The organism is Sporolactobacillus sp. Y61 (assembly GCF_040529185.1).
Taxonomy (GTDB): domain Bacteria; phylum Bacillota; class Bacilli; order Bacillales; family Sporolactobacillaceae; genus Sporolactobacillus.
Map to the genome: position 1 here is coordinate 1845485 of NZ_CP159510.1, position 461373 is coordinate 2306857.

395 protein-coding genes, 1 other RNA gene, 31 pseudogenes and 3 other annotated features (2 of these 430 only partly in view) are annotated in these 461373 nt (G+C 46.2%); of the genes and pseudogenes, 354 read left to right on the plus strand and 73 right to left on the minus strand.

Annotation, left to right across the window (positions count from 1 at the left end):
- Both ABNN70_RS08750 and mscL read right to left on the minus strand, forming a co-directional pair.
- Positions 1-160 carry the 5' portion of a hypothetical protein gene (locus ABNN70_RS08750; protein ID WP_353947571.1) on the minus strand. It extends 125 nt beyond the left edge of the window, so the window shows 160 of its 285 coding nt (coding positions 1-160); it begins with the start codon at positions 158-160; its stop codon lies off the left edge, out of view.
- A 136-nt stretch (positions 161-296) separates the two neighbouring features.
- A complete protein-coding gene (gene mscL, locus ABNN70_RS08755; protein ID WP_353949414.1) occupies positions 297-764 on the minus strand; it encodes a large conductance mechanosensitive channel protein MscL in 468 nt (155 codons plus the stop codon).
- Between the two features lie 130 nt (positions 765-894).
- Here mscL and ABNN70_RS08760 point away from each other — a divergent pair, with 130 nt between their 5' ends.
- Entirely contained in the window at positions 895-1449 is a 555-nt protein-coding gene (locus tag ABNN70_RS08760) for a superoxide dismutase family protein (protein ID WP_240697315.1), read from the plus strand.
- A gap of 77 nt (positions 1450-1526) precedes the next feature.
- Here the strand turns inward: ABNN70_RS08760 and fabL are convergent, their stop codons facing one another.
- Complete coding sequence (gene fabL / locus ABNN70_RS08765) at positions 1527-2282, minus strand: enoyl-[acyl-carrier-protein] reductase FabL (RefSeq protein ID WP_353947572.1); 756 nt, start codon at positions 2280-2282, stop codon at positions 1527-1529.
- 213 nt (positions 2283-2495) lie between these two features.
- Here fabL and menB point away from each other — a divergent pair, with 213 nt between their 5' ends.
- From menB to ABNN70_RS08780, 3 genes are all read left to right on the plus strand, one after another.
- Positions 2496-3317 (plus strand): 1,4-dihydroxy-2-naphthoyl-CoA synthase, encoded by an 822-nt coding sequence (gene menB / locus ABNN70_RS08770; protein WP_129929729.1) that lies wholly within the window; start codon positions 2496-2498, stop codon positions 3315-3317.
- Between the two features lie 17 nt (positions 3318-3334).
- The gene (locus tag ABNN70_RS08775; RefSeq protein ID WP_129929728.1) at positions 3335-4837 is read left to right on the plus strand and encodes an o-succinylbenzoate--CoA ligase; all 1503 of its coding nucleotides are present in this window, start codon (positions 3335-3337) and stop codon (positions 4835-4837) included.
- Between the two features lie 69 nt (positions 4838-4906).
- The gene (locus ABNN70_RS08780; RefSeq protein WP_353947573.1) at positions 4907-5224 is read left to right on the plus strand and encodes a hypothetical protein; all 318 of its coding nucleotides are present in this window, start codon (positions 4907-4909) and stop codon (positions 5222-5224) included.
- A 38-nt stretch (positions 5225-5262) separates the two neighbouring features.
- Here ABNN70_RS08780 and ABNN70_RS08785 read toward each other — a convergent pair whose 3' ends face one another.
- Positions 5263-5712, minus strand: a complete 450-nt coding sequence (locus ABNN70_RS08785; protein ID WP_129929726.1) for an OsmC family protein — start codon at positions 5710-5712, stop codon at positions 5263-5265.
- A gap of 135 nt (positions 5713-5847) precedes the next feature.
- Between ABNN70_RS08785 and ABNN70_RS08790 the strand changes: the two genes are divergently transcribed.
- The 10 genes and pseudogenes from ABNN70_RS08790 to abc-f all read left to right on the plus strand — a co-directional run bounded on the left by ABNN70_RS08790 (position 5848) and on the right by abc-f (position 25790).
- Entirely contained in the window at positions 5848-6489 is a 642-nt protein-coding gene (locus ABNN70_RS08790) for a phosphatase PAP2 family protein (RefSeq protein WP_353947574.1), read from the plus strand.
- 187 nt (positions 6490-6676) lie between these two features.
- Positions 6677-6796: pseudogene (locus ABNN70_RS08795) on the plus strand (peptidylprolyl isomerase); the annotation flags it as partial.
- A 43-nt stretch (positions 6797-6839) separates the two neighbouring features.
- On the plus strand, positions 6840-7133 hold the full coding sequence (locus tag ABNN70_RS08800; RefSeq protein WP_353947575.1) for a thiamine-binding protein: 294 nt from the start codon (positions 6840-6842) through the stop codon (positions 7131-7133).
- 245 nt (positions 7134-7378) lie between these two features.
- A complete protein-coding gene (gene addB, locus ABNN70_RS08805; RefSeq protein ID WP_353947576.1) occupies positions 7379-10882 on the plus strand; it encodes a helicase-exonuclease AddAB subunit AddB in 3504 nt (1167 codons plus the stop codon).
- Positions 10866-14609 carry a helicase-exonuclease AddAB subunit AddA gene (addA, locus tag ABNN70_RS08810; RefSeq protein WP_353947577.1) on the plus strand — a complete coding sequence of 1248 codons (3744 nt, stop codon included), beginning with the start codon at positions 10866-10868 and terminating at the stop codon, positions 14607-14609. The genes addB and addA overlap by 17 nt, the downstream gene beginning before the upstream one ends.
- Complete coding sequence (locus ABNN70_RS08815; protein WP_353947578.1) at positions 14606-15811, plus strand: exonuclease SbcCD subunit D; 1206 nt, start codon at positions 14606-14608, stop codon at positions 15809-15811. The genes addA and ABNN70_RS08815 overlap by 4 nt, the downstream gene beginning before the upstream one ends.
- Complete coding sequence (locus tag ABNN70_RS08820; protein ID WP_353947579.1) at positions 15798-19214, plus strand: SMC family ATPase; 3417 nt, start codon at positions 15798-15800, stop codon at positions 19212-19214. The genes ABNN70_RS08815 and ABNN70_RS08820 overlap by 14 nt, the downstream gene beginning before the upstream one ends.
- A 200-nt stretch (positions 19215-19414) precedes the next feature.
- Entirely contained in the window at positions 19415-22597 is a 3183-nt protein-coding gene (locus ABNN70_RS08825) for an efflux RND transporter permease subunit (RefSeq protein WP_129929719.1), read from the plus strand.
- Between the two features lie 356 nt (positions 22598-22953).
- Positions 22954-23805 (plus strand): YitT family protein, encoded by an 852-nt coding sequence (locus ABNN70_RS08830; RefSeq protein ID WP_353947580.1) that lies wholly within the window; start codon positions 22954-22956, stop codon positions 23803-23805.
- Between the two features lie 383 nt (positions 23806-24188).
- Positions 24189-25790, plus strand: a complete 1602-nt coding sequence (gene abc-f / locus ABNN70_RS08835; RefSeq protein ID WP_353947581.1) for a ribosomal protection-like ABC-F family protein — start codon at positions 24189-24191, stop codon at positions 25788-25790.
- A gap of 162 nt (positions 25791-25952) precedes the next feature.
- Here the strand turns inward: abc-f and ABNN70_RS08840 are convergent, their stop codons facing one another.
- The gene (locus tag ABNN70_RS08840) at positions 25953-26558 is read right to left on the minus strand and encodes a lysozyme family protein (protein ID WP_129929716.1); all 606 of its coding nucleotides are present in this window, start codon (positions 26556-26558) and stop codon (positions 25953-25955) included.
- Between the two features lie 409 nt (positions 26559-26967).
- Between ABNN70_RS08840 and asnB the strand changes: the two genes are divergently transcribed.
- From asnB to ABNN70_RS08885, 9 genes and pseudogenes are all read left to right on the plus strand, one after another.
- Positions 26968-28818, plus strand: a complete 1851-nt coding sequence (gene asnB, locus ABNN70_RS08845; protein WP_353947582.1) for an asparagine synthase (glutamine-hydrolyzing) — start codon at positions 26968-26970, stop codon at positions 28816-28818.
- A 134-nt stretch (positions 28819-28952) separates the two neighbouring features.
- Complete coding sequence (locus ABNN70_RS08850; RefSeq protein ID WP_353947583.1) at positions 28953-29909, plus strand: LacI family DNA-binding transcriptional regulator; 957 nt, start codon at positions 28953-28955, stop codon at positions 29907-29909.
- 406 nt (positions 29910-30315) lie between these two features.
- Positions 30316-31584 (plus strand): annotated as a pseudogene (locus ABNN70_RS08855) (glycoside hydrolase family 13 protein); the annotation flags it as partial.
- A pseudogene (locus ABNN70_RS08860) lies at positions 31575-32024 on the plus strand (ABC transporter permease subunit); the annotation flags it as partial. The pseudogenes ABNN70_RS08855 and ABNN70_RS08860, both read left to right, overlap by 10 nt.
- Positions 32025-32876 carry a sugar ABC transporter permease gene (locus tag ABNN70_RS08865; RefSeq protein WP_129929710.1) on the plus strand — a complete coding sequence of 284 codons (852 nt, stop codon included), beginning with the start codon at positions 32025-32027 and terminating at the stop codon, positions 32874-32876.
- Between the two features lie 6 nt (positions 32877-32882).
- Positions 32883-33755 (plus strand): DUF1189 family protein, encoded by an 873-nt coding sequence (locus ABNN70_RS08870; protein ID WP_353947584.1) that lies wholly within the window; start codon positions 32883-32885, stop codon positions 33753-33755.
- Positions 33756-33762: 7 nt separating this feature from the next.
- Positions 33763-36065: pseudogene (locus ABNN70_RS08875) on the plus strand (glycoside hydrolase family 65 protein).
- On the plus strand, positions 36062-36724 hold the full coding sequence (gene pgmB, locus ABNN70_RS08880) for a beta-phosphoglucomutase (protein WP_353947585.1): 663 nt from the start codon (positions 36062-36064) through the stop codon (positions 36722-36724). The pseudogene ABNN70_RS08875 and the gene pgmB overlap by 4 nt, the downstream one beginning before the upstream one ends.
- Positions 36725-36901: 177 nt before the next feature.
- Positions 36902-37765, plus strand: a complete 864-nt coding sequence (locus ABNN70_RS08885; protein ID WP_129929706.1) for a helix-turn-helix domain-containing protein — start codon at positions 36902-36904, stop codon at positions 37763-37765.
- Positions 37766-37901: 136 nt separating this feature from the next.
- On the opposite strand, the gene ugpC is transcribed toward ABNN70_RS08885, so the two are convergent.
- Positions 37902-39008, minus strand: a complete 1107-nt coding sequence (ugpC, locus tag ABNN70_RS08890) for a sn-glycerol-3-phosphate ABC transporter ATP-binding protein UgpC (protein WP_129929705.1) — start codon at positions 39006-39008, stop codon at positions 37902-37904.
- Positions 39009-39477: 469 nt separating this feature from the next.
- On the opposite strand from ugpC, the gene ABNN70_RS08895 reads away from it, so the two are divergent.
- Together ABNN70_RS08895 and ABNN70_RS08900 are read left to right on the plus strand one after the other, a co-directional pair.
- Positions 39478-39801 carry a metal-sulfur cluster assembly factor gene (locus ABNN70_RS08895; protein ID WP_129929704.1) on the plus strand — a complete coding sequence of 108 codons (324 nt, stop codon included), beginning with the start codon at positions 39478-39480 and terminating at the stop codon, positions 39799-39801.
- 100 nt (positions 39802-39901) lie between these two features.
- On the plus strand, positions 39902-40558 hold the full coding sequence (locus ABNN70_RS08900) for a hypothetical protein (RefSeq protein ID WP_129929703.1): 657 nt from the start codon (positions 39902-39904) through the stop codon (positions 40556-40558).
- 53 nt (positions 40559-40611) lie between these two features.
- Here ABNN70_RS08900 and ABNN70_RS08905 read toward each other — a convergent pair whose 3' ends face one another.
- Complete coding sequence (locus ABNN70_RS08905; protein ID WP_353947586.1) at positions 40612-40914, minus strand: YppG family protein; 303 nt, start codon at positions 40912-40914, stop codon at positions 40612-40614.
- Positions 40915-41104: 190 nt separating this feature from the next.
- On the opposite strand from ABNN70_RS08905, the gene ABNN70_RS08910 reads away from it, so the two are divergent.
- The 3 genes from ABNN70_RS08910 to ABNN70_RS08920 all read left to right on the plus strand — a co-directional run bounded on the left by ABNN70_RS08910 (position 41105) and on the right by ABNN70_RS08920 (position 44343).
- Positions 41105-42040 (plus strand): beta-ketoacyl-ACP synthase III, encoded by a 936-nt coding sequence (locus ABNN70_RS08910; RefSeq protein WP_353947587.1) that lies wholly within the window; start codon positions 41105-41107, stop codon positions 42038-42040.
- Positions 42041-42158: 118 nt separating this feature from the next.
- The gene (fabF, locus tag ABNN70_RS08915; protein WP_353947588.1) at positions 42159-43397 is read left to right on the plus strand and encodes a beta-ketoacyl-ACP synthase II; all 1239 of its coding nucleotides are present in this window, start codon (positions 42159-42161) and stop codon (positions 43395-43397) included.
- Between the two features lie 199 nt (positions 43398-43596).
- Positions 43597-44343 (plus strand): DUF3603 family protein, encoded by a 747-nt coding sequence (locus tag ABNN70_RS08920; protein ID WP_353947589.1) that lies wholly within the window; start codon positions 43597-43599, stop codon positions 44341-44343.
- Between the two features lie 286 nt (positions 44344-44629).
- Here the strand turns inward: ABNN70_RS08920 and trpS are convergent, their stop codons facing one another.
- Both trpS and ABNN70_RS08930 read right to left on the minus strand, forming a co-directional pair.
- Positions 44630-45622 carry a tryptophan--tRNA ligase gene (trpS, locus tag ABNN70_RS08925; RefSeq protein ID WP_129929698.1) on the minus strand — a complete coding sequence of 331 codons (993 nt, stop codon included), beginning with the start codon at positions 45620-45622 and terminating at the stop codon, positions 44630-44632.
- Positions 45623-45681: 59 nt separating this feature from the next.
- Positions 45682-45939: a binding site (T-box leader), on the minus strand.
- Between the two features lie 106 nt (positions 45940-46045).
- Positions 46046-46432 (minus strand): DUF3899 domain-containing protein, encoded by a 387-nt coding sequence (locus ABNN70_RS08930; protein ID WP_129929697.1) that lies wholly within the window; start codon positions 46430-46432, stop codon positions 46046-46048.
- 240 nt (positions 46433-46672) lie between these two features.
- On the opposite strand from ABNN70_RS08930, the gene ABNN70_RS08935 reads away from it, so the two are divergent.
- The 6 genes from ABNN70_RS08935 (at position 46673) to ABNN70_RS08960 (ending at position 54525) form a co-directional block, all read left to right on the plus strand.
- Positions 46673-48358, plus strand: coding sequence for a peptide ABC transporter substrate-binding protein (locus tag ABNN70_RS08935; protein ID WP_353947590.1), 1686 nt, complete (start codon positions 46673-46675; stop codon positions 48356-48358).
- A gap of 306 nt (positions 48359-48664) precedes the next feature.
- Positions 48665-50347: a peptide ABC transporter substrate-binding protein gene (locus tag ABNN70_RS08940; protein ID WP_353947591.1), complete on the plus strand. Its 1683-nt coding sequence runs from the start codon at positions 48665-48667 to the stop codon at positions 50345-50347.
- Positions 50348-50553: 206 nt separating this feature from the next.
- Positions 50554-51486 carry an ABC transporter permease gene (locus tag ABNN70_RS08945; protein WP_129929694.1) on the plus strand — a complete coding sequence of 311 codons (933 nt, stop codon included), beginning with the start codon at positions 50554-50556 and terminating at the stop codon, positions 51484-51486.
- Positions 51483-52490, plus strand: coding sequence for an oligopeptide ABC transporter permease (opp3C, locus tag ABNN70_RS08950; protein WP_353947592.1), 1008 nt, complete (start codon positions 51483-51485; stop codon positions 52488-52490). The genes ABNN70_RS08945 and opp3C overlap by 4 nt, the downstream gene beginning before the upstream one ends.
- Before the next feature lie 17 nt (positions 52491-52507).
- Positions 52508-53527 carry an ABC transporter ATP-binding protein gene (locus ABNN70_RS08955; RefSeq protein WP_129929692.1) on the plus strand — a complete coding sequence of 340 codons (1020 nt, stop codon included), beginning with the start codon at positions 52508-52510 and terminating at the stop codon, positions 53525-53527.
- Positions 53527-54525: an oligopeptide/dipeptide ABC transporter ATP-binding protein gene (locus tag ABNN70_RS08960; protein ID WP_129929691.1), complete on the plus strand. Its 999-nt coding sequence runs from the start codon at positions 53527-53529 to the stop codon at positions 54523-54525. The genes ABNN70_RS08955 and ABNN70_RS08960 overlap by 1 nt, the downstream gene beginning before the upstream one ends.
- Positions 54526-54575: 50 nt before the next feature.
- Here ABNN70_RS08960 and ABNN70_RS08965 read toward each other — a convergent pair whose 3' ends face one another.
- Entirely contained in the window at positions 54576-54752 is a 177-nt protein-coding gene (locus ABNN70_RS08965) for a hypothetical protein (RefSeq protein WP_353947593.1), read from the minus strand.
- Positions 54753-55093: 341 nt separating this feature from the next.
- On the opposite strand from ABNN70_RS08965, the gene ABNN70_RS08970 reads away from it, so the two are divergent.
- Positions 55094-55219, plus strand: a complete 126-nt coding sequence (locus tag ABNN70_RS08970) for a hypothetical protein (RefSeq protein WP_256359835.1) — start codon at positions 55094-55096, stop codon at positions 55217-55219.
- 268 nt (positions 55220-55487) lie between these two features.
- Entirely contained in the window at positions 55488-55883 is a 396-nt protein-coding gene (gene spxA, locus ABNN70_RS08975; protein ID WP_353947594.1) for a transcriptional regulator SpxA, read from the plus strand.
- Between the two features lie 455 nt (positions 55884-56338).
- Here spxA and ABNN70_RS08980 read toward each other — a convergent pair whose 3' ends face one another.
- Positions 56339-57019, minus strand: a complete 681-nt coding sequence (locus ABNN70_RS08980) for a TerC family protein (RefSeq protein ID WP_353947595.1) — start codon at positions 57017-57019, stop codon at positions 56339-56341.
- A gap of 286 nt (positions 57020-57305) precedes the next feature.
- Here ABNN70_RS08980 and mecA point away from each other — a divergent pair, with 286 nt between their 5' ends.
- The 3 genes from mecA to pepF all read left to right on the plus strand — a co-directional run bounded on the left by mecA (position 57306) and on the right by pepF (position 61512).
- A complete protein-coding gene (gene mecA, locus ABNN70_RS08985) occupies positions 57306-58010 on the plus strand; it encodes an adaptor protein MecA (protein ID WP_353947596.1) in 705 nt (234 codons plus the stop codon).
- Positions 58011-58366: 356 nt separating this feature from the next.
- Complete coding sequence (locus tag ABNN70_RS08990; protein WP_353947597.1) at positions 58367-59611, plus strand: competence protein CoiA family protein; 1245 nt, start codon at positions 58367-58369, stop codon at positions 59609-59611.
- An 86-nt stretch (positions 59612-59697) separates the two neighbouring features.
- Complete coding sequence (pepF, locus tag ABNN70_RS08995; RefSeq protein ID WP_353947598.1) at positions 59698-61512, plus strand: oligoendopeptidase F; 1815 nt, start codon at positions 59698-59700, stop codon at positions 61510-61512.
- A 51-nt stretch (positions 61513-61563) separates the two neighbouring features.
- Here the strand turns inward: pepF and ABNN70_RS09000 are convergent, their stop codons facing one another.
- Together ABNN70_RS09000 and ABNN70_RS09005 are read right to left on the minus strand one after the other, a co-directional pair.
- Complete coding sequence (locus tag ABNN70_RS09000; RefSeq protein WP_165364300.1) at positions 61564-61731, minus strand: hypothetical protein; 168 nt, start codon at positions 61729-61731, stop codon at positions 61564-61566.
- A 46-nt stretch (positions 61732-61777) separates the two neighbouring features.
- Positions 61778-62680: a DsbA family protein gene (locus tag ABNN70_RS09005; RefSeq protein WP_353947599.1), complete on the minus strand. Its 903-nt coding sequence runs from the start codon at positions 62678-62680 to the stop codon at positions 61778-61780.
- Between the two features lie 404 nt (positions 62681-63084).
- Between ABNN70_RS09005 and ABNN70_RS09010 the strand changes: the two genes are divergently transcribed.
- Positions 63085-64059 (plus strand): YitT family protein, encoded by a 975-nt coding sequence (locus tag ABNN70_RS09010; protein ID WP_353949415.1) that lies wholly within the window; start codon positions 63085-63087, stop codon positions 64057-64059.
- An 85-nt stretch (positions 64060-64144) separates the two neighbouring features.
- Here ABNN70_RS09010 and ABNN70_RS09015 read toward each other — a convergent pair whose 3' ends face one another.
- Positions 64145-65023 carry a LysR family transcriptional regulator gene (locus ABNN70_RS09015; RefSeq protein WP_353947600.1) on the minus strand — a complete coding sequence of 293 codons (879 nt, stop codon included), beginning with the start codon at positions 65021-65023 and terminating at the stop codon, positions 64145-64147.
- A 188-nt stretch (positions 65024-65211) separates the two neighbouring features.
- Here ABNN70_RS09015 and ABNN70_RS09020 point away from each other — a divergent pair, with 188 nt between their 5' ends.
- Together ABNN70_RS09020 and ABNN70_RS09025 are read left to right on the plus strand one after the other, a co-directional pair.
- Entirely contained in the window at positions 65212-66453 is a 1242-nt protein-coding gene (locus tag ABNN70_RS09020; RefSeq protein ID WP_353947601.1) for an MFS transporter, read from the plus strand.
- A 135-nt stretch (positions 66454-66588) separates the two neighbouring features.
- Positions 66589-68283 carry a M3 family oligoendopeptidase gene (locus ABNN70_RS09025; protein ID WP_353947602.1) on the plus strand — a complete coding sequence of 565 codons (1695 nt, stop codon included), beginning with the start codon at positions 66589-66591 and terminating at the stop codon, positions 68281-68283.
- A 104-nt stretch (positions 68284-68387) separates the two neighbouring features.
- Here ABNN70_RS09025 and ABNN70_RS09030 read toward each other — a convergent pair whose 3' ends face one another.
- Both ABNN70_RS09030 and ABNN70_RS09035 read right to left on the minus strand, forming a co-directional pair.
- Entirely contained in the window at positions 68388-69071 is a 684-nt protein-coding gene (locus ABNN70_RS09030) for a lytic transglycosylase domain-containing protein (RefSeq protein WP_353947603.1), read from the minus strand.
- Complete coding sequence (locus ABNN70_RS09035; protein ID WP_129929893.1) at positions 69068-69664, minus strand: CYTH domain-containing protein; 597 nt, start codon at positions 69662-69664, stop codon at positions 69068-69070. The genes ABNN70_RS09030 and ABNN70_RS09035 overlap by 4 nt, the downstream gene beginning before the upstream one ends.
- 166 nt (positions 69665-69830) lie before the next feature.
- On the opposite strand from ABNN70_RS09035, the gene ABNN70_RS09040 reads away from it, so the two are divergent.
- The 10 genes from ABNN70_RS09040 to ABNN70_RS09085 all read left to right on the plus strand — a co-directional run bounded on the left by ABNN70_RS09040 (position 69831) and on the right by ABNN70_RS09085 (position 84322).
- The gene (locus ABNN70_RS09040; protein WP_129929894.1) at positions 69831-70673 is read left to right on the plus strand and encodes an NAD kinase; all 843 of its coding nucleotides are present in this window, start codon (positions 69831-69833) and stop codon (positions 70671-70673) included.
- A gap of 26 nt (positions 70674-70699) precedes the next feature.
- Entirely contained in the window at positions 70700-71629 is a 930-nt protein-coding gene (locus ABNN70_RS09045) for an RluA family pseudouridine synthase (RefSeq protein ID WP_353947604.1), read from the plus strand.
- 930 nt (positions 71630-72559) lie between these two features.
- Positions 72560-74134: a long-chain-fatty-acid--CoA ligase gene (locus tag ABNN70_RS09050; RefSeq protein ID WP_353947605.1), complete on the plus strand. Its 1575-nt coding sequence runs from the start codon at positions 72560-72562 to the stop codon at positions 74132-74134.
- 146 nt (positions 74135-74280) lie between these two features.
- The gene (locus ABNN70_RS09055) at positions 74281-76749 is read left to right on the plus strand and encodes a 3-hydroxyacyl-CoA dehydrogenase NAD-binding domain-containing protein (protein WP_353947606.1); all 2469 of its coding nucleotides are present in this window, start codon (positions 74281-74283) and stop codon (positions 76747-76749) included.
- Positions 76750-76818: 69 nt separating this feature from the next.
- Positions 76819-78003: an acetyl-CoA C-acyltransferase gene (locus ABNN70_RS09060; RefSeq protein WP_353947607.1), complete on the plus strand. Its 1185-nt coding sequence runs from the start codon at positions 76819-76821 to the stop codon at positions 78001-78003.
- Positions 78004-78112: 109 nt separating this feature from the next.
- Positions 78113-79891, plus strand: a complete 1779-nt coding sequence (locus ABNN70_RS09065; RefSeq protein ID WP_353947608.1) for an acyl-CoA dehydrogenase family protein — start codon at positions 78113-78115, stop codon at positions 79889-79891.
- A gap of 1178 nt (positions 79892-81069) precedes the next feature.
- Entirely contained in the window at positions 81070-81453 is a 384-nt protein-coding gene (locus ABNN70_RS09070; RefSeq protein WP_353947609.1) for a hypothetical protein, read from the plus strand.
- Between the two features lie 64 nt (positions 81454-81517).
- Positions 81518-81988, plus strand: coding sequence for a GNAT family N-acetyltransferase (locus ABNN70_RS09075; protein WP_353947610.1), 471 nt, complete (start codon positions 81518-81520; stop codon positions 81986-81988).
- A gap of 393 nt (positions 81989-82381) precedes the next feature.
- Positions 82382-83563 (plus strand): RNA-guided endonuclease TnpB family protein, encoded by a 1182-nt coding sequence (locus ABNN70_RS09080; RefSeq protein ID WP_353947611.1) that lies wholly within the window; start codon positions 82382-82384, stop codon positions 83561-83563.
- Positions 83564-84004: 441 nt separating this feature from the next.
- Positions 84005-84322 carry a hypothetical protein gene (locus ABNN70_RS09085; protein WP_353947612.1) on the plus strand — a complete coding sequence of 106 codons (318 nt, stop codon included), beginning with the start codon at positions 84005-84007 and terminating at the stop codon, positions 84320-84322.
- Between the two features lie 194 nt (positions 84323-84516).
- Here the strand turns inward: ABNN70_RS09085 and ABNN70_RS09090 are convergent.
- Positions 84517-85011 (minus strand): annotated as a pseudogene (locus ABNN70_RS09090) (spore coat protein).
- Between the two features lie 146 nt (positions 85012-85157).
- Between ABNN70_RS09090 and ABNN70_RS09095 the strand changes: the two are divergent.
- Together ABNN70_RS09095 and ABNN70_RS09100 are read left to right on the plus strand one after the other, a co-directional pair.
- Complete coding sequence (locus tag ABNN70_RS09095) at positions 85158-85493, plus strand: hypothetical protein (RefSeq protein WP_353947613.1); 336 nt, start codon at positions 85158-85160, stop codon at positions 85491-85493.
- Positions 85487-86032 (plus strand): GNAT family protein, encoded by a 546-nt coding sequence (locus ABNN70_RS09100; protein ID WP_129929902.1) that lies wholly within the window; start codon positions 85487-85489, stop codon positions 86030-86032. Before ABNN70_RS09095 ends, ABNN70_RS09100 begins: the two co-directional genes overlap by 7 nt.
- Before the next feature lie 192 nt (positions 86033-86224).
- On the opposite strand, the gene ABNN70_RS09105 is transcribed toward ABNN70_RS09100, so the two are convergent.
- Entirely contained in the window at positions 86225-87052 is an 828-nt protein-coding gene (locus ABNN70_RS09105; RefSeq protein WP_129929903.1) for an alpha/beta hydrolase, read from the minus strand.
- A gap of 68 nt (positions 87053-87120) precedes the next feature.
- The gene (locus tag ABNN70_RS09110; protein ID WP_353947614.1) at positions 87121-88287 is read right to left on the minus strand and encodes an FtsW/RodA/SpoVE family cell cycle protein; all 1167 of its coding nucleotides are present in this window, start codon (positions 88285-88287) and stop codon (positions 87121-87123) included.
- Positions 88288-88646: 359 nt separating this feature from the next.
- Between ABNN70_RS09110 and fabI the strand changes: the two genes are divergently transcribed.
- Together fabI and ABNN70_RS09120 are read left to right on the plus strand one after the other, a co-directional pair.
- Positions 88647-89423 carry an enoyl-ACP reductase FabI gene (gene fabI, locus ABNN70_RS09115; protein WP_353947615.1) on the plus strand — a complete coding sequence of 259 codons (777 nt, stop codon included), beginning with the start codon at positions 88647-88649 and terminating at the stop codon, positions 89421-89423.
- A gap of 235 nt (positions 89424-89658) precedes the next feature.
- The gene (locus ABNN70_RS09120) at positions 89659-89901 is read left to right on the plus strand and encodes a hypothetical protein (RefSeq protein ID WP_129929906.1); all 243 of its coding nucleotides are present in this window, start codon (positions 89659-89661) and stop codon (positions 89899-89901) included.
- 518 nt (positions 89902-90419) lie between these two features.
- Here the strand turns inward: ABNN70_RS09120 and ABNN70_RS09125 are convergent.
- Both ABNN70_RS09125 and ABNN70_RS09130 read right to left on the minus strand, forming a co-directional pair.
- Positions 90420-91103 carry a DUF421 domain-containing protein gene (locus ABNN70_RS09125; RefSeq protein WP_240697330.1) on the minus strand — a complete coding sequence of 228 codons (684 nt, stop codon included), beginning with the start codon at positions 91101-91103 and terminating at the stop codon, positions 90420-90422.
- Between the two features lie 141 nt (positions 91104-91244).
- Positions 91245-91979, minus strand: a complete 735-nt coding sequence (locus ABNN70_RS09130; RefSeq protein WP_353947616.1) for an alpha/beta hydrolase-fold protein — start codon at positions 91977-91979, stop codon at positions 91245-91247.
- Between the two features lie 132 nt (positions 91980-92111).
- Here ABNN70_RS09130 and ABNN70_RS09135 point away from each other — a divergent pair, with 132 nt between their 5' ends.
- Together ABNN70_RS09135 and ABNN70_RS09140 are read left to right on the plus strand one after the other, a co-directional pair.
- Complete coding sequence (locus ABNN70_RS09135; protein WP_353947617.1) at positions 92112-92714, plus strand: phosphatidylglycerophosphatase A; 603 nt, start codon at positions 92112-92114, stop codon at positions 92712-92714.
- 102 nt (positions 92715-92816) lie between these two features.
- Positions 92817-93461: an alpha/beta fold hydrolase gene (locus tag ABNN70_RS09140; protein WP_353947618.1), complete on the plus strand. Its 645-nt coding sequence runs from the start codon at positions 92817-92819 to the stop codon at positions 93459-93461.
- A gap of 49 nt (positions 93462-93510) precedes the next feature.
- Here ABNN70_RS09140 and ABNN70_RS09145 read toward each other — a convergent pair whose 3' ends face one another.
- Entirely contained in the window at positions 93511-93669 is a 159-nt protein-coding gene (locus ABNN70_RS09145) for a Fur-regulated basic protein FbpA (RefSeq protein WP_353947619.1), read from the minus strand.
- Positions 93670-94008: 339 nt separating this feature from the next.
- Here ABNN70_RS09145 and ABNN70_RS09150 point away from each other — a divergent pair, with 339 nt between their 5' ends.
- The 5 genes and pseudogenes from ABNN70_RS09150 (at position 94009) to cydC (ending at position 100586) form a co-directional block, all read left to right on the plus strand.
- Positions 94009-94341 carry a MerR family transcriptional regulator gene (locus tag ABNN70_RS09150; protein WP_353947620.1) on the plus strand — a complete coding sequence of 111 codons (333 nt, stop codon included), beginning with the start codon at positions 94009-94011 and terminating at the stop codon, positions 94339-94341.
- Positions 94342-94609: 268 nt separating this feature from the next.
- Positions 94610-96012: pseudogene (locus ABNN70_RS09155) on the plus strand (cytochrome ubiquinol oxidase subunit I).
- Positions 95969-97012, plus strand: a complete 1044-nt coding sequence (gene cydB / locus ABNN70_RS09160; RefSeq protein ID WP_353947621.1) for a cytochrome d ubiquinol oxidase subunit II — start codon at positions 95969-95971, stop codon at positions 97010-97012. Before ABNN70_RS09155 ends, cydB begins: the two are co-directional and overlap by 44 nt.
- A 74-nt stretch (positions 97013-97086) precedes the next feature.
- Positions 97087-98820 (plus strand): thiol reductant ABC exporter subunit CydD, encoded by a 1734-nt coding sequence (gene cydD, locus ABNN70_RS09165; protein WP_353949416.1) that lies wholly within the window; start codon positions 97087-97089, stop codon positions 98818-98820.
- On the plus strand, positions 98817-100586 hold the full coding sequence (cydC, locus tag ABNN70_RS09170) for a thiol reductant ABC exporter subunit CydC (RefSeq protein WP_353947622.1): 1770 nt from the start codon (positions 98817-98819) through the stop codon (positions 100584-100586). Before cydD ends, cydC begins: the two co-directional genes overlap by 4 nt.
- A gap of 43 nt (positions 100587-100629) precedes the next feature.
- Here cydC and ABNN70_RS09175 read toward each other — a convergent pair whose 3' ends face one another.
- Positions 100630-100806 (minus strand): YjcZ family sporulation protein, encoded by a 177-nt coding sequence (locus tag ABNN70_RS09175; protein ID WP_129929915.1) that lies wholly within the window; start codon positions 100804-100806, stop codon positions 100630-100632.
- A gap of 383 nt (positions 100807-101189) precedes the next feature.
- Between ABNN70_RS09175 and ABNN70_RS09180 the strand changes: the two are divergent.
- The 4 genes and pseudogenes from ABNN70_RS09180 to ABNN70_RS09195 form a co-directional block, all read left to right on the plus strand.
- Positions 101190-101425 (plus strand): annotated as a pseudogene (locus tag ABNN70_RS09180) (YbaK/EbsC family protein); the annotation flags it as partial.
- 430 nt (positions 101426-101855) lie between these two features.
- Positions 101856-102482 carry a hypothetical protein gene (locus ABNN70_RS09185; protein ID WP_129929917.1) on the plus strand — a complete coding sequence of 209 codons (627 nt, stop codon included), beginning with the start codon at positions 101856-101858 and terminating at the stop codon, positions 102480-102482.
- 107 nt (positions 102483-102589) lie between these two features.
- On the plus strand, positions 102590-103597 hold the full coding sequence (locus tag ABNN70_RS09190; RefSeq protein WP_129929918.1) for a glycosyltransferase family 2 protein: 1008 nt from the start codon (positions 102590-102592) through the stop codon (positions 103595-103597).
- Positions 103590-104012, plus strand: coding sequence for a GtrA family protein (locus tag ABNN70_RS09195; RefSeq protein WP_353947623.1), 423 nt, complete (start codon positions 103590-103592; stop codon positions 104010-104012). Before ABNN70_RS09190 ends, ABNN70_RS09195 begins: the two co-directional genes overlap by 8 nt.
- A gap of 35 nt (positions 104013-104047) precedes the next feature.
- On the opposite strand, the gene ABNN70_RS09200 is transcribed toward ABNN70_RS09195, so the two are convergent.
- From ABNN70_RS09200 to ABNN70_RS09220, 5 genes are read right to left on the minus strand one after another with little or no spacing between them, the layout of a single operon-like run.
- Positions 104048-106087, minus strand: coding sequence for a DUF6270 domain-containing protein (locus ABNN70_RS09200; RefSeq protein WP_353947624.1), 2040 nt, complete (start codon positions 106085-106087; stop codon positions 104048-104050).
- 48 nt (positions 106088-106135) lie between these two features.
- The gene (locus ABNN70_RS09205) at positions 106136-106465 is read right to left on the minus strand and encodes an EamA family transporter (RefSeq protein ID WP_353947625.1); all 330 of its coding nucleotides are present in this window, start codon (positions 106463-106465) and stop codon (positions 106136-106138) included.
- Positions 106458-106811, minus strand: coding sequence for an EamA family transporter (locus ABNN70_RS09210; RefSeq protein WP_353947626.1), 354 nt, complete (start codon positions 106809-106811; stop codon positions 106458-106460). The genes ABNN70_RS09205 and ABNN70_RS09210 overlap by 8 nt, the downstream gene beginning before the upstream one ends.
- On the minus strand, positions 106804-108621 hold the full coding sequence (locus ABNN70_RS09215; RefSeq protein WP_353947627.1) for a DUF6020 family protein: 1818 nt from the start codon (positions 108619-108621) through the stop codon (positions 106804-106806). Before ABNN70_RS09215 ends, ABNN70_RS09210 begins: the two co-directional genes overlap by 8 nt.
- 5 nt (positions 108622-108626) lie before the next feature.
- Positions 108627-109577, minus strand: a complete 951-nt coding sequence (locus ABNN70_RS09220; protein WP_353947628.1) for a glycosyltransferase family 2 protein — start codon at positions 109575-109577, stop codon at positions 108627-108629.
- Between the two features lie 225 nt (positions 109578-109802).
- Between ABNN70_RS09220 and ABNN70_RS09225 the strand changes: the two genes are divergently transcribed.
- The 7 genes from ABNN70_RS09225 (at position 109803) to ABNN70_RS09255 (ending at position 120886) form a co-directional block, all read left to right on the plus strand.
- Positions 109803-113303, plus strand: a complete 3501-nt coding sequence (locus ABNN70_RS09225; protein ID WP_353947629.1) for a CDP-glycerol glycerophosphotransferase family protein — start codon at positions 109803-109805, stop codon at positions 113301-113303.
- Between the two features lie 132 nt (positions 113304-113435).
- On the plus strand, positions 113436-113831 hold the full coding sequence (gene tagD / locus ABNN70_RS09230) for a glycerol-3-phosphate cytidylyltransferase (RefSeq protein WP_353947630.1): 396 nt from the start codon (positions 113436-113438) through the stop codon (positions 113829-113831).
- A complete protein-coding gene (locus tag ABNN70_RS09235; protein ID WP_353947631.1) occupies positions 113828-115033 on the plus strand; it encodes a CDP-glycerol glycerophosphotransferase family protein in 1206 nt (401 codons plus the stop codon). The genes tagD and ABNN70_RS09235 overlap by 4 nt, the downstream gene beginning before the upstream one ends.
- A 38-nt stretch (positions 115034-115071) precedes the next feature.
- A complete protein-coding gene (locus ABNN70_RS09240; RefSeq protein WP_353947632.1) occupies positions 115072-116676 on the plus strand; it encodes a glycosyltransferase in 1605 nt (534 codons plus the stop codon).
- A complete protein-coding gene (locus ABNN70_RS09245) occupies positions 116669-117859 on the plus strand; it encodes a CDP-glycerol glycerophosphotransferase family protein (protein WP_353947633.1) in 1191 nt (396 codons plus the stop codon). Before ABNN70_RS09240 ends, ABNN70_RS09245 begins: the two co-directional genes overlap by 8 nt.
- Before the next feature lie 129 nt (positions 117860-117988).
- Positions 117989-118426, plus strand: coding sequence for a universal stress protein (locus ABNN70_RS09250; RefSeq protein WP_353947634.1), 438 nt, complete (start codon positions 117989-117991; stop codon positions 118424-118426).
- 267 nt (positions 118427-118693) lie between these two features.
- A complete protein-coding gene (locus ABNN70_RS09255) occupies positions 118694-120886 on the plus strand; it encodes an AAA family ATPase (RefSeq protein WP_353947635.1) in 2193 nt (730 codons plus the stop codon).
- A 61-nt stretch (positions 120887-120947) separates the two neighbouring features.
- On the opposite strand, the gene def is transcribed toward ABNN70_RS09255, so the two are convergent.
- On the minus strand, positions 120948-121505 hold the full coding sequence (def, locus tag ABNN70_RS09260) for a peptide deformylase (RefSeq protein WP_129929929.1): 558 nt from the start codon (positions 121503-121505) through the stop codon (positions 120948-120950).
- A gap of 154 nt (positions 121506-121659) precedes the next feature.
- Positions 121660-121877, plus strand: a binding site (T-box leader).
- A 66-nt stretch (positions 121878-121943) separates the two neighbouring features.
- Between def and tyrS the strand changes: the two genes are divergently transcribed.
- Positions 121944-123194, plus strand: a complete 1251-nt coding sequence (tyrS, locus tag ABNN70_RS09265; RefSeq protein WP_129929093.1) for a tyrosine--tRNA ligase — start codon at positions 121944-121946, stop codon at positions 123192-123194.
- A gap of 157 nt (positions 123195-123351) precedes the next feature.
- On the plus strand, positions 123352-123582 hold the full coding sequence (locus tag ABNN70_RS09270; protein WP_129929094.1) for a YtxH domain-containing protein: 231 nt from the start codon (positions 123352-123354) through the stop codon (positions 123580-123582).
- Positions 123583-123645: 63 nt separating this feature from the next.
- Here the strand turns inward: ABNN70_RS09270 and ABNN70_RS09275 are convergent, their stop codons facing one another.
- Complete coding sequence (locus tag ABNN70_RS09275; protein WP_353949417.1) at positions 123646-124338, minus strand: metallophosphoesterase family protein; 693 nt, start codon at positions 124336-124338, stop codon at positions 123646-123648.
- Between the two features lie 172 nt (positions 124339-124510).
- Between ABNN70_RS09275 and fumC the strand changes: the two genes are divergently transcribed.
- The gene (fumC, locus tag ABNN70_RS09280; protein WP_353947636.1) at positions 124511-125899 is read left to right on the plus strand and encodes a class II fumarate hydratase; all 1389 of its coding nucleotides are present in this window, start codon (positions 124511-124513) and stop codon (positions 125897-125899) included.
- A gap of 82 nt (positions 125900-125981) precedes the next feature.
- Here fumC and ABNN70_RS09285 read toward each other — a convergent pair whose 3' ends face one another.
- The gene (locus ABNN70_RS09285) at positions 125982-127967 is read right to left on the minus strand and encodes an LTA synthase family protein (protein ID WP_326407526.1); all 1986 of its coding nucleotides are present in this window, start codon (positions 127965-127967) and stop codon (positions 125982-125984) included.
- Positions 127968-128243: 276 nt separating this feature from the next.
- Positions 128244-128747, minus strand: coding sequence for a hypothetical protein (locus ABNN70_RS09290; protein ID WP_353947637.1), 504 nt, complete (start codon positions 128745-128747; stop codon positions 128244-128246).
- A 326-nt stretch (positions 128748-129073) separates the two neighbouring features.
- On the opposite strand from ABNN70_RS09290, the gene ABNN70_RS09295 reads away from it, so the two are divergent.
- The 8 genes and pseudogenes from ABNN70_RS09295 to ABNN70_RS09330 form a co-directional block, all read left to right on the plus strand.
- Positions 129074-130297, plus strand: a complete 1224-nt coding sequence (locus tag ABNN70_RS09295; RefSeq protein WP_353947638.1) for an NlpC/P60 family protein — start codon at positions 129074-129076, stop codon at positions 130295-130297.
- A 375-nt stretch (positions 130298-130672) separates the two neighbouring features.
- The gene (locus tag ABNN70_RS09300; RefSeq protein ID WP_353947639.1) at positions 130673-131419 is read left to right on the plus strand and encodes a hypothetical protein; all 747 of its coding nucleotides are present in this window, start codon (positions 130673-130675) and stop codon (positions 131417-131419) included.
- Between the two features lie 10 nt (positions 131420-131429).
- The gene (locus ABNN70_RS09305) at positions 131430-131693 is read left to right on the plus strand and encodes an ATP-binding cassette domain-containing protein (protein ID WP_353947640.1); all 264 of its coding nucleotides are present in this window, start codon (positions 131430-131432) and stop codon (positions 131691-131693) included.
- 62 nt (positions 131694-131755) lie between these two features.
- Positions 131756-132172: an AAA family ATPase gene (locus ABNN70_RS09310; protein WP_353947641.1), complete on the plus strand. Its 417-nt coding sequence runs from the start codon at positions 131756-131758 to the stop codon at positions 132170-132172.
- 125 nt (positions 132173-132297) lie between these two features.
- Positions 132298-133413 carry a sensor histidine kinase gene (locus tag ABNN70_RS09315; protein ID WP_353947642.1) on the plus strand — a complete coding sequence of 372 codons (1116 nt, stop codon included), beginning with the start codon at positions 132298-132300 and terminating at the stop codon, positions 133411-133413.
- A gap of 26 nt (positions 133414-133439) precedes the next feature.
- Positions 133440-134011 (plus strand): annotated as a pseudogene (locus ABNN70_RS09320) (response regulator transcription factor).
- 159 nt (positions 134012-134170) lie between these two features.
- Positions 134171-134428 (plus strand): hypothetical protein, encoded by a 258-nt coding sequence (locus ABNN70_RS09325; protein ID WP_240697283.1) that lies wholly within the window; start codon positions 134171-134173, stop codon positions 134426-134428.
- 87 nt (positions 134429-134515) lie between these two features.
- Positions 134516-134730: pseudogene (locus ABNN70_RS09330) on the plus strand (radical SAM/CxCxxxxC motif protein YfkAB); the annotation flags it as partial.
- A 214-nt stretch (positions 134731-134944) separates the two neighbouring features.
- Here the strand turns inward: ABNN70_RS09330 and ABNN70_RS09335 are convergent.
- The 4 genes from ABNN70_RS09335 to ABNN70_RS09350 all read right to left on the minus strand — a co-directional run bounded on the left by ABNN70_RS09335 (position 134945) and on the right by ABNN70_RS09350 (position 138552).
- Positions 134945-135547 (minus strand): TetR family transcriptional regulator, encoded by a 603-nt coding sequence (locus ABNN70_RS09335; protein WP_353947643.1) that lies wholly within the window; start codon positions 135545-135547, stop codon positions 134945-134947.
- A gap of 41 nt (positions 135548-135588) precedes the next feature.
- Complete coding sequence (locus tag ABNN70_RS09340) at positions 135589-135945, minus strand: hypothetical protein (RefSeq protein WP_353947644.1); 357 nt, start codon at positions 135943-135945, stop codon at positions 135589-135591.
- A gap of 201 nt (positions 135946-136146) precedes the next feature.
- The gene (locus ABNN70_RS09345) at positions 136147-137475 is read right to left on the minus strand and encodes an IS1380 family transposase (protein WP_129930918.1); all 1329 of its coding nucleotides are present in this window, start codon (positions 137473-137475) and stop codon (positions 136147-136149) included.
- A 138-nt stretch (positions 137476-137613) separates the two neighbouring features.
- Positions 137614-138552 (minus strand): MFS transporter, encoded by a 939-nt coding sequence (locus ABNN70_RS09350; RefSeq protein WP_353947645.1) that lies wholly within the window; start codon positions 138550-138552, stop codon positions 137614-137616.
- Between the two features lie 225 nt (positions 138553-138777).
- On the opposite strand from ABNN70_RS09350, the gene ABNN70_RS09355 reads away from it, so the two are divergent.
- Both ABNN70_RS09355 and ABNN70_RS09360 read left to right on the plus strand, forming a co-directional pair.
- Positions 138778-139398 carry a DUF47 family protein gene (locus ABNN70_RS09355; protein ID WP_353947646.1) on the plus strand — a complete coding sequence of 207 codons (621 nt, stop codon included), beginning with the start codon at positions 138778-138780 and terminating at the stop codon, positions 139396-139398.
- Positions 139399-139438: 40 nt separating this feature from the next.
- Complete coding sequence (locus ABNN70_RS09360; RefSeq protein ID WP_353947647.1) at positions 139439-140446, plus strand: inorganic phosphate transporter; 1008 nt, start codon at positions 139439-139441, stop codon at positions 140444-140446.
- Between the two features lie 101 nt (positions 140447-140547).
- Here the strand turns inward: ABNN70_RS09360 and ABNN70_RS09365 are convergent, their stop codons facing one another.
- A complete protein-coding gene (locus ABNN70_RS09365; protein WP_129929108.1) occupies positions 140548-140742 on the minus strand; it encodes an aspartyl-phosphate phosphatase Spo0E family protein in 195 nt (64 codons plus the stop codon).
- A gap of 191 nt (positions 140743-140933) precedes the next feature.
- Between ABNN70_RS09365 and ABNN70_RS09370 the strand changes: the two are divergent.
- The 7 genes and pseudogenes from ABNN70_RS09370 (at position 140934) to ABNN70_RS09400 (ending at position 149452) form a co-directional block, all read left to right on the plus strand.
- Positions 140934-141751 (plus strand): annotated as a pseudogene (locus tag ABNN70_RS09370) (LysR family transcriptional regulator).
- 42 nt (positions 141752-141793) lie between these two features.
- Positions 141794-142503, plus strand: a pseudogene (gene dapD, locus ABNN70_RS09375) (2,3,4,5-tetrahydropyridine-2,6-dicarboxylate N-acetyltransferase).
- A gap of 36 nt (positions 142504-142539) precedes the next feature.
- Complete coding sequence (locus ABNN70_RS09380) at positions 142540-143655, plus strand: N-acetyldiaminopimelate deacetylase (protein ID WP_129929111.1); 1116 nt, start codon at positions 142540-142542, stop codon at positions 143653-143655.
- A gap of 389 nt (positions 143656-144044) precedes the next feature.
- Positions 144045-144593, plus strand: coding sequence for a peroxiredoxin (locus ABNN70_RS09385; RefSeq protein WP_129929112.1), 549 nt, complete (start codon positions 144045-144047; stop codon positions 144591-144593).
- Positions 144594-144803: 210 nt separating this feature from the next.
- Complete coding sequence (locus ABNN70_RS09390) at positions 144804-146576, plus strand: ABC transporter ATP-binding protein (RefSeq protein WP_353947648.1); 1773 nt, start codon at positions 144804-144806, stop codon at positions 146574-146576.
- Entirely contained in the window at positions 146573-148387 is a 1815-nt protein-coding gene (locus ABNN70_RS09395; protein ID WP_353947649.1) for an ABC transporter ATP-binding protein, read from the plus strand. Before ABNN70_RS09390 ends, ABNN70_RS09395 begins: the two co-directional genes overlap by 4 nt.
- A 42-nt stretch (positions 148388-148429) precedes the next feature.
- Entirely contained in the window at positions 148430-149452 is a 1023-nt protein-coding gene (locus ABNN70_RS09400) for a cytochrome d ubiquinol oxidase subunit II (RefSeq protein WP_353947650.1), read from the plus strand.
- A gap of 384 nt (positions 149453-149836) precedes the next feature.
- Here the strand turns inward: ABNN70_RS09400 and ABNN70_RS09405 are convergent, their stop codons facing one another.
- From ABNN70_RS09405 to ABNN70_RS09415, 3 genes are all read right to left on the minus strand, one after another.
- A complete protein-coding gene (locus ABNN70_RS09405) occupies positions 149837-151165 on the minus strand; it encodes an IS1380 family transposase (RefSeq protein ID WP_129930918.1) in 1329 nt (442 codons plus the stop codon).
- A 161-nt stretch (positions 151166-151326) separates the two neighbouring features.
- Complete coding sequence (locus tag ABNN70_RS09410; RefSeq protein WP_353947651.1) at positions 151327-153036, minus strand: ribonuclease J; 1710 nt, start codon at positions 153034-153036, stop codon at positions 151327-151329.
- Positions 153037-153040: 4 nt separating this feature from the next.
- Positions 153041-153250: a DNA-directed RNA polymerase subunit epsilon gene (locus ABNN70_RS09415; protein WP_129929117.1), complete on the minus strand. Its 210-nt coding sequence runs from the start codon at positions 153248-153250 to the stop codon at positions 153041-153043.
- Between the two features lie 227 nt (positions 153251-153477).
- On the opposite strand from ABNN70_RS09415, the gene ABNN70_RS09420 reads away from it, so the two are divergent.
- The 7 genes from ABNN70_RS09420 (at position 153478) to ABNN70_RS09450 (ending at position 160827) form a co-directional block, all read left to right on the plus strand.
- Positions 153478-154266: a Cof-type HAD-IIB family hydrolase gene (locus ABNN70_RS09420; RefSeq protein WP_129929118.1), complete on the plus strand. Its 789-nt coding sequence runs from the start codon at positions 153478-153480 to the stop codon at positions 154264-154266.
- 346 nt (positions 154267-154612) lie between these two features.
- Positions 154613-155704: a pyruvate dehydrogenase (acetyl-transferring) E1 component subunit alpha gene (gene pdhA / locus ABNN70_RS09425; RefSeq protein ID WP_353947652.1), complete on the plus strand. Its 1092-nt coding sequence runs from the start codon at positions 154613-154615 to the stop codon at positions 155702-155704.
- Positions 155701-156678 carry an alpha-ketoacid dehydrogenase subunit beta gene (locus tag ABNN70_RS09430; RefSeq protein WP_353947653.1) on the plus strand — a complete coding sequence of 326 codons (978 nt, stop codon included), beginning with the start codon at positions 155701-155703 and terminating at the stop codon, positions 156676-156678. Before pdhA ends, ABNN70_RS09430 begins: the two co-directional genes overlap by 4 nt.
- 54 nt (positions 156679-156732) lie before the next feature.
- Entirely contained in the window at positions 156733-158001 is a 1269-nt protein-coding gene (locus tag ABNN70_RS09435) for a dihydrolipoamide acetyltransferase family protein (protein ID WP_353947654.1), read from the plus strand.
- Between the two features lie 2 nt (positions 158002-158003).
- Positions 158004-159413 (plus strand): dihydrolipoyl dehydrogenase, encoded by a 1410-nt coding sequence (gene lpdA / locus ABNN70_RS09440; protein ID WP_353947655.1) that lies wholly within the window; start codon positions 158004-158006, stop codon positions 159411-159413.
- A gap of 249 nt (positions 159414-159662) precedes the next feature.
- Positions 159663-159851 (plus strand): hypothetical protein, encoded by a 189-nt coding sequence (locus ABNN70_RS09445; RefSeq protein WP_129929123.1) that lies wholly within the window; start codon positions 159663-159665, stop codon positions 159849-159851.
- A gap of 148 nt (positions 159852-159999) precedes the next feature.
- Positions 160000-160827: an inositol monophosphatase family protein gene (locus ABNN70_RS09450; protein ID WP_353947656.1), complete on the plus strand. Its 828-nt coding sequence runs from the start codon at positions 160000-160002 to the stop codon at positions 160825-160827.
- Positions 160828-160844: 17 nt separating this feature from the next.
- Here ABNN70_RS09450 and ABNN70_RS09455 read toward each other — a convergent pair whose 3' ends face one another.
- Positions 160845-161027, minus strand: a complete 183-nt coding sequence (locus tag ABNN70_RS09455; RefSeq protein WP_129929125.1) for a DUF5325 family protein — start codon at positions 161025-161027, stop codon at positions 160845-160847.
- A 197-nt stretch (positions 161028-161224) separates the two neighbouring features.
- Between ABNN70_RS09455 and typA the strand changes: the two are divergent.
- Positions 161225-163076, plus strand: a pseudogene (gene typA / locus ABNN70_RS09460) (translational GTPase TypA).
- 99 nt (positions 163077-163175) lie between these two features.
- Here typA and ABNN70_RS09465 read toward each other — a convergent pair.
- Entirely contained in the window at positions 163176-163385 is a 210-nt protein-coding gene (locus tag ABNN70_RS09465; RefSeq protein ID WP_129929127.1) for a YlaI family protein, read from the minus strand.
- Between the two features lie 141 nt (positions 163386-163526).
- Between ABNN70_RS09465 and ABNN70_RS09470 the strand changes: the two genes are divergently transcribed.
- From ABNN70_RS09470 to ABNN70_RS09495, 6 genes and pseudogenes are all read left to right on the plus strand, one after another.
- Positions 163527-163814, plus strand: coding sequence for a YlaN family protein (locus ABNN70_RS09470; RefSeq protein ID WP_129929128.1), 288 nt, complete (start codon positions 163527-163529; stop codon positions 163812-163814).
- Between the two features lie 139 nt (positions 163815-163953).
- Positions 163954-165117, plus strand: coding sequence for an FtsW/RodA/SpoVE family cell cycle protein (locus ABNN70_RS09475; protein WP_353947657.1), 1164 nt, complete (start codon positions 163954-163956; stop codon positions 165115-165117).
- Positions 165098-168540 (plus strand): annotated as a pseudogene (gene pyc, locus ABNN70_RS09480) (pyruvate carboxylase). Before ABNN70_RS09475 ends, pyc begins: the two are co-directional and overlap by 20 nt.
- 328 nt (positions 168541-168868) lie before the next feature.
- On the plus strand, positions 168869-169636 hold the full coding sequence (locus ABNN70_RS09485; protein WP_353947658.1) for a transposase: 768 nt from the start codon (positions 168869-168871) through the stop codon (positions 169634-169636).
- Positions 169636-169965 (plus strand): IS200/IS605 family accessory protein TnpB-related protein, encoded by a 330-nt coding sequence (locus ABNN70_RS09490; protein ID WP_353947659.1) that lies wholly within the window; start codon positions 169636-169638, stop codon positions 169963-169965. Before ABNN70_RS09485 ends, ABNN70_RS09490 begins: the two co-directional genes overlap by 1 nt.
- Positions 169966-170347: 382 nt before the next feature.
- Positions 170348-170536 carry a zinc ribbon domain-containing protein gene (locus tag ABNN70_RS09495; protein ID WP_353947660.1) on the plus strand — a complete coding sequence of 63 codons (189 nt, stop codon included), beginning with the start codon at positions 170348-170350 and terminating at the stop codon, positions 170534-170536.
- Between the two features lie 122 nt (positions 170537-170658).
- Here the strand turns inward: ABNN70_RS09495 and ABNN70_RS09500 are convergent, their stop codons facing one another.
- The gene (locus ABNN70_RS09500) at positions 170659-171567 is read right to left on the minus strand and encodes a heme A synthase (protein WP_353947661.1); all 909 of its coding nucleotides are present in this window, start codon (positions 171565-171567) and stop codon (positions 170659-170661) included.
- Positions 171568-172002: 435 nt separating this feature from the next.
- Here ABNN70_RS09500 and cyoE point away from each other — a divergent pair, with 435 nt between their 5' ends.
- The 11 genes from cyoE to coaD all read left to right on the plus strand — a co-directional run bounded on the left by cyoE (position 172003) and on the right by coaD (position 178995).
- Entirely contained in the window at positions 172003-172941 is a 939-nt protein-coding gene (gene cyoE, locus ABNN70_RS09505; protein ID WP_353947662.1) for a heme o synthase, read from the plus strand.
- A 188-nt stretch (positions 172942-173129) separates the two neighbouring features.
- Positions 173130-173582, plus strand: coding sequence for a DUF6376 family protein (locus ABNN70_RS09510; protein WP_353947663.1), 453 nt, complete (start codon positions 173130-173132; stop codon positions 173580-173582).
- 86 nt (positions 173583-173668) lie between these two features.
- Complete coding sequence (locus ABNN70_RS09515) at positions 173669-174268, plus strand: GNAT family N-acetyltransferase (protein WP_129929134.1); 600 nt, start codon at positions 173669-173671, stop codon at positions 174266-174268.
- Positions 174265-174792 carry a hypothetical protein gene (locus ABNN70_RS09520; protein ID WP_129929135.1) on the plus strand — a complete coding sequence of 176 codons (528 nt, stop codon included), beginning with the start codon at positions 174265-174267 and terminating at the stop codon, positions 174790-174792. The genes ABNN70_RS09515 and ABNN70_RS09520 overlap by 4 nt, the downstream gene beginning before the upstream one ends.
- Positions 174793-174900: 108 nt before the next feature.
- A complete protein-coding gene (locus tag ABNN70_RS09525) occupies positions 174901-175962 on the plus strand; it encodes a CAP domain-containing protein (protein WP_353947664.1) in 1062 nt (353 codons plus the stop codon).
- Positions 175963-176089: 127 nt separating this feature from the next.
- Positions 176090-176527 (plus strand): spore coat protein YlbD, encoded by a 438-nt coding sequence (gene ylbD, locus ABNN70_RS09530; RefSeq protein ID WP_353947665.1) that lies wholly within the window; start codon positions 176090-176092, stop codon positions 176525-176527.
- A gap of 6 nt (positions 176528-176533) precedes the next feature.
- Complete coding sequence (locus tag ABNN70_RS09535) at positions 176534-176782, plus strand: YlbE-like family protein (protein ID WP_129929137.1); 249 nt, start codon at positions 176534-176536, stop codon at positions 176780-176782.
- Between the two features lie 78 nt (positions 176783-176860).
- Positions 176861-177310 carry a YlbF family regulator gene (locus tag ABNN70_RS09540; protein ID WP_240697273.1) on the plus strand — a complete coding sequence of 150 codons (450 nt, stop codon included), beginning with the start codon at positions 176861-176863 and terminating at the stop codon, positions 177308-177310.
- Between the two features lie 46 nt (positions 177311-177356).
- Positions 177357-177629, plus strand: coding sequence for a YlbG family protein (locus ABNN70_RS09545; protein ID WP_353947666.1), 273 nt, complete (start codon positions 177357-177359; stop codon positions 177627-177629).
- A gap of 302 nt (positions 177630-177931) precedes the next feature.
- Positions 177932-178510: a 16S rRNA (guanine(966)-N(2))-methyltransferase RsmD gene (gene rsmD, locus ABNN70_RS09550; RefSeq protein WP_326407536.1), complete on the plus strand. Its 579-nt coding sequence runs from the start codon at positions 177932-177934 to the stop codon at positions 178508-178510.
- A complete protein-coding gene (gene coaD / locus ABNN70_RS09555; RefSeq protein WP_129929141.1) occupies positions 178507-178995 on the plus strand; it encodes a pantetheine-phosphate adenylyltransferase in 489 nt (162 codons plus the stop codon). Before rsmD ends, coaD begins: the two co-directional genes overlap by 4 nt.
- Positions 178996-179001: 6 nt before the next feature.
- Here the strand turns inward: coaD and ylbJ are convergent, their stop codons facing one another.
- Entirely contained in the window at positions 179002-180195 is a 1194-nt protein-coding gene (ylbJ, locus tag ABNN70_RS09560; protein WP_353947667.1) for a sporulation integral membrane protein YlbJ, read from the minus strand.
- A 182-nt stretch (positions 180196-180377) separates the two neighbouring features.
- Here ylbJ and ABNN70_RS09565 point away from each other — a divergent pair, with 182 nt between their 5' ends.
- Positions 180378-181406 (plus strand): SepM family pheromone-processing serine protease, encoded by a 1029-nt coding sequence (locus ABNN70_RS09565; protein ID WP_240697274.1) that lies wholly within the window; start codon positions 180378-180380, stop codon positions 181404-181406.
- 9 nt (positions 181407-181415) lie between these two features.
- Here ABNN70_RS09565 and ABNN70_RS09570 read toward each other — a convergent pair whose 3' ends face one another.
- A complete protein-coding gene (locus ABNN70_RS09570; protein WP_353947668.1) occupies positions 181416-182672 on the minus strand; it encodes a nucleotidyltransferase in 1257 nt (418 codons plus the stop codon).
- Positions 182673-182933: 261 nt separating this feature from the next.
- Positions 182934-184244: an IS1380 family transposase gene (locus tag ABNN70_RS09575; RefSeq protein WP_353949386.1), complete on the minus strand. Its 1311-nt coding sequence runs from the start codon at positions 184242-184244 to the stop codon at positions 182934-182936.
- A 276-nt stretch (positions 184245-184520) separates the two neighbouring features.
- Here ABNN70_RS09575 and ABNN70_RS09580 point away from each other — a divergent pair, with 276 nt between their 5' ends.
- The 42 genes and pseudogenes from ABNN70_RS09580 (at position 184521) to ABNN70_RS09785 (ending at position 229385) form a co-directional block, all read left to right on the plus strand.
- Positions 184521-185036: a YceD family protein gene (locus tag ABNN70_RS09580; protein WP_353947669.1), complete on the plus strand. Its 516-nt coding sequence runs from the start codon at positions 184521-184523 to the stop codon at positions 185034-185036.
- 26 nt (positions 185037-185062) lie between these two features.
- The gene (rpmF, locus tag ABNN70_RS09585) at positions 185063-185239 is read left to right on the plus strand and encodes a 50S ribosomal protein L32 (protein ID WP_129929145.1); all 177 of its coding nucleotides are present in this window, start codon (positions 185063-185065) and stop codon (positions 185237-185239) included.
- Positions 185240-185466: 227 nt separating this feature from the next.
- Positions 185467-186030 carry an RsfA family transcriptional regulator gene (locus ABNN70_RS09590; protein WP_353947670.1) on the plus strand — a complete coding sequence of 188 codons (564 nt, stop codon included), beginning with the start codon at positions 185467-185469 and terminating at the stop codon, positions 186028-186030.
- 162 nt (positions 186031-186192) lie between these two features.
- Positions 186193-186624, plus strand: coding sequence for a division/cell wall cluster transcriptional repressor MraZ (mraZ, locus tag ABNN70_RS09595; protein WP_129929147.1), 432 nt, complete (start codon positions 186193-186195; stop codon positions 186622-186624).
- 64 nt (positions 186625-186688) lie between these two features.
- On the plus strand, positions 186689-187648 hold the full coding sequence (rsmH, locus tag ABNN70_RS09600) for a 16S rRNA (cytosine(1402)-N(4))-methyltransferase RsmH (protein ID WP_353947671.1): 960 nt from the start codon (positions 186689-186691) through the stop codon (positions 187646-187648).
- On the plus strand, positions 187645-188007 hold the full coding sequence (ftsL, locus tag ABNN70_RS09605) for a cell division protein FtsL (RefSeq protein WP_129929149.1): 363 nt from the start codon (positions 187645-187647) through the stop codon (positions 188005-188007). The genes rsmH and ftsL overlap by 4 nt, the downstream gene beginning before the upstream one ends.
- A 16-nt stretch (positions 188008-188023) precedes the next feature.
- Positions 188024-190252, plus strand: coding sequence for a penicillin-binding transpeptidase domain-containing protein (locus tag ABNN70_RS09610; protein WP_353947672.1), 2229 nt, complete (start codon positions 188024-188026; stop codon positions 190250-190252).
- 70 nt (positions 190253-190322) lie between these two features.
- Positions 190323-192269 (plus strand): stage V sporulation protein D, encoded by a 1947-nt coding sequence (locus tag ABNN70_RS09615; RefSeq protein WP_353947673.1) that lies wholly within the window; start codon positions 190323-190325, stop codon positions 192267-192269.
- Positions 192270-192397: 128 nt separating this feature from the next.
- Entirely contained in the window at positions 192398-193870 is a 1473-nt protein-coding gene (locus ABNN70_RS09620; protein WP_353947674.1) for a UDP-N-acetylmuramoyl-L-alanyl-D-glutamate--2,6-diaminopimelate ligase, read from the plus strand.
- 35 nt (positions 193871-193905) lie between these two features.
- Positions 193906-195279, plus strand: a complete 1374-nt coding sequence (gene murF, locus ABNN70_RS09625; RefSeq protein WP_353947675.1) for a UDP-N-acetylmuramoyl-tripeptide--D-alanyl-D-alanine ligase — start codon at positions 193906-193908, stop codon at positions 195277-195279.
- A 103-nt stretch (positions 195280-195382) separates the two neighbouring features.
- Positions 195383-196360 (plus strand): phospho-N-acetylmuramoyl-pentapeptide-transferase, encoded by a 978-nt coding sequence (gene mraY, locus ABNN70_RS09630; protein ID WP_129929154.1) that lies wholly within the window; start codon positions 195383-195385, stop codon positions 196358-196360.
- A 17-nt stretch (positions 196361-196377) separates the two neighbouring features.
- Positions 196378-197721 (plus strand): UDP-N-acetylmuramoyl-L-alanine--D-glutamate ligase, encoded by a 1344-nt coding sequence (gene murD / locus ABNN70_RS09635; protein WP_353949418.1) that lies wholly within the window; start codon positions 196378-196380, stop codon positions 197719-197721.
- Between the two features lie 58 nt (positions 197722-197779).
- Positions 197780-198880 (plus strand): stage V sporulation protein E, encoded by a 1101-nt coding sequence (spoVE, locus tag ABNN70_RS09640; RefSeq protein ID WP_353947676.1) that lies wholly within the window; start codon positions 197780-197782, stop codon positions 198878-198880.
- A gap of 118 nt (positions 198881-198998) precedes the next feature.
- The gene (locus ABNN70_RS09645; protein ID WP_129929157.1) at positions 198999-199787 is read left to right on the plus strand and encodes an FtsQ-type POTRA domain-containing protein; all 789 of its coding nucleotides are present in this window, start codon (positions 198999-199001) and stop codon (positions 199785-199787) included.
- A gap of 400 nt (positions 199788-200187) precedes the next feature.
- Positions 200188-201467 (plus strand): annotated as a pseudogene (gene ftsA, locus ABNN70_RS09650) (cell division protein FtsA).
- A 75-nt stretch (positions 201468-201542) separates the two neighbouring features.
- Positions 201543-202720 (plus strand): annotated as a pseudogene (gene ftsZ, locus ABNN70_RS09655) (cell division protein FtsZ).
- Between the two features lie 315 nt (positions 202721-203035).
- Positions 203036-203725 (plus strand): sigma-E processing peptidase SpoIIGA, encoded by a 690-nt coding sequence (locus tag ABNN70_RS09660; RefSeq protein WP_353947677.1) that lies wholly within the window; start codon positions 203036-203038, stop codon positions 203723-203725.
- Between the two features lie 13 nt (positions 203726-203738).
- On the plus strand, positions 203739-203957 hold the full coding sequence (locus ABNN70_RS09665) for a sigma-E processing peptidase SpoIIGA (RefSeq protein ID WP_353947678.1): 219 nt from the start codon (positions 203739-203741) through the stop codon (positions 203955-203957).
- A gap of 24 nt (positions 203958-203981) precedes the next feature.
- Complete coding sequence (sigE, locus tag ABNN70_RS09670) at positions 203982-204692, plus strand: RNA polymerase sporulation sigma factor SigE (protein ID WP_353947679.1); 711 nt, start codon at positions 203982-203984, stop codon at positions 204690-204692.
- Positions 204693-204860: 168 nt separating this feature from the next.
- Positions 204861-205640 carry an RNA polymerase sporulation sigma factor SigG gene (sigG, locus tag ABNN70_RS09675; protein WP_129929162.1) on the plus strand — a complete coding sequence of 260 codons (780 nt, stop codon included), beginning with the start codon at positions 204861-204863 and terminating at the stop codon, positions 205638-205640.
- Between the two features lie 284 nt (positions 205641-205924).
- Complete coding sequence (locus ABNN70_RS09680) at positions 205925-206191, plus strand: YlmC/YmxH family sporulation protein (RefSeq protein WP_129929163.1); 267 nt, start codon at positions 205925-205927, stop codon at positions 206189-206191.
- 85 nt (positions 206192-206276) lie between these two features.
- Positions 206277-207098 (plus strand): peptidoglycan editing factor PgeF, encoded by an 822-nt coding sequence (gene pgeF / locus ABNN70_RS09685; RefSeq protein ID WP_353947680.1) that lies wholly within the window; start codon positions 206277-206279, stop codon positions 207096-207098.
- Positions 207099-207105: 7 nt separating this feature from the next.
- Positions 207106-207798, plus strand: coding sequence for a YggS family pyridoxal phosphate-dependent enzyme (locus tag ABNN70_RS09690; protein WP_353947681.1), 693 nt, complete (start codon positions 207106-207108; stop codon positions 207796-207798).
- 5 nt (positions 207799-207803) lie between these two features.
- Positions 207804-208247, plus strand: coding sequence for a cell division protein SepF (gene sepF, locus ABNN70_RS09695; protein WP_129929166.1), 444 nt, complete (start codon positions 207804-207806; stop codon positions 208245-208247).
- 5 nt (positions 208248-208252) lie between these two features.
- Entirely contained in the window at positions 208253-208522 is a 270-nt protein-coding gene (locus ABNN70_RS09700) for a YggT family protein (protein WP_165364256.1), read from the plus strand.
- 8 nt (positions 208523-208530) lie between these two features.
- Positions 208531-209304 (plus strand): RNA-binding protein, encoded by a 774-nt coding sequence (locus tag ABNN70_RS09705; protein ID WP_129929167.1) that lies wholly within the window; start codon positions 208531-208533, stop codon positions 209302-209304.
- A gap of 41 nt (positions 209305-209345) precedes the next feature.
- Positions 209346-209873 carry a DivIVA domain-containing protein gene (locus ABNN70_RS09710; protein ID WP_129929168.1) on the plus strand — a complete coding sequence of 176 codons (528 nt, stop codon included), beginning with the start codon at positions 209346-209348 and terminating at the stop codon, positions 209871-209873.
- Positions 209874-209923: 50 nt separating this feature from the next.
- Positions 209924-210154: a binding site (T-box leader), on the plus strand.
- Between the two features lie 56 nt (positions 210155-210210).
- Positions 210211-212982 carry an isoleucine--tRNA ligase gene (ileS, locus tag ABNN70_RS09715; protein ID WP_353947682.1) on the plus strand — a complete coding sequence of 924 codons (2772 nt, stop codon included), beginning with the start codon at positions 210211-210213 and terminating at the stop codon, positions 212980-212982.
- A gap of 88 nt (positions 212983-213070) precedes the next feature.
- On the plus strand, positions 213071-213754 hold the full coding sequence (locus tag ABNN70_RS09720) for a hypothetical protein (RefSeq protein ID WP_353947683.1): 684 nt from the start codon (positions 213071-213073) through the stop codon (positions 213752-213754).
- Positions 213755-213866: 112 nt separating this feature from the next.
- A complete protein-coding gene (gene lspA, locus ABNN70_RS09725) occupies positions 213867-214319 on the plus strand; it encodes a signal peptidase II (RefSeq protein ID WP_129929171.1) in 453 nt (150 codons plus the stop codon).
- A 7-nt stretch (positions 214320-214326) separates the two neighbouring features.
- The gene (locus ABNN70_RS09730; RefSeq protein WP_353947684.1) at positions 214327-215247 is read left to right on the plus strand and encodes an RluA family pseudouridine synthase; all 921 of its coding nucleotides are present in this window, start codon (positions 214327-214329) and stop codon (positions 215245-215247) included.
- Positions 215248-215476: 229 nt separating this feature from the next.
- Positions 215477-216000: pseudogene (gene pyrR, locus ABNN70_RS09735) on the plus strand (bifunctional pyr operon transcriptional regulator/uracil phosphoribosyltransferase PyrR).
- A gap of 204 nt (positions 216001-216204) precedes the next feature.
- Positions 216205-217127: pseudogene (locus ABNN70_RS09740) on the plus strand (aspartate carbamoyltransferase catalytic subunit).
- Positions 217128-217161: 34 nt separating this feature from the next.
- Entirely contained in the window at positions 217162-218253 is a 1092-nt protein-coding gene (gene carA, locus ABNN70_RS09745) for a glutamine-hydrolyzing carbamoyl-phosphate synthase small subunit (RefSeq protein ID WP_129929175.1), read from the plus strand.
- Positions 218246-221486 (plus strand): annotated as a pseudogene (gene carB, locus ABNN70_RS09750) (carbamoyl-phosphate synthase large subunit). The gene carA and the pseudogene carB overlap by 8 nt, the downstream one beginning before the upstream one ends.
- On the plus strand, positions 221483-222259 hold the full coding sequence (locus ABNN70_RS09755) for a dihydroorotate dehydrogenase electron transfer subunit (RefSeq protein ID WP_353947685.1): 777 nt from the start codon (positions 221483-221485) through the stop codon (positions 222257-222259). The pseudogene carB and the gene ABNN70_RS09755 overlap by 4 nt, the downstream one beginning before the upstream one ends.
- A complete protein-coding gene (locus tag ABNN70_RS09760) occupies positions 222253-223161 on the plus strand; it encodes a dihydroorotate dehydrogenase (protein WP_129929178.1) in 909 nt (302 codons plus the stop codon). Before ABNN70_RS09755 ends, ABNN70_RS09760 begins: the two co-directional genes overlap by 7 nt.
- On the plus strand, positions 223158-223886 hold the full coding sequence (gene pyrF / locus ABNN70_RS09765) for an orotidine-5'-phosphate decarboxylase (RefSeq protein WP_353947686.1): 729 nt from the start codon (positions 223158-223160) through the stop codon (positions 223884-223886). The genes ABNN70_RS09760 and pyrF overlap by 4 nt, the downstream gene beginning before the upstream one ends.
- Positions 223868-224512, plus strand: coding sequence for an orotate phosphoribosyltransferase (gene pyrE / locus ABNN70_RS09770; protein ID WP_353947687.1), 645 nt, complete (start codon positions 223868-223870; stop codon positions 224510-224512). Before pyrF ends, pyrE begins: the two co-directional genes overlap by 19 nt.
- Positions 224513-224936: 424 nt before the next feature.
- The gene (locus tag ABNN70_RS09775) at positions 224937-227129 is read left to right on the plus strand and encodes a glycosyltransferase family 39 protein (RefSeq protein ID WP_353947688.1); all 2193 of its coding nucleotides are present in this window, start codon (positions 224937-224939) and stop codon (positions 227127-227129) included.
- 101 nt (positions 227130-227230) lie between these two features.
- Positions 227231-227926 (plus strand): response regulator transcription factor, encoded by a 696-nt coding sequence (locus ABNN70_RS09780; RefSeq protein ID WP_129929182.1) that lies wholly within the window; start codon positions 227231-227233, stop codon positions 227924-227926.
- On the plus strand, positions 227904-229385 hold the full coding sequence (locus ABNN70_RS09785; protein WP_353947689.1) for a HAMP domain-containing sensor histidine kinase: 1482 nt from the start codon (positions 227904-227906) through the stop codon (positions 229383-229385). The genes ABNN70_RS09780 and ABNN70_RS09785 overlap by 23 nt, the downstream gene beginning before the upstream one ends.
- Before the next feature lie 423 nt (positions 229386-229808).
- Here ABNN70_RS09785 and ABNN70_RS09790 read toward each other — a convergent pair whose 3' ends face one another.
- Positions 229809-230021: a TetR-like C-terminal domain-containing protein gene (locus ABNN70_RS09790; RefSeq protein WP_353947690.1), complete on the minus strand. Its 213-nt coding sequence runs from the start codon at positions 230019-230021 to the stop codon at positions 229809-229811.
- A gap of 26 nt (positions 230022-230047) precedes the next feature.
- Positions 230048-230419 carry a TetR/AcrR family transcriptional regulator gene (locus ABNN70_RS09795; protein WP_353947691.1) on the minus strand — a complete coding sequence of 124 codons (372 nt, stop codon included), beginning with the start codon at positions 230417-230419 and terminating at the stop codon, positions 230048-230050.
- A gap of 162 nt (positions 230420-230581) precedes the next feature.
- Here ABNN70_RS09795 and ABNN70_RS09800 point away from each other — a divergent pair, with 162 nt between their 5' ends.
- The 16 genes from ABNN70_RS09800 to spoVM all read left to right on the plus strand — a co-directional run bounded on the left by ABNN70_RS09800 (position 230582) and on the right by spoVM (position 247789).
- Entirely contained in the window at positions 230582-230779 is a 198-nt protein-coding gene (locus tag ABNN70_RS09800; protein WP_129929184.1) for a C4-dicarboxylate ABC transporter, read from the plus strand.
- 796 nt (positions 230780-231575) lie between these two features.
- Positions 231576-232136 carry a putative ABC transporter permease gene (locus tag ABNN70_RS09805; protein WP_129929185.1) on the plus strand — a complete coding sequence of 187 codons (561 nt, stop codon included), beginning with the start codon at positions 231576-231578 and terminating at the stop codon, positions 232134-232136.
- Positions 232137-232189: 53 nt separating this feature from the next.
- The gene (locus tag ABNN70_RS09810) at positions 232190-233188 is read left to right on the plus strand and encodes an LLM class flavin-dependent oxidoreductase (RefSeq protein ID WP_353947692.1); all 999 of its coding nucleotides are present in this window, start codon (positions 232190-232192) and stop codon (positions 233186-233188) included.
- Positions 233189-233305: 117 nt separating this feature from the next.
- Entirely contained in the window at positions 233306-235057 is a 1752-nt protein-coding gene (locus ABNN70_RS09815) for an NFACT RNA binding domain-containing protein (RefSeq protein ID WP_353947693.1), read from the plus strand.
- Between the two features lie 114 nt (positions 235058-235171).
- Positions 235172-236047: a YicC/YloC family endoribonuclease gene (locus tag ABNN70_RS09820; protein ID WP_353947694.1), complete on the plus strand. Its 876-nt coding sequence runs from the start codon at positions 235172-235174 to the stop codon at positions 236045-236047.
- 93 nt (positions 236048-236140) lie between these two features.
- Positions 236141-236764, plus strand: a complete 624-nt coding sequence (gene gmk / locus ABNN70_RS09825; protein ID WP_129929189.1) for a guanylate kinase — start codon at positions 236141-236143, stop codon at positions 236762-236764.
- Positions 236764-236958, plus strand: coding sequence for a DNA-directed RNA polymerase subunit omega (gene rpoZ / locus ABNN70_RS09830; protein ID WP_129929280.1), 195 nt, complete (start codon positions 236764-236766; stop codon positions 236956-236958). Before gmk ends, rpoZ begins: the two co-directional genes overlap by 1 nt.
- 323 nt (positions 236959-237281) lie before the next feature.
- Positions 237282-238496: a bifunctional phosphopantothenoylcysteine decarboxylase/phosphopantothenate--cysteine ligase CoaBC gene (gene coaBC, locus ABNN70_RS09835; RefSeq protein WP_353947695.1), complete on the plus strand. Its 1215-nt coding sequence runs from the start codon at positions 237282-237284 to the stop codon at positions 238494-238496.
- Positions 238432-240876 carry a primosomal protein N' gene (gene priA, locus ABNN70_RS09840; RefSeq protein WP_353947696.1) on the plus strand — a complete coding sequence of 815 codons (2445 nt, stop codon included), beginning with the start codon at positions 238432-238434 and terminating at the stop codon, positions 240874-240876. Before coaBC ends, priA begins: the two co-directional genes overlap by 65 nt.
- A gap of 60 nt (positions 240877-240936) precedes the next feature.
- Entirely contained in the window at positions 240937-241902 is a 966-nt protein-coding gene (gene fmt, locus ABNN70_RS09845) for a methionyl-tRNA formyltransferase (RefSeq protein ID WP_129929191.1), read from the plus strand.
- A complete protein-coding gene (gene rsmB / locus ABNN70_RS09850) occupies positions 241880-243226 on the plus strand; it encodes a 16S rRNA (cytosine(967)-C(5))-methyltransferase RsmB (protein ID WP_353947697.1) in 1347 nt (448 codons plus the stop codon). The genes fmt and rsmB overlap by 23 nt, the downstream gene beginning before the upstream one ends.
- Positions 243227-243260: 34 nt before the next feature.
- Positions 243261-244013 (plus strand): Stp1/IreP family PP2C-type Ser/Thr phosphatase, encoded by a 753-nt coding sequence (locus ABNN70_RS09855; protein ID WP_129929193.1) that lies wholly within the window; start codon positions 243261-243263, stop codon positions 244011-244013.
- A complete protein-coding gene (gene pknB, locus ABNN70_RS09860) occupies positions 244010-246001 on the plus strand; it encodes a Stk1 family PASTA domain-containing Ser/Thr kinase (protein WP_353947698.1) in 1992 nt (663 codons plus the stop codon). The genes ABNN70_RS09855 and pknB overlap by 4 nt, the downstream gene beginning before the upstream one ends.
- A gap of 60 nt (positions 246002-246061) precedes the next feature.
- The gene (gene rsgA, locus ABNN70_RS09865) at positions 246062-246946 is read left to right on the plus strand and encodes a ribosome small subunit-dependent GTPase A (protein ID WP_129929195.1); all 885 of its coding nucleotides are present in this window, start codon (positions 246062-246064) and stop codon (positions 246944-246946) included.
- A gap of 26 nt (positions 246947-246972) precedes the next feature.
- A complete protein-coding gene (locus ABNN70_RS09870) occupies positions 246973-247614 on the plus strand; it encodes a thiamine diphosphokinase (protein ID WP_129929196.1) in 642 nt (213 codons plus the stop codon).
- Between the two features lie 94 nt (positions 247615-247708).
- Positions 247709-247789, plus strand: coding sequence for a stage V sporulation protein SpoVM (gene spoVM / locus ABNN70_RS09875; RefSeq protein ID WP_129929282.1), 81 nt, complete (start codon positions 247709-247711; stop codon positions 247787-247789).
- Positions 247790-247933: 144 nt separating this feature from the next.
- Here spoVM and rpmB read toward each other — a convergent pair whose 3' ends face one another.
- Positions 247934-248122, minus strand: a complete 189-nt coding sequence (gene rpmB, locus ABNN70_RS09880; protein ID WP_129929197.1) for a 50S ribosomal protein L28 — start codon at positions 248120-248122, stop codon at positions 247934-247936.
- Between the two features lie 199 nt (positions 248123-248321).
- Between rpmB and ABNN70_RS09885 the strand changes: the two genes are divergently transcribed.
- The 106 genes and pseudogenes from ABNN70_RS09885 to cotE all read left to right on the plus strand — a co-directional run bounded on the left by ABNN70_RS09885 (position 248322) and on the right by cotE (position 354776).
- Positions 248322-248711 (plus strand): Asp23/Gls24 family envelope stress response protein, encoded by a 390-nt coding sequence (locus tag ABNN70_RS09885; protein ID WP_129929198.1) that lies wholly within the window; start codon positions 248322-248324, stop codon positions 248709-248711.
- A 23-nt stretch (positions 248712-248734) separates the two neighbouring features.
- Positions 248735-249397 carry an L-serine ammonia-lyase, iron-sulfur-dependent subunit beta gene (gene sdaAB / locus ABNN70_RS09890; RefSeq protein ID WP_129929199.1) on the plus strand — a complete coding sequence of 221 codons (663 nt, stop codon included), beginning with the start codon at positions 248735-248737 and terminating at the stop codon, positions 249395-249397.
- Positions 249398-249425: 28 nt separating this feature from the next.
- A complete protein-coding gene (sdaAA, locus tag ABNN70_RS09895) occupies positions 249426-250328 on the plus strand; it encodes an L-serine ammonia-lyase, iron-sulfur-dependent, subunit alpha (RefSeq protein WP_129929200.1) in 903 nt (300 codons plus the stop codon).
- The gene (recG, locus tag ABNN70_RS09900; RefSeq protein WP_353949419.1) at positions 250328-252373 is read left to right on the plus strand and encodes an ATP-dependent DNA helicase RecG; all 2046 of its coding nucleotides are present in this window, start codon (positions 250328-250330) and stop codon (positions 252371-252373) included. The genes sdaAA and recG overlap by 1 nt, the downstream gene beginning before the upstream one ends.
- A gap of 169 nt (positions 252374-252542) precedes the next feature.
- The gene (fapR, locus tag ABNN70_RS09905; protein WP_129929202.1) at positions 252543-253118 is read left to right on the plus strand and encodes a transcription factor FapR; all 576 of its coding nucleotides are present in this window, start codon (positions 252543-252545) and stop codon (positions 253116-253118) included.
- A gap of 50 nt (positions 253119-253168) precedes the next feature.
- Positions 253169-254113, plus strand: coding sequence for an ACP S-malonyltransferase (gene fabD, locus ABNN70_RS09910; RefSeq protein WP_353947699.1), 945 nt, complete (start codon positions 253169-253171; stop codon positions 254111-254113).
- Positions 254114-254115: 2 nt separating this feature from the next.
- On the plus strand, positions 254116-254862 hold the full coding sequence (fabG, locus tag ABNN70_RS09915; protein WP_129929204.1) for a 3-oxoacyl-[acyl-carrier-protein] reductase: 747 nt from the start codon (positions 254116-254118) through the stop codon (positions 254860-254862).
- Between the two features lie 114 nt (positions 254863-254976).
- Complete coding sequence (gene acpP / locus ABNN70_RS09920) at positions 254977-255219, plus strand: acyl carrier protein (protein WP_129929205.1); 243 nt, start codon at positions 254977-254979, stop codon at positions 255217-255219.
- 125 nt (positions 255220-255344) lie between these two features.
- Positions 255345-256049 (plus strand): ribonuclease III, encoded by a 705-nt coding sequence (gene rnc / locus ABNN70_RS09925; protein ID WP_240697288.1) that lies wholly within the window; start codon positions 255345-255347, stop codon positions 256047-256049.
- Positions 256050-256115: 66 nt separating this feature from the next.
- Positions 256116-259685 carry a chromosome segregation protein SMC gene (gene smc / locus ABNN70_RS09930; protein WP_353947700.1) on the plus strand — a complete coding sequence of 1190 codons (3570 nt, stop codon included), beginning with the start codon at positions 256116-256118 and terminating at the stop codon, positions 259683-259685.
- Positions 259686-259725: 40 nt separating this feature from the next.
- A complete protein-coding gene (gene ftsY, locus ABNN70_RS09935; RefSeq protein ID WP_129929208.1) occupies positions 259726-260721 on the plus strand; it encodes a signal recognition particle-docking protein FtsY in 996 nt (331 codons plus the stop codon).
- 89 nt (positions 260722-260810) lie between these two features.
- Positions 260811-261146: a putative DNA-binding protein gene (locus ABNN70_RS09940; protein WP_129929209.1), complete on the plus strand. Its 336-nt coding sequence runs from the start codon at positions 260811-260813 to the stop codon at positions 261144-261146.
- Between the two features lie 12 nt (positions 261147-261158).
- Entirely contained in the window at positions 261159-262508 is a 1350-nt protein-coding gene (gene ffh / locus ABNN70_RS09945; protein WP_353947701.1) for a signal recognition particle protein, read from the plus strand.
- A gap of 54 nt (positions 262509-262562) precedes the next feature.
- Entirely contained in the window at positions 262563-262835 is a 273-nt protein-coding gene (rpsP, locus tag ABNN70_RS09950; RefSeq protein ID WP_129929211.1) for a 30S ribosomal protein S16, read from the plus strand.
- A gap of 101 nt (positions 262836-262936) precedes the next feature.
- Positions 262937-263461, plus strand: coding sequence for a ribosome maturation factor RimM (gene rimM, locus ABNN70_RS09955; protein WP_353947702.1), 525 nt, complete (start codon positions 262937-262939; stop codon positions 263459-263461).
- Positions 263451-264181, plus strand: a pseudogene (gene trmD, locus ABNN70_RS09960) (tRNA (guanosine(37)-N1)-methyltransferase TrmD). The gene rimM and the pseudogene trmD overlap by 11 nt, the downstream one beginning before the upstream one ends.
- A gap of 136 nt (positions 264182-264317) precedes the next feature.
- Positions 264318-264659 (plus strand): 50S ribosomal protein L19, encoded by a 342-nt coding sequence (gene rplS, locus ABNN70_RS09965; RefSeq protein ID WP_129929214.1) that lies wholly within the window; start codon positions 264318-264320, stop codon positions 264657-264659.
- Positions 264660-264842: 183 nt separating this feature from the next.
- Positions 264843-265718 carry a ribosome biogenesis GTPase YlqF gene (gene ylqF / locus ABNN70_RS09970; protein WP_353947703.1) on the plus strand — a complete coding sequence of 292 codons (876 nt, stop codon included), beginning with the start codon at positions 264843-264845 and terminating at the stop codon, positions 265716-265718.
- Between the two features lie 101 nt (positions 265719-265819).
- A complete protein-coding gene (locus tag ABNN70_RS09975; RefSeq protein ID WP_353947704.1) occupies positions 265820-266581 on the plus strand; it encodes a ribonuclease HII in 762 nt (253 codons plus the stop codon).
- Positions 266582-266602: 21 nt separating this feature from the next.
- Positions 266603-267058 (plus strand): hypothetical protein, encoded by a 456-nt coding sequence (locus tag ABNN70_RS09980; RefSeq protein ID WP_353947705.1) that lies wholly within the window; start codon positions 266603-266605, stop codon positions 267056-267058.
- 17 nt (positions 267059-267075) lie between these two features.
- On the plus strand, positions 267076-268116 hold the full coding sequence (locus ABNN70_RS09985; protein WP_353947706.1) for a hypothetical protein: 1041 nt from the start codon (positions 267076-267078) through the stop codon (positions 268114-268116).
- A complete protein-coding gene (locus ABNN70_RS09990) occupies positions 268113-268403 on the plus strand; it encodes an EscU/YscU/HrcU family type III secretion system export apparatus switch protein (RefSeq protein WP_129929218.1) in 291 nt (96 codons plus the stop codon). The genes ABNN70_RS09985 and ABNN70_RS09990 overlap by 4 nt, the downstream gene beginning before the upstream one ends.
- 322 nt (positions 268404-268725) lie before the next feature.
- Positions 268726-269910, plus strand: coding sequence for an ADP-forming succinate--CoA ligase subunit beta (sucC, locus tag ABNN70_RS09995; RefSeq protein WP_129929219.1), 1185 nt, complete (start codon positions 268726-268728; stop codon positions 269908-269910).
- Complete coding sequence (gene sucD / locus ABNN70_RS10000; protein WP_129929220.1) at positions 269907-270815, plus strand: succinate--CoA ligase subunit alpha; 909 nt, start codon at positions 269907-269909, stop codon at positions 270813-270815. Before sucC ends, sucD begins: the two co-directional genes overlap by 4 nt.
- A gap of 158 nt (positions 270816-270973) precedes the next feature.
- Positions 270974-271870: a DNA-processing protein DprA gene (gene dprA, locus ABNN70_RS10005; RefSeq protein ID WP_353947707.1), complete on the plus strand. Its 897-nt coding sequence runs from the start codon at positions 270974-270976 to the stop codon at positions 271868-271870.
- Between the two features lie 148 nt (positions 271871-272018).
- Positions 272019-274106 carry a type I DNA topoisomerase gene (topA, locus tag ABNN70_RS10010; RefSeq protein ID WP_353947708.1) on the plus strand — a complete coding sequence of 696 codons (2088 nt, stop codon included), beginning with the start codon at positions 272019-272021 and terminating at the stop codon, positions 274104-274106.
- A gap of 56 nt (positions 274107-274162) precedes the next feature.
- The gene (gene trmFO / locus ABNN70_RS10015) at positions 274163-275470 is read left to right on the plus strand and encodes an FADH(2)-oxidizing methylenetetrahydrofolate--tRNA-(uracil(54)-C(5))-methyltransferase TrmFO (RefSeq protein WP_353947709.1); all 1308 of its coding nucleotides are present in this window, start codon (positions 274163-274165) and stop codon (positions 275468-275470) included.
- A gap of 218 nt (positions 275471-275688) precedes the next feature.
- Complete coding sequence (hslV, locus tag ABNN70_RS10020; RefSeq protein ID WP_129929224.1) at positions 275689-276231, plus strand: ATP-dependent protease subunit HslV; 543 nt, start codon at positions 275689-275691, stop codon at positions 276229-276231.
- Positions 276232-276264: 33 nt separating this feature from the next.
- Positions 276265-277670, plus strand: a pseudogene (gene hslU / locus ABNN70_RS10025) (ATP-dependent protease ATPase subunit HslU).
- A 34-nt stretch (positions 277671-277704) separates the two neighbouring features.
- Positions 277705-278481 carry a GTP-sensing pleiotropic transcriptional regulator CodY gene (codY, locus tag ABNN70_RS10030; protein ID WP_129929226.1) on the plus strand — a complete coding sequence of 259 codons (777 nt, stop codon included), beginning with the start codon at positions 277705-277707 and terminating at the stop codon, positions 278479-278481.
- A 348-nt stretch (positions 278482-278829) separates the two neighbouring features.
- Positions 278830-279213 (plus strand): flagellar basal body rod protein FlgB, encoded by a 384-nt coding sequence (gene flgB / locus ABNN70_RS10035; protein ID WP_240697277.1) that lies wholly within the window; start codon positions 278830-278832, stop codon positions 279211-279213.
- Positions 279213-279662, plus strand: a complete 450-nt coding sequence (gene flgC / locus ABNN70_RS10040; RefSeq protein WP_129929227.1) for a flagellar basal body rod protein FlgC — start codon at positions 279213-279215, stop codon at positions 279660-279662. The genes flgB and flgC overlap by 1 nt, the downstream gene beginning before the upstream one ends.
- A 2-nt stretch (positions 279663-279664) precedes the next feature.
- Positions 279665-279967, plus strand: coding sequence for a flagellar hook-basal body complex protein FliE (gene fliE / locus ABNN70_RS10045; RefSeq protein WP_353947710.1), 303 nt, complete (start codon positions 279665-279667; stop codon positions 279965-279967).
- A gap of 36 nt (positions 279968-280003) precedes the next feature.
- Complete coding sequence (fliF, locus tag ABNN70_RS10050) at positions 280004-281605, plus strand: flagellar basal-body MS-ring/collar protein FliF (protein WP_129929229.1); 1602 nt, start codon at positions 280004-280006, stop codon at positions 281603-281605.
- A gap of 15 nt (positions 281606-281620) precedes the next feature.
- Positions 281621-282637: a flagellar motor switch protein FliG gene (fliG, locus tag ABNN70_RS10055; RefSeq protein WP_129929230.1), complete on the plus strand. Its 1017-nt coding sequence runs from the start codon at positions 281621-281623 to the stop codon at positions 282635-282637.
- 1 nt (position 282638) lies between these two features.
- Entirely contained in the window at positions 282639-283391 is a 753-nt protein-coding gene (gene fliH / locus ABNN70_RS10060) for a flagellar assembly protein FliH (protein ID WP_240697289.1), read from the plus strand.
- Positions 283388-284701: a flagellar protein export ATPase FliI gene (fliI, locus tag ABNN70_RS10065; RefSeq protein ID WP_129929232.1), complete on the plus strand. Its 1314-nt coding sequence runs from the start codon at positions 283388-283390 to the stop codon at positions 284699-284701. The genes fliH and fliI overlap by 4 nt, the downstream gene beginning before the upstream one ends.
- 2 nt (positions 284702-284703) lie before the next feature.
- Positions 284704-285162 carry a flagellar export protein FliJ gene (fliJ, locus tag ABNN70_RS10070; protein WP_129929233.1) on the plus strand — a complete coding sequence of 153 codons (459 nt, stop codon included), beginning with the start codon at positions 284704-284706 and terminating at the stop codon, positions 285160-285162.
- Positions 285163-285174: 12 nt separating this feature from the next.
- Positions 285175-285762, plus strand: a complete 588-nt coding sequence (locus ABNN70_RS10075; protein ID WP_129929234.1) for a hypothetical protein — start codon at positions 285175-285177, stop codon at positions 285760-285762.
- Between the two features lie 33 nt (positions 285763-285795).
- Entirely contained in the window at positions 285796-287709 is a 1914-nt protein-coding gene (locus ABNN70_RS10080) for a flagellar hook-length control protein FliK (RefSeq protein WP_353947711.1), read from the plus strand.
- Positions 287710-288165 carry a flagellar hook capping FlgD N-terminal domain-containing protein gene (locus ABNN70_RS10085; RefSeq protein ID WP_353947712.1) on the plus strand — a complete coding sequence of 152 codons (456 nt, stop codon included), beginning with the start codon at positions 287710-287712 and terminating at the stop codon, positions 288163-288165.
- Positions 288162-288554 carry a TIGR02530 family flagellar biosynthesis protein gene (locus tag ABNN70_RS10090; protein WP_129929236.1) on the plus strand — a complete coding sequence of 131 codons (393 nt, stop codon included), beginning with the start codon at positions 288162-288164 and terminating at the stop codon, positions 288552-288554. Before ABNN70_RS10085 ends, ABNN70_RS10090 begins: the two co-directional genes overlap by 4 nt.
- A gap of 75 nt (positions 288555-288629) precedes the next feature.
- A complete protein-coding gene (locus ABNN70_RS10095; protein WP_353947713.1) occupies positions 288630-289451 on the plus strand; it encodes a flagellar hook-basal body complex protein in 822 nt (273 codons plus the stop codon).
- Between the two features lie 62 nt (positions 289452-289513).
- Complete coding sequence (locus ABNN70_RS10100; RefSeq protein ID WP_129929285.1) at positions 289514-289750, plus strand: flagellar FlbD family protein; 237 nt, start codon at positions 289514-289516, stop codon at positions 289748-289750.
- Positions 289729-290163, plus strand: coding sequence for a flagellar basal body-associated FliL family protein (locus ABNN70_RS10105; protein ID WP_129929238.1), 435 nt, complete (start codon positions 289729-289731; stop codon positions 290161-290163). Before ABNN70_RS10100 ends, ABNN70_RS10105 begins: the two co-directional genes overlap by 22 nt.
- 27 nt (positions 290164-290190) lie before the next feature.
- Complete coding sequence (gene fliM, locus ABNN70_RS10110) at positions 290191-291195, plus strand: flagellar motor switch protein FliM (RefSeq protein ID WP_206184297.1); 1005 nt, start codon at positions 290191-290193, stop codon at positions 291193-291195.
- A complete protein-coding gene (fliY, locus tag ABNN70_RS10115) occupies positions 291188-292390 on the plus strand; it encodes a flagellar motor switch phosphatase FliY (protein WP_353947714.1) in 1203 nt (400 codons plus the stop codon). Before fliM ends, fliY begins: the two co-directional genes overlap by 8 nt.
- A 67-nt stretch (positions 292391-292457) precedes the next feature.
- The gene (locus tag ABNN70_RS10120; protein WP_129929241.1) at positions 292458-292820 is read left to right on the plus strand and encodes a response regulator; all 363 of its coding nucleotides are present in this window, start codon (positions 292458-292460) and stop codon (positions 292818-292820) included.
- A 21-nt stretch (positions 292821-292841) separates the two neighbouring features.
- Complete coding sequence (fliO, locus tag ABNN70_RS10125; protein WP_353947715.1) at positions 292842-293519, plus strand: flagellar biosynthetic protein FliO; 678 nt, start codon at positions 292842-292844, stop codon at positions 293517-293519.
- Positions 293516-294190 carry a flagellar type III secretion system pore protein FliP gene (fliP, locus tag ABNN70_RS10130; protein ID WP_129929243.1) on the plus strand — a complete coding sequence of 225 codons (675 nt, stop codon included), beginning with the start codon at positions 293516-293518 and terminating at the stop codon, positions 294188-294190. Before fliO ends, fliP begins: the two co-directional genes overlap by 4 nt.
- A 45-nt stretch (positions 294191-294235) precedes the next feature.
- Positions 294236-294505, plus strand: a complete 270-nt coding sequence (gene fliQ, locus ABNN70_RS10135) for a flagellar biosynthesis protein FliQ (protein ID WP_129929244.1) — start codon at positions 294236-294238, stop codon at positions 294503-294505.
- 20 nt (positions 294506-294525) lie between these two features.
- Positions 294526-295302 carry a flagellar biosynthetic protein FliR gene (gene fliR / locus ABNN70_RS10140; protein WP_353947716.1) on the plus strand — a complete coding sequence of 259 codons (777 nt, stop codon included), beginning with the start codon at positions 294526-294528 and terminating at the stop codon, positions 295300-295302.
- Position 295303: 1 nt separating this feature from the next.
- Positions 295304-296391: pseudogene (gene flhB, locus ABNN70_RS10145) on the plus strand (flagellar biosynthesis protein FlhB).
- A gap of 22 nt (positions 296392-296413) precedes the next feature.
- Positions 296414-298450, plus strand: a complete 2037-nt coding sequence (gene flhA / locus ABNN70_RS10150) for a flagellar biosynthesis protein FlhA (protein WP_353947717.1) — start codon at positions 296414-296416, stop codon at positions 298448-298450.
- Positions 298447-299517: a flagellar biosynthesis regulator FlhF gene (locus ABNN70_RS10155; protein WP_353947718.1), complete on the plus strand. Its 1071-nt coding sequence runs from the start codon at positions 298447-298449 to the stop codon at positions 299515-299517. The genes flhA and ABNN70_RS10155 overlap by 4 nt, the downstream gene beginning before the upstream one ends.
- Positions 299517-300407 carry a MinD/ParA family protein gene (locus ABNN70_RS10160; RefSeq protein ID WP_353947719.1) on the plus strand — a complete coding sequence of 297 codons (891 nt, stop codon included), beginning with the start codon at positions 299517-299519 and terminating at the stop codon, positions 300405-300407. The genes ABNN70_RS10155 and ABNN70_RS10160 overlap by 1 nt, the downstream gene beginning before the upstream one ends.
- On the plus strand, positions 300404-301474 hold the full coding sequence (locus ABNN70_RS10165; protein ID WP_353947720.1) for a chemotaxis response regulator protein-glutamate methylesterase: 1071 nt from the start codon (positions 300404-300406) through the stop codon (positions 301472-301474). Before ABNN70_RS10160 ends, ABNN70_RS10165 begins: the two co-directional genes overlap by 4 nt.
- A 5-nt stretch (positions 301475-301479) precedes the next feature.
- Positions 301480-303552, plus strand: a complete 2073-nt coding sequence (locus ABNN70_RS10170; RefSeq protein WP_353947721.1) for a chemotaxis protein CheA — start codon at positions 301480-301482, stop codon at positions 303550-303552.
- Positions 303552-304022 carry a chemotaxis protein CheW gene (locus tag ABNN70_RS10175; protein WP_129929252.1) on the plus strand — a complete coding sequence of 157 codons (471 nt, stop codon included), beginning with the start codon at positions 303552-303554 and terminating at the stop codon, positions 304020-304022. Before ABNN70_RS10170 ends, ABNN70_RS10175 begins: the two co-directional genes overlap by 1 nt.
- Positions 304023-304028: 6 nt before the next feature.
- Positions 304029-304646, plus strand: coding sequence for a chemotaxis protein CheC (locus ABNN70_RS10180; protein ID WP_240697280.1), 618 nt, complete (start codon positions 304029-304031; stop codon positions 304644-304646).
- An 11-nt stretch (positions 304647-304657) separates the two neighbouring features.
- Entirely contained in the window at positions 304658-305125 is a 468-nt protein-coding gene (locus tag ABNN70_RS10185; RefSeq protein WP_206184299.1) for a chemotaxis protein CheD, read from the plus strand.
- Between the two features lie 23 nt (positions 305126-305148).
- On the plus strand, positions 305149-305919 hold the full coding sequence (locus tag ABNN70_RS10190) for a FliA/WhiG family RNA polymerase sigma factor (protein WP_129929254.1): 771 nt from the start codon (positions 305149-305151) through the stop codon (positions 305917-305919).
- Positions 305920-305933: 14 nt separating this feature from the next.
- Complete coding sequence (locus ABNN70_RS10195) at positions 305934-306512, plus strand: hypothetical protein (protein ID WP_129929255.1); 579 nt, start codon at positions 305934-305936, stop codon at positions 306510-306512.
- Between the two features lie 142 nt (positions 306513-306654).
- Positions 306655-307413: a 30S ribosomal protein S2 gene (gene rpsB, locus ABNN70_RS10200; protein WP_353947722.1), complete on the plus strand. Its 759-nt coding sequence runs from the start codon at positions 306655-306657 to the stop codon at positions 307411-307413.
- Positions 307414-307482: 69 nt separating this feature from the next.
- Positions 307483-308385 (plus strand): translation elongation factor Ts, encoded by a 903-nt coding sequence (gene tsf, locus ABNN70_RS10205; RefSeq protein ID WP_353947723.1) that lies wholly within the window; start codon positions 307483-307485, stop codon positions 308383-308385.
- 110 nt (positions 308386-308495) lie between these two features.
- Entirely contained in the window at positions 308496-309221 is a 726-nt protein-coding gene (gene pyrH, locus ABNN70_RS10210; protein ID WP_129929258.1) for a UMP kinase, read from the plus strand.
- A gap of 2 nt (positions 309222-309223) precedes the next feature.
- On the plus strand, positions 309224-309784 hold the full coding sequence (gene frr / locus ABNN70_RS10215) for a ribosome recycling factor (RefSeq protein ID WP_129929259.1): 561 nt from the start codon (positions 309224-309226) through the stop codon (positions 309782-309784).
- A 115-nt stretch (positions 309785-309899) separates the two neighbouring features.
- Positions 309900-310658 (plus strand): isoprenyl transferase, encoded by a 759-nt coding sequence (locus tag ABNN70_RS10220; protein ID WP_353949420.1) that lies wholly within the window; start codon positions 309900-309902, stop codon positions 310656-310658.
- Complete coding sequence (locus tag ABNN70_RS10225) at positions 310655-311446, plus strand: phosphatidate cytidylyltransferase (protein ID WP_353947724.1); 792 nt, start codon at positions 310655-310657, stop codon at positions 311444-311446. The genes ABNN70_RS10220 and ABNN70_RS10225 overlap by 4 nt, the downstream gene beginning before the upstream one ends.
- A gap of 20 nt (positions 311447-311466) precedes the next feature.
- Positions 311467-312615, plus strand: coding sequence for a 1-deoxy-D-xylulose-5-phosphate reductoisomerase (dxr, locus tag ABNN70_RS10230; RefSeq protein ID WP_129929262.1), 1149 nt, complete (start codon positions 311467-311469; stop codon positions 312613-312615).
- 18 nt (positions 312616-312633) lie between these two features.
- Complete coding sequence (gene rseP / locus ABNN70_RS10235; protein WP_129929287.1) at positions 312634-313893, plus strand: RIP metalloprotease RseP; 1260 nt, start codon at positions 312634-312636, stop codon at positions 313891-313893.
- A gap of 36 nt (positions 313894-313929) precedes the next feature.
- Positions 313930-315576, plus strand: a complete 1647-nt coding sequence (locus tag ABNN70_RS10240) for a proline--tRNA ligase (protein ID WP_129929263.1) — start codon at positions 313930-313932, stop codon at positions 315574-315576.
- Between the two features lie 297 nt (positions 315577-315873).
- Positions 315874-320175: a PolC-type DNA polymerase III gene (locus ABNN70_RS10245; protein WP_353947725.1), complete on the plus strand. Its 4302-nt coding sequence runs from the start codon at positions 315874-315876 to the stop codon at positions 320173-320175.
- A 118-nt stretch (positions 320176-320293) separates the two neighbouring features.
- Positions 320294-320763, plus strand: a pseudogene (rimP, locus tag ABNN70_RS10250) (ribosome maturation factor RimP).
- 127 nt (positions 320764-320890) lie between these two features.
- Positions 320891-322051: a transcription termination factor NusA gene (nusA, locus tag ABNN70_RS10255; RefSeq protein WP_129929266.1), complete on the plus strand. Its 1161-nt coding sequence runs from the start codon at positions 320891-320893 to the stop codon at positions 322049-322051.
- A 14-nt stretch (positions 322052-322065) separates the two neighbouring features.
- The gene (locus ABNN70_RS10260; RefSeq protein WP_129929267.1) at positions 322066-322356 is read left to right on the plus strand and encodes a YlxR family protein; all 291 of its coding nucleotides are present in this window, start codon (positions 322066-322068) and stop codon (positions 322354-322356) included.
- The gene (locus ABNN70_RS10265; RefSeq protein WP_206184300.1) at positions 322352-322663 is read left to right on the plus strand and encodes a YlxQ family RNA-binding protein; all 312 of its coding nucleotides are present in this window, start codon (positions 322352-322354) and stop codon (positions 322661-322663) included. Before ABNN70_RS10260 ends, ABNN70_RS10265 begins: the two co-directional genes overlap by 5 nt.
- 4 nt (positions 322664-322667) lie before the next feature.
- Positions 322668-324965, plus strand: a complete 2298-nt coding sequence (infB, locus tag ABNN70_RS10270; RefSeq protein ID WP_129929268.1) for a translation initiation factor IF-2 — start codon at positions 322668-322670, stop codon at positions 324963-324965.
- On the plus strand, positions 324962-325243 hold the full coding sequence (locus ABNN70_RS10275) for a DUF503 domain-containing protein (protein WP_129929269.1): 282 nt from the start codon (positions 324962-324964) through the stop codon (positions 325241-325243). The genes infB and ABNN70_RS10275 overlap by 4 nt, the downstream gene beginning before the upstream one ends.
- Positions 325244-325258: 15 nt before the next feature.
- Positions 325259-325609: a 30S ribosome-binding factor RbfA gene (gene rbfA, locus ABNN70_RS10280; protein WP_129929270.1), complete on the plus strand. Its 351-nt coding sequence runs from the start codon at positions 325259-325261 to the stop codon at positions 325607-325609.
- 3 nt (positions 325610-325612) lie between these two features.
- Positions 325613-326526, plus strand: a pseudogene (truB, locus tag ABNN70_RS10285) (tRNA pseudouridine(55) synthase TruB).
- Between the two features lie 46 nt (positions 326527-326572).
- Positions 326573-327525: pseudogene (locus ABNN70_RS10290) on the plus strand (bifunctional riboflavin kinase/FAD synthetase).
- Positions 327526-327690: 165 nt separating this feature from the next.
- A complete protein-coding gene (gene rpsO, locus ABNN70_RS10295; protein WP_129929273.1) occupies positions 327691-327960 on the plus strand; it encodes a 30S ribosomal protein S15 in 270 nt (89 codons plus the stop codon).
- Positions 327961-328037: 77 nt separating this feature from the next.
- Positions 328038-330170: a polyribonucleotide nucleotidyltransferase gene (gene pnp / locus ABNN70_RS10300; protein WP_353947726.1), complete on the plus strand. Its 2133-nt coding sequence runs from the start codon at positions 328038-328040 to the stop codon at positions 330168-330170.
- A 330-nt stretch (positions 330171-330500) separates the two neighbouring features.
- Positions 330501-331736, plus strand: coding sequence for a pitrilysin family protein (locus ABNN70_RS10305; protein WP_353947727.1), 1236 nt, complete (start codon positions 330501-330503; stop codon positions 331734-331736).
- 244 nt (positions 331737-331980) lie between these two features.
- Positions 331981-332879, plus strand: a pseudogene (gene dpaA, locus ABNN70_RS10310) (dipicolinic acid synthetase subunit A).
- The gene (locus tag ABNN70_RS10315; RefSeq protein ID WP_353947728.1) at positions 332876-333463 is read left to right on the plus strand and encodes a dipicolinate synthase subunit B; all 588 of its coding nucleotides are present in this window, start codon (positions 332876-332878) and stop codon (positions 333461-333463) included. Before dpaA ends, ABNN70_RS10315 begins: the two are co-directional and overlap by 4 nt.
- 258 nt (positions 333464-333721) lie before the next feature.
- Positions 333722-334969: an aspartate kinase gene (dapG, locus tag ABNN70_RS10320; protein WP_353947729.1), complete on the plus strand. Its 1248-nt coding sequence runs from the start codon at positions 333722-333724 to the stop codon at positions 334967-334969.
- A 5-nt stretch (positions 334970-334974) separates the two neighbouring features.
- Positions 334975-335879: pseudogene (gene dapA / locus ABNN70_RS10325) on the plus strand (4-hydroxy-tetrahydrodipicolinate synthase).
- A gap of 254 nt (positions 335880-336133) precedes the next feature.
- Positions 336134-337801 (plus strand): ribonuclease J, encoded by a 1668-nt coding sequence (locus ABNN70_RS10330; protein WP_353947730.1) that lies wholly within the window; start codon positions 336134-336136, stop codon positions 337799-337801.
- A gap of 165 nt (positions 337802-337966) precedes the next feature.
- Positions 337967-340279: a DNA translocase FtsK gene (locus ABNN70_RS10335; RefSeq protein WP_353947731.1), complete on the plus strand. Its 2313-nt coding sequence runs from the start codon at positions 337967-337969 to the stop codon at positions 340277-340279.
- 28 nt (positions 340280-340307) lie between these two features.
- Complete coding sequence (locus ABNN70_RS10340; protein WP_129929611.1) at positions 340308-341036, plus strand: SDR family oxidoreductase; 729 nt, start codon at positions 340308-340310, stop codon at positions 341034-341036.
- 74 nt (positions 341037-341110) lie between these two features.
- Positions 341111-341383 (plus strand): DUF3243 domain-containing protein, encoded by a 273-nt coding sequence (locus ABNN70_RS10345; RefSeq protein ID WP_353947732.1) that lies wholly within the window; start codon positions 341111-341113, stop codon positions 341381-341383.
- 193 nt (positions 341384-341576) lie between these two features.
- The gene (locus tag ABNN70_RS10350; protein WP_353947733.1) at positions 341577-342344 is read left to right on the plus strand and encodes a DUF3388 domain-containing protein; all 768 of its coding nucleotides are present in this window, start codon (positions 341577-341579) and stop codon (positions 342342-342344) included.
- A 34-nt stretch (positions 342345-342378) separates the two neighbouring features.
- The gene (locus ABNN70_RS10355) at positions 342379-343266 is read left to right on the plus strand and encodes a helix-turn-helix domain-containing protein (protein ID WP_353947734.1); all 888 of its coding nucleotides are present in this window, start codon (positions 342379-342381) and stop codon (positions 343264-343266) included.
- Between the two features lie 131 nt (positions 343267-343397).
- A complete protein-coding gene (gene pgsA / locus ABNN70_RS10360) occupies positions 343398-343976 on the plus strand; it encodes a CDP-diacylglycerol--glycerol-3-phosphate 3-phosphatidyltransferase (RefSeq protein ID WP_129929607.1) in 579 nt (192 codons plus the stop codon).
- Between the two features lie 89 nt (positions 343977-344065).
- Positions 344066-345315, plus strand: a pseudogene (locus ABNN70_RS10365) (competence/damage-inducible protein A).
- Positions 345316-345406: 91 nt separating this feature from the next.
- Entirely contained in the window at positions 345407-346477 is a 1071-nt protein-coding gene (gene recA, locus ABNN70_RS10370; protein ID WP_129929605.1) for a recombinase RecA, read from the plus strand.
- 358 nt (positions 346478-346835) lie between these two features.
- Positions 346836-348398: a ribonuclease Y gene (gene rny, locus ABNN70_RS10375; protein ID WP_129929604.1), complete on the plus strand. Its 1563-nt coding sequence runs from the start codon at positions 346836-346838 to the stop codon at positions 348396-348398.
- Between the two features lie 167 nt (positions 348399-348565).
- On the plus strand, positions 348566-349360 hold the full coding sequence (locus ABNN70_RS10380) for a TIGR00282 family metallophosphoesterase (protein WP_353947735.1): 795 nt from the start codon (positions 348566-348568) through the stop codon (positions 349358-349360).
- A 105-nt stretch (positions 349361-349465) separates the two neighbouring features.
- Complete coding sequence (locus tag ABNN70_RS10385; RefSeq protein ID WP_129929602.1) at positions 349466-349726, plus strand: stage V sporulation protein S; 261 nt, start codon at positions 349466-349468, stop codon at positions 349724-349726.
- A 256-nt stretch (positions 349727-349982) separates the two neighbouring features.
- On the plus strand, positions 349983-350447 hold the full coding sequence (locus ABNN70_RS10390; RefSeq protein ID WP_353947736.1) for a CBS domain-containing protein: 465 nt from the start codon (positions 349983-349985) through the stop codon (positions 350445-350447).
- A gap of 223 nt (positions 350448-350670) precedes the next feature.
- Positions 350671-351981 carry a transposase family protein gene (locus ABNN70_RS10395; protein WP_353947737.1) on the plus strand — a complete coding sequence of 437 codons (1311 nt, stop codon included), beginning with the start codon at positions 350671-350673 and terminating at the stop codon, positions 351979-351981.
- Positions 351982-352246: 265 nt separating this feature from the next.
- Positions 352247-353734 (plus strand): tRNA (N6-isopentenyl adenosine(37)-C2)-methylthiotransferase MiaB, encoded by a 1488-nt coding sequence (gene miaB, locus ABNN70_RS10400; RefSeq protein WP_353947738.1) that lies wholly within the window; start codon positions 352247-352249, stop codon positions 353732-353734.
- Positions 353731-354096, plus strand: a complete 366-nt coding sequence (locus ABNN70_RS10405) for a YlbF family regulator (RefSeq protein WP_353947739.1) — start codon at positions 353731-353733, stop codon at positions 354094-354096. Before miaB ends, ABNN70_RS10405 begins: the two co-directional genes overlap by 4 nt.
- Before the next feature lie 134 nt (positions 354097-354230).
- Positions 354231-354776 (plus strand): outer spore coat protein CotE, encoded by a 546-nt coding sequence (cotE, locus tag ABNN70_RS10410; RefSeq protein ID WP_353947740.1) that lies wholly within the window; start codon positions 354231-354233, stop codon positions 354774-354776.
- Positions 354777-354850: 74 nt separating this feature from the next.
- On the opposite strand, the gene ABNN70_RS10415 is transcribed toward cotE, so the two are convergent.
- From ABNN70_RS10415 to ABNN70_RS10430, 4 genes are all read right to left on the minus strand, one after another.
- Positions 354851-356074, minus strand: a complete 1224-nt coding sequence (locus ABNN70_RS10415) for an MFS transporter (protein ID WP_353947741.1) — start codon at positions 356072-356074, stop codon at positions 354851-354853.
- A 144-nt stretch (positions 356075-356218) separates the two neighbouring features.
- Positions 356219-357436 carry a hypothetical protein gene (locus ABNN70_RS10420; RefSeq protein WP_353947742.1) on the minus strand — a complete coding sequence of 406 codons (1218 nt, stop codon included), beginning with the start codon at positions 357434-357436 and terminating at the stop codon, positions 356219-356221.
- Positions 357429-358628, minus strand: a complete 1200-nt coding sequence (locus ABNN70_RS10425) for a DUF58 domain-containing protein (RefSeq protein ID WP_353947743.1) — start codon at positions 358626-358628, stop codon at positions 357429-357431. Before ABNN70_RS10425 ends, ABNN70_RS10420 begins: the two co-directional genes overlap by 8 nt.
- Complete coding sequence (locus ABNN70_RS10430; protein ID WP_353947744.1) at positions 358625-359569, minus strand: MoxR family ATPase; 945 nt, start codon at positions 359567-359569, stop codon at positions 358625-358627. Before ABNN70_RS10430 ends, ABNN70_RS10425 begins: the two co-directional genes overlap by 4 nt.
- 144 nt (positions 359570-359713) lie before the next feature.
- Here ABNN70_RS10430 and mutS point away from each other — a divergent pair, with 144 nt between their 5' ends.
- Both mutS and mutL read left to right on the plus strand, forming a co-directional pair.
- Positions 359714-362344: a DNA mismatch repair protein MutS gene (gene mutS / locus ABNN70_RS10435; RefSeq protein WP_129929593.1), complete on the plus strand. Its 2631-nt coding sequence runs from the start codon at positions 359714-359716 to the stop codon at positions 362342-362344.
- A 36-nt stretch (positions 362345-362380) separates the two neighbouring features.
- Positions 362381-364255 carry a DNA mismatch repair endonuclease MutL gene (gene mutL, locus ABNN70_RS10440; protein WP_353947745.1) on the plus strand — a complete coding sequence of 625 codons (1875 nt, stop codon included), beginning with the start codon at positions 362381-362383 and terminating at the stop codon, positions 364253-364255.
- Positions 364256-364583: 328 nt separating this feature from the next.
- On the opposite strand, the gene pflA is transcribed toward mutL, so the two are convergent.
- Together pflA and pflB are read right to left on the minus strand one after the other, a co-directional pair.
- Positions 364584-365360, minus strand: a complete 777-nt coding sequence (pflA, locus tag ABNN70_RS10445) for a pyruvate formate-lyase-activating protein (protein WP_353947746.1) — start codon at positions 365358-365360, stop codon at positions 364584-364586.
- A 68-nt stretch (positions 365361-365428) separates the two neighbouring features.
- The gene (pflB, locus tag ABNN70_RS10450; protein ID WP_353947747.1) at positions 365429-367696 is read right to left on the minus strand and encodes a formate C-acetyltransferase; all 2268 of its coding nucleotides are present in this window, start codon (positions 367694-367696) and stop codon (positions 365429-365431) included.
- A 256-nt stretch (positions 367697-367952) separates the two neighbouring features.
- Here pflB and ABNN70_RS10455 point away from each other — a divergent pair, with 256 nt between their 5' ends.
- The 10 genes from ABNN70_RS10455 to ABNN70_RS10500 all read left to right on the plus strand — a co-directional run bounded on the left by ABNN70_RS10455 (position 367953) and on the right by ABNN70_RS10500 (position 378668).
- Positions 367953-369347, plus strand: a complete 1395-nt coding sequence (locus tag ABNN70_RS10455) for an amino acid permease (RefSeq protein WP_353947748.1) — start codon at positions 367953-367955, stop codon at positions 369345-369347.
- A 292-nt stretch (positions 369348-369639) separates the two neighbouring features.
- Positions 369640-370578: a tRNA (adenosine(37)-N6)-dimethylallyltransferase MiaA gene (gene miaA / locus ABNN70_RS10460; RefSeq protein WP_353947749.1), complete on the plus strand. Its 939-nt coding sequence runs from the start codon at positions 369640-369642 to the stop codon at positions 370576-370578.
- Between the two features lie 175 nt (positions 370579-370753).
- Positions 370754-370987: an RNA chaperone Hfq gene (hfq, locus tag ABNN70_RS10465; protein ID WP_129929587.1), complete on the plus strand. Its 234-nt coding sequence runs from the start codon at positions 370754-370756 to the stop codon at positions 370985-370987.
- Between the two features lie 271 nt (positions 370988-371258).
- Positions 371259-372212: an AAA family ATPase gene (locus tag ABNN70_RS10470; RefSeq protein ID WP_353947750.1), complete on the plus strand. Its 954-nt coding sequence runs from the start codon at positions 371259-371261 to the stop codon at positions 372210-372212.
- Between the two features lie 60 nt (positions 372213-372272).
- Entirely contained in the window at positions 372273-373529 is a 1257-nt protein-coding gene (gene hflX / locus ABNN70_RS10475) for a GTPase HflX (protein WP_353947751.1), read from the plus strand.
- Positions 373529-374794 carry a methionine gamma-lyase family protein gene (locus tag ABNN70_RS10480; RefSeq protein ID WP_353947752.1) on the plus strand — a complete coding sequence of 422 codons (1266 nt, stop codon included), beginning with the start codon at positions 373529-373531 and terminating at the stop codon, positions 374792-374794. The genes hflX and ABNN70_RS10480 overlap by 1 nt, the downstream gene beginning before the upstream one ends.
- Positions 374795-374916: 122 nt before the next feature.
- Complete coding sequence (locus ABNN70_RS10485; protein ID WP_129929583.1) at positions 374917-375303, plus strand: MerR family transcriptional regulator; 387 nt, start codon at positions 374917-374919, stop codon at positions 375301-375303.
- Positions 375304-375359: 56 nt separating this feature from the next.
- Positions 375360-376694: a type I glutamate--ammonia ligase gene (gene glnA, locus ABNN70_RS10490; RefSeq protein ID WP_129929582.1), complete on the plus strand. Its 1335-nt coding sequence runs from the start codon at positions 375360-375362 to the stop codon at positions 376692-376694.
- 173 nt (positions 376695-376867) lie between these two features.
- Positions 376868-377773, plus strand: a complete 906-nt coding sequence (locus tag ABNN70_RS10495) for a hypothetical protein (RefSeq protein WP_129929581.1) — start codon at positions 376868-376870, stop codon at positions 377771-377773.
- A 301-nt stretch (positions 377774-378074) separates the two neighbouring features.
- A complete protein-coding gene (locus tag ABNN70_RS10500; RefSeq protein ID WP_129929580.1) occupies positions 378075-378668 on the plus strand; it encodes an ECF transporter S component in 594 nt (197 codons plus the stop codon).
- 45 nt (positions 378669-378713) lie between these two features.
- On the opposite strand, the gene ABNN70_RS10505 is transcribed toward ABNN70_RS10500, so the two are convergent.
- Positions 378714-379070: a hypothetical protein gene (locus ABNN70_RS10505; RefSeq protein WP_240697305.1), complete on the minus strand. Its 357-nt coding sequence runs from the start codon at positions 379068-379070 to the stop codon at positions 378714-378716.
- 209 nt (positions 379071-379279) lie between these two features.
- Between ABNN70_RS10505 and ABNN70_RS10510 the strand changes: the two genes are divergently transcribed.
- From ABNN70_RS10510 to gnd, 4 genes and pseudogenes are all read left to right on the plus strand, one after another.
- Positions 379280-380110: a methyltransferase domain-containing protein gene (locus tag ABNN70_RS10510; RefSeq protein ID WP_353949421.1), complete on the plus strand. Its 831-nt coding sequence runs from the start codon at positions 379280-379282 to the stop codon at positions 380108-380110.
- Positions 380111-380294: 184 nt separating this feature from the next.
- A complete protein-coding gene (locus ABNN70_RS10515; RefSeq protein ID WP_353947753.1) occupies positions 380295-381044 on the plus strand; it encodes a DeoR/GlpR family DNA-binding transcription regulator in 750 nt (249 codons plus the stop codon).
- Between the two features lie 153 nt (positions 381045-381197).
- Positions 381198-383081 (plus strand): fructose-specific PTS transporter subunit EIIC, encoded by a 1884-nt coding sequence (locus tag ABNN70_RS10520; RefSeq protein ID WP_353947754.1) that lies wholly within the window; start codon positions 381198-381200, stop codon positions 383079-383081.
- Positions 383082-383298: 217 nt separating this feature from the next.
- Positions 383299-384162: pseudogene (gene gnd, locus ABNN70_RS10525) on the plus strand (phosphogluconate dehydrogenase (NAD(+)-dependent, decarboxylating)); the annotation flags it as partial.
- A gap of 190 nt (positions 384163-384352) precedes the next feature.
- On the opposite strand, the gene ABNN70_RS10530 reads toward gnd, so the two are convergent.
- Positions 384353-386080 carry a pyruvate oxidase gene (locus ABNN70_RS10530; protein ID WP_129929575.1) on the minus strand — a complete coding sequence of 576 codons (1728 nt, stop codon included), beginning with the start codon at positions 386078-386080 and terminating at the stop codon, positions 384353-384355.
- Positions 386081-386308: 228 nt separating this feature from the next.
- Between ABNN70_RS10530 and ABNN70_RS10535 the strand changes: the two genes are divergently transcribed.
- Entirely contained in the window at positions 386309-386893 is a 585-nt protein-coding gene (locus ABNN70_RS10535) for a hypothetical protein (RefSeq protein ID WP_353947755.1), read from the plus strand.
- On the opposite strand, the gene ABNN70_RS10540 is transcribed toward ABNN70_RS10535, so the two are convergent.
- From ABNN70_RS10540 to lexA, 3 genes are all read right to left on the minus strand, one after another.
- The gene (locus tag ABNN70_RS10540) at positions 386894-388573 is read right to left on the minus strand and encodes an AarF/UbiB family protein (RefSeq protein ID WP_353947756.1); all 1680 of its coding nucleotides are present in this window, start codon (positions 388571-388573) and stop codon (positions 386894-386896) included.
- Between the two features lie 42 nt (positions 388574-388615).
- Complete coding sequence (locus ABNN70_RS10545) at positions 388616-388936, minus strand: hypothetical protein (protein ID WP_353947757.1); 321 nt, start codon at positions 388934-388936, stop codon at positions 388616-388618.
- 147 nt (positions 388937-389083) lie between these two features.
- Positions 389084-389698, minus strand: a complete 615-nt coding sequence (gene lexA, locus ABNN70_RS10550; protein WP_129929572.1) for a transcriptional repressor LexA — start codon at positions 389696-389698, stop codon at positions 389084-389086.
- Between the two features lie 168 nt (positions 389699-389866).
- On the opposite strand from lexA, the gene ABNN70_RS10555 reads away from it, so the two are divergent.
- From ABNN70_RS10555 to dat, 11 genes and pseudogenes are all read left to right on the plus strand, one after another.
- Complete coding sequence (locus ABNN70_RS10555) at positions 389867-390160, plus strand: LysM peptidoglycan-binding domain-containing protein (protein ID WP_129929571.1); 294 nt, start codon at positions 389867-389869, stop codon at positions 390158-390160.
- A gap of 606 nt (positions 390161-390766) precedes the next feature.
- A complete protein-coding gene (locus ABNN70_RS10560; protein WP_129929570.1) occupies positions 390767-390982 on the plus strand; it encodes a YneF family protein in 216 nt (71 codons plus the stop codon).
- Positions 390983-391043: 61 nt separating this feature from the next.
- The gene (locus tag ABNN70_RS10565; protein WP_353947758.1) at positions 391044-391955 is read left to right on the plus strand and encodes a Gfo/Idh/MocA family oxidoreductase; all 912 of its coding nucleotides are present in this window, start codon (positions 391044-391046) and stop codon (positions 391953-391955) included.
- A gap of 76 nt (positions 391956-392031) precedes the next feature.
- Complete coding sequence (nagA, locus tag ABNN70_RS10570; protein ID WP_129929568.1) at positions 392032-393207, plus strand: N-acetylglucosamine-6-phosphate deacetylase; 1176 nt, start codon at positions 392032-392034, stop codon at positions 393205-393207.
- Positions 393204-393953 (plus strand): glucosamine-6-phosphate deaminase, encoded by a 750-nt coding sequence (nagB, locus tag ABNN70_RS10575; protein WP_129929567.1) that lies wholly within the window; start codon positions 393204-393206, stop codon positions 393951-393953. The genes nagA and nagB overlap by 4 nt, the downstream gene beginning before the upstream one ends.
- Positions 393954-394685: a GntR family transcriptional regulator gene (locus ABNN70_RS10580; protein WP_129929566.1), complete on the plus strand. Its 732-nt coding sequence runs from the start codon at positions 393954-393956 to the stop codon at positions 394683-394685.
- 180 nt (positions 394686-394865) lie between these two features.
- A pseudogene (acnA, locus tag ABNN70_RS10585) lies at positions 394866-397606 on the plus strand (aconitate hydratase AcnA).
- 393 nt (positions 397607-397999) lie between these two features.
- Positions 398000-398119, plus strand: coding sequence for an FbpB family small basic protein (locus ABNN70_RS10590; RefSeq protein WP_129929564.1), 120 nt, complete (start codon positions 398000-398002; stop codon positions 398117-398119).
- Positions 398120-398252: 133 nt separating this feature from the next.
- Positions 398253-398774, plus strand: a complete 522-nt coding sequence (locus tag ABNN70_RS10595) for a GrpB family protein (RefSeq protein WP_353947759.1) — start codon at positions 398253-398255, stop codon at positions 398772-398774.
- 27 nt (positions 398775-398801) lie between these two features.
- Positions 398802-399554 (plus strand): SGNH/GDSL hydrolase family protein, encoded by a 753-nt coding sequence (locus ABNN70_RS10600; protein ID WP_240697303.1) that lies wholly within the window; start codon positions 398802-398804, stop codon positions 399552-399554.
- A gap of 127 nt (positions 399555-399681) precedes the next feature.
- Positions 399682-400536 (plus strand): D-amino-acid transaminase, encoded by an 855-nt coding sequence (dat, locus tag ABNN70_RS10605; RefSeq protein ID WP_353947760.1) that lies wholly within the window; start codon positions 399682-399684, stop codon positions 400534-400536.
- Between the two features lie 77 nt (positions 400537-400613).
- Here dat and zwf read toward each other — a convergent pair whose 3' ends face one another.
- Positions 400614-402080 (minus strand): glucose-6-phosphate dehydrogenase, encoded by a 1467-nt coding sequence (gene zwf, locus ABNN70_RS10610; RefSeq protein ID WP_353947761.1) that lies wholly within the window; start codon positions 402078-402080, stop codon positions 400614-400616.
- A 352-nt stretch (positions 402081-402432) separates the two neighbouring features.
- Here zwf and ABNN70_RS10615 point away from each other — a divergent pair, with 352 nt between their 5' ends.
- The gene (locus ABNN70_RS10615; protein ID WP_129929561.1) at positions 402433-403884 is read left to right on the plus strand and encodes a DEAD/DEAH box helicase; all 1452 of its coding nucleotides are present in this window, start codon (positions 402433-402435) and stop codon (positions 403882-403884) included.
- A gap of 270 nt (positions 403885-404154) precedes the next feature.
- Positions 404155-404382, plus strand: a complete 228-nt coding sequence (locus ABNN70_RS10620) for an IDEAL domain-containing protein (protein ID WP_129929560.1) — start codon at positions 404155-404157, stop codon at positions 404380-404382.
- 178 nt (positions 404383-404560) lie between these two features.
- Here the strand turns inward: ABNN70_RS10620 and ABNN70_RS10625 are convergent, their stop codons facing one another.
- A complete protein-coding gene (locus ABNN70_RS10625) occupies positions 404561-405469 on the minus strand; it encodes a DMT family transporter (RefSeq protein ID WP_129929559.1) in 909 nt (302 codons plus the stop codon).
- Positions 405466-405888 (minus strand): reverse transcriptase-like protein, encoded by a 423-nt coding sequence (locus tag ABNN70_RS10630; RefSeq protein ID WP_129929558.1) that lies wholly within the window; start codon positions 405886-405888, stop codon positions 405466-405468. The genes ABNN70_RS10625 and ABNN70_RS10630 overlap by 4 nt, the downstream gene beginning before the upstream one ends.
- Before the next feature lie 168 nt (positions 405889-406056).
- On the opposite strand from ABNN70_RS10630, the gene ABNN70_RS10635 reads away from it, so the two are divergent.
- The 3 genes from ABNN70_RS10635 to ABNN70_RS10645 all read left to right on the plus strand — a co-directional run bounded on the left by ABNN70_RS10635 (position 406057) and on the right by ABNN70_RS10645 (position 409698).
- Positions 406057-407748: a formate--tetrahydrofolate ligase gene (locus ABNN70_RS10635; RefSeq protein WP_129929557.1), complete on the plus strand. Its 1692-nt coding sequence runs from the start codon at positions 406057-406059 to the stop codon at positions 407746-407748.
- A gap of 586 nt (positions 407749-408334) precedes the next feature.
- Positions 408335-408568 (plus strand): DUF2164 family protein, encoded by a 234-nt coding sequence (locus tag ABNN70_RS10640; RefSeq protein WP_129929556.1) that lies wholly within the window; start codon positions 408335-408337, stop codon positions 408566-408568.
- A 266-nt stretch (positions 408569-408834) separates the two neighbouring features.
- Entirely contained in the window at positions 408835-409698 is an 864-nt protein-coding gene (locus ABNN70_RS10645; protein WP_129929555.1) for a VIT1/CCC1 transporter family protein, read from the plus strand.
- 21 nt (positions 409699-409719) lie between these two features.
- Here the strand turns inward: ABNN70_RS10645 and ABNN70_RS10650 are convergent, their stop codons facing one another.
- On the minus strand, positions 409720-410997 hold the full coding sequence (locus ABNN70_RS10650; RefSeq protein ID WP_353947762.1) for an NAD(P)/FAD-dependent oxidoreductase: 1278 nt from the start codon (positions 410995-410997) through the stop codon (positions 409720-409722).
- Positions 410998-411251: 254 nt separating this feature from the next.
- Between ABNN70_RS10650 and ABNN70_RS10655 the strand changes: the two genes are divergently transcribed.
- Complete coding sequence (locus ABNN70_RS10655) at positions 411252-412196, plus strand: rhodanese-related sulfurtransferase (protein WP_353947763.1); 945 nt, start codon at positions 411252-411254, stop codon at positions 412194-412196.
- Between the two features lie 58 nt (positions 412197-412254).
- Here the strand turns inward: ABNN70_RS10655 and ABNN70_RS10660 are convergent, their stop codons facing one another.
- Positions 412255-412602 (minus strand): hypothetical protein, encoded by a 348-nt coding sequence (locus ABNN70_RS10660; protein ID WP_129929553.1) that lies wholly within the window; start codon positions 412600-412602, stop codon positions 412255-412257.
- A gap of 160 nt (positions 412603-412762) precedes the next feature.
- Between ABNN70_RS10660 and ABNN70_RS10665 the strand changes: the two genes are divergently transcribed.
- Positions 412763-414247 (plus strand): MDR family MFS transporter, encoded by a 1485-nt coding sequence (locus ABNN70_RS10665; protein ID WP_353947764.1) that lies wholly within the window; start codon positions 412763-412765, stop codon positions 414245-414247.
- Here the strand turns inward: ABNN70_RS10665 and ABNN70_RS10670 are convergent.
- Together ABNN70_RS10670 and ABNN70_RS10675 are read right to left on the minus strand one after the other, a co-directional pair.
- Positions 414235-415035 (minus strand): protein-glutamine gamma-glutamyltransferase, encoded by an 801-nt coding sequence (locus tag ABNN70_RS10670; protein WP_129929551.1) that lies wholly within the window; start codon positions 415033-415035, stop codon positions 414235-414237. The two genes, ABNN70_RS10665 and ABNN70_RS10670, sit on opposite strands and share 13 nt — an antisense overlap.
- On the minus strand, positions 415032-416015 hold the full coding sequence (locus ABNN70_RS10675; RefSeq protein WP_129929550.1) for a hypothetical protein: 984 nt from the start codon (positions 416013-416015) through the stop codon (positions 415032-415034). The genes ABNN70_RS10670 and ABNN70_RS10675 overlap by 4 nt, the downstream gene beginning before the upstream one ends.
- Before the next feature lie 238 nt (positions 416016-416253).
- Here ABNN70_RS10675 and ABNN70_RS10680 point away from each other — a divergent pair, with 238 nt between their 5' ends.
- The 4 genes from ABNN70_RS10680 (at position 416254) to ABNN70_RS10695 (ending at position 419674) form a co-directional block, all read left to right on the plus strand.
- On the plus strand, positions 416254-417048 hold the full coding sequence (locus tag ABNN70_RS10680; protein ID WP_353947765.1) for a thymidylate synthase: 795 nt from the start codon (positions 416254-416256) through the stop codon (positions 417046-417048).
- Positions 417045-417530, plus strand: coding sequence for a dihydrofolate reductase (locus tag ABNN70_RS10685; protein WP_129929548.1), 486 nt, complete (start codon positions 417045-417047; stop codon positions 417528-417530). The genes ABNN70_RS10680 and ABNN70_RS10685 overlap by 4 nt, the downstream gene beginning before the upstream one ends.
- A 78-nt stretch (positions 417531-417608) precedes the next feature.
- On the plus strand, positions 417609-417830 hold the full coding sequence (locus tag ABNN70_RS10690) for a hypothetical protein (RefSeq protein ID WP_353947766.1): 222 nt from the start codon (positions 417609-417611) through the stop codon (positions 417828-417830).
- Between the two features lie 392 nt (positions 417831-418222).
- On the plus strand, positions 418223-419674 hold the full coding sequence (locus tag ABNN70_RS10695) for an NADP-dependent glyceraldehyde-3-phosphate dehydrogenase (protein WP_353947767.1): 1452 nt from the start codon (positions 418223-418225) through the stop codon (positions 419672-419674).
- Between the two features lie 109 nt (positions 419675-419783).
- Here ABNN70_RS10695 and ABNN70_RS10700 read toward each other — a convergent pair whose 3' ends face one another.
- The gene (locus ABNN70_RS10700; RefSeq protein ID WP_353947768.1) at positions 419784-420131 is read right to left on the minus strand and encodes a hypothetical protein; all 348 of its coding nucleotides are present in this window, start codon (positions 420129-420131) and stop codon (positions 419784-419786) included.
- A 158-nt stretch (positions 420132-420289) separates the two neighbouring features.
- Between ABNN70_RS10700 and ABNN70_RS10705 the strand changes: the two genes are divergently transcribed.
- The 4 genes from ABNN70_RS10705 to ABNN70_RS10720 all read left to right on the plus strand — a co-directional run bounded on the left by ABNN70_RS10705 (position 420290) and on the right by ABNN70_RS10720 (position 423585).
- A complete protein-coding gene (locus tag ABNN70_RS10705; protein ID WP_353947769.1) occupies positions 420290-420781 on the plus strand; it encodes a GNAT family N-acetyltransferase in 492 nt (163 codons plus the stop codon).
- Between the two features lie 280 nt (positions 420782-421061).
- The gene (locus ABNN70_RS10710) at positions 421062-422627 is read left to right on the plus strand and encodes an ABC-F family ATP-binding cassette domain-containing protein (protein WP_353947770.1); all 1566 of its coding nucleotides are present in this window, start codon (positions 421062-421064) and stop codon (positions 422625-422627) included.
- 94 nt (positions 422628-422721) lie between these two features.
- The gene (locus tag ABNN70_RS10715; RefSeq protein ID WP_353947771.1) at positions 422722-422967 is read left to right on the plus strand and encodes a hypothetical protein; all 246 of its coding nucleotides are present in this window, start codon (positions 422722-422724) and stop codon (positions 422965-422967) included.
- A 165-nt stretch (positions 422968-423132) separates the two neighbouring features.
- A complete protein-coding gene (locus ABNN70_RS10720) occupies positions 423133-423585 on the plus strand; it encodes a Fur family transcriptional regulator (protein ID WP_129929541.1) in 453 nt (150 codons plus the stop codon).
- Here ABNN70_RS10720 and ABNN70_RS10725 read toward each other — a convergent pair.
- Both ABNN70_RS10725 and ABNN70_RS10730 read right to left on the minus strand, forming a co-directional pair.
- Complete coding sequence (locus ABNN70_RS10725) at positions 423582-424019, minus strand: hypothetical protein (protein WP_353947772.1); 438 nt, start codon at positions 424017-424019, stop codon at positions 423582-423584. The two genes, ABNN70_RS10720 and ABNN70_RS10725, sit on opposite strands and share 4 nt — an antisense overlap.
- A complete protein-coding gene (locus ABNN70_RS10730) occupies positions 424016-424783 on the minus strand; it encodes a hypothetical protein (RefSeq protein WP_353947773.1) in 768 nt (255 codons plus the stop codon). The genes ABNN70_RS10725 and ABNN70_RS10730 overlap by 4 nt, the downstream gene beginning before the upstream one ends.
- 328 nt (positions 424784-425111) lie before the next feature.
- On the opposite strand from ABNN70_RS10730, the gene ABNN70_RS10735 reads away from it, so the two are divergent.
- The 5 genes from ABNN70_RS10735 (at position 425112) to ABNN70_RS10755 (ending at position 431033) form a co-directional block, all read left to right on the plus strand.
- Positions 425112-426029 carry an LD-carboxypeptidase gene (locus ABNN70_RS10735; RefSeq protein WP_353947774.1) on the plus strand — a complete coding sequence of 306 codons (918 nt, stop codon included), beginning with the start codon at positions 425112-425114 and terminating at the stop codon, positions 426027-426029.
- Between the two features lie 17 nt (positions 426030-426046).
- Positions 426047-427129, plus strand: coding sequence for a dipeptide epimerase (locus ABNN70_RS10740; protein WP_129929537.1), 1083 nt, complete (start codon positions 426047-426049; stop codon positions 427127-427129).
- 66 nt (positions 427130-427195) lie between these two features.
- Positions 427196-428095 carry a C40 family peptidase gene (locus tag ABNN70_RS10745; protein ID WP_129929536.1) on the plus strand — a complete coding sequence of 300 codons (900 nt, stop codon included), beginning with the start codon at positions 427196-427198 and terminating at the stop codon, positions 428093-428095.
- A 38-nt stretch (positions 428096-428133) separates the two neighbouring features.
- On the plus strand, positions 428134-428931 hold the full coding sequence (locus tag ABNN70_RS10750) for a serine hydrolase (RefSeq protein WP_353947775.1): 798 nt from the start codon (positions 428134-428136) through the stop codon (positions 428929-428931).
- 179 nt (positions 428932-429110) lie between these two features.
- Complete coding sequence (locus ABNN70_RS10755) at positions 429111-431033, plus strand: NAD(+) synthase (RefSeq protein ID WP_353947776.1); 1923 nt, start codon at positions 429111-429113, stop codon at positions 431031-431033.
- A 199-nt stretch (positions 431034-431232) separates the two neighbouring features.
- Here the strand turns inward: ABNN70_RS10755 and ald are convergent.
- Positions 431233-432380: pseudogene (gene ald / locus ABNN70_RS10760) on the minus strand (alanine dehydrogenase).
- Between the two features lie 232 nt (positions 432381-432612).
- Between ald and ABNN70_RS10765 the strand changes: the two are divergent.
- Complete coding sequence (locus ABNN70_RS10765; RefSeq protein WP_353947777.1) at positions 432613-434286, plus strand: PucR family transcriptional regulator ligand-binding domain-containing protein; 1674 nt, start codon at positions 432613-432615, stop codon at positions 434284-434286.
- Positions 434287-434336: 50 nt separating this feature from the next.
- Here the strand turns inward: ABNN70_RS10765 and hpaB are convergent, their stop codons facing one another.
- On the minus strand, positions 434337-435776 hold the full coding sequence (hpaB, locus tag ABNN70_RS10770) for a 4-hydroxyphenylacetate 3-monooxygenase, oxygenase component (RefSeq protein WP_353947778.1): 1440 nt from the start codon (positions 435774-435776) through the stop codon (positions 434337-434339).
- A 223-nt stretch (positions 435777-435999) separates the two neighbouring features.
- Between hpaB and ABNN70_RS10775 the strand changes: the two genes are divergently transcribed.
- From ABNN70_RS10775 to ABNN70_RS10835, 13 genes are all read left to right on the plus strand, one after another.
- The gene (locus ABNN70_RS10775; RefSeq protein WP_165364281.1) at positions 436000-436782 is read left to right on the plus strand and encodes an alpha/beta hydrolase; all 783 of its coding nucleotides are present in this window, start codon (positions 436000-436002) and stop codon (positions 436780-436782) included.
- Positions 436783-436885: 103 nt separating this feature from the next.
- Positions 436886-437440, plus strand: coding sequence for a helix-turn-helix domain-containing protein (locus ABNN70_RS10780; protein WP_129929529.1), 555 nt, complete (start codon positions 436886-436888; stop codon positions 437438-437440).
- A gap of 85 nt (positions 437441-437525) precedes the next feature.
- Positions 437526-438788 carry an MFS transporter gene (locus ABNN70_RS10785; protein WP_353947779.1) on the plus strand — a complete coding sequence of 421 codons (1263 nt, stop codon included), beginning with the start codon at positions 437526-437528 and terminating at the stop codon, positions 438786-438788.
- Positions 438789-438848: 60 nt separating this feature from the next.
- On the plus strand, positions 438849-439910 hold the full coding sequence (gene hisC / locus ABNN70_RS10790) for a histidinol-phosphate transaminase (protein WP_353947780.1): 1062 nt from the start codon (positions 438849-438851) through the stop codon (positions 439908-439910).
- 282 nt (positions 439911-440192) lie between these two features.
- Complete coding sequence (locus ABNN70_RS10795; RefSeq protein WP_353947781.1) at positions 440193-442166, plus strand: acyltransferase family protein; 1974 nt, start codon at positions 440193-440195, stop codon at positions 442164-442166.
- Positions 442167-442550: 384 nt separating this feature from the next.
- On the plus strand, positions 442551-443954 hold the full coding sequence (locus tag ABNN70_RS10800; RefSeq protein WP_353947782.1) for an isochorismate synthase: 1404 nt from the start codon (positions 442551-442553) through the stop codon (positions 443952-443954).
- The gene (gene menD / locus ABNN70_RS10805; protein WP_353947783.1) at positions 443941-445677 is read left to right on the plus strand and encodes a 2-succinyl-5-enolpyruvyl-6-hydroxy-3-cyclohexene-1-carboxylic-acid synthase; all 1737 of its coding nucleotides are present in this window, start codon (positions 443941-443943) and stop codon (positions 445675-445677) included. The genes ABNN70_RS10800 and menD overlap by 14 nt, the downstream gene beginning before the upstream one ends.
- 4 nt (positions 445678-445681) lie before the next feature.
- Positions 445682-446512 carry a 2-succinyl-6-hydroxy-2,4-cyclohexadiene-1-carboxylate synthase gene (gene menH, locus ABNN70_RS10810; RefSeq protein ID WP_353947784.1) on the plus strand — a complete coding sequence of 277 codons (831 nt, stop codon included), beginning with the start codon at positions 445682-445684 and terminating at the stop codon, positions 446510-446512.
- Entirely contained in the window at positions 446512-447627 is a 1116-nt protein-coding gene (menC, locus tag ABNN70_RS10815) for an o-succinylbenzoate synthase (protein WP_353947785.1), read from the plus strand. The genes menH and menC overlap by 1 nt, the downstream gene beginning before the upstream one ends.
- 112 nt (positions 447628-447739) lie before the next feature.
- Positions 447740-447952, plus strand: coding sequence for a hypothetical protein (locus ABNN70_RS10820; protein ID WP_240697269.1), 213 nt, complete (start codon positions 447740-447742; stop codon positions 447950-447952).
- Positions 447953-448468: 516 nt separating this feature from the next.
- The gene (locus tag ABNN70_RS10825) at positions 448469-448633 is read left to right on the plus strand and encodes a DUF255 domain-containing protein (RefSeq protein WP_206184287.1); all 165 of its coding nucleotides are present in this window, start codon (positions 448469-448471) and stop codon (positions 448631-448633) included.
- A gap of 35 nt (positions 448634-448668) precedes the next feature.
- On the plus strand, positions 448669-450528 hold the full coding sequence (locus tag ABNN70_RS10830; RefSeq protein ID WP_353947786.1) for a thioredoxin domain-containing protein: 1860 nt from the start codon (positions 448669-448671) through the stop codon (positions 450526-450528).
- Positions 450529-450588: 60 nt separating this feature from the next.
- On the plus strand, positions 450589-451248 hold the full coding sequence (locus ABNN70_RS10835) for an HAD family hydrolase (protein WP_353947787.1): 660 nt from the start codon (positions 450589-450591) through the stop codon (positions 451246-451248).
- Positions 451249-451258: 10 nt separating this feature from the next.
- Here ABNN70_RS10835 and ABNN70_RS10840 read toward each other — a convergent pair whose 3' ends face one another.
- Positions 451259-451990, minus strand: a complete 732-nt coding sequence (locus ABNN70_RS10840) for a Sir2 family NAD-dependent protein deacetylase (protein WP_353947788.1) — start codon at positions 451988-451990, stop codon at positions 451259-451261.
- A gap of 158 nt (positions 451991-452148) precedes the next feature.
- Here ABNN70_RS10840 and ABNN70_RS10845 point away from each other — a divergent pair.
- The 8 genes and pseudogenes from ABNN70_RS10845 to parE all read left to right on the plus strand — a co-directional run.
- Positions 452149-454406, plus strand: a pseudogene (locus tag ABNN70_RS10845) (DEAD/DEAH box helicase).
- 3 nt (positions 454407-454409) lie between these two features.
- Positions 454410-455702, plus strand: coding sequence for a ribonuclease H-like domain-containing protein (locus ABNN70_RS10850; RefSeq protein ID WP_353947789.1), 1293 nt, complete (start codon positions 454410-454412; stop codon positions 455700-455702).
- A 235-nt stretch (positions 455703-455937) separates the two neighbouring features.
- Entirely contained in the window at positions 455938-456492 is a 555-nt protein-coding gene (locus ABNN70_RS10855) for a DUF1273 domain-containing protein (protein ID WP_353947790.1), read from the plus strand.
- Between the two features lie 58 nt (positions 456493-456550).
- Positions 456551-456865 (plus strand): cell division regulator GpsB, encoded by a 315-nt coding sequence (gene gpsB, locus ABNN70_RS10860; protein ID WP_129929069.1) that lies wholly within the window; start codon positions 456551-456553, stop codon positions 456863-456865.
- A gap of 67 nt (positions 456866-456932) precedes the next feature.
- Positions 456933-457322, plus strand: an RNA gene (gene rnpB, locus ABNN70_RS10865) — RNase P RNA component class B.
- A 202-nt stretch (positions 457323-457524) separates the two neighbouring features.
- Positions 457525-458676, plus strand: a complete 1152-nt coding sequence (locus tag ABNN70_RS10870) for a class I SAM-dependent RNA methyltransferase (protein WP_129929068.1) — start codon at positions 457525-457527, stop codon at positions 458674-458676.
- A gap of 160 nt (positions 458677-458836) precedes the next feature.
- A complete protein-coding gene (locus tag ABNN70_RS10875; RefSeq protein WP_353947791.1) occupies positions 458837-460348 on the plus strand; it encodes a carboxypeptidase M32 in 1512 nt (503 codons plus the stop codon).
- A 77-nt stretch (positions 460349-460425) separates the two neighbouring features.
- Positions 460426-461373, plus strand: partial view of a DNA topoisomerase IV subunit B gene (gene parE, locus ABNN70_RS10880; protein WP_353947792.1) — the 5' portion only. The gene runs 1026 nt beyond the window's last position; 948 of the gene's 1974 nt are visible here — the first part of the coding sequence; it begins with the start codon at positions 460426-460428; its stop codon lies off the right edge, out of view.

Below are 461373 nucleotides of genomic sequence, written 5' to 3' on the forward strand. Positions count from 1 at the left end.
GTAAAATAATGCCGAGCGTAGCAAAAAATCTTGAGGGAAGCCGCAGGCGTCGCTTAAGAAGAGAAGGTAAGGTGCATTTTCTTTTTTTCAGAATCAGGACGATTCCGGCAATAATCAGGAGAATGCCGGTCATCATGATCAGATCATCCTGCAAAGACATGGCTCACTTGCCTCCCATACATATCGTGCATCACTCATTATACATAATTCTGGATTATTTTGTAGTGAATTTTTAAGAACCTGTTAAAGTGGCAGCAGCCCGTGATGACAGGACTGCTGCCTCAGATTTGCTATTTTTATTTTTGACCGGCTGCATGTTCAGACCGTTCAGACTGTTCAGGGAGCTGAGACGTACAGTGCGGGCATCTTGTGGCCTTGGCAGGTATGGAAGAAAGACAGTAAGGACACAGTTTTGTCTTCGGTGAGACCGGCTTTTTTAGGGGTGTGCGGTTAATGAGCCTGACCATAAAGAAAATGACTGCAGCGATAATCAGAAAATTGATGACATTGTTAATAAATAAACCATAGTTGATCGTCGGTGCTCCGGCCTTTTGAGCCGCATCCAGGCTGCTGTAGGTTTTCCCGGAGAGATTGATATACAGATTGCTGAAATCCACCTTGCCGAGCAGGAGTCCGATCGGCGGCATCACAATATCCTTTACCAGCGAGTTGACAATTTGCCCGAATGCCGCGCCAATAATGACCGCAACAGCTAAATCGATCACATTCCCCCGTGCGATAAAACTTTTAAATTCCCTGAATATTTTCATTCGGTTCCCCCCGTTTCTATTTCAAGTTCATCGAAAGGATAGCATCATTTTTCCCGGTTGAAAAGGGCTGTAATGAGTAAAATGACGTATTCTGAGCATGATATATCCGGGAGGTCGATCCAAATTGAACTTCGGAAGATTTTTTTATATCGTGTGTACGGTCGTGATTCTTGTCGCAGCAGCTTATGGAAACCAGTCAGGTGACCGCGTAAGTGCTAAAGAACAAAAAAATCAGAGACTGATTGTCCAGCTGACCGATTCCTCTGGAGAGCAGGTTGGGGAAGCCATCTTAACGGAAACAGCAAAAGGGGTCAGAATTGCCCTCCAGGCCGAAAAGCTGAAACCGGGGATACATGGCATCCATTTCCATGAAAACGGCATTTGCTCGCCTCCGGACTTTATGTCTGCCGGTGAACACTTTAATCCGGAACATAAAAAACATGGATTAAAAAATCCTCTTGGCCCGCATGCAGGCGATATGCCGAATATTTTTGCCGACAGTCAGGGCCGGGTAAAAACAGTTATTTTTAATCCCATGGTGACACTGGAAGAAGGAAAGGCGAACTCACTCAGGGATGCTGATGGTTCAGCCCTGATTATTCATGAATCAGGGGATGATCAGAAAACAGATCCTGCGGGAAACTCCGGAAAACGTGTTATCTGCGGCGTGATCCGTTAATGTTGGCAGATCGGGTTTGGATGATGACCGAAAAAAAGGAAGAGGACTTAAGCCTCTTCCTTTTTTCTGATGGTGTATTATTCGGCAAGGAGGGACAGACCACCATCGACCGTAATGGTCTGCCCGCGGATCATAAACGCGGCAGGGGTGCAGAGAAAATAAACGGCTTCCGCCAGATCCTCAGGCTGCACAATACGGCCGGCAGGATTGCGTTTTGCTGCCTGTTCCAGCAGTTCCGCCCTGTTAGGGAAGTGTTTCAGTGCGTCTGTATCCACAGCACCACCGGAAACCGTGTTTACCGTGATATTCATCGGTGCCAGAGCAACGGCCAGATAGCGTGTGATCGCTTCGACAGCCGCTTTTGAAACACCGACAACGGCATAATTGGGCAGGGCACGTACGGCGCCGAGACTGGAAAGGGCGACAATGTGTCCGCCCCCTGATTTTTGCATCAGCTTTGCGGCCTGCTGTGCGGCAAAAAGGTAGGCTTTGGCATTGATGTCCTGTGTCCAGTCCCAGTGTTTTTCCTGTATTTCCATAAGCGGGCGCTGGACACCTGAAGCGGCATTGTTGATAAAGACGTCCAGTCTCCCGAAAGCTTCTTCCGTCGATTTAAATAATTGCTGAATCTGACCCACTTCACCGACATTTGCTTTACATGTTTTCACTTCTGTTCCATATTTTTCTTCAATATCCTGTTTCGTTTTTTCAGCGTTAGAGGCCTTCCGTGCATAATTAAGTACAAGGGTGTACCCGTTCTGCGCAAATTTTTCAGCAATGGCTTTGCCGATACCTCTTGTCCCACCGGTGATCAAGGCTACTTTTTTCCCCAACTCAGATCCCCCTTTTTATCCCATACAGTATAGCAAAACGGATGAAAACCGGGCAAGACCGGTATGATCTTTTTTGATTTCAGACGCGAAAAGTACCGGTGGTGAGCCTTGATTCTGACTGATGATCTGTCGTGTGATAAAATAAACTGTGATGTGCGGGAAATCACGGAAACGCATACATACTTTTATTGTCAGAAAGGAAGTCTCTTTAACATGTCCTCTGTTGAATGGAAGGTCATCGAGCCTTATGATGAGATCATTTTTGAACGGTATGAAGGCATTGCCAAAATAACGATTAATCGTCCTCAGGTAAGAAACGCGTTTACACCAAAAACAGTCATGGAAATGATTGACGCCTTCTCACGCGCCAGAGATGATTCAAGTATCGGTGTAGTCATCCTGACTGGTGCGGGGACGTTAGCATTCTGTTCAGGCGGTGATCAGAAGGTCCGGGGAAATGGCGGATATGTCGGAAGTGATCATGTGCCGCGCCTGAACGTTCTTGATCTGCAGCACCTGATCCGGATTATCCCGAAGCCTGTGATTGCCATGGTTGCCGGGTATGCCATAGGTGGAGGAAATGTCCTTCAGGTGGTCTGTGATCTGACCATTGCTGCGGATAACGCCGTATTCGGCCAGACAGGACCGAAAGTCGGAAGTTTTGATGCCGGTTACGGTGCAGGGTTACTGGCGCGTATAGTCGGCCAGAAGAAGGCCCGTGAAATCTGGTTTCTGTGCCGTCAATATAATGCGCAGCAGGCGCTGGACATGGGACTCGTGAATGCAGTCGTTCCGCTCGAACATCTGGAGGATGAAACAATTAAGTGGGCAAAGGAAATGCTGTCAAAAAGCGCAACTGCGCTGCGGTTCCTCAAAGCTTCATTTAATGCCGACACAGATGGCCTGGCCGGACTGCAGCAGCTGGGCGGGGATGCCACGCTGCTTTATTACACAACCGATGAGGCAAAAGAAGGCCGTGACGCTTTTAAAGAAAAACGTGACCCGGATTTCAGCAGATTTCCAAAGTTTCCCTGATAAGGTGATGATCAGTCATGAATGAGTTGAAAATGCCGAACTGGCTGATTCAGCGCGCCCGTCTGACACCTGATCGGATTGCTTTCGAAACGGAAGACGGGGACATGACCTTTAAAACGCTGTGCAGCCAGGTTACCGGTATCGCACGGCGCCTTTTGGCTCTTGGAATCCAAAAAGGGGATCCTATTGCTCTCCTCGGTGAAAATACACTTGATCTCGTCCGTCTCTATCATGCCCTTGCGATGATCGGAGCCGTCGCTGTTCCACTTAATATCCGACTGAGTGTGGATGAACTGAGCTGGCAGGCTGAGGACAGTGAGGCAAAAAAAGTGATCAGTGATCAGGCTTGTGAAGCGGCGGGAATCGCCGTCGCCAGGAAAAATTCGATCCCATTTATAAATAAGTCAGACATCATGAACGCGCGTGAAGCAGCCGGAGAAGTGCCAGGTGAAATGGATATGAGCGCCCCATGCACGATCATTTATACCTCGGGGACTACCGGTCATCCGAAAGGCGTTGTTCTGACCTGTGGTAATCACTGGTGGAGTGCAGTCGGTTCAGCACTGAATCTCGGCCTGGAACGGTCCGATAAATGGCTCTCTTGTGTGCCGCTTTTCCACGTCAGCGGCCTATCGATTCTGATGAAAAATCTGATTTACGGGATGACGGTTGTTCTGCGCAAAAAGTTTGATCCGCAGGAAGCCAACCGGCAGATCTGCTTTAACGGGGTGACGATGATGTCTGTTGTCTCGAACATGCTCAGGCGCATGCTTGATGATCTGCAGGATAAAAATTATCCCGGACCGTTTCGCTGCATGCTGCTCGGAGGCGGACCGGCGCCGCTTCCCCTTCTGCGCCGGTGTGAGACAAAACACGTCCCCGTATATCAGACATACGGACTGACAGAAACGGCTTCGCAAATGGTTACTTTGTCCCCTGAATATATGTTTTCGAAAATCGGATCAGCAGGTAAACCCCTTTTTCCCGGTGAGGTACGCATTGACCGCCCGGCCCAGTCTGATTCCGGGTCGCCCGGTGAGATCCTTGTGCGGGGTCCGAATGTGACAAAAGGTTACTGGCGGCGCCCGGCGGCAACCGAACGTGCCTTTACGAACGGATGGCTGCATACAGGTGATATCGGGTATCTGGACAGCGATGGTTTTCTGTATGTCCTGGACCGGCGCTGTGATTTGATTATATCCGGTGGAGAGAACGTTTATCCGGCGGAAATCGAATCTGTCCTTATGAGTCATCCTGCTATTAAAGAAGCCGGTGTCATCGGTGTAAAGGATGAAAAATGGGGAGAAGTCCCCTGTGCCTTTGTCACCATAGCCAAAAACGAACAGCACATTACTGAAGAAGAGATACTCCGCTTCTGCGCAGGCAGGCTCGCCCGCTACAAGATCCCTGTCCGGGTTATTCGGGTTGACGCCATGCCGCGGAATGCCTCGAGAAAATTATTGAGAAGGAAACTGGCGCAGTTTTTACCGGAAAATTTACACACAAAATATGATCTATAACGCCGGTTAGGGTATGATAAGAGCAGAGGGTACACCATGGAGTGATCGATCCGAAAAGAGGCGTGCATGATGATTATTGTCTACTTAAGCCTGATACTGGTTGTCGCAGCGGTCATTGGCTTTTTTGTTTCAGCTTCAAGAACGGCCAGACAAATGAAGGGGTCATTGGCTAAAATTTCCAGAACGAGTGAACGCCTGCGTCGCCAGGCGGAAAAAATCGTCATTGAGAAAAATGAACTGACCGAGAAAATATCAAACATGCAGCTGGATTTTTTCAAAAAGAAAGAAAAAGTCCGGAAGCTTTCACGTCAGATTCAGCAGACGAATTATCTCGTACGTGACAACCTGTATAAATTCATGATGTTCATTAAAAAAGAAAAAGCATGAACAGAAGCGTGTGCTCTTGTCCATGCTTTTTGTCTGAATTAACCTGTTACTGTTTCAAAACGCGGAGCTACGTTGATCCGCACATTTCCGTGTACGGCTTTTGCGATCATGCAGTCTTTTTCAGCCTGTCTGATGCAGAAGGACAGCCTTTCACGCAGATGATCAGTGATTTGTCCGGAAAGACAGATGATCGGCCGGTGTGTCACACTTTCAAAATGAAGTCCCCCTTTTTTGGTTACTGAACCTTCCGACTGAATAGAAATATGGTCATAAACGATGTTTTCCTTATGCAGTCTAATGCCAAGCGTGATCATATAGCAGGAAGAAAGTGCACTGAGCAGCAGTTCATCAGGATTTGTTCCTGTACCGGCTCCCCCCATCGACGGATCGACGGAAATCACATTTTCCAGATTGCCGGCTTTGATCCGGCCGCTGCCGTCCCAGGAACCACGCCAGCATCCGCCGGCATGGAAGGTAAAATCAGTCAAAATATCGCCTTCTTTAATTCGCTTTCTTTCATTATAAAGGATTGTCCGTTGTCGCTGCAAAAACGGGGATTCGATGTCTGAACAGGCAAAACCTGACGTGCAGTTTTGTACAGACATCAGTGGAGGAGGTTCATGATGAATCAAAAAAATGTTGCCGTCCGCTGGCTGTGGCTGGTGCTTGTCAGTGCACTGCTGTTTCTGATCTTCGTTCTGCTTGTGCGGGTCCCGGAGGTCCGTTCTCTGGACAATCGCCTGATCCAGGCACTTGATCCGTTCAGGACAGACACCCCTATTTTTTTCTTCTCTAAAATAACGGATTTTGGGGCGAGCCGGCTGTTAATCATCATTATTATTCTGACTTCTCTTTTTCTTATTTATAAAAAGAGATTTGTGGCGCTGGTTCTGCTGCCGCTGGCTTTCTGGGCTGAACGGGGAATGAATTCACTTCTGAAACATTGGGTGATGCGGGATCGCCCTGATTTTCCCCACCTGGTCCATGAGACAGGTTACAGTTTTCCCAGCGGCCATGCCATGAACGCTGCCACAGTCTATGGACTCCTTATAATTCTGATTGCTCCGCTGATCCGTCACAGGTCCATGCGCAGACTCTGGATCGCGCTTTGTCTGGCGATGATCGTTCTGATCGGTTTCAGCCGGCCGTTCCTTCGTGTCCATTTTTTTACAGATATTCTTGCCGGTTACTGCATGGGCGGCGTATTTGTCGGAATAACTGCACTGATTGTCATTTTTATTGATTCCAGGCGCGGATGCCGTTAAGATGAAAATAAAGTGAAACTTCAATCAGCCGGGATTTTCGGGCGCACAGATCGTGCCCGTGCAGGCATTGCAACAGGACGTCCTCGTTTTTAGCCTAGGCCCATCCCCCAATGATTGTTTGTTGAACCCATCGGGCTCCTGCGGGCAGGTATCCCCCGCCTGGGCATGTTTACGGCCCGTCCTTCACTTCTTTATCGTCCATACGCCGCAGCCGCATCTCGACGGAGTTCATCCTGTCTTCGGACAGGTCACAGAGGGACTGGATACGGTTCGAGCAATGAAAAACGGTGATATCATGATCAATTGACAGTCCGGGATCAGGAAGACTAAAAAAGAAAGGGGCATGTACCATGCCGAAAAGTAATGTTGGTTTGCAGATTCTTCCTTTTTCAAAAGAAAAAGAGACATATGGCCTGGTCGACAAAGCGATTGAGGAAATTCAGAAATCAGGGGTGAAATATGAAGTTGACGCCCTGGAGACGGTCATGGAAGGGGAACTGGACGACCTGCTTGAAGTCGTAAAAAAAACAATTTATGCAACGGTTGAGGCAGGCGCCGATGAAGTTGCAGCTGAAGTAAAAATTCATTTCCGGCCGCAGGGCACATCGATTGAGGAAAAAGTTGGAAAGTACCGGAAATCCTGAGAAAAAGAAGGCTGTCGCAGGGCTGTCAGCAACAACTATATAGCTGTTTACAAAATGAATGAAGCAACTCAGGCGGTTCATATTGACCGCTTTTTTTTATGGTACTCAGGATGATAGGAAACCGGTTCAGGAAGGTTTTCAGAGTAAAATGTAGAATATAGGTGGGAACAAACGTTCTCTTTATGTTATAATAGAAAAAGTTCGATTGGTTGTGATCGGATAAAAGTTTTTGAGGGGGAATGCTGATGTCGGTACGATTTATACTGGGACGCCCCGGCACTGGGAAAACGACAGCCTGTATGCAGGAAGTCATCAGCCGGCTTCGGGAAAATCCATCCGGACCGCCGCTGATTTATCTTGTACCGGAACACATGACCTTCAGTATGGAATATCAGTTTGCCAGAGCTGTCGGCACAGGCGGCATGACGCGGCTGAATGTCTACAGTATTCCCCGGCTTGCACTGCGCGTCCTCCAGCAGTCTGGAGGGATCACACGGATCCATCTGAATGGAACAGGTGTCGCCATGCTGCTTCGCAGAATTGTTGAGCAAAGCCGGGGTGAGCTGCGTTTATTCCGTAAAGCATCGGAACAGAACGGCTTCTATGATGTACTTAAAGATACGGTGACAGAGCTCAAACGTTATTGTCTGACTCCGGAACGTCTTTCCACTCATGCAAAGGAAGTCGATGAGGAGCATGATGGAGACCGGCTGCTCGGGGACAAGCTTCACGATCTGTCACTGGTCTATCAGTCTTTTGAAGCAGAACTTGAAGGAAAGTACCTCGACAGCGATGATTATCTCCAGTTAACCGCAGGGAAAATGAAGAAAACAGATTTTCTGAAACAGGCGGAAGTATGGGTTGACGGATTCCAGACCATGACACCGGAAGAACAGCTTGTCACAGAGGAACTGATGGAGACTGCAAAACGGACAACCGTTATCATCGGGGCGGATAAAGCCTATGACAGGCCGCCCGACGAGTTCTCCCCGTTCAGACATCCTGCACTGCTCTATATTCAGCTGCATGCCTGGGCAGAGGAAATGCAGCTTCCATCTGAACCGCTGATCATTAAAAGCAGGGTCGTTCGTACGCAGAAAAGAGCCCTGAAGCATCTGAATCTGTCATTTGGACGGTATCCGCTTGCGACATGTGATCAGACTGATGGTATTGTTCTGACTGAAGCCGTTAATAAAAGGGAAGAAATTGAACAGGCGGCAAGGGATATTATTGCTTTGACACGCGATCACGCCATCAGATATCGGGAAATAACGGTTCTTGTGCGGGATCTGGATCAATATGCCGATCTGATAGAAACGATATTCGGAGATTACGGGATTCCGATTTTTATCGATCAAAAGAAATCGATGCGCCATCATCCGCTGATCGAACTGATCCGGTCCGCCCTGGAGGTAGTGCAGCAGAACTGGCGCTATGAGCCAGTATTTCGCTGTGCCAAAACGGACCTGATTCATCCCGCGGGTATCCCCCTTTCTGAAGCACGGGAGGCCATTGATGAACTTGAAAACTATGTGCTTGCCTATGGCATATATGGCCGGAAAAAGTGGACGGAAAAGAAGCCGTGGGATTACAGAGTGAATCGCGGGCTAAAAGAAGAGCCGGGGAAAATGTCGAAAGAAGAGCGGGAGGCACAGAAGCGGATTAACCACCTTCGTGCTCTGATTGCCGGGCCTCTGCAGGGTTTTGAGCAGGAACTGAAATCAGCCAAAAATATCCGGGATAAATGTAAGGCAATCTACGATTTTCTGATCGATCTCATGATACCGGATAAACTGGAATGGCTGGCAAGAGATGCGGAAAAAAAGGGGCAGCTTGAAGAAGCAAAAGAACACGGGCAGGTCTGGAAGGCCGTCATCGACATGCTGGACCAGTGTGTGGAAGGAGCAGGCGATGAACCGCTGTCGCTCGATCTTTTTACGAAAATCATTGATACCGGTCTCGATCAGCTTGAATTCGCCCTCGTACCTCCTGCACTGGATCAGGTACTGGCAGGCAGTCTGGACCGGATGCGCTCAACTGAACTCAAAGCCGTTTTTCTGCTTGGCGTCAATGAGGGCGTCCTTCCGGCAAAACCTTCCGAACGCGGCCTGTTTTCAGACGAGGACCGGACACTCCTGGAAGAACGCGGATTGCATGTTGCTGAGGGTGATAACGGACAGATGTCCGGTGAAAATGAACTGTGTTTCCGGGCTCTGTCACTCCCGACGGAAAGGCTGTTCCTGTCTTATCCATTAGCCTCGGAAGCAGGAGAATCCATGAAGGCTTCTCCCCTGATCGGCAGGATCAAACGTCGTTTCCCCGGACTTAAAGTGAGGTTGTCGCCATCGGAGCCGCGGGCGCTCTCCGAAGAGAACCAGATGCAGTTTATCAATGCACCAGGGAAAACGATAAGTTATCTTGCCGCACAAATCAGAGAATGGCAAAAGGGATACGGCATGTCCGATATCTGGTGGGATACATATAACTGGTATACGTCACGGGTAAAATGGAAAGATACCGCACGCAGGCGTCTCTCGGGTCTGTTTTCGCGAAATGAAGCCTCTCTCAGTCCGGCATCGGCCAGGGCACTCTACGGAGAGACGATTCAGGCAAGTGTATCGAGGATGGAACGCTTCAACGCCTGCCCGTTTTCCCAGTTTGCCTCCTACGGACTGGGCCTCAGGGAGCGTGAGGTTTTTCAGCTCGATGCTCCGGATATCGGGCAGCTGTTCCATCTGGCCGTAAGAAAAATGATCGAAGAAATTATGTCTCATCACATGACCTGGAATGACCTGTCAGAAGGAGACTGCGATAAACTGGCTTCTGAAACCGTGACGCGGATCGCCCCGAATCTGCAGCACCAGATTCTGACAAGCAGCAGCCGCTACGGTTACCTGCAGCACAAACTGGAGCAGGTCGTTGCCCGGGCAGCCCGGGTCATGCGCCGTCACGCGCAGTCAAGCGGGTTTGTTCCGGTCGGCCTCGAACTCCCGTTTGGACCGGGAAAGCCTCTTCCCGCACTGACATTTGACCTGCCCGGAGGCTGCCGGATGGAGGTTGTCGGGCGGATTGATCGGATTGATAAGGCAACCATCGGAGACCGGATTCTGCTCAGAATCATTGACTACAAGTCAGGATTAAAGGATTTAAATCTGTCAGATGTTTATTACGGCCTTGCCCTGCAAATGCTTGCCTATCTTGATGTGGTGATTACGTACTCACAGAAGTGGATCGGTACCCAGGCAGAACCGGCGGGTGTCCTGTATTTTCACATACACAATCCGACACTCAGCCTCGATCACAAGCTTCCTGGGTACGCGATCGAAGAAGAACTGTATAAAAAGTTTAAAATGAAGGGACTGCTGCTGGCCGATGAACCTGCTCTGCTCCTGAATGATGCACATGCTCAGGGCGGCTGGTCACAGATCGCGCCTTTCGGGCTGAAGAAAAACGGCGGCTATTACAAAGGCTCGTCCGTTGCCGGGAAAGAGCAGTTTCATGCCTTAAGAACATACACCAGAGCGGTGATGAAAGACGTCGGTCAGAAAATAACCGGCGGGGATGTCCGCATTGCTCCTTTTAAAGATAAGAGCCGCGTCCCGTGTACCTATTGCCCGTTCAGACCGGTATGTCTGTTTGATCAGTCCCGTCCGGGCAACAATTACCGGGTTCTGAAGGACCTTTCTGCAGACCGTGTACTGGAAGAAATAAAGGGAAAGGAGACGGAGAATGATGACCCCAAAGCCTGAGGGAACAAGATGGACCGATGAGCAATGGCGCGCGATAACGGAAAAAGGACATGATATTCTGGTTGCCGCGGCAGCCGGATCCGGAAAGACGGCGGTCCTGGTTGAACGCATTATTCGCAGGATCACGGATCCCGGGCATCCGGTCAATATTGATGAACTGCTGGTCGTCACGTTCACAAGGGCTGCAGCTTCGGAGATGAGAGAACGCATCGGACAGGCACTGGAGAAAGAACTTTCGGCGCATCCGGAAAATCTGTTTCTCCGCAGGCAGCAGGCGCTGCTCAGTAAAGCACCCATTATGACCCTTCACGCCTTCTGCATGTCCATTATTAAAAAATATTACTATTTTCTTGACCTTGATCCCGGATTTCGTCTTCTTGACGAAACGGAAGCGGAACTGCTCAAAGAGGAAGTTCTGGAACAGGTACTTGAAGAAAACTATGCCTCCGGAGATCCTGAGTTTTTCAGACTTGTCGACCGTTATTCCGGTGACAGGAGTGACGATGCACTGCTTAATCTGGTCTTTCGCCTGTATCATTTTGCCCGAAGTAATCCCTGGCCGGATGACTGGCTGAATCAGATGGTGCGCGCTTACCATCCGGATGAAGAGGCTTCGATTGATGATTTCTCATGGATTAAGGATTTGAAAGAATCCCTGTTTCGAAGAATAAAAGGATCTGTAGCGGCACTTTCTGAAGCGTGTGAGATTTGCGGGGAACCGGGCGGACCGGCTGTCTATGAAGAGACTCTGTCTCATGACCTGAACGGGCTTGAGCGCGTGCTGCATACTCAGGGAAAGAGCTGGGAAGAGATTCGGTCGGAAGTACTCGCTCTGTCTTTTGGGAAAATGAAAGCCTCGAGAGGACATGACGTTGCTGCAACGCTTAAAGATCAGGTGAAAAAAATACGGGATCATGTGAAAAAAGAGGTCAGTGATCTGAAAGACCAGTGGTTTTCACGTTCATCTGAAGAGGCTCTACGGGATTTGAAAGATATGGCTCCCTCCGTTGAACAGTTAGGCAAACTCGTGAAGCAGTTCGCGGCAGCATTTAAAAAGGAAAAAAGGCGGAAGGGTGTCCTTGATTTTTCCGATCTCGAACACGAAGCCCTGACGGTATTAAGAAAAGAAGGTTCAGCGCCGGGTCATGAAGCTCCTTCTGTAGTCGCCACGCAATACCGGTCTCACTTTGAAGAAGTACTGATTGATGAATACCAGGATACGAACCGGGTGCAGGAGTCGATTATCCGGCTGATCACAAGAGACGGGAAGCACGGCGGTAATTTGTTTATGGTGGGTGACGTGAAACAGAGCATTTACGGATTCCGTCTGGCGGAACCGGCTCTCTTCATTGAAAAATACAAAAACTTTGCCGGCAGTGATACAGATGGTGAAAAAATCGATCTATCCAGTAATTTCCGAAGTCGACCTGAGATCATCAACGGCACCAATTTTATTTTCAGACAGACGATGGATGAAGCAGTCGGAGACATTGCCTATGATCAGGCGGCCGAATTGAAGTACGGCGCAGATTATCCGGAAGCAGGCAGAGCGGTCGACCTGGAATTGATTGAAAGAGATGCTGAAGGAGAGCGTGCGGCAGATAACGGGGTCGAAGAATACGAAAATGAAGAACTGGAAGCGGCAGCTATTGCCGACCGGATTCTGGCTATGACAGGAAATGGAACGGGCCCTGCTTTTCGGGTCTGCGACAAAAAGACAGGTCAGATGCGTCCTGTTCGTTTCCGGGATATCGCCATCCTGATGCGGTCGGCAAGTCAAACGGCGACGGCAATGAAAGAGGTGCTTGACGCACGGGGAATTCCGGCTTATGCCGAATTGTCAACCGGCTATTTTGACGCGAATGAGGTCTCCGTGATGCTTTCCGTTCTTCAGGTCATTGATAACCCGTTTCAGGATATTCCGCTTGCTTCAGTTCTGCGGTCACCAATAGTCGGGCTGGATGGTGATGCGCTGGCACAGATCCGTATCACCGATCGGAGCGGAAACTTCTTTTCAGCGCTGAAAAAGTATGTTGCAGAAGCAAAGGGCAGTCTGAGAGATCAACTGAACGCCTTTCTGGAACAGCTGTCGGAATGGAAAAATATGTCCGTCAGTCATTCTGTTTCTGAATTAATCTGGCAGATCTACCGGGATACCGGTTTTTACGATTATGCAGGAGGATTGACCGGCGGGACGCAGAGACAGGCTAATCTTAAAGCGTTCTATGACCGGGCAAGGCAATATGAAAAGACGTCGTTTCGCGGCCTGTTCCGTTTTCTGAGATTTATCGAGCGCCTGAGAAAGAACGGCGGGGATCTCGGTGAAGCTCGTGCGCTCAGTGAACAGGAAGATGTCGTGAGGATCATGACGATTCACAAAAGTAAAGGGCTCGAGTTTCCGGTGGTTTTTGTTGCCGGCATAAATAAAAAGTTTAACAGGAGAGATACACTGGCACCTGCGCTTTTGCACAAATCGCTTGGATTCGGTACACGCTGGATTGATCCGGATCAGCGGATTAGTGTACCCACGCTGCCCTATCTGGCCATTAAAGAACAAATGAAAAAAGAGGCCAATGCTGAAGAAATGAGAATCCTCTACGTCGCCCTGACACGGGCCCGGGAGAAACTGATCCTGACGGGTGCGGTTCGCAATCTGGAGAAAACGGTGCAACACTGGGCCGGAGCGATAAAAACCCGGGACTGGCTGCTTCCGGAATACTATCGCAGCACTGCGTCCGCTTTTCTGGACTGGCTGGGTCCATGCATCCTGCGGCACCGCTCGGCGGTCCCCTTGCATGACCTGGCTCAAGTCAGACCGGACCGGGATTCTGTTTCACACGATCCTTCTGTATGGCATGTGCAGCTGATCCCTTCTTCAGCGGTGGTCAGGGAACAGGAGAAACCGGAAAGAGATCAGACCCGAATGGAAAAGGTCAGGCACTTCCGACCGGTCCCTTCAGCATCAGGACGGGAAGATGAAGTCAGCCGCCGGCTTGAGTGGGTGTATCCCTGGCAACAGGCGGCGACTTCTATGGCCAAACAGACGGTCACTGAAATCAAATCGCAGCAGGATTACTTCAGCGCGGGACAGGATAATCGATTGCTGTCCGGACGTTTTTCAGTAACAGCAGGAGATCGCCCTCGTTTTCTTCAGAGCGGCGGACTGTCGGCTTCTGAACGAGGTACGGCGCTTCACCTTCTGATGCAGCATCTGAATCTGGCCGGCCCACTGGATATCAGACAGCTACGCGTTCAGGGGGAGCAGCTGGTTGAAAAAGAGATATTGACCCCTGAACAGGAGAACAGTCTGGATTATCAGGCAGTCAGTGCTTTCTTCCGGACATCTGCCGGAAGAAAAATGCAGCAGGCGGAAAAAGTCTCGCGAGAATGTCCGTTCAGTCTGGTCCTTCCGGCCGGAGAGGTTTATCCGACATGGCGCGGTGATCCTGCCGATGAAGCTGTCCTGATCCAGGGAGTGATTGACTGTATTATCGAAACGGCGGAAGGTCTGATCCTGCTCGATTATAAAACGGACCGTTTAACCGGCCGTTTCCCGGACGAGAGCGAGGCCATGAAAGAATTAAAGCGCCGGTATCACGTGCAGCTCGATCTGTACCGGCTCGCCATTGAGAAAATCTGGCATCGTCCCGTTTCCAGAATCGGTTTATATGCTTTTGATATTGGAAAATTCGTGGATCTGACCGGTGAGAGGAGGATTTTTAAATGAGGTTGCTGCACACGGCGGACTGGCACCTTGGCAGAACGCTGGAAGGGCGTTCCAGGCAGGATGAACAGGAGTCGGTCATGGACGAGATTTGCCGAATTGCAGATGAAGAACAGGTGGATGCTGTACTGATGGCAGGGGATGTGTTTGATACGGTCAATCCGCCTGCCATCTCTGAATCTCTTTTTTATGAAACAGCAGAAAGAATCGCAAAAGGGGGTAAACGCCCTTTTTTAATTATTGCCGGAAATCATGACAGTCCCGACCGCCTGCAGGCTTCAAGGCCACTGGCCGGACGGCAGGGCATTACCATTATCGGACGTCCGACGCCAGATCCGGTCCGCGTTCCTGTTGAACGAACAGGGGAAACACTGATTGCAGGATGCGTCCCCTATCCCTCTGAATCACGGCTCAATGAATGTCTGAGTGCAATGAATGAAGAAAGCGCCATTCAGGAGGCGTATAATGACCGCCTGAACATGCTTTTTTCCGAACATGCCGGAAAATTTACACCGGGATCAGTTAATGTGCTGATGACCCATGTATTCACATCCGGCGGAAAAGAGTCGGAATCAGAGCGACCGGTTCAGGTCGGAGGGGCCTATACGGTGTATCCATCATCATTTCCCGAAGAAGCGCAGTATGTGGCTCTTGGTCATCTGCATCGTCCTCAGACGATTGAGCGGTCCCCGGTTCCGACCCGTTATGCCGGTTCCCCCCTTGCCTACAGTTTTTCTGAAGCAGGAAACAAAAAATCGGTGACGATCATCGATGTGCAGCCGGGAAAAAAGGCACAGGTTAAAGAAATACCCCTGGTTTCGGGGAGACCGCTTGTCCGCTGGAGAGGAGAAAACGGCCTTGACGAAGTGCACAGATGGCTTGATGAAGGGCGCGACGGTGACGCGTGGATCGACCTGGAGATTCAGCTTGATCACGCGCTTAATATGCACGAGATTCAGGAATTGCGCAAAGCAGACCCTTACATAGTCGGTATCCGGCCCATTTACCAGGCGGGAGGGCCGGATCTGCAGGATCAGGCCCGTACGCATCTCCCGATTGATCAGCTCTTTATCCGTTTTTATAAAGAGCAGACCCGTGGAGCCGAACCCGAACCGGAACTTGTGCGCCTTTTTCTGCAGCTTCTTCAGGACAATGAAGCAGAAGAGGAAGCTGCGGCAGGGAGGGACAGACATGAAACCGATTGAACTGACACTTCAGGGACTGAACAGCTTTCGTAACAGGCAGCGAATCGATTTTGAACAATTATGTGCAGATGGGATCTTTGGTATTTTTGGACCTACGGGGAGCGGCAAATCAACCATTCTTGACGCTATGACCCTGGCTTTGTATGGGACCGTCGAGCGGGCATCCAATCATACTCAGGGTATACTCAACCAGCTGGAGGATCAGCTCTCTGTCAGCTTTACTTTTGAACTTAATGGAGACACCGTCGAACGCTACCGGGCTGAGCGGGCCTATAAGCGGACAAAGGAAGGCGGTCTGAGAATGAGCAGCTGCCGCTTGTTTCAGATTGGCCCTGACGGCAGCAGGACTGTGCTGGCGGATAAGGAACGTGATGTGACAGGTAAAATTCAGGAGATTCTCGGACTGACACACGATGACTTTACGCGGGCTGTCGTCCTTCCACAGGGGAAATTTTCTGAATTCCTGAAACTCAGGGGAATCGAACGACGCCAGATGCTCCAGCGCATTTTTCACCTCGAACAATATGGGGATGTGCTGACCTTACGCCTGAGAAATCACGCGGCTTCGGTTCAGCAGCGACTGGCAGTCATTGCTGAGAAAGAAGCGGTTCTTGGTGATGCGTCTTCGGAACATGTCCGTGCCCTGCGAGAAGAAAACATAAAGATTCATCATAAACTGACTGAGACGGGGAAGCAGCTTGATTTAGAGGAGAAGCGGCAGGAAGAAATAAGAAATATCTTTGATCTGCAGAATGAGCTTGCGATGAAAAAAAGGCAGCTCCAGACACTTATCAGGGAAAAATCTGCAATTGAAGAAGAAAAAAAGAGACTGACAAAGAGTGATGCAGCGGAAAAGATCATCCCCTATCTTGAAACGCTTGAGGCTTCTGAACGTGAGCAGGCCGATTCTGAACAGGAAATGAAAAATGCTTCTGCCCGGCTGGAAGCGGCCAGAACAGCAGAACAGACTGAAAAAAAGGCATTCATCCAGGCCAGAAAGGCACTGGAGACCAGAGAACCTTTGCTGATCGAAAAGAAAAAGGTGCTGATACAGGGGATCAGCGTGAAGAAACAGTTTGATCAGGCGAAAAAAGACGCAGAAGCGGCTTCCGAAAAGATCAGAGTATTGTCCGAAAAGGTCAGCAGACTTAACAAACTTTCTGACGAAGAAGCGCGAAAAAGGGATCGCCTCACCAGTATGATCCGGCAACTTGAACAAAGGCTTCAGGAGCACACGGTAACCAGCGGGCTCAGGCAACAGGTCGACCAGGCACAAAACGCAAAGAAGGATGCAGACTCACTTCGCACTCAGATTGATGAGAAACGGATCAAGTGGAAGATGAAAGAGAAAGATCACCAGTCGCTGCGCGTGCAGGCAGATCAGCAGCAGTCAAAGCTTAAACGGCTGACAGAAAAAGGGAAAGAATGGTTTGCCCACTGCATGCATGTTTATAACCGTCTGTCAGACCTGAGCAGCAAGATCAAAATACTTAAGAATGATTTTCTGGCCAAAAAAGAAGAGGCTGTCAGCGAGAAAGACGAAGCGTACAGGCAGACACTGGCACACAATCTGGCAGGCGGACTGCAGGAAGGCGCCCCCTGTCCGGTTTGCGGCGCGCTGCACCATCCTGCGCCTGCGGCAGCTGCAGACAGCGGGGAGGGTCCATCTGATCAGACGATTCAATCCTGGCAGGATGCGGCGAACACGCTGATGCAGCAGGATCAGGATATCCGGATCCTGCTTGCGAATCTGGAGCAGGCGGTCAGGACGGCCTCTGCACTTTTACCCGGAATGGGGGCAGGTTCTGTTCAATCAGAGAAAATCACGGGTGCTGATCAGTGGCCGGAGGAGAGAATCGGAAAAGATGCACCGGCAGAGAATCTGACAGGGGAGACAGAAGCCTCCGTCAGGGCGGGACGACAGGATGTACTGGAGATCACCGGGAGGCTGGATCATCTGAAGACCCGTGTTCAGACTCTTTTGCAGGAAAAGGCAGCAACCGCCTCTTCGCTGAATTTTGTTGAAAAAGAACAGAAGGACATCGCCCAAAGTGCAGAGAAATTAAAAGAAAAAATGGAGCAGATTCGGGAAAACTGGCCCGCTGAATGGCCGCCAGTGGATCAGCTTAAGCAGGTTGCTGATAAAATCCGGGAATCCGACAGTCAGTCGGAAAATATTCAAAATCAGCTGAACAGTCTCCGTGAAAAATATAACCAGACACTGGATCAGCTTCAGGATCTGCAGCAACAGAAAGCAAAACAGGAAGCTGAATGGAACGGACTGAAAGGGACGGCAGACGCCCGGCGCCATACTGAATCGCAATGTAAAAACGAACTGAGGTCACTGGGGCTTGCGGAGGATGCCTCGATTGAAGAAGATCTGAAGGCGACAGAAGTTCTGATTCAAAAATTAAAAGCTGACCAGAATGCCTGCAACGAAAGCTGGCAGCGTGCCCTCGACCTGTTTCACATCGAAGACAAACGGATGAATGGCGCTTCCGATCACCTGACCCGGGTTCGTGCTTCACGGGAAAGGGCTGTGAAAGTCTGGAAGGAAAAAGTTTCTTCTTCTGAGTTTACTTCCCGTGAGGATGTCAGAACAGCATTAATGAATGAGAGAGAAAACAAAAGGATAACTGAAAAAGTAGCCCGCTACGAAAAAGAAACAGGAGCCGTTTCTTCAAGCCTTCTGACGCTGGAACAAAAACTGTCCGGAAGATCGGCAACGAAGGAACAAGTGGAAAAGGCGCAAGAGGACTGCAATCTGCTTAAGGAGAAGAGTCAGGCGCTCAGTGAACAGTACGGGGCGTGTGTCAAAGAGTTGTCTGATGTTGAAGGAAAACATGACCTTTTTATCAGCCTGGAGAAAGAGCGAAAGCAGCGGCAGAAATCAGCAGACCAGCTGGATAAACTTCAGCGCGTGTTCCGAGGCAATGCCTTTGTTTCCTTTGTTGCCAAAGAACAGCTGCAGCAGGTCTGCTATGCCGCTTCGAAGAGACTGGGACAACTGACACGTAATCGTTATGCGCTGGAAGTTGATGATGCCGGCAGTTTTATTGTCCGGGATGACGGAAACGGGGGATTAAGGAGGCCGGTTTCGTCACTTTCCGGAGGAGAAACCTTCCTGACCTCACTGTCGCTCGCACTGTCTCTGTCTGAACAGATTCAGTTACGCGGCAAGGTCCCGCTCCAGTTTTTCTTTCTGGACGAAGGATTCGGTACGCTGGATCCGAATTTACTGGATACGGTTGTGACGGCGCTGGAGAGACTGCATATGCACCGGCTGTCGATCGGAGTCATCAGTCACGTACCGGAAATGCGGGAACGGTTGCCGCGGAGGCTGATTGTCGAACCGGCTCAGCCGTCGGGAAAAGGGAGCCGCGTTCACATGGAATTATTGTAAAAAATACGGCTTGTTCATTTTCCGTTCATATTAAAACGCTACAGTATATTCAATATGGGTGCTAAGCCTGAAGTCGTATAGCCCGCTACGGCTCCGGAATGTTGCTCCTCTTGTGAAGAACGTGTAGCATACACCCATGGAAGGAGAAAGAAGCAATATAGTGTAGTCAGTGTGTAAAATAAAAAAGTGGAGTGGATGTCGTGCGTAAAATGATCTCTTTTTCAATGAAAAATAAACTGGCTGTATGGCTTCTGACGATTGTTGTCATAGTCAGTGGTGTCTACGCCGGAACAAATATGAAAATGGAAACCATGCCGGATTTCACCATTCCGGTTGTCAGTGTTTCTACTGTGTATCAGGGGGCAGCACCCAGTGATGTAGATGAAAATGTCACACAGCCGATTGAACAGCGACTGCAGACCATGCCCGGCGTGCAGAACGTCAGCTCGAAGTCATCAACGGGTATGTCTTCGGTCATCATTGAATACGGATTCGATAAAGACATGGATCAGGCAGTCAATGATGTCAAAGAAGCTGTCGATCAACTGACCTTTCCTGATCAGGTGAAACGGCCGACAATCATGCGAATCAGCATGGACGCCATGCCGGTGTACAGCGCCAGTATATCAGGTGACGGGGAATCACTAGAAAAACTCAGCAGTCAGGTGAAAAATGATCTGCTGCCGGCAGTTGAAGGAGTCGACGGTGTTTCATCTGTCACGTTATCCGGTCAGCAGTCAGAACAGGTACAAATAGCATTCAAAGAGTCACAGTTAAAGAAATACGGACTCAGCCAGGATTCTGTCATTCAACTGATTAAGGGTAACAATGTTTCAACCCCTCTGGGTCTGTACACGATTGATGACAGCCAGAAATCTGTTGTTGTCAGCGGAAATATCGGGTCTGCAAATGATCTGAAGAAAATAAGAATACCTGTTGTTCCACAGACAGGCGCTGCAGCCGGGAGTCAGCAAAGTGCGGCAGGGCAGATGGGCCGGACAGACAGCGGACAGACCCTGCCGGGTGCATCCGGACCGGCTGCGCAGCTCAAGCCGCCGACGATACAGTTGTCAGATGTTGCCGATGTCACGCTTGTTAAAAATGCAGAATCAATTTCCAGGACAAACGGCAAAGAATCTATCGGTATTTCGGTGGTTAAAGGGCAGGACGCCAATACTGTAGACGTCGTCAACGGGGTCAAAGATCAAATCAACAACTTCGAAAAAACGCATGAAGATGTCCATGCAACAGCTATGTTTGACCAGGGTGAACCGATCGTTGAATCTGTAAATACAATGATTGAAAAAGCGATTTTCGGTGCCCTGTTCGCGATGCTTGTCATCCTGCTCTTCCTGAGAAATATTCGAACGACGCTGATATCGGTAGTTTCCATTCCGTTATCTCTGTTAATCGCACTGGCCCTTCTCAATCAGATGGATATCACTCTCAATATCATGACGCTTGGTGCGCTCACCATCGCAATCGGTCGCGTCGTTGACGATTCGATTGTTGTGATTGAGAACATCTACAGACGGATGACGCTGCGGACCGAGAAACTGACAGGCAAAGAGCTGATTCGTGAGGCGACACATGAAATGTTTATCCCGATTATGTCGTCGACTATAGTCACAATCGCTGTTTTCATGCCTATGGCCCTTGTGACCGGCATTGTCGGACAGATTTTTATGCCGTTCGCACTGACCATTGTTTTCTCCCTGCTAGCCTCACTTCTTGTTGCCATTACGATTGTACCGATGCTGGCCAACAGTTTCTTTAAAAAAGGATTGAAAAAGAAAATAGACAGTGAGGAGCATCCCGGGAAACTTGCCGCCTTTTACAGAAGGGTACTCAATGGGGCATTAAATCATAAAGCCATCGTCTTCGGCTCTGCCATCCTGCTCTTCGCGGCAAGCCTGTTCCTCGTTCCTCATATCGGAGCAAGTTTTCTGCCGAGTGATCAGCAGAAGGAACTGATTCTGACCTACAATCCGAAACCGGGACAGACTCAGGACGACACGAAAGACGTTGCACTGCAGGCAGAAAAGTATTTGAATGAAAATAAAGACATGACAAAAATGCAGTATTCAATCGGGGGATCAGGATCAACACCGATGTTCCAGACCTCTGATAATCAGGCGCTCTTTTATGTCAGCTATAAAAAGGGCACACAGAATTTTGACAAACTGCAAAAGGATACGCTTAAAGGCCTGAACGGTTTATCCGATCAGGGCGAATGGAAAATACAGGATATGACTGGCGGAGGGGCAGGTTCAAACCAGCTGAGTCTGTATGTTTATGGAGATTCGATGAACGAACTGCAGCCGGTTGTTGAAGATGTCACAAATACCGTTAAAAAGGACAAGAATTTCTCGGAGGCGGACTCCAGTCTGACGCAGGCCTATGATCAATACACAATCGTTGCCGATCAGCAGAAACTGGGTCAGTACGGAATTGCCGCCGGACAGATTGCTCAGAGTCTGATGGCGTCCGGTAACATGTCGAACGCGCAACCGCTGACGACAATTAAGCGTGATGGCGACGACCTGAATGTTTATCTGAAAGTCCCTGAACAGGCAGGTGTGGACAATATCAATGATCTGACGGGTAAAACTGTCAAGTCTCAGACGGGTCAGGAAGTACCGATTGATGAACTTGCAACGGTGAAATCCGGAAAATCTCCACAAACGATTACGAAACGAGATGGTAAACTGTACGCCGAGGTAACGGCAAAAGTGAATGCCCGGGATGTCTCGGGTGCGACAGCAGATCTCAAAAAACAGATCGATAAGCTCGATCTTCCCGACGGGGCAAGTGTTTCATTCGCCGGCGTGGCGCAGCAAATGAACGAATCTTTCAGTCAGCTCGGTATGGCCATGCTGGCAGCGATTCTTATTGTCTACTTTGTTCTCGTTGTAACCTTCGGAGGCGGACTGGCACCGTTTGCTATTCTCTTCTCTCTTCCATTTGCTATTATCGGAAGTCTGGTGGCTTTGCTTCTTTCCGGGGAGACCATCAGTATATCATCCCTGATCGGTGCGCTGATGCTGATTGGCATTGTTGTCACAAATGCGGTCGTTTTGATCGATCGGGTTATTCACAAAGAAAAGGCCGGGTTCGATACGCGGGAAGCCCTGCTTGAAGCAGCCGGAACTCGAATTCGCCCTATCCTGATGACGGCTATTGCCACCATTTGTGCCCTGATTCCGCTTGCCATCGGAATGGAGAGCAGCGGAGGGATGATTTCAAAAGGCCTTGCAATCACCGTTATCGGAGGAATTACCAGTTCAACCATTCTGACGCTGATTATTGTACCTATTGTTTATGAAGCTCTGATGAAACTGAAGCATAAATTCAGCCGAAAAACGGCTAAAGTCACTGAATAACTGTTTAATCCATGGTTCCGTTAGGGTTCGCCTGATCGGAACTTTTTTTATACCTTAAACCCTGCGCCACGCGGGGCATTTATCCCGCAGGAGCCCATGGGTTCAACGGACAATCCTTGGGAGATGAAGCTCCCCACGGATTGAAGTTTCACATGATCGGTCTGAATTTAAGATTTATCGGTGAAAGTTCAGCTTGAAAATCAAATTTGGCTGGCATGACGGAACGACGGGCATGTTAAACAATGAGAAAGACGCTTCAGAAGACAAGTGAGCCATCTGATGTGCAACAGTTGAAGCTTTACGCCAGAATATGGTAACGTGGAACAAAAGATGACGCAAAGAGGATGATGGACACGATGTCTGTTTATCAGGAGACCAAAGTTCTGTTTATTGTTATAATCGGAGCGATTCTCAATGCCGCTTCGCTGAACCTCTTCTTAATCCCGGCAAATGTTCTGTCCGGTGGTATGACCGGTATTGCCCAGCTGATTTCAGCACTGCTGGGACCCGCATCGATCCATATCAGTACCGGGATTCTGCTGCTTCTGCTCAACCTTCCCGTAGCTTATGCCGGCTGGATTAAAATAGGACATCGTTTCACAACATACAGCCTGATCAGTGTCGTCCTGACGACACTTTTCATGATGGTGATTCCTGTTCATCCACTGACTGAAGATATTCTGCTGAATGCGGTGTTTGGCGGAGTCGTTCAGGCAACAGGAGTCGGGCTGACTCTGAAATTCGGTGCATCCACCGGAGGCATGGATATTATTGCCATGGTCCTCTCGATGAAAAAGGACCGCCCGATTGGGGGCTATATGTTTGCCTTGAATGCGGTGATCATTCTCTCTGCAGGATTCTTTTTTGGCTGGCGACGCGCTTTATACACCCTGCTCCAGCAATACGTCAGTATCAGAGTCATTGACGCCATTCACACCAGCTATGTGAAGCTGACCGCCTGGATTGTAACCAGCAGGCCTAAGGAAGTACAGAAAGCCCTTTACGCGAGGCTCGATCGGGGGATCACAAAAATTCCTGCAAAAGGTGGATTCACGGATCAGAATAGGGATGTCCTGATGATGGTCATCACCAGATATGAATTATACGCCTTAAAACGCATCGTCACTGAGACAGATCCCAAAGCCTTTACAAATGTAGTTGAAACAGCTGCCGTATTCGGACTGTTTCATAAAAAAAGGCAGGTATAAATGGATTGCCCGAATAAAAATGATCTGGTAAAATGACAGTAAGAAGAGAGTAAAGGAGGTGGGTCTGTTGTCCTGTGCTGCAAAGCGTCGCATACAGTTAGAGTCTTTTCTCTATCTGATTCGTGCGATTTTTTCTGTATTTTCATTAAAGGGTGGAGTCTGCCCTTTTCTGGGAAAACAGTATAGCTTTGTACGGTGACGCAGCCCGCTCGACGGATTTTTAATACAGCTAGTCCATGAGTGATTTATATTCTCTGATCCACGGGTAAAGTCTTCCGTGGATTTTTTGTGTTCTGAATCTAAGGCTGCACCTTTTGATCTTTTTCAATGAGATCAACGCGAGAAGGCTTCTAAAATGAATAAATATCAGGATGTGACCACTTATGATCATCTGTCAGACAGATCATTTGAAAAAGAATATTGCTGGTAAAGAAATCCTTCATGATGTCAGTTTTACTGTTCATGAGGGTGAAAAGACGGCCATTGTCGGGGCGAACGGAAGTGGGAAAACGACTCTGTTCAATTTAATTTCCGGGCTTGATAAGCCGGACGAGGGCAATGTTGCGATTAAAAAGGAGGCTTCGGTCGGTTACTTGAGGCAATTACCGGATGGAGGAGATCAATCCGTACGTGAGGTCCTGGCAGGCACATTCTCGGCATGTACGGAAATCTCCAGAAAAATGCACGAGATGGAACTTGCTTTCTCTATTGTTTCAGCCGACAAAATGGAAAAAATGCTGAGGACTTATGCGCAACTGCAGGAGACGTTCCAGCGTCTCGGAGGTTACAATATCGATCACTCCATTGAGCATGTTGCAGGAGGTCTCGGCATCGGCCACCTGCTTGATCAACCCTATCGTTCGCTGAGCGGTGGAGAACGGACAAAAGTCGGGCTTGCCTGCCAGCTGTTGAACACTCCGGATCTACTGCTGCTTGATGAGCCGACCAATCATCTGGATATTATGGCACTCGAGTGGCTGGAAAGGTTTATTATGCAGTATAAAGGGACGATTCTCCTGGTGTCACATGATCGCTTCTTTCTTGATCGCACAGTCGGCAAAGTGCTTGATCTGGAGGATGGCACAGTCACTGTTTATCACGGAAATTATTCATCCTATATAAAAGAAAAACAGGAACGGCTTCTGCTTGCTTTTGCGGCTTTTGAGACGCAGCAGAAGAAAATAAACAAGATGAAAGAAACCATCAAACGACTGAAAGAATGGGCAAATCAGGCGAACCCGCCGAATGCCGGACTTCATCGGCGGGCAAAGAGCATGGAAAAGGCTCTTTCGAGAATGGAACGCCTGAAGAAACCGAAAATGGAGTCAGATAAAATGGCACTCAATTTTAACGCCAGTAAACGCACGGGAAACCGCGTTCTGAGCTGCCATGATCTGACCGTCCGTTTCGGCACACATGTCCTCTTCCGCGGTGTGAATCTGGATTTACGTTACCAGGACCGGATGGCCATTATGGGACCGAACGGCTCCGGTAAAACGACGCTGCTGAAATGTCTGCTCGGGCAGACAAGTCCGGTGGAAGGAGAAATCAAACAGGGAACAAATCTGAATGTCGGTATATTATCACAGCACGTTTTTGAGAATCCCGGAGAAAAAGACAGACGTGTGATCGATGTATTCCGTGAACATGCCAGACTGACGGAAGGAGAAGCCAGAGGTGAACTGGCAAAATTCCTGTTCTATGGTGCCGATGTTTTTCGGAAAATCGGTTCATTAAGTGGTGGTGAACGCGTCCGTATCAGGCTGGCTGATCTGATGATGAAAAAAATTAATGTGTTAATTCTGGATGAACCGACGAACCATCTGGATATCGAGTCCAGAGAGGTGCTGGAAGAGGCCGTCAGTCAATTTACGGGAACCGTCATCGCAGTCAGCCATGACCGTTATTTTCTGAAGCAGTGTTTCAATAAAATTTACTGGCTGGAAAATGGAAAATTAACAAACTATCAACTGGAGAATTCATAATTTCTGAAGAAGTTGACAATCGGACCGCTGCCTGTGCATGAGCGGTCCGATTTTTTTCACCTTTAGTCCGGCCTTGTTAAATGAATCCGGTGATTTCCTCATCATATACTCATTTTTGCCGGCAGTCTTTTGTGCTTCCTCACACTTTCCGGCCGGCAAGTGTCATTCTGATTCGCCGGATTTCGCTTCCCCTGATCGTTTTATTTTTTCATTTTGATAATAGCGCAGGACATGTTCTGCGTAATTCGGATCCCCGTATTTTTTCCAGCCGAGTTCTCTTGCTTTGCTGTCTGAAAATTGCTCTGCCAGCTCCTTGGAGAAGCGGCCTCCGTGATGCCGGACGTAGTCAGTAAAACCGAGTCCGAAGTTATAGCTTTGAAGGGCCAGAGGGATGTTTCCATCCGCTTTATCCATTGACTTTTTAAAATATCTGGTTCCGACCTCTATACTCTTTTCCGGGTCTTCTATCGAGTCTTTCGGAAGACCCAGACTTTCAGACGCCTGCATAATATCAGAAGATTTTCCTTTCGACTCCTGCATGGCCACTGCCATGATCAGATCTGTGTAAGGTTCGAGATCGTTGGCTTTAGCATACTTTCTGAAAAGTGGACGCTGATTTTCAATTTCCGGGCTGATGACCCGGTGATCATTGAGAAACGGGACATGATCGGCCTGAGGACTGTAAAGACTGGAAATGATAAAAAGAGCAAGCCAGGAGAAACCGATGATGGAAAAAAGAGAGATGATTAATGTGATGATTTTTTTCATATTATTTAATCCTGCATGTATTTTTATCCCGTATGAACGGGTAGTGCTACCTGGGTCATGAGGGTAGATGAACAGACCCGGGTGGGGGATGATTGCCCGCAGAAGCACGATGGGTTCAACTGACAATCAGTGGGGGATGCGCTCAGGCTTAAAACGAAAACGAAGGATTCCTGTCGCAACGCCTGCACGAGCACATCCTGTGCGCATGACCCCCCTGCTGGCTGATTGAAATTTTACTTTATACCTCTCATTATATAAACCTTTCATTTAGAATCGTCATTTTTCGTCCGTATACAACCGAAAAATGTCGAATAAACAGGAAATTTTTCGATCGGAGGGGCCCCCTCACACGACCGGCCGCCCTGCATAGGATGAAAAGAGTCAATGCTGAGAGGAAAGGATGACCATAATGTGCGGAATTGCAGGGTGGATTGACCGGCGTCAGGATCTGCGCGGCGAAGGAAAAACGATAAAAAAAATGACGCAGACGATGAAACACCGTGGTCCGGATGATCTGAATATATGGGTATCGGAAAAAGCGGCGCTGGGTCACGCAAGGCTGGTTGTTGTTGATCCGGCGGGAGGATGCCAGCCGATGAGCAAAACGGTCAGGGATCGGGAATATATTCTTGTCTATAACGGCGAACTTTATAATACAGAAGAAATACGACAGGATCTCCTGAAGAAAGGCTATCAGTTTAAAGGTCACTCGGACACAGAAGTGCTGTTAACCTCCTATATGGAGTGGCAGGAAGATTGCCTGAGCCGCTTCAACGGCATATTTGCCTTTGCCATCTGGGACCGGAAGAAAGAGAAACTGTTTGCGGCGCGGGACAGACTGGGGGTTAAACCGTTTTTTTACAGTGAAAATGGAGGACGTTTTCTGTTCGGTTCCGAACCCAAGGCGATTCTGGCCCACCCTGACGTCAGGCCATCGATTGACAGAGAAGGCTTATCTGAAGTATTCGGGCTGGGTCCGTCGAAAACACCGGGTCACGGTATTTATAAGGGGATTCATGATCTGCGTCCGGCACATGCCCTGTCCTTTACAAAAGATGGTTTAAAGATCTGGCGTTACTGGAATGTCAGGAGCGCGCTGCATACGGACAGTCTGCAGGATACGGTAGAGCATGTCCGCTATCTGCTGAAAGATGCGGTGGAACGCCAGCTTTATGCTGATGTCCCTGTAACCACTTTCCTGTCCGGTGGCCTGGATTCGAGCGGTATCTCATCTATTGCCTCAAACTATTTTAAACAGATCCATCGACCGCCTTTGCATACGTATTCGATTGATTACCGGGAGAATGACAAGTTTTTTCACACAAGCAAGTTTCAGCCGGACAGCGATGCCCCTTATGTGAAAAAAGTTTCTGACTATCTGGGCACCGTGCATCACAGCCTGGTGATTGATAATGAACAACTGGTGGCCTGGCTGAAAAAAGCCATACACATGCGCGACATGCCCGGTTATGCGGATGTGGACTCCTCTTTACTCTGGTTCTGCGAAGGCATTAAGAAAGACTTTACTGTGGCGCTGTCCGGCGAATGTGCTGATGAAATATTCGGGGGATATCCATGGTTCCATAGTCCGGAAACTTCGGCGAAAGAAGGATTTCCGTGGATGCGCTCGACAGAGGCGCGCCAGAGTCTTCTGAATGAGAAGTGGGAAAGCCGGCTGAATCTGAAAGAATATGCCCTGATGCGGTTTCATGAGACAGTAGCTGAGACGCCGCACCTTGAAAGTGAATCAGCGATTGATGCAAAAAGACGTGAACTGTTTTATCTTAATATGAACTGGTTTATGACGGCTTTACTTGATCGGAAAGACAGGATGAGTATGGGAGCGAGCCTCGAAGTGCGCGTCCCTTTTGCCGATCATCGGCTCGTCCAGTATCTGTGGAATGTGCCATGGGAGATGAAAATGCACGGCGGGCGGGAAAAAGGGATTCTCAGAGAAGCACTCAGGGGTTATCTGCCGGATGAGGTTTTATATCGGAAGAAAAGCCCCTATCCGAAAACCTTCCACCCGAAGTATACTGAAGCTGTTTCAGGATGGCTCAAGAAAGTCATTGACCGGCCGGGTGCGCCGCTTCTTGAATTCGTTCAAAAAGATAAGGTACAGTCGATCATTGATACCGCGGGTGCGTCATTTAAAGTGCCCTGGTTCGGGCAGTTAATGAGCGGGCCGCAGCTGATCGCTCATCTGGCAATGATCAATGAGTGGCTGGAAACCTATCATGTGGATATTGTTGACCGTTGAAAGAAGAAAAAAAGGGATCGGGGGTGACTGCCCGATCCCTTTAAAAATCAATATTGTTCCGTTATGTAAGCGGTTTCTAAACCTGTGTTATAATACAATTTGGGATATTTTTGATCATGAAAGCGGGGGTTCAAATGGCTACGCTGTCTGATGTTGCTAAAAAGGCCGTCGTGTCGAAAATGACGGTTTCTCGCGTGATCAACCATCCGGACAAAGTTTCGGATGAGCTCCGCGAACTGGTCTATACGGCGATGAAAGAACTCAATTATGTCCCTAATTTCGCCGCCAGGGCTCTGGTTCAGAACCGTACAAGGATCATTAAGTTCCTGATCCTTGAAGAGATGGATGTAACAGAACCCTACTATATGAATCTTCTGGCAGGAATCGCTAAAGAGCTTGATCAGAACCATTACGCGCTGCAGCTTGCCACCCGTCTTTCACATGAAATAGGTCCCTGTGACGGGTTAATTGTCACGGGCATGAGGAAAGCAGATTATGACCGTATTATCGATAAACTGGAGCGTCCTGTTGTCTTATTCGGACAGAATAACCGAGGTTATGATTTCGTCGATGTGGACAATGAAAAGGGGATTTGTCTGGCTGTCCGGCATGTCATAGACCTTGGCTTTAAGCAAATCCTGTTTTTCGGGATCAGGCTCGATGAACCATTTATGGCTGCCAGAATCAGAGGCTATGAGAAGACAGTGAGGCGACACAAGCTGGCCGGACGTGTATTTTTGATGAAAAACAGTTCGCACACCGCTCAGGCACAGGCGATAGCTCTGTTAACAGAGCTTCACGGGAAAGTTGCTTTTATATGCGCCTCCGACCGGATTGCCATTGGTGTCGTCAGAGCCATCCGGGCCGCCGGGTTAGCGATACCGACGGATGCAGCGGTCACCGGATTTGACGGCGTCTTTCTTGACCGGATATCCTGTCCTAAGCTGACGACCGTCCGCCAGCCTGTGATTGAGATGGGCCAGGAATGTGCACGTATGCTTCTGAAAAAGATTGACATGGATGACGGCCATATTGGCAGCCGTATTTTTCAGCCTGAACTGATTATTCGCGAATCAACGGTTATCCGTTAGATACAGGAAAAGAGGAACATGCCCGGCATGTTCCTCTTTTCTTGCACAATCCTGTTATCGCTAACAGTGGGGCTTCTTATTGTTATCTGTGAAAGCGCATGCTATTTTAACAAGTGAAAGGGATAACGTGCAGCATCTCTGTCGGCGTCAGGCTATTGTTTATCACATTTATCCAAAGGACTTAAAGAGACAAACGGGGACGGGATCGAGAACATCAGAGGGATCATTGAAAAGCCGAGTGACATTCGGTCCCCTGGGGTTAACGTCCTGCGGCTGAATCCGATCTTCAAGTCGCCACACGCCGTACTGAACGTACTGAACGTGCCGGGATGCTGACAATATTGATGTATGTGCACCCTGTGAATACTGCGCGTTTTGTTAAAAAAATGAACAGGAGGGATAGAAAATGGAAAAATCAGCCGTTTATCATCAGCCCTGCAGCGCTTATGCTTATCCTTATGATAACGATACGCTTCATATCAGGATCAGGACAAAAAAAGAGGATATCCAGTCCGTTTCATTGATTTACGGAGACCCGTTCCGCTCGGTAAAAAAAGAAAAGGGAGAATGGGAATGGCTCAGCAGTGAAGCGAAAATGGAGAAAATCGTCAAAACAGATTTGCATGACTACTGGCTGGGCACGGTTCAGCCGCCTTTTCATCGCCTTCAGTATGGTTTTGTCCTCACTTCGTCTGAAGGTGAAACGACCTTTTACGGAGATCGAGGTTTTTTGCCGGCAGAAAAGCAAACGTTTACGGCAGCAGATAACTTTTTCAAATTTCCTTTTATCCATGAAGCAGATCGATTTAAAGCCCCGGAATGGGTTAAATCGACCGTCTGGTATCAGATCTTCCCGGAACGTTTTGCAGATGGAGATCCATCGATATCCCCGGAAAATGCCTTGCCATGGGGAAGCAAGGATCCCGGTCGCAAAGATTTTTTCGGCGGCGATCTTCAGGGAATCATCGATCACCTCGATTATCTGCAGGATCTGGGCATCGGCGGTCTTTACCTGAATCCCATTTTTGAGGCGCCGACAAATCACAAATATGACACGACGGACTATTTTTCGATTGACCCGCATTTCGGAAACAGGGAGATCTTCCGCAAACTGGTACAGGAAGCCCACAAAAGGGGTATCCGGATCATGCTCGACGCGGTTTTCAACCATATCGGCAGCAGATCAAAGCAGTGGCAGGATGTCGTTAAAAATGAAGAGAAGTCGCGTTATAGGGACTGGTTCCATATCCGCTCGTTCCCGGTCAAAGAGGGACAGAACGGAAATTTCGAAGGAAAAACAACTCTGTCCTTTGATACGTTCGCCTTTACCCCGAAAATGCCGAAACTCAATACGGCAAATCCTGAGGTGCAGGACTATCTGCTCGATATCGCCACTTACTGGATTCGGGAGTTTGATATTGATGGCTGGCGTCTGGACGTGGCGGATGAGGTGGACCATGCATTCTGGAAAAAATTCCATAAGGCTGTAACAGATGCAAAAAGTGACATTTACATTGTCGGGGAGATCTGGCATGACGCCTGGAACTGGCTGCAGGGCGACGAATTTCACAGCGTGATGAACTATCCACTCACCCAGTCGATCATTGATTTCTTCGTCGAAGACAAAATCACGGCATCGCAGGCCGTCAGCACCATTAATGCGCATTTTATGAAAAAACGGCGCTGATTATGATTCAGACCTGGCTCGGCTTCCCCTATATTTATGTGATGGTCACCGGTGTCCTTCAGGCGATTCCCGATGAACTCTATGAGGCAGCAAAGATTGATGGCGCCAATTTTCTGCAAAAGTTTAATCAGATTACGCTGCCGATGATTTTATTTGCGACGGCACCGGTTCTGATCACCCAGTATACGTTTAATTTTAACAATTTTGCGATCATCTACCTGTTCAATATGGGAGGACCCGGAGATGTCGGCGGCGGTGCCGGTACGACGGATATCCTGATCTCGTGGATTTACAAACTGACGACCGGGACAGCGCCGCAGTTCGCACTCGCCTCAGCCGTGACGATTGTCATTTCGATAATCGTTATCGCAATCTCACTCATCGCCTTCAAGAAGACGAATGCGTTTGGTAAAGAGGGGATGATGTAAATGAAGGAATTACTGAAAAATCAAAAGTTCACTCGATTCTGGAATCGGTTCTTCACGTATTTGTTCCTGATCCTGCTGAGCATCATCATTATCTATCCGCTGCTTATTACGGCATCGTCGGCATTCAAGTCGGGTAATCTGGTCGCATTTACGCTGGATTTCTCTTCATCCTGGTCATTTGATAACTTCCGGAGACTGTTCTCGGATACCCTTTATCTGACATGGTATAAAAACACGTTGATTATCGCGGTGTCGACCATGATCATTCAGCTGGTCATCGTGACACTTGCCGGTTATACATTCAGCCGTTACCGTTTCACAGGAAGAAAGAATGGCCTGGTGTTTTTCCTGATTATTCAAATGGTACCAACCATGGCTGCCCTGACCGCATTCTATGTCCTGGCCGTGATCCTCAATGCGTTAAATCAGTACTGGTTCCTGACTATGATTTATGTTGGGGGTGGTATTCCGATGAATACCTGGCTAATGAAAGGTTATTTTGATACCGTACCGAGGGATCTGGATGAGTCTGCGAAAATAGACGGGGCCGGGCATTTGCGGATCCTGTGGCAGATCAACCTGCCGCTTGTCAAACCGATGCTCGCTGTCCAGGCTTTATGGGCTTTTATGGCACCGTTCGGTGATTTCATGCTGGCGAAGTTTTTACTGCGTACGCCTGAAAGTCTGACGGTTGCTGTGGGGCTGCAGCAGTTCATTTCTAATCCCAGGGATCAGATGGTTGCTCTTTTCGCGGCGGGTTCCATATTGATCGCTTTACCTATCGTCCTGTTATTCTTCTACCTGCAGAGATATTTTGTTTCCGGTCTGACAGCAGGAGGCACGAAGGGGTAATGTATCATGCACAAATATCGATTTCCAGTCAATTACTTTATGACAATGAGTTTTCCAAAGCGAATTTTCCAGAATCGGAAAATGTTCGGCTGGCTGAAACTCACTCTTCTGTTTATTTTTATCAACGCCTGCCTTATGGTACCTGTCAGCCTGATGCTTTCATCTCTGAAGAGTTTTGACATTAGAAATGTCGCACCTGAACTGACCAGTCAGATCGGTGACAGGTTTGCAGCTCGTCTGCAAAATGCCCGGCTCAGCGGGGGAAATCTGAAGGGCGCGGATTCTTTCAGCTTTTCCAGCAAGGGAACGTTACTTGCTGTGGATCTGGAAAACAAGTGGTCGGCTCAGGGTGGAAGTTATCACAAACAGATCAGCGGTGTCGATAATGCCCTGATTATGCAACGAAGCCAGTTCATCATAACGGACAAAAGCGGTTATGGATTCGAGATTCACTATCCGGTCAGACAGGCAGAGTGGCAGGCCGGGAACGCGAAACAGTTAAAAGCAACGCTCGGACAGCTCTGGCTTCGGCAGTATAAGCCGCTGCTGCTGGCCATTCTGTCGCTGATGAGTTTCGCGGCCCTGATGATCTCAAATCTGATCCTGCTGGGGATCTTTTCCTTTGTTTTATGGCTGACAGGCCGATCAGGCTTTTCAGCGATCCGCTCCTTTAAAGAGGCGGTATCCATCGTCATGCTGTCAGCAGGGGCCCCATCGATTATAGCTATGATCCTCGGCGTTGCCGGGATGAATATAGCGACAGCACTTCTGTTCCAATCCATTGGGCTCATCCTCATGATCAGCCTTGTGTTCTTTCGTACACATTTTCAGGAAAGTTCGATGAAAAAGCAATCACAGATTAAAGCAGTAAGCGGGTGAATGTAACATGACGCGATCACGATTATTTGATATTAATGGATGGAAATTGACGACCCATCGCCTGCATAAGGAACAGATGCGTCTGGAGGAAAGCCTGACCTCGCTTGGGAATGGTTATATGGGGATGCGCGGCAATTTTGAAGAGACGTACTCCGGCGATCATCATCAGGGCACGTATTTCGCGGGGATCTGGTATCCGGACAAAACCCGTGTCGGCTGGTGGAAGAACGGGTATCCCAAATATTTCGGCAAAGTGATCAATAGCATGAATCTGATCGGTTTGCATCTTTTCCTCGATGAGGAAGAGGTGGATCTTTACAAGGATCCGGTTGAGCATTTTCAACTTGAACTGGATATGCGGTCGGGCACTTTGAAGCATTCCTATGTCATCGTGAAAAAAGGGAAAAAAACGCGGATTGAGGCCGAACGATTTCTCAGTATTGTCAATAAAGAGATCTGCGCGGTACGCTTTCGCGTGACAGGGTTATCCGGTCCGGTTTCCGTCCGGCTCGTCCCTTACCTTGACGGAGACGTGCGAAATGAGGATGCAAACGATGAGGAGATGTTCTGGCTTGAGACAGGCAGGTCGTCAGAGCCGGGATGCTCCAGCCTGGCTGTTCGGACCATCGATAATCCGTTTGGCACACCGGTCTTTACTGTAGCTGCTTCGATGGCCGTCCGGACTGATTTTCAGGCAGATGTTTCAGAGAATCAGAGGCCCTTATATGTCGCACAATCCTTTGCTGCCGATCTGGAAGCGGGGCGTTCGCTGACTCTTGACAAATTTGTGGCGGTCACGACAAGCAGGGATGATGATGTCCCGAAATTACTGCCAAAATCCAGGGAACTGCTCGGCCAGGCGGCAGACAGCGGATTTTCAGAACTGAAAAAAGAACACGCCGCGGCCTGGCACAGGCGGTGGGAAAAGTCGGATATTACGATTGACGGCGACGATGAAGCGCAGCAGGGCATCCGCTTCAATCTGTTTCAGCTTTTTTCCACTTACTATGGCGATGATGCGCGCCTGAATATTGGCCCGAAAGGTTTTACCGGTGAGAAATACGGCGGGGCAACGTATTGGGACACGGAGGCTTACGCGGTACCGTTTTATCTTTCCACTGCGGGTCCGGCTGTGACCCGGCAACTGCTTTTGTACCGCTATCATCAGCTTGATGGTGCATATCATAACGCGCGGCAGCAGGGACTGAAGGGCGCATTGTATCCGATGGTCACCTTCACAGGAGTTGAATGTCATAATGAGTGGGAAATCACATTTGAGGAGATCCACCGCAATGCAGCGATCGCTTATGCAATTTATAATTATGTCAATTATTCAGGTGATAAATCCTATATTGATCAGTACGGGATTGATGTCCTGACCGGTATCTGCCGGTTCTGGGCGGACCGGGTCCATTTTTCAAGACGCCGGGGCAAGTACATGATTCACGGAGTGACCGGTCCGAATGAATATGAAAACAATGTCAATAACAACTGGTATACGAACAAAATGGCCGCCTGGACTTTAGGGTACACACTCAGCGTACTGGATCTGGTCAGTACCGGAAAATATCAGGCGCTCGGACTGTCACAGAAAGAAACGGATCACTGGCAGGACATCATTGACCGGATGTATTATCCCTTCGATGAGAAATTGGGTATCTTTGTCCAGCATGATACCTTCCTGGATAAGGAAATCAGACCGGCAACAGAAATTCCCCGGATGAGCGGCCGATCAATCAGCACTGGTCATGGGATAAAATCCTGCGTTCCTGTTTCATTAAGCAGGCGGATGTTCTGCAGGGTATTTATTTCCTCAATGATCAATTCAGTGATGAAGAGAAGAAACGGAATTTCGAATTTTATGAGCCGCTGACGGTGCACGAATCCAGCCTGTCGGCCTGTGTGCATGCCATCCTCGCATCGGAGCTGGGAAAGAAAGAAAAGGCACTGGCTTTGTATCAGCGGACGGCGCGGCTCGACCTTGACAATTATAATAACGACACAGACGACGGGCTGCATATTACCTCCATGACAGGCAGCTGGCTCGCCATCGTTCAGGGTTTTGCCGGGATGCGTACGTTTCAGGAAACGCTTTCTTTTGCACCTTATTTACCGGACGAGTGGCAGGCATACTCATTTAAAGTAAACTACCGCGGACGGCTGATTCAAGTCAGGATCGAAAAGCAATCCCTGCATCTGGATCTGCTTTCGGGCAAACCTCTTCAGCTGAAACTCTATGGACGGGCGATCCTGCTTGAGCACGCATACTCCGGGAAACTGTGCACAAAGAGGGAGGTGGGCAAAACGTGAAGGCAGTCATCTTTGATCTGGACGGTGTCCTTACCGATACGGCAAAGTATCATTTTGAAGCCTGGAAAAATCTGGCCCGATCGATCGGTATCGAGATAGACGAGACGTTTAATCAACACCTGTTGGGCATCAGCCGGATGGAATCCTTAGAGCTTATCCTGCAATTCGGCGGCCGGTCAGATGATTTTTCCGCATTAGAGAAGGACGAACTCGCCGCCAGAAAGAACGAGGCCTACCGGGGACTGATTTCCGGCATGACACCGGCTGATCTGCTTCCCGGCATCGGTCAGTTTTTAAGGGATTTGAAAGAGGCGGGGATAAAAATCGGCCTGGCCTCAGCAAGCAGAAATGGTCCGTTTATCCTCGACAGTCTGCAGATCACCTCATTTTTTGATGCAATCGTTGATCCGGCAAAATTAAAAAAAGGAAAGCCGGATCCGGAGATTTTCGCTGCAGCGGCTGCACAGTTAAAAATGCGCCCTGCCGAATGTGCCGGGATTGAGGACGCAGTTGCCGGCATTCAGGCCATCAACGCAGCGGGTATGTTTTCCGTTGGCATCGCGACACCTGCCGCTGCTGCTGCCGACTGGCGTGTGGCATCGACGGCGGAACTGACACTTGAACGTCTGAAACAGCATTTTACCCGAAAGGATAAATAACGGACATGGAAAAGCAGCCGCGTGCAGGCTGCTTTTCCAGTGGATGGACTGGTTACGGGATCAGTAAAAAGGAATCAGGTGTGCCGACTGCCCGATCTGGAAAATAAATGAAGCGGCGCTTTTTTCAGGCTATAATAAAAGAGTTAATGGAATTGTGACACGGAGGAGGTGCCCATCATGAATATCAACCGTCTCGCCCGGAATTATCCGGGAACCATAGTGGAAAAGACTCCCTTTGTCCCCAAAAAGAATATGCTCTATTTTTATGAGGATCCGTACTATATTGGCATTCCTTCCCAGACGCTCTCTGACCGTGAACGAAACCTGCTGGTTATGCTGCTGAATCAGGAAGTTCCGCCGGTATACAGCGGTAAGGGCCGGCTGTGGTACGATTTGCTGGTCCGCGGGTTGCCGGTAAAAGATCTTGATCTGTCCATAAGCGTGCGGGTGACGCGTTTTCAGATGAGTGCCAGACTGCCGCAGGATGACCTGGCGGAATGGAGGCAGGCCCTGGAAGCTTTTTTTGACAGATCAGACAGTTTCATATACCTCTCATCGACGCAGGGCCTGATCATTGAAGAGAAGCCTTCAGTCCCGGCAGAGGACCTTCGTGCCATTGCCAATACACTGGAAAATGATTTCTCGGTCAAAACCTACTTTCAGATCGGGCTCAGGTATCCGGCAACCGGATTGCTGAAAGGCGCTTTTCAGGAAGAAGGCGATTTATTTCGGAGATTCCTGTCTGCTTCATCCCCGAAAGAGGTGACGAGTGTCGCATGCAGCTTTTTCTCCCTGCTGAAGCCGCTGATCAGCGAATGGGCGATTTTAGCTGAAGTACGGACGATGATCACCGATGATCCTGTCTGCGTCAGAATGATCAGGTCGCTGTGGGAGAGCCAGGGGAATATCAGCACCGCGGCGAAGCACCTGTTCATGCATCGGAATACGCTGCAATACCGGATCGAGAAATTTTATGAAATGACCGGCATCTCCCTGAAAGAGATGAACGGGCTGACCCTTGCTTATCTCTCCATTCTTTGATGCCGTGATCAGCCCGGCATTTGCCGGTATGATTCACCCTTGTGCTATACGTTAAGGAGGGGTAAAATTTTTCAGAAAAAAACCCTGGGAACGCCGCCTGTCCGGCAGCGCCCGCGGGGCCTTTTCTGTCGTAAAATCAGCCGGCAGTCAGTGATTTTTCCGTCTCCGGATCAAAGAAATGGGTTTTACTGACATTGAGAGCCAGAGTCACATTGTCGCCTGCATGATAAGGTGTCCGGGCGTCGACACGGGCAATGAAATTGTGGGTGCCGACTTGAGCATGCAGCATAAATTCCGCCCCCGTCAGTTCGGGGATGTTGATCTTGGCCTGTATCACGCTTTTCGGGCTGGAATTGATGACGACAGGTTCATCATGAATGTCTTCCGGACGGATCCCCATGATGATCGGTTTATCCAGAAAGTTCTTGTTGCGGAGGATTTTAAGCTTGCCCTCTGGAATTTCGATGTCGATATCATCGCCTTTAAAATGGTTGCCCTCAAGTGTTCCATGGAAGAAGTTCATAGGCGGTGAACCGATAAATCCACCGACAAAGAGGTTGGCCGGCGTATCGTAGACATCTTTTGGTGACCCCACCTGCTGGATCACACCGTCTTTCATAATAACAATCCGTGTCGCCATGGTCATGGCTTCTGTCTGGTCGTGCGTGACGTAAATCATCGTGGCTTCAAGATTCTGATGCAGTTTGCTGATTTCCGAACGCATCTGCACACGCAGTTTTGCATCCAGGTTGGACAGCGGTTCGTCCATCAGGAAGACTTTGGCGTCGCGGACAATCGCCCGGCCCAGTGCCACACGCTGCCTCTGGCCGCCTGACAGTGCTTTCGGTTTTCGGTCAAGATATTCTTTAATGCCGAGGATCTCAGCAGCATGTTCCACACGCTGTTTAATCTCAGCCTTCGGTACCTTGCGCAGCTTCAGGCCAAATGCCATATTGTCGAAGACGCTCATATGCGGATACAGGGCATAGTTCTGAAAAACCATCGCAATGTCCCGATCCTTTGGAGCGACATCGTTCATTTTCTTACCATTGATGTACAGTTCACCTTTTGAAATTTCCTCAAGGCCGGCGATCATACGCAGTGTAGTAGACTTTCCGCACCCGGAAGGGCCGACGAATACAATAAATTCTTTATCGGCAATATCCAGGTTGAAGTCTGAAACAGAAGGGGTGGTGCTATTATCATAAATTTTGTACATATGTTTTAGTGAGAGTTCCGCCATGATCTTTTCACTCCTTATCTTTGATACGTCTATCATAATGCAAACGCTTTCATCATTGTATGTCAGGATGCTTAATTAATGTATCCCTCTTTTGTGCACAATGACGAATCCGCTTACATTTATGAACGGGCAGTACCCCCAACCTCCAGGTCATGAGAGTAAATGAACAGGACGGGGTGGGTGATCACTGCCCGCAGAAGCCCGCCGGGTTCAAACGAACAATCCGCAGGGGATGGGCGCAGGCTATAAACGGGGGCGCCCTGTCGCAACACTTGCACGGACACGTCCTGTGCGCCCGAAAACTCCCGGGAAATAAAGTTTCACTTAATGTTCTCATTTTCAGCAGGCGGCGCCGGATCGCCGTCAGTCCCAAGCGGCATCATTCATCGCAGCATTCATTATTGATGAAAAGCGGCAGCCAATCGGGTATACTGAAAATACAGCGAGATGGTGGAAGGAGGGAATTCAAATGTCCGATAAATCATCAGAAGAACTTAAAGATCGCGTACTCGAAAAACTGGAAGATGTGATTGATCCGGAACTGGGTATCGATATTGTTAATCTCGGCCTGGTCTATGGCGTGGATATAGATGAAGAAAATAATGTGCTGGTCACGATGACACTGACTTTTATGGGGTGTCCGCTGTCTGCATCACTGACTTATGAAGTGAAACGTGCGCTGGCAGACATTGAGGAACTGGGTGAAGTGGAAGTGAACTTTGTCTGGGATCCGCCGTGGACGAAAGAAAGAATGTCCCGCTATGCCCGGATCGCGCTTGGACTTTCCGATTAATTGTGCTTCTGCCTGGCAGAGGCACTTTTTTTCTCTGCGGTTAATGATCAGGCCCGCTCCGGCATACCCTGATAGAAATGATAAATCGGGGGAAGATGTGTTGGAACAGGCACTGGTTTATGGCGGATTGTCCCGCCCGGGTATTCTATTAACAAAAGAGCTTATGGATCGCGGAATAGAAGTCACCGCCCTCAGTTCGGCCATGACTTCAGAAGAACACACTGCGGAAGAAAACCGGGCGCTGTTTCTGGGCAGAAATGCTTTATTCCGAGAATCCGTGCGGCAGAATGATCAAGCCTGCGATTATGTATTTTTTACAGACTGCTGCCGGGCCGAAACTGCGTTTATGGACCGGATAATAGAAAAAATCACAGATACGCTGGATACGCTGTCGCAGGCCGGTTCCCTGGTCCTGCTTTCTTCAGTCGATATTTTTGGCAACAGGGCAAGAGGGAACCTGGAAAATCATCCCGTTCGCCCGACAACACAGGCGGGCCGTATGGCGGATGAAATGGAACGGGTTTTTATCAAGCGTCTGCGAAAAATCAAATTTAACCACGCTGTTATTTTAAGATCAGAACCGATAAAAGACATGGATGAGCAGGTTGCAGAAAAAGCAGCCATTCTCATGACAGAGATGGCTTTAAGGGACTTTCCCGGTTCTGAGATCGTCCATTATTTCAGTCATTCCGGAACAGAACCTGCCCTGAACATGAAAATCAGGAAGCTTCTGGGGGATCGCTTTTCATGGCTGTGACAAAAAAATGAATCGGAACGAATACAGTTCTGCGCCCCGATTTTCTGAATCATTTACGGTTTGAACATTTTCAGAAGAGGGGACAGCTGCTTGATGGCAGGAGCTGTCTGATTAATGACAGAAACAACCTGAGTGGCTCCATTGACCACTTTCCCGATATCAAATTGTCCGTTCTGATCCAGAAATGGTTTCAGTATTGCAGGCTGCATGGCCTGGCTCGGCACTCCGCCTGCCTGCCACCCGCTGTTCTGATAATAGTTCTGAGCCGGGTGTGCAGGCGGTAAAGGACTGCCAAACATCAAGTGTGTGAACGGATCATAAGCACTGTCTCCGGGATTTTGTCCTTGCTGAATCACATTTTACACCCCCTCGTTCACTGATCTGGAATAGGGTATTCCATCTCTTGTATCTTATGCCTGATCAGCTGTTTTGTGAGGTCTGTTCGCCTGTGAAACGCATGTTAGCAAATGGACAAATATAGGGTGTTGTATTATATTGTTACCAAGTCCTATTATATACTGTTATGATCTGAGAGGAGAATTGCGGATGTCCGCAGGAATATTGGGTGTAGGAAAATTCATCCCCGAACGCGTAGTGACAAACTTTGATTTGGAGAAAAAAATGGATACATCAGATGAATGGATCCGGACAAGAACAGGTATCCAGGAGCGACGAATAGCTGACGAAAAGACCAATACTTCAGATATGGCTTTTGCTGCAGCAAAAGATGCTATAAAAAATGCCGGTATTCGTGCCACGGATCTGGATATGATTCTCGTTGCAACCGTCACGCCGGACCAGCCTTTTCCATCAATGGCCTGCATGCTTCAGGATAGACTTGGCGCAGGACACGTTGCAGCGATGGATATCAGTGCTGCCTGTTCAGGATGTATTTACGGTATGATAACGGCGAAACAGTTTATTGATTCCGGCGTATATAAGCATGTTCTTGTTGTTGGTGTTGAAAAGCTTTCGAAAATTACCAACTGGGAAGACCGGACAACTGCCGTTCTTTTCGGTGATGCCGCCGCTGCTGTCGTCCTTGGGCCGGTTTCCGAAGGCCGGGGTATTATTTCCTGGGAACTGGGTTCGGACGGAAGCGGAGGGAAAAATCTGTATCAGGACGGTCCGTTCATCAAAATGAATGGACGCGAAGTATTCAAATTTGCTGTCCGGCAAATGGGAGAATCGGCTGTTCATGTTGTTGAAAAAGCCGGATTGAAAAAAGAGGATATTGATTTTTTGATCCCGCATCAGGCAAATATTCGTATTATGGAAGCATCAAGAGAACGACTGGGTATTCCGGAAGAAAAAATGATTAAGTCGATCCATAAATACGGAAATACTTCATCATCGTCCATTCCGCTGGCGCTCGCCGATGCAGTAGAGGAAGGTCGGATAAAAGAAGATGACCTGATCGTCATGGTTGGCTTTGGCGGCGGACTGACCTGGGGAGCGCTTACGCTCCGCTGGGGAAGATAAGGCTCAAAGCCGGTTCGCAGCATAAACAAAATGATATATTATAATGAGATAATTGGATAAAGGACCTGATTACGTTTATTATATGATTTGTTGAACATTTTAAAAGGGAGAGAATGGGATGAAAAGAAGAGTCGTTGTTACCGGATTAGGTGCAGTGACACCTCTTGGCAATGATGTACGGACAACATGGGAAAATGCGATTTCCGGTAAATCCGGTATCGATTTAGTGACTCGAGTGAATCCGGATGATTTCCGGGCGAAAGTGGCAGGGGAAGTGAAAAATTTCGACCCTGAAAAATATATGACACATAAAGAAGCCCTGCGTATGGATCGTTTCACTCAGTACGCAGTTGCTGCAGCAAAAATGGCAGTTCAGGATGCTGGCTATCAGGTTGACGAATCCAATGCAGAACGGACCGGTGTCTGGATCGGCTCGGGTATAGGCGGTATGGAGACTTACGAAAAAGAGCTGCGCACTGCGCTTGAAAAAGGATGGCGTCGGGTCAGTCCGTTTTTTGTGCCGATGATGATCCCGGATATGGCTTCAGGACAGGTGTCGATTCAATTGGGAACCAAAGGGATCAACGAATGTACCGTTACGGCCTGTGCAACCGGAACCAACTCGATTGGCGATGCCTATAGAGTGATCCAGCGGGGAGAAAATGATGCGGTGCTCAGCGGCGGGGCAGAAGCGCCGCTCACGAATATGGCTTTTGCCGGATTCTGCTCTTCGCGTGCCTTGTCAACAAACCCTGATCCGAAGACAGCCTGTCGTCCGTTTGATAAGAACCGTGATGGTTTCGTTATGGGTGAAGGTGCCGGTGTGGTTCTTCTTGAGTCTCTGGAATCTGCGCTTAAGCGCGGTGCGCATATTTATGCAGAAATCGTTGGTTACGGTGTGACAAGCGACGCTTTCCATGTGACTCGTCCGGATCCGGAAGGACGGGGTGCCACTCGCTCGATGCAGATCGCGCTTCATGATGCGGGACTGACACCGGAACAGGTGGATTATATTAATGCTCATGGGACGAGTACCGCTGCGAATGACTCTACCGAAACAATGGCCATTAAAGACGTTTTTGGCGAGTCTGCGCGCAAGGTCGCCATCAGTTCGACAAAATCGATGACCGGACACCTCCTCGGTGCTTCAGGCGGTGTTGAGGCCATCTTCTCCATTAAAGCCATGGAAGACGGAATCATTCCTCCGACCATCAATTATGAAACGCCTGATGAGGCATGCGACCTGAATTACACACCCAATGAATCTGTCAGGAGAGACGTTAACGTATCCATGTCCAATTCATTTGGATTCGGTGGCCACAATGCAACTCTGGTCTTTAAAAAATACGAAGGTTAATCGGTCGAACACGTCTTTTTGCACCCGGAATCCCGGGTGCTTTTTTGTTTCCTCTTATCTGCCACATAGTTCACTAGATTCAGGCATATAGTTAGCCATATCACGAGAATCGATAAACAGAAATTATGGCTTTTGAGAATAAATTTTCCAATCCTTGACCATAATGTTTGCAAATCAATAAAGAGGGGACGAAGCGTTCATGGAGATCATAAGCGATATCTGGGTGAACTGGTTTGAAGGGGAAGAGAACAGTTATAATGTCTGTGAATTTTATGAATGGCGCAAGCATGACTTTATCGAACTGCTCGATCAGGTCCCGCTCGTGAAAGTTGAATCCTCGCTGTTCGACTATATTGAAAATGATCTGCAGGACCTGCCGGAAGACTTGCTGAAACTCATCAGAAACAAAAGTGTTATCTGCAAAAATAACCAGAGAGAAGTTATTGAATATTGTTTTGTTGCAACAGATGGGCAGCGGGCTATTGCTGCCGATACTCTGGGTTACAGAATTCCGGTACGTAAAAGCCGGCTGATTCCGAGGCAGGAGAATATTGTTCTGGAAAAGGTGGAAAAAATGAAGCCGGAAAGTTTTCCAATCTTGCTTCCCGGGCATGAAAGGGCGTATCATCTTCTTTCTCTGGATCCCAGGTTTATGATTGGACTGACACGCAGAGAACGTCATATGAAGCAGCTGCTTTTTATGGCGCTTGACCAGTTGCGTACAGCAGGAAGCCTTGAGGAGATCCGTTACTGGTACACAGAATGGTATCCCACTCATTATGCAGAAAGCCGTCATATGAGTTTTGAAGAAGCATGGGGAGCTCTGGTTTCCGCTATGAAGATCGGCTGGTCGAAAAAACACAGCGCGATCTGTGAACGGATGATTAAAGGGCAGTCCTACTTCGAGAAACTCTGGGAACTGGAACAGGGCCCAAAGGTCCAGTAACGATAAAGACGAGAAGATCAAAAGCCCGATGCATCGATCCGCATCGGGCTTTTGATCTTTTGTCTCTGTTAAACCTGTCTGTTGTTTCTCGCTCCCGGATGCCCGTTTTCCGCGGGGGGACCGTGAGCTTCCCCGGATGGAACTCTTGTCGCGCGGGCTGACCCCGCCACTATCCCGCAGCGTCCGCCTTCCGCCCAGTGTTAACGTTAGCAGGGAAACGTAAACTTCGCCTGTACTAAAAAATGGTATTTTTGCAGGGAAAAAGGATCAGAAACGGGGCGCTTACTTACAGCCTGCTGCTCCGGCCGATTCCCAGGGCTTTCTCTGCATTTTTCAGCGTTTTTCTGGCTATATCGTATGCTTTTTCGGCGCCGGCATCCAGCACTTCGTCCAGTTCGGACGACTCAATTAAATTTTGATAACGTTCACGTATTGGTTTTAATAATCCGGCAACCGATTCTGCCACATCCATCTTGAATGTTCCATATCCCTTTCCGTTGTATGCTTTAACGAGCTCCTCGATGGATCGCCCGGATGACAGGGAGAAGATGTCAAGCAGATTTGAGATCCCCGGCTTATGTTCACGATCATATCTGATTTCCGCTTCATCATCGGTAATCGCGCTCTTGATTTTCTTGATGATATCTTGCTCACTGTCCAGCGTGAAAATAGTTGCTTTACGGTTTTTATCGGATTTACTCATCTTTTTCTCAGGCTCGGCAAGAGACATAATACGTGCCCCGACAGGCGGGATGTACGGTTCCGGCAGTGTAAATACTTTCCCGTACCTGTTATTAAAGCGTTCGGCAAGATCACGCGTCAACTCCAGATGCTGTTTCTGATCGGCACCGACAGGAACGAGTTCTGTCTGGTAGAGCAGAATATCTGCGGCCATCAGCGGCGGGTAGGTGAGCAGACCGGCGGGAACGGCCTTCTTTCCCTTCGATTTGTCTTTGAACTGCGTCATCCGTTCCAGTTCTCCCATGTAGCTGGTACACTGCATGATCCAGCCCAGCTGGGCATGGCAGGGGACTTCGGACTGAATGAACAGGATCGATCGCTCCGGATCAATGCCCATAGCCAGATACAATGCTGCCAGATTGCGTATATTCCGCTGAATTTCCGCAGGGTCCTGCGGCAACGTGATGGCATGCTCATCCACAATACAGTAAATACACTCATTTCCTTCCTGAAGGGACACAAAATTTTTCATAGCGCCCAGATAGTTGCCAAGATGAGGAATCGATGTTGGTTGTACACCGGAAAAAATTTTCGACAAAATATTCACCTTCCTGATTGGTGTATAAATACAGAGTAAATAAAAAAGGTCTGTCATCCGCAAGGGACGATAGACCGTGGTGCCACCCTAATAGTTTCCTGTTTTCAGAAAACCTCTCGTTTCGGATCCATATTGAAAAACAGATCCGACTCCGCTGTAACGTACGGGTACGTCAATACCTACTATCCATCCGGCTGAAGACTGGTGTTCGGGTTGAAGCTCAAAAGTCCATTCCACGACGCTGGTTCCGCCCGGATCTCAGCTCCCGGACTCTCTGGTGGACGGCGCCGTGTACTCCTCTTTTTCATCGCATGTCGTCTTTTATTGAGACATAGTATAAATGATTTTTTCCTCTAAATCAAACGCTGCGTCTGAAAACAGGTGAAAAACCCATATAGCTTCTTTGATTTTTGAAAAATCGGATTATAAAAATAAGGCCACAGCCAGGCTCAGCAGGAAATAGAAGGCACTGATAATAATCAGCGGCCAGGTGATTCCGGTGCGCTTTCCGTCCCGTATTTTATATTGCGAAAGAGGGGGCTCCGTATCCTGATCTCCAAGACGGCTTTTCCGGACAGAGCGGGAGAACCTTTTAAAACTGTAGATCATCCCGTCAAAGAAGCCGCCCTGAATAATAAAAATGATTAAACCCACATTGAATGCCAGCAGACTGATCGTCCCCAGCGCATCGGTCAGGGCGTGTACGGAAAAGGGATGTTCATAAACAAACTGAATGATAACCGTCAGGACGGGCTCGATGACAGCCATCGACAGATAAAGCGCTCCCGGTTTTAGTGAGCAGGACCTCATGTAACCACCTCACATCTATCATACAAGACCACGTGCAACCGGACAACAAATACCAGATTTTCGCATTCCTGTATCATTTTTTTACCGTATCATGCACAATAGTCATAAAAATTTTAAAAAAATACATGCAAAATCGTTAAAGAAAGATTAAAATAGCATTTAAAGATGAATTTGACTTCTGAATTGTTAGAATGATAGTTCATCTTAAATAGAATACAATTTTTAGGGGAGGTCAATGCTTTGAAGAGAGCGAAAGCTAAATGGTCACTCGTGCTGTCTTTTGTGCTGGCAATCAGCCTGGTGCTTGCAGCCTGCGGCGGCTCCGGCAGCAGCAGCAGTGACAAGAGCAAAAGCAGCAACAAACTGGCCAAGGATCAGACACTGAATCTGGCCATAGGTGCGGATATTCCGACACTTGATCCGACACAGGTTACCGATACGGTATCCAACAATGTGGTAGCCATGACCATGGCAGGACTGACAAGGATGCATAACAATAAGTACGAATGGGATCTGGCCACCGGTGAACCGGAAATCAGTGCGGACAAGAAGGTTTATACCTTTAAGCTTCGTGACCAGAACTGGTCGGACGGCAAACCTGTCACAGCCCAGGATTTCGTTTACGGCTGGCAGCGCCAGAATGATCCGGCAGCAAAACCTGCCTACAATTTCCTGTTTGCCTCGGTCGGTATCCTGAATGCAGCAAAAATACAGAATCCGGACGATCCGATGTATGGCAAGTTCCAGAATCTCGGTGTCAAAGCTCTGGACGACAAGACACTGCAGGTTACCTTGGAACGTCCTGCCCCGCCTTTCTTCTACAGTCTGCTTTCACAAGCACAGTTTATGCCTCAGCGTGCTGATTTTATCAAGGCGCAGGGTAAGAAATACGCACAGAGTGCTGAAAATGTGCTTTATAACGGTCCGTTTGTTCTTGACAGCTGGAAGAAGGGCAGCGGCTGGACGTACAAAAAGAACGGGGACTACTGGAATAAAGCAAAAACAAAACTGAATACCGTTAATTTCCGGGTAGTCAAGGAAACATCCACAGCAATTAACCTTTACAAAACGAACAAGATCGACGAAGTCGGCCTGACTGCTGAATATGTTGATTCCTTCAAGAAATCGAATCCGAAAGAAGTACAGAGTGCGGTTTCTTCACCGACATGGTTCCTCCGGTTCAATCAGAAAACAAACAAAAATCTGAAGAATATCAATCTGCGTAAAGCGATTGGTGCAGCTATTGACCGTGAAGGACTGGTTAAAACAATCCTGAATAACGGTTCTGTTGCATCTAATTACGTTGTTCCGGCTCATTTTGTCACCGGTCCGGATGGAAAAGACTTCCGTGCCGCTTCGCCTGATGGTTTTCCTGCCGGCGATGCAGCTGCTGCAAAAGATTACTGGAATAAAGCTAAAGAGGAACTTGGTATATCGAAGCTGCACCTGAATTTCCTCAGCCAGGATGGCAGCAATACTCAGCAGTTGAATCAGTATGTAGCCAATCAGATTAAGAAAAATCTGCCTGGTGTGACCGTAACAATCAATTCACAGCCATTCGCAAATTATCTCAAGCTTACCGATGAATTTAAGTTTGATATTCAGTTCGGCGGCTGGTTCCCGGACTATCAGGACCCGATGACGTTCCTTGATATGTGGACGACTGATCAGCCAATGAGCACGACAGGATGGTCAAATAAGAAATTTGATAATCTCGTCAAAACTGCTTCTGAAGGCACAGCTGATTACAGCAAACGCTGGAATGAGATGATTCAGGCCGAAAAAACAATGATGGCAGATTACCCGATTGCCCCTCTTTATCAGGAAGGACATACATGGGCACAGAAGCCGTACGTTAAGGGTCTTTCATTCCCAAGCTATGGGGCTGAAACCGACTTTGCTCAGGCTTATCTGCTTGAACACTGATCTATCTCTAAGAGCATCTGCTCCGGACAGGAGAAAGGGGAGTACCGGATCGGTACATCTCCCCTCATATCTTAGATATATGATAGAATAAGTGACACGAAATAAGAAAATGAATAGTGGAAAAAAGGCATGACAACGCCTTTTTTCGCGAGTCCAGGAAAATTGACAAATCAAATTAATAAAAAAACAGATGCAAAAGAAAGAAAGAACTTGTATAATAGCACTTGTAGGTTGAATTTGTCTTCTGAATTGAAAGAAAATTCGCCGAAAAAAAGATAATCATAATAATGGGGAGGTCATTGCTTTATGAAGGCTAAAGCAAAATGGTCACTGGTGCTGTCTTTTGTACTGGCACTCAGCCTGGTGCTTGCAGTCTGCGGCGGTTCCGGCAGCAGCAGCAACAACAACGGCAAAAGCAGCAATAAGCTGGCCAAAGATCAGACGTTGAATTTCGCCATCACAGCGGATATTCCGACACTTGATCCAACACAGGTTACTGACACGACATCGAACAATGTTGTTCAGATGACGATGGCCGGTCTGACCAGAATGCACAATAACAAATTTGAGTGGGATATGGCGCAGGGTGAACCTGAAGTGAGCGCGGACAAGAAGGTGTACACGTTCAAACTTCGCGATCAGAACTGGTCGGACGGCAAACCGGTAACAGCTCAGGACTTCGTTTACGGCTGGCAGCGTCAGAATGATCCGGCTGCGAAGCCTGCTTATAATTTCCTCTTTGCCTCGGTTGGTGTTAAAAATGCAGCAAAGATTCAGAACCCGGACGACCCGATGTATGGTAAGTTCCAGAATCTCGGTGTTAAAGCTCTGGATGATAAAACGCTGCAGGTGACACTTGAACAGCCGGCACCTCCGTTCTTCTACAGTATCCTTTCACAGGCACAGTTCATGCCGCAGCGGGAAGACTTTGTCAAAGCACAGGGTAAAAAATATGCTCAGACTGCTGACAGCCTCCTGTACAACGGTCCGTTTGTTCTTGACAGCTGGAAGAAAGGCAGCGGCTGGACGTACAAAAAGAACGGTGATTACTGGAATAAAGCAAAAACGAAGCTTGATACCGTTAATTTCAAGGTAGTCAAGGAAACATCTACAGCAATTAACCTTTATAAGACAGGTAAAATCGATGAAGTCGGATTATCTTCCGAATATGTTGACGCCTTCAAGAAATCAAATCCTAAAGAAGTAAAGAGTGCGGTTGAATCGGGTACTTTCTTCCTGTACATCAACCAGAAAACCAATAAAAATTTGAAGAATCTAAATTTACGTAAAGCAATCAATGCAGCGATTGACCGTGACGGACTTGTTAAAACAATCCTGAATAACGGTTCTGTAGCATCCAACTCCGTCGTACCGGCCGGATTTGTTAAAGGCCCGGATGGCAAAGACTTCCGCGCGGACACACCGGATGGCTACCCGGCCGGTGATGCGGCTGCTGCCAAGGAATACTGGAATAAAGCGAAAAAGGAACTTGGTATTTCCAAACTGGAACTGAACTTCCTCAGCCAGGACAGCAGTTCAACACAACAGCTGAATCAGTATGTAGCTAACCAGTTAAAGAAAAATCTTCCTGGTGTAACAGTTAAGATCAATGCACAGCCATGGGCTAACTATCTTGATCTGAACCAGAAATTCCAGTTTGATCTCGCATTCAGCGGCTGGTTCCCGGATTATCAGGATCCAATGACCTACCTCGATATGTGGACGACAGGTCAGCCCCAGAACACAACAGGCTGGTCAAACAAGAAATTCGACAGTCTGATCAAGTCCGCTTCGACAGGTACTGCTGATGTTGCAAAACGCTGGGATACAATGAAGCAGGCGGAAAAAATCATGATGGCTGATTATCCAATTGCTCCTCTGTATCAGTCAGGACATACTTGGGCAGAAAAACCGTATCTGAAAGGTCTTAACTACCCAAGCTATGGACCGGAAATTGACTTCTCCAGAGCTTATATTCTGGAACATTAATTAATAGCAAGTCTTTTCATGCTGGTTGATTTGAAAATTGATGAGAGGGGAGTATATGTCAATCCTGGCGTATACTCTCCTTTCCATTAATCAGAGTTGACAAGTTCAATCTGCTCTATTTGAATCAGACCTTACCCACTTTATCACTTGACAATAAGGAATGAAAGAATAGATAATAGATATTTAATGTATGGGGAGGTTAAATCGTGTTTCGATATATCATGAAGCGGATTCTCTATATGTTTATCAGCTTTTATGTTGTTCTGACACTGACGTTTCTGTCGATGAAAATGATGCCCGGTACACCCTTTAAATTTGCCAACCGACTGTCGCCGGAACAGCTGGGTCAGCTGAAGCATTATTATGGGCTGGATCAGCCGGTTGCTGTTCAATACGTGCATTACTTGTGGAATTTTATCCACGGTGATCTTGGCGGATCGTTTCAATACGGGATGCAGCCGGTGACAGAATTTTTGATACAAAGATTTCCGGTTTCTTTCCAGCTTGGCCTGGAAGCTATGGTTGTTGGAACCATTCTCGGTATTCTGTTCGGCATTATCGCCGGACTTTACCGGGCGAGATTTCTTGACTGGGGAACAATGACACTATCTATGATTGGTATTTCCATTCCATCATTTATTTTCGCCGCTATCCTGCAGTATGGCCTTTCAGTGTTCGTTCAATGGTTTCCGGTAGCAGGATGGGATACACCTATGTCTCATGTGTTGCCTGTGACCTCTCTGGCCATCGGTGTGGTAGCCCTTATTGCTCAGTTCATGCGCAATGAAATGGTTGAAGTGCTGAATCAGGATTACATAGTAACAGCGGAAGCCAAGGGATTGACGACATCAGCAATCATCTTTAAGCATGCGATTCGTAACGCGCTGATTCCGGTCGTTACAGTGATAGGTCCGATGACTGCAGCAATTGTCACCGGGTCACTGGTTATCGAAAATATTTTTACGATACCCGGGATCGGTTCCCAGTTTGTTGAAGCGATAGTCACCAATGATTATCCAATGATTATGGGAACAACAGAACTCTTCGCTGCTCTGTTTATTGTTGCCATTCTTGTTGTTGATATTCTCTATGGAATTATCGATCCGAGAATTCGGATTTCGGGAGGTCAGTCATCATGAGTGCAACGAACACAGAAGTGACCAAAGAAATGTTTGTCCCGGCTGAAATTGATCATTCAGTCAGTGAACAGATTACCGGCGAAAGCATCAGTACGACAAGGGATGGGCTCCGGCGTTTCCTCCAGAATAAAGGTGCGGTCATTTCACTGATTATCCTTATTGCCCTCGTTGTGATGGCACTTATCGGACCACACTTCAATAATTACGATATTGATGATCAGGATCTGGAGCGTGTCAACCTGCCGGCTAAGATTACTGCACTGTCATGGATTCCGCTGTTTGATGGTAAAGAACAGGGCGTAGACGTCTATCAGGAAAAAAACATAAAGACAGATTTCTGGTTTGGCACAGATTCTCTTGGCCGTGACTTATGGACAAGAACCTGGAAGGGAACGCAAATCTCTCTTTTTATCGCTCTTGTTGCGGCACTGGTTGATCTGTTCATTGGTGTCACTTATGGGGGCATCTCCGGATATTTTGGCGGAGCAACCGATACGATCATGCAGCGAATCGTCGAGATTATTTCAGGTATTCCAAATCTTGTGTGGATCATTTTACTTATTCTGATCATGCAGCCGGGATTATTTGCGATTACTGTCTCTATTCTTGCCACAAGCTGGGTTTCTATGTCCCGAATCGTCCGGGGAGAAATGCTTAAGCTGAAGAATCAGGAATTTGCACTGGCGTCCAGAACACTTGGAGCGAGTCATGGGCGAATTATTTTACGTCACCTGATACCCAATTCGATGGGTATGATTATCGTGAACACAATGTTCTCCATTCCAAGCGCTATTTTCTTTGAGGCTTTTCTCAGCTTTATCGGCCTCGGCATCCGTCAGCCGGGCGCTTCACTGGGTACTCTGATCAATACCGGGTATGAAGTGCTGCAGCTGCACCCTTATCAGACATTCTTTCCGGGTGTTATCATTTCTTTGCTGATGATCTGCTTTAACATCATGGGTAACGGGATTCGTGACGCATTCGATCCGAAGCTGAGAAACTAAAATCGGGGGGTGAAAAGATGGATCATTTACTGGAACTCAAAAATCTGACAGTTCATTTTAATCTATTTAATGCCACGGTACAGGCTGTTCGCGATGTCAGCTTTCATCTGGATAAGGGAGAGACACTCGCTATCGTCGGTGAGTCCGGATCGGGCAAATCAGTGACATCAAAAGCCATTATGGGATTAATTCCAAATCCCCCTGGTGAAATTACGTCCGGAGAAATTATATATAATGGCCATGATCTGGCAAAATACTCAAAAAAACAGATGCAACGGGTCAGAGGTAAAGAAATATCGATGATCTTTCAGGATCCGATGACTGCCCTGAACCCAACCATGAAAGTCGGAAAGCAGATCATGGAGAGTCTGATCAAACATCAGAATATGTCCAGACAGGAGGCACGCACCAGAACCGTTGAGTTACTTAAACTGGTTGGCATCCCAAAACCTGAAAGCCGTGTGGATAATTATCCACATCAGTTTTCAGGAGGGATGAGACAGCGCGTGGTCATTGCCATTGCTCTGGCGTGCAATCCGCAAATATTGATTGCAGATGAACCAACAACGGCACTGGATGTCACTATTCAGGCTCAGATTCTCGATCTGATGCGTGATCTGCAGCAGAAGACCGGCACAGCCATCATTTTGATTACACATGATCTGGGCGTTGTCGCAAATCTGGCTCAACGTGTGGCTGTCATGTATGGCGGTAAAATAGTTGAAACAGGCACACTGGATGAAATTTTTTATAAACCGAAACATCCGTATACATGGGGGCTGTTGTCGTCCATGCCAAAACTGCATGCAAAAACAGATAAACTGACAGCAATCCCCGGCTCTCCGCCTGATCTCAGTGATCCTCCAAAAGGCTGCCCTTTTGCTCCGAGATGTCCGTATGCGATGAAAGTGTGCACCGATCACATGCCGGATTATACCGAGTTGTCAGCAACACAAAAGACAGCCTGCTGGCTGCTGGATGATCGTGCACCGAAAGTCGATCCGCCTCAGTCGATCGGTGTAGGAGGGAAAGCGTAATGGTGGAAAAGAATGAAAAGCTTCTTGAAGTAAAAGATCTGAAAAAATACTTTAAAGTCGGCCATAAAGAAGTCCTGAAAGCAGTCGATGATGTCACTTTTGATATCTATAAAGGTGAAACGCTGGGACTGGTTGGCGAGTCCGGGTGTGGTAAATCCACAACAGGACGTACGATTATTCGCTTATATGAACCAACAGGCGGTAAAATCATCTTTGATGGAAAAGATATCAGTGGGAAGATCTCCCGCAATACGAGACATCAGCTGACAAGAAGAATGCAGATGATTTTCCAGGATCCGTATGCCTCGCTGAATCCAAGAATGATGGTTAAAGATCTTATTGCTGAAGGACTCGATATTCATCATATGGTGAATTCAAATCGAGAAAGGCTGGATAAGGTTTATGAAATGCTTGAAACAGTTGGCCTGAATAAGGAGCATGCCAACCGTTTCCCGAACGAATTCAGTGGAGGGCAGCGGCAGCGAATAGGCATTGCACGGGCACTCGCGGTAGATCCTGATTTTGTTATCGCAGACGAACCGATCTCAGCACTTGATGTTTCTATTCAGGCACAGGTCGTGAACCTGCTTCAGGAATTGCAGGAGAAACATGGGCTGACCTTCCTGTTTATTGCCCATGACCTTTCAATGGTAAAGCATATCAGCGATCGTGTAGGCGTCATGTATCTCGGGAATATGGCAGAGCTGGCGACCAGTGATGAAGTGTACAATCATCCGCTTCATCCTTATACACAGTCACTTCTCTCAGCTATTCCTGTAGCTGATCCTGAAGTGGAACGTTCGCGGGAACGGATTATCCTTCAGGGAGATGTGCCGAGCCCAATTGATCCGCCGAGCGGCTGCCGGTTCCGGACACGCTGCCCATTTGCCATGGACATCTGTGCGAAGGTTAAACCCAGATGGCATGAAGTTGAAAAGGGACACTGGGTTGCCTGTCATCTTCATGATGAAGAAGTGAAAGATAAGGCGGCAAATTAAGAAAACAGAGTAAGGACACAGAGAGCATTTGAAATGACTTCTCTGTGTCCTTATTTTTTCGCCTTCGCTTTGACCAGCTGCAGGACGATAAATAAACCAATCGTCAGAAAAAGAACTGACCCGATAAGCCAGTCACTGATTTGTCCCGTTACCTGATTCAGGATCATTAGTACGGACATGATCATGGCGCTGGCCAGAGTGAGTATCCTGATCCATACAATTCTCATGTTTATGTTCCCCTGTTATGAATAATTTTTTGTTCTTATTCGTACATTATTATAGAGATAGACGTGGATCCGGACAAGTTTGGTCATCCGTCTGGTGATCTGGCATCATAGGTGCAGATTCATATAGACCAGGGCTGATCAGTCAGTTTTTCATAAGGGATCCTTTTTGGCTGATGTGACTGAAGAATCTGAGACAATGTAACAAAATAGACACAGGTTGAGAATATTCATTGCTTCTTGAGATTACCCCTTTCCATCGAAAAAAAGAACCGGGTTGACAAATGAAGCATAAAGAGAAACAATGTTTTTAACTATTGACTCGTTAAAGGAGGCGATATGAAGTGAAGCAGAAAAATGTCAGGCGCAGGCGCAAAAATTCAATTCGAAAGTGGTTGAAAGAAACCCTGGGACAATTGCGTCCGAAGACTCAGGACACTCCGTCAGCAAACCTGAAACTGCCGGCATGAACCACTGACTATTGATTGGGATAACAATTAAAATAAACTGGAGATTGACAATTGACACGAGAAAAGGACTTCTTTATTAGAAGTCCTTTTCTCGTGCAGTAAACAGTGAGATGTCGGATAATGTCGAATAACGGTCTGTTATGTTTGGTCATGGCGAACGATTTTTTTATTTTAGCAAAAAAAAGGGTAGGAAATTTAGAAGAATTATTATATAATAAAAATACCCAGGGAAAAGGATCATCCATATTTAAAGGAGGGTAAAATAGATATGGTTATACTATATACATCTCCAAGCTGCACATCGTGCAGAAAAGCAAAAGCATGGTTGAAAGCCCACGACATCCCATTCAAGGAGAGGAATATTTTTTCCGAACCTCTATCGATTGAAGAAATTAAGGAAATACTTCGAATGACCGAAGATGGAACAGATGAGATTATTTCAACGCGTTCGAAAGCATTCCAGGAATTGAACATAAACCTTGATACTATGTCTATTCAGGACCTGTTTGAGTTGATCAGAGATAATCCGGGATTACTGCGTCGCCCGATTATGCTTGATGATAAACGACTCCAGGTCGGTTACAATGATGACGAAATTCGCCGCTTCCTGCCGCGTAAGGTACGTACATTCCAGTTACATGAAGCGCAGCGTCTCGTCAACTGATTCTATTGTCTTCATACAGATCAGGGTCATAAACAGGGCAACCACTCTAATTGAATGGTTGCCCTGTTTATTTATCCCGCATGAACGGGCAGGTCCACCTCAGGGTCATAAAGAAAAACGAACAGGCCTGGGTGGGGGATCACTCCCGCTGCAGTCCGGTAGGTTCAGCGAACAATCAGTAAGGGATGGGCGCAGAAAAAAAACGAGGGCGTCCTGCCGTAACGCCTGCACGAGCACGTCCTGTGCGCCCGAAAAAACCTTCACTGAATGAAATTTCACTTTATCTTTAGGGCTCTATTTTGCCCTTTTGGAATTGAGCGGAAGGGGCAAAACTTCCGCGGGATCCGGAAATCCGGCAGCGAGGATATCGGGCGGGGAGGCTCACATTCTTGAGAGCAGCGGGTACCTGGAGCCAAAAAAAAACGGACGGGTTTAACTGAGCTATTTTTACGTCATCATCTTCCAGTCGTGAAACCGGTAGATTTTCTATTGAACATCCAGCCACAAAAGATGACAAGCAAAATCAGAATGACCGGAAGAAGATGTGCTGCATGAGGTAAGAGCGCAACCACGTGTTCGAGTTTGGGTTCGCTGAGTATCATTTCTGATGCTGTATAAACCAGGACGGCACCGCCGCCGTATATCAGGATCGGGAGTTTCTCCATTGCGGTCAGAATAAGCTTACTGCCCCAGATAATAATTGGAACCGAAATGATTAATCCGATGGCAATATAGCCAATATGGCCTCTGGCTGCCCCGGCAATAGCCAGCATATTATCAAGCCCCATAACGACATCAGCGATGACAATCGTACGTACGGCTCCGAAGAGGGAGGGTCCGGCTGTAATATGATGTTTTTCTTCTTTGCTTGTGATCAGGCGGAAAGCAATCATAATCAGAAAGATACCACCGATAAACAGAAGGTAAGGAATGCTAAGTAATGAAACAATGATTGCCGTCAGGCTGATTCGAACGAGGACAGCAAGACCGGTTCCGATAAGAATGGCTTTATTGCGCTGCTTCTCAGGGAGTTTCCGGCAGGCGAGTGCAATCACGATCGCATTATCACCGCCGAGTATGATATCAATGAAGATGATCTTCATAATAAACAGCAGAACGTCAGGCTCAAAGGGCATGAATCAATACTCCTTTCTTCCATTCATTCCAGCCTATGCACACTTGTCCCTGATCATGCCCGTGGCGTCATATGGCACGCATATATCTGATGACATATTTCACTGAGAAGGGAAATAGGATGAAGCATGTGCAGCACTTTTCGGGCAAATGTGGAAAATGCATCAGACCATGTGTTTTCTATTTCAATCGTTACTGATTTATCATACAATGAAAGTACAAGAAGGAAGTTGTCTCATTGAAGATAGTCACTCCCCATGCCATTGAATTGAGAAGGGAGAGATAGCGATGAAAATAGAAAGAATTAATGAAAATACCCTGAAATTTTATATCAGCTATCTGGATATTGAAGATCGCGGATTTGATCGTGAGGAAATCTGGTATAACAGGGAAAGAAGTGAAGAACTGTTCTGGCAAATGATGGATGAGGCACACAGTCAGGAATCTTTTTCTCTCGAGGGACCTCTGTGGATACAGGTACAGGCATTAGAGAAGGGCATGGAGATCATTGTGACCCGCGCGCAGATTATGAAAAAAGGACTCACTCCTCAACTGCCTGAGCCTGCCGGCAACAACCATGAAAAAGATCAGACTGAAAAACTCGATCAGCTGACAGATAAGCATTCTGCTGCCAGACAGGAAAATATACCGGTGAACGGTGAGGGTAAAGAACATCTTTCAGAAGATGATTCGGAAGATCTGTCGTTTGTATTTAACTTTAAAGAATTTGAAGATATGATTTCACTCAGTCATGCTTTTAAACCCCATCCGGAGACAGAGATGGATCTCTATGTTTATCAGGGAAAGTACTTTCTGAATGTAACATTTTCTGATCAGCTTCCGGAAGAAGAGCAGGATGATGATCTGAGCCGGATTCTGGAATATGGACTTGAGAGTAACCTGACGACAGCCATGCTTGAGGAGTATGGTAAAAAACTGATCAGTCAATCTGCACTCCAGGTGATAAAAAAACATTTTCCCTTATTAAAATAAAGTGAAACTTCAAACAGTGCGGGTCTTCTTCATCTCCCTCTGATTGTTCGCTGAACCCATCGGGCCGCCGCGGACAGTTCTCCCCCCACCCGGGCAAGTTCGTTTACCCTCATGACCCTGAGGGGATATTGCCCATTCATGCGGAATAAATTTTCATAAACAGTCAGGCCATTCGGCAGGATCGAAAAGACTTCCTGTCGAATTTTTTATGATCAGGATGTTTCTGTTCAGTCATACGGATCCGCTCGAGCTGCCCCCCGTTCTCCGCAAGTCCCGCCCGTCTCCGGTCTGCAGTCTTATTTCACGAATCTGTGCCATTTCGAGCCAGTCGTTGCTATTGAACAGAACACCTGATAATGATCAGTGGAAAGAGTGAGGCTATGCTTGTTGCGCTTCGGGATAATGGACAGGTGCTGTCCCTTGTTTCTTCCAGCCTCTCACGCCGGGAATTAATGATGATGCGTGACCGAGAAAATTTTAGCTGCCCGGTATGTGGTTCCCCTGTACGCCTGAAATTAGGTCTGCAGAAAAAATGGCATTTTTCCCACTACGCGAAAGATCAGTGTATTGTGGAGTCAGAACCGGAGTCCGAGATACATCTGACAGGAAAATCTGATTTATTTAAGTGGACAAGGGATAATGGACATCAGGCGGAACTGGAATACTATCTGAAGGAGATCCGCCAGCGTCCGGACATTTTTCTCCCGGGTATTCAGCCTGAAGCGATTGAGTATCAATGCAGTTCCATCACGGAAACAACCCTGTCGGATAGAACAGCCGGCTACCGGCAACTCGGCATTCGCCCGGTCTGGATCATGGGCGGCTGTCGTAAAAAGAAAAAGGGCAGTTATCTGTCGCTGTCGGGCTTTGAGCCACTGACCATGGCTTATAACAGACAAGACGGTCATCCCTTTGTTTCATCCTATTTCGTCTGCTATTATTTTCCTTCAGAAAAGCTGCTCTGTTTTTCCGGGCATATTCATTCCATATCAAAAACACAATTTATTTCCGAGGAAATGTATATGCCCTTACAGCAGATCAGACCTTTCCATCTGATCAGGCCGGTGCTGCCTTTTCATCCTTCTTCTTTTATGGAAAAATGGGTGCATTATAAAAGAAGACAGCGACTCCATGTATCGGCACATACGACGGAGTCAGAAATGTTATTGCGTGTGCTGGCTTATCAGATGAGGAGCAATTATGCTTATTTTCCGGCCTTCGTCGGCATTCCACATGAACATTATGTCCATCTCTCTTCGCCGCCCCATCTGTGGCAAATGTGGATCTATCTGATCATGAGCGGAAACCGCAGGCTATGGGTCACACCGGAATACCTGATCCACAGATCCGGAGGAGAAAAAGTTAAGCGTTTCTTCAGAAGGAGACAACTGCCGTTATGTCCGCAAATTTCTTTAAAAACAATAATAAAAACGTATCTGAATCAGCTTGTTTTTCTCAACGCAGTAAGGGAGAAGGAGGGGGCGTATCAGCTGAAGGATGAAGCGGTCCGTGTTGCGCATGATATGGACAGGCTCCTTCAGAGAGATGCCGCCGTCCTGAAAGCTCTTTCTGAACGGCCTGATCCTTCACCTGTGCCGTAAATCCGTGAATCACTTTACGGACTGGATAAAAATGGAGTACGATAAAAGAAATACCTGATGAGGATAAGTGTAATGGAGGTGCCGACATGGCCAGTCAAAGTACAACAGAACTCCCGAAAAGGGAGGACGTACCCGTTAAAGAAAAATGGGATCTGGAAGCTATTTATCCCAATATTGAGGCATGGGAAGCTGCTTTCAGCAAAGTAAAAGAGTTGATTGGGGAAGTCGAGTCCTATAAGGGGAAAGCCGGCCAGTCTTCAGCAAACCTGTTTACCCTGTTGAAAAAGCAGGATGAACTGACTGAATTATTATACAAGGTTTACGTCTACGCGCATATGAAAAACGATGAAGACACTGCAAACCCGACCTTTCAGGCACTCCATGACCGTGCCGGAAATCTTGCCACGGTTGCCGGAAGTCGTCTGGCTTTTATCGTCCCGGAAATATTAGCTATTAATCCGGAAAAACTGAAAGAATTTATCGCGACAAATAAGGATTTGCAGCTTTATAAACATGCCATTGAGGAAATCACACGCACCCGTCCGCATGTTCTCGACGCGGAAAAAGAAGCCTTACTGGCAGCAGCCGGTGATGTCGCAGATGCCTCATCAACGACGTTTGGAATGCTGAATAATGCGGATCTGAAATTCCCGAAAATTAAGGATGAAAAGGGTAATGAGACAGAAATTACCCATGGTCGATACGGACGGTTTATGGAAAGTGATAACCGCAGGGTGAGAAAAGATACATTTGAAGGCATCTACCAGACGTATGGGTCTTTTAAAAATACGCTCGCGTCGACACTCAGCGGACAGATCAAAAGAGATAATTTCTATGCTCAGGCGAGACACTACAGAACAGCAAGGGAGGCTGCCCTGTTCAGTAACAACATTCCTGAAAAGGTATATGACAATTTAATCGCTGTCGTCCATAAAAATCTGCCTCTGATGTACCGCTATGTCGCTCTTCGGAAAAAAACGCTGAAACTTGATGAGCTCCATATGTACGATCTATATGCACCGCTTGTCCCGAATGTGAAGATCAAAGTGACCTACGATGAAGCTCAGGATATCGTTCTGAAAGGTCTTGCTCCTCTTGGCGAGGATTATCTGGATGTCATCAGGGACGGCTTTAAAAAACGCTGGATTGACGTCCGTGAAACACAAAATAAAAGAAGCGGAGGCTATTCAGGGGGAAGCTACGGGACAATGCCTTACATTCTGCTTAACTGGCAGGACAATTTGAACAGTGTCTTCACGCTTGCCCATGAACTTGGGCACTCCATGCACAGTTATTATTCCCGGACGAATCAGCCATACCCTTATTCGGATTATTCGATTTTTGTTGCAGAGGTAGCTTCAACATGTAATGAGGCACTGCTTAATTATTACCTGCTCCATCACACGGAGGATAAAAAGAAGAAACTCTTTCTGCTGAATCATCAGCTGGAGGGATTTAAGGCCACCGTGTTCCGGCAGACGATGTTTGCGGAGTTTGAACACTTGATTCATGAGAAAGCGCGCGAAGGGGTCGCCTTAACTGCAGATTTTCTGACAAGTCAATATTATGATCTGAATAAAACTTATTTTGGTTCAGATATCACGGTTGATAAACAGATCGGACTCGAGTGGGCAAGAATCCCTCATTTTTACTATAATTACTATGTATACCAGTACGCCACGGGATACAGTGCCGCTTCAGCGCTTTCCAGTCAGATCCTGAATGAAGGCGCCCCTGCGGTGTCACGGTATAAGGATTATCTGAAGTCGGGAAGTTCTGATTACCCGATTGAAGTCTTGAAAAAAGCGGGAGTAGATATGACAGATCCCCGACCCATTCAGCAGGCCATGGATCACTTCGCAAAAGTTCTTGATGAAACAGAATCATTAATGTTTCAATGATACATGAACATGTAAAAAAGATCCGTGTTATTCGGATCTTTTTTTAAACCCTTATTCATTCTTTTGTTTCCACGTGATGAGTCTGATAAAAAGAAACAGGAACAGAAAGAATAAACCGCCTGTCAGAATTAATGATTCAAGGTGCAGAAGTCCCAGTAAATAGTGATAAAAGCAGAAACCGAGGATCAGGATGAGGACGAATACAGCAGTATAGCGCATGTGAATCCCTCCGACGTATATGCTTTTATTAAAACAAGCTTACGTCTTATCCGTTTGTAATATACCTCCAGTATTCACCGCTTTTAATTGTGACGGGTTCAATAATCTGAAGGAGCTGCATTTTTCGCAGCTCTTTCAATGCTTTCTCCTCACTCCAGTCATAGACAACAGCGACTTCCGGGGTTGTGAGATAGAGCTGTTTCCTGAAATACTCTGACAGCGGCGGGTGTGGAGCGGGATTCGGTGTGTCGCCGAGCAGATCTTCCAGGATCTGGACATAAACGTCATAATCATACTGTCCGCTTATCTTAATGGCTTCATCATCAGTGCAGAGATTGGTAAAGAGGAGCGCAGGAAGCTCAGTAATGGACATCTCATTTGCGAGTCGCCGGTCCGCCTGAAGGGCCTTGATTGAACGGCAGGAGTGAAAGTCATTGGAAAACTCTTCCACATTCAATTTAGCGAGTCTGGCGACATCCAGTAGTTCTTCAAACCTGTTCAATCCTTTTTTTTCAAGAAAGACCTGCTCGCGGATTCTGCGCAGGAAACGGTTTCCAGCCGTAGAACCCTGGAATTCCGCAGCTTTAATGGCTATAGCGATAGCGTAGGGTGACGGCGGGTTTTCAAGCCATACATTACTGTCACAGCACATACCCGTCATGCGGGCACATTTATCCCATGATTCAGCCATTTTTTTTACCTGTGAAAACTGATATTGATTCGTCGTGTCATGTTTCGTTGTCAGTACCGCACGTAACTTAAAATAATCATGATATTCTAAAATAAACTTTTTCATTGCCGGCTCCAGGCCCCAGCATTCGGGACACAGAGGATCGATAAATGCCAGAATGTCTATACATGGAACATGTTTATCTGAATGAATACCGCTGGAACAAGTCATGTTTCCGGGTGACCCTTCACAAAATGATCGGTTTTTGTGTAATCTCATCGGATGTCACCTCTCGAATCATTTTTAACGCGTGCATCCTGTTTGTATTCATCTTTAGTCAAGCCTACCTGCCTTTTTGCATAAATCATTTTTGCTGACAAATCCTGTGGGCCGTTGATCTTATGGGAAAAAGTACCCGAATGGTCCGGCTCACTGATCTTCAGGCTTTCTATATTGTAACAAGAGTCCATGTCCCGGGGCAACTATTGAGGACTGAAAGGGCACCTCTTCTTCGCTCCTGACCCCGCGTGCACCCTGCTCTTTTAGTTTACCCCGGAATCGCAGAAAGAGACAAAGGACACGGGACTTTTTAACCGGTCAGCTTTAAAAAAGGGTTGAAAGGCACTGGAAAAGTGTTATAATTTGAGACCCGGGTGACCGGTTAAAAGATGCTTAAGGAAGGTATGGGATTGAAGATAGATCATGTTGGGGACTTTTTGATAAAAACAGGTATATCATTGATCGCTGCTTTTTTGTGTGCAATGAGTATGAATCTGTTTCTGATTCCCGCTCAGGTTTACGCGGCGGGCATTAACGGCGCGGCGCAGCTGATGATTGATATCATGCGGGACGGTTTCGGGATTCATCTCCCCATCGGGCTACTGATTTTAGCGTTAAACCTGCCGGTTGCATGGCTGGGCTGGAAAAAAGTCGGGAAGAGTTTCACCTTTTTCAGCTTTATCACGGTTTTACTGACCTCTTTCTTTCTGACCGTCATACCTGTATATCCGCTTTCAGACGATATCCTGCTTAATGCGATATTCGGCGGAATGATCTCAGCGGTCGGCGTCGGTCTGGCACTGAAATTTGGTATTTCAACGGGCGGGCTTGACATTATTGCCGTTTATCTGACAAGGAAAAACAGAAACGCAGCTTCGGGAAAATATTTTCTGATACTGAACGGACTGATTATTATCATTGCCGGCGCAGTCTATGAATGGCAGTATGCACTGTATACGCTGATATCCAGGTTTGTAAATAGCTATGTGATTGACCTGATTCATACAAAATATCAGAAACTGACCGTGATCATCGTGACTCGTAATAAAGATGCAGTGATTCAGGCGATTCGTGACCGGTTCGACCGTGGGATGACAGTTATTCCGTCGTACGGCGGATTTACAGGTTCAGGTAATACCTCTATTCTGGTGGTCATCAGTCATTATGAGCTTTATCAAATGGAGCAGTTGATTAAGCGGACAGATCCGGAGGCTTTTACCGATATTCTTGAGACGAATAAGATTATTGGTGTTTTTCATACTGAAGAGCAGCAGAAAGCCATACAGGCGCAGAAACACGGGGAGGATAAAGGGATAAAATCCGGCGCATTTGAGCCTGTGCACGCTTTTCACCGGATTTTCCCCTTCCAGACTAAATAATTCTATAGCCTGCTCTGCAATTCTTCCCGAATCATTATATGTCTTAAAAAAAAAGACGTCCTGGACTGGACGTCTTTTTTCATCCTCAGTTCCGATAGTGCGTGAAGATATATTTCATAAAAGACTTCGAGGCGGGTGAAAGAGTTCTTGATTCATACCATGAAAGTCCGATCTGTCGTGTACATCCCGGCCATCTGACATGGATTTTTTTTACTTTGTTTTCGTCGATGTCCTTCTGATCGGGAAGCAGCGCGACGCCAAGCCCGGAAGCAACCAGCCCCAGAAGTGTGGTGACTTCTTCTCCTTCAAACGCAATATTCGGTATAAAGCTGGCTTTACGGCATAGTTTATCAGCAATTTTTCGCAGTTCAAACCCTTTTTTCATGGAAATAATCGGGTCATCTTTGACCTCATCCAGTGTGATCGATTTTTTATCTGCCAGCGGATGGGTGGCGGGGACCATCAGAAACAGTTCTTCCTCCCACAATTTTTCCCACTGGATATGCGGGTCCTCATTGGAGTGATGGACCAGACAAAGATCAATTTCACCGGCCTGCAGTTGTTTGAGCAGGGAGACATTATTATTTTGATACAGTTTGATTTTTGTTCCCGGGTGCAGTTTTTGAAATCCGCTCAGGATGTCAGGAAGAATATTCACGCCCAGTGTGTGGAGAAAGCCGAGGGAAACTTCACCATGCTCCGGATCAAGGAGATATTTTATCTCCTGCCTGGTATCTTTGAATTCCTTTAGAATACGGTTCACATGAACCAGAAACAGTTTCCCGTACTGATTGAGGATAATGCGGCGTCCCTGTCGTTCAAACAGGCTGACGCCCAGTTCTTCTTCCAGGCGGGCGATGGATCTGCTTAGTGCAGGCTGCGAAATGGACAACGCCTCGGCCGCCTGGGTCATGTGCTGCAGTTCCGCGACCTTTTGAAAGTATTCGATCTGCTGCCACTCCATGTTCAACCCCTCCTCTTTTACAGGGACGGGTGCCTGAATCGGATGGAACCGCTGTCCCCTCATTTAATAGATTACCACAATATGATGAACCTGGTGCATGAATTTCATTCAATTTATATATTAGACATCATCAGTGCTTTAGCATAGTATGAAGTTTACCAACAGAGACAGAAAGGATGGACCTTAACATGGCTTATCTTTCGCCGGGGAACAGGGAATTTAAGAAAACATTGATTGCCCTGTTCCTGGGCAGTTTTATTATGTTCGCAAATTTATACAGTACGCAGCCGGTGATCGCCGTCATTTCAAAACAGTTCCAGGTGCCGCCGGCCATGGCCAGCCTGACCTTATCGGCAGCAACCGGTGCGATCGCCGTCTCGCTGCTCTTTGTCTCCTTCACCTCAGGTCTGTTTGACCGGAAAAAAATGATGGCCGCGGCATTAATATCTTCAGCATGCCTTTCCATTCTGGTCGGATTTATCGATTCTCTGCCGTTTCTGATCACGGTTCGTTTTATCCAGGGCGCGCTTCTGGCCGGTTACCCGTCGATCGCGATGGCTTACGTTAATGAAGAATTTGATAAAAAAGTTCTGGGTTATGTGATCGGCATTTATGTCAGCGGAAACAGCCTGGGTGGTCTGAGCGGACGACTGATTGTCGGTTCTTTGAGCGATGTATTTTCATGGCAGGTGGCGATTAGGCTGCTTGGCCTGCTGACCCTGGTGATGTGTGCTCTGTTTTTATATCTTCTGCCGAAGTCAAGACATTTTGATGCGAAAAAAGTTTCGCTGAAGCGGACGACAGCCGGATTCATTGAGAACATTGAAACCCCTCCCCTGGTCCTTTTGTATCTGATCGGTTTTATATTAATGGGCGGATTTGTGACGGTGTATAACTATATTGCCATTCCACTCATGGCGCCTCCTTATAACCTGAGTCAGACGGTTGTCGGCTTTATCTTTATGATCTTCCTGGTCGGAACATTCAGTTCAACCTGGATGGGGAAACTGTCAGACCACACCAGCCGTTCAGGCGTCATTGCCTTCAGCCTCTTTCTGATGGTTTTTGGCCTTATCGTGACGATGGCCGACTCTCTGGTGCTGAAGATTACAGGACTTGCTTTCTTGACATTTGGTTTCTTTGGCGGCCATTCTGTTGCCAGCAGCTGGGTCGGCATTCTTGCCAACCGGCGTGAAAAGGCGCAGTCCTCATCCCTTTACCTGCTCTTTTATTATGTCGGATCGAGCGTGGTGGGTTCAATTGGCGGACTGTTTCTCCAGTATTTCGGCTGGGCAGGCGTGGTGCTTTCAGTCAGCTTTATCTGTGTCACGGGGATGATCCTGACGATGATTGTCCGCAGAATGGTCCTCAGAGGGGGAATACATGTCAGACATCATCGGCCGCATAAGGTGGCAGGGCAACATATTTGAAAATAACAGCTAAGTCCGGGCCCAGGACCCGGGCTTTTATAGTCAGATTTTACCAAAAGTAGAAAAGGATTCAGCCTCTGATATAATAAGGACGGAATACCTTCAGCCTGTAAATGAAGAAAAGGGGTGCCGGGATTGGCTGTATTTGAAGAATACAAATATGAACGTCCGGACGTGGAAGCAGTGAATAAGCAATTTGCCGCTGCATTCAAGTCATTTCAGTCTGCAACTTCTGCTGAGGAGGCGGAAAAAGCAGCAGACCGGATTAATGATTTGCGCAAACATCTGGATTCACTATTTAACCTGGTGGAAATCAGACATACCGTGAACACGGAGGATCGTTTTTATAAAAGGGAAAACGACTTCATGGATGAGACCATGCCGATTTTCGAGGGAAAGACGACTGAGTATTACAAATTGTTAATGGATTCGCCCTTTCGCGGGGAACTCGAAGAAAAATGGGGCAAACAGCTTTTTGCATTAGCGGAGGCTCAGCTGAAATCATTTTCTCCTGAGATTATTCCATTAATGCAGCAGGAAAATAAGTGGGCCTCCAAATATACCAGACGGGTTGCCGCTGCAAAAATTCCGTTTGAAGGTGAAGAGCGCACACTTGCCCAGCTTGGACCCTTTATGGAGTCGGAGGACCGTGCAACGCGAAAGGCCGCATCAGAAGCGCGATTCGGATATTTTGCCGAACATGAGGAAGAATTTGATGAGATTTATGACCGGCTGGTAAAAATCCGGACGGAAATCGCCCATAAACTCGGTTTTGCCAATTATGCCGACCTCAGTTATTATCGCATGTCACGCATCGGTTATGATAAAGCGATGGTGGCCGATTACCGTGAGTCAATCAGGAAATATGTCGTACCGGTGGCGAATAAACTGTATGAACGACAGCGGAAACGGATCGGTACCGATAAACTGTATATCTACGATGAGCCGTTCACATTTAAAACCGGTAACGCAAAGCCGAAGGGAAATGCCGAATGGATTTTGAAAAATGGAGAACAGATGTATCATGAACTTTCTCCGGAGACAGATCAGTTTTTTCATTTTATGCAGGATCATCATCTGATGGATCTGATGGCAACAAAGGGCAAAGCAGGGGGAGGGTACTGTACCTATATATTCGATTATCAATCCCCGTTTATCTTTTCCAACTTTAATGGAACGGCCGGCGACATTGATGTCCTGACGCATGAAGCCGGACATGCTTTCCAGGTTTATACCACACAATCAGATATTCCTGAATATCGCTGGCCGACTTATGAAGGAGCGGAGATCCATTCAATGAGCATGGAATTCTTCACCTGGCCATGGATGAAGCTGTTCTTCAAAGAGGACACAGAAAAACGCAAATTTGCTCATCTGAGTGAAGCCCTTCTCTTCCTGCCCTATGGTGTGAGTGTCGATGAATTCCAGCATGTTGTGTATGAACATCCTGAGATGACCCCCGCCGAGAGAAAGCTGGCCTGGAAAAAGATTGAAAAGAAATATCTCCCGCATCGGAATTACGATGGTTTTGATTATCTGGAACGCGGGGGATTCTGGCAGCGTCAGTCTCATATCTATGAAGATCCGTTTTATTATATCGATTATACACTGGCGCAGGTCTGTGCGTTTGAGTTCTGGAAGAAATCTCAGGAGGACTATCATTCGGCGTGGAAAGATTATCTTCACCTGTGCAGACAGGGAGGAAGTCAGTCCTTTCTTGATCTTGTCCGAACGGCGGGACTGGTTTCTCCTTTTGAAAAAGGCTGCGTAGAATCCACCCTGTCAGCTGTAGCTTCATGGCTTGATCAGGTGGACGACAGGAAATTGTAACATATTTTTCAGGGGATACACATTCTCCAGATATGATAAAAAGCAGCGGAACCGGGTGGCCGGCCGCTGCTTTTTTCTTAGTATAAGAGTTGGTTTCTCATCATTCAGACTTGGGCAAGTACACGCCGGACATAAGCCTGCGTTTCAGGGAACGGGGGGATCCCGGCATATTTATCCACATTCCCTGAACCTGCATTATACGCGGCAAGGGCCAGGTCAGCCCGGCCGTTGTATTGATCCAGTAACTGCCGGAAATATTTTGTTCCCCCGTCAATATTTTCAGCCGGATCCATGGCATCAGTTACCCCCATGGACCGGGCTGTATCGGGCATCAGCTGCATCAGACCGAGCGCCCCCGATGAGCTGACCGCCGATGGATTGCCCCCGGATTCAGCAGAGATAATCGATTGAATCAACCGGGGATCAACAGCGTATTTCTCACCTGCACGTCGGATCAATCCGTCGTACCCGCCCGGCTCCGCGACCGGCTGTTTACCCGGATGATGAACCGGGCGTAAATCCAGCGGAGGTAATGCCTGCGCCATCGACTGCCAGAGTGCATCATCGGTTGTGTTTTGGCTGGCGGAGTATGGTGTGACACTTCCGTTCAGATCGCCTGTTTCTGCCGAATTTTTCTGAATTGAAATCAGAAGGACATTTAATAAATCAGAGAACAGGCTGTCTGATTTATTTTCGGCATCTGATCCGTTTTGAAACAGCAGCGGGCTGCTGCTGTTCATCATGTGCATTGTCATGACTCTGTATAGTTCAGCTGACTCCATACTCAATTCTGATCCTTTCCCTTCGCTTCAAGAATGGCTTCATAAAGGCGCAAAATTTTATTTTTTGAAGGCCTTAAAGGGATAGAAGCCTTTTTCAGCAGTTTTGAGAAAATCTGACGGCCTTCTGCATCATCTTCTGCTTCATATTCCAGCTCAAAATCTTCATGATTCAAATAATAACTGTGATCAAGAAAAAGTGTACCTTTCTGATAAGGAAATTCGCTGCGAAGCGTCATTAATTCCCCTATATGTACGAGCTGATCGACGTTTACGCCACTTCCGGAGATCGCCTGCTCAATCGTTCCCGCGGGCATGATCCCGAGTTGGATCAGTTTATCACTTTCTTCTTTGCTGAGCGCCTGGTGTGTTTCAAGTGTATTCCCGTTATATGGCTGCTTCAGAGTAAAATCATGTTGTCCGTTTAGATGTCTGATCCGAAGAGCTGATTTTTTATTGCGCAGACCAAAAGTAGGCGTGTCAAAATAATCATTGATCTGTTTGAAAAAAGAGGACTCATTCAGATCAAATAACCGGCACAATTGCTTAAATTCTGATTCCGTCAGCATATTTTTAAATTCAATTTCCAATTCATGAGACATATCCGAAAAACACCTGTACTTTTTATGATTTATTATGGAGGATAGGTATTCACTCGTACTTTTGATTAAATTATGACATAATGAGTGATAAGAAACAATATGGATTTTTCCCGGAGAGTTACGTGAGCTAAAAGATGAAACGGATCAGTGAGGAGGTTCGACGCGGATGAATGACAAGCATGCAACAATTGCTGATGGCCTGCCGGCAGGAAGTTTAAAGGCATTCGCGGTTGAAACCAGAGGGGACGATTTTTCAAATACACTCAAGGAACGAATCAGCCATTATCTGACGGATTTTGGTTTGACATACAATGATAAGCATCCGGATATCGTCATTTCAGTGGGAGGGGACGGTACACTGCTTCAGGCTTTTCATCGTTATGTGCACAGCTTGTCAAGCACGACATTTGTCGGTGTGCATACGGGTCATCTGGGCTTTTATGCGGACTGGACTTCAGATGAAGTGGAAAAATTAGTCATATCTATTGCCAGAGATCGTTGCAGCATTGTCCAGTACCCGCTCCTGCGCATCAATATCAGCTATCTGAATGGATCTCCAGATAACTCCTGGCTGGCATTGAATGAATGCACGGTACGGGCCTATGATGGACTTCTTGTCGCCGATGTGTTGATCAGGGGTGAGAAATTTGAAAGTTTCAGAGGAGACGGCTTGTGTTTTTCGACACCCACCGGTTCCACTGCTTATAATAAGGGCCTGTCAGGAGCCATTATTCATCCGTCACTTGCTTCGATACAACTGGCAGAAATTGCGTCCATTAATAACAGAGTCTACCGGACGATTGGCTCTCCGCTTATCCTTCCCAGACATCATCAGTGTCAGGTGGAGCCGGTAGGCGAACAGCGCTTTAATCTCACCATTGATCATTTATCCAGCGAGCATGATAATGTCAGGAGAATTGAATTCAGCGTGGCTGACGAGATGATCCGGTTCGCCAGATTTCGCCCCTTCCCGTTCTGGCGACGTGTCCGGGACTCATTTATTGGTTAAAGGATGTGAAACGGGCTGATTCAACAATGAACAAGGACAACTACTGTTATCGTATCGAACAGAAAATCAGCAGAGCGCACGAAGGAATGACTCTGCGTGATTATTTACGTAAAGAACTGCATGTCTCCAGACGCGCGCTGTCCGCCATTAAGTATAAAGGCGGGTTTTTGTTAATTGACGGCAGGGTGTGTACGGTCAGGCATGTACTCAAGCGCGGGGAAGTACTGAAAGTGATCTTTCCGCCTGAGGAACCCAGCGATTTTCTGAAAAGTGAACCTGTGCCACTTGATATCGCGTATGAAGATGATGATCTGGTGATTGTTAATAAACCGCCGAACATGGCCGTCATCCCCTCACATCAATATCCTTCCGGAACAGTGGCGAATGGCCTGCTTGCTTACTTCAGAAAAGAGAAGCTGGCTTCAACCGTACATATTGTCAATCGTCTGGACCGAAATACTTCAGGGCTTATGCTGGTTGCCAAAAACCGGTTCAGTCACGAGAAGTTTTTTCGCATGCAGAAGAAGAAGGAAATTCATCGGAGATACCTGGCGTTTGCTGCCGGTGTCCTTTCTGAGGATGAGGGAATCCTTGATATGCCGATTGGCCGAAAAGAGGGCAGCATCATCGAACGGCGTGTGGACTGGTCTCTGGGAAGAAGATCAGTAACACGTTTTAAAATCCTTCACAGGTACAAAGATCGGACGCTGCTTGTCATTCAACTGGAGACGGGCAGAACGCACCAGATTCGTGTTCATTTTTCCTCCATCGGCCATCCGCTTCTCGGTGACGATCTTTACGGTGGACCGATGAATTTGATTAAACGCCAGGCCTTGCACAGCTTTGAGTTATCCTTCGTCCATCCTTTTACGGGACAAAGCATTCATTTGCATGCTTCCCCTCCCGCAGATATGGCCAGACTGACAGATCTTACCCTTGATTTGAATAGATTGTAAAGAAAACCTGACGCCGGCTGAGCTCTGGTTGCACGTACATGATCTTTACTTTCCTGTGACAGAAGCGCGAGAGGAAAACATCGCTATCCGGGAATATGACAGCTTCGAAACGTAAAGGAATATCCAGCAGGTCAGCAGGATACATGCATAGGAACAATGAAAAAAAACGGGATGGCTGTCCTCCTTAAAGATCACGAAGTTTTCTTGAAATCAACGGGCGATTACGAGGTCACGATGTACATCTTCTTGAACAGTATGACTCAGCTTACTTGTACTGACTCAATTAGTGGGAAAAATGCTCAGTATTCATTAGAGCCCGGCAGCGATTGCCATGCCAATCGGCGCGCCGGCCGGCGGCATCCTGCGACTGTCAGCGGCACCCGGCTGACAGTCAGTATCATGTGTCATTGGGCATCCTTTTTATCTCTTTTTACTGGCTAATCACACCTGTTCTGCGGCTGCTGCCCGGGCAGGCAGATCTGGACACGAATGTGTACGGTCTCAGCCAGGTTCCGGCACAATAGGAGGGTCCGGTTGCCTGATCGCTAATCTCGAAATTGTCGATCAAAAAATGTAAATCGTGCTCGTCAGGATGAACCACCTTTTAAGGTGGTTCACTGTTATGAAGGCCAATTGTTCTGTTGAGCAGTAATAATTTTTTTCCCGTTGCATATCATGGATGTGATCCTCTGACATTCGGCCTGTCATTTAAGCATTCCTGAATGTATATGTAAGCGCTTACTGTGCAAGTCCTCTGCAATACAGCCCAGTCACCCTGCCACGCGTCCCGGTCAAAAAGACCTCCCTGTTGCCATGAAACCCGTACACTGCCTTCCAACGTAAAATTTAACGTATTCCGACGGGAACCGGTCACGCCGTTGTGTCGATCTGTTGAGGTTTCTGAATTCATGATATCTGGAGGGATTTCACATGTTGCATCAGCTCTTTGTGCCGGACTTTCTTAGACGCGCCGTGAAGCTGTTTCCAGATAAGACAGCTGTCGTGGATCAGGACATTCGCCTGACTTACCGCCAGTTTGAGGAAAGGGTGAATCAGCTGTCCCATCTGCTGATTGATCTGGGTGTGAAAAAAGGGGATCGTGTGGCTTATCTGGCGCCGAATACGCTCCAGATGCTGGAAGGAATGTTCGGTGTGAACCAGATCGGCGCCATCACCGTCCCGCTCAATACCCGGCTGATTCCTTCCGCCTACGCGTACATCATCAATCACAGTGGAGCAAAGGTGCTCATGGTTGATGCAGAACTGGCGCCATTGATCGAACCGGTAAAAAATAAACTGAAACAGGTGGAATATTTCATCCTGCTGCCATCCCCCGATCAGAAAGACCGGACAGGATGGATCAGTTACGAAGAAAAACTTGAAAAGTATCCGGCCGACCTGCCGCCAGTACCGGAAATGAGTGAAATGGATCTGGCTACCATTCTTTACACCAGTGGGACAACCGGATTACCGAAAGGGGTGATGCATTCACACCGAAGCATGTATTTTAACGCCCTTAATGGCTGTATTCACGTCCGTACAACTGACCGGGATGTCCTGCTTCACACCTTGCCTCTTTTTCATGTCAACGGGTGGGGGACACCTTTTGTCCTTACAGCCGGCGGTGGTACGCACGTGCTGATCCGCAAGATTGATCCCGGGCGGATCCTCGAACTGGTGGGGAAGGAAAAAGTGACGCTGGCCTGTATGGTTCCGGCAATGATCAATATGCTGCTGCATCATCCGAACGCAAAAACGTCGCCGCCCGGACATCACATGAAGGTCGTTGTTGCCGGATCGGCACCGCCGCCATCCTATGTCAAGCTGGTTGAAGACATTCTGGGCTGGGAATTCATCCAGGGGTATGGGGCGACAGAGACAGCCCCGCTGGTACTCATCACACAGGTCAAGTCATCGATGGAGCAGGGCACCGAGAACCTGCAGAAACTGAAAGCCAGTGCCGGCATCTGCATGATGAATATGGATATTCGGATCGTCGATGAAGCCGGGCGTGACGTCAGCGCCGACGGCAGGCAGATGGGCGAACTCATTGTCCGTGGCAATAACATCATGGAAGGCTACTGGCAGCAGCCGGAAGAGACGGCGAAAGCGATTAAGGACGGCTGGTACTACACCGGTGATATGGCTACCATTGATAAAGACGGTGTCGTCGCGATTGTCGACCGAAAAAAAGACATCATCATCAGCGGCGGCGAAAATATCTCATCGATTGAAGTTGAGGGCGTCCTGTCCAGACATCCGGCTGTTCTGGAGGCAGCAGTCATTGCTGTCCCACATGAAAAATGGGGCGAAGTGCCGCACGCGGTCTGTATGCTGAAGCCGGGACAGACGGCAACGGATCAGGAACTGCTGGCCTTTTGCCGGGAACATCTGCCTTCTTTTAAAACACCGAAGTCCGTTGCCTTTGTGAACCAGCTGCCGCGGACCGCTTCCGGTAAGGTGAGAAAGGTCGACCTGCGTCAACCTTTCTGGACGAATCGATAAGTCGCCGTGCGCTGATTCTCCGGGCGGAGGAGATGCTGCATGTTAATAATGTAAGCGATACCACAGCTTGAGGCAATCTTTCTAATCAGGCACACAATTTTTCGTGACCGATCAGACTGTACTCAGAAGCACTGGAGGGAGAGCAATTGACGCGAACGATACGCAAAGCTGCGGTTATCGGATCCGGTGTGATGGGATCCGGGATCGCCGCTCATCTGGCAAATGCCGGCATCCCATGCCTGCTGCTCGATATCGTGCCGGACCGGTTGACCGCGAAAGAGGCAGCGGGGGGTCTGACGTTAAACGATCCTCAGGTACGCAACCGCCTGGCAACGGCTGCCATTACCGGACTGAAAAGAGCGAAACCGGCACCATTATATGATTCTGAGCTGGCCCGACTGATTACACCAGGAAATCTTGAGGACCATCTGGACCAGCTGAAAGAGGTCGACTGGATTATCGAAGTTATCGTCGAAAATCTGTCGATAAAAAAAGAACTGCTGGCAAAGATCGAAACCGTCTGGCAGCCGGGGACAATCGTCAGCTCGAATACGTCAGGCATATCCATCAATGAGATGGCCGCCGGTCGAAGCCTCGCATTCAGACAGCACTTTTCAGGGACGCATTTCTTCAATCCGCCACGCTATTTAAAATTGCTGGAGATTATTCCCGGCAAAGAGACAGATCCGAAAATCGTTGCGGCGATATCCGCTTTCTGTGAAAAAACGCTGGGCAAGGGCATTGTCATGGCTAAAGATACACCAAACTTTATCGCCAACCGGATCGGAACATACGGGCTGCTCGTGACGCTGCAGGAAATGACAGAGAAAGGGTACAGTGTCGATGAGGTGGATGCAGTGACCGGCCCGGTACTGGGCCGGCCGAGGAGCGCCACGCTGCGCACGCTTGATGTCGTTGGCATCGACACATTCATGCATGTGGCCCGGAACGTCTATGGACATGTGACCGATGAAGCAGAAAAAGCAGTATTCACCATCCCTGCCTTTATTCAGGAAATGGTATCGAAAGGATGGATTGGCGCTAAAGTCGGGCAGGGTTTTTATAAAAAAGTCATGACGGAAAAAGGGAAAGCCATCCTGGCGCTTGATCTGGAGACGATGACCTATCAGCCGAGGAAGAAAGTCGTGTCGATGGATCTTGCGGAAGCAAAAGAAGCCGGAGAAATGGCCAACAGGATTAAGACACTGGTCTATGGAGAGGACCGGTATGCACAGCTCGCCTGGAACGTGACCCGCAAAGTGCTCCTGTACGCTGCGGAAAAAGCAGGCGAGATCAGCGACTCCATCGTCGACATCGATCGAGCGATGAAATGGGGCTTTAACTGGGCGCTCGGTCCGTTTGAAATCTGGGATGCCATCGGTCTGAAAACCTCTGTCCAGCGCATGGAGCAGGAAGGGGATGCACCTCCTGAATGGGTCCTTGCCTGGATCGAAGCGGGTCATGATTCTTTTTACAGACGAAAAAACGGTCATATCGAACATTTTTCTCAAACAAGCGGTGTCATTACGGGAGCTGATTCAGCAGAATTCAAAAAGGTTCCGCTGAAAACGATCGGAGTGCAGCGCTACATGCGGATGGAGACACGGCCTGATCAGATTTCCCTGCAGTCGCTGAAAGGGCAGAACAAAGTCATTTTGGCGAATAAAGGAGCGAGCGTGATTGATCTGGGGGATGATGTAGCCTGCCTGGAATTTCATTCGCCAAACAATGCAATTAACGACGACGTCCTGTCGATGATCGACAGGAGCCTGGAGGAAGTGCGGAACCATTTCAAAGGTCTGGTTATTGCCGGCGAGGGCAAGCATTTTTGTGTGGGGGCCAATATTTTACAGTTATTAACGCATGCATTCCGTAAAAACTGGTCCGCCATTGATCAGATGACCCGAACCTTTCAGAACACACTGATGCGATTGAAGTATTTTGAGAAACCGGTGGTGATTGCGCCTCATCAGATGACCCTTGGCGGCGGCCTCGAAGTCTGCCTGGCGGCCGATCAGGTTAACCCGGCGGCCGAGACGTATGCCGGGCTGGTGGAGGTGGGGGTCGGATTGATTCCCGCCGGCGGAGGAACGAAAGAGATGGCCCTCCGTGCGTCAAGACGGATCAAGGGCTATCCGCGTGCCGACCTGCAGCCATTCGTTCTGAAAGCGTTCGAAATGATTGGAACGGCCAAAGTATCTTCCAGCGCACATGAAGCTCAAAAATTCGGCTGGTTTCGTGAGACCGATCGCGTGATCATCAACAGCGATAATCGGATTTACGAAGCGAAACAAACGGTTCTGTCGCTTGTTGCAACAGGATACAGACCACCCCAGGAAGAGAAAGTCACCGTCATCGGCGAAGATGGGAAGGCCCTGCTGCTTCTGGCTGCCGATAACATGCGCCGGAGCGGTTACGCCAGCGAATACGACCGGGTGATTGCCGGTAAACTGGCACATGTTCTTTCGGGGGGAGATGTACCTGCAGGTTCCTGTGTTACGGAGCAGTACCTGCTCGACCTGGAGCGGGAAGCGTTCCTCAGTCTGTGCGGTGAGGCGAAGACCCAGGCGAGAATTCAGCACATGCTGACCAGAGGCAAACCGCTCCGGAACTGAGGGAGTCAGATTAAGCTATTATTTACAAATTGAAGAAAATGGAACACGCGAATGGGAGAGGTGATAAAGGTGAACGAAGCCGTTATTGTCTCGGCAGCACGGACACCGGTTGGTAAAGCGGTCAAAGGCAGCCTCGCGCAGACAAGACCGGAAGACCTGGGGAAGGCGGTATTACATGCTGTCATCGACCGCGCTGACGGGCTGCAGAACGAAGATATAGAGGATGTGATCATCGGCTGCGCAATGCCGGAAGGTCCACAGGGCATGAATGTCGCGCGAATCCTCTCACTCTATGCCGGTTATCCAGAGTCGACGCCTGCTCTGACCGTCAACCGGTTTTGCTCCTCCGGACTGCAGGCGATCGCATTTGCCGCCGAACGGATTATGCTGGGGCATGCAGATGTCATTGTTGCCGGTGGTGTCGAGAGCATGAGTCAGGTACCGATGACCGGATTCAAACTTTCACCCCATCCAAAGATTGTGGAAGCGTATCCGGAACTATATATCAGCATGGGGCACACAGCAGAGAATGTCGCCAAACGATTCGGAGTTACACGGGAAGATCAGGACCGATTTGCTCTTTCCAGTCACCGGAAAGCAGCTGCTGCCATCCGAACCGGAAAATTTAATGAAGAAATTGTCCCGGTGCCGGTCACTCAGAAAGGTGTTGCTCCAGATGGAACCCCCTGGGAGAAAGCCTTCGTCTTCGACACCGATGAGGGCGTCCGGGCCGACACGACTCTGGAGAAGCTGGCAGCACTGCGTCCTTCTTTTTCGAAGAACGGCTCAGTCACAGCCGGAAACGCCTCACCGATGAGTGACGGAGCAGCAGCGGTCGCCGTCATGAGCCGAAAGAAAGCGGATGCACTCGGACTTAGCCCGCTCGCCACATTCCGGTCCTTCGCCGTAGCCGGTGTCGACCCGGAGATCATGGGGATCGGTCCGGTCGAGGCCATTCCGAAAGCGTTGAACCTCGCCGGGCTGACTCTGGAAGACATTGACCTGTTTGAGATCAATGAGGCATTTGCATCGCAATGTGTGCAAGTCATTCGCAAACTGGGCATTGATGAAAAAAAAGTCAATGTCAATGGCGGAGCGATCGCTCTCGGCCATCCGCTCGGCTGTACAGGCGCCAAACTGACAGCGAGTCTGATTTACGAATTAAGGCGTCGCGGTGGAGGATATGGAGTCGTCTCGATGTGTATCGGCGGAGGAATGGGAGCTGCTGGCGTATTCGAAGTCCATGCTCCGTAGATCGGCAGCAGAACGGAATCTGTGTTGGTGAGACAGATGTTGCCAGAATCATGAAACATCTCAGATCATCCTGTTGAAACAGCCATAAATGCGAAGGGAGTGTGGGCAAATGGCCCTGAAGCGTAAACGAACAGGCGCACACTTTTTAATCGAAGAAACAGACCCGAACGGACTGATCTTCCCGGAAGATTTTTCAGAAGAACAGCGAATGTTTGCAGAAACAACCCAATCATTTATTGAAAAAGAAGTGGTGCCAAACGATGAGCAGATTGAGCGTCCTGACTATAAGCTGACAGTTGAGCTGATCCGGAAGGCGGGCGAACTGGGCATTCTTGCGGTCGACGTGCCGGAAGCATTTGGTGGACTCGGTGCCGACAAAGTGAGTTCCACTGTGATCACCGAATCGCTGGCAAGGGGCTCCTCCTTTTCCCTGTCCGCCTCGGCTCATTCCGGAATCGGCACACTGCCGATTGTGTTCTTCGGCAGTGACGAGCAGAAGAAAAAGTATCTCCCTGATTTGGCCGGCGGCGTGAAGATTGCGGCATATTGCCTGACTGAACCGTCGTCCGGATCGGACGCGCTGAGCGCGAAGACGACCGCAAAGCTTTCCGATGATGGAAAGTATTATGTCTTAAATGGCGAAAAGCAGTTTATCACCAACGCGGGATTTGCCGATATTTTTATCGTGTATGCCAGGATCGACGGCAAGGACTTCTCTGCTTTTATCGTAGAGCGTGAGATGCCCGGACTCAGCCTCGGACCGGAAGAAAAGAAAATGGGAATTAAAGGCTCATCCACCCGACCGGTCATCCTGGAAGATGTCAACGTGCCGGTTGAAAATCTGCTCGGTGAGGCGGGTAAAGGCCATGTCATCGCATTCAACATACTGAACATTGGCCGGTTCAAACTGGCTGCCGGTGTGCTGGGTGCTGCCAAAGATGCGATCCGCCTCGCCGCAAAATTCGCGAATGAGCGGACACAGTTTAAAAAGCCGCTTTCTTTCTTCCCGCTGATCCGTCAGAAACTTGCAGAGATGAACGCGCAAACCTACGCGCTGGAAAGCATGGTCTATCGCACATCAGGGCTGATCGACACGTCGCTGAAAGATCTGGACTACAGCAGTTCTGACATCGGACTGCAGTCAGCGAAAGGCATTGCCGAGTATGCCATCGAGTGTTCGATCAACAAAGTGTTTGGTTCGGAAACGCTCGATTTTGTTGCCGATGAGGGGGTTCAGATTCACGGCGGCTACGGGTTCACTAAAGATTATAAAATTGAACGCATTTACCGGGATTCGAGAATCAACCGGATCTTTGAAGGAACAAACGAAATCAATCGTCTGGTGATCATCAGCACGCTGCAGAAAAAGGTTATGAAAGGCGATCTGCCGCTGCTGGAAAAAGCGGTAACACTGAAAGCGGAAATTCAGGATCTGCTGGCCGGTAAACCGGAAGCCGATGCGCCTGGTCAGGAAGCCTGGCTGATTTCGGCGGCGAAGAAAGTTTTCCTGCTGGTACTCGGCCAGGCATTCCAGAAGTACGGGGTGAAACTCCAATATGAGCAGCAGCTGCTGAGCCATCTCAGTGACATGATCATTCAGATTTACGCAATGGAGAGCTCATTTTTACGATCCGTAAAGCGATTGGAGAAAATGGGTGCCGAGAAAGCGAAAAACAGCAGCGAAATGGCACAGCTCATCGTGCAGGAAGGCTTTAACCAGGTGGAAACGCTGGCTTTAGAAGCACTGGCAAAAATTGAGAGCGGCGAATCCCTGCTCAGACAACTTATCCTGCTGCGGAAAATCACGAGCCGCCTGCCGGTCAATTCCCTGCAGCTTAAACTGGACATCGGTGCCCGTGTCGTTGAAGCCGAAAAGTACTCTGTATAAAGGATCAACTCTCGGATCTAATAAATTCTCCTGAACCGTGCACTGATTTTGGTGTACGGTTTTATTGTATGAGCTCATTGCGATGTGGGAACCCCATGTGTTCAAAGGAATTTTTAATGAGTTCTGAAATTATCTTCAACTAAAACAGGGGGCAAGTCTGAAGTTGTATGGTTAAAAATCAGGGACGATCAGGGAAATTGACGCCACTATGAAAAATACTTGGGAGGTTACCCAGGATCCGTTCTTATGGTTAGGGGATCCGGTGAAACACACGATCAGATGAATAGACGGAAAAATTTCGCTTAGTTCGTAAATCAAATAAAAAATAGTTAAAATAGACGTAGAGATTCCGCTTATCAACTTGAAAAGCGGGAAAATGAAGTTTTTTGTCTGGAATAATTGGAAAATTTCCGCTTATATCCCCCTGAAAAGCGTGCCGTTCTGCTTCTAACAGAAAAATATCCGCTTATTTTACTTTTTGTTCGTGACTCAATCAAGGACAAAACATCGTAGTAAAAAAAGCGGGGTGTAACTCCCTTGCAAAACAGGCTGATTGGGTTGACCTCTTGAAAAAATCTGGGAGAGACTCATTTTGCTGCATCAACTGTTTAATAAGTGTGTTACAAGGTATCAAGGTATGAAAAAATGCATATCCGCTGAGGGCAGGCTCTCTGCGTGATGCTGGCGATGGCCTGGGACGCATCAAAGAAAAGCAACTGGAAAAGATGAGAAGTCTGGCTGCCGTCTGAAAAGTTGTTCACATGTAGCTAACTGTGTCGTATCAGCTGTTTTAAAAAACGTAATTGTGGATAACAGGACTCGTCTGTCCCTTTTCAGCCCATTTTGGCGGGAGCGAACAGCCTGAGCTCAGGAAGCTATGGGTTTCTGAGTATTGTCGGAGCAGTAAGCGGCGTGGCCTCAGCGATTCATCCTGCTCTTTGTTTTCTGGTAAACGCCTTGTCGTATGCCTGGGTCCGCTGGCGGATTTTTAAGATAAAATTAAGGGAAGCAGGGGGAAGACGTACGCCTGTTTTTCTTCACTCAAAGAGGGATTCCAGAAAGTTGCCTATAACAAAGTCGCCAGGTCATACATATGAATATGAAAATTTCCGAAAAAAAGATACGTTGAAGGATTATGAGCATTTCTATACACTTAACGAAAGAGGGTGACCACGACAATGAATACACACGAGATGTCTCACTTATTTGTGCAGTACGTCAATGGCTGGAAGACAAGCAACAAACGCCTGATCCTGAGCGTCTGCGATCCCTTATGTGAAATTACTGAATGCTACGGTCCGAAATATCACGGCATCGGGCAAATTGAGCGTTGGATCATTGACTGGATCAGTAAAAATCATCGGGTCAGCCAGTGGGATATACTAGGCAGTTTCTTTGATCTTCCGGCACGGACTGCTGTTTTTGAATGGACGTTCGCCTGTTATTCTGATCACAGGGACCATTATTTTAAAGGCTGCAGTATCGTCCAGTTCAATCAGATGTACATAACCAGAATCAAGGAATTTCGCATGGAACCTGAGCAATATTATCCTTTCAAATAATTTTCATAGAATCCGGCAGATGTAAAAGCATGCGTTCCGGTAATTAAAAGTGAGGGTATACGAGATGGACTATCAGTTTCAGGTCATGAATCAACAACAGGCGGAAGAGATCGCCTACAACTGGCATTATGAAGGAATCTATGCATTCTATGACATGGAATCGGATCCGGAAGACCTTGCCGAATTCATAGATTCAGAAAAACGAGGGGAAAGCTGTTATGCCGTGATCGAAAATCAAACGTTAATTGGATTCTTGTCTGTCAGTCGAGTGGATACAACAACAGTAGAGATCGGTCTGGGCATGAAGCCTGAGCTGACAGGGCACGGTCAAGGCTTATCTTTTGTTCAGGCTTGTATTGAATGGACACGAAAACAGCATGCACCGAAAACAATCATGTTATCCGTTGCGACTTTTAACCAACGGGCAGTAAAAGTTTATGAGAAAGCAGGATTTCAGCCGGTTGAAACATATATTCAGGAAACAAACGGCGGTCACTATCCCTTTTTAAAGATGAAAAAGATTTTTGAAAAATGATATCATCCGGTCTCATGCTTATCATGATACACGGCAATCATGATCTCATGGATAAGAAGTCCATGACCGCAAACTCGTCATTTGAGTGACGAGATAGGGCATTTTTTCCTTTATTATTAGCCGAGAACACTCGTGACTTCAGCCATGAGATGAATCGGCGTATCTTTTCAATACTGTAATCACTAAATTGTTAAATGATCTGTTTTGTTCTTTGGCTATTTGTTCCAACTCTTTCTTTAAGTCTTTCTCAATGGTCAATAGTGTTCTTGTTTTGTTACTCGCTATCGTACCCATATCATTGTCACCTCATGACTATAATAACATTTAATCATAATCTTTACAAGACAATAACATCATGATATATTATAGTTAAAGAAAAGAGGTGAAACAACAATGGTATTAAAGGGTTTAAAGTTAAGAATATATCCTAACAAAGAACAAAAACTTAAAATTAAATTAAACTTTGGCTATAACCGTTTTGTGTGGAATCAGATGTTAAACATGATGATTGAACGATACCGCAACAATCCTGACTCTTCTTTTCTTAACGCTTTTGCATTGAATAACATGCTTAAAGCCTTGAAGATTGAGTATCCATGGTTAAAAGATGCTGAGAGTACCAGTTTACAATGTACGAATCATGATCTGGTGGAAGCATATAAAAAGTTTTTCAAAGAACATACCGGTTTTCCAAAGTTTAAATCAAAGAAATATCCGAAACAAAGTTTTCAATCAAAATGTGTAGGTAAAAACATTAAACAAGTTAATAAACATCATGTTAAATTACCGAAATTAGGAATTGTGAGATTCAAAGCAGGAATTAAAATCCCTGAAAAAATTAAATCAGTAACTGTTCGTCTATCACCAACAGGAAAATATTATGCTGTGCTGCTTGTTGAATATGAAAACCAAACATTCAACAAAACAGGAAGGCAATTAGGTATTGACCTGGGTGTTGCCGATTTAGTCATTGGATCGGATGGTATTAAGTTCCCTACCATTCGTTTTGACAAAATCTTAGCCAAAAAGAAATATTACTGGGAGAAACGGTTAGCTAGACGTAGATTGCAAGCTCAGAAAGAAATCGCATGGGATAAGCATAATAAGGTACTTAATCCCAGATGCCTCGATGACTTTAAAAATTATAAAAAGGCCAAATTAATGGTTGCTGAATACAATGAGAAAATGACTAATCAACGCAATGACTATCTCCATAAAATTACAATGCAATTAGTTAAAGATAATGATGTCATTGTCATGGAAGATTTGAAAGCAAAAAATCTTCTACGCAATCACAAATTATCCAGAGCAATTGTTAATCAATCCTGGCGGGAAATGAGACGGATGCTTGAATACAAATGTGCATGGTGTGGTAAAAAATTAGTCATTGTCAATCCCTATAAGACATCACAAATATGCTCGGAATGTGGTTATGATGACGGAAAGCATACGTTAGACATAAGGGACTGGACATGCCCTGGCTGTGGGCACCATCACGATAGAGATATTAACGCAGCAAAGAATATTCTTCGGCTCGGGACGAGCCTTGGTAAAAGAGTTGTGACCTCTGCCTGAACGTTAGGTAAGTGTGCAATGTTCCCAGAAGCACACGACTTGAGTCGTGTGAGGTTCACAAATTCTATAATAATGGTAAAGATTTTAAGACGATTGACGCGAGTCTACGCTTATTCAAAGAACCTTTAAATTTAGTTTGCCATACCTGAGCTACTCGAGCACCATTATGGAGATGGATCTTGAATCAGGCAACAAGCTATTTAGTGCCCGGGCAAATAGCCCATAAAGGAGAAACTGACGCAAAAAAATGAAATTAAGTACAGAGCAGGATATTTATTTCTCCTTGCCTGTCTAAAGTAAGATGTATGCTGCTATGAAGGCCTCTCTTATCGGCAGTATGGAAAGCTCTGAACAGTACTTATCAAACAAGTGTTTCCCTTCGTACAACAGTTACGTTAAAATTGAATAAATTGAAAAAGCGAAAGAGAGGGGGATTATAATATGGGCTTAGCATTGGATATTGCACTTACTGTATGGCCTGTTGTAATTGTTGGTGGGATTGCAGTATTTGTAATTTTAAGAATGAAACATAAATATAAGAAAGGTACATTGGGTAAGAAAAAAACAAAAGACGCACAAATTTTTTTAGATAGTTTAATACCATTCGGAATGATGATTGGTTTTGCTGTTGCTCTACTCTTAAGTATATTTTCACTAATTTCCTTACTATCTGCAATGACCTGGGGACCTGGGATAGGTCTTTTATTTGGGTATTTTGCTTATGAAATTTATAGCAAAAAAGAAGAGAGTCATTTGTAATAACTGTCTTCCAGATAGATGATGCCATTATTTCTCTCTGCCTGTCTAAAGTAAGATGTATGCTGCTATGAAGACCTCTCTCATCGGCAGCATGGAAAGCTAACAGTTCTTCTCAAACAAGTGCTTCTCTTCGTACAACGGTAAATTCCGCCTGTAGTCAGTAAAAAAATGGATAAGCAGGATCAATTCCTGCTTTAATGCTGATATGAAAGTGCCTTGTTTGCCAGGTTTACATCATTCTGTAAAAGTTGAGTTAAGTCATAGGAAGGATAGTAGTTGCGTTCCAGCATGTAATTGAAAACGGTGGCATGAAGGTCGATGGCAGCAAGCATTTGTCGAGTCAATACCTGCCTGAGTGCTGGGGTTGCCGTTTCGGTAATTGCAATCGCATAACTTCTGACTGACGTTTTGGCGAAACCTAACAGATTTCCGGCATAAAATGCTGGATCAAGCGCTACACGTTCTGGTTGTGGTACATACGGATAAAACTGAAGTAATTCGCGGAGATTGTTGCTGATTCCGTCAATTGCTTTCATGTAAATCTGTTTAAGTTCAGGATCGTGCACCATTGGACGGGCGAACTTCTATCGCATCAGACTGATCGATTGAAAAGCGACAAGTTCGTGCATGTCAAGGGTCTCGTGCCAGGCTAGATGTTGCTGCTGTCCATCATGATCCTTGTTTATCATGTTCATTTATTTTCCTCCTCGGGGGAATGTACCTTGTTAAATTTTTCAGGGGAACATCATCGGGACTTTGTCTCGTATCAATTGGGCTTGTATTCTGGAGGTTATCATGATGAGTAAAATCATAAATATTCCAAGGGTCATGGTCCTTGTTGGAGATGTTTCAGGTGAAGTCCCGGGACAAGCCGAGAATAGTCATCATTCAATCCGTTCCCCCGGCCAATGAACTCTTCTTCACGCATCCCTTTGTTGTGATGCTGCTCCTCCCAACAAATCTTTCTGACTGTGAGAAATGCGGGACGATGGAAAACTATATCAGGGTAACCAAGTCCGGATTCAGTCCGATCAACTGTAAAAAGTTCAGAATTATGGTATTATTTATGTATTCCAAAATGAAAGGTGTGATGTCTTATGCAACAACTCTTCGCTATCAGATCACGTCAGGTCGTTCAATTTTTTATGAAGGGAAGGCATCACATTGTTAACGGGAGAAAAAATCGAATTGAGGCCGGTTTCCCGGTCGGATTTGAAAAACCAGTATCAATGGAGAAATCTTGAGTCGTTCGCCAATCTGGCTGCAGGTTCATGGTCTTTTTCATTCAACAACACGCCGCTCGAAACGATGGAAGCATCATATGAAAAAAACCTTACGACGGTCGATAAGAAGGAAGGCTGTGTCTTCTCAATTTATACGTTGGATGATGAAAAGCACATCGGCCAGTGCGATTATCGCGATGTCAATCTGGTCACACGGGCGGCTACCATCGGGATATCGATTGGCGACAGCAACTATTGGGACCATGGTTACGGAACGGATGCCATGCGGACATTAATCCGTCATCTGTTCCGCAGTATGAATCTGAGACGCGTTCAGCTGGATACCTGGAGCGGCAACCACCGGGCAATCAAGGCTTATCAGAAATGCGGGTTCATCATCGAGGGGCGTCTCAGAGACAATGAATATGTTGACGGTAGCTATTATGACACAATCGTCATGGGTCTGCTGCGGACACAGAATGAATGAGTATTGTCAATGACAGCGGATTGAAACAGATTTCTTCCGTAGTCAGCCCTTCGAACTGAAGGGCTGTTTTTTTGCGACGATAAAATTGGGTGGAATCATTCACGAAAAGTAAAAGCCAAACTAAGCATGATCGAAATCTGATTCACAGGTTCACAAACGCTGTCAAGTGAATTTTCACCAATGAATCATTGCCTATTCTGACCGATGAGTATTCTTCAGAAAAAAGTTTAAAACAATCTCAGTGAATCGTTCTGGAGACTCTAAATTTGCCAGGTGTCCCGCATCGGGTAGGACCAATCTTTGAGCGGAAGGTATTTCTTTGCATATAAATTTGGAAATATCACGGAAATCCTGAATATCATAAGCCCCATTTATCAGGAGGACCGGGATCTTAATATCTTTTATTTTGGTAATATTGTCCTCTGCTTCAATTTCAACACAAGGAGCATCTGGCTCTGGTTTCGTTAAGGATTGCATCTGCATATCTGTTACTAAGTCTTTAATCTTTGGGTCTACAGCGTTCGGCTCTCTCCCTCCCAGTACCCATGTCTTGTAGTTAAGGAGAGCAGTTTCTTCTTTTTTGCCATTTTTTAATAAATGCTCTTCTTCTTTTTCAAATTGTTGCAGAAACAAAGAATCTTTCCATCCACCTATAGCAGGGGATAACAGCGCTAAACTCAAGCAACTTTCAGGGTGATCCAGATAATAGTCAATCGCTATTTTTCCTCCAAAAGAAGCTCCGAGGATATGGACTTTGTTGATACGCAAATGATGAAGCAGTTCATGAATCATCTTATTATAAGACAAGTTTCCACCAACAAATTCGCTTAATCCATATCCTGGAAGATCCAATCGGACGACACAAAAGTGGTTTGCCAATACATGAAATTCATGATCCCACATACGAGAATCGGCAATACCTGCATGAATGAATAGTAAGTGCTCACCGATGCCTTTCGTTTCATAATACACGTTAGCACCTGTTGCTTTAAAAATTCCCTTTTCTTCATGTACATTCACTATATCCGTTCACCTCCACTCGTAAAAACCGCAAAGAAAGAGGCCGCTCCCCGCGCCTTTTTCTGCACTTACGTGAACATAAACTTTTGTGTCTGTATTCGCACACTCTGCACGATTCCAATACAGATCATACTCGACAACAAGGAACTGCCTCCATAGCTCAGAAAGGGCAGCGTCAGACCGGTAATTGGCATGATCTGGATCGTCATACCGATATTCTCAAAGACCTGGAACATGATCATGCCCACGATACCGGTGCACATATAACTTCCGAACGGATCATGGGTATCGACTGCTGTCCGGACAATTCGCGAGATCAGTAAGAAATACAGCAGAACGACGGTCACTCCACCGACGAAACCGAATGTTCCGCCGATGACAGAAAAAATAAAGTCATTATAGGCTTCAGGAAGTGAAATGGCCGCATTATAGCCGTGATGGAAAAATTCACCGGAACCGATAGAATTCAGTGACTGTATCAGCTGATATCCCTGTTCGTTTCTGAACTGATAAGGATTCTGCCAGGCAAGGAAACGGTCTTTCTGGTGACTTTTCAGTATCAGATCAATAATAAAAGGAAATTTAAACCAGCTGATCACGAAAAATACAAGGCCACTGACGATCATTCCCATGACTGCCGTGATTAATTTCCAGCTGATCCCGCTAACGATGATCATCGATACAATGATACTGAAAAAGACCAGAGACATACCAAGATCCGGCTGAATAAAAACGAGTATAAACGGTGGAAGCGAAATCAGAGCCAGTTTCCCAATCAGCAGAAGATCCTCTCTCATACCGCGAATCTGATACTGTTCATTATGCTTATCGATCGTTGCAGCCAGAGAGATAATCAAGAACAGTTTCATAAATTCTGACGGCTGAAGCTGACCGATACCAGGGAGTGCATACCAGCTCCAGGCACCATGTGAATCATCAACCAGTGGAATCGGCAGCCCGAGCTGAGCCAGAGTCAGCCCGAAAAGCAGAAACATGCCCAATCCGTAAAATATCCAGTGCATGCGTTTTAATCGATCATAGTCCATGATCATAATTAAAGAAGCAATCAGAAAACTGAATATATACCATCCAATCTGCCGATAGGCAAGGCTCATCGCCCGACTGCCTGTTTCATCCAGAGGTGCATAATATATGGAAATAAAACTGATACAGGCAAAAAGAAAGATGATAAAAACCATTGTATAGTCAATTTTTGATAACACATTTCTGTTCATAATGATATCCCTTTATACTGTGATTCCTGTTTAATGAAGAAAAACTGGCGCCTGCTGAGCCATAGTTACCCTCACACTAATTCGCATATTTTTTACGTTCTTATCATGTAAACAAGTCAACTGCACTTTACCAATCATAGCTTAAAGTCAATAAAAAAGAAATAAGGAGGGGGATGCGCTCATTAAAATAATATTCGTTAATCAATTCTGTTTTCCTGACTATCCATGATCGCTGACGTCAAAAATATTTGCCGATGCCTGTTTTCCATGTGAATCATTGATCAAGCGGATCGGGTCAGGACGCGTGCACCTATTAAATGATATAATACCCTCAGGATACATATCTGGGAGGTTTGAAAATGGAACTGACACTTGAAGGACGCACTTATGTGGTGATGGGTGTGGCAAATAAAAGAAGTATTGCCTGGGGAATCGCTCAGGCACTCGACCGGGCCGGAGCCAGACTGATTTTTACCTACAATAATGAACGGTTCCGTGAGTCGGTTGAAAAGCTGGCAGCTACTCTTCATGGTAAAAAAAGTCTGTTTTACCCGTGCGATGTGACAAGTGATGAAGAAATCAAAACGACTTTCTCAAAAATTAAAGAAGATGCCGGGGTGATTCATGGACTCGCTCATTGCATCGCTTTCGCCAGAAAAGAGGAACTGGGCGGCGAATATATGAATACGACACGTGAGGGTTTCCTCCTGGCTCAGAATATCAGCGCTTATTCTCTCACAGCAGTTCTGAAGGAAGCCAGAGGCCTGATGACGGAAGGGGGCAGCGTCGTCACGATGACTTATCTTGGTGGTGAGCGGGTTGTGACCAACTACAATGTCATGGGTGTAGCCAAAGCAAGCCTGGATGCCAGTGTCAAATACCTGGCAGGTGACCTGGGTAAGGATAATATTCGTGTCAATGCGATCTCCGCCGGCCCTGTCCGGACTTTGTCTGCAAAAGGCATCTCCGGCTTTAACAATGTACTGAAGGTGATCGAAGAGAAAGCACCGCTAAGGCGCTCGATCAGCCCGGAAGATGTGGGCAACACGGCCCTGTTCCTTTTCAGTGATCTTGCAAAAAACATCACCGGCGAAACGATTCATGTCGATGCCGGGTTTAATATTGTCGGACTCTGATACGGCATGCTGTCCGGAATAACGTCCCTGTCCTCATCCTGAGGCCGGGGACGTTTTTTCAGTTCACACTTAAGATATGATAAAAAAATTCGCAATAACGCAAGCTCCCTGATGGCCGGCTACTCGCGAGGCGGTCAGTCTTTCTTCATTCGAGATCGAAAATGGGCCGATGACTATACCGGAACACAGGCAGGTGCATATAGTGTCACGAAACCATTTGCGGGAGGGAATTAAATTGCCTGAGGAGAAAAGAGAACCGAAAACGATTCATGTCGATAAACTGATCATCAAAGCGGATGAAGTGGTTTTTCAGCAAAACAGCCGGCATCCCCATTCCGATTTTGACAGAGGAGTCAGACATCCTGTCAGACGGGATATCTGGGGATTTCCAATACCGGGGACATTTCACGAACAGGAAACAAGAGCAGAGGGCCCTGCTGAAGAACATGAGGATGCCAAAGCGAAAGAAGAAAAATAAACAATAGCATCCTGATCAATCCCGGTCCGGGTCAGAAAACGGGCCGGATTATTTTCCTGCATGCATTTATCCCGCATTAACGGGCAGTAAGACCCCCACCTCAGGGTCATAAGGGTAAATGAACTGGCATCGGGTGGGGATAACTGCCCGTAAAATCCCGATTGGTTCAACTAACAATCAGTGGGGTATAAAGCGCCCCCACTGATTGAAGTTTCACTTTATCCCGCATTAACGGGCAGTAAGCCCCCCACCTCAGGGTCATAAGGGTAAATGAACTGGCATCGGGTGGGGATAACTGCCCGTAAAATCCCGATTGGTTCAACTAACAATCAGTGGGGATAAAGCTCCCCCACTGATTGAAGTTTCACTTTATCCCGCATTAACGGGCAGTAAAACCCCCACCTCAAAGTAATGAGGGTAAATGACTGGCACCGGGTGGGGATAACTGCCCGCAGCCGCCCGATGGGTTCAACTAACAATCAGTGGGGATAAAGCTCCCCCACTGATTGAAGTTTCCCTTATTCTGAACGAGACTGGACAAAGAGGCCTTCTTCCTTTGTCCATTCGGCAATCATCACGTCTTCAGGCTTATCAATGTTCAGTCGTTTCAGTTCCTGATTCAGCCACGCTTCACTCTTTCCCGCCCGACTCAAATTTCGTTTGATCACGATCCCGTCACTGATCAGCGTTATCGGAAGGGTAACGGAACGGGCAGGCAGATCAAGATCGCGGCGTGTCGCCTGATCTAATTCCGGTTTTTTAATGATTGATACTTTTCCATTAGGTTCAAGAACGGCGAATTGAACTTCTTTTATAGAAAAGATATTTCGATCACGGAGCAGCATCTGCAAATGATTTATATCTACTTTATTTTTTTTCAGTTCCTGTCTGTTGATCTTGCCGTTACTGATGACGAGTGCAGGCTGACTCTCGAAGAAACCGCGGGAAAGATGGAATTTTAAGGTGATAAAATCGATCAGAAAGATGAGCACGCCCCAGAAGAAAATAGCAAACAGGATTTTGATGATATGCGTTTCAGGGTCATATATTGCACCGCTGACGAAGTCGCCGACAACGATCATGGAAATAAAATCAAAAGGCGTGGCTTCCGACATGGATGCCCTGCCCATCACCTTTGTCAATAAAATCAACCCGAATAATCCCACACTAAGTTCAATCATGATGGATCCGAACGACTCCAAAGCGAGTGACCCTCCTCACAAGTACATGCCGGCAACTGAATATAAGCCTGACTTATCATGTACATTCCGGTATGGATTATGCATCGGGTGACCGGGCAGTCTCCTTGCATCGTGGATCAGTGGTGCGCTATGATATAATGGTTACATCTTTAAACCATATTTTTCAATCAGGGCACGTTTTATATCCGGCTGCCAGAATCGCCACGTATGAATTCCGCCACTTTCTACAAAAATATAGTGATCAGGTTCGCGACTGGAAAGGATGCGGTGCAGTTCACGATTGGGTTCCAGAAAGTTTTCCGTTGTCCCTCTTGTCGTTTTCACCGCCGTTTCGCCTCTTCCTGTTGAATGATAGATGAATGAAGGCAATTGCGTGGCCGATCTGATCTGCTGCATCATCTTACGGCTGCCGCAGTAAGGGGACTGCATGATGACACTGTCAAACAGATCCGGCCGGTTAAGCGCTGTCATCAAGGAGATCGTTCCACCCAGAGAGTCGCCGATTAATGTGCGGTCTTCTGGTGCTTCACTGATTGACCGCGTCGACGCGACAATCGGGAGCACGTCTTCAGATAACGCAGAAAGGTATGCCTGATACAGCGAACCTTCAGGATAGTAGAGATCCCATCGTGATGCCGGGGTTTCGTAGGGAATGGCAACGATAATCACTGGCCGGATTACTCCACCTGTAATCCATTTATCTGCCGTACTGGCCAGGCGTCCGATTTGAATATAGTCCCGTCCATCCTGAGCGATCAGTAAAGGATAGTTCTGATATGTGGTGTAATCAGGAGGAGTGTAGCAAATAACAGGAAGTATTCGATTCAGGGATTTGCTTTCTATCTGCATATCTGACATTTGTCCGGATAGTTTCATTTTTTGATCACTCCAGAAAGTCATTTTATATTATATATTAGCATACACTGTCTACCGGAAGATCTGTGTCCGGAGATATTTTCAGCCGGGTAAATCGATTCATCGTGGTCTGTGAAAGGAGACAGAGATAGAATGAAGGAAGAAAAATATTTAAAGAGCCTGACATATGCTCCCGGCCTGCCGGATGACGCTACTTTTTATTCTGCGCATAAAAAAAGGGTCACATCTCATGCGGTTTCCGAAGCTGCCGTTCGAGCGTTAAAGGAAAGAGGCGTCACGGTTTCGGATATAGCGGAAATCGTGTATGATCTTCAGAAGCCGTTCATGCCGCATCTTACCAAAGAGGAATGTGAGGAGAATGTGCACGGCGCGCTGGCAAAACGTGAATTACAGCACGCTATCCTGGTGGGCATTGAGTTAGATAAACTGGCGGAAAAGAAGAGGCTGTCTGAGCCGCTGCAGTCGCTCGTAGATCAGGATGAAGGTCTGTTTGGTGTTGATGAAACCATTGCGCTCGGGGCGGTCTCCAGTTTTGGCAGCATTGCCGCCACGACCTTTGGTTATCTGGATAAAGTGAAGCCGAAGATCATCGGCAAGCTCGATCTGGAAGAGGGCGGCCGGGTGAACACATTCCTCGACGACCTTGTTGCAAGTATTGCCGCCGATGCATCCAGCCGGCTGGCACATCGTGTCAGAGACGAAGAGGAAAAGCGATTTAAAAAAAGGAAAAAATAATCGAAAGCACGGAATCGAATCTTTTCGTTTCTGTGCTTTTTTGTTATAATATCCGTAATTCTCAGTAATACGATTGGATAAATGCAGAATGGGGCGATGACTGTGACTGCTTTTCTTATCATACATGGTTTTGGCGGAAGTACAGAGGGTCACTGGCAGGAGTGGCTGGCAAAAAAGCTGCGGAAAGCAGGCTTTCCTGTCTATTTCCCACAATTGCCTGACTGGTTTCATCCGGATAAAGACACTTGGCTGTCTGCGTTAAAAGAGACCATGGACAGAATTAAAGAAGAGAAGCTGGTCGTCGTGACGCATAGTCTCGGCTGCGTGCTCTGGCTTCATTATGCGGCTCTGAAAGCGGGCAGAAAAGCTGCCAGGGTGATTCTTGTATCACCGCCATCGCCACATCTGAGGACGGGCGCTCTTCGTGTATTTTTCCCTGATTCACCGGAGAAGGAACGTCAGGCTGAAGAAAGTGTGCAACGTTTTTACCCGTTTCCGGCAGAGACAGGCATCCTTCAGTCGGCTGCAGATCGAACCGTGATTGTCGCTTCATCAACAGATCCTTTTCTGCCGGATCATTCGATTCTCGACTATACGGTGTACCAGGTGCCGATTATTCTGCTGCCCGACATGGGACATATCAATTTGAGAACGGGATACGGGCCATGGCCATGGATTCTTGATGTCTGTCTTCATGGCAGGGTCCCCGGTCCGACAGATCACGATGACGCCGGGTACGGAGAATAAGGTGATCGGATAAGTAAAACGCCGGCCGCAAATGATGGCCCGGCGTTTTTTAGTTCGCTCTGCACGATTTACGGTATTCATTTTCCAGTTCTTTAACCGACAATTCATAGAGCTGTTGGTTTCTCCTTTTATATATCCCTCTGCCTAATAATTTTTCAATGAGAAATTCTTTTTTTCGATCGATGGCATTTGCTGTTCTGTCTGACATGCTGTTGTCCCTTCCTTTCACTGTCCCTGAGTCCTGTTATGAGAAGTAAGGCTGCATGCTTATTGGGTCAGGTCAGATAACCTTCCGGGTTCACGCCGGATACGGTAACAGTTATCTATTCGCGGGGCTGCACGGATTGCTGTCACTGAGAGGCCCGCATCCCAGGATACCCGTTTAAATATGTCTGATTCACACCGAGTAAATTCTACGAAATAACAGATAAACTGTCCACTTGTTTGTTATATGATCTAACAAGGTTCTTGTCAATCCGAATGATTTGATGTAATATAATCTTACAAATCAGAATTTCGGGAAAAAAGAATCTGTGGAGGAGATAAAGTGGCTAATCACTCTAAGAAGGACGCCTATCTGTTTAAGAAGGTCATTACTATCGGGACAGTTTGTGAACTGACAGGTTTGAGCGAGCGCCAGATTCGTTACTATGAGAAGCGGAAATTAATTTTCCCTGAACGATCAGACCGCGGAAACAGAAAATATTCCTTCTCCGATGTTGAAACACTGATGGATATAGCCAATAAAATGGAGGATGGAATGCAGACATCGGAATTACGTAAGGAAATGCAGAAGAAAGATAACAAAAAGGTAGACAGTAAACTGAGGGAGAGGATGATTCGCGGTCAGCTGAACGCCTATTTTAACAAACGGGACTGAGTGATCCGGCAGTGGCCGGATTTTTTTTGTCAGAAAGAGGATGATGATGCAGAAATTTTCCAATCATGTAAAAATCAGTGGGTTATTCACAAATTATTCATAAAACGTACATAGAAGAGTCATAATTATTTGCGAAAACCGGCTTAGATTCATACCGGGGAAGTTGTAAAGTAATAAGTGTGACAGATGTTACATTTACAGGTGTTCAATTATTTAACCGTTTACATGTCTTCCTAAATTTATTTGAAAAGAGAGAAGGGACGTATGTATGGATGTCTTAAGCCTGGCGAGATTTCAGTACGCGGCAACGACCATCTTTCATTTCTTTTTCGTACCGCTGTCCATCGGGCTTGTACTGATTGTCTCAATCATGGAGACGATGTATGTCGCCAAGAAAAATCCGGTTTATAAGAAAATGGCTCAGTTCTGGGGAAACTGCTTCTGATCAACTTCGCAATAGGTGTTGTAACGGGGATTCTTCAGGAATTTCAGTTCGGCATGAACTGGTCGGAATACTCCCGGTTCATGGGTGATGTATTCGGTGCGCCGCTGGCTATTGAGGCGCTGCTTGCCTTCTTCATAGAGTCAACATTTATTGGCATCTGGCTTTTCGGCTGGGACCGTCTTTCAAAGGGCGCACATCTGGCGTGTATCTGGCTTGTGACGGCAGGTACCATTCTTTCAGCACTGTGGATTCTCACAGCAAACTCTTTTATGCAGCATCCCGTCGGATTCACCATTAATAATGGGCGGGCGGAGATGAACGATTTCTTCGCATTGCTGGCCAATCCTCAATTTTTGGTAGAATTTCCGCATACTGTATTCGGATCGTTTGCGACGGGTGCTTTTGTTGTCGCGGGAATCAGCGCGATTGTCCTGCTCAGGAAAAAGCATATTGATTTCTATAAGAAATCATTCAAAATCGCTATTGTCGTCGGTCTGATTTCGAGTCTTGCGCTCACCCTGTTCGGTCATTTTCAGGCGCAGTACCTCGTACAGACACAGCCTATGAAGATGGCTGCGAGTGAAGCACTCTGGAAGGACAGCGGAGATCCGGGAGCGTGGACCGTAACGGCTTCAATTGATCCAAAGAATCATGAGAATTCAGCTGAAATAAAAATTCCTTATCTGCTCAGCTATCTGTCCTATGGTAAATTCAGTGGAAGTGTAAAAGGGATGGAAAGCCTGCAAAAACAGTATGTTGAAAAATACGGCGAGGGCAACTATATTCCTCCTGTGCGGACGACCTTCTGGAGCTTCCGCATTATGACCATAATGGGCGGCATTCTGTGCCTCCTGGCTATTATCGGCGCCATTCTTGCCTGGAGAAACAAACTGGTTAAGAGCAGATTCTTCCTGCACTGCATGGTCGCCTCGATTGCTGTTCCGTTTATCGGCGGGACGATGGGCTGGATCATGACAGAAATTGGACGCCAGCCATGGACGGTATTTGGTTTCATGCAGACGGCAGCGAGCGTATCGCCAAATGTTTCAGCCGGTGCCCTGCTTTTTTCGATCATTGCGTTTATGAGTATGTATACCATTTTGGCTGTTGTTATGATTTACCTGTTTGCTCGTGTCATTAAACAGGGACCATCACTGGATAATAAAGAAACGGTTCAGTCGAATGATCCATTTGACGGGGAGGGATATCACGTTGTCACTCAATGAGCTGTGGTTTATACTGATTGCTGTTCTGTTCGTCGGTTTTTTCTTTCTGGAAGGTTACGATTTTGGTGTGGGCATGGCGACGCGGTTTGTTGCCAGAGATCAGCTGGAAAGACGCATTATGGTCAATACGATCGGACCGTTCTGGGATGCTAATGAGGTGTGGCTGATTACGGCCGGCGGGGCGATGTTCGCCGCTTTTCCCAACTGGTATGCCACATTATTCAGCGGGTTCTATATTCCGCTCGTGGTCATGCTGCTGCTTCTGATCGCCCGGGGTACGGCATTCGAATTTCGCGCCAAGGTCGCGCATCCAAAGTGGACCGGGACGTGGGACTGGGCCATTTTTATTCCCAGCCTGCTCGTGCCCTTCCTCTGGGGCGTTGTCTTCTCAGCACTCGTTTATGGCCTGCCTATTGACAGTAAGATGAATATGCATGGTGTGTTTACAAGCTTCGTCAATCCGTACACCGTGCTCGGCGGGGTCCTGATTACGCTCCTTTGCCTTTATCATGGCCTGGTCTACCTGTGCCTGCGTACGGATGAAGACATTCAGGCACGGGCACGGAGCCTCGCCAAAAGGCTTTTCTGGGTGCTTGCCGCAGCTGCTGTTGCCTTTATCGTCGTTTCATTCTTTGTGACTGACATTTTTGAACTCAGAGGCGCCTTGCTGTACCCGATTTATGCGGTCGATGTCCTGGCGCTCATCCTGTCCGCCGTCTTTCTGTCGAAAAAGCGTGACGGCTGGGCATTCGGCATGAACGCCGGTGTGATCCTTCTGACCGTCGGATCTCTCTTCATCGGACTTTTCCCGAGAGTCATGATCAGTAACATCAATCCGGCTAATAATCTGACCATTTACAATGCAGCTTCCGGTTCATATTCTCTGACGGTTATGACGATTGTCGCACTGACGCTTCTGCCATTCGTTATCGGCTATTCGATCTGGAGTTATTATGTATTCAGAAAGAGAGTTACGAAGAAGGAAACCTTACAATATTAAATCAGAATCAGATAGAAAGGACGTGAACGCTTGGCCATCCTGACATCCAGCACGGGTTTTTGCCAAGCATGTCTATGGATCGCGATATATTAACTTATCCTGGTGCCAGGCGTCTCTTTGTCTCAGCAGCTTTTCTGACTTTAATCGAAGGGCTGTGTATTATCGGCCAGGCTGGGCTGTTAGCCGGTCTTGTGTCCGATCTTTTTACAGGACGATCGATTTCTTCAATGGGCAATCAGATCGTTCTTTTTTTTATTGTTCTGGCGATCAGGCATCTGTGTGTCTTAACGATTAAATCTCTTTCTTTTCGCTTTGCTGAGCGCACCAGTAAGTCGATGCGGAAAAGGTTCCTGAACAGATTATTTTTCACAGGATCGGAACAGATCAGAACAGGCGGATCCGGGACACTTGTCACGCTGACCCTTGAAGGCGTGGCGCAGGTGCGTCATTACCTGGAGCTGTTTATTCCAAAAATCGTTGCGAACGGGATCCTGCCGCTGATGATTCTGGTCTATGTCCTGACAAAAGACTGGCTGTCCGCTTTAATCCTTTTTCTGACCATGCCTGTTCTGATTATCTTTATGATCCTGCTCGGACTCGCCGCGCAGAAAAAGATGGATGACAGGTGGGCTTCTTACCGCGTGCTCTCCAACCACTTCCTGGATTCGCTTCGCGGACTGCCGACCCTGCGCTATCTGGGACTTGGAAAAATTCATGCCAAAACCATTGAGAGAGTCAGTGATAAATACAGAAAGATGACGATGGGGACGCTGAAACTTGCTTTTCTTTCCTCATTTGCACTTGATTTCTTTACCATGTTGTCTATAGCTTTTGTCGCTGTTGCTCTGGGTCTCCGGCTGATTGACGGGCATATATTACTCGAGCCGGCGCTCACTGTACTGATTCTGGCCCCTGAATATTTTACGCCTGTCCGTGAACTCGGGCAGGACTACCACGCGACTCTGGACGGGAAGGAAGCTGCTGAAAAAATCAATCATATCGCCCCTCAGCAAGAAAAAGAAGAGACGACAGGGGAAGAGGCCAGTGCCGACCGGTGGCAATGGTCAGATCACGCGATTCTGAAACTGAATGAGGTCTCGGCGGTTTATCAGGACAGCAACGGGAAAAAGGCACTGAATGATATCTCTTTTTCCGCACGGGGTGATGAAACCATCGGGATCATTGGATCCAGCGGGGCGGGGAAGTCGACTTTAATTGATGTCATCGGTGGTTTTCTGGCCACGGCATCCGGTCATATTGAAGTCAATGGCGTACCCGGATCATTTGCTTCAGGAGCCTGGAGAAAACAGGTGACCTATATTCCCCAGCATCCCTATATTTTCAGCGCCTCCCTTGGCGAAAATGTCGCCTTTTATCAGCCGGATGCATCCGGAAACCAGATCCGGGAGGCTGTTCGCGCCGCCGGACTGGATCAGCTGGTGGAGGAATTTCCGGGCGGGCTTGATGAGAAAATTGGCGCAGGCGGAAGGCCATTAAGCGGTGGCCAGGAACAGCGAGTCGCTCTGGCACGGGCTTTTCTATGTAACCGGCCGGTTCTGCTGCTTGATGAACCTACCGCGCATCTCGACATTGAAACAGAGTATGAACTGAAACAGACGATGATCCGTTTGTTCAAGGGGAAACTTGTATTAATGGCAACACACAGACTGCACTGGATGGATCAGATGGACCGTATTCTGGTCATTGACAGGGGCCGGATTGTTGAATCCGGGCCGCAGGATGAACTGATCCGCAAAAATGGTGTGTACACCCGTCTGGTACGGTCACAATTGGAGGGACAATCATGAAAGAATGGTTTGTACCTTATGCACAGAAACATTGGAGAGGGCTCGTTCTTTCAGCCGTTCTGATGTTCTTCGCACTCTTTTGTGCAGCCGGACTGCTCTTTACATCCGGGTACCTGATTTCAAAAGCGGCCCTTCAGCCGGAAAACATCCTGATGATTTATGTTCCGATTGTGGGTGTCCGTGCTTTCGGGATTTTCCGTGCGGTCTTCCAGTATGCCGGGCGCCTGACCAGTCACAGTACCATCCTGCGCATTCTTTCAGAAATGCGTATCAGACTGTATCACTGTCTTGAACCTGCGGCCCTGTTTATCCGGTCGAGGTTTCGTACCGGAGATCTGTTAGGTGTGCTTTCTGATGATATTGAGCATCTTCAGGATATTTTTCTCAGAACCGCACTGCCAGGGGGAACGGCCCTTCTGATTTATGCGCTGTGGATTGGCTTTCTCGGCTGGTTTGACCCGGTCTTTGCGATTCTTCTGGGCTTATATTTTCTGATTTTACTGGTCGTTTTTCCCCTGGTCTCACTGATGTGGGCCGGGAAGGCACATAAACGCTTATCAGGAATCAGGCACGGGCTGTATGACAAACTGACTGATGCCGTTCTCGGCGCGGGTGACTGGATGATGTCCGGCCGTCAGAAGGATTTTATCAGCAGTTATGAGGGACTGGAAAATCAGTCCATGCTCGTCACGAGACGCCTGAACCAGATCAAGATCTGGCGTGACTTTGTCTGTCAGCTGCTGATCGGACTGGCCGTTATTTTTCTCTTGATATGGTCCGGACATATGGCGTCTGGCGGGCATATGCAGTCCACACTGATCGCTGCATTTGTCCTGGTGACGTTTACCATATCAGAATCATTTGTCCCGGTTTCAGAGGCAGTTGAACGTCTGCCGCAATACAGGGAGGCTTTTACAAGACTCTCTAAAGTAGATAAAAGGGATCCGGAACTCCCCTCCGTTGCGGACAGTCAGCCTGTCTGGCCGGATATGCGGGAAATAATCATTGAGGCGAACCATGTCTTTTATCGGTATAAGAAAAAGGACGAATGGGCACTGCAGGATCTCTCCTTTCGTATCGGGCAGGGTGAGCGCGTCGCATTAATCGGGAGAAGCGGGGCAGGAAAGACGACCTTGATTCATACCATTTACGGAGCGCTCAGACCGCCCAGAGGATCTCTGACGCTCAATGGGGTACCTGCATACCGGTTTGGCGACAACATGTCGGAGTATATTGCTGTACTGGATCAGAACCCGCATCTTTTTGATACGTCAGTCCGGAATAACCTTGCTCTGGGTAATGAGCAGGCTACTGAAGAAGAACTCGTACAGGCAGCCAAGGCAGTCGGGCTGCATGAGCTTATTGAGCAGTTACCGAAAGGGTACCGGACGCAGATGCACGAAGCCGGATCGATTTTTTCCGGCGGAGAACAGGAGCGCCTGGCCCTGGCAAGAATTCTGCTGAAACAGACGCCAGTCGTCATTCTTGATGAACCGACTGTGGGGCTTGATCCGATCACGGAGAAAAAGCTGCTGCAGACGATATTCTCAACTTTGAAAGGGAAAACGCTGATCTGGATTACCCATCATCTGACAGGGGCTGAAAAAATGGATCAGATCTTCTTCATGGAAAACGGGCGATTCTGTATGAAAGGGGATCACCGTCATTTAATGAGGACGTATCCAAGATACCGCCGGCTCTATCAGCTGGATGTTCCGGATCATTTAAAACACATGCTTGATGCGCCATTTAATGAGGACATATGAAAAATGCCCGGCTGGTTTCAGCCGGACATTTTTTTTCAGGCGATCAACAAACGAAAGCCGCGCCTACAATGATTAACAGGATGAACAGAACCACAATCAGCGCGAAGCTGTTACCGCAGGATACCCCGCCTACCGGGTATTGAGGTTTGCAGCCACAGCTGTCCCCATAGCCGCCGTAAGCCTGGTTGGACGGATAGCCGCCAAAACCAAAGTTGCCCATTCAAGTCACTCCTTTACCAAGTGATATGATATTCTATGATGTCCCCGGGTATTTGGCGATGAAAAATAACATCTCCGGGAAGAGATGTGCGGACGCCCAGATGCATCTGTGTAAAGGAAAGACATCGATACTGAAGAAGTACGGCACTTTTGGGGATACTTGCGACGCGCTTCGATAAGCGAGGCAGAGCTTGCTGCGATTTACCCCGGGCTCGTTCCGGGACCGTTTTAGCAGTGCCTTATTGTCTGATTATAGATGGGGCTTAACTGCCCGCAGCAGTCCAATGGGTTCAACTGATAATCAATGGGGATGCGCGCAGGCTAAAAACGAAGGCATCCTGTGCGCCTGAAAAGCCCTCACAGAAGCGCACATGCTTTCCGCGGAAGCAATCGACTGATCTTGTCGGACATGCCATTGGCGGTGTCTACCCGTTCGCGGTAAAACATGACGGGCCGGTTTATATGGATGATTCGCTCAAAAGGTTTAAAACCGTTTTTCCGGCAGGCGGAAGCAGTCATTCCGCTATCGAACTGACTGTGGATAAGCTTTTTCATATGGAAAGGGCAAAGCCTGGGTTGACGTCTGCAAGGACTGGCCGGAAGATAAGAAAGAAGGATGATCCCGGTCAATCGCTAACGTTGCGCAGAAAATGGGCCTGACATCGCTCAAGACCTGGTGGCTCTTGAAATGAGCAGGCGGAGAAATTCCGCTTAACTTAGGAAAAAGGATACAAGCGAGCTTCAATAGACGGAGAGATTCCGCCTGTTGACTCCGAAAACATAAAAATGGTGGATTTTACATTGCCTAATCGGAAATCCTCCGCTTATGATACGCCGAAACCCGTTCGATTCAGCATTTAAGCGGAGAATCTCCGCTTATTAAGCAGAAAATAATGATCCTGTCATCGTTTGGATCGTGCGGCTGGTGTGATTCATTCTGATCTAAGCGCCACCCATGATGGACAGACTCAACCTCGGCTTGAGGCAGGCTTGACAACCTCTGCCCATTCCCTCATTCTTATTAATGATCAAGTGTCTGGAGGATGGAAAATGGGAAAAATGGATGAACAGATCATCGTAGTCAACAGGGCACTGCTATTCACCGGAAACAAGGGCAGTGATCTGACTTTTCAGGGGACGGAGCAATCCGGTGACTCTATTTCAGAAATGGAACATAATATGGCCAGACATTACCAGGTAATGAGACGTGGCGATGCGGAAGAAAATCCTGAATATAAACAGCCGATTCCGTATGCTGTACTGCATAGAGGAAATCACTTTTTTACATATACCCGTCTTGGCGGCGGCGGAGAAAAAAGACTGCATGGCAGACTGTCTGTCGGGGTGGGCGGTCACATGAACCAGGCAGCAGGAGCAGATGATTTTCATCAGGTCCTGAACGTAAACCTGCGCCGGGAAATAGATGAAGAACTGAACATTACGGGAGTAAACCGGCTGGATCTTCGTACCATCGGTCTGATTAATGATGACGCAACAGAAGTCGGACGTGTTCATATTGGCGTCCTTATATCCATCGAGCTCCCCGATTCCGCGACGGTATCGGTTCGCGAAAAAGACAAGCTCGCGGGAGCATGGATGACTCTTGATGAACTGACAGCAAAGAAAGAGAAGATGGAAAGCTGGTCAGTGTTTGCTGTGGATGTTCTCAGCCGCTGATCTGCAGCTTCATTTGGTTAGATTTACATTTTTTATGAAACAGACTGAAATTAAGTTATACTGAAGTTAAATGACGGGGAAATTAAATTTTAGAAAGATGGTAGATGATGTCGGAAGCCTATCAAACAAAGCTAAGCATCGTTGTCCCCTGTTATAACGAAGAAGCAGTGCTTAAGGAGACAATGAGAGAATTAACGGAAATAATGGATACACTTGTCCGGGAACGAAAGATCAGCCCGGAAAGTATGATCCTGTTCGTTGATGACGGAAGTAGAGACCGCACATGGCAGATCATCGAACAGAATACCCTGACTAATCAATACGTTCAGGGATTGAAACTGAGTAGAAACTTTGGCCATCAGAGTGCGTTAATTGCCGGTCTGGAGACCGCCGGGAAGTACTCGGACTGCGTCATATCGATTGATGCTGATCTTCAGGATGATGTTCAGGCTATCTACGCCTTTATCGAGAAGTATCATGAAGGCTATGACATTGTTTATGGCGTCCGGGATAAACGGGATACGGATACGTTTTTCAAAAAAAATACAGCACTCACATTCTACAGACTGATGAACAGGATGGGTGTCCGTCTTGTTCCTAATCATGCTGACTACCGGCTGATGAGCCGGCGTGCGCTTGCGGAACTGATGAAGTATAAAGAAGAAAACCTGTTTCTCAGAGGGATTGTCCCTCTTCTGGGTTTTAAATCCACGAAGGTGTATTATGACCGCAAAGAACGATATGCCGGAGAATCTAAGTACCCATTGAAGAAAATGATCGCTTTTGCGATTGACGGTATTACCTCATTCAGTATAGCTCCGATCAAGTTTGTGATGAATCTTGGCCTGATTCTTGTCCTGATTGGCATGGGTATCGGGATCTATGCCTTTGTCGTCTGGCTGCTTGATCATACGATCAGCGGCTGGACATCGCTGATCCTGTCCATCTGGCTGGTGGGCGGGATGCAGCTGATTGCCATCGGTGTGATCGGTGAATATATCGGGAAAATATTCAAAGAAACAAAAAGACGCCCAAGATATACCATTGAATGGAATACATTAAGTCATAAACAGGAAAAACCCTTGAATCAAGGGCAGACACACAGCTATGAGTGATCACAGCAGAACAAATGTGAAAAGGGCGTCCGCTCGCCGGCTTAATTCGCAAGTGATTAAACAGGCCTTCATTTTTGGCCTGGTCGGTATCTCTAACACCGTCGTCGATTTCCTGATTTTCTTTCTGCTGACCCATTTCATTCATATTTTTTATGCAGCAGCTCAGGTCGTCTCCTACGGTTCAGGGATGTTAAACAGTTATTTTTTAAATGCAAAGGTGACTTTCTCCAGTTCCAGGAAATCCAGAACCCGGTTCATTAAATTTGTCATCTTAAATATTTCTGTGCTGTGCCTCACACTTGTTGTTATGCACAGCCTTCTGTTCCTCCCGCTGTATCTGAATAAGCTGATCAGTACGGGTGTGGGAATGGTGTTTAACTTTGTCCTGAGTAAAGTGTGGGTGTTCAGGGATTAAGCTGAACAGATGATTTAGTTCCTTTTCTATAACAATTAATGAACGAGATTCTCTTCCCTCAAAACAATGTGGTCCAACTGCCGGACAAGTTCTTTATAGTAATCTGGTTCGTAATGATTTGTAGACCTTCCGTAGGGATGGTTATATTGTCCAATAAAGCCATAGTGATTGAGATCAATGGTATGAATATGTGGCAACAAATGGAGTAAATACGATTCCATAAATTGATAGTACATATTACTCCGCTTGACTAGATCAATCTGATCAGCAAAATAACGAACCTGATGATTTTTATCGTAATAGCGGTCGGTCATTCGTGCTTTCTGTAAAATAATATGATTTTGTGGGAAATACTTAACGATTGCTTTAGCGAAGCGTTCTGCAGCCGGGCACCAATATTTTAGAAAAGTTGGTTCATCATTATGAGAGACAAAACTGGCTTTGCCATGTAAATTTTTAAGAAATTCCCGGTTTCTTAAATAAAAACTTCCTGTGATCATATGATCATCATCAAAAATAACAAGATCGCGTACAGCGTCAGGGTAGAGGTCAAACAGAAAATAATCAGCTTTTGATTTTTCCAGTTCGTTAAAAAATGTTTTTTCAAAATCACATGCAATATATGCTTTTTCAATCGGTTTCCTTTCAGCAAAATAGGATGCCGGATAGGGAAGCGGTTTACTCATCAGGCTGGGAATGCTGGAATGGAATTGTGTATACGCAATATTATATTTAGATTTATATTCAGGATTGAAATAGGATCTGGAATTAAATGCCCCTCTCGTATAGCAGGTCCCGAGAATTGCGAGTTTTATCGGCTTCCTGCTGTCAAATTCCTTAATCATATGAGGTACTGTTTTAATCTCAAACTTTTGATTCTGACTAATATTAATTATAGCATCTAAGTTATCTGCCAACGTTCCCCGAGCATTAATGGGTTGATCAGTTTTTACGAATAATGGCATCCAAGTTTGAGCATGAGATTTTTTATCTTCGAGCTGTACCAATACTTGGAATAAATCATTTTTTTCAATTTTATAATTCTCTTTTAACTGCTTCAACGATAAAGAGATACAGATTGAATTAAATTTGTTTCTAATCATGCCGTCCATGCAGAAACCATTGAAATGAGCCGCCCAAATTTCATTTGCTATGGTGATTTTTGCCTGCAATACATTTATGTCATCGGGAACTTCAAGAAAGATGTCCAGTTGGCTGTTTTTAATTGATAACTTTTTTAGTTCCATAAAAAGAGCAATTCTTTTAATCCATAGGCCGATGCAGCCTTTTTTATTCATGTAAAATTTAGCCTGGTAAAAGTTATTCCTTTGAATTACGGTATAAGTATCATTCAGAGTTGCTTCATTGTGAAGAGGAATGTATAAAAAACTGTTATCTTTTCCACCTGTAAGTTTAAGAAACAAATCCCATACTTCTTCGTGGCGGATACAGGGATCTGTAAAGATAGACTGCTTATTAAAATGAGCTGACCACTTTTTATTCGAATGAATCAGTAATGGAAATTCAATTTCATTTAGATAATTTAGTGCATTCTTGTTTTCCCTTCTTCTTATTGCAAGGAAAGCTTGATGATATGATAAAGCATCTGCTTGTAATAATTCTCCATGAAATTCATAGGCATCTTTTTCTTTGGAAACAGACAGTAAATTTGCTCCCACTTGATTATTTTTCTTTACAGAAATAGAAAGTGTACCTCTTGAATTTTTATAAAATGTGATAAGTAAAAAGCCAATAGAAATTATCTGATTTGAAAACGAGCCAGGTAATTCAGGTATGCTAACTTCCGTTTTTTGCTGATCACTTACAAAGAAAATATCCCAGATATCCTGACTGTTAATTAATGAACATACGTCTGTCAGATCTATTTCGGCAGTAAACACATTGCGTTTTATAATGCATGGAATTTTGATATCCCGAGGGATGAACAGGTCATTTCCTTTTATTCTTTCCTCAAAAAGTAAAAATCCTTCTACAATTCTGCTATCACATTTTCCCTTCAGGATCATGCTTTTTTTCTTCCGTGTATTTTTTACTTTTAACAATTCTGTGTTCAATATAATCTACCCTCTTTGTGCTTAGATTAGATCTAGAAGCGTTGTTAATCACCTGACAACTAAAAGACAGGCTCCGAATATAATCAACAGAACGCCTGTTATTTTCCTCAGATTTATTCGTTCTTGAAGAAATAAATATGAAAACACCAGTGTCCAAATATAAGTAATAGCGGTCAGGGGATAAACAACAGTGTAAGGTAATAATTTCAGAAGCCATATATTAAGAATTGCACCCGATACATAAAACAGACCGCCAGTAAACAAGTTAACAAGGAAATAAATGGACAGTCTTAGGCCATTCAGGGTACATCGCTTGAAAAAGTAACCGCCTAATGATCCGAGAATTGTCATGGAAATCAGGAGAATTAACTCAGTCATCGTCCCCACCGCCTATGAGTGTAGCGCCTAAAATAATAACGGCAATACCAGTAATCTGTATTCCAGTTAAGGATTCTCCCAAAAATATTCCCCCAAGAAAAATAGAGAAAATATAACCAAAACTAAGTAAAGGGTGAAGAATTGATAAATCACCGAATTTGAATGCAATGATCATCAGTGCAGCACCACAGAAATAAAGGATGAAACCAGTCAGAAAATAGATATCCAAAAAATACTGAGAACATTTCCACAGCAATTGACCACAGGCTGTTACAAAAGCAGCAGATATGATAAGGGCTATTCCAAGACGATTTTTAATCATAGAATGAATGATCTTTTTAAACATCCTTTTCACCTCTTCCAGCTATCAGAGTAGCAAGAAAGAAAAAGGGAACAACAAGCAGATAATTACTAAACAGATATCGTGGATCCTGTGCAGGTATAGCCGCTGCAACCGATCCAAGATTCAGTGCAGCAGGTAAGATAGCAAGCGTCAATTTCCAATTACCTTTTATTATTATTATAAATAAAAATATAAGTATCAGATACATATAGAACGCTGGCATCATGAAAGGACGAATGATCTTATTTGTATAGATTTTCCCATAATTCTCGATAATCCAGGCTAGATGCGTATTCGCCCGATTAGAACCATATTGAGCGTAATTAAAGGGCTTATAATCCACATGTTTTTTTTCTATCACTTTTTGGGGAAGAAAGAAAACTGGCCGGAAACTATCAAATGCCTTATAACGTAATATTGGTTTCATCTGATCTTGAGGGATATGGAGCTTAAAAACAAGCTGTTCCATATCCAGCGTTGCCTGAATGGACAGCGCCGGATTTTGCCTGACAACAGCAAACCAGTTATTTATAAATGCCCCGGGATTATTCCTTATTATGGCCTTATTGAATCCACGTGAAAATTTTACAGGATCTGACTGGGATGGCTGATAGGTATTCGACCAGCGTTCCAAAGGAAAAATCTGGTTGAAATATGCCTTCTGTGCTTCATTAATATTGCCATTTTCTGAAACAATACGACCGATCTGCTGCAGCGGGATACTTAACGATTCTGTTTTGTCAGCGGGATACACTTTATAATGGCTAAAAACAGGACCGGTGACTACAAGATAAGTTACAGCAACAGCAACAAAAACGGCATACATACGCAAGAATTTTTTTCTGAAAAAAACCGGAAATATGACTAATGTAGCGAGTAAAACCGGCCAGCCGTTATGTCGGAAAAAAACCATACCCGAAAGTGTTATGTATAGAAAAAGAAGGTGTACAGGCGATTTAAGCCACCCACCTCGTGAGCGGATGATCTGGATAAGAAGGGTTGTCAGTAACAGGATCAAATAACTGAAAAGAGTGTCCTTCCAAATGATCACGGAATATAGTGCAGTCATTGGGAAAAAGGTCAAAAACAACCAGCCGGACAGAGTCACCCATCGATTGGTACCCAGACATCTGAAAGTGTAGATCACATAACCGGTAATCAGACTGGTAGCAGAAAATTGCAGGATGACAAACGCTGCAGGATTGTCCCACACTTTGGTCAGTAATGAAATGATCCAGGTCATCATAACCGGATGCCAGTCGTTAAAAAATAGCGAATGAGCCTGCTGCCATTGGTTCACAGAATCAATAACCAGAATTCCCGGGAAGAAGGCCCAAAAATAGATCATAGAGAGTCCAAAAGGCAGTAAGGTATAGATCAATATATACCACTTAGGCAGGAGATGTGGAAGCTCCTTCTGTGAATAGCGTAAAATGCTCCACAGGAGCGCTGTCAACAGGAGAAATATAAACGAAACAGCAGACAGATAAACGATAACTGTAATAAGAGGACCGTTATTCAGTAAATGTGTTTGATGCCCTCTGAGACCTAAGGTTATTATTATTGATAAGAATACCAATAAAAATTGGAAAAATATCCTTTGTTTTCTATTTAAAAATCGAAGGGTACGGTGAAACGAACCACTCAGCATACAGTAACTAAGGCAACACCCCGTGAGGATAAACAGAAAAATAATCACAGGATGAATATTGCGAATGGGGTATAAAAAGAATAAAAATCCTGGTCCAATCAATAACCCGGATATACCGCAGACTAAAATTTGCATCCATTTGTTATCTGTTAAATTAATCATTTGAATTATGACCTGCTCTCCTTGTGTTCATGTTTGAGTGAATCACTGATCCGATGCAATTCTATTTCATACTGCTTTCGAGAATTATTGACAACAGTATCCAGAATCAGGCCGCAGACAAGAGAAAGCATGGCCATGAGTATAAAACCGACGGCAAGAATTGCTGATGGGACCTTATAGATATACTGATATTTGATAAATTCGATGATCACAGGGATTCCGGTAAGCAGTCCAAGAATCACCATAACTGCCGCGCAAAGTGAAAAAAATTCCAGAGGTTTGTAATCTTTAAATAGCTTGAAGATCGTTCTGATCACTCTCAGGCCATCACTGAACGTATTTAATTTTGATTCACTTCCGGATGGTCGATCACGATAATTAATCGGCAGCTCTTTTATTTTAAAGCGTTTATCCAGTGAGTGGATGCTTAATTCAGTTTCAATTTCAAATCCGGTACTTGATATGGGAAAAGATCGAACGAACAGTTTATTAAATCCACGATAACCGGTCATGATGTCATTAATATGACTTTTGTAGAGTCTGTTAATTAAATTTTTGACTATGGTGTTGCCAAAATTATGAAAGACACGTTTGTTTTCATTTTCATATGTACCATTGGAAAGACGGTCCCCGATCGTCATGTCCGCTTTTCCGTGAATCAGGGGTTCCAAAAGTTCGTGTACTGCTTCGGCAGGGTAAGTATCATCCCCATCGACCATGACATAGTAATCAGCGTCAATATCGAAAAACATCGAACGGACGACATTCCCTTTACCCTGACGTATTTCTTTAATGACGGTAACCCCTTTAGCCATTGCTATTTCGTTCGTATGATCCGTAGAATTATTATCATAAACATAAATCTCCGAATCGGGCAGCTCACGCTTGAAGTCATCAATCACTTTACCAATAGTCAATTCTTCATTATAACAAGGGATTAATACTGCTATTTTCATGCCCTTTACACTCCTGTTCAAGGTGTACTCAAAACATATCATAAATTATAACATCTTTAATAAATAGGTTTATGTAATTTTTAATAATACTTTTACACAACGTCATATGTTTATTTACAATAATAGTAACTAATCGTACAATCAATAGGGATTCAAGTTAATCGATTTTTATCTTTATTGATCTGATTTATTGCAGAATTAGAAAAAGTGAGGTCTGTTTCGAGTATGGGTATACCTAAAATTAGCGTGATTGTCCCAATATATAATGTTCAGCAATATTTGGAGGCGTGTCTGGATTCGCTGGTAAACCAGACGTTTCATGATCTTGAAGTGATTATGGTTAATGATGGTTCTTCGGATAACAGCGGAGATATCATGCATAAGTATGCAGAGCGCTATGATAATTTTTTCGCATATGATAAACCCAACGGTGGACTGGGACAGGCACGCAATTACGGCTTAAACTATGCGAAGGGTGAATTTATTGCTTTTGTTGATTCAGACGACATGGTTGATACCGAGGCTTATGAAAAAATGTATGCACTGGCGGAGCAGACTCATTCCGACATCGTTATTGGCAATGTCGTACGCTTTAATTCAGTAAGGAAGTACTCATCTGTACTTCATCAAAAAGTTTTCTTGAAAAAGAAATTAAAAGCTCACATTACCCGGGATTTTGAACTGATATATGATACCACAGCATGGAACAAGCTGTATCGGAGATCTTTTTGGGAGAAATACCAGTTGTCATTCCCTGAGCATATGCTCTATGAAGATATTCCGGTAACGATACCCGCCCATTATTTGGCTAATTCGGTTGATATGCTGGATGATGTTGTCTATTATTGGCGATCACGGGATCCCGGTGATCCTTCAATCACACAGAACAGGACAAATATAAAAAATCTGACAGATCGACTGAAAGCTCTTTCTATGGTCAATCAATTTTTTGAACACCATTCTATCGACGATGAATTAAGGGCTGCCATTGATTATAAAAATTTAAATACAGATTTACTTGTATATCTGAATAAGCTGACCGAAGCTGATGAAGATTATATTGATTTCTATATAAAGCAGGTATCGGATTATTTGAAGCATATAGCTGATGAAGCCATTCTCAAGCTATGGCCAATTGACAGGATGAAATACTACTTTGTAAAAAATCAGGATAAGCAAAAAGTATTGCGGCTCCTGGATTATCAGAAAAGTGGAGATGTGGCGAGACAGAAGATTATTCGTCACAGGAACCACTATGTTGTGAATTACCTTTATCACGATCTGGTTCCTCAATCCTATCTGGTCATTGACAACAATCTGCAAATCAAGCGGAAAACAAGAAAAGTGACTTTACACGACAATGAACTGAAAATCGAAGGGTGGGCATATATTAATAAAATTAATATGCTGCATAAATCAAGTGTTACTATGCATTTTTCTCTGATTAACCGGGAAACCGGAGAAAAAATTCCCCTCAGACAGTCTCAGCTGAAGAAAAACCGATCAAACACAATTAAATACGGCGTCTGGGCACGAAATAAATATTTACCTTTTAGGTTTATCTATAACTATAACTGGTCAGGTTTTGCTTTAACTGTACCATTGGACAAGCCGCCATTTAATCAGCTTTCGTATGGGCAATACATTATTGAAGGGACGCTGAAGGCGGGAGGACTCGTGCGCTCCTTTATCCTTGGCTCTCCTGTTTCGGGAAGAAAAGCACGTCCTGATGCCCTGATAGACTCTGCTCAGAATCAAGCCTTTCATGTAGAGTATGGTAGTAACTGGGATCTGCATCTAATCAAAGAGAAGACAAATCATATGGTTGACAAAATCAGCAGAGACGGATCTGTAATCCGATTAACAGGAACAGCATCAAATTTGGATCAACTGGACCAATATGAAGGTATTTTATTGAAAAACATAAAAAACGGTGCATTTTTCCACTTTCCCGGATATAAAAAACAATTGCAGTTTTTCTGTGATATCCCGACAGATATTTATCAAGATGACTCTATGTTTGGAGATTGGGATGTCTACATTCTGTCAGGTAATGAAAAGAAACCGATATTCAGGAGGGTGAGCAGCAAAGAAAAAATGGATATCGGCTTTGCTGAGATTTCAGTTAACTCAAACAGAAAAGGATACCTCAAATTTCGGGTTCGTCGTTATGGAGGAGAATTGATTAAATTTAATTTATCCAGAGAAATATTAAGTATTGCAGTTGCAGCTCCTTTTTCATGGAATAACAATGATAAACCAATAAACAATATGCACCTGTTGCTTCGTGCGGATGACAATAATGAGATGATCAGAATACCAATGCAGGGTACGGGTCAACTGGATAGATATGGACGTGAGATCCTGAAAGGGGGTCTGAATCTTAACCGACAGCTGAATACGAATATTCTGAGACATACCGCTTTCTATATGTATTTGAGTAAAGGATCAGAAAACGATGACGATTTGAACGTTATTTATTCTGATAATCTTGATCAAAGAAATGTTGAATACGACCATAAGATTTATCATTTCAGGCAGAAAAAAGAATCTCTGGCATTAAACATTTATGCAAAATGGGGATGGATTGATCGCGGCAAAGTCCGTCGGGCTGTTCTAAGAAAATTATTCTATCCAGTTGTCCGACTCCTGCCCATGAAGAAAAAAATGATTATCTTTGAAAGTTACTGGGGTAAAAATTATGAATGTAATCCCAGAGCGTTGTATGAATATATTGATAAGAATTATCCAAAGTACAAAACAGTCTGGAGTTTGCGTGATCCATTAACACATATTGAGGGATCCGCAGAAAAAATAAGAATGCACTCACTGAAATATTACTACTACATGGCGACAGCAAAGTATTTTGTAAATAATGTAAACTTTCCTGATTTTTACCGGAAACGGAAAGATGCAGTAGAACTTCAGACGATGCATGGGACCCCTCTGAAAACTCTTGGGCTCGATGTACCGGGGGAAATCAAGCCTGGGAAAAACAAAGAAAAATATCTTGAAAAAAACAGACGTTGGGATTACCTGTGTGTCCCAAGTGATTATGTTGAAAACATTGCAAAACGTGCATTCGATCACAGGGCAGAGGTCATCAGGACGGGCTATCCCAGAAATGATAAACTGTTTTTTGATAATCGATCGGATAAAATTGCACAAATTAAGAAGCGATTAGGCATTCCGGAAAACAAGAAAATCATTTTTTACGCGCCTACCTGGCGGGTAAAAAACTACTTCAGAATTGAAATCGACCTCCCAAGATTAAAGGAGCTGTTTGGTGATAACTATGTATTTCTGATAAAGCTTCATCATTATGTAGCAAAATCAGTGCACATTGACGAGGAAGCGTTAGAGGGATTTGTTTACAATGAATCTTCATATGATGATATCCGAGATCTTTATTTGATTGCAGATATCCTGATTACAGACTATTCATCGGTTATGTTTGATTTCGCCATTCTGAACCGACCTATTCTGCTATATACTTATGATCTGGAGAATTACAGAGACAACCTGCGGGGTATGTATTTTGATATCATTAAAGAGGCTCCCGGACCAATCTGTCTTACTAATGAAGATCTTATTCGTGAATTGCAGAATATTGATCGGTTTCGCGAAAATTACGGAAAAAAACTCGACACATTCAGAAAGAAATTCAACACTTATGATCACGGTCAGGCAAGTGAACAATGCTTTCGAAAGATGTTTCAGAAGTAAACAATGGTAAATTCTGTTCTGTGCATTGAGTTAAACCCTTTCCAGAATTATAATTGTGTAAACAGGACAGCACTTTATAGATATGACCAAATTGTATGTTACCAACTGCTCAAGTAACGGGGAGAGATATACATGAAAAAAATTCTGACATACGGCACATTCGACCTTCTTCATTATGGTCATATTAACTTGTTAAAGCGTGCGAAAGAATTAGGCGATTATTTAATTGTCGGCTTATCAACCGATGAGTTCAATGCGCAGAAGCATAAGGAAGCCTATCATAGTTTTGAACATCGGAAACTGATTCTGGAGGCTATCCGTTATGTGGATCTTGTCATACCGGAATCAAATTGGGGACAAAAAGTTGATGATGTAAAAAAATATGATGTCGATATTTTTGTCATGGGTGACGACTGGAAAGGTAAATTTGATTTTCTGAAGGATTATTGTCAGGTGGTTTATCTGCCGAGGACTGTCGGCATTTCAACGACTAAAATTAAACAGGATCTTTACTCAATGAAAAAATGATCAGAGAAGCAGCCGTTTTTCTATATCTTCTTTACTTTAGAATCATCTTTTTTGTTTTCAAAATCTGTTGCCGAAGGAAAAATAAGATTGTCTTTGTTGTTTCCTTCAGCGATAACCCAAAATGTGTTGCCCGGGAAATTATGCGACAAGGCATTCGGGCACAGCTGATCTTTCTTTGCAGGGGAAAGTGTATCGATGATTTTAAAGGTCAAAAGGTTCTGCCATTTGAAACGGACAATCCTGTGACCATCCTCTTATCGGCGTATCATTTAGCCACGGCATCTGTAGTTTTTGTCGATAATTATTATGGGTTTCTTTCGGTTGTTCATTTTAAAAAGGGGGTTCGTTGCCTCCAACTATGGCATGCTGCAGGAGCCATGAAGACATTTGGACTTGAGGATCACACCGTGTCGTTCAGATCGAAACAGGCAAAACGACGTTTTTTACGTGTTTACAGTCATTTTGACCAAATTGTTGTCGGATCCGATCGTATGGCTGAGATTTTCAGCAGGTCATTTCATCTGGATGATAAACATATGCTCAGGTCAGGTGTACCGAGGACAGACCGGTTTTATGATCGCAATTATATCAGGGATTCCGTTAACTCTATAACATCCAGATACGGTAAAAAAAAGAAGATCCTGTATGCGCCGACATTTCGCGAGGGCCAGGGAGAACCCTTTCAGCTGTCTCTTGACTTAGATCTGATGGAGCGAGAATTAGGAAAAGAGTATCTCTTATTTTTACGATTGCATCCTTTGGATCATTTGAGATACGCCAGGGAACGATCCGGCTGGAGCGATGATTTTGTGATTGACTGTACGGACTGGCCGGATCTTAATCCGTTGCTGTGCTCCTGTGATCTGTTAATAACCGACTATTCATCTATTCCGTTTGAGTACGCGCTGCTCCACAAACCCATGATTTTCTATATTTATGATTTAAATCAGTACCAGAAAGAAAGAGGTTTGCAGAAGCATTACCTTGAAGGTTTACCGGGACCTGCAGCTCGAAGTACAGAAGAGGTCGTAAGCCTGATTCAAAGGGGAGCGTATGATCTGAATAAAATAGAGGCATTTGCTGAAGAATGGAACACTTACTCCAGAGGTCATTCAAGCCGGAATGTGGTTGATTTTATGAGATCTGCAGCTCCCTGGCTGCAATCAAGTACCGTATCGAAGCCAGAGCGTGACAGAGGCTGATCGTGATTTCAGTTATTATCAGGATGTGAATAATCTGTATGTCCTTACCAAAAATCAGTGTGATTGTGCCCATTTATAATGTACAAAGATATTTAAAAGCCTGTTTAAATGCTCTTGCGAAACAATCGTATAACAACATTGAAGTGATTATGGTCAATGACGGATCGACTGATAATAGCGGAAAGATCATGCATCACTACGCTAAGCGCTATACTCATTTTTTCGCTCATGATAAACGAAATGGCGGACTGGGGCAGGCCAGAAATTATGGCCTGCAATTTGTAAGTGGAAAATATATTGCTTTTGTCGATTCTGATGACCTTGTTACACCGCATGCTTACGAAAAAATGGTCTCAACAATCGAAAAGACGCAGTCTGATATGGTCATCGGTCATGTGACCCGCTTTAATTCATACAAAAAATTCCCTTCCGGCCTGCACCAGTTAGTGTTTAAGAAAAAGAGTCTTAAAGACCATATTACGCGCAATCATGATCTGGTCTATGATACGACGGCATGGAATAAGCTGTACCGCAGGTCGTTCTGGGAAGCCAATCATTTTTCTTTTCCTGAGGGTATGCTTTACGAGGATATCCCGGTTACATTTCCCGCCCATTACCTTGCACATTCTGTGGATGTTCTTGATGATGTGGTCTATCTGTGGCGTTACAGAAATTTCAGCAGTCCGTCCATCACTCAGGACAGAACGGACATTAAAAATCTGGAAGATCGGTTAAAAGCTATTGACAGTGTGAACCATTTTTTTGAAACCCATGATATTGATGATGACCTGCGTTCGGCAATGGATTTTAAGCTGTTAAAGATTGATTTATTACTTTATTTAAATCGCTTAGACCTATGTGGAGAAGATTTCGTCAATCTGTTTTTTGAAAAAGTGAATCAATACCTGAATGTTATCCCTGAAAGGGTCTTACTCCAGCTTCCGCCTGTCGACAGGATCAAATACTATTATGTTAAAAAGCGGGATAAACAGAGGTTATTTGAAGTCTTAAGCTACGCGAAAAGCGGAGCATTCAGAAGGCAAAAACCTATAAAGCGTAAGGGACATTATTACTTCAGCAGTCCTTTAAGTAATCCATTGCCTGATCACTATCTGATCATGGATCAACAGATGACTGCTGTGCGCACGCTGAAAAGGATCCGCTGGAAGAAACATACACTGTCCATCAGTGGCGGTGCTTATATTAAAAGTGTTGATCTGACTGATCGGTCGGATGTCGCTATGATATTTTCACTGGTGAACGATGCTACAGAGGAGAAATATCCGATTGATAAGACCAGGTTAACGAAAACATGGAGAAATACACTCTCTGCGGCTATTGGAGGAAGGCTCAGTCACCCGCATATTGATTTTGTTTACAACTACAATTGGTCAGGATATACACTGAATATTTCATTCGATCAGCTTCCTTTTTCGACACTACCCGAGGGAATATATTATTTACGCGGAACAATTAACGCAGAAGATTTGAGCAGGTCTTTCAGGGCAGGACGACTAAAATGGAGAAATCGGACACTTATGGCAAGAGATGTTGGACAGAGAATGGTTCAGATCCATTTCAGCGGGAATGGAGATATGTACTTCAGAGTGTATCATGGTCAGAGGGTGCAGCCTGATGCGTAAACACATGTTTCGTGCGATAAAGGGTATTGTTCAAAAGCTCTATACTGTTGGCTTTGCCGTGCTGGGCAAACTTCCCGTAAAGCGCAGACTGATCGTGTTTGAAAGCTTCTTTGGCAGGCAGTACAGTTGTAACCCCAGAGCAATATATGAGTATATGCATGTGCACTGCCCGGACTGTCAACTGATATGGAGCGCGGCACGTGGCTGTGAGCAGATCTTTGAAAAGCATGATATTCCCTATGTCAGGCGCTATTCATTACGCTGGCTGCTCTTCATGACCCAGGCCGGCTACTGGGTCACTAATATTCGCTATCCCGACTGGTTCAGGAAACCGGCACACACCATTTTCCTGCAAACCTGGCATGGGACGCCTTTAAAACGTCTGGCTCTTGATATAGAGGAGTGGCATGAACCGGGTGTTGCTGCTGATCTATATAAGAAGCAGTTTAAAAAAGATTCTGCTATGTGGGATTACCTGATTTCTCCCAATCATTATTCTTCGAAAATTTTCCGCCGCGCTTTTGGTTTTAAAGGAACCCTGGTTGAATCCGGATATCCGCGTAACGATATTCTGTATCAGGCAAATCGCCCGGCAGAGATCGAACAGCTGAAAAAGGAATGCGGGCTCCCACGTGACAGGAAGGTCATACTCTACGCACCCACGTGGCGGGACGATCAGTTTTATGATAAGGGGAAATACAAATTCAGGCTGGCTCTGGATCTGGACAAGATGCAGGAAGCATTGGGTAAAGACTACATCATTTTGCTGCGCCTGCATTATCTGGTCGCTGATCATCTTGATTTATCCGATTATCATGGGTTTGTTTATGACTTTTCGAAATTTGAAGATATACGCGGGCTCTATCTGCTGTCTGATCTTCTGATTACGGATTACTCGTCGGTTTTCTTTGATTATGCCAATCTTCACCGGCCCATGATCTTTTTCGCTTACGATCTTGATCAGTACAGGGATCATTTACGGGGTTTTTACTTCGATTATGAAAAAAAAGCGCCCGGACCAATTGTACAGACAACGGATGGTGTTCTCCAGGCTATTCACACTTATGAAAGAACAGAATACCGCCCATGGCCGAACTTTGAAGCTTTCTATCGTCAATTCTGTGCGCTTGAGAATGGAAGTTCATCGCAGCAGGTGGTCAGACGTGTCTTTAAAAAGGTATGACAAGGTTTTCACTTCTCCTTGAAAAAGTGTAAAATTATGACTTATTCTGTCCAAAAACATGGTATAATACGAATAGAGACAGATCATTCAAAAATGTTTTATTACTGGTCAGGAAGGTTGGTGGCTGATATGTATGAGATTCTGGTGCCTGTCGATGGTTCCGATCCTGCTCGCAGGGCCGTTAAGGAAGCGGTTTCAATCGCGGAGGGTAAGAAGGATGTTGAAATTACCTTGCTTTATGTGAGCCCGTCTCCGGTATATTTTCCCTTTTACTCGATGGTCGGCCCATCACTGGATGCAGACGTTAAAGAAGTAGAAGAAAAAGAAGGAAATCAAATGCTTGATGACCTGATTACAGAAGAATCAAAGAGCGCCAATGTGACCCTTAAGAAAAAGCACTTATATGGTATTGCTGCACAGGAAATCTGCGATTACGCCAATGACACGAAGAAAGATCTGATTGTCATGGGTAATCGCGGCATGGGTGCTTTCGGTCAGGTGATTCTTGGCAGTGTCAGCAACAAGGTCCTCCACCTGGCAAACTGTCCGGTCATGATTGTCAAATAACAGCTGAGATTCAGCAGACCTCTGCAATTGTATTCTTTGCAGAGGTTTTTATTATGGTCTATCATAATAAGTGTCAGGTGATCGGATTGGGTCATCATTTTCAGATGCCAAAGGTTCATCTGTATTCATCGGCGTGTCTGACTAAAAAAAATTTTATTTTTTGGATTCAAACCCTTGAAAGTCAAAAAAGGTCAGACTATAATAGAGCCATAAGGTCAAAGATGGTCAAATGACCATCGGATAACAGCCATAAGGAGGCAGGGTCTTATGCTTTGTGACGAATGTAAAGTGAACCCGGCAACGATCGATATGAATGTGATCGTGAACGGGCAGCAAAAGCATTTACATTTATGTGAGGAATGTTATGCGAAGATGAGAAATAATTTAAATAGGTCGTCCTTCTTCCAGAGCGGATCACCATTCGATGATTTGTTCAGGAGTTTCATGCAGCCGACTTTCTCGTCGGGAGAAAATAAAGCACAGGAAAATGGTATGGCATTTAATGGTCAGGGACAGCCTGTGGGTGGCGGCGGCGGTCGCCGGGGCGGATTACTCGATTCGCTCGGACGTAATCTGACTGACGCTGCAAGAAAAGGGAAAATAGATCCGATCATTGGACGTGACCGTGAAGTTCAGCTCGTTATTGAAACGCTGAACCGGAGAAATAAGAATAACCCTGTTCTGATCGGTGAAGCAGGTGTAGGTAAAACGGCCATAGCCGAAGGACTTGCACTAAAAATTGTTGAAGGCAAGGTGCCGGCTAAACTGGCCAATAAAGAGATATATCTGCTGGATGTATCTTCACTTGTTGCCGGGACAGGGATCCGCGGTCAGTTTGAGCAGCGAATGAAGCAATTAATGAATGAGCTGGAGAAACGGAAGAATGTGATCCTGTTCATTGATGAAGTCCATCTTCTTGTCGGCGCAGGATCTGCAGAAGGTGGATCCATGGATGCCGGGAACATTCTGAAACCGGCGCTCGCACGCGGTGAGCTCCAGATCATGGGTGCGACAACGCTGAAAGAATACCGTAAAATTGAAAAGGACGCGGCTCTTGAACGTCGTTTCCAGCCGATCATCGTCAATGAACCGACAGCAGAGCAGACCGTACGCATTCTTAAGGGTATCCAGTCAAAGTACGAAAAGTATCATCACGTACATTATACGGATGACGCGATCAGGGCATGTGTAAACTTGTCTGCCCGCTACATCCAGGATCGTTTCCTTCCTGATAAAGCGATCGATCTGATGGATGAATCAGGATCGAAAATGAATCTGAATCTGACTCCTGTAGATACGGAGAGTGTTAAGAAGAAGATTGCAGAAATTTCCGCGGCCAAGGCGGAAGCAACAAAGAACGAACAGTTCGAGGCTGCGGCAAGACTTCGTGATCAGGAACATGCTTATCAGAAGCAGCTCGAACAGCTGGAGAAGATTAAATCCAATGGAACCGAACCTCCTGTTGCCGGTCATGAAGCCGTTGTTACAGCAGATCTGATTCAGCAGATTGTTGAAGATCGTACGGGCATACCGGTTCGTAAACTTCAGAGTGACGAGCAGAATAAAATGCGCAATCTTGAAGATCGTTTAAATCAGAAGGTCATTGGTCAGAAGGAAGCCGTGCAAAGAGTTTCCCGCGCCATTCGCCGCAACAGAACCGGATTCAGAAAATCGGAACGCCCGATTGGATCATTCCTGTTTGTCGGACCGACCGGAGTCGGGAAAACGGAGCTTGCGAAAACACTCGCCTATGAAATGTTCGGTGAACGTGATGCGATGATTCGTCTTGATATGAGTGAATACATGGAGAAACACTCAGTCTCTAAACTGATTGGTGCACCTCCGGGCTATGTCGGACATGAAGAAGCCGGCCAGTTAACAGAAAAGGTACGTCGTAAACCATACAGTATTATTCTGGTTGATGAAATTGAAAAAGCTCATCCGGATGTCATGCATATGTTCCTGCAGATTCTGGACGACGGCCGTCTGACCGACAGCATGGGTCGAACAGTAAGCTTTAAAGATACCATCATTATCATGACGAGTAATGCCGGCATTTCGAACCGGAGAGCCACCGTCGGATTCGGTGCGACGGACAGCCATGATGATATGATCAAACAGCTGGAAAACTACTTCCAGCCGGAATTCCTGAACCGCTTTGATGCGATTGTGAAATTTAATTCACTGAAACGGGAAGATCTGATCGGTATTGTTAGTCTGATGCTTGAAGACATTAATAAGGCAGCGGACGAACAGGGTCTGGAGCTTCACGTCACAGACGCAGCGAAGAGAAAACTGGCCGAACTGGGATATAATCCTGAATTCGGTGCACGTCCACTCCGTCGTGTTCTCGAAGAAAAGATTGAAGATAAGATTTCTGATCTGCTTCTCGATAATGATCAGGCAAAGAAGATCATGGTCGATGAAGAGAACGGTGAAATCAAAGTAACAGCAGCCTGACAGGCAGTAAAAAGACCGGCACCTCAATCATGAGGTGCCGGTCTTTTTTTGACTGAGAGAATCAGAATTCTTCATGCTGGACGACATGATCCGGAATCTTAAAGGGATTATCCTTATTTATCCGGTCAAAGAACAGAATGCCATTCAAGTGATCAATTTCATGCTGGATGGCAATGGCGGGATAGCCCTTCAGTCGCAGTTTCAGCGGTTTCCCGTCGATATCGAAGGCCTTAACTTTTACACGGGCATGACGGGGCACGAAGCCGGGCACATCCCGGTCGACGGACAGGCATCCCTCTCCGCCTTCAAGATAGGTGTTCTCGACGGAATGGCTGATAATTTTGGGATTAAACAGCGTATATTCATAATGTTTGCCCTTTTCATCATCCAGAAACAGGGCAATCATACGTTTGCTGATCGCAATTTGCGGTGCTGCAATTCCGATACCCGCGCGTAGATGATATTTTTTTGCTGTTTTTTCGTCCTGGCTGTTTTTCAGGAACTCCAGCATATCCCTTAATGTCTGCTTTTCTTCGTCTGTTGCAGGAAGCGGGACCTCTTTTGCAACTTGTCTGAGAATCGGGTTTCCTTCCCGAATGATATCATCCATAGTAATCATAAATGACGCACTCCTTCAATAAAAAACTCCAGCTGATGCTATAAGATAAGTGTAACATTAAATCTCTTCTGTGTTTACTGTTCCGCACATAAGGGGTGAAAATGATTTGACATGATCATGAAAACGTGACAAAATATAAATTACTTCTAAATCATCGTATACGTTGAAGGGAAAAAGTAGCAGCTGCTGCCGACTATCAGAGATCCGGCGGATGGTGCAAGCCGGAAGCAGGCAGCTGACGAATTACTACCCGGAGTATTCTTCCGTGAACACCGAAGTAGCGGAAGACGGCGGATCGCCGTTAGTTCAATGAAGCGGCCGGAGTCACGAATCCGGTCACAAGGATGGTACCGTGCATGAAGCGCTCCTTATTACAGGAGCGCTTTTTATATTGCCGGTTTTTTTCCGGCAGAAAAAAGGAAAAAGGTGAGATCAATAATGGATATTCTTGATGATTTAAAATATCGGGGGCTTATTAACCAGGTCACAGACGAAGAGGGTCTGCGAGAGGCACTTAAAAGTCCGATGACTTTTTATTGTGGATTCGATCCGACGGCAGACAGCCTTCACGCCGGAAATCTCCTGATGATCGTGATTATGATGCGCCTGCAGCGGGCAGGACACCATCCTGTCGCGCTTGTCGGGGGAGGGACCGGCATGATTGGCGATCCGAGCGGACGGTCAACCGAAAGACAGCTGAATTCAAAAGAGGTTGTCCAGGGCTATGCTGAAAAGCTGAGACAACAATTATCCCGCTTTCTGGATTTTAAGAGTGGAAAAGCAATCTGTCTGAATAACGCTGAATGGCTGGAGAAGCTGTCTACCATCCAGTTTCTCCGTGATGTAGGCAAACATTTTCCCTTAAACTACATGCTGTCCAAAGATTCAGTCCAGTCGCGTATGGAGGCGGGTATTTCTTTTACTGAGTTCTCTTACATGCTTCTTCAGTCATTTGATTATCTGAACCTTTATGAAAACTATGGCTGTCGGCTGGAAATTGGTGGAAGCGATCAGTGGGGAAATATTACTGCAGGTCTGGAGCTTATTCGCAGAAAAGGCCATGACGAACCGGCTTTTGGCCTGACCTTTCCGCTTATTACAAAGAGCGACGGTACGAAATTCGGGAAATCCATGGGCGGAGCCATATGGCTGGATCCGGAGAAGACGACCCCATATGAATGGTATCAGTTCTGGATCAATGCCTCAGATGAGGATGTCATTAATTACCTGAAATATTTTACATTCCTGACGCATGATGAAATTGACGCACTGGCAGAAGAAGTGAAGGAAAATCCGGAAAAACGTCAGGCGCAGAAAACCCTTGCCCGGGAAATGACGAAACTGGTTCATGGCGATAAAGCACTTCATGAAGCAGAGAATATTACGCAGGCCCTTTTCAGCGGGGATGTTTCCCAACTGACTGCTGATGAAATCCAGCAGGGCTTCCGGGCGTTTCCAACGTATCAGGCGCCATCGAAAGAGCCGGTGGGGTTAATTGATCTGATCGTTCAGTCGGGGGTCACCACATCAAAACGTCAGGCGCGTGAGGATATAAGTAACGGGGCAATATATATCAATGGACGGCGCAGAACAGATCTTCATGATGTTGTTGATGAAAAGGACCGGATTGAAGGCATCTATACCATCATCCGTAGGGGCAAGAAGAAGTATACACTGGTTAAATTCTGACTCGATGGCGAATCACAGACAAACCGTTTCGTAAATGTCGTTCATTAGACGACAGGTGACGACATTGTTATACTTATAGTGGTATGTACAAATAATGGCCATGACGGACATGATTAAATCATGGGTTTATAAAGCTGTATTCAGGGAGGCTATAAGCATGAGTCAGAGCGAAAAGAAATGTTGCAGCGGTTTAAGCGGTAAAGAATTGATGATCGGAAGTATTATCGGTGGGATTGTTGGCGGTGTGACCGCACTTCTTCTGGCACCGAAATCCGGGGAAGAGACAAGAAGAGACCTTCATGTGAAAGACCTGGTGTCAAACGGTGTCGATAAAGTAAAACAGGCGGCATCCACACTCGTAAAAAAAGATGAAGAGCCCTACAGCTGATCTTCAGAAAGCATCAAGATAAAAAGAACTCTTTCGGGAGAGTTGTCCCCCGGAGGAGTTCTTTTAGTTTGACACATAACAGACTGATTTTGTTGGTAATTCCAGACAGTTTAACTGGCCGCCGAAGACGCATCCTCCATCAATTCCAATAATATTATTATTTCCGAAGTAAACATGATTCGAGTTATGAAAGAACATGGTTGGCGTATGACCGAAAATAACCGTTTTTTTGCCATGATACCCGTTAAAGAAGGGAGTCCGTATCCAGAGAAACGTTTCTTCATCTGTTTCTTCCAGCTTTTTCTCCGGATCTACTCCTGCGTGAACAAAAATATAATGTTCTGTTTGCGCATATACATTCAATTTACTGATCCATTCCAGGTCGTCAAGCAGTTCATCAGGAAGCTGCGGCGATCCTTTTACGATGTTCTGATAAAGATTTCCGGGATCGACTCCGTAACTCTTTAATGTCCGCGCGCCTCCGTTAGCTGCCCATTGCGTCAGATATTCAGGAGATCCGCTGCCGGTCAGTGCGTTCTCCATCATATCTTCATGATTTCCTTTAAGGACAATTGCTCCGAGCTTTTCCAGAACTCTGGCTTTCTGCACGCAGGCTTTTGGATCTTTTCCTCTGTCAACATAATCGCCGAGGAGAAAAAGCAGGTCTTCCGCTTCATTATATTTCACCTTTTCAAGCAGTTGATTAAATGAGTCAATCTGACCATGTACATCACTGATGACAAGCAGACGTTTTATTGGGTACACACTTATTCCCCGCTTTCTTTTTCTATAATAGACAAATGAGGCGCGGTTATGCAACTATAGAGTTATGGGAAAAAGAATACCTGTTTATTCAGCAGAATCGCTATAATAGTAGTGTAAGCGAATACAAATTGACAAAATCATCAATAAGGAAAGGATGAGAGACATGGAATACCGGGTGGAACATGATACGATGGGTGAAGTTAAAGTACCCGCTGACCGGTTGTGGGCGGCTCAGACAGAACGCAGCCGTAATAACTTTCATATTGGATGGGAGAGGATGCCTCAGGAGATCATCACCGCATTTGCAATATTAAAAAAGGCGGCTGCCCTGGTTAATCGGGATCTCGGAACGCTTGATCAGGAAAAGGCATCGGCTATTGTTGAAGCTGCTGATGAAATCATTGTTGGTAAGTGGGATGATGAGTTTCCTTTGAAAGTCTGGCAGACGGGCAGTGGGACACAGTCGAACATGAATGTGAATGAAGTGATCGCCAATCGGGCAAACCAGCTGCTTGCTGCTAGAGGGTCAGGCCTCCACGTACACCCGAATGATGATGTGAATAAATCTCAGAGTTCAAACGATACTTATCCCACAGCGCTTCATATTGCCGCGCTATTGGCTGTAGAAGATCATGTCTTACCTGCACTGGAGGACCTGAAAAAAACACTGGAGACGAAAGCTGAAGCGTTCAGGGACATCGTAAAAATAGGAAGGACCCATTTACAGGACGCAACGCCATTAACTTTAGGGCAGGAGATCAGTGGCTGGGCTTCTATGCTTGGCCACTCGGAAGAGATGCTGCAGACGGTGTGTGCATGCCTCAGCGATCTGGCAATAGGTGGAACGGCAGTGGGTACCGGTCTGAATGCTCATCCGCAATTTGGGCGAAAGACGGCTGAAAAAATCAGCGAGATGACCGGTAAAACCTTTAGAACAGCGGATAACAAATTCCAGGCGCTGACCAGTCACGATCAGATTGTGACGGTTCACGGGGTACTGAAAGCCCTGGCTGCTGATCTGATGAAGATCGCAAATGATGTCCGCTGGCTGGCGAGCGGTCCCCGGTGCGGCATCGGGGAGCTTACTATCCCCGCTAATGAACCTGGCAGCTCGATTATGCCGGGTAAAGTGAACCCGACACAATGTGAGGCAGTCACCATGGTTGCTGTTCAGGTTATGGGAAATGATGCCACTATAGGATTCGCATCAAGCCAGGGTAATTTTGAATTAAATGTGTTTAAACCGGTCATTGGTTATAATTTCCTGCAATCCACTAAATTATTATCAGATGTGATGGTCTCCTTTAACAAACACTGCGCCACAGGTATTGAACCGAATAAGGAAAAAATAAAGGAAAACTTGCATCGTTCACTCATGCTGGTCACAGCACTGAATCCTTATATCGGTTATGAGAAGGCGGCAAAAATCTCGAAGACCGCTTATCAGCAGGGACTAAGTCTGAAAGAGGCGGCAATAAAGCTGGGTATTCTGACTGCAGAACAATTTGATCAATATGTCAAACCGGAAGAGATGACGCATGCTCATGTCTGACTGAATAGATAGCAAAAGGAGCCTCCACTCAAGAGGCTCCTTTTTTGCTTCTACTTTAAGAAGGGATCATTGAAGTTTCACTTTATTTTTGCGTGCTGTCTGATGATTCACGATCTGCTTCATTCGGAGGAATGGTCTGATCTGTATTATAGTTTATTTTACTCTTATCCGGTGCTTCAAAGTCTTCCGGTTTGTAAAATCTGAGGAGATCACCGAAAATGACTTTATCCGAATATTCAAGGGCCTGTTTCGCTTTCTGTTCATAAGGTTTACCAAGTGACTGATCTACTTTTTCTCCTGTTTTGTTATCGTACGTCTCGCCGCCGACAATCGTATACTTGTCTGTCACAAGATCCCCGTTACGGAAAGGTACAATCTGTTTGTGATCCTTTGAGAGTAAATCTGATCCAAATTGTACATAGTCACTCGTATTAATTCCAAGCAGATTCGTCAGAGTTGGACGCACATCAACATCGCCGCCATACGTCGGGTTGGTTCCTCCGTCTACATGAGGAATGTGAATGAACAGCGGTACACGCTGAAGCTGAGCATTCTCGAATGGGGTAATGTCTTTTCCGATGACCTTTGCCATCGCATCGTTATGATTTTCGGAAATACCGTAATGATCCCCGTACATAATAATAATCGTGTGATCAAACAATCCGGCCTGTTTCAGACCCGTAAACAGCTGTTCGATAGCCTGATCCATATAATTTGCGGACTGGAAATACTTATTTACAACACCGTCTCCGTAATCACCCTCCGGAAAATCTGTGTCTTCATCATCCATGCCAAACGGAAAATGATTGGACAGGAGAATCAATTTACTGTAAAACGGCTGTTTCAGGTTCTGCAGATAAGGGATGGTTTCTTTGATAAACGGTTTATCTTTCAGCCCGTAATTTTTCGTGTTTTCCAGAGTCATATTGTAATACTTGGAATCAAAGAAGCGCTCGTAACCCAGGGATTTATACATCTGATCCCGGTTCCAGAATGTTTTACCATTCCCATGGAAAACGGCTGTTTCATAATTGCGTTGATCAAGAATAGCCGGTAAAGCCTGGTACGTGTTCTGAGCCTTCAGCTGAAAAACCGGTCCCTGAGACAGGGGAAACATTGAGTTTTCCATCATGAATTCAGCATCTGATGTTTTTCCCGATCCGGTCTGATGGAAAAAGTTCTTAAAGTAAATTGTATGATCGTTTCCCCGCGCCAGGGAATTGAGAAACGGTGTCACTTCTCTGCCGTCAGGCATCTTGTAATTTATGGCAAAGCTCTGCAGGGATTCAAGAGAAACGTACATCACGTTCATGCCCTTGCCCTTGCCTGCGTACTGTGGATTCGGTGCGGCATAGTTTGACCGGGTATAATTGACAATTTTATTAATGTCACTGCTGTCAGCCATTGCTCTCTGCGCATTGGACTGTGCATTTTGAATGGTGTCATAGATAGCAAAATTATAGGCACCAAGATATTTGACAATGTAATTCCGGTCAAATGTTCGGGTGAGCAGTTCCGGACGATCGGTTTCCGCCAGACTCAGGTTTACAATGAAAATCATGACAGCTGAAATAAATACGGCAAATATGGAACGAACCGGCCAGCGTTCAGGCTGTGGTTTAACAATGTGGAAAGCGATCAGCAAAATTAAGATCAGCGTATCCGCAAAAAACAGTACATCCCATACATGCATCAGAGCGGCTATACTTCCACCCAGTTCACCTGCATTATTGCCCGACTGGGTGATGGTTGAGACCGTAATAAAGTCATTAAAAAAGCGATAATACACAATGTTGGCGTATAACCAGAGGGACAGCAAAAAGTCGATAATGACCATCATGATCTGCTGCAGTCTTCCGCGGAAGATGATCGCAATACCCAGAAAGAGCAGAGCAGAGCTCAACGGATTGAAGAATAAAAGAAACTGTTGCATGGCATTATTGACGCCCAGGCTGAACTGTGTCCGGTACACGATATAGGTTTTAGCCCAGAATAGAATGACTGCAAGTAAAAAAAGTGTATATTTTTTGTTAAGCAAACTGTGTCCTGTGCTTAAAATACGTTTCAAGTCTGTTCGACCTCCTGAAATAAGTCCTGAAACCAGCGGCTCCAGGGCGTTCGATAATGAATAAGGGAACAATTCTCTGTATGTTATCATAACTTTTCTTATGATATAAATTAAGATTTTGTAAAAAATAAGATAATCTGCGAATCTTAAACCATTTTATATCTTATCCCCTGAAAGTCAAGAATGAAAAAATGACAGATCCTGTCAGATTGTGTCATACAGCTTTTTTCGGATTCTGATGCCTGTGAAAAGCTTGTCTATTAAAAGGAAAAAAAATTATCCTGCCTGCATCCGCCTCAGCTTCTGCTCGTTTTTCCCGGTCCTTGTGACCAGAGATGGATAACGGAGCAAAAGCATGGTATAGCGTCCAAGCAGAAATCCTGAAATATATATGAAGTAAAAGATAAAAACTGCAGATCCGTTCAATGCTGGTGTGACAGACAGAAGGTGAACGGTCATAAGTTTTAAGAATTGACGGACGGGAATAGAGAGAAACCAGACAATGACAGCCATAATGGACCCGGACAGATACCAGGCACCTCCATGATTGATCAGGGGTGTATAACGTCCCTGCACCATTCCGAGAATCAACGACGCAATAAATGCAGAAGTCATCATCACCCAGTCAGCCGGCGTGATCGATGGCATAAAGGACAAAGCGCAGGAAGAAAAAAGCAGCAGCGTCAGCGGCAGCCTGTAAAGTTTTCCTGTTAACGGTTTTTCCCTGAGCTGGCTGATTGAAAAAATAATAAGCAGAATGACAGCTGTGACAAGAAACATGTGGCCACCTCCGGATGAATGTCCCTGTCATTATCGTATTTCATTATCATTTTGTCCTATACCATGGATGGGGTAATCTGTTCATTTTCTAAAAAAATTCTTTAAATTACAATTAGATGACAAAAGAAAAACAGTGTAGGACATACATCGTCCCTCCTATGTTACAGTTATGTTTCAACAGGAAACATAAGCTTAATATCTGTAAAACAGGGGGATGTTATAATAAAAAAGTCGATAGAACAATAAAAAAGGACACCATATTAAAAATTATGTAGAAAAAAATAGAAAAAAAGAGATCAGATGTCTTGGGGAGGGCAACGCCGATCATGAAAGTAAATAAGAAGAGAATGACTGTCTCACTCGTACTTACCGCCGGCCTGACATACACTACCGTAGCACCATCCATTACATACGCAAATCCTTCTTTAAGCCAGATTAACAAAGAAACACAGCAGCAGCAGGCGCTGAAAGCACAATTGAGTGACCGGCAGCAGGAGCTTCAGTCAGAACTGGATAAGATAAATAAAAAACAGCTGAAACTGACAACAAACATCAGCGATGCACAGGCGGAAATCAATAAAGCCAATGATAAAATTGCTGCTCTGAAAGATGAAATAAAGATCATTAATAAAAGAATTAAAGAACGTCAGGGGCTTCTGAATGACAGACTTGTCTCCATTTATAAGAATGGCGGTTCAATCAATTATCTGGACGTCCTGTTCGGCTCGAAAAACTTTGGCGATTTTATTGATCGGACAAAGGCACTTTATACGATCACCCAGCAGGATCAGAAGATTATAAACGATCAGAAGAATGATCAGAAAGCTGTCAGTGTGAAGAAGAAGACGGTTGAAAAGAAACAGACTTCAAATGTTGCAAAACTTGAGAAACTGAAAAGTGATCTTGCTGAGGTGGAAAAACTTCAGGATCAGCGAAAACTTGCTGTTGCTGCACTCTCGAATAAGCAGTCAGATGTTTCAAAGAAACTGGCGCAGCTGTCCGGTGCTGCCTCAGATGTGCGACATATCAGCGAATTATCTTATTCTCCTGCCAATCATTCATCCTCGCATGCGAATACGGCAGAGAAAAACAAGTCAGAGAGATCTGCTTCAGGCTCCTCCGGCAAGAGCAATCAGTCGACTCCCCTTACGTTATCTGCTTCGGTTGCAACCGGCGGTATTTCAGGCATTCTGAATTACGGAAATCAATTCATCGGTAGATCCACTTATGCATTTGGCGCGTCCAGTCCATCCACGGGTCAGTTTGACTGCTCCGGATTCGTTCATGCAGCCTTTGCTGCAAACGGCATCGGGGTTGGCCGAAGCACCAGTGCACTCGTTAATACCGGCCGGCCAGTCAGTTACAGTCAGGCAAAACCCGGCGATCTAATTTTCTTTGATACATACAAGACAAACGGACATGTCGGTATTTATCTCGGCGGAGGCCGGTTTATTGGTTCACAGAGCAGCACCGGTGTCGCCGTCGCAAGTGTGAATAATGTCTACTGGAAAGAGCGTTTCAGTGGCGTCGTTCGCCGCGTACTGAACTGATCGTACGGCATTTTAACTAGTTTCAAGACTAAGAACGCGTGGATTGTATATCCCGCGTTTTTTTTGCATTTTAGTCCTGATCCTCAGGACCATGAGGGTAAACAAACAGGCCCGGGTGAGGAATAACGGCCCGCAGGATGGGTTCAAACGAACAATCAGCAGGGGATGCGCGCAGGCTGAAAACGTGGGCGCCCTGTCGCAACGCCTGCACGAGCACATCCTGTGCGTCGAACCCTACTGTTTGACGTTTCACTTTATTTATATGACAGGTGTCATCATGATTTGATGACAGGCATGACTGTTTCCGGATGCAGATTCACGATATCATTGAGAAAATACCAGGAAAGAACATTCGATGAGAAGAGGAAGTCTGCTATGGCCGTTTTGCCACTAGTGAAACACTTTTTACGCGTCACATTTTATTACAAGGTTAACTTCATTTTTACTTTTGGTGTCCCTGTCGCTTCGATTATTTATTCGCTACGTGAACAATTGCTGCAGCGGCCTGATGAGAGGGATACAATGGGCCTGATCTTATATTGGGCCGGCTACATGGTTGTGCTCTATGCTTTATTGAACAGTGGTCCGGCCTTGGTTGTTTTGCGTGAGGAACAGTTCCTGAAAATGTTTCTCTTTATCACAGGAACCAGATGGAAGATCATTGCAGCCAGGTTTCTTTCTCAACTGCTGATTCTTTGCCTTTCTGTCATCATACTGGATCTGATCTGCGCCATCCTCTTTTCATTACCTGTTTTAAAGTTCATTGGCCTTTCGCTCCTCGTGATCATGATTTGCGAACTTCCGGTCTATTTTCTTTTCCTTATTTTCGCCGTGCTGCCATTGCGTCAGGAAACGATCACTCCCATTATCAATGTGCTGATTTTTATTTTCATCTTTATTTCCCTGAATTCTTTTACAACTGTCCCGGTGGCTGAAGGGCTGCTGGTCATCCTGAACCCAATTGAATACGCCTCGCAGACAGGATGGGCACTGCTTGACCTTCTGAATGGCGTGCTTCCGCTGACAAGGATTTTCTTAATTGCTGCAGCGACGTTTCTCTATCTTTTAACCGGATATTTTGCTTTAAAACGAATCAGGATTCTGCCAATTTTTCGAAACTGAGGTGTCCGCATTGAAAATTACACATCTGTCTTACCATTACCCAAAGAGTAAAAAAAATCTGTTTCATGATCTGTCAATGGAAATTTTACCGGGCCGGATGAACATCCTGATTGGGATGAACGGAGAGGGGAAAACGACACTTTTTGACATCCTGGCCGGTCTGATTGACACGGATGCACAGATCGAACATCCGGTTCCGGCTCATGAAGTCCTTTATCAGATTCAGGGTGTTCCTGTTTTAAGCACCATCCGGGGAAAGATCTGGCTGAACTGATTCTTTGCTCCAGCGGTCAGTATGGTCACAAAGACCTGTCTCCGTGCCTGTTTTCCGGAGAATTGGGCCATGACGAAGACGCATTAGGGAAGATAACTTATATATGGAACACGCAGTATGGAAAAATGTCGCCGGGCGAGAGACGCTGGTTTACGATCCTGCTTTATTGTCTGCTGGATAAGCAGCTTTACCTTTTTGATGAACCGACAGCCGGAGTGGACCCGTATTCAGCTCAGCAGATTATTGCAGGCATCAGACATCTTCAGGAACGTAAAGGGAAGACCGTTCTTTATACCACCCACCGAATTGAGGATCTCAGATACTTTCCCTGTTATCAGATCCATGTCCTGCATCATGGAAAAATTGTGCTGAGTGCCGGGGAACAGGACTGGGTATCGGAATCCAGGGGGAAACACATGCCCTTTCTAAATAACCTTGTAGATTCATTACCACATGCTGAAGAAAAGTATGGTGATTGACGTTTTTTTGCTGGCGTACAAAATGAAATGAGATCAGTTCATCATCTGAGGTCTGACGACTTATTTACAGCGTCATCTATCCCGGTATGATGAGGAAAAGAATGTAAGAAGAAAGGAGGTTTTTAATGAACCTGTTCCCAAAATCAACCGGCCCATATCCTTATGTCTGGCTGCTCCTGTGGTTCCCACAGTTCTTTTTCAATGTTCTGCAGGCAGACGGATATGCAGTAAAGATAACAGGTGTGGTCTGCGGATTAATTCTGATGTTTGTATTCAGACAGATGTATTGGGCGGCAAACTGGAATCTGGTGCTTTATTTTTACATGGGCATCATTGCGGTGAGTCTCGTTGCCATGATTATCGACCCGGTCATGTTATTTTACAGCATTCTGCCGGTTCTGCTGCTGGCTTATGCGGATAAGAGCAATCAACTTGCAGCCGGACTTTCCGGGCTTGTTCTGGCTTTTATCGCTGTTTCATGGCTCCATTCAGGCAGTCTTTCGTTTTTCTTCCCTTCTTATATTTTTTTCCTGTTAATCATTGAGTTAACAGTGGCTGTAGCGGTTTTTCTATATGAACGAACGAAGAAGCTGCATCATCAGCTCAATGATGCGAATGAACAGATTATTGCCCTGACCCGTGAACAGGAACGCAGCCGCTTCGCCCGGGATCTGCATGATACACTGGGTCATACGTTGACAATGATTATTATGAAAAGCGAGCTGGCGTTTCGATTTATTGAAAAAGATGGACAAAAGGCAAAAAAAGAAATAGAGGAAATGGAGCACATTGCGCGGGAAGCCCTGCGTCAGACCCGTGACCTGGTCTCCGGTACCAGAAATCGGTCACTGACCGAAGAATTAAATGAGGCAAAGCGGATTTTAATTGAAAAGGGAATTGATGTGCTCATGAAGTTTCCTGATCATTGGCCGCTCCTGCCCCATCAGGATGAAACGATGATCGCTCTTGTCCTTCGTGAAGCGGTGACCAATATTGTCCGGCACAGTGCGGCCGCTCATTGTGAGCTTAACAGTCACCTGAGTCAACAAAACCTGATCATTGATATTACGGACGACGGGAAGGGGATAAAAGACAGTGCTGCGGCAGGAAGCGGGCTGCAGACCATGCAGGAAAGGATGAAGCTGGCCGGCGGGACGGTCGTTTTTATACCGAAGTCAAAGGGGACGACCGTTCGACTGTCGTTACCCCTGCCGCCTAAAAGGGAGAGTGAAGGCGCTTGAGAGTGGTGATCGCCGAAGACCAGGGCATGCTGCGTGGTGCACTGGCACAATTACTTGAAATGGAAGCGGATATTGAGGTGACAGGTGAAGCGCTGGATGGACACGAAGCACTGGACCTTGTGATCCGCCAGAAGCCGGATCTTCTGATTGCAGACATAGAGATGCCTGGCATGTCGGGTCTTGACGTGGCTGAACAGCTGAAAAAGCAACAGGAGTCATGTAAAGTCGTTATTGTGACGACCTTTGCCCGGCCGGGTTACCTCGAGCGGGCTATGAAGGCCGGTGTATCAGGATATATATTAAAAGATGAGCCCATTGATCAGTTGATTGCCCATCTGCGCCGGATTATGGAGGGCAGCAGCTATATCAGTCCTGAACTGGCGAAAACACTGTTTTTCTCCAGTGAGAATCCATTATCGGGGCGGGAAGTGGGTGTGCTCCGGGAAGCAAAAGCGGGCCGGGATACCCGTCAGATTTCTGAAAGGCTGCATCTGTCCGGGGTACGGTGCGAAACTATCTGTCAACAGCCATTCAGAAATTGGATGTCCGCACCCGTCAGGAAGCTGTGCAGAAAGCTACCAATAAAGGCTGGATCTGATCCGATCAGGAGGGCTATTTATTCTGTCGAATGAAACAAAGAATCTTCTGCCAAACTAGTGCCGCCTCGACAAAAAAGACCCGTTCAGCATTTTCCGAAAATGTGTGAAAATAGAGGTACATCAATCATGCGAAGGGAAGTGCGGCAGCTGTGCGGAACATGATCTCATTTAAATTCAATCCATCGAAACTCAAATTGAACAAGTTTATTGATTTTTACGGCTATTGTACCCAGTGGAATCAGAATATCTATATTTATGGAAAATCAGAAGCTCACAAGATCCATCGACTGTCGGAACTTTTATCGTTTATTCTGTTTCATCATGATGATGAGTGTCTGATTGTTATTGAGGGCAGCGGGATCAGTGAAACGAAGGATTACATCTCAAAACACATGGAAGGCATCCAGTCAGCATAAAAGACTTTTTACCGGGAAATGGCTTATAACATGTCGTAAAGTTATAGTATCCTTTCCCTTTGAAAGGGCAGGAGTAAAGATGACAGCGGCGAACCGATGCTGTCGCTTATTAAATGGGTGAACGATTACGTTGTGCCTTTCTTAAAGTATGCATATGGGCGGGGGCTGAGAACCCGGATTCATTCAAATCTAAGCGTTATGCACGGATTCTTCCCTGCCTGGAGGTCCTTTACATTTCATTTTATTATGGGAGTTTTGAGGATTCCCCAGACATCGGATTTGTCGTTATGGAGAAGAAACCCCGCCTGTCCGTTCTCTCGATTCTGCTGTCAGGTGTCTTGGTCCTGATGTTCTGGTGAAAAACACGTATGATCACTATACTGGTTTTGGAAAAAGAAAATCAAAGATCGCTTAACTTCCTGATCATCATGAACAGTGACGGAGTCATGGGAATCATGACTCCGTCACTGTTGTCAGGGCAACTCAGGCTCTGGCCGGTGCCGGAGGTTTGGTTTTCTAATCCAGACCGAGAGCTTTCTCCAGATACATTTTCAGACTTCTGATCTGTTCGCTGACACCCACGGTATGCTTATTGAGCAGCGTCGCTTCAAGCACAATCCCATCGTTGACATTCATCACAAACCGGTTAATCGCGTCAATTGGCTGTACCGGTTTGAATTCACCCCGCTTGACTCCTTCTTCAAAGATACGGCGGAAGATCTTCTTCCCGGTCAGGTAACGTCGCCTCAGATATTCTTTTCTTTGCCTGTTTCTCCATCCGGTGACAAAATATTCATAAATGACAATCGAAAAGGGTTGCGTGTTCTCTTCCTCAAGATTTTTAAAATATATCTGGAGAATATCCCACATTTTCTCATGACGTCTGATCAGGGAGTCAATATATTCTTTGAATTCAACGGAGTTTTGATCCAGCAAAGCCTGCATCATCGCTTCTGTGCTGGGAAAATACTGATAGACGCCGCCGCGGCTCATCCCGGATTCTTCAACGACATCCTGCATCGTAGTCGGCTCAAAGCCCTTACGGCAAAATACAGTTTTTGCAGCCTGGAGAATCTGCGCCTTTCTCCGGGCAACATGTTCTTCGGATACTTTAGGCAATCTGCTCACCTCGTTAACAGCTAGTCAAAGTATAGCATGTTTCATTCCGCTTTTGCAGAAATGGTGTATGCTCCGGTTCCCAGCTGATCAGCAGGCGGCATGTGGCGAAGTATTTTCTGGGAAAACCAGTAGATGGACAGAAACAGGAAAGACAGACCCAGACCGGTAAACACGGGAGTCACGCCCCAAAGATACGCACTCTGTCCTCCTGCAAGCGACCCCAGCGGCATCGCGCAGGAACCGGCACTGATGATGATCGTATAAACCTGTGCGAGCTGGTCCCCGGGTACGGCTTTTTGCATGGCTGTGACAAAGAGAATGTTGGTCACACCGATTGCGGGGAAGCTCGCTGCGTACAGCGCCAGAGAAATGATCGTATTACCTCCTGAATTATTCATAGCAGCTTATTTTCTATGGTTTAGGTGGTAATTTCGCAAAGGATTTTACAGATTTTTACTAAGCGAACAACTTAACGATGATTTTGAATGCCTGTTGGCCCGCATGGAACATGCGGACAGCCATTTTCTCGTTTTCAGGGCAGACGAATCCCGTCGTTTCCAACAGAAATTCTGAATTTTTTAAGATTGATGGTCTGGACACTATGCCAATGCCGGCAACCGATGGATTTGATCCAGCGTCTGCCGGAAGACCTTTTGGTAAAGACAGTGACTGCAGAGTCGGAAAATGAGCGAACGGCCGGAATGAACGAGCCTGCCGGCAATCTTGATCAGGCGAAGGCGCACAGTATCCATACAAAGCCGCTTCTTTTTAGCGGATTTCGGCAGACAGAGCAGGCGAAACCCGGCTTCAATATTGCTTGCCAGCATACGAATCTGCAGTTTCACCGCGTTGGCTTCAAAACGGGTGCTGCTCAGCTGATCAAAGGCAAAACCGTTCTTGCCTTCCTTGATCAGGTTTTCCATCGTGCCCCGGTTTTGATAGAATTTAATGACGCGTTTAGCGGGAAGGCTCATATTCGTGACAATAAAGGTCGGCTGGAAAAAGAGCTCACCTTCCGGGCGCTCCAGTTTCACAACAACTCGCCGGGCCTGATCCCAGGAAGCCGCCTGGTACTGAAATTCACGATAAAACACGACTGAAGAACCGACTGGCATGGCGTGCTTTTTCTGACGGGCTTCCACAAGCCGCTGTGCTTTTTCAGCCAACCGGGGGTTGGCCTTCAAACGGATGGCGTAAAAAACCTCTTTTTCCTCACACAAGCTGTACAGCCCGGGAACGGCGAAGCCACTGTCTCCCCGGACGGCCAGATCCTGTCCGGGATTGAGCGAGCGATAGTGTGCCAGCACCGGACGGATAAAATCGACGACACCACGGGAGGTGTAGACATTGCCGGAACGTAGTTCGGCTTTCAGGCAGTAGCCGGTCAGCGAGTCAAACAGGAGAAGCGGATGGTAGCCGGTGTCCTGGTAATGGGCATTGTAGGCCGTCCCTTCCTGATGCCCGGCGGTCTCAAAATTGGCTGAATCCACGTCAAGCACTACCTGCTGACTGGGCCTGAGGGCATAGAGTCGATCCAGGTAAGCTTGATTGACGGCTTCCAGCGATTGAACGGTGTCGGCATCCACGCGTTGATTAAAGCGGGACAGCCGCGGTTGGGAAGCCAGGTGCTTCTTCTCAAGCAGGGTCGTGAATATGGGATCTGTTCCCAACTCATCGGCCTGGTCGTCGGTGTGATAGCCAGCCAGGTGCTGATAGATTTTCTGAATCACCACCTTTGGGTTGGTGTGCCTGGCATGAGTGACCGGATCGTTCACGTACAGTTTTTCCTGGATCAACTCACTGAGGCCAGTCTTTTCATCGAATTCTCGATAAAGTAATAAGCCGGAATCAGAAGAAAGCGCGCCGCCTGAGAAACTGGCCTTAATCTTTTTATTGAAGTGGAACGTTGATTCCTTTACACTGGACATATGAGGAGCCCCCTGTATGTTTGGTTTCGCTTAACTTAATCATACAAGGAATGAGCTCCTTTTTCATTTCCTTTTTTCACTTTTCAGGTGAAAAGTGAAAATCGCTGTAAACCTTGGTGGCTCAACGACAAGTAAAGTTCATACCGCGGGCCATGAATATTCTAGGTTACCTGTAAAATAGGAAAAAAGCCAAACGATGCCGCTGATGAAAAAACTGCCGGCAGTCAGTTTCCCCAGCGGTATATTTTTCAATACTGGTGCCAGTGCGGCACCTGCAAGCATACCCAGTGTTTCAGCCGACTGATAAAAGCCAAACCACTGAGCACCTCCGCGTCCTTCTGCATAGGCCGGAAGGACAGCGTTCAGCATCCCGAACAGCATGTTGGCGATTATTGTTGCAGGAATAAACCTGGAAATAAAAGATTGCCGGACACTTGTCAGTCCGCTGACAAGAGAGCGGGTATAATCACTTAGCATATCTTTCAGCGTCTTTTTATCCGAATCTTCATGACGGATCACTCGAGGGTCGATGCGGATCAGAAAAAAGCATGCCGCGCTGCACACATTGAACAGAACCGAAAACAGATACAGATGCAGCGGGTTAAAGTAGACCAGCATAGCTCCCACAAGTGCGGTAAAAACGATCTGCAGTGTCTGATAGGTGATATTCATCAGAGCGTTTGCGGATGAAAGTTTTTGAGATGCAACAAACCGGGGAATGAGCGTCATCTCTGCAGGATTGCTGAACAGGGACAGAATCGCGACGACCGGCGTGAAGACAATGAAAGCCAGGACATGATGCCAGACGGTCATATATAGCGAAAAAGCAGCGATGACGGTCATTATCTGACCGGCTTCGGTTGCGATCAGCAGTTTTTTCTTATCAAATTTTTCAATCAGTGGGCCAGCCAGAAACTGAAGCATCATCGGCGTCAGAACCAGAAAACCGGTGATTCCGGTATAGAGCGTGTTTCCGGTTATATGATAAATCAACCAGATCAGTGAGACATTGTAAAAGCAGTCTCCGACATTACTGAAAATCCGACCGCTCAGGAGTTTCCAAAAATTCAAGGTCATACGCCATCATCCCCGGAATATTAAAATGACAACCATGTCGTTATTATAAGCGACACTCACGTCTCTTTCAACCTTTTTCTTGAAAATGGAAGATACATGTATACGAAAGATAAAGAATAACAAAAAATATTGTAAATCCTCAGTGTTCTGCTAAAATGAAATTTGGGCGCTTTTTTGGAAGGGCCGGATAGAAGCCTGAGTGTTTTATGATCGGAGGTGGATTTAATGCATTTTTTGTCGAAAAATGATAAGTTTTTGAATATGTTGTCGTTGATTTCGCTCAATCTTGAAGAAGCCGGGCGTTTTTTTTCGGAATCGAAAATCACGAATAAAGAGGATCTGCATGTCTTTTCAAAGAAAATGAAGAGTTTCGAACGGAAAGGGGATTCATATGTTCATGAACTGATCATTTCTCTGAATAAAACCTTTGTGACTCCGCTTGCACGCGAAGATATTCTCGAACTTGCGATGAAGATGGATGATGTTCTCGATGGCTTTGAAGAGTGGTCCCTGCGGGTTGAGATTTATGGACTGACGCATGCCGACGAATTTATGGTGACTTTCGTCAATTATTTATATGAATCATCTAAGGAAATTGCCCAGGCCATTACGATGCTGAGCAATAAGAAGATTGCCAATATCCGGGAAAACGTGATCAAAATTAATGAATACGAGACTGAATGTGATGATCTGCTTGCCAAATGCATCACCAATTTATTTAAGATCGAGAAAGACGCAATCAAAATTATTAAATATAAAGAACTGTATGAGATGCTGGAGAGTGTAGCGGACAGCTGTGAGGATGTGGCTGATACACTTGAGTCCATTCTCATGAGAAATGCCTGAGTAATGGACAACAGCTCTGATTCGGAAAGGATTTTTTGAAATGGAAAGCCTGTTCGCGTTAATCCTGATGATTGTTTTTCTGGCGTTCGTGTTCGACTTTATTAATGGCTTTCATGATACAGCTAATACGATTGCAACCTCTGTATCAACACGTGCGCTCAGACCCCGGGCAGCAATTATTCTTGCGGGGACGATGAATTTTACCGGGGCGCTCACATTCACCGGGGTGGCTCAGACGATCAGCAAGGGAATTATTGATCCATTTACGATTCAGGATGAAACGATTGGACTCATCGTCGTAATGGCCGCGCTTATTTCAGCGGTTATCTGGAATCTTGCAACATGGATCCTTGGTATACCGAGCAGCTCTTCACATGCGATCATTGGATCGCTCGCCGGGGCCGGGGTGTCTGCGATGGGTTTTGGTGCATTAAATTATACAGGATTTATTGATATCTTTGAGGCCCTGATTTTTTCACCTATTGCAGCGATTACGCTGGGCTTTATCATTATGAAAGTCTTCACCTTTGTCTTCCGCAATTTTTCACTTGTAAAAACCAATCGTCGTTTTCGCCTCTTCCAGGTATTTACTGCGGCACTTCAGTCTTTTGCTCATGGTACAAACGATGCGCAGAAGACGATGGGAATTATCACCATGGCGCTTGTTTCTTCACATTATCTTGATAAAGTGGAAATCCCGCTGTGGGTGAGAGTGACCTCAGGCGTTGCGATGGCAATGGGGAGGTCTGTTGGCGGGTGGCGTATTATCAAAACCGTTGGTACTAAAATAATGAAAATTGAACCGATTAATGGTGCGGCTGCAGATCTGTCCTCCGCCGCTATCATTTTTGGCTTTACCTCCATTCATTTTCCGGTCAGTACGACACATGTCATCACCTCATCCATCCTCGGTGTCGGGGCAGCTGAACGGGTTCGGGGAGTGAACTGGGGTGTTGCGATCAATATCATTATCACATGGGTGATTACCTTGCCTATGACGGCACTTCTTTCTTTCCTGATTTTCCGGTTCTTAATCTGGATTTTGTGAAGTAAGATACTGGGGGGCTTCCACTTGGGGGCAGGTAACATTGACAACGTTTTCACAAAATGAAAAAGAAAGAGGATTGACGTGACACCATCCCCGGTTTGTCAATTTGCCTGGAGTAATTCTTTCTGTGCTTTAATGATCAGTAAGTCAAGTTCCTGGCTGCACCGTATGGTTTCAGAAGCGTAAATACCATAAATTTTTGCAATATGAAAGAGTTGATTTCGTTTGTTCTCTATATTTTCCGGGTAGACTTGTCTCTGTGTCAGAGATTTGTTTGCTGCCGGGAAGTCAGACATGCGTCTCAGGTCCTCCTCATGTGAATAAAATATCAATAACTTGATTACATTATAGCATGGTGTACCCGTTACTACTATAAAAAATCTCTGATATGTCTCATAATAGAGTGCAATGGTAAGAAAAGCTGGAGGGGGACGCATTGGCTCTGACAGATTTTGAACTCATTGTCGTACTTTCGACCGAAGGAAATATGAGGAAGGCAGCAGAGAAATTGTTTGTTTCACAGCCTGCGCTCAGTCAGAGACTGCAACATATTGAGCAGGACTGGGGAACGCCGATTTTTATTCGTTCAAAACGCGGTGTCAGTCTGACGGCAGAAGGAGAACTCATTGTCGCTTTTGCCCGTCATATGCTGGAGAAGAAGAATGAGATTAAGGCGCGCATCCAGGCCGGGGATCCGAAGTCTATGGGACACTGAAACTCGCTGTGTCATCGGTGAACGGACAGTACTGGCTCCCCGACATTCTGAAAGATTTTGTGGAACATTATCCCCGCGTGAAAATATCGCTCGTTACCGGATGGTCCAGTGAGATTCTTGAACGAATATACCAGCGTTCATGTCATGCGGCAATTGTCAGAGGCAATCCCGTCTGGAGAGGCGAGAAGCTGCATCTTTTTTCTGATCCGCTGAATCTTGTAGATACCAGAATCCGGACGCTGAGCCAATTGCAGGACGATGACCGGCCTTATATTCAATTCAAGAGTGATTCGTCTTATGCCCGGGTGATCACAGAGTGGTGGCACAGCAGAAATATGAAAAATCCGGCAAGAACTATTTTGGTTGATCAGATAGAAACCTGTAAACAAATGGCGACACACGGGATTGGTTATGCTGTATTACCCTCGATCAGTCTGACAGAAAACGACCCGGTTCACCGCATTCCGCTGATAGACAGACAGGGCGAGCCCCTCAGACGTGACAACTGGCTGCTGTATGACGAGGAAGCCCTGCAGCTCAGGCAGGTCCGGGCGTTTGTTGAACTGGTCCGGCATAGACTTTTTCGATAAAGTTCGATAAGATAGCCTTGATTAATAAAGAGGAGGATGGGCATGGAACAGATGAACGCACATGAAATTATCTCATTTCTGCAGAACAGTAAGAAAAAAACACCCGTTAAAGTTTACATAAAAGGAGATCTGGGATCGATCGATTTTGGAAAAAATGTACACACATTTATCAATGGCCCTGTGGGCACGGTCTTCGGAGACTGGCCGGAAATCAGCAGAACTTTAAGCGCCAATAAAGACAAAATAAGTGATTACATCGTTGAAAACAATTCACGTTATTCTGCTGTACCGCTTCTGGATCTGAAAGGCGTTGAAGCGCGTATTGAGCCCGGCGCATTAATCCGTGAAAAAGTTGAAATTGGTAAAAATGCGGTCATTATGATGGGGGCCGTAATTAATATTGGAGCCGTTATCGGCGAAGAAACGATGATTGATATGAACGCGGTTCTGGGCGGGCGGGCAACCGTCGGGAACAATTGCCATATCGGAGCGGGAGCCGTTCTTGCCGGAGTCGTTGAGCCCCCATCTGCACAGCCGGTTATTGTAGAAGACGGGGTACTGGTCGGGGCAAATGCCGTGATACTGGAAGGCGTTCGAATCGGCCGCGGATCAGTTGTTGCGGCCGGTGCTGTTGTCACAAAGGATGTACCGGCGAATACGGTTGTTGTCGGAGCCCGGCAAAAGTCATTAAAAAAATTGACGATAAAACGCGATCCAAAACGGAAATCATGAAAGAACTGCGTCAGATATAACAACATGACTGCTGAAGCTGGAAGGGGATAAGGAGAATGGATTACATAGCCGTCAGAAGAGCACTGCACCAGATACCTGAAACCGGATTTGAGGAGAAGGAGACGCAGGCTTTTCTGCTGAAGCAGATACGGAAAATGGATCAGGGGAATCGTCTGAAAATCGAAACGTGGAAGACAGGCATTCTGGTCAAAGTACCGGGAACAGATCCCTTGCGAACGATTGGCTATCGTACAGATATTGATGCCCTGCCTGTCGAGGAGAAGACCGGCTATCCCTTTCAATCCCGCCATAAAGGTAAGATGCATGCCTGCGGCCATGATTTTCACATGACTGTCGCACTCGGGGCGCTGGAAGAAATCGCTGCTCACCCGGTAAAGGATGATGTCGTTTTTATTTTTCAGCCTGCAGAGGAAGGCCCGGGCGGAGCGATTCCCATGATGGCAAGTGACGCATTCCGTAAGTGGAAACCCGACTTCATTTTTTCGCTTCATGTTTCTCCTGAATTTCCGGCAGGTACGGTTGCGACCAAACGGGGGATTCTGTTTGCAAATACATCGGAACTGTTTATTGATTTTTACGGAAAAGGCGGACATGCCGCTTATCCTGATCTTGCATTCGACAGCATTGTTGCTGCCAGTCATTTTGTTGTCGGCCTGCAGACGATTGTTGCCAGACGTGTCAGCCCGCTTAATTCGGCTGTTGTGACGATTGGAAAGATGGACGGTGGAACCAAGCAGAATATTATTGCCGGGCATGCACGGGTCGAAGGGACGATCCGCACGCTTGATCAGAAGACAATGGCCCTGATAAAAGACGACATTGAGCGTCATACGAAAGCAGTTGAGATAGCGTATCACTGTACCAGCAGGATTGACTGGGGTGCTAATTATTATCAGGTCTTTAATCGGGCGGATGATGTGGATCCCTTTATTCATTTCTGCGATAAAAAAGGATTTCCATATATCATTTGTGGAGATGCCATGACCGGTGAGGATTTCGGTTACTTCCTGAAAGATATTCCGGGCTTTATGTTCTGGCTTGGCGTAGGGAAGACAGCAGGCCTTCATTCAGCAGACTTTATGCCTGATGAGGCAGCCCTTGCCCAGGGCGTGAAAGTAGTCAGTTCATATATAAGAGAAGGTCTCGGTTAAACGAAAAACCAGTCAGATGTGTTGCTCCCTGTGCCGGAACGCCCGGTGCAGAGGGCTTTTTTGCACGATAAGAACGTATAAATTTTTTAGATCATCGTGTTTTACCCATGTTTGTCTGCGGGCATATTTTTAGAAATATGAAAAGGGTCATGCTATGATATGAAAAGGAAAAGCGGATATCACCGGTCGGCCGCCGATCTATCTATTCGATAATGATGTAAATAAATGATAATATTTCTGCTGACAGGATCATCAATTTCTTTAAATTTCAATGTATGTCGTTTAATTAAATTAATTATAATTTAATATTGACTAAAAATAACAGAGACTTTATAATATAAAATAATCCCTCATATGGAGGAGTAACAATTTCAGGAGGTTTTTCAAATATGGTAGAACGTCTGGTTAGTGCCAAGGCACCGCTCTTCGAACTTGATGCTGTCAATGCCGATGGTTCATTCGGCAAAGCAAGTCTGGAGGAAAATATTAAAGCAGGCAAATGGACCATCTTCTTCTTTTATCCGATGGACTTTACGTTTGTATGTCCGACAGAAATCACGGCATTCAGTGACCGTAACGATGAATTTACGGCATTAAATGCGGATATCATCGGATGTTCCTGCGATACCATTTACACACATCAGGCGTGGATGAAGACTTCACGCAAGGAAGGCGGCATTGGTAAGATTAATTTCAGACTCGCCGCAGATCATACTCATGAAGTCGCCGAAAAATACGGCGTCCTGATTCCTGAAGAAGGCGTTGCCCTGCGCGGGCTGTTTATTATCAGTCCTGAAGGAGATCTTCGCTATTCTGTTGTTAATGATAACAATATTGGACGCGATGTGGATGAAACGCTTCGTGTACTTCAGGCGCTCCAGTCCGGTGGTCTCTGCCCGGCCAACTGGCACCCCGGTGACGAAACGCTGCATGTCTGATCAGATCGTTAAAAATACTTATTCAAAGGCGGCTCCTTTTTTGGGAGTCGCTTTATATTTTGTGGGCGTGAGCCTTCCTGCAATAGAGTGTCATTTCTTCCTACATCAACGGAGCTTCATCACTTGCCATACACTCCATCCATGGTACAATGAGTGATACTGAGTATGAGCGTCCGATGTTTATGATCCTGCGGGGAGGTCTCGTGTCACATGATTATTTTTAAAAGACTGAAGCAATTTTACTGGCCGGATAAAGCCTATTTATTCGGTGCCATTCTCTTTCTGATTCTTGCCAGCGGGATTACCATCGTTTATCCGATCGTGCTGCAGCTGACTATTGATCAGGCCATCATCCATAAACACGTGCAATTAATCCCCTATCTGTCCATTGGTTTTATTCTGATCATGACCGTTAAAGGGCTCGCCAGCTATCTGAGCCAGTACTGGGGAGATATGTTTGGCGTCAGCGCCGTTTACCGGCTGCGCCAGGCATTATACAAAAAACTGCAGTATCTGCCTTATCATTATTATGATAATGCGAAAACCGGTGATCTGATGTCGCGGCTGACTGCCGATGTTGAAGGATTCCGCTTTTTTCTTTCTGTCGGGCTGACACAATTATTCAATTTTGCTGTGCTTGTCGGTTTCAGTCTTGTAGTCATGTTTTATTATTCACTGGAACTTGCACTGATCACCCTGGCGATGATCCCTTTCCTGTGTATTGCTGTTTATCGTTTTGATAAACGGGTGCATCCTGCTTTCAGAAAAATAAGGCTGTCACTCGCCGGAATGAATACAAGAGTCCAGGAAAATATAAGCGGGATGAGTACGGTTAAGTCTCTGGCCCGGGAAAACTTTGAAATCGATCGATTCGCAGAAACCAATGATACGTATGAGAAACGTAACCTGGCGACCGCCGGGATATGGGCAAAATATTTCCCGCTCATGGAACTGATTGGCGATATCAGCGTTGTGATTCTGCTCGCTCTCGGCGGCTATTTTGTCATGAACGGACAATTGGCTCCGGGCGAACTGGTCGCTTTTTTCAGCCTGGTCTGGTATATTATGGATCCGCTGATGAATCTTGGCTTTATTATTAACACCTTTTCACAATCCAAAGCTTCAGGCGAACGTCTGCTGCAGGTTCTGGATGAAAAAGAGGATATTCAGTCACCTGAGCACGCGCTGGAACCGAAGCGGCTCGAGGGTCACGTTGTTTTTCGCGATGTCTCACTGGTGTATCCGAATGAGGAGAAACCGGCATTGAAACATCTCTCATTTGATGTCCGCCCGGGTGAAGTCATTGGACTGATGGGGTCAACCGGTGCCGGAAAGTCCAGTATCACCCAGCTTATTTCCAGGTTTTATGATGCCACGGAAGGTGAGATTCTGATAGATGATCATTCGGTCAGAGCGTATGATTTAACCGCGCTGCGTAAAAATATCGGTTTTGTCCTGCAGGAAAATTTTCTGTTTTCCTCTACGATAAGGGATAATATCGCTTACGGCAGGCCGGATGCGACGATGGATGAAATAATCTCTGCAGCGAAAAGAGCGGAAGCGGACGAATTTATCCGTAAGATGTCTGATGGCTATGATACCGTGCTTGGCGAGCGCGGTATGGGACTTTCAGGTGGTCAGAAACAGCGCATCTCCATTGCCAGGGCACTGTTGATTAATCCGGCTATACTGATCCTTGATGATGCAACAAGTGCTGTTGATATGCAAACAGAAGGACGGATACAAAAGGCTTTCAGGCAGCTGATGAAAGGCCGGACCACCTTCATTATTGCTCACCGGATATCTTCACTGCAGATGGCCGATGAGATTCTTGTCCTGGAGAAGGGCAGGATTAAAGAAAGAGGGACCCATGAACAGCTGATCAGAATGGATGGTATTTATCGGCACGTGTATGATATTCAGTATAAAGACAGAGAACTGATCCAGTCAGGTATGGCGTCGGGAAGGGGAGAGAGCCTATGAGCCGGTCATCGGTTAAAGAACGTTTTTATTATCCGAAAGACAGGGAAATTGAAAAACCATTTAACTGGAAGCAGATGACCCGGCTGCTGGGTTTTCTTAAGCCTTATGTCACCACTCTGATCCCGAAAGCTGTAGTCGCGATGCTGATACTCACGGCTGTCCGGCTGATTGTTCCTGTCATTATTGGTGTCTATGCCTTTGACTGGGCAATTGCCCATGAGAATTACAGCCTGCTGTACCAGCTGGTCGGGATCACAGCAGGACTGTTTGTGTTATCCTTTCTGAGCAACCGGTATCGTATCAAAACAACCAATCTGCTTGGTCAACATGTCATTCACGATCTGCGTCAGACTCTTTTTAATCATATCCAGTTTCTGTCACATCGTTTCTTTGATACAAGATCTGCCGGTTCCATTCTGGTTCGGGTAATTAATGACGTCAATTCCATGCAGGATCTGTTTACAAATGGTGTCATCAATACATTAATGGATCTGGTGACACTGACAGGTATTTTTGTGATTCTCTTTATTCTGAGCCCGCCGCTTGCCATCGCTGTACTGCTGGTCATCCCCATTATGTTTTTCATTTCGACCCGATTAAGGCGCAACATACGGCGCTCATGGCAACAGGTACGTATGAAGATGTCAAAGCTAAATTCCCATCTGAATGAAAGTATCCAGGGCATTCGCGTGACCCAGGCGTTTACTCAGGAAAAGAATAACAGGGTCTATTTTACCGGTGTGAATACAGAAAATTATCTGGCTTGGAAGGAAGCCTCCCGGAAAAACGCCATGTTCCGTCCCTTTGTTGACATTTCAAATGCGATCGGGTCGGCTATATTGATCTGGTTCGGAGCCGTACTTATCCATCAGGGATCCATTGCCATCGGCACATTTGTCTCTTTTGCCTTTTACCTTGGGATGTTCTGGGGGCCCATATCACGTCTGGGGCAGGTATATAATCAGCTGCTCGTTGCAATGGCTTCATCCGAACGCATTTTTGAGTTCATGGATGAAAAACCGAACGTGCCGAATAAGGAACATGCGATCAGCATGAAGTCTATTAGAGGTACAATAGACTTGAAGCGTGTTGTCTTCAGTTATGATGATGACTCAAGAAAAGCACTAAAGGGGATTAACCTCCATGTTCCGGCTGGTGAAACCCTTGCGCTTGTCGGCCATACCGGTTCAGGGAAAACGACGATCGCAAATCTGATCAGCAGATTTTATGACGCCACGGAAGGAAGAGTCATGTTTGATGGCATTGACGTACGTGATATCGACCTCCGTGAATTACGTGCGGGCGTCGGGACGGTGATCCAGGAAACTTATATTTTCTCAGGAACGATTATGGATAACATCAGGTTTGGCAGGCCGGAAGCTGCAGATGAAGAAGTCATACGGGCCGCTGAGGCCATTGGGGCTAATGAATTCATTGAAGCGTTGCCAGAGGGGTATCACACGGAAGTGGAGGAACGGGGTAATATCCTTTCTGTTGGTGAACGTCAGCTTCTTTCTTTTGCCAGAACGCTCCTGTCTGATCCAAAAATACTGATTCTGGATGAAGCCACAGCAAGTATAGATACAGAGACTGAGATAGTGATACAGGAGGCTCTGAAAAAGCTGTTAAAGGGCAGAACGTCGATCATTATTGCCCATCGTTTATCCACGATTCGCGATGCAGATCAGATTGTGGTTCTTAATGAAGGCGAAATCGTTGAAAAAGGATCACATGAAGAACTGATGAAAAAGAAGGGACGATATTTTGACCTTGTCCTCAGCCAGTATAATACCCTGGATACAGCGCTCTGATCTCTTGCGGCGCATGAGTGGTTTAGAAGGGAGGTATACGAGTTGTCTGAACCACTGATCTTTTCGATTCTTTTTATCCTGATCTACATTTATATGATTCTGGCTTCGGTTGATTTTGGTGCAGGTTTTTATACTTTTTATGTCACGGTAATCAAAAAGAGTCATTCGCTGTTTCGGCCGTTACGTACCTATCTGTCACCGGTCTCGGAAGTGATCAATGTCTGTTTTGTCCTTTTTTTTGCTGTGATGTCCGGCTTCTCAACGGACCTTTCATTCAGATACCAGACACCTCTGGCTTTCTCAGGGATCCTTGCAGTGATCTTTATTCTGATTAAAGGGACATTTTTTACATTTGCCGAGTTTTTTTCTGAGAACTCTCTGCGTGGTAAAATCTGTCTTTCAGGTAACGGTCTGGCCGGTATTCTGGTACCGGCAGCACTCAGCATCACGATGGTGGTCAGTGAAGGCGGCTTTCCCGGACAGGAGCGCGGACTGATGACTTTTATAACCGAATTATTCACAAACTTTTATTTCTGGACCGTTATCCTTATTGCAATGATCAGTGTCCTGTATGTCAGTGCCGTCTATTTTTCGGGCTATGGACGAAAAATTCACAATGAGGAACTGAGTGAAAATATGAGGTATCTCTCGCTTATGCTGTCCATACCTGTTCTTCTTGCCAGCGGGCTGGTTTTCCTTGGACTGGAGATGCAAAATCCCGATCATTTTAGCCGCGCACTGGATTTTTCGTGGTTATTTTTACTGTCCCTCTTGAGTTTTCTGGTTGCGGTGACTCTGATTTTTATTAAGCAAAAGTATAGTCTGGCTTTCATCCTGGTGATGCTTCAGTACTTTTTTGCGCTGACCGGTTACGGATTATCACATCTTCCCTATATCATTTATCCGGATATCCGGATATCTGATGCTACAGTATCCATTGCCGGACAATTCTGGTTTTATGGTCTGCTTTTGATCTTGTCACTGCTTGCAGTCGGATTGATTTTACATATGAAACGCGTCATGATCAGTCGAAATCAGAATTATAAAAGGGATCACGATTTGTGAAGACAGGCCCGGGCTGATCAAGTCGCCGGCGCGCGTTTCTTAAAAAAATCTGTGACTTCAGACTTCCGGCACCGGCTGAGCTGGTGCCGATCCATTTAGTGTAAAAAAAAAACAGGCCCGGGATGCCATGCATTTTGCGGGCCTGTTTTTTTTAGATTGATTTATTTACCCTGAATTATTCATAGCAGCTTATTTTCTATGGTTTAGGTGGTAATTTCGCAAAGGATTTTACAGATTTTTACTAAGCGAACAACTTAACGATGATTTTGAATGCCTGTTGGCCCGCATGGAACATGCGGACAGCCATTTTCTCGTTTTCAGGGCAGACGAATCCCGTCGTTTCCAACAGAAATTCTGAATTTTTTAAGATTGATGGTCTGGACACTATGCCAATGCCGGCAACCGATGGATTTGATCCAGCGTCTGCCGGAAGACCTTTTGGTAAAGACAGTGACTGCAGAGTCGGAAAATGAGCGAACGGCCGGAATGAACGAGCCTGCCGGCAATCTTGATCAGGCGAAGGCGCACAGTATCCATACAAAGCCGCTTCTTTTTAGCGGATTTCGGCAGACAGAGCAGGCGAAACCCGGCTTCAATATTGCTTGCCAGCATACGAATCTGCAGTTTCACCGCGTTGGCTTCAAAACGGGTGCTGCTCAGCTGATCAAAGGCAAAACCGTTCTTGCCTTCCTTGATCAGGTTTTCCATCGTGCCCCGGTTTTGATAGAATTTAATGACGCGTTTAGCGGGAAGGCTCATATTCGTGACAATAAAGGTCGGCTGGAAAAAGAGCTCACCTTCCGGGCGCTCCAGTTTCACAACAACTCGCCGGGCCTGATCCCAGGAAGCCGCCTGGTACTGAAATTCACGATAAAACACGACTGAAGAACCGACTGGCATGGCGTGCTTTTTCTGACGGGCTTCCACAAGCCGCTGTGCTTTTTCAGCCAACCGGGGGTTGGCCTTCAAACGGATGGCGTAAAAAACCTCTTTTTCCTCACACAAGCTGTACAGCCCGGGAACGGCGAAGCCACTGTCTCCCCGGACGGCCAGATCCTGTCCGGGATTGAGCGAGCGATAGTGTGCCAGCACCGGACGGATAAAATCGACGACACCACGGGAGGTGTAGACATTGCCGGAACGTAGTTCGGCTTTCAGGCAGTAGCCGGTCAGCGAGTCAAACAGGAGAAGCGGATGGTAGCCGGTGTCCTGGTAATGGGCATTGTAGGCCGTCCCTTCCTGATGCCCGGCGGTCTCAAAATTGGCTGAATCCACGTCAAGCACTACCTGCTGACTGGGCCTGAGGGCATAGAGTCGATCCAGGTAAGCTTGATTGACGGCTTCCAGCGATTGAACGGTGTCGGCATCCACGCGTTGATTAAAGCGGGACAGCCGCGGTTGGGAAGCCAGGTGCTTCTTCTCAAGCAGGGTCGTGAATATGGGATCTGTTCCCAACTCATCGGCCTGGTCGTCGGTGTGATAGCCAGCCAGGTGCTGATAGATTTTCTGAATCACCACCTTTGGGTTGGTGTGCCTGGCATGAGTGACCGGATCGTTCACGTACAGTTTTTCCTGGATCAACTCACTGAGGCCAGTCTTTTCATCGAATTCTCGATAAAGTAATAAGCCGGAATCAGAAGAAAGCGCGCCGCCTGAGAAACTGGCCTTAATCTTTTTATTGAAGTGGAACGTTGATTCCTTTACACTGGACATATGAGGAGCCCCCTGTATGTTTGTTTTCGCTTAACTTAATCATACAAGGAATGAGCTCCTTTTTCATTTCCTTTTTTCACTTTTCAGGTGAAAAGTGAAAATCGCTGTAAACCTTGGTGGCTCAACGACAAGTAAAGTTCATACCGCGGGCCATGAATATTCTAGGATTTACTGCTTTCGACTTTTCTTGCTGCTTTTCCATTGACCTCCATAATGATCGGCAGAATCATCGGTTTGCGCCTTGTCTTCTGATAAAGGAAGGGGCCAAGTGTCTCATTAATTTCATGTTTAAGATCCGACAACTGTAACTTTTCCTGCCGGATCATGCTCTGAAGCTTGTTCGTCAGAAGTTCCTGAGCTTCACTGATCAGATCCCCCGACTCCCGCATATAAACAAATCCGCGAGAAATCAGATCGGGTCCGGCCATGATTTTGCGTTGAGACCTGTCAATGCTGACGACAACGATGACCAGCCCTTCCTCAGACAGAATCCGTCTGTCGCGGAGCACCACATTCCCGATATCCCCGACTCCGCTTCCATCAATATAAACGGAACCTGAAGGAATTTTACCGGTCACTGCCGCGTGATCCTGGTCGAGTGCAAGCACATCACCAATCGACATGATAAAAGAATGATCATAAGGGATTCCGCAGGCATGAGCCGTTTCTACGTGCCTTTTCAGCATGCGATATTCACCATGGATGGGCATAAAGAATTTAGGCTTGAGCAGACGCAGCATCAATTTTTCTTCTTCCTGGCCGCCGTGACCTGAAGTATGGATATTACTCAGTTTTCCATGAATCACGTCCGCTCCTGCCCGGTACAGCTGGTTAATCGTCCGGTTAATGCTGACTTTATTGCCCGGAATCGGCGAAGAAGAAAAGATGACGGTATCACCGGGCTGAATCTGAATCTGACGATGGGTGCCATTGGCAATACGCGACAGGGCAGCCATCGGTTCCCCCTGACTCCCCGTGCATAAAATGGTGACCTGATTATCCGGCAGATGATTAATGACCTGGTGATCGACAAAGGTGCCTTTGGGCGCATCAATATACCCGAGTTCTTCACCAATGTCCAGTGAAGCTTCCATGCTTCGCCCGAAGACCGCTATTTTCCTTCCGGTGGCAACAGCGGCATCAACCACCTGCTGAAGCCTGTGAATGTTTGAAGCAAAGGTGGCAAAGATAATTCTTCCATTCACCTTCAGGAAAATATCACGGATATTTTCCCCAACTCTCTTTTCCGTCATCGTGAATCCCGGAATTTCAGCATTCGTACTGTCCGACATCAGACACAGAACGCCTTCTTTGCCAATTTCAGCCATTTTGGTCAGGTTAGCGATCTGTCCGCCGACCGGAGTGAAATCAAATTTGTAGTCTCCGGTTTCGACGATATTACCCTGAGGTGTTTTGACAACGATACCGTACGAATCCGGAATACTGTGTGTGGTACGAAAGAAACTCACTGATGTTTTCTGAAATTTAATGACATCATCTTCTGTAATTTCATGAATCACCGTCCGGCGGAGCAGATTATGTTCCTCAAGTTTATTCCGGATCAGGCCGGCGGCAAGTTTACCGGCATAAATCGGAACATTTAATGCTTTAAGAAAGTAAGGGACACCGCCGATATGGTCTTCATGACCATGAGTAATGAACAGGCCCTTCACTTTATCGGCATTTTTGACGAGATAGCTGTAATCAGGTATGACATAATCAATACCAAGTAAGTCATCTTCGGGGAATTTAATGCCCGCATCAATGACGATGATTTCATCCTGAAACTGGATGGCATACGTGTTTTTTCCTATTTCATCCAGACCGCCGAGTGAGAATACTGCAGTTTGATGGTTTTTTACGAATTTCATGTGATTATATCTTCTCCAGTTTATATTCATCCGACTTTTGTTCGTACTCAAGGTACTTCCCGGTCAGCGGCTGGATAAATTCAATATTATACGGCCGTTTCGCCAGCTTCTTTCTTGCATCCCGGATGTCTTCTGCTTCAAGATAAAGCGTCTCGGTGTTTTCCCTTATCGGTACTTCATTAAGCGATTTCTGATAGAGAACTTTAAATATCATAAATTATACTCCCCTCAAAAAAGTTTCTAAATTCCATTATATATGAAATGCCGGCTTTTTTCATTTTTTGAGCCGCTTTCCCTGCCGGGGATGTGCTCTCACAGATGCCGATTGTATCTTTTACGTGAAAAACGAGGCGGATAGGCCATGAATTAAATAAAAACTGTTATACTGTACCCTGTAATGATTTTTTCCAGGACAAACATCTTTGAGAGGAGGACCTCACTGTGTCCAACATAAAAATCGTCTTTTTCGATATTGACAGTACACTTTATGACCGGCAAAAGAAGGTTCCGGCTTCTGCTGCGGCCGCCATCGAAACCTTACAGCGCAGGGGGATCAAGACCGTCATTGCCACAGGCCGCGCGCCATTCATGTTTGGGAATCTGAGATCCGAGCTGGATATCCATTCTTACGTGAGTTTAAACGGATCGTATGTCGTCTTTAATGACCGGCCGTTATATAAAAATCCGCTCACAAAAAAGATACTGGATCAGCTTGAGGCAGAGTCTTCAGAGCGCGATCATCGGCTGATTTTCGTAAATGAAAAAACGATGAAAATTGACGGCAAACTGAGTCCCGTCGTTAAAGAAGGCTTTTCCAGCCTGAAGCTGAATCTGCCTTTTCCGGAACAGGATCCCGATTTTTATAAACATGCTGATGTTTATCAGGCTCTTCTCTTTTATAATGAACGGGATAATACAGATTATCTGAAAAGGGCACCATTAAATACATTCAGATACGTCCGCTGGCACAGAGAAGCTGTCGATGTGATTCCACGCAGCGGATCCAAGGCATCCGGAATAAAGACGATGCTTGAGAAACTGGGTATCGCTCCTGATGAAGCCTGTGCATTTGGCGACGGGCACAATGATGTGGAAATGCTGTCCTTTGTCGGCACAGGCGTCGCCATGGGGAATGCAGTGGACGAAGCAAAAGAAGCCGCCAGTTTTATCACAGAGCGTGCTGAACAGGACGGGATCGCAACAGGTCTGAAACATCTGGATCTGATCTGAAAGCGTGCATGTGCTAAAAAGGCACATGCCGGAAAATCGTCGAATACATATAGAAACGAAAAAAAATGAAAACGATTACAACATAATGACGCTTAAGTTTGACTTAACAGAATACGGTATTATACACTTAAATCAGGCAGGAACTGCGCAAGGATCAATGATGGTCTGAGCGTAAGATCGGCTGAACATGGACGGCCATAAAGAGAGGGTTCATGTTTGTCCTGAAGGCAAGGTGTATCTCAAAAAAAGAGGGATACTCTGTCAGGACTTGTAAGCGCTTATGTGACATTGGTTACATTTTGTTTTTCATCTTGAAAAACACATTCTGAAGGAAGAGGTGACTGTTTTGCATGCAAGGAATTTAGAACAACGTGCAGAGAATTTCCCAACGCTGCAGATACTTGATGAACAAGGCCACCTGATCAATGAAGCAGCGATGCCCGACATAAGTGACGCAGAAATGAAAGAATTGATGCGCCGCATGGTTTATACACGAGTCTGGGATCAGCGTGCGCTCTCTTTAAACAGACAGGGAGGACTCGGCTTCTATGCGCCGGTCGCCGGTCAGGAAGCTTCGATGCTGGCAAGTGAGTTTGCGATGGCAAAAGAAGACTGGCTGCTGCCTTCTTACCGCGACATTCCGCAGATGGTCTGGCACGGCCTGCCGCTTTACAAGGCCTTTCTCTATTCACGCGGTCATTATCAGGGCGGACAAATCCCGGCGGATGTCCATACTCTGACACCACAGATCATTATTGCTGCTCAATGTACACAAACGACAGGGATTGCCCTGGGTTTGAAAAAGAGAGGCAGAAAGAATGTGGCCTTCAGTTACTTTGGAGACGGTGCCACTTCCCAGGGAGACTTTTATGAAGGCCTTAATTTTGCAGGCGTATACCGCGTGCCGGCTGTGTTTATCTGCCAGAACAACCGGTTCGCCATCTCTGTACCGGTAGAAAAGCAGACAGCCGCTTCAACACTGGCACAGAAAGCCGTTGCGGCGGGCATAAAGGGGATACAGACAGATGGGATGGATCCGCTTGCCGTCTATGCTGCTGTAAAAGAGGCGCGTGAGCGTGCGGTTTCCGGTCTGGGTCCGACATTGATCGAAAATCTGACTTACAGGTACGGCCCGCATACGATGGCGGGCGACGATCCGACTCGCTACAGGACAAAGGAAATGACCACGGAATGGGAAAAGAAGGATCCGCTTGTCCGATTCCGCCATTTTCTTGAAAAACTGGGCCTATGGTCAGGGGAGGACGAAGAGCGGACCATGGCCGAGGCAAAAGAGGATGTGGCTGCTGCACTGAAAAAAGCAGATCAGGCTCCTGCTCAGAAAGTCACTGATTTGCTGAAGTTAATGTTTGAGACGCCAACCAAAAATATAGAAGAGCAATTGAGGGAATATGGCGGGAGGGAGCGGAACCTGAAATGACACAGATGACGATGATCCAGGCGATTACAGATGCGATGCGCACCGAAATGAAAAGAGACGACAATATCCTTTTATTCGGTGAAGATGTGGCAAAAAACGGGGGTGTATTTAGGGCGACTGAAGGGCTTTTTGATGAGTTTGGTGAAGACCGCGTTTTTGATACACCGCTTGCCGAATCAGGCATAGGGGGTCTGGCACTTGGCCTTTCCATTCAGGATTACCGCCCTGTTATGGAAATCCAGTTCTTCGGTTTTGTTTTCGAGGCGATGGACAGCGTGGTTTCCCAGCTCGCCCGGTTACGTTATCGATCCGGAGGGACGCTTCACGCACCGGTGACCATTCGCTCTCCCTTTGGAGGAGGCGTAAAAACGCCGGAACTGCATGCAGATAATCTCGAGGGCCTTTTTTATGAATGTCCCGGATTGAAAGTGGTGATCCCGTCAAATCCGTATGATGCGAAAGGACTGCTGATTTCTGCCATAAGGGATAATGATCCTGTTCTCTTTCTTGAACATATGAAACTTTACCGCTCCTTCCGGGAAGAGGTCCCGGAAGAAGCGTACAGTATCGAACTGGGTAAAGCGCGTATTGCAAAAGAGGGTAACGACATCTCAATTATCACCTATGGCGCGATGGTGCGGGCGTCCCTGAAGGCAGCCGGGGAGCTGAAAAAAGAGAACATCGATGCTGAAGTCATCGATCTGAGGACGATCAGCCCCCTTGATGTTGATACCCTTACTTCATCGATCCGAAAAACCGGGTATGCTGTTGTTGTTCAGGAAGCGCAGAAACAGGCCGGTATTGCATCACATGTTATTGCGGAAATTAATGACCGGTCTCTTTTATATCTGGAAGCACCCGTCGGGCGGGTTACGGCTCCTGATACCGTATTTCCCTTTGCAGGAGCAGAGGATGTCTGGTTACCCAATGAAAAGGATATTATTGACAAGGTTAAAGCGACGCTCAGTTTTTAATTTTGATAAATAGAGAAACAGGTTTTCACTATGTATGAAGGAGGATGGGCGCCATTGGCTTATCAGTTCAAATTGCCGGATATCGGAGAAGGTATACATGAGGGTGAAATTTTAAAATGGTTTGTCAAACCCGGTGACCAGGTGAAAGAGGATGACACGCTTGCAGAAGTTCAGAATGATAAAGCAGTAGTCGAAATCCCTTCTCCCGTAGACGGGAAGGTGCTTCAGCTGAATGCAGAAGAAGGACAGACTGTCGAAGTTGGAACGGTGGTTATTACATTGGAGTCCGATGCCGGGGAGCCGGACCAGGGACTCCAGAAGGAAGAGCCGCCAGACGCTGAATCACCAGTTGCTCAGGAGGCTGATGCTTCGCCTGAACCGGTGTCGCATGCTTCAGTTAAAGACCAAGGCTTAAAGGATAAGCAGGTTATCGCCATGCCCTCTGTGCGAAAATACGCCAGGGATCAGGGTGTTAACATAAATACCGTTTCCGGAACAGGGAAAAGAGGCCGGATTCTTCGGGAAGATATTGATACGTTTCTTTCCGGCTCTTCTTCATCAGCAAAGGAAGAGCAGCCGGTACTGCCTGAACAGACTACAGGTAAAGAAGATCAACAGGCATTTCCGGAAACACGGGAGAAATTTATCGGGATCCGCAGGGCAATCGCCCTGGCCACGGCTCATTCCGTTCAGACGGCACCACACGTAACTCTGATGGACGATGTCGAGGTAACCAGACTTGTTGCCCACCGAAAACAGTTCAAACAGGAGGCAGCCGATCAGGGTGTTAAACTCACTTATCTCCCTTACGTGATTAAAGCCCTGGTTGCTGCGCTGAAGGCATTTCCTGTCATCAACGCATCCCTTGATGAACAAAAAGAAGAAATCATTTATAAACACTACTATAATATTGGCATCGCAACGGATACGGAGGCAGGTCTGGTCGTCCCGGTTGTGGAACACGCGGAATCGAAATCGATGTATGAACTGGCTTCTGAAATCAGCGAATTGGCTGAAAAAGCCCGTTCAGGTAAGCTGACAGGTACTGAGATGAAGGGCGGGACATGCACCATTACCAATATCGGTTCAGAAGGGGGACAGTGGTTCACACCGGTGATCAATCAACCGGAATCTGCCATTCTCGGGATAGGCCGTATAGCCGAGAAAGCGATTATCCGCGATGGGGAAATAGTTGCTGCACCTATGCTTGCTCTGTCTATGAGTTTCGATCACCGTCTGATAGACGGCGCCACAGCTCAGAGGGCAATGAATAAAATAAAAAGGCTGTTATCAGATCCACAGCGCCTTATCTTGGAGGGGTAAAGATGGTTGTTGGGGAATTTACCACAGAAGTTGATACGGTAGTCATTGGAGCAGGTCCCGGAGGTTACGTTGCAGCGATACGGGCAGCACAGCTCGGTCAGAAAGTCATTGTCATTGAAAAAGAACATGTCGGCGGGGTCTGCCTGAACGTAGGCTGTATTCCGTCCAAAGCATTGATTTCGGCCAGTCACCGGTATGAGCAGGCCACGCATTCAGAAGCGTACGGCATCAAAGCTGAAAATGTAACGCTTGACTTTCTGAAGGTTCAGGAGTGGAAAAACCAGGTGGTCAGCCGGCTGACAGGAGGCGTGAAAAGTTTATTTAAAGCCCATGATATTGAACTCGTTGAAGGTGAAGCTCTGTTTGTTGAACCCCATGTCATCCGGGTGAATCATGGCTATGAGTCTTCACGATATAAGTTCAATAACTGCATCATAGCAACAGGTTCAAGCCCAATTGAAATTCCGGGTTTTAAATGGAGTGATCGTGTCATTTCTTCGACAGGCGCTCTGTCCCTGAAGGAAGTGCCAAAGAAGCTGATTGTCATTGGCGGAGGTTATATCGGGATTGAACTGAGTTCTGCGCTTGCCGGCTTTGGAACAGAGGTCGTTGTACTCGAAGGGACCCCGTCGATTCTTCCTGCTTTTGAAAAGCGGCTGATCGCTCCTGTTAAGAAAAAATTAAAAGCAAAAGGGGTCACCATTTACACAGAAGCCCTGGCAAAAGGTGTGGAAGAGTCATCTGCAGGGGTCAAGGTAACAGCAGAAGTAAAAGGACAACCGCAGACTTTTGAAGCAGATTACGTGATGGTAACGGTTGGACGTCGGCCGAATACGAAGGAATTGGGACTCGATCTTGCCGGTGTGGAAACGACGGATCGGGGCTTAATTAAAGTGGATAAACAAGGGAAAACATCAGTAGATCATATTTACGCGATCGGTGATATCGTTCCCGGCATGGCTCTTGCTCATAAGGCGTCTTATGAAGGCAAGGTGGCTGCTGAGGCCATCAGCGGGGAGCCTTCTGAAGTCGATTACCGTGCGATGCCGGCTGTTGTCTTCTCAGATCCGGAAATTGCAACAGTCGGACTGTCGGAAGAGGAAGCAAAGAAAGAAGGCTATGAAGTAAAGACCGGACAGTTCCCGTTTGCGGCAAACGGCAGAGCTCTGTCTCTCGGCGAAACGGACGGATTTATCAAAATTGTATCCCGTGAATCGGACGGGCTGGTACTGGGTGCACAGATTGTCGGCGTCAATGCCAGTGATATGATTGCTGAGTTTGGTCTTGCTATTGAATCCGGAATGACCGCCGAAGACATCGCGCTGACCATTCATGCTCACCCGACACTGGGTGAAATGGCTATGGAAGCAGCAGATGTTGTCCTGGGCAAACCGATTCACATTGCCAGATAAATGAAGTCCTGTCGGGCGGAAGGTCTTTTACCCTCCGCCTTTTTTTCGTGAACGGGTCATAAAACATCTGTGATACTCCCGCACCCTGATAAATTAGGTTCAATACAAGAAAAAAATAACACGTACGAAAGGCAATAAGCGGGTTCAGCCGGCATAAGCTAAAGAAACAATAAAAATCGTTCAGTTTATCATTCCTGTCCCTTTTAACATACTTTTACCAATATCATCTGAAGGGATGTGGCGGCTGCCATGAAACAATTGAATCAAACCCTGAACAGAAAGGACGCTGAAAAACGAATCCCTGTCCTCCGTGCCGAAATTGATTCAGAACTGGGCCTTTTGCATCAGGCATTGCTTGATAAAGATGTAAAGAAGATTGAAGAATGCAAGGGTAAACTTGAAGAATTAAGACGGGAAATGCTTCTGCTTGAGATATAATGACATGTGAACCGGATATAAACCGATTCATCGCCTTCGAGGCGGTGATTTTTCTTTTTCAGTAAAAATGAGTTAGTATTTGGTATAAGGGAACAATAACAATATCGGTTTTGTATAAATGTGATGTTCAGGCGGGAGTGTGACAGTGATGAACAGGACTGACTGGATCAGCCTTGAAAAAAAAGTGACAGAATGGATCAGAGATGCAGGGAATAAATTGCGACGCTCCCTCTCCGGTTCTCTTGATGTTCATACAAAAAGCGCACATAATGATCTGGTAACGAATATGGATAAGGAAATAGAGCAATTTCTTGTCCGGCGTATTCATAAATACTATCCCGGACATCAGATTATCTCTGAAGAAGGGTTTGGCGATAAACCGACCGATACGGAGGGCATTCTTTGGCTGGTTGATCCCATAGACGGTACCATCAACTTTGTGAAACAAAAATGCTTCTTTGCCATTTCCATTGGTATCTATGAAAATGGGAAGGGAAAAGCGGCTTATATTTATGATGTCATGAATGATGGACTTTTTCACTGTATCAGTGGCAGTGGAGCCTATCTGAATAATAAGAGACTTTCACCCTTGAAGCCGGTGAAAGTCGAAGATGCTTTGATTGATCTCAGTTCAACATGGATCAAGCCAAACAAGCGAATAGATCAGGATGTGCTGACGGATATCCTGCTTAAGTGCAGCGGGACACGTGCTTACGGGGCTGCTTCAATTGAACTGGCTTATGTAGCAGCCGGTTTAATTAACGCCTACTTCACGATGCGGCTCTCGCCCTGGGATTATGGTGCGGGGCTGATTCTTATTCATGAAGTCGGTGGTCAGACTACCCGGGCTGACGGTTTGCCGATAGACATCCTTTCAAAGAGCTCGATCCTTGCGGCAGCGCCGGGACTGCATCAGGATATGGTCCGGCATATCCGGTCGCAGGTTGCGTCCGGGAAATTTCTGCGTGAACCGTAACCCAAATCAGTTGTTGATCACGGGTTTTTCTTATCAGCATGCTGCTGGCGGCTTTTGACGAAAAAACCAAGCCACATGAACAGGATGACGGCAAATACGCTGAGCATGGTGACAACAGGATTACCATAGGCCAGACCACCGCCGATGCCTATCAGACTGGCAACAACCAGACAGGCGAGCAGGATGAACAGAAATTGCATGAGATCACCTCCTATGATCAATCATAGTGTCCCGTGAACGAAAGTACAATCAGGAAACGTTAGAGCCGGACATGAAAAAATGTTTCATCAGTCATGGGAAATAATTGACAGAACAGATAATGATGTGAGAAAATGGTGTGCATGTGTAAATTTTAGTCTGTCTGCCATTTTTGGAATAAATGAGGAGAGTAAGAAGAATGACAAAACGCAGGGAAGAGATAAGAAATATTGCTATCATTGCTCATGTCGATCATGGGAAAACGACATTGGTTGATAAGCTGTTGATGCAATCAGGTACTTTTCGTAAAAATCAGCATATCCAGACACGAGCGATGGATTCGAATGCAATCGAACGGGAACGTGGGATTACAATTCTGGCAAAAAATACCAGCCTGACTTATAAAGATCATACCATCAATATTGTTGACACGCCGGGACATGCGGACTTCGGCGGTGAAGTGGAACGGATCATGAAGATGGTTGATGGTGTGCTTTTGCTGGTAGACGCTTATGAAGGATGTATGCCGCAAACACGTTTTGTGCTGAAGAAAGCTCTGGAAGAACACTTAAAGCCGATTGTTGTTGTCAATAAAATTGATAAGCCGATGGCAAGACCAAAGGAAGTTGTCGATGAAGTGATTGATCTGTTTATCGATCTGGGTGCCGATGAAGATCAGCTTGAATTCCCTGTTGTCTATACATCTGCCGTCAAAGGTGTGGCAGGGACAGATCCTGATCATGTTGATCAGGATATGAGTGTCGTTCTGGATATGATTCTGAAGGATGTACCGGCTCCGGTTGATAATCGGGATGAAGGCCTTCAGTTTCAGGTCACAATGCTGGATTATAACGATTATGTCGGCCGTATTGGTATTGGCCGCATCTACAGAGGGAAAATTAAAGTTGGCGAAGAAGCGGCTCTCGTCAAAAATGGAGGAAAGAGTGTAGAGAAGTTTCGGATTACGAAGATCTTTGGCTTCTATGCATTGAAACGTGTTGAAATCAAGGAGGCTTATTCAGGAGACATTATCGCGATTACCGGGTTTCCGATATTGATATCGGTGACACGATCAATGATGTGGATAAGATTGAACCCCTTGCGCCGCTCCGGATAGATGAACCGACAATGAAAATGACCTTTCTTCCGAATACCAGTCCTTTTGCCGGTCGGGAAGGAGATTATATAACCAGCCGGAAAATTGAGGACAGACTGATGCAGGAAATGGAACGGGATGTCAGTCTGAAAGTGGAACCCGCTTCAAATTCTCATGATTCATGGATTGTTTCCGGACGTGGTGAACTCCACCTGTCGATCCTGATTGAGACGATGCGCCGTGAGGGATATGAACTGTCTGTATCGAAGCCGACCGTAATTACAAAAGAAATCGACGGGAAACTATGTGAACCCTATGAATCCGTGCAGATTGACGTACCGGAAGAATATGTCGGTTCAGTTATTGAATCGATGGGCCAGAGAAAGGCTGAATTAAAGGATATGAGGCAGGACCAGCCAGGTCAGACCCGTCTGGTGTTCATGATTCCTTCGCGTGGATTAATTGGTTACAATCGTCAGTTCATGGCGGATACCCGCGGATACGGCATCCTGAACCACACCTTTGATCACTTCGCTCCGTTTATAAAAGAGGAAATCGGAGGAAGAAGAAATGGTGTGCTTGTATCCATGGATCAGGGTCAGACCACTGCTTATTCACTTGCATCTCTGGAAGATCGCGGAGAAATGTTTGTCGGACCGGCGTCAATGTCTATGAAGGGATGATCGTCGGTGAACATAACCGGGAAAATGATCTGACGGTTAATGTGACCAAAGCGAAGCACGCGTCCAATGTTCGGTCCTCCACAAAGGATCAGACCGTAACTTTGAAAGAAGCGAGAAAGATGTCTCTTGAAAATTCCCTTTCTTATCTGAACGACGACGAATACTGCGAAATTACACCGAAGAGTGTCAGAATGCGTAAAAAAATCCTGAACAAGGGTGAACGTGAACGCTTCGAACGTCGCGGCAGCCGGATCCCGAAATATAACGGCTGAGGATAGAGTGAGAAGAAGAAAGGCCTGCGGTAATCCGCAGGCCTTTCTTTACGTTAAATCCTTCCCCACACAGATGTATGAGGGAAAACCGATCATTCATCACTTTTTTGATTTTTTTCTTCGTTTATTTACCGGCAGATGAAGCGTGAACTTACCTGTCGCCCAGCGAGCTCTCGTTTTTTCACTGATCCTTTTCCGGCATGATTCACACATATACGTATGAATGGGACGGTTTCTCAGTTTTTTCGCAAGAGGCGATTGATCATCCAAATAAGCTACTTTGTCACACAGGGCACATTTTACACGCATGAATTATACCCTCCTCCATACATTCAGTATAGCAGTTTTTATCATCCTGACGCATGTATCAGCATGATAATTCTTGATTTTTGCCTATATTGAAGGTAAGATAATTAATAGGTAGTTAACAACAGGCAGGGGGGAACCAAATTGTCCTTGGAAATGAAGATAAGCAGACGGGAGAGGGCCTGCGAGCTGCTTCACGCGGACGCGCATAAAATTCTGAAGCTGATCGGGGTACAGATGAAGAACCTGACATTGCCCCAGTGTCCCCTGTATGAAGAAGTACTGGATACTCAGATGTTTGGCCTTTCCCGTGAAATAGATTTTGCTGTTCGTCTTGGCCTTGTACGTGCTGATGAGGGCAAGGAACTCCTGAGTTCACTCGAGAGACAGGTATCCGCTCTGCATGAAGCAACAATGGCAGCACGAAAATAATTGCTCATTTGCTCAAACTTACACTCAATAGGGGGCTGGTTTGAGCTTTTTTATACGGATTTTTGATTGCATGATTCATGATTCTCCATATTTCTGCCAGATGAAATCATGTTGAGAACAGGTCTTTCAGGTGGATGTTATGTTAAAAAAACTGTTTCATCATTACGATTATTCCATGATTATTGTGATGCTGCTCTTAATCAGCTTTGGTCTGATTATGGTTTTCAGTGCAGGATCCATTTGGGCAGTATCCGTTCTGGATAAGACTTCACCAGGTTACTTCTTTATTAGACAGCTGATCTGGTTTTTAGTAGCTGTACCGATTGGACTGATCGGGCTGATTATGCCTTATCAGGCTTATCGCGCGCTGGTGAAACCTATGTTGCTTGTCACACTGGTTTTGCTGGTTCTGCTCATTTTTCTGGGGAATAATGTGAACAATGCCACATCATGGTTCCGTATCGGTTTTTTTAACATACAACCTGCTGAAATTGTGAAAATCACATTAATTCTCTATCTTGCGTCAACCTTCTCAAATAAGCAGAAATCGATTGATCATTTCAGTACAGCTGTTTTACCCCCGCTCAGTGTTGTCATGTTATTCTTTATGCTGGTCTGGATGCAGCCGGACCTCGGGACGGCCATGATCTTAATTGCCATTTCTGCCGTGATGATTGTCTGCTCAGGTCTGAAAATGAGCCATTTACTGTCCCTTGTCGGAGGGGCTGCAGCCGGTGTGGCGATATTCTTTATGGTTTTCCTGTCCGATAACCAGACGGGAAGATTTACAGCAGCGTATGATCCCTTTTCTGTAGCCGATACAACCGGGCGGCAACTGATTAATTCTTATATTGCCATTGCCTCCGGAGGGCTGACAGGAAAGGGGCTTGGGAAAAGTATAGAAAAGACAGGCTTTTTACCGGAACCTCAAACCGACTTTATTATTTCAATCATTGGTGAGGAACTGGGTCTGCTTGGCATTTTATTTGTTATATTATGTATCGCCTATCTTGTGTTCCGCGGCTTTGTTACTGCCATACGCTGCAAAGATGTATTTGGAAGCCTTATTGCGATTGGGATCTCAAGCATGATGGCCATTCAGACGTTTGTCAATCTTGGCGCAGCGACCGGCCTGATACCCGTAACAGGAGTGACATTGCCATTTGTCAGTTATGGGGGCTCTTCGCTGATCATCATGGTTTTTTCCATATGTGTTCTTACCAATATTTCCGCATTTGTCAACATGAGAAGATCAGGCAACAGACATGAAGGGGAGAGAGAGAATGTTAAAGCGTTCTATTAGGAAGTTGCTCGTCGCAAACCGTGGTGAGATTGCGATTCGTGTATGCCGTGCGTGTAATGAACTGGGGATACGGACTGTCGCGATTTATTCCAAAGAAGATATTGGATCCTATCATCGATATAAAGCGGATGAATCCTATCTGACAGGTAAAGGGAAAAGCCCGATCGAAGCCTATCTGGATATCGATAGTATTATTGAAATTGCCAAGTCTCATCAGGTCGATGCGATTCATCCCGGTTACGGCTTTCTTTCAGAAAATGCAGACTTTGCCAGACGATGCAATGAAGAAGGTCTTATTTTTGTCGGACCGAAGCCGGAGCATCTGGAGATATTCGGTGATAAGGCGAAAGCACGGGCCGCTGCGGTTAATGCCGGGATTCCGGTGATCCCCGGTACCGGCGGACCAGTGTCGTCTGTTGAAGAGGTGAAAGATTTCGGCAGAGAACACGGTTATCCGATTATCATTAAAGCTGTGCTGGGCGGCGGCGGCCGTGGGATGCGCATTGTACGCAGCGAAAAGAGTGTGGATGAGGCCTTTGCCCGCGCCACATCTGAGGCGAAACAGACATTTGGCAAAGAGGATGTCTATGTTGAAAAATATTTGGACAACCCCAGACATATCGAGGTACAGGTCATCGCAGATCAGAGCGGTGAAACCGTCCATCTCTATGAACGCGACTGCTCCGTTCAGCGTCGCCATCAGAAAGTGGTCGAAGTAGCCCCGAGCAGAGGACTGGGTGAGAAACTGCGTCAGGAAATATGTGAAGCCGGCGTGCGGCTGATGAAAAGCGTCAACTATCTGAATGCAGGGACTGTTGAATTTCTTGTTGTCCCTTCCGGTGCGTATTATTTTATCGAGGTCAATCCCCGTGTTCAGGTCGAACATACTATTACAGAACTGATTACGGGGATTGATATCGTTCAGTCTCAGATTCTGATTGCCGAAGGATACGGTCTTCATGAGCGTCCGATTCTGATCCCTGAACAAAAGGATATCCATACAACCGGTTATGCCATTCAATGCCGTGTCACAACGGAAGATCCGAGCAACAATTTCATGCCGGACACCGGGAAAATTGTGGCCTATCGCAGTGGTGGCGGTTTTGGCGTACGTCTTGATGCGGGCAATGCCTTCACCGGTTCGGTCATTACACCCTATTACGATTCACTTCTTGTTAAACTGTGTACGTGTGCGAGAACCTTTCGCGGCACTGCAGCAAAAATGCTGAGAAATCTGAAAGAGTTCCGAATCCGGGGAATCAAGACCAATATTCCCTTTCTGGTTAATGTTGTTCAGCATCCTGATTTTCTCTCCGGCAATGTATCCACAACGTTTATTGATACGACTCCGGAATTATTCGTATTTGAAAAGAGTCTTGACCGCGGAACAAAAATGTTATCGTATATCGGGAATGTTACCATAAATGGTTATCCCGGCATACCCAAAAATAAGAAACCTGTATTTGATGTCCCCCCCGTACCAGACGTGAAATTATCTGACCCTTATCCGAGAGGCACAAAACAAATTCTCGATGAAAAGGGAGCGAAAGGGGTTGCTGACTGGGTAAAAAACCAGCACAGAGTCCTGCTTACCGATACTACCTTCAGAGACGCTCATCAAAGTCTGCTGGCTACGCGCATGCGCAGTAAAGATATTACCAGAATTACGGCTCAGACGGCCCATCTGTTGCCGAACCTGTTCTCTGAGGAAGCCTGGGGCGGAGCAACTTTTGATACGTCGTACCGTTTCCTGCGTGAGGATCCCTGGGCAAGGCTGAGAATCATCCGCAAAAAAATGCCAAACATTCTTCTGCAGATGCTCCTTCGCGGATCTAACGCTGTCGGGTATAAGAATTATCCGGATAATCTGATCCGAGCGTTTGTCAAAGAAGCCGCAGCACAGGGAGTAGATGTATTTCGCGTGTTTGACAGTCTGAACTGGCTTGACGGCATGCGCGTGTCACTTGACGCAGTCATTGAGAGCGGGAAGATTGCTGAAGGCACCATGTGCTACACGGGCGATATACTGGACGGGAAACGGACAAAGTATAATCTGGATTATTATAAAAAACTGGCAAAAGATCTTGAAGCAGCCGGAGCACACATGATCGGGATTAAGGATATGGCCGGACTGCTCAAACCTGAAGCTGCATACAGACTGATTTCCGAATTAAAGGACACCGTATCTGTTCCCGTCCATCTGCATACTCACGATACGAGCGGGAACGGGATCTATACCTATGTCAGAGCTGTTGAAGCAGGGGTTGATATCGTTGATGTGGCCGTTGAGGCTCTGGCGGGCATGACCTCTCAGCCAAGTGCCAACACACTCTATTATGCGCTTTCAGAGAGTGACAGACGTCCGGATGCGGACATTTCAGCACTTGAGTCGCTGAGCCATTATTGGGAAAAAGTGCGTAAGTACTATTTTCCTTTTGAAAGCGGTATGCAAACTTCAAATGCGGAAATCTATAAACTGGAAATGCCTGGAGGTCAATACAGCAATCTGCGTCAGCAGGCGATTGCTGTTGGTCTTGGTGACCGGTTTGAAGAAGTGAAAGAGATGTATCGCCGGGTCAATCAGATGTTTGGAGATATTGTTAAAGTCACTCCATCATCCAAAGTGGTTGGCGATATGACCTTATATATGGTACAGAATGATCTCACTGAAGATGATATCTACGAAAAAGGAGAAACAATGGATTTTCCGGATTCGGTCGTTAGCTTCTTCAAAGGAGAGCTTGGTCAGCCCTATCAGGGATTCCCGAAAGAACTGCAGAGTATCGTGCTGAAGGGACAAAAACCTCTGACAGAACGTCCCGGAAATATCTTGAGCCGGTCAACTTCAAGGAAGTTCGGTCGACACTTGAGGAGAAATTTGACAGGAAATTCAGAGACTGCGAGGTCCTTTCCTATGCGCTCTACCCGAAAGTATATACGGATTATCTCCATTTCTGCGAGTCTTACGGAAAAATAGGGGTGCTGGAAACACCGACATTTTTCTACGGTCTGCGTCTTGGTGAGGAAGTTGCTGTAAATATTGAGGAAGGTAAAACGCTGATCGTCAAACTGATTTCAATCGGTCACCCTCAGAAAGATGGCATGCGAACGGTTTATTTTGAACTGAACGGACAACCCCGTGAAGTATCCATTAAGGATATGAACGTGCAGTCGACTGAAGTGGCGCATGCCAAAGCGGATAAGAACAACCCGAATCATATTGGCGCAACGATGCCCGGAACGGTTGTAAAAGTGCTCGTGACCTCAGGTGAACGCGTAAAGAAGGGGGACCACCTGCTTGTTACCGAAGCGATGAAAATGGAGACCACCGTTCAGGCGCCGGCTGATGGGACAGTGAAAAAGATATATGTTGATGAAAATGATGTGATTGAAACCGGCGATCTGATGATTGAATTACAGTGACTGCGAAATAAAAAGAAGTGAGGGACATAGGTTCCTCACTTCTTTTTATTATTAGCCGAGAACACTCGTGACTTCAGTCATGAGATGAATCGGCGTATCTTTTCAATACTGTAATCACTAAATTGTTAAATGATCTGTTTTGTTCTTCGGCTATTTGTTCCAACTCTTTCTTTAAGTCTTTCTCAATGGTCAATAGTGTTCTTGTTTTGTTACTCGCTATCGTACTCATATCATTGTCACCTCGTGACTATAATAACATTTAATCATAATATTTACAAGACAATAACATCATGATATATTATAGTTAAAGAAAAGAGGTGAAACAACAATGGTATTAAAAGGTTTAAAGTTAAGAATATATCCTGACAAAGAACAAAAACTTAAAATTAAATTAAACTTTGGCTATAACCGTTTTGTGTGGAATCAGATGTTAAACATGATGATTGAACGATACCACAACAATCCCGACTCTTCTTTTCTTAGCGCTTTTGCATTGAATAACATGCTTAAAGCCTTGAAGATTGAGTATCCATGGTTAAAAGATGCTGAGAGTACCAGTTTACAATGTACGAATCATGATCTGGTGGAAGCATATAAAAAGTTTTTCAAAGAACATACCGGTTTTCCAAAGTTTAAATCAAAGAAATATCCGAAACAAAGGTATCAATCAAAATGTGTAGGTAAAAACATTAAACAAGTTAATAAACATCATGTTAAATTACCGAAATTAGGAATTATGAGATTCAAAGCAGGAATTAAAATCCCTGAAAAAATTAAATCAGTAACTGTTCGTCTATCACCAACAGGAAAATATTATGCTGTGCTGCTTGTTGAATATGAAAACCAAACATTCAACAAAACAGGAAGGCAATTAGGTATTGACTTGGGTGTTGCCGATTTAGTCATTGGATCGGATGGTATTAAGTTATCTACCATTCGTTTTGACAAAATCTTAGCCAGGAAGAAACATTACTGGGAGAAACGGTTAGCTAGGCGTAGATTGCAAGCTCAGAAAGAAATCGCATGGGATAAGCATATAAGGTACTTAATCCCAGATGCCTCGATGACTTTAAAAATTATAAAAAAGCCAAATTAATGGTTGCTGAATACAATGAGAAAATTATTAATCAACGCAATGACTATCTCCATAAAATTACAGTGCAATTAGTTAAAGATAATGATGTCATTGTCATGGAAGATTTGAAAGCAAAAAATCTTCTACGCAATCACAAATTATCCAGAGCAATTGTTAATCAATCCTGGCGGGAAATGAGACGGATGCTTGAATACAAATGTGCATGGTGCGGTAAAACAATAGTCATTGTCAATCCCTATAAGATGACGGTGGCCACGTCATCGGCCCCCTTTTGCCAAAAAATAGGCCACCTAATGCCAAGAATTAGTCCACCTTCTGCCATAATTTGATCCATAGGTATTGAATAATGCCTTTTGTCCACGCCCAGTGAACAGGCCGCTATTTCGAAGATTTCGATCATGATGATTGGCGGTGGAAAAATTAGAGAAAAATCCTAGTAAGATTCATCAATAGATGGCCGGTTCTGGCCCTTCCCTATCTAACTACTACGACCATTTTCTTTGAGGTTCTGACAAGGGCGACCGTAGGGAGGGCGGAGCCTTTACCCTTGCCAGGTTCTCAGAGAAAGTGGATACTCTCTCAAGATAGGGAAAGGGAACAGCGCAGAAACTGACGGGGCTCACCATCTGCCTCCTGGTCTATTTACTTGCAGAAGGTGGCTCATGTTGTGGCAGAACATGGCCTACTTTTTGGCACGAGTGGCCTATTTCGATGGCCGCCTTCAATAAGACATCACAAATATGCTCGGAATGTGGTTATGATGACGGAAAGCATACGTTAGACATAAGGGACTGGACATGCCCTGGCTGTGGGCATCATCACGATAGAGATATTAACGCAGCAAAGAATATTCTTCGGCTCGGGACGAGCCTTGGTAAAAGAGTTGTGACCTCTGCCTGAACGTTAGGTAAGTGTGCAATGTTCCCAGAAGCACACGACTTGAGTCGTGTGAGGTTCACTTATCCAGGTGATTCAAAAAGGTCCGTCTGATCGATCTGATCGTGAACAGGATAAGGTCGGACTTATTGCTCGGATCTTCGCAGACTGAACATCAGAAGAATCATCAGAAGCCCGAAAAACAAGGTAACGAATAAGGCATGGAGCAGAAGGAATATTAGTGCCATCTTTGTCTGGATAATGAAAATGCCGGACACTGCCTGGAGCAGAATCAGTATCACCGAGATAAACAGGATAATGGACAAGCTTGGCGTGCTGCTGTAACGTTTCATGACAACGACTAAAGTCCAGATTAGCCAGATCAGAAGGACGAGCGCCAGAATTCTATGCAGATATTGAACCCCTGCTTTGCTGATCCATGTTTCGGGGAATACACGCCCATTACAGAGCGGGAAATCCGTGCAGCCGAGCGATGATTCGGTATGCCGGACGAATGCCCCTGAATACAGCAGAATATATGTATAAATACTCAGCAGGATAAAATTCCATGTCATCCCCTTCTTAATGGGTGGCACCACTCGATGAGCATGTGCATCCGTTTCTTCAAAAACCAGAACAGTGATCAGGACCTGACTTGCGAAGGAAAGCAGAGAGACCCCGAAATGGAGCGCAAGCACAACTGAAGATTGTCCCCAGACCACGGCGCCCATCCCAAGAAACGCCTGCAGAAAAATGAAGAAGACGGCTGCGATGGAAAGAAACCGTGCTTCTTTCACCTGTTTCAGCCTGAACCAGATCCAGACCGACACAACAACGACAAGAATGGCTGTGATTCCCGATACGACCCGGTGACTGAATTCAATCCAGGTCTGATGCGCGGTTGAGGAGGGAATCACTTCACCATTACATAACGGCCAGTTGTTTCCACACCCATAAGCCGAGCCCGTATTCGTAACAAGTGCTCCCATCAGAATGACAACCAGCACAGCAAGGGCGCTGGCAATACTTAATACCCACAGTAGACGGTCTTTCATATCTATCACCTTTTTCTGAATTTTAATTGAAAGAGCTTATACGGCGTATCCTTCTCAGGAAGGAGAACTTAGCCGTGGCCTGCCTTTCGCCTGATTTCTGCCAGGTGACTGAAATTGAGCCGGAACAGGCATGCACGGGCAGGCACTCAGGCATTTCACTGATTGATCATACGCGCACATCACTAGTTTAACAGATTTCGGGATACTGATGATCAATTGTTACTCATAAGTGTGACGCTTATCATTGCATTGTGTTAAATTCAAGACAAAGCATTCCAGATCATATATAATAAATGTGAAAGCTGTTTACTGAAAAAAGGGAGACGTCATTATGTCTCCTTTCATTCGGAAATTTTAAACTAATCAATAGAATAAATAGCTGAACGCATGAGTCGCAGGTTGCAGCCATGCGTCCCGATGAAAGAGGGCAGACAAATGAACAAAACGATGGTTACAGAACAGCAACTGGAAAGGAATACTGCCTCCTATGATCCTCCGGCTGAGCGGCATCTTATAAAAGATGTTCTGACAACCATAAAAATAGGTATCGTCAATTCAAATCTGATGACCGCTTTTACAGGTGTCTGGCTGGCTCTTTACTTTACCGGACAGACTCTTTCTGATTTCCTCTGGCCGGTGATCTTTGTCATGGCTGGCACAGCACTGGTCATTGCCGGCGGCTGTTCTTTGAACAACTATATTGACCGGGATATTGATCCCCTGATGGTACGGACACGTGACAGACCCTCTGCGACAGGGAGGTTCAATGGATTGACAGTGCTCAGAATGGGGGCCTTCCTGTCACTGGCCGGGCTGGTCCTGCTTCTTACTGCTTCACCGGCCGCAGCATTGTTTGGTTTGATCGGACTTTGCACTTATGTCCTGATCTATACCATGTGGCTGAAACGAACCTACTCGATCAACACCGTTGTGGGCAGTTTCGCCGGTGCCGTGCCCCCGCTTATCGGATGGGCGGCGATTGATCCCTCTATGGCTTCACCGATTCCGTGGACTCTGTTTCTTATCATGTTTTTATGGCAGCCGCCTCATTTTCTTGCACTGGCAATAAAAAAAGTGGAAGATTATCGACGCGCCGGAATACCGATGCTGCCCGTAGTGGCAGGTTTTGCGATCACTCAGCGTCAGATGGTTATTTATGTTGCGGTACTGATTCCCGCTTCGTTATTACTTTATCCCCTTGGTGTTTTTTATTTAACAGCTGCGCTGATTATGGGGGCGGGATGGCTTGGCTATGCGGTTTATGGTCTGTTTACGAAAAACAGGGCCAAATGGTCAAAAGTCATGTTTATCCTGTCTTTGAATTATATGACTCTTCTTTTTCTGACCATGATTGTTGCCACGTTTTTTGACTGAGACTGATTACTGTTCACCTGCCGGAGAGGATACGCCCCCTCCGGTTTTTTCACGATAAAAACATTTTTTTCGTGTACGTGCAGCCGGGGTATTGCCGGCGCCAGGCTTCTTTTATCCTCTTGTATTTTCACTTCAGCTGCAATATCTGGAAAATAAAAGTCTTATATTTATCGGAGGGACAGATATCTATGAAAAAGATGGAACGCCTTTTACTGACCGGTTGCATGGCCCTGATCCTGACGGGCTGTTCCCTTCTCGAAGATACCAACGATGTCCTGACTTACGTCAATCAATCCACTCAGTATGTCAGTAAGGTAAGCAGCTTTGCACAGGATCTGCCTTCGCTTTCAGGAAATGCGATAACAGACAGGCAGGCGCAGCGCGAGCTTGAGGAAGAGTTACAGGCCATGGAGGAAGATATTTTGAGTTTTAGCGAACAAAAAGCTCCGAAAATAGTCAGTGACTTGCATGATCAGATGATTACACAAAATGAAAAACTCCGGGAAGGCATTAACGGGATGCAGGCACAGCTTGCAGATGGCAGGCTGACTCCTCAGTTCCTGCACGATTCAGGAATGATGCGTACCATTGAACAAATTACCGGCATCTATAATCAAATTCAGCAGTTTGGCGGTGAGTAGTCCGCTGCGGCTTTTTCTGGAGCATGTTTGCACGCGATCCGAAATAGACTAAACAGGAGATTAATATTTCTGGAGGGCGTGTGCGTGTGAGCAAAATAATAAAAATCATGCCGGAAGATGCCGGCCGTTTATTACCTCTTATCACTCAACTGTCGCGGGAAAGTGATTTTATTCCGGAGTTATTCCGAGAGGCCATCATGTCGAAAGCTGATCCGGAAAACATGCTCCGTGCCCTTCTGAAACAGAATCATATGACGGTTCTTGCTGAAGAAGATGGAGAGGTGATGAACGGTTATCTTCTTCTGCAGGGGAATCGTTTGCCACAGGCGATGCATCGGGCAGAGATCATGCTGGCTGTTCGAGGTGATCGGAGAAGGCAGGGATGTGGAAGAAGACTTGTTCATGCAGCGGAAGTTCAGGCAAAAGAAAAAGGCATTGTGCGCCTGGAACTGACGGTGGCCTCTGTCAATCGGCCGGCTATGCTTCTGTTTGGGACTTCAGGCTACAGGGTTGAAGGGATCCGAAGAGGGGCGCTGAAGGTCGGGGAAACATGGATTGACACGTTTTATATGGCTAAATGGCTGGGATCAGACGAGAAATTCAGTGGAGAAAAACGTTTATCAGCCGCAGATACTGGCGAAAATGGGTACGGATCATCATTTTTCGGCAGGGAGGATTCAGTGTGAAAAGAATCTGCAGCGGACTGCTCGTTTTTCTTTTTCTGTTCCTGGCAGAGAGCGGGATATCGGGGCCTTTTTTTTCTTCTTCCCTGGGACAGGCTGCCAATACACGCAGCATCGCCGAGGTGAAGCCTTCAGAAAAGCATTTTACACCTGTTGGTGCATTGGAGAAACGGGTGGCTGAAGAAATGAATCAGCAGCGGAAACGGATTGGCCTCACTCCCCTCGAACCCGACTGGGATTTGTTCCGGTTTGCGCGCCGTGAAGCAGAAAAACTTGCCTCCGGTAAATCGCGCAGGGTGAAACCGGAAAACATTGAACGCCTGATGCACAGCCTGGGAAGAGGATCCGTCAAAATCGATGTGCAGGTCCTTCATCTCACTGCTGAAGAAGTTAAAAACCCGGATCAGATACTCAGGCAGTGGAGAAATCAGGAACAGATCAGTATGGACCGGGAATACAGCCTGACAGGTGTCGGCCAGGCTTCACTGAAGCACGATAAAATTCTGGTTATTCTGTATGGCGAGTGACGCGCTATTTCCGAAAAAAATGGGAAAAAGGAACATTTCCTGTATTCATACGTAAATAGTACCAGTATAATGACTCTGAGACAATCATGAGGAAAGAAGGGGAATCGTATGCGCAAAACCAATATCATTATTTTTCTGATTGCTGTAATGGTTTTTGCAGCAACTTTTCTCCTCAGTCTGGTCAGTTTTCCTGAATCAGACGGGTCAGACGCCAATCGGGATCCGAGAACGACTGCAGGTACTTCACATATTGAATCCGATTTTAAGGTTCCGAAAAGTGGTATTCACACCTTTATCGGTAAACAGGTATCCGAAATTACCCGGGATTTAGGTAAGCCGGAGCGGATCGATCCAACCCCATTCGGTTATGACTGGTATATATACGGAAGAAACTCTGAACGTTATCTGCAGATCGGTATTGACAGTCAGACCCGACGAGTGACGACGATCTATGCCCTGGGTAAAGAGCTGTCCATTCCCCCTTTTAAAATGGGTGAGGCATCACAGAAAGTTTACTCACAGGTCCGGGTCAGTGATACGCCTTCTCTTAACTACAGAGGGACATCGATTCATTTTGAATTAAACGAGGAAGATATGATGGTCCGTCCTCTGATTAAATTCGGGAAAGGGTGGGTTCAGCTTAACTTTGACCATGTGACCGACCGGCTGACCGGGGTAAGATATATGACGACAAAGGTACTCGCCGAACAGCATCCCTATTCCATGACCTACAGCGGGCAGTTACCTTCGCCTCAGGAAACACTTAATGATAAGGAATGGGAAACGGTTAATCAGGCAGAAGATAAGCAAATTCTCGATATGAGTAATGTGCTCAGAAAGAGATTCCATCTCGAACCCCTGAGATGGAGTGAGGAAGCACATCGGGCAGCCTATAAACACAGTAGAGAAATGTATACCAAAAAATATTTTTCACATGATTCAAAGTGGTCAGGTGATTTAAGCGCCAGACTGAAAAGGGAAAACATCCGGTTCAGAGCTGCCGGTGAGAATATTGCCGCAAAATATCCGGATGCCGTCGCGGTCACTCTTGGCTGGTTGAACAGTATCGATCACAGGAAGAATCTTTTAAGCGACATATATACTGAACTGGGCGTTGGCTCTTATAAAAATTTTTATACTCAGGATTTTGTCACGCCGCAGGATTTTTAAATGGATTGAATAACAAACCTGCTGCCGGCACAGAAGCCCTCCTGCATGAATATAATGATTCTGGAAAAGAATGCGCTGAAATGGTCCTTGAGCTGTAAAGGACCCGGCGGGAAGGAGGGCAATAGAGATGACTGAAGACAGAACGAACGATGCAAAGAAACGTTTTAAAGCTTTTTTACGCCGAAATCCCAAGATCATTACCTATGTCCGGGAGCATGATAAAAGGTGGAGCGAAGTCTTTGATGATTGGGTTATCTTTGGTGAATCTCATGAGATCTGGGAAAAGTACGGGGGGCGTTCGAATCAGTCGGATCAGTCGGATCAAAAAAAAGAAACAGGCGCGCAACTGTCATGGCATAAAATTATGGAAAAAGTAGACCACATTGATACCCGGCAATGGCAGGAGAGGCTGAATACGCTGAACGGTGCAATTACCGGAATTCAGACCCTCATTGGCCAGTTCAGGCAGGAGACAAAAACAGACAGTCAGGGACAGGGGCAGAGCGGGCAGGACAGATCTCTTGAAGACGGACGCAGACCGCCATTCTATTTCAGAAGGGATTGATTCCGGATGAGACCGGAAATTCAGCAATATCTGCATGACAGACCCGAGGAACTGATATTTGTACGGCTGCATCCCGAATGGTACAGGATATTGTCCCGATCGCCATGGGAAACAGGCCGGCTTAAAAAAGCGGCAGATCTTTTCTATGGGCGAACCATGAGCCAGAGACTTGATCGTTTCAGCGAAAATGCAGCTATGATCTCCATGCTGATGAGTATGGCCCAGTCAATGACGTCGAAAAATACAGGAGAATGAAGGGTGAAGTCTGACGGATGAATGGAACTTTCCATTCATTTGTTGTATATTTTAGTTAAGTCGGAGGTGGGGAATATGATGGTTACAATGGAAAGTGTGTCGTTACTTGACGAGGCGGAACAACTCGCTGATATGCTGACACACTCAGAACTCTATGAGAAATATATGATTTGCAGAAATCATGTTGCAGCCAGCTCCTCAGCACAGCAGGTTATTCGTAAATTTAAAATCATCCGTGAAAAATATAATGAAGTGCAACGTTTTGGAAGATATCATCCTGATTTTAAAAAGGTAATCAGGCAAATGATGGATGTCAAGCGGGAAGTTGACTTGCATCCCGTGATAGCCGATTATAAGCATGCAGAGAAGGAACTGGACGATCTGCTTGGACAGGTCAGCCTTGAACTTGCACGATCTGTTTCCAAGTCTGTCAAAGTACCAACCGGTGATCCTTTCTTTGACCGTGCATGCAATGCAGGGTGCGGTGCCGGTGGTAAGTGCAAATGCCGCACAACCCGTTCGGCATAAGCGGAATATCCGGATAGAAAAAGCTGTACAGAGGTGTTCATATCATATGCAGATCCAAGAGAGAGATGGTTTAATCATCTGGCTTTATCATACGAAGCACCTGCGTATTCTGAAGCGTTACGGGTATCTACATTACGTTTCAAAAAGAATGAAATATGCGGTATTATATTGTAACCATGAAGCGACGAATTCCGTCGTTGAAAAATTGTCTAAACTTAAATTTGTCCGGAAGGTTGACTATTCTCATTTGCAGGAGATAAAGACGACATATGAGAATGGGAAAACAAAGAACGAAGAAAGAGACAGTGTCTTTAATTAATATGGTGCGCAGGTTGCAGGCGCCGCCGGAGGTTTCGTTTTTCTGAACCATTTTTTCAACAATAGTTTTTCCTCTTCTTTTAAAGTATGAAAAAACCCCGCAGACAAGCTGCGGGTGTCTTCATGCATCAACAGATGCAAGACAATGGGAGAGGAGAAACCGGCGGAAAACTTATGGGGAAACGTAAGTATCCGCGGTTGGGCCAACATCACTAGAGATGTTGCCAGCAGCTATTATTCACTTGTTTGCGTGTTTCTATACATGAAGGATCTATTTTCGAAAGGATTGTCTGACATTTGAGAGTGATTGCCGGAGAAAACAGAGGAAGGGCGCTTAAAACCGTTTCCGGACGGATGACGCGCCCGACCACGGATAAAGTAAAGGAATCGCTGTTTAATATGATCGGCCCTTATTTTAATGAGGGCTCTGTACTTGACCTGTATGGCGGAAGCGGCGGACTGGGTATTGAAGCCCTGAGCCGAGGCGCGGATTCTGCGGTATTCGTTGACAGGGCAGCAGCAGCCTGCCGGATTATCAGCGAAAATGTGGTTCACTGCGGCTATTCCGATCGCAGCAGGATCTATCGTCTTGATGCGCTGATGGCACTGGAAAAACTGGCTGAAAACGGTTACACCTTTGATTATATTTTTCTGGATCCGCCCTATGCAAAAGAACATCTTGTTCAGGATATAGAGAGGCTTCTCAGTAGAAACCTGCTGAACCATCAGGCTTCGATCATTGCCGAACACGATGTTCAGGTCAGCCTTCCTGAATCGTTCGGAGAGGCGCTCAATGTATGGAAACATCGGACCTATCAGGGAAGAACGGCCATAACGATATATCAGTTTAAAAAGGATAATCAGGGAAGTGATTCATTGTGACAGAAAAGACAGCCGTATATCCAGGCAGTTTTGATCCGGTGACTTACGGACACCTGGATATTATAAAACGCGGTCTTTCCGTATTTGATCACATCATTGTCGCTGTATTGAATAATTCAAGAAAGGATCCGCTGTTTTCAGTCGAAGAGCGAGTGGAGATGCTTACTGAAGCAACGAAAGATCTCAGACATGTCACAGTCGATTCATTTGATGGTCTCCTGATGGATTATGTACATAAAAAAAAGGTATCCATCGTTTTACGTGGATTAAGAGCAATATCTGATTTCGAGTATGAGCTTCAGATTGCTTCAATCAATAAAAATCTTAACCCGGAGATTGAAACATGTTTTATGATGACCAGTAACCGATTTTCTTTTCTAAGTTCCAGCATGGTCAAAGAAGTGGCTAAATATGGAGGTTCTGTGCATGGTCTGGTGCCGGATGTCGTCGAAACGGCGATCCGGAATAAATATGCGAATCAGTAACAGCGCTCACTGATGCCTCCCGGACTGCATTCTTTTCAGCAGAATAAGAATGAAAAGGATCAGGACTGAAGCAGTCATGATGGGTCCGAGCTGAATTTCGGAATAAACGGGCGTGCCGGCAGTCGCTGGAACAGCAGATGGTCCCGTCATCTTTTCTCCGATGTGCAGCATGTGATAGAACAGGAAGGCTGCGATACCGGAAAGTATGGCGTGAATCAGCCGGCCGATGAGGAACGGTTTCGCACTGAGACCGGCCTGAGAAAGAATACTGACCGTCTGAGCCTGGATGGAAAAACCGCAGAAACCCAGTAAAGCACTGCCGACAATTACCCGTTCCAGCACAGGGGCGCCTGTTACCGCAACTTCATGTACCCCGATAGTCATTTCAAAGATTCCCGGCAACAAGGCCTGACCGAGTTCCGGTGTCAGTCCTGCTAATTCAAAAAGTGGTCCAGTAATCGAACCGATCCAGGTTACCGTTCCGGTTTCTCTGAACAATTGGTAAAGCATGGAAAACAGCATGATAAATCCACCTATTACAAGTAATGTACGGACGGATGAGATCACGGCATCTCCCAGCATTTTACCGAGGGGCTCGTATCTGATCATTCGTTCACTGTGCATGCTTCTCAGTGCTCTTGCAAATAATGAGAAGTGACTATGGGTTCTTTTTTTCTGAAAAGGTAAGGGCTTATATGCCCGCATGATGAGTCCTACCCCGATATTTCCGAAATAATGAGCCAGTGCAAACACGATGCCGAGCGAAGCCTGGTGGAAGAACTGTACGGCCGTCACACTGAACAGAAAGAGGGGGTTACTGAAATTTGTAAAGCTGGATAACCGCTCTGCCTCAGATTTTGTCAGTTTCTGTTCTTTATACAATTGGGCAGTCATCCGTGCACCGGCCGGATAGCCGGAAACAAGACCCATCATGAACACAAATCCGCCAATACCCGGAACCCTGAATACCGGCCGCATGACCGGTTCAAGCAGAACGCCGGCAAACGTAACAACACCAAAACCGATCATCAGCTCGGTCAGAACAAAAAAAGGAAACAGGGCAGGGAATACGTTCTCCCACCACATTTGCAGACCCTGAAAAGAGGCACGTACGGCCGTCTCCGGATAAATAATCATTAAAAGGGCAATGCCTGCGGAACATATTCCGAGAAAATAGGTTGCGTGTCGTGTACGTCCCATGAGATTCCCCTTTTCTATGTATCGCAGCGGTGCGGACTTCTTGTCCTATATCACATATACTTAACTGACCTTTTAAGTAGACCAAAAACAGGAAATATCTCATAATAAAATAAGTACATATATCATCCCGTTTCTGCAGACTAAGGTCATGCCCTGCAGTGTGATGAGAGGAGGCTGGTTGTTTGCGAAAAAGGAGAAGAATTATTCAGGGCCTGATTATGGTCCTGGCCCTGACGCTGCTCACATTATTTTTCATCAGGCTCCCTTATTTTGTACAGAGCCCCGGAAAAGCCCAGTCCATGGCCGGTATGGTAAAAGTCAGTGATGCTTATCCCGTCAATGGTAATTACAGACTGGTATACATATATCTGGGCCAGGCCAATATTTATCAATATCTTTGGGCCAAATTTGACGGAAACAAGTACACGACTCTGATTCGGGAAAAGAATATCCGGCTGCCCGATGAGGATGATACAGCGTATAACCTGCGACAGAAAAATTACATGACCGGTGCCCAGCAAAGTGCTGCGTATATTGCCTATAAAACGGCTGGAAAACATCCGAAACTTGTACAGCAGGGGGTGCTCGTTCTTGATGTGATCCCCTCCATGCCTGCAAGCAAGGTGCTGAAGAGCGGAGATGTCATTATCGGCATGGGAAACCACAGGATTACTTCGATTAAGGATATGAATGCGCTCATCGGAGGGAAAAAGGCAGGGGATCGCCTGGCTTTGACGATTGTCCGGAACAAGCAGGTAAAAACCGTTTCTGTTGAAATTGGAAAATTTCCGAAGCGTCTTGCCGAAGCCGGAAAAAAAGAAGGGATCGGTATCTATCAGAGTGAACAGGCCAAAGTGGATGTCAATCCGCCGGTGAAATTTGATATTCAGAATATTGGCGGTCCTTCAGCCGGTCTTATGATGACACTGGAAATTTATGATCAGCTGACGAAACAGGATCTGGCGGCGGGGAGAGATATCGCCGGGACAGGAACGATCGAGTTAGATGGTTCAGTAGGACCGATCGGCGGCATTTCTGAAAAAATTGTCGGAGCAGATCAATCAGGTACAGATATCTTTTTTGCCCCTGTAGCTGAGCATGAGTATGAAGCAGCGAAAAAAACGGCTAAAGAGATCGGTTCTGAGATGAAAATTGTCCCAGTCAAAACGTTTGAAGACGCCGTCCGTTATCTGGAAAAGACGAGGAACTGATCATGTCTCTTACTGGCGGGAGCTTCCATTACCTTGAAAAAGACCTTTGATTTCGTTGAAACGGAGGGGGATCTGGCCTGTGTCCGGTAGGAATGACGAAGCTCTGCCGGAAATGAAATCATAAATCCCGGCAGCCCGCGAATCAGCGTCCAGAAGCGGAGGGTGATGTTTATGAATTTTTGAAATCAACGGGACCTGAAACTGTTTGCGCATGTGGGAAAGCCAGTTCTGCCCTTTCAAGTTCATACCGAGCGGCCGGAGATATGATAGCTCACCCTTCTGTGCAGGTTCCCTGACTTCCTCTTTTAGGGTGTGCGTCAGAATATGCGTTGAGAGCCTCTGCAGCCGCGACCAGGTATAACGTTTCGTTTTTACCATACCAATAAACTGTCTGAAACTTTCAGCTGATCTGATGCAGGACAGAAGGCGGTGTTCTATGCCTTCCTCACACTCATAGATTTCTTTCAGCTGCCCGGGTGTTGAAGACAGAAGCCGATACTTCAGATAGGGAAAACAAGCATTCCAATCCATCAGACAGCCGGATGTTTTCCGGTTCATCAGTAAAGAATAAACATAATCAGGGACCTTGTTGTCCAGCCCTTCATCAGTATGCTGATTCAGTAAATGGCTGCGGATACTTGTTGAACTGGCGATGCGGGCATCCTGATGGAAACCAGGATCACTGTGGTCAGACTGGATTCGTTTCAAGGTAATCGGGGTCATGGAACTGTTCAATTTTCTTATCGCCCGGATGTAGTGGAAGCCGAGGCTGTTATTCGGCCGGGTCAGATCAACCGTATTTGCCGCTTCCCTTTCAGCTATCAGACGGTAGGCAGCCGCATGTGCATTAGGGTAACTCAATCCCGTATGCAAAGCACGCATTAACGCATGATCATATGCGGCATGGTGTGCTTCAATCAGATCGACAGTTCGGATAAATGCATCGATCCGGCCGTCTTCGCTGCCGAATATCAGATGTGTAGCGCCTGCCTGATTCAGAACGGAAACGGCTCCGAGCGCAAAAATATCTGCCTTTCCGACAGAGAAAATATAAGGCAGTTCAAACACAAGATCAGCCCCTGCTTTTAACGCCCATTGCGCCCGATCCCATTTTGACAGAACGGCCGGTTCGCCGCGCTGGACAAAATCGCCGCTCATAACGATAATTATCAGATCGGGATTAAGTTCGCGGCGGATCCAGTTCAATTGATAAAGATGCCCGTTGTGCAACGGATTATATTCTGTTATGATTCCGGCTATTTTCATCGACTCTGCATCCTTTTCGAGTAATAGAAGAGCTCACTTGAGTCATTTTATCATAATTATCCTGATTTATTCACCATTCATCGTTTCTTGAGATTTTTGTTTATCGGGACGAGGTTGCCTAATTTTGTCTACTTTTTCGCGTAAAACGTACTCGAAAGATTAATTTCTGAACTTTCGCTCAACAATGGACCGTTTTGAGATGGACTTTCCCCGTTGGCCTGATGAAAACGTTTTGATGCTACCAAACTGAGTGCCCTTTCACTATTCGATTTGAAGTTTTTGAATCCGTCCGAGTACTTTCCAGAGGAAGTCCTGATAGACAAAGCTGGAGGACAGCTTGAAATAAAGGGAGCGCCCCGACCTCACCAACTTACTGGCCACTTTCACGATCCGGGTTCGAATGGTTTCAATTTGCATGTTCTTCTGCCCCTCTGGAAACGTCAGTGTACGCATCCAGTTCGTTAAATTGTAGGCGATCAGGCTGAGCATCAATCGGCCTTCGTTAATTTCAAATTTGTGACTGGACAGTTGATCCAGACTGAATCCGGATTTGGCTTCCTTGATGTAGTTTTCCATGGTCCCTCGTTTCTGATAAGTCAGAACGACTTGTTTCGGGGAGAAGCATTCAACCAGATTGGTCACGATAAAGGTATGCGTGAAGAAGAGTTCGCTAGCCGGGCGAACCGATTGAACGATTACTTTTCTGGGCTTGTCCCAAGACTTCGCCTGGTACGCCATTTCTTCATAGTAACACTGGGTCTCCCCGGTCGACGCATCGTTGGGATGAAGCTCCTCAGCCATCCGCTGGAGTATGGCATTCGACTTCAGGCGAATCGCGTAGTAGACGGATTCTTCTTCGCACAGCTCGTAGAGCTCAGGCGTGGCAAAACCGCTGTCGCCACGAAGGAACGGCGTGGTTTCCGGAAAGTGCTCGTTGTAGTGTTCCAGAATCGGCCGAACAAAGTCCGCGACCCCATGAGAAGTATAGCGATTTCCGGGACGCAGTTTCGCCTTCAAAAAATCTCCCGTCGCCCCGTCGAACGCCACCAATGGATGGAAGCCGATGGTACCGTAATGTGCATTATAGTCTGAGGATTCCTGCTTGCCGTACGTATCGACGTGAGTGGAATCCAGGTCAATAATCAGTGCCCGGCTCTTGCGATATCGATGAACTTTGTCCAGTAATTTCTGATTGGCCACTGCGAGCTGATCAAGAGTATTCTGGTCGAAACGATAATAAAAGCGGGATAACGTCGGTTGTGACGCCAGTTTGGATGTTTCAACAACCTGGGTAAACACGGGATCATGAATCAATGCATCGGCTGAGTCATCCTCGGAGTAACCGGCCAGCAGCTGATAGATCTTCTGGCGAAAGAGTTTTGCGTTGGAATAGAACGGACTCTTGCGCGAATCATTCAGTATCAAATGGCGTTCAAACGTCTTTGAGAAACCGATTTTCTCGTCAAACTCCTTAAAAAGCAGTTGACCGCTATCTGAAGAAAGTTCACCACCATCGTTTGATAGTTTGATTTTTCGATTGAAATCTAACGTGATTTGCGATAAAGTAGTCATCATAAAGGATCCTCTCTGGTGTTGTGGTGACTTAATTTTACCAGATTTGGATCCTTTTTGCGTGCACTTTTTTCATGCACAGGGTGTAATCGAGAAAAGTGATCAGATCAAGCATCTGAGCGTTTTGGAGAAATTCTGTGAATAAACTAGGATTATATCTGTATAAGAGAATGGCCGGCCGGTTAACCTGTATGAATCTGAAAAGCAGTGTGACACTGATTGACATTCTTTTGGGCAGATATTATAATAACATTTGTTGTCTAGAGGTGGTACCCTATGTCTTTATCATGGACAGTTCCCGAATTGCTGAAACATAAGCAGGAAGGATTGGCATTTCACGAAAAGGTTCATTTGCCTCTGGAACTTTTTCAAGCGGATCCTGAAGTAAGAAAAATATCTGTGGTTGACGTTGAGGGGGACGTCCAGTTCTCCAAACGGTCGTTTACCTTTTATCTGACGATCAGCGGCTCGATGGTTCTGCCTTGTGCCGTAACCCTGGAAGACGTTGACTATCCTTTTCAGACACATACTTCAGAAACGTTTCTGCTGCCGGGTTTCGATGATTCTGAGGCCCCGGAAGATACGTTTGTTCATCGGATAACAGATGAACAAATTGATCTTGTCCCCTACGTGGTGGAAGCCATACTGGTAGAGAAACCTATGCGTGTGGTCAGTGAGAAGGCCAAGTCTGCCCGGCTTTCCGGTGAAGGCTGGTCGCTGGTGACTGATCAGACGAAGAAACAGCAGATTGATCCAAGGCTGGAAAAACTGAAGAAGTTTTTTGACGATTAAATAGATTTTCTGAGGAGGTGCGTACTGTGGCAGTACCTAAAAGGAGAACGTCAACTACACGTAAGAATAAGCGGCGTACACATTTCAAACTGACCGTTCCGGGCATGGTGAAATGCGATAACTGCGGGGAATATAAACTGGCACACCGTGTATGTCCGAATTGTGGCTCATACAAAGGTGAAACCGTAATTGAAAAAGACTGATGAAAAAAGCGAGGAGCGCATGCTTCTCTTTTTTTTGCCTTGCTTTGTTAAATAAATGTGTTGCATTCTGCTTTAAATGCTCACCCTCCGCAAATAAGCCTTCCCTCTCTTCTTTCTGAACGGCAAAAAGTTTGCCTCTCTTTTATTCTATCGAACCTATTAAGTGCATAGGGTTGGAACAGGGGCGTTGATCGCATCCATTCTATGAGAAAAGAGAGGGAAAAGTTATGCCGTCCATTCGACAAGATGCCTGGTCCCACGCTGAAGATGTCAAACTTGCTGAAGCGGTTCTCAGACATATCAAGTCAGGAAGTACCCAGCTTGCTGCTTTTGCCGAAGCAGGATCTATGCTGTCGCGTACAGCCGCCGCCTGTGGATTTCGCTGGAATTCTACAGTCAGGAAACAATATGTGCAGGAACTGAGTCAGGCGAAGAGTGAACGTAAGGCAAGGAAGAAGCAAAGAAAGAAAACGCATCCTGCGAAAGAAGCATCAGATTCATTTTCGGCTGAATTTAAGGAGAATGCCGGCACCTCCATTGATGAAACCATTGAATTACTGAATCAGCTGAAGCTAAGTCTCTCCTCTTCGTTAAATCCGGAACTGCAGAATGAAGTCAGAAGGCTGGAAGCGGAAAATAGAATGCTTGATCAGGCATACAGAAAACTGGAGAAAGAATACGGGAGCCTGTTGAAAAACTACAATTCCGTAGTTCGCGTTCTTGAGATAGTGGATCAGGCAAGAAAGCAAATGCCGGGTGAAACAGACCGGAAAGACGGGTTAACCGTATAAGATATCATAAATTTATGAATGCCTATATTATAAGCCATCGGTTGCTGAAACCATGGCTTTATTTTTTTGTGGTTTATGATACGGATCCTGGGGTAATTATAAAAATTGAGTGGTGAAAAGTGGGGGGATGTGGTAAAGTATAAAACAAGGAGGCGGCCTGTCATGTTTATGGGTGAGTTCACACACAATATTGACGATAAAGGCCGCCTCATCATTCCCTCGAAATTCAGAGATGAACTTGGTGAAACATTCGTGATTACCCGCGGACTCGATCAATGCCTTTTTGTCTATCCTCAATCAGAATGGCATCGTATTGAAGATAAATTGAAGGCATTACCGTTTACAAAGAAAGATGCCCGGGCGTTTACCCGATTCTTTTTTTCAGGTGCAAGCGAATGTGGACTTGATAAACAGGGAAGAGTGTCAATAAACCTGCCATTAAGAAATTACGCCGGTCTTGAGAAAGAATGTACGGTTATCGGCGTGTCAACGCGTCTTGAAATCTGGGACAGCAAGACCTGGAAGGGCTACTTTGAAAAGTCTCAGGAATCATTCAGTGATATTTCGGAGAACCTTCTGGACCTCGATTTATAAAAGCATTGCCCGCTATACCGATCAACTATACCGATCAACTATCACCCTTCAGGAGTCTGGTTGCATGTTTGAACACATTGCTGTATTAAAAAAAGAAGCCGTTGGAAGTCTGAATGTGAAACCTGCCGGAATTTATGTTGACTGTACTCTTGGAGGTGGCGGCCACAGTGAAGCCATCGTCAGACAATTGCACAGCGGACATTTGTTTGCTTTTGATCAGGATCAGGAAGCTCTGGATGCTGCCGAGAACAGATTGTCTGTTTATTCAGAAAAAATAACTTTTATCAAATCCAATTTCCGTAAGTTAAAAGAACAGCTCGCCAGATACGACATTTTTCAGGTGGACGGGATTCTCTTTGATCTTGGTGTCTCGTCACCACAGTTCGATCATGCTGAAAGAGGATTCAGTTATCAGCATGATGGTCCGTTGGATATGCGTATGGACAGAGACCAGGAACTCAATGCCGGGATCATTGTTAATGAATGGCCGTATGACAGACTCGTACACATCTTTTATATGTATGGGGAAGAACGCTTTTCAAAACAAATTGCGAGGGCAATTGAGAAATCCAGAAAAATTCAGCGAATCCGTTCGACCGGAGAACTGGTGACGCTGATTAAAGAAGCGATACCGGCACCGGCCAGAAGAAAGGGCGGTCACCCGGCGAAGCGTGTCTTTCAGGCACTGAGGATCGCCGTTAATGATGAACTGGGGAGTTTTGAAGAAGCACTGAATCAATCGCTGGAACTGCTTCGCCCAGGTGGACGGATCGCCGTGATCACTTTTCAGTCTCTTGAGGACAGGCTGTGTAAACAATTTTTTAAAAAATACAGTGAACCACCGGATGATCTTCCGCCTGATCTTCCTCAGCTGCCGGAAGAATCAAAGCCTCCTCTGCAGAGGATTGGCAAAAAGCCGGTGACTCCGACCGAGGAAGAATTGAAAAATAATCGCAGGTCAAGGTCGGCAAAACTCAGAGTCGCAGAAAAAATAAGAAGTATTGAAGGAGGATCATTCAGATGAGTCAAACGCAGCGCGCATTTCATTCTCGCGGGCAGGAAGCCCCTGCAACAAGACAAGTACCGGTTCAGAAACCGGTTGTCATCACACGCCGTATCAGCAAAGGAGAAAAGCTGCTTTGGATCATGGCAGGCGCTGTCCTGTTCCTCCTCGCTGCCTGCATTGTGGCCAATCAGGCAAAGTTATTCCTGGTATCAAAGGATGTGCAGAAGCTGCAGTCACATGCGGATACTCAGGCAAAGACCGTTCAGCAGCTGAAAACAGAAAAAGACAGTTTAAGCTCTCCAGAACGGATTGTTCGTTTTGCCGAAGAAAAATTAAATCTTAAACTGGATGTCAATAAAATTAAAGTTCTTCCATAAAGAAGGGGGCCCGGCCTTGTTTCAAAGAAAAAGGAGATCCCTCAGTTTCTGGGCAGGCTTAGTCGGCGCATGTTTTATGCTGGCTTTTTTTGTGATCATCGGTCGCTTTGTTTATATTGCACAGGGGAAAGAAATTGAAGGGCACAAACTGATGCCTATTGCGAAGAATCAGTGGTCACAATATAAAGTGATCGACGAAAAGCGGGGAACGATCTATTCAGCTAACGGCCGTATTCTCGCTGAGGATGTTCCTGCTTACACACTGTTTGCGGTGACAAGCCCTAATGCCGGGAAAGACCGGCAGGGGAATCTCAGATACGTGAAAGATAAAGAAAAAACAGCCAGATTGCTCGCTCCTGTCCTGGGAATGAAGGAAAGCGATATGCTGAACCGCCTGAATAAAAACGCTTACCAGGTAGAGTTTGGCTCGAAGGGACGCATGCTCAGCTATGAGAAGAAAAAACAGATTGACAAACTTGGGCTTCCGGGGATCGGCTATCTGACTGAGTCCAGAAGATATTATCCGGAACAGGGAAGTGCCGCCTATACCATTGGTTTTACTCAGACAGATTCCAAAACAAAACAGCAGCAGGGCGCTTTCGGTATAGAACAGTCGCTTGATCGTTATCTCTCAGAGAAAGATGGAACGGTTCGCTATTACAAGAGCGTATCAGGCGTGCCGATACCCGATGAACATCAGAGGATCTCGAAGTCTGTGCCGGGAAACGACGCCCATCTGACGATTAATTCCAGCATACAGACGGTTCTGGAACAGGCGATGACTCGTGTAAATAAAGAATATACACCTGAAAGCATGGTAGGTGTCGTTGCGGATCCGAAGACCGGTAAAATCCTTGCCATGTCGTCCTTGCCGGGTTTTAACCCGAATAAACGTGATATAAAGCAATTCAGCAACAGTGCTATTTCTGATCCTTATGAACCCGGTTCGGTGATGAAAACCTTCACGGTCGCTTCAGCCCTTGATGCCGGTGTCTATAATGGTCAGGCGACTTACCCCTCTGGAGATTATAAGACCAAAGGCGGAACCATTCACGACTGGCACCGCGGCGGCTGGGGAACGATCACATTTAATCAGGGGTTTGAACTCTCATCCAATGTAGGTATGTCCGTACTGACTGATAAATATATCGGTCCGGACCGGCTGGGCGCGTATTTTAAAAAATTCGGTCTGATGAAAAAAACAGGGATTGACCTCCCCGGAGAACGGTCCAGTCTGGTGAACTGGACATGGCCGATTGATAAACTGGAAGCCTCGTTTGGTCAGGCGTCCGCCTTTACAGCCATACAGATTGTTCAGGCAGCCACAGCCATAGCAAACGATGGAAAAATGATGCGGCCGTATGTGGTAGACAAAGTGGTTAATCCTGAAACGAAAAAAACGGTGGTTGATCATCAGCCGGTTGTTGCCGGCCAGCCTATTTCGCCTCAGGCAGCTGAACAGACCCGGTCACTCCTTCGCCGGGCAGTCAGTGCAAAAGACGTGGTGAAGGGATATAATGCAACAGGAGTTGCTTATGATCTTCCAGGTTATGATGTGATTGGAAAGACCGGCACGGCTCAGGTTGCCGTGGACGGTCAGTATCTGCCGGGTAAAAATAATTACATCTATTCTTTTCTCGGGATGGCACCTGAAAAGGATCCAAAATTAATCGTTTACGTCGCTGTGAAACAGCCTCAACTGAAACCGACCGATCTTGGAGCAGAACCGGTAGAACAGATTGTCCGACCGGTGATGGCCAGCAGCCTGCAGTACATGCAGGTCCGGAAAGCCAGTCCGGAAAGCGGAGATATGGGGACATCCTCGGAAAAGGTGGACAATTATACCGGTCAGTCCATAACAGAGGCCGAAGCTGCGCTGAAAAACAGCGGACTGAACCCGGTTTCCGCTGGTACAGGAACCGTTTCAAAGCAGGCCCCCGCTGCCGGTGACAAGGCAGTAAAGGGAAGCAGAGTGATTCTTCTTGGATCCGGATCAGCGACCGTTCCTGATCTGTCCGGCTGGTCACTGGCAGACAGTATGAAGTTTGCCGAGGCAGCCGGTATGAAACTGAAAGTGCAGGGGAACGGCTTTGTGACAGAACAGAAACCGAAACCTGGTTCACGTGTAAAGGGCGGATCTGACTTAACCCTTCAACTGTCTCCCCATCAGCCGGGCCCGGAACAAAAAGAAACAACTGAAGATGCGAAAAGCAGCTCGAATCAGCCGGAAGGGCAGAACGAGTGAACGCGCAGCCTGTTCTATTTCTCTGAATCTGGTCATATGGCTAGGACAAGGGGAGATAGGAGGGGCTTTTTTGCGTATACCAAAACATCTGGTGAAGAAACGGCTGCTGCTGATCCTTGCAGGCGGGCTCTGTATTTTTGCCATATTTATCGTGAGGCTGATTTATGTCCAGATTTTTAATAATGACTGGCTGACTCAAAAAGCTCTTGAAGAATGGGGGAAAAACATTCCCTACGAAGCAGAGCGCGGTGACATTCTGGATGCACGCGGGAAAGTGCTGGCAACCAATATAAGCAGCCCTTCTGTGCTGGTTGTGCCAAAGCAGATAAAAAAGAGGCAGCGTGAAAAGACGGCAGATGCTTTATCCGAAATTCTGGGCATGAGCAGGCGCCGTGCATTGGAAAAAATATCTCAGAATGAACTGATCGTTCGCCTGACGCCGGAGGGAAGGAAGATTTCCAATGAAAAAGCATCAAAGATCAAGAGCCTGGCGTTACCCGGTGTCTTCATTGCCGAGGATTTTAAACGGGATTATCCAAAGGGAAATTATCTCGCCCACGTCCTCGGATTCGCAGGAATTGACAATCAGGGACTGACAGGTCTCGAAGCGTATTATAATGATGGACTTAAAGGGAAAAATGGAAGTGTCACCTATTTTTCCGATGTTCGGGGTAACCGAATGTCTGATCTGAAAGACAAGTATACACCTCCGGAAAGTGGATCAAGCCTGATGCTGACCATTGATTCGCGCGTTCAGTCCATTATCGAGAGAGAGCTGAATAACGCTGTTGCTCTCTATCGACCGGACAGCGCCCTCGCCATTGCCATGAATCCAAAGAATGGAAATATTCTCGGGATGTCTTCGAAACCGGATTTTAACCCCGCCAGATACAAAGAGGTACCACCGGAAATTTATAATCACAATCTGCCGATCTGGCGCACGTATGAGCCGGGATCGACCTTTAAGGTCATTACGCTCGCTGCCTCGCTTCAGGAGAACGTTGTAGATCTTAAAAAGGATCATTTTTATGATTCCGGTTCGATTGATGTTGCCGGGACTCATCTGCATTGCTGGAAGAGAGGCGGTCACGGTTCCGAGACCTTTCTTGAGGTCGTTCAGAACTCATGCAATCCGGGCTTTGTCGCACTGGGGGAAAGACTGGGTAAAGAACGTTTATTTTCATATATTGAAAAATTCGGTTTTGGCAAGAAAACAGGGATTGATCTCCAGGGTGAAGCAACGGGCATTCTGTTTAAAAAAGATCGAGTTGGACCACTTGAGACGGCAACAACAGCATTTGGTCAGGGGGTTTCCGTTACCCCCATTCAGCAAATTACAGCTGTATCTGCGGCAATTAACGGCGGTTATCTGTATGAACCCCGTCTGGCCAAAGCGTGGGTAGATACCGATACAGGGAAGGTCATCAACCGGATTGAACCCACTATTAAACGGCAGGTTATTTCATCTGAGACGTCAAAAAAGGTCAGGGAGACGCTGGAAAGTGTTGTTGCCCAGGGGACAGGAAGAAATGCCTACGTTGAAGGTTATCGTGTCGGAGGCAAAACCGGAACAGCCCAGAAAGTGAATCCGAAGGGCGGCGGATACATGCAGGGAAATTATATCGTTTCGTTCCTTGGCTTTGCTCCGGCTAATGATCCGGAAATTGTCGTTTATGTCGCAATCGATCACCCGAAGGATACGGTTCAGTTCGGAGGCACAGTGTCTGCACCCGTCGCCGGCAGGATTATCGGCGACAGCCTGAGCGCACTTGGCGTAAAGAGACAAAAAGGCGGCCTTGAAAAAGAGACCCGCTGGCCGGATCAGCCCATGATCAAAGTACCTGATCTTGTTGGACAGAAGAAACAGGATCTTCAAAATGCACTGTTTGACCTGAAAATAAAAACACAGGGGAGTGGTGACAGGGTGACCATGCAATCGCCTGAGGCCGGTATCAAGGTTAAACAAGGTTCAACAATCATGATATACTTAGGTGACAAAAAGAAACCGGACGATTAAAATAAGCAAGGGACGGGGAAGCGGCAGGTCTGTACGCTTTCCGGCATACATAGGTTCGCCGGGTGAAAAAAAGGTTAACACTCAGTACCGTTCTCTTTTATAATGAAAAACTAAGGACGTGTTTTTTTATGAAGTTATCCAAATGTCTGGAAATTTTGCCTGACTTCAGGAAGGACAGGGCTTTTGATCCGGAGGTTTCCGATCTGGTCATTGATTCACGGCTTGTCACTCAGGGATCACTTTTTTTCTGCATTAAGGGGCATCATGTGGATGGTCATCAATATGCTGCTCAGGCAGAACAGAAAGGTGCTGTGGCCATCGTTGCTCAGGATAAACTGTCTGTTTCGGTGCCGGTCATTTATGTAAATGATACACATCGTGCACTGGCCATGATATCTGATCACTACTATGCGCATCCCAGCCACTCGCTGCATCTCATTGGCGTGACGGGAACAAATGGAAAAACAACAATCACCTATCTTGTGCAGGCTATCCAGGAAGCCGCCGGAATCCGTACAGGTGTTATCGGTACGATGGGCATGCATTACAAAGATCATTTCAGTCCTGTTGACAATACAACCCCTGAAGTCCATCTGATCCAGAAAAATCTGGCGGCTATGAAGGAACAGGGGGCCACATCCGTTGTGATGGAGACCTCATCCAATGCGCTTTATGACGGCAGGGTCAGAGGCTGCGATTTTAATGTTGCCATTTTTACCAATCTGACAGAGGACCATCTGGATTTGCATGGGTCGATGAAAGACTACATGTATGCGAAAAGTCTGCTTTTTTCTCAGCTGGGCAACCGCTACAGTGAAGATGGGGAAATTAAAGCTGCCGTATTAAATGTTGACGACAAAGTGTCGAACGTCTATAAACAGATGACCGCAGCACCTGTCATCACATATGGTATTGATCATGAAGCTGATTTTCGTGCCACATCGATCCGGATCACCCCAACCGGTACTTCATTTTCTCTGGTGACAGGAGGCGAGACCTACCCGGTGGCCATGAAACTGATTGGTCGATTCAGCGTTTACAATGTTCTGGCAGCTATCGCAGCCTGCTCCGTGAAAGGACTGAAAATGAGCGGGATGATTCAGGCGATTGAACAGGTAAAGGGCGTTCCCGGAAGATTCGAAACAGTCAGCGCCGGACAGGACTTTACCGTTATTGTCGATTATTCACATACCCCGGACAGTCTTAAAAATGCCCTGTCAACCATTAAAGAATTTGCGAAAAAAAAGATCATTACCGTTGTTGGATGCGGGGGTGACAGAGAGAGAGGCAAACGTCCGGTGATGGCGAAAATAGCTGTCGATCACAGTGATCTGGCTATTCTTACTTCCGATAATCCAAGAACCGAAGATCCTGAAGCGATTCTTCAGGAAATGGCAGCAGGTGTCAAGGGTATGGCTTATAAGAAGATTACAGATCGGAAACAGGCCATCAGATATGCGATCAGTCATGCCGGTACAGGTGATATTATTCTGATCGCCGGGAAGGGTCATGAAACCTATCAGATCATTGGTACGGTGAAACATCATTTTGATGATCGTGAAATAGCGAAACAAATCATTACGGAATTAACGGGAAACTGAGAAAAGGGCAAAGTTTCGGCAAAGGAGATCTACAGATGAGCATTGGTGTTGAAATAATCAGAGGGCAGGCGATTCAAATACTGGGTGATACCTCCCGCCTGAATAAGCTGAATATCATGACGGACAGCAGAAAAACGGTTGCCGATGGACTTTTTGTTCCGCTCAGCGGCCATCACTTTAACGGTCATCGTTTTCTGTCGCAGGCGATTGAAAACGGAGCTGTCGCCTCGTTATGGATGGAGCGAGAACCTCTTCCGGATCACCTTCCTGAAGGGTTCCCGCTGTTTCTCGTTGCAGATACGCTTAAGGCATTACAAAGCATGGCAAAAGCCTGGCTGATTCATTGCCGCTGCAAAGTGGCAGCTGTAACGGGGTCAAATGGCAAAACGACAACGAAAGACATGATTTACAGCATTCTGTCACGCAGATTCAAAGCATATAAAACACAGGGAAACTTAAATAATCACATTGGCGTTCCCCTGACGATTCTGGCTATGCCGGAAGATACAGAGGTACTTGTTCTTGAAATGGGTATGAATCATTTTGGAGAACTGACTTTTTTGAGTCAGCTTGCCAAGCCTGATATTGCTGTAATCACAAATGTCGGTGAATCGCACATCGAATTTCTTGGCTCAAGAGCAGGTATCGCCAGAGCGAAACTGGAAATTACGGCAGGGCTGAAAAAAAGAGGAGCATTGATCATCGACGGGGATGAACCCCTGCTGACTCAGATCCATACCCATGCCTTTCAGATTATCACGTGCGGATACGAGGATCATAATGACTGGAAAATCACGGGGATCAAAGAAGGAACAGAAGGCTACGGCTTTTCATTGAACCACGGAATTAAAGAATACAGAATTCCGGTGCTCGGGAAGCAGAATGTCAAAAATGCCGTGCTCAGTCTGGCAGTGGCCAAACGGCTTCATGTCAGTTCAGAAACAATAAAAGAAGGTCTGGAGCATCTCAGTCTGACAAAAATGAGATTTGAAAGAGTCCGGGGCCTGCACGGCTCACTTCTGATTAATGACTGCTATAACGCCAGCCCGAGTTCGATGGAAGCCTCTCTGGAAACACTCAAAGAGTTACCTGGATTTAAAAGAAGAGTGGCTGTGCTGGGCGATATGTATGAGCTCGGCAGTAATGAAGAGAAGCTCCACAGGGGCATTGCCAGAGTACTGACAGCGCCCCTGACCCATGTGGTCACCATTGGTGATAAGGGGGCGTGGATTGCTGCACCATTACTTGAGAAGAAAGAAGCTGCCGGCCGGCCGGAAGTTCATTCATTTCATGACAAAACCGAGGCACGGCAATTTCTGGCGGGCCTGCTTGATGATCAGACGGTGATGCTCTTTAAAGCCTCAAGATTGATGCAGCTTGAGACACTTGTATCGGAATTGAGCATATAAATGTCCGGCAGCTGAAAAAACGGCAGATCGCGGGCTGACCTGTCATCTGCCCGATGGAACATATGGATCTATCGGATTTGGATCAGAAGGAGAGAAAGGGTTCATGATATTGTCTTTGTTGTTTGGTCTTGCGATAGCATTTCTATCTACATTAGTTCTTGCCCCTATTGTCATTCCATTACTGCACCGTCTGCACTTCGGTCAGTATATCAGGAGAGAAGGGCCGAAAAGCCATCAGAAGAAGGCAGGCACGCCAACCATGGGTGGTGTGATATTCCTCCTCGGACTGATCATCGGCGTGCTCATCATGGCGTTTAAATATCATGCGGCAACTCCGGAAACATGGATGCTGCTTTTTGTTACGCTGGGTTTCGGTCTTGTCGGGCTTCTTGATGATTTTATTAAGGTGGTCATGAAAAGGAATATGGGTCTGACCTCCAGGCAGAAAATGCTGGGTCAGCTGGTCATCGCCGTTGCTTTCTGGCTGATACTGACCCGTTATGATTATTCTACTTATCTTTATTTTCCCGGAACCGACTGGATGATTAATCTGGGATGGTTTTACCCTGTGTTTATCATTTTTCTGCTGGTCGGAGTACCTAATGCAACTAATCTGACTGATGGTATGGACGGCCTGCTCTCGGGGCTTGCAGCCATTGTCTTTGCTGCCTATACTGTGATTGCCTGGACTTCGATGAGTCTCGGTGTAGCCACTTTTGCAACAGCCATGCTTGGCGCACTTCTTGGTTTTTTAATTTTTAATGCGCATCCTGCGCGGGTGTTTATGGGAGATACCGGATCACTGGCTGTCGGGGGAGCAATAGCCGGTATGGCTATTCTGACGAATACGGAGATACTTCTTGCGATTATCGGTGGCGTTTTTGTTATTGAAACACTGTCTGTCATTATCCAGGTGATCTCATTTAAGACGACTGGGAAAAGGGTGTTTAAAATGAGCCCCATTCACCATCATTTTGAACTGTCCGGATGGTCTGAATGGAAAGTCGTCACTGTTTTCTGGCTGGTTGGTTTAATTCTTGCCGTTATCGGCGTTTACTTGGAAGTGGGGATGACCTTTTGAAACAGATTACGTCGTATATGAATAAAAAAGTGGTTGTACTTGGACTGGGAAAAAGCGGTTATGCCGCAGCAAAATTAATGAAAGTGCTTGGCGCGAACGTTACGGTGAACGACAGAAATGATCTGTCCGCTGACCGGCACGCGCTGGAGCTCGAGCGGCAGGGGATAAAAGTCATTGGAGGCGCGCATCCTCTGGACCTGATCGACGAGACTGTCGATGTCCTGATTAAAAATCCGGGGATTCCCTACTCCAATCCCATGGTTCGGAAAGCCCAAAAGACAGGTGTACGGGTGATTACCGAAGTGGAGATTGCGGCGGAAGTATCGGAAGCCCCGTTCATCGGGGTGACCGGATCGAATGGGAAAACGACAACGACGATGCTTATCGGTGAAATGATGAAGGGATCAACACATCAGCCTGTTGTTGCCGGAAATATCGGGACAGCTCTTTGCTCTGTAGTGCAGCAGGTATCGCCTCAGAATGTCCTGGTATCGGAACTCTCAAGTTTTCAGCTTCTGGGTACAGAAACGTTCCATCCTGAAGTGGCAGTTGTGCTGAATATCTTCGAACATCATCTTGATTATCATGGAACAGTGGAAAATTATGCTAAAGCCAAGGCAAGGATTACATTGAATCAGACAGCGGATGATACGCTGATTTATAATGCAGACAGCAGGCGGTGTGTCCATTATATAGCTGAGGTATCAAAAGCAAATAAAGTGCCGTTTTCCACAACGAAGAGGCTGCCGGAAGGTGCTTATATCCAGGATGACGTGATTTATTTCAGAAATGAGAAAATCATGCCATGTTCACAGATGGGGCTGCCGGGCGAGCACAACCTGCAAAATGCCCTTGCCGCAGTGGCTGCTGCACGGATATACGGCGTGCCGGCTCCGTTTATTGCCGGTGTTCTCCGATCTTTTACCGGAGTACGTCATCGCCTGCAATATGTGGATACGATTCAGGGACGGATCATTTATAATGATTCCAAGGCAACAAATATTCTGGCTACATCAAAAGCGCTGCACGCATTTCCCGGAAAAGGAATTGTACTTCTGGCGGGCGGACTGGACAGAGGAAATGGATTTGACGAACTCGTTCCCTTCCTGAAAAAAGCGGATATCAGAGCCGTCCTGCTTTTCGGACAGACAGCTGCCAAACTTCAGGACGCCTGTAAAAAAGCAAAGATCCCGATCATAAAAACAGTTGAAAATGTTGAGGCAGCCGTACCGGAAGCCTTTGCACTCTCAAAACCTGGAGATGTGATTTTATTATCGCCCGCCTGTGCCAGCTGGGATCAGTACAAATCTTTTGAACAGCGGGGGGACATTTTTATTCATGACGTGAATAAGTTTAGATAAGGACAGGCCGGACCGAGACGGCTGTCTGAAACATCCTTATCTGAACGGAGTGTTGTTCATGAACCGGCACCGGGTTTTTCCTGACCGCTTTTTTCTGCTAATCACGTTTATCCTGCTCATAACGGGACTTGTGATGGTTTACAGTGCCAGCGAAGTGTCCGCTGCTCATAAATTTGGCGACACCTTTTATTTTTTGAAAAGGCAGTTGCTGTTTGCATTTGCCGGGGTTATCAGTCTCTTTGTCGTCATGAACATCGATTATCGGGCATGGAAGAAGTGGTCCCATATCGGTATTCTGCTCTGTTACGGGCTGCTTCTCCTGGTCCTGATTCCCGGAGTCGGTCTTTCGCGTGGCGGAGCAAGCAGCTGGCTCGGAATCGGAGCTTTCTCGATACAGCCATCTGAATTTATGAAAGTGGCACTGATCATTTACCTGGCGAGGTGTCTGTCTGAGCGTCAGCAGGATCTTCCCTCATTCAGGAAAGGGCTGCTTCCGGCTTTATTTCCGGTTCTTGCGGCTTTTGGCCTGATTATGCTGCAGCCTGATCTTGGCACGGGCATGGTGCTTGTCCTGACCTGCACCATGATGATCTTTGTGGCAGGCGCACGGATAAAACATTTTCTTTTTATGGGCGCTGCGGGATGTATGGGCATTGCCGGCCTGATTATTTCTGCTCCGTACCGGTTGCAGAGACTGACATCATATGTGGATCCCTGGCAGGATCCGGGCGAAAGCGGTTTTCAGATTATCCAGTCTTTACTTGCAATCGGACCAGGCGGACTGATGGGGTTTGGACTCGGCGAGAGCCGGCAGAAATTTCAGTATCTGCCGGAAGCACAGAATGATTTTATCTTCTCGATTATCTCAGAGGAGCTGGGTTTCATCGGTTCTGTCGCCGTCCTGATGCTCTTCTGTCTGCTGCTCTGGCGCGGCATACGGATTGCAATGAGTGCCCCTGATTTGTTCGGCACGCTGCTGGCTGCCGGTATCACCGGCATGATTGCCATTCAGGTGATGATCAACATAGCGGTTGTCATCGGGCTGATTCCGGTAACCGGAATTACACTGCCCTTCCTCAGCTATGGGGGATCCTCATTAACCCTGATTTTGATTTCTATCGGCATCCTTCTGAATATCAGCAGTTACAGTAAAAGTTAAGGGAAATGATGCTGACGGATAACAAACCATTGCTGTTTCTCAGAAAAGTCAATAGAATAATACTATACTACTGACAGGCTGAAATGGCTTTTAGATCTTTATCAGGGAGGAGAGAAAAATGGATAAGGAAAAGGTTGTGCCTCTGGAAGACAGGCTTCCACAATTAAAAAAAGAACGGAAACAAAGGGCAAATCGCCGATTCGCTTTTTATGCGATTGTTTTTTTTATCCTGATCCTTATTATCGTTTATTTCCAGTCCCCGCTCAGCAAGGTCCGCCAGATTACTGTTGAAGGAGCGCGGATTACTTCGACTGATCAGATAGTTAAAGCAAGCGGCATCACAAAAAATACACACATATGGGATATTCGTTCCAATGCGGTGGAGAAGAAAATTAAATCTCTGTCAACCGTGAAATCAGCGACAGTTGACTCTGCGTTTCCAAACAGAGTGAAGATTCATGTTGTTGAATTCACCCGCAGTGCTTATTTAAGCAAGGGCGAAAATTTCTACCCCATTTTACAGAACGGGACAATTATGGGGAAAATGCCGCAGAATAATCTTCCCGTCGATGCACCGGTTCTCATGGGGTTTAAGAGCCAGCAGGAAATCCGTGCGGTGACGCAGGGCCTTTCTGCATTACCCGAAGAGATCATTCGCAGCATTTCTGATATTCATTACATAAATCAACAGCCGGGCGATGAAGATAATCTGATTCTTTACATAAATAACGGGAACCGGATCGTCGCCAGTACCGCAACGTTTGCAAAAAATATAAGAATGTACCCTGAAATCTCTGCACGTCTGCCGGAGAATGTCCGTGGCACGATTTATTTAAGTGTCGGGAGTTATTTTACACCTTATGAAAATTCTGAAAAACAGCAGAAGCAAGAAACGGCTGAGCCCTGATCTGCAAATTCACCGCTTTCATAATCCGTAATCTTGCATAATTAAAACTTTTCTAGTCAATCAACTTGGTGTAGACTATAACATAGTTGCGAATTCATTTCCCGACTCTGATTTTCTCTTTAAGGTTGGCGAAGAATATAAATAATGGGTTCATTATTTAGCATTTTCTGCCGATTTATAGATTAAGAGCTGTTTTTTACATGAATGTGATTTAGAAAAAAGGGATATGTTCCGATACGTAGAATACAGAGAAGTAGGGCATGTTTCTATCAATAAGGAACAGGATATTAACGGGTTGAAACTCTTGCCGTTCAACTTTATACCGTTTGTTCATTTACACAAGTCCATACATCCCTGATCATGTATTTTATTGCTTAAAAGATTAGAAGGGGTGCCACTAATGAATAGCGAGGATATTTTTGTCAGCCTTGACATTGGCACGTCCAGTATCAAGACTGTGATCGGTGAAATGACGGGTTCGTCTCTTAATGTGATTGGTGTCGGAGAGGCGGATTCCCACGGGATTAAAAAAGGGTCGATTGTCGATATTGATTCGACCGTGAGATCAATTAAGCAAGCCGTTCAGCAGGCAGAAAGAATGGTTGGACTGAATATAAAAAGTGTGATTGTCGGCATATCAGGAAACCATATTGAACTCAGACCCTGCCGCGGTGTTGTTGCTGTTTCGAACGAAAATCATGAAATCGGAAGTCCGGATATTGAGCGAGTCATTTCTGCTGCTCAGGTTATGTCCATTCCACCTGAAAGAGAAATTATTGATGTCATCCCGGAACAGTTCATTGTTGACGGGGTAGATGAGATTAATGATCCGCGAGGAATGATCGGTGTCAGGCTGGAGATGGAAGGGACATTGATCACTTGCTCGAAGACCGTGCTTCATAACCTCCTCAGATGTGTGGAGAGATCCGGTCTTCAGGTCGCCGATATCTGTCTGCAGCCGATGGCTCTTGGATCTGTAGCTTTGTCTGCAGATGAGAAGAACCTTGGTGTGGCTCTGATTGATATGGGCGGAGGCGCGACAAGCGTCAGTGTGTTTGATCAGGGTATGATGCTCTCAACATTTGAGCTGCCGGTAGGAGGCAATCATATCACAAAGGATATCTCGATTATTCAGCGTATTCCACTGGCAGAAGCAGAACAGCTGAAAATCGATCACGGGACAGCCACAGTTCATACAGCTTCTGAAGAGGACACATTTACAGCGTCACAGATCGGCAGTGCAAATAAACAGACATTGAACCAGCGGGATCTGGCAGCAATCATAGAAGCCAGAATGGGTGAAATGTTTGATATAATCAAGGAAGAGCTTCAGAGAATCGGAATTAACCGGCTCCCCGGGGCTTTGTACTGACCGGAGGAGTTGCAGCAATGCCGGGTGTTCTGGATCTGGCGGTACATAGACTGAGTTCAAGTGTCCGCATAGCGGCTCCGGATTACATAGGGGTACGTGAGCCAAAATATACCGGATGCATTGGTCTGATTCAGTTTGCCTGCCACAATGTGAAGATTCAGGGTAAAGAAGTGGCAGTTGCTGTAGAATCAGGAGACTTCGAAGCCGTTCCTCAGCCGGAAGGACAGAAACAGACCAGGCACAGTCGTAAATCGGGCGAAGGTATGACTTCAAAAGTCAGAAACTGGTTTAAAGTTTTCTTTGAATAAAAAAATGAAACGATTGAAGAGAGTAAAAAGGTTGGAACGGAGTGGATTCAACCTCTGAATGGGAGGAAATGAACGATGTATGAGAACGATACGGAGACGGAACACCTCGCAAAAATCAAAGTAATCGGAGTAGGCGGAGGCGGTAGTAACGCCGTCAACAGAATGATCGACAGCGGCATTCAGGGTGTTGAATTCGTCTGTGCGAATACAGATGCGCAGGCGCTGAAGTTGTCTAAGGCGGGAACGAAGCTTCAACTGGGTGAAAAACTGACAAAAGGACTGGGCGCAGGGGCGAATCCCGATGTCGGGAAAAAAGCTGCAGAAGAAAGCAGAGACCAGGTTGAAGAAGTTTTGAAGGGCTCGGATATGGTTTTTGTCACGGCCGGTATGGGTGGCGGAACCGGTACTGGAGCCGCACCTACCATTGCAGAGATTGCACGGGATGCAGGGGCACTGACGGTCGGCGTTGTCACCCGTCCGTTTACATTTGAAGGACGAAAGAGGGCCAAGCAGGCACAGTTAGGCATTGGTACACTGAAAGAAAAGGTTGATACACTGATTGTTATCCCTAATGATCGACTTCTCGAAATCGTGGATAAGAATACTCCGATGCTTGATGCGTTCAGAGAAGCGGACAATGTACTCAGGCAAGGTGTTCAGGGCATCTCTGATCTGATTGCTGTCCCGGGCTGATCAATCTTGACTTCGCTGATGTGAAAACGATTATGACGGAGGGCGGATCTGCCTTAATGGCGATCGGTATCGCTTCCGGTGAGAACAGAGCAGCAGATGCTGCGAAAAAAGCGATCTCAAGTCCCCTGCTTGAGAAATCGATTGACGGTGCGAAGGGCGTTCTAATGAACATCACAGGCGGAAGCAATCTGAGCCTGTATGAGGTAAATGAAGCTGCTGATATTGTTGCTACAGCTGCAGATGAAGAGGTTAACATGATTTTCGGTTCAGTCATCAGTGAGGAGCTGGACGATGAAATCGTCGTGACTGTCATTGCCACAGGATTCGTTGATGATGAGAAAGATCATCCGCAGATGAATCATACGGCATCCGGGGCTGTCAACTCGCGCAGACAGGCTGCTGATGAGGAACATCCCGCGGGAAATGCTCCAGTGAAATCGAGACATGATGATGAAGTGATTCGGAAGCAACCGTCACGCAGATCCCATAGTCTCGTTGACGATGAAGATACCCTTGATATTCCGACATTTCTGAGAAACAGACGGCACAGAAATCAATAAAAGATTCTGTAAACGACATCGTTCTCTAAAAAGCGAATGGGTTGTTCCTCCCCGCCCACAAACAAGAAGGCATGCCGGTTAAACAATCATCTGTTTAACCAGCATGCTTTTTCAGTAATGATAAAAAGTAGAAGAAAATTCTGAGAATATTGGCCAACTCATATCTGCCGCGCCTGCCAGCCTGCCAGCTGGCAGGCTTTTCTTTTACTACGACAAAAAAAGTCAAAATAAGCAATTAAACCCTTACACAGATTGACAGACATCCACGGATGAGCCTATTATACTGATTTTATAAAATTTAAGAAGGTGGGAGCCATGGTTCTCTATCTTGATGCTGTGTGGTTCCTGAATCTGCTGATCGACGCCTGTCTGCTCAAACTGACAGCGATTATGCTCAGAAGGCGAACGAAGCGGATCCGGATGTGGATGGGAGCATTTGTTGCATCTGCCATCGTTCTGCTTCTGTTCTCGCCGCTTGCCCCGATGATTGGCCATCCGCTGGGTAAATTACTATTTTCCGTTCTGATTATCCTGATCACGTTTGGATTTTGCAGCTTTTCGGTGTTTTTTCAGAATCTGGCGGCGTTTTATTTCTCTGCGTTTGCATTAGGCGGTGGCCTGTTTGCCTTACACTATATTTTTCAGTTCCGTTCATTTTATGCAGAGAACAGTATGCTTACAACGCTGAGTTTCGGTGACCCGGTCAGCTGGATTGTTGTTGCAGCAGGTTTTCCACTTTTATGGTATTTTTCGAAAAAAAGGCTGGAACAGACAGCGTATCGTAAATGGCAGGCTACAACCGGTGCGGAACTGACCATAAGCCTGTCGGGACAGACGATCCGTGCAAGAGGACTTGTTGACAGTGGCAATCAGCTGCGTGATCCGTTAACCCGATTCCCTGTCATGTTCTTACAGCTGGATGCCTGCCGGGGCCTCTTCCCCGCTGTTATCGAGAGGGCCTTTATCGAAAACCACCCTTTGAGCTGCCCCGGAGACAGGCGATGAGTGGAAAAGTCGGATGACATGGGTTCCTTACCGCACAGTCGACGGGGTAACCAACTATCAGACAACTGTACGTCCGGATGCTGTCCTGATTCAGCATGAAGGAAAACTTATCGAATGCCGGAAGGTACTGATCGCTGTCAAAAATCAGAAACTGAGCTCTGCCGGGGACTTCAACTGTATTCTCCATCCGGACATGCTGCTTAACGGAAGAACCATTGTATCAGCTTCATAAACAGGCAAGAGGAGGACTCAGCAAATGAAAGCATTTTTTCTGAAAATATGGAATAAATTACTGGTTAAATTACACCTTCGGCCTGAAGAAATATATTATATTGGGGGAAATGACGGACTACCCTCGCCTCTTACCAAAGAGGAAGAAGCTGAACTGATGAAAAAACTGCCGTCAGGTGATCCAAAGGTCAGGTCGACACTGATTGAACGTAATCTGAGACTTGTTGTTTATATCGCAAGGAAGTTTGACAATACACGAATTAATATTGAAGATCTGATCAGTATTGGCACGATCGGTCTGATCAAGGCTGTCAATACATTTAATCCGGAAAAGAAAATTAAACTGGCGACGTATGCGTCCCGGTGCATAGAAAATGAGATTCTGATGTATTTACGTCGTAACAACCGTAGACGTTCGGAAGTGTCCCTGGATGAACCGCTTAATGTGGACTGGGACGGGAATGAATTGTTGCTTTCTGATATCCTCGGAACAGACAACGATGTCACAACCAGAGGAATGGAGAAAAAAGTTGACCGGACATTACTGAAGAAAGCGATGCTGATGCTCAGCGACAGGGAGAAGGAAATTATGAAGCTCAGATTCGGACTTTCAGGAGGCAGAGAAAAAACGCAGAAAGATGTTGCCGATCAGCTGGGCATTTCTCAGTCCTATATCTCCCGTCTGGAAAAAAGAATTATCAAACGCTTAAAAAAGGAATTCAGTAAAATGGCCTGATCCGGCCGCCTTGCCAAAAGGATCAGTCTGTTGCTGTGCATAAAAAGGTCCCCCCGGGAAATACTTGACGATATAGCGGAAAACAGGTGTAAAAAGCTTTCAGAAAAATGGGCATTTCCTGGTTCCGCCACAGTTTCAAGTCAGTTCGGACGTGGGAGGTTATCCTTTATGGCACGGCACAAAGTTGAAATCTGCGGTGTTGATACATCAAAGCTGCCTGTCTTGAAAAATACGGAAATGCGCCGGTTGTTTGCCGAGATGCACTCGGGGAAAAATGAAGCCAGAGAAACGCTCGTCAACGGCAATCTTCGTCTCGTTCTCAGTGTCATTCAGCGTTTTAATCATCGTGGTGAGTCGGCAGATGATTTGTTCCAGGTCGGCTGTATTGGATTAATGAAATCCATCGATAATTTCGACTTAAGTCAGAATGTACGTTTTTCAACTTACGCGGTGCCCATGATCATTGGGGAAATACGTCGTTATCTTCGGGATAATAACCCAATCCGCGTGTCACGCTCACTCAGAGATATGGCGTATAAGGCACTTCAGGCAAGAGAAAAGTATATTACCAAACATTCTAAAGAACCAACAACCGCTGAACTTGCCAGAATTCTTGATCTTCCGGTTGAGGAAATTGTTTTTGCGATGGATGCGATTCAGGATCCTGTGTCGCTGTTTGAACCCATATACAGCGATGGAGGAGATCCGATCTTTATCATGGATCAGATCAGTGATGAAAAACATAAAGATCGTGACTGGGTGGACAAGATTGCACTCGGTGAGGCGATGAAGAAGTTACATGAACGTGAAAAGAGAATTGTGGCTATGCGCTTTTTTTACGGCAAGACGCAGATGGAAGTTGCCCGTGAAATCGGTATCTCGCAGGCACAGGTCTCAAGGCTTGAAAAAATGGCGATTAAAGAAATGAATCAGGACATCGGCCCCTGAATACGGGGTCAGTATTTATCCCGTATGAACAGGCAGGTTCCCCTCAGGGTCATGAGGATAAACGAACAGGCCCGGGTGCGGGATCGTTGCCCGCAGCAGTTCGATGGGTTCAACTGACAATCCGCGGGGGAACGCGCAGGCTAAAAACGCGGGCATCCTATCGTAACGCCTGCACTGGCACATCCTGTGCGCCCGAAAAACCCCATGGATTGAAGTTTCACTTTATCCGGTCTCAATCCCTCTCCTGTCCCATATATTTATATAAATGGGAGGGGGATTTTTTCATGCCAAGAATTTCAGATTTTCAGACAAAGGAAATTGTTAATGTGGAAAACGGAAAGCGTTTGGGACACATCGGCGATCTCGATGTCAATCTTGCATCGGGAAAAATCGAAAACCTGATTATTCCCGGCGCAGGAAAGATTATGGGGCTGTTTGGACGGGATAATGATGTCGTTGTCCCATGGAGTAATATTGTCAGAATTGGTAAAGATGTGATTCTTGTGCGATTCTATAGTGATTCTGATGTGCCGGGACGTGAGAATGAGTGAAAAAATAAAGCGTTTCGCCAAAGGATATGTTATCATATATGATGAAAAACTTTTCCTGTAAATCATAAGAAAAGGTGGACACCCTATGGAGCCATTTTCCCTGAAAGAGCGTACGGCTCTTTATTTTGAACCTGCTGGTGCACAGAACCGGGTTATTGCAGGATTTTCTCTGCGCAGCGGCGGAATGAGCTGGGGGAACTTTTCCTCGCTGAACCTCGGTCTGCATGTGGGTGATCGTCCGGAAAATGTGGTCATGAACCGGCGACTTCTCGGAGAAGAAGCGGGCTTTCCGCCTGAAAGGTGGGTGTGCGCGCAGCAGGTCCACGGCACGCGGATTGCCCGTGTCAATGAGAGCCATGCAGGTTCAGGTGCGCTGGAACTGCAATCGGCGATCAGCGAGACGGACGGACTGTTTACGACTGAGGAAAACCTTCTTCTGGCACTCTGTTTCGCGGATTGTGTTCCCGTTTATTTCTATGTAAACGAACCGGCTGCGGTCGGAATTGCCCACGCAGGCTGGCGCGGAACCGCGGGTGGTATCGTTTCAAAAATGGTTCGGGTTCTGACGGATGAACTGAACGTCAGACCAGATGCCATTTACGCGGTCATCGGACCGTCTATTGGGCAAAACGATTATGAAGTCGATCAGACCGTGATGGATGAAATGATGAAACTGCCCTGCCTTTCGAAGGGAGCGGCAAAAGAGCATGGAAAGGGGCATTTCCTGCTTGATTTAAAGGCAATCAACCTGTCTTTACTCCTTGATGCCGGCCTGCCTGAAGCGCATATACAGGTTTCCTCTTTCAATACCTGCTCTGAACCGGATTTGTTTTATTCTTTTCGCAGAGATAAAGGAAAGACAGGGCGAATGATGGGATTTACTGGTTTAAAGAAAAAAGGGGTATGAAAGAAAATTGACAGTTGCGGAAAATCTTCGGACCATTAATGAAAAAATCAGCAGAGCCTGTGAAAAATCGGGACGAAATCGTGATGAAGTGACGATTGTTGCTGTAACCAAATACGTCAGTGCGAAACGTGCTCTGGAAGCCAGGGATGCAGGACTGTTTCATATTGCTGAAAATAGAAAAGAAGGCCTGCTGGCAAAACAGGACGCGATGAAAGATCCCCGTCTGATCTGGCATCTGATCGGGACGCTTCAGACGCGTAAAGTTAAAGATGTGATCAACAGAGTAGACTATTTTCATGCGCTGGACCGGCTGAAACTTGCCCGGGAAATTAATAAGAGAATGACTTCCGGAAAGCTGAAATGCTTTATTGAAATGAACATTTCCGGTGAAAAGACAAAACACGGGATCCCTGTCGAAGAACTGAACGGATTTATTGACGCTTTAAAGGCATACGAGCATATACAGGTTATTGGACTGATGACGATGGCTCCGAATACGGAAGACACCGGGTTAATCAGAAATGTGTTCCGAAAGCTCAGAGTATGTCGGGATCAGATCAGAGATAAGCACCTGGATTATGCACCCTGTACAGAACTGTCGATGGGGATGTCACACGATTATCCCATTGCTGTTGAAGAAGGAGCAACTTTCGTCAGGATAGGCACTTCGCTCGTTGGAAATGAATTGAAGGGAAGTTAGTCAATATGGGACTGAAAACGACACTGCGGCGTTTTTTTGATCTTGAGGATGTAGAAGATCCTTCAGGTGAAGAACTTCATGACAAAGAAGCGGAATGGCCTGTCCGTGATGAGCGCAGATCATTTGAGAAGGGTGGTCGCCTGATCACCCTTCAGAATGTGCATCGTCAGGAGAAAGTTGTCCTCGTTGAGCCCAAAAGTTTTGATGAGGTTCAGGATATCGTGGCGCATCTCAAGAACAGACGAACTGTTATCTGCAGCCTTCAGACGGTCAATAAAAGCGAAGGACAGAGAATCCTTGATTTTATGAGCGGAACCTGCTATGCCCTTAACGGACAAATTAGAAAAATTGGAAAAGATACTTTTCTGTTTGCTCCCGAATATATTGATATCTCCGGTTTTATCAGTAGCCGGAGTGAAAGTAATAACCACTCAGAAGTAAAGAGGTGACCGGTTTGGTGCTATTCGCGGAAATTCTGACAAAATTAATCAATATCTACTCATGGCTGTTGATCATTTATATTTTTATGTCATGGGTTCCGAGTGTTCAAAATTCATCAATCGGTCAGATTCTGGCCAGGATTTGTGAACCCTTCCTGGCACCCTTCAGAAAGATTATTCCCCCGATTGGCGGCATGATTGATATTTCTCCGATCATTGCCTTTTTTGTTCTTCAGATGGCTACACGAGGGATCTGGAGTCTGGCCCTTATGATATCCGGGTGATGCATCAAATGACTGTATATGAACATTTCAGGCCGGAAGAAGCGCCGCTGATTGACCGGTTTACCGACTGGAAAAATCAGACCGAGCGACGCTATAAACCACGACTGACTGATTTCCTTGATCCCAGGCAACAGTTTATACTGAAATCGGTGATCGGCAATAATGGGGATGTCCATGTCGTTTTTTCCGGCGGCTATCCGGGTTCGGAAAGAAAGAGGGCGCTGATCCTGCCGGCATATGTCCCTTATGATGAGACGCAGTTCAAACTCTCATTTGTTGAGGCGGTGTTTGCCTCCAGGTTTTCATCCCTTCATCATTCAAGCCTTCTGGGCGCTTTACTTGGAACCGGTGTCGACCGGGATAAAATTGGTGATTTACTGGTGTCTGAACGTCATGCACAGTTTATCTGTGCAAAAGAAATCGAATCCTGGCTGTTATTGAATCTGACCGCGGCCGGCAGAACGCCCGTGACATGCAGAACCATTGACCCGGCTTCACTTATACATAAAACGGAAAGCTGGATTGAAAACGAAGGAACAGTAGCCTCCCTCAGGCTGGATGCCGTTCTGTCTGAGCTGTATCACCTTCCACGTGCGAAAACGGCGGCTTTTATCAGCCATGATCTGGTAAAGGTCAACTGGCAGGTCATCGGGAAAAAGGATTTTGAAATTCGTGAGGGAGATATGATTTCCCTCAGAGGATATGGAAGAAGCAAAATTCTTGCAGTTGAAGGATTGACAAAAAAGAACAAAATCCGTCTGCGTTATGGTAAACTAGGTTAAACGACTAAATTGTGTGATTATTGCCTTGGAGGTGAAGCAGGATGCCCTTAACACCATTGGACATTCATAATAAAGAGTTTTCGCGGGGGTTTCGCGGTTACGATGAAGATGAGGTAAACGATTTTCTGGATCAGATTATTAAGGACTACGAGACCCTGATCAGAGAGAAAAAGGAGCTTGAGGGCAAATTTAAGAATGCGGAAGAGAAACTCAGCCATTTCTCGAATATTGAGACGACGCTCAACAAAAGCATTCTTGTTGCTCAGGAAACAGCTGAAGAAGTAAAGCAGAATGCAAAGAAAGAGTCTAAACTGATTGTCATGGAAGCAAAGAAAAATGCCGACAGAATTATTAATGAAGCCCTTGAAAAATCAAGGAAAGTCACACTCAACATCGAAGAACTGAAGAAAGAAGCAAATGTTTACCGGACACGGTTCCAGATGCTGATCGAAGCTCAGCTGGAATTGTTGAAAAGTGATGACTGGAAAAAGCTGACGATTCAGCCTGAAGACGAAAAAGAAACTGAAAATGAGAAACAGGATGACGGTGTTTTAAAGACGCAGGCTTGACGTACCTTCATCATTTGCATATACTGTTCTTAAACTAATATGAAAATTTCAGCAAATCGCAGACGGGGACAGTAAACTTTATAGCAGAACCAAGCGAGCCGGAAGACGGTGTGAGTCCGGTGTTTTCAGTAAAGTTGAAAATCACCCCTGAGTTTCCTCCTGAAAGCAGTAATCAATCCTGCGAGTAAGGCGGGACGCGTCATTCGCGTTAAGAATCATTAAGGTGACAGAATCATGTTATTCTGTTATTAGGGTGGTACCGCGGTCCTTCCGTCCCTTTGGGATGGAAGGACCTTTTCTATTTCAATACAGACAAAACATTGGGGGCGTTTTGACAGTGGATTATAAGAAAACATTGCTGATGCCAAAAACGGCATTCAAAATGCGCGGCAATTTGCCGAACAAAGAGCCGCTGATGCAGCAAAAATGGGATGAAGACGACATTTATCAGATGTCTCTTAAACACAATGAAGGCAAGCCGAAATTCATTTTGCATGACGGACCGCCTTATGCAAATGGAAATATTCATATCGGGCATGCTGAAAATAAGGTTCTGAAAGACATCATCAATCGCTTCAAATCGATGACAGGTTATCAGACCCCTTATGTTCCCGGGTGGGATACCCATGGATTACCGATCGAACAGCAACTGGCGAAACAGGGGATTGACAGGAAAAAGATGTCGGTCGCCGATTTACGGGAGAAATGTAAGGAGTATGCGCTGGGTCAGGTTGATCGTCAGAGGAAGCAGTTTAAACGCCTGGGTGTCCGTGCAGACTGGGATCATCCTTACCTGACACTGAAAAAAGAATTCGAAGCAGAACAAATTAAAGTATTCGGTGAAATGGCAAGGAAGGGCTATATTTATAAAGACAAGAAGATTGTTTACTGGTCGCCGTCCTCTGAATCGGCACTGGCGGAAGCAGAAATTGAATATAAGGATGTGGAATCCTATTCAATTTACGTATCCTTCCCTGTAAAAGACGGCAAAGGTGTACTGAATGCTGATGAAGAAGTCGTTATCTGGACGACGACGCCGTGGACTCTGCCGGCGAACCTTGCGATTGCTGTAAATCCGAAATACGAATACAGTGTGGTTCAGACAGAAGGCAGGAAATACATCGTTGCCTCGGAACTTGTCGCCTCGCTGACCGGGACCTTGGGATGGAAAAGCCCTGAAGTTCTCCGTACGTTCAGTGGTAAAGATCTGGAAGGCGTGGTCTGCCGCCATCCGTTTTATGACCGGGATTCGTTAATGATCCTTGGCGATCACGTCACTCTGGATGCCGGAACCGGTTGTGTTCATACAGCTCCCGGATTTGGCGAAGATGACTTCAATGTTGGGAAAAAATACGGTCTGGATATCCTCTGTAATGTGGATGATCGCGGCATGATGACTGACGAAGCACCGGGCTTTGAAGGTGTCTTTTATGCAAAAGCCAATGAACCGGTTATCGAGAAACTGGAGAACGTGCACGCTCTGCTAAAAAAAGATAAGTTCGTCCACGCTTACCCGCATGACTGGCGGACGAAAAAACCGGTTATTTTCCGCGCCACCAAGCAGTGGTTTGCTTCGATCAAAGCGTTCCGGGAACAGATTCTGAAGGCGATTCATGAAGTCAGATGGATTCCTTCCTGGGGCGATGTCCGGATGACAAATATGATCAAAGACCGCGAAGACTGGTGTATTTCCAGACAAAGAGCATGGGGCGTTCCGATTCCGGTGTTCTACGGTGAAGACGGGGAACCGATTCTCACAACAGAAACCATTCAACATGTGTCAGAACTTTTCCGTAAATATGGATCCAATATCTGGTTCAAGCGTGAGGCGAAAGACCTGCTTCCTGAGGGATTTACTTCTGAGCACAGTCCTCATGGCGTCTTTAAAAAAGAAACGGATATCATGGATGTCTGGTTTGATTCCGGTTCAACCCATCAGGGTGTGCTGACCACACGGCCCGAACTCAGAAGGCCGGCAGATATGTATCTGGAGGGCTCCGACCAGTACCGCGGCTGGTTCAATTCTTCGCTGGCCACAAGTGTTGCCGTTACCGGTCATGCACCGTATAAGCAGATACTGAGTCATGGCTTTACGCTGGATGGCAAGGGACTGAAGATGAGCAAATCTGTCGGGAATGTCATCGACCCGATGAAGGTGATGAAGCAGTTCGGTGCCGATATCATCCGGCTGTGGGTTGCTTCTGTGGATTATCAGGCGGATGCCCGCGTTTCAAACGAGATTCTGGCACAGGTTGCAGAAGTTTATCGTAAGATTCGCAACACCGTCCGGTTTATGCTCGGTAATTTGAATGATTTTACGGAAAAGGACCTGGTCCCTGTAAAGGATATGCCTGAACTGGAGCAATTTATGCTGATCAGGCTCAATGAACTGATTGACACCTGTCTGAACGAATACAACGTCTATCAGTTCCAGAACGTTTACAAAGCCGTGCAGAATTATTGCTCCATTGATCTGAGTGCATTTTATATGGATATTGCCAAAGATGCACTCTATGTTCAGGCGCGCGACAGCCTGGTTCGCCGTTCCGCCCAGACCGTCATGTTCAAAACAGTGACCGCCCTGACAAAATTGTTATCGCCGATTATCCCGCATACTGCAGAGGAGATCTGGCAGTTTATTCCCGGAGCTTCAGAAAAATCAGAATATGTTCAGCTGACAGATATGCCTGAGAAAACCGAAGTTCCTGATGCCGGTCAACTTAATGAGAAATGGAAAGCTCTTCTCAGTGTCAGAGATGATGTCCTTAAATCACTGGAAAAAGCACGCAATTCAAAAATGATTGGAAGTTCACTCGAAGCGTCGGTAACGGTTTATACAACGCCTTCAACGGAATGGCTGAAAGACCAGCCGGCCCTTGACAAACTTTTCATCGTCTCACACGTGGACGTCACAGATCAGTCTGCTCCAGAAGAGGCAGATCAGTACACAGAGGATGCGGTTCGGGTCAGTCCTGCCGAAGGGACAAAATGTGAACGCTGCTGGGCTGTTCTTCCGACAGTCGGAGAAGATCATGAACATCCGACACTCTGTGCCGGCTGCAGTGAGACCGTCCGTCATGATTATGCCGGGGTCAGCTTCGAATCATAATTGTTTCCATTTTGGCTAAATATTTTGCAGTCTAATTCCCCTCTTTTATCCGCACAATAATCACGCGGTGATAAAGGGGGGGATTTTTTTGTTTGGCATCAGGGGCATAAAGAAGCAGTTATTAAAAAGAAAAGCCGTTCTGGAAAACAAAATGAAAAGTGATATGGAGACGTCAAAAGAATTCAGCGTATCCGATATTAGTTCAGGCGAGCTGTCTTCATATGATAATCATCCGGCTGAATCGGCCACGCAGCTTTATGAAAGGGAAAAGGACCTGGCATTTAATAAAATGAATAAGAACGAGCTCAAAGATATTCAGGATGCACTGGACAAGATCGAGAACGGAACCTACGGTATTGATGAAAAAACAGGAAAAAAAATACCGCGGGCCCGGTTAAAGGCTTATCCTGCTGCAAGAACAGCTGTTCAGCATACCACGCCCGAGCATAATCATAAGGTCAGACCGGCAGAAGAATCAGTCATTGCCGATCTGGATCAATCGGGTCTGGCGGCATTCAGGGACGGCGGATTTGATGAACAGAACGCCTTTGATCTAGTCTCTTTATACAATGACCAAAGGATGGTATTTGAAAATGCTCCCTACAGTGGTCAGGAAGATGGCATGGGATTCGTTGATGATCTGGAAGGCTTTGCTGCGACAGATATCGATGGCTATCATGGTGATGATGATATTCAGATCCTGAGAAATCAGAATTACGAACGCTGGAGAAATAATTATGACGTTGATGAAACAGATCCGATGGAACGTTGAACATTTGGGCTGCAGCAACACCTGCAGCTCTTTTTCAATCGCCTGAAACGGCAGATTATGCTAAAATGCAGAATGAGTACATACGTCAGTCAGAGCAGTCTGGAGGAGAATGATGGTTTATTACTTTATTGCACTCATCGTTTTAATAGTGGATCAGCTGTCAAAATGGCTGGTCGTGCAAAACATGACAATCGGGGAAAGTATACAGCTGATTCCCCATATTTTTTATTTGACATCCTTGCGAAATACAGGAGCCGCCTGGAATATTCTTGAGGGCCAGTTCGTTTTTTTCTTCCTGGTAACCGGTGTGGTACTCGTGATTATTATTTATTATATGCAAAGATATGGCCGAAAACAGCCACTTTTGGGGACGGCCCTTGGTCTGATCATCGGGGGAGCCCTCGGCAACTTTGTGGACCGGCTGTTCAGGGGTGAAGTGGTTGATTTTTTTCACGTTTATATTTTTCAATACAGTTTTCCTGTATTCAATGTCGCAGATGCTTCGCTGTCGATTGGTGTCTTTTTTATGATCATCTATCTTTTAAAAGACGGGAAAAAGGAGTAGTTCGGGTATGTCTTTGACGCGTTTAAAAGCAGAATCCGGGGATGCGGGAAAACGACTGGACCGGTGGGTGACTGAACAGTTTCCTGAAGAATCAAGAAACCGGATACAGCAATTAATCAAAGACCACCACATTACGGTTAACGATGAGGCAGAAAAGGTCAATTACAGGATGAAGGAAGGGGATCAGATAACGGTCCGGATTCCGGATCCCGAACCGCTTCAGGTCACGCCCGAAAACATCAGTCTGGATATTTTTTACGAAGATGATCAGGTTATTGTGGTGAACAAGCCAAGAGGAATGGTTGTTCATCCTGCACCCGGGCATATGAGCGGGACCCTTGTGAATGCGCTGCTCTTTCATTGCCGGGATCTTTCCGGCATCAACGGCATGCTCAGGCCGGGGATTGTTCACAGAATTGATAAAGATACTTCCGGACTGCTGATGGTTGCGAAAACAGACCGGGCTCATCGATCGCTGGCACAACAGTTGAAAAATAAAACAACAAGCCGGGTGTACCTGGCGATTGTGCATGGCTCGGTTGCAACAGATACCGGAACTGTGGATGCGCCGATTGGCCGGGATGATAAGGACAGGAAGAAAATGGCGGTCACGAATCATAACAGCAAGTCTGCAGTTACCCATTTTAGGGTTCTTGAACGTTTTTCCAGGTACACGTATCTCTCATGCAGACTGGAGACCGGACGAACGCATCAGATCAGAGTGCATATGGCTTATATCGGGTATCCGCTTGCAGGAGATCCAAAATACGGATTTCATAAAACATTACCGATTAAAGGACAGGCACTGCATGCAGCAGAACTTGGATTCAGACACCCTGTAACCGGAAAATGGATGCACTTTACTGCAGCACCTCCGGAGGATTTCTCCCGACTGCTGCGTCTTCTTCGCTCAGGGCAGTTTTCCTGAATCATTTTGCCAAAGACGATTGACAAAAGGGAGTCATTTTGTCATACTAACGTTAACGGTAACGGACAATTGAATGTGTTCCTTTTAAATTAGTCCAGAGAGGCTAAGAAGGGTGATGAAGCTAAATGTTTTTTGGCGACACAGCTACGGTCTCTTGCTCTGACAGGCAAGACTTTTTTTTGGCCGGAATACGGTGGCAGGTGATCAGTTCTTGGAAGAAAAAGAAATTATGAATCAGAAGGCCGTATCACGGGCGCTGACGCGTCTGGCACATGAAATTATCGAACGAAATGAAGGCGTCGAATCAGTTGTTCTTGTGGGCATTAAAACCCGGGGGATTTACCTGGCCGAACGGCTGGCCTCACGGATTGATGAAATTGAAGAACAGCAGGTTTCCGTCGGGGAACTGGATATTACCCCCTATCGCGATGATCAGAAGAAAAGGAATGGCGATCCGAAAATTATCGGCAGCAGTCTTCCGGTTGCCATTGAGGGCAAAACTGTTGTGCTTGTTGATGACGTTCTGTACACCGGTCGGACGATTCGGGCGGCTATGGATGCCCTGATGGACATCGGACGTCCGGAGCGGATCCAGCTTGCGGTACTGATTGACCGGGGCACCGTGAATTACCGATCCGTCCCGATTATATCGGGAAGAATGTCCCAACGTCACGGCAGGAGAAGATTTCCGTTCAGCTTTCTGAAGTTGATCAGACTGATCGGGTCGTTATTCTGACGAAAAGTGAATCATAGCTACAAAAGTAATTCAGTAAAACGTCTTTTAAGGGCAGTCCGGTGAGACTGACAAAGAACGGTAAACGAATTGCAGCTTTTTTGCATACAAAACCTCTTTGTCGGCTTTCCGGCAGAGAGGTTTTTTCAATCAGTCAGAATGATGTGGCAGAGAACATGAAAGCTGCGAAATAACACACATTAAAAAACGGGGAGGAAACGGGCATGGCCAATCTGTTCAGTTTAAATGACCTGACGTTAACTGAAATCACTGGAATTCTTGATCGCGCAGAGCACATCCGGGAAATGGGTGAGTCCGGATGGATGCCGTCTAATCACACACTTGTAGCCAATCTGTTTTTTGAACCGAGTACGCGTACGCGCTTCAGCTTTGAGACGGCGGAAAAAAGGCTGGGCTATCAGATACTTAATTTCAGCAGTCAGTCGTCAAGTACACAAAAGGGCGAGTCGCTTTATGACACCGTCCGGACGATGGAAGCAATTGGAGCAAAAGCCGTTGTGATCCGGCATAAAGAGGAAGGCTTTTTCAGACAACTGGAAGGTCTTGATCTTCAGATTCTGAATGCCGGTGACGGGGCGGGAAATCACCCGACGCAGGCCCTGCTGGACTTACTGACAATCAGACAGGAATTCATGATGTTTCGCGGACTGACCGTCGCCATTATCGGCGATCTGAGGTACAGCCGGGTTGCCCGGTCAGATTCAGAAATTCTGACAAGGCTTGGCTGCCGGGTGCTGCTTTCCGGACCAGAGGAATGGAAAAATACGGATCTTCCTGGAAAATATGTGTCGGTCGATGAAGCCGTGGAAGCAGCCGATGTGGTGATCATGCTGCGCATTCAGCATGAACGCCATGAACAGGCTATGCGCATGAGCCGTGAAGCGTACCATAACAGGTACGGCCTGACGAAGAAGCGTGCCGGTCAAATGAAACAGGGCAGTATCATCATGCATCCGGGTCCTGTCAACCGGGTGTGGAAATGGACAGCGAGCTAGTTGAATCGCCGCAGTCCAGATACTTTAAACAGATCCATAATGGGGTGCTGGTTCGTATGGCTGCACTCGAATGGGCCATTCATCCGGACAGTCAGGCAGTTCACTCGTCACGTGTGCCTGAGAGCATATAAAACGGGATGACGGAAGCAAAAAGGAGTGGGATTTTTGAAAAGACAGCTTGTTTTAGAAAACGGGGCCTCGTTTACAGGCGAGGCGTTCGGCAGTCTCAGAGTATCCAGGGGAGAAGTCGTATTTAATACGGGCATGACCGGGTATCAGGAAGTGATTACCGATCCATCCTACTGCGGTCAGATTGTCACCCTGACTTATCCATTGATTGGAAATTACGGCATCAACCGTTCAGATAATGAATCAGGACGTCCGTCCATTTCCGGACTTATCGCGAGGGAAGTATCGGAAATGCCGTCCCACTGGCAGAAGGAAAAAACGTTAAGCGCCTGGCTTGAAGAATACGATATCCCGGGCATTGAGGGGATAGACACCCGCCGCCTGACGAAAATGATCCGTGAATACGGCACATTGAAAGGCATGATTGCTTCTTCTGAAGAAAATCCTGAAGAAATTGCTGACGCGTTGAAAGGATGGACCCTCCCGACGGATCAGATCAGCAGAGTGTCCACCAAGTCAGCCTATGTGACGCCCGGCCCGGGACCCAGAATTGTTCTGGTTGATTTCGGGGCAAAACAGGGTATATTGCGCGAATGCATTAAACGCGGCTGTGATGTGGTCGTTGTCCCCTATCAGACGAGTGCCGGAGACATCATGAAACTTCATCCCGATGGTCTTTTGCTCAGCAATGGACCGGGTAATCCAAAAGATGTGCCCGAAGCGATCAATATGGTCAGGGAGATGCTTGGCAAAGTGCCTCTGTTCGGTGTCTGTCTCGGTCATCAGCTGTTCGCTCTGGCATCAGGAGCGAATACAGTGAAAATGCGCTTCGGCCATCGCGGCGTCAACCATCCTGTAAAGGATTTGAGAACCGGCCGTTTTGCGATTACTTCACAGAATCACGGATTTACAGTGGAACCCTCTTCTCTTGAAGGAACTGAGCTGGAAGTCACGCACATCGCGATCAATGACGGGACGATTGAAGGTTTACGTCATAAGCGCTTCCCTGCTTTCAGCGTGCAGTATCATCCGGAGGCTTCCCCGGGACCGGACGACAGCCAGGGGCTTTTCGATGAGTTTCTGTCGATGGTGAATGAATTCAGGAAAGAAGGTGCAGAACTTGCCTAAACGTACGGATATACACAAAATCATGGTGATTGGGTCCGGTCCGATCGTGATCGGGCAGGCAGCCGAATTTGACTATTCAGGAACCCAGGCCTGTCAGTCGCTCAGGGAAGAAGGTTATGAAGTGGTCCTGGTCAATTCAAATCCGGCTACAATCATGACGGATACAGATGTTGCCGACCGCGTCTACATAGAACCCCTGACGGTGGAGTTTGTCGGTAAGATCATCAGGAAGGAAATGCCCGATGGTCTTCTGACAACGCTCGGCGGCCAGACAGGTCTGAACCTTGCTGTACAGTTGCATCAGTCAGGTATCCTGGATGAACTGCATGTTCAGCTGCTTGGAACCCGCCTGGAAAGTATTGAGCAGGCTGAGGATCGGGAAAAGTTCCGGGAATTAATGATTGATCTGGGCGAACCGGTTCCACCCAGTGAAACCGTAACGGATCTGAATGAAGCCCGGGCTTTTGTTAAAAAAATTCATCTTCCGGTCATTATACGTCCGGCATTTACACTCGGAGGGACCGGCGGAGGGATCGCATCGACAGACGAAGAACTGGAGACCATCACCGAAAATGGTCTGAAGCTGAGTCCTGTACACCAGGTGCTGATTGAAAAGAGTATCGCCGGCTTTAAGGAAATTGAATTTGAAGTCATGCGTGATGGAAATGACGGTGCGATTTCCGTCTGCCATATGGAAAACATTGATCCGGTCGGAATTCACACCGGGGATTCGATTGTCACAGCCCCATGTCAGACCCTGAGTGATCGCGATCTGCAGCATCTGCGCAGCGTGTCACTTCGCATTGTCCGTGCATTGAAGATTGAGGGGGGATGTAATGTCCAGCTTGCCCTTGATCCCTGCAGCGACCGTTATTATGTGATTGAAGTGAATCCGCGGGTCAGCCGGTCATCTGCACTGGCTTCCAAGGCGACAGGTTACCCGATTGCTAAAGTTGCAGCAAAGATTGCTGCCGGTTATCAGCTTGATGAAATTAAAAATGCCGTCACAGGCACAACTTATGCCAGTTTCGAGCCGACGCTGGATTATGTCGTAACGAAGATCCCGCGCTGGCCGTTTGATAAATTCGACAGTGCAAAACGTACCCTCGGGACACAGATGAAAGCAACCGGCGAGGTTCTTGCCCTCGGTCGAAATTTTGAAGAGTCCTTACTGAAAGCAGTCCGATCGCTTGAAAACGGCTCTGTTCATCTTGATCTTGAAGAAGCAGCAGGCATGACACGTGAAGAACTCTTTACATCCATAGCGAAGGCGGATGACCGTCGCCTGTACTTTATTGCCGAAGCTTACCGGCGCGGTGCAACGACAAAAAAGTTACGGGATCTGACGAAAATCAATTCATTCTTCCTGAATAAAATCAGGCACATTATTAAGATTGAGGAGAAACTCAAAGCCCACCCGTGGGATAAACAGGTTCTTCTGGAAGCGAAAAAGCACGGCTTCTCTGATATAAAAATCGCTTCCTGCTGGAACGCAGATGTTTCGGAAGTGACAAAATGGCGTAAAGCCCGGGACGTACGGCCGGTTTATAAAATGGTGGATACCTGCGCCGGTGAGTTCACTTCTCAGACGCCTTATTATTACAGTACCTACGAAGAAGAAAATGAATCAGAAGTCACGCCCCGCAAAAGTGTGATTGTCCTCGGATCGGGTCCGATCCGGATCGGACAGGGGGTTGAATTCGACTATGCGACGGTTCACGCTGTCTGGGCAATAAAGGCACAGGGTTATGAGGCGATTATGATTAACAATAATCCGGAGACCGTGTCCACTGATTTCAGTGTATCCGATAAGCTCTATGTAGAGCCGCTGACTCTGGAAGACGTCATGCATGTCATTGAACTTGAAAAGCCTGAAGGTGTCGTTGTTCAGTTCGGAGGCCAGACCGCCATTAATCTTGCTGCCGGACTGGCGGCCCATGGTGTCCGGATACTTGGAACGTCGCTGGATGCCATGGATCAGGCAGAGGACCGGGATCGTTTTGAACAGTTACTGCTTAAACTGAATGTGGACCGTCCGGCGGGAGCGACCGCTTTCTCAACAGAGGAAGCGGTGAAAATTGCCGGGAGTCTGGGTTATCCGGTCCTTGTTCGCCCGTCCTATGTTCTCGGCGGAAGGGCAATGGAAATTGTCTATCATGAACAGGATCTGGTTCATTACATGAGTCATGCCGTACGTATTAACCCGGATCATCCGGTTCTGATTGACCGCTATCTTGTTGGCACTGAGATTGAACTTGATGCCCTGTCAGACGGTACAGATGTTTATATACCGGGCATTATGGAGCATATTGAGCGGGCAGGCGTACATTCCGGAGACTCTATCGCCGTGTATCCTGCTCAGAAGCTGAGCAGGAGGATTAAGGAAGAAGTTGCGGACACCGCGATCCGGATTGCCCGGGCACTGAAAGTGGTTGGTTTGCTGAATATCCAGTTTGTTATACATCAGGATCATGTGTACGTGATCGAGGTCAATCCGCGTGCGAGTCGGACGGTGCCTTTCATGAGCAAAATCACAGGCGTTCCGATGGCTAAAGCCGCAACGCAGCTGATACTCGGAGAAACGCTGCACAGTCTCGGTTATAAGACAGGGATACATCCTGAGCCGCAGCGCAGTGTATTTGTCAAAGTCCCGGTCTTCTCCTTTGCCAAACTGCGCCGTGTCGATGTCACTCTGGGGCCGGAAATGAAATCAACCGGAGAAGTCATGGGTCAGGATGTGACCCTGGAAAAGGCGCTTTATAAAGGGCTGCTTGCCAGCGGGATGACCATTCCTTCTCATGGATCGGTTCTGTTTACCATTGCTGATCAGGATAAGGATGAAGCGCTTGAACTGGTTAGGCGGTTCCACAATATCGGCTACAATATTCTGGCCACTGAGGGGACGGCGAACATAATTAAAAAGCGTCATATTCCGGTGACTGTCGTTAACAAAATTGGGGGAGAGATCCGAATTTACTCGATATTATCCGGCATGGCGGGGCTCAGTTCGTTGTCAATACACTGACCAGGGGCAGCGGCCGGCAAGGGACGGATTCAGAATCAGGCGGGAGTCTGTTGAGAACGGGATTGTCTGTCTGACCTCTCTGGATACGACAGAGGCACTGCTTAAAGTTCTGGAATCTCTGGCATTCCGGACCGAGTGTATGCCGCAGATGGATGTTCCTTCGCATCAGGCCGCCCTTCCGGCCCATACAGAAGGTGTCACGCCATGATTCAGGAACGGATGAAGGTTTTGTCTCAGCGGGAAATTGCTGACGGAATCTATGAACTGATTCTCGAAGGATCACTTGCCGGTAAAATCACTGAACCCGGACAGTTTGTTCACATTCGGATCGGTGAGCAATTGATTTTTCCCCTTTTACGCCGGCCGATCAGTATCTGTTCAGTGAATCCTGAATACAGCAGACTGACTTTAATTTACCGCCGGACAGGTGTTGGTACAGAACGGCTGGCGAAGAGCAGGCCGGGCGACAGGATTGATATGCTTGGTCCGCTTGGACACGGGTTTCCGCCTGAATCCGCGGATGACGGAATGCGTGCACTAATCATTGGGGGCGGTGTGGGCGTTCCGCCATTATACGGCCTGTCTCAGGTCCTTTCCGACCGGGGTGTTCAGGTGACTCATGTTCTCGGCTTCCGTTCAAGAAAGGACATATTTTACGAAGATGAATTCGCCGCGCTGGGTGAAACGGTTATTGTTACTGAAGATGGTTCAAATGGCCGGAAGGGACGCGTGACGGATGTTCTTGATCAAATGGACTTTGATGTCGCTTATGCATGCGGCCCGCTCCCTATGCTTAAAGCCGTCTCGGACCTGATCACAGAAAAACCGCTTTTCCTTTCCCTTGAGCAGCGGATGGGTTGTGGTGTCGGTGCCTGTCTGGCCTGCGTAATGCCTGCCGCCGATAAGCAGGATGAGAAGGGATATCGTCGTGTCTGCTGTGACGGACCCGTGTTCAAAGCCGGGGAGGTGAAACTATGTTAACTGTCCACCTGCCAGGGCTTGACCTGAAAAATCCGGTCATGCCTGCATCAGGATGTTTTGCTTTTGGTGCAGAATACGGAAAGCTTTATGATTTGAATCAGCTGGGTGCCATCATCATTAAAGCCGCGACACTTGAGGCGCGATTCGGTAATCCGGTGCCGCGTGTCGCCGAGACTCCGGGCGGTATGCTGAATGCGATCGGGCTGCAGAATCCGGGCGTTGATCAGATTATCAGTAAAGAACTGCCGCGACTTGCAGCTTATGACGTACCGGTTATTGCCAATATTGCCGGGAGCGAGATGTCAGACTATGTACAGACAGCTGAGAAAATTTCAAAGCAACCGGTGGTGAAAGCACTTGAACTGAATATCTCCTGCCCAAATGTCAGGCATGGAGGCATCCAGTTTGGTACGGTGCCTGAGGTTGCAGCTGAATTGACGGCCAGAGTCAGGGCCGTTTCGCAGAAACCTGTTTATGTGAAACTGTCCCCCAATGTCACAGATATCGTCTCCATGGCGAAGGCCGTCGAAGCAGCGGGGGCGGACGGCCTGTCTATGATTAACACCCTGCTCGGCATGCGCATTGATTTAAAAACACGACGCCCGATACTGGCGAATAAAACAGGCGGACTGAGTGGTCCGGCGATCAAGCCGATCGCTGTACGGATGATTTATGAAGTCAGTCAGCAGGTGAAGATTCCGATTATCGGGATGGGCGGCATACAGAATGCGGATGATGTCATTGAATACATGCTGGCTGGGGCAAGCGCTGTAGCTGTCGGGACGGCAAACTTTGTCGACCCCTTCGTCTGCCCGAAAATTATTGCGGAACTTCCGGAAAAGCTGAAAATCATGGGCGTATCAGAGATCGGCCAGCTGGTGGGAAGGAGCTGGAAACCATGAACAGGGAAAATGGCGTCATTGTTGCCCTGGATGTGTCGACACGGGAAGATCTGTTTCGTCTGCTGAGAAAAATTAATCAGCCGGAGTGTTATGTCAAAGTTGGCATGGAACTGTTCTATCAGGAAGGCGCTGATGTGATTCGTGAGCTTAAAGATCAGGGACATAAGATTTTTCTTGATCTGAAGCTGCATGACATTCCCCATACAGTCTATCGGACCATGCGCGGGCTGGCATCCATCGGCGCTGACATGGTCAATGTGCATGCCGCCGGTGGCACAGAGATGATGCGCGCGGCAGTTGAGGGTCTTGAAGACGGACGTTCGGGCAGGCGCCCGATTTGTCTTGCAGTCACTCAGCTGACAAGTACGGATCAGAAGATACTTGAAAACGAGCTGCTGATTAATCGCCCTCTGCCGGAAGTTATTTCCCATTACAGCATTCTTGCCAGCCAGTCCGGTCTGGACGGTGTGGTCTGCTCTGCATGGGAAGCGAGGCAGATTAAATTACATACCGCGCCTGATTTTCTCGCCGTAACGCCCGGTATCCGGCTGGAACATGATGCGGCCGGTGACCAGAAACGTGTCGCTACGCCGGCCCGTGCGGCGCAGCTTGGCAGTGATTATATTGTCGTCGGAAGAAGCATTACGGCATCAGCCGACCCGCATCAGGCCTGCCTGCGCGTGCAGGAAGAATGGAGGAACAGCGTATGGAAAACAAACAATTGATCGCAGAAGATTTATTAAAAATCAATGCGGTGGTTCTCAGACCGGACGATCCGTTTACATGGGCTTCCGGTATCCACTCACCGGTTTACTGTGATAACAGGCTGATTATGGGATTCCCCGATATCTGGCAGCATGTGATCAGGGGATACCTCTCAATCATTAACAGCGACTATCCCGACATTGAAGTCGTGGCCGGGACAGCAACCTCGGGGATACCTCATGCGGCTTTGATTGCCGAAGCGTTACATTTGCCCATGGTCTACGTACGTTCATCGGCAAAATCCCATGGTAAAGGGAAGCAAATTGAGGGGACGATTAAACCGGGTCAGAAAACAGTAGTTATCGAAGATCTGATATCTACCGGAGGAAGCGTCCTGAAAGCTTCCGACGCACTGAAAGATGCCGGGGCGGAAATTCTTGGTGTAGCAGCCATCTTTACTTACCAGCTTCCGCAGGCTGATAAAAATTTCGAACGTGCAGGAGTCAAGTTAAAGACACTGACCGACTTTAATACATTGATTCATCTGGCTGTCCGGCAAGGGAAGATCAGCAATCAGCAGTTACAGCAGTTGAAAAACTGGTACAGCCATCCTGAATCGGAAGGCTGGAGAAATCCGGTCATATAACGGATAACTGACACTTTTTCTGAGCCGTCTGCGGCTCTTTTTTTATTGACAATATTCAAATCTCCTATACATGGTGAAACTTAGCATAAACGCCTCAACGCTCTTTATTTTCCGGATTGGTGCCTGAAGAAGAGATTTATGTTAGAATGGAAAAATGTCACTGACTCCGGATTTTTATCTTTCCTGGGTGCATGCTTTTATGTATTTTTTCGAATAAATAAAGTGAAACTTCAATCAGTGGGGGTTCTTCATCACCCACTGATTATTCGTTGAATCCATCGGGCTGCTGCGGGCAGTTATCCCCCACCCGGGTATGTTCATTTCCCCTCATGACTTTGAGGTGGGGATCTTACTGCCCGTTCATGCGGGATAAAAGGATAATGTACAGTGATCCGGATAAAGGGAACAGGAGTGAATATTTTTCATGCTTCAAAAGAAATTAATATCCTTATTCAGCATCATCTGTATCATCTGTTTTTCCACCCTCTTTCTGATGGCTGTCAGTTATCTTTTTTTTGTACAGGGAATCAATCATGCGCATGCCCCGTTATACACATTTGTATTGCTTCTATTCGCACTCATTGCTTTACTGTTTTTTTATGCTGTGTATCGCCTGATCGAAACATGGCCTCAGACAGGTCTGCGCTTACTTGCTTCGGGTTTCTTTGCATACTTTCTGCTCATCGAAATCATCCTGATTGCTGTCTTTCACTCGATTTTGCCGCCTGTCATTGATGGCGGTCACACCTATGCTGAAGCCCTTTATTTACTTGAACACGGTCATGCTTCCGGGCATGCTTATTTCAGTATTTACCCCAATAATGTACCCATCACTCTGCTCAGATACTGGATCTATCGTTCAGCCGCTTTTTTTCATGTGTCAGATTTTCTGATGGTTGACCGCCTGTTCTGCGCGGCGGTTCTGGATATCGGAATTTATTTCTCATGGAAACTGGTGAAAAATAAGTTTGATCTGCGGATGGGCTGTATGTTTTTATTATTGACGGCAAGCTCTTTCCCGCTGTTTTTCTATATTCTTTATTTCTATACCGATACCGTCGCCATTATGTTCCCGCCGATTCTGCTGTATCTGTGGCAGGCCTACAGTCAGTCGAAAAAGATAAGATATATTTTTCTGCTGGGGCTCGTGCTCGCCGTCGGGACACAGATTCGCATGAATTTAATTTTATTTCTGCCCGCACTGGCCATTTACATGTTCTTTGTGCTGAAGTGGAAAAAAGCTCTGCTGTATCTTGCCTTAACGGTTGCGCTCCTGTCCCTGGCAACCGTGCTGACTGAACATATCGAGAATCAGATGGGGTATGCAAAAGAGCCTTCGCTGACTATGCCGATGACGCACTGGGTTATGCTCGGGCTCTCACCTGACGGCAGGTACAGTAAGGCAGATTATTTACTGACGAGAAAGCAACCGGACCAGCAGGCAAAAAAGCAGATCGTCCGGCAGGAAATCACAAGAAGGATAGATCAGAACGGGATCACCGGACTGACCCGAATATGGCTGACTAAAGCGGCCCGGACATTTAGCATGGGGACACATGGTTACGACTGGTATACCCGCCTTTCAGCGCAGCCGACCCGGACGTATCAATATTTATTTAATAAAAATAATCAGCTGACTGTCTTTATTACCCAGATCTTTTATCTGGTTCAACTCTTTTTACTTATTTTGTCTTCTCTACGGCTGTTTCGTACAAAAAGAGCCGACCTGAACCTGCTCATTCAGATCTGTCTGTTTGGAAATCTTCTGTTCTATACTGTTGTCTGGGAAGCCGAACCAAGATACAGCCTGTTGTTCACGCCGGTCATGATTCTTGGTGCTGTATTTGGACTGAAAGAAATGCGCGTCCTGAGCCGGAAGTATAAAGATGTGCCTGGTCGCTTTTATGCAGGAAATTATTCTTTGCATTTGACAACCGTTTTCCTGCTCTTTGTCATTGTATTTGCGGGCGCTTCCCTCAGTGCCAGACCGGTTACGCAGCACAAAACGACTCATCCGTATTATCTGGTGGATCAGCCCTGTTCCGCAGGGAGTGGCAGTGTGCGGGTTGACGCTGCACATACAGTGACTCAGACGTTTCGAACGCCTGCACCTTTTGATCACATATCGGTCCGTATTCGCGATGTCATGGGGTCAGGCCGTTATCTGATGAGCGTCCGTAATGAGAAAGATGGCCGGCTTGTCGCTTCAGAAATCGTGAACAGCTCGCAGATGCGTTCCGGCCGCCCGTTTGTCCTGACGTTTAACCGGAAAGGAACGCATGCACTGAAACGGGGGCTCCTGACAATCGAACAGATCAAGGGTTCCAGAGCATCCGGCCTTAGCCTGGCGATGAATGGCAGGGGCTATGAACAGCGGGATATCTATCCGGACGGGCAGCTCAGGCTGAATGGCAAGCCGCAAAAACAGCAGGATCTGACTTTCAGTGTATATCAGCTACAAAAACGTCCATATCTGAGTGGGGTATCTTACTGGCTGCTCTTTCTCATACCTGTATTCATTCTGTTATTTTACAGCTATGTCTCGAGGGAGCCTTCTTTCAGAAACAGAGAAAGAACAACTGCATACAGAATGAAACGCAAATGGCAGGACGATTAATCTGTTTCTTAAGAAATTCTTCATATTCTTCGATTGTTTTTTTTAAGAACATCCCGGTACAATGACGATAGAAGGTCAGAAGATCGGGGGAGGAGAACTTGATGAACGACGCTACGGTCCTTGTTGTGGATGATGATCGCGAGATTCGCGATGTCATCGGCATCTATTTGAGCAATGAAGGGATGCATGTTCTGAAGGCGGAAAATGGTCTTGAAGCACTTAACATCCTGAAAAACCATGAAAATATACAGTTAATTCTGCTCGACATCATGATGCCTCGTCTAGACGGCATACAGGCTACTATTAAAATAAGAGAACAAAGAAACATCCCGATTATCATGATCAGTGCAAAAAGCGAGGATATGGATAAAATTCTCGGCCTGCAGATTGGTGCGGATGATTATGTGACCAAGCCTTTCAATCCGCTTGAACTGGTTGCACGTGCCAGGGCTCAGCTGCGTCGCTATGTCAGATTAGGAAAATATGAAAACAGTCAGGCGTCAGTTGATTTAAACGGACTGATTCTGGAACAGCAGGAAAAACGCGTATCCGTAAATGGTGAGGCTGTTCATCTGACGCCTATTGAATACCGGATAGTTGAACTTCTGATGAAACATCCCGGGAGAGTTTTCTCTATCCATGAAATCTATGAGCGTGTCTGGAAGGAGCCAGGTTTAAGCCCTGAAAACACAGTTGCGGTGCATATTCGCAAGATTCGTGAAAAAATCGAGATCAACCCGAAAAATCCGAGATATCTGAAGGTGGTGTGGGGCATTGGCTATAAAATTGAAAAGTAGTCGAAAAATCTGGATCACCCTGCTTGCAGCTTCCGGGGTGACAAACCTGCTTATGGCGTTCTCCATATTCCGTGACCTGCTTTTTTACCACATGACATTTACTCTCTTCCTTGTCGGATCCGGTCTGGCCCTACTTGCTGCAGCGGTGATCTGGAATAAAAGGGTCCAGCATGTGCCTTCTGAAAAGGGGACAGTGGAGAGCGTTTATCTGCTTCTGCCCGTTGATTTTCGCCTCCTGCTGCTTATTCTTTCCGCTTTGTTTTCCCTGCGATACTTTGCCAGTAACCTGACTCCATATCTCCCGGCTGATATTGTGTATATCTATATCCTGGCGTGCGGTTTCAATCTTTTGATTGGATTGCAGATTGTCTCCATAATCAGTGAGGTGCATGATCGGGAGTCCCTGCTTGCCACCTGGAAGTCCAGCCTCACCTGCCGATTTTTCCATATCCTGAAAGAGGGGTTTACTCTGGCTCCGATCGCCTTTCAAATATCCGGTATTCTGGCGGCGGTCTTTACACTCGGCTTTATCCTGCCGATCCTGGCCAATGCGGAAGGCCTTCTTCTTCCACTGATTTTGCTGCCTGCTGCCGGTCTGCCGCTTCTTTATCTGATATTCAGAAATGTGGCTGCATTTAACCATATCTATCTAAATATTCAAGCGACAGCAGAAGGAAGGGATGCACCTGATCTTACGGTTCATGGTAAAGGGACACTTGCCAGCCTGGCTGAAAATCTGAACATCTTAAAGCACGGCGTCACTTCTTCCCGGGTTCAGCAACTGAAAAGTGAACGGCTGAAAACGGAACTGATCACCAATGTGAGCCATGATCTGCGCACACCGCTGACTTCAATCATGACGTATAACGAACTTTTACAGAAACCGGATCTGGCTGAGGATGAACGAACTCGTTATCTTTCGATTATTGATCGAAAAGCGAAACGGTTGAAACGACTGATCGATGATTTATTTGAGGCATCGAAAATGGCTAGCGGTGCGGTTGAGCTGCATAGGGACAGGGTGAACCTGAATGAACTTCTGACCCAGGCTCTGGCAGAATATGATGAAGAAATCAAAAAGTCACCCTTTGAATTCCGGGTGAGAACCTCTGACCAGCCGGTCTGTGTCACAGGTGATGGTCAGAAAATCTGGCGCGTGTTCGATAATCTGATCCGTAATGTTCTTAAATATTCACTGGAGCATACCCGCGTCTATATCCAGCTGACTGAAGAAGAGGGTCAGGCGGTTGTTGTCTTTAAAAATATCACAAAATACGAACTTGGCGACAATGTTGATGAACTGTTCGAGCGGTTTAAACGTGGCGACGCATCAAGACATACCGAAGGCTCCGGGCTTGGCCTGGCCATTGCCAAATCAATTGTTGACCTGCACAACGGGCTGTTTGAGATTACCCTGGACGGAGATCTGTTTAAAGTGACTCTGAAGCTGCCTCAGTAAGAAAAATCGCAGCAATAACTTGAACACGCCACCTGGGACTGAATGAAAAATTCAGCATCAGGTGGTTTTTACGCACCCTGCAGGTTCTGCTAAACTTGTCTGATCAGTCTGATCAATGAACAGTATAAAAAATTTCATAAACCATATTATTAGATAAAATAAGATGGGTTGCCTGATTTGTAAATCAAAAAATTTAAATTCTATTTCGCTCATTATTCCTCTGATAACTGTAAAAAATGGGGGAATTATGATTTCTAAGCAAATTCCACAAGGAGCAGGGGAACAAACTTTGTGATGGTTATTATCACTTGGGGTGAATCCCCGATAAGCAGGGAAGGACCCAGGGTTTGCTGAACCAATCCCGATTTTCAGCAATTATAATTTTCAAACATATTTGGACCTGAAAATTACCGAAAAGGAGGATTATTGATAACCCGCTGCAAAAGCTGGTCCACGAAAGGTTATCTCACTGATCATTAGCGCAATGGTCTCGGGATCTTCGTGCATGCCGTTTTCCAGCCAGAATTGTACCAGCCCCAGATCCGCTGAAATCACGTAAGCCGCGATGTAGTCATAAGGGATGACCTTATTGCCGGTGCCTTCTTCTTTCAGCCTCAGCATCAGATTTTTCTCCATGATCTTTTTCAGTTGACGATGGAAGGTCAGATCCCCCGCGGGCCCAGAAGTGCTTTGATAATATCAGCATTTTCTTTACAGTAGGTCAGCAGTTCAACTAAAAAAGGAACCGGTTTGCCCTCTCTCAGATCGTGTTCCAGATCGCTTTTACTGGTGCATTTGAGGGAAGCATGGCTGATCGATTCAATGTCTGACAGGATCTTTTCCTCACATTTATTCAGTAAATCGTATTTATCGCGATAATGCAGATAGAATGTTGTCCGGTTAATATCAGCAGTACCCGTCAGGTCGCTGATTGTAATGGCATCGAAGCCTTTTTCTCCGATCAGTTGCGCCAATGCATGGCGAAGCATGCGGATTGTCCGTCTGATCCGCCGGTCTGTCCGATTTTCAGCCATTTGAATCATCTCTCTCAGTGGTTATTTATGCTAGAGCAAAAAAATATTAGAAAAAGTTCCATCTCTTTCGATGATTTTCCTGCTTATTATATTATAATGGACATGTAGACGTTTATACAACATGATGTCTAATATTTAACTAACGATATGGAGGTAAATATCATGAATGAGACAGCAGGTAATTGGCTGGGATGGCTCGGGATTATTGCCGGTATTGTCGGTTTCTTTGTCATACATTACTGGCTCGGCATTCTGGCTATCATTTTAGGAATTATCGGTCTGTTTACACCAAAGAAGGGACTGAACTGGGTGGCCATCGCTGCCGGTGTGATTGCGGTCATTATCGGTATTGCCGCCTGACGGCGAACCATTGCAGAAGAGAGGTACACTGTAGCAAGCGCAGAAACATATCTTGTTTTGTTTCTGCGCTTGTTTTTGTGCGCCCGGAGCGAAGTGGGTGAACCTGGCGGTGAAAGTTCGCTGTAGACCGTAGCAGTCGGAACTAAATATGACTGTTCATCTGAAGACTTATCTTGACTCACCGCCGCGAGTCTCTCAAAATAGGGGCAACTATGAGATTGAATGAACAAAAATCAGGGAAAAACAGTAAGATTCACCTCAATATGAAAAAATACAGGTGAAACGTTCATACAGGATACAGGTGGATTAAGAGAGTCATTGACAAAGACGACTACGAAACCAGGGAAGTTACCTGGGATACGCTCTAATCGATTGAAGGATCCGGTTAAGCGTATGACAGATCGGGAATAGACGGAAAAATTCCATTTACTGAGTCATTAAATTTATAAATAGCTAGACGGAGAGATTCCGCCTATCGACTGGAAAAACAGAAAAATGGAGCTTTTTGCCTGGCATAATCGGAAAACCTTCCCTTATCATATCCCCGAAAAGCGTTCCGTTCCGCCACTAACCGGAAAATCTCCGTTTATTTTATTTTTTGCTCTAAGACGAAATATCTTATTTAAAAGAAAGTGAGATGAAAGCCTTGCGAGACAGGTTGATTGGGTGTTTTCTTTGATCGTTCAAAAAAATCCAGGAGAGGCAGCGGCGGAAATCTTCCGCCAGTTCCAGTATAGACATGTCCCTTTGGTGAAGAATAAGTGAAACGTTACGCTTTTCGAAAGGACGATTCACTTTGGCGTACCACTGGTTATTATTATGTATGTCTCCTCTTCATCGCTTTGCGGAATTCACTTTCTATTTCACTGTTTACGCTTTTTCAGGCTGGCTGCTGGAGAACGGCTACAGTTACGCTACTGCAGGTGTCTTTTATAAGAAGAATTTGCTCATTGGACCCTTTAAACCGATGTATGGTTTTGCACCCGTTCTGCTGGTCTTGCTCACAGGGACGGACAGGTCATGGGCCTGGCTTCTGCTCCTGAGTTTCATTATTCCGACGACTGTTGAGTATGTGAGCGGAGTCCTTTTACATAAATATACGGGATTCAGATGGTGGGATTATTCACACTTGCCCGCTCAGCTGCATGGGCATATCTGTCTGCCCTTTTCTTTGTGCTGGATGGTTCTTTCTGTTATCTGTATCAAGTGGATGCATCCCGCCGTTTCTTTCGCATTCACGTACCTTTCAGGTTTGTGGGAATCTGTCTGGCCGGCCGTCATCTTGTATTTCTTCTTTGAATCGATCATGGCTGTCACAGGACAGTCCCCGCAAATGATTAGCAGAGAGGATTCGTGAGGTGTATGGTTAAGAAGAATAGAATAACGAAGTAAAAGCCGGGGTGAAGACACGTGTTAAGACTGAGTATACTGGAACAGGCACCGGTTTCGGAGGAATCAGCGCCGGAAGAGGCATTGAGAAACACGACACGACTGGCTGTTGAAGCGGAGAAGTGGGGTTACCATCGGATCTGGTTTGCCGAGCATCATGGTTCTGAGGCACTGGCCAGCAGCTCACCTGAGGTGATGGTCGCTCATGTCGCGGCAAAAACGTCACGCATACATGTCGGATCAGGCGGCGTCCTCCTTCCGCACTATAGCCCGTTTAAAGTGGCGGAAAATTTTCATCTGCTGGAAAATCTCTATCCCGGTCGGATAGATCTGGGGATTGGCAGGGCGCCCGGTGGCATGCCTGGTGCGACGCGTGCATTAAATGACGGGATGCGGTGGGATCTCAAGGATTATCCACGAAAAGTCCGGGATCTGATCGGGTATCTGACAGATCATTTACCTGACGGGCATCCCTTTCAGTCCGTACATGCGACGCCACTTGCACGCCGGCTGCCGGACATTTATCTGCTGGGTTCATCTGACGGCAGCGCAAGAGTGGCTGCGGAAACAGGTACACCGTTCATGTTTGCCCATTTTATCAATCCGAATGGTGGTGCAGAAGTGGTCCGGGCTTACCGATCCGCTTATCAGCCATCCGAAGCTTTTCCTGAACCGAAAGCCTCCGTCTGTATCTTCGTCGTCTGTGCCGAGACCGATCAGGAGGCTGATCGCCAGGCATCGACGCTGCGTTACTGGATGGTGAAAGCCAGCCAGGGGCGTTCTGTCCCCATTCCGGAAACCAGTAAAGCAGTTCATTACCACCCTGCAGCATGGGAACGCGATCAGATCAAAGAAAATGAGGCACGGATCATCGTCGGAAATCCGCAGAAGGTGAGAATCGAGTTGGAGAAACTGGCGTCGATGTATCAGACAGATGAAGTGATGTTGATTACCAACATTTTTGACTTTCAGGCGAAACTGCGGTCATTTGAACTGATCGCCAGGGCCTTTCGGACTTGAGCCGGTGCATTCATTTCTTGACGGATGATCTGAATCAGTGAGACAATAATATTCTGGTTATAGAGAAGGTAAGCGAGCAGTCGATGCCCGCTTCTTTTGGAAATGGGGAAGTAATTTATGGCTTACGATGGAATCGTGACACGTGCCGCCGTTCAGGGGTTACAGGACTTTGTCGGCGGCCGTGTGACAAAAATATATCAGCCGACGGCAACCGATCTGGTTTTCCATCTGCGCTCCCGCCGTGCGCGTGGGAAATTACTGATATCCATCAATGCGGCGTTCGCCCGGCTGCATCTGACGCATCTGGCTGAGGGCAATCCTCAGGCCCCGCCGATGTTCTGCATGCTTCTCAGAAAGCATCTGGAAGGCAGCATTATCGATGCGATAGAACAGGTTGCCTTTGAGCGTATCATCCATATTGATTTAAGAGCACGGAATGAAATTGGCGATCTGACGCAGAAACATCTGATCGTTGAACTGATGGGAAGGCACAGTAATGTGATTCTCATTGATAAGGAAACCGGCCGCATTATTGACAGTATGAAGCATCTGACTCCGGCAGTGAATCGCTACCGGACCGTGCTGCCCGGAGAGACCTATGTCGCGCCTCCGGATCAGGGTAAAATGAATCCGCTTGACATGACTGCGAAGGATCTGATCCGCCACATTGAATGGAACAGTGGAAAGCTTGACAGGCAAATTGTCGGTACTGTCAGCGGTTTTTCACCGCTGATCGGTCGGGAAATTCTGCGCCGGTCCGGTCTCCCGAATCAGGAAGGGATTGCACGCGCCTTTCAGGGCATTCTTGATGCGATTCGGAATAACGATTATCACCCGAATATTGTGTACGGGAAGAACGGAAAAGATGAATGTCATGTACTGGAGCTGACACATCTTGATGGGAAAAAAGAAACGTTTTCCAATGTGCACGATATGCTGGACCATTATTATGCTGTCAAAGCGGAAAATGACGCGGTCAGGCAGAAAGCCGGCGACCTGGAACATTTTGTAGCACGCGAACTGAAAAAGAATAAAGGAAAACTGAAGAAACTGGAAAAGACCATAAAAAGCGCTGAAAACGCTGAGGAATATCGCCTTTTTGGAGAACTGCTGACGGCGAACATGCACCTGGTTAAAAGAGGTGACAAATCCGTTGAGGCGATTAATTATTATGACGAGAATCAGTCGAAAATACGGATTGCCCTGAATCCCAATCGAACACCCTCGGAAAATGCTCAGGATTATTTTAAACACTACAACAAAGCAAAAACCGCGAAACGCGTCGTCGCGGATCAAATCAGGCGTACCCGGCAGGAGATTGACTACTTTGATACGCTGAAGCAACAGATACAGGTTGCATCAATAAAGGATATTGCGGAAATCCGTGAAGAACTTGAAGATGGCGGTTATCTCAGAAAAAAAAGGCGCCCGCATCACAGAAAGAAGAACCACCGCCCGGAGATCGATCATTATTATGCATCGGACGGAACCACCATTCTCGTCGGTAAGAACAATAAACAAAATGATTATCTGACCGGCAAAATAGCCGGAAGGGACCAGATCTGGCTCCATACGAAAAATATTCCGGGGTCTCATGTGATTATCCGTTCGACCGACCCGAATGAAAAGACGCTCTCGGAAGCTGCTGTACTCGCAGCCTTTTTCAGTAAATCACGAATGGGGAGCCGGGTTCCCGTTGATTACACGAAAGTACGGTATGTAAAAAAACCGGGTGGAGCGAAACCGGGATTCGTCATTTATACCGATCAGAAGACCCTGTTTGTCACGCCTGATGAGTCCCAGGTCCTGAAATTAAAAAACAAACCGGGTGCGGAAGACAGTGGAGCGAAGACCGGAAAGGGACAATGAGACCGCCAACTTCATTTTTTCTTCTGCCGGTTCATTTACTGCGGTGAATGAACTTGCTTCCGGTCTGTCTGATTGTATAGAATGGGATATGGAAGTGATCAGATGATAACGAGCATGACAGGTTTTGGATCTTCAGTCATAGAGGAGGGATCAACACGTATCGGCATCGAACTGAAATCGGTTAACCACCGTTTTCTTGATCTGACTTTGAATATGCCGCACCCCCTTATGTATCTGGAGAACCAGATAAAGGATTGTGTTCGATCGCATGTCAGACGCGGCGCTTTATCCCTTTATCTATCTGTTGAAGGCAGTACTTCGGTTTCGCCGACGATTCATACGAACTGGGACGTCGTGGACCAGTATGTTGAATCGGCGAGAGAAATGAGTCGCCGTATCGGTGCGGATTCATGGGATTATAGCCGGATCATGATGCTGCCCGGAGTGTTCAGTATCAGAGAAGCGGACGATGAGGCTGCCAAAAAAATAGAACCTCTTGTCTTGAAGGCTGTGGAACTGGCCTGCCTGCGGCTTGTTGACATGCGTCGCATCGAAGGTGGAAAATTGAGGGAAGATCTGCTGGAGAAGGTTTCCGCCATCGAGGAGCATATGGCCGAACTGAAAGAAGAAGCACCACATGTTCGTCAGCACTATGCTGAACGACTGCGTGCATCGGTAACTGATTTTCTGGAAAAGCATACACTTGATGAGAACAGACTTATGAATGAGGTTGCGGTTTTTGCGGACAAGTCGGCCATTGACGAAGAACTGACCCGCATGGACAGTCACCTGAGTCAGTTCCGCACCCTTCTGGATCTATCATCTGATTCTCGACCGGTTGGCAGACAGCTTGATTTCTTAATCCAGGAAATGAACCGCGAGATGAATACAATCGGTTCAAAGGGAAACAGCATAACGATCAGCCATCAGGTGGTCACGATAAAAAGTGAGATAGAAAAGTTGCGGGAACAGGTTCAGAATGTCGAATAATGTTATAATAACAGATAAGCATGAAACGTGAGAGGGGTGCCATTGTCCGGCCCCCCTGACATTCTGAACAAAAAATCTGGAGGCAGGAATCTCATGGCTTTTAAAGAAAAAGGACTGCTGGTCGTTCTTTCCGGTCCGTCCGGGGTCGGGAAGGGCACAGTCTGCAAGGCGCTCCGGAACAGAGGGTCCCGTCTGCAATACTCTATTTCGGTAACCACCCGGGCACCGCGCGAAGGGGAGAAGGACGGTGTTCAGTATTTTTTCCGGACCCGTGAACAGTTCAAGAAGATGATCGAGAACCATCAGCTGCTGGAATGGGCGGAATATGTAGGAAATTATTACGGGACTCCTGTCGATTATGTTCGGAAAACGTTAGCTGAAGGACAGGACGTCATTCTGGAAATTGAAGTTCAGGGCGCTCTTCAGGTGAAAAAACGTTTTCCGGACGCCCTGTTTATTTTTCTCGCTCCGCCGAATTTAAGCGAATTGAAGAAGCGGATTATCGGGCGCGGCACGGAGTCTTCTGATTTAATCGAAAGTCGGATGTCCGTTGCCCGCTCAGAGATGGAACTGATGGAGAATTATCATTATGTTGTTGAAAATGATCATGTGGATCGGGCCTGCGATAAGATAGAAGCGATTGTAACTGCCGAACATTGCCGGGTCGATCGACTGATTGAAAAATATCATTTTATTGAAGGAGCTGAAGAATCATGATGATTTATCCTTCCATTGACGATCTTCTGAAAAAGGTGAATTCCACATACACGCTTGTTTGCTTATCAGCGAAGCGCGCCCGTCAGCTGCAGAACGGTACAGGTAAACTGATGCTTGAGCATCCGCGTTCTGTCAAGACTGTGGGTCAGGCACTTGAAGAAGTCAGTGCCGGTCTGCTTACTTATAAAAAATGAGAAAAGAATAAAGTGAAACTTCAATCAGTGGGGGTTTCTTCATCCCCACTGATTGTCAGTTGAACCCATTGGGCTTTTGCGGGCGGTTATCCCCCACCTGGGCATGTTCGTTTACCCTCATTACCCTGAGCTGGGGGTCTGACTGTCCGTTCATGCAAACGGGTACAAAGCAACAACCTCAGATCGGGTTGTTGTTTTTTCTACTGAGTGAAATGATGAAATTTTTGCGGGAAAAAGGATCAGAAAATGAAGCCTCTGACGGCGCCTGTAACTTGCCGGTCGCCAGGCTTTTCTGTATATTTTTTCAAAAGGAAGTGAAATAGATGGCGCTTTCCGGGAAAAAGATCATCCTTGGCGTGACCGGAGGAATTGCCGCCTATAAGTCTGCTGAACTGGCAAGCCGACTGGTAAAATCCGGTGCAGATGTTCAGGTGATTATGAGCCAGGCGGCCAGAAAGTTTGTCGGATCAGCGACTTTTCAGGCTTTGACACGCCATTCGGTTTATGATTCGGTCATCATTGATGAAAAAGAAGGGCAGATTGCTCATATTGATCTGGCCGATCAGGCAGATCTTGTCCTGATTGCACCGGCTACGGCGAACACCATCGGGCGGCTTGCCGCCGGACTGTCCGATGATATGCTGACCTGCGTCACTCTGGCGACAAAGGCTCCTGTCTGGGTTGCTCCGGCAATGAATGTGAATATGTACTGGCACCCTGCCGTCCAGAAGAACCTGAAAACACTTGCGGAATTTGGTTACCGGATCATCGGACCGGATTCAGGCCAACTTGCCTGCGGCTGGACCGGAAAGGGACGCCTGGTCGATCCAGAAGAGATCTCTCGTCAATTGGAAACCTTCTTTTCTGCAGGAAGCGGCCAGTTGCTAAAAGGGAGGCAGATTCTGGTCACAGCCGGCCCGACCCGGGAAAATCTCGATCCTGTCCGCTTTTTCAGCAACAGGTCCAGCGGGAAAATGGGCTATGCCATTGCTGAAGCGGCAAAATGTGCAGGGGCTGAAGTGACTCTCGTTACCGGGCCGACCGCCATTCCGGCGCCGAAAGGGTTGCATGTCATACCTGTCCTATCTGCCTCTGACATGTATCAGGCGGTGGTCAGCCATTATGAGCATATGGATGCCGTCATTAAAGCAGCTGCAGTAGCGGATTACCGGCCGGATCAGGTCAGTGATGAAAAGATAAAGAAGGGAACCGGACCTTTTATTGTGAAACTGGTGCGGAATCCGGATATCCTTATGGAACTGGGCAGACGGAAGAAGCAGCAGGTACTTGTCGGTTTTGCGGCTGAAACAGACGGCCTTGAAGAGCACGCCGTCGAAAAACTGAACAAAAAAAATCTGGATCTCCTGGTCGGAAATTATGCTTCAGACAGTTTCGGAAAAGAAACAAACAGGGTTACCCTGTTCTTTGCGTCCGGGGAGCGTGAAGAGCTGGGGACCCTGCCCAAGGCCGAAGTTGCTGAAAAAATATGCGAAGCGGTTGCCGGAATGCTCCATTCAGGTGCGGACGTTGATCGCTGAAGTCTATGTAGATATCCCCGCCCGTGCGGTGGACAAGCCGTTTGATTACAAAGTTCCTGATTCACTTGAGCAATTCATTCGTCCGGGAATGCGCGTCACGGTCCCCTTCGGCAGGGTGAAGCGGCTTGGCTTTGTCACGGCATTAAAGGATCACACAGATTTTACAAAATTGAGAAATATTGATCAGGTCATCGACCATATACCCGTACTGACGGACGAATTACTAGATCTTGGACGCTGGATTGCCGATACAACACTCTGCATGACGATTACTGCCTATCAGGCGATGCTCCCCGCAGTGATGAAAGCTGACTACGGGAAAGTGATACAGCTGGAAAATACGGAAAAGCTGAAAGACGTTCATCCGGATCTTGTCCCCTTTTATTCATCCGGTGACTCAATAAAGTGGGAAGATGCCGTCAGGAGTCACCCGGAAAAGTTAAATGAGATCAATCGGGCGCTGTCTGACGGCACTTTATCTTTGCATCAGCAGATTCACAATCAGGCAAGGGTAAAGAAGATCATCACCGTGACGCCTGCTGTTTCTTTAGAAACACTGGAGGAAACGGCCAAATCATTGAACCGGCGTTACAAGCGGCAGAGAGAAGTATTAGACTTTTTTATCCATCATCCGGCCGATTCACATGTACTTGCAGATTTGGTGAACAGATACGGTTTATCAAGAGAGGCGATCAGCCATTTTATTAAAAAAGGGGTTCTCCGTAAGGAAAAACAGGAGTACTTTCGGGATCCTTACAGGGAACTGAACCAGGTCAGAACACAAGCGCTGACTCTGACGCAGGAACAGCACGCTGCACTCAAACCGATCCTCCATGCGATTGAATCAGATGAAGACCGGGTTTTTCTCTGTCATGGGGTGACCGGCAGTGGAAAAACAGAAATCTATCTGCAGGCGATCCAGAGAGTGATTGATCTGGGTAAAGAAGCAATCGTGCTCGTACCGGAGATTTCTCTGACCCCGCAGATGGTCCACCGTTTCAAGGGACGGTTCGGTGATCTGGTGGCGGTGATGCACAGTGGATTAAGCCGCGGCGAGAAATATGATGAATGGCGGAAGATCCGGGAGGGTCGTGTGAAGGTTGCCGTCGGGGCCCGTTCAGCTGTCTTTGCCCCGTTCAGCCGGCTGGGCCTGATCATTATTGATGAAGAACACGAATCAAGCTATAAGCAGGAAGACAGCCCGCGTTATCATGCCCGTGACGTTGCGATATACCGGAGCCGGTACAACAGGTGTCCGGTCGTCCTCGGAAGTGCCACACCTTCTCTGGAGTCTTATGCCCGCGCGAAGAAAAATGTGTATTCATTGCTTCTTTTGAAGGAACGCTTTAATCATCATCCGCTTCCGCCTGTGAAAATCGTTGATATGCGGGAAGAAATGCGTGATGGGAACCGATCCATGTTCTCAACTGCCCTTTTTAATCTGATTAAAGACCGGATAAAGAAGAAGGAGCAGACCGTCCTTTTTCTGAACAGGCGCGGATATTCAACTTTTGTTATGTGCCGTTCCTGCGGTGAGGTTCTGCGCTGCCCGCACTGCGATATATCACTGACCTATCATCGAACCGAGCAGCTGTTAAAATGCCATTACTGCGGGTATGCGCAGCAGATTCCGCAGACATGTCCGGCATGTGGCAGTGATTCGATGCGTTACTTTGGTACGGGCACGCAAAAAGTTGAGGCTGAACTGAATCGACTGATTCCGGAAGCCCGTATCATTCGCATGGATGTCGATACAACACGTCAGAAGGGCGGGCATGAACGGCTTTTACGACGCTTCGGTGAAGGAAAAGCGGACATTCTGCTTGGGACACAGATGATTGCGAAAGGCCTTGATTTTCCTGAAGTGACACTTGTCGGGGTCCTGGCAGCCGATTCCATGCTGTATCTGCCTGATTTTCGCGCTTCCGAACGGACCTTTCAGCTGCTGACTCAGGTATCCGGACGGGCGGGGCGGCATGATCTGCCCGGGTCAGTCATTATTCAGAGCTACGATCCGGATCATTATGCCGTTGTCGATGCGGCATCACATGATTATGAAACCTTTTATCAGCAGGAAATGCAGATTCGCTATCGTCATGGTTATCCGCCATTCTATTATCTGGTATTGATCCGTATCACACATACCGATCCGGGACAGGCATCGGTGGCAGCGGGACGTATCGCTGAGATACTAAAAAGAAACCTGAGCTCCTCTGCGCAGATTTTTGGTCCCGTTGTTCCCGCAATAGCCAGGATCAAAGATAGATATCGCTATCAGTGCATGGTAAAATACAAGAAAGAGCCGGAACTTCTGCCTGTTCTGAGAAAAATTATCGGCCATTTCCAGGAGCCGGGAAAAACAGCCTGCAGCTGGTTGTAGACATCAATCCGGTTGTTTTCATGTAGCCGTCACCGGTTTGAAAAGAAGGATGATAATACGATGAAGATTGTTTTCATGGGAACGCCTGACTTTTCCGTTCCCGTTTTACAGAAATTAATAGATCATGAAAATATTGAAGTGGCGTGTGTTGTGACCCAGCCGGACCGTCCGAAAGGCAGAAAGCAGGTGCTTACCGCACCGCCTGTTAAAAAAATCGCACAAAAATATGGGATACCGGTTCTGCAGCCGGAAAAGGTAAGGAAACCGGAAGCCGTGCAGCAGATTCTCGCCTGCCGGCCGGATGTGCTGATTACAGCGGCTTACGGTCAGATATTGCCTCAGCCGCTGCTTGACGGTCCGCGTCTGGGCTGTATCAATGTCCATGCTTCATTACTTCCCGCTTACAGGGGGGCAGCCCCGATTCAGAAGGCGATCATAGATGGAAAACAGGAAACAGGCGTGACCATTATGTATATGGTCAAAAAGCTGGATGCAGGAGACATTCTCGCCCAGGTTCGGGTGCCAATTACTGATGATGAGACATTTGGGACGCTTCACGATAAACTGAGTGAGGCGGGAAGCCGTCTGCTCATGAAAACACTGCCTGACCTTGCAAAGGGTATCCTGACGCCGGTGAAGCAGGACGAGGCGCATGTCACTTTTGCTCCGAGCATAAAACGCGCGGATGAATCCATCGACTGGAGAAGATCCGCTTCGGACATACGCAATCTAATCCGCGGGCTGAATCCATTTCCGGGGGCACATACGACCATAAACGGGGAAAACTTTAAAATATTTCAGGCGCTCCTTTCTGATCAGCCAAGTGCAGATAGGAAACCGGGTACCGTTTTATCTGTAGAACAGGACAGTTTTTCAGTCGCAACCGGATCAGGCGGCTGCCTGAAAGTGATTGAATGTCAGCCTGCCGGCAAAAAAAGGATGCGTGTTGCTGATTATCTTCATGGTCGATCATTGAAGGATGGAACGGTATTGGGGGAAGAAAATGAAAAAAACCGGCGCCCGTGAGACCGCACTGAATCTTTTACTTGATGTGTCGGAAAGGCATGCATACAGTCAGATTGTGCTTAATGATACCCTCCCGGAGTCCGGCCTGAGTGCAAGGGATAAGAGTCTGGTCACTGCACTTGTTTATGGCGTTCTCCAGCGTCAATTGACACTGGATTATTATATTGACTTTTTTACTGCCGGTAAAAAACTTGATAACTGGGTCAGGCTTCTGCTTGAACTCTCATTTTACCAGAAACTGTATATGGATCGTATCCCTGATCATGCCATTGTTAACGAGGCGGTGGAAATTGCCGGTCTACGCGGCCATCGCGGCATTTCAGGTCTGGTCAATGCTGTCCTGAGAAAGTTTCTCCGTGAGGGCGCTCCGCCTCTTTCGAAGATCATTCCGGAGAGGAGACGGCTTTCGGTCAGCTACAGTCATCCGGAGTGGCTGCTCGCCCTGTGGATCAGGCAGTGGGGCAGGGCTGCAGCCGTGAAGATTGCGGAAAGCAATAATCAGCCGCCGCATACTTATGTCCGGGTGAACACGTTGCGCACTTCACGGTCTGAACTCGCCGCAACCCTTGCCTGTGCAGGAATTCACACGGTGCAGGGTACCCTCTCCCCGGACAGCCTGATGGTGACAGAAGGCCATGCAGCATCCGCTCCGGCTTTTCTCAAAGGACTGTGCACCATTCAGGATGAAAGTTCGATGCTTGTCGCCGATGCCGTGGCACCGGAGGCAGGGATGCATATGCTTGATGCGTGTGCGGGACCCGGGGGCAAGACAACCCATCTGGCTGAAAGAATGCACAATGAAGGTCAGATCATGGCCCTTGATCTGCACGCCCATAAAACGCGGTTAATCGCCCGTACCGCTGAACGCCTTGGATTGACCAATATCCGGACCCTCGCCCTCGACGCCAGAAAAGCTTCGGAGCATTTTGAAAAAGCCTCATTTGACCGAGTGCTTCTGGATGTCCCCTGTTCCGGTTTCGGTGTAATCAGGCGCAAGCCCGAAATCAGATGGGAAAAGAATGAAGAAGGGATCCGTCACCTGTATGACATTCAGAATGACCTTCTGGAGGCAACTGCTCCTCTTGTCAGACCCGGTGGCCTTTTCGTCTACAGCACGTGTACCATAAACAAGGCAGAAAATGAATGGCAGCTCACTAGATTTCTCAGAGTTCACCCTGAATTTGAGTGGGATCGTGATTTCCTGCAAAGATTACCCGGGAAGGCAAAGCCGTTCCTTCTTGATGATCAATCTGCAATGCTTCAGATTCTTCCTTTTCAAACGGATTCAGACGGTTTCTTTATTGGCTGTCTGAGAAGAAAATAAAGTAAGATGCTGCTATGACTCTGGAGGTGGCAATATGAAGGCTGTCTGCAATACGGATTGCGGGAAAGTAAGAGCCCATAATGAGGACAGTGTCGGCGTCCTGACAGGAGAGAACGGCCAGATCCTTAGTGCTGTGGCCGACGGTATGGGCGGTCATGCCGCCGGGGAGGTGGCAAGCAGGCTGGCGCTGGAGATGATTGAAAAAAAGTGGCATGAATTGGATCACTCACTGACCCGGGATGAGGCAATCCAATGGCTGAATCATCTGGTTCGATCACTTAATGTGCATCTGTTTGATTATGCAGAAAAACATCCGGAGTGTCACGGGATGGGAACAACCCTTGCAGCGGCGCTGTGCAGTGAAGATTATATTGCCATTACAGCAGTCGGCGACAGCCGAATATATATGTGGAAAGAAGGCGAAGGGATCAGGCAGTGTACAGAAGACCATACGCTTGTCCATGAACTGGTTAAGTCGGGGCAGATCTCAAAGAAGGATGCCGAAGTTCATCCCGACAGACACGTCCTGATGCGTGCGCTGGGAACAGAACCGGCCATTCAGCTGGATACCCAGCTGTTAAACTGGGAAGGCGCATCTTACCTTGTTATCTGTTCAGACGGTCTGACCAACGAACTGTCCGACGAAGAGATAACCGTAATCCTTGGTGAAAAGATGAGCCTTTATGAAAAAACGGAACAACTCATTCGCGAAGCCAATGATGCCGGAGGAAAAGACAATATTTCGGTGATTATTATATCTCACGACAGTGATGGTGATAGAAAATGATTGGTAGAAGAATTGGAGGCAGATATCAGATCCTCTCAAAACTTGGAGAGGGTGGAATGGCGATCGTTTATAAAGCAAAAGACCTGATTCTGGACAGGCCGGTAGCTGTAAAGATTCTTCGTTCCGAGTTATCCGGAGACGAACAATTTATTAAACGCTTTCACCGTGAAGCCGAATCTGTTGCCAGTCTGTCTCATCCTAATATTGTCGCAATATATGACATTGGTGAAGAAGAAGACTGCTATTACATAGTTATGGAATATATCCATGGGATGAGTCTGAAAGAATTCATTCGGGATTATTCGCCGATTTCGATCAGTGATGCTGTTCATCTGATGAAACAAATCGTTCTTGCGATCGCACATGCTCATGCCCATGGTATTGTACACCGCGACATAAAGCCACACAATATTCTTGTTGATGAGTCTGAACATGTTAAAGTGACTGATTTTGGGATAGCACTTGCCGTAAGCGGTACAACCATCACCTATACCCACTCGATCATGGGGTCGGCTCACTATCTTTCACCTGAGCAGGCAAAAGGCGGGAAAGCAACAGAAAAATCTGATATCTATGCGCTTGGCATTGTGATGTTTGAGCTCTTAACAGGGAAATTGCCCTTTCCGGGTTCATCACCAGTCTCGGTCGCTTTGAAACACCTGAACGAACCGATGCCGTATCCACGCGACTTTCGTTCAGAAATACCCCAGAGTCTTGAAAACATTATTATCCGGGCTCTGGCTAAATATCCGGAGGAACGTTTTAACAGTGCAGCCGAGATGTATGACAATCTGCAAACCGCATTAAGCCCGGCACGCCTGAATGAACCCCGGCTTCATTTGAATCATTTGAATGAACATCGGCAAGATAAGAATGAAGATGAAGAAGATACAATCAGAATGGCGCCGGTTAACGATAAATTTCATGATCATACTGAAAAAAAGGCGCAAGACAAATCCGGAAAACCGGAGGGAAACGGCAGGAAAAATAATAAAGCGAAAAAGTGGCTGACAATCACCGGGATTCTTATCCTGCTTATCACCGCCGGCCTTGCTATCGGCCTTGGTGTTCTCCCTAAACTGTTATATGTTGACGATGTCCATATTCCTGACGTTACCGGTAAGACCTACCAGCAGGCACAGCAGGCTTTGCAGAACAATAACCTGAAAGTGGTCAGAACAGATCGCTCCAGCCAGTCGGTAAAAAAAGGACGGGTAATCAGCCAGAATCCGGATGCTGGTTCGATTGTGAAGGCTGGTTCAACAGTCAGTCTGTCTGTCAGCAAGGGACCTGCGGCAGTGAAACTGGATGACTTTGTTGGAAAAGACCGTGATTCTGTTCTGGAAGTTTTAATGGATGAAGATTATAAAGACATCATCTGGCATCAGAAGGAATCATCAGATGTACCTGAGGGGGATATTATCAGTCAGAAACCGGAAGCAGGCAGTGATGTGGTTCCTTCAGACACGGTTCTGGAGCTGACTTACAGTACAGGCAAACCAGAAGTGACTGTACCGGACCTTAATGGGAAACCTCAGACAGAGGCCCGGCAGTTATTGGAAGATGAAGGCCTGGTTGCTGATTTTTCAGTGGGAGACTACTCAGATTCTATACCCAAGGGGCATGTCCTGGAACAGGATCCGCCTCCCGGAAGCAAAGTAGAAGGCGGAACAACGATCATTGTGACTTTGTCAAAAGGTGCTGAGCCTGAGCAGAAAGAGCCGAAAACGATTGATCAGCCAATTAAAATCGTTTATCCTTCTGATGGAAACAGCCGGCCGAATGTGAAAAATGGAAAAAAACCAATCCACGTACAGATTTACTATACCGATGCGAATCACAATGATTCGCTTTTTACCGATGAGAAAATCTCTGAAACAAAAACATATACCGTGCCATTTACCATTAATCCGGATGAACAGGGCTTTTATCGTGTCGTGATTGATCAGGTGCAAAGGAAGACGGGAACCGTTGATTACCCTGAATAACATCAGACTGATATCTTTTTTAGCGGATCAAAATTGAAACTCAGATAAGGGAGCAATTATATGCCGGAAGGAACGATCATGAAAGCTTTAAGCGGGTTCTACTATGTCAGTGATGGAGAGGCACTCGTGCAATGCCGGGCCAGAGGCGTTTTCAGGAAAAGAAAAGTCACGCCGCTGGTTGGTGATCACGTGGAGTATGAGGCGGAAAGGAAGACGGAAGGTTATATTCTGAACATTGCCAGACGAAAAAATGAGCTGGACAGGCCGCCGATAGCTAACGTAGATCAGGCCATACTTGTTTTCTCCATTACAGAACCTGCCTTTGATGATCTGCTGCTTGATCGTTTTCTGGTACATATGGAAGCAAAGCACATTCCCTCAACGATATGTATGACCAAATGGGATCTTCTTCATGAAGAAGAAGCAGAACAATGGGTAGCGAAACTTGGCGTCTATAAGCGGGCGGGTTATCCTCTATATTTCACCTCAAGTCTTTTGGGGAAGGGTATTGATGAACTGCGCCGGTCCCTGAGCGGTGAAGTAAGCGTCATTACCGGACAGTCTGGCGTAGGCAAGTCTTCCTTGCTGAATGCAATCGATCACCATTTCCATATTGATACACAGGCGATCTCGCAATCACTTGGGCGCGGGAAGCATACGACAAGACATGTTGAACTTCTTCCCGTAGCGGGAAACGGGTTCATTGCAGACACACCTGGTTTCAGTTCCCTGGATTTTTCCCATCTGTCCCTTCAGCAGCTTGAACAGTGTTTCCCGGAATTTGCCGGATACCGTGGGTTCTGCAGATTCAGAGGATGCATGCATATAGCTGAACCGGACTGTGCCGTTAAGCATGCGGTTGAGGAGGGAGAGATGGATCGGAGAAGGTATGATCATTATCATCTCTTTTATAATGAAATAACGAGACAAAAAAAACAGTATTAATCCCTGCAGAAAGAGGTGACCGTAAAGTGAAGCTTGCCATTGTTGCCGGAGGTCCTGAAGAATTGCTTCCGGACCTTGACTCGCAGGAATATGATGAGTTTAAGTGGATTGGTGCCGATCATGGGACGCTTGTTATACTGAAAAGTAACAGAAAACCGATTCGGGCTTTTGGCGATTTTGATTCGCTGTCCGATATAGAAAAAGAGGCTGTCCTGAGAAGCAGCATGAAAATTGAAACCTTTCCTCCTGAAAAGGACAGGACAGATCTGGAGATTGCCCTTGAATGGGCATTAAAGCAAAATCCCGAAAAGCTGCTTGTTTTCGGGGCAACGGGCGGACGGGTTGACCATATGCTCTCAGCTGTTCAGCTTTTGTTAAGCGTAACGCAGGCAGGGGTAGACGGCTCTATCGTGGATCGAAAGAACTGTGTCACTCTGCTTCCTCCGGGTACATATCATATAAAGAAAAATGCGGGCTACCCTTACCTGTCCTTTCTTTCTCTCACAGGCAGCGTCCGCGGGCTGACTCTGAAGGGCGTAAAATACCCGCTCACAGATACAGAACTGCCCGTCGGATCCAGTCTGTGTATCAGTAATGAGCCGGTTGGTTGCCAGTTTACCGTTTCTTTATCTGCGGGCTACTTATTAATGATGCGCTGCAGGGACTGATCCCGCCGGTCATAGAATCGTCATAAGCTGCATACCATCTATTAGTGATGATCATGGCCGGCAGGCGGCGCATGCAACAAGGAGGAGTATGGCAATGAAATTTTATACTATTAAACTTCCGAAATTTCTGGGCAGTATTGTGAGAGCACTCCTCGGTTCTTTCCGCAAGGGATAATCCAGGAACATGACTGAATCTGCTTTGACCAACAGATCTGGAGCATTCATGATAAATAAAAAAGCATCGCAGAGAAAACCGGAGGATGATCCGGAGGTTCCGCTAACGATGCTTTTTTATTTCATATTCTTATAGATCAATCCATCAGGCCCGTTCAACTTTTCCGGATTTGAGCGCTTTTGTCGATACGTAAACCCGTTTCGGTTTGCCGTCCACAAGGATACGAACCTTCTGCAGATTAGCTTTGAATGTCCGTTTCGATTTATTTTCAGCAAAGGACCGATTCTGGCCAAATTTTGTAGTCTTTCCTGTCACGAAGCAATGACGTCCCATTGAGCATACCTCCTTGCCCTTAGCTTTCTTTCAGCAATAATTCTATAATATCACGGCGACGCCTCTCGCGCAATATGTCTCAGTTCTTTCAAAATAGAACACGCTAGTGTAAAATAGCGGTAAAGTATGATTTAATAAAGAGCATTTTTCCTGCAGTAACAGGGCTCAAAATCACTCTTCTTTACGGAGGTACGTGTTTATGTCCATTTCAATCAGCAACCCTTTTGGTCAAATTGATATTTCAACTGATGTCATCGCAAAAATTGTCGGAGGTGCAGCACTTGGCTGCTCCGGGATTGTCGGCATGGCTTCTAAAAATCAGCTGAAAGATGGCTTTACTGAACTGCTTAAGAAAGAAAATTTCAGTAAAGGGATTGTTGTGCACTTTAATGATGCACAGAATCTGCTGATCGATATGTATATCATCGTCAGCTATGGAACAAGGATATCTGAAGTTGCCGTTCAGGTACAAAATAAGGTGAGGGCAACTTTGAATGAGACGTTAGGTATTGATGCCGCTGAAATTAATGTATTTGTTCAAGGTGTCAGACTTGTGCCGGACAATGCGCCTGTAGAAGAGGATTCCTGAGCCCCATAAGGAGAGGACCTTAAATGAAATATCGCAGTGTATTTGATATTATCGGGCCGGTCATGGTCGGACCTTCAAGTTCGCATACAGCAGGAGCCGTCAGCATCGGCCGTACAGCAAGAATGCTGTTTGGAGAAAAGCCGGATCAAGTACAGGTAACTCTTTACGGTTCATTTGCTGAAACCTATAAAGGTCATGGGACAGACGTTGCTATTGCCGGAGGATTGCTGGCCTTTGAACCGAATGACAGGAGATTACCTCAGGCAAGAACCCTGGCCAAAGAAGAGGGGATCGATATCTCTTTTGAAGCTGACAAAGTAACTCAGGTGGATCATCCGAATACAGCAAGATTGCATTTGTCGAAGGGTGAGGATCTGCTGGATTTGGTCGGCGTTTCCATCGGCGGCGGGAAAATCGAAATTATTGAGGTTGATGGATTTCCCATTTCACTGTCCGGCAGTAATCCGGCTCTGCTCGTTCTTCATCTTGATAAATATGGTGCTGTAGCGGAGGTAGCCAGAGTTATTGCCAGATATGAAATGAATATTTCTTACATGGAAGTCTCCCGCCAGGAAAAGGGTAGACTGGCTTTAATGGTTATCCAGACGGATGAGGAGATTAATGAAAATCTTGCTGATGAGATTTCAGCACTTCCGAATATGCTTCATGTTGCGGTCCTGTCCTGATCATAGATGAGATAGGGGGAGATGCGTCATGTTCAGTACGGTTAAAGAACTTGTCAGTCAGGCTGAAGATCGCGGCCTGGCGATATCTGAAATGATGATTTTGTCAGAAACAGAAACAACAGGAAAGAGCCGGGAAGCTGTCTTCTCCAGAATGGGACGGAATCTTGATGTGATGGAGAAGGCCGTAAATAGAGGAATACACGAAGACATCCGTTCGCACTCCGGCCTGACAGGCGGAGACGCACGTTTGCTTCAGAAATATATCGATTCGGGGAAATCCCTTGCCGGCCGCACCTTGCTGGATGCCGTCAGCAAGGCCATGGCAACGAATGAAGTCAATGCGGCAATGGGAATCATCTGTGCCACTCCGACTGCCGGATCAGCCGGAGTGGTCCCAGGTACATTATTTGGACTGAAGGAGAAAGTCCATCCGGACAGAGATCAGATGATCCGTTTTCTCTTTACGGCGGGTGCCTTCGGTTTTATTGTAGCAAACAACGCATCTATATCGGGCGCAGCCGGCGGATGCCAGGCTGAAGTTGGATCAGCAACGGGGATGGCAGCTGCAGCGACGGTTGAGATGGCCGGAGGCACGCCGGCACAGTCTGCCCATGCCATGGCCATCGCGCTTGGTAATATGCTTGGACTGATCTGCGATCCTGTTGCCGGTCTGGTTGAGGTCCCCTGCGTAAAAAGGAATGCGATTGGGGCTTCCAGTGCCATCGTTGCTGCAGATATGGCTCTTGCCGGCATTAAGAGCCGTATTCCCTGTGATGAAGTCATTGACGCTATGTATCAGGCCGGCCGGTTAATGCCGGCCGCGTTCAGGGAGACGGCTCAGGGCGGACTTGCTGCGACAAAAACCGGACAGGCACTGAAAGAAAAGATATTTGGACGGAAAATACAGCCGTCTGTGATGAAAAATTCATGATACAGCAAAACAGCCAGACGGAAACAGTAGATAAGATAAAAGGCGTCGGTGAGAGCGCAGTATCGGCTTTAAAGCAGATGGGCATTCAGACACTGGAAGACCTCTTCTGTTATTATCCCTATCGTTACGACAACTACGAAATCAAGGATCTAACGACAGCCGCAGACGGCGAACATGTCACCGTTGCAGGGAAAGTCCAAAGTGCACCGCTTCTGACTTTTTATGCCAGAAAAAGATCCAGAATTTCTGTGCGAGTTTTGTGCGGACGGCAGCTGATCACAGTCATTGCCTTTAATCGACCGTATTTAAAAAGAAGTCTGAACTTTGGCGATCAGGTCACAGTAACAGGAAAATGGGAAAAATACCGTGCAGTGCTCACCGCATCAGAATTTCATAAAGGGCTCAGACAAAACGAAGAGAGAATCGCCCCAGTGTATTCAGTCAGAGAAGGCCTGTCGGTCAGGAGAATGAGAAATATTGTCAGACAGGCCTTTCATCAGTTTCCTGATTATATCCATGAGTCACTGCCCCGGGACATGCTTTCCGCTTATAAACTGACCGGGCGAAAAGAAGCCGTTCACGAAATTCATTTTCCTTCAGAGAGAACCAGACTGAAACAGGCCAGGAGAAGGCTCGTTTATGATGAATTTCTGAACTATGAATTAAAGATGCAAGGTTATAAACTAAGCAGACGAAAGGTTGAGCATGGAACGGCCATGACTCTGAAGCAGGATCAGATCGATAAATTTATCCATAGCCTGCCTTTTTCTCTGACTCACGCTCAAAGACAGGTGATTCAGGAAATTATCGGCGATATGGCTTCAGAATTTGCGATGAACCGACTGCTGCAGGGCGATGTCGGATCAGGGAAAACCGTTGTCGCGGCAATTGCGCTCTACGCAGCCGTGTCGGCCGGATTCCAGGGGGCGCTGATGGCTCCAACTGAAATTCTTGCTTCCCAGCATGCGGATCATCTTCAGAAACTGTTTGCCCCTTTTGATATCAGTACCGCGTTACTGACCGGTAACGTCCGGGGCAGGAAGAGAAGAATTTTACTGGACAATCTGAAAAACGGCAATATTGATATTCTTATCGGAACACATGCTCTGATTCAGGATGATGTCCATTTTCGTCAACTGGGGCTTGTCATAACGGATGAGCAGCACCGTTTTGGTGTAGAACAGCGAAAAAGACTTCGGGTCAAAGGAAAGGATCCGGATGTGCTGTACATGACTGCAACACCGATTCCCAGGACCCTTGCTCTGTCTGTTTTTGGCGACATGGATGTGTCCACCATCAATGAGCTCCCCGGAGGAAGAAAAAAAATCAGAACCTATTGGGTCAGGCATGAAATGATGCAACGAGTCATCAATTTTATTAAGAAGCAATTACTTCAGGGGAAACAGGCTTACGTGATTTGTCCGTTGATCGAAGAGTCAGAACAGCTTGATGTCCAGAATGCACTTGACGTCCATGCTCATCTGTCTGCAGCATTGAGCGGATTTCAGGTTGGTTTGATGCATGGAAAACTCAGTGCGGAAGAGAAAGCCGAAGTCATGAACGGATTTGCCGGTAATAAAATTCGGGTACTCGTCTCGACGACCGTAGTTGAGGTCGGTGTGAACGTGCCGAATGCGACACTGATGGTCATTTATGATGCAGATCGATTTGGACTTGCCCAGCTTCATCAGCTGCGCGGCCGGGTTGGGCGCGGGTCTTCGCAGTCATATTGTATCCTCGTCGCCGATACCGGTTCTGAAACAGCAAAAGAAAAACTGAGGCTGATGACAGAGACAACAGACGGGTTCAGACTGTCTGAGTCTGACCTGAAACTGCGCGGGCCCGGAGATTTTTTTGGAAAACTGCAAAGTGGGGTGCCTGATTTTAAATTGGCGGATGTCGTCCACGATTTCCGTACGCTTCAGACCGCCAGGCGTGACGCGATGAGACTGGTTCGTGATCCGCATTTCTGGAAGGATGATTCGTTCCGCCTTCTTCGTCAGCCGTTAGTTGACGCCGGTATCATGGACCTACATCTCGATTAAATGTGACACCTTATGATGTGAATTTCGTATGTACGTGAGGACACCGTCTCATTCACCTGTGCCTGGAATTATGGTATACTTACTATTATTATCTGGTCTTAACTCATGAATACGCATGCGTGTGATCCTGTGAAAGATCAGCGATATATTTACCGGCGGTGTCATAGTAATGAGGAAATCAAAACAGGACAGACAGGCTGCACTGAAACAAACCATACAGGATAATCCGTTTATCACTGATGATGAACTGGCGCAACACTTTTCCGTCAGTGTACAGACGATCAGGCTGGATCGCCTGGAACTTTCCATTCCTGAACTCAGGGAAAGAATCAAACATGTGGCAAGAAAACAGTTTGATGAAGTAAAAGCCCTTCACAGAGAAGAAGTGATCGGTGAAATAATCGATTTACAGCTTGATCAATCCGCCATCTCTATATTGGATATTAATCAGAATCATGTTTTTTCAAGAACAGGGATAGCAAGAGGCCATCATTTGTTTGCTCAGGCCAATTCACTGGCGGTGGCCGTAATCAATAATGATCTCGCTCTGACATCCAAAGCATCCATTCATTTCATACGACCCGTGAAGGCCGGGGAGCGTGTCGTTGCCAAGGCCAGAGTCGTCAAGAAAGAAAGAATTCGAACGGTTGTTGAGGTGAACAGTTATGCGGGTCAGGATCACGTATTCAGAGGCATTTTTACTATGTTCCGTTCACATCGCAGTAAAGGTAAAGAAAAACGGTAAATGATTACTACATAGATGAATGAGTTCATATGAAAACAGGAGGAAACAGCATGGGCAAGATAGCATTTGTTTTTCCGGGACAGGGTTCGCAAAATGTCGGTATGGGGAAAGATCTGTTTGAGAGCTGCCCGAAAGCTGAAAAAATGTTCAGATCTGCTGACTCCCGGCTTGGCTTCCCGCTGTCCGACCTTATTTTTAACGGTCCGGAGGAAAAGCTGAAGCGAACTGAGAATACGCAGCCGGCGCTGTTCACCGTCAGTGCCATATTATACAGACTGCTTTCAGAAAAAGGAGTGAAAGCTGATTATGTCGCCGGACACAGTTTGGGTGAGTATAGTGCGCTTTATGCGGCCGGTGTGTTCAGCCTTTCAGACGGCGTATATGCTGTCAGACAGAGAGGACTGCTGATGGAACAGGCTGTACCGGCCGGTGAGGGCACCATGGCTGCCGTACTGGGTCTTGATCCCGGAACGCTGGACCGGATATGTACCCAGGTCACGCAGAAGGGCTCATCTGTCCAGATGGCGAATCTGAATGCTCCGGGTCAGATCGTAATATCCGGTACATTGGCCGGAGTTCAGACGGCGTCCCGTTTAGCTGAACAAGCAGGGGCAAGACGTGTGGTTCCCCTTGCTGTCAGCGGTCCTTTCCATTCTGCTCTGATGCGTCCGGCGGCAGATGCATTCCGCCGTGTGCTTGATGGTTTAACTGCCGGGAATGCTGATATTCCCGTAGTTGCAAACAGTACGGCTGAACTCGAAAAATCAAAAGAAGACATCATCCGCAATCTGGTGAAACAACTTTATTCGCCCGTACGCTGGGTCGAATCCATTGAAAAACTACGCAGCCTGAATGTAGACACGTATATAGAGATCGGCCCCGGGCGTGTTCTTTCCGGACTCATCAGAAAGATACACCGTGGTTGTACCCTACTACAGGTGAACGATCTGAAGAGTCTGGATGAGGTTGCGGAAAAACTGAAGGAGTGTGTATAAAAGTGGAGCTCAATGGAAAAGTTGCACTTGTAACGGGGGCGTCCAGAGGAATCGGGAAGGCCATCGCACTTGAGCTGGCCCGGCGAGGTGCCTCGATAGCGGTTAATTATGCGGGAAATCAGTCAAAAGCGGAAGAAACTGTTGCGGAGATCAAAGCGCTTAGCCGGGACGCCGCGGTCGTTCATTGCGATGTATCACAGGAGAATCAGGTTAAGGACATGATAAAATTCGTGATCCGGACATTTGGAACGCTTGATATTGTCGTAAATAACGCGGGCATTACACGGGACGGTCTGTTGATGAGAATGAAAGAAAAAGATTGGGATGCTGTTCTTGACATCAATCTGAAAGGCGTATTTCTGGTTACGAAAGCTGCACTGCGCCCGATGATGCGTCAGAGAAGCGGAAGGATTATCAACATCGCCTCTGTTGTCGGAATACTCGGAAATGCCGGGCAGGCGAATTACGTTGCCGCAAAATCAGGAGTGATTGGTCTGACAAAATCTGCAGCAAGAGAAGTTGCTGCACGCGGGATCACAGTTAATGCTGTTGCCCCTGGTTTTATCACAACAGAAATGACGGAGCAGCTCTCCGATGAGGTCAAGGAACAGATGAAAAAGCAGATTCCCCTTCAGCGTCCGGGAACTCCGGAAGACGTTGCAAAGGCTGTCGCTTTTTTAGCCTCAAAAGACAGTAGCTATATGACCGGTCAAATATTAAGTATTGACGGTGGTATGGCGATGCAATAAAATAATTGAAGTATGCCCGGAGCTGTGATATGGATGCACAGGAAAAACGGGTATTGACCTAAAACAGTCTTTCCTGTCGCTTTTATTCGTGTATTCTTGAGGGGGGGTGAAAGCATGGCAGAAAATGATGTGCTGGAACGGGTAAAAAAGATCGTCGTCGACAGACTTGGTGTTGATGAAGCAGATGTGAAACCGGAAGCTTCATTCAAAGAAGACCTCGACGCGGATTCATTGGACATCGTCGAACTTGTGATGGAACTGGAAGATGAATTCAATCTGGAGATTTCAGATGAAGATGCAGAAAAAATACAGACCGTTGGTGATGTAGTGAATTACATACAGAGCCACGTATCATGACATGAGAAACGCACAAGCCCCGTTTTTATAAACCTGTTTATGAATACGGGGTCTTATTTTTTACAGGCCTCTCATGTTACGGCAGATGGAGGTGATTTTGTTTGTCCGGTTCAAATAAACAGGATATAAGAGACAAAGAAACTCTGGCTCATATTGACCAGTTTCTGAAAGAGTTTTCTTTTACTTTTAAGAACAAGGATCTGCTTTATCAGGCTTTTACACATTCATCCTATGTGAATGAGCATCGCCAGGGTACTCAGAAAGATTATGAAAGACTGGAATTTCTCGGAGATGCGGTTCTCGAATTAATGGTGTCGCAGTACTTGTTTAAACATTTCCCCAATCTTTCAGAAGGAGATATGACAAAACTGAGGGCGGCCATTGTCTGTGAAACAGGATGGGTCATGTTTGCCCATACGCTTTCTCTTGAAAATAAGATCTTTCTGGGGCGCGGTGAAGAATCCACAGGCGGACGCAATCGGCCGGGGTTATTGGCCGACGTATTTGAGGCGTTTGTCGGAGCATTATATCTCGATCAGGGATTGGCGGAGGTCAACAGATTTCTTGAGAGGGTTGTCTATCCTAAAATCGCTGATGGTACTTTTTCCCATGTGATGGATTTTAAAAGTCAGCTTCAGGAAACGGTTCAGAGTAAAGACCTTGGCCAGATTGATTATGACGTCACTCTGGAAAAGGGCTCGGCTCAGCATCGTGAATTTATTGCAAAAGTTCAGTTAAACGGTGAGGTCATGGGAAACGGTAAGGGACCGTCAAAAAAAGATGCGGAACAAAGTGCGGCACGGGAAGCACTTAAAAAGATCTCGGGGTAAAGGAAGCAGCCGGGAAATCCCGGCTGTTTCCTTTACCGGCAGGAGAAGCAGAATGGAGGAATCAGGATGTTTCTGAAAAGGCTGGATATCTCAGGTTTCAAGTCCTTTGCCGATAAAACATCCGTGACATTCGTTCCCGGAGTGACAGCTGTTGTCGGGCCAAACGGGAGCGGAAAGAGCAATATCACTGAAGCGATACGCTGGGTACTCGGCGAGCAGTCGGCAAAGTCGCTGCGCGGTTCGAAGATGGAGGATATTATCTTCTCCGGAAGTGACGCGCGAAAAGCAGTTAATATGGCGGAAGTGACGCTGACCCTTGACAATCGCGATCAGTACATCCCGCTGGACTACAGTGAAATCGTCGTCACCCGGCGCGTATTCCGGTCGGGTGAAAGCGAATTTATGTTAAATCGTCAGAATTGCAGACTGAAAGATATTGTTGATCTGTTTATGGATTCAGGACTTGGGAAAGAAGCTTATTCTGTCATCGGACAGGGTAAAATAGATGAAATATTAAACAGCAAGTCGGAAGACAAGCGCAAAATATTTGAAGAAGCTGCCGGAGTACTTAAATATAAACTGCGGAAGCAGGCGGCGGCGAAAAAGCTCGTCGATTCCGAAGATAATCTGAATCGGGTTGAAGATATTCTTCATGAATTGAAAAACAGGCTGGATCCCCTGGAAAAGCAGGCTTCTGTTGCCAAAGATTACCTTGCAAAGAAAGCAGAACTCAAGCAGGTAGATGTTGCACTGCTCGTGTATGATATCGACCGGATTCATCACTCCTGGACGGAAAAGAAAAAGCGTGTTCAGGATCTGAATCGCCGCAAATCAGAACTTGAAAAAACGCTTCATGAGACAGAGGAGCGGTTCCAGACGATGAGAGAACGGCTTGATCATTTCGATCAGTCAATCGATGAGTGCCAGTCAAAACTGGCTGAAGCAGGAGAAAACCTCGAGAAAATTCTTGGCCGGCAGCATGTCCTGAAGGAAAGGAAACGACATACAGAAGGCAGTTCCCAGGACTTAAAAGAACGGATTGAACAGCTGACGCGTCAGCTGAAAGAAGAGCAGGAGCAGTATAAGAAAGCAGAAACTGTTTTTCTTGAAGAACGTGCGAAAATGCAGCGTCTCAATAAAAGTCTGAAGGAAAAGCAGACTAAATATACTGATTTTGACCAGAACCTTGACGAACAGATTGAAAAAGTGAAGGCTGAATATATTGACGTGTTAAATCAGCAGGCGTCTATGAGAAATGAGACCCGCTATCTGAATGATCAGCATGCTTCCATCAGCCATAAGCGATCTCTGACTGATGAACAGATCCATGCAGCGTCTAAACGGGTCCAAGAAGCAGAATCCGGAAGACAGCTGGCGGAACGGAAGCTGAAGGAGGCAACTGCAGAAGGGGACCTGCTGCGTAAAGCGTTAGATGATGCTGATTCTGCATTGGAGCAGCAGCACAACCGTTACACAAAACAAAAGCATGCTCTTGAGAAAATTACCCGTTTCATTGATCAGGCGGAATCTAAAAAGGAAATGCTCGAAGCGCTGAAGGAAGATTATGCAGGCTTCTATCAGGGTGTCAGGATGGTTCTGAAAAACAGACACAGGTTGCAGGGTATATCCGGGGCTGTGGCCGAACTGATTCGTGTGGATCAGGCGTACCAGACAGCTATTGAAGTCGCTCTTGGCGGCTCTTCCCAGAGCGTGGTGGTCGCCGATGAAGCATCGGGACGACGTGCCATTCATTTTCTCAGGAAGAATCAGGCGGGTCGTGCCACGTTTCTTCCTTTATCGGTGATGCGGCCCCGTTTTCTTCCGGTGAATGAGCGAAGGCAGCTTGAGAAGAGATCCGGCTTTATCGGCACGGCCGACGAACTCGTTACGTGTGACGCGAAATACCTTACCGTCATCAGACATCTTTTAGGTTCGGTCATTATTGCCGAGACGCTGGAACAGGCGAATCAGCTGGCCCATGTGATGGGATATAAATTCAGAATCGTCACGCTGGCCGGCGATGTTGTTTCTCCCGGCGGGGCCATGACAGGTGGAAGCCGGAAGAAGAATGGTTCAGGGCTGATTGGCAGAAACTCTGAGATTGAGACAATAAAAAACCAGCTCAGGGAAATGCGCACAAAAGTACGTGAACTGAAAGCGCAGTTTTCTGAATTAAAAAATACACTCTCTTCCGACGAGCTGAAAAGAGGGAAACTGGCTGATTCGCTGAAAAAAAATGATGAGAAAATGCAAAACCTCAGGTCCCATCTGTTCGAGGCCGGTGCTGAAGAAAAAAGCAGCAGGGACAACTATCAATTACTGACCCGGGAACACGGTGATTATGCGGCTGAGGAAAATAAAATAAACGCCAGACTCAATAAAATCAAGCGAATAACCGCCGAAAACGAGGAAAAAGAGCAGGCGCTGACGGCCAGAATCAATCAATTAACGGAAACCAGTCATCATCGAATGTCTGCAAGAAGTGCTCTGGAAAAAGAAATCACCGCCCTGAAGGTAGAGACAGCATCGCAGAATCAGATTGTGATTCATCAGCAGGAGACAGTCAAACAGATGAAAGCACATGTCGAAGAGCTTACTGCCTCTATTGACGCACTCAGGTCATCTGCTGAAGGGGTAGATGCAGATCTGAGTGATCAGGTTCTGTCTGAAGAGAAATTAAGGATGGAGGCAGAGCGATCAAAGCGTGAAAAAGAACACCTTGCGGCATTATTGAAAGAGCGGAAAGCAAAGCGGACCGCTGATCATTCTGAAATTGCCGGGCTGGAGTCCGAAATGAAAAGGGACCGGGGAAAATATGATCATCTGACACAGGCCTTTCAGAATGAAAAGGTTGCTTTGGAGCGCCTTGACGTCCAGCTTGACCATTTACTCGATGCCCTCCGGGAAGATTACGAAATGACGATTGACAGAGCAAGGGAAAACTATCGGCTTAAGATCGATCCTGAGGATGCCCGAAAGAAGGTTAAACTGATCAAACGGGCGATCGATGAACTTGGGACGATCAATGTTGGAGCCATTGAGGAATATGACCATGTACTTGAGCGTTATCAGTTCCTTACAAACCAGCGGAATGATCTCCTTAAAGCCCGTGAAACTCTGGAACATGTGATGACAGAGATGGATCGTGAAGTAGCCAGACGCTTTTCCGAAACCTTTACGAAAATCCGCAGCCAGTTTCAGATGGTTTTTCAGGAACTTTTTGGCGGCGGACGTGCAGATCTGAAATTGATCGACCCGAACGATCTACTTGAAAGCGGCATTGAAATATTTGCCGAGCCGCCGGGGAAAAAGCTCCAGCGGCTCTCCCTTCTCTCAGGTGGAGAACGGGCACTGACGGCGATTGCACTTCTTTTTGCTATTCTCAAGATTCGCCCGGTACCGTTCTGCGTTCTGGATGAGGTGGAAGCGGCACTGGATGATGCCAATGTGGACCGATATGCCGAATTTCTTAAGAACTTTAGTTCCGAAACGCAATTTATTGTGGTGACGCACCGGCACGGTACGATGGAGCATGCTGATGTCCTTTATGGGGTGACCATGCAGGAGTCGGGCATCTCGAAACTGGTGTCTGTAAGATTGGAAAAAACGGATGAATTACTCCAGACCGGCGGGTAATGGCCGATACATACCGTCATTTTTTGAAGGGGGCAGAACTATGAATTTTTTCACCAGGATGAAAGAGAAGATCAGCGGCGGAACGGAAACGGCAACAGAAAAATTCAGAGATGGGTTAAGTAAAACCAGAAAATCGTTTTCTGATAAAATGAATAACCTGGTCAAGAGATACAGGAAGGTTGATGAAGAATTTTTTGAAGAACTGGAAGATATCCTGATTGAATCGGATGTCGGCATGACGACGGTTCTTGATCTTGTCGAACAGCTGAAAGACGAAGCAAAAACAAGAAATATCAAAGAAACCGAAGAACTGAAAGAAGTTATTATTGAGACGCTATCAGGTTTTCTGACCAAAAATAAAGAAGAGACAAAACTTCAGATGAACCCGGATGGATTAACCGTGATTTTGATGGTTGGCGTAAACGGTGCCGGTAAGACGACGACAATTGGCAAACTGGGCTACAGGCTCAAAAAAGAGGGGAAGACCGTTCTGCTGGCTGCAGCAGATACCTTTCGTGCCGGTGCCATTGATCAGCTGAAGGTCTGGGGGGATCGCGCGCAGATTGATGTGATCAAACACCAGGAGGGAAGTGATCCCGCATCGGTCATTTATGATGCGATAAAAGCCGCAAAGTCACGTGGTACGGATGTGCTTCTCTGCGATACAGCCGGTCGTCTGCAAAATAAAGTCAATCTGATGAAAGAGCTGGAGAAGATTAAGCGTGTCATCGAAAGGGAGTGTCCCGGCGGACTGCAGGAAGTACTTCTCGTTCTTGATGCTACAACCGGCCAGAATGCGCTCAATCAGGCGAAACTTTTTAAAAAAGCTTCTAATGTTACGGGTATTGTACTTACAAAACTTGACGGGACGGCAAAGGGCGGCATCGTTCTCGGCATCCGCCATGAACTTGATATCCCTGTCAAACTGGTTGGTCTCGGAGAGAAAATGAATGATCTGCAGGTTTTTGATGCTGATGCCTTTCTCTATGGAATATTCTCAGATCTTTTTAATACACCGGATGTAAAAGAAAAGTGAACTGTTAAGATAAAAACTTGACAGTGTGGGCAGGTTTCTGTATGATGAGTCTGTAAAGGAAAAGCCTTTACACTTAAGGGGATTTTACTATGCTTGAGAAGGTTTTACGAGTCAATGCCCTATATGATTTTTATCAGCCGCTTCTCACCCCTAAACAACAGGAATACCTGGACCTTTATTATCTCAATGATCTTTCGCTGGGTGAAATTGCCGAGAGATGCCAGGTTACCAGACAGGCAGTATATGATAACCTGAAACGGGCGGAACACGCACTGGAAGCCTTCGAAGAAAAATTGGGGCTTTTCCGGAAGTACCAGTCACGACAGTCTTTAATCCGGGAATTACGTACGGAAGCAGGCAAGATGGACAGTGATGATCGCCGGATAGTAGATTCGGTTCTCGACCGGATGGAGAAATTGGATTAGGAAGTGAGAAGAATGGCATTTGAAGGTCTGTCTGAAAGACTACAGGCAACGATGAAGAAAATCCGTGGCAAAGGTAAAGTCTCCGAATCTGATGTAAAGCAGATGGGACGGGAAATCCGTCTGGCTCTTCTTGAAGCCGATGTTAATTTCAAGGTTGTTAAATCCTTTGTTAAACGTGTTCAGGAACGGGCAATTGGTCAGGAAGTGCTGAAAAGTCTGACACCCGGTCAACAGGTCATCAAAGTGGTTAAAGAAGAATTAACTGCACTGATGGGCGGTGAACAGACAAAATTTAATTTTGCATTGAAGCCGCCTACGGTTGTCTTGTTTGCCGGGCTGCAGGGTGCCGGTAAAACGACATCCGCTGCCAAGCTGGCAAATTATCTTCGCAAGTCGAATAATAAGAAACCGCTGATGATCGCTGCCGATATTTATCGCCCTGCTGCGATTAAACAATTGCAGACTTTAGGCAGTCAGCTGAATATCCCTGTCTTTTCGCTGGGCGATCAGGTCAATCCTGTTGATATTGTCCGCAGGGGACTTGAGGAGGCCGGTAAAGAGCACAACGATCTTGTCCTGATTGATACTGCCGGCCGGCTTCATATTGACGACACGCTGATGGATGAACTGGAAAAGATTAAGGCTGTCAGTCATCCGGATGAAGTTTTTCTTGTCGTTGATGCAATGACCGGACAGGATGCCGTCAATGTTGCCTCCGCATTCAATGAGCGTCTTGATCTCACAGGGGTTATCATGACGAAACTGGATGGGGATACACGCGGCGGAGCTGCTTTATCGATCCGCTCAGTGACTGGAACGCCGATTAAATTTGTCGGTACGGGTGAAAAGATGGATGCCCTTGAACCTTTCCACCCGGATCGAATGGCCTCCCGCATTCTTGGTATGGGTGATGTTCTCTCCCTGATTGAGAAGGCACAGGCCAACGTCGATCAGGAAAAGGCCAAAGAGATGGAGGAGAAAATTCTGTCCGTCAGCTTTACATTGGATGATTTCCTTGATCAGATCGGTCAGGTCCGTAATATGGGACCGATTCAGGATCTGCTTGCCATGATGCCCGGAGCAAACAAGTTCAAGGGTATGAAGAATATGCAGATTGATGATAAAAAAATTGATCAGGTTGAAGCTATTATCCGGTCCATGACCGTTCAGGAAAAAAATGATCCTGATATGATCAATGCCAGCCGGAGGAAACGGATCGCTCTTGGCAGCGGGACTTCTATCGCCGACGTGAACAGGCTGCTTAAACAATTCAAAGACATGAAACGCATGATGAAGCAGTTCATGGGCAGCGGCGGCAAGGGCAGGAAGCGTCGGAATCCCTTTAATCTGCCGTTTACGTAAGCATTACGGCAGGGAATACAGCAAAACAGTAAACTTTCAGGAAGGTGTTTATTTATGTCAGTTAAAATTCGTCTGAAACGTATGGGAGCAAAAAAACGTCCATTTTACAGAGTCGTTGTTGCCGATTCACGTGCGCCGCGTGACGGCCGTTTTATCGAAGAAATTGGAACTTATAATCCGGTATCCACACCCAAGGCTTTTGATGTGGACGAGGAGAAAGCACTGGACTGGCTGAAGAAAGGTGCACAGCCATCCGACACGGTCCGTAATCTCTTCTCCAGGAAGGGACTTATGGAGAAATTTCATCATGCTAAATTCCAGAGATAAACACTGTGACGGGAGTTATCTCTGAATATGTACCAGTGAAAAAGAGAAGGGGGACAGTTCCCTTCTCTTTTTCACTATATACCAGGCAAGGAGGAATGATTGTGACACATTGGCAATATGTCGGTAAAATTGTCAATACACGGGGCATAAAGGGGGAGGTTAAAGTGATCAGCGTTACTGATTTTCCGGATGAACGTTTTGCCACAGGTGCACTTTTATATGTGCATGATGAGAAAACCAGCACGTATCACCCCCTGACAGTGACCGGCTTTACCAGACGGAAGACGTTCGACTGTCTGACGTTTAAGGATTATGATTCAATTAATGCTGTAGAAAAATATAAAGGATGTTCCCTGTATGTGCCTCGTGAGCAGCTTTCTGAGCTGGAAGAGGGATCCTACTATTATTATCAGATCATCGGTGCACAGGTGATGACAGATACCGGAACGCGCCTTGGCAGGATAAAAGAAATATTATCACCAGGCGCAAATGACGTCTGGGTTGTGGAAACTGAAGGAAAAGATCTGCTGATCCCTTATATCAAAGATGTTGTCAAAGCCGTTGATACCGAAAAGAAACAGGTAACCATTCATTTAATACCGGGGCTGATCGATCATGAAGATTGACATACTTTCCCTTTTTCCGGATATGTTCAGCGGGGTACTGTCCGAGTCTATTTTAGGACGGGCCGCTGAAAGAGGAGCAGTTTCTTACCATATCACAGATTTCAGGGATTATACGAAAAATAAGCATCGTAAAGTTGACGATTATCCCTTTGGCGGGGGGCAGGAATGGTTCTTATGCCTCAGCCTCTGTTTGACGCCGCTAAATCGGTCAGCACTGAAGGAGGCGGAGCGTCGCGTGTCATCCTCACCTCTGCACAGGGTAAACCTTTTCGACAGAAGGATGCCATCGATCTTTCCGGAGAAAAACACCTTGTTTTTATCTGTGGGCACTATGAGGGGGTTGATGAACGGGTCGCCCGTTGCCTGGTCACGGATGAATTTTCCATTGGTGATTTTGTGATGACAGGAGGAGAACTGGCGGCGATGTCGATGATCGACAGCATCGTCAGGCTTCTTCCGGGAGTACTCGGCAATGACACATCCGCCTTAACGGATTCTTTTTCCGATGGATTGCTGGAACATCCTCAATATACACGTCCGGCTGATTTCAGAGGGATGAAAGTACCTGATGTCCTGCTGTCAGGAAACCATGAACGGATTGCCGAATGGCGTCATAAAGAATCCCTCAGAAGAACCTTCACACGCAGACCGGATCTGCTTAAGGGCAGGCCTTTGTCCGATCAGGAAAGGAAATGGCTGAGAGAATTTAAACAGGAATAAATCCGCCGGTCTGCTTGCATATTCATGAAACAATATGGTACTATTAAATTCGTGGCATTTGTAAGTTGAATACGATGTTCCGCTGCAGTCAAAGGAGGCTGTAAGAGCATTTGTACGGAAGGAGGCCATTACTGTTATGTCTAACGTGATTGATGAGATTACTAAAGAGCAGCTGCGTACCGATGTCCCGGATTTCAGACCCGGAGATACACTAAAGGTACACGTAAAAATCACCGAAGGAACACATGAACGTATACAGGTGTTCGAAGGTGTTGTCATTAAGCGTCACGGTACCGGAATAAGTGCGACATTTACCGTAAGAAAGATTTCTTATGGTGTCGGTGTCGAACGGACCTTCCCGGTGAATTCGCCGAAGATTGATAAAATTGATGTGGTTCGTCTGGGCAAGGTTCGCCGGGCAAAGCTTTATTATCTCCGTGAACTCCGCGGTAAAAAAGCGAGAATCAAAAGCAGATAATTTTTTTATCATGTCAATAAGAATCGAAAAAGGGTCTGGGAAACCAGACTCCTTTTTATACTCTTAAAGAAAACATGAAATGGATGAAACAAATCATGAAAGAATGTGGAGCAGGGGCGTTTCCCTCTCTTTTCACGGGATGATCCACAATAATTGCACGTAAAAAAGAAAGGAGGCGTTCACATGACGATTCAATGGTATCCTGGTCATATGGCTAAGGCCAGACGACAGATGATCGAGAGAATGAAGCAGATAGACGTTGTTATCGAGCTTGTCGACAGCAGAATTCCGGAAGCTTCACGGAATCCGCTTGTTGACGAAATGGCCTCAGGAAAATCCAGACTGCTGATACTGAATAAGGCGGATATGGCCGATAAGCTCATCACACAAAAATGGGAAAATTATTATGAACGTCAGGGCTATATCGCCCACCAGGCAGACAGCAGAACAGGCAAGGGTGTATCAGCCATACCGGAAGTTGTTCACCGGATGACTGCCGGTCGACGGGCAAAACTGGAGCAAAAAGGATTCCGGCCGCATGCTGACCGTGCCCTTATTATTGGGATTCCCAACGTCGGCAAATCGACCCTGATTAACCGGCTTGCGGGGAGAAAAATTGCAAAGATTGGTGACCGCCCGGGCGTCACGACAGCCCAGCAGTGGATAAGGGCAGGCAATACAATGGAACTGCTCGATACCCCGGGGATTCTGTGGCCGAAGTTCAAATCTCACGAAGTCGGCCTGTATCTGGCGGCAACAGGGGCTATTAAAGAAGATTTGCTGGATTTTCAGGAAATAGCTGTTTTTATTTTGAAAATTTTAATACGCAGGTATCCGTCACAGCTTTCTGAACGTTATAAGCTGCCGCCTGTCAACCGCTCAGTCACAGACGAAAATGAGCAGGATCTGATTGTTTCTCTTTTTGATCAGATAGGCAGAAACAGGGGCTGCCTGATGAAAGGCGGCAGCATCGATTATGATCGGACGTCTGAGCTGATCGTCAGGGATTACAGGAATCAAAAGCTGGGTCATCTGACACTTCAGACCCCGCCGGTTTAATCCTGGCGGAGCTTTATCACCTTCCGGTTAAGCGCGTCTGAAGCGCAGGCCGGCATTAAAGAAAACCATTTCTTTACCGATATAAAAGACAGGGGAAGAACATGCAATACATGACCGTTGCTCAGATTAAAGAAAAACTGCAGGCTGTACAAACTCTGTCACCTGAAGATTATTCAGCATTGGAACATGATTCACGTGCCGGTGTCCGGCACCTGATCAGGATCTGGGAGCGAAAGCAGCAGCGCAGAAAATTGCTGATCGAAAAATTCGATGAAATGAACCGTTATGAACAGGAACTTTGGGATCAGGGCTTCCAACATGTTGCCGGCATCGATGAAGCCGGCAGAGGCCCGCTTGCAGGCCCGGTTGTTGCAGCCTGTGTGATACTCGGAACGGATACGGTTTTACCCGGACTTAATGATTCAAAACAACTGACTCCTTCGAAGCGTGACCTGTTGTACAGACAGATCCAGCAGAATGCTTTATCAGTCAGTGTCGGGATGGTTTCGGCCCGTGAAATTGACTCTGTGAATATATACCAGGCAGCAAGGCGATCCATGGTGCAGGCAGTAAAAAATATGAAGATCAAGCCGGATTATCTTCTGATCGATGCCATGCGCCTGCCACTCGAAATTGATCAGAGTTCGCTCATAAAGGGCGATGCACGGAGTAACTCAATTGCCGCCGCATCAATTATCGCAAAGGTCACCCGGGACAGGCTTATGAATGAGCTGGATCAGGTATATCCCGGTTATGGATTTTCAGGAAATAAAGGTTACGGGACAAAGGAGCATGTTGAGGCGATCAGGAAACTGGGTCCCTGTCCGGAGCATCGCATGACATTTGCTCCGCTGAAATCATAAAAAGATATTGAAGGTGATTTCATGAATTTCCAGCCTTATGCGATCAGCCAGAGTCAGCTGGCAGGTACATTCGTTCCTGAACAGATTCTCAGGGGAAGAGTCATGGAAATCCTGCCGGATCGGAATGTGCTCCTTCAATTAGGGGCAAATCAGGTGATCGCAAAAATTGATGCAGTAAATCCACCGCTTAAAGCAGGGAAGGACTATCTATTTCAGATTAAACAACTGTCACAGCCTGTTACAGCGCAGGTTCTGCATCGCCGTCCGGGAGATCGGAATCAGATACCGTCGGGGGAGTCGATGGTTCAGAGCACTCTGGAGACATTCAGGGTAAAAGATGATGCTGTAAACCGTCAGCTGGTTCAGTCATTCTTTGATATGGGCGAGCCCCTGACCCGTGAAATGCTCGTTGCAAGCCGGGCATTAATCGGGGAAGATCTGCTGCTCCTTCAGATATCCAGTCTATCCGCTGGCTGATTAATCGTGATCTTCCTTTGAGCCGGACATTTTTTGATATGGCCCGTGATTTAATGACGTCAGAATCTGCTGCGCATCAGCTGTCGACACTTCAGGATCAGCTGCTCCATTCGGATAAGGTCACCTCATCCATCGAGGCGCTGAAAAAAACAATAGCTGAGCTTCTGCACCCCGAGTCTGCCCTTTTGCCGGCCTCCGGGATGAAAGGTGAGACCCCTTCACTGTTTCTGCTGCAACACTTTTTTGCCGGGCTTGGGAAGCCTGAGGTCCGTTTACAGCCCCTTCAACGTTTCTTAAACAGCATGATGACAGTTAAAGATGCGGATGAATTACTGAAGGCACTGAATATCAATATGAAGCCCTCAGATTTTTTGAAGCAACTCTCCGTTTTTATCTCCGGATCAAATCCGGCAGATACCCGCCATCCGGCAGAAAATCCGAGTTATTCTCTTTTCGTGCACGTACTGAAACTTATGGGGTTTGAATATGAGCATAAATTGTTGAAACAGGCCGAAAGCGGAGAACAACTGGATCATGGCCATTCTCTCAAAGCCGGGCTCCTTGCTGTTGTTCAGGATAAGGAAGCACCGGTTCAAATCCGTAAAACGGCATCTGAGATGGTACAGCGTATCACCGGCGATCAGATTCAAATGATTTCTTCAGATCCTGATGTTGCACAGTTCTCTTTTCAACTGCCCGTTCCACGGCACAATGATATCGAGGATGCAACGGTCTATTTTGAGAGTAAGAGAGGCAGAAAAGGGCAGATTTCTCCTGATTCATGTACGATTGTTCTATGTCTGGACCTGCCTCACCTGAAAAAAACGATAATCTGTATCCGAATTCAGAATCGATCGATGTCTCTTACTGTCGAAAACAGCAGGACCGATCTGAGTCAGTTGTTAAAGGACGGACAATCTGAACTCAGTCAGCACCTTTCTGCTATGAATTATCAGTTAATTTCCGTTTCTCAGGTTGAAAATCTGGATCCCGGGCTGATCCGAAGGGCGAGTGAGCCACTGGTTTTATCACATTACCGTCTGGATGTGAAAGTATGAACGACAGAGAACCTTCTAAAAAGAAAAAGGCTGTGGCTCTGAATTATAAAACAGGGCAGGACCAGGCGCCTTATGTTTCAGCAAAAGCTGATGGAAAAATGGCTGAGCAGTTAATTGAAAAGGCGAAGTCTTTAAATATTCCAATACAGGAAGATCCCGATCTTGTTTCTATGCTTTCCCGGCTTGATCTGAATGAAATGATACCTGTTGAACTTTATGAAGCTGTTGCTGAAATTTTCGCTTATATCCGGAAAATTGATGAAAAAAAAGGAGGAAATGCGCACTGAGTTGCCGAATAGTAACAATACAGATCATGCATTTTGATTTGCCCTCTTTTCCTTATTTTCAGTATTCCCTCCCTCTGAAATTTTCCTGAACTCATCTCTTGTGACCGGCATCAATCTATTACATTCGCTCTCTTTATCCCGCTGAGGTTTCACTTTATTGTCGTGATTCCATTTTTATCGTGCTAAAAAACGATAATATGAATATTTTGTGACTATAATGTTACGAAACATTGGACAAAAGGAGCAGCATTTCGTTATACTAGATGTGGAGAAAGGGCTTTCATTTTTCAAAACATTCAATGAAATGAAAGAAGGGGAACGAATGAACATTCATGAGTATCAGGGAAAGCAACTGTTGAAACAGTATGGTGTTGCTGTCCCCAGAGGGTTTGTGGCGTTTACACCTGACGAAGCAGTTGAAGCAGCTCAAAAACTTCAGTCGGCTGTCACTGTGGTTAAAGCACAAATTCATGCAGGTGGAAGAGGAAAGGCCGGAGGAGTAAAAATTGCAGGAAGTAAAAAAGAAGTGCATGATTTTGCAGAAGAACTCCTTGGAAAGATTCTGGTGACCCACCAGACCGGTCCTGAAGGAAAAGAAGTGAAGCGCCTTTTAATCGAAGAAGGAAGCGATATTGAAAAGGAATACTATCTTGGTCTGGTACTTGACAGAAGTTCTTCACAAGTCACAGTGATCGCTTCTTCAGAAGGCGGGATGGACATTGAACAGGTTGCTTCCGTAGCACCTGACAAGATTTATCGTGAGGCGGTGGACCCCTTTCTCGGCCTGACCCCTTTCCAGGCACGCAGGATCGCTTTTGACATTGGAATTCCAAAGAAACTTGTCAATAAAGCGGTTAAATTCATGCTTGGACTTTATCAGGTGTTTGTTGACAAAGATTGCTCAATTGCTGAGATTAATCCACTGGTGGTCACAAAGCAGGGTGAGATTCTTGCCCTTGATGCAAAATTGAATTTTGATGATAACGGTCTTTACCGTCACAAGGATGTTCAGGCGTTCAGGGATCTGGATGAAGAAGACGGGAAAGAAATTGAAGCTTCAAAATTTGGCCTGAACTATATCGCGCTTGATGGAAATATTGGTTGCATGGTGAATGGAGCGGGTCTTGCGATGGCGACCATGGACATTATTAAATCTTTTCATGGTGAACCCGCCAATTTCCTTGATGTCGGCGGCGGTGCGAGTAAGGAGAAAGTAGAGGCTGCCTTCCGTCTGATCCTTTCTGACCCCAATGTTAAAGGCATTCTTGTCAATATCTTCGGTGGCATTATGAAGTGTGACGTCATAGCCGAAGGTATTGTTGCGGCGACTGAACAGGTTGACCTGAATGTCCCGCTTGTGGTCAGACTTGAAGGAACAAATGTGGCACGGGGTAAGGAAATCCTCAGACAGTCCGGCCTTGATATTACACCTGCGCATAATATGGCGGATGCTGCGGAAAAAATCGTGACACTGGTTAAATCAGCTGCAGGAGGCGTCGCAAAATGAGTATTCTCGTTCACAAAGATACCCGGGTGATTGTCCAGGGGATTACCGGATCCCAGGGCCTTTTCCATACCAGGCAGATGCTTGATTACGGAACCCGGATTGTCGGGGGTGTCACACCTGGTAAAGGTGGAACCCAGGTTGAAGGTGTGCCGGTTTTTGATACTGTGCGGGACGCTGTCAATCAAACGCAGGCTGATTGCTCCGTGATTTACGTTCCCCCTGCTTTTGCAGCGGATGCCATTATTGAAGCTGCAGATGCCGGCATATCCCTGGTGATTGCCATCACCGAAGGCATTCCGATTCTGGATATGGTGAAAGTGAAACGCTATCTTAAAGATAAAAAGACACGTCTGATCGGTCCAAACTGCCCGGGTGTCCTTTCGGCAGATGAATCAAAGATCGGCATCATGCCTGGATATATCCATAAAAAAGGCCATGTTGGCGTAGTTTCGCGTTCAGGGACTCTGACTTATGAGGCCGTTCACCAGCTGTCTCAGCTGAATGTCGGACAGACTACAGCTGTAGGGATTGGCGGCGATCCGGTGAATGGGACGAGTTTTATCGATGTGCTTAAATTGTTTAATGAGGATCCGGAAACTTTCGCGGTCGTCATGATTGGAGAAATCGGCGGGCATGGTGAAGAGGATGCGGCCGCCTGGGCAGAACAGAATATGGATAAACCATTGGTCGGTTTCATAGGCGGTAAAACAGCTCCTCCGGGAAAAAGAATGGGTCACGCCGGGGCCATTATCTCAGGTGGTAAAGGGACAGCTGACGAAAAGGTTCGCGTCATGCGCGATCATGGTGTTTCCGTGGCTGATACACCGGCAACCATCGGGGAAACTATGGTTCAGCTCCTGAAAGATCGCGGCTTGTACGAAAAATGCCTGATCAGTAATCAGTAATTTCCGGGAAGACACGTTATGGCGTGTTTTCCCTGCATCTGTTTGTGAATAATATCTCATTTACCCGTTGTTTGTCTTTCCCCCATCATATCCAGCAAGCCCCATCCATCCGTACCATTCTTTCACTTTCCCTAATTGATTAGAAAAAGGTGACCTACATGGATCTACTGACATTAAAGCTTATTCATATTGACCATTGCCGGGGCCTGGGAAGAAAAACAATTCGTGCCTTTTTAAAAATAGATCCGACCCTGCAGTTTCTCGATTGCTGTACAGTGAAAGATCTGACCGAAACTTTTCATATGACCGGCCAGTATGCCGAATTATTTCTAAAAGATTTTCACCTGTTTCAACCTGATAAAACGGCACGTATCTACCTGGATCGCGGGATATCTGTCATTCCAGTGCACAGTCCGATGTATCCGCGTCTGTTGAAGAAGATATATGACCCGCCATTTCTCATCTATGCAAAAGGCAGGGTGGATCTGTTACAGGAGCAGCATATGCTCAGTGTAGTCGGGACGCGACATCCTTCACATGAGGTGGTTCCGGTCATGAAGTGTCTGCTTCATCCGCTCATTGATCGTGGATGGACCATCGTCAGTGGTATGGCTCTGGGTGTAGACGGGATAGCGCATCGTCTGGCAATGAACGGAAAAACGATTGCGGTACTGGGATCCGGCATATGCTGTCCCTATCCGAGACAGCATATGCCGTTGTTTGCAGGCCTTTGTTCCAAACAACTGGTCCTTAGCGAATATCCCCCGTTTTCACCACCGGCACGATGGAGGTTCCCCGAAAGAAACCGTATCATCAGCGGCATGTCTCAGGGTACACTTGTTATCGAAGCCCGGGAAAAGAGTGGCTCATTAATTACGGCAGATCAGGCTCTGGAACAGGGGCGGGAAGTCTTTGCTGTTCCAGGGTCCATCTTAAATGATAACAGTAAGGGGACACACAGATTGATTCAGCAGGGGGCAAAGCTGGTGACAGAAACAGAAGATATTCTTGAAGAACTGCAAAATCTTTCCGGTACCGGCAAACAGGAATTGTAAGACCTGAAATACCGTATTTTACAACCGTATTTTACAATTGAAAAATATTTTTTTTGAATGGAATCTTTTGCTTCAAGTTTGACAAAGCTTACATCAATAATTAATATAAGTGAAGATTTGAATATTATCAGAAAGGGGGAGAAACAACATGAGTGATTACTTAGTTATTGTAGAATCTCCCGCTAAAGCAAAAACCATTAAACGCTATCTTGGATCAAAATATCAGGTGAAAGCATCCATGGGGCATGTCCGTGATTTGCCGAAAAGCCAGATGGGTATTGACGTGACCGATCATTATAAACCGAGATACATTACCATACGCGGTAAGGGTCCTGTGCTGAAAGATCTTAAAAGTGCAGCCCGGAAAGCAAAAAAAGTATATCTTGCAGCGGACCCCGATCGAGAAGGTGAAGCTATTGCCTGGCATCTTGCGCACAGTCTTGACATTGATGATCGGTCGGACTGCAGGGTCGTATTTAATGAAATTACAAAACCGGCGATTAAAAAAGCCTTTAAGCAGCCAAGAAAAATTAATATGAATCTGGTCGACGCGCAGCAGGCACGTCGCGTATTAGACAGGCTGGTGGGGTACAATATCAGTCCGCTTCTCTGGAAAAAGGTGAAGAAAGGTCTGAGTGCCGGTCGTGTTCAGTCGGTTGCGCTGCGAATGATTGTGGAACGTGAAAAAGAAATTAAAGCTTTTGTTCCTGAAGAATACTGGTCGATCACTGGGCGGTTTCGAACAGGTGAAGAAACGTTCACCGCTGATTTCTTTGGCCTTGATGGTCACAAACACGCTTTAAAGAAAAAAGAGGACGTGGAAGAAGTCCTTTCAAAACTGAAAAATGATCAGTTTTCAGTCACGAATGTTCAAAAAAAGGAACGACTCAGATTTCCAATTGCGCCTTTCACGACGTCCTCTCTTCAGCAGGAAGCGGCACGGAAATTGAACTTCCGTGCCCGAAAAACGATGATGATCGCTCAGCAGCTCTATGAAGGTATTGCCCTTGGAAGACAGGGGAACGTCGGACTGATTACGTATATGAGAACAGACTCAACCCGCATCTCTGATGTCGCGAAATCAGAGGCCAAAGAATTCATAGTGCAGCATTATGGTGAAAAGTATATCAGTAATTTACATGCCAGAAGAAAGAAGTCCGAGAATGTTCAGGATGCTCACGAGGGCGTCCGGCCTACGTCGGTACTCAGGCAGCCGGGTGAAATGAAGGAATTTTTGAGCCGTGATCAGTTCAGATTATATAAGCTGATCTGGGAACGCTTTGTGGCCAGTCAGATGGCACCTGCTGTCCTGGATACGGTACGGGCCGATCTGGAGCAGAATGGTGTAACCTATCGCGCCACAGGGTCAAAAGTGAAGTTCCAGGGGTTTATGAAAGTATATATTGAGAGCAGTGACGATAAGAAAAAAAATGAAAAAGAATCAAAATCCAATCGCTTTCTGCCGGAACTCAAAGATGGGATGACGGTTGTTAAAGAAAATAATGAGCCAAAACAGCATTTTACTCAGCCGCCTCCGCGCTATTCTGAAGCCTCACTTGTACGCAAGATGGAAGAAATCGGGATTGGCAGACCGTCAACCTATGCACCAACGATTGACACGATTCAGAGACGTAACTATGTGACGATGGAGGCCAAACGCTTTGTCCCGACAGAACTTGGCCTGATCGTTCTGAAACTGATTGTTGAATTTTTTCCTGAAGTCATTAATATTGATTTTACTGCTCAGATGGAGACCAGTCTGGACGAGGTCGAAGAAGGCAAAAAAAACTGGATTGCAACCGTCGACAGTTTTTATCAGGAATTTTCAAAAAGACTGTCTACCGCTGAAAAAGAAATGCAGTCGGTCACAATCAAAGATGAACCTTCCGGCATTATGTGCGAAAAATGCGGACATGAAATGGTCTATAAAATGGGTCGTTTCGGAAAGTTTCTGGCCTGTTCCAACTTCCCGGCCTGCCGGAACACGAAGCCGATATTAAAAAAGACAGGGGTTACCTGCCCGAAATGCGGCAAAGGTGAAGTCGTCGAGCGCAGAAGTAAAAAAAGGAGAATTTTCTATGGGTGCGACCGTTATCCGGCATGCGATTTTGTATCATGGGATAAGCCGATTCAGAGAAACTGTCCGAAATGCGGATCGTACCTGATTGAAAAAAAATCAAAAAACAGTAAAAGAGTGCAATGTCCAAAATGTGATTATCAGGAAGAAACGCAATAAACGGTATTAGAGCTACGGGGTGACAGGATGGAGCAAAGGAAAGTGAGGGAAAACAGATGACGGAAAGGTCGGTTACCGTGATCGGTGCTGGTCTTGCGGGCAGTGAAGCCGCCTGGCAAATCGCCAGACGAGGTATTCCGGTGACACTTTATGAAATGAGACCGAAGAAATTCACACCGGCCCACCATACGGATCAGTTTGCAGAGCTTGTCTGCACGAATTCTCTGCGCTCCAATTCACTGACCAATGCAGTGGGTATATTAAAGGAAGAAATGCGCAGACTGGATTCGCTGATCATCAAAGCTGCAGATACAGCCAGTGTCCCTGCAGGAGGAGCACTGGCTGTTGACCGCCATGATTTTTCAGCAAAGGTCACAGAAACACTTAAAAATATGCCATTAATCCGCGTGGTGCATGAAGATGTGACCACCCTTCCCGATGGGATTACTGTTGTCGCGACAGGGCCGCTCACATCTGATGGTTTATCCCGGTCGCTGAAAAAAATGACCGGTGAAGATTATCTTTATTTTTATGATGCCGCAGCGCCGATCATCTCGGCAGAAAGTATTGATCGCAGCCGTGTATACTTAAAATCGCGTTATGATAAGGGCGAAGCAGCGTATTTAAATTGTCCGATGACAAAAGAGGAATTTTATCGTTTTTACGATGCACTGATTCACGCTGAGACGGCCCCTGTAAAAGCTTTTGAAAAAGAACACTATTTTAACGGCTGTATGCCGGTTGAAATTATGGCCAGACAGGGGGCAAAAACGTTACTGTTCGGACCACTGAAACCTGTTGGACTGGAGCATCCGGAAACGGGAGAAAGGCCCTACGCCGTTGTTCAGCTCAGACAGGATAATTCAGCCGGGACCCTCTTTAATATGGTTGGTTTTCAAACCCATTTGAAATGGGGGGCACAGAAAGAAGTCTTTCGTCTGATACCCGGTCTGGAACGGGCGGAGATTGTCCGTTATGGTGTGATGCACCGAAATACCTTTCTCAATTCTCCTGAGCTGCTCAGACCGACCTATCAGACCAGAGTAAGGGAGAATCTGTTCTTTGCCGGACAAATGACCGGAGTTGAAGGCTATGTTGAATCAGCTGCCTCCGGATTGATTGCCGGAATCAATGCTGCACGTTATTTTTCAGAAAAATCATGTCTTGTCTTTTCTGAGGAGTCGATTATCGGCAGTATGGCGCATTATATTACATCGGCTGATCCAAAGCACTTTCAGCCGATGAATGCCAACTTTGGTCTGTTGCCGCCCTTACAGGAGCGAGTAAAGGATAAAAAAGAGCGGGCAGCCGACTATGCGACGCGGGCTCTGAATACAATTCAGAATCTTGTTATAAAACTGTAAATTGTGTTGCTTATTCTGATAACATGTGCTACCATGTAATGGCAGGAAGCCGTGTGTTCAGATCTTCCTATTATAAATGATTGATCGACACGCTCGTTAATCATTATCATATATAGATTTGAAACAATGATTCACAAATAGCCTTAATTCGGGGCTTTTTCACGCATTTGTGGAAAGGGCTTTCGAGCTTGATACATCGCTGAAGAGGGAGGTTGATTATGGGCGTCTTCCACGCTACCACGATATTTGCCATTCGACATAAAGGCCACAGTGCGATGGCAGGTGACGGGCAGGTCACGCTGGGCCAGTCGGTCATTATGAAGACGTCGGCTCGAAAAGTCCGCAGACTCTTCCATGGCCGGGTCATTTCCGGCTTTGCCGGTTCGGTTGCCGATGCTTTCACCCTGTTTGAAAAATTTGAAGGCCGCCTGGAAGAGTATAACGGCAATCTTCAGCGCTCTGCAGTTGAACTGGCAAAGGAATGGCGGGGAGATAAAATGCTTCGCCAGCTGGAAGCCATGCTGATTGTGATGGACCGGGATAATCTCTTGCTTGTCTCAGGAACAGGAGAAGTGATCGAACCGGATGACGGGATGCTAGCCATCGGGTCAGGCGGAAATTATGCACTTGCTGCCGGCAGAGCACTTAAAAGCTGGGGATCGCCTGAACTGACCGCAAGGGACATTGCTGTGAGAGCTCTGAATATCGCCAGTGGAATCTGCGTCTATACCAATGATCACATTATTGTTGAGGAACTGTGATCCCTATAAATTCGAGCAGTGTGAGGTGTAAAAATGGCGGCTTCACTTACTCCCAGGCAAATTGTTGAACAATTGGATCGATTCATAATTGGTCAGAAAGAGGCCAAAAGATCTGTGGCTATTGCTCTGCGTAATCGCTATCGACGGAGTCTGCTTGATAAAAAAGTTCGTGAAGAGATTGTTCCGAAAAATATTCTGCTGATTGGGCCGACTGGCGTCGGGAAAACCGAGATTGCCCGGAGAATGGCAAAGATTGTGCATGCTCCCTTTGTCAAATTTGAGGCGACTAAATTTACAGAAATCGGTTATGTGGGCCGCGATGTTGAATCCATGGTCCGTGATTTGGTTGAGACATCTGTCAGAATGGTCAAAGAAGAACAGATGCAGCAGGTAGAATCAAAAGCAGCTGTTTTGGCAGAGAAAAAACTGGTTAACCTGCTTGTACCGGGTGATAAAAAAGAGGATCAGGCAAAAAATCCTTTTGAATTACTTTTCGGGAACCAGAACAGCCAGAACGCGGGCAGGACCGGAAAACGGACGACGATGTGGATTCTTCCATTCGGAGTAAGCGCCAGCAAACGGAAAAACTGCTGCAACTTGGTGAGCTGGAAGATCATGTCGTGACCATCGAAGTGGAAGAACAGACAAAAAATCAATTGATTCATTTGTTTCAGGACAGCGGTATGGAGCAAATTGGGTCAAATCTGCAGAATCTTCTGGGGAATCTCAGCCCTGGAAAAACAAAGAAGCGCAGGGTGAAAGTCAGTGATGCAAGAAAATTGCTGACACGTGAAGAAGCAAGAAACCTGATCGATATGGATCAGGTGATAAGTGACGCTGTCGTACGGGCAGAACAGTCAGGGATCATATTCATCGATGAGATTGATAAGATCACAGGTAAAGACGGGCAATCCGGAGAAATATCCAGAGAAGGAGTACAAAGAGATATTCTGCCCATCGTTGAAGGGTCAACGGTGATGACAAAATATGGACCTGTAAAAACAGATTATGTGCTGTTTATTGCCGCCGGAGCTTTTCACCTGTCCAGACCTTCTGATCTGATCCCTGAACTTCAGGGACGGTTCCCCATTCGGGTTGAGTTAAAGAGTCTGTCTATTGAGGATTTTATGAAGATTCTGGTACAGCCGAACAATGCCCTGATTAAACAGTATCAGGCACTGCTTCAGACAGAAGGTATATCTGTTCAATTTTCTGGCGAGGCTATCCATAAATTGGCAAGGATTGCATATACAGTCAATCAGGAAACGGATAATATTGGTGCCAGAAGATTACATACGATACTGGAAAAACTTCTGGAGGATCTATCTTTTGAAGCACCGGATATTTCACTCAAAGAAGTCATGATTACGCCGGAGTATGTGGATGAAAAACTGTCAAAGATTGTTAAAAACAGAGATCTCAGTCAATTTATTTTATAAATTAATTTAACTGTACATTCAGGAGGAATAGATGATGACCTTATTGGAGAAAACAAGAAAAATTAATCACCTGTTGCAGGGAACTAAAACACAGGTGGACTTCAACGAAATGGCAAAGACCCTGCGGGATGTCATTCAGACCAATACATTTGTTGTCAGCAGGCGCGGGAAGATTCTTGGATTATCATTGAAACTTGAATTTGAGAATGAACGGATCAGGAAGATGTTTGAAAGCAGGCAATTTCCCGAGACCTACACGAGAAATCTGTTCAGTGTGATGCAGACTTCCCCTAATCTGGATATAAACAGTGAGTTCAGTATATTTCCGGATGAAAATAAAGATTTGTTTGTTAATGGTTTAACGACCGTTGTTCCAATTGTCGGAGGAGGGGAACGGTTAGGTACACTGATCCTGTCCCGACTGAATGAAACGTTTACAGATGAAGATCTGATTCTTGCGGAATATGGCGCGACCGTAGTCGGTATGGAGATTCTTCGTGAGAAAACCGACGAGGTTGAGGAAGAAGCGCGCGAGAAAGCGATCGTTCAAATGGCAATCGGTTCTCTTTCATACAGTGAACTGGAAGCGATAGAACATATTTTTGAAGAACTTGATGGCAAAGAGGGTCTGCTTGTTGCAAGCAAAATAGCGGATCGCGTAGGTATTACACGTTCTGTGATTGTTAACGCGCTCAGGAAACTGGAAAGTGCAGGTGTTATTGAATCCAGATCACTGGGAATGAAAGGGACATACATCAAAGTGCTTAATGATAAGTTTTTGGTTGAACTCAATCGTATTAAAGGCGAATAAGTCCAGATATACTTCAGGCTCCGGGTGATCGTTCTTTCACCCGGAGCTTTATTATTTTGTTGAAAAAAATTCAAAATAAAATAGATCATAAGAAATGATACATTTTAAATGGATTTTCTCCTCAATTTTCTTTTGGCTTATTCAGCCAGAGGCAGAGTATATCCGAAAATAATAAATACAGCGTTTACATATTGATTGACTTTCTCAATTATCCCCAAAATATGAAACTAAAGACTCACGCCTATGGTACCAGGATAGTTAAATTTTGTCGAGAATTGCAGATATTTGTAGACATTAAGTCGAAAATTGATAAAATGAATATATTGGTATTTGGAAAGGTCGTGTGAAATGATGTTCAATGATTACCCGATAAATACGATTCAGCTGGCCATGAACAGATCTTTTGCGCAGCAGAATCTCATTGCACAGAACATTGCCAATGTTGATACACCCGGCTACAAAGCAAAAAAAGTGGCGTTTGATTCGCTGCTAGGCGACCAACTTCAGGCATATCGAACCCGTCCGGGGCACATATCTTTTTCCGGTTCAGATCCGAAGGGATATCATACAGAAATGGATACATATGGTACGATACAGGATAACGGCAATAATGTAGATATCGATCATGAGATGTCAGAACTTGCCAGAAACCAGCTGCTTTATCAGACACTTTCACAGTCAGCGGCTGATCAATTTAAAAAATTCAATATTGTACTGGGAGGCAATGCGTAATGGGTATGTTCAGCAGTATGGATGTCGCCGCATCCGGGTTAACGGCCCAGCGATTTCGTATGGACACTGTTTCCTCAAATATTGCCAATGCGGATACGACACGTGAACGGTTGGTTAACGGAGTATGGCAGCCTTACAGACGTAAAATGGTACATATTAAAACCATCGATTCTTCTTTTCAATCCGCATTCCGACAGGCTCTGGGATCTTCTGCCGGTGGAGTAGAAGTTTCTCATGTTACGGAAGACCCGTCACCTTTTCCCCAGAAGTATGATCCGGCTGATCCGGATGCGGACGCAAACGGCTTTGTCAGACAGCCCAATGTTGATCCTCTGAGAGAAATGGTGGATCTGATGGAGGCAAACCGTTCTTATGATGCGGGTGTAACGGTCATGAATGCAAGTAAGAGCATGCTGTCCAGAGCTTTGGATATCGGGAGGCAGGGATAATCATGGAAATCACACCGGTAAATCTGGTAAACTCTGCTGAGAAAGCTGCAGCTTCTAAGCCGAACAGTGCCGCTTCTTTTCAACAATCATTTGCCTCCTCTCTGAAAGATGCTCTGAATTCAGTCAATGAATCCGAGCAGACAGCAAATCATATGGTGACAGATCTGGCAAGGGGTGCGGGTACGGAAGACTTACATACAGTAATGATTGCGATGCAGAAAGCAGATATTCTGCTACGGACGACTGTTCAGGTCCGCGACCGGGTGATCGGCGCCTATCAGGAAATCATGAGAATGCAAATTTAACGACGATCACGCAGCTCTTTACGGGGGACTTGACGGATGAAGGAGAAATTTTATTCTGCAGTCGGACGCATAAAAAAATTCTGGACCGGCTTGTCCAGAAAAAGAAAGATATGGATAATTGGCCTGTCGTCGGCTGTACTAATAGCGGTCATCCTGACCTTTTTAATAGGAAATGTAAAACATTATACGCCACTCTACAGTAATTTGTCTGAAAGCGAAGCCGGCCAGATAAAAGATACGCTTGACAGCAAGAGCATCCCCTATAAGCTTTCTGAAGGCGGGACAACGATCAGCGTTCCGCGTGATCAGGTGGATCAGCTGAAAGTTGAACTTGCCGCTCAGGGCATACCTAAATCCGGCCAGATTGATTATTCTTTTTTTGGTCAGAATGCAGGCTTTGGCATGACGGATAAACAATTTGATGTACTTCAGAGAGCTGCCATGCAAACCGAGCTGGGTAATCTGATTTCCGGAACGAAGGGCGTTAAATCGGCGAAGGTGATGATTACACTGCCTCAGAATTCTGTCTGGCTGACGGACAATAAAGATGAGAACCAGTCTTCGGCTTCTATTGTACTCAATGTAGATCCCGGTTATCAGCTGAGCAGTGAGCAGGTTAACGGGCTGTACCATCTTGTTTCAAAAAGTGTGCCTCATCTTCCTGTCAGTAATATCGTCATTATGGACCAGTATTATAACTATTATGACCAGAAAAATGCTGATTCAGCCGGTCATTCGACTCTTTCTACATATGAAGAGCAACAGCAGATTACAAGGGACATTCAAAATAATATTCAGCGCAGAGTAAGTCAGATGCTAACGATGATGATGGGACAGGGAAAGGTCCTGGTGAACGTCACGGCCGATGTCGATTTCACGCAGACAAAAGAAAAACAGGATCTGGTTGAACCGGTGGATCGGCAGACCATGGAAGGCCTTCAGACGAGTACGGAACACATTACTGAGACCTATACCGGTCAGGGAGCCGCCGGTCAGGCCGGTACCGGTACAAATGATGTCCCTACCTATCAGGCAGGCGATAATGGGAACGGCACTTATCAAAGAGTAGAAGACCGGGTGAACAATGAATTCAACCGAATTCACCGGGATGTTGTCAGCAGTCCCTATAAGGTTATAGATCTGGGTATCCAGGTCATGATTGAGCCGCCTCAGCCGGAAAATGATAATTCATTACCTCAGCAGCGCGTAAACGATGTGAAACAGATTTTGAATTCTATTGTACAAACGTCTATTTCAGATGCACAGGGACAGGAAATTCCGGCAAATCTTGTGAATCAAAAGACCTACGTATCGGTTGGACAGCTCAATGGACAGGCACCCGCTCAGGAACCTCGCGGACCTGTATTATGGCCGTATATCTTGGGCGGTGTGCTGGCAGTCGCAGCCGGCCTGATTGTATGGATGCTCATCAGGCGGAGAAAACGCGTTTCGGCGCGAGTGGAACAAGAAGAAGCTGCTCTCCGGAACATTCCTTCTGATCAGCCTGAGGAATCTGATTCTTCCATAGACGAGGAAAATCCTGATCAAAAGAAATATAACGCATTAGAACAGATGGCAAGGCAACGCCCGGAACAGTTTGTTAAATTATTAAGAAGCTGGCTGTCTGATGATCGATGAAAGGGGGTAAGCAGAGTGGCAGAACGAAGAAATAAGCTTTCCGGCAGACATAAGGCAGCAATATTAATGATTGCCCTCGGGACCGAAGTTTCAGCGAATGTTTTCAAGCATCTGACGGAGCAGGAAATCGAAGATCTGACACTGGAAATTTCCAATGCGCATAAGGTGGCTCCGGAACAAAGAAAACAGATCGTCGACGAGTTCTTTCAGACAGCGAGGGCCCAGGAGTACATCTCACAGGGGGGAATTGGCTATGCCAAACAGATCCTCGAAAAAGCGCTTGGAACCGATCAGGCGAATAAAGTGATACAGCGACTGACATCAACGCTGCAGGTTCGTCCGTTCGACTTTATGAGGAAAAGTGATCCTCAGCAAATTTTGAATTTTATTCAGAATGAGCACCCTCAGACGATTGCTCTGGTCCTGTCTTATCTGGAACCTGATCAGGCGGCTTCTGTCCTCTCTGCACTTCCTGAGGACAGTCAGGCTGATATTGCGATGAGAATAGCACAGATGGATCGCACATCACCGGAGATCATTTCTCTGGTTGAGCGTATTCTTGAGAAAAAAGTATCCAATACGTCAGTCAATCAGGATTACACTCAGACCGGCGGTGTGGCCTCGATCGTCAATGTACTTAACGGCGTTGACAGATCAACAGAAAAAAATATTTTAGATCAGCTTGAACAGCTGGATCCTGATCTTGCTGAAGAAATTAAAAAGCGGATGTTTGTTTTTGAAGACATTATTATTCTTGATGATCGGGCAATCCAGCGCGTCATCAGGGAGAGTGAAAATGAGGATTTAATCCTCGCTATGCGTACTGCCAGCGATGAAGTGAAAGACCTGATTTTTCACAATATGTCCGATCGAATGGCTGCAAGCTTTAAAGAAGAAATGGAATATATGGGCCCGGTCAGACTGCATGATGTCGAAGAAGCCCAGACGCGAATTGTGAATACAATCAGAAGACTGGAGGATGCAGGAGAAATCGTCATCGCCAGAGGAAAAGGGGATGATGTCATTGTCTAATGTGATTAAATCACCTGAGTCCGGCAATAAGAAGAAAGTGATCCGGGTGAATCAGGTGATTGACCCGCTCTGGGATATGACCTATGAAAAGACGGATCCTGAATCGCCGGAAAAGCAGCTCGCTGAGAAAACAGCAGATGCGAAACGCAGAGCTGAACAAATGATTGCTGATGCAGAAAACAGAAAAAAACAGTTTGAAATCTGGCAGGAGAAAGCCAGTGCCAAAGCGGCAAAGGAAAGAGAGACGGCTTATCATCAGAAGGAAAAGGAAGGCTATGATGCAGGTTTAAAGCGGGGGATGCGTGAAAGTCAGAAAATATATGCGGAGAAAATTGCTCAGGCGAATGCACTTATTGATCAGGCACATGAGTCAGGCCGGCGTTATCTGAAAGAAGCGGAACCGGAGATACTGAAACTTTCAATGGCGATAGCTGAAAAAATAATAGGCACTTCTGTAGCCCTTGATGAAGATAAATGGTTTTCCCTTGTTACGAAAGCTGTGAAAGAGGTCAGAGATCAGAAAACAATAAAAATTATGGTATCTCCTGCTCATTTTGAATCGATCAACAGGCACAGAAGAATACTTGATGATATGGTCCGGGATGCAGAAGTATTCATTTATGCAGATGGCGATCTTCCGGAAAACGGATGCGCGATTGAAACCTCTTTTGGAAAAATTGATGCAGGTGTCGACAGTCAGTTGCAGGTGATCAGGGAAAAATTATCTGAGCTGATGGAGGAGGACGGGCAATGAATACGCAAAGGCTGATCCGTGAACTTTCGGCGATGGACAGTTATCGGCGCTTCGGCAAAATTACCCGCGTTGTGGGGCTTCTGATTGAATCAAAGGGTCCGGAAGCATCAGTCGGTGATGTATGTATGATTCATATAAAAAACCGCCGGCGTATTACAGCCGAAGTTGTTGGGTTTCATGAGGAAAATATCCTGCTTATGCCCTATTCCACTGTCGCCCATATCTCTCCGGGCTGTCTGGTTGAGGCCACAGGGCATCCACTTGAAATCAAAGTCAGTAAGCAATTGATCGGGCATGTTTGCGACAGTCTGGGAACGCCGATGGATCCTGTACAGTTTACAGAACCTTTTGATCTGGTCTCTACCAGCCGGACGCCACCGGATCCGCTCAGACGGCCAAGAATCAAAGAACCGATTGAACTGGGTATTCGTTCCATAAACGGTCTGCTTACAGTAGGTAAAGGACAGCGCGTAGGCATTTTTTCAGGAAGCGGTGTCGGAAAAAGCACATTGATGGGTATGATCGCGCGGAATACATCTGCGGATTTGAACGTGATCGCCCTGATCGGAGAGCGGGGGCGCGAAGTCAGGGAATTTCTTGAAAAAGATTTAGGGGCAGAAGGAATGGCTCATACGATTGTGATTGTTGCAACGAGTGATCAGCCGGCATTAATGCGCATAAAGGGTGCCTTAACTGCAACATCTGTTGCCGAGTATTTCAGATCAAGGGGCAAAGATGTCCTCCTGATGATGGACTCACTGACACGTGTTGCCATGAGTCAGAGAGAGATCGGACTTGCAGTAGGGGAACCGCCCACAACGAAAGGCTATCCGCCATCTGTATTTGCCATGCTGCCTAAACTGCTGGAGCGGACAGGAACCGACGAGAAGGGAACCATTACCGCTTTTTATACCGTTCTGGTCGATGGCGATGATCTTGATGAACCCATATCAGATACGGCCAGAGGAATACTCGACGGCCATATCGTACTGGACAGGAAACTGGCACAGAAAGGGCAGTATCCGGCAATTAATGTGTTAAAAAGTGTCAGTCGTGTGATGAATGATATCATACCTGATGACCATCAGAAAGCAGCTTCACATTTCAGGGCCCTGCTCTCACAATACATAGAATCAGAAGATTTAATCAATATAGGGGCTTATAAACAGGGCAGCTCAACGGTAATCGATGAAGCGATTAAATACCATCCCGGAATGATTGAGTATCTGGCGCAAAAACAGGAGGAAAGAGTCACGCTCTCAGAATCCGCAGATCAGCTGCATGCTCTTTTTGGAAAGGAGTCTGGTTAATCATGGCGTTTGATTTCAGACTGGCACGTGTTCTGGAACTTGCAGATAACAAGAAAAAGAATCTTGAGGCTGAGTACCAGACATTGTTCAGGCGATTGGAAGACATGGCAAAAAAACTGATTGATCTGCTTAATCAAAGGGAAAAAAAGCAGCATGTTTTTCAAAACCAGATGCAAAAAGGGACGACTATTGACTCGATTAAAGGCCGGTTATCTGATACGGCAATTCTGGATCAGCTGATCGCAGAAGAAACACGTCAATATGATCGACTGAAGCAGCAGATGGAAGCCTATCAGGCTGACCTGCTGGAAAAATCCATTGAAGTAAAAAAGTACGAAAAACTAAGAGATAAAAAGTGGCAACACTATCTGGAGAAAAAGAAAAAGATTCAGTTGAAAAGCATGGATGAAATTGCGGCTTCACGTGCGTCGGACAGGATAAATGGTGTAAAAAGGTGGTGAGCAGCGTCGATTATGAAAATCCTGAAAATCGGTCTTGCTGTTCTGGTTCCAGTCATTTTATTAGTGGTTATCGGCGGCTTTCTGCTCAGTCTTTCGGGAGTAGATCCTGTTACGGCAACCAAAAATCTGTTAACGGGTTCCCATAACTCTGAGCAGAGTAATACGGGTCCGGACAGCTCTCAGATGGAAAAAATGAAAAAAACAATATCAGACCAGAATGACACCATCAGACGTCTGCAAAACGATTCACAGAAGAAAAATGATCAGATCGCTCAGCTGAATAATGAACTGAATCAGGCTCAGCATAATGCGGATCAGGAGGGGAGCAGCCAGGGAGAAGCTGCCAGGCGGGCTGTTTATGCACAGACCTACAAAAATATGGACCCGGCCAAAGCATCGGCCATTTTTGAAAAGTTGAAAACAAATCAGGCTGCAGAATACTTAAATATGCTTGATAATAAGACAAAAGCAGCCATTCTGGAAAATATGGCGCCGGACAAGGCGGCGTCACTGACGCCGCTGCTTAAACCGCTTCAGGAACCGGAGCCTTCCTCCGACTCCGGCACAGAAACGACAAACAGCACAGTGCCGAACCCTTAATCCTTGACCAGCCCTTTGAAAGGAGGTGAGAAAATGGACATCAGCCAGTTTCGTATTGAAAACGGAGGCTCTTTTCATAAAGTGGTGAAGAAAAAGAAGACGAAACCTGTATCGCAGCACCCTGTAAATTTTATGAATGTGGTTCAGATGGTCATGGTGGGTCATCCATCCGAAAGGCCGAAAAAATCAGGATATGCAGGCAGGAAAAACACTTCAGAAGCGTTTTCTCATATGGACATCCACTCTTTTCAGGAAAAGAGACCGGGCTCGAAATTCGTGCATACGGACCACACTGAGCAGATTGCTAAGAAGAAGATGAGCCCGCTTGTCGTTGATCAGAGCAATCCATCCGTCAACAGAGTCAGCAGTGAAGGTATTCCGGGAAAAAGCCTGCCGGAAAAAGTTTCATCCCTGTCTGATAAAAAGGTAAAAAATAGTGCTCAGGATCAGTTCTTTCCGGTTAATCAGAAAAGCGGCTGCAGGGCAGATCCAGACAGGCAACCTGTTCAAACCGTAGCCAAAGAAATCAGCCAGATGCCGGTGGGATCAGGCCGGCACGCTGACAAGGTGCACCCTTTTAATACTTCCAATTTATCAGAAAAAGAATCCGGAAGTCATTTTTCACATGATGCTTCTACCCCCCGCACGCAAGCAAAAACTCCGGGGCATTTATTGGGGACGGAATCCGCTGATGTGGATCAGCCCACCGGTCATTCCGAGACCTTTGAGCAAAGCAATCCATCCGTCAACAGATTAATGAATGAGGGTATTCTGGAAAAAAGCTTGTCGGAAAAAGTTTTATCCCTGCATGATAAAAAGATAAAAAATGACGCTCAGGATCGGTTCTTTCCGGTTAATCGGAAAAGCGGCTGCAGGACAGATTCAGACAGGCAGCCTGTTCAAACCGTAGCCAAAGAAATCAGCCAGATGCCGGTGGGATCAGGCCGGCACGCTGACAAGGCGCACCCTTTTAATACTTCCAATTTATCAGAAAAAGAATCCGGAAGTCATTTTTCACATGATGCTTCTGCCCCCCACACGCAAACGAAAACTCCGGGGCATTTACCGGGGCGGATATCTGCTGATCCGGGTCAGCCCACCGGTCATTTTGATACCCGTTTTTCCTTATTATCTGCTCTCACTCAGGTGGGGCAAGAGGGTAAAAAGAGGGATTCCGTAAGCCCTGAGCTCCTGCCGGCCGCTCAGAAAAGAGCAGATGGGACCTTGATGAACTCAGGAATCGTCACAGCCTCACCCCGAAAAGGTGAAGGGACGCAGCAGGATATCCGGCTCCTGCTTCACCGCAACCAGGCAGCAGCACCGGTACACTTGAGCAAAGCCGCTCCGCCCCGGGAAGCCGCTAAGGGATCTGTTCCGGAGGCTTCCGCGTTTGACCAGCCTGTTGCCCTGCGACAGGTGAATCGTATGACGCTGTGGGCGACTTTCAATGAAAACCGGCCCGAGGCGGTAACGGTTTCTGATTTTATTGGACGACAGATTTCTGAACAGCTGGCCAAATGGCTGAAACAGTCATCCTTTCAAATGACTGACAGGAATAATAACCGTTTAACGGTTACTCTTTACCCTGAACAGCTGGGGCAACTGACGATTTCAGTCATTCAAAGTGAGGAGGGGATCATTGCCAGATTGTCAACCCAGACTAAATTTGCTAAGGATATGATTGAATCCGGATTGACCCGGCTGACCGACCAATTATCCCGACAGGGCATACCCGTCAGTCAAATAGATGTTTCACGGCAATGGCAGACGGCGGACAGTAATGATTCAAAACCATGGCCGGATCAGCATGGATATCAGTCCTTTCAGGGGAATGAAAATGATTCAGGTGAAGAAGATCACCGGCAAGAGAATCAGCAATCTGCCCATATACCGGAAAACGCAGAAGACAAACCAGCCTTCATAGACTGGATGACAGGAGGGATATAGTTGGTTTCACCAATAAATTCAATGAATTCCGTTGCATCAGATCAGGTTGCCGGGAGAAAAAATGACACACTCAGTAAGGACGATTTTTTAAAATTGTTTGTTGCACAACTGACTCATCAGGATCCCACTTCACCTTTAGACAGTGGTCAGTTTATTTCTCAGATGGCAGAGTTCACGTCACTGGAACAAACGCAAAATATGGGTCAGGCGATTGATAAATTTGTTGATTCGCAATCGAGTCAGTCATTATCGGATCAGGCGGTAATGATCGGGAAAAGAGTGGCCTGGGAAGAAGATGATGATTCAGGTCAGACACATCTGGAAAATGGAATCATTTCCTCGGTGACTTTAAAGGATGGGGCCGTTTATTATGTTACGCAGACAGGCGAGTCTGTTCATCCCTCTTCAGTGACTGAAATCAGTGAACCTGAGGATGCAGGTGTCTCTGAGTCATGAACAAAATAAGCGATCACGGTCAGCTGCCCTTTATCCATCCAGCCGTTCATTCCCTGTCGACACATAAGTATAAACCCTCAGCTGAGAAGAGCTCATTCAGGTCCGAGCTTGATGCCCGGATACATGATCAGCCTGTAAAAATGAGCAAACATGCACGACAAAGGATGTCGGAGCGTGATATACATTTATCAGCATCTGAATGGAATCAAATCGGGGAAAAGCTGCACGAAGCAGAGCGAATGGGAATAAGAGATTCACTTATTCTGACAAAAGATGTGGCTCTTGTCGTCAATGCACCAAACCACACGGTGATTACAGCTATGGATCTTCAGGAAGCAGGTTCTCATATTTTTACCAATATTAATGGGACAATCATCATTAATCATTAAAATGGCCGGACCATGAACAGGGAGCCAGGACTGTGGAATGACAGAAGCAGTCGATAAAAAAAGGAGGAAATCTATATGTTATTACGTTCATTAGGATCAGGTGTTTCAGGATTGAAAAATTTTCAGACGGCACTTGATGTGATTGGCAACAACATTTCAAATGTCAGTACAGCCGGGTTCAAAAAAGGTCGTGTAAATTTTCAGGATCTGTTCAGTGAACAAACGAAAGGTGCTTCTGCAGTTGGTGGCAATGCCTCTTCCGTCAACGCCGTCCAGGTTGGGCTCGGCTCACAGGCTAGTTCAATTGACAATATTGTGACAGACGGTACGGTCAATCCAACGGGTAATCCTTATGATCTGGCCATTCATGGTGAAGGTTATTTTCTGGTTCAGGATGAAGATGGGAACAGTTATTACACAAGGGCAGGAGACTTTAAACTGAATGTTAATGGGGAACTTGTTAATTCTCAGGGTATGCATGTCAGGGTTATTCAGGGTGGACAGAACCCCAATGGAAATATCGATTTGACTGGTTACACTGAATTTTCGGTTGCTGCCGATGGCACGGTCAGTGCGGTAGGCCCGGGGCCAAACGGGACTGGAGATCAGAACACAGTACAAAATATCGGGAGAATCGCAATCGGTACCTTTTCGAATCCTGCCGGTCTTGAAAAAGTCGGTGACTCGTTATTCAGAGAGACAACGGCATCGGGTCCTGCCAATTATGGAACGGAAGCTCAGGGCACCATCCAGCAAGGGGCCCTGGAAGGTTCCAATGTCGATCTGACAAACGAAATGACCGGACTGATTGAAGCACAGCGGGCGTATCAGGCCAATGCCCGTACGATTACGACGGCTGATCAGATTCTTCAGGAACTGGTTCAGCTGAAGAGATAATGTAAGGACAGGATCTGTCAGGAAACATTTCTGAACGGGCATGCGGGTGGGTGAACGATCGAATGATCCATTTAACGAAATTTAACGGACAGACTTTTATCTTAAATGCTTTTCTTATTGAACAGATAGAATCATTGCCTGACACAACAATCACATTAACTTCCGGGAAAAAACTTGTGGTCAGGGAAGGGGCGGAAGAAGTCAGCAGAAAAGTCACTCTTTTCCTGAAACAGATGTCCTGGTTGCAGGCTGTGCACGCGGAAGAAGGTGTACTTAAATGTTCAAAAGCAAAGGAATGAACATCCTGTTTATTATTATGTTGCTTGTCATTGTTTCTACTGCGACGATATTTTTCATTATGTCGAATCAGGCAGGGGCCCGGCAGGATGTGGTCAACCCCGATATCAATCAGATTGTTAAGAATCTGACGGTGGAGACAGGTGAGGTGACAACGAATCTAAAAGATGATCACTTCATTAAAGTAAATTTTAATATCCAGGTATCGAATAAAGAGGCAAAAGATGAACTGACAAAGCGGCTATTTCAGGTCAAGAACGCCGTGATTTATATCCTGTCAGGAATGACTCCAAATGATCTTGAGGATCAGAAGGGCATTGCGAACCTCGAAAAGTTAATTCAGTCCCGTGTGAATGACTTTTTACAGAATGGTCACGTGACTCATGTCTATACGACTGAAAAAATTGTCCAGTAAGCCGTTTCTATTGGTTGAAGTAAGGTGATGAACTTGGCAGATATATTGTCCCAATCTGAAATTGATGCACTGCTTTCAGCACTGTCCACAGGCGAAATGAGTGCGGATGAATTAAAAAAGGAAGAGAGTCAGCCCAAAATCAGAGTATATGATTTTAAACGGGCCTTACGTTTTTCCAAAGACCAGATTCGCAGTCTGACCAGAATCCATGAGAATTATGCAAGATTACTGACTTCCTTTTTTTCTGCACAGCTCAGGACATATGTTCAGATATCGGTTGCGTCGGTTGATCAGCTTCCTTATGAGGAGTTTATCCGTTCTATACCGTCTATGACGGTACTGAATATACTTGAAGCACCTCCACTGGAAGGTCATCTGATCGTGGAGATCAATCCGAATATTGCTTATGCGATGCTGGACCGGTTGCTTGGTGGTGCAGGACGAAGTATGAATAAAATTGAAAATCTGACAGAAATTGAAACGGATTTGATGAGGAATTTATTTAAAAAGGCACTGACGTCATTTAAAGAGGCCTGGTCCTCGGTTGATCCGAACATGCAGCCCAATTATCTGGAACTCGAGACAAATCCTCAGTTTCTGCAGCTTGTTTCACCTAATGAAACGGTCATTGTTATTTCACTTTCAGCCGTTATCGGAAAATCAAGCGGGATGATTAATATTTGCCTGCCACATGTCGTGCTTGAACCCGTTCTTCCAAAATTATCCATGCATTACTGGATGAATGAGAAAAAGAATGAGGTATCAGAGGAGGAAGTCAGAGCCCTGCGCAACCGTGTGGAACATTCTCCGCTGGAAGTCAGTGTGTTACTTGGGAAATCACAGATCACATTAGATGAACTGATGCATCTTGAAAATGGTGACGTCATCAGACTGGATGCTGCGACCAGCCGGCCTGTTCGCGTTGATATCAGCGGTGTGCCCAAATTTTATGCTCAGCCGGGCACGAAAAACAAGAAAATGGCTGTACAAATTATAAAAAAAATAGAAGAGGGGGATAAAGGCGATGAGTGATGGTGATGGACAGCTTTCACAGGAAGAAATTGATGCCCTGATTGGAAAAAGTCAGTCTGCATCAGAATCTGAAAAGCATACTGACGGCAGGCTTCATTATTCAAAGAAAGACGATATGTCGGAGCTTGAAGAAGATGTGCTGGGCGAAATAGGCAATATTTCTTTCGGCAGCGCAGCCACAGCTTTATCAACCATTCTGAATCAAAAAGTTGAGATTACGACCCCGGAAGTCCGTGTGGTTAACAGAAATAACCTGGCAAACGAGTTTCCTGTACCACACGTGTCCGTTCTGGTCAATTATACAAAAGGATTTCAGGGATCCTGCCTGCTTGTCATTAAGACGAGTGACGCCAGTGTCATTGCTAATCTGATGATGGGCGGGGATGGGAAAAATCCCGGTACCCGGATCAGTGACATGGAAATGAGTGCGGTTCAGGAAGCCATGAATCAAATGATGGGGTCTTCTTCAACTGCGATGTCAACTGTTTTCAACAGAAGGATTGACATTTCTCCGCCGGAATTGACTCTGATGGATGTGAAAACAAAACAGGGTATTGAATTTATCCCTAAAGATGAAGTGATGTTTGAAATTTCTTTTAAACTGACAATCGGCAATTTAGTAGATTCACATATCATGCAGCTGGTTCCTGTTCAATTTGGAAAACATCTGGTCAGTGTATTGATTGATGAGGACAGTAAGTCGGAGACAGACCAGCCGGTTGAGCAACAAAGTCAATCTGCACATCATCCGGCGGCCGAATTGCAGAAAACACCAGATAAAGAAAAAGTGACTGATTCTTCCCGACAGGAAACGAATCATGCACCATCAATGAAAAATGAGAGTAAGGAATCAAAGCATGTTATCGCTCATGCCGATGTTCATCCTGCAGCGTTCAGTGAATTAGACGACAACTCAAAAGATGCTGCAAGAAATAAACCACGTAATTTGAACTTATTGATGGATATTCCGCTGGACGTCAGTGTGGAACTTGGGCGCACTCAGAAAACCGTTAAGGAAGTTCTCGAACTTGGACCAGGATCTGTTATTGAGCTGGATAAACTGGCGGGTGAAGCCATTGATATTCTTGTTAATCAAAAACATATTGCCAGGGGTGAGGTTGTCGTTGTGGATGAAAACTTCGGCATTCGAATTACTGAAATCCTGGATCATTATGAGCGTATCAAGAACATGTAACAGCAAAGAGAATGGTCCGGATGAGATCAACTTTTTCATGAAATCTGTTTAAATTGGAGGGATTCAAATGGCAGGGAGAATTCTAATTGTGGATGATGCGGCATTCATGAGGATGATGCTGAAGGATATTCTGGTGAAGAATGGCTACGAAGTCGTGGGGGAAGCAGCAAATGGGAACGAGGCCATTGTTAAATATGATGAATTGAAACCCGATCTGGTCACACTTGATATCACGATGCCGGAAATGGACGGGATTCAGGCATTGAAAAAGATCAGGGAACAGGATCCGGGATGTAAAGTGATTATGTGCTCGGCAATGGGCCAGCAGTCTATGGTGATTGATGCCATACAGGCAGGGGCGAAAGATTTTATTGTTAAGCCCTTTCAGCCGGACCGTGTCATTGAGGCCATAAAAAAAACCCTTGGATAATTTTGAGAGAAGGGCCGTACCATGTTTGGATTAAAAAAGCTGATCTCCATTCTGACTGTTATTTTTCTGTTACTTTCGTCAGTCACGCCTGCTCTGGCTGAAGGCTCTGGCGCAGGCACAGTTCAGGATATGTTCGAAAATAAGCAAATTCAGCAAAAGAAGCAGGAAGCCCCTTCCGGAAATAAAACGGATCCATCTCAATCAGAGCAGGTCTCTTATGGAAATACGAACTTGTTTCTGGCCTTTGTGAAACTGATTTTCGCGTTACTGCTTGTTCTTGCCCTTATCTATATTTTATATCGATTTGCCGCGAAAAGAACTGGAAGTATGAGAAATGGAGGTCAGCTGAAAAATTTAGGGGGTGTATCGGTTGGAACAAACCGCTCTGTCCAGCTGATTAAAATCGGGAACGAGATCATGGTGCTGGGTGTTGGGGACACAGTCAGACTCCTGAAAGAAATTACAGATCCAAAAACCGTTTCAGAATTGACTGAACCGGACCCAATTCAGGATCGGTTCGGGGAGCATGTACTTAAAGCATTGCATCATACCATGCGGAAACCTGAGGATACAACGGACGGAGATCAGGGAAAAGTCTGGAGAGGGCATCTGACGGAGTTGATCAGCGGGCTAGACAGGAACAGGCATGAACGGACAGAAAAACTGAAAAGCATCTTCGGAAAGGAGCGGCAGGAATGAACGGTATACCGGGTATACCCACAGATTTTTTTACAAGTCAGCCGCAGGACGTTGCGATGACTTTACAACTTCTGCTCATTTTGACGATTCTTTCGCTTGCTCCGGCGATTTTAATTCTTATGACATCTTTTACACGGATTATTATCGTTCTTTCATTTGTCCGGACTTCTCTGTCTACGCAGCAGATGCCGCCCAACCAGGTCCTGATCGGACTTGCCCTTTTTCTCACCTTTTTTATCATGGCTCCTGTTTATGGACAGATCAATACACAGGCGCTTCAACCCTACATACGAGGCGACATTAACCAGAATCAGGCGGTTTCAAGGGCAGAGGATCCATTAAAAACGTTTATGGCAAAAGAGACGCGGCAAAAAGATTTAGACCTTTTTATGAAGTACGGAAAATATAAGATGCCGGACAGGATACAGGATCTTCCCATGACGGCACTGGTTCCGGCATTTACAATCAGTGAACTCAAAACCGCTTTTCAGATGGGTTTTATGATCTTTATTCCCTTTCTGGTTATCGACATGGTTGTGGCCAGCATTTTGATGGCCATGGGGATGATGATGCTGCCTCCGGTGATGATTTCGCTTCCTTTTAAAATTCTGCTGTTTATCATGGTTGATGGATGGTACCTGATTGTGGAGTCCTTATTAAAGAGTTTTTGAATAGGGTCTATTCAAGGGGATTGATCTGGTAAGGAGGAAGGACATTTGAGTTCTGAAATGGTTTTGTCTTTAGCTGAACAGGCCGTGATGACCATATTATATGTTTGTGGTCCACTGATGATTATTGGACTTGTTGTCGGATTGATCGTTAGTATCATCCAGGCTGCCACACAGATACAGGAACAGACACTCGCTTTTATTCCCAAAATAGTAGCCATGCTTTTCGGATTAATTCTGTTTGGTCCCTGGATGCTTTCAAAAATGCTGACTTTTACGGAGAATTTATTAGCTAATCTTCCGAATTTCATCAGATAAAAAAAGGATAACAATATAACGTGTCACTATTAAATGCGCTTCCTTTATTTTTATTAATATTTGTCAGGATCTCCAGCTTTCTGGTAACCATGCCGATCTTCTCCTATCGGACGATTCCTGCGAGAGTGAAAATCGGCCTTGCAGCTGTTCTGTCTGTACTGGTCGATATGACCCTTTTTGAAAATCAGAGTGTTCCGCTGGATGGCGAATTTATCCTTCTGATTGTAAAAGAGGTTCTGGTTGGCGTATCTATGGGTTTTATTGCCGGTATTCTGACGTATGCCGTGCAGCTGGCCGGATCATTTATCGACCTCCAGATGGGCTTTGCCATAGCGAATATTATCAGCCCGGAAAATGGTACGGCCACCCCATTAACCGGTCAATTGCTTTATGTCTTTCAGCTCCTGTTTTTTCTGGGAATCAATGCGCACCATATGCTTCTCAATGGTTTGATGTACAGCTTCAAACTGGTCCCTGTCAGTGAGATGAATATACATTTGATCGAGGGAAGTACGGCAGAGTTCGTGACCCGGGTGACTGCCCGGATGTTTGTACTTGCTTTTCAACTGTCTATGCCGATTGTCGGGTGTCTGTTTCTTGTGGACGTTGCCATTGGGCTCATAGCAAGAACCGTCCAGCAGGTGAACGTTTTCGTAGTCGGTCTGCCTTTGAAAATTATCGTCGGATTTCTGATCATGCTGATTGTCTTCCCTGCTTTTATCGGGCTTTTCAGCACAATTTTTGAATCTATGACTGAGATACTGAGCACATATATGAATATCCTCGGGAGTTCATAAAATGAATGTTATCCATTATCACGTTGACCTGCAGTTTTTTGCAGGAGAAAAGACAGAACCTGCAACGCCTCATAAACGTGAGGAAGGCAGAAAAAAAGGAGAGGTATTCAAGAGTGCAGATCTGAGTACGGCGATCAGTCTGCTGGCTCTGTTTATCTATTTCCGGTAGCAGGCGGAGCGATCGGTAAACACCTCATGGCCGTGATGTCCGGCACTTATCAGCATCATCTGAGTATTGTGCTTAATGCGGAGAATGTGCAGAAACTGTTTACTGAACTGACTTTTGAAAGTCTGAAAGTCCTTCTGCCGCTCCTGATCGTTGCACTGCTGGTCGGGACAGGCGGACAGTTGTTTCAGGTGGGCTTCCTGTTCCATCCTGAACTGATTCGTTTTAGACCCGAACGGATCAGCATCCTGAAAGGTTTGAAACGTATCTATTCGTTACGGGCAGTCGTCGAACTGCTGAAGTCCATTCTGAAGATTATTTTGATCGGTTTATCGGCCTTCACTGTTATCTGGCTTAATATTCAATGGATTATACGGTCGGCTCAAATGCCACTGACCGACGGGCTGAAAACGATGACGAAAATTGTCCTTGATATGGGCATGGCTGCATCATTAACCCTGATTGTGCTATCGTTGTTTGATTATTTATACCAGAGATACGATTATGAGAAAAACATGCGTATGTCCAAACAGGATATCAAGGATGAATTTAAAAATATGGAAGGCGATCCGCAGATTAAATCAAGAATCAGAGAGAGGCAAAAACAAATGGCTGCGCGTCGTATGATGCAGAAACTTCCTGAGGCGGATGTGGTCATTACAAATCCAACCCATTTTGCTGTTGCTCTGGAATATAAAGCTGAGACGATGGATGCCCCCCGAGTCATTGCAAAAGGGGCGGATAGAGTCGCCTTCAGGATAAAAGAAGTAGCCAGGGCCCACCATATCGTCATTGTCGAACGCAAACCGCTGGCCCGTGCTTTATATTTTCAGCTTGATATCGGCGACAGTATTCCTCAGGATTTTTTCAAGGCAGTTGCTGAAATTCTCGCCTATGTGTATCGACTTAAAAGAAAGGGATAATCACAGAAAGGAGGGTTAAGAGATGGGAAAAAGAAGTGATTACATCGTTATGCTGGGTGTGATTCTGATTGTTATGATGCTGATCATACCCCTTCCGCCGACCTTACTCAGTTTTTTAATTATATTAAACATCTCGCTTGCGCTCATCATTCTACTCATCACGCTTAATGTCAACGAACCTCTTGAGTTTTCTGTTTTCCCATCTCTGCTTCTGATCATGACCCTGTTCCGGATCGGGCTGAATGTTTCGACAACGCGGCTCATACTGACTGAAGGAGACGCCGGGCAGGTGATCGAGGCATTCGGGCAGTTCGTCGTATCAGGGAACGTGATTGTGGGTCTGGTTGTCTTTCTGATCCTGATCATTGTCCAGTTTATCGTGATTACAAAAGGTGCTGAACGTGTTGCAGAAGTGGCAGCCAGATTTACACTGGATGCGATGCCGGGAAAACAAATGAGCATTGATGCCGATATGAATGCCGGATTAATTGACGACAGAGAAGCAAAGAAAAGGCGTGAGAAGATTACCAGGGAAGCAGATTTTTATGGTGCCATGGATGGCGCCAGTAAATTTGTAAAAGGAGACGCCATTGCAAGTATCATCATTGTGGCAATCAACCTGCTGGTCGGCATGATTATTGGTGTTCTGCAACAGGGCATGTCCCTGCCTGATGCTGCACAGACATTCAGTCTGTTATCTGTCGGTGATGGTATCGTCAGCCAGATCCCGGCACTTCTGATCTCTACAGCGACCGGCATTGTTGTGACCCGGTCCTCTTCAGAAAAAAATATGGGAAGAGAAGTGTCGGACCAGCTGCTGGCATTCCCGGCCATGCTCATTGTTGCCGGCCTTGTGATCTTGACACTGGGTATGACGCCAATTGGCCTGATTTCGACGCTTCCTATTGCGTTGGTGCTCGTTATTGGAGGCTATCTGTTACGACGCAGCCGCAGCAGACCGGAGAAAGATGCGGGTCAGGCCAAGGAAGAAAAGAACGAGGAAAAATTCAGGCAGCGTGAAAATGTAATGGATTTGCTTCAGGTGGATCCGGTTGAATTTGAATTTGGTTACGCTCTTGTCCCCATTGCCGACAGCAGCCAGGGTGGGGATTTGCTGGACCGGATTGTCATGATTCGGCGTCAGCTGGCTCTGGAATTAGGGATTATTCTACCTGTAGTCCGAGTCCGCGATAATATTCAGCTTAAACCAAACAGTTATCAGATCAAAATAAACGGAAGCGTAGTCGCAAAAGGGGAGCTGATGCTGGATCATTATCTGGCGATGAGTCCCGGAGTTGAGGATGAATCAGTTAAGGGCATCGAGACCACTGAGCCGGCATTTGGGCTGAAAGCACTGTGGATCGACGAAAAAATGAAAGAACATGCCGAGATGGCCGGCTATACCGTTGTCGACCCGCCATCTGTCATATCCACTCACCTGACGGAAGTCTTCAAAAGACATGCCGGAGAACTGCTCGGCCGTGAAGAAACCAAACAATTGATCGATCATTTGAAAGAACATGCACCAGCCCTGGTAGAAGCCGTCACACCTGATCCGCTAAGTCTTGGTGATGTCCAGAAAGTACTGGTCAATCTGCTGAATGAGAGACTGTCCATCAGAAATCTGCCGGTTATTTTCGAAACCCTTGCAGATGATGCCCCCATGACAAAGGACACCGGTCTTCTGACGGAGTACGTCCGCCAGGCATTGTCAAGACAGATAACCGATCAATTCGTCCATCAGGGTGAGCCATTGAAAGTACTGACTCTTTCCCCTGATCTGGAGAAAAAAATAATGGATTCTGTGCAGAAGACCGAGCATGGAAATTATCTTGCCATGGACACAGTCACCACAACCCGAGTGCTGAAAAATCTGTCTGAGTCTGTTCACAGGTGGTCGGATATGGACAGTGATCCGATCATCCTTTGTTCTCCCATGGTCAGGATGTACGTTCATCAGCTTACTGAACGTTATTTTCCCAATATACATATTCTGTCCTATAATGAATTGGAGACAAACGTGGAAGTCCAGAGTATTGGAGTGTTAAGTGCGGCATGAAAATAAAAAAAATCATCGCACCGACCATGCAGCAGGCCATAGAAAAAGTTAAACAGGAACTGGGCAGCGACGCGGTTATCTTTCATACAAAAAAAGTTTCAACGGGCCATTTTTTTAACCTGTTTAAGAAAGAAAATATTGAAGTGCTGGCAGCAAGTGATCCTGATACGGAATCCGCATTTAAAACTGTCCCGAAATATTCCGATAATAGAAGAAGAGAAGTGTCGCCACCTCCTGCACTTCATCAGTATGTCAGGGAAGATCCTCTGTTTTCAGGACCTGATTATATTAAGAAAATGAGAAGGCTGATCATTCGTCAGGGAATGATTGACGAGCATGCGGATCAGATATTGAAAATACTTGTGAAAAAGTGGTATCAGAGCAACGAACAGCTTGGACCAGATCAGCTTAACCGACTGTTTCAGCTGGAAGTGGTCAGGTTGCTGAACCCTGAACGTTTTAAACGACCTCAGGTGGCAGATCAGATGATGATGCTGGTCGGCCCGACCGGTGTCGGAAAGACGACAACCATTGCTAAACTGGCCGGACAGGCAGCACTTGAAGGCGTGGAGAAAATGGTTTTAATCACGGCCGACACGTTCCGCATTGCCGCGATTAATCAGTTGAGAACCTATGGAGAAATCATCGATATACCCGTAGAAGTGGCCTACTCTGCAGAAGATTTCCAGACATTAATTGAAAAATATTCGGATTATGACCGTGTATTCATAGATACTGCTGGTCGTAATTATCAAAATGAAACATACATCCGGGATATTGGTCATCTGATCGATACCCATTCCCGGATCAGACCGTATCTTGTCCTCTCGGCAACGGCAAAGTACGAAGACATGGATGCACTGATGACTAAATTTAATCCCTTACATGCCGACCGGATGATTATCACAAAAATTGATGAAACAAAGACTTATGGCGGCATGATCAGCGCCATGTTGAATCATCCCCGTAAGCATCTGACCTATGTCACAAATGGACAGGAAGTACCTGAGGACCTGCGGGCACCGGATATACATACTTTGATCAATCGAATGCTGGGTGATTGTTAATGGGAACAGATCAGGCTGAAAAACTGAGACAGCTCATAAGAAAATATCGCAAAGATCAGTATCATCATGCGGATGTAATTGCTGTCCTCAGTGGAAAAGGAGGGGTAGGGAAATCGGTTTTCAGTACGAATTTTTCTATAGCCCTTGGCAGGACGGGGAAAAGAGTACTGCTTATTGACCTGGACATCGGGATGGGTAACATTGAACACATGCTTGGTCACTTCACTTTATCCAGCGTAGCCGACTGCATCCATGACCATCTGGCCCTGCATGACGCCATCTTTCACGGACCCGGCAACCTTTCTTTCATCCCCGGAGGAAACAGCCTTGCTGAATTGTTCCAAATTGATGAGAGAAACATGAACATTTTTCTGAATCAGGTTGATGATCTGAAAAAAAATTATGATTACATTATTCTTGATTTCGGAGCAGGAGTAAATCAGAATATGCTTCACTTTTTGCTTGCTGCAAAACGGATGATCCTGATCACGACTCCGGAACCTCCTGCTCTGGCGGATGCCTACTCCACGTTAAAAATTATAGGCTTTCATTACCCGAAAATGGACACCTCGATCGTAATCAACATGGTTGACGATCTGTCAGAGGGGAAAGAAGCATGGAACAGAATTTCTGAAACCGCTGAACGGTTTTTACACATGACCATACACTGGCTGACTTCGCTGCATCGGGATCGGGCGGTAACCAGGTCGATAAAGGAACAGGTGCCATGTGTTGTTCAATATCCCCGCACCCGTTACAGTATTGAAATGAAACTGCTTGCCGGTGCTTTTCTCACTCAGAAAGAGGGCTTTCCAAAAGTCCGGCAGGATACCACTTTCGGAGAACGTGTCAGAATACACTTCAGAAGATTGCGAGGTGGAAAGGGATGAAGCCTGTCCGTGTGATGGTCGTGGATGACTCAGCCTTTATGAGACAAACGCTGAAAATGATGATTGAAGAAGACCCTGTTTTGCAGGTGGTGACAACAGCAAGAGACGGGCGGGATGCTTTGATAAAACTGAAAAGGTACCATCCGGATGTGGTTACACTGGATATTATTATGAATGGAGAGATGGACGGACTGCAGACGCTTCACCATATCATGAAGCAAGATCCCACTCCTGTGATTATGGTAAGCGGCGCCTCAGATGAACATGTGAATTATGTCATTGAAGCAATCAGCAGCGGCGCCTTTGATTTTATTAATAAGCCTTCAGGGAAACAGGCCGACATGGAATCTATTGGAGCTAAGCTACAGTCAAAGATACACCAGGCTGCTTTATCCAGGATCAGGCTTTCCTCAGCCGATCAGCACATCACAAAGTCTGAGGATACAAATTTATTTTTTCCTTCGCCCGGGGGAAATAACTCTCCTTCGCTCATTGTGATCTGTACATCGACGGGCGGACCCAAAGCCCTTCAGACTGTCATACCGGCTTTAAAAAAAGAACTTTCCGTTCCGATAATTATCATTCAGCATATGCCTCCCCGGTTTACAAAAACGCTGGCCGAACGGCTGAACAGCCTGTCTGAGGTGCAGGTGACCGAAGCTGCTGACGGAGAAATCCTTCAGAATGGCCGGGTTTACATCGCTCCGGGCGGTCATCATTTGATTATTAAAAAAAATCCGGATGCTCTTTGCTTTCATTTGCTGGATACGCCGGCTGTTCATGGCGTCAAACCGGCGGCTGATGTAACCCTTGAGTCCCTGACTCATATCCCGGATCTTTCTGTTCTGGTCGCCGTTCTGACGGGTATGGGTAAAGACGGCGCGAGCGGGATTATGCAATTGAAAGAGTCAGTTCAACAGGTTTACGTCGTCGCTGAATCTGAAGAGACTTCTGTTGTTTTTGGAATGCCGAAAGCGGCAATCAAAACCCATTTGGTAGATGAAGTTTGCGGAATTGATCATGTGGCGGCATCGATATGCCGCCAGTTTGCACTGAAGGAGGGTTAAGGGTTATGGATATGAATCAATATTTAGGCATTTTTGTTGATGAAGCCAGGGAACATCTTCAGAACCTGAATGATAAATTGATGGAACTTGAAGATCAGCCCCGGGATCCGGAACTGATCAGCAGCATTTTCAGGTCAGCTCATACACTGAAGGGCAGTTCGGGACAAATGGGTTTTGGAAATATGATGAAGCTGACACATACAATGGAAAATGTGTTTGATGCATTGCGTCATCAGAAAATTACTGTCTCTTCAGAAATGATTGACAGACTCTTTGAAGCCCTGGACACGCTGGAATCCATGGTTGATTCTGTCGAGCAGGGGGAAAGCGATGAGCAGGATATAAACGGCGTTCTTGCTAAACTGCAGGATCTGGTTCAGGCAGATCCGGCTCCGGTTTCAGCAGGCAATGGACGTCAGGATCATATGGATCAATCTGCCGGCCACTCCCTGCCGAAAATAAATTTTTCAGATTATGACAAGACTGTGATTACCCAGGCAAAGGATCAGAATATGCAGACATTCGTCATTGAGATCACGCTGCGAAACGACTGTGTACTCAAAGCTGCCAGAGCGCTGATGGTATCCAATGCACTTGAAGAGGCAGGGCATATCATTAAATCTGAGCCATCAACAGAGGACATAGAAAAAGAAGCATTTGACAGACAGTTTACATATGTTTATGTCAGCAATATGAGTGCTGAGTCCATTCATAAAAAGGTTATGAACATCTCAGAAATTGAACGTGCGGATATTGTTCCTGTTTCAGACCGTTCATTAGAGTCAGAGTCCGGGGAGGAAAAAGCAGATCAATCTGCAAAACCTGCTCAGGCGAAAAAAAGGGCATCAAACAACCGCGTGCAGGGTTATCGACAGGTAAAACCGGTTGCAAAAACAATTCGCGTAAATTTAGAGCGCCTGGATCATTTACTGAATTTATTTGAAGAAATGGTTATTGATCGAAGCCGGCTGGAAAGAATAGCGGCATCAATGAACGATCCGGAACTTCAGGAATCTGTGCGTACGATTAAAACGGTCTCGGATCAAATGCAGGAAACGATTCTGAATCTCAGAATGGAACCGGTCGAACAGGTATTTAATCGTTTCCCGCGGATGGTGCGCAGCCTGGCAAAGGAGCTGAATAAAAAAGTTCATCTCGTCATCAGCGGATCTGAAACGGAACTGGACAGAACGATGATCGATGAACTTGGGGATCCTCTGATGCATATGATCAGAAATTCCATGGATCATGGTATTGAACATCCGGACGAGCGCGCCGGAAAGGGCAAGAATCCTGAAGGGACACTGTCACTCCGGGCCTATCACAGCGGGAATCACGTTTTCATAGAAATAGAGGACGATGGCGCAGGAATCAACAGAGAGCAGGTTCTTAAAAAAGCTCTTCAGAAGAAACTGATTTCTGAAGAAGCCCAGGCATCAATGACTGATAAAGATGTTTATCATCTCCTGTTTGAATCAGGTTTCAGCACTTCCGAAAAAATCTCCGACATTTCGGGAAGAGGTGTCGGACTTGATGTTGTCGAAAGCAAGATTCAGTCAATGAGCGGTTCCGTTCAGGTCGAATCCACCGAAGGGGCGGGTACTAAATTTACAGTCAGACTGCCGCTTACCCTTTCGATAATCAGTGCCATGCTTGTCCAATGCGGAAGTGAAGTTTATGCTATCCCCATGACTTCAATTAAAGAGACGGCGCTGAGCCGTCTGGTGAAGCTGCAGACAATCAGGAATACGCAGGTGATGTCCTATCAAAATCATGTCATGCCGGTGATCGATCTTTCCAGTTATCTCGACATACCGGATCCCCCTGAAATGCGGCAGAACAGCTCTGGATCAATCATTGTTGTTCATCACGGAAAGAAAATGGCGGGACTTGCTGTTGAAAAAATACTGGGTTATCAGGATATCGTGATTAAACCGCTTGGAAAATACCTGGAAAATGTTAAAGGATTCTCTGGTGCAACCATTCTTGGAGATGGGAAAGTGTCGCTCATTCTTGATTGCCAGGTCATCATTGAGGGACAGCAGAAACAAACAAAATGTCTGAGGAGGGTTGACTGATGGCAACAGGCGAAGAAATGACGAAGGTTGTTCTTTTTGATTTAGATCATGAAACATACGGTGTCCCTGTAGAACAGGTGCTGTCTATTGAACCGTTTCAGACGGTCACACGCGTCCCGCACGCCGCAGATTTTGTCAGCGGAGTGATGAACCTTCGCGGTGCCATTATACCTGTTATCGATATACGCAGAAGATTGAACATGGGCCATGCCGCTGTAACAAAAGAAAGCCGTGTCATTGTTGTTGAAGAAGGAGACGTTCAGGCTGGTCTCCTTGTTGATATGGCAAGGGAAGTTGCGGATATTCCGGCAGGCGGTATTGAGAAGACACCGGACATCGTTGGCGGACCTGAGGCGCGTTTTATCAGCGGTGTCGCAAAAATCAGTCAGGACCGGCTGCTCGTTCTGTTAAATCTGGAACAGGTTCTAAATGACAGGGAAATTGAGGATTTGAAAAATATTGAAAGGTAGTTCCGAATGATGTACCGATTAACCGATTTGCAGTCGGAGCATCTGGATCTGCTGAAAGAAGCAGGCAATGTCGGTGCTGCACATGCTGCGACATCCCTGTCTGTTCTGCTGAACCGGCGGATTAATATGAATGTTCCTTCTGTTCAGGTCATTCCGCTAAATGAAATCACCTGTAAAGAGACGGAAAAATATGTCGCTGCAACCCTTATCAATATTAATGGAGATCTGAAAGGCTGCTTCTTCATGATCGTCGAAGTGGATTCGGCAAATCAGTTAATCCAGTCATTTCTGCCCGGGGGATCTGTGACCGATGAGGACATAGGCAAATCGGCATTCTGTGAGCTGAGCAACATTCTTTGTGGTTCCTATTTAACCGCACTCTCTTCGTTTCTTCAAATCCGAATGACCCAGTCACCTCCGGCTTTGGCAGTGGATATGGCGGGCGCTATTCTGGGTGAAGGGATGATTGAGCTGTCCCGCTGTGATGATTATGTACTCCTGATCGATACTGTATTAGTTGATGGCAGCAGGCAAAAAAATCTGGAGGGAGAATTCCTTTTTCTCCCCTTTCCCGATTCGGTAGATCGGCTCTTTACGTTGACAGAAGGGAAGTTTTTCAGGTGACTTTCGTAGGTATGTCGGAAATCAGGTACGTAAGGAAACCTGAAAAGATGAAAACGATGGGCCTGGGTTCCTGTGTCGGGGTCGTTGTTTATCATCAGTCATCTGGAATTGCAGGTATGGCTCATATTATGCTTCCCGATTCCGCTCTGTCCCGGGTCAGGCCTTTTTCACCGGGAAAGTATGCAGATACTGCAGTTCCCGAATTAATTCATGTCCTGTCAGATCTCCATGGTCTCCCGCTTAACGGGTTGAAAGCCAAAATGGCGGGAGGGGCGGAAATGTTCAAATCGTTCTCGAATGCTCAAGCAGGCAGTATCGGGAAAAGGAATGTTGATGCCGTCCACAGACAGCTGAACCAGTTTGGCATTCCCGTCGTAGCCGAAGATACGGGGGACAGCTATGGGCGGACCATTGAGTTTGACCCGGAGTCCGGTACCTTGATGATTCAGACCATACTTCATGGCAAACTGCTCATTTAGTCAGCATAACGGGAGGAATACATATGGCAAAATCAGAATCACAAGAGCAGGAGTACTGGAGACTCTGGACTCAGTCCCATACTGAGGATGCAGCTAATGCCCTGATCCAGATGTATATGCCTCTTGTGCAGTATCATGTCCGGCGGATCAGTGCCAGTTTACCTAAAAATATTGATCGCGGGGAATTAAAAAGTTATGGTCTGCTCGGGCTTTATGATGCTTTGAAGAAGTTTGACCGTCATCGGGATCTGAAGTTTGATACTTACGCTTCTTTTCGCATCAGGGGAGCCATTCTTGATGGTTTGCGCAAAGAGGATTGGATGCCGCGATCCGTTCGTGAAAAAAGTAAGAGGATCGAACGGGCTGCTGAGCAAATAGAGCAGGAAAAGAAACGTTCCGCCTCTCTTGAGGAAGTAGCCGAAGCCTGCGGCATGACTGATCAGGAAGTGTCTCAGATCATTTCAGAAGGACTGTTCTCAAATCTTTTATCGCTGGACGATGTTTTTCCGGCAGGAAGTTCTGATCATGCACCTGCCACATTCGAGGACACGGCTGCCGTATTACCGGATCAGCACGTACTTGATGAAGAAAACAAACAGAGGCTGGCCGAAGAAATAGACAAATTAAATGAGAAAGAAAGACTGGTCGTCTCATTATTCTATTATGACGGACTGACCTTAACGGAAATCGGCAAGGTATTAAGTCTGTCAACATCCCGGATTTCTCAGATTCACAGCAAAGCACTGTTTAAACTGCGGCAGTTTCTTGTGACAAAAGAAAATGAACGGTTATAAAGGAGAGAAAATGGATGATTGCCTTCTGGACGGCTTTGAACTTTGTACTCATCTTGCTGGCGTTTTATCTGATCGTACTTCTATATCAAAAAATTCGTCTGCTTCATGAAAGGGATCCGCGGAAATTTGCAGATGACCTGCAACGTGCCTTTGATACTCACCTGAAAGAGATGAGAGAAGAAAATGACCGCCTGATTCGTGAACTGGCTCATTATCAGCAGACTGAGACAGACGGGCGAGCGCATGAAGTCGATCCGACTGATTCGGGTACGCTTAAGTCGGATTCCTCTGCCGACGCTGCCGTTGTGGAAAACAGCAAAGCCTTTCGTCAGGTACTCAGTCAGTCGCTCGACGCTAACACGGACGGAGGAGCACCTGGTCCGGTGGATTCTCCGGCAGAGCCCGGCAAACCTCAGGAAGAATGGACACCACCGGTAGAAGGTATAAAGGATAAATGGGAACAGTCAGTCTATATTCGCGCCTTAAAACTGAAGCAGGAAGGAAAGACCAATGCTGAAATAGCCAAAAGGCTGAACCGCGGAGAAGCAGAAGTAGAACTGCTGTTAAAATTCCGCGAAAACAGGCATACCTGAACTTGTCACTGCACCTGCTTTGTGGTATATTAACATTTGGTGTCAATCACACACGGCGGCTGATCCGTACGAGGGTGCTGAGTACTCAGTTTCGTACGAATAAGAGGCTGTCGGCGGAATAAAACCAACAGGAGGAATTTGCATGTCAGTTATTACTATGAAGCAGCTTCTGGAATCCGGTGTTCATTTCGGACATCAGACCCGTCGCTGGAATCCAAAAATGAAACCCTATATCTTTACGGAGAGAAACGGTATTTACATCATCGATCTCCAGAAAACGGTGAAAAAAGTCGAAGAAGCCTACCAGTATGTCAGAGACATTGCTGCTGAAGGTGGAAAAATTCTGTTTGTAGGAACGAAGAAGCAGGCACAGGATTCTGTTAAAGCTGAAGCTGAACGTTCAGGACAGTTTTATGTCAATCAGCGCTGGCTTGGCGGAACGCTGACCAATTTTGAAACCATACGTAAGAGAATCAAACATTTGAAAGACCTTGAAAAGATGCAGGAAGACGGGACCTTTGATGTTTTGCCGAAAAAGGAAGTTGTCGGCCTGAAGAAGGAAATGGCGAAACTGGAGAAATTTCTTGGTGGCATCAAAGACATGGAAAGCCTGCCTCAGGCTCTGTTTGTTATTGATCCACGTAAAGAAAGAATTGCTATTGCTGAAGCACGTAAACTTCATATCCCGATTATCGCTATCGTAGATACAAACTGCGATCCTGATGAAATAGATGTCATTATTCCGGGAAATGATGATGCCATTCGCGCTGTAAAGCTTTTGACCGGAAAAATGGCAGATGCCGTTCTGGAAGCGAATCAGGGAGAAGAAAACAGCGACGCCGCAGAAGAAATGGCTGAAACGAAGAATTCAGCAAACGAAGAACCCGTTAAAGCTGAATAAACATTTGATTCTTTTTACAGGGTGATAAGGGGAAAATGCCCTTTATCACTCTTTTCACGAAAAAAACAGATGTCAGGAGGATGTGTAGTGACAGCAATCAATGCAAAACTTGTTAAAGAGCTTCGTGATCTTACCGGTGCAGGTATTATGGATTGCAAGCGCGCACTGACGGAAACAGACGGGGATATTAAGAAAGCAATCGATGTCCTTCGTGAAAAAGGAATTGCGAAGGCAGCCAAAAAGTCGGGCCGTGTTGCCGCTGAAGGCTTGACTGAAATTAAAGTTGAAGGAAATAAAGCTGTGGCACTGGAAGTCAATTCTGAAACGGACTTTGTGGCAAAAAATAATGAATTTAAACAGTTGCTGGATAAGCTTGCCGGACACCTTCTGAAGGAAGAGCCGGCTGACGTTGAGGAAGCACTGGGCCAGAAACTGGCGGGTACAGAGGGTACTGTCGCCGATTATATTACATCGGCTATTGCCAAAATTGGTGAAAAAATTGCCCTGCGCCGTTTCAAAGTGATTCACAAAAAGGATACGGATATATTTGGTGCGTATCTGCATATGGGTGGGCGGATTGCCGCTCTTGTCAGTCTGACCGGAGAAAATGAATCGGTGGCAAAGGATGTGGCGATGCACATAGCAGCCATTAAACCTCAATATCTCACGGAGAAGGAAATTCCCGATCATATTGTCACACATGAAAAAGAAGTCCTGAAACAGGAAGCGCTGGGTGAAGGAAAGCCGGAAAACATCGTTGAAAAAATGGTTACAGGACGGCTGAAAAAGTTCTTTAAGGAAATTTGCCTCGTTGATCAGCCTTTCGTTAAGGACGGAGATATTACAGTAAAGGAATTTCTGAAACAGAATCATGCAGAGGTAAACGCTTTTGTCCGGTATGAAGTAGGCGAGGGAATTGAGAAGAAAGCAGAAAATTTTGCTGATGAAGTCAAAGCACAAATGAAGCAATAATCTGCATCTGCAGGTTTGCCGGTCAGGCACCCTGCTATAACGGGTCAACATAAACGGGGCACACTTCACGTGTCCCGTTTTTTAAAAAGTGTACAGAGGGGTAGATGAAGATGACCGAGAAAGCCAAATATAAACGGGTGATCTTGAAATTAAGCGGAGAGGCATTGGCCGGATCGAGTGGCTTCGGCATTGATCCGAAGGTGATCCGCTCGATTACGAAGCAGGTGAAAGAGGTTGTAGAGCTGAACGTGGAGGTAGCGATCGTTGTCGGAGCCGGAAATATCTGGCGTGGGAAAAACGGGAGCGAAATGGGCATGGATCGTGCTCAGGCTGATTATATGGGCATGCTGGCAACCGTTCTTAATGCGCTTGCACTTCAGGACAGTCTCGAAAGTTTGGGTGTTGGAACACGTGTCCAGACTTCGATAGAGATGCGTCAGGTCGCTGAGCCCTATATTCGCCGGAAGGCTATCCGTCACCTTGAAAAGGGCAGAGTTGTCATTTTTGCAGCCGGAACCGGTAATCCATATTTCTCGACAGACACAACAGCAGCACTGAGGGCTGCTGAGATTGAGGCAGATGTGATATTAATGGCTAAAAACGATGTGGATGGGGTTTATTCGGCTGATCCTAAAGTAGATAAATCCGCAAAAAAATATAAGGAAATTTCCTATCTCAGAGTCCTTAATGATGGCCTGCAGGTTATGGATTCTACAGCTTCGTCTTTAAGCATGGATAATAACATCCCATTAGTTGTATTCTCACTCGGGCAAGAAGGAAATATTAAACGAGCCGTTCTTGGTGAAGATATCGGCACAGTCGTAAAGGGGAGATAAACATGGCTCAAAAAGATGTGCTCAATGAAGCAGAAGAAAAGATGGAAAAAACAGTGAAGGCGTTTCGGCGTGAACTGGTAACAATCCGGGCCGGCCGCGCAAATCCTTCCATTTTGAACAAAGTCACGGTAGAATATTATGGAGTTGAAACACCATTAAAGCAGATTGCTTCCATCTCTGCTCCGGAAGCCCGTCTTTTGGTGATTCAGCCCTATGATCGTTCATCTATTGCGAATATCGAACGTGGTATCCTTAAATCAGACCTGGGCATCACTCCAGTGAATGATGGAGCTGTTATCCGGATTCAGATCCCGGCACTGACTGAGGAAAGACGGGCAGAACTTGTAAAACTTGTCGGGAAATTTGCCGAAGAAGCCAAAGTCGCCGTTCGAAATGTCCGTCGCGAAGCCAATGACCAGGTCAGGAAAATGGAAAAAAATAATGAACTGACGAAAGACGATGTCAGAGCTGCCGAAGAAGACATTCAGAAAATGACCGATAAAACGATTGAAAAGATTGATCAGATAACCGCTGACAAAGAAAAAGAAATGAAGGCTATTTAAATAAACTGTCTTTCAGGCAACATGACTCATCACGGCTGAACCGGGCAGTTCTGATTTCAGAGCAGATTATGGGGGAAATACGATGTTTAGGAAACTTTCCTTGAATAAAACAGACATGGCGGAATACCATAAGCAGCTTTCATCGGATGCGCAGAAAATTCCTGAACATGTGGCCATCATTATGGATGGAAATGGACGCTGGGCGCAAAAACGCAGTCTTCCGCGGGTCTCCGGACACAGAGAGGCATTAAAAACCATAAAAAGAGTGACTCTGGAAGCACAACGGCTCGGTGTCAAGGTACTGACCTTATACGCTTTTTCGACAGAAAACTGGAAAAGGCCGAAATCAGAAGTTGACTTTTTGATGAAACTGCCTCAGCAATTTCTAAATACTTATCTGGTCGAACTGATTGAAAATAATGTCCAGATTCGCGTGATGGGGGACATGACCCGGATCCCGCAGTATACGATGCGTGCTGTTTCTCAGGCTGTTGAACAGACAAAATCAAATACAGGACTGATTCTGAACTTTGCTTTGAATTACGGAAGCCACTCTGAGATTGTCTCAGCTGTAAAAAAAATGGTTCAGGACGTGCAGGCCCGAAAACTGGATCCTGAGTCGATCGATGAAGACCTGTTAGCTGATTACATGCTCAGCCCGGCTCTCCCGGATCCGGATTTGCTGATACGTACGGGCGGAGAATTACGTCTCAGTAATTTTATGCTCTGGCAGCTTGCGTATACGGAACTGTATTTCACAGACACGTTCTGGCCGGATTTCAACGAAGAAGATTTACGTAAGGCGGTCCGTGAATTTGCCTGCAGACAGCGTAGATTCGGTGGCCTTAACGGAAAGGGTGGAGATAATAAATGAAGCAGAGGGTACTGACAGGTGTTGTAGCAGGTGCACTGTATCTCGCCTTCCTTCTCTATGGTTCCTATCCGTTCGCCATTATGGCTGCGATGATTGCGGGGATTGCTTTTACGGAAACGGCTCTCATGGACAGGATGAAATATTCATCCGGCCCTGTGCTGATTGGGATGTTTTTTGTTATAGCCATCGTTCTTTTCCCTTTTTTTTCGGACAAAGGTTCCTTTGAAGTGCTGTTCATCAGGCTATTGATTCTGTTCATTCTTGTCATGGCGGTCATGACTTTCTTTTCAAAAAATCATTTTGATTATACACAGGCAGCTTATCTGACTTTTTCTGCCCTTTACATAAGCATTCCTTTTTATCTACTTGTCCAGATGCGCTTCCATAGTCTGGCACTTGTCCTTTTTGTGCAGATCACCATCTGGGCGACCGACAGCGGGGCCTACTTTGTCGGAAGGTCGTTCGGAAAACACAAGCTTGCTCCGCATATCAGTCCGAACAAAACCATTGAAGGCTCGGCAGGAGCAATTATTGTGGCCCTACTGACAGCTGTCATTTTTCAGCTGATTGCACCGGCTATGGTGTTCCATTCATGGTTTGAACTATTCATAGCAGCGCTGATTATCTCTGTCGCCGGTCAAATGGGAGATCTTGTTGAATCAGCGGTTAAACGCCACTTCAACGTCAAGGATTCCGGATCAATTCTTCCCGGTCACGGCGGGCTGTTTGATCGATTTGACAGTCTGATTTTTGTGCTGCCTTTATTATATTTGACCGGTATTATCTGATATATATGGAGGGATGATCATTGAAGCGCATCAGTCTGCTTGGTGCCACAGGATCTGTAGGCACACAGACGCTGGCTGTGGTCAGGGAACACCCGGAAGAATTCACAGTCAGTGCCTTTTCTTTTGGTGAGAATATAGACACTGCCCTCCCGCTGATTAAGGAATTTAAGCCGGAACTGGTCGCTGTTAAAAACAGGCGAACTGCGGAGCAGATCCGGACGATGTTACCCGGTCATACAACACTTGTATATGGGCTTAAAGGGATGGTAGAAGCGGCAGCCTGGCCAAACAGTGACATGCTCATAAATGCCGTACTTGGCAGCATTGGTCTTGAACCAACGCTTGCGGCAATTGAAGCAGGGAAAACGATCGGATTAGCCAATAAAGAAACACTGGTGACGGCCGGTCATCTTGTTATGAAGGCTGCTGAAAAATCAGGATCAGCAATTATTCCTGTTGACAGTGAACATTCTGCAATCTTTCAGTCGATGCTGGGTCAGGATCGCTCTGCCGTAACGAGACTGATTCTGACTGCTTCAGGAGGCAGTTTCCGTGATAAAACGCGCAAAGAACTGAAAGGTGTAACAGTTGCTGAAGCGCTAAATCATCCGAATTGGTCCATGGGCGCAAAAATTACAGTTGATACGGCAACAATGATCAATAAAGGGCTTGAAGTGATAGAGGCGCACTGGCTTTTTCACATGCCATATGACAGAATTGAAACAGTCATTCACAGAGAAAGTATTGTTCATTCTCTTGTTGAATATACTGATCATAGTCTGATTGCTCAGCTGGGTCTTCCCAGTATGCTGGTTCCGATTCAATTTGCGCTGACTTACCCCCGCAGACTTGAACTCAGGCAAACAAAAAGGTTAAACTTATGGAAAACAGGGACGCTCCATTTTCAGAAAGTAGACAGGCAGAGGTATCCGGCTGTATCACTCGCTTATGAAGCCGGGCGTGCCGGCGGCTCGATGCCGACCGTCCTGAACGCAGCAAATGAAGTTGCTGTGGAGGCTTTTCTTGAAGGACGGATTCCGTTTCTTGAAATAGAACCATTAATTGAACGGGCACTGGAACAGCATCAGGTCATTCCGGAACCGGATCTGGAAACTATTGAAGAGACGGACCGGCTGACACGTCACTTTGTATGCGGATTGATCAAGTAAGGAGCAGAGGTGAAAGATGTGGAAACATTGCTCGTCGTTGTGATCATTTTCGGGCTTCTCGTCTCGATTCATGAGCTTGGGCACTTATGGGTTGCAAAAAAATTCGGGATACTTTGCCGTGAATATGCCATTGGTTTCGGGCCCAAAATTTTTGCAGCCAAAAAGGGTGAGACCGTTTATACCCTGCGATTACTTCCCATCGGCGGTTATGTACGGATGGCAGGTGAGGACCCGGAAATTGTTGAAATTAAGCCCGGACAAAATGTTGGACTTTATTTTAATGAGGCCGGGCAGGTAACAAGAATAACAACCGATCATCCGGAGAAATATCCTGATGCGCGTTTTTTGACGGTTGAACACTGCGATCTGGAAAAAGATCTCTTTATTTCCGGTTATGAGGAAGAAGACGGGCCATTAAAGCGCTATGATCTGAACGATAAGGCCACCTATGTGACCGATAATCAGGACTTTCAGATATCCCCGCTGGACAGGCAGTTCGCTTCAAAATCGGTTCTTGCCCGCTTTTTAACTGTTTTTGCCGGACCGTTCATGAATTTGCTGCTTGCTGTTTTGATTTTTATTATTTATTTCAGTATCCAGGGAGTTCCGTCCGACGCGCCGAGAATGGGGAAGATAGTGGATAATTATCCTGCTCAGGAAGCCGGGCTCAGGGAAAATGACCGGGTCATCAGTATCGATCAGAAAAAAGTGAACAACTGGCAGGATATTGTTTCCTATATCGGCGCCCGTCCAAACAAACAAATGACTTTTAATATTGAAAGAAATGGAAAAATACATCATATGGATGTTACAGCCGGCCATAGAAAAGCTGAAAAGGGTATGGAAGGGGTTGTCGGTGTATATCCGCCAACACGCCATTCTATACCAGCATCACTCGGAGCCGGCGTGACTCAGACATATTACTGGATTAAAATGGAGCTGGCCGCGCTGAAAATGATGGTAACCGGCGGGTTCAGTCTGGATCAGCTTGCAGGACCTGTCGGAATCTATAATGCGACAGGACAGGTTGTTTCACAGGGCTTCATGATCGTATTGAACTGGGCGGCATTTCTGAGTGTCAATCTGGCGGTCATTAACCTTCTGCCGCTTCCTGCACTGGACGGAGGCAGACTGACGTTTCTGATTATCGAAGGGGTACGCGGCAAGCCGGTGGAGCCTCAGAAGGAAGCTATGGTGCATTTCATTGGATTCGCCTTTTTGATGTTACTCATGCTGCTTGTGACCTGGAATGATATACAAAATATTTTTACACGCTGATCCTTTAACTATTGATATATTGATGGGGTGCTGTGGATGAAACAAAGCCAAATGTTTATACCGACTCTGAAAGAAGTGCCATCTGATGCGGAGTCGGTCAGCCACCAGCTGCTGCTTCGGGGTGGATTTATTCGCCAGAATGCAGCTGGAATCTATTCTTATCTTCCCCTTGGGTATAAAGTGATAAAGAAAATTGAACAGATTATCCGTGAGGAAATGGACAGAATCGGCGCCCAGGAGCTTCTGATGCCTGCCATGCAGCCCGCGGAACTTTGGCATGAATCCGGAAGATGGGATGTATATGGTCCGGAACTGATGCGTCTGAAGGACCGGCACGGCCGGTATTTTGCCATGGGAGCAACCGGTGAAGAACTGGTGACAAGCCTGGTCAGGGATACATTAAATACGTATAAAAAGCTGCCCATGACTCTGTATCAGATTCAGACAAAATACAGGGATGAGAAGCGTCCGCGTTTTGGTCTGCTTCGCGGGCGTGAATTTATTATGAAGGACGCATACTCTTTTCATGCAGATGAAAAAACGCTGGATGATGCTTACTGGGCTATGTATCATGCGTATCGGCGTATTTTTGACCGGTGTGGATTAAAGTATCGTGCTGTACTTGCCGACTCAGGTGCCATGGGTGGAAAAGATACACATGAATTCCAGGCACTGGCCGATATAGGTGAGGATACGATTGCGTACTCTGATCAGTCGGATTATGCAGCAAATCTTGAAATGGCAGCGACCGGACCTGTTGTTCATGTGCCTCAGAAGGAAGCGGCCCCTCTTGAAAAAGATCAGGGGTATCAGGCAGAGGATCAACAACAGCTTGTTTCGGCCTCATGGTTTAAGACACGAACGGAAACCGTCCTGGTCTTCACACGTGCAGATGACGAAGTGAATGAAGTTAAAGTGAAAAACGCCCTGGGAGCAGATTTGATTGAACCCATTGCAAAAGATCAGATTCCCGCCCTCTCGGCACTTTCTGAAGAAACCCGCGTTCTTGCTGATCATGGCGTTGCCACCTGCACGCATGCAGAAGTCTATGATTCTGTCGATGATATGACATATAAACACGTGGATATGAAAAGAGACTTTCATGTAGAGGCTTTTGAAGATCTTCGTTTTATTAAAGAGGGCGATCCATCCCCGGATGGGAAAGGAACCATACATTTTGCCAAGGGGATAGAAGTCGGTCAGGTTTTTAAACTGGGTACAAAATACTCGGAAGCCATGAATGCTTTATTCCTTGACGATAAAGGAAAAAGCAAGCCCCTGATTATGGGCTGTTACGGAATAGGGGTCTCCCGGACATTATCTGCTATCTGTGAGCAGTATCATGATGATAAAGGGATGATCTGGCCAAAATCTCTTGCCCCTTTTGCCATACATTTGATTACCATGAATCCGAAAAAGGAAGATCAGAAAAACTTGTCCGCGCTTATTTATAAGCAGTTAACTGATCTTGGTTTCGATGTCTTATGGGACGACCGAAAAGAACGTCCGGGGGTTAAATTTGCAGACAGTGAACTGATTGGCTGCCCGGTTCAGGTGGTCGTCGGGAAAAAAGCATCGGACCATATCGTCGAAGCAGGGGGAAGAAAAGAAGGTCACCGTGAACTATGCACCGTGAGCGAACTCAACAAAACGATTGAAACGATACTTGATAAAGAGAAGTGATTGGAGCATCTGGCAGGGGTTCAGCAGGGAGCCATTATTAAATGGCTCCCTCTCTCTGTTTCAACGGCATGACAGCTGATGCAGGAGGTCATGCGTTCGCTGCGGATCTGGTTCAGGACAAGAACCCGGGAGGAAATAGATCAGTGACGACATGTCATCAAATTCGAACAGGGGGCCCTGTTTCGCTTATTGCTGATTAGCTGAAAAACGATTAAACTGAAAAACATAAAGTTATTAATCTGAAAAAGTGTGATGACAGATCATAAACAGGAAATTTCACAGGAGGGAGATTTTCAGATGAGCGAACCGATGAGCAAGGCTGACAGATGGTCGGTTCTGATGCAGCAGATCGAAACCCCTGATGAGTGGAAGGACAGTTACTTTCTTCATGGAGAGATCGTGAAATTGACTGTCTTTCGACATGAACATAAGTGGCACTTTGATTTTCTTCTGGACCATATCCTTCCCTCACAGATTTTTGAGTGGATCGAGAGCAGCCTGGAGAAGCACTTTAACCGTATTGTACCCACAATAACCTGTTCCATTCAGGCCAGATCAGACGAGGGTGCAGAACGCCTGGTCGAACAATACTGGCCGAGAGTTTCCAGTCAGCTGGTAACCCGCTTTCCTGCACTTAAAAGCAGTCTTTCGGTACAGAAACCTGCCGCAGACGGACACAGACTGACATTGACGGCAACCAATGAAGCAGAAGCCGCCCTGATGAAACGCAAGCTTCCTCACGCCCTGAATCAGCAGCTGAAATCATTCGGTTTTCCGCCGTTTACCGTAAATGTAGCCATTAATGCGGATCAGAAGTCAAAAGCCTACGATTCTTTTATCAGGCAGAAAGAAGCAGAGGATCATCAGAAAGTCGTGGAGGCCATGATCGAACGCAAAAAGAACAAAGAAGCCCAGGGGAAGCCGGATGATGGCCCCTTCAAGATCGGTTATGACATCCACGATGAACCGGTTTCTATTGAAACCATACAGGATGAAGAGCGGCGGATCACGATTCAGGGGTATGTGTTTGATGCTGAAACAAGGGAGCTCAGAAGCGGAAGAACGCTCCTGATCTTTAAAATCACTGATTACACAGATTCCCTTATGGTCAAATCCTTTTCTCGTGATAAAGAGGATGCTGAACGGTTCAGAAACCTGAAAAAAGGATTGTGGCTTAAAGTACGCGGGGGCATACAGAATGACAATTTTGTACACGATCTCGTGATGATTGCGAACGATATCGAAGAAATTCCCGCACATAAAACCATGGATCAGGCTCCGTCCGGATCAAAACGTGTGGAACTCCATGCACATACAGTGATGAGTCAGATGGATGCCGTGGTCACAGCGACTGATTTGATAAAAAGAGCCGGCGAGTGGGGTCATCCTGCAATAGCAATCACCGATCATGGTGTCGTTCAATCCTTTCCGGAAGCCTATAATGCCGGAAAAAAGTTTGGCGTTAAAGTGATTTATGGTGTTGAAGCCAATGTCATTGATGACGGTGTACCTGTTGCCTACAATCTTGATCACCGCCTGCTTCAGGATGAGGTTTACACGGTATTTGATGTTGAAACGACGGGACTGTCGGCAGTCTATGACACAATCATTGAATTAGCCGCTGTAAAAATGAAAAATGGGGAGGTTCTTGATAAATTTGATAAATTTGCCAATCCTCATCATCCTCTGCCCCGGAAGATTATAGAGCTGACCAGTATTACTGATGAAATGCTGGCAGATGCACCCGATGCCGGCGAAATCATTAAGGAATTCAGGGCGTTTGCCGGTGATTCCATTCTTGTTGCTCATAATGCAACATTTGATATGGGCTTTATCAATAACGGCTATAAAAAACTTGGATTTGAAAAAGCCGCCAATCCGGTTATTGATACACTTGAACTCGGGCGTTTTCTGTATCCTACATTTAAAAACCACAAACTGGATACACTGTGCAAGGCTTTTCATATAGAATTGACGCATCATCACCGGGCAATTTATGATACAGAGGCGACCGCTTATCTGGCATGGAAGATGATTAAAGATGCCGGTCAAAAAGGCATGACGTATCATGATCAGCTGAACGACAATCTGGGGAAGGGAAATCTTGATCGGATTCGTCCGTTTCATGCCGTTCTGCTCGTAAAAAATCAGACCGGACTGAAGAATCTGTATAAACTGGTCTCGTTTGCTCATGTCAACTATTTCTATCGTGTACCAAGGATCCCCAGATCGCTTCTGACAAGATACCGCGAAGGCCTGATCATTGGTTCCGGCTGCGACCGGGGTGAGCTCTTTGAAACGATGATGCAGAAATCTGCCGAACAGGCTGAAAAGATCGCTGAGTTTTATGATTACATAGAAATTCAGCCGCCGTCTAATTACATGCATCTGGTGGAGAAGGGCATCATCCGGGATGAACTGGCTCTTAAGGATGTGATAAAAAAACTGGTGAATCTGGGTAAAAAGATGGATAAACCTGTTGTTGCGACAGGGGATGTTCATTATCTGGACAAACACGACGCCATCTACAGAAAAATACTGATCACATCACAGGCAGGAAATCCGCTCAATCGGCAGACACTGCCGGATGTTCATTTCCGGACAACAGATGAAATGATGGAATGCATGAAATTTCTTGGTGAAGAAGAAGCACGGGAAGTGGTTGTGACTGCTCCTGACCATATTGCTGAAGAAATTGATCATGTGCTTCCGGTTAAAGACAGGCTGTACACCCCGACCATTGATGGTGCCGAAGAGGAAGTAAAACAGAAGACCTATGCGCGTGCTCATGAACTCTATGGTGAAACATTACCGGAGATTGTTGAAAAGAGACTGAAAAAGGAACTGAAGAGTATTATTGGCCATGGCTTCTCAGTCATTTATCTGATCGCACATAAACTGGTGAAAAAGTCGCTTTCCGATGGTTACCTGGTCGGTTCCCGAGGGTCCGTAGGGTCATCTCTGGTCGCAACAATGCTTGAAATTACAGAGGTTAATCCGCTGCCTCCTCATTATCTGTGCCCGAAATGTCATCACTCGATCTTTTTTACAGACGGATCGGTTGCATCCGGATTTGATTTACCTGATAAAAACTGTCCCAAATGCGGTTCGACAATGAAGAAGGACGGACATGATATCCCCTTTGAGACATTTCTTGGTTTCAAGGGAGATAAAGTACCGGATATTGACCTTAATTTTTCAGGAGATTATCAGCCCGTTGCGCACAACTATACGAAAGTGCTGTTTGGGGAGGATAAAGTTTATCGTGCGGGAACGATCGGCACAATTGCCGATAAGACGGCCTATGGTTATGTGAAGGGATTTGAAGAAGAGACAGGGAAACAATTTCGTTCGGCTGAACGAGACAGACTTGCATCAGGATGTACCGGCGCCAAACGGACGACCGGCCAGCATCCGGGCGGGATTGTTGTTGTTCCGCGTGATATGGAAATTTATGACTTCACTCCTGTACAATACCCGGCCGATGATAAAACAGCGGAATGGAAAACGACACATTTTGATTTTCACTCGATCCACGATAACATTCTCAAACTGGACATTCTGGGTCACGATGATCCTACAGTGATCCGCATGCTTCAGGATTTAAGCGGTATTGATCCGAAAACCATTCCGGTTGATGATAAGGACGTCATGAAAATCTTCAGTTCAACCGAATCGCTTGGCGTTAAACCGGAACAAATCAGATGTAAAATGGGGACACTGGGTATACCGGAGTTCGGCACCCGATTTGTCCGCCAGATGCTTGAGGACACCAAACCGACAACGTTTGCTGAACTGGTTCAAATATCCGGCTTATCACATGGTACGGATGTCTGGCTGGGGAATGCCCAGATCCTCATTGATAATGGGACATGCGTTTTGAAGGATGTCATTTCATGCCGTGACGATATCATGATCGACCTGATGCATCAGGGACTCGAACCCTCTCACGCATTCAAGATTATGGAGTCTGTCCGGAAAGGTAAAGGACTGAATGATGAGTGGATTGCCGAAATGAAAGAAAATCATGTACCCGACTGGTACATGGATTCCTGTCTGAAGATCAAATACATGTTTCCAAAAGCGCATGCGACGGCATACGTTCTGATGGCCTTCAGGATTGCCTATTTCAAGGTTCATTACCCGATTCTGTTTTATGCGACCTATTTTTCAGTTCGCGCCGATGATTTTGATGTCGATGTCATGAAAAAAGGCTCTGGTGAAATTAAAGGGAAAATGGATGAAATTGAGCAAAAGGGTAACGATGCGCTCCCTAAAGAAAAGAGTCTGTTGACCGTCCTTGAAGTGGCTCTTGAAATGTGTGAGCGGGGGTTCCGCTTTCAATCTGTGGATTTGTATCGCTCGGATGCGACCCGTTTTCTGGTGGACGGGGACTCACTCATTCCGCCATTTAATGCCATCCCGGGCGTCGGGACAAATGCTGCAAAGGCCATAGCTGCTTCACGGGACGACGGTGAGTTTTTATCCAAAGAAGATTTGCAAAAGCGTGCAAGAATATCAAAAACCGTTCTTGAATTTCTCGATAGCCAGGGATGTCTTGAAGGCCTGCCCGATGCCAACCAGCTTTCCCTTTTTTAACCTGCCATTCTTGCCTTGATCAGGTGTGTATGATATAGTGATTAAGGAAATGCTGGAAATAGTTCGTCTGCAAAGAGTGGGAACTTCCCGCTCTTTTGTTTTCAAAAGGAGGCTGGACATGGCTGGCACAATTGCAAGGGTAACGGATGAATTGATTTCCCCGATTTTACGCGGGTTGAATCTTGAACTTGTTCACATTGAATTTGTTAAGGAAGGAAAGAATCACTACCTTCGTGTCTTTATTGATTCGCCGGAGGGGGTAGATTTGGATACGTGTGCTCAGGTAAGTGAGAAACTCAGTGCAGCACTTGATGAACAGGATCCGATAAAAGAATCTTATTTTCTCGAGGTTTCTTCCGCAGGTGCTGAGCGACCGCTGAACAACTCTCAGGATTACGTAAACTCTGTTGGAAAAATGTTCATGTGACCACTTATGAGCCGTTTAACGGGTCCAAAGTTTTCGAAGGAAAACTTGTTGATGCAAATGAAAATCAGGTGGTTATAGCCATTAAGGATAAGACCAGAGTTGAACAGATCACCCTGCCTGTCGAGAAGATCGCCAGCGGCAGACTGGCGGTTGTTTTCTGACACGATAAGAAAGTATAAATGCTAAGAATGATCGTATTGGATGTGCGACTATGGTACATTTGGGGCGAGGGCCTGGCTTCGTTCATTTTCTTTATGTATCACGGCGCTTTGAAAAGGGGAGTAAAGAATGAGCAGTGATTTAGTGGAAGCCATCACAGCACTTGAGAAAGATAAGGGAATCAGTAAGGAAGTTCTGCTTGAGGCGCTTGAAGCAGCGCTGATCTCGGCTTATAAAAGGAACTTTGATCAGGCGCAGAACGTTCGGGTGGATATTAATGAAGGACTGGGACAGATCAAAGTCTATGCCCGAAAAGAAGTCGTCGAAGCTGTGGATAATAAAAATCTCCAGATTTCTCTTGAAGAGGCGAAAAAGCTGAACAGCAATTATCAGCTGGGGGATACGGTTGAAATTGAAGTCACCCCGCGAAATTTCGGCAGAATCGCGGCACAGACGGCAAAACAGGTCGTTACACAGCGTGTACGAGAAGCAGAACGCAGTGTGATCTACTCAGAGTTCATTGATCGCGAGGATGATATTATGACAGGTATCGTTCAAAGACTTGATCATCGCTTTATCTATGTTGATCTTGGACGCGTAGAAGCCTTATTGCCCCAGTCTGAACAGATGCCGAATGAAGTTTATCACCCGCATGACAGAATCAAGGTGTATATTACAAAAGTTGAAGATGCCAAAAAGGGACCGATGATTACTGTATCCAGGACACATCCGGGATTATTAAAGAGACTGTTTGAACTTGAAGTGCCGGAAATATACGATGGTACAGTTGAAATTAAATCCATTTCAAGAGAAGCAGGTGACCGCTCCAAAATCGCTGTGTATGCCGAAGATCCGACTGTTGACGCCGTCGGTGCATGTGTCGGGCAGAAAGGGGCAAGAGTTCAGACGATCGTTAATGAATTAAAGGGCGAAAAGATAGATATCGTCCGCTGGTCAGAAGATCCTGTGACCTATGTGGCAAATGCACTGAGCCCTTCCAAAGTGGTAGATGTTCTCGTTAATGAAGAGGCAAAAGCAACGACAGTCATTGTACCGGATTATCAGCTGTCTCTTGCAATAGGAAAAAGAGGTCAGAATGCCCGCCTGGCGGCAAAACTGACAGGATGGAAAATAGATATTAAGAGTGAATCCGAAGCCGAAGAAATCGGATTGTTTGATAAAATCAGCAATCAGGCTGATTCTTCCGAAGAAAATCAGGCGGATGATGTTCCTGAGCAGGACGATGAAGAATCAACTGATCCCGCTCAGTCAAACCCTGAAAAAAATTAAGGAGGATGGTATTCATGCCCGGAAAGCGTAGAATACCTATGCGAAAGTGTATCGTTTGTCAGGAGTCAGCGGAAAAAAAGAATCTTTTTCGGGTTGTCCGTTCTCCTGAAGGCGAAGTAACCCTTGATATGACAGGCAAGAAAAACGGACGAGGCGCCTATCTGACGAAAAAGGAAGAATGTGTAATGAAAGCAAAAAATAAAAAACTCCTTTCCCGCCAGCTTGGTGTGCCCGTTCCCGATTCTGTTTTTCAGGACATGATGTCATACCTTGAGGAACATGCTGCAGATGTCAGGGAGAATTAAGAGCTGGCAGTCCTTTCTGGGCCTTGCACAGAGAGCCGGGAAAGTGATTTCGGGGGAAGAAACGGTCATTCGGTCTATCCGTGATCAGAAGGCGAAAGCAGTGATCCTGTCGGCAGATGCGTCCCTGCGAACAACGAAGACTATTGAAAATAAATGCCGCTATTATCAGATTCCGCTGCTCACTGTGCCAGACCGGGCAGAACTCGGTCAAGCAATCGGGCAGCCCTTCAGAGTCATCGTCGCAGTTGTGGACAGCGGTTTTGCGGAAGTTTTAATTGAAAGGCTGGGATCATCAACACGGGGGTGAATATATGAGTAAGATGCGTGTATATGAATACGCCAGAACAAACCATGTGACGAGTAAGCAGGTCATAGCAAAGCTGGTGGAACTGGGTTTTTCAGTGAAAAGCCATATGTCTGTCATTGAGGATAATGCCATCAGTCAGCTGAACAGAAAGTTATTAAAAAAACAGGGGAATGCAGAAAATATTGCTGCAAAGCCTAAAAAAACACACACAGAGGGTCCAGTGAATCATATCAAAACAAAAACCAGAGAAAAGCAGACACGTCATACGTCAACTGAAAATAAGGAACAGCACACGAATATATCGAACAGAAGAGGCAGTACAAAAGATTCGGAACGTCATTCGTTCACACGACAGGGAGGCCAGGGAACAAGCGGCCGGTCGGGAAATAACAACCACGGTCACTCAGATAAAAGCCGCCAGTCCTCTGGAAATAACCATCGTAAATTTGGTGAAAACAATCAAAACAGGCACAGAAGAGGCAACCGTAACAGACGACGCCGGGGGAATATGAAAGTCGCGAACAGAAAAAAAATGGAAATCAAGCTCCCGGAAAAAATTACTATTTCAGGTTCGTTAACTGTCGGCCAGTTTGCTGAAAAACTCGGCAGGCCGTCAACAGACATCATAAAGAAATTGATGGCACTGGGCGTTATGGCGACGAAGAACCAGAATCTTGATAAAGATACGATTGAATTGCTGGCGTCAGATTACGGTGTCAAAGTAGAAGAAAAAGTCGTTGTCGATGAAGCAAATTTTGAAAAAGACGGATTGGGTATTGATGAAGATACTGCAGTGATCCGTCCGCCGGTTGTCACCATCATGGGCCATGTCGATCATGGTAAGACGACGCTGCTTGATACGATCAGACACACGAAAGTAACGGCGGGAGAAGCCGGCGGGATTACTCAGCATATTGGTGCCTATCAGGTTGTTCATAGTGGTAAAAAGATCACATTTCTGGACACACCCGGCCATGCAGCATTTACAACCATGCGTGCACGGGGAGCACAGATTACTGATATTACCGTCCTGGTTGTTGCTGCGGATGATGGTGTCATGCCTCAGACCATCGAAGCGATTCATCACTCGAAGGCAGCCAATGTGCCGATTATCGTTGCCGTGAATAAAATAGATAAACCAAATGCCAATCCGGATCGTGTCATGCAGGAATTGTCTGAACAGGGTCTGGTTCCGGAAGACTGGGGCGGGGATACGATTTTTGTAAAAATATCCGCCAAGAAAGGTACCGGAATAGATGACCTTCTTGAGATGATTCTTCTGGTTTCTGAAGTAGATGAATTCAAAGCAAATCCTGAAAAATTAGCACGCGGGGCCGTTATTGAAGCAGAGCTCGACAAAGGGAAAGGTCCTGTAGCAACACTTCTTGTACAGAACGGTACCCTGCGAATCGGTGATCCGATTGTTGTCGGAAACGCGTATGGCCGTGTTCGTGCTATGGTTAATGACGTGGGAAGAAAAGTTAAAAAAGCAAGTCCGTCTATGCCTGTTGAAATCACCGGATTAAACAGTGTTCCTCAGGCAGGGGATCACTTTGCTGTTTTCGAGGATGAAAAGAAAGCAAGACAGATTGGTGAAACACGCGCTGAACGTGCACTGATTACTGAACGAAAAGAAACCACGAACAAAGTCAGCCTGGATGATCTGTTTGAAAAGATCAAGGAAGGCGAAGTAAAAGAGATCAACCTGGTGATTAAAGCAGATGTTCAAGGATCCGTTGAGGCCTTATCGGGAGCCTTAAAGAAGCTTGATGTTGATGGTGTAAAGATTAATATTATTCACGAAGGTGTCGGCGGAATCAGCGAGTCGGATATTATTCTTGCCTCGGCATCCAACGCCATCATTATCGGATTTAATGTCCGCCCGGATAATCATGCAAAGAAGGTTGCAGAAACCGAGAAGGTTGACATTCGCCTGTATCGTGTGATTTATGATGCCATTGACGAGATGGAAGCAGCGATGAAGGGAATGCTCGATCCGGAATATAAAGAAAAAGTGATCGGTCAGCTGGATGTTCGTACAACATTTAAGGTATCACGGATCGGGACGATCGCCGGTTGTTATGTAACTGATGGATTAATCACACGGGATTCCGGAATCCGGCTTGTCAGAAATGGCATCGTCATTTATGAAGGACATGTCGATACACTCAAACGATTTAAAGATGACGCAAAAGAGGTTAAAGCCGGCCTTGAATGTGGTGTGACACTGGAAAACTTTAATGACATTAAAGAGGGCGACTCAATGGAGTCCTATGTCATGGAGGAAGTTCAACCTAAATGATAATCGGTCTGGTTCAGTGTGACTGTCTGATACAGGAGTCACACTCCCTGAAAGATAAACGTTCAGTGATCCAAAGTATATTAAGAAAAGCAACAAATGGGCATAATATCGCCGCAAGCGAAACAGGGTATCAGAATGTCTGGCAGAGGACGGCGCTGGCCTTTGTTTCGGTTGGTACTTCGAAGGTACATGTTGAACAGGAGCTGAACCGTGCGCTCAGACTGATTGACAGTCGCACCGATATCGAACGGACGGATACAACGTATGAATGGTTTTAAAAGGAGGGTGACCCCATGACCAGTTTAAGGGTGCATCGTGTTGCCGAACAGATGAAAAAAGAAATGGGCGACATTCTTGAACATCGAATTAAGGATCCGCGTGTTGGCTTTGTTACAGTGACCGGTGTCGATGTAACAGGTGACCTTCAGGAAGTAACTGTATATATCAGTATCCTTGGAGACCGCGAGAAACAGGATTCCACAATGGAAGGTCTGACGAAGGCCAGGGGTTTTATCAGAAGCGAAATTGGAAAAAGAATTCGCTTACGGAAAACACCGGAAATTCAGTTTAAGATTGATCAGTCCGTGGCTTATGGCAGCCATATTGACCGGTTGATTAATGAACTGCACCAAAAAGGGGAATAGAAAATGCCGGAGTATGAGGGACTGCTGCCGCTGAATAAACCCCGCGGTATGACCTCGCACGATTGTGTCTTTCGTATCAGAAAAATGCTCCATTATAAAAAAATCGGACATACCGGCACACTTGATCCAGATGTAGACGGGGTGCTTATTCTCTGCCTTGGAAGAGCAACAAAAATTGCTCAATATCTGCTGGAGTTTGGAAAGACGTACCGGGGGAAATTGCCCTTGGAACGTCAACGGTAACGGAGGATGCCTCAGGAGAAACCGTTCAGGAAAAACGGGTATCCGAGCCCATTGCAAGGGAACAGGTGATCAGCGTGATGAAGATGTTTACCGGAGAAATCAAACAGCTGGTCCCTCTCTATTCTGCCGTTAAAGTGCACGGGAAAAAACTTTACGAATACGCACGATCCGGTATTCCGGTTGACCGTCCGATGCGGCAGGTCTCCATTTATCAGCTTCAGTTGGATAGCCAGAATGCATTTTACAGGGAAAGTATCCCTTTTCTGGTTACATGCAGCAAGGGCACTTATATTCGGACTCTGGCAGTTGATATTGGCCGGGCACTGGGGTACCCCGCTCATTTGAAAACTCTGACCCGAATCAAGGCCGGCCCATTCAGTATAGATGAATGTCTGTCCTTCGAGGAAATTGAACTTCTGAACAAAGAAGGACGATTCTCAGAAGCCCTGAAGCCTCTGGAATCGGGACTCGGTCATTTAACCAGGTGGACAGTTAATCAACAGACAGCGGATAAGGTTATTCATGGCGCGGTATTGCCGGCGCCCGCCGGGTTGTCGGACAAACCCATTGCCGTTTTTAACCATTATGGCAAATGTCTGGCCGTGTACCAGTCTTATCCGGGAAAATCAGGTTTCATCAAGCCTCAGAAAGTTCTCGCGCTGTCGAACCGGTAGAACATCGTGCATGGTGCTGCAGTCAATCAGTTTACTAGAGTAGAAGGTGCTTTCATTGGATAAGATCTTTTTGGAGAAACAGCCATTTTTAGAAAACGATGACGGAGAAGAGAAAGTAATTGCTCTGGGATATTTCGATGGTGTTCATATTGGTCATCAGCATGTGATTCAGAAGGCGGTTGAAATTGCCCGGAGAAAAAGGATGAAATCGGCCGTCATGACTTTTTATCCGCATCCATCCGTTGTACTGAAACCTTCGCAGAAGCGAGAGGACTGTCTGACTCCCCCGAAGAAAAGGCGGATCTTATTGAGAAGCTGGGGGCAGACCTGCTAATCTGTGTTCGATTTGATCTGGAACTCAGCAGATTGTCACCACAGACATTTGTTGATGAATATCTCATTAAACTGCACGCCAAGCACATCGTTGCCGGCTTTGATTATACCTTTGGGAGAATGGCTGCGGGGAACATGGAGAATATTGAACAATACTCCCGGAGTATGTTCGGCTACACAGTCATTCCAAAAGTCGAGCAATTCGGGGAAAAGGTGAGTACCACACACATCAGGTCACTCATTACGGCCGGAAAGGTCGAAGAAGCCATACCTCTTCTTGGCAGACCATATCGTACGTCCGGAGTGGTCAGACATGGTGATCAGAGAGGCAGAAAGCTGGGATTTCCTACGGCCAACATAGAGACCGATGCAGCTTACCTGATGCCGGCAGACGGGGTATATGCGGTACAGTTGATTGTAGATGGAAAGCGGATGGCTGGTGTATGCAGCATCGGAAATCGCCCCACCTTTTATGACAGTGCAAATGCGGCAACTGTTGTCGAAGTCTATGTTCTCAACTTCAAAGGGAATCTATATGATAAGCATGTCTCTGTGGACTGGTACAAAAGACTGCGCGGGATGGAGAAGTTTTCCAGTGCCAATGAACTCATTGATCAGATGAACCGGGATGCAGCAACTACCAAGCTGTTTTTCGACGCAAAATAAGCTTAAGTAAAGAGGAATCCATGAAAGAATCTTGATTTGTATATAAAAAACATGTACAATATACTTGTGTATTTGCGAATTGAATACACGGAACCTGGGCTCGGCTGTTCGTTCCACCGGCGGCGGCTGTGCTCAAGGGGATTTGATACAGGGAGGTGAGAGCTGATGGCTTTGACAAAGGAGCAGAAAACTCAGCTGATTCATGAATTCCAGACACATGAGAACGATACCGGATCACCGGAAGTTCAGGTTGCTGTTCTGACTAAACAGATCAATTCTTTGAATGAACACTTGAAGATTCATAAGAAGGATAATCATTCACGCCGCGGGCTTTTAAAAATGGTCGGCAAGCGTCGGAATCTGCTTACCTATCTCCGCGGTAAAGATGTTAAAAGATATCGCGAGTTAATCAACAAATTAGGTTTGCGTCGATAAGATGTTTAAAAAAAGCGGGAGCATTCCCGCTTTTTTGCTGTCTGTAAATTTTTATCGGAGAGAAGGTGTTTTGGACTGTGGGTACCAGGAAGCATGTTTATCAAATGGAGTGGGCAGGTCGCCCGCTTCGTATTGAGATCGGCGAAGTGGCGAAACAGGCCAACGGTGCGGTACTTGTCTATTACGGGGACACCGTTGTCCTGTCAACTGTCACAGCATCGAAAGAACCTAAAGAGGGATCCTTTTTCCCTCTTACAGTGAATTATGAAGAAAAAGCCTATGCAGTCGGGAAAATGCCTGGAGGTTACATTAAAAGAGAAGGCAGACCCACAGACAGAGCCACACTGTCAGCCAGAATGATTGATCGCCCGATTCGTCCGCTGTTTCCCGACGGATTCTGTAACGAAGTCCAGATTGTGAATATGGTGATGAGTCTCGATCTTGACTGCAGTGCCCAAATGTCGGCTTTGCTGGGTTCATCTCTTGCTCTTTCAGTATCTGATGTCCCGTTTAATGGTCCGGTAGCCGGTGTGATCATCGGACGGGTCGATGGAGAATTTATCGTCAACCCGACAGTCGCTCAGTCTGAGAAGAGTGACCTGCATCTGACTGTTGCCGGAACGGAAAAGGCAATCAATATGGTTGAAGCCGGTGCAGATCAGGTTCCCGAAGAAGTGATTCTTGATGCGATCCTTTTTGCGCATGAGCAGATCAGGAAGCTCGTCGCATTTGAGAAGACCATCGCCGCTGAGATCGGCCGGACAAAAATGGATCCCGTCCTGTTTAAACCGGATCAGGAATTGACAGAGCGTGTTCAAAAACTTGCCGGTGCGCGACTTGATCAGGCGATGAGAGTAAAAGATAAGCAGGAACGTGACCGGGCGATCAGAGAAGTTAATGATTCGGTGAAAAATGTGTTTATCAGCGAAAATGAGGCGGCAGGAGAGGTGATCGTTAATCTCAGGCTGGTGGACAAAGCACTGCACAATATTCTGAAAGAAGAGGTGCGGCAAATGATCGTTGTTGAGCACCTTCGTCCGGATGGACGCGGCGTTGATGAAATTCGTCCGCTTGCTGCACGTGTCGGTCTGCTGCCAAGAGCACATGGATCCGGACTTTTTACGCGTGGGCAGACGCAGGCACTCAGTGTGTGCACGCTGGCCCCTCTGAGTGAAGTTCAGCCCCTGGATGACTTCAGTGCCGGGGACAGCAAACGTTTCATCCACCATTATAATTTTCCCGGCTTCAGCACTGGAGAGGCGAAACCGGTACGGTCCCCCGGCAGGCGTGAAATCGGTCACGGGGCACTTGGCGAACGTGCGCTGTCACCCGTCATCCCTGAAGAAGATAAATTTCCTTATGCTATTCGCTGCGTGTCAGAGGTGCTGGAATCGAACGGTTCTTCTTCTCAGGCAAGCATATGCGGCAGTACGCTTGCTTTGATGGATGCCGGAGTCCCGATTAAATCACCGGTTGCCGGCATCGCCATGGGACTGGTCAAACATGGTGAAAAGATGGTGGTATTGACGGATATCCAGGGGCTGGAAGATTCACTGGGAGATATGGACTTTAAATGTGCAGGCACAGAAAAGGGTATTACAGCCCTGCAGATGGATATTAAAATATCCGGAGTAACCAGGGAAATTCTGTCGAAGGCGCTGAAACAGGCAAGAAGAGGCCGAATGAAAATTATGGACACCCTTCAAAGTGCCCTGCCACATCCGCGTGAGCACTTATCAAAGTACGCGCCAAAAGTGATCAGAATGTCCATTAATCCTGCCAAAATCCGTGATGTGATCGGATCTAATGGGAAAATGATTAATAAAATTATTGATGATACGGGTGTGAAAATAGATATCGAGCAAAGTGGATTGATCACTATTTTCTATCTCAATGAACGTAACGGATTAAAAGCGCGGCAATGGATTGAGGATATCACCCGCGAGGTGAAAGCAGGCGAAATTATTACCGGGAAAGTCCGGAGAATTGAAAAATTCGGTGCATTCGTCCATTTGTTCGGGCATACTGACGGACTGATTCATATTTCTGAGCTGGATGATAAACACGTAAATAATGTTGAGGACGTCCTTCACGTTGGTGATGAGGTACGGGTAAAGGTACTTGATATTGATCAGCATGGAAGAATAAAACTATCGAGAAAGGCACTGATAGCCTCTTCATCTGTACCCGGAGAATCCTGCCATTCATAATATAACCATACAAAATCCAACACGTCTCACCGGGCAGAGCGGGCTATCCGCCTGTTTTTTTTTGTGGACGGACAGACTATTCACATCTCGACGGACATATAGATATAAAATCAGGAAGATGATCGTTTCTCCCGGACTTTGCTGTCGGGGGATACTCTTATTCTATTTGTTTGCTGTTTTGCATCGTGCTATAGTATATATTAATTTGGAAGTAATGAATTTAGCTGACTTTACTCACGTTACACTGATTCAGACTGGCAGTCTATTACTTTATTACTTGCGATTTTCAGCCAGAACAGATAGATATAGAAGTAACAGGAGGATTATAGAGTGATTATTAAACATACGGCAGCGAATGGGGTGCGGATTCTGCTTGAAAAGATATCCTCCGTTCGCTCGGTCAGTATAGGAATCTGGGTCGGTACGGGATCACGTTATGAAAATAAACACAATAACGGCATTTCCCATTTTATTGAACACATGCTGTTTAAAGGGACTGCTACACGAAGCGCACGTCAAATTGCTGAAGCGTTTGACCGGATTGGCGGACAGGTCAATGCTTTTACATCTAAGGAATGTACGTGTTATTACGCAAAGGTGATGGATCGGGATGCATCGTACGCCATGAATGTCCTGGCAGATATGTTTTTTCACTCCCGCTTTGACCCGGAGGACATGGAAAAGGAAAAAAAGGTCATTGGTGAGGAAATTAAGATGTATGAAGATACTCCGGATGACCTCGTACATGATCTCCTGAGCGCAACCAGCTTTGCTCATCATCCGCTTGGTTATCCGATATTGGGTACAAAACGTACACTTGCAGAGTTCGGTCCGGAAGAATTGAAAACACATATGCATAAACATTACAGGCCGGATAATATTGTGGTATCCATTGCAGGGAATGTCTGTGATTCATTTATTAATGAAGTTGAAGCCATATTTTCAGGTTATCAGGTACCAGATCTGGAAGAGCCACAGCCGGCTCCTTTATTTCATCCTGGAAAAATTGCGAGAAAAAAGGAAACCGAACAGGCACATATATGTTTTGGCTTTCCCGGTGTTTCAAGCAGTAGCAAGGCATCGGTTCCCCTTATTGTGATGAATAATATTCTGGGAGGCGGAATGAGCAGCCGGCTTTTTCAGGAAATACGTGAGGAAAAAGGGCTCGCTTATTCTGTTTTTTCCTTTCATACGGCGTTCAGAGACAGTGGCCTTCTGACTGTTTACGGTGGCACCGCAGCGGACAGAATCGGTGAACTCGGAGAAAATATGCTTAACAGCATACAGCGGATGATACACGAAGGGGTTTCAAAAGATGAGCTTGACAGCAGCAAGGCTCAAATTAAGGGGAATATTATTTTCGGGCTTGAGAGTACGAGCGGGCGGATGAGCAGAAATGCCAAAAATGAACTTATTCTGGGACATGACCGTCCGGTAGATCAGATGATCAGTGAAATTGATGCGGTTACCGTGGATGATGTACACGATATTGCTGAAAAAATATTTCAAAAACCCTACTCATGTTCGGTTGTCAGCCCGACAGGAGATCTGCCGGCAGCGATATAATAAAACCTGTCATCCCATGAAAAAGGGTCCGGTAAATTTTTGTCGGGCTCCTTTTTTGCGTTCTGAAAAATACTGAATTTTCACTATGAAAGGGTTCGGAAAAAATGAAGCTTCACGCCGTGCAACGCGTCAGCCGGCAGGTTTTTCTTTGCGTCTCGTGCTTTTCACAATACCGGGTTTTTATCATAACATAAAGTGTTAAATGAAAACCGGCTATATAAATGGCTGAGCGGAGGGAAAGCCAGTGCTGACAGACAGACATATTGTGATCCTGGGGGGCGACGCCCGGCAGATTGAAGTGATCAATAAACTGGTTGCACTTGATGCCCGTTTGTCCCTCGTCGGCTTTGATCAGCTGGACAGAAATTTCAATGGCGCGATCAAAGTGAATATGGATGAAGTACAGGCCGATGCGGTTGACAGTCTGATTTTACCAGTAAGCGGTACAGATAAAAAAGGCTTTGTCGAAACAACGTTTTCAAACGAAAACGTTCAATTAACAGCCGAATGGCTGGAGAAAACACCGGAACACTGCACAATTTACTCAGGTATTTCGACAGATTACCTGGATAAAGCGGCAGTTGAGGCCGGCCGTTCGGTTGTCAGATTATTTGAGCGGGATGATGTGGCCATCTATAATTCAATTCCAACTGTTGAAGGAACATTAATGATGGTGATACAAAATACAGATATTACCATCCATAATGCTCAGGTGATGATTCTTGGCCTTGGCAGAACAGGAATGAGCCTGACGCGGGCTTTCCACGCTTTGGGTGCCCATGTCAAAGTCGGAGACAGGCATCCGGAACATTTGGCGAGGGCACAGGAGATGGGGGTTCAGACGTTTTATCTGACTGATCTGGAAAATCAGGTTCAGGATAATGAAATTTGTATCAATACGATACCGGCACTTGTGCTCACCAGTAAAGTTCTTTCCAGGATGCCTTCCGGAAGTTTTATTCTTGATGTCGCTTCACTTCCCGGAGGAACGGATTTCAGATATGCCAAAAAAAGGGAATCAAAGCCATGATCACACCCGGTTTACCAGGACTGGTCGCTCCTAAAACGGCGGGACGGATTATCGCAAATGTCATGGCAGAATTACTCCTTGAAAAATTTAACAAAGGAGGAAACCTGATATGAGCCTGAAGGGCAGACACATTGGTTTTGGCATTACTGGTTCTCATTGTACGTACAGTCAGGTCATCCCGGAAATAAAAAAGCTGATCACTCTGGGATGTCAGGTGACGGTTTTCGTTACCTATACCGTGAAAAATACCGTTACCCGTTTTGGAAGCGGTAAAGACTGGGTCAGTAAGGCAGAGGAAATCACGGGCAATAAAGTCATTGATTCGATTGTTGAAGCTGAACCCTACGGTCCGAAAAAACCGCTTGATTGTATGATTATTGCTCCTCTGACGGGAAATTCAATGAGTAAATTTGCCAATGCGCAGACAGATTCTCCGGTGCTCATGGCAGCAAAGGCAACCCTCAGAAATGGCAGACCAATTGTCCTTGGTATTTCAACGAATGATGGACTGGGACTCAATCTGCAGAACATTGCGAAACTGATCGTAACGAAGAACATTTACTTTATTCCGTTCGGTCAGGATGATCCGATAAATAAGCCAAATTCCCTCGTTGGACATATGGGATTGATGCCTGAGACGGTTGAATCAGCTCTGCTCGGGAAACAGCACCAGCCCCTGCTGCTTGAAAAAAAGTAGTCAATCCGGTGATTGATCTCTTCTTCTGACAGGATTATGATAAAATAAGGTTGTCATGATGTATGCTGTCAGACTGATACGTTCATTTGCTTTTTAACCGGTAGTGGTCTGAGAAAATGATGCTCAGAATATCGTGACTGGCTGCAATCTGAATTTTGTTTTTCCGGACATTGGCTGTATGTTGAGATGAAGAAAACCAGTGATCTCATGATATCACCCGGCCGGGATTCGGATGTACATGAAGGGATGTAAACGAATTTGAAAATAATTGTTCAAAAGTTTGGCGGGACATCCGTTCAAACTGCAGCAATGAGGAATCACGCTGTTCGTCATGTTGTGCAGGCAGTAAACATGGGTTACAAAGTGATTGTCGTCGTTTCGGCCATGGGACGCTCAGGCGATCCTTATGCAACGGATACACTGCTGGGTCTTGTGAAGGAACATAACAGTTCTGCCCGTGAAAGGGATATTTTGATGTCATGCGGAGAAACCATATCCATGGTGGTCTTCTCCAGTTTACTTAAGGCAGCAGGTGTCCGTTCTGAAGCGTTAACAGGTGCTCAGGCCGGATTTCGCACGAATGCGACATTTAATGATGCAAAAATCGTGGAAATGAAAGTAAAGCCGTTGCTCCGCAGACTCGAAAAACTGGATGTGGTCGTCGTTGCGGGTTTCCAGGGACAGACTCAGGATGGTGAAATCACGACGCTCGGACGCGGTGGAAGTGATACATCAGCTGCTGCTCTTGGAGCGGCAGTCGGCGCCGAGTGGATTGACATTTTTACTGATGTGAACGGCGTGATGACAGCCGATCCGAGAATCGTAAGCAATGCGCGACGACTTTCCGTACTCACATACAACGAAGTATGTAATCTGGCTTATCAGGGCGCTAAAGTGATCCATCCCCGGGCAGTTGAAATTGCGATGACTGCGAAAATACCGATCCATATCCGATCCACTGTTTCTGACGAACTCGGGACGCTGGTCACGACAATGACTCAGTCCGGAAGGGGTCAGGATATCAGGGAACGCCCGGTAACAGGCATCACCTATGTAAAAGGGGTGACTCAGATTCGAGTACGGGCAGGAAAGGATGAATATGATCTTCAGGCAAAAGTGTTTAAAGCCATGGCAGAGCAAGGGATCAGTGTCGACCTGATTAATATAAGTCCTAATGGTGTGGTTTATACGGTAAACGGAAAGGCCAGTGAACGGGCGGTCAGTACATTGAAAAGTCTGGGATATACTCCGGAAGTTCTGACCGGCTGTGCTAAGGTTTCTGCCGTAGGAGCAGGAATGGCCGGCCTGCCGGGAGTCGCTTCACGAATTGTCAATGCCCTTACAGAAAAGGGAATTCGTATTTTACAATCCGCGGATTCACACAACACAATCTGGGTACTGGTTGATGAATCCAGAATGAAGCAGGCCGTAAATGCTCTGCACCATGCGTTTCATTTAGAAAAAGTTCAGGATCAAATTCAGATGGAGCAACAGAAACAGGAGTGAGGAGAATGGATTTTGGAAGTTTGCTGACCGCAATGGTCACCCCTTTTGATGAAAAAGGAAATGTAAGTCTTGAACGCACGACAAATCTTGTGGAACATTTACTTAAAACAGGATCAGAAGGCATAGTTGTAGCCGGAACCACCGGAGAGTCACCGACGCTTACAACTGATGAAAAGTTGCGTTTATTTGAACATGTTGTCAAAACGGTCGCCGGGCGCGCTAAAGTCATCGTCGGAACGGGGGAAATAATACCCGGACTTCTGTTGCGCTTTCAAAAGAAGCGGCAAAACTTGGCGTCGATGCCATCATGGCTGTTGCTCCTTTTTACAATAAACCGAATCAGGAGGGCATATACGCACACTATAAGGCCATTGCTTCGAGTGTGGATTTACCGTTAGTGATTTACAACATACCGAGTCGCTCGAAAGTGAATATTACGGCCGATACGATTATCCGCCTGTCCAAAATCGATAATATTGTAGCTGTTAAAGAAGCGAGCGGAAATCTTGATCAAATGGCAGCCATCATCAGCGGTACTGACGAACACTTTCACCTGTACAGCGGGGATGACGGCCTGACGCTTCCTGTTCTTTCCATCGGCGGGCAAGGCGTGATTTCAGTTGCTTCGCACGTTATTGGTCCGGAAATGAAATCGATGATTACAGATTATCAGGAAGGCAACAATCAGCGGGCGGCCGAAGCTCACCGGATGATGCTTCCGTTTATGAGAGAACTGTTTGCTGCCCCGAGTCCTGCTCCTGTTAAAACTCTGTTGAATGATCTGGGCATTGCCGTCGGTCCTGTACGTCTCCCGATGGTACCACTCAATAGCAGGGAGCATCAGTTACTGACTGAATCGTACACGGCCTTAAAGAACAAACAAAAGGTTCAGGATAAAGTTTCCAAATAATGATCACGATAAAGGTGAACGGTAAAGATCCGGTTCACCCTTTCTTTTTATGAGGACAGGCTGCCACTTGCGTCAGCAAGTGGCACGTGCTGATACCAAACGGGGAGTGAAGTGCGAACGGGAGGATTATGAACTGGCCGCTTTTTTTCCCTTTGTTAAAAAATTGTACTTTAGTGCACGTTTGGTTATAATGAGGTTAATGATTAGTTCGGATCAAAAGCGATGACTGCTCAATTAAATAGGAGGAATGCCCATTGTCACATTCTAAGCAGGACAGTGTGAGAATTTACGCAATGGGCGGCGTTGGTGAACTGGGAAGTAATATGACAGTCATTGAAGTGAATCATGATTTATTTATTATTGATGCAGGTCTGATGCATCCGCACGAAGATATGCTTGGTGTGGATACGGTGATTCCGGATATATCTTATCTGGATACGAAACGTGATCTTATCCGTGCAGTTCTTCTGACACATGGCCATCAGGCCAACATCGGTGGCCTTCCTTATCTTCTGAACGATATTCATGCACCGGTTTACGGAACAGAACTGACTCTCGCCTTAGTGAGAGAGACGATGAGAGATGCTGGAGAAAAATATCGTAAAGACCAGTTTGTCACCATTGATCCTGATAAGGATCTGAAAATTGGTCATACACGTTTCTCTTTCTTTCGAACGTACCACAGTGTTCCGGATTCGATTGGTATTGCGGTGCATACTGCTCAGGGCATTATACTTCATACGGGTGATTATAAATTCGACTTTACACCTGTCGGTCGTATACGGACTGATGTCAGTAAACTTTCAGATTTTGGTGAGGAGGGTGTCCTGTGCCTGCTTTCCGACAGCAAGCATGCGGAAATACCAGGCACGGCACCTTCTGATTCCGTTATCGGAGATCAGTTCAGCCATATTTTTTATTCATTGGAAGGCCGGGTCATCGTGGCCATTCATGCGACAAATTTACATCGCATTCAGCAATTTATAGATGTGTGTGTCATGCATGGAAAGAAAATAGCCATTGATGGAGAATATTTGAACAGAATCATTTCGATAGCTGTAAGAAAGGGCTATCTTAAGATCCCGCATCATATTATTTTGTCCTGGGATAAAGCAATGAAATACCCGAACAATAAACTTGCGATCCTGACCAGCGGGGCTGATGGAGATCCACTGACATCATTAACCAGCATGGCTAATCATATGCATAAAAAATTAAAGCTTGAAAAAGACGATCTGATTATTTATTCTGCCTCACAAACCCCAAGTAATGAAAAGGCTGTAACCAATGCGATCGATCGACTGATGAGTGAAGGCGCACAGGTGATCTTCGGCAGCAGCGTTCATGTTTCCGGACATGGGTCACAGGAAGACATTAAGCTTATGCTTCAGCTGACACATCCAAAATATCTGGTTCCGGTTGATGGAGAGTTTAAAATGATGACAACTCACCAGAAAATTGCCGAGTCAATGGGTATGCCTTCAAAGAACATCTATTTACTGGATAAAGGGGATGTGCTGGAGTTCATCGGTGGGGAAGCGAAGCAGACGGAATCCGTTCCAGCCGGCCAGCTTCTTGTCGACGGTCTCGGTGTTGGCGATGTAGGGAATATCGTTCTGCGCGACCGGCGCTTGCTGTCACAGGATGGTACGGTAGTCATTGTCGTTACACTCGGACGCAAGACGAAAAAGATTCTTGCAGGACCGGAAATCATTACCCGCGGATTTGTATATGTCAGAGAATCAGAAGATTTGCTGGATCAGGCTAATCAAATTGTTGATGAAGTGCTTTCAAAAGCACTGACACAGCATGTTTCTGAGTGGTCATCGCTTAAAAGCGGAATTCGAGATGCATTGAGTCGTTACTTTTTTGATAAAACCAAACGCCGTCCAATGATATTGCCAATTATCATGGAATTCTAAAAAGGTCAGGCCCGGACAGGTCTGATCTTTTTTCACATCAGACAACCTTTGCGAAAATCAGGGCAGTAGAGTAAATTAGAAAGGGCGGGAGCAGTCTTCCGTCGCTATTTGTATAGCAGTTATCTGAAGCAGAAGAAGTCATTGGATTAATTTAGAGGTGTATACATGGCAGGCAAGAGAAAGAAAAGAGCAGGCAAGTCAAAAAAAGGATGGAAGGAGACGCTGATTTATGAGGTAGGCGGACTTTGTATGTTCTCCCTGACCTGTATCGGGATCAGCGGTCTCGGAGCAGCAGGAGAGGTGCTGAAGGAAATGGGCCGGTTTCTGACCGGTGACTGGTGGATTATCCCGATGCTCGCCGTCCTGGCACTGTCCGTCTATTATATCCTTTACCGCAGACAGCCGGCGTTTTTCACTCGGAAACTGACTGGTGCTTACCTGTTGTCGCTGGCTATTCTGCTGATCAGTCACGTGAAATTATTTGAGACCCTTTCATCAGTAAACCAATGGCAGAACCGTTCCGTTATTTACAATACATTTGTTCTTTTTCGTGGTGAACTGAATGGGACGCTGCCGGTTTACGGACTTGGCGGTGGAATGATTGGTGCGATCAGTTTTGCATTTTTCCATTATCTGTTTTCAACAACCGGCACGCTGTTCATGGCCGCTTTTCTGGTCCTGGTCGCCTCCATTCTGATTACCGGGAGATCTCTCAGAGATACAGGGAAAAAACTGTTCGGAGGTATGTTTAAAGGACTGAGAAGCAGCGGTAAAAAAGGGATCGAAGCGCTGCACGGGTATTTTTCCGGAAAGAAAAAAAAGAAACAGGTAGCCGGATCAGACGTGCATCATCCTCAGGAAAGAAACGAACCAGATCCTGTTGTTCGATCAGAATATGAACCGGAAATACATGACTTTAATGAACAACAGACTCTTTTTCCTGAAACGGAAACCACACCGCAGGAGCACGCCGGAACAACAGCGAATGAAGCCAAACCTGAAGATCAGGTACCTGACTTTATGCAGGAACACGTCGAAAATGAAGATTATCAGCTACCGCCGATAGATCTGCTTAATCATCCCAGAAAGAATGCACAGAATAATGAGCGGAAACACATTTCCGAAAATGTTCGGACACTGGAACGGACATTTGAGAGTTTCGGGGTACGCGCATCGGTCCGTGAAGTCCATCTTGGTCCTGCAGTAACGCGGTACGAGGTGTATCCGGAGGCGGGTGTTAAAGTAAGCAGAATTCTCGGGCTCAGTGATGACCTTGCACTGGCACTGGCAGCCAGGGATATTCGTATTGAAGCGCCGATACCCGGAAAATCAGCAGTGGGTATCGAAGTGCCCAACCAGGAAGTTGCCATGGTCGGTCTGCGTGAAGTCCTCGAATCGAACAATGCCAAAAAGGCACGTTCAAAACTGACCATTGGCCTTGGGAGAGATATCTCGGGTGAACCCATTCTGTCCGATCTGAATAAGATGCCGCATCTTCTTGTTGCCGGGGCTACCGGAAGCGGGAAAAGTGTTTGTATTAACAGTATCATTGTGACACTTCTTATGAGAACGAAACCAAGTGAAGTGAAACTTTTTATGATTGATCCAAAAATGGTGGAACTGAACGTTTATAACGGCATTCCTCATTTACTGACACCGGTGGTTACGGATCCGGCCAAGGCAGCGCAGGGGTTGAAAAATGTTGTCGGTGAAATGGATCGACGCTATGAACTGTTCTCAGAAAGCGGTACGCGTAATCTGGAAGGGTATAACGAGCATGTTGCAAAATATAATTCGGAACATGAAGACAAGCAGCCCCTGATGCCTTATATCGTTGTGATTATTGATGAGCTGGCCGATCTGATGATGGTCGCATCAAAAGATGTGGAAGAGACAGTGACCCGGCTTGCGCAGATGGCACGGGCTGCAGGTATTCATCTGATCATTGCAACGCAGCGGCCTTCAGTAGATATTATCACCGGCGTGATCAAAGCAAATATTCCGTCACGTATTGCTTTCAGCGTCTCATCAATGATGGATTCACGTACCATTCTTGATTCCGGAGGTGCTGAAAAACTGCTCGGGAAGGGAGATATGCTGTTTCTCCCTATAGGTGCATCCAAACCGATTCGTATCCAGGGTGCCTTTTTGTCCGATGAAGAAGTGGAGCATGTTGTTCAGTATGTCATCAGTCAGCAGAAAGCAAATTATCGCAAAGACTTAATTCCTCAGGATCATCCTGAGCAGAACAGGGAGAAAGTTGACGACGATTTATTTGATGACGCTGTTCAGCTGGTCGTCAATATGCAGACAGCAAGTGTATCCATGCTGCAGCGCAGGTTCCGGATCGGTTATACACGGGCAGCACGATTGATTGACGCCATGGAAGACAGGCACATCGTCGGCCCTTATGAGGGCAGCAAGCCGCGCGCAGTTCTTGTTCCGAAACAGGATGATGAGGCATCCAGTCATAATTGAGCGACAGAGGTAAGGTGGACGAAGAGTCATGAGAAATATACTGATCACAGGTGCAAGTGGTTCAATTGGTCAGGCAGTAGCCGGGAGAATCGCAATGTCCGGTGCGTCTCTGTATCTTCATTACTGCACAGGTGTTGATCGGATTCAGAAACTTTCCGGCAAACTCAGAAATAAATTTCCTGAACAGTTTTTTACATGTGTTCAGGCAGATCTTGCAGATGAAAACGGGCCGGATAAACTGCTTCATCAGCTGGATCAGCAGGTTGACGGCGTTATTTATACAAGCGGGCAAAGTCAGGTCGGACTTTTCCAGGATGTCCCTTTAAAATCAGTGCAACAGCAGATCCAGCTCCAGCTGATCAGTCCGTTCCGTATCATTCAGAGCCTGATTCAACCGATGATCAGGGAAAAGCAGGGAAAAATTGTGATTGTTTCTTCCATCTGGGGACTGACTGGTGCTTCTACCGAAGTTCTGTATTCCATGGTCAAAGGCGGACAAAACACGTTCGTTAAGGCGCTGGCAAAAGAAGTCGCGCCCAGTGGTATTTCCGTCAATGCCGTTGCGCCGGGAGCTGTTGATACCCCCATGATGGACGAGTTCAGCAAACAGGATATCGCGCTCGTTAAAGAAGATATTCCCATGGACAGACTGGCTGAACCTGAAGAAGTCGCTTCACTCGTTGCCTTTCTTATGCGCCCTGAATCCAGCTATATCAGCGGACAGGTTATTTCGATCAATGGGGCATGGTACTGCTGACTGGAATTTCCGTAATAAAAGAGCAGAATCGAGACAACCTAAACATGCACAAAATATAGCAGGGAGGTTGTCTCATGTCTGTATTGGAAAACTGGGATAAATGGAAAACATTTCTTGGGGAAAAAGCAGATCAGGCGCAAAAAATGGGTGTAGATGAAGAAACGCTGACAGGTTTTGCAAAAAAAATTGGTGATTATCTTAGCCAGAATGTGGACCCGAAAACAGATCAGGAACGTGTGCTTTCCGATTTGTGGCATGTCGCAGAGGATCATGAGCGGGAAATGCTGGCTCACTTAATGCTTAAGCTTGTTGATCAGGATGCACACCGGATGCAGCGACAGAGTTGAACCTGAATAAAGAAAAAAGAGAGGCCCGATGGCGTCTCTTTTTTCTTGTACCCTGTCGTTAAAATGTAAGGTTTATGATAATATTAACTAAGGGTGTAAAGAAGGACATGTGCTGATATAAGGATGTGGACCTTCTTTCATTTTTCGGGCATCTTTATACGAAAGTCTGTTTTTACGGAGAGGGCAAGCATCCATGAGCGACGGCAATGAATGGTATCTGGAATATGAAATACATAGAAATGAGCCGGGGCTTCTTGGAGATGTCGCATCGCTCCTTGGTAAGCTGGAAATCAATATTCTTACGATAAACGGTATTGATCATAAACGGCGCGGACTCCTCGTTTGTACGGATAAAGATCAACAGATTTATCGTTTTCTTGAAATTGTTGGAACCATGAAGAGGATACATTTGACGAAGGTACGTCGAACGACTTTAATGGACAGGCTGGCCGTACGCCACGGAAGATATGTCGAGAGGGATACAGATGACCGGAAAACCTTTCGTTTCACCCGGGATGAAATCGGACTTCTTGTTGATTTTATGGCCGAATTGTTTAAAAAGCCAGGTCATCTCCTGATCGGTATACGCGGAATTCCGCGTGTGGGAAAATCCGAATCCATTATCGCGGCAAGCGTATCCGCAAACAAACGCTGGATATTTGTCTCTTCGACTCTGCTCAGGCAGACCATCCGCACTCATCTGTCCGAAGACGAACGGTTAAACGATCATATTTTTGTCATTGACGGACTGGTCTCAATGAAACAGGGTACGGAATCTCACTGGAGGCTGATTCACCAGATCATGCGCCGGCCGGTTACCAAAGTTGTGGAACATCCGGATGTTTTTGTCCGTCATACGGAGTACACAATGGACGACTTTGATTATATGCTCGAGCTCCGTAATCATCAGAACGAAACCATTGATTACGATTCTTATATGAATGAACTTAATCTTTTCTGAAATTGATTTTAATAAGTATTGGTAGGTGTTTTTCATGAGTGAACTTGGTCAGGCATTGAAGGACGCCAGAGAAAATAAGGGACTGACTCTGGATGCACTTCAGGAACAGACAAAAATTCAGAAACGTTATCTCCAGGCAATCGAGGAGGGTCATTTTGAACGTTTACCCGGTGCATTTTATACTCGGGCCTTTATTAAGAGTTATGCCGAAACCGTCGGCCTCGATTTCGCAGAGTTGACAGAAAAATACGCATCAGAAATGCCGAAGGTTCATCATGAGTCTTCAGAAATTCGTACACTTCCTCCTGATGGGACGGATGACCTGCCTTCAAGAGCTTCCCGTCCGGGCAGAAAAAAGCCTGGGAACTGGTCGTCTGTGATCAACAAAGCGATCATTATCGTCATCTGTCTCATCGTACTCATGATCGTGTATATTCTGATTTCCAATTTTGCAGGAAGTCGTGCAGAAAAGGCTCCGGATACGAATCAGGGAACGGGCTCCTCCATTTCTTTCAGTGGGACCACTCAATCGGATTCAGGCAGTTCCATAGCCGATTCAGGGAACAGCCAGTCCGGATCCTCCCCATCGACATCGCAGAAGCAGAGTTTGAAGCCGGAACAGACGCAGGAAAATAAGAGCACCTATACACTTACAGGAACAACGGAATTCAAAGTGAATATCGCAACGAAAAACGGTAACCCGGCCTGGTTCCGCGCTAAGGACGAAACGGGTAAAATACTTCTTGAAGGAACCGCGTCGGATGCAGGTAAAAAATCGTACAGCTTTGATGCAGGGAAAGTGAAATCACTTTCTATCAAGTTCGGCAGCGTGCCCAACACTGAGTTTAGGGTTAACGGTCAAGCGTTCCATTTTCCAAACAAAAATATAATCCAGACGATTATCATTAAATTCAACAAATAACCAGCCTGAGAACGGGGCTTGCCTGATTACGACAGCCCTTTTTTCAATGGTGATATTTTGAAAAATATGATAGAAATGTGTCAGATGATCTTTTTGACAATAATTTTTGCACGTATAAGGAGGAATTTGATGTGAATATAGCCAATAAGTTAACTGTGTCCCGTATGGTTATGATCCCCATTTTTTTGATCTTTCTTCTGGCCCCTCTTCAACTGGGTACAATTGGCTCAGGTGATTTTACTCTTCCCGTATCTCAGATGATCGCCGGATTTATTTTTATGCTCGCTTCTTTCACCGACTGGCTTGATGGACAAATTGCCCGGAGAAGGCATCTTGTGACCAATTTCGGCAAGTTCTCCGATCCGCTTGCCGACAAACTGCTTGTCATGAGCGCGTTTGTTTCTTTTGTCGGAATGGGCAGGATGGCTTCCTGGATGATTATCGTGATTCTCGCCCGGGAATTTGCGGTAACCGGATTACGTCTTGTTGCAGCAGGAGAGGGGGATGTTATTGCGGCAGGAAAAATGGGAAAATGGAAAACATTGTTCCAGATGGTTGCTATTATTTTGTTCCTGTTCAACAATATTCCATTCGGTATCGATGGCTTTCCTCTTGATCAGATCATTCTCTGGATTGCGGTTATCCTTACCATTGTGTCGGGAGCTGATTATTTTTATAAAAACCGGGATGTGATTCTTCGGTCAAAGTAATTCTTTCCGGTTGCACTTCGCAACCTCCTGAATGATAATAAGATTAAAGAATGGAAGATTGTGCGATTAAGAATTGGAGTCCTGATTTCATGAACGCAGAGATTATAGCAGTTGGTTCTGAACTCCTGCTTGGGCAGATTGCAAATACGAATGCGCAGTTCATATCGGAGCACCTTGCCACACTGGGGATTAACGTCTATTTTCATACGGTATGCGGCGATAATCGCAACCGCCTCCGTGACACCATCAGACACGCTGAAGAAAGATCCGATCTGCTTATCTTTACAGGCGGTCTTGGTCCGACAAAGGATGATTTAACGAAAGAAACGGTTGCAGAATGTCTGGACAGAAAACTGGTGACGGATCCTGATGCAATGAATAGTATTATGGCTTATTTTAAGGAAACAGGCAGAGAAATGACGCCCAATAACCGGAAACAGGCACTGGTTATCGAAGGAAGCCGGGTATTGCCGAACAGGCAGGGAATGGCACCGGGAATGGTCGCTGAAAAGGACGGACGCATGTATGTATTAATGCCCGGGTTCCTTCAGAAATGAAGCCCATGTTTCTGGAATTTGCCGCCAGTCACCTCGCTCTGAGCAGCAAAGAACACATTGAGTCTCGTGTGTTACGCTTTTTCGGTATTGGGGAATCTGCGCTGGAAACTAAAATTATCGATCTGATTGATAACCAGTCGAATCCCACGATTGCTCCGCTGGCCAAGGAAGGCGAAGTAACTCTTCGCCTGACGGCCAGACACCGCAGACGGGAGAGCGCCATTCAGATGCTTGATCGCGTTGAGAAGCAGATTGATGAGCGAACAGGCGGGTATCTGTACGGCTACGGCGAGGAATCACTGGCTGAGCACGTCTTTCGTTTGTTAAAAAAGAAGGGCAAAACCATTGCTTTTGCTGAAAGTCTGACCGGGGGCATGGCAGCGGAATGGATGACCGGTTTTTCTGGCGCTTCGTCGGTGTTGAACGGGGGTATCGTCTGCTACACAAATGAGGTGAAGGCCCATGTTCTTGGCATTCCCCAAACTTTGCTGCACTCTGCGGGAGCGGTCAGCGCGGAGTGTGCGAAACAAATGGCATCGTCCGTCAGAAATCTGTGTGCTTCGGACATTGGTGTGGGCTTTACAGGAGTGGCCGGACCGGAAAAAAGTGAGGGTAAAGATGTCGGCACGGTTTATATCGGTATTGCTGACCAAGATGGCTCAGAAAGTTATCTATACAAGTTGGCCGGTTCACGGAGAATGATCAGGATCCGTTCGGTTAAAACAGGTTACGACCTGGTCAGAAGGCATCTTCTGAAGTTACCTCTTATTGAACGGTTATAATGATACGAATAAATATTTGGGGAACACTTGTGCTTATTCATTAAAAAAGGTATGATTTAATAAGAAAGTTTTAAGGAGATGATCCGGGAGAATGGCTGGGAAAAATGACAGAAAGGCAGCACTGGACAGTGCACTGCGTCAAATCGAAAAACAATTCGGAAAAGGTTCGATCATGAGGCTTGGTGAACAGCCGGAGCAGCGTGTGTCGACCGTTTCGAGCGGTTCTCTGACACTTGATATCGCCATGGGTGTCGGAGGATATCCACGTGGACGGATCATTGAAATATACGGGCCTGAATCCTCAGGTAAAACGACGGTGGCCCTGCATGCTATTGCTGAAGCTCAGAAAGGTGGAGGACAGGCCGCCTTTATTGATGCAGAACATGCTCTTGATCCTGTTTATGCAGAACACCTGGGCGTCAATATAGATGAACTGCTCCTGTCACAGCCGGATACAGGTGAGCAGGCACTGGAAATCTGTGAAGCATTGGTCAGGAGCGGTGCCATTGATATTGTTGTTATCGATTCTGTAGCTGCTCTGGTTCCAAAAGCTGAAATCGAAGGTGAAATGGGTGATTCCCATGTCGGGTTGCAGGCGCGTCTCATGTCTCAGGCATTGAGGAAATTGTCAGGAGCCATCAGTAAATCAAAAACAACGGCTATTTTTATCAACCAGATCCGTGAAAAAGTCGGTGTGATGTTCGGAAATCCTGAGACGACACCAGGAGGACGCGCGCTGAAATTTTACGCCTCCGTCCGCCTTGAAGTCCGTCGCGCCGAAGCGTTAAAAGTTGGGAATGATATTGTAGGAAACCGTACAAGAATTAAAGTAGTGAAAAACAAGGTTGCCCCTCCTTTCAAACAGGCGGAAGTGGATATTATGTATGGTCATGGTATTTCCAGTGAAGGTGAGATCCTCGATATCGGTTCTGATCTGGATATTGTGGAAAAAAGCGGGTCCTGGTATTCATATCATAAAGAGCGGCTCGGTCAGGGAAGAGAAAATGCAAAATTATTTTTGAAAGAAAATGAGCCGATCAGGGAAGAAATCAAGAAACAAATCAGGCAGCATTATCATTTGGATGAAACACCAGATGAAACACCGGATGAATCAGCGGATAAAGAAGCTGTGGTTCATAGTTCGGATGCCCCCAAAAAATAATTGAAGGATATCAGGGAAAAAGATTGCGTCAGAGGAACGCAATCTTTTTTTATAGCCAGAATACCTTTGGGGTGATTTGCCTAAAACATGTAAGGTTGACAACCTATATACGCAACTATACAATTAACTTGTGACTTATCAGTCACATATTTCATGTTCATGTAAATTTTTCTGCCAGTAAGTGCTTAACGGATAATGTCATAATGACTGAAGGGAAGCTGTAAATAGAACCGGAGACAGATGAAAGCTGTTCATTGATTCCGTATCCCTCAGTTTCTTATCGTTTCTTTTAAGCACCATGCAAAAGTAAAAGTGACAGATTTTACTTCTTGACGATACGGAAAAGCAAGGAGGTGAAATGATGACGATTATTACAATCATCTCCATTGCGCTGATCTCTGTTGTTTGTCTGTTTGTTGGTTATTTTTACAGGAAAAAAATTGCTGAGGCAAAAATCGCTTCTGCTGAGGCAGCAGCTCATCGGATTATTGAGCAGGCCCGGCGTGATGCGGAAGCATTAAAGAAAGAAACTCTCCTTGAAGCTAAGGATAAGATTCATACGCTGAGGTCTCAGACAGAAAATGAAGCCCGGGATAGAAGAAATGAACTTCAAAAACAGGAAAATCGCCTGGTTCAAAAAGAGGATCTGCTCGATCGCAAAAGCGAATCTCTTGATAAAAAAGAAGGTTCATTAGAAAAAAGGGAGGAAGCACTTAGCAAGAAACACCGACAAATTGAAGAGATGGAAGGCAAAGTGGAGGAAACACTGCACAAGCAGCAGGATGAACTTGAGAGAATTTCCGGCCTGACGAATGATGAAGCAAAAGAATTGATCCTTAATCAGGTCAGACAAGAGTCATCACATGATGCGGCACAGATTGCCAGAGATATTGAAATGAAAGCGAAGGAAGATGCGGAGAAGAAAGCAAAAAGCATTTTATCCCTTGCCATTCAACGTTGTGCCGCTGATCACGTCACAGAGACAACTGTTTCCGTAGTCAATCTTCCAAATGACGAGATGAAAGGCAGGATCATCGGGCGTGAAGGACGTAACATTCGTACCCTTGAGACGCTGACAGGTATCGATCTGATTATCGATGATACACCTGAAGCAGTCATCCTGTCGGGGTTTGACCCGATCCGTCGTGAAGTGGCCAGAATTGCTCTTGAAAAGCTGGTTCAGGATGGTCGAATTCACCCGGCCCGCATTGAGGAAATGGTGGAGAAGTCACGCCATGAAGTAGACGAAAAAATACGTGATTATGGCGAACAGACCACCTTCGAAGTCGGAATTCACGGCCTGCATCCGGATCTGATCAAGATCCTGGGACGTTTGCATTTCCGTACCAGTTACGGCCAGAATGTGTTGCAGCATTCCGTTGAAGTTGCCTTTTTAACCGGGATGATGGCTGCGGAGCTTGGAGAGGATGAAATGCTGGCCAGACGGGCAGGACTGCTCCATGATATTGGTAAAGCCATTGATCATGAAGTTGAGGGCAGTCATGTTGAAATCGGTGTGGAACTGGCAACCAAGTATAAAGAACATCCTGTTGTGATCAACAGTATTGCATCACATCACGGAGATACGGAGGCTACTTCTGTCATATCTGTTCTGGTTGCGGCGGCTGATGCACTGTCTGCTGCACGGCCGGGCGCACGGCGCGAAACGCTTGAGAATTACATTCACCGTCTCGAAAAACTTGAAGAAATCTCTGAGTCGTTCGAAGGCGTTGAGAAATCTTATGCTATACAGGCAGGACGAGAGATCCGGATCATTGTTCAGCCGGATATCATAGATGATGCAAAATCTTACCAGCTCGCTCATGATATCACCAAAAAGATAGAAAGCGATCTTGACTATCCTGGTAATATCAAAGTGACAGTGATTCGTGAAACACGTGCTGTTGAATATGCAAAATGAAAAAGCGGCTTTAAGCCGTTTTTTCATTTTTACAGGAATGATTTACATTTCAGAGATGATACCGGATCAGGTTAAATAAGGCTCAGCCGGTAACAGAGGTCGGGCTCCGTCAGGTTTTCTTTATACTGTAAAACAGAGAAAATAATAGGGCAGGATGTGACTATTTCTTGAAGATACTGTTCATTGGAGATATTTATGGCAAAACAGGAAGACAAATGATCGACAACTATTTACCTCAATTAAAAAGCCGCATTCATCCGGATGTGACGATTATTAATGCAGAGAACGCAGCTCACGGAAAAGGGATAACGCAAAAGATATATCATCATCTTCTTGAAAAGGGAGCAGATATCCTGACAATGGGAAACCATACATGGGACAATAAGGATATTTTTGATTTTATCGACCGGGCTGATCGTCTGGTAAGGCCGGCCAATTTCCCTGAAGGGACACCTGGAACAGGAATGAGAATCTTCCGCGCCGGAAACAAGCATGTTGCAGTGATTAACCTGCAGGGCAGGGTATTTCTTCCGGCCCTTGATGATCCGTTCCGAATGGCAGACCGCCTCGTTGCTGAAGCGAGAGAGAAAACGCCTGTTATTTTCGTCGATCTGCATGCTGAAACGACAAGTGAAAAATTGGCCTTAGGGTGGTATCTCGATGGGAGAGTTTCCGCAGTTATCGGGACGCATACGCATGTTCAAACTGCTGATGAACGGATACTTTCTCAGGGAACAGCCTATCTGTCGGATGCGGGGATGACCGGGCCTTATAACGGCATTATCGGCGTGACCCGGGAGGCGGTAACCAGGAGGTTTCTGACGGCAATGCCTGTCCGATTTGAAAGTGAAGAGGGTGCAGGACAGCTGGGTGGCGCGGTGATCACGGTAAATGATACAACAGGAAAGGCCAGTAAGATCGAACGGGTACTGATTAACCCGGATCACCCTTATTTTGATTAACATGGAGGGCTTTTTCAACCTTGTCAGATCCATGAGGGCATAGTCCCCTTTTTATGGGAATATAGTTTAATACGGGTAATTCTCAGAAGGAGATGACAAGCAGCCATGGATGTGTTAAAAGTTTCAGCAAAATCTGTTCCTAATTCTGTTGCCGGTGCCCTGGCACATGCGATGCGCGTGCAAAAATCTGCAGAAATTCAGGCTATTGGAGCCGGAGCACTGAATCAGGCTGTTAAAGCTGTCGCTATTGCAAGAGGTTTTGTCGCTCCAAGCGGGCTGGATCTGATCTGTATTCCAGCCTTTACAGATATTAAGATTGACGGTGAAGAGAGGACAGCGATTAAGCTGATTATCGAACCGAGATGAAAGTGTACAGGTTTTCTGATGTCTTCAAGCATTCAGGAAACCTGTTTTTATCCAGTGGTAATACTCTCCCACCTCAGAGTCATGGGGATAAACGAACACTTCCAGGTGGGGATCACTGCCCGCAGCAGCCCGATGGGTTCAACGAACAATCAGTGGGGTAGAAAGCCCCCACTGATTTGAAATTTCATTTTATTGAAAACACATACATTATATGATGTATAATGAATAGTGAAGAGGGGGAGAGGAGCGGGTAAAGATGCTTGTCAGACAAGTCATGATTACAGATGTTGTATCCGTCCATGAAGATGATCTCATTTCAGTCGTACTTAAGAAAATGATTGATCACCGAATCGGCATCATCCCGGTTCTTGACAGTAAGGACAGACTGTCAGGCGTGATCACAGATGGTGACATAATGAGAACCCTGCTGCCAAAACAAATGACTGTTTATGATTGGTACAGCCTCATCGCGTCAGTGAAGGTGGAGATCACACGTGGCCATTTAGAAGATTTATTAAACAAAAAAGTCAGCAAGCTAATGAGAAAACGAAATATCCTGACGGTCACGGCTGAACGGGACCTGGGGGATGTGCTCCGAATGCTGTCGTATCATCATCTCAAACGCGTGCCTGTCATCGACAGGGAGCATCATGTCGTTGGTCTGATCGGCCGAAGTGACGTGCTCCGATACCTGGGTGAACAGGTTCTCGGAGAAGTATAAACCGGTCCATCTGCTGTCACAGCATGTTCACCTCACATTAATTACAAGGGTATCTTATTTTTCTTCTGCCTTCCCCCTACAAAGCCCTGCCCCGAACCATGCCAGCTCTGAGGAGTAAAAATTCTTCGCGATAAAATCAACAACAGCCCCCTAAATAATGCTATATATGAGATAATTTAACAGTAATAAATCCCATAATAGTGCTATTTTTTAGGAGGTTCTTATGATTACACGGAAAGAGAAACGAGAGCAGGAGAAGAACGTCAATTATTTTCTCGAGTTTCAGAAAATATGCCATCATTTCTTTAAAGGATTCACCAACAGGCTCAGAAAGGTCAAAGATCCGAGACATCAGAGTTATGTCACCTATGATTCAGACTTGATGCTCTGGATGATGATCCTGAAAAATGTCTGTCAGTTCACCAGCATGCGCAGCCTGAGCAACGGACTTAATCGTGAAGAATGTATCGATAACCTGCAAAAGATGCTCGCTACTCAGGAGCTTCATGAACTGCCCCACTATGACACGATCAACGATTTCCTGTCGCGGCTTGATCCGAAGGAACTGGAAAACATTCGCATCGGTTTAATCCGGGAGCTCCTCAAAAAGCGGTGTTTTGAGGCCGAACGGATCGAGGGGAAGTATTGGGGGATTATCATTGATGGGACCGGGCTTTTCCACTTTAACAAGAAGCATTGTGCACATTGCCTGAAACGCGAACATACCCACAAAAAGACCGGAGAAACCTGGACGGATTACCAGCATCACGTTCTGGAAGCCAAACTGGTCGTTGGGGACATGGTGCTGAGTATCGACTCGGAATTTATAGAGAACGAGCACGAGGACGTGACCAAACAGGACTGTGAACGTCGCGCCTTCGAGCGCCTGAGCACCCGATTGAAAGCGACCTTCAAGCGTCTGCCCATCTGTATCCTGGCGGATAGCCTATATGCGTGTGAATCAGTCTTTCAGCGATGTGAGGCTAACCGCTGGAAATACATGTTTCGCTTCAAAGCAGGCAGTATTCCGAGTGTGGCGCAGGAATTCGAGGCGCTGAAAGCGCTGAAGTATCGGGGACAATCTGCAACGACCTACTGGGTGAATGATATCGCCTACCAGGAAAGAAAACTAAATGCTCTGGAGGCTACGGTTCAGGAAAAAGAAAAAACACACACCTTTCTGTTTCTGACCAATCTGCCTATCACGGAGAAGAAGGCAGAGGTGTTGGTAGCGGTTGGGCGAAGGCGCTGGAAGATTGAAAATCAGGGGTTTAATCGACAAAAGCACGTACAGTACGCCATTCAACACGTGAACAGCCAGAATCATCAGGCGATGAAGAATCACTATCTTCTTACACAGATTGCGGATATTTTGATGCAGTTATATGAAAAAGGGTCAAAGCTGCTCCGTACGCAAAAAAAGACGGCAAAAGAAATATCCTCAGCCCTGTTAGAAGCGATTCGGACACGCAGATTAACAGAGGAGGATATGGCTAGCCTGGTGAAACCGATGCAAGTCCGGTTCACCGGTTAAGAACAGTATATCAGAAAGGGGGAATGCCAGGCAAAGCTACAGTCAAAAAAAATTAAAAAAGGCCATCAAAATTTGGCTTGTCCCTTTTTCAAAAAAAGCGGAAAAGCAGAATTGGAAATATATGTAAAATCAGATCAGCTATTCGCATGACACGGAGGGCCTCACAAAAATTTACTCCTCAGAGCTGGAACCATGCGTCGATTCTTCCATTCACACGCATAGTTTGTTATAATTTAAAGATTGAAATAAAAAAAGGGGCAAAGCTGTGGTCGAGTCAAAATTCAGCAAAGTGGATTTTTCCAGGTACTTCCAGCCGCCTTCTCTTAAAGCGGCAAGAAGACGTCGCAGAGAAAAGGTTCATATCATAAATGATTTCAGTATTCCTGATGAAATGAAAGGTATCGGTCGAAATAAAAAGTACTTAATCGAAACCTATGGCTGCCAGATGAATGAGCATGATACCGAAGTCATGGCCGGTATTCTTCAAGAAATGGGGTACAGCGAAACAGCAGAAATTGCTGAAGCAGATGTCATTCTGATTAATACCTGTGCGATTCGGGAAAATGCAGAAAACAAAGTGTTCGGACATATTGGTTATCTGAAACCGCTCAAAAGAGAGAACCCCGGTTTAATCATCGGTGTCTGCGGCTGCATGGCTCAGGAAGAAACAGTAGTAAATAGAATTCTGCACAAATATCCTCAGGTTGATCTGATCTTTGGTACGCATAATATTCACAGATTGCCGCAATTGCTTCAGGAAGCCCTGTTCAGTAAAGAGATGGTCGTTGAAGTCTGGTCCAAGGAAGGAGATATCATCGAAAATCTTCCCCAGGCACGTAAAGGCCATTTTCAGGCCTGGGTTAATATCATGTACGGTTGTGATAAGTTCTGCACCTACTGTATTGTTCCCTATACACGCGGAAAAGAACGCAGCCGGCGTCCGGAAGAAATTATTGAGGAAGTTCGTGACCTTGCCCGACAGGGTTATAAAGAAGTGACGCTTCTGGGTCAGAATGTTAATGCTTATGGTAAAGATCTTAAGGATCTTGATCATTATGGACTGGGCAATCTGATGGATGAGATCCGCAAAATCGGTATTCCGCGTGTCCGTTTCATGACCAGTCACCCTAAAGATTTCGATGATCATCTGATCGAAGTACTGGGTAAGGGTGGGAATCTCTGTGAACATATTCATCTTCCTGTTCAGTCCGGTAATTCCGATATCCTGAAGATCATGGGGCGCGGATATACACGTGAACGTTACCTTGATCTGTTCTATAAAATAAAAAAAGCAGTTCCCGGAGCTTCATTTACAACCGATATCATTGTCGGTTTCCCTAATGAAACGGAAGCACAATTTGAAGATACCCTGTCTCTTGTCAGAACGTGCCGGTTTGATGGAGCCTATACGTTTATCTACTCTCCACGGGCCGGGACTCCTGCTGCACGGATGAAGGATAATATCCCGATGGAAGTCAAAAAGGAACGTCTGCAGCGGCTCAACAAATTAGTTAATCAGCTGGCGGAAGAGAGTAATGCAAAATATCAGGATCAGGTGGTTGAGGTTCTGGTAGAAGGAACCAGCCGGAAAAATGCAGATATGCTTACGGGTCATACCCGAACCAATAAAGTCGTGAATTTTTCCGGTCCTGAATCGCTGATTGGTCAGCTTGTGCAGGTCAAAGTGACTGAAACAAAAATGTGGTCACTGGATGGGGAGTGGCAGAGAGAGCCGGAGGTCAGCCAATCATGACCAGACCTCAGTATTCGAATGAAGAAATTATGGCAAAGGCAAAGGAACTGGCTTCACGAATGGGATCAACAAATCAGATTCGGTTTTATAAGCATGCCGAAGCCAAAATCAGCGCAAATCAAAAAGTCCTTCAGCTAATAGACCAGATCAAACGTTATCAAAAGGAATCCGTCAATCTGCAGCACTTTCAGAAGCACGAGGCGTATAAACGTAATGAGGAGAAACTTCACCAGCTTCAGGAGGAACTGGATGCTATCCCTGTCGTTCAGGAATTTAAACAATCCCAGGGAGAAGCAAATGATTTTCTTCAGCAGATTACACGCCTGATCTCCCGCCGTGTAACGGGAGATCAGGAAAAATAAAGAACCAACAATAGATGATTGTTTCCCTGCAATGGATGCAGGGATTTTTTTTGTATGCAGGTGTCACGAGAGATTCACACGTGTTATTCGCCCTGCATAACATGAAGTGAAGAAGGCAAAGGAGGTTTGTACTTTTGGCAGATCATGCTTACAGGGAAATCATCACGAAAGCTGTTTGCGGTAAGGGAAAGAAATTCAGCCAGTCCGCTCACACCTTAACACCGACGCATAAACCTTCGAACATCCTTGGATGCTGGGTCATCAATCATAAATATAGAACGAACTATCAAAAGGATGCAGTGGTCATCGAAGGGACATATGACATTAATACATGGTATGCCTATAACAATAATACGCGTACCGAAGTGGCCTGTGAAACGGTCAGCTATCGCGATAAAATCCGGCTGACCCTGCGCGACAAGAATCTGATTGCTGATAATGTCACGTGCAGCGTACGCCCGCTGCAGGAACCGAACTGCCTGGAAGCGAAAATTTCATCTTCCGGTAATAAAGTGATGGCTCAGGTGGAACGGGAATTTCTGGTTGAAGTGATCGGGGAAACAAAAGTTACTGTCCAGGTAGAAGGAGACGGGCTCGAAGAAATCGATTATGATGATGATGAGCTGGAGAAGGAACTTAATGGACTGGACTCCGAGTTATTAACAGATGAAGACGAGTGACAGGAGAAGAGGCGTCTCTCCTTTTTTTCTGAACGAAAAAAGATGGGTCAGTTCAAGACCCATCTTTTTTATCGTCATATACTGAAGCGTTCAGGTTTTTCCGAGCGCACATGAATCAGAAAGATAAAAAACGTAAGGAATGAGAGTACAGCCGACAGGATAAAAACGAATCGAACACCGAGTTGATCCGCAAGAAATCCGATCAGCACAGTGCCTGATCCGAACATGACCGATACGATCGCATCCAGTGCAGCATAGATCTTCCCCATTTTTTCTTTCTTCGTGTTCGTCTGAATCAAAGTCTGGAATGAAATCTCCTTCATCTGATTGGCCATTCCGACCAATAGAGAAAGAAAGAGTGCCAGCCATGGGTATGTGTTGCAGCCGAACCAGAGTGTCACAAGTCCGGTGATGAAAAGCCCGGCCAGTGCCGCCTGCTTCAGGTTATCCTGTATGAATGAGGACCAGCGCAATCCGGCTGCCCCGCTAATCAACAGTCCGGCGAAAAAGCAAAAATTAATATACCCCCAAAAGGCAGCTCCGACATGGAGGACTTCCTGGACGTAAACATAAATGATAGCCGCGATCCAGACGACAAAAGCCAAAGATTCCATTCCGTCAATGATCGCAATCACGCGCAGGACCGGTGTACGCCAGAGTATGATCCACCCATCCCTCACCGTTTGCCATGGACTTTCCCTGGACATGGGCTTTCTCCACCGGACACGATCATCCGTATAGCTGATCATAGCCAGACTTCCCGTAGAGAGGGCGAACAGAATACCGGTCAGCCAGATCATGGATGTACCTCCCAACCAGGCGGCGAATACGCCTCCAACAGCCCAGCTGCCCATGTTGACACATTGATCAAGCATCGAGAGAAAACTGTTCGCCCTCACCAGTTTTTCAGGTACAACCAGGTTTGGAATCATGGCATTTCGTGACGGGGTTGCCCATCCGTCAAGAAAACTGATGATCGCAACGAAAAGAAAAATGCCCCAGAGGGCATCCTTTATATCCAGTGATGACAGGACCGCAAAAAAGAACAGCAGCAGGGTTTTACCAGCCTGAGAAACAACAAGCATTCGTTTCACACCTGCAGATTCGATCATTAAAGGGGCGGTGAGATCACCGGTAAACCTTGAAAGGGTGTTAACAAATGGAACAAGAGCCATCAGGAACGCTGAACCGGTGTCCGCGTAAATGACTGTCATCAGACCAACAATATAGAACACATCACCACAGTTAGCCAGCGACTGACCCATCCATAGATAACGGAATGCATGATTTTTCGTCATCAAAGTGACTCTCCTTTAAAATAGACATTCAATTTTTGAGAGATAACTTTGACGAAATCACATACTTGGTTTTTTCATTCCCCTCTGTCAGGTCTATTCTTATGATAAAGAATAAGAAAAGTATATCCAGTTCTTGTGATGAAATCAATCGTTATGGGCCGTTTTGTCGCGGGAGACGTCTTTTTCCCGCATTAAATGACGAATATGCTGCAACGACTGAAATAAAGCTTTTGTTTCGCCTGGCGATAACTCCTGTCGCCCATATCTCACTTTCTGATAACCGGTGATGAGCGGAAGACCCTGACTGTAAAGGCCGATCCGCTGAAACCATTCAGAAAGCGATTCGTTGCTGTATCTGGTACAGTGATGTTTTGCTGCCAGCTTTTGAAGCTGGAAAATGTTTTTTCTGACTGGATTCTTTGGCGGAATCAATCGTCCGAAACGTCTCCGTCTGTTTTTTTTGTCAGGATGACGGGGAGAGATAACCGACTGGACTCTGGCTGGAGTGATCGCACCGGTCAGGCGGATTCTTCTTTTTTTGAAGAGCAGAATCAAAATCAGAATCACAGCTGCAATGATGCAGGCTCCAATCAGGAAACTGTAATCATGATATGGCGGAATGTGCGCCATTTTATCCGCTCGCTCATTCATCTGGTCTGACGCGTTTGAACCATGAAATGCTTCCTGAATCCGTGCACCGGTGTCTGCCCTGGTCAGACTGTTCAGGAGGGTATTTAAACCATCAGCAATAGCGTATAATATATTTTTAAAGAAAAAGTTGAAAATAAAATCATAGATCCACACGATGACTGGTTTAAGCAGAAGTATGATGCCGGTCAGCACGCCCATGCCGAAAAGGAAGAGCAGCGTCATTCCTGGGAGAAAACGGATAGCTTTCCTCTGCTCTGTGATGATAAATGCGGTCAGGAGTAGCAGTTCCGTAAGGAGAAGAAGAAACAGAAAAGAAGAATTCGGAAAAGTAAGGAACAGGTAATAGAAAACAGACACAACTGCCGATATCAGAAACAGACGCCAGAGGAAGTGGGATGTTCTCTTCTCCAGAGCGCTCATGGAAAGGGATGTAAAAAGCAGAATAACCAGACAGCTCGCTGTCAGGGTGAAACTGAAGAGAAAGTATGCCGCACCTGCGCTGAGTGTCGAGAGAGTCAAAACGAGTGACAGCCGGATTTCTCTTTTATTCAGAATAACTCTGATTACGCCCCCCTGAACGAGTAAAAGGATCAGAAGTGGGAAAAAGACACGCCAGCCCCACACAGTTAAAGGGATCAGTACCAGACAGGTAAATGTATAACAGAATCCGATAAAACAAAGAAAAGGTAAATCAGGCAGCCGTTTAAACACTCATCTCACCTCCTGAAGCGGGCACTGTACTGAAAAATAAGGCATCTCCTTCTATATGAAGGAAAAAGACAACGTGTCCAAAGTTCAGCCATTTAAGTAAATACGGGCTGTTTTCTGATAAACGGTCCCAGTCCATGATAAAAAGGGTCTGTGGTCTGCTTAGGACCTGATCTATTGCCCGCATGGATTGATCAACAGGTGCTTTAATCTGCCATTTCTGCATAAAGGCCAGAAATTCCCACGCTTTTCTCAGCTGTGCTGTACCGTGACCTTCCTCAAGTTCAGTGATGATCTTTTTGCCCATCGGTTTGTTGTTACAGTAAATAGAATAGGAGATTTGATTTTGACAGGAAAATTTCGTCATATAAGCGGTGGCTGAAATCCGTTTTTCAAAATCATCTGTCGTTCGGTTTGCGGTGTTCCCCGGATCTGTCAGGAACACAAAACACCAGGACAGGTGAGCCACTTTTTCGAACACTTTCGTTTGCAGCCTGCCTGATCTTGCACTTGCTTTCCAGTGGATGTATCGAAATGGATCCGATGTTAAATAATCCCTCGTACCGGACGGCGCGGTATCATCATGAAAAAGTGCATGCGCGGCAGGATCAAAACCGGGATGCCGGGGGCGTAACTGGCTGACATTAGCCACCGGCAGCGGCTTCGGATAAATGATGAGTCTGTTTCTGATCAGTTCATTCGGCCTGAGCAGGACGCGACAGATATGGAGCGGGTCCTCACAGGTCAATTGAAAGGAACGAATTCTTGCCGTGCCCCGGGAGATGGCAGTGATCGGACAGGTTATGCTAATCGTTTTACCGGCGGGAATGGAAAAGGTGAAAGTGCAACTCTGTGGATGTTCATGTGTACTTTCGCGAAATTCAGCGATCGCATCAATTTCCAGTTCTCCCTGAATTGAGAAAAAAGGAAGGCGCGAGGTGTTTGTGAACATCAGCGTCAGCTCCCCATTTTCGCCAATGGACAGACGGGTGTCTGTTTTCTTGTTAATCAGCATAAGATGGCGGGTAAGATAGAGCATATATTTTTCAGATGTGTAGCCAAGCACGATAAAGAACAGCCCAATAAAGAGCAAAAACGGCATGAAACGTAAAAATCCGATGAAGAAAACAGCGACGCCAAGCAGATAGAACAGAGACTGCATCCGCCTGTTCCGATCTTCAACCGACCAGTTCATCGATGCTGTGCCCCCGATTCCACAGGAACTTCAACTTGCTCGAGTAATTGATTCAACAGTTTCTGTCTGGTTGTGTGCAGATTTCCCTCCATAGACAGGACAAGCCTGTGGGGCAGAACACAGGCTGACATCTCTTTAACGTCCTCCGGGATAACAAAAGATCTTTCTGACAGAAGTGCTTTAGCCTGAGCCGCTTTCATGAGTGCCAGTGTGCCACGGGGACTGACCCCGTTTGTAATCCACTCATGGTTTCTTGTTGCACGGACGATGTGGAGCAGGTAATCTTCAACCGTTTCATCCATTCTGATTTTTCTGGCCTCATCGTGAAGCGAACAGATCTCATCCAGTGTGAGGACCGGTTCAATAGTCTCCAGTGGCTCCTGCTCGCGATACAGATGCATCATCTGTTTTTCTTCAGCTTCAGAAGGAAAACCGGAGGATAACTGCATGAAAAAACGATCCATCTGAGCTTCGGGAAGGGAGAATGTTCCCTGGGATTCAATCGGATTCTGCGTGGCAATCACGATAAACGGAGACTTGATCGGATAGGTTTTCCCTTCAATCGTGACCTGCTGTTCTTCCATGACTTCAAGCAGGCTGGACTGCGCGCGGGGTGTTGCACGGTTGATTTCATCCGCAAGCAGCACATTCGTCATGACCGGCCCGATCCTCAGCTCAAACGTTTCGGATTTCGGATTAAAATACTCAATCCCTGTGATATCGGATGGTAGAATATCCGGCGTAAACTGGATCCGTCTGAACTGCCCTTTAATCGATTTAGCTAGTGTTTTTGCGAGCATCGTCTTCCCTGTTCCGGGAACGTCTTCCATGAGAATATGTCCGTGACAAATCAGTGCAATCATTATATATTCTACGAGCTGATCTTTCCCTGTCAGGACTTTACTTACATTATTTTTCAAATTTTCGAATGCCCGGATCATTGAATGGTCCCCTTCCTCCTGCACGCAAAGTTTCATTTATTATATCACGAATCACTGGATGAGAAAGAGCGACTGATCCCGGCTGTACGGAAAACCATGTGTTATAATTGAGAGATGAGAAATACACGGTTGGAGTGGACGTGGATGAGTTATACACCAATGATTAAACAGTATCTGGCCATTAAAGCCCAGTACCCGGACGCTTTTCTATTTTTTCGTCTCGGCGATTTTTACGAAATGTTCTTCGATGATGCAGTCAAAGCGTCGAAAGAACTGGAGATTGCTCTGACTTCGCGGAACGGGGGCAAGGATGAATACATACCGATGTGCGGCGTGCCTTATCATGCTGTGAAACAATATATAAAAGTTCTGATTGACAAAGGTTACAAGATTGCTATCTGTGAGCAGATGGAGGATCCGAAACTTGCAAAGGGCATGGTGAAACGTGAAGTCGTCCAAATGATCACGCCCGGCACGATTATGGAAGATGATTCAATCGAACCGAAGAAGAATAATTATCTTGCCGCGCTCAGTGCGTTCAGTGATGGATCAGGCGGCCTTGCCCTGTGTGATCTGACAACCGGCGAAACAAAGGTTACTCTGATTTCGACATGGGATGCCGTACTGCAGGAACTCGCTGCAAATGATGTACGTGAGGTGGTCATTGATCCTGAATTTGACTCAGAGAAGCGCAGCAGCCTGACTGAACAGATGAACCTGACGATTTCTGAGGATGCCCGGGATGAGGTTCCGGCTCAGCTAACGCCTATTACAAAAGGGATTGATCAGGAAAAGTTGCTCCGGCCACTGGGCAGATTGCTGCATTATCTTGTGACCACGCAGAAGCGCACACTTGATCATTTGCAACCGGCAGATGTTTATCATATTAATGCGTATATGATGATTGATCAGCATTCACGGCGTAATCTGGAGCTCACGCACACGAATCGGGACAAAAAAGTCTATGGATCACTGCTCTGGCTTCTGGATGACGTTAAGACGGCAATGGGGGGCAGGAAGCTGAAACAATGGATTGAGAAGCCGCTTTTGAACCAGGAGGAGATTGAGGACCGACTTCATGCTGTGGCCGCGCTGAAGACGCATATGCTGGAAAGGGAAACACTGCGCTCGGCACTCAGCGATGTGTATGATCTTGAGCGGCTCGTGGGTCGCGTCTCATTTGGCAATGTGAATCCACGTGAAGTCCTGCAGCTGAAACGGTCCCTGGATCAGATTCCTGCCATCCGCCAGACGCTTTCTGAAATTCCTGAGCCTTCCCTTAAAAAGTATAGTCAGGAAATGAACCCCTGCACAGAAATCCGCGATCTGATTAACTCGGCTATTGTCGATGACCCGCCATTCTCGACAGCAGAAGGCGGCATGATCAGAAACGGCTACGACAAAACGCTGGATACCTACCGCGATGCCACGAAAAATGGGAAGCGATGGATTGCCGAACTGGAAGCCAAAGAGCGTAAGGAGACCGGAATCAAATCACTGAAGGTCGGTTATAATCGCGTATTTGGCTATTATATTGAAGTTTCCAGGCCAAACCTGAAACTCCTGCCGGAAGGCCGTTATGAGCGACGCCAGACCCTTTCAAATGCAGAGCGCTTTATTACCCCGGAACTGAAAGAAAAGGAACGCGTCATCATGGAGGCGGAAGAAAAGCGCATCGGTCTTGAATATCAGCTGTTCAGTGATGTTCGGGCTAAAATCAAGGAACACAGTGCGGAGCTGCAGAAGCTGGCCCGCCTGGTCAGTGGCCTTGATGTCCTGCAGAGTTTTGCCTCGGTCAGTGACCGAAATGGTTATGTCGAGCCGGAGTTTTCTCATGACCGGACCCTGTCCATTTCGGGCAGTCGTCATCCAGTGATTGAAAAGGTAATGAAAAAAGGTGCCTTTGTTTCAAATGATATTCACATGGATGCGTCGAGTGATATGCTGCTGATTACCGGGCCAAACATGGGTGGTAAAAGTACCTACATGCGCCAGGCGGCACTGACTGCGATTATGGCGCAGATCGGTTGCTTTGTTCCGGCGGACAGGGCTGTACTTCCGATATTCGATCAAATCTTTACCCGAATTGGCGCAGCTGACGACCTGGTATCCGGACAGAGTACCTTTATGGTTGAGATGGACGAGGCCAGATATGCACTGACCCATGCCACACAGAACAGCCTGATCCTGCTGGATGAGATTGGACGCGGGACATCGACTTACGATGGCATTGCAATCGCTCAGGCGATAGTGGAATATATTCATGATCACATCGCGGCAAAAACCTTTTTTTCAACCCACTATCACGAGTTGACCTTTCTGGAGAACAAACTGGATAAGCTGAAAAATATCCACGTGGGAGCAATGGAGGAAAATGGAAACGTCGTCTTTCTTCACAAAGTCGTGGAAGGTCAGGCGGATAAAAGTTACGGCATTCATGTCGCAAAACTCGCCGGACTGCCTGACGACCTGATCCGACGCGCAGCTGAAATTCTTAGCGGGCTGGAAAAGGGAAATGATTCTCCGAAACATAAGCCGGTCGACGCCGGCGCCCGCCAGGAAACCGCAGTTGCCCGGGAAACTGCAGATGCAAAAGGCCCCGAGCAGCTTGCCCTGTTTCCGGAACCGGCGGGAAAGTCGAAACCGGGAGAAAAACATAGCCATAAAATAATTCGTGAACTGGAAAACCTGGATTTGCTCACAATGACACCGATGGACGCGATGAATCAGTTGTACAAGCTGCAAAAGGAAGTAAAAAAAGATCCGAAGAAATAAAGATAAGGGAAACACCGATTCAAGGAGGAACAGTGGATGGGTATCATTCAGAAACTGAGTGTGTCACTGGCAAACCAGATCGCTGCCGGAGAAGTCGTTGAACGCCCTGCATCTGTTGTCAAGGAACTCGTTGAAAATGCGATTGATGCTCAGGCAACAGCGGTTACAATTCTGATAGAAGAGGGTGGATTGAAATCCATCACCGTTCGGGACAATGGGGCAGGATTAGCACCGGAGGACTGCCGGGCGGCTTTTGAACGGCATGCAACGAGTAAAATACACAAGGATTCCGACCTCTTTCATATCCGGACCCTGGGCTTTCGGGGAGAAGCTCTGCCAAGTATTGCAGCTGTCTCTTATCTCGAGATGAAGACTTCCGACGGACAGCATCCGGGAATTCATCTGGTCCTTCAGGGGGGACATGTCATACAGTCAGGTCATACGGAAAGCCGGAAGGGGACCGAGATTAAGGTCAGCCGGCTGTTTTACAATACGCCTGCGCGTCTGAAGTATCTGAAAAGTTTACATACAGAGCTTGGGAAAATATCAGATGTGGTCAACAGGATGGCGCTTTCTTATCCGCATATTCAATTTACCCTGACTGAAAATGAAAGAACCGTTTTTCAGACGAACGGAAGCGGTGAACTCAGCCATGTACTCGCTGCCATTTATGGTGTGCGCACAGCGAAGGCTGCTGTTCCTTTTTCAGGTGATTCACTTGATTTTCATGTTGAAGGTCTGGCGGTGAATCCGCAGATCAACCGTGCCGGACGGCAATATGTCTATATATTTGTAAATGGCCGTTTTATTAAAAATTACCCGATCTTTAACAGTATTATTGAAGGTTATCATACACTACTTATGGTCGGGCGTTACCCGATCTGTGTGATTCATATTAAAATGGATCCATCACTGGTCGATGTGAACGTCCACCCGGCAAAACTTGAAGCGCGAATCAGTAAGGAGAAGGATTTGTGCACGCTTATCACAGGAACGATCCGTGAAGCATTTCACAGGCAGCGTCTGATTCCGGCTGTAGGCACAAAGATGCACCGCGAACATCCTCAAGTCGAGCAGCAGGCAATGGATTTTTCTCCTGATGTGGCCATCGGTCCGGATCTGTCCGCCTCAGGATCACCTGCTGCAGAACATTCACCGGTTTCTGAGGAGCAGCCTCCGAAAGAGACAATTTCCGGTACAGAGCGTATCGGTGAATCCATGGAGCAGTCCGGGGATCAAGTGTACCGGCGGTCGCTGCCTCAGGAAGGGGACGAAATGGAGCCTGCTTCTTCTTCTGAAGAGCCGTCAGATGAAATGAAAACTTCAAGCAGAATGCCGAAGTTATATCCGATCGGTCAGATGCATGGTACGTACATTTTCGCCCAGAATGAAGACGGTTTGTATATTATAGATCAGCATGCAGCACAGGAACGAATCAATTATGAATATTACCGGGAGAAAGTAGGTGAGAACGCCCGGGAGGTGCAGGAACTGCTCGTTCCCATGACATTTGAATTTACCCATTCTGAATATGAAACAGTCATGGAATATCACGATTATCTGAAGGAGATCGGGCTGGATTTTGAGTCGTTTGGCAATCGATCCGTTATTATCCGTTCCCATCCGACCTGGATGCCGAAGGGGAGAGAGCCACAGATGATTGAGGATATCGTTCATCAACTGATTGAAAGCGGGAAGATATCCATCAAAAAACTTCGGGAGGATCTGGCGAAGATGATGTCCTGCAAACGGGCAATCAAGGCGAACCACTATCTGAGAACCGACGAAATTCAGGCACTTCTGGACAACCTTGCTAAAGCAAAAGATCCGTTCACCTGTCCCCATGGACGCCCGGTTATCGTTCACTTCACGCCCTACGAAATGGAAAAGATGTTTAAAAGGGTACAGTAAAGGGGGCTTAAAGGGCAAAATAGATTTCTCCAGGATAGGGATCGTGACCCATCGCTTGACCCTGATTACAAACAGTATCTCGCAAATCTATTGTACAGGGAAAATTGAGCGATGGGTCTTTTTATCCCGAATGAACGGGCGGGCCCACCTCAGGGTCATGAGGATAAACGAACATGCCAGGGCGGGGGATCACTGCCCGCGGAAGTCTGATGGATTCCACTGGTTGAAGTATTACTTTATTTTCTAAGTGGTTGCCCTTAAAGGGTAAATTCAAGTCAAAAAAAAAGCACACAGTTGTGTGCTTCAAAATCCGAAAATACAGATCCTCTTACTTCCGATAATCCGCACAGTGAAGCAGTTCTTCGGCATTCCTGATACGTTCATCGGTTGGGGGGTCTACGCCGTCGAGGCGGTAACGGATACCCAGTTCATGATATTTTGCAATGCCCATTGTATGGTAGGGCAGAATTTCCACGCGTTTGACATTTGTCAAGGTCTGAATGAACGCATTTAACTTTTTCAGATCTTCATCATTATCGGTCACACCGGGAACAAGAACATGGCGAATCCATATCGGTTTACCAATAGAAGAGAGGTAGCGACACATATCGAGAATATTCTCATTCGTGAAACCGGTTAGCTTTCGGTGCTTCTCCGGGTCAATCTCTTTAATGTCTACAAGAAGCAGATCCGTGACAGTCATCAGTTCGCGGAAGAGACTGAAAAACGGTTCTTCACGGGTAAAGGGATGTCCGCTGGTATCCAGACAGGTGTGAACCCCTTCATCTTTTGCCCTGCGGAACAGATCAAGGGCAAAATCAGGCTGCAGAAGGATTTCACCGCCGCTTAATGTAATACCTCCGTCTTTTCCCCAGAAGTCACGATACTGGAGCGCTTCACTCAGGACTTCGGCTGCTGATCGCTTCCTGCCGACACGCGTTTTCCATGTATCCGGATTGTGACAATACATACACCTCATATCACAACCCTGCATGAAGACAACGAAGCGGATTCCTGGTCCGTCGACCGCACCAAAACTCTCTGTAGAGTGGATGTAACCGAGAACGCCTGGATCTCCTGATGTTTTATTTTGCTTGATTGTCATGGCTGATCATCTCACTTTTATAAAAAAAGCAGGCATCGGATCTGCCTGCTTTTCCGGCATAAGTACATTTACATACGGCTGTGGAAGGTCCGGGAAATCACGTCGTCCTGCTGTTCCTTTGTCAGGTCGGCAAAGTAGACGCAATAGCCGGAAACACGAATGGTTAAAGTTGGGTACTTTTCCGGATGTTTCTGGGCATCAATCAGTGTCTCACGGTTGAATACGTTGATATTCAGATGATGTCCGTTTTTGCGCATATAACCGTCTACCATACGGACAAGCGTATTTTTCTGAGTCTCGGAGTCAGAGCCCAGTGTGGAAGGCGTTACCGCAAAGGTATTGGAAATCCCGTCGGTTGCATAGCGATAAGGGATCTTTGCAACGGACATCAGAGAGGCGAGAGCACCACTTGTTTCAGAACCATAATAGGGATTTGCCCCGGGAGCAAATGGTTTGCCCTGCTCACGCCCGTTCGGAGTTGAACCGGTATTCTTGCCATAAACGACATTCGATGTAATCGTCAGAACAGAAGTGGACAGCTTGGCACCGCGATAAAGGTGGTGACGGGCCATCTTGTTATAGAAGGCTTTGATCAGCCAAACGGCTATCTCGTCGGCACGATCATCGTTGTTCCCGTATTTCGGGAAATCGTTATCCGCCTTATAGTCCACTGCAAGACCGTTTTCATCACGAATCACGCGGACATGACCGTATTTAATTGCCGAGATGGAGTCAACGGCAACAGAAAATCCGGAAATACCGGTCGCGAATGTCCGATCCACATGGGTATTCTTCAATGCCATTTGCGCTGATTCATAGTAATATTTATCGTGCATGTAGTGGATGATGTTCAGTGAGTTGACGTATTCATCCGCCAGCCAATCCATCATGGGATCGAATTTCTTCATGAATTCATCATAATCAATATATTCGGATGTGATCGGTTCATAAGCGGGGCCAACCTGTGCCTTTCCAATTTCATCGACTCCGCCGTTAACCGTATAAAGGATCGCTTTGGCGAGGTTAGCCCTGGCGCCGAAGAACTGCATCCCGTCGGCAACCGGCTGTGCGGATACACAGCAGGCAATCGCATAATAATCAGTACCCCACTGTGTGCGCATCAGTTCGTCGTTCTCATATTGAATGGTTGAACTGTCAATCGACACCTGAGTCGCGTACCGTCTGAAACTTTCCGGAAGTTTCTCCGACCAGAGCAGGGTGATGTTCGGTTCCGGAGAAGGCCCCATGTTCGCCAGCGTATTCAGGAAACGATAGGAAGTCTTTGTGACCATCGACCGACCGTCCATTGCCATGCCACCGATTGACAGGGTTGCCCAGATCGGGTTGCCGGAGAACAGCGAATCGTATTCAGGAGTACGGATGTAAGCGACCATCCGCAGTTTCATAGTAAACTGGTCGATCAGTTCCTGTGCTTCCTTCTCGGTTAGTACGCCGTTTTTCATATCCCGATCGATGTAGATATCGAGGAATGCATCGATCCGTCCAATCGACATGGCGGCACCGTTCTGCTGTTTTATTGCTGCAAGATAGCCAAAATACAGCCACTGAATGGCTTCACGGGTATTTTTCGCCGGTTTTGAAATATCAATACCATAGCTCGCAGCCATTTCTTTCATTTGTTTCAGTGCACGGATCTGATCCGTTACCTCTTCGCGTAACTGGATCACTTCGTTGGTCATTTCACCATCGCCGATATTTTCGAAATCTTGCTTTTTGGCTTCAACCAATCTGTCAATGCCGTAAAGAGCGACACGGGGGAAGTCACCGATCAGGCGACCGCGTCCGTAAGCATCCGGCAGTCCGGTAATAATTTTATAGTGACGGCATGCACGCATTTTCTTATCATACACATCAAAAACGCCCTGATTGTGTGTTTTGTGATATTCGGTGAATACATGTTTGATTTCAGGGTCGATTTTCAGGCCGTGTGCCTCAAGTGCTTCTTCCGCCATACGAATCCCGCCGTACGGCATCAGAGCCTTCTTCAATGGTTTGTCGGTCTGCAGGCCGACAATCTTTTCAAGACTTTTATCCAGATAACCAGGCCGGTGGGAAGTGATCGTTGAAACAACCTTTGTGTCGGCATCAAGTACTCCGCCGGCTTCGCGCTCTTTAAGTTTCAGACTCATCAGTTTATTGTTCAATGTCGTTGTTGCATCAGTGGGACCGGTCAAAAACGATTCATTACCGTAATAGGGCTTGTAATTCAGGTTAATGAAATCACGGATATCAATTTCATCCAGCCATGCGCCCTTTTGAAAGCCCTTCCAAAAATGATCATAGTCATTTTTCTCAATGGTTTTTGTCTGTAACATATGTGTCCCTCCAATTCCTGTTCTCTTACCTTTCACGATTCCATTTTAGCGTATTTTATTGAAAAAAAGCGCTTTATTAACAATAATCCACAGAATGTTCATAAATTAAAGAGCCATTTTTAGCTGACAGGCATTCGCCTTACCTTTTCTGCTTCCTTACATCTGTTGACAGGTTTTACCCATTCGTTATAATGGAGGTTATATTTGCTTTATCAGTTTAAAGCGGATGTGCAAATACAGAGAGAAAGGACAGAAAATGATGGGTGTGACAGAGAAAAAGGGCGAATCACTCAGGCGTGGACTTGAGCCGCGTCATATTATGCTGATGGCTATGGCCGGGATGATCGGAACAGGAATTTTCAAAGGAAGCGGTGATACGTTATCTATCGCCGGTCCCAGTGTGACGATTGCGTACCTGGTCTGCGGCTTAATTTTATTTATTGTCATGGTGGCACTCGCAGAGATGGCGATTGCCTTTCCCGGTCTGAACATGCAGCATTTGATGTACAAGGCGTTTGGTTTCAGAGTATCGATTATGATCGGGTGGCTGTACTGGATTAACTGGATGATTGTGACTGTTGTAGAGGTGCTTGCGGCCGGAAGCTTCCTGAACTACTGGTTTCCAGGTGTCCCCCTTTGGTTGCTTGCCGGTCTGTGTGGTCTATTTATTATCATGATTAACCTGTTTCAGGTCAGCCTTTACGGAGAGTTCGAATTCTGGTTTGCCGGCATTAAAATAGGTGCCATTATCGTATTTATTATCCTGGGTATTCTGATTTTGTTCGGGGTAATCCAGGGTCCCAACGGCCCCGCGGATCCTGTGAAAAACTTATTCGGATATGGTGGATTCTTTCCGAATGGCTTTGGAGGAATGGTCTCGGCACTTCTTGTTGTGATTTACTCTTATGGCGGGTCTGAGCTGATTGGGCTTACTGTGAACGAGGCGAGAGACGTGGAACACGTTCTGCCGAAGGTAATCAAGACTGTTGTGACTCGTGTTGCGATGTTTTATATTCTGCCGATTATCATCATATGCAGCCTGATGCCCTGGAACAGTGTTTCAGCGACTGAGAGCAGCCCGTTTGTTCAGGTATTTGAGGCGGTCGGCCTGCCGGGTGTTCCGCATTTGATGAATTTTGTTCTCCTGACAGCCGTGCTGTCTGCAGGGAACTCAGGTATTTATGCAACAACACGTACGTTATATGCAATGGCTGAACGAGGTGAAGCACCCAAATTCGCCAGAAAGCTGACCAAAAGGGGTGTACCACTTGGTGGAATAGGTCTGACTGCCGGGTTTCTTGCAGTGGGTGTTGTTCTTGCGTACCTTTCACCGAATCAGATTATCAATCAACTGATGAGTATCCCGGGGTTCACCATTTCTCTGGTCTGGATCGCCATTTGCCTTGCAGAATTGAAACTTCGGCCGAATTATGATCGTCTGCCGTTTTTCAGAATGGTGGGCTTTCCTTATATGACGATCATCGGTGCTGCAGCTTTATCACTGATTTTCATCACATTTGTTCTAAATCCGGCAAATCTGGTGGGGACACTGACATGTCTCGGAATCATGACCTTCCTGATTATTATCTCATTCTATATCCGGCCGGAGCAAAAACCTGCGACCGGCAATACCTCTTCTGATGATGATTGAAAAAAAGATGTGTTTTAATAAACGAGGCTTTCAGCTTTTTGCTGAAAGCTTCTTTCTGATTAAAAAACATAAGTTCGTATCATTAGATCAAGGGGTAATCGGATGCGAAAGATTGTTATTTAAAATCATTTGTTGCTCTAATTGCCGTTGAGTAGCATTTTTTCAGAAAAACAAATATACTGGCAGATCGTCTGCCTTGTATTTCTTCAGTTGATCATGGATAAAGGACGATATGCTGTGCTACACTTGGTAGCATACAGGAAAATCGGAAAGCAGGTTCATCAGCAGACTCATGCATAAACAGATGATTGCTGTGGTTGGCCCCACAGCTGTTGGAAAAACAAAACTGAGCATCTTTCTCGCAAAACACCTTAAAGGCGAGATTATTAACGGCGACGCTTTTCAGGTATACCGGGGACTGGATATCGGTACAGCAAAAATATCAACAGAAGAAACAGAAGGCGTCCCGCATCATTTGTTTGATATTCGTAATCCCGGAGAGACGTATTCTGCAGCAGATTACCAGAAGGATGCCCGTCAAATAATCCGGGAAATTCAAAGCAGAGGAAACGTGCCGATTCTTGTTGGCGGGACCGGTTTTTATGTAAAAAGCGCGCTCTTTGACTATCATTTTTCGAATGTCGGTTCGAATCCTGAATACCGGATGTATCTGGAGGAGGCCGAAAAAAAGAAGGGATCAGGTTTTCTTTATGAACACCTGAAATCAGTTGATCCCGACGCGGCCTGCCACATCCATCCGAATAATCTCATCAGGGTGATTCGGGCGCTTGAAGTGACCCATGAAACGGGCATTCCATTCAGCAGACAGCAAAAACAGGTTTCTGATGTGCCGCTGTTCCATGTCATGATTATTGGCCTGACGATGGCTCGCGAACTTCTTTACGAAAGGATTAATCAGCGGGTGAACCTGATGATGGGAAAAGGGTTGCTTCATGAGGTTCAGGAACTTTATGAAAAAGGCTTACGGGACAGTCAGGCGATGCAGGCCATTGGTTATAAAGAGTTTTTCCCTTACTTCGACGGGAAAATAACACTTGATCAGGCAGTCGATCAGCTGAAGAAAAATTCCAGACATTATGCGAAAAGACAGCTTACATGGTTCCGGCGGCAGATGAATGTCAGTTGGTTTGATATGACCGATGCGCTGAGTGACTTTTCCATTCAGGCGGATAAAATTCTGCAATTCGTGCAGAAAAAAATGTCGCGCTGATGATTCTTTGCAAATGATGGAAAATTAAAATATAATTATGATGTTAGGCTTTTTTCTGGCAGGATAGATTTTCATTCTTCTCAGAAAAATGATTCAATATTTTCATTTAATTATTGCAGGAAAAATTTAATCTAAAGCGAATAATTGTAGTTAGAGAGAAAAGAGGAGGAAGAAAATGAAACAGTCGATTAATATTCAGGATACCTTTCTGAATCAGTTGCGTAAAGACGGAATCTTCGTGACCGTATTCCTGGTCAGCGGTTTCCAGCTCAAGGGTAAAGTGAAAGCTTTTGATAATTTTACCGTCCTTCTGGACAGTGAGGGTAAACAGCAATTAATTTTTAAACATGCTATTTCGACATTCACCCCTTCACGGCCGGTGAATCTGACTAATCAGGAAGAATCGTAACGGAGGCTGTTCATCATATTGAAGAAAGTCGGTCAAGTCACTTTTTTCTGATCAGGCATAAATCCTCCAGCAAGATAGGAAGAGGCGGCAGCTGCTGCCTCTCTTGTTTTACATCCAATTATTTTAACGTATTTCTCCCTTCTGAATGTTCGACATGAATCATAAGATAGTTCTGTCAGCTGATTTACATAGGGCCAATCGTCATGAAATAAAACAGAAAAACAGCTGGCTGGAAAGTGAGTATGTTGCGCAACAGTGAGGGGGTTGCTCAGTGCGGGAGGCTTACACAAATATACAGAAGAGCCAGATCAACGTGATCTTTAACCAGAAAAAAGAAAATGCCGTTACACTTCCATTTCCTGTGGATGAGAAAATCAGTCATGCGCCTCTGGAGAAGATTGAAAACAGGCTCGGCAGGCTGATCGGTCTGGATGAAGTGAAACGAATGGTGAAGGAACTTTATGCCTGGCTGTATGTTTATAAAAGAAGAGAAGAAATGCAGCTCAAGGTCCGGAAACAGTCGTTTCATATGCTTTTTAAAGGGAATCCTGGAACGGGAAAGACAACGGTGGCCCGTCTGTTAAGCGATTTATTCCGGGAGATGGAGATACTGCCTAAAGGGCAGCTGATCGAAGCTGACAGGGCGGATCTTGTTGGTGAATATATCGGGCAAACCGCCCAGAAAACAAGGGTTCTGGTGAAAAAATCACTTGGTAATGTACTGTTTATTGATGAAGCATATGCGCTTGCCCGTGGCGGAGAGAAAGATTTTGGACGGGAGGCTATTGACACACTCGTTAAACAAATGGAAGATCATAAAGATGACTTTATTCTGATCCTTGCGGGTTACTCAAACGAAATGGATCAGTTTCTTGGTATGAATCCAGGCCTGTTATCACGTTTTCCTGTTATTCTGTCATTTCCTGATTTTTCAGGGAAGGAGTTACTCACTATTTCCAGACAGATGATCAGCGAACGCGAATACAGGATGACAAATGAGGCGGAGAAACGTCTGTCCAGACACTTGTATAAGGCTGCCATCCACCATGATAGCGAATTCAGTAACGGCAGATATGTACGAAATCTGATTGAAAAAATGATTCGTCAGCAGGCCGTTCGACTGGTTCGGGAAGGGACCTTCGACAGAGAGTCATTGATGACAATTCGAGCATGTGATCTTGTCATGGATGACGACAGATTATTACCCGAAACGGGCGAACCCTGACTTTATATGAAGCGAAATCAACAGACTCATTGAACAAAGTATGATAAAAAGAGGTTTATTATGGAGAATGTCATTCTCGCTTGCTGTCAGTTACCGGAAGTAACGAATGATTATTTTGAATCCTCACTTCAGGAACTGATCTCACTGACTAAGACGGCCGGCGGCCAGGTTGTATCGATACTGAAACAAAAAAGGCAGAAAATAGAACCAGCTACATACATAGGTAAAGGGAAACTGCACGAATTGTCTGCCCTTCAGAAACAGCTGAATGCGGAAACAATCATTTTTAATGGGGAGCTGTCCCCAGGGCAGCAGGGGCGGCTGAGCAGTATATTAATGGGAAAAGTACTGGACAGAACACAACTGATCCTTGATATATTTGCTATGCGGGCAAACTCACGAGAAGGAAAGCTGCAGGTTGAACTGGCCCAGCTGCAGTATCTGCTCCCGCGTCTCAGCGGGATGAGAGGTTCACTGTCCCGCCTTGGCGCGGGAATAGGAACAAGAGGACCAGGGGAGACAAAACTGGAAACAGACCGGCGTTATATCCGCAGCAGAATGAAAGATATAGCCCATCGGCTGGATATTGTTGTCAGGCACAGACAGCAATACAGAGAGAGACGCGTCACGCAAAATCAGTGCCAGATTGCGCTGGTAGGTTACACAAATGCCGGTAAATCCACACTTTTCAATCAATTAACTTTGTCTCATACTGTTGAGGAGGACAAGTTATTTGCGACACTTGATCCATTAACCAGAAAATTAAGACTTCATGAGGGATTCACTTGCCTGTTATCGGATACCGTTGGATTCATTAAGGACTTGCCAATACAACTGGTAGCTGCATTTCGTTCGACGTTAGAGGAGGTTCTGGGCGCTCATCTGATTCTTCATGTGATCGATGCGTCAGATCCGGATCTACTTCGGCAGGAACAGACAGTTCATACCCTGTTAGCTGAACTTGGTGCAGACGACATTCCGGTCCTGAACATTTACAACAAAAAAGATTTGCTGACCACTCCATTTATTGTTCCACCTGATGCACTTCTGGTATCAGCGAGAAATGTTTCAGACCGGAAACGCATATTGGCTGCCATCCGGAAAAAACTGATTCATCAGATGAAGCCTTATCGATGCAGGATACCCGCAGGTGAAGGCGGCCTGCTTCAGGAAGCAAAGAGACATTCTATTATTTTGCAGCAGCAATTTGAGGCGGAGTCGCAAACCTATGTTACCGACGGCTATGTTTTTCCGGAAACCCCCACAGGATCAAAATTGATCACCGAAATTTTTTCAGACCATGAGGAGAATGAGTAATGTTTGAAACCATGACATTTGGCAGGCAACTGAGAGAACGAACAGAGGAGGTGGAAAATGAAATACAAAAACAGCTGGACTATATTGACAGGGTTGCTCAGGAGAATCAGTACCGCGTTCTTTCCTGTTTTAAGAAAAATAAAATCAGTGATGCACATTTTAATGGAACAACAGGTTATGGTTATGACGACTTTGGAAGGGAAGGAATAGAAGCTGTCTACGCCGACTGTTTTGGGGCGGAATCCGGACTCGTCCGGTCACAGATCATCTCCGGTACACACGCGATTACAATCGCTCTTTTCGGCCTGTTAAGGCCACATGACGAATTCATATACATAACGGGGAATCCCTATGACACATTGGAAGAAGTGATCGGCGGAGGCGTTTCCGGGCATGGCTCACTGAGAGATTTTGGTATCCATTTCCGTACGATCCCGCTTAAAGATGGCCGAATCGATACGGATAAAGTGATCAGGGAAATCGGGCCTGCAACGAAAATGGTTGCGATTCAGCGTTCCCGCGGTTACAGTAACCGTCCGTCACTGACCGTACATCAGATTGGCGAAGCGATTGCCGCCATAAAAAAAGTTCATCCGGACGTGATTGTGTTTATTGATAACTGTTACGGCGAATTCACGGAGACCCTTGAACCCTGCCACGTCGGTGCAGATCTGATGGCCGGGTCGCTGATAAAAAATCCCGGTGGTGGTCTGGCAAAAACCGGGGGTTATATTGCAGGGAAGAAAAAGTTTGTAGACCTGTGTGCGGAACGCCTGACGGTTCCCGGACAGGGGAAGGAAGTGGGTCCCGCGCTTGGTGAACTTCAGAACCAGTATCAGGGGTTTTTCCTGGCTCCGCACATGGTTGCGCAGGCGTTGAAAGGGGCTGTTTTCACCGCGGCATTGATGGAAAACATGGGCATGGAGACCACCCCATCATGGGATGCGACAAGGACTGATCTGATTCAAACGGTGACATTTCATGATCCCAGCCAGATGATTGCATTCTGCCAGGCTATACAAATGGCTTCGCCGATAAATTCTCATGTCACGCCTTATCCAAGCCCGATGCCCGGCTATCAGGACAAAATCATTATGGCTGCCGGTACCTTTGTCCAGGGGGCAAGTCTTGAGCTGACAGCTGATGGTCCGATACGCCCTCCATACACGCTTTACATACAGGGCGGTCTGACCTTTGAACATGTCAAAGCAGCTCTTCTGATGGCGTGTAATCATCTTGCTGAGAGAGGATTGCTTAAAATCTGAGAATACAAGCTGTTACAATACTGTTAAATTGTTCTGTCATTACACCGTAATATAACCTTACATCCATTGACAACTATATTATCGGACGTTATAATGTGCATAGGAAAGGAGCATGAGGCAATATGGATGACAGTGTACGCCGCTCAATGCCCTTGTTCTCCATGGGTATTGTCCAGAAACTTACCGGATTGTCTGCAAGGCAAATCCGGTACTATGAAGAAAATGAACTGATACATCCTGAGCGTTCTGCAGGTAACCGCCGCGTTTTTTCATTTAATGATGTAGATCGGTTGCTGGACATAAAATCCCTGCTGGATGAGGGCGTAAACCTGGCAGGGATTCGACGTGTGCTGAGCGAAAAACCTGTCCATCCTAATCGACCTGCAGACGCGAAGAAGAAACTGACGGAAGAAGAACTTATGAAATTCCTTAAAAACGAACTTGTCAATGCAGGCAAATTCGGAAAAGCATCACTGATACAAGGGGACCTTTCGCGATTTTTCAAGTGAATATTCCCTGTATATAAATTTGTTCTAATGAAACTTATTTTTGGGGAGGATCAAGAATGGCAAAGTTTACAAAAGAAGACATTATTTCCAAAGTAAATGAAGCGAATGTTAAGTTTATCCGTCTGCAATTCACTGACCTGCTCGGAATCATAAAAAATGTCGAGATTCCGGTCAGCCAGCTGGAAAAAGCACTGGATAACAAAATTATGTTTGACGGTTCCTCAATTGAAGGATTTGTAAGAATTGAAGAATCGGATATGCTCCTTTATCCGGATTATGACAGTTTCGTCGTATTCCCCTGGACGGCAGAAAAGGGTAAAGTTGCCCGTATGATCTGTGATATTCATACGCCGGATGGCAAGCCATTCTTTGGTGATCCTCGTAATGTGCTTAAAGCAGAATTAGAAGAAATGAAAAAGCTTGGTTTTACCGCATTCAATATCGGACCGGAACCGGAATTTTTCCTGTTTAAAGTTGATGAAAACGGAAAACCAACCATGGAACTGAATGATAAAGGCGGTTATTTTGACCTTGCTCCTACAGATCTTGGCGAAAATTGTCGCCGTGACATCGTGCTTGAACTCGAAGACATGGGCTTCGAAATTGAAGCTTCTCACCATGAAGTAGCACCTGGCCAGCATGAAATTGATTTCAAATATGCCGATGCGGTCAGAACATGTGATAACATCCAGACATTTAAACTGGTTGTCAAAACGATTGCACGCCAGCACAAATTGCATGCGACATTTATGCCGAAGCCTCTGTTTGGCGTTAATGGCTCAGGTATGCACTCAAACATGTCGCTGTTTAAGGGCAATGTCAACGCGTTCTATGACGAATCGTCGAGCGACGGTCTGAGCGAGACAGCTAAGTCTTTCATCGCAGGTGTATTAAAACACGCCCGTGCGTTCACGGCAATCACGAACCCGATAGTCAACTCGTACAAACGACTGGTTCCCGGCTATGAAGCACCCAGCTATGTGGCATGGTCTCTAAGCAACAGAAGTGCTCTGGTCCGCATCCCTGCTGCCCGTGGACTCAGCACACGTATTGAAGTCAGAAGCGTTGACCCGGCTACAAACCCATACCTGGGTATGGCTGCTATTCTGGCTGCCGGACTTGACGGTGTCAAAGAAAAACTGACTCCAATGGATCCGGTTGATCGCAGCATCTATGTAATGGATGACGAAGAACGTGAAAAACTTGGTATTCATGAACTTCCGGCTAATTTGAAAGATGCTCTGGCAGTCTTTAATGCTGATCCTGTGATCACTGGTGCTCTCGGTGAACATACTGTTTCCCGTTTCAATGATGCAAAGGACATTGAGTGGGATATGTTTAGAACTCAGGTACATCAGTGGGAAAGAGATCAGTATATGGAACAGTACTAATACTTATTATACAAAACTCCCCTGGCGCTCATGGCGACAGGGGAGTTTTGTTATGCCACCATCAATACGGCTGCTGTATGTCTAAGAGGGTGGATAGGATAAAATATTCGAGGGAAAGTTGATTGTTGCTCTGGCCGGTTAAAATGATGAAGACGATGAGGGGGAGAAGATAAATGAATAAGAAAGAAAAACTGGAATATGAAAGAAAACTAAAAGAGGCGAGAAAGAAATATCCGACTGTTCCTAAAGTTGATAAAGAAACATGGCTGCCTAAGTTCCACTGGTGGGATGAAGTCCCTGAAAACCTGAAAACGAAAACACAGTGGAGAAAAGAACATTTTAAGGTAATTAATGAAAATGAAATTGAAGCAATTATTGAATATCATGCAGGGACAAAATTAACGAGATACAAATTATATGAAAAATCGAACACCAAGACTACGAGACGTATCATTATAAAAATTGATGACATTGAACCAACAGATAAAAATTTGTCGGAAGCACTTTATCTCATCAATAAATCCGCTAAAAAATCAAGAGACACTAAAGGTAGAAATTATTCATCTGGAAATCATAGAGTTGTACATGCTGCCAAAACCCGACAGCAAAAATTATATGATCTGAAAGATGCTGTTATTGCTAAATTAATCAGTGAAAATAGAATGGAATTACTAGGTTATCACACACAAGATATAAAACATGAACAGGAAAATGAAGTGTGGGTAGGCGATCCGGAGGGTGAAAGTAAATATAATTCAGATAAAATGAGTGGAAAATTAGATTATCAATTTTGCGGGGATTATGATAATTGTGATTTTATGTATGGTGGGCATTATGAAATTATAAATGAAACTGTCTATGATGTAAATTATTTACTGTTGTATCAATTTGGTGATAATACTTTTCATGTTCCAGTTGACAATGTAGGAGAGGGAATCAAGAATCTTGGAGAGATCGGAATCATAGACGCAGAGCAGACTAAAAAATACCATATCAAATTCACTGAAGCAGTCAAATTGTTAGAAAATTATATAGAAAGTCATAAAGAAAATAAACTACAGGAGGCATCCGAACAATGAAAAATCACTAAAGCAACAATTCACACACGCTCATGAACTAGAATATAATGTTGCCTATGTTAATTTTATCTATTCTGAAAAGTAAGACAATACGATTGAAGCGTACAACAAAATCGTAAAAGATAAACCATAAAATTTCACCTCATAAGGACAGGACGAAGGATAAAAGAGCCTGTCTATTTAAATGAACGTCACATGGGATCATCCCGTTTAAATTTTTTCTGTTCCTGATAAAAGGAATCATCGTTCATAATGTGATAAGATTATGGGTGATCAATTTGACGTGACGGGAGTTATCGTGATGCAGCACCGGCAAACCTACAGATTGGTGTTATTGAGCATATTTACGGCTATCATTATTTTACAGAATTTTATTCCTTTTCTTGGTTATATTCCAGTCGGACCATTCAGTCTGACACTGATTCATATTACCGTGATCATTGCGGCGCTTGTTCTGGGGCCCCTGGATGGCGCACTGGTCGGCGGAATCTGGGGTCTGATAACGTTTATTCGTGCCTATACCTTTCCAACCAGTCCAATCGCTCCCATTGTTTTTACAAACCCGCTGATTTCTGTATTACCGAGGGTATTAATTGGCTTAGTTGCGGGTTATGTTTACCTTGGCCTGAAAAAAGTTAAAGTGTTTGACTGGCTGTCAATGGTCATCGCCGGAGTGCTGGGTTCGCTGACAAACACGATACTTGTGCTGGGACTGATTTATCTGTTTTATCGCGTTCCCTATGCCAATGTTTTGCACATGGATGTTACGAAATTATTACCGGCTCTTCTCATGGTTGTTCTGACAAACGGGCTGGCGGAGGCCGTGGCAGCAGGTATCATCTCTCCAGCGGTTGCAGGCCCTCTGAGAAAAATCCGGAAGTATCGAAATCAATAGATTATGTACGAATCAGCCCGGCAGGACTGATTTACTGTAAGATATTTAATAATAAGGATAGGGATAGATAAACGGAGGTACGAAAAAGAAGAACGGAAAGAGGAACCGACGAAATCTCCTGAATCTTGGACGGTATCCATAGCCAAAAAACTGTCTGTCATCATCTCCATCAATATCTTCAGGAACGAGCATGATGATCCCCTGATCGTTCATACTTTCAATAATGCCTTCCTGTTGTGAGCCGTCTTTCAAACTGACGATCACATGATAATTCATGTATTTGTGGCACATATTACGGATACTTTCAATATCATCATTCCGGGGTAGAGTTGCGTTTTCTGGTATGAGGTGGGGCTCAAACAGAGTTGGCGTGTTGTTTGAATCCATTTGATTATATGACACTTTAATCCTCTCCTTTTCAACACTAGGATATTCACCCAGATGGAAGATGTGATTGAAAAAAACATGGATGAAATTGGAAATAAAATCAAAAAGGAACAGGTTAACTCAACGGAACAAGGAAATCAGGTGATCATTTGAGTAAGGGAGTCAGCAACAGGACAGGCAGTGCAGAACGAGTCAGAAGAATAGAAAGTCTTTTCAGATGCCCGGTGTGTGGATCTTCGATGAAGGTTACCGATTTAAAAAGTATGATTTGTATAAACCGACATACCTTTGATTTTTCCAGACAGGGTTATTTGAATCTGCTGAATAGAAAAGTACATGATGACTACGGTAAGGAACTTTTTGAAGCCAGACGAAAGGTCATGTTTGATCTGGGCTTTTTTAATCCCCTCATTCGGCAGATCACACAAATGATCAGAAAAGCAACGGGCATGCCAGGGAAAAATTTAAAAATTGCTGATATGGGTTGCGGGGAAGGGACTCATTTGGCAGCACTATGCCGCTTGCTTCAGAAAACGAATCATGTGACAGGTGTAGGAATGGATTTATCAAAAGCGGGAATCGAACAGGCCGCGAAAAAATTTCACAGTCAGACATGGATCGTAGCTGACCTTACTCAGCCTCCTTTTTTCCCGGGAAGTTTTGATATCATACTGAATATTCTTTCTCCCTCAAATTATCAGGTATTTGATCACCTGCTGCATCCAGACGGTTTTGTCATAAAAGTCGTCCCTGAAAGGCGTTATCTTCAGGAACTGCGTAGATATCTTTATAAAAATTCTTCAAGAGAAAAGTATTCAAATAGTGAGATACTGGCTCACTTTCGTCAGAATTACCCTGATTTTCAATCAAAACAGCTTTCATATACCTGTAAGATGGATGCAGCAGGGAGGCAATCGCTGATCTGTATGACGCCTCTTGCCTGGAATACGGATGATGACACCCGGAGAATCTGGGCGCTGGAAGGACCTGAGAAAGTTACAGTTGACGTCATGATTCTTATTGGGAAAAAACAGGACCTGAAGGATTTTAAGTGAAATTGACTTTATGCTTTTAGAAAGTATAAAATTTTTGCGGGAAAAACTTCAAAAAAAAGTTGGACTTTTGGCGCCTCACATGGCGGGTCAGTCGGCTTCCACATGTATGCGCTGACAGAAAATGATAAATAATGATTGAATTTGAATGAAAGCGGTGTTACAATGACTTGTGGAGGAATAGGAAATGCTTGCTGAGGAAAGACAGCAGATTATCATGAAACAACTGACGGATCGGCATGTTGTCAAACTTCAGGATCTCGTATCCCTGATGCATGCTTCTGAATCAACGGTTCGACGCGACCTTCAGGAACTGGAGGGGAGACATTTGCTTCGCCGTGTACACGGCGGTGCCCTGTTGGTGCGTCCGCGTAATGATGAACCGGATATGGCGACAAAAACAGCCAGAAACATTCAAAAGAAAAAAGCGATTGCTAAATTTGCTGCAAGCCTGGTGAAAGACAAGGAATGTATTTACCTTGATGCGGGGACAACAACGCTTGAAGTGATACCCTTTCTTAAAGATAAGCATGTAACCGTTGTCACCAATGGTCCGAAGCACGGGGAAATGCTCGCTGAGCAAAATACAGTCTGCTACCTGATCGGTGGAAAAGTAAAACGGTCGACCAAAGCAGTTATCGGCAGCATTGCAGTCCAGACTCTCAATTTATTTCGATTTGATAAAGCATTTGTCGGTGTGAATGGAATTGACACTGAAATGGGCTTTACAACTCCGGATCCTGAAGAAGCTATGCTGAAAAAACATGCCAGTGAGCTTGCTGAACAGACATACGTGCTGGCAGACAGCAGTAAATTTTCCGAGATATCTTCCTGTAAAATAATCGATTTAAATCAGGCTGATGTGATTACCGATTCTCTTCCTGATACAGCAGGCTCTTCCATCTCTGAAATCACCAGAGTTTATTGTTGCAGTTAATGGTCCCAGGTTAAGAAAAGCTGGTCAGTTACAGACACCCGTTGTCCGGTTTCCCCGGTTACAAAAAAAGCGGCCGGGGAAAATAGGAGAGAAGGGACCAATGACCAGAGAGATGTTAACTTAAGTGCATCTATAGAAGTGGAGTGAAACAAAGTGAAAATAACAGATCTGATGATTGAACGCGCTATGGTCATGGATATGCATGCCAGGACTAAGGAAGAAGCTATTGACGAGCTTATTGCAAGTTTGGAAAAAAATGGCCGGATCAATGATCGAGCGACCTTTAAGAAAATGATTCTTAAAAGAGAAGCTGAATCAAGCACAGGCATAGGAGACGGCATTGCTATGCCACATGCGAAGACGAAGGCTGTGAATGAAGCAACCGTGGTATTTGGACGCAGTAAGGAAGGTGTGGATTACCAGGCACTGGATGGGAAACCATCTTATCTTTTCTTTATGATTGCTGCTCCTGAAGGCGCTGCAGATGTTCACCTGCAGACACTTGCCGCGTTGTCCAGATTACTGATTGATCAGGATTTTGTTGCACAGGTGAAAAAGGCAAAATCATCTTCTGAAGTTGTTCGTTTATTTGATGAAAAGCAGGCAGAGAAGGAAGAAAATAAACAGACTGACAGTAATCAACCTGCCGGCAGTGACAAGTTTGTCGTCGCTGTAACAGCCTGTCCGACGGGTATTGCCCATACGTATATGGCAGAAGATGCGCTGAAGAAAAAGGCAAAAGAAATGGGCGTTTCCATTCGTGTGGAGACGGATGGTTCTGAAGGCGTAAAGCACGTCCTGACGAAAGATGAAATTAGTCGTGCCGCGGGTGTTATTGTGGCAGCAGATAAAAAGGTAGAAATGGCCAGGTTTAATGGCAAAAAGTTGCTGCAGACGCCTGTAAGCGACGGGATTCGTAAACCGGGTGATCTGATTGATAAAGTGCTTGCCGGGCAGATTCCGGTCTTTCATGCAGAAGGTCATACAGATACAGAAGAAACCTCAACGAACAACGGTTCGATCTGGAGCCGGATATATAAAGACCTGATGAACGGCATTTCTCATATGCTTCCATTCGTTGTTGGCGGTGGTATTTTACTGGCTGTGTCGTTTCTGTTTGAGCGACTGGGGAAGGATAATACAATCTTTCAGATGCTCAGTGCTATCGCAGGCGGTGGCACCGGTGCCTTCCACTTTCTGATTGCGATCCTGGCTGCATATATTGCCGTAAGTATCGGAGATCGGCCGGCGCTGATGCCAGGTATGGTCGGCGGGTTTATGGCTTACTCGTCTAATGCAGGATTCCTTGGAGGTCTGGCAGCCGGTTTTCTGGCAGGCTGGGTCGTTGTTCTCCTGAAGAAGTGTTTTAAGAACCTGCCGAAGACTCTTGATGGATTGAAGCCAATTCTGCTGTACCCTGTTTTAGGACTTCTGATTACCGGCGGTCTGATGTACTATATTCTAGATCCGTTTTTCAAGTGGATCAACACGGGCCTGATCAATGGCCTGAATAACCTTGGAACGGGAAATGCCGTTCTCCTTGGTATTGTTCTTGGCGGTATGATGGCCGTTGATATGGGCGGTCCGGTGAACAAAGCGGCTTATACGTTTGCTATCGGTGTATTTACAAGTGGTGCCGCAAATGGCGGGCTGATGATGGCGGCCGTTATGGCAGGAGGAATGGTTCCTCCGCTGGCCATTGCCCTGGCTACTACGATATTTAAAAACAAATTCACCGAAGACGAATATAAAGCAGGAATTACCAACTATATCCTGGGACTGTCGTTTGTAACTGAAGGGGCCATTCCGTTTGCTGCAGCTGATCCATTGCGTGTACTGTCATCAAGTATCGTAGGAGCAGCAATTGCCGGAGGGTTGACTCAGTTATGGAACATTAATATTCCGGCCCCGCACGGTGGGATATTTGTTATCTTCCTCGGGAATCATGGTTTCCTCTTCCTGCTGGCCATCATTATTGGTGCAATCATTTCCGGCCTGATCCTTGGGCTGTGGAAGAAACCGCTGAAACAGGGATAAAAAATAAAATCATAATCATAAAAGAAGACAAAAGGGGATCCGGTCTGAATAGACCGGATCCTTTCCCGTTCATACGGGATAAAATTTTTACAGGGAAAAGTATCAGAAAAACAAGTTTGGATGCTAAATGGAAATGAGGTAAACTTAACAAAGAAGACAAATTCAAAGTATAGGGTGATTTTATGGAGATAGGCTTAGTAGGTCTGGGGAAAATGGGATACAATCTGGCTCAGAATATGGCCGATCATCATTTCAAAGTTAAAGCATACGACGTGTCAGATGAGGCGATTAAAAAAGCTGAAGGAATACCGGACATACAAGGATTTTATTCTCTGGAATCATTGGTTAAGAGTCTGGAAAAGCCACGTGTGTTCTGGCTGATGGTTCCAGCCGGTCGACCAATGGAAGAAACACTTAACACATTACTGGCTCTCATTGATCCCGGAGATATGGTACTTGATGGAGGAAATTCAAAATATACAGATTCCCTTCGTCATTACAGAATGTGCAGGGAACAGGGCATTTCTTTTATGGATGTGGGTACGTCGGGGGGATGAGCGGTGCACGGAATGGTGCCTGCCTGATGATCGGCGGCGACAAAAAGACTTTCGATTATCTCAAACCTCTTTTTCAGTCTCTTGCAGTAAAGGATGGCTGCCTTTACACAGGGAAAGCAGGGAGCGGCCATTTCCTGAAAATGGTACATAACGGTATTGAATACGGTATGATGCAATCCATTGCCGAAGGATTTGAAGTGTTGCAGAAGAGTGAATTTGACTATGATAACAAGGCTGTAGCCAAGGTGTGGAACCATGGCTCAGTGATTCGGAGCTGGTTAATCGAGCTTCTTGAAGATGCTTTCTCGAAGGACGGTAATCTGGAACAGTTGAGTGGAATTATGGCCTCTTCAGGGGAAGGAAAGTGGACATTGGAAACTGCACTGGACATGCAGGTTTCAACGCCTGTTATTGCCCTGTCTCTCTTGATGCGCTATCGTTCGCTTGAATCGGACACTTTTTCAGGGAAAGTCGTTGCTGCCCTGCGCAACGAGTTTGGAGGGCATGCTGTTGTAAAAAAATAACTCCCGATCACTGAAAGGCTATATAAATTCTATATGTTTATTATATTTCCTTAATATCAGAAATGGGCAGGGCCTGCTATTACCGCAGGATTTTAGATCTTTACATGAGACATGTTCATCGCTTAAGTGTAAAAAAGGCGTCCGGTTATAAAAAGTTAACCGGACGCCTTTTTTAATTTAAATAATCACCTTATAAGAAACGTCTCGCGACATCTTTCATAGGTGGCATTTTTTCAAATTTATGGTTTTCGACCACGGACTTAGATGCGAATTTGGCATAGCCCTTTGCTTCATCCATGACTATCTTTCCAGGAAGCGGAGCTGCGTTTTCGTCTACAGCTACGTCAAGGATAACCGGTACATCAGAGTCTTTCGCTTTTTCAAATGCACCCTGCAGATCTTCATACTTTTCAACCCGGAATCCCTTGCCACCGCACGCTTCAGCAAATTTGGCATAGTCAATATCATGCAAATTAATGCCGTAGTTCAGCTGACCGGCAGATTGCTGTTCGTACTTGATAAAGGCAAGCTGTTTGTTGTTCAGGACGACCACAATGATCGGCCAATTATATTCGACTGCTGTGACAAAATCCTGCATAACCATAGCGAAGGCGCCATCACCACAGATTGCAATAGCCTGACGATCAGGGAATGCCTGTTTTGCGGCGATTGCTCCCGGGAGTCCGCATCCCATCGTTCCCAGCCAGGCGGAAACGATGAAGTCCTGATTCGTCACATGAAGATAACGAGTTGACCAGACCGTGGCTGTTCCGACATCAACGGAAAAAATCGCATTGTCTTCAGCGATGGACTGGACAGCCTTCATCACTGCCTGAGGAGCAATTGGCGTCTTATTCACGGATTTGTCTTCTTCCATCCAACTCAGCCATTTTGCCATCTTATCCTGGCAGGATTTAAGGAACGGACGGTCCTTGACCGGTGTGGTGTGTTCGTTCAAATATGCGAGCGCTTCAGCGGCATCTCCGACAACACCTGTCGTGACAGAATATCTCTTGCCAATCTTCACCGGATCAATGTCAATCTGAACGCATTTTGCACCCTCCGGAAGATATGCGGCATAAGGATAATCCGTACCCACCATAATCAGCAGATCTGCGCTCTTCATGGCTTCATAAGATGGTTTCGTACCGATTTTACCGATATTCCCCAGAAAATTCGGATGGTCATCAGGCAGTGCGCCCTTACCAGGCAGCGTGACACATACCGGGGCGGAAATTCGTTCTGCAAAAGCTTTTAGCTGCTTCTTCGCGCTTTTTGCGCCGACACCGGCAAGAATGACCGGATTTTTTGCCTTATTAATCAGAGAAACCGCATCGCTTAAATCATCCTGAACGAGTCCGGGAATTTTCTTTTCAAAAACTGTGGAAAGTTGAGCAGCCTGATCAGAGATTTCACCAAGCGGCACATCATCAGGAATAGAAAGGACAGCTACTCCACGTTCCTGATAAGCGGTCCTTATCGCCTGATTGACCACTACCGGGAAACTCTCGGCACTTGTCACTTCTTTGTTATATACCGCAACATCTTTATAAAGATCAACGGTATTGACTTCCTGAAAATAATCTGTCCCGGTCAGCTTCGAAGGAATATGTCCAACCAGTACAAGCATCGGAACATGATCCATTTTCGCATCATACATACCATTAAGCAGGTGGATGGCACCGGGGCCGCCAATTGCCAGGCAAACGCCAATCTTACCGGTCAGCTTTGCGTAGGCGGCGGCAGCAAGCGAGGCCACTTCTTCGTGGCGAACCGTGTAAAATTTAATTTTACTTTCTTTTTTTCTCAACGCTTCAACCATGGTGTCGATTGAATCGCCGGGGATACCGTAAATGTGATCAATTCCCCATTTTTCCAACAATGAAACAACTGCTTCACTTGCCTTGATTTTTCCCATAGGGATAATCCTCCTTCAAAAGATTACTTCTTCTGAAACATCGGTTCATGAATGGTTCAGAATTTTTCTCTATATAAATTTTACAATCCAGTGAACCTTATAAGTCTATTCTATGACTTCTGCCGAAAATTGCAATGTTTCCGCTTCTATAAACCTTAACGGTCTAAATTTGTTATGATAAGAAGGAGGGAAAGAGTGATATTTCATGTGGAAGGATGAATCTGTTTTATGAGCTTTGTTTCAATCATTGCATCAGATCAATGGGCTTCGGTAGTCAGTGACAACCACCTGGTGGATATGAATAAACAGGGGAAGATTGTGGTCAGACCGGGAAGTAAACCCAGTGCTCTGCGCATTTCCGACAGTCAGATTATTTGCTGTACAGGAAGTGCCTCTGCCTTACGTGAAATTAGAGAAAACTTTTTATTCCGTGATGAGGCATACAAGATCAGCCAGGATCAATGGGACTGGCTGACGACTCGTATTCGAAGGATACCCCATCAGGTGCAGGATGTACTGCTTGCTGTGGTAGATCACTCACAAAAGATGACTTGCCAGATGATTTCGAACCAGCCGGGAGATACCTGGCATCGTCTTTATCCGGAAGGAGAGAGACTGGCCGCTCTGTACATGGCTGGAAGGGGGGTGGATGAGTATCAGATCAGACAGATATCTGCTGAATGTTCACGACTGATCCGGAAATCAGGTAAGAATTCGGTAGAACAGGTCTCAAGTGCACAAAAAGCATTGAACAAATTTGCCGGAGATTTGGATCATACAATTGGTACACGAACCTTTTTACTTCATGTCTGATCAAAATCTCCCCGATCGAAAAATAGCCAGCAGGATGAGCAGGAACATAAAAGAACCTATGGCAAGAGCAATGTCAAGGACAGGTATATTTATGAGAAAAGGGTGTTTTCCAAACGTTTCACTGATCATAAGTCCTGTCAGGATGATACTGAATGCGAGGAGTATAATACTGAACGAGATACGATTGGCTACCCGGTCAAGTTTTGAAAGAAGCTGTTCGAGCTGCGGGAGTTCCATTTCCACATGTGTCTGGCCTCTGTTCAGGTGAGTCAGTGCTTTTTTCAGGAGCGCGGGCAGACGGGTACTGTTTTCTGCAGCTTCGAAGATTCTGTTCCAGAGCAGTTTGCCGACTCGCTCCGGATTCAGACGGTTAAGCATCAGTTTTCGACCATATGGTTCAGCAAATTCCAGAATACTGAACTGATTATCCAGTCTGGTGATGAGCCCTTCCAGAGTAATCAGGGCTTTACCGAGAAGAGAATAGTTTTTAGGAATCGAGATATGGTACCTTTTGGTTGTTTCAAAAATCTCCTGTATGACCTTTCCTATATGAATGTCCTTAAAGGGGAGGTCATAGTATTTATCTCTGAGCATTTCCAGATCTTCCTTAAACTGCCGCTCATCCAGATCGGCAGGCATGACCGACATATGGAAAATGGTACGGTAAAGAAGATTTGTATCGCCGTTCATCAGTCCAATAATCAGGTTGGCAAAATTCTGTTTCATTTCATCATTCAAAATGCCAACCTGCCCGAAATCAATATAGGCGATTTTATTTCCGGGAAAGAAAAAAAGGTTACCAGGATGCGGATCACCATGAAACGTACCAACGACCAGTGCCTGATCCAGAAATGACTGAACCAGTCTTTCAGCGATTTCTCTGCTGTTAAACTTATCGTTATGAAGATGAAGCAGTTCATTGAATCGAACACCGTGAATGTACTCGAGTGACAGGACCTTGCTGCTTGAGTACTTCCAAAATACTTTGGGAATGATGATATTTTCATTATCTGAAAAGTAACGGTTCAGTTTCTCCGTGTTTCGACCTTCTCTGAAATAATCCATCTCACTGCGGATAGCGGTTGAAAATTCTTCCACCAATGCGCTGATTTGAAAGTCTTTTGCCCATTGATAGTGCCTTTCCAGAAGAGCAGTAAGATCACGCAGGATATCGATGTCATTTACAATGATGTTTTCTATGTTTGGCCGTCTGATCTTTACGACGATTTCTTCACCGGATTTCAATGTCGCCCGATGAACCTGTGCTATTGAAGCAGCAGCCAGACAGTTGTCATCAAAAGAGGCAAAAATCTTCTCCGGAGGTAAACCAAATTCATCATGAATCACATGTCTAATCGAAGCAGGATCGATTGGAGTCACCCGATCCTGTAATTTTCGCAGTTCATTAGCTATATTTTCAGGTATAATATCCGAACGCAGACTAAGCAGTTGGCCGAGCTTGATGAATGTTGGCCCGAGTTCCTCAAACATCAGTCGAATTCTTCGCCCGACCGGCTTACGGTTGCTGCCGTTCCCTGAAAAATCTGATACCATCTGTTTTGGAAGCGACAGGAGATGGAGCAGACCCACATCCCGGACCATGTAGCCAAACCCATACTTAACCAGAATCGTAACAATCTCTCGATATCTTTTCATGTGGCGTATGCGTTTTCCAATCATGATCCTCACCTTGCTGAAGTTTATTGTTTGGGCGATTCCGTATCATCTGTCGAGCCTTTTTTTTTCAGATTCAGCAAGTTTTTTTTCCAGAATCTGTACACGTTCAGCCAGCTTCTGATACTCCTCTGAAGTAACAAACCCAAGATCAGCAATCGATTCACGAATATCCTTCTTCATGTCGCTTTGCCACTGATCCGTCTTAGTTTGACCTTTATCACTCAATTTTGATAAATAAGCTTTCGCTTCATCTGCTGCTGCACTGCCATTATGAGACAGATTGCCAAACAGCTGATCCGCTTTCTCTTTACTGGCCAGGGTCGCGCCGAGACCCGTGAGAAAAATCTTTTTTAATTGTTCATTCATTTTCTATCCCTCCATTCTTTATATCTCTATTGTACCCAACTTCGAAAAGTATGTACACGCTGTCATGATGCAGGATTTGACAAATACATATAAAGTGCCCGAAAGAAACCTGATGTCTGTTTCTTCCGGGCATCTTAGATTCCGCTGTTAATGTATATCACGGAAAACACCGATCACTTTACCTAAAATGACACAATTATTTAAAATAATGGGATCCATCGCAGGATTTTCCGGTTGCAGACGGATGTGGTCTTTTTCTTTAAAGAAACGCTTAACGGTTGCCTCATTATCCTCAGTCATCGCAACAACAATTTCTCCATTTTCAGCTGCTCTCTGTTTGCGGACAATGACTTTGTCTCCATCAAGAATACCTGCCTGAATCATACTCTCCCCGGTGACATTCAGTATAAAAACTTCATCATCCTCTACCATAGAACGCGGTACCGGGAAATATTCTTCAATGTTTTCAACAGCGGTGATCGGCATACCTGCAGTCACTTTTCCTATTACGGGTACAGGTACAGCTTTTTCTTTATATGTATCGTCATCCTGATCCAGAATTTCAATGGCACGGGGTTTTGTCGGATCCCGCCGGATCAGTCCTTTTTTTTCAAGTCGTGCGAGATGCCCGTGAACGGTTGAACTTGAAGCAAGTCCTACAGCATCGCATATTTCACGTACGGACGGTGGGTAACCCTTTGTTGCGACTTCATGTTTAATGAAGTCCAGAATAGCTTGCTGCCGATTAGAGAGTTTTATCATACTGCATACTGCCCCTTTTCCCTTTTTTCTACCATTTATTATAACATCCAAAAAATTTATATGCAAACATTCGTTCGAATGATTGACACGAACAAATGTGCTGATTACAATAAAGAAGAACAAATATTCCCGGGAACGTAAATTCGTATATACATGGAGGAATGTGAAATGAATACAAGAGAGCAACACAAAAAATCAGGTACTTCATATATCATTGTTTTTATTATCCTTTCGATAACCCTTTTTCTTTTAATGGCGAAGAACGTTGTTGCAGATAATGATTCATATAAAGCAATAACCGTCCATGAAGGTGAAACTTTATGGTCCATAGCGGGACAATACGGGCAGGAAACGCCTGGATTAACCAGAAATGGTTTCATTCAGTGGGTAGAGGATCATAACAGGATCACCCGAAATCACATTGAGCCGGACCAGGAATTGTTTATTCCTGTACATAAATAAAAATGTTTATGGCAGGATACCTGTGCTTTAAGATTCAGGCCTGGGATAAATGCCACCATGTAAACAGCAAAACCTGTTTTTTCGCAACCCCTAATTCACAGACAAGTATGAATAATCGGGTAAACCTTTAAAATGGCCACTCGTGAACCATCAGGGTGTCGTACCTTTTACGCTGGATGACTTGACTGACGTTCCGAAAAATCTAAAGAAGGCAATGAATCGATTGATGCGGCGGCATCTCCAATGTTTTAAAAGTAATAATTTTTTTCTCTGCCTGTTTGCATGGCAGTTTTTTTGTGGTATACTGTTATATAACAAAGGGTCATAAAAATCCATTGTAGTGATACAATATCAAACTCGTTTAATCGCGTGTATCGCAATTATGCGATGCCGATTAAAATATGTGAATTTCCTCTCGGTGAACTACCTTGCCTTTCACCGACCGGTTATTTTTCATCCTCCTTCAGAAGAAGGTAAGGTCCTGATATAATACAGGATCGGGCCTTCTCTTTTTTTACGCGGAATTTCACTGATGCAAGGTTGACCGCTTTTCCTGTGTTAGTGTAAACTGAGGTAGAATAGTTGGCACAAGGAGGAAACAGGCACATGCTCTGGTTATACATATTAGTGGGCGTACTCTGTCTTGCAGCAGGGGTCATTCTTGGCTTTCTGATTGCCCGTAAATATATGATGAACTACCTAAAAAAGAATCCGCCGATTAATGAACAGATGCTTCGCGTCATGATGACACAAATGGGACAGCACCCATCGCAAAAGAAACTCAATCAGATGATGAAAGCCATCAACAATCAGATGAAGTGAGGACGAAGAACCCATATCGGGTTCTTTTTCCTTTTATAAACGTATTTACAGGAGGGATTATGTGTTAAAAGTCGGAATTGTCGGTATCGGATCTATAGCCTCAAAAGCCTATTTGCCGGTTTTGTCCAAAAAAGAGGGTATAGAGTGTCACATCTGTACGAGAAACAGGGAAACTCTGCTGCGTGTTGGTCAGCGTTACAGGTGGCAGCATGTATATTCACAAATTGACCAGCTGATTCATAGTGGCATTCAAGTGGCTTTTGTCCATGCTGCAACACTCGCTCATCCGAAATTGGTCACTGAATTACTGAATCACGGCATTTCTGTTTACGTCGATAAGCCCATTGCTGACAGTTATGAAAAAGCAAAAGAGCTGACTGAACTTGCCAGAAGAAAACATGTCATGCTGATGACAGGCTTTAACCGCCGCTATGCTCCGCTGAACAGTGAAGCAAAAGCGGTCAAAAACAAAACGATGGTTGTTCTTCAAAAAAACAGAGTAAACGATCCAAAGGATGTGCGAACGTTTGTGTTTGATGATTTTATTCATGTCGTTGACACCATTCGATACGTCCTGGGGGGTCCTGTTCATGTTCTGACTGTCCGTGCTCAGAAAAATGAAACCGGTTTATTTACTGGATTGACCGTTTTATTTTCAACGAATGGGGAACAGGCTTGTGCAATAATGAATCGCACGAGCGGAGCCAATGAAGAGGTGCTTCAGGTGATGTCTCCTCAGGGGGAATTTCGGGTTAAGAATCTGGTGGAGGGGGAATGGGTCCATGGAATGGATAAATCCATACGGTCTTTTAATGACTGGACCCCTACTTTATATAAACGTGGTTTTCCACAGATTGTCGATGCTTTTCTTGAGGCAGCAGCTAAAGGTAAAGCTGAAGCGATTTCTAAGGATGACGCCCTTGAAACGCATCGGCTTTGCGAGCAGATCGTCAGAATGGCAGAACGCATCTAAATGCATTAAAGTCTAGTTGTCTAGACATATTACTGCTGTTTGTGATAAAATAAAAGAAAAAGGAGATGCAATGATCATGCTTAAGAAAATTTCAGGCTGTTCCGTTTATTCAGATCAGGAATGGATCAATGAAGGAAGTCTTTCTTTTGATCAGGGGAAAATTGTGGCCGTCGGAAGATCGGCAGATCAGTCAGGAGACGAGGTTCTGCATTTTCCATCAGACTATAAGTGCATTCCCGGTATGATTGACATGCATATTCACGGAGCGAACGGATCGGATACAATGGATGCAACTCATGAAGCATTAAGTACGATTGCTGCCGCTCTCCCGAAAGAAGCAACCACTTCATTTCTTGCTACAACCATTACCCAGTCAGATGAGGCTATTGAAGCGGCACTTATCAATGCCGCTGAAGTGATCGGCCATCAGAAAGCCGGGGAAGCAGAAATTATCGGGCTTCATCTTGAAGGACCTTTTATAAGCAGTGAAAAAGCCGGTGCACAGCCAGAAAAATATATTGTACCTGCTGATATAGAAAAATTTGATCGCTGGCAGGAACAATCAAATCATAATATAAAGGAAGTCACGCTTGCTCCGGAAATAGAAGGTGGGCTGGAACTGATCCATCATCTTGCTAAGGAACATGTTGTCGCCTCAATTGGACACAGTAATGGTGTGGATGAGGATGTGATTAAGGCGATTGGCGCCGGTGCCACTCAGGTGACACATCTATATAATGGAATGCGTGGTATGCATCATCGTGAACCTGGTGTTCTCGGCGGTGCTTTGCTGCACCATAACTTATATACGGAACTGATTTGCGATGGAAAACATGTCTGCCAGGGAATGGTCAATCTTGCATATAAGCTCAAGGGAAGTGATCGGATTATTCTGATCACCGATGCTTTGCGGGCTAAATGTCTGAAAGATGGAGTCTACGACCTTGGTGGTCAGAATGTTCGCGTTAAGGACGGACTGGCAACACTCGCCTCAGGAACAATTGCCGGCAGTGTCCTGAAAATGAACCAGGCAATAAAAAATATACTTGCTTTTACTGACGCAACCCTGGACGACGTCATTCAAATGGGAGCGATCAATCCGGCACTGCAGTGCAATGTATTCGACAGAAAAGGATCACTGGAGATTGGAAAGGATGCAGATTTTGTTATTCTCGATGAGAACAACGATCTTGTTATGACAGTTTGTCGTGGAAAAGTAGCCTATGAGAGAGCAGGGGTGGGATTCAATTGAAATTAATAACGGTAGCGAATCAGAAAGCATTAAGCCAGAGGGCGGCTAAGGCGATCAGTGACTTTATTCATGAAAAGCCTCAGGCAGTACTTGGCCTGGCAACTGGAGGCACGCCTGAAGGAACATATAAAGAACTTGTCGAAGATTACAACAAAAATCACACCAGTTATAAACAGGTGACAACCGTTAATCTGGATGAGTATGTCGGATTAATTCAGGATGATCCTAACAGTTATCATCATTATATGAAAGAAAAACTATTCAACCATGTTGATCTTAGAGCAGATCATTGTTTTTTACCGGACGGGAACGCAGCATCCCTGAAAGAAGCCTGTCTGAAGTATGATCGGTTAATTGAGCACCTGGGTGGAATTGATCTCCAGCTTCTCGGGATTGGTCAGAACGGGCATATCGGCTTCAACGAACCGGGGACCCCTCACGATATCGGGACGCATGTCGTCACACTGACACCATCAACCCGTGCAGCGAATGCACGCTATTTCAGCAGTTTGAGTGAGGTTCCGGAAAAGGCGATCACCATGGGTATCGGAACAATTTTAAAGAGCAAAGCCATCCTCCTGATTGCATCAGGAAAGGCAAAAGCTGAAGCCATGAAAGAACTGCTGTCATCCACAAAATCTGACGAAAAATTCCCTGCTTCAGCACTCATTCAGCATCCCAATGTGACCATAATAGCTGATGAAGCGGCGCTGTCACTTGTACCGGGCAAAGTGGTGAGACCCTGAATGATTGATCGGCAATCGCCCGTTCCGGTATATTATCAGATAAAGCAGTATATCGAAGGGCTGATCAGGAATAAGAACCTGAAATCAGGCGATAAAATTCCGTCTGAAAGGGAGTTTACTGAAAAATTTCACGTGTCACGGATGACTATCCGCCAGGCTGTTATGGAATTAGTTAATTCCGGGGTTCTGATTCGAAAAAAAGGGAAGGGGACTTTTGTCTCCGATCAGAGAAAGATCGAAAAAGCTCTGAACCAACTTAATGGATTCACTGAGGATATGCTGAACCGTGGACTGAACCCCGGCAGTAAACTCCTGGGTTTTGATCTGATTTCGGTCGGAATAGAAATTGGTCGCAAGCTTCAGCTTAGTGAAAGTGAACAGGTCTATCAGATCAGGAGGACCAGATACGCAGATCAGCGCCCTATGGCGATTGAAACAACATATATCCCGGAGAAGATTGTTCCAGGACTGACATCTTCAGAAGCGGATACATCACTGTATGACTATGTTGAAAAATCACGCGGACTCAAAATTGATCATGCCGAGCAGTCACTTGAAGCGGCTCTGGTCACCGCTGAAGAAGCTCATTTACTTGACGTACCAGAGGGGTCACCCATTCTTGTCATCGAACGTATTTCGTTTTTGAAAAATGGGACAGCTTTTGAATTCACCAGGTCATTATATCGCGCAGATCGTTATAAATTTATCGTTCAGCTCACTAAATCGACCTGATGGCCTGTTCAAATCGCAGGATATTCCATCTATAATTAAATGAATGTAATTGATGCGGTCACTGATAAGAAAAACTTATCAATGTGGATCGCATTATTTAATTTTACTTATTTGAGTCATTCCCTTAATATTAAGTTAGGAACCTTTTATAGATTGAATAATTAAAGGAAGGTGAATGACATGGCGACATCAGCGGAAACAAAGACTTCAGGCGTAACAGATATGTTTCATGCACGCCAGACATTTAAGAGTGCCGGAAAAACATATTGCTATTATCAGCTTGATGCATTGAAAGCGTTCGGGGATATTGAGCGCCTGCCCTATTCAATCAAGGTATTACTGGAAGCGCTTTTACGCCAGTGTGATGGCGTTGTTATTAAAAGAGAACATGTTGAAAATCTGGCAAGATGGGGTACGGATGATCTGAATAAGGGGATTGATGTCCCCTTCAATCCCGCACGCATTATTTTACAGGATTTTACCGGTGTACCGGCAGTTGTTGATCTGGCTTCTTTAAGAAAAGCAATGGCTGATCTTGGTGGAGATCCGGAGAAAATCAATCCTGAAAAAACGGTAGACCTGGTCGTGGATCATTCTGTGCAGGTCGACCGCTTTGGTACGACGGACGCACTGAAAGTCAACATGGAAAAAGAATTTGAAAGAAACGGCGAGCGCTATAAATTTTTAAAATGGGCACAGAAGTCGTTTGAAAATTTTCATGCGGTTCCTCCGGCTACCGGCATTGTTCACCAGGTTAATCTGGAGTATCTGGCTTCTGTTGTCCTTCATAAAAAAGAAGAAGACGGCAGTTTACTTGCCTTTCCGGATACTCTGATCGGTACCGATTCACACACGACGATGATCAATGGACTCGGCGTTCTCGGCTGGGGTGTCGGTGGCATCGAAGCAGAAGCGGGTATGCTGGGGCAGCCTTCGTATTTCCCGGTTCCTGATGTCGTTGGTGTCCGAATTACCGGGAGCCTTCCTGAAGGGACCACGGCGACCGATCTTGCGCTCAGTGTCACTCAGATGCTTCGTGAAGAGAGTGTTGTCGGCAAGTTTGTTGAGTTTTTCGGCCCGAGTCTTTCTCACATGTCACTGGCTGACCGGGCCACCATTTCAAACATGTCACCTGAAAACGGTGCAACAGCAACTTTCTTTCCCGTTGATCGCGTGACTCTGGATTATTTACGACTGACCGGTCGTTCTGAGGAACAGGTACAGCTTGTTGAAGATTATTGCAAAGAAAATCATCTGTATTATACACCAGATGCTGCAGATCCAAGATTTACAAAAGTCGTTAATCTGAATTTATCAGAGATACAGCCATCTGTTTCCGGGCCTAAGCGTCCGCAGGATCGGATTCCTTTGACCGGGATGAAAAAAGAGTTTGCTGCTTCTCTCACAAGACCATCAGGAAATCACGGGTTTGGATTCGGTGATGAGGAGATCAATAAAGAGGCTGTTGTGACACATCCGGATGGAAGTCAGGTCACATTGAAAACCGGTGCGGTTGTCATCGCGGCGATTACGAGCTGCACTAATACCAGTAATCCCAGCGTGATGATTGGTGCCGGGCTGGTTGCAAAGAAAGCTGTCGAGAAGGGCCTGTCGGTGCCTTCATATGTAAAAACCAGCCTTGCACCTGGTTCAAAGGTGGTTACTGACTATCTGGCACAGGCAGGACTGACTCCTTATCTGGAAAAACTCGGATTCAATCTCGTCGGATATGGATGCACCACCTGTATCGGTAATTCAGGACCACTTCCTGAAGAGGTCGAAAAATCTGTCGTAGATGGCGATCTTACGGTGGCTGCGGTATTATCAGGAAACAGAAACTTCGAAGGTCGTATTCATCCGCTGGTACGCGCGAACTATCTGGCCTCACCCCCGCTTGTGGTTGCGTTTGCGCTTGCCGGCTCGGTCTACTTCGATATGCAGCATGATTCATTTGGTAAAGATAAAGATGGCAATGAGGTCTATTTCAAGGATATCTGGCCCTCGAGAGCAGAAATCGATGCAGTCATGAACCGGTCGGTCAGTCCTGAGATGTTTAAAAAGGAATATTCCCGCGTCTTCACGGAAAATCAGCGCTGGAACAACATTCAGACTAGTGAGGGAGAGTTGTACGACTGGGATCCGGATTCGACCTACATTCAAAATCCACCGTTTTTCAAACACTTGTCTGCAGACCTTAATGAAATCAAACCGCTTGAAGATCTGCGTGTTATTGGCAAGTTTGGTGATTCCGTAACGACTGACCACATATCACCTGCCGGGAGTATAGCCAAAAAAAGTCCCGCCGGGCAATATTTGCTGAGTAAGGGTGTAAAATGGTTTGATTTCAATTCTTATGGATCAAGACGTGGCAACCATGAAGTGATGATGCGTGGGACCTTTGCTAATGTACGAATCCGTAATCAAATCGCCCCTGGAACAGAAGGTGGCTATACCACCTACTGGCCGACAAATGAAGTGATGCCCATCTATGATGCAGCAATGAAGTATAAAGAAAGCAACACCGGTCTGGTCGTTCTTGCCGGAGATGATTATGGCATGGGCAGTTCGCGTGACTGGGCAGCCAAGGGAACCAATTTGCTTGGCATCAAAGCAGTTATCGCCCGAAGCTTTGAACGCATTCACAGAAGTAATCTGGTTATGATGGGCGTCCTGCCGCTTCAGTTTAAGAAAGGCGAGAGCGCAGATTCACTGGGCCTGAATGGAAAGGAAAAAATAACAATCCATCTTGACGAAAAAGTCACCCCCGACAAACACTTCAGGCGAAAGCTGTATCGGAAGAGGGTAAAGAAACGAAGTTTGAACTCACGGTAAGATTCGACAGCGAAGTGGAGATCGAATATTACCGCAACGGAGGCATTCTCCAGATGGTCTTACGCCGGAAATTAAATAAGAATGAATGATTTGAATCTCCTGAATGATTTTTAACATAAAGGAAAGACTAATTTCCGGAGAAGAAAGAAATGGTTTTGACATGTTTATGGCGGGGATTCCATCGCTAAGACGAACTTAGTCGATGCATCCCGAAAGCGCCGGATACGGATAGGGGTCGTATCTGATTCATGGATAAACATTTTTATCTTCTTCAACTAAAGGGCTGTCCGGCGGGCAGCCCTTTTGCTGTGAGCCTTCGTGTGCAGATTCGAAATTGAAGAATGTCTCCTGCCCGATTTTCATCATGGGTTTAAGAACTGAATTTTTCGGGAATAACATAATATAATGAAAAATTCACACAATATCAGCTGATGACGTGTAATAGCTTACAATATGTGTAGAGCCAGGAAGGCGGTGATTTCATGAGGAAAAAATATACCTACAAGGAACTGGTTTTGAAGAACAAATCAGAAATTCTTCAAAATGAAAAAGCCCTCGAAAAAATTGAGGATAAAATAGTTCAAAGGCGTACAGTGAAATAAAAGACTTGTTCAGGCAGCGGAATATCCCGCTGCTTTTTTACTGACTTATTTCTCTGCCCGATACCCTGTGATAAACTGGTAACGATGCGAATTCTGTGATAAATTTGTTGATAAAAGTCGGAGGCGGTGAAATATGGTGAGACATGTTGTCGTAACTCCCTATCAGGAAACCTGGGAACAAGCGTACAGACATGAGTCTTCCAGACTGTTACATCATGTCAATACCCTCCTGCAATCGGTTTATCATGTCGGGAGCACATCGATACCCGGGATGGCTGCTAAACCGACGATAGATATATTGGCGGAAACCTTGTCCATTCAGGAGGTTGATTCATGGAATCAGACATTTGAAAAGCTGGGCTATCAACCACTGGGTGAGAACGGTATTAAGGGCAGACGTTATTTCTGTAAGGAGGATGCGGAGGGAAACCACTTAGTTCATCTTCATATTTTTGAAAAAGATTCCGAAGAAGTAATCAGACATCTCGCTTTTCGTGATTATCTCAGGACGCACAGTGAGGATGCCGATTTTTACAGCGGGTTAAAATTACAGTTGGCTGAAGCCTTTCCTTATGATGCTGAAAGTTATCAGTACGGGAAAAGTGCGGCAGTTAAGAAAATTGAAGAGCGTGCACTGGAATGGTGGTATGCATAAATCAAGTGTAGATGGAGAGGGTACCGGATGAAAAGAATGAAAAGAACGATAATCATTTTATTTATTCTTCTGGTACTCGTTGCTGCCGTTTTTGGTCTTTATCACCTGTTGTCAAGGGACAGAGAAGAAAAACCGGTGACTTATTCTTATCAGATCACTGCTCTTGGAGACTCACTGACAGAAGGTGTTGGTGATGAAAAAAATAAGGGCTATGTCGGGAGGACGGTACAGTCTTTAAAAAAGCAAAAACAGGTACGTCAGGTCTCTTTTAAAGATTTCGGTCATCGCGGAGATACGTCGAGAGATCTCATTATCGTACTGAATAAACCGGAAGTCAGAGAATCTATTAAACAATCAAATACCATATTCCTGACGATCGGCGGTAATGATATCGTTCGGGTCCTGAGAGAACATTTTATGGATCTGTCAACCGCAGACTTCGAAAAACAGCAGAAGATTTTTGGTAAAAATTTAAATATCATTTTTTCAGAACTTCGGAAAATTAATCCTGAAGCACATATTTATTTTTTGGGCCTTTATAATCCATTTGAAGAATATTTGGGCGATGCAAACCGGGATTTTGTTCCCCTTCTGAACAAATGGAATGAGGGAAGCAAATCCATCGCGGAGAAATATCGGAATATTACCTTCATACCCACTTCGGATATTTTTCGGGGATCCGGAGATTCATTACTTTATGAAGATCATTTTCATCCCAATAACTCAGGTTATCAGAAAATGTCCCGGAGGCTTTTGTATGCCATAGACAAAAGAAGATAAGCATGTACACGTTGCCGGCCGCAGGATGACGGTTTTCAAATCAGATTTGTCTGTCTGGAAAATAAAGAATATGCTAAAATGATCTGTATGAAACGCTTGATTTTCGTCTGACAGGGAGGAATATAATTTGTCATTCATTTTATATCAGAATCAATTGTTGCCAAGAGAAAAGGGTAAAGTGGACATGGAGGACAGGGGCTATCAATTTGGGGACGGCATTTATGAGGCAATAAGAGTGTACTCCGGACAAATGTTCCTTTTAGAAGGACATATGAAGAGGCTGGTACGCAGTGCACGGGAACTCAGGATTAAATTACCCTGCAGTATAGAAAATTTAACTGATAACCTGAAGCAGCTGATTAAGCGTAATGCAATTGGCGATGGAATGGTCTATTTTCAGATAACGAGGGGAGCTGCTCCGCGCAAACATTATTTTCCGGATGGCGTTTCCCCAGTACTGACAGGGTCAGCAACCCTCTTTCCCCGTGATAAACACAGAGAGGAAGGAATAAAAGTTGTTCTGGCGGAAGACATTCGCTGGCTGCGTTGTGATATAAAAACCCTGAATCTGCTGGGCAACGTTCTGGCTAAACAAAAGGCGCATGAAAATGGGGCGGAAGAAGCAATTCAGCACCGTGGAGATATAGTAACTGAAGGGGCATCAAGTAACGTTTTTATCGTCCGGGGCGGGAAGCTGATCACTCATCCTGCAGATCATTATATATTGAATGGCATCACCAGACTTTTCGTTCTTGATCTTGCCTCAAAACTCAATATTCCTGTTGTTGAACGTACGTTTACTCTTGAGGAACTGTTTGCTGCTGATGAGGCCTTTATCACCAGTACAGGGAACGAAGTCAAACCGGTTACTCAAATTGATGATCACCCGGTGTCGGACGGAAAAGCTGGAGAGATCACATTAAAGCTGGCAGAGGCTTTTGATCGTGCGGTGAACCGTGTGAAAAGGGCAACATTATCCTGATGAAGAAGGAGAATACAAAACAGGTCCGGTGATTCATTATTTACTCACCGGACCTGTTTTATTTTTTAGAAATGAACTTATTCCATACGTGTCAAAGGCCACCATCGAAATCCATCTTTTGCTAAAAGCTTGTCGGATGATTTCGGCCCCATCGTCCCTGCTTCATAGTAGTCCAGAGGGACGCCGTTCCAGGTAGCGACGATGGAGTCTGTCAGTGCCCAGGAGTAGGCCACTTCATCCCAGCGTGTAAAATTGGTCGAATCGCCTTTAAGACAATCAGAAAGAAGACGTTCATAAGCATCAGGCACGACGTTCTTACTTTTTCCTGTGCGGCTGAAATTCATCGATACAGGAGAAGTTTCTCCGTCATCACTGAACTGCTTGACATTGAGCTTCAATGAGAGCCCGGCATCCGGTTGAATATGAATGACAAGAAGATTGGGACCGATATGGGTAAACTTATGAAAGTAAGGGTTGTTTGGTATATCCTTGAATTCGATCACGACTTCCGTGCATTTCGTTGCCATGCGCTTTCCCGTCCGGATATAGAAGGGGACACCTGTCCACCGATAATTATCAATAAAAAAGCGTGCAGCCACGAAGGTCTCGGTATCAGATGTTTCATTGATGTTATTTTCTTCATGATAACCGCTTATACGTGTTCCGTCAGGCATGACTCCGGCTTTATACTGGGCACGAACAATCTGATCAGCGATATTGTCGCGTGACATCGGACGTATGGACTTCAGTACTTTAACCTTCTCCTGACGTATATCTTCCGGATCAAACTGGCTCGGCGGTTCCATCGCTGTCAGCGTCAGAAGCTGCATAATATGATTTTGAACCATATCAAGAAGGGCACCCGTCTGGTCGTAGTAATTCGCGCGATCGCCGACGCCGAGAGTTTCACTGAGTGTGATCTGTACGTTTGCGATACTGCGGTGATTCCATACGGATTCAAAAACCGGATTAGCAAAGCGGAGGGCTTCGATATTCTGAACCATTTCTTTCCCGAGATAATGATCAATTCGATAAATTTCCGATTCATCAAAAACCCTCAGTAATTCGCTGTTCAGCTGACGTGCGGAAGCCAGATTATTTCCAAAAGGTTTCTCGATCACAAGTCGTTTCCATCCGTCTGTTTCAGTCAGACCGGATTTTTTTAAATGAATCGTTGCCGTTCCGAAAAAACGCGGGGCAAGCGATAAATAAAAGATACGGTTGCCCTTCAGGTGATATTGTGAATCAATCTGATCGCTGATATTTTTCAGTAATACAAAATGATTTGGGTTACCAATATCCAGTGGCTGATAATAAAAGCGTTTAAGAAAACGTCTCCGTTGATCAGCTGACGGGTTCAGTGTACGATCAATCATGCTGCGATAAGATTCATGTGTATGTTGTCGTCTTGCCATCCCGATCACGGCAAATTTATAGTCTTTCCTGAATAATTCATACAGAGCCGGATAAAGTTTTCTCCTTGCCAGATCTCCTGTGGCTCCGAACATAAAAATAAGGACGGGCCCCCGTGTTGCCTCAACCATCATCTGTGTCCCTCGTTCCTCTTTCTGTCTATCCAAATGTTATCACATTTATTCATTAATGTGCCACACTTAAATATACCATTTATGAATAGATAGTTAAATCTTTTGTTTCATGACAAAAATAAAAGCATGGAAAATATTTCAGCAGAGATAGGATGAATCCGTTGCATTTCATTTGGGTAAATGTTATTGTGAATTTATGTGCTTAGGCAATCATAAGGATGGAAGAGGTCAACACTTGAAAACAAAGGTGATTTCTACTCGATGTTTCGCAGGCATTTTCCGTCCGGTGCGGGGAATGCCTGATCATTTGAATAAAAACCGAACGTAAAAAAGGAGACTGTACTATTTAATGAAATTCTCAGAACTTGATGTAAGTGAAGAAATAAAGAGAGCAACCGCCAGAATGGGGTTTACCGATCTGACTCCGATTCAGGAACAGGCAATTCCCGTAGCGAAAACAGGAGCTGATTTAATTGGCCAGGCTCAGACAGGAACCGGCAAGACTACTGCTTTCGGTATTCCGCTGATCGAGGCAGCAGATCCGGCCGATCGCGAGATACAGGGCGTTGTTATTACGCCGACAAGGGAACTGGCGATACAGAATGCACAAGAATTAAATGCACTCGGGTTTTACAAAAAAGTCCGAACGGTAGCCGTTTACGGAGGACAGGATATCCAGCGGCAGATCCGTGATTTGAAGAGGCATCCCAGTATTATTTCTGCAACTCCCGGACGTCTTCTCGATCATATTAAGCGGCGCACCATCCGACTCAATGCGATCAAAACGATTGTTCTCGATGAAGCCGATGAAATGCTGAACATGGGATTTATTGACGATATTCATGAAATTCTGGAAAATACCCCGCAGGAACGTCAAACACTTCTCTTTTCAGCAACCATGCCTGGACCCATTCAGCATCTTGCAGAAAAATTCATGAAAAATCCCCACATGATCCGAATCAAGGCAAAAACGCTGACCGTTTCCCTGATTGATCAAATATACGTCAGAATCAGAGAATCAGAAAAGTTTGATGCTTTAACACGTTTTCTTGATATTCAGACACCAGAACGCGCTATTGTGTTCGGCAGAACGAAAAGGCGTGTAGATGAGTTAATGAGAGCATTGCAGCGCAGAGGATATGAGGCTGAGGGTATTCATGGGGATCTTACTCAGTCCAGACGTGACATGGTACTTCGCCGTTTTAAACAGAATGAAGTCAAATTGCTGGTTGCTACTGATGTCGCAGCCCGTGGGCTGGACATCAGCAATGTCACACATGTTTATAACTTTGATTTACCTCAGGACCCGGAAAGCTATGTACACCGTATCGGGCGTACCGGCCGTGCAGGAAAATCAGGAATGGCGGTTACTTTTGTGACACCGAGTGAAATGTCGCATCTTCGTGCCATCGAGCGCCTGACAAAACAGCCAATGAAACAGGTGAAAGCTCCCACCTATGAAGAGGCACTGGCCGGACAGCAGCAGGTGGCCGTGGATACATTAAAGGAATCTCTGGAAAAAGAAAATTATCATGGATATAAGAATAAGGCAGAACAGCTTCTTTCCGACAATGACGCTGCCAATGTTGTAGCGGCCGCTCTTAAAGTTCTGACTAAGGAGCCCGATCAAACGCCGGTCCGCCTGACACGCGAGTCACCCCTGATGGTTAAGCGGGGTGGCAGGAGATCATCGCATCACAGAAGTTCAGGACGCGAAAAAAATTATTATTCAAAATCACGTGATAAAAGGCATTACGGCAGTTACAGAGGCAGAGGAAGGCAGAAATCACAGCACTATTGATTTCCGGCTTCTGCCGTAAACAAATAGAGACACAGAACTCCTTAGCTGGAAGTTAATCCTGCTGAAGGAGTTTTTTGTACTTAAAGAAAGGTTCAGAAGAGCCCACACCTGCGGTTTATCAATCGCCGGATTTTCTTAACATTCCAGTCATCTGGTATAATTTTGCAAATCATAATTATTGGAAAAGTTGAAAGAAAATAAATAAAAATGGTTGTAACTTTCAGAAAAGTATTGTAGAATGTTAAAAAGTGCAAAGGGGGGCAATTAAAGATGAACAATGATCACTCGTTACAGCAAAATACAAAGGCTCTTGTTCTCTATAAAGAACAAAAGGCGAAGGTCTCGGTTATCGAAATGTATGCCCAAATGGTCCTGGATGAAATGGAATTTAATCAGAGAGTGAAGCTATTGAAGGCGAAGATAGATGCAAGCCTGGATTCCGGGGACAAAGCACTGTTTATGAAATTGACAGATGAATACAGGGAACTGTTACGCTGACACTTTACTTTCTATAGATACCGATTTTTAATTGGCTGCAGGAGTCAGGGCACGTCAAGGGAAAAAGGATCCTTAAAGGGATCCTTTTTTCGTACTCTAAGAATCACTTTTTTTGCGGAAGGTTCAGCAAAACTTGCCAACTGGCAAGTCTTTCTTCATCAGTCTGTATGGCCTACTGTTACTGTTCTGTCCGCTTTTTTCCTGATGGCCATTCGGCAAACAGCATACCGATTAAAATAAGCGTGCAACCAATCAGTTCCGTTTTTCCAAGTATGACATGCTGAATAATCACGGATGTCCAGGCGGCAAAAACGGGTTCCATGATAAAAATCAGACCGACATGAGTAGCCGGTGTGACTTTTTGCAAATCTGTCTGAAAAAGATAAGCAAATGCGGTGGCGAACACGCCCATAAAAAGGATAACTGCAACAATATCAGGCTCCAGAAGGGCGGATATATCTAAAATCCTCAGCCCGTCAGTTGGAAGACCAAAGGCAAAACTGTAAAGAGCGACCGCTGTCAGCTGAATGATTGTCAGGGAAAGACTGTTATATTTTTCCGTTACCCTGGCTGTAAAGATGATATGCAGGGCGAAGGCGGCGGCGCAGACAAGCACAATCAGGTCTCCGCGATTGATGACGAACTGCCCTTTTGTAGTCAGAAAGAACAGACCTGCGGCAGCCAGCAGAATTCCAGCGAGAGCAGCTTTACCTGGTGTTCTTTTTAGTATGAATATAGAAAAAAGCGGTACAAGGACCACACTCAACCCTGTGATAAATGCGGCGTTCGAAGCTGACGTGTATAACAGGCCGACAGTCTGACAGATATATCCGATAAACAGAAAAGTACCAAGCAGCAATCCTGAACCGATCAGCCGTACACTTTTGCGGGCGGAGACCGGCCTCCATCCTCTGAAACACATCTTCCAGCAGGTCAGTATGATGGCTGCCGTCAGAAAACGCCAGGCGTTGAATTGCAGGGGCGTGAGCTTGTCCAGCACATTTTGAACGATAATAAATGTAGTACCCCATACAAATGTAACAGCCAGCAGTCCGGCGTCAGCTGCAAGAGAACGTTTCAGATTCATATCTGATCCCCCTCACTTAATTGTATCCGCTGTTCTCTGATTGCCTGACGTGCCAGTTGATCGGCATTGCGGTTTTTCTCGTCAGGGATCCACTTACAGAAGAACAGATCGAAATGTTGAATCAGATCCATTGCCTGTTCCAGATAGCCCGCAAAAATGCTATTTTTTACGTGTCTGATCTCAATAGCGTGATCAACCAGCTGTGAATCGGTACGAAAAAAGGCCGACAGATATCCGTGTTCGTGGCAGAACTTCAGTGCGGCAACCATGGTTGCAAATTCAGCTTCGTGGTTACTGGAAAGGACGCCCAGGTGAACAGTCCTGCGGATTTCCCTTCCATCACCAAGGTTAATATATATTCCGCCACCGGCAATTCCGGGATTTCCGCCTGCTGCTCCATCGACAAATACCTCAATCAAACAACCGCACCTCTTCCAATATATTCAACCTGTTTTTTACAGCATACAACAAATTATAGCATTTAGCAGTTTTTTAATGAAGATATGGACTGATGGTTCAATGTGTTATGATTAAACTGGATAGAAAATGAAGTAAAAAAATTTTAGCGGATAGGTGATCAGCGAAAAATGGTTGAAGCAGAAAAAAAGGTGAAGTCTGATATCGAAATTGCTCAGGAAGCGACACTTGAGCCGATTGAACGCATTGCTTCAGAACTTGGGCTTGATGAGGAAGACTGGGAACCCTATGGTCGTTATAAGGCTAAAGTATCTGTACATGTCCAGAAGAAGTTACAGAGCAGGCCTGAAGGAAAGGTCATTCTTGTGACATCGATTAATCCAACACCTGCAGGTGAGGGAAAATCAACCGTTACGGTCGGACTTGGACAGGCATTAAATAAGATTGGCAAGAAGGCAGTGATTGCCCTGCGCGAACCTTCCCTCGGGCCAACAATGGGCCTGAAAGGCGGAGCTGCCGGCGGAGGTTACGCACAAGTTGTGCCAATGGAAGATATCAATCTGCATTTTACAGGGGACTTCCATGCTATCACTGCGGCACATAATGCGTTGGCTGCGTTTCTGGACAATCATATCCATCAGGGAAACGCACTGAATATTGATCCGGGAAGAATCATCTGGAAGAGAGTCGTGGATTTAAATGACCGCGCACTGCGGCATATCGTGATCGGTCTTGGCGGCCGGGCGAACGGCGTGCCGAGAGAAGATGGATTTGACATCACTGTTGCTTCTGAAATAATGGCCATTCTCTGCCTGTCAGAAAATCTGACAGATCTGAAAAACAGACTCAGTCAGATGCTGATCGCTTATACATATGACCGGCGTCCTGTATATGTTAAAGATTTAGCCGTGGAGGGTGCCCTGACTGTTCTGCTGAAAGATGCGATTCATCCGAATCTTGTACAGACCCTTGAGAACACTCCGGCTTTTGTTCACGGGGGACCGTTTGCTAATATTGCCCACGGATGCAACAGCGTTCTGGCAACGAAAATAGGGGCCAGACTGGGGGACTATCTTATCACTGAAGCCGGTTTCGGTGCGGATCTCGGGGCGGAAAAATTCCTTGATATTACAACCCGTGCCGGCCACATTAAACCCAGTGTTGTTGTTATCGTGGCGACAATCCGTGCGTTGAAAATGCATGGTGGCGCAGCAAAAGATGAATTGAAACATGAAAATCTGGATGCCTTATCAAAGGGTATGGAGAACCTGTCCAGACATATCGACACCATTAAAACGTTTGGTCTCCCATATGTTGTGGCCATTAATCATTTTATTTATGATACGGACCGGGAAGTCGCATTTGTGAAAGAATGGTGCCGGACGAACGGTCATCCGGTTGCACTTGCCCGGGTCTGGGAAGATGGTGGAAAGGGCGGGGAAGACCTCGCCCGGCTTGTCGTTCATACAATTGAAAAATCTGAGAATCATTTCAGTCCTATTTATGATCTGGATGATTCAATAGAAGAAAAAATCCATGCCGTTGTCACAAAAGTTTACGGTGGCAAAGACGTTGCTTTTTCACCCAAAGCACGCAGACAATTAAAGAAAATCAAGGAAAATGGATGGGATAAATTACCTGTCTGCATCGCCAAGACACAATATTCTCTGTCCGATAACCCGAAGCTGATTGGCAGGCCGAAAAATTTTACTATCCATGTGCGTGAGCTGAAACCTTCTCTGGGCGCCGGTTTTATTGTTGTGATGACCGGCAAGGTTCTGACTATGCCGGGTTTGCCGAAAAAGCCTGCTGCTCTGAATATGGATATCGATCGGGATGGCAAGATTGTTGGCCTGTTTTAATTGAAAAAATGATCAACGCCTCATTTCACAGTAAGAGGCGCTTTTTTATGTCAACCACCACGCCTGAAGGACGCGGCCTGTAAGCCGTAAAGCCTGACGGTTCCAAACCACAATTTATGTAGTGTGTAGATAGAGACAACTTGCCTGGCCAACCGAAATTGCAGGCCCGGCATCGCTGTCAGGTGTCTCTATATATTAGACGGAGAAATTCCGCTTAGCAAGTAATTAAGGATAATAAGGAGCTTCAATAGACGGAGGGATTCCGCCTATTAACTCAAAAACATGAAAAGGGGGGGATCTTTCATTGCCTAATCGGAAAACTTCCGCTTATGATACATTGAAACCAGTTTTATTCTGCATTTAAGTGGAAAATCTCTGCTTATTAAGCAAACGATTATATTTACATCCTGTCAATCGTCTGGTTCGTGCGGTGGCGCTATCCATTCTGAGCTAGGCGTCACTCATGACGGGCAGGATCAACACGTCGATTCAGGTTACGGCGCAACACTTCACGACTTTAAAACACCTGTGCACTTCTTTCTGAACCGAACAGATGTGCTTAATTGACAGCTATGGAGGTTGAATGATGGAGCTGCCCAAGAGACAGAAAGATGAAATGATCGAGAAGCTGAAATCCTGTTATTTTGATACGTATCATGAGGAGCTTGGCATCATAGGTGCTGAGAATCTGTATTCCTGTTTTATGGAGGCGTGTGCTCCATATATTTATAATCAGGCTTTGAAGGATGTTAAGAAAGTAACATCCCGGCAGTTTGTATCCCTTGAAGAAGAAATTGATGTTCTTGAGAAAAAACTATGAATAATGATAATGATAATTAAAATCATCTGAAGGTTAAAGACTGATAACACCTTTCATAGCAGTCTTTATCCCTCTTTTATTATTGTTATAAACAGATAATAATTATATTTGAAAGCTGATGATGAGCATGTTATGATTTGAATGTCTGAGGCGGGTACTTATGATTTTTAACTATATCTCGATGAGTCAGATGGTTGCTGTTGGAAGCAGCCATTTACTCTGTTTCCCGCCTATCATGAAGAGAGTAAAAGACAGGTGTGTAAAAGATGACAGTGAAGAGCAAACGACTTCTGTATTATCAAAGGCAAGTGTTATTACATTTATCACTTTTCCGTTACTGGGAAAAGCATCTGATTATCGAGCATAATCGAAAGACTTATGGGAAAATTGCTGTTGAGGAAGAACGCCTCGCCTCAGCCATTTGCCCGGATCACCCGAACATGGAAAACGTTAATCACTTCCGCTTTTTTGTAGCATTAAGCAAATTGCTCGGCTTTACCTTTGTGACACAACTGATGATGAAAGCGAAAAAGAAGCGTATTAAAAAACTTTCAGAATCCTCCATCGTTCCAGTAAAGTACATTCAACTTGCCAGAACCGTCTTTAAGCAGGAAAAGGATTTAATTGCTCAGTTGAGGGAACGCCGGCTTGATTTTGTCGGTGCGATTATTCTGGGGATGAATGATGCACTGGTTGAGATTACGGGCAGTGTGGCCGGTTTCACTCTATCGATGTCCAATACCAAAATCATCGCCGTTGCAGGACTGATCACCGGCGTTGCCGCCTCTTTGTCTATGGCAGCCAGTGAATTTATGGCTGAACGTTCAGAGGGAAATATGAAAAAGGCGGCCAGGGCAGCGATATATACCGGTGGGTCATATTTTCTGACTGTGGTATTACTGGTTTTGCCGTTCTTTATTCTGCCTGCTCAAAGCTATATACCCGCTCTGATACTGACGGTGATCATCGCGGTAGCGGTCATCTTTATTTTCAGCTTCTATATGTCAGTAGCCAAAGAGATCCGCTTCAGTCAGCGCTTCTGGGAAATGGTTATTGTCAGCCTTGGCGTTGCCGTGCTGACCTTTTTCATCGGATTTATTGTTAAAACGTATTTCGGCATCGCCGCGTGAGTACTGTTCGGAACCGTCAGGTCAGGATCTGACGGTTTCTGCATTCAATGCAGCTGATTTTCCTGCAGCGTGACCGGTAGCAAATGCCGCTGTGATATTGTACCCGCCGGTATATCCGTGGATATCCATAATTTCACCGCAGAAATAGAGTCCAGGCATGATTTTTGATTCCATGGTTTTCGGATTGATCTCTTTCAGAGATACTCCGCCACCTGTGATGAATGCTTTCTCGAGTGGCAGGGTGCCATTAACATGAACAGGGAATGCCTTCAGATATTTCACCAGTATCCGAACGCTTTCTGATTTCAGGTTGTGACCCGTCATCTCCTCCGAAAGTCCGGAGCGCTCACATAAGTAGAATAAATAACGTTCCGGAACCAGGCCTTTCCAGACCTTCTTTAACGCCCGGCCGGGGGTATCGCGGGATAATCGGATCAGTTTATGAAAGAGTTCATTTTCTTGAACATCAGGAAAGGTATCGATCGTTACAATGATTTCCGGTACTCTGTATTTTTTCAAAGCCTTCACGACAAACTGGCTGAGCCGAAGAATGGCAGGACCGGACAAACCGAAGTGGGTGAAGAGCATGTCCCACCGGTGCGTCTGTATTGGCTTTCCTTTCGGGGACAGAAGGGTAACGGCACAGTCACGCAGGGACAGCCCCTGAAGTCGCCGGGATTGAATAAAGGACTCAGTTGAAGTAAGAGGGACTTCTGTCGGATAAAGGTCAGTAATTGTGTGGCCGGCAGCTTTTGCCCAGGCATATCCGTCACCTGTCGAACCCGTCCGGGACACTGATTTGCCTCCAACCGCAACAACCACGCAGGATGCAGAAATTTTTCTGCCGGATACGGTTTTCACACCCCGGACTTTTTTACCAAACAGGACAGCCTGAACAGGTTCGCAGGTTTTTATTGTGACAGAAAGGCTGCGTACTTTTCTGACCAGCGCCTGAACAACAGACTGTGCACTGTCGGACACAGGAAATACCCTCCCATGATCCTCTTCTTTTAGACGAATGCCCAGATCTTCAAAAAAGCGTATGATGTCCCGATTACTAAAGGAGGCAAGGGCGCTGTATAAGAACCGGCCGTTTCCCGGTACATGCCTGATCAGCTCATCAATCGACATGGCATTCGTGACATTGCAGCGTCCACCGCCTGAGATACCCAGCTTACGTCCCAGTCTGTCTCCCTTATCCAGCAGACAGACTTTCGAACCATTTTCTGCTGCAGCGATGGATGCCATTAATCCGGCAGGTCCACCGCCTGCAACCAGTACATCAAAGTGTTCGACCACTGTTTTTCACCAGCCCGTTCATTGTTCTTTCAGCATAACCAATCAGGAAGAAAAAATAAAGTAAAACTTCAATCAGTGGGTTCATCATCCCACTGATTGTTCGTTGAACCTGTCAAGCTCCTGTGGGATAAAGTCCGACCCTCTAAAGTGATATTTGTCACATTTGAAAAAATCTGATAGGATATGGTGTGAATCTTGTGTACGTTTTACGTTTCTGTCACTGTTTTCAGGCAATATTTTCAGAGGTGAAGATGATGGACAGTCAAAAAAAATACCGGGTTTTACTGTATTATAAATATGTGACGATTGATGATCCAGAAGCCTTCGCGAAGGAGCACCTGGCATTCTGTAAACAGCTGAATCTGAAGGGGCGGATTCTTGTCGCAAAAGAAGGGCTGAATGGCACACTTTCCGGAACGCGGGAAGAGACACAGATCTATATGGATACCCTTCATCATGACCCACGTTTCAGTGATATGGTGTTCAAGACAGACCAGGCAGACGGACATGCTTTTAAGAAAATGCATGTCCGTCCGCGTAAGGAGATCGTGGCCTTTAAGCTGAAACATGATATCGATCCCCATAAGCTGACCGGTAAGCATCTGAAACCAGCAGCGTTTTATCAGGCACTTCAGGATAAAAATACGATTGTGATTGATGCCAGGAACAACTATGAAACGCAGATTGGTCATTTCCGCAATGCGATTCTTCCGAAAGTCGAAACCTTCCGGGAACTTCCAAAATGGATTGAGCAGCATCTGTCTGAATATAAGGACTGGAAAGTATTGACCTACTGTACAGGGGGAATCCGCTGTGAAAAATTCAGTGGTTATCTCCTCAGAGCGGGTTTTAAGGACGTCAGCCAGCTGGATGGTGGTATTGTCGAATACGGTAAGGATCCTGAAGTCAGAGGAAAGCTGTATGATGGGAAGTGCTATGTCTTTGATCAACGAATATCCGTACCCGTTAATCGCACAAACGAAGATGTGATCGTGGGTCACTGCCACCATTGTGGCAAACCATGCGACCGGATTGTGAATTGCGCGAACCCGGAGTGCAATAAACAGTATATCTGCTGTGAGGCCTGTGAAGAAAAATATCACCGCTCCTGCTGCGACGCCTGCCGTCAGCATCCGAGAAATCGATACAATCTTCAACACGCAAAGACAGATGAACGGAAAACAGTTGATCTAAAGTAATTTCCAGGATTCTTTTTTCATCCGGTTTCTGATTGATTTCAGGACGTTCACGCCTTCTTCAACCTGAACCCAGATATTGACCAATGCGTTCGTAAATCCAGTCACCGGCTGTGCTTTTATGATAACTGACCTGGAAGACCCTTCCGCGTGTATAAACTTCATAATTCAGCCAGTTTTTCCGGGTCATGTGAATATGATGCTCAAAGATTTCATCTTTATTGATTCTCATGTCTGCTGTGACCCGGTTGATGGCTATATCTATGACATTCAGATAGGCTGTTTTAAATTTCGTCCGGGTCAAAGCAATAATCCGTCTGTCCCGCTCCAGTGCCATACGGATCAGTGGAAGAAAGATGTACCGCCGGATCATCCGTTTTTCGGTTATCGTTAATTCACTGCCATTCATTTAAATCACCCGAAACTATTATATGCGAACATAGGTTCTTTTATCAATATGGAGGGAATGAATGATTGCATTTTCAACTGTTGACCGATGGCCCGATGTCGATTAAAATGAGTGCATCATTTATACTGGTATCGTATGGTTACAGAAAAGAGGACCGGCGGTGAAGCAGACCAATAGAAGCATTGTCATGACCGGTCTCATGATCGGAACATTTCTGACAGCGATTGAAGGAACGGTAATCAGTACGGCCATCCCAAGCATTGTCAGTGATTTACACGGAATCCGGATCATGGACTGGGCGTTTTCCATATTTATGCTGACGTCTGCTGTGACTGTCCCTCTCTTTGGTAAACTGTCTGATGTGTTTGGCAGGAAACGTCTGTTTACCATTGGAACGGGGTTCTTTCTGTTCGGTTCTGCTCTTTGTGGCCTTTCCTGGTCCATGGAATCTTTTATCACGGCCAGAGGGATTCAGGGGATTGGCGCAGGCGGTGTGATGACGATCAGCACAACGATTATCGGCGATATTTTTCCGATAAAAACCCGGGCGAAGATGTTTGGAATGATCGGGATGATCTGGGGTGTCGCGGGAATCTTCGGACCACTTGTTGGCGGTTTTTTTGTCGACGCTCTTTCCTGGCACTGGATCTTTTTTATTAATATACCTTTTGGCCTGACCTCAGTTTTCCTGATTACAACAGGTTTTAAAGAAAACAGGCGCAGAAAAAAGCAGAAAATTGATGTGGCGGGTGCAGCGTCGTTTACAATTAGTATGGCTGCCCTTTTATATGGACTTCAGAGAGCAGGGGAAAGCGGAAGATGGCTTGATGCTCAGAATCTGATCCTGTTTACCCTTTTTATTACTGTACTCGCTCTATTTCTGTATATTGAAACAAGGGCAGAAGATCCAATGATTCCTGTCTCCGTCCTGTGGCAGCCAATCGTTGCCATTACAAATGGCCTGGCACTTGTGGCAAGTGCCATTCTGATGGGCAACGACATGTATATGCCAATGTGGCTGCAGGGCCTGCTCGGGTACAGCGCAATGGCATCCGGCTTTGTACTGACGCCGATGTCCATCACCTGGATGGTTGGATCTTTTCTCTGCGGATGGCTTCTGGCCCATAGTGGTGTCCGAATCAGTGGATTCATCGGCACCGGGCTGCTTCTGGCGGGAACGTTCTGGCTGGAATTGCTGGACCCGGGGGTAAACCCGCTACTGTACTATCTGATCACGTCGCTTCTTGGACTTGGCTTCGGTCTTGCTCTGACATTAACCACGTTATGCGTTCAGTCTGCAGCAGGACATCAGATGCGTGGTGCGGCAACGGCTTCAAACCAGTTTTTTCGAAGTGTCGGCCAGGCCATAGGAGCTGCAGTTTTCGGGGCTTACTTTAATACAAGTGCAGCGGAAAGAGCACTCTGTCACGGCCAGGATCCGGAACGGGTGTTGAACGGGCTTAATGCGATGCTTCACTCCGGGGGCGGGCGTGATCATCCATCTTATGGTCAGATTTTTCAGGACGTCCTTTTTTTCAGTATTCACCACGTGTTTGTCGTGATGACCATTCTTGCGATTGCTGCCGTAATCATCGCTTTCTTTCTGCCGGGTCAGTTACCTGATGAGAAAGATCATAAGGTATAAAATGAGGTCCCGGCTGCGACCCGGATACTGTCCATTCGTGATCCGTCTGCCAGCGATGAAAGGGCGAGATAATCCGGACGGGTGGCTCCTGTCATCAGGAAGGCGGAAACACGTGCGCCTCTGCGCCTGTATTTATTTAATTCCGCGATGATCTCATTGGCTCGATGGATGCCAATCCCGTGGCCATAGTATAGCCCGCCGGAAAGATCTACGGCGTTTTCACCCTGCCACTGTGGTGTCTGAGGATTGACTTCCGGATTTTTAAAATAACGAACATCTCCGGGGATCCCTCCCCCAACGCGTCCGGCGTTTCTCAGAGGAAAGAGCGGGTGGTTCTGCCAGTCCCAAAGATACAGGTGCTGAAAAATTTCATTAAATCTGTGATCTGAAATCGTTTCAATCAATGCTTTGTAAAAGACAATCATCATTGCCGTAGCGCATTCAAAGGCGTAGGCCCTGCCATTTGTATAAATATCCCTTATGGCGTCTGCCGGTCGCCGTTCCGGTCTGAGTTCAAAACCTCCGTCTCCTGTAAGCAGCCAGAAATTTTCATTACAGGTGGAGTAATAAAAGGTTGCGAAAGCAGATCCGCTTTCGAGAAGGGCATGTGAGGCTTCGATTGTTTCATTTCTCATTTTTATTTCAAAGACCAGCTCTCTTTGCGATGGATAAGCGAACCATTCTCCGGATTCGGCCATTGATCGGAATATTTCAACCGAATAACGTCCGTAATCTGTATATTGTCCGTACATATCTGCATTCAGAACCTGATTTGCTGCAATGATCATGTGCCTTCACCTCTGATTGTCAGGACATTCAGCGATTTCAGCTGTTTCTGAAGTGGCAGACTGATCCATCTTCTCCATTGGCCGGGCTGCTGTTTTCTCAGGCCGGCCGAATAAGCGGCTAAGAAGACCTGCGTCTTGCCGGGAAGTTTTACAAAATCTGAATAAGTCTTCTGTTCATCCGGCAACAGGTTCTGGATCGGTTCACCGCTTCCGGGATTTACTGTTTTTCCAAGATATTTGGCGCTGTAATGAATCCGGAACGGTCGCCCGTCCGGCAGGGCATCATTCGTCTCGCCTGTATAAACGAGATAATTGCCGTTTTCCTCATACCATGTTTCAAACGCAAGAAAAGCCGTTTTATTGTCGGCGGCATGACGTACCTCGGGAATAAAACCGAGAAGCCGGCGGGCATAATGACTTTCTACATTCTGATCAGAAAGCAGATAATTACTTATGTGAACGAGCATCACCGGATTTGCTGTCTCAAGCATGGCACTGATCAGATAATGCCTCTGGCTTTTATTTTTATAACGATAGAATATCAGATTAACCATTTCGCGAATCCAGTCCTGATGAAAAGTATGGAGGATATGGATGGCCGTCTGATCAATAACCTGGGTGTAATCGGTGGAGATGATATTTTTCCAGCCTGATCTGAGAATCCACAGCAGGGAGTCCACGACCAGATCATGCTGCTCGGGAAACGGGGCATCTGCCTGGATACCCAGATCTGCACCATGAAGCACATTCTGTATATGCGCAAGAGCAATTTTCGGACGGTCATCAATTTCGGATCCCCGCATGTCCAGCTGGTCCCGAAGAAGAAACAGTACCGGAAATTCCAGCTGCGGATCATTAATCAGTGAGGCTGCATAATCCCTGCCCATACGCAGATTTTCCGCCCATTTCATCGGCAGCATTTCCGGCCGATTCCGGCGGAGTGTGTTCAGATCATTAACGGATCCATGATCTCCGGACATATCAGCACCTCCAGGGGGTGTCAACACTGTAATATTACCTATATGAGCGTTCAGAAATGTTTATGCGGATTAACGGATCCGTCCCAGGATACGGATATCAATCGTGACAGATAAGATATGTTACACTTATTAAGAAAACCCGCGGGGGAGGGATGAAGCCCTCCATGAATTAAAGTTTCACTTTATACTTTCTTTAAAGAGCAGAAAAAAGAAATAAACAGACAGGGATGATGTGTTTATGAAGCAGTACCTTGATCTCTGCCGGAGGGTCCTTGAAGAAGGGCACCGGAAATCCGACAGGACGGGAACAGGAACAATCAGTGTGTTTGGCCACCAGATGAGATTCAATCTGCAGGATGGATTTCCACTTTTAACAACAAAAAAGCTGCATGTGAAATCGATTATATATGAGCTGCTCTGGTTCCTGAAGGGGGATACCAATGTCAGGTATCTGCAGGAACATGGGGTGAGGATATGGAATGAATGGGCGGACGAACATGGAGAGCTGGGGCCGATTTACGGTCATCAGTGGCGTTCCTGGCCAGGAAAGAACGGACAAACCATCGATCAGATCAAATGGGTTGTTGATCAGATCAGAAAACATCCGGATTCGAGACGATTAATTGTTACAGCCTGGAATCCGGCAGACGTTCCCGAAATGGCTCTTCCACCGTGCCATTGCCTTTTTCAGTTTTATGTAAATGAAGGCAAACTGAGCTGTCAGCTGTACCAGCGCAGTGCCGATATTTTTCTCGGTGTGCCCTTTAATATTGCTTCATATGCGCTTCTGACGCATATGATTGCTCATGTGACCGGCCTTCAACCGGGAGTGTTCATTCATACGCTGGGCGATGCGCATATTTATCTGAATCATGTCAATCAGGTCAAAAAGCAGCTTGAACGTACACCACGGCCTCTGCCACAGCTGAAGATTATGAGGGATGTATCCTCAGTGTTTGATTTCCGATATGAGGACTTTAAAATAGAAGGGTATCATCCCTATCCGCACATTAAAGGCGAGGTGTCCGTATGATCTCCTTTCTTGTCGCTATGGACATCAATGGACTGATTGGTCGCAAGAATAAATTACCCTGGCATCTTCCCGCAGATCTGAAATATTTTAAAAAAGTCACCATGGGACATCCCATCATCATGGGAAGAAAAACATTTGAATCGATAGGAAGACCTTTACCCGGGAGAAAAAATATTGTTTTCACTCGTCATACCGATTTTAGCCATGAAGGTGTGACTGTATTCCATTCTTCTGATGCGTTTCTGAAAAGTGGCATCCCTTTTGGCCGGGAATGTTTTATCATTGGCGGAAATCAGATTTTCCAGACCTTTGCTCCGTATGCCGATCGGCTGTATCTGACCCGGCTCCATGCTGCATTTGAGGGCGATACTTATTTTACCGCTTTCCATGAGAAAGAGTGGAAGCTTGTTTCAGAAAAAGAGGGGAAAATGGATCAATATAATGTATTTCCCTACACTTTCCAGATCTATGAACGTGCATAAAATGGAGTGGACGGTGTTCCGTCACCCTTTAATGAATATGTGAATATCCTGTTAAAAAGGGTTACGGAGTTGAAAACTATGGGCATATATCATCTGCAGCTTCTATCCTGTTATGTCCTGGTCGGCCTGCTGATGGGCTGGACGCTTGGCTTTCTGCCGTTTTGGTACTCATGGCGAAAAAAACATCTGGTACTCCTTATTATATTGACGATGACCTGGCTTCCTGTTGCTATTGCTGCCCTGCTCGTTGCACCGATTTTCAACACGTTTTATTCAGAGAAACGTGAGGAAGTAAAATAAAACGGCTCCGAACGGATGGAGTCGTTTTCTCTGTGCCTGAATTCGCGATTTCATTCAACTTCAGGCAGGAAAAACGGACAGGCTGACGTATCATATGAAAACTGATTTATGGCAAGCGTATTTAAACAATAAATTAATTTTCTTGAAAAAAATTTGAAATGACTTTAAATCGATCAAATAATTGGGTAAGATAATAATACTGTGTATGTATTATTTGACCCGAAATTCCTCTGACTATGAGCAAAATACTGGAAAATGAGAAGATTTCATGCAATGATGTTTTTATAGAGATCTCATGGAAAGTGAAATCTATTGCTTCACATAGCGCATGTGAAAGAAAAAAATTGTCAATGGTTTCTGATCAATTGGCAAATAAAAGGAGTAATGAACATATGGCTTCAAATGTTTCAGAACTGACCACTTATGATGCGTATTTGGCCGGCGAGTGGAAAAAGAGCTCTTCTGGTGAGACGATTGCCATACAGTCCCCGTATCTTCATGATACGATCGGACGCGTTCAGGCTGTGACACAGGATGAAGTGGATCAGGCAATCAAGGCTGCCCATAAAGCGCAGAAAGAGTGGGCATCGCTTTCGCTGAGCGAACGCGGGGTCTTTCTGAATCGCTGGGCCGATGAGCTGGTCAAAAATGAACAGGATATCGCCAGATCCGTTATGAAGGAAGTAGGGAAGGGATTCAAAGATTCCAGAAAAGAAGTCGTCCGGACTGCCGATCTGATCCGTTATACTGTTCAGGAAGCTCTGCATATGCATGGAGAAAGCCTGAGAGGTGACGGATTCCCGGGTGGTCCACAGAAGAAACTGGGTATCGTAGAGCGAGTTCCACTGGGTGTCGTTCTGGCCATCTCACCCTTTAACTACCCGATTAATCTGGCTGCATCAAAGATTGCACCTGCGCTCATGGCTGGTAATGGTGTAATTTTCAAACCGGCCACACAGGGTTCAATCAGCGGCATAAAGATGATCGAAGCTCTTGACCGTGCAGGACTGCCAAAGGGGCTGCTGAGTCTGACTACCGGCCGCGGTTCTGTCATTGGTGATTACCTTGTTGAACATAAGGGAATCGACATGATCAGTTTTACCGGCGGCTCAAAGACCGGACGTCATCTGTCTAAACAGTCTGTGATGATTCCGCTTGTACTGGAACTTGGAGGAAAGGATCCTGCCATTGTCTGTGACGATGCCGATATGGATGTTGCCGTAAAAAGCATCATGAATGGTGCCTTTTCATATTCCGGTCAGCGCTGCACGGCGATCAAGCGTGTCCTGGTCAACGAAAAGGTTGCCGATGAGCTTGTGAACCGGCTGAAAGCAGAAGTTGAAAAACTGACTATCGGATCTCCGGAAGACGACAGTACGATTGTACCTTTGATTAGTGATAAATCTGCTGATTTTGTCCAGAGTCTGATTGACGATGCTCTGACTAAAAAAGCGACACTCGTTACAGGAAATAAACGTGAACGGAATCTGATCTATCCGACACTTCTTGATCATGTAACAGAAGATATGGATGTTGCCTGGATTGAACCATTTGGACCTGTACTGCCGATCATCCGTGTTTCATCAGATGAGCAGGCTGTCGAAATGGCTAACAAGTCGGAATACGGTCTGCAGGCCAGCGTTTTCTCTCAGGATATTGACCGCGCCCTGGAAGTAGCAAAAGAGGTCGAAGCAGGTACGGTTCAGATCAACGGACGTACGGAGCGCGGGCCGGACCACTTCCCGTTCCTTGGTGTCAAAGCATCGGGCATGGGTGTCCAGGGTATCCACAACAGTCTGGTTTCCATGTCACGCCAGAGAGTAACGGTTATGAACCTGAAATAAAATATTTTATCTGAAGAGGCGATTATAGCCTCTTTTTTTTGTATTATTTCAATGCAGAAGGCAGACCTTGCCTGTCCATCAGCAAGGTGGGGTAAAGATACCCCCTGAATCAATAAAATGGTCCCGGTCCGTAAGATGGTCCGTAAGGCGGCTGAATATAGGGTGGATAAGCAGGGGCAGGGGGGCCAAAGGGATAAGGACGGATTCCGATGATGGTACTCAATCCGATTCCAAGCAAACTCCCGGCAAAGCCTCCCCAGAAAGCCTGCTGACCGAAACCTGGTCCAAAAAATCCCGGATTTCGCCCATCTCTTTGCTCGTTTATTGCGTCGAATGGTAAAATATAGACATGATCCTGATCTACGGATTCAATGATACCTGTAAGTATGGATCCGTCATCAATCTGTATTTCAACAGGCAGATGAATAAATGACTGATAATAATCTGATCCAGACACGTTCAATTCCTCCTCCGGGCAAATACAAATCCTCAGATGCCTATACTTAGTGTATGCATCAGGCCGGAAAGCGGGCAGGCGGTCGCCCAGATCGGTATTTTCTGCCTGTTCCTGTCTGCCGGGCGCACGGCTGATGTAAGTAGAAAGGGATGAACAGAATGTATGACGTTCGGGAAATTGCAGATGATGAGCATGAAGCCATCGGACAGCTCGCAAAGGAGCTCTGGGGCGATCAAATCATGGTTGTCCACAATGAAATATTTGACCTTTCCTGTTTTCCCGGCTTTCTGGCTGAAGAAAATGGAGGAATCATCGGCTTTCTGACGTACAGACAGATGGGACACGAGGCTGTTGAGATTCTGTCTCTGGACAGTTTTACAGAAAACAGAGGTGTCGGTTCCGCCTTACTCGATGCTGTCATACATTACTGTGCCAGAAATTGTGTTCATCGTCTTTTTCTGACGTGCACCAATGATAATTTTCGTGCCCTCGAATTTTATCAGAAACGAGGGTTTACTCTAACTGCTTTTCGAAGAGGAGCAGTAAACGAGGCAAGAAAACGAAAACCGTCGATACCGTTACGCTCAAAAAATGGTGTATCCATCGAACATGAACTGGAACTGGATTATTTCCTGCCGGATTCAGTTTGATCTGGCACGCAAATTGCAGTAAAATGAATATATCTTTTGAAGGGAAGTGGAAGCCTGATGTTCTTATCCGATGTTCTTACACTCAAATTGGCCTGAGACGGGTGAAGTCTGCCTATTTATTAACAGCGGCCAATCGAGTACGGAATTCGGATAAGGGACAGCTTCTGCTTAATCGTGATTATTCTGCGAAAGGGACGGGGCCGTCTGGCTCCGTCCCTTTTTTGATACCGTCGTGCCCTTCTGGCTCTGACGTACCGATGGCCATGAAAGGGGAAGAATTATGTTATTGGTTGAAGCAAAAAATGTATCTTTTTCATATGGTGACAAACTGATTTACAGAAAAATGAATTTCAGGCTGCTCGAGGGCGAACATATTGCGCTCGTCGGCAGAAACGGGGCGGGTAAGTCAACTTTCCTGAAATTACTGACAGGGCAGCTGCTTGCTGACGGCGGCAGCATTGAAAAAAGGCGCAATCTGCATATTGGGCTGATTGAACAACATCTTCATTTTCGAAAGCATCATACGATTTATACCTTTATGAAAAGTGCCTTTCAGGATCTTCTGAATGCCGAATCACGGATGAATGAACTGACTATGAAAATGCAGCAGCCGGATGTTGATCCGGCGTGGATTGATGAATACGGCAGACTTCAGGATAAGCTGCTGGCTCATGACTTTTACACCATTGACGCCAGAATCAGTGAAATGGCTGAGGGTCTCGGACTGTCGGCCCTGGGTATGGATACCCCTGTCAATCGGATGAGTGGCGGTCAGCTGACAAAACTTTGCCTGGCCAGGCTATTGCTTGAAGCGCCTGAGATGTTATTGCTTGATGAACCGACTAATTATCTTGATGTGGCACATATTAACTGGCTGACAGACTATCTGAGAGATTATCCGCATGCGTTTATCGTTGTTTCGCATGATACAGCTTTCTTGAACCGTATCGCAAATGTCGTTTATCATCTTGAAAATCATGAACTGATACGCTACGTCGGTAATTACAACTCTTTTATGAAACAGCATGAACTGCGTCAGGAACAGCTGGAGATCGCTTATCGACAGCAGCAGCGAAATATAAAGAAACTCGAAACGTATATCCAGAAAAATAAGGTGCGGACTGCTACCGCGCGGCAGGCAAAAAGTCGTGAAAAACAGCTGGATAAAATAGAGCGCATGGATCCTCCTGCGACCGTTCGAAAGCCTTCCTTCCATTTCAAAGTCGACAGACAGCCTGTGCGGACGATCTTTGCCGCTAAAAGACTAACGGCAGGATATGATCATCCGCTCCTTCCTCCTGTAGATGCGGAGATCATTCGCGGGGAAAAGATCGCACTGGTCGGTCATAACGGGATTGGTAAAACGACTTTTTTAAAAACACTGCTTGGTTTGATCCCGCCATTGTCCGGCAGAGTGGTTACGGGGGATCGGGTGATGCCTGGTTATTTTGCACAGCTTTCTGCACCTCCGGATCTGACGCCACTTGAATGGATGAAAGAACAGTTTCCCCGTCTGGAAGAAAAAGTGATTCGTCAGCATCTGGCACAGTGCGGGGTTTATGCCGAACATATGCGTCAGCCGATGAACACGTTAAGCGGGGGCGAGGAAACCAAAGTGAGAATTGGGCAGCTGATGCTCCTGAAAAGCAATGTCCTTATTTTTGACGAGCCGACGAATCATCTGGACGTCGATGCGAAGGAAGCATTAAGTGAAGCATTGGAGAAATATACCGGGACTGTTCTTGTCGTCAGCCATGAAAGCAGCTTTTTCAAAAGATGGGTGACAAAAGTCTGGAATATTGAAGACTGGTCATCACAAAGCAGGGCGGATCATGTACGGGGATAAGAATATCCGCCTGATGAATGGACAGGTGCCGCGCCTCCGAAATACGCCAGTTCATAATATATGGGAGAAGTACAATGCGTGAGGGGGTAATCCATTGTCTTATGACGCTCTGCATGAGAGATGTAGAGGTTTACTCAATCAGTGTGTCGAGATTCGCTGCCATGATGGGTCGGTTCATCGTGGGACGCTGAATCATGTTGACGGGCAATTTGCCTATTTGACACCTGAAGAGGATATTGGTCATGACGGACCCGGTTTGTTTTTATGGGGCTGGGGCTGGGGTGTTCCTGTTGCTCTGGCTTCGATCGCTGCAATATTCGCACTTGGTTTTCTGTGGTAATTCATCATTCAGGTATAAAAAGAGGCCTTTAATGGGAAGGCCTCTTTTTCGTATTCAAAGGGAAATCGGTGTTGATCTCTGTTTTTTCAATGAAAAAGTTGTTATGCTGGTATTAAGAAATTTATTATAGAATGAGATACAGGTGAAAATCAGAGGGTGGCAAAAATGAATAAGAATGAAGCACTTAACCTGTTAAAAACAAAGGGTTTTAAACATACAGATAAACGTGAAGATATCCTGGATCTGTTTGAAAGTAAAACGGGCTATCTATCCGCTAAAGATATTCAGAACGCCCTGAAAGATAATTATCCGGGATTGAGCTTTGATACCATTTATCGTAATCTTTCATTGTTCAGAGATCTGCTGATTCTGGAGGAAACAGAACTTGACGGCGAGAAAGTTTTTCAGTTCCATTGTTCGGAGCATCATCACCATCATCTGATCTGTCTTCGCTGCGGTAAAACGAAAACCATCGAGGTCTGCCCGATGCGGGACCTTTCGACACTAGATCCTGAATTCAAAGTGACCGGTCATAAATTTGAAATTTACGGGTACTGTAAAAGCTGTCAGGCAGAAATGAAACGTTCGAATCAGAAGGAGCCGGAGGAGCAGGTTTAGAGCCGAATATCGATAACTGCAACACCTGATGCCTGATTTTTCCACATCAAGTCTTCAACAGCATCCTGCAACCTGTCTTCGCACGAGATGAGCAGAAGTATTTTTGAAACCGGTTCTTTGTGCCTCCTGAATTTTGTATAGATATAATCAACGAAGAGACCACCGACAAAACCAATCAGACTTGCGCTGATTCCCCAGAGGATCGGACCAGGGTACAATCTGTAACCGAGACATACCCCGATTACGCCGGCCACTGTACCTGAAACAAACCCTAAATCCACATAACTTTTACCATCATACAGTTTGGAATGACCGGGCGGATGTTTCAGAGGAACAGCACCTATATTTTCAAACCCGTGTTCCATGTTTTTCAGGGAAGTCAAAGCAATCTCAACAAATATAGAATGTTCAAACATGGCCAGTATGATTTTCAAGGATACATCCTGCCCTTCTTATACAGGAAACGCCAGTCCGGCGACCAGTTGTCCTTCAGATAATCATCCAGTTCCTTATCAAAGAGCCGGTTGGAGGCAATCGTGGAGGTATAGGCATCAAAGGCGGATCCGAAAATGAGTGAGGGAAAAAACAGAATCCATTCCATATCAACGACCTGCGTAGATTCAGTCACGCAGCCCTTCATCAGGAGTACCAGTCCCTGCAGGTCGTGCGAAAAATAAGTAATGACTAATGTCCAGAGCAGGAGAGAGAAAGCCGTCAATGTACGACGGGCATATAGCTGGCCCAGACCGGGAAACAGGAGAGACCACGCCGCTGAAATCCAGGGGATCCGCTTATCCAGATAACAGATCTCAAAGTCATTCATATCAAATACTTTCATCCGGACAGGCTCCGGATCAACCAGACAGGTCAGTTTATTCATGTCAACTGCTGAGCGGTAGCTGTCCCAGATGCAAAAGGAGTAAAAAGGCAGGTAGATAATCGACCATCTGGGGTCAAGCACGAGTCCGGCATCTTCAAATGCTCCTGTGAATGTATACATCATAGCCAGGTTTAATCTGGAAAAGACATTGATGAGAATTTCGCACAAAAACAGAATATTGCCCTTTAAATGCATGTTCAGAAGCATATGTCCAAAACCCGGGAAGGCTGCCGACCACCAGGCGATCACAATGGGATTGCGTCTATAGATCTGTACGGTTCCAAAACAACTCAGATAAGCTTTATTACGTCGAGTCATCCATTTTCCTTTCAACATCAATACATACACCGGATTCATATTTCTGGAGTCATGTTATTGTTCTGCAGGAATAAAATTAATATTCACAGACAGAGTAAAGGTGATCTCAGACGGGTCAGAGCGAAGAAGTTAATCACATTCTCAAGTACCATCTGAATATTGATCTGCTGTTCAGAAATATCTTGTTATCTATGTAAAAACACGTTAATATTAATTTCATAGAACTTCTCCGATCGGTTTGTTATCGATATAAACCCGGATCATAAAGTCGTTCCCGTCCTGTGGAAACGGCTTTATGTCTGATTGATGAATAGAGGGGACGATGGTTATGATCTTACCGACTCACCTGGACGAAGGAGACACAATCGGTATCATCAGTCCGGCAGGTCCTCCTGATCCTGAGAATCTGGAAAGAGCGCTCGGCTGGCTGCGTGAGCTCGGATTCAAGGTACTTCTCGGGAAACATACAGGTGAAACACTGGGCTACCTGGCAGGTCCTGACGAGCATCGGTTAAGTGATCTGCATGAAATGTTTGCCAATGACCGCTGTAAAGCGATTATCTGTTCACGCGGCGGTTATGGAACAGCCCGCTTTGCTGACCGGATTGATTATCAGCTGATTCGTTCTCATCCGAAAATTTTCTGGGGTTACAGTGATATTACCTTTCTTCATACAGCGATCAGGCAGAATACCGGGCTGGTGACTTTTCACGGTCCCATGCTTGCATCGGATCTGGGACTGGAAAATGTACCCTTACTTTCCAGACAGTTGTTCTCACAGCTGTTCGAACCGGCTACGCTAAGATATGATGAATCTGTATCGCCTCTTCAAACCCTTTGCTGCGGAAGCACGGAAGGGGAGCTGGTCGGTGGTAATCTGTCTCTGTTGGTGAGTTCGCTGGGGACACCTTTTGAAATTGACACGAGAAATAAAATTCTTTTGATAGAAGATACGGGGGAAGCCCCTTATCGTGTTGATGGTATGCTTAATCAGCTGCGTCTTTCGGGTAAACTGGCACAGGCTGCCGGCTTTATTGTTGGAAATTTCCGGATCGAGACATCTGATGAACAGGAATCTGTCTCCATTGAAGAGGTGATCAGCAGCTATCTTTTACCTCTTGACAAACCGGCTTTAGGTGGTTTCCTGATTGGCCACTGCCAGCCCCACTTTGCTGTGCCACTGGGTACAGGAGCCTTACTTGACGCAGACAGAAAGCAGCTGTGGATTCAACCGGGTGTGAAATAAGTGAACAGAGGGATAACATGAAAATCGTTGATATTCATACCAGAAAATTAACCGTTCCACTGATCAAGCCCTTTAAAACGGCACTGAGAACCGTCTCGACAGCAGAAAGTATCATTGTATTTGTTACCTGTGATGACGGCACCGTCGGTTTTGGTGAGGCACCTCCCACGCATGTGATCACAGGAGACAGCCTTGAAAGCATAGATTATGCCATTATGCAGGTTATCCGCCCACAACTCATCGGCCTTTCCATTGAACATCGGGAACGGATCAGCGACATTCTGGAAAAAGCGATGGTACATAATACAAGCGCAAAAGCGGCTCTTGACATTGCGGTTTTCGACTGTCTCGGTAAACTTGCCGGCATGCCGCTTTATCAGCTGCTCGGGGGTTATACGAATCGGATTGAAACAGATTATACGGTCAGCGTGAATCCGAAAGATGAGATGATACAGGATGCTCGGAATCTGGTCGATAAAGGGTTCAATACGCTGAAAATTAAGGTGGGCAACGCAGCCACAGCGGCGGAGGATATAGAGCGGGTTACAGGTATCAGGAAAGCGGTCGGCAGCCATGTGAAATTACGCCTCGACGCCAATCAGGGCTGGACTGTCAAACAAGCCATTTCGGCGATCCGAAAAATGGAACGGATGGATCTCAATATTGAACTTGTCGAACAGCCGCTTCCTGCCTGGGACTTTGAAGGTATGAAACAGGTCACTGACAGCGTAGAAACGCCAATCATGGCTGATGAAAGTGTTTTTAGTCCAGGAGATGCTGCGCGGCTTCTGGCGATGCGCGGATGCGATATCATAAATATTAAATTAATGAAGGCCGGCGGGATAACAGGAGCGGAGAAAATCAACAATCTGGCAGAGGCATACGGTATAAAATGCATGATCGGATGTATGATAGAATCCAAAGTGGCGGTTTCAGCAGCCTGTCATTTTGCAGCTGCTAAAAAGAATGTGACTCGCTGTGATGTGGACGCTCCGATGATGTTTGCCTCAGATCCGGTCAACGGCGGCATCCGTGTCCGAAAGAACGAAATCTTCCTGCCGGATGCACCAGGGCTCGGCATCCATAAAGTGGTTTTCTAAAGATGAAGGCAATCGGGTTGCTGATTGCGCGGCTAATGTAAAAGAATAAGAGAGGAGGTGCCGGCAATGGGAAGAAAATGGGTTTCCGTACCTGTAGCGACTGTATGGACGAATCCGGGGTCTGTAAGACCTGTTGATCAACACGCTTTCAGTGATATACCGGATTTATCCGCATGGCTCAGACAAATGACAAACGAAGAGAAGATTGCATTATGCCGGGAAAAGCGTCTTCAGTCTCAGGTTCTGTTTGGAGATGAGGTCATTATTGATGAAACGCACGGAGACTGGGTAAAAGTTGTGGTTCCTTCCCAGAGTTCAGCGAAAGATAAGCGCGGTTATCCCGGCTGGATGCGACGGGCACATATTGCAGATACCCGGTATGATCCTGCAGGAATGGAAAGGGTGATGGTTCAGAGTAAATTCGCCCGGTTGTACCGGAAACGTGGTGAACCGGTGTTTGAACTCAGCTTTGGAACCTGTCTTCCGCTGGTCAGCGAGGACGACAGGGTCGTTAAGGTACTCAGCCCGGCTGGCGAGGGCTATATTCATCGCAATGCCGTTGCTTTTCCAGCCAGAAGGGCACCGCTTACCGGACATGAAATCGTTAAAAATGCGTTTAGATTCATGGATCTGCCCTACCTGTGGTCGGGAATGAGTGCCTATGGATATGATTGTTCCGGATTCAGTTATTCGATGCTGAGAGCTGCCGGATACCTGATTCCCCGCGATGCTGATGATCAGTCCAGGTATGGCCTGCCGATTCCAGAAGATGACATGCTTCCGGGAGACTTGCTGTTTTTCGCCTATGAGGAAGGAAAAGGGTACGTTCATCACGTGGGTATCTATGCAGGCGACGGAAAAATGATCCATTCCCCGACCCCTGGTAAAATTGTCAGTCTGACGACACTTTCCGGCACCCTCTTGGAGAAAGAACTGTGTGCTGTCAGACGCTACTGGAAGGAATAATGGTATCATCGACGCGTCAGTGAAGGAAGGGCAGACACATGAATCCGGATGAAGCATTTACACATGATTTATCAGCGCTTGTAAAACCTTTTGGTCATCATATAGCGGTCGAAGCAGTCGGTTCAACAGGTTTCCACTATGCTCATCATGCTGATGTTCCGATGTTGTCGGCCAGCCTGATTAAATTGCCGATTCTGTTGTATGCGGTTCACAGGTCGTTGTCGGATTCGGACTTTTTTGACCGAAAAGTGAGACTTCCTGATGAAAACAGAGTTGGCGGTTCGGGTGTCCTGCAGATCTTAAGCGGGCGGGACTGGTCGGTCCGAGATCTGCTTGCTCTGATGATCAATGTGTCGGATAATACGGCAACTAATCTCATGCTGGATCTATTAGGCATAGGTCCTGTTCAGACCTGGGCCAGACAGCATGGGTTTATAGACTTACGGATTGAAAGGAAAATGATGGATACAGCTGCTGAAAACGCAGGAAAGAAAAATATGATCAGCGCTCACGATGCATGTCGCGCTATAGAATTTATTTTCCCTGAAGGACAACCTGTATCTGAAGAAATCGGGAACTGGTTTCTGCATCAGCAATTTCGCCATAAGCTCCCCGCGTTATTTGATGAACTGCCTGATCCTGTAAAAGTCTATAATAAGACCGGTGAAATGGATGAAGTCGATCATGACGCAGCGTTTTTCACTTATCAGGGGCATGATCTGTATCTGGCTGTTCTTTCTGAAGGAGTAAAAGACAGACAGGCCATTCTGAATACAATTCAGACGATCGGACTCCGTGCACGGGATTATATCCTGAAAACAGCCATGCAGCATTGATGGCTGCGATCCTGTTCACGCATGGACTGTTTGACAATCTTTGTCAGGGGTTCTAAAATGAACCTGAATTGTATGGATAATCGGACACAAATAGAAAAAGCCTCTCGAATTCAAGGGAGGCCATTTTTTTAAGAAAGTCAAATTGAAACAGACAAATATCCGATATCGGAGGTTCTTAAATGACGTCTATGAATTTCATCCGGGTTGCGTCCGCATGCCCGGTAACCCGTGTTGCCGATGTGGCTGCCAATGTAGAAAACATTAAGACGTGCATCAGTATGGCGCTTGAGAAGGAGGCAAAGCTTGTCGTGCTCCCGGAACTGTGCCTGACATCGTATACTTGCGCAGATCTGTTTCTGCAGGAAACACTTCTGGATCAGGCGGAGCAAGGGATTAAAGATTTATGCGCTTTTTCAAAGAATAAAGATATCGTGATCGCTGCAGGCGCCCCTCTGAATGTCCATACGTCCGTTTATAACTGCGCTTATATTTTGTTCCATGGGCGTATTCTGGGTATTGTCCCGAAGAGCTACATCCCGAATTATGAAGAATTTTATGAAATGCGCTGGTTTACACATGGTCGCGACATTATCAGCGAAACAGTCGATCTTCCCTTCCAGAAAAACGTACCTTTCGGAGTGAATCTGCTGTTCCATGCCGGTGTTTTTCAATTTGCTTTTGAAATATGCGAAGATTTATGGAGCGTTGTGCCGCCAAGCAGTCACCTCAGCCTTGCCGGAGCGAATATTATCGGTAATCTTTCTGCTTCAAACGAAGTGGTCAGTAAGTCCGATTACCGGAAACAGCTTGTTTCTTCCCAGAGCGCTTCCTGCATGTCCGCCTATATTTATTCAGGTACCGGAACTGGCGAATCGACAACGGATGTCGTATTCGACGGCGAAATGCTCATTTCCGAGAATGGAAAAATACTGAATGCCAATCAACGCTTTCAAAGAGAAAATCAGGTCCTAACATCGCTGATTGACGTGGAAAGACTGAATCTCCAGCGGATAAAAAATACCAGTTTCCGGGAAGCAAGGTCGATGGTCCCGTGGAAGCCGGTAGATATTCACTTCGAGTTTGACCAGCTGTCATTCGGAACATTTGACCGAAAAGTGCCGCAGCACCCCTTCGTTCCTGCAGATGAAGCGAAGCGGGAGGCACGCTGCAAAGAAATTTTCAGTATTCAGACGGCCGCACTGGCTAAACGTATGGAACATACCGGATTAAAAAAAGCGGTTATCGGCATTTCCGGTGGGCTGGATTCCACTCTTGCTCTGCTTGTTATCGCGAAAACATTCGATCTGATCGGACTTCCCCCAAAAAATATCATCACAGTGACGCTTCCGGGGTTTGGAACAACCGACCGAACCTACAGAAATGCTGTTGACCTTTGTAAACAGATCGGTTCTGATTTCCGTGAAATCAATATTGTTGCTGCCTGTCTGCAGCATTTTAAGGATATCGGACATGACCCTGAGGTGCATGATGTAACGTATGAGAATGTCCAGGCACGTGAGCGCACACAAATTCTTATGGACATGGCTAATAAGGAGGGGGGGCTGGTGATCGGAACCGGGGATCTTTCAGAACTGGCCCTTGGCTGGAGTACCTACAATGGGGATCAAATGTCCATGTATGCAGTAAACTGCTCGGTTCCTAAGACTCTTGTCAGATATCTGGTCAGATATGCCGCAGACATGGAGACCCCGAAGGAAACGGCATCCATTCTTCTCGATATACTTGAAACACCGGTCACTCCTGAACTGCTTCCCAAAAGTGCTGAGGGGAAACTCATTCAGAGAACTGAAGATATTGTTGGTCCCTATGAACTACACGATTTCTTTCTCTATTACTTTATCCGTTGTTCTTTTACACCGGAACGCATTTTATTTCTGGCGAAAGCTGCATTTTCCGGTGTGTACGATGAAAAAACCATACGTAAATGGCTGAAGGTCTTTCTGAGACGGTTCTTTACTCAGCAATTTAAACGTTCCGCCATTCCGGACGGGCCAAAAGTGGGCACGGTCAGCCTGTCACCAAGAGGCGACTGGCGTATGCCTTCTGATGCATCCTTTAAGACATGGCTCGCTCAATTGTGAATTCGGCAAAGAACTCCTGGAGGGCAGCGGCTATATGACATATTATGTGACTTCGGAACCTGTTTTTCACGACAGGGTACGTACCTGTCAATTGGCAGGCTCCAGCTTTTTTTCTTAACATTTCATGTGCGCAAAAGATCCTCCTGTTTTCGCAGGAGGATCTTTTGCATGGTCAGGTTTTCGTAAAATGGACGTTCTGTCAGGCATGGCTGGCTGTGGCCAGAAGATCATGCGGATTTTTATATTCATAACCGTGTGCGTCAGCCACTGCTTTAAAGGTCACATAACCGTCCAGCGTATTCAGACCCTTCAGCAGGGCTTCATCTTCGAGGCATGCCTTAACGTAACCTTTCGCCGCAATTTTTGCTGCATAAGGGATGGTTACATTTGTCAGTGCCAGAGTCGACGTTCTTGGCACAGCACCCGGCATATTGGCTACTGCGTAATGGATCACATCATGCTTGATATAAGTCGGGTGATCATGTGTGGTACTGTGATCCGATGTTTCAACAATACCTCCCTGGTCAATGGCAACATCCACAATAACAGAGTTCTTTGGCATGGCAGCCACCATTTTTTCTGTAACGAGTTTTGGAGCCTTTGCACCGGGAATCAGAACACAGCCGACAACAAGGTCAGCGTCTTTCACGGCTTCGGCAATGTTATAGGGATTGGACATCACCGTGTTCACAGAGGTACCGAAAATATCATCCAGGTCGCGGAGACGGTCGGCACTGATATCAAGGATGGTGACATCTGCACCAAGTCCAACCGCAATTTTTGCTGCATTTGTCCCAACGATGCCGCCACCGACAATCGTGACTTTGCCGCGTGAAACCCCGGGACGCCGCCGAGGAGAATGCCTTTGCCGGCCCCGTCACTGAATTTTTCCAGATACTGAGCGCCGATCTGGACCGCCATTCTTCCGGCTACTTCGCTCATGGGCTGAAGGAGAGGAAGAACTTTGTCCGCACGCTGGACCGTTTCATAAGCAATAGAAACGACTTTGCTGGCAACAAGTGCTTTTGTCAGAGCTTCTCCGGCGGCAGGAGCAAGGTGCAGATAGGTGAACAGAATTAACCCTTCATGGAAGAAATGGTATTCTTCAGGTTCCGGTTCTTTGACTTTAATAACCATTTCTGAAGACCAGGCTTTTTCCGCCGAAGTGATTTCAGCCCCTGCAGATTTATATTCTTCATCAGAAAAACCTGCACCTGCGCCTGCGCTTGTTTCCACATAAACCGTATGGCCTTCCTGGACCAGATGGAACGTACCTGCCGGTGTGATGGCCACACGACGTTCATTGTTCTTCAGTTCCTTATAGGTATTCCGATAATCACTTTCCATTCCCCCTTCTGATATTCGGACTGGATCCACCGGTCATTACAGCCTGACCGCCTTGTATGAGATCAACTGATCGGTGTATGTTATCCTATAGTTAGAATAGTACAAAGAATTTGGATGGAATGCATCATACATTGTGTCTACTTATTTGACAATGAAATTGACATTTTTGATAAATGGTATGTAAAATGACAATTTTATGATATAAAATATGACATAAAGGGCGGGATCATAAATGGTTGAAGAAATGTCTTTCAGCGTTAAAGATGTTCTGGAACGTCCTTTATTCGGCCGGTCAAAACTGATAGCCGGGAAAGACGGTATTTACCGCGAAGTCCGCTGGGTTCATATCCTGGAGATTACCCATGCGGCGCCCTATGTCAGTAAAAATGACCTGATTTTAACCACAGGATTATGGCTGAAGCGATCGGTTCAATCCGGGCTTGAGTATATGCGTCAGCTTATTGAACATGAGACAGCCGGGCTGTGCATCGAATTCGGAACAACAATTGATGAAATACCTGATGAAGTGATTGACCTTTGCGACGCCTGCCATTTCCCGTTAATCTTGTTCAGGCAGCCTGTCAGATTCGAAGAAATTACTCAGGATATCCACTCTTATCTGATCAACCGGCATTTTGGGCTGATGAAAAATCTTGAAAAGTTCTCTCAGCAGCAGCAGCATTTGATTTTGCAGAGTTCCGATATTCCGGCTATTCTCCGTCTGCTGCAGAGTTACTCAGGAAGACAGATTATTTATCTTTCATCGATCAATACCAATAAGTACTTTCCGGCAGTGGATAAAAGGGAGGCGGAGCAGATTAATGCCTTCTTTCATGATAAAATCTCTTATTCCGGACAACTTCAGGAAACGAAAGTCTGGCAGATGGATGACAGTCACTTCATTCTAATTCAGCCGGTGATTTGTTTTGGCCAGGTTTTTTCATTCGTCGGTATCATCTTTTATCAGCCCAGCCCTTCAGAATATATGACTCTTCTCCTGGATTATACGGTTAAAGCGGTGGCAACAGTCCTCCTCAGAACGCAGTTTCTTGAAGAAAAGATCCTGAGAAATCAAAATGAACTGATACAGGACCTCATCAGCGGGCGGATTGAGAATGAAGATCAGGCACGTATGCGGATGGGTCTCCTGTCCATGGCCGAAGGGAATTATTTATTTATCGGGGGCATCATAGAATTTAAGCATAATGTGCTTGAAGCAGGACCGGAGCGGATGGAAACGATTAATCAGGACATTTCCGTGCTGACCCGTTCGTTACTGAAACGCTACCGGATGCATCATCTGATGATGATGCAAAATAACCAGATTTATATTTTATGTGCCAGGGAGAAAGTAAATGAGCAATCACCGGCTTCTCTCAGAAACGGCATTCAAAGGTTAATTGACGGACTCAGGCGTTTCGCTGATCAGGCACTTGGGGGACTGGTTTTTCATGCCGGTTTCGGTAAAATACTCAGGCGGCTGACTGAGGCAGGCCAATGTTTTAAGGAAGCCTGCCAGGTGATTGAGGTGTCTCAGTCGACAGACAGTATGAAATCCTGCTGTTTTTATGAGGATATGGGTATTTATCAATTGTTAAAGGCGGTGCCTGATTCATTCTTAAGGGCTTTTCTATCCGATCATCTTGGTAAACTGATTACGTATGACCAGACCCACCATCTGGACCTGGTCCATACTCTGTCTGTTTATTTCAGGTACAGGGGATCCAAGGGGGAGACGGCCAGTCAACTGTATATTCACAGACAGACATTGTATAACCGTCTTGATAAGATCAAAGCGATTCTTGGCGAGAATTTCTTTGATCCGGATAAGCGTTACTGTCTGGAGATGGCTCTTTTGAGTTATGAAATGCTGGGTAATGAGAAAACCGATCAAACAGACAGATAAAGAGAAAAGTTCACCGGAATCAGGCTGGCTTCAGACTCAACCTGCCCGGTCTAATCTTTCGGCTTCAGAAATGATTCAATCCAGGAAACGTATTTTTTTCGATCGTAATCCCGGTACATACCGGAAGCAAGTCTGACCGGATCACCGAAAAAGTAACGCTCATACAGCATCTGTCTTCCCGCAAAACTGCTCATCGACAGATCCCAGGCCAGACGAAACAAACGGACTTTATCAAATCCGTTACGATCTGATGCCTGAAGATATCGGGTCAGATCCTCGTTGTTTGAGGATGAGAAATCCCGTTCGGCCGGAATGGAGACGAGTCCGCTTGCTCCAATCAGCTGCACAATCTCTGTCAGCCGGGGATAAATGCGCGGAAAGTAAAGCATGGCCGTCATCAGCGGGGCCCGGTCCGGAGTCATTGTCCCCCATTGATCAGGAGCGGCATGAATTTCAGAAGCACTTAACAGGGCCTTCAGGATCTCAAGGGCGGTGATCACTTCCGTCACTTTTTCCTGTACATGGTGGTATTCTGCAATATGAATGGCATCGACAAGTGATTGAATAACACCAAGAATGAATTCCGTTTTCACAATATTCCGTGAAGTAACCTGATGGACCTGCTGTGGCAGAAAACCACTGTCCGTATAAAGACGGCTTGCAATCTCGACATTTCCATTCAGAAAAACTCTATCCCAGGGGACGGTCACATGATCAAAAATCACAATAGCGTCAGGCTCATCAAATCGAGAACTGAGCGGATGATCGTACGGACTGTTCCCGCCTGAAAATGGCGTGCGACAGATAAATTTCAGACCGGGCGTGTTTGAAGGGATCGAGAACGCGTAGGCACAGGCTTCATCAAAGTGGAATGCGCCTGTCGGAAAGACAAGCAGTTCATCCGTCATGCCGCCCTGCGTCGCGAGAAGCCTTGCGCCGTGAATGATGATTCCTTCGCCGTTTGAGCCAATCACCCGTGCAGCAATCGGTTCCTCACTGCTTTCAAAGTAAACGGATGCCCGGTTAACCTGGGGCTGAATAAAGGTGTGCGTCAGTGAAATATCCTGTTCCATACAATAGTTATAGAAACGACGCATATTATCACTGTATTTCTTTTTACCGAATAATTCGGCGCACGCGGCGAAAGTCATGACGACCGTATTCATATAATCCGGTGAACGCCCCATCATTCCTGCGCTTTCCTTCGCCCAGATCTGGAACGACTTCCTGCGTTTTGCCAGATCTTTCTTTGTCTTTGGTTCCAGATAAGAGGTGCCTGCCCGGTTACTGCTTCCTTCAGGACAAAAAGTCAAGATATTTTTACAGGCTTTTTCAAACTGCATATCATACAGTCTGGCCTGGCTTTTCATGACTCCTGAAAATGCCGGGTGTTCAGAAAGATTACCCAGGACTTTTTCCCCGTTGATCCAGACCTGATTGTGAAGCGCATCAATGCGCCTGATATATGTTTTCCCGTTGATGCAAGTCACTTTTTGCTCCCACCTGTCTTTTTTCACTTTATGGCTTATCGTGTGAGTCCCACTCTGACTCGATCCCAGACCAGAGGCGAGGATCCACCGTGCTTTTCTCCCCATAACAGAGATTATGAATTTGTGTTTTGTCTCAGCACAGAAATTTCCGGACCGGAAGTGTTCATCAATGGGGAATGGGTATACTTATAAGAGAGTCTCACTTTATTTGCCGGAGGATTTTATGCCATTCGTACAGGCTGATGGAATTCGCATTTATTATGAAAAGTATGGTGAGGGACAGCCGATTGTTTTCGTACATCCACCGCTTATGGGGCATGTTGTTTTTCATTACCAGAAAGTACTCGCCTGTGACTATCAGATCATCTTATACGACCTTCGCGGACATGGACGCAGCAGTTATCGCTTTTCAAGAGGGTATGACACCGTTATTTCGGAAAATGTCCGTGATTTACGATTACTGATTACGGCGCTGCATATTTCCGATCCGGTCATTGTCGGATACTCTAATGGAGGACTGATTGCTCTGGCGTATGCCTGTAACTACAGAGATGACGTACGTGCTCTGATTCTGTCCGGCGGGTACCCAACTGTCGATTCGCTGCTTCTTTCCGGGGAATATCAGGCCGGAGTGCTATTGATGATTCTGAAGCAAAAACGTCTATTAAGTCTGCTGCTCGCCTTCAGTCACCAGGTGAAGAAGAGTGATCGGGAGTATTTGTTTCACTATGCAATGAAGGCAGAGTATCAGGCCGTACTGGATTTATATCGAGCGGGCAGATGTTTTAATGCGGTCGATCAGCTTCCGAGTCTTCAATCGTTACCGCTTCTGGTGCTTTATGGAACACGCGACCGCTTCGTCAGCAAGCATAAAAAATATTTTGCATCCCTCAGTTGTGCTGAAATCGTCTATATTGACCATGCCTTTCATCAGTTACCGATGCGTCAGTATGATGTGTTCAATCGGCTGGTTGACCGGTTTATTAAAGATCGGCCGGGTAAGTGAGCTTGTTGATTTACGCCTCCTTGACACGACACTTGCGAAAAGGTATATTTATTTTATCAAACGTACAAAATTAATTGTACGTTAATAAGTCGGGATGGCTGATATGGAGAACATTTATTATATTCAGGATCTGGAGCAGCTTAGAGTATTGAGTGATCCGCTCAGAGTAAAGATCCTCTGGTCTTTCAATGGAAAGGAAAAAACGGGGAAGATGCTGGCAGACGAATTTCAGATGGCCCCATCCAAGATTCGCTATCACCTGACCGAACTTGAACGGGTCGGATTAGTCGAAGTCGTACGGACCGAGCTGAAAAACGGAATACAGCAAAAGTTTTATCTCCCTGTCGCCGAAACATTTTCCCTTGAGAAAATGGCTTCTTTGCTCAATGGAGAGGATGTATCTCAACTGGATGATGCAATAAAAGAGAGTGCATTTCTATCACTTGAGGAACTGCGTCAGAAACTGACTGAAGCGAAGCTCAGAAAGCATGAAATGATTCAGATTCCGTATACAGTCAGGCTGACAAAAGAGGAGAAGAGAGCCGTGGCGGATAAACTGATGGATATCTACCAGTTACTTAAACGGGCCAGTAAACGAAGAACAGATGAACCTGTTGAAGAATGCTATCTGAATCTGACCATGTTTCCTATGGAATAGATGGGAAGGTACAGAATAATTTTTTGCCGTACGTACAAAAATATTTGTACGTACATATATTTTAATGTGAAGGGATGAAAATATGATGGATTTGCTTCTTCATAATAGAGCTTATCTGATGCTCTGGTTATCGACACTGACCACGCGTTTCGGAAACGCGCTGACGCTAACGGTTCTCATGTTTATGATTGGGTCAAGTGCAAAAAGTCCGCTGATGATCAGTCTTGTTCTGCTTGCTCAGATGACCCCGATGATACTTATTGGTCTGTTTGCCGGAACAATTGCCGACCGGCTGCCGAAATTCGCTGTCATGATGGGGAGTGAATATTTTCAGTTACTGACGGTTATTGCGATGACCCTGTTTCTGGATCAGCCACAGGTGCTTCTCCTCCTGATTTTTCTTCAGGGGACAGGTGCTGCATTTTTCAGTCCGGCAAAAACAGCTTTTATCTCTGAAATTGTTGCTAAGGATAAAATACCAGATGCCATCGGGCTGTCTCAGGGAGTTGGCCAGGCAACAGATCTGATCGGACCTCCATTAGCTGGTGTATTGCTGCTTCTGATACCGGGCGGAGATATTCTTATAATCGATGCCGTAACCTTTTTCATTTCAGCGTTTCTGATTTTTGTATCATCACGATTTGCCCAAATTGATGGTATCTCAAATGAAGGCAGAGAGAAGGAAAGTCTCCTTCAATCGATTGCCTGCGGCCTGAAGGAGGTAGCAACATTATCGGAATTACAGTTTCTCATTGTCATTGTTTTTGTGCTGATGCTTGCTGCGGGTGTGTTTAATGCCACGTCTATAGCGATTGAACTTCAGGTTTTTGGCGTCAATGGTTTTGAATATGGCCTGCTTGAGGCTTTTACCGGCTTCGGAGCAATAACCGGATCTCTTGTCGGTCCCCTTCTGATTAAACGGATCCGTCCGGGACAATTTATTGTCAGTTCAGGAGTCGTTCTTGGATTGTGGATGGCTTTGATCTATGGTGTTTCACTGATTTATCCGGTGACAGGTCTTTATGCCTTATCTGTTTGGGTTATCGGCCTGGGCCTGCTCAACTCGTGTCTGAACATTCCCGTCAGCTCTCTTTTTCTCCTGGTGACGCCTCCTGCTTTCAGAGGGCGTGCTGCCGGAATCCTGCAGATGTTTTCCTTCCTGGGCTGTGTGATCGGGATACTGGCAGGAGGCGCTCTGTCCGTACCGCTTGGCGTGATACCCGTGACTATTTTTGCCGGCCTTCTGATGGGAGCTGTTTCATTCGGAATGTGCCTGACAGCGGGATACAAACGACTGATTACCATCCAGGCTGAAAAGAAAAGCGTCACATCGTCACGGGGAATATGATATAATCAGTTTTGTGAAAAAATTTTTTCAGGTTTTGCCGGGTAAACAACGAGGTGTATTATGAGCAAGTACTGGAATGAACGTGTACAGCGTCTGGAACCTTACGTTCCGGGGGAACAGCCAAAAGATAAAAAATATGTAAAACTGAATACTAATGAAAATCCCTATCCACCGTCTCCAAAAGTGGTTCGTGCCATTAAAGAAGCGACCGACGACCGTCTGCGCCTTTATCCTGATCCTGAGGCGGAACAGCTGCGGGCAGCACTTGCTGATCATTATCATTTATCTCCTGCCCATGTGTTTATCGGAAATGGATCGGACGAAGTTCTGGCTTTCAGTTTTATGAGCTTTTTTTCTCCTGAAAAACCGGTGATGTTTGCAGATATTACTTACAGTTTCTATAAAGTATATGCCGATCTTTGCGCCTTGCGTCCTGAGATTATTCCTCTTGATGAGGCGTTCCGGATTCCGGTTCAGGACTTTTGCCGGCCAGGCGGCGGGGTTGTCATTCCGAATCCGAATGCACCGACCGGGCGCGGGATCACGACGGAATCGATTCGGAAAATCCTTGAGGCTGATCCTGACCGTGTCGTGATTATCGATGAGGCTTATGTTAATTTTGGTGGTACTTCCGTTGTGCCTTTAGTTAAAGAGTACCCGAATCTGCTTGTTGTTCAAACCCTTTCCAAGTTCTGCGCACTTGCCGGAATCCGTGTCGGGTTTGCCTTTGGATCCCCTGAATTGATTGACGGACTCAATCGGCTGAAAAATTCGATTAACTCTTATACGATAGACAGGCTGGCGCTCACCGGTGCCCGGGCGGCTGTAGAAGACCTGTCATATTCCCGTCATATGGCTGAACGCGTCATCACTACCCGGGAGCAAGCGGAAAGAAGTTTGCGGGAACTTGGCTTTCAGATCATTCCGTCTGAGTCGAATTTTATTTTTATCACGCATCCGGATTATGAAGCAGAGCAATTGTTTAATAAATTAAAGCAGAAGGGGATACTTGTTCGATACTTCCACCAGCCACGCATTTCGAATTATCTGCGTGTCACAATCGGTACCGATAATGAAATGAATCAATTGATTGCTGCAATGAAGAAGCTTCTGAATCATTAACTGTTTCTTTCATTTTTATAACTTTTTCATAACAACAAGAGGATCGTGTATGATTTGGGAATTAGTGACATTGACGGATAGAACGTCAGTGTCTTATTTTTGTTACAGAAGTATAAATAGATCAGGACGGGCTGTTCCGGTCAGATAGAGGAACAGCCGAATTGTGTTTTCATCCTGATGGATCAATCGGTGATTGAACTATACGGATCTGATGTTCCACCTGGAAACCCGGCAAAGTCCAATCAGATGATGTAAATGACATCAGAGAGGCTTGATAAACAGATGAGGCAATGGAATAAACGGACTGGCCAGCCGAAAAAAAAGGTTATGCAGGACGCCATACATAATGTTTCAAATTCGAAAGACGTGACGAAACATAAAAGAAGATACATGCCCGGACTTGATGGTTTGCGGGCGATTGCTGTATTTGCTGTGATCTTTTATCATTTTGGTTTTCCGTGGGCAAGTGGCGGATTGCTCGGTGTCAGTATTTTTTTCGTGTTATCGGGATATCTGATCACAGATATACTTTTGAATGAATGGGAGAAAAACGGACGGATCAGTTTAAAAACGTTCTGGCTAAGACGGGCCAGAAGACTGCTTCCTGCGCTATTTTTTGTACTGTTTGTTTTATTTATCTGGCTGATTCTTTTTCGTCCGGATCTGATCGCTCACTTCCGGAAGGATGCCGTCGCAGCCATCTTCTATGTCAGCAACTGGTGGTATATATTTTATAATGTATCTTATTTTGACAGCTTTAGTAACCCGTCATTGCTGACTCATTTCTGGTCACTGGCCGTTGAAGAACAATTTTATCTGATCTGGCCATTATTTTTGATTATTGTTTTGAAATTTAAAAAGATCAGGCGTCACCTTTTTGTGATTACCGTCTTCATGGCCCTGTTTTCTGCTGTTTTGATGGCGTTTCTCTATCAGCCGGGTACGGATCCAAGCCGAATTTATTATGGTACGGACACGCGGGCTTTCTCTATACTTATCGGTTCGGCACTGGCTATGGTGTGGTCAGGCAGAAAATTAACCGATTCCGGTCGTAAATGGCCGATCCGCTTTCTTGATCTGGCAGGCGTTCTGGCTTTCATACTGATCCTTATCCTGATGATGACTTCTAATGAATATGACCGTTTTATCTATCAGGGCGGTATGTTCCTTCTCTCTCTGGCGTCTGCTGCTGTTATTGCCGCATGTGCCCATCCGTCTACGTGGCTGGGAAAATTTCTTGGGATGAAACCCCTGCGCTGGATCGGCATTCGATCCTATGGGATGTATCTCTGGCAGTTTCCGATTATCATGCTATCAATGAATAACTTTGATTCAGGTATGCCACGCTTTGCGCGTTTCTTTGTTGAAACGGCCCTGGTGATTATTGTATCAACTTTATCGCTGCAATTAATTGAGAATCCTTTTCGATCCGGTTTGGTCGGCAGATGGTTTCAGAGCCACTTTTTAAAAAAGCCACGTCGTGTACGCCTGCGTACGACAGCTCTGACTCTGTCTCTCCTGTTTCTGTCTTTATCCTGTATAATTGCCTGGTCACAGACGCGTATAACTGCGGCTTCCGGGAACGTGCCTGCCGGAAGCGGGGAGTCGGCGATTTCTGTGCAGAAGCATGTACCGGCAGAGGAACATCAGGAGAAAAGTGAGCAGCCTTATAAAAATGGAGATTCATCAGAATCAAAGGGTCAATCACAAGTCGCCCGCGGTGAAACGCCCCGTTCCAGTGATTCAGGTCATGCTTCTGGTCGCAAATTGGAGGAAGAATCAGGCCAAAGGGTAACAGCCATAGGGGATTCGCTGATGCTTGACATTAAGCCTTATCTGGAAGAACGCTTCAAAAAGATTGAGATACAGGCAAAAGTCGGGCGGCAGTTCACAGAAGCAAAATCGATTGTCCAATCATTAAATAGTCAGAAAAAAACGGGTCAGGTCGTGATTATAGAATTGGGAACGAATGGTCCGGTCACCATGAATCAAATGCATGATTTAATGGAAACCATTGACCCCAAAACCCGGGTTATTCTGACAACCACCCGTGTACCCAGACCGTGGGAGGGTGAGGTCAACCAGACCATGCGTAAGAGTGCCGGGGTTTTTGATAACGTCCGGCTGGCCGACTGGTACAAAGAAAGCGCCGGCCATCCTGAGTATTTCGCACCGGATACCATTCATTTGAACGAGACTGGATCAGCAGTGTATGCCAATATGCTGTTACGGACGGTTAAATCCAGTCAGCGTTAAAAGAGGTAATCCCTGAAAAAGCAGATATCCCGCCAGAAGTCCGTAAATGATGCCACAAAAAACAGAGACACGCGATTCTTGAGAAGGAAATACTCTGCAAACATGCAATCATCCAATTAAAACGCCGATAAATTAAGGGTTCTTTATATCAGAAGATTATCTGCCTGTTATTCTGCAGTAGTTTTAAACTTGGAAATTCTCATTGAGATGGCGTCCGGGTTTCTGCGGGAAAATACTGATATCACATGCAGGGTGAGTGCATCATTGAAGGGACTCTGAATCAGAAGTGATCAGGGCGAACAAAGATTTTGACAAGTCTTTTGTTACAGCGTTATCGTTAAAAAGACATGAAGTGTTCATATTTTACAGATAGCAGGTGGTTTTTTGGTTTCGCAAGTGGCAGACCACGCACAGGTGATCCGGCAGCCAGGAAATGACGACAGTCGGCTTGTCAGTCTGACGAGAAAAATACAATCGGCAGATCCGATCGCCTTTTACCAGTCGGGTGAAGGGATGTTCCAGGGGAAGCGCTTTTACTGGGAGAATCCTTCCGGACAACTGATCATGGCAGGATTAGGATTTGTGGAAAACATACATATAACCGGTGAAGCGCAGAGATTTCAGAGGATAAGAGATAACTGGTCCGATATTGTCTCAGGGGTGAACAGGATCGGAGTGACAGGAATTGAAGCGACCGGGCCGGTTCTGTTTGGCGGATTTTCTTTTGAAAGCGAAGACAACGGGATGAATTTATGGCAGGCGTTTGGAAACGGTTGCTTCTATTTGCCCGAATTTTTACTTACTGTCGTTGAGGGATGTTCATATCTTACACTAAACGTCTGTTGCCCGAAATCCAGTTCTCCGGACGCTGTGCTTACAGAAAAGGAACGTCTGGCGGCTGATCTTCTCAGGAAAAAGGCGAGCAATTCACCTTCTTCCGGGCCGTTCTATCCGGATCACATCGAGAAACAGGATATGGCCGTCTGGTCATTCATGGTCAATAAGGCGCTGCAGAATATAATGACCGGCTCTATTGATAAAGTTGTTCTGGCAAGAACCGTTCAACTGCATTATGATCAAAAGCCGAAATCAGAACGGGTATTGAACAGGCTTAGAAAAGAGCAGTGCGGGAACTATATTTTCTGTCAGGAATCCGGCCAGGATTATTTTATCGGAGCAACGCCTGAACGCCTGATACGGAAGAAGGGGGATAAGCTGTATTCTACCTGTCTGGCCGGTTCTGCTGCACGCGGGAAAAATGCGGAAGAAGACAGGGAACTTGGGAGAAAACTTCTCCATGATCAGAAAAACAGGAAGGAGCATCAGTATGTCGTCTCGATGATCAGAGAGGTATTTCAGAATCTGTGCAGCAGCGTTGCTATTCCGGAAAAACCGATTTTGCTGAAGAACCGGGATGTTCAGCATCTGTACACCCCGGCATGTGGGAGATGCAGAAGAGACGTCTCCCTCTTTGACCTTGTCTCCCGTCTTCATCCTACCCCGGCATTGGGCGGTTTACCGAGAACGGCAGCTGTTCAGTGGATCCGGGAAAATGAAACGGAGAGGAGAGGGCTGTACGGATCGCCAATAGGCTGGTGTGACGCAGAAGGTAACGGGGAGTTTGCTGTAGGTATCCGCTCCGGGCTGGTCAAACCGAAGAAGGCGATCCTTTATGCCGGATGCGGGATCGTGAAAGACTCGGTACCTGAAACGGAATACCGGGAGACACAGATGAAATTCAGACCTATGATGAGTGGACTGGGGGTGTCTTCTTTTGGAACATGCTAAAATCATGACCGCCTATCTCCGGTCGGTTATTCATTCCTGTATAAAAAATGGGATAAGCGACGTGGTGATCAGTCCGGGTTCCCGCTCTACACCGCTTGCTCTGCTATTTGCTGAATACCGGGAGATCCACATGTACCTTGATATAGACGAACGTTCTGCGGCTTTTCTTGCCCTTGGTATGGCAAAAGCCAGGCGAAGGCCTGTCGCTCTGTTGTGTACATCGGGAACGGCCACGGCAAATTATTATCCGGCCATCATTGAAGCTTATTATGCAAGGGTTCCGCTCGTTGTCCTGACGGCCGACAGACCACATGAACTGCAGGACGCCGGAGCACCTCAGACCATTGACCAGGTGAACATGTATGGCAGCCATGTCAAGCGATTTGATGAGATTGAAATCCCTGAACAGGATCTGAGTCTGCTGGATCATACGCGAAGACTCTGTACCCGTGCCATAGCAACAGCCATGAGGCGTCCGCGCGGTCCGGTACATTTGAATGTACCGCTGCGTCAGCCGCTGCTTCCCGCCAGGGGATCACTGAAGGATTTTCAGGCGGAAGACAGAACCGTACACGTGAGTCCCGGAGAACCCGTACTGCCGGAGCATGAGCTTAACGATTACGTACAGCTGATCGGGCGTGCAAAACGTGGGGTTATCATCTGCGGCGAGGTGGAGTCGACGGGGTTCAGAAAGGCCATTTCTTCGTTCTCCGAAAGACTGGGCTTTCCGATTCTTGCGGATCCGCTTTCTCAACTGCGCTGCGGGGCGCCTCTTGTGCGGCACGTTGTGGACTGCTACGATACTTTTTTACGTGATGAAAAGGCAGCATCTGCCCTCTGTCCGGATCTGATCATTCGGTTCGGAGCCGTACCTGTTTCAAAGGGGCTGAAACTTTGGCTGAAACGACAGGAAGCAGCCTGTCTGGTGATCGACAGCGGGCAGCGCTGGCGTGATCCCGATCAACTTGCTACTCATATGATTTATTGCGATGAAACATGGTTCTGCAGTGCACTCAGTAATCGCCTTGACGGAAAAGAAGATACAAACTGGCTGAAGCACTGGGAAGCGATAAATGAGACTGCGAAATTCGTTAACTCGGAATATATGCAGGATGATTCACTGACTGAGATGAATGTATTTGCCAGACTACTTAACAGGCTGGTTCCATCGGGGGCCTCTCTTTTTTCCGGAAACAGTATGCCCATTCGTGAGCTCGATACATTCCTGTTTACGAGTGATCGCGATGTCCGGTTATTTGCCAACCGCGGGGCAAACGGGATTGACGGCGTTGTGTCTACAGCTGTCGGTGTCAGCCTGGTCTTGAAGCGCACCGTACTTTTGATCGGTGATTTGAGCTTTTTTCATGATATGAACGGTCTTCTTGCAGCGAAACAGAACAAAGCCGACCTGACGATTATTCTGATCAATAATGATGGAGGCGGAATCTTTTCATTTCTTCCGCAGGCGACACGTCCGGAGTACTTTGAACGCCTGTTCGGTACGCCGCATGGAATGGACTTTGCCCATGCCGCCCATCTTTATGGTGCGCATTATAAAAAAGCCTCGGATATGCCGACTTTTGAAAAGGCTTTTGCTGATTCGATGACACGTAAGGGTGTAACGATTATCGAGGTACCGGCAGACCGCTCTGAAAACGTCCGTGATCATCAGCGGATGCATGCACGTGTACATGATCGTCTTGCTCAATTAAGGTGGGATTAAATCTGTGAAATGGATCATTCGAGATGTTGTTTATCATATTGAAGATACCGGGAAGGGTTCACCTGTTGTTCTCCTCCATGGTTTTACGGGAAGTCTTCATGCCTGGGACTTTCTTATCCCCCGCTTATCAGACCACTTTCGCTTGATACGGGTTGATATTATCGGACATGGTACGACAGAAGCGCCGGATCAGCCTGCCAGGTATGCCATGGATGAGGTCTCAGAAGATCTTGATGCAATCATGAATCACCTGAAGATCAGCCAGGCTGTTGTGCTGGGATACTCCATGGGTGGAAGGCTTGCCCTCAGTTTTGCGGCACGTCATCCGGAACGCGTTCATGCACTGATTCTTGAAAGTGCGTCTCCCGGGCTGCGTACGGAGCAGGAAAGGGTGAGCAGGAGGGCACATGATAACCGGCTGGCAGCTGCACTGGAGCAACAAGGGATTCGCCGGTTTGTTGATCAATGGGAGATCATCCCGCTTTTCAGGAGCCAGGAAAATTTGCCTGATGAGGTCAGGAAAAAAGTCAGGCGCAGACGTCTGGCTAACCGGGAAAAAGGACTGGCGAACAGCCTGAGAGGGATGGGAACCGGCCAACAGCCATCCTGGTGGGACGACCTGCCCCATGCAGAGATGCCTGTACTTCTGATCACGGGACGTCTGGATGAAAAATTCTGCAGGATAGCCCGCAAAATGGACCAGCTCCTGCCCCATTCTGAATGGATTCCTGTGACAGGAGCCGGGCATAATGTGCATCTGGAAAAGCGTTGTGCCTACATCGATATCGTCCGGCATTTTCTGATTTGGACAGAAGAGGGCAGTGAGAGGCAATAATGAATCTGTCAAGCGTGACATTGCATTTAATCGAGTCGCCATTGAACACGCCGTTTATCACCCATCTCGAGAAGGTTGGCAAACGACAGGCCATTATCATTGAAATCCGTGATTCTGACGGGGCAGTCGGATGGGGTGAAGCTGATCCGTTTACCAGTCCCTGGTATACAGAAGAAACAATAACCACGTGCTGGCACGCGCTGAAGGATTTTCTGATTCCGCTTATTCTAAAGCATAGACTAACAACGCCAATAGAGGCGGAAAGACTCTCAAAGCGAGTCCGTGGTAATCAGATGGCAAGGTCCGGACTGAGCCAGGCACTGTGGGATCTTTATGCCAGGGAAAAAGAGGTTTCGATCAGTCACTTGTTTGGTGCGACGCGAAAAAGGGTAGAAGCCGGAGCGGTAATCGCTGAGGCAGATCCATCTAGAGCCGCCCGACAGATTGAGCGCCTTTCCGCAGCGGGTTATAAACGCTACAAAATAAAAATCTCTCGTGAAAATGATCTGCAGATGCTTGTTGCTCTGCGACACCATTTTCCAAAGGCTGAACTGATGGCAGACGCTAACTCTGCCTATTCCCTGAAAGATCTTGATCATCTGAAAAAAATGGATGAATTCCATCTGCAAATGATTGAGCAGCCTTTCGCCTGGCGCGATCTGGTAGATCATGCCAGGCTGCAGCAAGAAATAAAAACCCCGATTTGTCTGGATGAAAGTATTGACAGTTTCGCTGCCTGCAGGGCGGCCCTTGCCCTGAACAGTTGCCGGGTCGTCAATATTAAAATGGCCCGTGTCGGCGGCTGGTCGGAAGCCGTAAAGATCCATGACCTGTGCAGGCAGCATGGCGTTCCGGTCTGGTGCGGCGGGATGATTGAATTTGGAATAGGAAGGGCTCACAGCGTGGCGCTCGCTTCGCTTCCAGGTTTTACGCTGCCGGGGGATCTTTTTTCCTCATCACGATACTGGAAACAGGATATCATTGAACCAGAAATACAGGTGAAAAACGGTTATATATCTGTTTCAGACAAACCAGGGACAGGGGTAGATATGAACGATGAAGTGCTGCGTAAACTGACGCTGAAACAGTTGATCATAAAGAAGGATGCAATCTGAACGTATGATACATACCCTTTTAAAAATGGAAAAAATCGAATGTATTTTATGACAGGAGCGCCGGGATGAAGTAAGATAATAGTGAAAACCATACTCAGGAGAAGGGGATTACATGAACTCAGATAAACATGTGCATGAATCAGAAAGTCTGTCTGATCTGAAGAAAGCAGTTCATAATCTGAGCGAAAAAGACAGGAAGAAATTGATGGACAGTGACCCCGAGGAGATTGCCGAAAGATGGGAAAAAATGTATGAAGTGCCGATTAAGCAAAGTCGGTTTTTAATGAACGATCTGTTCTTTAAACGTTCACACAAAAAGGATTAACCTGGAAGGGACTTATTTCCGGGGAAGGATCCTGACTGCCGTCTGGAAACAAAAGACCGCCGACAAAGTATCGACGGTTTTATTTTTGCAGCTTAAGTCATTTCTGTCTGATTGAAGTTTTGAATAATCGCTGTTCTTCCATTGCTTCAGAATGTTGGTGTATCCCGCTTAATCCCTCATTAACGGGCAGTAAGATCCCTGCTGATTGTATTTTTCATCCCCATCTTGTCGGAGGACGCCGCATATGGGTTTTTCTTAAGGAAGGTGCTCTATGACTGATCGTTTCAATTCGAAATATAACTGGCCATTATTAAACCATGATTTAGTAAAGCCCAAAATACTGATCGTAAAGATAAGCTCCTTATACGTGACAGTTTTTTGAATCAAATTAAGAATAATGAATTGTCTTATACCAAACGGAACAAACTATATCACAGTATTATGAAATCTGTTGTTTGGGCGAGAAAACTGAGGAAGAATTCACTATCAAATTTAATTTGCAGAGGAGTAATCCATATGCCACATCAGCACAAATACACTAATGAACTAATCCATTCAAAGTCACCATATTTACTTCAACATGCGCATAATCCAGTCAATTGGATGGAGTGGTCACATAGGGCATTTAGAAAAGCAAAAAAGGAAAATAAGCCAATATTGGTCAGTATAGGCTATTCGTAGGGTGTGCCAAATCGACTTGTCACTGGTGTCATGTTATGGCAGCTGAATCCTTTGAAGATGAGGAAACTGCCGATCTTTTGAACAATAATTATATCTCAGTCAAAGTTGATCGGGAAGAGAGACCGGATATTGATGCAGTTTATATGAAAGTGTGCCAGGCATTGACTGGTCAGGGAGGCTGGCCGCTGAATGTTTTTCTGACGCCTGATCAAAAACCGTTTTACGCCGGTACCTATTTCCCGAAGAAGAGCGCTTATGGTCGCCCGGGCTTTAAAGATGTGTTACTCTCACTCAAAGAACAATACAACAGGAATCATGAGAAAATGGCAGAAATGGGTACGGAAATTGTCACTGCTCTGTCTCAGAGAACAAAAAGTCAGTCCACGTTGCAGGAAGAGACAATTCATCAGGCCTTTCAAAACCTGTCACAAAGCTTCGACAAGGTCTGTGGCGGATTCGGGAGAGCACCAAAATTTCCTGCACCACATCAGCTGATGTTTCTATTACGCTATGCGAAATGGACGGGGAACAGTCATGCAACAGAGATGGTGAAGAAGACGCTTGACGGGATGGCTGAGGGCGGAATTCATGATCATATAGGTGGGGGCTTTGCCCGTTATTCAACGGATGAACAATGGTTGATTCCACATTTCGAGAAAATGCTTTATGATCAGGCGATGCTGGCCCTTGCCTATACAGAAGCTTATCAGGTCACGAAGGACGAGGCTTATAAACAAACCATTGAAGATATTTTTTCATATTGTGAACGCGAGCTGCTTAGCACTGAAGGTGGGTTTTTCTGCGCTGAAGATGCAGATTCTGAAGGAGAGGAAGGAAAATACTATCTCTGGAGTAAGACAGAAATTCTTTCACTCCTTGGGAAACAGGAGGGGGAGGCATTCTGTGAGGCATACCGAATCACATCGGCAGGTAATTTTGCGGGCAGAAATATTCCGAACAGGATCGGGGTTAATCGGACACGAACAGGTCAAAATCCGGATGTGTTGTCAGAGCAATTTAAGCATGCAAAGGAAATTTTGCTGAAAGCGAGGAACCAGCGGGTTCATCCAGGTAAGGATGATAAAATGCTGACTTCATGGAATGCATTGATGATCGTGGCCCTGGCATATGCCGGAAAGACATTACATAAAAAACATTATGTCAACATGGCGGAAACCGTGTACCGTTTTATCAAAATAAAACTGATGAACGAAGGTAAACTCTTTGCCAGATTTCGCGAGGGCGAAGCCAAATTTTCTGCCTATCTGGATGATTATGCTTTTTTAGCTCTTTCGTGTGAGGCACTATATGAAGCTACTTTCCATGCCGGTTACTTGTCTGACATGAAAGAGCTCGCAGATCAGATGATCCGTCTGTTTTTTGATCACGCGGGGAGAGCTTTCAGGATGGCTTCAACCGAAGCTGAACAGCTGGTGCTTCAGCCGGAGGAAGCCGTAGACAGTGCCATTCCTTCAGGGAACAGTGCAGCCGTATGGGTGCTGCTCAAACTTGCAGAACGTACGGGGTCAGATCATTATGAAAAGTTAGCACAACAGGTTTTTACCTCGTTCTCAGACGAAATATCCACTTACCCGGCCGGTTATACGTCTATGCTGTCTGCTTTGATCTATCAGGTGTCAGGTCCGAAAGAACTGATTGTCCTGCAGGGGAACAAAGGTGAAGACACCAGAAAGGCATTGGACCGTCTTTTCGAATCCTTTCTTCCCGAATTGACTGTATTTTCAGGGGATCTTCAGCAGCTCACTGACTTTAATCATAATCTGGATATTTATTCAACCATAAGCGACAGGACGACTTATTTCTACTGTGAACAGTTTGCCTGCCATTTGCCGGTCACCAAATTGAGCGACCTGCTCGCTCAGTTACATGTATGACTCAAACGATCAGATATGATACCATTAAGTCATTGAGTAAATGGCAATGGAGGCATATAGATGGAATTTAAAACAGTACTGTTTGATTTTGATGGGACACTGGCAAATACACTGCCTTTGACCATTTATGGCATGCAGGAAGTTTTCAGAAAATATGACGGGCGGACCGTTGGTGATGACGGAATCGTCGCGATGTTCGGACCACCGGAAGAAGGAATGATCCGAAATAATTTTCAGCATCAGGAAAATGTGCATGACGCAATTGATTTGTACTACCGGATATATGAAAAAGAACATGACCGCCTCGCAGGCGAAAATCCGAATATTGTTCGGCTCCTTCATGAATTACACAGGCAGGACATTCAGACAGGCGTCATTACCGGTAAAAGCAGGCGTACCTTTCAGATTTCCGAAAAAGCACTCGGATTTAAGGGCTTGTTTCAGAGTGTTGTCACAGGTGATGATGTTGACATTCCGAAGCCGGATCCGACCGGGGTCAGAAAGACATTGGAAAAATTTGATGCAAATCCTGAGTCTTCAATATATATTGGTGACAGTAATACGGATATAATGGCCGGTAAGTCGGCCGGAATCCATACAGCGGCAGTACAATGGCTGCCGGTATCCCAGTCGCATGAGTTTCCTGCCGGTCCGGATTTTATCTGGAAGAAAGTTGATGACTTTTTAAACCTTCTGGATAAGAATCGGTCAAAAGCCTGATGGATCATGATCATACTGTCGGTTGATCCGGGTCAAAATGTCTGAAGTCAGCTTGTATATAACGGTCAACACAGTCCATTTGAATCGCCGGACGATCATTGACGAGCAGGGTGGGTACGCCCTTCTTTTTCGCATAGTAAGGGATCATGTTAGCGGGAGCGACGCCGAGTGAAGTACCGAGAATAAGCAGTCGGTCTGCATGATTCAACGCAGCTTCAGCCTCGTTAAAACCGTAGACAGCTTCACCAAACAACACGATATCCGGTTTCAGAATGTGTCCGCAGGTTCCACCCTTTTCATTCCGGGCGGAGCAATGTGGCACTTTTTGATTGCGAATATTTCCTGTTGCGTAGACCGTACCGCAGGACGGGCAGACGGTCTGTGTGAATGAGCCATGGATTTCTATAACATGACTGCTTCCTGCCCTGACATGAAGGCCGTCAATATTCTGTGTAATGACTGTAACGTTGTGTTTATCCTCGAGCTTTTGAATCCATCTGTGCACATTATTCGGGTTCGACGTCAGCAAAAGATCGGCATCGAAAAGGTTCCAGTAGAAATTCCAGAATTTTTCAGGCTGATGCAGGTAATAGTTCATGGTAAGAAAACGCTCAACATCGTTATTCTGATAAAGTCCGTCAGGTCCACGGAAGGGGGGAATCCCTGAAGGCACGCTGACACCGGCACCGGTCAGAACCACAATATTCCTGTCTTTTTCAAGAAGTTGATTTATAGATTTCATTTCAGTCACCTTTTTTCTTCTTCTCAGTTAATTATATATCATACGAGTGCGGGATGGCGGTTTTTTATGGCGAACACCTATTCGATATGGTATAATACAGAGCAAGAGAGTCTGAGGCGGACAAATTCTGATAAATATTGTTTTCAGAGGTGATCAGAATGGATGTGCGGCAGTCCATAGCCGATCTGGCAAATGCACTGAAAAAAGATCCAAATGTTGTGCACTGGCATACCGTTCCCGGAAGAGCAGCCATTTCGTGCCCGTTTCCGGAACACATGGACTGGAGACTGCGCCGGGCGCTTGTTGAACGTGGGATCACTTCACTTTATACGCATCAGGCAGAAGCATTTGAGACGGTGCTCAGCGGCAAGGACGTGGTGCTGGTCACACCGACAGCTTCAGGTAAAACACTTTGTTATAATCTGCCGGTTCTTCAATCGGTACTTGATGATCCATCCAGCCGGGCACTGTATTTTTTCCCGACTAAAGCGCTCGCTCAGGATCAGAAAAACGAGATGGAAAAACTGATAAATGAAATTGGCGAACCCGTCAAGAGTTATACATACGACGGAGATACCGCCGGGGTGTCCGGCAGAAGATCCGCCGTGCCGGACAAATTGTGATGACGAATCCGGATATGCTTCACTCCTCGATCCTTCCTCATCACACGAAATGGTTTTCGCTTTTCGAAAATCTGAAATATGTTGTTATTGATGAATTGCATGTTTACCGGGGCGTTTTCGGAAGCCATGTTGCGAATGTTATCCGACGTCTGGAACGAATCTGCCGTTTTTACGGGAGTCATCCGCAGTTCATCTGTACATCGGCGACCATTGCCAATCCACGGGAACATGCGCAGGCACTGACAGGGCGAAAAATGGTTCTGATTGATAAAAATGGAGCTCCGTCAGTTAGAAAACACTTTCTTTTTTACAATCCGCCTGTCGTAAATAAACAACTGAATATTCGCGAAGATGAAATGATGGCCGTTAAGCAGCTCGACAGCCGTTTTCTGAAGAACGAATTACAGACGATCATTTTTGCACCAAGCAGACTGAAAGTGGAACTGCTTGCCAGCCATCTTCAGGAGATAAACAGCGGCCGAAATCAGCGCGCCAGAATCTGTGCTTACAGAGGCGGCTATCTGCCTCTGGAAAGACGGCGGATTGAAAAGGGACTCAGAGACGGAGACATCATGGGTGTGGTCAGTACGAATGCGCTTGAGCTTGGCGTTGATATCGGGCAGCTTCAGGTTTGTATCATGACAGGCTATCCGGGCAATATGGCAAGTGTTCTGCAGCAGGCGGGCAGAGCAGGACGACGTACTGATGATGCCATCATCATCATGGTTGCCTCATCTAATCCGCTGGATCAGTATATGGTTAATCATCCGGATGATTTTTTTGCCAGAAAACCGGAGGATGTCCGTATTAATCCGGACAACCTGATGATTCTTGCTGATCATATCAAATGTTCCGCATACGAACTCCCCTTTAAGAAGGGTGAACGATTTGGCGATCAGCCGGCAGATGAATTATGCACATTTCTGGCAGATGAAGATGTCCTCCATTATCAGTCGGGAAAATGGTACTGGATGAATGATGCTTTTCCTGCAACGGAAATCAGTCTCAGATCCGCTGTGCAGGATTCTTTTGCGATTGTCGATATCACCGACAGAGGGCATGCTAAAGTGATCGGTGAAATGGATCGATTCGGCGCTATGACCATGCTTTACGAAGATGCGATATATATCCATCAGGGCATGCAGTATCATGTGGATCAGCTGGATCTTGAGGAACGGAAGGCATATATCAGACGTGTTCATGTCAATTATTATACCGATTCAGACCTGGCGGTGCAGCTGGATGTACTCGATACGGATGAAAACGGGCAGGTTCCCGTATGCGGAGCTGAAAAACATTACGGAGATGTATCGGTCCGCGCTTTACCGACGGTATTCAAGAAGATTCGCTTTGAGACGATGGAAAATATCGGCTGGGGGCATATTCATCTTCCGGAGATGGAAATGCATACCTCCGCGGTCTGGATCAGTTTTCCTGAGATCTGGATTGACCGGTTTGGAAAAGATGTTTTTCAGGGGGTTCTTGTAGGCCTGAGCCATCTGCTTCGCCATGCGGCTCCTCTTTATGTCATGTGCGACCAGGCTGACCTGTCGGTTGTTCCAAAAATTAAAGCACCCCAAACAGGGAGCCCTGTGATTTTTATATATGATAAATATCCGGGTGGAATCGGCCTGAGCAGAAAGCTGTATGAGGCAATGCCTGAGCTTCTGGAAAAAGCCAGAGAGATGACTGCAACATGTCACTGCCAGACCGGCTGTCCGTCATGCATCGGGCTGGTCAGTGAAGGAAAAGCAGTTAAAAGTGCCTTACTTCGACTTTTGGGGGACCGATAAACCTTGTCATTAAAGCAAAAACTGCAGCTCTATAAGGAACAGCTCAGACAAGCGCAGCATATTCCGGAGAAGCCGGAGAAAAAGGCTGCTTCTGTCCATGAGGCTTCTGACTCCGCTGAAGGGGAAGCGGAAGTTTTTCGTGCAGCGAAAGATCTGAATGCCGATGTGCGTTATCTGGACCAGGAATTTACGCTGGTTCACACAGAACGGCTCAGTCTGGATACGCAACTGGGGCCCTGGAAGCCCCGGGACCTCTTCCAGTCTGTTTCCTCCTGGCAATCCGGACCAGGTATTCATCCGCTTTCAGCTAAAGGTCTTAAGGCTGAAGATCTGCTCTTCTTTGATACCGAAACAACGGGGCTTGCTTCGGGTACCGGTCAAATGATTTTTCTGATCGGACTCGCCCGGGTAACTGAGGAAGAAGTGATTCTGAAGCAGTACTTTCTCCCAGGGCCGGGACATGAAGCCGCGTTTTATTATGCGTTTTTGAGTGACTGCCGTTCACTGAAAAATCTGGTTACGTTTAATGGTAAAGCCTTTGACTGGCCCAGGGTCAAAACGAGGCATCGCTTCGTCCGGGATCAGGTTCCACGCCTCCCCGCCTTCGGGCATTTCGACCTTCTTCACGCATCCCGCCGTCTGTGGAAGAGTAAGCTTGATACGGTCCGGCTTCAGACGATTGAGCGAGAAGTTCTGTCTATGGGCAGAGCCCAGGATGTGCCCGGGAAGATGGCGCCCTTTCTGTACTTTCAGTTTCTCAAACATCCTGACGCTTCGCTCATCGCAGGTATTATGGAACATAACAGAGAAGATGTTTTGACACTTATTTCGCTTTATATCCATCTTTCCGGGAAAGTTCTCGGCATGATTTCTTCCAGTACGGATGAACAGTATCAGGAAGCGCGCTGGTTTGAACAGCTGGGTGAACGTGTTCGGGCGATCCATCTTTTCCGCCCGCTCATTCATTTACAGACACAGACAGGCGAAAGGGCGAAGGTGCACCTTGCACGGCTCTACAAAAAAGAAGGGCGCTATGCTCAGGCCCTGCAATTATTGACGTCTGCTATTCATCAGGGCATGGATCCGGATGACTCCGTCTATATTGATGCAGCCAAGCTGATGGAACACCAGTTTAAGGATTACCATGGAGCACTTGATTATACACAGCAGGCTATTCGTCTTCTGAAAAGTAAAATAGCCTCAGGTTCAGTTCGCGGGGCTGAACAAAAAATGGATAACTATCTTCGCCGGATCAATCGACTGGACGAAAAAGTTTTACGGGAAATGGTTCGGTAATTATTGCCCGGGCAAGCGCAAAATCAGCCTGTTCTCGGCAAAAACTGCGGCTTTCACAACAGCTTTTTCAAGTTTTCGACGTCATTCGACAAAAACAGTCTGCAGAAAGATCGGGGACCTGGCAGGGGCACGCTGTATTTCCGGGAATGATCGGCACATTAGCGAAAAGAAACAGTTTATTATCACCTTCAACGGAGGGGATGATTGTACGAAAGCAGATCATAAAGCCATACTGGTGACGGGCTATAAGGCTACTGAGCTGGGAATTCACAGTGAAGATCATCCGGGTATTTCGGTTCTTCGTTATTGCCTGAAGACCCATATGAGGAACCTCGTTGAAGAAGGTGCTGACTGGTTTGTGATCAGCGGTCAGGCCGGGATGGAATTATGGGCAGGTGAAACCTGCCTGGCGTTAAAAGAAGAGTATCCTGGCATCAGACTGGCGGTTCTGGCTCCCTTTCTTAATCAGAGCGAACATTATGCAGAATGGATGAAGGGACTCTATGAAAGGGTGTTAAGCAAAGCTGATTTTACACGGGCAATCAGTGAACGCCACTATGAACACCCCTGGCAGCTGCGGCAGAAAAACCAGTTTCTTGTTGACAAAACAGACGGAATGCTTATGGTTTATGATGAAGAAACACCCGGATCGCCTCGTTATTATCTTGAGGCTGCGCGAAGGAAGAGACGAACGTCATCCTATCCTGTTCAAATGATAAACCGTTTTGATCTGGAAGATGCATCAGTGGATATGCAGCAGCAAAATCCGGATTACTGGTCTCAGTCGTGATTGACAAGGAAGGGTAAATTTGAAAGAATAAAGAAAGATCCGAGCCGAGGTGAATGACATGGCGGAACAGAAGACAGTCAGACTGACAAAGAATGATATTCTGCATAAAGAATTTAAAACCAGTTTCCATGGTTATCAGCAGGAAGAAGTGGATCAGTTTCTTGATCTTGTAATTAATGACTATGATGTATTTAATGCTGAAATTTTACGCCTTCGAGAGGAAAACAAACGATTACGAAATGAACTTGTGACAGGAAGTGAGGAATCAAAAAACCGGTCTTTTCTGGAAAACCAGGGACAGACGAATTACGATATACTCAAGCGGCTGTCCAATCTGGAGAAGCATGTTTTCGGCAGCAAACTGGGAGAATAATGAATCAGCAAATAAGGGTTGATTCTTTTCATTATATGGATTATAATCATTATCTGTGACATTGTTCGTGTTCGGGTGATCGCTGTATTCTTTAAAGAATATAGAGGAAAGTCCATGCTCGCACGGCCTGTGATGGCCGTAGTGTTCGTGCCTGGCCAAGTCATAAGCCAGGGTAGTCTGGATTTATCCGGGCTAACGGCAGAAGAACAGCCTGTGTCCACTGTGGATATGGTTCAGTATTCTTGAAAGTGCCATAGTGACGAATTCTTCTGGAAACGGAAGAAGTGGAACGCGGTAAACCCCTCGAGCGGGAAACTCAAACTTGGTAGAGGAACCCTTTGGAAGGAATCAAACGGAAAAAGGGACAGAGTTCATTCTGTAGATAGATGATTGCCGCTTTTGTACGAGGAGCTGTTGCTCTGATTGAGTGCGAAAGTACAGAACATGGCTTACAGAACATGAATAATGCATTTATTGAAAAAAAGCCCTTTATGGGCTTTTTTTATTAGACTTTAAAGAAGTATACAATTTTTGAAAAAAAGGTTCAGAAAAACCAGGCCTCTGGCAGCGCCTTCGACTTGCCAGTCGGCACGTTTTTCTTCAGAATAATTGACGCACTCGGATTTTTAAAGGACTGTGCGTTCCGGGAGGAAATGGGTGTGGCAGGCGAACTGACACTGATTGCAACAACAGCGATGGGCCTTGAATCTGTTGCTGCAGAGGAATTGAGAAGATTAGGTTACCAGGACTTACAAGTGGAGAACGGAAAAATTACATTTCCGGCTTCTCCTCAAGATATATGCCGGACGAATCTCTGGCTGAGAACAGCAGACCGCATTCGCCTGAGGATCGGGATGTTCAGGGCAACCACCTTTGACAGCCTGTTTGAACAAACCAAAGCGCTTCCCTGGCCGGACATTTTACCGGAAGACGCAGCCTTTCCAGTCACCGGAAAGTCGCATAAATCGATTTTACACAGCGTGCCGGATTGCCAGTCCATTGTAAAAAAAGCCATTGTTGAGTCTATGAAGATGCGCTACAGAAAATCATGGTTTGATGAGCAGGGACCGCTGTATAAAATTCAGGTTGCTCTGGAGAAAGATATTGCAACGCTGTCCATTGATACAAGTGGGGACGGTCTGCACAAACGTGGTTATCGGCAGTTACACAGCCTTGCTCCCTTAAAGGAAACTCTGGCGAGTGCGATGATCCTGCTGAGCCGGTGGACACCTGACCGTCCTTTGGTGGATCCATTCTGTGGATCAGGGACGATTCCCATTGAAGCAGCGATGATCGGTCAGAACATCGCACCAGGGTTTAACCGGTCATTTATTTCCGAACAGTGGTCGATCGTCTCCGCAGCACACTGGACCGCCGCACGTGAAGAAGTGGAAAATCTGGCCAATTATGACCAGCTACTGGACATTAACGGCAGCGATATTGACCATAAAATGGTCGAACTGTCTGAACATAATGCGCGTGAGGCGGGATTAAGCGGCCTGATCACTTTCAAACAGATGCAGGCCGGGGATTTTACAACAAAAAAGGGATCAGGATACATGATCGGAAATCCCCCCTACGGGCAGCGAATCGGTGACAGAGAGCAGATTGAAAGCATTTGCCGTGATCTTGGCAGGATTTACAGAGCTTATGAGACGTGGTCTTTTTACTTCATTTCAGCCTGTGAAGATTTTGAGAGACTTTTCGGTCGTAAAGCCAGTAAGAAGAGGAAATTGTACAACGGCCGAATACGAACAGATTATTATCAGTATTTTGGAAGAAAGCATCCCTTTTCTGAAAAACATCATTAACGGATGGATTTTTCAGCAATTCAGGTATGAAATTTCATTCTTCAGGTCACAACGGCCTGGAGCAGGATATATAAAGATGCAGATCGAACATAGACAGAGGCGGTAATTTGCGCTAAATTAAATAATCAATAAGATAAACATGGGAAAAGAGTGGAATATCATGACCGTTGAAGAGACTGTCAACTCCTATAGACAGTATGTAAAAAAGATTATGGATTTCAACGAAGCGATTGCCCTTGCAGAGTGGGATATGCGAACGGGCGCGCCGGTAAAAGGAATTTCTCAGCGATCAGAGGTTGTCGGGACATTATCTGATGAAGTATTCAAACGATCGATCTCAGACGAAATGAAAACGTATCTTGATGTACTGACAGATTCATCTGTTCAGGACAAACTGGACAGGGTAACCCGGCGGATGGTGGAAGAATCCAGGAAGACCTTTAACCGATTTGAACATATTCCGGCGGAGGAATACAAGGCTTATGTCATTTTGCAGTCGGAAGCACAAAGCGTCTGGCAGGAAGCTAAGGCTAAAAGTGACTTCAGACAGCTCCAGCCTTATCTGGAAAAAATCGTTGATTTTAAGAGAAAGTTCATTGAATATCAGGGCGTAAAAGAAAATAAATATAATACCTTGCTTGATTTATATGAACCGGGACTGACAACGGAAATTGTTGATGGGGTATTCAAAAGACTGCGCGAGGGGATTGTTCCCATTGTGCAGTCCGTCTGTGCGTCAAAGGATCAGCCGGAAACAGGTTTCCTTCATAATCACCTCCCTGCCGATAAATTAAAGGCATTCTGTCTTCATCTTCTGAAGGAAAATGGTTATGATTTCAATGCCGGGCGACTTGATGAGACGGAGCACCCGTTTGAAATTACGCTGAATCCCGGTGATGTTCGTGTAACGACGAATTATCAGGAAGATGACTTTATGTCGACCGTACTGGGTACCATTCATGAGGGGGGACATGCACTGTATGAGCAGCACATTTCTCGTGAACTGGTCGGTACATCACTGTGCGAAGGGACTTCAATGGGAATTCATGAATCACAGTCCCTTTTTTTTGAGAATTTTATCGGGCGAAGCAAAGCTTACTGGGCGCTGCATTTCAGTGAACTGAAGAAGTTCGCCTCCGGTCAGTTTGACTCAGTATCGCTTGACGACTTTTACAGAGCGATTAATGTATCCCATCCCTCGCTGATTCGTACACTTGCAGATGAACTGACTTATCCGCTCCACATTATGGTGCGTTATGATATTGAAAAGGAGCTTTTTAACGGGAATCTGGAAGTCAGTGAACTCCCGGGTGTCTGGAATGACAAAATGAAGGAATATCTGGGCATAATGCCGGATAATGATCGGGAAGGCGTCCTTCAGGATATTCACTGGCCAGGCGGAGATTTTGGCTATTTTCCTTCTTATGCACTGGGTTATGTTTATGCGGCTCAGTTTAAGCATGCGATCCTTAAGGAACATCCGGACTTTGATACCCTTGTTTCTGAAGGACATCTTTCGGTCATCACAAAGTGGCTTACGATGCATATCCATAGATTTGGCAGCTTGAAAAAGCCGTTTGAAATACTGCATGATGCGACAGGTGAAGGACCCAATCCAGAATATCTGATTTCTTACCTGAGTGATAAGTACAGCAGAATATACAATTTTTAAATAAGTGCATGTTCATCCGGATACTATTTTTGCAAGCTTGATTGATTTGGCTGCCGGATATGAAAGGGGTTTTTTATTTGGCTGGAAACGCATCGGCATATAATGACGACACGATTCAAATCCTTGAAGGCCTGGATGCTGTCAGAAAACGTCCGGGAATGTATATTGGTTCGACGGATGCAAAGGGCCTGCACCATCTGGTCTATGAAATAGTGGATAACGGTATCGATGAAGCGCTCGCCGGGTATGGCAACAAGATTCTGGTACGCATCCATAAGGATGGGAGTCTAAGTGTCCGTGATTTTGGCAGAGGCATGCCGACAGGAATGCACAAAACCGGGAAACCCACTGTTGAAGTCATCTTCACGGTGCTGCATGCGGGAGGAAAATTTGGTCAAAACGGCGGATATAAGACGAGTGGCGGTCTTCATGGCGTGGGCTCTTCAGTCGTTAATGCACTCTCGGAATGGCTGGAGGTGACCGTCTGGCGTGATGGCTCCATTTTCAGACAGCGTTTTGAGAAGGGGGGGCATCCGGTCACCACTTTAGAGAGAATCGGAACCACCGGGGAGACGGGTTCTCTCGTTCATTTTAAACCGGACAGCTCCATTTTCAGCACAACGTCTTTTAATTTTGATGTGCTGAGCGAACGTCTGAGAGAATCTGCTTTTCTTCAAAAGGGCATGACCATCGTTCTTACCGACGAACGTTCCGATAAAGAGGAAGTATACAAGTATGACGAAGGAATTAAAGAATTCGTTGCCTATCTGAACGAGGATAAGGATGTTCTTCATCCGGTCGTTGCTTTTGAAGGTAAAGCCGGCGAAATGGAAGTGGATGTCGCTTTTCAATATAATGACGGCTATTCGGAAAATCTGATTTCATTTGTCAATAATGTGCGCACCAAAGATGGCGGAACACATGAGTCGGGGTTCCGTACAGCGCTGACACGTGTCTTTAATGACTATGCACGAAAAAAAGGTTTCCTTAAGGAAAAGGATAAAAATCTTGACGGCAGTGATATT

Excerpts from the sequence above, each read along its gene's own strand:
- menB (WP_129929729.1), top strand. The coding sequence starts at position 2,496 with ATGTCCTCTGTTGAATGGAAGGTCATCGAGCCTTATGATGAGATCATT.
- ABNN70_RS08775 (WP_129929728.1), top strand. The coding sequence starts at position 3,335 with ATGAATGAGTTGAAAATGCCGAACTGGCTGATTCAGCGCGCCCGTCTG.
- ABNN70_RS08780 (WP_353947573.1), top strand. The coding sequence starts at position 4,907 with ATGATTATTGTCTACTTAAGCCTGATACTGGTTGTCGCAGCGGTCATT.
- ABNN70_RS08790 (WP_353947574.1), top strand. The coding sequence starts at position 5,848 with ATGAATCAAAAAAATGTTGCCGTCCGCTGGCTGTGGCTGGTGCTTGTC.
- ABNN70_RS08800 (WP_353947575.1), top strand. The coding sequence starts at position 6,840 with ATGCCGAAAAGTAATGTTGGTTTGCAGATTCTTCCTTTTTCAAAAGAA.
- addB (WP_353947576.1), top strand. The coding sequence starts at position 7,379 with ATGTCGGTACGATTTATACTGGGACGCCCCGGCACTGGGAAAACGACA.
- addA (WP_353947577.1), top strand. The coding sequence starts at position 10,866 with ATGACCCCAAAGCCTGAGGGAACAAGATGGACCGATGAGCAATGGCGC.
- ABNN70_RS08815 (WP_353947578.1), top strand. The coding sequence starts at position 14,606 with ATGAGGTTGCTGCACACGGCGGACTGGCACCTTGGCAGAACGCTGGAA.
- ABNN70_RS08820 (WP_353947579.1), top strand. The coding sequence starts at position 15,798 with ATGAAACCGATTGAACTGACACTTCAGGGACTGAACAGCTTTCGTAAC.
- ABNN70_RS08830 (WP_353947580.1), top strand. The coding sequence starts at position 22,954 with ATGTCTGTTTATCAGGAGACCAAAGTTCTGTTTATTGTTATAATCGGA.
- abc-f (WP_353947581.1), top strand. The coding sequence starts at position 24,189 with ATGATCATCTGTCAGACAGATCATTTGAAAAAGAATATTGCTGGTAAA.
- ABNN70_RS08840 (WP_129929716.1), bottom strand. The coding sequence starts at position 26,558 with ATGAAAAAAATCATCACATTAATCATCTCTCTTTTTTCCATCATCGGT.
- asnB (WP_353947582.1), top strand. The coding sequence starts at position 26,968 with ATGTGCGGAATTGCAGGGTGGATTGACCGGCGTCAGGATCTGCGCGGC.
- ABNN70_RS08850 (WP_353947583.1), top strand. The coding sequence starts at position 28,953 with ATGGCTACGCTGTCTGATGTTGCTAAAAAGGCCGTCGTGTCGAAAATG.
- ABNN70_RS08865 (WP_129929710.1), top strand. The coding sequence starts at position 32,025 with ATGAAGGAATTACTGAAAAATCAAAAGTTCACTCGATTCTGGAATCGG.
- ABNN70_RS08870 (WP_353947584.1), top strand. The coding sequence starts at position 32,883 with ATGCACAAATATCGATTTCCAGTCAATTACTTTATGACAATGAGTTTT.
- ABNN70_RS08885 (WP_129929706.1), top strand. The coding sequence starts at position 36,902 with ATGAATATCAACCGTCTCGCCCGGAATTATCCGGGAACCATAGTGGAA.
- ugpC (WP_129929705.1), bottom strand. The coding sequence starts at position 39,008 with ATGGCGGAACTCTCACTAAAACATATGTACAAAATTTATGATAATAGC.
- ABNN70_RS08895 (WP_129929704.1), top strand. The coding sequence starts at position 39,478 with ATGTCCGATAAATCATCAGAAGAACTTAAAGATCGCGTACTCGAAAAA.
- ABNN70_RS08910 (WP_353947587.1), top strand. The coding sequence starts at position 41,105 with ATGTCCGCAGGAATATTGGGTGTAGGAAAATTCATCCCCGAACGCGTA.
- fabF (WP_353947588.1), top strand. The coding sequence starts at position 42,159 with ATGAAAAGAAGAGTCGTTGTTACCGGATTAGGTGCAGTGACACCTCTT.
- ABNN70_RS08920 (WP_353947589.1), top strand. The coding sequence starts at position 43,597 with ATGGAGATCATAAGCGATATCTGGGTGAACTGGTTTGAAGGGGAAGAG.
- ABNN70_RS08930 (WP_129929697.1), bottom strand. The coding sequence starts at position 46,432 with ATGAGGTCCTGCTCACTAAAACCGGGAGCGCTTTATCTGTCGATGGCT.
- ABNN70_RS08940 (WP_353947591.1), top strand. The coding sequence starts at position 48,665 with ATGAAGGCTAAAGCAAAATGGTCACTGGTGCTGTCTTTTGTACTGGCA.
- opp3C (WP_353947592.1), top strand. The coding sequence starts at position 51,483 with ATGAGTGCAACGAACACAGAAGTGACCAAAGAAATGTTTGTCCCGGCT.
- ABNN70_RS08955 (WP_129929692.1), top strand. The coding sequence starts at position 52,508 with ATGGATCATTTACTGGAACTCAAAAATCTGACAGTTCATTTTAATCTA.
- ABNN70_RS08960 (WP_129929691.1), top strand. The coding sequence starts at position 53,527 with ATGGTGGAAAAGAATGAAAAGCTTCTTGAAGTAAAAGATCTGAAAAAA.
- ABNN70_RS08965 (WP_353947593.1), bottom strand. The coding sequence starts at position 54,752 with ATGAGAATTGTATGGATCAGGATACTCACTCTGGCCAGCGCCATGATC.
- spxA (WP_353947594.1), top strand. The coding sequence starts at position 55,488 with ATGGTTATACTATATACATCTCCAAGCTGCACATCGTGCAGAAAAGCA.
- ABNN70_RS08980 (WP_353947595.1), bottom strand. The coding sequence starts at position 57,019 with ATGCCCTTTGAGCCTGACGTTCTGCTGTTTATTATGAAGATCATCTTC.
- mecA (WP_353947596.1), top strand. The coding sequence starts at position 57,306 with ATGAAAATAGAAAGAATTAATGAAAATACCCTGAAATTTTATATCAGC.
- ABNN70_RS08990 (WP_353947597.1), top strand. The coding sequence starts at position 58,367 with ATGATCAGTGGAAAGAGTGAGGCTATGCTTGTTGCGCTTCGGGATAAT.
- pepF (WP_353947598.1), top strand. The coding sequence starts at position 59,698 with ATGGCCAGTCAAAGTACAACAGAACTCCCGAAAAGGGAGGACGTACCC.
- ABNN70_RS09000 (WP_165364300.1), bottom strand. The coding sequence starts at position 61,731 with ATGCGCTATACTGCTGTATTCGTCCTCATCCTGATCCTCGGTTTCTGC.
- ABNN70_RS09005 (WP_353947599.1), bottom strand. The coding sequence starts at position 62,680 with ATGAGATTACACAAAAACCGATCATTTTGTGAAGGGTCACCCGGAAAC.
- ABNN70_RS09010 (WP_353949415.1), top strand. The coding sequence starts at position 63,085 with ATGGGATTGAAGATAGATCATGTTGGGGACTTTTTGATAAAAACAGGT.
- ABNN70_RS09015 (WP_353947600.1), bottom strand. The coding sequence starts at position 65,023 with ATGGAGTGGCAGCAGATCGAATACTTTCAAAAGGTCGCGGAACTGCAG.
- ABNN70_RS09020 (WP_353947601.1), top strand. The coding sequence starts at position 65,212 with ATGGCTTATCTTTCGCCGGGGAACAGGGAATTTAAGAAAACATTGATT.
- ABNN70_RS09035 (WP_129929893.1), bottom strand. The coding sequence starts at position 69,664 with ATGTCTCATGAATTGGAAATTGAATTTAAAAATATGCTGACGGAATCA.
- ABNN70_RS09040 (WP_129929894.1), top strand. The coding sequence starts at position 69,831 with ATGAATGACAAGCATGCAACAATTGCTGATGGCCTGCCGGCAGGAAGT.
- ABNN70_RS09045 (WP_353947604.1), top strand. The coding sequence starts at position 70,700 with ATGAACAAGGACAACTACTGTTATCGTATCGAACAGAAAATCAGCAGA.
- ABNN70_RS09050 (WP_353947605.1), top strand. The coding sequence starts at position 72,560 with ATGTTGCATCAGCTCTTTGTGCCGGACTTTCTTAGACGCGCCGTGAAG.
- ABNN70_RS09065 (WP_353947608.1), top strand. The coding sequence starts at position 78,113 with ATGGCCCTGAAGCGTAAACGAACAGGCGCACACTTTTTAATCGAAGAA.
- ABNN70_RS09070 (WP_353947609.1), top strand. The coding sequence starts at position 81,070 with ATGAATACACACGAGATGTCTCACTTATTTGTGCAGTACGTCAATGGC.
- ABNN70_RS09075 (WP_353947610.1), top strand. The coding sequence starts at position 81,518 with ATGGACTATCAGTTTCAGGTCATGAATCAACAACAGGCGGAAGAGATC.
- ABNN70_RS09080 (WP_353947611.1), top strand. The coding sequence starts at position 82,382 with ATGGTATTAAAGGGTTTAAAGTTAAGAATATATCCTAACAAAGAACAA.
- ABNN70_RS09085 (WP_353947612.1), top strand. The coding sequence starts at position 84,005 with ATGGGCTTAGCATTGGATATTGCACTTACTGTATGGCCTGTTGTAATT.
- ABNN70_RS09110 (WP_353947614.1), bottom strand. The coding sequence starts at position 88,287 with ATGAACAGAAATGTGTTATCAAAAATTGACTATACAATGGTTTTTATC.
- fabI (WP_353947615.1), top strand. The coding sequence starts at position 88,647 with ATGGAACTGACACTTGAAGGACGCACTTATGTGGTGATGGGTGTGGCA.
- ABNN70_RS09130 (WP_353947616.1), bottom strand. The coding sequence starts at position 91,979 with ATGAAACTATCCGGACAAATGTCAGATATGCAGATAGAAAGCAAATCC.
- ABNN70_RS09135 (WP_353947617.1), top strand. The coding sequence starts at position 92,112 with ATGAAGGAAGAAAAATATTTAAAGAGCCTGACATATGCTCCCGGCCTG.
- ABNN70_RS09145 (WP_353947619.1), bottom strand. The coding sequence starts at position 93,669 with ATGTCAGACAGAACAGCAAATGCCATCGATCGAAAAAAAGAATTTCTC.
- cydB (WP_353947621.1), top strand. The coding sequence starts at position 95,969 with ATGATCCATTTGACGGGGAGGGATATCACGTTGTCACTCAATGAGCTG.
- cydD (WP_353949416.1), top strand. The coding sequence starts at position 97,087 with ATGGATCGCGATATATTAACTTATCCTGGTGCCAGGCGTCTCTTTGTC.
- cydC (WP_353947622.1), top strand. The coding sequence starts at position 98,817 with ATGAAAGAATGGTTTGTACCTTATGCACAGAAACATTGGAGAGGGCTC.
- ABNN70_RS09175 (WP_129929915.1), bottom strand. The coding sequence starts at position 100,806 with ATGGGCAACTTTGGTTTTGGCGGCTATCCGTCCAACCAGGCTTACGGC.
- ABNN70_RS09185 (WP_129929917.1), top strand. The coding sequence starts at position 101,856 with ATGGGAAAAATGGATGAACAGATCATCGTAGTCAACAGGGCACTGCTA.
- ABNN70_RS09190 (WP_129929918.1), top strand. The coding sequence starts at position 102,590 with ATGTCGGAAGCCTATCAAACAAAGCTAAGCATCGTTGTCCCCTGTTAT.
- ABNN70_RS09195 (WP_353947623.1), top strand. The coding sequence starts at position 103,590 with ATGAGTGATCACAGCAGAACAAATGTGAAAAGGGCGTCCGCTCGCCGG.
- ABNN70_RS09205 (WP_353947625.1), bottom strand. The coding sequence starts at position 106,465 with ATGACTGAGTTAATTCTCCTGATTTCCATGACAATTCTCGGATCATTA.
- ABNN70_RS09210 (WP_353947626.1), bottom strand. The coding sequence starts at position 106,811 with ATGTTTAAAAAGATCATTCATTCTATGATTAAAAATCGTCTTGGAATA.
- ABNN70_RS09215 (WP_353947627.1), bottom strand. The coding sequence starts at position 108,621 with ATGATTAATTTAACAGATAACAAATGGATGCAAATTTTAGTCTGCGGT.
- ABNN70_RS09220 (WP_353947628.1), bottom strand. The coding sequence starts at position 109,577 with ATGAAAATAGCAGTATTAATCCCTTGTTATAATGAAGAATTGACTATT.
- ABNN70_RS09225 (WP_353947629.1), top strand. The coding sequence starts at position 109,803 with ATGGGTATACCTAAAATTAGCGTGATTGTCCCAATATATAATGTTCAG.
- tagD (WP_353947630.1), top strand. The coding sequence starts at position 113,436 with ATGAAAAAAATTCTGACATACGGCACATTCGACCTTCTTCATTATGGT.
- ABNN70_RS09235 (WP_353947631.1), top strand. The coding sequence starts at position 113,828 with ATGATCAGAGAAGCAGCCGTTTTTCTATATCTTCTTTACTTTAGAATC.
- ABNN70_RS09240 (WP_353947632.1), top strand. The coding sequence starts at position 115,072 with ATGTCCTTACCAAAAATCAGTGTGATTGTGCCCATTTATAATGTACAA.
- ABNN70_RS09245 (WP_353947633.1), top strand. The coding sequence starts at position 116,669 with ATGCGTAAACACATGTTTCGTGCGATAAAGGGTATTGTTCAAAAGCTC.
- ABNN70_RS09250 (WP_353947634.1), top strand. The coding sequence starts at position 117,989 with ATGTATGAGATTCTGGTGCCTGTCGATGGTTCCGATCCTGCTCGCAGG.
- ABNN70_RS09255 (WP_353947635.1), top strand. The coding sequence starts at position 118,694 with ATGCTTTGTGACGAATGTAAAGTGAACCCGGCAACGATCGATATGAAT.
- def (WP_129929929.1), bottom strand. The coding sequence starts at position 121,505 with ATGATTACTATGGATGATATCATTCGGGAAGGAAACCCGATTCTCAGA.
- tyrS (WP_129929093.1), top strand. The coding sequence starts at position 121,944 with ATGGATATTCTTGATGATTTAAAATATCGGGGGCTTATTAACCAGGTC.
- ABNN70_RS09270 (WP_129929094.1), top strand. The coding sequence starts at position 123,352 with ATGAGTCAGAGCGAAAAGAAATGTTGCAGCGGTTTAAGCGGTAAAGAA.
- fumC (WP_353947636.1), top strand. The coding sequence starts at position 124,511 with ATGGAATACCGGGTGGAACATGATACGATGGGTGAAGTTAAAGTACCC.
- ABNN70_RS09290 (WP_353947637.1), bottom strand. The coding sequence starts at position 128,747 with ATGTTTCTTGTCACAGCTGTCATTCTGCTTATTATTTTTTCAATCAGC.
- ABNN70_RS09295 (WP_353947638.1), top strand. The coding sequence starts at position 129,074 with ATGAAAGTAAATAAGAAGAGAATGACTGTCTCACTCGTACTTACCGCC.
- ABNN70_RS09300 (WP_353947639.1), top strand. The coding sequence starts at position 130,673 with ATGGCCGTTTTGCCACTAGTGAAACACTTTTTACGCGTCACATTTTAT.
- ABNN70_RS09315 (WP_353947642.1), top strand. The coding sequence starts at position 132,298 with ATGAACCTGTTCCCAAAATCAACCGGCCCATATCCTTATGTCTGGCTG.
- ABNN70_RS09325 (WP_240697283.1), top strand. The coding sequence starts at position 134,171 with ATGATCTCATTTAAATTCAATCCATCGAAACTCAAATTGAACAAGTTT.
- ABNN70_RS09340 (WP_353947644.1), bottom strand. The coding sequence starts at position 135,945 with ATGAATAATTCAGGAGGTAATACGATCATTTCTCTGGCGCTGTACGCA.
- ABNN70_RS09345 (WP_129930918.1), bottom strand. The coding sequence starts at position 137,475 with ATGTCCAGTGTAAAGGAATCAACGTTCCACTTCAATAAAAAGATTAAG.
- ABNN70_RS09350 (WP_353947645.1), bottom strand. The coding sequence starts at position 138,552 with ATGACCTTGAATTTTTGGAAACTCCTGAGCGGTCGGATTTTCAGTAAT.
- ABNN70_RS09355 (WP_353947646.1), top strand. The coding sequence starts at position 138,778 with ATGCATTTTTTGTCGAAAAATGATAAGTTTTTGAATATGTTGTCGTTG.
- ABNN70_RS09360 (WP_353947647.1), top strand. The coding sequence starts at position 139,439 with ATGGAAAGCCTGTTCGCGTTAATCCTGATGATTGTTTTTCTGGCGTTC.
- ABNN70_RS09365 (WP_129929108.1), bottom strand. The coding sequence starts at position 140,742 with ATGTCTGACTTCCCGGCAGCAAACAAATCTCTGACACAGAGACAAGTC.
- ABNN70_RS09380 (WP_129929111.1), top strand. The coding sequence starts at position 142,540 with ATGGATTACATAGCCGTCAGAAGAGCACTGCACCAGATACCTGAAACC.
- ABNN70_RS09385 (WP_129929112.1), top strand. The coding sequence starts at position 144,045 with ATGGTAGAACGTCTGGTTAGTGCCAAGGCACCGCTCTTCGAACTTGAT.
- ABNN70_RS09390 (WP_353947648.1), top strand. The coding sequence starts at position 144,804 with ATGATTATTTTTAAAAGACTGAAGCAATTTTACTGGCCGGATAAAGCC.
- ABNN70_RS09395 (WP_353947649.1), top strand. The coding sequence starts at position 146,573 with ATGAGCCGGTCATCGGTTAAAGAACGTTTTTATTATCCGAAAGACAGG.
- ABNN70_RS09405 (WP_129930918.1), bottom strand. The coding sequence starts at position 151,165 with ATGTCCAGTGTAAAGGAATCAACGTTCCACTTCAATAAAAAGATTAAG.
- ABNN70_RS09410 (WP_353947651.1), bottom strand. The coding sequence starts at position 153,036 with ATGAAATTCGTAAAAAACCATCAAACTGCAGTATTCTCACTCGGCGGT.
- ABNN70_RS09415 (WP_129929117.1), bottom strand. The coding sequence starts at position 153,250 with ATGATATTTAAAGTTCTCTATCAGAAATCGCTTAATGAAGTACCGATA.
- ABNN70_RS09430 (WP_353947653.1), top strand. The coding sequence starts at position 155,701 with ATGACACAGATGACGATGATCCAGGCGATTACAGATGCGATGCGCACC.
- lpdA (WP_353947655.1), top strand. The coding sequence starts at position 158,004 with ATGGTTGTTGGGGAATTTACCACAGAAGTTGATACGGTAGTCATTGGA.
- ABNN70_RS09445 (WP_129929123.1), top strand. The coding sequence starts at position 159,663 with ATGAAACAATTGAATCAAACCCTGAACAGAAAGGACGCTGAAAAACGA.
- ABNN70_RS09450 (WP_353947656.1), top strand. The coding sequence starts at position 160,000 with ATGAACAGGACTGACTGGATCAGCCTTGAAAAAAAAGTGACAGAATGG.
- ABNN70_RS09455 (WP_129929125.1), bottom strand. The coding sequence starts at position 161,027 with ATGCAATTTCTGTTCATCCTGCTCGCCTGTCTGGTTGTTGCCAGTCTG.
- ABNN70_RS09465 (WP_129929127.1), bottom strand. The coding sequence starts at position 163,385 with ATGCGTGTAAAATGTGCCCTGTGTGACAAAGTAGCTTATTTGGATGAT.
- ABNN70_RS09475 (WP_353947657.1), top strand. The coding sequence starts at position 163,954 with ATGTTAAAAAAACTGTTTCATCATTACGATTATTCCATGATTATTGTG.
- ABNN70_RS09485 (WP_353947658.1), top strand. The coding sequence starts at position 168,869 with ATGGTATTAAAAGGTTTAAAGTTAAGAATATATCCTGACAAAGAACAA.
- ABNN70_RS09490 (WP_353947659.1), top strand. The coding sequence starts at position 169,636 with ATGGTTGCTGAATACAATGAGAAAATTATTAATCAACGCAATGACTAT.
- ABNN70_RS09495 (WP_353947660.1), top strand. The coding sequence starts at position 170,348 with ATGGCCGCCTTCAATAAGACATCACAAATATGCTCGGAATGTGGTTAT.
- ABNN70_RS09500 (WP_353947661.1), bottom strand. The coding sequence starts at position 171,567 with ATGAAAGACCGTCTACTGTGGGTATTAAGTATTGCCAGCGCCCTTGCT.
- cyoE (WP_353947662.1), top strand. The coding sequence starts at position 172,003 with ATGAACAAAACGATGGTTACAGAACAGCAACTGGAAAGGAATACTGCC.
- ABNN70_RS09510 (WP_353947663.1), top strand. The coding sequence starts at position 173,130 with ATGAAAAAGATGGAACGCCTTTTACTGACCGGTTGCATGGCCCTGATC.
- ABNN70_RS09525 (WP_353947664.1), top strand. The coding sequence starts at position 174,901 with ATGCGCAAAACCAATATCATTATTTTTCTGATTGCTGTAATGGTTTTT.
- ylbD (WP_353947665.1), top strand. The coding sequence starts at position 176,090 with ATGACTGAAGACAGAACGAACGATGCAAAGAAACGTTTTAAAGCTTTT.
- ABNN70_RS09535 (WP_129929137.1), top strand. The coding sequence starts at position 176,534 with ATGAGACCGGAAATTCAGCAATATCTGCATGACAGACCCGAGGAACTG.
- ABNN70_RS09540 (WP_240697273.1), top strand. The coding sequence starts at position 176,861 with ATGGTTACAATGGAAAGTGTGTCGTTACTTGACGAGGCGGAACAACTC.
- ABNN70_RS09545 (WP_353947666.1), top strand. The coding sequence starts at position 177,357 with ATGCAGATCCAAGAGAGAGATGGTTTAATCATCTGGCTTTATCATACG.
- ylbJ (WP_353947667.1), bottom strand. The coding sequence starts at position 180,195 with ATGGGACGTACACGACACGCAACCTATTTTCTCGGAATATGTTCCGCA.
- ABNN70_RS09570 (WP_353947668.1), bottom strand. The coding sequence starts at position 182,672 with ATGAAAATAGCCGGAATCATAACAGAATATAATCCGTTGCACAACGGG.
- ABNN70_RS09575 (WP_353949386.1), bottom strand. The coding sequence starts at position 184,244 with ATGACTACTTTATCGCAAATCACGTTAGATTTCAATCGAAAAATCAAA.
- ABNN70_RS09580 (WP_353947669.1), top strand. The coding sequence starts at position 184,521 with ATGTCTTTATCATGGACAGTTCCCGAATTGCTGAAACATAAGCAGGAA.
- ABNN70_RS09590 (WP_353947670.1), top strand. The coding sequence starts at position 185,467 with ATGCCGTCCATTCGACAAGATGCCTGGTCCCACGCTGAAGATGTCAAA.
- mraZ (WP_129929147.1), top strand. The coding sequence starts at position 186,193 with ATGTTTATGGGTGAGTTCACACACAATATTGACGATAAAGGCCGCCTC.
- rsmH (WP_353947671.1), top strand. The coding sequence starts at position 186,689 with ATGTTTGAACACATTGCTGTATTAAAAAAAGAAGCCGTTGGAAGTCTG.
- ftsL (WP_129929149.1), top strand. The coding sequence starts at position 187,645 with ATGAGTCAAACGCAGCGCGCATTTCATTCTCGCGGGCAGGAAGCCCCT.
- ABNN70_RS09620 (WP_353947674.1), top strand. The coding sequence starts at position 192,398 with ATGAAGTTATCCAAATGTCTGGAAATTTTGCCTGACTTCAGGAAGGAC.
- murF (WP_353947675.1), top strand. The coding sequence starts at position 193,906 with ATGAGCATTGGTGTTGAAATAATCAGAGGGCAGGCGATTCAAATACTG.
- mraY (WP_129929154.1), top strand. The coding sequence starts at position 195,383 with ATGATATTGTCTTTGTTGTTTGGTCTTGCGATAGCATTTCTATCTACA.
- murD (WP_353949418.1), top strand. The coding sequence starts at position 196,378 with ATGAATAAAAAAGTGGTTGTACTTGGACTGGGAAAAAGCGGTTATGCC.
- spoVE (WP_353947676.1), top strand. The coding sequence starts at position 197,780 with ATGAACCGGCACCGGGTTTTTCCTGACCGCTTTTTTCTGCTAATCACG.
- ABNN70_RS09645 (WP_129929157.1), top strand. The coding sequence starts at position 198,999 with ATGGATAAGGAAAAGGTTGTGCCTCTGGAAGACAGGCTTCCACAATTA.
- ABNN70_RS09660 (WP_353947677.1), top strand. The coding sequence starts at position 203,036 with ATGGTTCTCTATCTTGATGCTGTGTGGTTCCTGAATCTGCTGATCGAC.
- ABNN70_RS09665 (WP_353947678.1), top strand. The coding sequence starts at position 203,739 with ATGACATGGGTTCCTTACCGCACAGTCGACGGGGTAACCAACTATCAG.
- sigE (WP_353947679.1), top strand. The coding sequence starts at position 203,982 with ATGAAAGCATTTTTTCTGAAAATATGGAATAAATTACTGGTTAAATTA.
- sigG (WP_129929162.1), top strand. The coding sequence starts at position 204,861 with ATGGCACGGCACAAAGTTGAAATCTGCGGTGTTGATACATCAAAGCTG.
- ABNN70_RS09680 (WP_129929163.1), top strand. The coding sequence starts at position 205,925 with ATGCCAAGAATTTCAGATTTTCAGACAAAGGAAATTGTTAATGTGGAA.
- pgeF (WP_353947680.1), top strand. The coding sequence starts at position 206,277 with ATGGAGCCATTTTCCCTGAAAGAGCGTACGGCTCTTTATTTTGAACCT.
- sepF (WP_129929166.1), top strand. The coding sequence starts at position 207,804 with ATGGGACTGAAAACGACACTGCGGCGTTTTTTTGATCTTGAGGATGTA.
- ABNN70_RS09705 (WP_129929167.1), top strand. The coding sequence starts at position 208,531 with ATGACTGTATATGAACATTTCAGGCCGGAAGAAGCGCCGCTGATTGAC.
- ABNN70_RS09710 (WP_129929168.1), top strand. The coding sequence starts at position 209,346 with ATGCCCTTAACACCATTGGACATTCATAATAAAGAGTTTTCGCGGGGG.
- lspA (WP_129929171.1), top strand. The coding sequence starts at position 213,867 with ATGGTTTATTACTTTATTGCACTCATCGTTTTAATAGTGGATCAGCTG.
- ABNN70_RS09730 (WP_353947684.1), top strand. The coding sequence starts at position 214,327 with ATGTCTTTGACGCGTTTAAAAGCAGAATCCGGGGATGCGGGAAAACGA.
- ABNN70_RS09755 (WP_353947685.1), top strand. The coding sequence starts at position 221,483 with ATGATTCAGGAACGGATGAAGGTTTTGTCTCAGCGGGAAATTGCTGAC.
- ABNN70_RS09760 (WP_129929178.1), top strand. The coding sequence starts at position 222,253 with ATGTTAACTGTCCACCTGCCAGGGCTTGACCTGAAAAATCCGGTCATG.
- pyrF (WP_353947686.1), top strand. The coding sequence starts at position 223,158 with ATGAACAGGGAAAATGGCGTCATTGTTGCCCTGGATGTGTCGACACGG.
- pyrE (WP_353947687.1), top strand. The coding sequence starts at position 223,868 with ATGGAAAACAAACAATTGATCGCAGAAGATTTATTAAAAATCAATGCG.
- ABNN70_RS09775 (WP_353947688.1), top strand. The coding sequence starts at position 224,937 with ATGCTTCAAAAGAAATTAATATCCTTATTCAGCATCATCTGTATCATC.
- ABNN70_RS09780 (WP_129929182.1), top strand. The coding sequence starts at position 227,231 with ATGAACGACGCTACGGTCCTTGTTGTGGATGATGATCGCGAGATTCGC.
- ABNN70_RS09790 (WP_353947690.1), bottom strand. The coding sequence starts at position 230,021 with ATGGAGAAAAATCTGATGCTGAGGCTGAAAGAAGAAGGCACCGGCAAT.
- ABNN70_RS09795 (WP_353947691.1), bottom strand. The coding sequence starts at position 230,419 with ATGGCTGAAAATCGGACAGACCGGCGGATCAGACGGACAATCCGCATG.
- ABNN70_RS09800 (WP_129929184.1), top strand. The coding sequence starts at position 230,582 with ATGAATGAGACAGCAGGTAATTGGCTGGGATGGCTCGGGATTATTGCC.
- ABNN70_RS09815 (WP_353947693.1), top strand. The coding sequence starts at position 233,306 with ATGGCTTACGATGGAATCGTGACACGTGCCGCCGTTCAGGGGTTACAG.
- ABNN70_RS09820 (WP_353947694.1), top strand. The coding sequence starts at position 235,172 with ATGACAGGTTTTGGATCTTCAGTCATAGAGGAGGGATCAACACGTATC.
- gmk (WP_129929189.1), top strand. The coding sequence starts at position 236,141 with ATGGCTTTTAAAGAAAAAGGACTGCTGGTCGTTCTTTCCGGTCCGTCC.
- rpoZ (WP_129929280.1), top strand. The coding sequence starts at position 236,764 with ATGATTTATCCTTCCATTGACGATCTTCTGAAAAAGGTGAATTCCACA.
- coaBC (WP_353947695.1), top strand. The coding sequence starts at position 237,282 with ATGGCGCTTTCCGGGAAAAAGATCATCCTTGGCGTGACCGGAGGAATT.
- fmt (WP_129929191.1), top strand. The coding sequence starts at position 240,937 with ATGAAGATTGTTTTCATGGGAACGCCTGACTTTTCCGTTCCCGTTTTA.
- rsmB (WP_353947697.1), top strand. The coding sequence starts at position 241,880 with ATGAAAAAAACCGGCGCCCGTGAGACCGCACTGAATCTTTTACTTGAT.
- ABNN70_RS09855 (WP_129929193.1), top strand. The coding sequence starts at position 243,261 with ATGAAGGCTGTCTGCAATACGGATTGCGGGAAAGTAAGAGCCCATAAT.
- pknB (WP_353947698.1), top strand. The coding sequence starts at position 244,010 with ATGATTGGTAGAAGAATTGGAGGCAGATATCAGATCCTCTCAAAACTT.
- rsgA (WP_129929195.1), top strand. The coding sequence starts at position 246,062 with ATGCCGGAAGGAACGATCATGAAAGCTTTAAGCGGGTTCTACTATGTC.
- spoVM (WP_129929282.1), top strand. The coding sequence starts at position 247,709 with ATGAAATTTTATACTATTAAACTTCCGAAATTTCTGGGCAGTATTGTG.
- rpmB (WP_129929197.1), bottom strand. The coding sequence starts at position 248,122 with ATGGGACGTCATTGCTTCGTGACAGGAAAGACTACAAAATTTGGCCAG.
- ABNN70_RS09885 (WP_129929198.1), top strand. The coding sequence starts at position 248,322 with ATGTCCATTTCAATCAGCAACCCTTTTGGTCAAATTGATATTTCAACT.
- sdaAB (WP_129929199.1), top strand. The coding sequence starts at position 248,735 with ATGAAATATCGCAGTGTATTTGATATTATCGGGCCGGTCATGGTCGGA.
- sdaAA (WP_129929200.1), top strand. The coding sequence starts at position 249,426 with ATGTTCAGTACGGTTAAAGAACTTGTCAGTCAGGCTGAAGATCGCGGC.
- fapR (WP_129929202.1), top strand. The coding sequence starts at position 252,543 with ATGAGGAAATCAAAACAGGACAGACAGGCTGCACTGAAACAAACCATA.
- fabD (WP_353947699.1), top strand. The coding sequence starts at position 253,169 with ATGGGCAAGATAGCATTTGTTTTTCCGGGACAGGGTTCGCAAAATGTC.
- acpP (WP_129929205.1), top strand. The coding sequence starts at position 254,977 with ATGGCAGAAAATGATGTGCTGGAACGGGTAAAAAAGATCGTCGTCGAC.
- smc (WP_353947700.1), top strand. The coding sequence starts at position 256,116 with ATGTTTCTGAAAAGGCTGGATATCTCAGGTTTCAAGTCCTTTGCCGAT.
- ftsY (WP_129929208.1), top strand. The coding sequence starts at position 259,726 with ATGAATTTTTTCACCAGGATGAAAGAGAAGATCAGCGGCGGAACGGAA.
- ABNN70_RS09940 (WP_129929209.1), top strand. The coding sequence starts at position 260,811 with ATGCTTGAGAAGGTTTTACGAGTCAATGCCCTATATGATTTTTATCAG.
- ffh (WP_353947701.1), top strand. The coding sequence starts at position 261,159 with ATGGCATTTGAAGGTCTGTCTGAAAGACTACAGGCAACGATGAAGAAA.
- rpsP (WP_129929211.1), top strand. The coding sequence starts at position 262,563 with ATGTCAGTTAAAATTCGTCTGAAACGTATGGGAGCAAAAAAACGTCCA.
- rplS (WP_129929214.1), top strand. The coding sequence starts at position 264,318 with ATGTCTAACGTGATTGATGAGATTACTAAAGAGCAGCTGCGTACCGAT.
- ylqF (WP_353947703.1), top strand. The coding sequence starts at position 264,843 with ATGACGATTCAATGGTATCCTGGTCATATGGCTAAGGCCAGACGACAG.
- ABNN70_RS09975 (WP_353947704.1), top strand. The coding sequence starts at position 265,820 with ATGCAATACATGACCGTTGCTCAGATTAAAGAAAAACTGCAGGCTGTA.
- ABNN70_RS09980 (WP_353947705.1), top strand. The coding sequence starts at position 266,603 with ATGAATTTCCAGCCTTATGCGATCAGCCAGAGTCAGCTGGCAGGTACA.
- ABNN70_RS09990 (WP_129929218.1), top strand. The coding sequence starts at position 268,113 with ATGAACGACAGAGAACCTTCTAAAAAGAAAAAGGCTGTGGCTCTGAAT.
- sucC (WP_129929219.1), top strand. The coding sequence starts at position 268,726 with ATGAACATTCATGAGTATCAGGGAAAGCAACTGTTGAAACAGTATGGT.
- sucD (WP_129929220.1), top strand. The coding sequence starts at position 269,907 with ATGAGTATTCTCGTTCACAAAGATACCCGGGTGATTGTCCAGGGGATT.
- dprA (WP_353947707.1), top strand. The coding sequence starts at position 270,974 with ATGGATCTACTGACATTAAAGCTTATTCATATTGACCATTGCCGGGGC.
- topA (WP_353947708.1), top strand. The coding sequence starts at position 272,019 with ATGAGTGATTACTTAGTTATTGTAGAATCTCCCGCTAAAGCAAAAACC.
- trmFO (WP_353947709.1), top strand. The coding sequence starts at position 274,163 with ATGACGGAAAGGTCGGTTACCGTGATCGGTGCTGGTCTTGCGGGCAGT.
- hslV (WP_129929224.1), top strand. The coding sequence starts at position 275,689 with ATGGGCGTCTTCCACGCTACCACGATATTTGCCATTCGACATAAAGGC.
- codY (WP_129929226.1), top strand. The coding sequence starts at position 277,705 with ATGACCTTATTGGAGAAAACAAGAAAAATTAATCACCTGTTGCAGGGA.
- flgB (WP_240697277.1), top strand. The coding sequence starts at position 278,830 with ATGATGTTCAATGATTACCCGATAAATACGATTCAGCTGGCCATGAAC.
- flgC (WP_129929227.1), top strand. The coding sequence starts at position 279,213 with ATGGGTATGTTCAGCAGTATGGATGTCGCCGCATCCGGGTTAACGGCC.
- fliE (WP_353947710.1), top strand. The coding sequence starts at position 279,665 with ATGGAAATCACACCGGTAAATCTGGTAAACTCTGCTGAGAAAGCTGCA.
- fliF (WP_129929229.1), top strand. The coding sequence starts at position 280,004 with ATGAAGGAGAAATTTTATTCTGCAGTCGGACGCATAAAAAAATTCTGG.
- fliI (WP_129929232.1), top strand. The coding sequence starts at position 283,388 with ATGAATACGCAAAGGCTGATCCGTGAACTTTCGGCGATGGACAGTTAT.
- fliJ (WP_129929233.1), top strand. The coding sequence starts at position 284,704 with ATGGCGTTTGATTTCAGACTGGCACGTGTTCTGGAACTTGCAGATAAC.
- ABNN70_RS10075 (WP_129929234.1), top strand. The coding sequence starts at position 285,175 with ATGAAAATCCTGAAAATCGGTCTTGCTGTTCTGGTTCCAGTCATTTTA.
- ABNN70_RS10080 (WP_353947711.1), top strand. The coding sequence starts at position 285,796 with ATGGACATCAGCCAGTTTCGTATTGAAAACGGAGGCTCTTTTCATAAA.
- ABNN70_RS10090 (WP_129929236.1), top strand. The coding sequence starts at position 288,162 with ATGAACAAAATAAGCGATCACGGTCAGCTGCCCTTTATCCATCCAGCC.
- ABNN70_RS10095 (WP_353947713.1), top strand. The coding sequence starts at position 288,630 with ATGTTATTACGTTCATTAGGATCAGGTGTTTCAGGATTGAAAAATTTT.
- ABNN70_RS10100 (WP_129929285.1), top strand. The coding sequence starts at position 289,514 with ATGATCCATTTAACGAAATTTAACGGACAGACTTTTATCTTAAATGCT.
- ABNN70_RS10105 (WP_129929238.1), top strand. The coding sequence starts at position 289,729 with ATGTTCAAAAGCAAAGGAATGAACATCCTGTTTATTATTATGTTGCTT.
- fliM (WP_206184297.1), top strand. The coding sequence starts at position 290,191 with ATGAACTTGGCAGATATATTGTCCCAATCTGAAATTGATGCACTGCTT.
- fliY (WP_353947714.1), top strand. The coding sequence starts at position 291,188 with ATGAGTGATGGTGATGGACAGCTTTCACAGGAAGAAATTGATGCCCTG.
- ABNN70_RS10120 (WP_129929241.1), top strand. The coding sequence starts at position 292,458 with ATGGCAGGGAGAATTCTAATTGTGGATGATGCGGCATTCATGAGGATG.
- fliO (WP_353947715.1), top strand. The coding sequence starts at position 292,842 with ATGTTTGGATTAAAAAAGCTGATCTCCATTCTGACTGTTATTTTTCTG.
- fliP (WP_129929243.1), top strand. The coding sequence starts at position 293,516 with ATGAACGGTATACCGGGTATACCCACAGATTTTTTTACAAGTCAGCCG.
- flhA (WP_353947717.1), top strand. The coding sequence starts at position 296,414 with ATGGGAAAAAGAAGTGATTACATCGTTATGCTGGGTGTGATTCTGATT.
- ABNN70_RS10155 (WP_353947718.1), top strand. The coding sequence starts at position 298,447 with ATGAAAATAAAAAAAATCATCGCACCGACCATGCAGCAGGCCATAGAA.
- ABNN70_RS10160 (WP_353947719.1), top strand. The coding sequence starts at position 299,517 with ATGGGAACAGATCAGGCTGAAAAACTGAGACAGCTCATAAGAAAATAT.
- ABNN70_RS10165 (WP_353947720.1), top strand. The coding sequence starts at position 300,404 with ATGAAGCCTGTCCGTGTGATGGTCGTGGATGACTCAGCCTTTATGAGA.
- ABNN70_RS10170 (WP_353947721.1), top strand. The coding sequence starts at position 301,480 with ATGGATATGAATCAATATTTAGGCATTTTTGTTGATGAAGCCAGGGAA.
- ABNN70_RS10175 (WP_129929252.1), top strand. The coding sequence starts at position 303,552 with ATGGCAACAGGCGAAGAAATGACGAAGGTTGTTCTTTTTGATTTAGAT.
- ABNN70_RS10180 (WP_240697280.1), top strand. The coding sequence starts at position 304,029 with ATGATGTACCGATTAACCGATTTGCAGTCGGAGCATCTGGATCTGCTG.
- ABNN70_RS10185 (WP_206184299.1), top strand. The coding sequence starts at position 304,658 with ATGTCGGAAATCAGGTACGTAAGGAAACCTGAAAAGATGAAAACGATG.
- ABNN70_RS10190 (WP_129929254.1), top strand. The coding sequence starts at position 305,149 with ATGGCAAAATCAGAATCACAAGAGCAGGAGTACTGGAGACTCTGGACT.
- ABNN70_RS10195 (WP_129929255.1), top strand. The coding sequence starts at position 305,934 with ATGATTGCCTTCTGGACGGCTTTGAACTTTGTACTCATCTTGCTGGCG.
- rpsB (WP_353947722.1), top strand. The coding sequence starts at position 306,655 with ATGTCAGTTATTACTATGAAGCAGCTTCTGGAATCCGGTGTTCATTTC.
- tsf (WP_353947723.1), top strand. The coding sequence starts at position 307,483 with ATGTCAGGAGGATGTGTAGTGACAGCAATCAATGCAAAACTTGTTAAA.
- pyrH (WP_129929258.1), top strand. The coding sequence starts at position 308,496 with ATGACCGAGAAAGCCAAATATAAACGGGTGATCTTGAAATTAAGCGGA.
- frr (WP_129929259.1), top strand. The coding sequence starts at position 309,224 with ATGGCTCAAAAAGATGTGCTCAATGAAGCAGAAGAAAAGATGGAAAAA.
- ABNN70_RS10220 (WP_353949420.1), top strand. The coding sequence starts at position 309,900 with ATGGCGGAATACCATAAGCAGCTTTCATCGGATGCGCAGAAAATTCCT.
- ABNN70_RS10225 (WP_353947724.1), top strand. The coding sequence starts at position 310,655 with ATGAAGCAGAGGGTACTGACAGGTGTTGTAGCAGGTGCACTGTATCTC.
- ABNN70_RS10240 (WP_129929263.1), top strand. The coding sequence starts at position 313,930 with ATGAAACAAAGCCAAATGTTTATACCGACTCTGAAAGAAGTGCCATCT.
- ABNN70_RS10245 (WP_353947725.1), top strand. The coding sequence starts at position 315,874 with ATGAGCGAACCGATGAGCAAGGCTGACAGATGGTCGGTTCTGATGCAG.
- nusA (WP_129929266.1), top strand. The coding sequence starts at position 320,891 with ATGAGCAGTGATTTAGTGGAAGCCATCACAGCACTTGAGAAAGATAAG.
- ABNN70_RS10260 (WP_129929267.1), top strand. The coding sequence starts at position 322,066 with ATGCCCGGAAAGCGTAGAATACCTATGCGAAAGTGTATCGTTTGTCAG.
- infB (WP_129929268.1), top strand. The coding sequence starts at position 322,668 with ATGAGTAAGATGCGTGTATATGAATACGCCAGAACAAACCATGTGACG.
- ABNN70_RS10275 (WP_129929269.1), top strand. The coding sequence starts at position 324,962 with ATGATAATCGGTCTGGTTCAGTGTGACTGTCTGATACAGGAGTCACAC.
- rbfA (WP_129929270.1), top strand. The coding sequence starts at position 325,259 with ATGACCAGTTTAAGGGTGCATCGTGTTGCCGAACAGATGAAAAAAGAA.
- rpsO (WP_129929273.1), top strand. The coding sequence starts at position 327,691 with ATGGCTTTGACAAAGGAGCAGAAAACTCAGCTGATTCATGAATTCCAG.
- ABNN70_RS10315 (WP_353947728.1), top strand. The coding sequence starts at position 332,876 with ATGAGCCTGAAGGGCAGACACATTGGTTTTGGCATTACTGGTTCTCAT.
- ABNN70_RS10335 (WP_353947731.1), top strand. The coding sequence starts at position 337,967 with ATGGCAGGCAAGAGAAAGAAAAGAGCAGGCAAGTCAAAAAAAGGATGG.
- ABNN70_RS10340 (WP_129929611.1), top strand. The coding sequence starts at position 340,308 with ATGAGAAATATACTGATCACAGGTGCAAGTGGTTCAATTGGTCAGGCA.
- ABNN70_RS10345 (WP_353947732.1), top strand. The coding sequence starts at position 341,111 with ATGTCTGTATTGGAAAACTGGGATAAATGGAAAACATTTCTTGGGGAA.
- ABNN70_RS10350 (WP_353947733.1), top strand. The coding sequence starts at position 341,577 with ATGAGCGACGGCAATGAATGGTATCTGGAATATGAAATACATAGAAAT.
- ABNN70_RS10355 (WP_353947734.1), top strand. The coding sequence starts at position 342,379 with ATGAGTGAACTTGGTCAGGCATTGAAGGACGCCAGAGAAAATAAGGGA.
- recA (WP_129929605.1), top strand. The coding sequence starts at position 345,407 with ATGGCTGGGAAAAATGACAGAAAGGCAGCACTGGACAGTGCACTGCGT.
- rny (WP_129929604.1), top strand. The coding sequence starts at position 346,836 with ATGATGACGATTATTACAATCATCTCCATTGCGCTGATCTCTGTTGTT.
- ABNN70_RS10385 (WP_129929602.1), top strand. The coding sequence starts at position 349,466 with ATGGATGTGTTAAAAGTTTCAGCAAAATCTGTTCCTAATTCTGTTGCC.
- ABNN70_RS10390 (WP_353947736.1), top strand. The coding sequence starts at position 349,983 with ATGCTTGTCAGACAAGTCATGATTACAGATGTTGTATCCGTCCATGAA.
- ABNN70_RS10395 (WP_353947737.1), top strand. The coding sequence starts at position 350,671 with ATGATTACACGGAAAGAGAAACGAGAGCAGGAGAAGAACGTCAATTAT.
- ABNN70_RS10405 (WP_353947739.1), top strand. The coding sequence starts at position 353,731 with ATGACCAGACCTCAGTATTCGAATGAAGAAATTATGGCAAAGGCAAAG.
- ABNN70_RS10415 (WP_353947741.1), bottom strand. The coding sequence starts at position 356,074 with ATGACGAAAAATCATGCATTCCGTTATCTATGGATGGGTCAGTCGCTG.
- ABNN70_RS10425 (WP_353947743.1), bottom strand. The coding sequence starts at position 358,628 with ATGAACTGGTCGGTTGAAGATCGGAACAGGCGGATGCAGTCTCTGTTC.
- ABNN70_RS10430 (WP_353947744.1), bottom strand. The coding sequence starts at position 359,569 with ATGATCCGGGCATTCGAAAATTTGAAAAATAATGTAAGTAAAGTCCTG.
- mutS (WP_129929593.1), top strand. The coding sequence starts at position 359,714 with ATGAGTTATACACCAATGATTAAACAGTATCTGGCCATTAAAGCCCAG.
- mutL (WP_353947745.1), top strand. The coding sequence starts at position 362,381 with ATGGGTATCATTCAGAAACTGAGTGTGTCACTGGCAAACCAGATCGCT.
- pflA (WP_353947746.1), bottom strand. The coding sequence starts at position 365,360 with ATGACAATCAAGCAAAATAAAACATCAGGAGATCCAGGCGTTCTCGGT.
- pflB (WP_353947747.1), bottom strand. The coding sequence starts at position 367,696 with ATGTTACAGACAAAAACCATTGAGAAAAATGACTATGATCATTTTTGG.
- ABNN70_RS10455 (WP_353947748.1), top strand. The coding sequence starts at position 367,953 with ATGATGGGTGTGACAGAGAAAAAGGGCGAATCACTCAGGCGTGGACTT.
- miaA (WP_353947749.1), top strand. The coding sequence starts at position 369,640 with ATGCATAAACAGATGATTGCTGTGGTTGGCCCCACAGCTGTTGGAAAA.
- hfq (WP_129929587.1), top strand. The coding sequence starts at position 370,754 with ATGAAACAGTCGATTAATATTCAGGATACCTTTCTGAATCAGTTGCGT.
- hflX (WP_353947751.1), top strand. The coding sequence starts at position 372,273 with ATGGAGAATGTCATTCTCGCTTGCTGTCAGTTACCGGAAGTAACGAAT.
- ABNN70_RS10480 (WP_353947752.1), top strand. The coding sequence starts at position 373,529 with ATGTTTGAAACCATGACATTTGGCAGGCAACTGAGAGAACGAACAGAG.
- ABNN70_RS10485 (WP_129929583.1), top strand. The coding sequence starts at position 374,917 with ATGGATGACAGTGTACGCCGCTCAATGCCCTTGTTCTCCATGGGTATT.
- glnA (WP_129929582.1), top strand. The coding sequence starts at position 375,360 with ATGGCAAAGTTTACAAAAGAAGACATTATTTCCAAAGTAAATGAAGCG.
- ABNN70_RS10495 (WP_129929581.1), top strand. The coding sequence starts at position 376,868 with ATGAATAAGAAAGAAAAACTGGAATATGAAAGAAAACTAAAAGAGGCG.
- ABNN70_RS10500 (WP_129929580.1), top strand. The coding sequence starts at position 378,075 with ATGCAGCACCGGCAAACCTACAGATTGGTGTTATTGAGCATATTTACG.
- ABNN70_RS10515 (WP_353947753.1), top strand. The coding sequence starts at position 380,295 with ATGCTTGCTGAGGAAAGACAGCAGATTATCATGAAACAACTGACGGAT.
- ABNN70_RS10530 (WP_129929575.1), bottom strand. The coding sequence starts at position 386,080 with ATGGGAAAAATCAAGGCAAGTGAAGCAGTTGTTTCATTGTTGGAAAAA.
- ABNN70_RS10535 (WP_353947755.1), top strand. The coding sequence starts at position 386,309 with ATGAGCTTTGTTTCAATCATTGCATCAGATCAATGGGCTTCGGTAGTC.
- ABNN70_RS10540 (WP_353947756.1), bottom strand. The coding sequence starts at position 388,573 with ATGATTGGAAAACGCATACGCCACATGAAAAGATATCGAGAGATTGTT.
- ABNN70_RS10545 (WP_353947757.1), bottom strand. The coding sequence starts at position 388,936 with ATGAATGAACAATTAAAAAAGATTTTTCTCACGGGTCTCGGCGCGACC.
- lexA (WP_129929572.1), bottom strand. The coding sequence starts at position 389,698 with ATGATAAAACTCTCTAATCGGCAGCAAGCTATTCTGGACTTCATTAAA.
- ABNN70_RS10555 (WP_129929571.1), top strand. The coding sequence starts at position 389,867 with ATGAATACAAGAGAGCAACACAAAAAATCAGGTACTTCATATATCATT.
- ABNN70_RS10560 (WP_129929570.1), top strand. The coding sequence starts at position 390,767 with ATGCTCTGGTTATACATATTAGTGGGCGTACTCTGTCTTGCAGCAGGG.
- nagA (WP_129929568.1), top strand. The coding sequence starts at position 392,032 with ATGCTTAAGAAAATTTCAGGCTGTTCCGTTTATTCAGATCAGGAATGG.
- ABNN70_RS10580 (WP_129929566.1), top strand. The coding sequence starts at position 393,954 with ATGATTGATCGGCAATCGCCCGTTCCGGTATATTATCAGATAAAGCAG.
- ABNN70_RS10590 (WP_129929564.1), top strand. The coding sequence starts at position 398,000 with ATGAGGAAAAAATATACCTACAAGGAACTGGTTTTGAAGAACAAATCA.
- ABNN70_RS10595 (WP_353947759.1), top strand. The coding sequence starts at position 398,253 with ATGGTGAGACATGTTGTCGTAACTCCCTATCAGGAAACCTGGGAACAA.
- ABNN70_RS10600 (WP_240697303.1), top strand. The coding sequence starts at position 398,802 with ATGAAAAGAATGAAAAGAACGATAATCATTTTATTTATTCTTCTGGTA.
- zwf (WP_353947761.1), bottom strand. The coding sequence starts at position 402,080 with ATGGTTGAGGCAACACGGGGGCCCGTCCTTATTTTTATGTTCGGAGCC.
- ABNN70_RS10615 (WP_129929561.1), top strand. The coding sequence starts at position 402,433 with ATGAAATTCTCAGAACTTGATGTAAGTGAAGAAATAAAGAGAGCAACC.
- ABNN70_RS10620 (WP_129929560.1), top strand. The coding sequence starts at position 404,155 with ATGAACAATGATCACTCGTTACAGCAAAATACAAAGGCTCTTGTTCTC.
- ABNN70_RS10625 (WP_129929559.1), bottom strand. The coding sequence starts at position 405,469 with ATGAATCTGAAACGTTCTCTTGCAGCTGACGCCGGACTGCTGGCTGTT.
- ABNN70_RS10635 (WP_129929557.1), top strand. The coding sequence starts at position 406,057 with ATGGTTGAAGCAGAAAAAAAGGTGAAGTCTGATATCGAAATTGCTCAG.
- ABNN70_RS10640 (WP_129929556.1), top strand. The coding sequence starts at position 408,335 with ATGGAGCTGCCCAAGAGACAGAAAGATGAAATGATCGAGAAGCTGAAA.
- ABNN70_RS10645 (WP_129929555.1), top strand. The coding sequence starts at position 408,835 with ATGACAGTGAAGAGCAAACGACTTCTGTATTATCAAAGGCAAGTGTTA.
- ABNN70_RS10655 (WP_353947763.1), top strand. The coding sequence starts at position 411,252 with ATGGACAGTCAAAAAAAATACCGGGTTTTACTGTATTATAAATATGTG.
- ABNN70_RS10660 (WP_129929553.1), bottom strand. The coding sequence starts at position 412,602 with ATGAATGGCAGTGAATTAACGATAACCGAAAAACGGATGATCCGGCGG.
- ABNN70_RS10670 (WP_129929551.1), bottom strand. The coding sequence starts at position 415,035 with ATGATCATTGCAGCAAATCAGGTTCTGAATGCAGATATGTACGGACAA.
- ABNN70_RS10675 (WP_129929550.1), bottom strand. The coding sequence starts at position 416,015 with ATGTCCGGAGATCATGGATCCGTTAATGATCTGAACACACTCCGCCGG.
- ABNN70_RS10680 (WP_353947765.1), top strand. The coding sequence starts at position 416,254 with ATGAAGCAGTACCTTGATCTCTGCCGGAGGGTCCTTGAAGAAGGGCAC.
- ABNN70_RS10685 (WP_129929548.1), top strand. The coding sequence starts at position 417,045 with ATGATCTCCTTTCTTGTCGCTATGGACATCAATGGACTGATTGGTCGC.
- ABNN70_RS10690 (WP_353947766.1), top strand. The coding sequence starts at position 417,609 with ATGGGCATATATCATCTGCAGCTTCTATCCTGTTATGTCCTGGTCGGC.
- ABNN70_RS10695 (WP_353947767.1), top strand. The coding sequence starts at position 418,223 with ATGGCTTCAAATGTTTCAGAACTGACCACTTATGATGCGTATTTGGCC.
- ABNN70_RS10705 (WP_353947769.1), top strand. The coding sequence starts at position 420,290 with ATGTATGACGTTCGGGAAATTGCAGATGATGAGCATGAAGCCATCGGA.
- ABNN70_RS10710 (WP_353947770.1), top strand. The coding sequence starts at position 421,062 with ATGTTATTGGTTGAAGCAAAAAATGTATCTTTTTCATATGGTGACAAA.
- ABNN70_RS10720 (WP_129929541.1), top strand. The coding sequence starts at position 423,133 with ATGAATAAGAATGAAGCACTTAACCTGTTAAAAACAAAGGGTTTTAAA.
- ABNN70_RS10730 (WP_353947773.1), bottom strand. The coding sequence starts at position 424,783 with ATGACTCGACGTAATAAAGCTTATCTGAGTTGTTTTGGAACCGTACAG.
- ABNN70_RS10735 (WP_353947774.1), top strand. The coding sequence starts at position 425,112 with ATGATCTTACCGACTCACCTGGACGAAGGAGACACAATCGGTATCATC.
- ABNN70_RS10740 (WP_129929537.1), top strand. The coding sequence starts at position 426,047 with ATGAAAATCGTTGATATTCATACCAGAAAATTAACCGTTCCACTGATC.
- ABNN70_RS10745 (WP_129929536.1), top strand. The coding sequence starts at position 427,196 with ATGGGAAGAAAATGGGTTTCCGTACCTGTAGCGACTGTATGGACGAAT.
- ABNN70_RS10750 (WP_353947775.1), top strand. The coding sequence starts at position 428,134 with ATGAATCCGGATGAAGCATTTACACATGATTTATCAGCGCTTGTAAAA.
- ABNN70_RS10755 (WP_353947776.1), top strand. The coding sequence starts at position 429,111 with ATGACGTCTATGAATTTCATCCGGGTTGCGTCCGCATGCCCGGTAACC.
- ABNN70_RS10765 (WP_353947777.1), top strand. The coding sequence starts at position 432,613 with ATGGTTGAAGAAATGTCTTTCAGCGTTAAAGATGTTCTGGAACGTCCT.
- ABNN70_RS10775 (WP_165364281.1), top strand. The coding sequence starts at position 436,000 with ATGCCATTCGTACAGGCTGATGGAATTCGCATTTATTATGAAAAGTAT.
- ABNN70_RS10780 (WP_129929529.1), top strand. The coding sequence starts at position 436,886 with ATGGAGAACATTTATTATATTCAGGATCTGGAGCAGCTTAGAGTATTG.
- ABNN70_RS10785 (WP_353947779.1), top strand. The coding sequence starts at position 437,526 with ATGGATTTGCTTCTTCATAATAGAGCTTATCTGATGCTCTGGTTATCG.
- hisC (WP_353947780.1), top strand. The coding sequence starts at position 438,849 with ATGAGCAAGTACTGGAATGAACGTGTACAGCGTCTGGAACCTTACGTT.
- ABNN70_RS10795 (WP_353947781.1), top strand. The coding sequence starts at position 440,193 with ATGAGGCAATGGAATAAACGGACTGGCCAGCCGAAAAAAAAGGTTATG.
- menC (WP_353947785.1), top strand. The coding sequence starts at position 446,512 with ATGAATCTGTCAAGCGTGACATTGCATTTAATCGAGTCGCCATTGAAC.
- ABNN70_RS10820 (WP_240697269.1), top strand. The coding sequence starts at position 447,740 with ATGAACTCAGATAAACATGTGCATGAATCAGAAAGTCTGTCTGATCTG.
- ABNN70_RS10825 (WP_206184287.1), top strand. The coding sequence starts at position 448,469 with ATGCCACATCAGCACAAATACACTAATGAACTAATCCATTCAAAGTCA.
- ABNN70_RS10830 (WP_353947786.1), top strand. The coding sequence starts at position 448,669 with ATGGCAGCTGAATCCTTTGAAGATGAGGAAACTGCCGATCTTTTGAAC.
- ABNN70_RS10835 (WP_353947787.1), top strand. The coding sequence starts at position 450,589 with ATGGAATTTAAAACAGTACTGTTTGATTTTGATGGGACACTGGCAAAT.
- ABNN70_RS10840 (WP_353947788.1), bottom strand. The coding sequence starts at position 451,990 with ATGAAATCTATAAATCAACTTCTTGAAAAAGACAGGAATATTGTGGTT.
- gpsB (WP_129929069.1), top strand. The coding sequence starts at position 456,551 with ATGGCGGAACAGAAGACAGTCAGACTGACAAAGAATGATATTCTGCAT.
- ABNN70_RS10875 (WP_353947791.1), top strand. The coding sequence starts at position 458,837 with ATGACCGTTGAAGAGACTGTCAACTCCTATAGACAGTATGTAAAAAAG.